387 protein-coding genes, 2 tRNA genes and 14 pseudogenes (2 of these 403 running past the window's edge) are annotated in these 461,373 nt (G+C 51.0%); 198 read left to right on the top strand and 205 right to left on the bottom strand.

Annotated elements, in window-relative coordinates; all coding sequences use genetic code 11:
• Positions 1-342, bottom strand: partial view of a redoxin domain-containing protein gene (locus ABV298_RS19225; protein WP_353717800.1) — the 5' portion only. The gene continues 267 nt to the left of window position 1, outside the view; only the first 342 of its 609 coding nucleotides appear in the window; it begins with the start codon at positions 340-342; its stop codon lies off the left edge, out of view.
• A gap of 147 nt (positions 343-489) precedes the next feature.
• On the opposite strand from ABV298_RS19225, the gene ABV298_RS19220 reads away from it, so the two are divergent.
• On the top strand, positions 490-2,634 hold the full coding sequence (locus tag ABV298_RS19220) for a TIM-barrel domain-containing protein (RefSeq protein ID WP_353717799.1): 2,145 nt from the start codon (positions 490-492) through the stop codon (positions 2,632-2,634).
• Here ABV298_RS19220 and ABV298_RS19215 read toward each other — a convergent pair.
• Positions 2,621-3,112 (bottom strand): NUDIX hydrolase, encoded by a 492-nt coding sequence (locus ABV298_RS19215; protein ID WP_353717798.1) that lies wholly within the window; start codon positions 3,110-3,112, stop codon positions 2,621-2,623. The genes ABV298_RS19220 and ABV298_RS19215 overlap by 14 nt on opposite strands.
• Positions 3,113-3,130: 18 nt before the next feature.
• Entirely contained in the window at positions 3,131-4,165 is a 1,035-nt protein-coding gene (locus ABV298_RS19210) for a LacI family DNA-binding transcriptional regulator (protein ID WP_353717797.1), read from the bottom strand.
• A 263-nt stretch (positions 4,166-4,428) separates the two neighbouring features.
• Here ABV298_RS19210 and ABV298_RS19205 point away from each other — a divergent pair, with 263 nt between their 5' ends.
• The 6 genes from ABV298_RS19205 (at position 4,429) to ABV298_RS19180 (ending at position 9,841) form a co-directional block, all read left to right on the top strand.
• On the top strand, positions 4,429-5,199 hold the full coding sequence (locus ABV298_RS19205) for an SDR family NAD(P)-dependent oxidoreductase (protein ID WP_353717796.1): 771 nt from the start codon (positions 4,429-4,431) through the stop codon (positions 5,197-5,199).
• 39 nt (positions 5,200-5,238) lie between these two features.
• The gene (gene kduI, locus ABV298_RS19200) at positions 5,239-6,069 is read left to right on the top strand and encodes a 5-dehydro-4-deoxy-D-glucuronate isomerase (protein WP_353717795.1); all 831 of its coding nucleotides are present in this window, start codon (positions 5,239-5,241) and stop codon (positions 6,067-6,069) included.
• Positions 6,070-6,076: 7 nt separating this feature from the next.
• The gene (locus tag ABV298_RS19195) at positions 6,077-6,424 is read left to right on the top strand and encodes a cupin domain-containing protein (protein WP_353723213.1); all 348 of its coding nucleotides are present in this window, start codon (positions 6,077-6,079) and stop codon (positions 6,422-6,424) included.
• Positions 6,425-6,472: 48 nt separating this feature from the next.
• The gene (locus ABV298_RS19190) at positions 6,473-8,008 is read left to right on the top strand and encodes a tagaturonate reductase (protein WP_353717794.1); all 1,536 of its coding nucleotides are present in this window, start codon (positions 6,473-6,475) and stop codon (positions 8,006-8,008) included.
• The gene (locus ABV298_RS19185; RefSeq protein ID WP_353717793.1) at positions 7,989-9,305 is read left to right on the top strand and encodes an MFS transporter; all 1,317 of its coding nucleotides are present in this window, start codon (positions 7,989-7,991) and stop codon (positions 9,303-9,305) included. The genes ABV298_RS19190 and ABV298_RS19185 overlap by 20 nt, the downstream gene beginning before the upstream one ends.
• A 104-nt stretch (positions 9,306-9,409) precedes the next feature.
• Positions 9,410-9,841, top strand: coding sequence for a nuclear transport factor 2 family protein (locus ABV298_RS19180; RefSeq protein WP_353717792.1), 432 nt, complete (start codon positions 9,410-9,412; stop codon positions 9,839-9,841).
• A gap of 32 nt (positions 9,842-9,873) precedes the next feature.
• On the opposite strand, the gene ABV298_RS19175 is transcribed toward ABV298_RS19180, so the two are convergent.
• A complete protein-coding gene (locus tag ABV298_RS19175; protein ID WP_353717791.1) occupies positions 9,874-10,935 on the bottom strand; it encodes a PDDEXK nuclease domain-containing protein in 1,062 nt (353 codons plus the stop codon).
• Between the two features lie 137 nt (positions 10,936-11,072).
• On the opposite strand from ABV298_RS19175, the gene ABV298_RS19170 reads away from it, so the two are divergent.
• On the top strand, positions 11,073-11,513 hold the full coding sequence (locus ABV298_RS19170) for an SRPBCC domain-containing protein (RefSeq protein WP_353717790.1): 441 nt from the start codon (positions 11,073-11,075) through the stop codon (positions 11,511-11,513).
• Entirely contained in the window at positions 11,510-11,842 is a 333-nt protein-coding gene (locus ABV298_RS19165; RefSeq protein ID WP_353717789.1) for a metalloregulator ArsR/SmtB family transcription factor, read from the top strand. The genes ABV298_RS19170 and ABV298_RS19165 overlap by 4 nt, the downstream gene beginning before the upstream one ends.
• Before the next feature lie 3 nt (positions 11,843-11,845).
• On the opposite strand, the gene ABV298_RS19160 is transcribed toward ABV298_RS19165, so the two are convergent.
• The 3 genes from ABV298_RS19160 to ABV298_RS19150 all read right to left on the bottom strand — a co-directional run bounded on the left by ABV298_RS19160 (position 11,846) and on the right by ABV298_RS19150 (position 16,242).
• Positions 11,846-13,060: an ATPase gene (locus ABV298_RS19160; RefSeq protein WP_353717788.1), complete on the bottom strand. Its 1,215-nt coding sequence runs from the start codon at positions 13,058-13,060 to the stop codon at positions 11,846-11,848.
• Positions 13,061-13,201: 141 nt separating this feature from the next.
• Positions 13,202-14,590 (bottom strand): leucyl aminopeptidase family protein, encoded by a 1,389-nt coding sequence (locus tag ABV298_RS19155; protein WP_353717787.1) that lies wholly within the window; start codon positions 14,588-14,590, stop codon positions 13,202-13,204.
• 71 nt (positions 14,591-14,661) lie between these two features.
• Positions 14,662-16,242, bottom strand: coding sequence for a M20/M25/M40 family metallo-hydrolase (locus tag ABV298_RS19150; protein ID WP_353717786.1), 1,581 nt, complete (start codon positions 16,240-16,242; stop codon positions 14,662-14,664).
• A gap of 146 nt (positions 16,243-16,388) precedes the next feature.
• Between ABV298_RS19150 and ABV298_RS19145 the strand changes: the two genes are divergently transcribed.
• Together ABV298_RS19145 and ABV298_RS19140 are read left to right on the top strand one after the other, a co-directional pair.
• Positions 16,389-17,321, top strand: a complete 933-nt coding sequence (locus ABV298_RS19145) for a UbiA family prenyltransferase (protein ID WP_353717785.1) — start codon at positions 16,389-16,391, stop codon at positions 17,319-17,321.
• The gene (locus ABV298_RS19140; protein ID WP_353717784.1) at positions 17,315-17,995 is read left to right on the top strand and encodes a methyltransferase domain-containing protein; all 681 of its coding nucleotides are present in this window, start codon (positions 17,315-17,317) and stop codon (positions 17,993-17,995) included. The genes ABV298_RS19145 and ABV298_RS19140 overlap by 7 nt, the downstream gene beginning before the upstream one ends.
• Here the strand turns inward: ABV298_RS19140 and ABV298_RS19135 are convergent.
• Entirely contained in the window at positions 17,936-18,832 is an 897-nt protein-coding gene (locus tag ABV298_RS19135; protein ID WP_353717783.1) for an EamA family transporter, read from the bottom strand. The genes ABV298_RS19140 and ABV298_RS19135 overlap by 60 nt on opposite strands.
• 155 nt (positions 18,833-18,987) lie before the next feature.
• Between ABV298_RS19135 and ABV298_RS19130 the strand changes: the two genes are divergently transcribed.
• The 3 genes from ABV298_RS19130 to ABV298_RS19120 are packed head-to-tail and all read left to right on the top strand — an operon-like array spanning position 18,988 to position 19,787.
• Complete coding sequence (locus ABV298_RS19130; RefSeq protein ID WP_353717782.1) at positions 18,988-19,344, top strand: HAD hydrolase family protein; 357 nt, start codon at positions 18,988-18,990, stop codon at positions 19,342-19,344.
• Positions 19,345-19,393: 49 nt separating this feature from the next.
• A complete protein-coding gene (locus ABV298_RS19125; RefSeq protein ID WP_353717781.1) occupies positions 19,394-19,564 on the top strand; it encodes a hypothetical protein in 171 nt (56 codons plus the stop codon).
• 13 nt (positions 19,565-19,577) lie between these two features.
• A complete protein-coding gene (locus ABV298_RS19120) occupies positions 19,578-19,787 on the top strand; it encodes an HAD hydrolase family protein (RefSeq protein WP_353717780.1) in 210 nt (69 codons plus the stop codon).
• Positions 19,788-19,796: 9 nt separating this feature from the next.
• On the opposite strand, the pseudogene fabF reads toward ABV298_RS19120, so the two are convergent.
• From fabF to ABV298_RS19055, 13 genes and pseudogenes are all read right to left on the bottom strand, one after another.
• Positions 19,797-21,048 (bottom strand): annotated as a pseudogene (gene fabF, locus ABV298_RS19115) (beta-ketoacyl-ACP synthase II).
• Between the two features lie 40 nt (positions 21,049-21,088).
• Positions 21,089-21,322 (bottom strand): DUF2798 domain-containing protein, encoded by a 234-nt coding sequence (locus ABV298_RS19110; protein WP_353717779.1) that lies wholly within the window; start codon positions 21,320-21,322, stop codon positions 21,089-21,091.
• A gap of 37 nt (positions 21,323-21,359) precedes the next feature.
• Complete coding sequence (locus ABV298_RS19105; RefSeq protein WP_353717778.1) at positions 21,360-22,121, bottom strand: SDR family NAD(P)-dependent oxidoreductase; 762 nt, start codon at positions 22,119-22,121, stop codon at positions 21,360-21,362.
• Between the two features lie 161 nt (positions 22,122-22,282).
• Positions 22,283-23,542 (bottom strand): sorbosone dehydrogenase family protein, encoded by a 1,260-nt coding sequence (locus tag ABV298_RS19100; RefSeq protein ID WP_353717777.1) that lies wholly within the window; start codon positions 23,540-23,542, stop codon positions 22,283-22,285.
• 108 nt (positions 23,543-23,650) lie between these two features.
• Positions 23,651-24,205, bottom strand: a complete 555-nt coding sequence (locus tag ABV298_RS19095; protein WP_353717776.1) for a DUF2911 domain-containing protein — start codon at positions 24,203-24,205, stop codon at positions 23,651-23,653.
• Between the two features lie 119 nt (positions 24,206-24,324).
• Entirely contained in the window at positions 24,325-25,407 is a 1,083-nt protein-coding gene (locus ABV298_RS19090; protein WP_353717775.1) for a serine hydrolase, read from the bottom strand.
• Positions 25,408-25,411: 4 nt separating this feature from the next.
• The gene (locus ABV298_RS19085; protein WP_353717774.1) at positions 25,412-25,918 is read right to left on the bottom strand and encodes a serine hydrolase; all 507 of its coding nucleotides are present in this window, start codon (positions 25,916-25,918) and stop codon (positions 25,412-25,414) included.
• Between the two features lie 125 nt (positions 25,919-26,043).
• A complete protein-coding gene (locus ABV298_RS19080; protein ID WP_353717773.1) occupies positions 26,044-26,358 on the bottom strand; it encodes an exo-alpha-sialidase in 315 nt (104 codons plus the stop codon).
• Positions 26,345-27,163: a sialidase family protein gene (locus ABV298_RS19075; protein WP_353717772.1), complete on the bottom strand. Its 819-nt coding sequence runs from the start codon at positions 27,161-27,163 to the stop codon at positions 26,345-26,347. Before ABV298_RS19075 ends, ABV298_RS19080 begins: the two co-directional genes overlap by 14 nt.
• Positions 27,164-27,220: 57 nt before the next feature.
• Positions 27,221-28,228 carry an NAD(P)H-dependent glycerol-3-phosphate dehydrogenase gene (locus ABV298_RS19070; protein ID WP_353717771.1) on the bottom strand — a complete coding sequence of 336 codons (1,008 nt, stop codon included), beginning with the start codon at positions 28,226-28,228 and terminating at the stop codon, positions 27,221-27,223.
• A gap of 133 nt (positions 28,229-28,361) precedes the next feature.
• A complete protein-coding gene (locus ABV298_RS19065) occupies positions 28,362-29,792 on the bottom strand; it encodes an efflux RND transporter periplasmic adaptor subunit (protein ID WP_353717770.1) in 1,431 nt (476 codons plus the stop codon).
• Positions 29,793-29,843: 51 nt separating this feature from the next.
• Positions 29,844-31,337 carry a TolC family protein gene (locus ABV298_RS19060; protein ID WP_353717769.1) on the bottom strand — a complete coding sequence of 498 codons (1,494 nt, stop codon included), beginning with the start codon at positions 31,335-31,337 and terminating at the stop codon, positions 29,844-29,846.
• A 117-nt stretch (positions 31,338-31,454) separates the two neighbouring features.
• Positions 31,455-32,690, bottom strand: a complete 1,236-nt coding sequence (locus tag ABV298_RS19055; RefSeq protein ID WP_353717768.1) for a nucleoside recognition domain-containing protein — start codon at positions 32,688-32,690, stop codon at positions 31,455-31,457.
• A gap of 135 nt (positions 32,691-32,825) precedes the next feature.
• Between ABV298_RS19055 and ABV298_RS19050 the strand changes: the two genes are divergently transcribed.
• Positions 32,826-33,305, top strand: a complete 480-nt coding sequence (locus tag ABV298_RS19050) for a hypothetical protein (RefSeq protein WP_353717767.1) — start codon at positions 32,826-32,828, stop codon at positions 33,303-33,305.
• Between the two features lie 379 nt (positions 33,306-33,684).
• Here ABV298_RS19050 and ABV298_RS19045 read toward each other — a convergent pair whose 3' ends face one another.
• From ABV298_RS19045 to ABV298_RS19030, 4 genes are all read right to left on the bottom strand, one after another.
• A complete protein-coding gene (locus ABV298_RS19045) occupies positions 33,685-34,035 on the bottom strand; it encodes a T9SS type A sorting domain-containing protein (protein WP_353717766.1) in 351 nt (116 codons plus the stop codon).
• Positions 34,036-34,131: 96 nt separating this feature from the next.
• Complete coding sequence (locus ABV298_RS19040; protein ID WP_353717765.1) at positions 34,132-34,941, bottom strand: hypothetical protein; 810 nt, start codon at positions 34,939-34,941, stop codon at positions 34,132-34,134.
• Positions 34,942-35,171: 230 nt separating this feature from the next.
• Positions 35,172-36,092, bottom strand: coding sequence for a sugar phosphate isomerase/epimerase family protein (locus ABV298_RS19035; RefSeq protein WP_353717764.1), 921 nt, complete (start codon positions 36,090-36,092; stop codon positions 35,172-35,174).
• 6 nt (positions 36,093-36,098) lie between these two features.
• Positions 36,099-37,358, bottom strand: coding sequence for a Gfo/Idh/MocA family oxidoreductase (locus tag ABV298_RS19030; RefSeq protein ID WP_353723212.1), 1,260 nt, complete (start codon positions 37,356-37,358; stop codon positions 36,099-36,101).
• Between the two features lie 256 nt (positions 37,359-37,614).
• Between ABV298_RS19030 and ABV298_RS19025 the strand changes: the two genes are divergently transcribed.
• Entirely contained in the window at positions 37,615-39,210 is a 1,596-nt protein-coding gene (locus ABV298_RS19025) for a Na+/H+ antiporter (protein ID WP_353717763.1), read from the top strand.
• A 9-nt stretch (positions 39,211-39,219) separates the two neighbouring features.
• On the opposite strand, the gene ABV298_RS19020 is transcribed toward ABV298_RS19025, so the two are convergent.
• Positions 39,220-40,746, bottom strand: a complete 1,527-nt coding sequence (locus ABV298_RS19020; RefSeq protein WP_353717762.1) for a S8 family serine peptidase — start codon at positions 40,744-40,746, stop codon at positions 39,220-39,222.
• Between the two features lie 156 nt (positions 40,747-40,902).
• Here ABV298_RS19020 and ABV298_RS19015 point away from each other — a divergent pair, with 156 nt between their 5' ends.
• From ABV298_RS19015 to ABV298_RS18960, 12 genes are all read left to right on the top strand, one after another.
• Entirely contained in the window at positions 40,903-42,195 is a 1,293-nt protein-coding gene (locus ABV298_RS19015; RefSeq protein ID WP_353717761.1) for an aminopeptidase P N-terminal domain-containing protein, read from the top strand.
• A 56-nt stretch (positions 42,196-42,251) separates the two neighbouring features.
• Entirely contained in the window at positions 42,252-42,656 is a 405-nt protein-coding gene (locus ABV298_RS19010) for a DUF5618 family protein (protein ID WP_353717760.1), read from the top strand.
• A gap of 173 nt (positions 42,657-42,829) precedes the next feature.
• Entirely contained in the window at positions 42,830-43,231 is a 402-nt protein-coding gene (locus ABV298_RS19005) for a DUF5618 family protein (RefSeq protein ID WP_353717759.1), read from the top strand.
• Between the two features lie 75 nt (positions 43,232-43,306).
• A complete protein-coding gene (locus tag ABV298_RS19000) occupies positions 43,307-43,936 on the top strand; it encodes an MgtC/SapB family protein (RefSeq protein WP_353717758.1) in 630 nt (209 codons plus the stop codon).
• 197 nt (positions 43,937-44,133) lie between these two features.
• Complete coding sequence (locus ABV298_RS18995) at positions 44,134-45,027, top strand: EboA domain-containing protein (RefSeq protein WP_353717757.1); 894 nt, start codon at positions 44,134-44,136, stop codon at positions 45,025-45,027.
• A 4-nt stretch (positions 45,028-45,031) separates the two neighbouring features.
• Complete coding sequence (locus ABV298_RS18990; RefSeq protein ID WP_353717756.1) at positions 45,032-46,060, top strand: TatD family hydrolase; 1,029 nt, start codon at positions 45,032-45,034, stop codon at positions 46,058-46,060.
• Between the two features lies 1 nt (position 46,061).
• Positions 46,062-46,931, top strand: coding sequence for a UbiA-like protein EboC (gene eboC / locus ABV298_RS18985; RefSeq protein WP_353717755.1), 870 nt, complete (start codon positions 46,062-46,064; stop codon positions 46,929-46,931).
• Positions 46,932-47,105: 174 nt separating this feature from the next.
• On the top strand, positions 47,106-48,266 hold the full coding sequence (locus ABV298_RS18980) for a 3-dehydroquinate synthase (RefSeq protein ID WP_353717754.1): 1,161 nt from the start codon (positions 47,106-47,108) through the stop codon (positions 48,264-48,266).
• Positions 48,263-49,465: a metabolite traffic protein EboE gene (gene eboE, locus ABV298_RS18975; protein WP_353717753.1), complete on the top strand. Its 1,203-nt coding sequence runs from the start codon at positions 48,263-48,265 to the stop codon at positions 49,463-49,465. Before ABV298_RS18980 ends, eboE begins: the two co-directional genes overlap by 4 nt.
• Positions 49,458-50,822 (top strand): nucleotide pyrophosphatase/phosphodiesterase family protein, encoded by a 1,365-nt coding sequence (locus tag ABV298_RS18970; protein ID WP_353717752.1) that lies wholly within the window; start codon positions 49,458-49,460, stop codon positions 50,820-50,822. Before eboE ends, ABV298_RS18970 begins: the two co-directional genes overlap by 8 nt.
• Before the next feature lie 63 nt (positions 50,823-50,885).
• Positions 50,886-52,076: a PQQ-dependent sugar dehydrogenase gene (locus ABV298_RS18965; protein ID WP_353717751.1), complete on the top strand. Its 1,191-nt coding sequence runs from the start codon at positions 50,886-50,888 to the stop codon at positions 52,074-52,076.
• Positions 52,077-52,079: 3 nt separating this feature from the next.
• Positions 52,080-53,336 carry a saccharopine dehydrogenase family protein gene (locus tag ABV298_RS18960; RefSeq protein WP_353723211.1) on the top strand — a complete coding sequence of 419 codons (1,257 nt, stop codon included), beginning with the start codon at positions 52,080-52,082 and terminating at the stop codon, positions 53,334-53,336.
• 111 nt (positions 53,337-53,447) lie between these two features.
• Here ABV298_RS18960 and folB read toward each other — a convergent pair whose 3' ends face one another.
• The 3 genes from folB to ABV298_RS18945 all read right to left on the bottom strand — a co-directional run bounded on the left by folB (position 53,448) and on the right by ABV298_RS18945 (position 55,837).
• Positions 53,448-53,798 carry a dihydroneopterin aldolase gene (folB, locus tag ABV298_RS18955; protein WP_353717750.1) on the bottom strand — a complete coding sequence of 117 codons (351 nt, stop codon included), beginning with the start codon at positions 53,796-53,798 and terminating at the stop codon, positions 53,448-53,450.
• 9 nt (positions 53,799-53,807) lie between these two features.
• Entirely contained in the window at positions 53,808-54,830 is a 1,023-nt protein-coding gene (locus ABV298_RS18950; protein ID WP_353717749.1) for a DivIVA domain-containing protein, read from the bottom strand.
• Positions 54,831-54,937: 107 nt separating this feature from the next.
• Positions 54,938-55,837: a cytochrome D1 domain-containing protein gene (locus ABV298_RS18945; protein WP_353717748.1), complete on the bottom strand. Its 900-nt coding sequence runs from the start codon at positions 55,835-55,837 to the stop codon at positions 54,938-54,940.
• Between the two features lie 30 nt (positions 55,838-55,867).
• Between ABV298_RS18945 and ABV298_RS18940 the strand changes: the two genes are divergently transcribed.
• Complete coding sequence (locus tag ABV298_RS18940) at positions 55,868-56,497, top strand: 4'-phosphopantetheinyl transferase superfamily protein (protein ID WP_353717747.1); 630 nt, start codon at positions 55,868-55,870, stop codon at positions 56,495-56,497.
• 2 nt (positions 56,498-56,499) lie between these two features.
• Here ABV298_RS18940 and ABV298_RS18935 read toward each other — a convergent pair whose 3' ends face one another.
• A complete protein-coding gene (locus ABV298_RS18935; RefSeq protein ID WP_353717746.1) occupies positions 56,500-57,348 on the bottom strand; it encodes a transglutaminase-like domain-containing protein in 849 nt (282 codons plus the stop codon).
• 145 nt (positions 57,349-57,493) lie between these two features.
• Between ABV298_RS18935 and galE the strand changes: the two genes are divergently transcribed.
• Genes galE through ABV298_RS18900 form a run of 7 tightly spaced genes read left to right on the top strand, consistent with a single transcriptional unit; the run spans position 57,494 to position 64,611 of the window.
• Positions 57,494-58,513 (top strand): UDP-glucose 4-epimerase GalE, encoded by a 1,020-nt coding sequence (gene galE / locus ABV298_RS18930; protein WP_353717745.1) that lies wholly within the window; start codon positions 57,494-57,496, stop codon positions 58,511-58,513.
• Positions 58,510-59,565, top strand: coding sequence for a dTDP-glucose 4,6-dehydratase (gene rfbB / locus ABV298_RS18925; RefSeq protein ID WP_353717744.1), 1,056 nt, complete (start codon positions 58,510-58,512; stop codon positions 59,563-59,565). The genes galE and rfbB overlap by 4 nt, the downstream gene beginning before the upstream one ends.
• A gap of 35 nt (positions 59,566-59,600) precedes the next feature.
• Entirely contained in the window at positions 59,601-60,467 is an 867-nt protein-coding gene (rfbA, locus tag ABV298_RS18920) for a glucose-1-phosphate thymidylyltransferase RfbA (protein WP_353717743.1), read from the top strand.
• Positions 60,468-60,505: 38 nt separating this feature from the next.
• Complete coding sequence (locus tag ABV298_RS18915; RefSeq protein WP_353717742.1) at positions 60,506-61,147, top strand: O-methyltransferase; 642 nt, start codon at positions 60,506-60,508, stop codon at positions 61,145-61,147.
• Positions 61,148-61,178: 31 nt separating this feature from the next.
• Complete coding sequence (locus tag ABV298_RS18910; RefSeq protein WP_353717741.1) at positions 61,179-63,683, top strand: LysM peptidoglycan-binding domain-containing protein; 2,505 nt, start codon at positions 61,179-61,181, stop codon at positions 63,681-63,683.
• A 12-nt stretch (positions 63,684-63,695) separates the two neighbouring features.
• The gene (locus ABV298_RS18905) at positions 63,696-64,295 is read left to right on the top strand and encodes a DUF3109 family protein (RefSeq protein WP_353717740.1); all 600 of its coding nucleotides are present in this window, start codon (positions 63,696-63,698) and stop codon (positions 64,293-64,295) included.
• Positions 64,279-64,611 carry an MGMT family protein gene (locus tag ABV298_RS18900; protein WP_353717739.1) on the top strand — a complete coding sequence of 111 codons (333 nt, stop codon included), beginning with the start codon at positions 64,279-64,281 and terminating at the stop codon, positions 64,609-64,611. Before ABV298_RS18905 ends, ABV298_RS18900 begins: the two co-directional genes overlap by 17 nt.
• 51 nt (positions 64,612-64,662) lie before the next feature.
• Here the strand turns inward: ABV298_RS18900 and ABV298_RS18895 are convergent, their stop codons facing one another.
• From ABV298_RS18895 to ABV298_RS18885, 3 genes are all read right to left on the bottom strand, one after another.
• Positions 64,663-65,061, bottom strand: coding sequence for a hypothetical protein (locus ABV298_RS18895; RefSeq protein ID WP_353717738.1), 399 nt, complete (start codon positions 65,059-65,061; stop codon positions 64,663-64,665).
• A 240-nt stretch (positions 65,062-65,301) separates the two neighbouring features.
• Positions 65,302-65,874 carry a hypothetical protein gene (locus ABV298_RS18890; RefSeq protein WP_353717737.1) on the bottom strand — a complete coding sequence of 191 codons (573 nt, stop codon included), beginning with the start codon at positions 65,872-65,874 and terminating at the stop codon, positions 65,302-65,304.
• Positions 65,875-66,061: 187 nt separating this feature from the next.
• Positions 66,062-67,528 carry a sodium:solute symporter gene (locus ABV298_RS18885; protein ID WP_353717736.1) on the bottom strand — a complete coding sequence of 489 codons (1,467 nt, stop codon included), beginning with the start codon at positions 67,526-67,528 and terminating at the stop codon, positions 66,062-66,064.
• Between the two features lie 105 nt (positions 67,529-67,633).
• Between ABV298_RS18885 and ABV298_RS18880 the strand changes: the two genes are divergently transcribed.
• The 3 genes and pseudogenes from ABV298_RS18880 (at position 67,634) to ABV298_RS18870 (ending at position 69,358) form a co-directional block, all read left to right on the top strand.
• A complete protein-coding gene (locus tag ABV298_RS18880) occupies positions 67,634-67,909 on the top strand; it encodes an ATP-dependent Clp protease adaptor ClpS (protein ID WP_353717735.1) in 276 nt (91 codons plus the stop codon).
• Positions 67,910-67,987: 78 nt separating this feature from the next.
• Positions 67,988-68,603 (top strand): annotated as a pseudogene (recR, locus tag ABV298_RS18875) (recombination mediator RecR).
• A 23-nt stretch (positions 68,604-68,626) separates the two neighbouring features.
• On the top strand, positions 68,627-69,358 hold the full coding sequence (locus ABV298_RS18870) for a superoxide dismutase (RefSeq protein WP_353717734.1): 732 nt from the start codon (positions 68,627-68,629) through the stop codon (positions 69,356-69,358).
• A gap of 138 nt (positions 69,359-69,496) precedes the next feature.
• Here ABV298_RS18870 and ABV298_RS18865 read toward each other — a convergent pair whose 3' ends face one another.
• Both ABV298_RS18865 and ABV298_RS18860 read right to left on the bottom strand, forming a co-directional pair.
• Positions 69,497-70,603, bottom strand: a complete 1,107-nt coding sequence (locus ABV298_RS18865; RefSeq protein WP_353717733.1) for a tetratricopeptide repeat protein — start codon at positions 70,601-70,603, stop codon at positions 69,497-69,499.
• Positions 70,587-70,841, bottom strand: a complete 255-nt coding sequence (locus ABV298_RS18860; protein ID WP_353717732.1) for a hypothetical protein — start codon at positions 70,839-70,841, stop codon at positions 70,587-70,589. The genes ABV298_RS18865 and ABV298_RS18860 overlap by 17 nt, the downstream gene beginning before the upstream one ends.
• A 140-nt stretch (positions 70,842-70,981) precedes the next feature.
• On the opposite strand from ABV298_RS18860, the gene ABV298_RS18855 reads away from it, so the two are divergent.
• Complete coding sequence (locus ABV298_RS18855) at positions 70,982-71,515, top strand: redoxin family protein (RefSeq protein WP_353717731.1); 534 nt, start codon at positions 70,982-70,984, stop codon at positions 71,513-71,515.
• A 56-nt stretch (positions 71,516-71,571) separates the two neighbouring features.
• Here ABV298_RS18855 and azu read toward each other — a convergent pair whose 3' ends face one another.
• On the bottom strand, positions 71,572-72,069 hold the full coding sequence (gene azu / locus ABV298_RS18850) for an azurin (protein ID WP_353717730.1): 498 nt from the start codon (positions 72,067-72,069) through the stop codon (positions 71,572-71,574).
• A gap of 95 nt (positions 72,070-72,164) precedes the next feature.
• Positions 72,165-72,767 carry a hypothetical protein gene (locus ABV298_RS18845; RefSeq protein ID WP_353717729.1) on the bottom strand — a complete coding sequence of 201 codons (603 nt, stop codon included), beginning with the start codon at positions 72,765-72,767 and terminating at the stop codon, positions 72,165-72,167.
• A 103-nt stretch (positions 72,768-72,870) separates the two neighbouring features.
• Between ABV298_RS18845 and sucD the strand changes: the two genes are divergently transcribed.
• The 8 genes from sucD (at position 72,871) to gldN (ending at position 82,084) form a co-directional block, all read left to right on the top strand.
• The gene (gene sucD / locus ABV298_RS18840) at positions 72,871-73,749 is read left to right on the top strand and encodes a succinate--CoA ligase subunit alpha (protein ID WP_353717728.1); all 879 of its coding nucleotides are present in this window, start codon (positions 72,871-72,873) and stop codon (positions 73,747-73,749) included.
• A 56-nt stretch (positions 73,750-73,805) separates the two neighbouring features.
• Positions 73,806-74,987 (top strand): DUF4271 domain-containing protein, encoded by a 1,182-nt coding sequence (locus ABV298_RS18835; RefSeq protein WP_353717727.1) that lies wholly within the window; start codon positions 73,806-73,808, stop codon positions 74,985-74,987.
• Positions 74,988-75,029: 42 nt separating this feature from the next.
• On the top strand, positions 75,030-75,812 hold the full coding sequence (locus ABV298_RS18830; protein ID WP_353717726.1) for a uroporphyrinogen-III synthase: 783 nt from the start codon (positions 75,030-75,032) through the stop codon (positions 75,810-75,812).
• Positions 75,813-75,952: 140 nt separating this feature from the next.
• Positions 75,953-76,930, top strand: coding sequence for a type IX secretion system membrane protein PorP/SprF (locus tag ABV298_RS18825; protein ID WP_353717725.1), 978 nt, complete (start codon positions 75,953-75,955; stop codon positions 76,928-76,930).
• A 354-nt stretch (positions 76,931-77,284) separates the two neighbouring features.
• Positions 77,285-78,358, top strand: coding sequence for an SUMF1/EgtB/PvdO family nonheme iron enzyme (locus tag ABV298_RS18820; RefSeq protein ID WP_353717724.1), 1,074 nt, complete (start codon positions 77,285-77,287; stop codon positions 78,356-78,358).
• A 120-nt stretch (positions 78,359-78,478) separates the two neighbouring features.
• Positions 78,479-79,294, top strand: a complete 816-nt coding sequence (gene gldL / locus ABV298_RS18815; protein WP_353717723.1) for a gliding motility protein GldL — start codon at positions 78,479-78,481, stop codon at positions 79,292-79,294.
• Between the two features lie 97 nt (positions 79,295-79,391).
• Entirely contained in the window at positions 79,392-80,984 is a 1,593-nt protein-coding gene (gene gldM / locus ABV298_RS18810) for a gliding motility protein GldM (RefSeq protein WP_353717722.1), read from the top strand.
• 38 nt (positions 80,985-81,022) lie between these two features.
• Positions 81,023-82,084 (top strand): gliding motility protein GldN, encoded by a 1,062-nt coding sequence (gene gldN, locus ABV298_RS18805; protein WP_353717721.1) that lies wholly within the window; start codon positions 81,023-81,025, stop codon positions 82,082-82,084.
• Between the two features lie 107 nt (positions 82,085-82,191).
• On the opposite strand, the gene ABV298_RS18800 is transcribed toward gldN, so the two are convergent.
• Positions 82,192-82,794, bottom strand: a complete 603-nt coding sequence (locus ABV298_RS18800; protein ID WP_353717720.1) for a hypothetical protein — start codon at positions 82,792-82,794, stop codon at positions 82,192-82,194.
• A 180-nt stretch (positions 82,795-82,974) separates the two neighbouring features.
• Between ABV298_RS18800 and miaA the strand changes: the two are divergent.
• Positions 82,975-83,893, top strand: a pseudogene (gene miaA / locus ABV298_RS18795) (tRNA (adenosine(37)-N6)-dimethylallyltransferase MiaA).
• 45 nt (positions 83,894-83,938) lie between these two features.
• Here the strand turns inward: miaA and ABV298_RS18790 are convergent.
• The 4 genes from ABV298_RS18790 to ABV298_RS18775 all read right to left on the bottom strand — a co-directional run bounded on the left by ABV298_RS18790 (position 83,939) and on the right by ABV298_RS18775 (position 87,558).
• Positions 83,939-84,238 carry a rhodanese-like domain-containing protein gene (locus ABV298_RS18790; protein ID WP_353717719.1) on the bottom strand — a complete coding sequence of 100 codons (300 nt, stop codon included), beginning with the start codon at positions 84,236-84,238 and terminating at the stop codon, positions 83,939-83,941.
• Between the two features lie 26 nt (positions 84,239-84,264).
• Positions 84,265-85,989, bottom strand: coding sequence for a T9SS type A sorting domain-containing protein (locus tag ABV298_RS18785; protein WP_353717718.1), 1,725 nt, complete (start codon positions 85,987-85,989; stop codon positions 84,265-84,267).
• Between the two features lie 110 nt (positions 85,990-86,099).
• A complete protein-coding gene (locus ABV298_RS18780) occupies positions 86,100-86,774 on the bottom strand; it encodes a PASTA domain-containing protein (RefSeq protein ID WP_353717717.1) in 675 nt (224 codons plus the stop codon).
• A gap of 190 nt (positions 86,775-86,964) precedes the next feature.
• Positions 86,965-87,558 carry a riboflavin synthase gene (locus ABV298_RS18775; protein ID WP_353717716.1) on the bottom strand — a complete coding sequence of 198 codons (594 nt, stop codon included), beginning with the start codon at positions 87,556-87,558 and terminating at the stop codon, positions 86,965-86,967.
• Positions 87,559-87,735: 177 nt separating this feature from the next.
• Between ABV298_RS18775 and hisB the strand changes: the two are divergent.
• The 4 genes and pseudogenes from hisB (at position 87,736) to ABV298_RS18755 (ending at position 91,891) form a co-directional block, all read left to right on the top strand.
• Positions 87,736-88,861: pseudogene (gene hisB / locus ABV298_RS18770) on the top strand (bifunctional histidinol-phosphatase/imidazoleglycerol-phosphate dehydratase HisB).
• A gap of 331 nt (positions 88,862-89,192) precedes the next feature.
• Positions 89,193-89,492 (top strand): hypothetical protein, encoded by a 300-nt coding sequence (locus ABV298_RS18765; RefSeq protein ID WP_353717715.1) that lies wholly within the window; start codon positions 89,193-89,195, stop codon positions 89,490-89,492.
• 117 nt (positions 89,493-89,609) lie between these two features.
• The gene (gene can, locus ABV298_RS18760) at positions 89,610-90,323 is read left to right on the top strand and encodes a carbonate dehydratase (protein WP_353717714.1); all 714 of its coding nucleotides are present in this window, start codon (positions 89,610-89,612) and stop codon (positions 90,321-90,323) included.
• Positions 90,314-91,891 (top strand): SulP family inorganic anion transporter, encoded by a 1,578-nt coding sequence (locus ABV298_RS18755; protein WP_353717713.1) that lies wholly within the window; start codon positions 90,314-90,316, stop codon positions 91,889-91,891. The genes can and ABV298_RS18755 overlap by 10 nt, the downstream gene beginning before the upstream one ends.
• Before the next feature lie 83 nt (positions 91,892-91,974).
• Here the strand turns inward: ABV298_RS18755 and ABV298_RS18750 are convergent, their stop codons facing one another.
• From ABV298_RS18750 to ABV298_RS18715, 8 genes are all read right to left on the bottom strand, one after another.
• A complete protein-coding gene (locus ABV298_RS18750; RefSeq protein ID WP_353717712.1) occupies positions 91,975-92,388 on the bottom strand; it encodes a hypothetical protein in 414 nt (137 codons plus the stop codon).
• Between the two features lie 66 nt (positions 92,389-92,454).
• Positions 92,455-92,895 carry a hypothetical protein gene (locus ABV298_RS18745; protein ID WP_353717711.1) on the bottom strand — a complete coding sequence of 147 codons (441 nt, stop codon included), beginning with the start codon at positions 92,893-92,895 and terminating at the stop codon, positions 92,455-92,457.
• Between the two features lie 54 nt (positions 92,896-92,949).
• Positions 92,950-93,492 carry a sigma-70 family RNA polymerase sigma factor gene (locus ABV298_RS18740; protein ID WP_353717710.1) on the bottom strand — a complete coding sequence of 181 codons (543 nt, stop codon included), beginning with the start codon at positions 93,490-93,492 and terminating at the stop codon, positions 92,950-92,952.
• A 382-nt stretch (positions 93,493-93,874) separates the two neighbouring features.
• Positions 93,875-94,828, bottom strand: a complete 954-nt coding sequence (locus ABV298_RS18735; RefSeq protein ID WP_353717709.1) for a transketolase C-terminal domain-containing protein — start codon at positions 94,826-94,828, stop codon at positions 93,875-93,877.
• A 47-nt stretch (positions 94,829-94,875) separates the two neighbouring features.
• A complete protein-coding gene (locus tag ABV298_RS18730; RefSeq protein WP_353717708.1) occupies positions 94,876-95,733 on the bottom strand; it encodes a transketolase in 858 nt (285 codons plus the stop codon).
• A gap of 104 nt (positions 95,734-95,837) precedes the next feature.
• Positions 95,838-96,296 carry a thioredoxin-dependent thiol peroxidase gene (bcp, locus tag ABV298_RS18725; RefSeq protein WP_353717707.1) on the bottom strand — a complete coding sequence of 153 codons (459 nt, stop codon included), beginning with the start codon at positions 96,294-96,296 and terminating at the stop codon, positions 95,838-95,840.
• 3 nt (positions 96,297-96,299) lie between these two features.
• Positions 96,300-98,258 carry a M23 family metallopeptidase gene (locus ABV298_RS18720; protein WP_353717706.1) on the bottom strand — a complete coding sequence of 653 codons (1,959 nt, stop codon included), beginning with the start codon at positions 98,256-98,258 and terminating at the stop codon, positions 96,300-96,302.
• 52 nt (positions 98,259-98,310) lie between these two features.
• Positions 98,311-98,922 (bottom strand): fumarylacetoacetate hydrolase family protein, encoded by a 612-nt coding sequence (locus tag ABV298_RS18715; RefSeq protein WP_353717705.1) that lies wholly within the window; start codon positions 98,920-98,922, stop codon positions 98,311-98,313.
• 252 nt (positions 98,923-99,174) lie between these two features.
• Between ABV298_RS18715 and ABV298_RS18710 the strand changes: the two genes are divergently transcribed.
• From ABV298_RS18710 to ABV298_RS18700, 3 genes are all read left to right on the top strand, one after another.
• Positions 99,175-99,816 (top strand): NlpC/P60 family protein, encoded by a 642-nt coding sequence (locus ABV298_RS18710; protein ID WP_353717704.1) that lies wholly within the window; start codon positions 99,175-99,177, stop codon positions 99,814-99,816.
• Between the two features lie 457 nt (positions 99,817-100,273).
• Complete coding sequence (locus ABV298_RS18705; protein ID WP_353717703.1) at positions 100,274-101,143, top strand: hypothetical protein; 870 nt, start codon at positions 100,274-100,276, stop codon at positions 101,141-101,143.
• The gene (locus ABV298_RS18700; protein ID WP_353717702.1) at positions 101,140-102,795 is read left to right on the top strand and encodes a hypothetical protein; all 1,656 of its coding nucleotides are present in this window, start codon (positions 101,140-101,142) and stop codon (positions 102,793-102,795) included. The genes ABV298_RS18705 and ABV298_RS18700 overlap by 4 nt, the downstream gene beginning before the upstream one ends.
• Here the strand turns inward: ABV298_RS18700 and ABV298_RS18695 are convergent.
• The gene (locus ABV298_RS18695) at positions 102,790-103,455 is read right to left on the bottom strand and encodes an HAD family phosphatase (RefSeq protein ID WP_353717701.1); all 666 of its coding nucleotides are present in this window, start codon (positions 103,453-103,455) and stop codon (positions 102,790-102,792) included. The genes ABV298_RS18700 and ABV298_RS18695 overlap by 6 nt on opposite strands.
• Before the next feature lie 250 nt (positions 103,456-103,705).
• Between ABV298_RS18695 and ABV298_RS18690 the strand changes: the two genes are divergently transcribed.
• The 3 genes from ABV298_RS18690 to ABV298_RS18680 are packed head-to-tail and all read left to right on the top strand — an operon-like array spanning position 103,706 to position 104,632.
• A complete protein-coding gene (locus tag ABV298_RS18690; protein ID WP_353717700.1) occupies positions 103,706-104,158 on the top strand; it encodes a hypothetical protein in 453 nt (150 codons plus the stop codon).
• A gap of 13 nt (positions 104,159-104,171) precedes the next feature.
• Entirely contained in the window at positions 104,172-104,459 is a 288-nt protein-coding gene (locus ABV298_RS18685; protein WP_353717699.1) for a hypothetical protein, read from the top strand.
• A 17-nt stretch (positions 104,460-104,476) separates the two neighbouring features.
• A complete protein-coding gene (locus ABV298_RS18680) occupies positions 104,477-104,632 on the top strand; it encodes a hypothetical protein (protein ID WP_353717698.1) in 156 nt (51 codons plus the stop codon).
• A 75-nt stretch (positions 104,633-104,707) separates the two neighbouring features.
• On the opposite strand, the gene ABV298_RS18675 is transcribed toward ABV298_RS18680, so the two are convergent.
• Positions 104,708-105,178: a DNA starvation/stationary phase protection protein gene (locus ABV298_RS18675; protein WP_353717697.1), complete on the bottom strand. Its 471-nt coding sequence runs from the start codon at positions 105,176-105,178 to the stop codon at positions 104,708-104,710.
• A gap of 203 nt (positions 105,179-105,381) precedes the next feature.
• On the opposite strand from ABV298_RS18675, the gene ABV298_RS18670 reads away from it, so the two are divergent.
• Genes ABV298_RS18670 through ABV298_RS18660 form a run of 3 tightly spaced genes read left to right on the top strand, consistent with a single transcriptional unit; the run spans position 105,382 to position 107,506 of the window.
• Positions 105,382-105,813 (top strand): hypothetical protein, encoded by a 432-nt coding sequence (locus ABV298_RS18670; protein WP_353717696.1) that lies wholly within the window; start codon positions 105,382-105,384, stop codon positions 105,811-105,813.
• A gap of 24 nt (positions 105,814-105,837) precedes the next feature.
• Complete coding sequence (ispF, locus tag ABV298_RS18665; protein ID WP_353717695.1) at positions 105,838-106,356, top strand: 2-C-methyl-D-erythritol 2,4-cyclodiphosphate synthase; 519 nt, start codon at positions 105,838-105,840, stop codon at positions 106,354-106,356.
• Between the two features lie 13 nt (positions 106,357-106,369).
• Positions 106,370-107,506 carry an amidohydrolase family protein gene (locus ABV298_RS18660; protein WP_353717694.1) on the top strand — a complete coding sequence of 379 codons (1,137 nt, stop codon included), beginning with the start codon at positions 106,370-106,372 and terminating at the stop codon, positions 107,504-107,506.
• Between the two features lie 17 nt (positions 107,507-107,523).
• On the opposite strand, the gene ABV298_RS18655 is transcribed toward ABV298_RS18660, so the two are convergent.
• Both ABV298_RS18655 and ABV298_RS18650 read right to left on the bottom strand, forming a co-directional pair.
• Positions 107,524-108,171 (bottom strand): hypothetical protein, encoded by a 648-nt coding sequence (locus ABV298_RS18655; RefSeq protein ID WP_353717693.1) that lies wholly within the window; start codon positions 108,169-108,171, stop codon positions 107,524-107,526.
• 25 nt (positions 108,172-108,196) lie between these two features.
• Positions 108,197-108,643, bottom strand: a complete 447-nt coding sequence (locus ABV298_RS18650) for a hypothetical protein (protein ID WP_353717692.1) — start codon at positions 108,641-108,643, stop codon at positions 108,197-108,199.
• A 138-nt stretch (positions 108,644-108,781) separates the two neighbouring features.
• Between ABV298_RS18650 and ABV298_RS18645 the strand changes: the two genes are divergently transcribed.
• On the top strand, positions 108,782-110,023 hold the full coding sequence (locus ABV298_RS18645) for a pitrilysin family protein (RefSeq protein ID WP_353717691.1): 1,242 nt from the start codon (positions 108,782-108,784) through the stop codon (positions 110,021-110,023).
• 90 nt (positions 110,024-110,113) lie between these two features.
• On the opposite strand, the gene ABV298_RS18640 is transcribed toward ABV298_RS18645, so the two are convergent.
• Positions 110,114-111,406 carry a pitrilysin family protein gene (locus ABV298_RS18640; RefSeq protein WP_353717690.1) on the bottom strand — a complete coding sequence of 431 codons (1,293 nt, stop codon included), beginning with the start codon at positions 111,404-111,406 and terminating at the stop codon, positions 110,114-110,116.
• Positions 111,407-111,496: 90 nt separating this feature from the next.
• On the opposite strand from ABV298_RS18640, the gene ABV298_RS18635 reads away from it, so the two are divergent.
• Positions 111,497-112,615, top strand: a complete 1,119-nt coding sequence (locus tag ABV298_RS18635; RefSeq protein ID WP_353717689.1) for a glycosyltransferase family 1 protein — start codon at positions 111,497-111,499, stop codon at positions 112,613-112,615.
• On the opposite strand, the gene ABV298_RS18630 is transcribed toward ABV298_RS18635, so the two are convergent.
• Positions 112,616-114,022, bottom strand: a complete 1,407-nt coding sequence (locus tag ABV298_RS18630) for a tetratricopeptide repeat protein (protein ID WP_353717688.1) — start codon at positions 114,020-114,022, stop codon at positions 112,616-112,618.
• 76 nt (positions 114,023-114,098) lie between these two features.
• Positions 114,099-115,097 carry an NAD-dependent epimerase/dehydratase family protein gene (locus tag ABV298_RS18625; RefSeq protein WP_353717687.1) on the bottom strand — a complete coding sequence of 333 codons (999 nt, stop codon included), beginning with the start codon at positions 115,095-115,097 and terminating at the stop codon, positions 114,099-114,101.
• A gap of 150 nt (positions 115,098-115,247) precedes the next feature.
• On the opposite strand from ABV298_RS18625, the gene metG reads away from it, so the two are divergent.
• Positions 115,248-117,323, top strand: a complete 2,076-nt coding sequence (gene metG, locus ABV298_RS18620) for a methionine--tRNA ligase (protein ID WP_353717686.1) — start codon at positions 115,248-115,250, stop codon at positions 117,321-117,323.
• Positions 117,324-117,372: 49 nt separating this feature from the next.
• Here the strand turns inward: metG and ABV298_RS18615 are convergent, their stop codons facing one another.
• The 4 genes from ABV298_RS18615 to ABV298_RS18600 form a co-directional block, all read right to left on the bottom strand.
• Positions 117,373-117,702 carry a hypothetical protein gene (locus tag ABV298_RS18615; protein WP_353717685.1) on the bottom strand — a complete coding sequence of 110 codons (330 nt, stop codon included), beginning with the start codon at positions 117,700-117,702 and terminating at the stop codon, positions 117,373-117,375.
• Positions 117,703-117,953: 251 nt separating this feature from the next.
• On the bottom strand, positions 117,954-118,376 hold the full coding sequence (locus ABV298_RS18610) for an Hsp20/alpha crystallin family protein (protein WP_353717684.1): 423 nt from the start codon (positions 118,374-118,376) through the stop codon (positions 117,954-117,956).
• Positions 118,377-118,630: 254 nt separating this feature from the next.
• Positions 118,631-118,906 (bottom strand): SelT/SelW/SelH family protein, encoded by a 276-nt coding sequence (locus tag ABV298_RS18605; protein ID WP_353717683.1) that lies wholly within the window; start codon positions 118,904-118,906, stop codon positions 118,631-118,633.
• A 435-nt stretch (positions 118,907-119,341) separates the two neighbouring features.
• A complete protein-coding gene (locus ABV298_RS18600) occupies positions 119,342-119,887 on the bottom strand; it encodes a hypothetical protein (protein WP_353717682.1) in 546 nt (181 codons plus the stop codon).
• 490 nt (positions 119,888-120,377) lie between these two features.
• On the opposite strand from ABV298_RS18600, the gene ABV298_RS18595 reads away from it, so the two are divergent.
• The 5 genes from ABV298_RS18595 (at position 120,378) to ABV298_RS18575 (ending at position 123,780) form a co-directional block, all read left to right on the top strand.
• Positions 120,378-120,779 (top strand): hypothetical protein, encoded by a 402-nt coding sequence (locus ABV298_RS18595; RefSeq protein ID WP_353717681.1) that lies wholly within the window; start codon positions 120,378-120,380, stop codon positions 120,777-120,779.
• A gap of 24 nt (positions 120,780-120,803) precedes the next feature.
• Positions 120,804-121,499 (top strand): hypothetical protein, encoded by a 696-nt coding sequence (locus ABV298_RS18590; protein WP_353717680.1) that lies wholly within the window; start codon positions 120,804-120,806, stop codon positions 121,497-121,499.
• A complete protein-coding gene (locus ABV298_RS18585; RefSeq protein ID WP_353717679.1) occupies positions 121,489-122,352 on the top strand; it encodes a sensor histidine kinase in 864 nt (287 codons plus the stop codon). Before ABV298_RS18590 ends, ABV298_RS18585 begins: the two co-directional genes overlap by 11 nt.
• 4 nt (positions 122,353-122,356) lie before the next feature.
• Entirely contained in the window at positions 122,357-123,016 is a 660-nt protein-coding gene (locus ABV298_RS18580; RefSeq protein WP_353717678.1) for a response regulator transcription factor, read from the top strand.
• Positions 123,017-123,099: 83 nt separating this feature from the next.
• Entirely contained in the window at positions 123,100-123,780 is a 681-nt protein-coding gene (locus tag ABV298_RS18575; protein WP_353717677.1) for a type 1 glutamine amidotransferase domain-containing protein, read from the top strand.
• Positions 123,781-123,782: 2 nt separating this feature from the next.
• Here the strand turns inward: ABV298_RS18575 and rfbC are convergent, their stop codons facing one another.
• Positions 123,783-124,328, bottom strand: a complete 546-nt coding sequence (rfbC, locus tag ABV298_RS18570; protein ID WP_353717676.1) for a dTDP-4-dehydrorhamnose 3,5-epimerase — start codon at positions 124,326-124,328, stop codon at positions 123,783-123,785.
• A 99-nt stretch (positions 124,329-124,427) separates the two neighbouring features.
• Here rfbC and pyrF point away from each other — a divergent pair, with 99 nt between their 5' ends.
• The 7 genes from pyrF (at position 124,428) to ABV298_RS18535 (ending at position 132,802) form a co-directional block, all read left to right on the top strand.
• Positions 124,428-125,255, top strand: coding sequence for an orotidine-5'-phosphate decarboxylase (gene pyrF / locus ABV298_RS18565; RefSeq protein ID WP_353717675.1), 828 nt, complete (start codon positions 124,428-124,430; stop codon positions 125,253-125,255).
• A gap of 32 nt (positions 125,256-125,287) precedes the next feature.
• Positions 125,288-126,517, top strand: coding sequence for a diaminopimelate decarboxylase (lysA, locus tag ABV298_RS18560; RefSeq protein WP_353723210.1), 1,230 nt, complete (start codon positions 125,288-125,290; stop codon positions 126,515-126,517).
• A gap of 126 nt (positions 126,518-126,643) precedes the next feature.
• Complete coding sequence (locus ABV298_RS18555) at positions 126,644-127,105, top strand: YciI family protein (RefSeq protein WP_353717674.1); 462 nt, start codon at positions 126,644-126,646, stop codon at positions 127,103-127,105.
• A 124-nt stretch (positions 127,106-127,229) separates the two neighbouring features.
• Complete coding sequence (clpB, locus tag ABV298_RS18550) at positions 127,230-129,833, top strand: ATP-dependent chaperone ClpB (protein ID WP_353717673.1); 2,604 nt, start codon at positions 127,230-127,232, stop codon at positions 129,831-129,833.
• Positions 129,834-130,045: 212 nt separating this feature from the next.
• On the top strand, positions 130,046-130,597 hold the full coding sequence (locus tag ABV298_RS18545) for a type 1 glutamine amidotransferase domain-containing protein (RefSeq protein WP_353717672.1): 552 nt from the start codon (positions 130,046-130,048) through the stop codon (positions 130,595-130,597).
• Positions 130,598-130,704: 107 nt separating this feature from the next.
• On the top strand, positions 130,705-132,204 hold the full coding sequence (locus ABV298_RS18540; protein ID WP_353717671.1) for an ATP-binding cassette domain-containing protein: 1,500 nt from the start codon (positions 130,705-130,707) through the stop codon (positions 132,202-132,204).
• A gap of 61 nt (positions 132,205-132,265) precedes the next feature.
• Positions 132,266-132,802 carry a dihydrofolate reductase family protein gene (locus ABV298_RS18535; protein ID WP_353717670.1) on the top strand — a complete coding sequence of 179 codons (537 nt, stop codon included), beginning with the start codon at positions 132,266-132,268 and terminating at the stop codon, positions 132,800-132,802.
• 29 nt (positions 132,803-132,831) lie between these two features.
• Here ABV298_RS18535 and porQ read toward each other — a convergent pair whose 3' ends face one another.
• The gene (porQ, locus tag ABV298_RS18530) at positions 132,832-133,899 is read right to left on the bottom strand and encodes a type IX secretion system protein PorQ (RefSeq protein ID WP_353717669.1); all 1,068 of its coding nucleotides are present in this window, start codon (positions 133,897-133,899) and stop codon (positions 132,832-132,834) included.
• A gap of 85 nt (positions 133,900-133,984) precedes the next feature.
• Between porQ and ABV298_RS18525 the strand changes: the two genes are divergently transcribed.
• The 7 genes from ABV298_RS18525 (at position 133,985) to ABV298_RS18495 (ending at position 143,262) form a co-directional block, all read left to right on the top strand.
• Positions 133,985-135,544 carry an acyl-CoA carboxylase subunit beta gene (locus ABV298_RS18525; protein WP_353717668.1) on the top strand — a complete coding sequence of 520 codons (1,560 nt, stop codon included), beginning with the start codon at positions 133,985-133,987 and terminating at the stop codon, positions 135,542-135,544.
• A 167-nt stretch (positions 135,545-135,711) separates the two neighbouring features.
• Positions 135,712-137,001 carry a Gfo/Idh/MocA family oxidoreductase gene (locus ABV298_RS18520; RefSeq protein WP_353717667.1) on the top strand — a complete coding sequence of 430 codons (1,290 nt, stop codon included), beginning with the start codon at positions 135,712-135,714 and terminating at the stop codon, positions 136,999-137,001.
• Positions 137,002-137,057: 56 nt separating this feature from the next.
• Positions 137,058-140,495: a DUF1080 domain-containing protein gene (locus ABV298_RS18515; protein ID WP_353717666.1), complete on the top strand. Its 3,438-nt coding sequence runs from the start codon at positions 137,058-137,060 to the stop codon at positions 140,493-140,495.
• Positions 140,496-140,584: 89 nt separating this feature from the next.
• Positions 140,585-141,097 carry an antitoxin Xre/MbcA/ParS toxin-binding domain-containing protein gene (locus ABV298_RS18510; RefSeq protein WP_353717665.1) on the top strand — a complete coding sequence of 171 codons (513 nt, stop codon included), beginning with the start codon at positions 140,585-140,587 and terminating at the stop codon, positions 141,095-141,097.
• Positions 141,098-141,108: 11 nt separating this feature from the next.
• Positions 141,109-141,564 (top strand): RES domain-containing protein, encoded by a 456-nt coding sequence (locus tag ABV298_RS18505; protein WP_353717664.1) that lies wholly within the window; start codon positions 141,109-141,111, stop codon positions 141,562-141,564.
• 168 nt (positions 141,565-141,732) lie between these two features.
• Positions 141,733-142,566 carry an ATP/GTP-binding protein gene (locus ABV298_RS18500; protein WP_353717663.1) on the top strand — a complete coding sequence of 278 codons (834 nt, stop codon included), beginning with the start codon at positions 141,733-141,735 and terminating at the stop codon, positions 142,564-142,566.
• A 42-nt stretch (positions 142,567-142,608) separates the two neighbouring features.
• The gene (locus tag ABV298_RS18495) at positions 142,609-143,262 is read left to right on the top strand and encodes an RNA-binding protein (protein ID WP_353717662.1); all 654 of its coding nucleotides are present in this window, start codon (positions 142,609-142,611) and stop codon (positions 143,260-143,262) included.
• Between the two features lie 39 nt (positions 143,263-143,301).
• Here ABV298_RS18495 and ABV298_RS18490 read toward each other — a convergent pair whose 3' ends face one another.
• The 8 genes and pseudogenes from ABV298_RS18490 to ABV298_RS18455 form a co-directional block, all read right to left on the bottom strand.
• Positions 143,302-143,670, bottom strand: a complete 369-nt coding sequence (locus ABV298_RS18490) for a DMT family protein (protein ID WP_353717661.1) — start codon at positions 143,668-143,670, stop codon at positions 143,302-143,304.
• Positions 143,667-144,858 (bottom strand): annotated as a pseudogene (locus tag ABV298_RS18485) (nucleoside permease). Before ABV298_RS18485 ends, ABV298_RS18490 begins: the two are co-directional and overlap by 4 nt.
• A 55-nt stretch (positions 144,859-144,913) precedes the next feature.
• The gene (gene mutS / locus ABV298_RS18480) at positions 144,914-147,508 is read right to left on the bottom strand and encodes a DNA mismatch repair protein MutS (RefSeq protein ID WP_353717660.1); all 2,595 of its coding nucleotides are present in this window, start codon (positions 147,506-147,508) and stop codon (positions 144,914-144,916) included.
• An 88-nt stretch (positions 147,509-147,596) separates the two neighbouring features.
• On the bottom strand, positions 147,597-148,202 hold the full coding sequence (locus ABV298_RS18475; protein WP_353717659.1) for a pseudouridine synthase: 606 nt from the start codon (positions 148,200-148,202) through the stop codon (positions 147,597-147,599).
• 33 nt (positions 148,203-148,235) lie between these two features.
• Positions 148,236-148,817 (bottom strand): Uma2 family endonuclease, encoded by a 582-nt coding sequence (locus ABV298_RS18470; protein ID WP_353717658.1) that lies wholly within the window; start codon positions 148,815-148,817, stop codon positions 148,236-148,238.
• Positions 148,818-148,892: 75 nt separating this feature from the next.
• On the bottom strand, positions 148,893-149,657 hold the full coding sequence (locus ABV298_RS18465; RefSeq protein ID WP_353717657.1) for an exodeoxyribonuclease III: 765 nt from the start codon (positions 149,655-149,657) through the stop codon (positions 148,893-148,895).
• Between the two features lie 24 nt (positions 149,658-149,681).
• On the bottom strand, positions 149,682-151,508 hold the full coding sequence (locus tag ABV298_RS18460) for a hypothetical protein (RefSeq protein ID WP_353717656.1): 1,827 nt from the start codon (positions 151,506-151,508) through the stop codon (positions 149,682-149,684).
• Between the two features lie 38 nt (positions 151,509-151,546).
• Complete coding sequence (locus ABV298_RS18455) at positions 151,547-152,179, bottom strand: hypothetical protein (RefSeq protein WP_353717655.1); 633 nt, start codon at positions 152,177-152,179, stop codon at positions 151,547-151,549.
• Positions 152,180-152,325: 146 nt separating this feature from the next.
• On the opposite strand from ABV298_RS18455, the gene ABV298_RS18450 reads away from it, so the two are divergent.
• Entirely contained in the window at positions 152,326-152,865 is a 540-nt protein-coding gene (locus ABV298_RS18450) for a DUF4494 domain-containing protein (protein ID WP_353717654.1), read from the top strand.
• Between the two features lie 161 nt (positions 152,866-153,026).
• Here the strand turns inward: ABV298_RS18450 and ABV298_RS18445 are convergent, their stop codons facing one another.
• Positions 153,027-153,770, bottom strand: coding sequence for a hypothetical protein (locus ABV298_RS18445; protein ID WP_353717653.1), 744 nt, complete (start codon positions 153,768-153,770; stop codon positions 153,027-153,029).
• A gap of 163 nt (positions 153,771-153,933) precedes the next feature.
• Here ABV298_RS18445 and ABV298_RS18440 point away from each other — a divergent pair, with 163 nt between their 5' ends.
• Positions 153,934-154,743 (top strand): UDP-2,3-diacylglucosamine diphosphatase, encoded by an 810-nt coding sequence (locus ABV298_RS18440; RefSeq protein ID WP_353717652.1) that lies wholly within the window; start codon positions 153,934-153,936, stop codon positions 154,741-154,743.
• Here ABV298_RS18440 and ABV298_RS18435 read toward each other — a convergent pair.
• The 4 genes from ABV298_RS18435 to ABV298_RS18420 all read right to left on the bottom strand — a co-directional run bounded on the left by ABV298_RS18435 (position 154,670) and on the right by ABV298_RS18420 (position 157,678).
• Positions 154,670-155,494, bottom strand: a complete 825-nt coding sequence (locus tag ABV298_RS18435; protein WP_353717651.1) for a carboxypeptidase-like regulatory domain-containing protein — start codon at positions 155,492-155,494, stop codon at positions 154,670-154,672. The two genes, ABV298_RS18440 and ABV298_RS18435, sit on opposite strands and share 74 nt — an antisense overlap.
• A gap of 168 nt (positions 155,495-155,662) precedes the next feature.
• A complete protein-coding gene (locus ABV298_RS18430) occupies positions 155,663-156,496 on the bottom strand; it encodes a phosphatidate cytidylyltransferase (RefSeq protein WP_353717650.1) in 834 nt (277 codons plus the stop codon).
• The gene (locus ABV298_RS18425) at positions 156,468-156,689 is read right to left on the bottom strand and encodes a DUF2007 domain-containing protein (protein ID WP_353717649.1); all 222 of its coding nucleotides are present in this window, start codon (positions 156,687-156,689) and stop codon (positions 156,468-156,470) included. Before ABV298_RS18425 ends, ABV298_RS18430 begins: the two co-directional genes overlap by 29 nt.
• A gap of 23 nt (positions 156,690-156,712) precedes the next feature.
• Positions 156,713-157,678 carry a CPBP family intramembrane glutamic endopeptidase gene (locus tag ABV298_RS18420; RefSeq protein WP_353717648.1) on the bottom strand — a complete coding sequence of 322 codons (966 nt, stop codon included), beginning with the start codon at positions 157,676-157,678 and terminating at the stop codon, positions 156,713-156,715.
• Between the two features lie 114 nt (positions 157,679-157,792).
• On the opposite strand from ABV298_RS18420, the gene dusB reads away from it, so the two are divergent.
• The 4 genes from dusB (at position 157,793) to frr (ending at position 160,672) form a co-directional block, all read left to right on the top strand.
• A complete protein-coding gene (gene dusB, locus ABV298_RS18415; RefSeq protein WP_353717647.1) occupies positions 157,793-158,782 on the top strand; it encodes a tRNA dihydrouridine synthase DusB in 990 nt (329 codons plus the stop codon).
• Entirely contained in the window at positions 158,776-159,303 is a 528-nt protein-coding gene (locus ABV298_RS18410; protein WP_353717646.1) for a biotin/lipoyl-containing protein, read from the top strand. Before dusB ends, ABV298_RS18410 begins: the two co-directional genes overlap by 7 nt.
• Before the next feature lie 62 nt (positions 159,304-159,365).
• Positions 159,366-160,088 (top strand): UMP kinase, encoded by a 723-nt coding sequence (pyrH, locus tag ABV298_RS18405; protein WP_353717645.1) that lies wholly within the window; start codon positions 159,366-159,368, stop codon positions 160,086-160,088.
• Between the two features lie 23 nt (positions 160,089-160,111).
• Positions 160,112-160,672 (top strand): ribosome recycling factor, encoded by a 561-nt coding sequence (gene frr / locus ABV298_RS18400; protein WP_353717644.1) that lies wholly within the window; start codon positions 160,112-160,114, stop codon positions 160,670-160,672.
• Between the two features lie 118 nt (positions 160,673-160,790).
• On the opposite strand, the gene ABV298_RS18395 is transcribed toward frr, so the two are convergent.
• Both ABV298_RS18395 and ABV298_RS18390 read right to left on the bottom strand, forming a co-directional pair.
• Positions 160,791-161,783, bottom strand: coding sequence for a UDP-glucuronic acid decarboxylase family protein (locus ABV298_RS18395; protein ID WP_353717643.1), 993 nt, complete (start codon positions 161,781-161,783; stop codon positions 160,791-160,793).
• Between the two features lie 35 nt (positions 161,784-161,818).
• Entirely contained in the window at positions 161,819-163,135 is a 1,317-nt protein-coding gene (locus ABV298_RS18390) for a UDP-glucose/GDP-mannose dehydrogenase family protein (protein WP_353717642.1), read from the bottom strand.
• Positions 163,136-163,347: 212 nt separating this feature from the next.
• Here ABV298_RS18390 and ABV298_RS18385 point away from each other — a divergent pair, with 212 nt between their 5' ends.
• The 3 genes from ABV298_RS18385 to ABV298_RS18375 all read left to right on the top strand — a co-directional run bounded on the left by ABV298_RS18385 (position 163,348) and on the right by ABV298_RS18375 (position 165,993).
• Entirely contained in the window at positions 163,348-164,511 is a 1,164-nt protein-coding gene (locus tag ABV298_RS18385; RefSeq protein ID WP_353717641.1) for an acyl-CoA dehydrogenase family protein, read from the top strand.
• Positions 164,512-164,642: 131 nt separating this feature from the next.
• Positions 164,643-165,557 (top strand): stomatin-like protein, encoded by a 915-nt coding sequence (locus ABV298_RS18380; RefSeq protein WP_353717640.1) that lies wholly within the window; start codon positions 164,643-164,645, stop codon positions 165,555-165,557.
• Position 165,558: 1 nt separating this feature from the next.
• Positions 165,559-165,993 carry an NfeD family protein gene (locus tag ABV298_RS18375; protein WP_353717639.1) on the top strand — a complete coding sequence of 145 codons (435 nt, stop codon included), beginning with the start codon at positions 165,559-165,561 and terminating at the stop codon, positions 165,991-165,993.
• A 68-nt stretch (positions 165,994-166,061) separates the two neighbouring features.
• Here the strand turns inward: ABV298_RS18375 and pafA (ABV298_RS18370) are convergent, their stop codons facing one another.
• From pafA (ABV298_RS18370) to ABV298_RS18360, 3 genes are all read right to left on the bottom strand, one after another.
• Complete coding sequence (pafA, locus tag ABV298_RS18370; protein WP_353723209.1) at positions 166,062-167,687, bottom strand: alkaline phosphatase PafA; 1,626 nt, start codon at positions 167,685-167,687, stop codon at positions 166,062-166,064.
• A gap of 121 nt (positions 167,688-167,808) precedes the next feature.
• Positions 167,809-169,479 (bottom strand): alkaline phosphatase PafA, encoded by a 1,671-nt coding sequence (gene pafA / locus ABV298_RS18365; RefSeq protein WP_353717638.1) that lies wholly within the window; start codon positions 169,477-169,479, stop codon positions 167,809-167,811.
• 129 nt (positions 169,480-169,608) lie between these two features.
• Positions 169,609-172,419: a pitrilysin family protein gene (locus ABV298_RS18360; protein WP_353717637.1), complete on the bottom strand. Its 2,811-nt coding sequence runs from the start codon at positions 172,417-172,419 to the stop codon at positions 169,609-169,611.
• 206 nt (positions 172,420-172,625) lie between these two features.
• On the opposite strand from ABV298_RS18360, the gene ABV298_RS18355 reads away from it, so the two are divergent.
• Both ABV298_RS18355 and ABV298_RS18350 read left to right on the top strand, forming a co-directional pair.
• A complete protein-coding gene (locus ABV298_RS18355; RefSeq protein WP_353717636.1) occupies positions 172,626-173,018 on the top strand; it encodes a hypothetical protein in 393 nt (130 codons plus the stop codon).
• A gap of 47 nt (positions 173,019-173,065) precedes the next feature.
• Positions 173,066-173,566 carry an acyl-CoA thioesterase gene (locus ABV298_RS18350; RefSeq protein WP_353717635.1) on the top strand — a complete coding sequence of 167 codons (501 nt, stop codon included), beginning with the start codon at positions 173,066-173,068 and terminating at the stop codon, positions 173,564-173,566.
• On the opposite strand, the gene ABV298_RS18345 is transcribed toward ABV298_RS18350, so the two are convergent.
• Together ABV298_RS18345 and ABV298_RS18340 are read right to left on the bottom strand one after the other, a co-directional pair.
• Positions 173,556-174,650, bottom strand: coding sequence for a translocation/assembly module TamB domain-containing protein (locus ABV298_RS18345; RefSeq protein ID WP_353717634.1), 1,095 nt, complete (start codon positions 174,648-174,650; stop codon positions 173,556-173,558). The genes ABV298_RS18350 and ABV298_RS18345 overlap by 11 nt on opposite strands.
• A 1-nt stretch (position 174,651) precedes the next feature.
• The gene (locus ABV298_RS18340) at positions 174,652-178,155 is read right to left on the bottom strand and encodes a translocation/assembly module TamB domain-containing protein (RefSeq protein ID WP_353717633.1); all 3,504 of its coding nucleotides are present in this window, start codon (positions 178,153-178,155) and stop codon (positions 174,652-174,654) included.
• A gap of 69 nt (positions 178,156-178,224) precedes the next feature.
• Here ABV298_RS18340 and tsaD point away from each other — a divergent pair, with 69 nt between their 5' ends.
• Complete coding sequence (tsaD, locus tag ABV298_RS18335; protein ID WP_353717632.1) at positions 178,225-179,223, top strand: tRNA (adenosine(37)-N6)-threonylcarbamoyltransferase complex transferase subunit TsaD; 999 nt, start codon at positions 178,225-178,227, stop codon at positions 179,221-179,223.
• A gap of 19 nt (positions 179,224-179,242) precedes the next feature.
• Positions 179,243-180,040, top strand: coding sequence for an MOSC domain-containing protein (locus ABV298_RS18330; protein WP_353717631.1), 798 nt, complete (start codon positions 179,243-179,245; stop codon positions 180,038-180,040).
• 66 nt (positions 180,041-180,106) lie between these two features.
• Here the strand turns inward: ABV298_RS18330 and lpxA are convergent, their stop codons facing one another.
• From lpxA to ABV298_RS18310, 4 genes are all read right to left on the bottom strand, one after another.
• The gene (gene lpxA, locus ABV298_RS18325; protein WP_353717630.1) at positions 180,107-180,919 is read right to left on the bottom strand and encodes an acyl-ACP--UDP-N-acetylglucosamine O-acyltransferase; all 813 of its coding nucleotides are present in this window, start codon (positions 180,917-180,919) and stop codon (positions 180,107-180,109) included.
• On the bottom strand, positions 180,916-182,307 hold the full coding sequence (locus tag ABV298_RS18320) for a bifunctional UDP-3-O-[3-hydroxymyristoyl] N-acetylglucosamine deacetylase/3-hydroxyacyl-ACP dehydratase (RefSeq protein ID WP_353717629.1): 1,392 nt from the start codon (positions 182,305-182,307) through the stop codon (positions 180,916-180,918). The genes lpxA and ABV298_RS18320 overlap by 4 nt, the downstream gene beginning before the upstream one ends.
• A gap of 50 nt (positions 182,308-182,357) precedes the next feature.
• Positions 182,358-183,398: a UDP-3-O-(3-hydroxymyristoyl)glucosamine N-acyltransferase gene (gene lpxD / locus ABV298_RS18315; protein ID WP_353717628.1), complete on the bottom strand. Its 1,041-nt coding sequence runs from the start codon at positions 183,396-183,398 to the stop codon at positions 182,358-182,360.
• Positions 183,399-183,479: 81 nt separating this feature from the next.
• Complete coding sequence (locus tag ABV298_RS18310; protein WP_353717627.1) at positions 183,480-184,712, bottom strand: HD domain-containing protein; 1,233 nt, start codon at positions 184,710-184,712, stop codon at positions 183,480-183,482.
• 120 nt (positions 184,713-184,832) lie between these two features.
• On the opposite strand from ABV298_RS18310, the gene ABV298_RS18305 reads away from it, so the two are divergent.
• Positions 184,833-184,906: transfer RNA gene (locus ABV298_RS18305), tRNA-Ile, on the top strand.
• Positions 184,907-185,104: 198 nt separating this feature from the next.
• On the opposite strand, the gene ABV298_RS18300 is transcribed toward ABV298_RS18305, so the two are convergent.
• The 3 genes from ABV298_RS18300 to ABV298_RS18290 all read right to left on the bottom strand — a co-directional run bounded on the left by ABV298_RS18300 (position 185,105) and on the right by ABV298_RS18290 (position 189,041).
• Positions 185,105-186,379, bottom strand: coding sequence for a T9SS type A sorting domain-containing protein (locus ABV298_RS18300; RefSeq protein WP_353717626.1), 1,275 nt, complete (start codon positions 186,377-186,379; stop codon positions 185,105-185,107).
• 7 nt (positions 186,380-186,386) lie between these two features.
• Positions 186,387-187,931 carry a tail fiber domain-containing protein gene (locus tag ABV298_RS18295; RefSeq protein ID WP_353717625.1) on the bottom strand — a complete coding sequence of 515 codons (1,545 nt, stop codon included), beginning with the start codon at positions 187,929-187,931 and terminating at the stop codon, positions 186,387-186,389.
• Positions 187,932-188,387: 456 nt separating this feature from the next.
• Complete coding sequence (locus ABV298_RS18290; RefSeq protein WP_353717624.1) at positions 188,388-189,041, bottom strand: response regulator transcription factor; 654 nt, start codon at positions 189,039-189,041, stop codon at positions 188,388-188,390.
• Positions 189,042-189,236: 195 nt separating this feature from the next.
• Between ABV298_RS18290 and ABV298_RS18285 the strand changes: the two genes are divergently transcribed.
• A complete protein-coding gene (locus ABV298_RS18285) occupies positions 189,237-189,881 on the top strand; it encodes a response regulator transcription factor (protein ID WP_353717623.1) in 645 nt (214 codons plus the stop codon).
• Between the two features lie 36 nt (positions 189,882-189,917).
• Here the strand turns inward: ABV298_RS18285 and ABV298_RS18280 are convergent, their stop codons facing one another.
• On the bottom strand, positions 189,918-190,544 hold the full coding sequence (locus tag ABV298_RS18280) for a response regulator transcription factor (protein ID WP_353717622.1): 627 nt from the start codon (positions 190,542-190,544) through the stop codon (positions 189,918-189,920).
• 489 nt (positions 190,545-191,033) lie between these two features.
• Here ABV298_RS18280 and ABV298_RS18275 point away from each other — a divergent pair, with 489 nt between their 5' ends.
• From ABV298_RS18275 to ABV298_RS18265, 3 genes are all read left to right on the top strand, one after another.
• Positions 191,034-194,081, top strand: a complete 3,048-nt coding sequence (locus ABV298_RS18275; protein ID WP_353717621.1) for a two-component regulator propeller domain-containing protein — start codon at positions 191,034-191,036, stop codon at positions 194,079-194,081.
• Between the two features lie 305 nt (positions 194,082-194,386).
• Entirely contained in the window at positions 194,387-197,590 is a 3,204-nt protein-coding gene (locus tag ABV298_RS18270; RefSeq protein ID WP_353717620.1) for a M4 family metallopeptidase, read from the top strand.
• A gap of 6 nt (positions 197,591-197,596) precedes the next feature.
• Entirely contained in the window at positions 197,597-197,761 is a 165-nt protein-coding gene (locus tag ABV298_RS18265; RefSeq protein WP_353717619.1) for a hypothetical protein, read from the top strand.
• Here the strand turns inward: ABV298_RS18265 and ABV298_RS18260 are convergent.
• Both ABV298_RS18260 and ABV298_RS18255 read right to left on the bottom strand, forming a co-directional pair.
• Positions 197,758-197,985 carry a hypothetical protein gene (locus ABV298_RS18260; protein WP_353717618.1) on the bottom strand — a complete coding sequence of 76 codons (228 nt, stop codon included), beginning with the start codon at positions 197,983-197,985 and terminating at the stop codon, positions 197,758-197,760. The genes ABV298_RS18265 and ABV298_RS18260 overlap by 4 nt on opposite strands.
• A gap of 191 nt (positions 197,986-198,176) precedes the next feature.
• A complete protein-coding gene (locus ABV298_RS18255) occupies positions 198,177-199,349 on the bottom strand; it encodes an alpha/beta fold hydrolase (RefSeq protein WP_353717617.1) in 1,173 nt (390 codons plus the stop codon).
• A gap of 184 nt (positions 199,350-199,533) precedes the next feature.
• Between ABV298_RS18255 and ABV298_RS18250 the strand changes: the two genes are divergently transcribed.
• The 3 genes from ABV298_RS18250 (at position 199,534) to ABV298_RS18240 (ending at position 201,966) form a co-directional block, all read left to right on the top strand.
• The gene (locus ABV298_RS18250; protein WP_353717616.1) at positions 199,534-199,842 is read left to right on the top strand and encodes a hypothetical protein; all 309 of its coding nucleotides are present in this window, start codon (positions 199,534-199,536) and stop codon (positions 199,840-199,842) included.
• 94 nt (positions 199,843-199,936) lie between these two features.
• A complete protein-coding gene (locus ABV298_RS18245) occupies positions 199,937-200,470 on the top strand; it encodes a sigma-70 family RNA polymerase sigma factor (RefSeq protein ID WP_353717615.1) in 534 nt (177 codons plus the stop codon).
• Positions 200,470-201,966 carry a hypothetical protein gene (locus ABV298_RS18240; protein ID WP_353717614.1) on the top strand — a complete coding sequence of 499 codons (1,497 nt, stop codon included), beginning with the start codon at positions 200,470-200,472 and terminating at the stop codon, positions 201,964-201,966. The genes ABV298_RS18245 and ABV298_RS18240 overlap by 1 nt, the downstream gene beginning before the upstream one ends.
• 46 nt (positions 201,967-202,012) lie before the next feature.
• Here ABV298_RS18240 and ABV298_RS18235 read toward each other — a convergent pair whose 3' ends face one another.
• The 7 genes from ABV298_RS18235 to ABV298_RS18205 form a co-directional block, all read right to left on the bottom strand.
• The gene (locus tag ABV298_RS18235) at positions 202,013-204,223 is read right to left on the bottom strand and encodes a TonB-dependent receptor (RefSeq protein ID WP_353717613.1); all 2,211 of its coding nucleotides are present in this window, start codon (positions 204,221-204,223) and stop codon (positions 202,013-202,015) included.
• Positions 204,224-204,279: 56 nt separating this feature from the next.
• Positions 204,280-205,425, bottom strand: coding sequence for a DUF3179 domain-containing (seleno)protein (locus ABV298_RS18230; protein ID WP_353717612.1), 1,146 nt, complete (start codon positions 205,423-205,425; stop codon positions 204,280-204,282).
• 183 nt (positions 205,426-205,608) lie between these two features.
• Positions 205,609-206,826, bottom strand: coding sequence for an MFS transporter (locus tag ABV298_RS18225; protein WP_353717611.1), 1,218 nt, complete (start codon positions 206,824-206,826; stop codon positions 205,609-205,611).
• 5 nt (positions 206,827-206,831) lie between these two features.
• Positions 206,832-209,603: a TonB-dependent receptor gene (locus ABV298_RS18220; RefSeq protein ID WP_353717610.1), complete on the bottom strand. Its 2,772-nt coding sequence runs from the start codon at positions 209,601-209,603 to the stop codon at positions 206,832-206,834.
• A 25-nt stretch (positions 209,604-209,628) separates the two neighbouring features.
• Entirely contained in the window at positions 209,629-210,195 is a 567-nt protein-coding gene (locus ABV298_RS18215) for a carboxymuconolactone decarboxylase family protein (protein WP_353717609.1), read from the bottom strand.
• 276 nt (positions 210,196-210,471) lie between these two features.
• Positions 210,472-211,038, bottom strand: coding sequence for a carboxymuconolactone decarboxylase (locus ABV298_RS18210; protein ID WP_353717608.1), 567 nt, complete (start codon positions 211,036-211,038; stop codon positions 210,472-210,474).
• 150 nt (positions 211,039-211,188) lie between these two features.
• Complete coding sequence (locus tag ABV298_RS18205; protein ID WP_353717607.1) at positions 211,189-211,746, bottom strand: hypothetical protein; 558 nt, start codon at positions 211,744-211,746, stop codon at positions 211,189-211,191.
• 455 nt (positions 211,747-212,201) lie between these two features.
• Between ABV298_RS18205 and ABV298_RS18200 the strand changes: the two genes are divergently transcribed.
• From ABV298_RS18200 to ABV298_RS18170, 7 genes are all read left to right on the top strand, one after another.
• A complete protein-coding gene (locus tag ABV298_RS18200) occupies positions 212,202-212,630 on the top strand; it encodes a hypothetical protein (RefSeq protein ID WP_353717606.1) in 429 nt (142 codons plus the stop codon).
• 15 nt (positions 212,631-212,645) lie between these two features.
• Positions 212,646-213,077 (top strand): hypothetical protein, encoded by a 432-nt coding sequence (locus ABV298_RS18195; protein ID WP_353717605.1) that lies wholly within the window; start codon positions 212,646-212,648, stop codon positions 213,075-213,077.
• Between the two features lie 14 nt (positions 213,078-213,091).
• The gene (locus ABV298_RS18190) at positions 213,092-213,523 is read left to right on the top strand and encodes a hypothetical protein (protein ID WP_353717604.1); all 432 of its coding nucleotides are present in this window, start codon (positions 213,092-213,094) and stop codon (positions 213,521-213,523) included.
• Positions 213,524-213,537: 14 nt separating this feature from the next.
• Complete coding sequence (locus ABV298_RS18185; RefSeq protein WP_353717603.1) at positions 213,538-214,578, top strand: hypothetical protein; 1,041 nt, start codon at positions 213,538-213,540, stop codon at positions 214,576-214,578.
• Entirely contained in the window at positions 214,544-217,078 is a 2,535-nt protein-coding gene (locus tag ABV298_RS18180) for a M4 family metallopeptidase (protein ID WP_353717602.1), read from the top strand. The genes ABV298_RS18185 and ABV298_RS18180 overlap by 35 nt, the downstream gene beginning before the upstream one ends.
• 121 nt (positions 217,079-217,199) lie before the next feature.
• Positions 217,200-217,898, top strand: a complete 699-nt coding sequence (locus ABV298_RS18175; RefSeq protein WP_353717601.1) for a hypothetical protein — start codon at positions 217,200-217,202, stop codon at positions 217,896-217,898.
• A gap of 19 nt (positions 217,899-217,917) precedes the next feature.
• The gene (locus tag ABV298_RS18170; protein ID WP_353717600.1) at positions 217,918-218,256 is read left to right on the top strand and encodes a cupin domain-containing protein; all 339 of its coding nucleotides are present in this window, start codon (positions 217,918-217,920) and stop codon (positions 218,254-218,256) included.
• A gap of 83 nt (positions 218,257-218,339) precedes the next feature.
• On the opposite strand, the gene ABV298_RS18165 is transcribed toward ABV298_RS18170, so the two are convergent.
• The 6 genes from ABV298_RS18165 to ABV298_RS18140 all read right to left on the bottom strand — a co-directional run bounded on the left by ABV298_RS18165 (position 218,340) and on the right by ABV298_RS18140 (position 224,134).
• Positions 218,340-219,083, bottom strand: a complete 744-nt coding sequence (locus ABV298_RS18165; RefSeq protein ID WP_353717599.1) for an SDR family oxidoreductase — start codon at positions 219,081-219,083, stop codon at positions 218,340-218,342.
• 266 nt (positions 219,084-219,349) lie between these two features.
• Positions 219,350-219,682, bottom strand: a complete 333-nt coding sequence (locus ABV298_RS18160; protein ID WP_353717598.1) for a hypothetical protein — start codon at positions 219,680-219,682, stop codon at positions 219,350-219,352.
• Positions 219,683-219,890: 208 nt separating this feature from the next.
• Positions 219,891-221,063 (bottom strand): glutathionylspermidine synthase family protein, encoded by a 1,173-nt coding sequence (locus ABV298_RS18155; protein WP_353717597.1) that lies wholly within the window; start codon positions 221,061-221,063, stop codon positions 219,891-219,893.
• A 160-nt stretch (positions 221,064-221,223) separates the two neighbouring features.
• On the bottom strand, positions 221,224-221,832 hold the full coding sequence (locus tag ABV298_RS18150; protein WP_353717596.1) for a hypothetical protein: 609 nt from the start codon (positions 221,830-221,832) through the stop codon (positions 221,224-221,226).
• Positions 221,833-222,007: 175 nt separating this feature from the next.
• Positions 222,008-223,303 carry an aminotransferase class V-fold PLP-dependent enzyme gene (locus tag ABV298_RS18145; protein WP_353717595.1) on the bottom strand — a complete coding sequence of 432 codons (1,296 nt, stop codon included), beginning with the start codon at positions 223,301-223,303 and terminating at the stop codon, positions 222,008-222,010.
• A 66-nt stretch (positions 223,304-223,369) separates the two neighbouring features.
• Positions 223,370-224,134: a M23 family metallopeptidase gene (locus ABV298_RS18140; protein ID WP_353723208.1), complete on the bottom strand. Its 765-nt coding sequence runs from the start codon at positions 224,132-224,134 to the stop codon at positions 223,370-223,372.
• 162 nt (positions 224,135-224,296) lie between these two features.
• Between ABV298_RS18140 and ABV298_RS18135 the strand changes: the two genes are divergently transcribed.
• Complete coding sequence (locus tag ABV298_RS18135; RefSeq protein WP_353717594.1) at positions 224,297-225,268, top strand: aldo/keto reductase; 972 nt, start codon at positions 224,297-224,299, stop codon at positions 225,266-225,268.
• 57 nt (positions 225,269-225,325) lie between these two features.
• On the opposite strand, the gene ABV298_RS18130 is transcribed toward ABV298_RS18135, so the two are convergent.
• Positions 225,326-225,736 carry a DoxX family protein gene (locus ABV298_RS18130; RefSeq protein ID WP_353717593.1) on the bottom strand — a complete coding sequence of 137 codons (411 nt, stop codon included), beginning with the start codon at positions 225,734-225,736 and terminating at the stop codon, positions 225,326-225,328.
• A 182-nt stretch (positions 225,737-225,918) separates the two neighbouring features.
• Here ABV298_RS18130 and ABV298_RS18125 point away from each other — a divergent pair.
• Positions 225,919-228,181, top strand: a pseudogene (locus ABV298_RS18125) (TonB-dependent receptor).
• Positions 228,182-228,326: 145 nt separating this feature from the next.
• Entirely contained in the window at positions 228,327-228,635 is a 309-nt protein-coding gene (locus ABV298_RS18120) for an isoamylase early set domain-containing protein (RefSeq protein WP_353717592.1), read from the top strand.
• A gap of 154 nt (positions 228,636-228,789) precedes the next feature.
• Here the strand turns inward: ABV298_RS18120 and ABV298_RS18115 are convergent, their stop codons facing one another.
• The 3 genes from ABV298_RS18115 to ABV298_RS18105 all read right to left on the bottom strand — a co-directional run bounded on the left by ABV298_RS18115 (position 228,790) and on the right by ABV298_RS18105 (position 235,855).
• Positions 228,790-229,710, bottom strand: coding sequence for a TIM barrel protein (locus ABV298_RS18115; protein WP_353717591.1), 921 nt, complete (start codon positions 229,708-229,710; stop codon positions 228,790-228,792).
• A gap of 81 nt (positions 229,711-229,791) precedes the next feature.
• A complete protein-coding gene (locus tag ABV298_RS18110; RefSeq protein ID WP_353717590.1) occupies positions 229,792-232,401 on the bottom strand; it encodes a PVC-type heme-binding CxxCH protein in 2,610 nt (869 codons plus the stop codon).
• Positions 232,402-232,771: 370 nt separating this feature from the next.
• Positions 232,772-235,855 (bottom strand): PVC-type heme-binding CxxCH protein, encoded by a 3,084-nt coding sequence (locus ABV298_RS18105; protein ID WP_353717589.1) that lies wholly within the window; start codon positions 235,853-235,855, stop codon positions 232,772-232,774.
• Positions 235,856-235,983: 128 nt separating this feature from the next.
• On the opposite strand from ABV298_RS18105, the gene ABV298_RS18100 reads away from it, so the two are divergent.
• The 3 genes from ABV298_RS18100 (at position 235,984) to ABV298_RS18090 (ending at position 238,865) form a co-directional block, all read left to right on the top strand.
• Complete coding sequence (locus ABV298_RS18100) at positions 235,984-236,571, top strand: hypothetical protein (RefSeq protein ID WP_353717588.1); 588 nt, start codon at positions 235,984-235,986, stop codon at positions 236,569-236,571.
• Positions 236,572-236,755: 184 nt separating this feature from the next.
• Complete coding sequence (locus tag ABV298_RS18095; protein ID WP_353717587.1) at positions 236,756-237,625, top strand: alpha/beta hydrolase; 870 nt, start codon at positions 236,756-236,758, stop codon at positions 237,623-237,625.
• 61 nt (positions 237,626-237,686) lie between these two features.
• On the top strand, positions 237,687-238,865 hold the full coding sequence (locus ABV298_RS18090; protein ID WP_353723207.1) for a glycosyltransferase family 87 protein: 1,179 nt from the start codon (positions 237,687-237,689) through the stop codon (positions 238,863-238,865).
• A 60-nt stretch (positions 238,866-238,925) separates the two neighbouring features.
• Here the strand turns inward: ABV298_RS18090 and ABV298_RS18085 are convergent, their stop codons facing one another.
• From ABV298_RS18085 to glp, 6 genes are all read right to left on the bottom strand, one after another.
• Complete coding sequence (locus ABV298_RS18085) at positions 238,926-239,342, bottom strand: hypothetical protein (protein WP_353717586.1); 417 nt, start codon at positions 239,340-239,342, stop codon at positions 238,926-238,928.
• Positions 239,343-239,485: 143 nt separating this feature from the next.
• Positions 239,486-240,478, bottom strand: a complete 993-nt coding sequence (gene moaA, locus ABV298_RS18080) for a GTP 3',8-cyclase MoaA (protein ID WP_353717585.1) — start codon at positions 240,476-240,478, stop codon at positions 239,486-239,488.
• Between the two features lie 8 nt (positions 240,479-240,486).
• Positions 240,487-241,395 carry a bifunctional molybdenum cofactor biosynthesis protein MoaC/MoaB gene (gene moaCB / locus ABV298_RS18075; RefSeq protein ID WP_353717584.1) on the bottom strand — a complete coding sequence of 303 codons (909 nt, stop codon included), beginning with the start codon at positions 241,393-241,395 and terminating at the stop codon, positions 240,487-240,489.
• A gap of 155 nt (positions 241,396-241,550) precedes the next feature.
• Complete coding sequence (locus ABV298_RS18070) at positions 241,551-241,997, bottom strand: molybdenum cofactor biosynthesis protein MoaE (protein ID WP_353717583.1); 447 nt, start codon at positions 241,995-241,997, stop codon at positions 241,551-241,553.
• Positions 241,998-242,003: 6 nt separating this feature from the next.
• A complete protein-coding gene (locus ABV298_RS18065; RefSeq protein ID WP_353717582.1) occupies positions 242,004-242,243 on the bottom strand; it encodes a MoaD/ThiS family protein in 240 nt (79 codons plus the stop codon).
• A 52-nt stretch (positions 242,244-242,295) separates the two neighbouring features.
• Complete coding sequence (glp, locus tag ABV298_RS18060; RefSeq protein ID WP_353717581.1) at positions 242,296-243,486, bottom strand: gephyrin-like molybdotransferase Glp; 1,191 nt, start codon at positions 243,484-243,486, stop codon at positions 242,296-242,298.
• Between the two features lie 471 nt (positions 243,487-243,957).
• Between glp and ABV298_RS18055 the strand changes: the two genes are divergently transcribed.
• The gene (locus ABV298_RS18055) at positions 243,958-244,737 is read left to right on the top strand and encodes a lytic transglycosylase domain-containing protein (protein ID WP_353717580.1); all 780 of its coding nucleotides are present in this window, start codon (positions 243,958-243,960) and stop codon (positions 244,735-244,737) included.
• Between the two features lie 117 nt (positions 244,738-244,854).
• On the top strand, positions 244,855-245,295 hold the full coding sequence (locus ABV298_RS18050; RefSeq protein WP_353717579.1) for a peptidylprolyl isomerase: 441 nt from the start codon (positions 244,855-244,857) through the stop codon (positions 245,293-245,295).
• Between the two features lie 67 nt (positions 245,296-245,362).
• Here the strand turns inward: ABV298_RS18050 and ABV298_RS18045 are convergent, their stop codons facing one another.
• From ABV298_RS18045 to purH, 3 genes and pseudogenes are all read right to left on the bottom strand, one after another.
• Positions 245,363-246,982, bottom strand: coding sequence for a sodium/solute symporter (locus ABV298_RS18045; RefSeq protein WP_353717578.1), 1,620 nt, complete (start codon positions 246,980-246,982; stop codon positions 245,363-245,365).
• 162 nt (positions 246,983-247,144) lie between these two features.
• Complete coding sequence (locus ABV298_RS18040; RefSeq protein WP_353717577.1) at positions 247,145-247,957, bottom strand: hypothetical protein; 813 nt, start codon at positions 247,955-247,957, stop codon at positions 247,145-247,147.
• Positions 247,958-248,022: 65 nt separating this feature from the next.
• A pseudogene (purH, locus tag ABV298_RS18035) lies at positions 248,023-249,560 on the bottom strand (bifunctional phosphoribosylaminoimidazolecarboxamide formyltransferase/IMP cyclohydrolase).
• Between the two features lie 177 nt (positions 249,561-249,737).
• Between purH and ABV298_RS18030 the strand changes: the two are divergent.
• Together ABV298_RS18030 and ABV298_RS18025 are read left to right on the top strand one after the other, a co-directional pair.
• Positions 249,738-250,526, top strand: coding sequence for an SDR family oxidoreductase (locus tag ABV298_RS18030; protein ID WP_353717576.1), 789 nt, complete (start codon positions 249,738-249,740; stop codon positions 250,524-250,526).
• Positions 250,527-250,794: 268 nt separating this feature from the next.
• Positions 250,795-251,034: a hypothetical protein gene (locus tag ABV298_RS18025; protein WP_353717575.1), complete on the top strand. Its 240-nt coding sequence runs from the start codon at positions 250,795-250,797 to the stop codon at positions 251,032-251,034.
• Between the two features lie 89 nt (positions 251,035-251,123).
• Here the strand turns inward: ABV298_RS18025 and ABV298_RS18020 are convergent, their stop codons facing one another.
• The 7 genes from ABV298_RS18020 to ABV298_RS17990 form a co-directional block, all read right to left on the bottom strand.
• A complete protein-coding gene (locus ABV298_RS18020; protein WP_353717574.1) occupies positions 251,124-254,444 on the bottom strand; it encodes a VCBS repeat-containing protein in 3,321 nt (1,106 codons plus the stop codon).
• A gap of 36 nt (positions 254,445-254,480) precedes the next feature.
• A complete protein-coding gene (locus ABV298_RS18015; RefSeq protein ID WP_353723206.1) occupies positions 254,481-257,759 on the bottom strand; it encodes a VCBS repeat-containing protein in 3,279 nt (1,092 codons plus the stop codon).
• Positions 257,760-257,861: 102 nt separating this feature from the next.
• The gene (locus ABV298_RS18010) at positions 257,862-258,434 is read right to left on the bottom strand and encodes a hypothetical protein (RefSeq protein ID WP_353717573.1); all 573 of its coding nucleotides are present in this window, start codon (positions 258,432-258,434) and stop codon (positions 257,862-257,864) included.
• A gap of 82 nt (positions 258,435-258,516) precedes the next feature.
• Complete coding sequence (locus tag ABV298_RS18005) at positions 258,517-260,052, bottom strand: RagB/SusD family nutrient uptake outer membrane protein (RefSeq protein WP_353717572.1); 1,536 nt, start codon at positions 260,050-260,052, stop codon at positions 258,517-258,519.
• A gap of 11 nt (positions 260,053-260,063) precedes the next feature.
• A complete protein-coding gene (locus ABV298_RS18000) occupies positions 260,064-261,836 on the bottom strand; it encodes a hypothetical protein (RefSeq protein ID WP_353717571.1) in 1,773 nt (590 codons plus the stop codon).
• Between the two features lie 7 nt (positions 261,837-261,843).
• Positions 261,844-262,449 (bottom strand): TonB-dependent receptor plug domain-containing protein, encoded by a 606-nt coding sequence (locus tag ABV298_RS17995; RefSeq protein ID WP_353717570.1) that lies wholly within the window; start codon positions 262,447-262,449, stop codon positions 261,844-261,846.
• Positions 262,450-262,492: 43 nt separating this feature from the next.
• Positions 262,493-263,104 carry a carboxypeptidase-like regulatory domain-containing protein gene (locus ABV298_RS17990; RefSeq protein ID WP_353717569.1) on the bottom strand — a complete coding sequence of 204 codons (612 nt, stop codon included), beginning with the start codon at positions 263,102-263,104 and terminating at the stop codon, positions 262,493-262,495.
• A gap of 413 nt (positions 263,105-263,517) precedes the next feature.
• On the opposite strand from ABV298_RS17990, the gene ABV298_RS17985 reads away from it, so the two are divergent.
• A complete protein-coding gene (locus tag ABV298_RS17985; protein ID WP_353717568.1) occupies positions 263,518-266,493 on the top strand; it encodes an FAD-linked oxidase C-terminal domain-containing protein in 2,976 nt (991 codons plus the stop codon).
• A 56-nt stretch (positions 266,494-266,549) separates the two neighbouring features.
• Here ABV298_RS17985 and ABV298_RS17980 read toward each other — a convergent pair whose 3' ends face one another.
• Positions 266,550-267,182 (bottom strand): NAD(P)H-binding protein, encoded by a 633-nt coding sequence (locus ABV298_RS17980; protein ID WP_353717567.1) that lies wholly within the window; start codon positions 267,180-267,182, stop codon positions 266,550-266,552.
• Positions 267,183-267,444: 262 nt separating this feature from the next.
• Between ABV298_RS17980 and ABV298_RS17975 the strand changes: the two genes are divergently transcribed.
• Entirely contained in the window at positions 267,445-268,566 is a 1,122-nt protein-coding gene (locus tag ABV298_RS17975) for an ATP-binding protein (RefSeq protein ID WP_353717566.1), read from the top strand.
• Here the strand turns inward: ABV298_RS17975 and ABV298_RS17970 are convergent.
• The 4 genes from ABV298_RS17970 to ABV298_RS17955 all read right to left on the bottom strand — a co-directional run bounded on the left by ABV298_RS17970 (position 268,563) and on the right by ABV298_RS17955 (position 273,132).
• Positions 268,563-269,648, bottom strand: a complete 1,086-nt coding sequence (locus ABV298_RS17970) for a DUF5686 family protein (RefSeq protein ID WP_353717565.1) — start codon at positions 269,646-269,648, stop codon at positions 268,563-268,565. The genes ABV298_RS17975 and ABV298_RS17970 overlap by 4 nt on opposite strands.
• A gap of 19 nt (positions 269,649-269,667) precedes the next feature.
• Positions 269,668-271,515 carry a DUF5686 family protein gene (locus ABV298_RS17965; protein WP_353717564.1) on the bottom strand — a complete coding sequence of 616 codons (1,848 nt, stop codon included), beginning with the start codon at positions 271,513-271,515 and terminating at the stop codon, positions 269,668-269,670.
• A 24-nt stretch (positions 271,516-271,539) separates the two neighbouring features.
• Positions 271,540-272,769: a multidrug effflux MFS transporter gene (locus tag ABV298_RS17960; protein ID WP_353717563.1), complete on the bottom strand. Its 1,230-nt coding sequence runs from the start codon at positions 272,767-272,769 to the stop codon at positions 271,540-271,542.
• A gap of 168 nt (positions 272,770-272,937) precedes the next feature.
• Complete coding sequence (locus ABV298_RS17955; RefSeq protein ID WP_353717562.1) at positions 272,938-273,132, bottom strand: hypothetical protein; 195 nt, start codon at positions 273,130-273,132, stop codon at positions 272,938-272,940.
• 931 nt (positions 273,133-274,063) lie between these two features.
• On the opposite strand from ABV298_RS17955, the gene ABV298_RS17950 reads away from it, so the two are divergent.
• The 3 genes from ABV298_RS17950 to ABV298_RS17940 are packed head-to-tail and all read left to right on the top strand — an operon-like array spanning position 274,064 to position 276,953.
• Positions 274,064-274,837, top strand: a complete 774-nt coding sequence (locus tag ABV298_RS17950; protein WP_353717561.1) for a Ku protein — start codon at positions 274,064-274,066, stop codon at positions 274,835-274,837.
• Complete coding sequence (gene ligD, locus ABV298_RS17945; RefSeq protein WP_353717560.1) at positions 274,834-275,733, top strand: non-homologous end-joining DNA ligase; 900 nt, start codon at positions 274,834-274,836, stop codon at positions 275,731-275,733. Before ABV298_RS17950 ends, ligD begins: the two co-directional genes overlap by 4 nt.
• 53 nt (positions 275,734-275,786) lie before the next feature.
• On the top strand, positions 275,787-276,953 hold the full coding sequence (locus tag ABV298_RS17940) for a glycoside hydrolase family 18 protein (protein WP_353717559.1): 1,167 nt from the start codon (positions 275,787-275,789) through the stop codon (positions 276,951-276,953).
• Positions 276,954-277,022: 69 nt separating this feature from the next.
• On the opposite strand, the gene ABV298_RS17935 is transcribed toward ABV298_RS17940, so the two are convergent.
• A complete protein-coding gene (locus ABV298_RS17935; protein ID WP_353717558.1) occupies positions 277,023-277,625 on the bottom strand; it encodes an endonuclease V in 603 nt (200 codons plus the stop codon).
• A 4-nt stretch (positions 277,626-277,629) separates the two neighbouring features.
• A complete protein-coding gene (locus tag ABV298_RS17930; protein ID WP_353717557.1) occupies positions 277,630-277,764 on the bottom strand; it encodes a hypothetical protein in 135 nt (44 codons plus the stop codon).
• Positions 277,765-277,825: 61 nt separating this feature from the next.
• Here ABV298_RS17930 and ABV298_RS17925 point away from each other — a divergent pair, with 61 nt between their 5' ends.
• A complete protein-coding gene (locus ABV298_RS17925) occupies positions 277,826-278,332 on the top strand; it encodes a hypothetical protein (protein ID WP_353717556.1) in 507 nt (168 codons plus the stop codon).
• Between the two features lie 2 nt (positions 278,333-278,334).
• Here ABV298_RS17925 and nhaA read toward each other — a convergent pair whose 3' ends face one another.
• Positions 278,335-279,513: a Na+/H+ antiporter NhaA gene (nhaA, locus tag ABV298_RS17920; protein ID WP_353717555.1), complete on the bottom strand. Its 1,179-nt coding sequence runs from the start codon at positions 279,511-279,513 to the stop codon at positions 278,335-278,337.
• 267 nt (positions 279,514-279,780) lie between these two features.
• Here nhaA and ABV298_RS17915 point away from each other — a divergent pair, with 267 nt between their 5' ends.
• On the top strand, positions 279,781-279,999 hold the full coding sequence (locus ABV298_RS17915; RefSeq protein WP_353717554.1) for a hypothetical protein: 219 nt from the start codon (positions 279,781-279,783) through the stop codon (positions 279,997-279,999).
• An 87-nt stretch (positions 280,000-280,086) separates the two neighbouring features.
• Here ABV298_RS17915 and ABV298_RS17910 read toward each other — a convergent pair whose 3' ends face one another.
• The 8 genes from ABV298_RS17910 to ABV298_RS17875 form a co-directional block, all read right to left on the bottom strand.
• A complete protein-coding gene (locus tag ABV298_RS17910) occupies positions 280,087-281,379 on the bottom strand; it encodes a DUF5690 family protein (protein ID WP_353717553.1) in 1,293 nt (430 codons plus the stop codon).
• A 19-nt stretch (positions 281,380-281,398) separates the two neighbouring features.
• A complete protein-coding gene (locus ABV298_RS17905; RefSeq protein ID WP_353717552.1) occupies positions 281,399-282,757 on the bottom strand; it encodes an aspartate aminotransferase family protein in 1,359 nt (452 codons plus the stop codon).
• 34 nt (positions 282,758-282,791) lie between these two features.
• Positions 282,792-283,754, bottom strand: coding sequence for an alkaline phosphatase (locus ABV298_RS17900; RefSeq protein ID WP_353717551.1), 963 nt, complete (start codon positions 283,752-283,754; stop codon positions 282,792-282,794).
• Between the two features lie 11 nt (positions 283,755-283,765).
• Entirely contained in the window at positions 283,766-284,893 is a 1,128-nt protein-coding gene (locus ABV298_RS17895; protein WP_353717550.1) for a TIGR03364 family FAD-dependent oxidoreductase, read from the bottom strand.
• Positions 284,894-284,917: 24 nt separating this feature from the next.
• The gene (locus ABV298_RS17890) at positions 284,918-285,622 is read right to left on the bottom strand and encodes an HAD family hydrolase (protein WP_353717549.1); all 705 of its coding nucleotides are present in this window, start codon (positions 285,620-285,622) and stop codon (positions 284,918-284,920) included.
• A gap of 305 nt (positions 285,623-285,927) precedes the next feature.
• Positions 285,928-286,506, bottom strand: a complete 579-nt coding sequence (locus ABV298_RS17885) for an XRE family transcriptional regulator (RefSeq protein WP_353717548.1) — start codon at positions 286,504-286,506, stop codon at positions 285,928-285,930.
• Positions 286,507-286,636: 130 nt separating this feature from the next.
• Positions 286,637-287,437, bottom strand: coding sequence for an isocitrate lyase/phosphoenolpyruvate mutase family protein (locus ABV298_RS17880; protein ID WP_353717547.1), 801 nt, complete (start codon positions 287,435-287,437; stop codon positions 286,637-286,639).
• A gap of 16 nt (positions 287,438-287,453) precedes the next feature.
• The gene (locus ABV298_RS17875) at positions 287,454-287,909 is read right to left on the bottom strand and encodes a carboxymuconolactone decarboxylase family protein (RefSeq protein ID WP_353717546.1); all 456 of its coding nucleotides are present in this window, start codon (positions 287,907-287,909) and stop codon (positions 287,454-287,456) included.
• Positions 287,910-288,405: 496 nt separating this feature from the next.
• Between ABV298_RS17875 and ABV298_RS17870 the strand changes: the two genes are divergently transcribed.
• Together ABV298_RS17870 and ABV298_RS17865 are read left to right on the top strand one after the other, a co-directional pair.
• Positions 288,406-289,314, top strand: a complete 909-nt coding sequence (locus ABV298_RS17870) for a helix-turn-helix transcriptional regulator (protein WP_353717545.1) — start codon at positions 288,406-288,408, stop codon at positions 289,312-289,314.
• Between the two features lie 134 nt (positions 289,315-289,448).
• Positions 289,449-290,450 carry an aldo/keto reductase gene (locus tag ABV298_RS17865; protein ID WP_353717544.1) on the top strand — a complete coding sequence of 334 codons (1,002 nt, stop codon included), beginning with the start codon at positions 289,449-289,451 and terminating at the stop codon, positions 290,448-290,450.
• 301 nt (positions 290,451-290,751) lie between these two features.
• Here ABV298_RS17865 and ABV298_RS17860 read toward each other — a convergent pair whose 3' ends face one another.
• Positions 290,752-291,120, bottom strand: a complete 369-nt coding sequence (locus ABV298_RS17860; RefSeq protein WP_353717543.1) for a hypothetical protein — start codon at positions 291,118-291,120, stop codon at positions 290,752-290,754.
• 155 nt (positions 291,121-291,275) lie between these two features.
• Between ABV298_RS17860 and ABV298_RS17855 the strand changes: the two genes are divergently transcribed.
• Positions 291,276-291,776 carry a hypothetical protein gene (locus ABV298_RS17855; protein ID WP_353717542.1) on the top strand — a complete coding sequence of 167 codons (501 nt, stop codon included), beginning with the start codon at positions 291,276-291,278 and terminating at the stop codon, positions 291,774-291,776.
• Between the two features lie 20 nt (positions 291,777-291,796).
• Here the strand turns inward: ABV298_RS17855 and ABV298_RS17850 are convergent, their stop codons facing one another.
• The 7 genes from ABV298_RS17850 to ABV298_RS17820 all read right to left on the bottom strand — a co-directional run bounded on the left by ABV298_RS17850 (position 291,797) and on the right by ABV298_RS17820 (position 299,341).
• Positions 291,797-292,549: a GDSL-type esterase/lipase family protein gene (locus ABV298_RS17850; RefSeq protein ID WP_353717541.1), complete on the bottom strand. Its 753-nt coding sequence runs from the start codon at positions 292,547-292,549 to the stop codon at positions 291,797-291,799.
• 85 nt (positions 292,550-292,634) lie between these two features.
• On the bottom strand, positions 292,635-293,429 hold the full coding sequence (locus ABV298_RS17845) for a nuclease domain-containing protein (RefSeq protein ID WP_353717540.1): 795 nt from the start codon (positions 293,427-293,429) through the stop codon (positions 292,635-292,637).
• Positions 293,392-294,879 (bottom strand): DUF2357 domain-containing protein, encoded by a 1,488-nt coding sequence (locus ABV298_RS17840; RefSeq protein WP_353717539.1) that lies wholly within the window; start codon positions 294,877-294,879, stop codon positions 293,392-293,394. Before ABV298_RS17840 ends, ABV298_RS17845 begins: the two co-directional genes overlap by 38 nt.
• A gap of 6 nt (positions 294,880-294,885) precedes the next feature.
• The gene (locus ABV298_RS17835; protein ID WP_353717538.1) at positions 294,886-296,046 is read right to left on the bottom strand and encodes a hypothetical protein; all 1,161 of its coding nucleotides are present in this window, start codon (positions 296,044-296,046) and stop codon (positions 294,886-294,888) included.
• Complete coding sequence (locus tag ABV298_RS17830) at positions 295,994-296,452, bottom strand: DUF3578 domain-containing protein (RefSeq protein ID WP_353717537.1); 459 nt, start codon at positions 296,450-296,452, stop codon at positions 295,994-295,996. The genes ABV298_RS17835 and ABV298_RS17830 overlap by 53 nt, the downstream gene beginning before the upstream one ends.
• A 134-nt stretch (positions 296,453-296,586) precedes the next feature.
• Positions 296,587-296,814, bottom strand: coding sequence for a DUF2905 domain-containing protein (locus tag ABV298_RS17825; protein WP_353717536.1), 228 nt, complete (start codon positions 296,812-296,814; stop codon positions 296,587-296,589).
• A 37-nt stretch (positions 296,815-296,851) separates the two neighbouring features.
• Complete coding sequence (locus tag ABV298_RS17820; RefSeq protein ID WP_353717535.1) at positions 296,852-299,341, bottom strand: hypothetical protein; 2,490 nt, start codon at positions 299,339-299,341, stop codon at positions 296,852-296,854.
• Positions 299,342-299,663: 322 nt separating this feature from the next.
• Between ABV298_RS17820 and pfkA the strand changes: the two genes are divergently transcribed.
• Positions 299,664-300,638 (top strand): 6-phosphofructokinase, encoded by a 975-nt coding sequence (gene pfkA, locus ABV298_RS17815; protein WP_106597640.1) that lies wholly within the window; start codon positions 299,664-299,666, stop codon positions 300,636-300,638.
• A gap of 11 nt (positions 300,639-300,649) precedes the next feature.
• Here the strand turns inward: pfkA and ABV298_RS17810 are convergent, their stop codons facing one another.
• On the bottom strand, positions 300,650-301,420 hold the full coding sequence (locus ABV298_RS17810) for a YdcF family protein (RefSeq protein ID WP_353717534.1): 771 nt from the start codon (positions 301,418-301,420) through the stop codon (positions 300,650-300,652).
• Positions 301,421-301,524: 104 nt separating this feature from the next.
• On the opposite strand from ABV298_RS17810, the gene ABV298_RS17805 reads away from it, so the two are divergent.
• Positions 301,525-302,931, top strand: coding sequence for a thioredoxin-like domain-containing protein (locus ABV298_RS17805; protein ID WP_353717533.1), 1,407 nt, complete (start codon positions 301,525-301,527; stop codon positions 302,929-302,931).
• Positions 302,932-302,963: 32 nt separating this feature from the next.
• Here ABV298_RS17805 and ABV298_RS17800 read toward each other — a convergent pair whose 3' ends face one another.
• Positions 302,964-304,067, bottom strand: a complete 1,104-nt coding sequence (locus tag ABV298_RS17800) for a lactonase family protein (protein ID WP_353717532.1) — start codon at positions 304,065-304,067, stop codon at positions 302,964-302,966.
• A 108-nt stretch (positions 304,068-304,175) separates the two neighbouring features.
• On the opposite strand from ABV298_RS17800, the gene ABV298_RS17795 reads away from it, so the two are divergent.
• The gene (locus tag ABV298_RS17795; protein ID WP_353717531.1) at positions 304,176-304,514 is read left to right on the top strand and encodes a tRNA-binding protein; all 339 of its coding nucleotides are present in this window, start codon (positions 304,176-304,178) and stop codon (positions 304,512-304,514) included.
• 98 nt (positions 304,515-304,612) lie between these two features.
• Entirely contained in the window at positions 304,613-306,841 is a 2,229-nt protein-coding gene (locus ABV298_RS17790; protein WP_353717530.1) for a heavy metal translocating P-type ATPase, read from the top strand.
• 16 nt (positions 306,842-306,857) lie between these two features.
• On the opposite strand, the gene ABV298_RS17785 is transcribed toward ABV298_RS17790, so the two are convergent.
• Both ABV298_RS17785 and rhuM read right to left on the bottom strand, forming a co-directional pair.
• Complete coding sequence (locus tag ABV298_RS17785) at positions 306,858-307,520, bottom strand: Fic family protein (protein ID WP_353717529.1); 663 nt, start codon at positions 307,518-307,520, stop codon at positions 306,858-306,860.
• Entirely contained in the window at positions 307,502-307,840 is a 339-nt protein-coding gene (rhuM, locus tag ABV298_RS17780; RefSeq protein ID WP_353717528.1) for a RhuM family protein, read from the bottom strand. Before rhuM ends, ABV298_RS17785 begins: the two co-directional genes overlap by 19 nt.
• Positions 307,841-308,099: 259 nt before the next feature.
• Between rhuM and ABV298_RS17775 the strand changes: the two genes are divergently transcribed.
• From ABV298_RS17775 to ABV298_RS17740, 8 genes are all read left to right on the top strand, one after another.
• Positions 308,100-308,309 (top strand): heavy-metal-associated domain-containing protein, encoded by a 210-nt coding sequence (locus tag ABV298_RS17775; protein WP_353717527.1) that lies wholly within the window; start codon positions 308,100-308,102, stop codon positions 308,307-308,309.
• Between the two features lie 73 nt (positions 308,310-308,382).
• Positions 308,383-308,841 (top strand): hypothetical protein, encoded by a 459-nt coding sequence (locus ABV298_RS17770; protein WP_353717526.1) that lies wholly within the window; start codon positions 308,383-308,385, stop codon positions 308,839-308,841.
• A 94-nt stretch (positions 308,842-308,935) separates the two neighbouring features.
• On the top strand, positions 308,936-311,161 hold the full coding sequence (locus tag ABV298_RS17765; RefSeq protein ID WP_353717525.1) for a TonB-dependent receptor: 2,226 nt from the start codon (positions 308,936-308,938) through the stop codon (positions 311,159-311,161).
• A 67-nt stretch (positions 311,162-311,228) separates the two neighbouring features.
• Entirely contained in the window at positions 311,229-311,798 is a 570-nt protein-coding gene (locus ABV298_RS17760) for an AraC family transcriptional regulator (RefSeq protein WP_353717524.1), read from the top strand.
• 55 nt (positions 311,799-311,853) lie between these two features.
• Complete coding sequence (locus tag ABV298_RS17755; protein ID WP_353717523.1) at positions 311,854-312,090, top strand: heavy metal-binding domain-containing protein; 237 nt, start codon at positions 311,854-311,856, stop codon at positions 312,088-312,090.
• Positions 312,091-312,108: 18 nt separating this feature from the next.
• The gene (locus ABV298_RS17750; protein ID WP_353717522.1) at positions 312,109-312,450 is read left to right on the top strand and encodes a heavy metal-associated domain-containing protein; all 342 of its coding nucleotides are present in this window, start codon (positions 312,109-312,111) and stop codon (positions 312,448-312,450) included.
• 18 nt (positions 312,451-312,468) lie between these two features.
• Positions 312,469-313,881 carry a hypothetical protein gene (locus ABV298_RS17745; RefSeq protein WP_353717521.1) on the top strand — a complete coding sequence of 471 codons (1,413 nt, stop codon included), beginning with the start codon at positions 312,469-312,471 and terminating at the stop codon, positions 313,879-313,881.
• A gap of 48 nt (positions 313,882-313,929) precedes the next feature.
• Positions 313,930-314,673, top strand: coding sequence for a class I SAM-dependent methyltransferase (locus tag ABV298_RS17740; protein ID WP_353717520.1), 744 nt, complete (start codon positions 313,930-313,932; stop codon positions 314,671-314,673).
• A 35-nt stretch (positions 314,674-314,708) separates the two neighbouring features.
• Here ABV298_RS17740 and ABV298_RS17735 read toward each other — a convergent pair whose 3' ends face one another.
• The 4 genes and pseudogenes from ABV298_RS17735 to ABV298_RS17720 form a co-directional block, all read right to left on the bottom strand.
• On the bottom strand, positions 314,709-315,233 hold the full coding sequence (locus tag ABV298_RS17735) for a DUF6691 family protein (RefSeq protein ID WP_353717519.1): 525 nt from the start codon (positions 315,231-315,233) through the stop codon (positions 314,709-314,711).
• Positions 315,234-315,277: 44 nt separating this feature from the next.
• The gene (locus tag ABV298_RS17730) at positions 315,278-315,853 is read right to left on the bottom strand and encodes a YeeE/YedE thiosulfate transporter family protein (protein WP_353717518.1); all 576 of its coding nucleotides are present in this window, start codon (positions 315,851-315,853) and stop codon (positions 315,278-315,280) included.
• Positions 315,854-315,958: 105 nt separating this feature from the next.
• Positions 315,959-317,351, bottom strand: a pseudogene (locus tag ABV298_RS17725) (rhodanese-like domain-containing protein).
• Positions 317,352-317,788: 437 nt separating this feature from the next.
• Positions 317,789-319,174, bottom strand: coding sequence for an MATE family efflux transporter (locus tag ABV298_RS17720; protein WP_353717517.1), 1,386 nt, complete (start codon positions 319,172-319,174; stop codon positions 317,789-317,791).
• Between the two features lie 338 nt (positions 319,175-319,512).
• Here ABV298_RS17720 and hflX point away from each other — a divergent pair, with 338 nt between their 5' ends.
• From hflX to ABV298_RS17695, 5 genes are all read left to right on the top strand, one after another.
• Positions 319,513-320,748: a GTPase HflX gene (gene hflX / locus ABV298_RS17715; RefSeq protein WP_353717516.1), complete on the top strand. Its 1,236-nt coding sequence runs from the start codon at positions 319,513-319,515 to the stop codon at positions 320,746-320,748.
• A gap of 196 nt (positions 320,749-320,944) precedes the next feature.
• Positions 320,945-321,016: transfer RNA gene (locus ABV298_RS17710), tRNA-Arg, on the top strand.
• 213 nt (positions 321,017-321,229) lie between these two features.
• Entirely contained in the window at positions 321,230-321,487 is a 258-nt protein-coding gene (locus ABV298_RS17705) for a GlsB/YeaQ/YmgE family stress response membrane protein (RefSeq protein WP_353723205.1), read from the top strand.
• Between the two features lie 244 nt (positions 321,488-321,731).
• The gene (locus ABV298_RS17700) at positions 321,732-323,027 is read left to right on the top strand and encodes an acetylxylan esterase (RefSeq protein ID WP_353717515.1); all 1,296 of its coding nucleotides are present in this window, start codon (positions 321,732-321,734) and stop codon (positions 323,025-323,027) included.
• 246 nt (positions 323,028-323,273) lie between these two features.
• Positions 323,274-324,425 (top strand): Myo-inositol-1-phosphate synthase, encoded by a 1,152-nt coding sequence (locus ABV298_RS17695; RefSeq protein ID WP_353717514.1) that lies wholly within the window; start codon positions 323,274-323,276, stop codon positions 324,423-324,425.
• 94 nt (positions 324,426-324,519) lie between these two features.
• Here the strand turns inward: ABV298_RS17695 and ABV298_RS17690 are convergent, their stop codons facing one another.
• Positions 324,520-325,287 (bottom strand): DeoR/GlpR family DNA-binding transcription regulator, encoded by a 768-nt coding sequence (locus ABV298_RS17690; RefSeq protein ID WP_353717513.1) that lies wholly within the window; start codon positions 325,285-325,287, stop codon positions 324,520-324,522.
• Between the two features lie 346 nt (positions 325,288-325,633).
• Here ABV298_RS17690 and ABV298_RS17685 point away from each other — a divergent pair, with 346 nt between their 5' ends.
• The 11 genes from ABV298_RS17685 to ABV298_RS17635 all read left to right on the top strand — a co-directional run bounded on the left by ABV298_RS17685 (position 325,634) and on the right by ABV298_RS17635 (position 337,514).
• Complete coding sequence (locus tag ABV298_RS17685; RefSeq protein WP_353717512.1) at positions 325,634-326,890, top strand: MFS transporter; 1,257 nt, start codon at positions 325,634-325,636, stop codon at positions 326,888-326,890.
• Between the two features lie 234 nt (positions 326,891-327,124).
• Positions 327,125-328,129: a 2-hydroxyacid dehydrogenase gene (locus ABV298_RS17680; RefSeq protein WP_353717511.1), complete on the top strand. Its 1,005-nt coding sequence runs from the start codon at positions 327,125-327,127 to the stop codon at positions 328,127-328,129.
• Between the two features lie 9 nt (positions 328,130-328,138).
• Positions 328,139-329,521: an FGGY family carbohydrate kinase gene (locus ABV298_RS17675; protein WP_353717510.1), complete on the top strand. Its 1,383-nt coding sequence runs from the start codon at positions 328,139-328,141 to the stop codon at positions 329,519-329,521.
• A 404-nt stretch (positions 329,522-329,925) separates the two neighbouring features.
• Entirely contained in the window at positions 329,926-330,204 is a 279-nt protein-coding gene (locus ABV298_RS17670) for an FGGY family carbohydrate kinase (protein ID WP_353717509.1), read from the top strand.
• A gap of 19 nt (positions 330,205-330,223) precedes the next feature.
• Positions 330,224-331,384 carry an FGGY-family carbohydrate kinase gene (locus tag ABV298_RS17665; RefSeq protein ID WP_353717508.1) on the top strand — a complete coding sequence of 387 codons (1,161 nt, stop codon included), beginning with the start codon at positions 330,224-330,226 and terminating at the stop codon, positions 331,382-331,384.
• Positions 331,385-331,386: 2 nt separating this feature from the next.
• A complete protein-coding gene (locus ABV298_RS17660) occupies positions 331,387-331,989 on the top strand; it encodes a histidine phosphatase family protein (protein WP_353717507.1) in 603 nt (200 codons plus the stop codon).
• 11 nt (positions 331,990-332,000) lie between these two features.
• Positions 332,001-332,936 carry a glycerophosphodiester phosphodiesterase family protein gene (locus ABV298_RS17655; protein WP_353717506.1) on the top strand — a complete coding sequence of 312 codons (936 nt, stop codon included), beginning with the start codon at positions 332,001-332,003 and terminating at the stop codon, positions 332,934-332,936.
• Between the two features lie 229 nt (positions 332,937-333,165).
• Positions 333,166-333,519: a helix-turn-helix transcriptional regulator gene (locus ABV298_RS17650; protein WP_353717505.1), complete on the top strand. Its 354-nt coding sequence runs from the start codon at positions 333,166-333,168 to the stop codon at positions 333,517-333,519.
• A gap of 3 nt (positions 333,520-333,522) precedes the next feature.
• Entirely contained in the window at positions 333,523-335,142 is a 1,620-nt protein-coding gene (locus ABV298_RS17645) for a permease prefix domain 2-containing transporter (RefSeq protein ID WP_353717504.1), read from the top strand.
• Positions 335,075-336,184 carry an FtsX-like permease family protein gene (locus ABV298_RS17640; RefSeq protein WP_353717503.1) on the top strand — a complete coding sequence of 370 codons (1,110 nt, stop codon included), beginning with the start codon at positions 335,075-335,077 and terminating at the stop codon, positions 336,182-336,184. Before ABV298_RS17645 ends, ABV298_RS17640 begins: the two co-directional genes overlap by 68 nt.
• A gap of 133 nt (positions 336,185-336,317) precedes the next feature.
• Positions 336,318-337,514 (top strand): L,D-transpeptidase family protein, encoded by a 1,197-nt coding sequence (locus ABV298_RS17635; protein ID WP_353717502.1) that lies wholly within the window; start codon positions 336,318-336,320, stop codon positions 337,512-337,514.
• Here ABV298_RS17635 and ABV298_RS17630 read toward each other — a convergent pair.
• The 3 genes and pseudogenes from ABV298_RS17630 to ABV298_RS17620 all read right to left on the bottom strand — a co-directional run bounded on the left by ABV298_RS17630 (position 337,487) and on the right by ABV298_RS17620 (position 340,514).
• The gene (locus tag ABV298_RS17630; protein ID WP_353717501.1) at positions 337,487-338,254 is read right to left on the bottom strand and encodes a murein L,D-transpeptidase catalytic domain family protein; all 768 of its coding nucleotides are present in this window, start codon (positions 338,252-338,254) and stop codon (positions 337,487-337,489) included. The genes ABV298_RS17635 and ABV298_RS17630 overlap by 28 nt on opposite strands.
• A gap of 216 nt (positions 338,255-338,470) precedes the next feature.
• Positions 338,471-339,329 (bottom strand): annotated as a pseudogene (locus ABV298_RS17625) (prephenate dehydrogenase).
• A gap of 27 nt (positions 339,330-339,356) precedes the next feature.
• Positions 339,357-340,514, bottom strand: coding sequence for an aminotransferase class I/II-fold pyridoxal phosphate-dependent enzyme (locus tag ABV298_RS17620; protein WP_353717500.1), 1,158 nt, complete (start codon positions 340,512-340,514; stop codon positions 339,357-339,359).
• A gap of 268 nt (positions 340,515-340,782) precedes the next feature.
• Here ABV298_RS17620 and modA point away from each other — a divergent pair, with 268 nt between their 5' ends.
• The 13 genes and pseudogenes from modA (at position 340,783) to ABV298_RS17555 (ending at position 369,529) form a co-directional block, all read left to right on the top strand.
• Positions 340,783-341,535 (top strand): molybdate ABC transporter substrate-binding protein, encoded by a 753-nt coding sequence (gene modA / locus ABV298_RS17615; protein WP_353717499.1) that lies wholly within the window; start codon positions 340,783-340,785, stop codon positions 341,533-341,535.
• 243 nt (positions 341,536-341,778) lie between these two features.
• Positions 341,779-342,453: a molybdate ABC transporter permease subunit gene (gene modB, locus ABV298_RS17610; RefSeq protein WP_353717498.1), complete on the top strand. Its 675-nt coding sequence runs from the start codon at positions 341,779-341,781 to the stop codon at positions 342,451-342,453.
• Positions 342,434-343,333, top strand: a complete 900-nt coding sequence (locus ABV298_RS17605; protein WP_353717497.1) for an ABC transporter ATP-binding protein — start codon at positions 342,434-342,436, stop codon at positions 343,331-343,333. Before modB ends, ABV298_RS17605 begins: the two co-directional genes overlap by 20 nt.
• Before the next feature lie 87 nt (positions 343,334-343,420).
• The gene (locus ABV298_RS17600) at positions 343,421-344,098 is read left to right on the top strand and encodes an SGNH/GDSL hydrolase family protein (RefSeq protein ID WP_353717496.1); all 678 of its coding nucleotides are present in this window, start codon (positions 343,421-343,423) and stop codon (positions 344,096-344,098) included.
• A gap of 189 nt (positions 344,099-344,287) precedes the next feature.
• Positions 344,288-348,313, top strand: coding sequence for an FG-GAP-like repeat-containing protein (locus tag ABV298_RS17595; protein WP_353717495.1), 4,026 nt, complete (start codon positions 344,288-344,290; stop codon positions 348,311-348,313).
• 149 nt (positions 348,314-348,462) lie between these two features.
• Positions 348,463-351,651 (top strand): FG-GAP-like repeat-containing protein, encoded by a 3,189-nt coding sequence (locus ABV298_RS17590; RefSeq protein ID WP_353717494.1) that lies wholly within the window; start codon positions 348,463-348,465, stop codon positions 351,649-351,651.
• Complete coding sequence (locus tag ABV298_RS17585; RefSeq protein ID WP_353717493.1) at positions 351,602-352,534, top strand: T9SS type A sorting domain-containing protein; 933 nt, start codon at positions 351,602-351,604, stop codon at positions 352,532-352,534. The genes ABV298_RS17590 and ABV298_RS17585 overlap by 50 nt, the downstream gene beginning before the upstream one ends.
• 190 nt (positions 352,535-352,724) lie before the next feature.
• Positions 352,725-356,753: an FG-GAP-like repeat-containing protein gene (locus tag ABV298_RS17580; protein ID WP_353717492.1), complete on the top strand. Its 4,029-nt coding sequence runs from the start codon at positions 352,725-352,727 to the stop codon at positions 356,751-356,753.
• Between the two features lie 199 nt (positions 356,754-356,952).
• Positions 356,953-361,035 (top strand): FG-GAP-like repeat-containing protein, encoded by a 4,083-nt coding sequence (locus ABV298_RS17575; RefSeq protein WP_353717491.1) that lies wholly within the window; start codon positions 356,953-356,955, stop codon positions 361,033-361,035.
• Positions 361,036-361,206: 171 nt separating this feature from the next.
• Positions 361,207-363,693, top strand: a complete 2,487-nt coding sequence (locus tag ABV298_RS17570; RefSeq protein ID WP_353717490.1) for an integrin alpha — start codon at positions 361,207-361,209, stop codon at positions 363,691-363,693.
• A pseudogene (locus ABV298_RS17565) lies at positions 363,656-363,826 on the top strand (integrin alpha); the annotation flags it as partial. The gene ABV298_RS17570 and the pseudogene ABV298_RS17565, both read left to right, overlap by 38 nt.
• A gap of 30 nt (positions 363,827-363,856) precedes the next feature.
• Positions 363,857-365,314 (top strand): FG-GAP-like repeat-containing protein, encoded by a 1,458-nt coding sequence (locus ABV298_RS17560; RefSeq protein ID WP_353717489.1) that lies wholly within the window; start codon positions 363,857-363,859, stop codon positions 365,312-365,314.
• A 174-nt stretch (positions 365,315-365,488) separates the two neighbouring features.
• Positions 365,489-369,529: an FG-GAP-like repeat-containing protein gene (locus tag ABV298_RS17555; protein WP_353717488.1), complete on the top strand. Its 4,041-nt coding sequence runs from the start codon at positions 365,489-365,491 to the stop codon at positions 369,527-369,529.
• A gap of 108 nt (positions 369,530-369,637) precedes the next feature.
• Here the strand turns inward: ABV298_RS17555 and ABV298_RS17550 are convergent, their stop codons facing one another.
• The 6 genes from ABV298_RS17550 to thrA form a co-directional block, all read right to left on the bottom strand.
• A complete protein-coding gene (locus ABV298_RS17550) occupies positions 369,638-370,537 on the bottom strand; it encodes a sugar phosphate nucleotidyltransferase (RefSeq protein ID WP_353717487.1) in 900 nt (299 codons plus the stop codon).
• 134 nt (positions 370,538-370,671) lie between these two features.
• Positions 370,672-370,998, bottom strand: a complete 327-nt coding sequence (locus tag ABV298_RS17545) for an iron-sulfur cluster assembly accessory protein (protein WP_353717486.1) — start codon at positions 370,996-370,998, stop codon at positions 370,672-370,674.
• 388 nt (positions 370,999-371,386) lie between these two features.
• Positions 371,387-372,319 carry a homoserine kinase gene (locus ABV298_RS17540; RefSeq protein WP_353717485.1) on the bottom strand — a complete coding sequence of 311 codons (933 nt, stop codon included), beginning with the start codon at positions 372,317-372,319 and terminating at the stop codon, positions 371,387-371,389.
• Complete coding sequence (locus ABV298_RS17535; protein WP_353717484.1) at positions 372,316-372,711, bottom strand: HEPN domain-containing protein; 396 nt, start codon at positions 372,709-372,711, stop codon at positions 372,316-372,318. The genes ABV298_RS17540 and ABV298_RS17535 overlap by 4 nt, the downstream gene beginning before the upstream one ends.
• Positions 372,708-373,046, bottom strand: coding sequence for a nucleotidyltransferase domain-containing protein (locus tag ABV298_RS17530; protein ID WP_353717483.1), 339 nt, complete (start codon positions 373,044-373,046; stop codon positions 372,708-372,710). Before ABV298_RS17530 ends, ABV298_RS17535 begins: the two co-directional genes overlap by 4 nt.
• 42 nt (positions 373,047-373,088) lie before the next feature.
• Positions 373,089-375,545 carry a bifunctional aspartate kinase/homoserine dehydrogenase I gene (thrA, locus tag ABV298_RS17525; RefSeq protein ID WP_353717482.1) on the bottom strand — a complete coding sequence of 819 codons (2,457 nt, stop codon included), beginning with the start codon at positions 375,543-375,545 and terminating at the stop codon, positions 373,089-373,091.
• Between the two features lie 360 nt (positions 375,546-375,905).
• Between thrA and ABV298_RS17520 the strand changes: the two genes are divergently transcribed.
• From ABV298_RS17520 to ABV298_RS17510, 3 genes are read left to right on the top strand one after another with little or no spacing between them, the layout of a single operon-like run.
• On the top strand, positions 375,906-376,793 hold the full coding sequence (locus ABV298_RS17520; protein ID WP_353717481.1) for a TonB-dependent receptor plug domain-containing protein: 888 nt from the start codon (positions 375,906-375,908) through the stop codon (positions 376,791-376,793).
• On the top strand, positions 376,774-379,044 hold the full coding sequence (locus tag ABV298_RS17515; RefSeq protein WP_353717480.1) for a SusC/RagA family TonB-linked outer membrane protein: 2,271 nt from the start codon (positions 376,774-376,776) through the stop codon (positions 379,042-379,044). The genes ABV298_RS17520 and ABV298_RS17515 overlap by 20 nt, the downstream gene beginning before the upstream one ends.
• 24 nt (positions 379,045-379,068) lie before the next feature.
• Complete coding sequence (locus ABV298_RS17510) at positions 379,069-380,529, top strand: SusD/RagB family nutrient-binding outer membrane lipoprotein (protein WP_353717479.1); 1,461 nt, start codon at positions 379,069-379,071, stop codon at positions 380,527-380,529.
• Between the two features lie 75 nt (positions 380,530-380,604).
• Here the strand turns inward: ABV298_RS17510 and ABV298_RS17505 are convergent, their stop codons facing one another.
• Positions 380,605-381,369, bottom strand: a complete 765-nt coding sequence (locus ABV298_RS17505; protein ID WP_353717478.1) for a hypothetical protein — start codon at positions 381,367-381,369, stop codon at positions 380,605-380,607.
• A 210-nt stretch (positions 381,370-381,579) separates the two neighbouring features.
• On the opposite strand from ABV298_RS17505, the gene ABV298_RS17500 reads away from it, so the two are divergent.
• Entirely contained in the window at positions 381,580-381,831 is a 252-nt protein-coding gene (locus ABV298_RS17500) for a hypothetical protein (protein ID WP_353717477.1), read from the top strand.
• A 5-nt stretch (positions 381,832-381,836) separates the two neighbouring features.
• Here ABV298_RS17500 and ABV298_RS17495 read toward each other — a convergent pair whose 3' ends face one another.
• Positions 381,837-384,788 (bottom strand): FAD-linked oxidase C-terminal domain-containing protein, encoded by a 2,952-nt coding sequence (locus tag ABV298_RS17495; protein WP_353717476.1) that lies wholly within the window; start codon positions 384,786-384,788, stop codon positions 381,837-381,839.
• A gap of 186 nt (positions 384,789-384,974) precedes the next feature.
• On the opposite strand from ABV298_RS17495, the gene ABV298_RS17490 reads away from it, so the two are divergent.
• On the top strand, positions 384,975-386,444 hold the full coding sequence (locus ABV298_RS17490) for a thioredoxin-like domain-containing protein (RefSeq protein WP_353717475.1): 1,470 nt from the start codon (positions 384,975-384,977) through the stop codon (positions 386,442-386,444).
• A gap of 129 nt (positions 386,445-386,573) precedes the next feature.
• On the opposite strand, the gene ABV298_RS17485 is transcribed toward ABV298_RS17490, so the two are convergent.
• Entirely contained in the window at positions 386,574-387,833 is a 1,260-nt protein-coding gene (locus tag ABV298_RS17485) for a HAMP domain-containing sensor histidine kinase (protein ID WP_353717474.1), read from the bottom strand.
• Positions 387,830-388,508 (bottom strand): annotated as a pseudogene (locus ABV298_RS17480) (response regulator transcription factor). The gene ABV298_RS17485 and the pseudogene ABV298_RS17480 overlap by 4 nt, the downstream one beginning before the upstream one ends.
• A 156-nt stretch (positions 388,509-388,664) precedes the next feature.
• On the opposite strand from ABV298_RS17480, the gene ABV298_RS17475 reads away from it, so the two are divergent.
• The 3 genes and pseudogenes from ABV298_RS17475 to ABV298_RS17465 all read left to right on the top strand — a co-directional run bounded on the left by ABV298_RS17475 (position 388,665) and on the right by ABV298_RS17465 (position 394,542).
• Positions 388,665-390,125 carry a TolC family protein gene (locus ABV298_RS17475; RefSeq protein ID WP_353717473.1) on the top strand — a complete coding sequence of 487 codons (1,461 nt, stop codon included), beginning with the start codon at positions 388,665-388,667 and terminating at the stop codon, positions 390,123-390,125.
• Between the two features lie 56 nt (positions 390,126-390,181).
• A pseudogene (locus ABV298_RS17470) lies at positions 390,182-393,381 on the top strand (efflux RND transporter permease subunit); the annotation flags it as partial.
• 27 nt (positions 393,382-393,408) lie between these two features.
• Positions 393,409-394,542 carry an efflux RND transporter periplasmic adaptor subunit gene (locus ABV298_RS17465; protein WP_353723204.1) on the top strand — a complete coding sequence of 378 codons (1,134 nt, stop codon included), beginning with the start codon at positions 393,409-393,411 and terminating at the stop codon, positions 394,540-394,542.
• An 80-nt stretch (positions 394,543-394,622) separates the two neighbouring features.
• Here the strand turns inward: ABV298_RS17465 and ABV298_RS17460 are convergent, their stop codons facing one another.
• The 22 genes and pseudogenes from ABV298_RS17460 to ABV298_RS17355 form a co-directional block, all read right to left on the bottom strand.
• Positions 394,623-395,198 (bottom strand): DUF4136 domain-containing protein, encoded by a 576-nt coding sequence (locus tag ABV298_RS17460; RefSeq protein WP_353717472.1) that lies wholly within the window; start codon positions 395,196-395,198, stop codon positions 394,623-394,625.
• Positions 395,199-395,511: 313 nt separating this feature from the next.
• Entirely contained in the window at positions 395,512-396,879 is a 1,368-nt protein-coding gene (locus tag ABV298_RS17455) for a Gfo/Idh/MocA family oxidoreductase (protein ID WP_353717471.1), read from the bottom strand.
• A gap of 131 nt (positions 396,880-397,010) precedes the next feature.
• The gene (locus tag ABV298_RS17450; protein WP_353717470.1) at positions 397,011-397,217 is read right to left on the bottom strand and encodes a hypothetical protein; all 207 of its coding nucleotides are present in this window, start codon (positions 397,215-397,217) and stop codon (positions 397,011-397,013) included.
• 440 nt (positions 397,218-397,657) lie between these two features.
• Positions 397,658-398,590 (bottom strand): sugar ABC transporter substrate-binding protein, encoded by a 933-nt coding sequence (locus ABV298_RS17445; protein ID WP_353717469.1) that lies wholly within the window; start codon positions 398,588-398,590, stop codon positions 397,658-397,660.
• A gap of 96 nt (positions 398,591-398,686) precedes the next feature.
• Positions 398,687-399,620: pseudogene (locus tag ABV298_RS17440) on the bottom strand (ABC transporter permease).
• Between the two features lie 93 nt (positions 399,621-399,713).
• Complete coding sequence (locus ABV298_RS17435; protein WP_353717468.1) at positions 399,714-401,216, bottom strand: sugar ABC transporter ATP-binding protein; 1,503 nt, start codon at positions 401,214-401,216, stop codon at positions 399,714-399,716.
• An 82-nt stretch (positions 401,217-401,298) separates the two neighbouring features.
• Complete coding sequence (locus ABV298_RS17430; protein ID WP_353717467.1) at positions 401,299-402,459, bottom strand: Gfo/Idh/MocA family oxidoreductase; 1,161 nt, start codon at positions 402,457-402,459, stop codon at positions 401,299-401,301.
• Between the two features lie 137 nt (positions 402,460-402,596).
• Positions 402,597-403,631, bottom strand: a complete 1,035-nt coding sequence (locus ABV298_RS17425) for a TIM barrel protein (protein ID WP_353717466.1) — start codon at positions 403,629-403,631, stop codon at positions 402,597-402,599.
• A gap of 143 nt (positions 403,632-403,774) precedes the next feature.
• Positions 403,775-404,989, bottom strand: coding sequence for a hypothetical protein (locus tag ABV298_RS17420; protein WP_353717465.1), 1,215 nt, complete (start codon positions 404,987-404,989; stop codon positions 403,775-403,777).
• Positions 404,990-405,350: 361 nt separating this feature from the next.
• Entirely contained in the window at positions 405,351-406,463 is a 1,113-nt protein-coding gene (locus tag ABV298_RS17415; RefSeq protein WP_353717464.1) for an aldose 1-epimerase family protein, read from the bottom strand.
• A gap of 86 nt (positions 406,464-406,549) precedes the next feature.
• Positions 406,550-407,362: an alpha/beta hydrolase gene (locus ABV298_RS17410; protein ID WP_353717463.1), complete on the bottom strand. Its 813-nt coding sequence runs from the start codon at positions 407,360-407,362 to the stop codon at positions 406,550-406,552.
• 157 nt (positions 407,363-407,519) lie between these two features.
• Positions 407,520-408,347, bottom strand: a complete 828-nt coding sequence (locus ABV298_RS17405; RefSeq protein WP_353717462.1) for a TIM barrel protein — start codon at positions 408,345-408,347, stop codon at positions 407,520-407,522.
• Positions 408,348-408,378: 31 nt separating this feature from the next.
• Positions 408,379-409,455 carry a ThuA domain-containing protein gene (locus ABV298_RS17400; protein ID WP_353717461.1) on the bottom strand — a complete coding sequence of 359 codons (1,077 nt, stop codon included), beginning with the start codon at positions 409,453-409,455 and terminating at the stop codon, positions 408,379-408,381.
• A complete protein-coding gene (locus tag ABV298_RS17395) occupies positions 409,452-410,303 on the bottom strand; it encodes a sugar phosphate isomerase/epimerase family protein (protein ID WP_353717460.1) in 852 nt (283 codons plus the stop codon). The genes ABV298_RS17400 and ABV298_RS17395 overlap by 4 nt, the downstream gene beginning before the upstream one ends.
• A 94-nt stretch (positions 410,304-410,397) precedes the next feature.
• Positions 410,398-411,120, bottom strand: a complete 723-nt coding sequence (locus ABV298_RS17390) for a DUF1080 domain-containing protein (protein ID WP_353723203.1) — start codon at positions 411,118-411,120, stop codon at positions 410,398-410,400.
• Between the two features lie 234 nt (positions 411,121-411,354).
• A complete protein-coding gene (locus ABV298_RS17385) occupies positions 411,355-412,332 on the bottom strand; it encodes a glycoside hydrolase family 130 protein (RefSeq protein WP_353717459.1) in 978 nt (325 codons plus the stop codon).
• A gap of 304 nt (positions 412,333-412,636) precedes the next feature.
• Positions 412,637-413,104: a YceI family protein gene (locus ABV298_RS17380; RefSeq protein WP_353717458.1), complete on the bottom strand. Its 468-nt coding sequence runs from the start codon at positions 413,102-413,104 to the stop codon at positions 412,637-412,639.
• Between the two features lie 249 nt (positions 413,105-413,353).
• Positions 413,354-413,917: an alpha/beta hydrolase gene (locus ABV298_RS17375; protein WP_353717457.1), complete on the bottom strand. Its 564-nt coding sequence runs from the start codon at positions 413,915-413,917 to the stop codon at positions 413,354-413,356.
• A 30-nt stretch (positions 413,918-413,947) separates the two neighbouring features.
• Positions 413,948-415,033: a formylglycine-generating enzyme family protein gene (locus ABV298_RS17370; RefSeq protein ID WP_353717456.1), complete on the bottom strand. Its 1,086-nt coding sequence runs from the start codon at positions 415,031-415,033 to the stop codon at positions 413,948-413,950.
• 15 nt (positions 415,034-415,048) lie between these two features.
• A complete protein-coding gene (locus tag ABV298_RS17365; protein WP_353717455.1) occupies positions 415,049-416,491 on the bottom strand; it encodes an NAD(P)/FAD-dependent oxidoreductase in 1,443 nt (480 codons plus the stop codon).
• A 5-nt stretch (positions 416,492-416,496) separates the two neighbouring features.
• Positions 416,497-418,068 carry a sulfatase gene (locus tag ABV298_RS17360; RefSeq protein WP_353717454.1) on the bottom strand — a complete coding sequence of 524 codons (1,572 nt, stop codon included), beginning with the start codon at positions 418,066-418,068 and terminating at the stop codon, positions 416,497-416,499.
• A gap of 199 nt (positions 418,069-418,267) precedes the next feature.
• Positions 418,268-418,831, bottom strand: coding sequence for a DUF4142 domain-containing protein (locus ABV298_RS17355; RefSeq protein ID WP_353717453.1), 564 nt, complete (start codon positions 418,829-418,831; stop codon positions 418,268-418,270).
• Between the two features lie 368 nt (positions 418,832-419,199).
• Between ABV298_RS17355 and ABV298_RS17350 the strand changes: the two genes are divergently transcribed.
• From ABV298_RS17350 to ABV298_RS17325, 6 genes and pseudogenes are all read left to right on the top strand, one after another.
• On the top strand, positions 419,200-419,592 hold the full coding sequence (locus ABV298_RS17350; RefSeq protein ID WP_353717452.1) for a biliverdin-producing heme oxygenase: 393 nt from the start codon (positions 419,200-419,202) through the stop codon (positions 419,590-419,592).
• A gap of 28 nt (positions 419,593-419,620) precedes the next feature.
• Complete coding sequence (locus ABV298_RS17345) at positions 419,621-419,842, top strand: hypothetical protein (protein ID WP_353717451.1); 222 nt, start codon at positions 419,621-419,623, stop codon at positions 419,840-419,842.
• On the top strand, positions 419,832-422,120 hold the full coding sequence (locus tag ABV298_RS17340; protein WP_353717450.1) for an ATP-binding protein: 2,289 nt from the start codon (positions 419,832-419,834) through the stop codon (positions 422,118-422,120). The genes ABV298_RS17345 and ABV298_RS17340 overlap by 11 nt, the downstream gene beginning before the upstream one ends.
• 170 nt (positions 422,121-422,290) lie before the next feature.
• Complete coding sequence (locus ABV298_RS17335) at positions 422,291-423,391, top strand: DNA topoisomerase IB (RefSeq protein ID WP_353717449.1); 1,101 nt, start codon at positions 422,291-422,293, stop codon at positions 423,389-423,391.
• Positions 423,392-423,567: 176 nt separating this feature from the next.
• Positions 423,568-423,792 (top strand): annotated as a pseudogene (locus ABV298_RS17330) (DUF2383 domain-containing protein); the annotation flags it as partial.
• A gap of 49 nt (positions 423,793-423,841) precedes the next feature.
• Positions 423,842-424,036, top strand: a complete 195-nt coding sequence (locus ABV298_RS17325; RefSeq protein ID WP_353723283.1) for a hypothetical protein — start codon at positions 423,842-423,844, stop codon at positions 424,034-424,036.
• An 81-nt stretch (positions 424,037-424,117) separates the two neighbouring features.
• On the opposite strand, the gene ABV298_RS17320 is transcribed toward ABV298_RS17325, so the two are convergent.
• The 5 genes from ABV298_RS17320 to ABV298_RS17300 all read right to left on the bottom strand — a co-directional run bounded on the left by ABV298_RS17320 (position 424,118) and on the right by ABV298_RS17300 (position 430,970).
• Positions 424,118-424,768, bottom strand: a complete 651-nt coding sequence (locus ABV298_RS17320) for an outer membrane lipoprotein carrier protein LolA (protein WP_353717448.1) — start codon at positions 424,766-424,768, stop codon at positions 424,118-424,120.
• 103 nt (positions 424,769-424,871) lie between these two features.
• Entirely contained in the window at positions 424,872-427,454 is a 2,583-nt protein-coding gene (locus ABV298_RS17315; protein ID WP_353717447.1) for a DNA translocase FtsK 4TM domain-containing protein, read from the bottom strand.
• 42 nt (positions 427,455-427,496) lie between these two features.
• On the bottom strand, positions 427,497-428,528 hold the full coding sequence (locus ABV298_RS17310; protein ID WP_353717446.1) for a quinone-dependent dihydroorotate dehydrogenase: 1,032 nt from the start codon (positions 428,526-428,528) through the stop codon (positions 427,497-427,499).
• A gap of 50 nt (positions 428,529-428,578) precedes the next feature.
• Positions 428,579-428,950, bottom strand: a complete 372-nt coding sequence (locus ABV298_RS17305; protein WP_353717445.1) for a hypothetical protein — start codon at positions 428,948-428,950, stop codon at positions 428,579-428,581.
• Positions 428,951-429,341: 391 nt separating this feature from the next.
• Positions 429,342-430,970, bottom strand: coding sequence for a beta-N-acetylhexosaminidase (locus ABV298_RS17300; RefSeq protein WP_353717444.1), 1,629 nt, complete (start codon positions 430,968-430,970; stop codon positions 429,342-429,344).
• A gap of 334 nt (positions 430,971-431,304) precedes the next feature.
• Between ABV298_RS17300 and ABV298_RS17295 the strand changes: the two genes are divergently transcribed.
• The 6 genes from ABV298_RS17295 to ABV298_RS17270 all read left to right on the top strand — a co-directional run bounded on the left by ABV298_RS17295 (position 431,305) and on the right by ABV298_RS17270 (position 442,083).
• Positions 431,305-433,647 carry a TonB-dependent receptor gene (locus ABV298_RS17295; protein ID WP_353717443.1) on the top strand — a complete coding sequence of 781 codons (2,343 nt, stop codon included), beginning with the start codon at positions 431,305-431,307 and terminating at the stop codon, positions 433,645-433,647.
• Positions 433,648-433,908: 261 nt separating this feature from the next.
• Positions 433,909-434,619, top strand: a complete 711-nt coding sequence (locus ABV298_RS17290; protein WP_353717442.1) for a hypothetical protein — start codon at positions 433,909-433,911, stop codon at positions 434,617-434,619.
• Positions 434,620-434,724: 105 nt separating this feature from the next.
• On the top strand, positions 434,725-439,302 hold the full coding sequence (locus tag ABV298_RS17285) for a translocation/assembly module TamB domain-containing protein (protein WP_353717441.1): 4,578 nt from the start codon (positions 434,725-434,727) through the stop codon (positions 439,300-439,302).
• A gap of 70 nt (positions 439,303-439,372) precedes the next feature.
• Positions 439,373-439,660: a hypothetical protein gene (locus ABV298_RS17280; protein ID WP_353717440.1), complete on the top strand. Its 288-nt coding sequence runs from the start codon at positions 439,373-439,375 to the stop codon at positions 439,658-439,660.
• On the top strand, positions 439,650-440,540 hold the full coding sequence (locus ABV298_RS17275; protein ID WP_353717439.1) for a hypothetical protein: 891 nt from the start codon (positions 439,650-439,652) through the stop codon (positions 440,538-440,540). The genes ABV298_RS17280 and ABV298_RS17275 overlap by 11 nt, the downstream gene beginning before the upstream one ends.
• Positions 440,541-440,607: 67 nt before the next feature.
• Complete coding sequence (locus tag ABV298_RS17270) at positions 440,608-442,083, top strand: BamA/TamA family outer membrane protein (RefSeq protein WP_353717438.1); 1,476 nt, start codon at positions 440,608-440,610, stop codon at positions 442,081-442,083.
• Between the two features lie 10 nt (positions 442,084-442,093).
• Here ABV298_RS17270 and mce read toward each other — a convergent pair whose 3' ends face one another.
• Both mce and rsgA read right to left on the bottom strand, forming a co-directional pair.
• The gene (gene mce / locus ABV298_RS17265; protein ID WP_353717437.1) at positions 442,094-442,498 is read right to left on the bottom strand and encodes a methylmalonyl-CoA epimerase; all 405 of its coding nucleotides are present in this window, start codon (positions 442,496-442,498) and stop codon (positions 442,094-442,096) included.
• Positions 442,499-442,588: 90 nt separating this feature from the next.
• The gene (gene rsgA, locus ABV298_RS17260) at positions 442,589-443,524 is read right to left on the bottom strand and encodes a ribosome small subunit-dependent GTPase A (RefSeq protein ID WP_353717436.1); all 936 of its coding nucleotides are present in this window, start codon (positions 443,522-443,524) and stop codon (positions 442,589-442,591) included.
• Between the two features lie 346 nt (positions 443,525-443,870).
• On the opposite strand from rsgA, the gene ABV298_RS17255 reads away from it, so the two are divergent.
• Positions 443,871-445,094 carry an ROK family transcriptional regulator gene (locus ABV298_RS17255; protein ID WP_353717435.1) on the top strand — a complete coding sequence of 408 codons (1,224 nt, stop codon included), beginning with the start codon at positions 443,871-443,873 and terminating at the stop codon, positions 445,092-445,094.
• Positions 445,095-445,128: 34 nt separating this feature from the next.
• On the opposite strand, the gene ABV298_RS17250 is transcribed toward ABV298_RS17255, so the two are convergent.
• On the bottom strand, positions 445,129-446,382 hold the full coding sequence (locus ABV298_RS17250; RefSeq protein WP_353717434.1) for a glycosyltransferase N-terminal domain-containing protein: 1,254 nt from the start codon (positions 446,380-446,382) through the stop codon (positions 445,129-445,131).
• 224 nt (positions 446,383-446,606) lie between these two features.
• Here ABV298_RS17250 and ABV298_RS17245 point away from each other — a divergent pair, with 224 nt between their 5' ends.
• The 3 genes from ABV298_RS17245 to metK all read left to right on the top strand — a co-directional run bounded on the left by ABV298_RS17245 (position 446,607) and on the right by metK (position 450,054).
• Positions 446,607-447,365, top strand: coding sequence for a hypothetical protein (locus ABV298_RS17245; RefSeq protein WP_353717433.1), 759 nt, complete (start codon positions 446,607-446,609; stop codon positions 447,363-447,365).
• A gap of 62 nt (positions 447,366-447,427) precedes the next feature.
• The gene (lipA, locus tag ABV298_RS17240; RefSeq protein WP_353717432.1) at positions 447,428-448,306 is read left to right on the top strand and encodes a lipoyl synthase; all 879 of its coding nucleotides are present in this window, start codon (positions 447,428-447,430) and stop codon (positions 448,304-448,306) included.
• A 467-nt stretch (positions 448,307-448,773) separates the two neighbouring features.
• Positions 448,774-450,054 carry a methionine adenosyltransferase gene (gene metK, locus ABV298_RS17235; protein WP_353717431.1) on the top strand — a complete coding sequence of 427 codons (1,281 nt, stop codon included), beginning with the start codon at positions 448,774-448,776 and terminating at the stop codon, positions 450,052-450,054.
• Positions 450,055-450,316: 262 nt separating this feature from the next.
• Here the strand turns inward: metK and ABV298_RS17230 are convergent, their stop codons facing one another.
• Entirely contained in the window at positions 450,317-453,430 is a 3,114-nt protein-coding gene (locus ABV298_RS17230) for an efflux RND transporter permease subunit (protein ID WP_353717430.1), read from the bottom strand.
• A complete protein-coding gene (locus ABV298_RS17225; RefSeq protein ID WP_353717429.1) occupies positions 453,427-454,494 on the bottom strand; it encodes an efflux RND transporter periplasmic adaptor subunit in 1,068 nt (355 codons plus the stop codon). The genes ABV298_RS17230 and ABV298_RS17225 overlap by 4 nt, the downstream gene beginning before the upstream one ends.
• A gap of 241 nt (positions 454,495-454,735) precedes the next feature.
• On the opposite strand from ABV298_RS17225, the gene ABV298_RS17220 reads away from it, so the two are divergent.
• Positions 454,736-460,804, top strand: coding sequence for an alpha-2-macroglobulin family protein (locus tag ABV298_RS17220; RefSeq protein ID WP_353717428.1), 6,069 nt, complete (start codon positions 454,736-454,738; stop codon positions 460,802-460,804).
• A 3-nt stretch (positions 460,805-460,807) separates the two neighbouring features.
• On the opposite strand, the gene ABV298_RS17215 is transcribed toward ABV298_RS17220, so the two are convergent.
• A protein-coding gene (locus ABV298_RS17215) for a DegT/DnrJ/EryC1/StrS family aminotransferase (RefSeq protein ID WP_353717427.1) crosses the window boundary here: on the bottom strand, positions 460,808-461,373 show its 3' portion. Its footprint extends 199 nt past the window's final position; the window shows 566 of its 765 coding nt (coding positions 200-765); the start codon falls outside the window, past its right edge; it ends in the stop codon at positions 460,808-460,810.

Here is a 461,373-nt window from a genome sequence, read left to right as displayed (position 1 = left end):
TTGAGATTCGTTGGTCAGTATCAGCAATTGCCCGCCCAATGCCTCCACCTGGGGCGCAAGCGTCTTGACGGTTTGGAGATGCTTTGGCGCGTAACTTCCCCAGCAATTGCAATAAAAGCTGAGGACAAGCGGTTTGAACCGGACCAGGTCGAGGACCGATCGCGCTTCGCTGTCCGATGAGGCGCCTGCGAGCGACGTCACCGGAAACCCTTCCTCGTTCCGGAGATAGAATAGCGGCGCCAGTTCACCACTTTTAGGCGGTTCGATCTGTTCTTCCCGCTCCCGTTGTTTGAGCTGTAAGGTGGACACGTTGCCCAGCTCGTCTTCGATTTCGTAATACATAATGCCAGGGGTCTTCTGATTTCGGCGCTTAAATTTATTATCAATCTATTTATCCTACAAATTTAGTAGATTTATTTTATCCCTGTATTTTTTAGTATAATTCCCCATCGGGGTCTTATACTGTTGATCCAAGACCTGTTACACGTTATGCGCCACTTAAACCCAGCCGTTTCGACCCTATTCCTTATTCTTTTTCCACTGCTGGTTTTCGGACAGGTTATTACCTGGCAAGAAATTCATCCCGGTATCTGGAAAGGCACTGCCGGCAAACCCGACGCCTATGATTTACTCAAAGCGGCCGAAACCGTTCCGTCGCCCACCCTGGCCAGGTTACAAAAACAGGATTTCCCGCTGGATAAGGCTGCTATTATGGTTCAATTCAATCATGGCAAATCTTACCTTCGGCTGCCGCTGCAAAGGAATGAACAGCTCTACGGGTTCGGACTGAACTTCCAGACCATCCACCAGCGCGGGCGCATCATGCAGCTCCATGCCGACCATTACGGCAAGTCCGACAATGGCCGCACACATGCGCCGGTACCATTTTACGTATCGTCGCTGGGCTATGGTGTTTTTGTAAATTCCGCGAAATACATCGATGTGTACGCGGGCTCGGGCGTGCGTAAGGACAGCAAAAATCCACCCGAGATCATGGACCGAAATACCGACAAAAATTGGGAAGCACATCCCTATTCCGATGCCGTCGAAATGCTGATTCCTGCCGAAGGTGTTGAAATTTACGTTTTTGCCGGACCGAAACCGGTAAATGCGATCGAGCGCTTCAACCTGTTGAGCGGGGGCGGATGCCTGCCGCCGCGTTGGGGCCTGGGCTTCACGCAACGTGTCCACCGGCTTTACACCGCCAATCAGGTCAAACGCGAAGCAAAAGCATTTGAAGAAAAAGGTTACCCGCTCGATTTCATCGGTCTCGAACCGGGCTGGCAAAGCAAGTCGTACCCGTGTACATTCGAATGGGACCGCTCGCGTTTCCCCGATCCCCAAGGATTTGTAAAAGAGATGGACCAAATGGGCGTTAAGATCAATCTTTGGACAAACCCCTATATTTCGCCCGACGCCTCTATTTACAAAGCTATCATACCTTACACCGGTACGCACACGGTCTGGAATGGCCTTGTGCCCGACCTTTCGATGCCGCAGGCCCGCAAAATCCTCTTCGATCAATTCGAAAAAGAACATGTAAGAATAGGCGTCAGCGGCTACAAGATCGACGAAGTGGATGGCTTCGATTCCTACCTCTGGCCCGATGTGGCTACTTTCCCTTCCGGCCGGTCGTCGGAACAAATCCGGCAAACGTATGGCCTGCTGGTCCAGAAACACAGCTACGAAATGTTCCGCCGCAACAACACGCGCACGTACGGTCTGGTGCGCGCGTCCAACGCAGGCGGGGCGCCGTTTCCCTATGTGATTTACAACGATAATTACAGCCACGAGGATTTCATTACCGCACTCATCAACAGTGGCTATGCCGGCGTACTCTGGACTCCCGAAGTCCGGGCATCCAAAACCGCCGAAGAATGGCTCAGGCGCTTTCAGACGGTCTGTTTCTCACCCATGGCGATGATCAACGCGTGGTCGAGCGGCATGCAGCCGTGGACATACCCGGAAGTAGCGCCGCAGATCAAAGCATTGGCGGAGCTCAGAATGCGGATGATCCCCTATTGGTATTCCGAATTTGCCAAGTACCACTATAATGGCACACCGCCGTTCCGCGGCATGAATCTGGAAGACGGTTTCGGCACCGGTATAAAGCAGGAAAAGACGACCGCCACATTGGAAGAAAACCCGTACGAAGAGGCTGTCACCAGGGAAGTAAAAGATCAGTACATGGCAGGAGAATACCTTCTGGTTGCACCGTTGTTTACAGGTCAGACTACCCGAAAGGTAATATTGCCAAAAGGTAAGTGGTATGACTTCTATACCGGCAAGCTCGTGGGCGACGGCGAGGTGGTCACCATAAGTCCGGGAACGGATCAAATCCCGGTGTTCGTCAAAGACGGCGGCATCATTCCCATGATGCCTGCCATGCTCCATGCACCCCGCGGCGGTCGGAAAACAGACATCGAAATCCGCCATTATGGCCGGAAAAATGGCAGTTACGAGCTTTATGACGACGACGGCGAGACATTCGCTTACGAAAAAGGCGCATTTTCATGGCGCAGCATCAAGGTCGAGCAGGAGCCGGGCGGGCGATTGAAAGGCAGCATTTCAGCGCCGGAAAGCGGCAAGCCCGACACCATCGGCGCGGTAACCTGGCGGTTTATGACGGAATAGCGCCAACGGCGTCGAGATCCAGATAGCCGGAATTGTAATGCCCTTTTTCCAAAGGATTCTTCGTCAATGCATCTGCAAGAAATTCCGGATAGACGCGGATCGAATGCAAACCGGTTACCTCGTGCCAGTGGAAAAGCAGGTCGTCTTGCCCTTCCGAGCCCAGGAAATCATCCTGGTTGGGCAGGTCTTTAATGTGCATTTCAAAATAAAACCCGATTTCGTGGTATTTGTCGCCGTTATAGAGGAAGAAATTTTCTGAAACCCAGAGCATTTCCCCGGCTTCGGCTTCCAGGCCGGTTTCCTCCTGCATTTCGCGTTGCAACGTATCTTTTGAAAATTCAAAAAGCTCCGCACGACCGCCGGGAAGCGTCCAGAAATTATCGGAAGGGGTTTTATGGAGCAGTACCTTACCGTTCAGTACCGCCACTCCGGCAACCCTGTAATTGAACAATGCTCCATCGATACGCAAGCTGATCATCCGTAACGCATTTTTTCGCTAAACTACGGTTTTTCCGACAGACGACGCACGGATAGTCAGCGCAGTTTTGAGCGAACGCGTCTCAAATTTGTCCGTTTTCTGCGGATGCTCGATCAGCCGGATCAAGAGTTCAACGGCCTGCTGACCCATTTCCATGGCGGGTTGCATCACAGTGGTGAGGGGCGGATTCAGTAAGTCGGCTACGCTGATATTGGTAAAACCGACAATAGCAATCTCATCCGGCACGCGAATGCCTTTTCGCTGCAACACCGACATGCAACCGGTGGTAAGGCGATCGCTGGCGGTAAATATCGCGTCCGGCGGTTCCGGAAGGGCAAGCATTTCCTCGATCGCCGCTTCGTTCTCGGCCTCAATCTTCCCGCCGTAAAGACAATATTTGACATACGACTCATCGAAAGGAATCCCGTAGTCTTCCAGCGCCTTCTTGTAGCCGGCCAAACGTTCCGCTGTAATCGACAGGTAAATAGGGCTTGTAAGATGCGCAATGCGCTTCCGGCCGGAGAGAATCAAATGCTCGGTGGCTTCGTAACTGCCCGTGAAATTGTCGGCAACAACCTTATGTGTCTCGATATCGTTCGGTACGCGGTCGAGAAACACGATCGGAAGTCCCTTTTCCATCAACTCCTGAAAATGCACGAGATCGGTGGTAAGACTCGCCAGGGAAACCAGCAATCCGTCCACACGCCTCGAAACGAGGTAGTTGGTATTCGCTACTTCTCTCTCATACGAATCGTGGCTTTGAAAAATCACGACATGATAGCCGAGGTTATACGCAATAGATTCGATACCGTTGATGAGCTGGGAAAAGAAATGATTGGCAATTTCCGGAATGATCACGCCGATGGACTTGCTTTTACTGTCCTTCAAGCTCAGCGCAATGGGATTCGGCCGGTAGTTCATCCGCTCGGCATATTCCATGACCAGCTTCTTCGTCTCGGGGTTGATCTCGTAGCTATTCCGCAACGCACGCGAGACCGTCGAAGTCGACAGGTTCAATGCCTTCGCAATATCCTTGATGGTGATGGTTTCCAATGGGAACTTGGTTTACTCCAACTTATTATTTATTTCAAAATATCCGCTACACCTCGTCGCAACTCCGCGGACTGCTATTTTATCTTAAAATTTACATCTATCCGGCCCAACCGACAACGTTCCCGATAACGATTGCGCAAAAAAAGACAATTCGTTATTTGATTTTTCTGATTATTCAGTCTAACATCGTTTGGTTGGGGTCTATTAACAATCGACGCTAAAATTATCGGATACCCCGAAAAAGACAAATCATAAACCCATTAATGACTACCGTTAAATTATTTGACCTTACCGGGAAAACGGCACTGGTAACCGGATGCAATCGGGGTATCGGAAAGGCTATGGCCGAGGCGCTTGCCGAAGCCGGTGCGGATATTATCGGAGTAGCTTCGTCCGGATTTAAAGAAGGAAACGAAACCGAAAGTGCCATCCTCCGGGCAGGGAGGAAATTTCATCCCTACCAGGCTGACCTGGGCGACCGCGAAAAACTCTATCGGTTTATCGGTCAGGTCAAAACGGACCACCCGGTAATCGATATTCTGGTCAACAACGCCGGGATTATCCTTCGCCAGCCCGCCGTCGCGCATCCGGACGAATATTGGGACAAAGTATTGAATATCAACCTTGACGCACCTTATATACTCGCCCGTGAGCTGGGCGGGGAAATGGTTGCGCGCGGATCGGGCAAGATCATTTTTACGGCATCGCTCCTGACGTTTCAGGGCGGGATCAATGTGCCGGGTTACACCGCTTCCAAAAGCGCTATCGGAGGGCTCGTGAAGGCATTAGCCAACGAATGGGCCGGCAAGGGCGTGAACGTGAATGCGATCGCGCCGGGCTACATCGAGACCGACAATACGGAGGCATTAAGAAATGATCCCGCGCGCAGCAAATCCATTCTCGACCGTATCCCCGCCGGACGCTGGGGAGTACCCGAAGATTTCAAGGGACCAACATTGTTTTTGGCTTCCGAAGCCGCTGCCTACGTGCACGGAACGATATTGACGGTGGACGGTGGCTGGATGGGCCGGTAGCGTATAATTCAAAGCAAAGACATTCAAAAATAGCCGCACATGCAGATCAGATTTGAAAGCAGCCGGAAAGAAGTCGCGCAAATGGATACCCAGACCTTGCGGGATAATTTTTTAGTCAAAGATATTTTCCGGGACAGTGAGCTCCATTTCGTATACAGCCACTACGACCGCGTTATCATCGGTGGCGCCATACCGCTCACAGTTCCGATTGCAATCCCGGTCTTCGACGCCCTAAAAGCCTCCTATTTCCTCGAAAGACGTGAGATCGGCATTATCAATATCGGTGGAGAAGGGCAAGTTATCGCCGATGGCGAGCGTTTCGAAACCAGCAAACTAAGCTGCGTGTATATCGGCAAGGGCACCAGGGAAGTGCTCTTAACCAGCAAAAACCCATTGGAACCGGCCGTTTACTATCTGCTCTCGTCCCCTGCGCACCAAACTTATCCCAACCGCCGCTTCACCAAAGAAGACGCCACACCGGCTACCGTCGGAAGCATGGAAACTTCCAACCACCGTACGATTTACAAGTACATTCACCTCGAAGGCATCCAGAGCTGCCAGCTGGTAATGGGCCTGACGGTCCTGCAAACGGGCAGCGTTTGGAATACTATGCCTTCTCATGTACACGACCGCCGTATGGAAGCTTATTGCTACTTCGATGTGCCTGATAACCAAAGAGTATTGCATTTAATGGGCGAACCCTCGGAAACACGGCATTTATGGGTTGCCAACCGCCAGGCGGTAATATCGCCGCCCTGGTCGATACACTCGGGCTGCGGGACCTCCAGTTACTCGTTCATCTGGGGAATGGCCGGTGAAAACAAGGATTATACGGATATGGACCCGGTGCAGATCGGAGAGCTCAGATAATGGAAGCATCCGAAAAAAAGAATTCGTCACCGATAACGAAATAACCTGGGAAGACCTGGGAGCGGGGCTGAAACGCAAAATTATGGCCTACGACGACAACCTGATGATGGTGAAAGTCGCATTCGAAAAGGGGGGGATCGGCGCATTGCACAGCCATTTTCATACACAGATGAGCTACGTCGAAAGCGGCGAGTTCGAGATCACGATCGGCGAGGGGAAGCGGGTGCTGCGGCAGGGCGACGTGTATTACGTCCCGCCTCATGTGGTACACGGCGCGTTATGCCTGTCGGCAGGTATGCTGGTCGACGTCTTCACTCCGATGCGGGAAGATTTTGTGCGTGTTTCAAAAGCATGACCTGTTCCTGATTACCGGAACGATTGTAAAAAAGTAAATCTCAACGCTATGGGCAATCTCTTCAGGGAAAACCTTCGCCAGCTCAGGAACCAGCCCGCGGTGGTTGTGGCCGATGATTCGGTGTTCCAGCTGCCCGAGAAGGTTTTGCAGTTCGGTACGGGCGCATTCCTGCGTGGCCTCGCCGATTATTTCATCGACAAAGCCAACCGGCAAGGTCTTTTCAATGGCCGGATCGTGGTTGTCAAATCCACCGAGCAGGGGGATGTGAAGGCATTCGAACGGCAGGATAACCTTTATACGATCTGTTCCCGTGGCATTCAGGACGGGGAGTTGAAGGAGGAGAACATCATTTCCTCCGCGATCAGCCGGGTTCTCTCCGCTAAAACGCAGTGGTCGCTCGTGCTGGACCTTGCCAGGAATCCCGCTGTCGGCCTGGTGATTTCGAATACTACCGAAACAGGCATTCAGCTTGTTCAGGATGATATTTACCAATGGCCGCCGGTTTCGTTCCCTGGCAAGTTGCTGGCATTCCTTTACGCGCGCTATGTGGCATTCGGAGGCAATCCCGATTTTGGGGTAGTCATCATCCCCACCGAGCTGATCGCCGACAATGGAAAAAAACTGGAATCCATTATCCTGGAACTTGCACACCGGAACGGCCTTGAAGGCGCATTTATCGACTGGATCGAGCAATGTAATTTCTTTTGCAATTCGCTTGTCGACCGCATTGTACCCGGCAAACCCGACGAAGCGAGCCTCAAAGAGCTGGAAGAGAAACTCGGCTACCGGGACGAGCTGCTGATCACCACCGAACATTATCATTTGTGGGCCATCGAAGGCGACGACCGCATTCGAGGGAAAATCGGCTTTTATGGTATCGACGAGGGGCTGATCATCGAACCCGACATCGAGCTTTACCGGGAACTAAAACTGAGGCTTTTAAATGGCGCCCACACGCTTGGCGGCGGACTGGCGCATTTGTGTGGCTTCAAAACGGTGGTGGAAGCCATGAACGACCCGTTCTTTTCGGCGTTTATCACGCATTTGATGGAAAACGAAATCGCCACCGCTATTCCCTATCCGGTTAGCCCGGAAAGAGCGCTGGCATTCAGTAGACAGGTGGCCGACCGTTTCAGGAATCCGCACATTCTTCACAAATGGCTCAATATCAACCAGAATTACTCAGCTAAAATCCTTTCCAGGGTTATCCCTACTTACCTGAATTACGAGGCTAAAAACGGCTATCTGCCTGAATACATGACATTCGGACTGGCGGTATTCATTTACTTTATGAAGGCCGTCCGGAAAGAGGCCGACAATTATTACGGCCGGCTGGAAGGCACTCCTTATCTCATCCAGGACCCCAAAGCGCCGTTCTTTTACCAGAAATGGCAAATGGCCTCGCTTCCCGACATGGTGCAGGCGATACTGAAAGAACAGTCGTTATGGGGCAGGGATCTCAACAAAATTGATTCCATGCACGGCTCGGTTGTCAGATATCTTCAATCCATCATGCAAAATGGTATTCGCCAAACACTCAAAACGCTTCTAGAAAAAACAGAATATGCTCTCTCACAATCCTGAACCCACGGAACTCCGGGTGGAGGCCCCGAAAACAAGCTACCGCTGGCGTGTCGTAGCGCTCCTGTTCTGCGCCACCACCATCAACTACCTCGACCGGCAGGTGCTTGGTCTGCTCAAACCGACCCTGGAAGCTGATTTTGGCTGGTCCGAATCCGATTTCAGCCATATTGTAATGGCATTCCAAGCGGCCTATGCGATTTCGCTGATCGGTTTTGGGGCTATAATCGACAAAATCGGGACCAAAATCGGCTACGTAATTTCCGTTGTTGTGTGGAGTATCGCGGCGATGTTGCATGCGGTCGCATCGGGGACATTCAGTTTTGGGTTTATGCGGGCTGTATTAGGCCTTGGGGAAGCTGGCAACTTCCCGGTAGCAATTAAGGCGACGGCCGAATGGTTCCCCAAAAAGGAACGCGCACTGGCAACGGGCATTTTCAACTCGGGGGCCAACATCGGCGCCGTTGTGGCGCCCATTATGGTGCCCTGGATTCTGGGAGCCTACGGCTGGCATGAAGCATTTTTGATCACCGGAGCGTTAGGTTTCGTGTGGCTGGTATTCTGGTGGCGTTTTTACGACCTTCCTTCGAAACAAACCCGCATCAATCAGGCCGAGTACGACTATATCCACAGCGATAACGAAGCCGATACAAGCAAGGAAGCGCCGGTCAAGTGGCTGCAACTCTTTAAAATCCGTCAGACATGGGCGTTCGTTTTCGGAAAAATGCTTACCGACCCGATCTGGTGGTTTTTCCTATACTGGCTTCCATCCTATTTTGCAGAGGCATTCAAACTAAATCTTTCAAAACCGAGCCCCGAACTTGTAATCGTTTACACGGCGACAACGGTCGGCAGTATCGGCGGAGGTTATCTGTCGGGTTATTTTATCAAAAAAGGCTGGCCTGTATTCCGTGCAAGAAAGACCTCGATGCTGATTTTCGCCTTCCTCGTAATGCCGATTATGGCGGCACAATACACCACCAACATCTGGCAGGCAGTTGTGTTGATCAGCCTTGCGGCGGCAGCGCATCAGGCATGGAGTGCAAATATTTTCACGACAGCTTCGGATATGTTTCCCAAAAAGGCCGTAAGTTCGGTCGTTGGCATCGGTGGAATGGCCGGATCAGTAGGTGGAATCCTGTTTCCTCTTTTGGTAGGGATCATTCTCGACAATTACAAGGCGGCCGGAAACATCGGCGGAGGGTATAATGTAATTTTTATCATCTGCGGGTTCGCGTACCTGCTCGCATGGGGAGTAATGCATGTATTCTCGCCAAAAATGGAACGGGTGGATATTTAATAGCACTTCGGCTTTCGGCTGTCGGCTATCTTACCTGACCGTTTTGGGAAAACGGAAATCCGATTGCCGGCTGCCGAAGTTCAATCCTAATTCCTTATTTATCAATGAAAAAAACATTTTTGCTCTTCTCGTTCCTGTTGCTGGGTAATGCATTGCTTTTTGCTCAAAGCTCCGATGAAAAGGCCGTTGCTGCGACGGTCGAAAAACTCAAAACGGCGATCATCGACGCTAATGAGGCCGAGCTGAAAAAACTGACATCGCCTTCACTGTCGTACGGGCATTCCAACGGCTTGCTGGAAGACCAGAAGGAATTCATCCGCGCGCTTGTGAGCGAGGAATCCAAATTCACGAAAATTGATTTGACCGAGCAGACTATCTCCATTTCGGGAGATGTAGCAGTGGTTCGCCATAAGTTGTTCGGCGATACCCATAATAAAGGTAAAGATCCCGCTCAGGTGAAGCTGGGAGTGCTGATGATTTTCCAAAAAGCGAAAGGCAACTGGGTACTGCTTGCCCGCCAGGCGTTCAAACTGTAAGCAGCATTAGTACGGTTTTACGGACGGGCCTGCTAGTCGTTTAGCTGGCCCGTTTTGATGTTGGACAAGTCGCGCTGCCCCATTTTGTGCCGCGCAATTTCGACCGCCTTATGCAATTTCTCCTGCAATACCTGCCGGGAAGGCAGTGCCGTCAGATAATCGGCAACACGGATGTTGCTTTTGCCCAACTGCATCAGCTCGATGTGCTCGCTGCGCTTTCCCGAGCAAAGGATTAATCCGATTGGCTCATTCTCGCCTTCAATCTTCTCATATTTCTCCAAAAACCGGAGGTAAAACTCCATTTGCCCCTTAAATCCAGCCTCGAACTCGCCCATTTTCAGATCGACCGCGACGAGGCATTTTAACCGTCGATGATAGAAAAGCAAGTCGATGAAGTAGTCGCGATGATCGATCGTAATGCGCTTTTGCCGGGCCATGAATGCAAAGTCGCTACCCATTTCGATGATGAAACGCTGTAACTCGACAATGATCGACGCTTCGAGATCTTTTTCCGAATAGGTGTCCTTCAAACCCAGAAAGTCCAGAAAATAAGGGTCTTTGAAAACCAGGTCAGGGTTCAGCTTCTGTTCACTTTTCAACAGGTGCAGATCATTGACGATTACGTCCTCCGGTTTTTTGCTGATGGCGGTACGTTCATAGAGCATCGATTGAATACGTTCCTGCAACTGACGGGACGACCATCTTTCCATTTTACACAATTCGATGTAAAATTCCCGTTTTAAGGGATTTTCGATATACATTAAAGTTTTAAAATGTGTCCAGCTCAATTGTCTACGCAGTGCGGAGACTATCGAGTAATCGGGAAAAACTGATTCGAATTTAATGCAGTGCCTTAAATGCTTTTCGCTCCATCCTGGTCCATAGTCAGCCACTAGCCTAATACTTAAATCTCGTAGAACCTTCTTGCCATACTCAGCTCTGTTGTCTTTTAAAATCTCCCGGTTAATTTGCGTTCCCACACGATAATGCAGCAACGTTATTTCCTCGTTCACCGCCAATGCGACATTTCTTCTGCTTTCTTCGATAAGTTGCTTTACTGCTCCGAATAGGCCCTGGTTTTCAAGGTTTTCCATATTGATGATGTTTGAGGTCCACTCATTTAGACGCTCATTCATCCATTTGGTAACGCTTTTCTACAAACTTTTTTGAACAAAAATTGCGTAACAAAAAAGTTACATATAAATTTGTGTAACAAAAAAAGTTACGTATTATGAAACGCGATATCAAGCTCAAATGGTTTTACCCTCATCCGCCCGAAATGATCTGGGAATGTCTGACCAACCCGGAAATTCTCGCCAAGTGGAGCCCTATGAAGGATTTCAAACCGGAAATCGGCTTTGAATGTCAGACCCAGCAGAAGCCGCGGCCCGCACAGAACTGGGATGGCATTATGTATCACAAAATCCTGGAAATCGAGCCGTTGAAACGACTTTCGTACAGTTTCAAAGGCGGCCCGAAGCCCGGAGTCGTGACGCTGGACACCGTCGTGACGTGGATTCTCGTGCCCAGGGACGGCGGTACGGAGCTGCAACTCGAACACACCGGCTTTACGGGCGCCAAGAACCTCCTGACCAGCTTCATCATGGAAATGGGCTGGAAGAAAATCGTCAACAAAGGGTTCAAAAAAGCATTTGAAGCACGTTTCGCATGAGTACAGAAACAATCGATGCCTTTCAGGCGCTCGCGGACCGCGGCCGGAGGGAGATATTAATGATGGTAGCCGAAAAGAAGCGCACGATCAATTCCATTGCCGAGAACTTCGACATCAGCCGGCCGGCCGTTTCCAAACATATTAAAATCCTGCAAAACGCCGGGTTTATCGATATCGAGGAAAAGGGCCGGGAACGATATTGCGTGCTGAATCAGGATGGTTTTAGCGAGGTTCGGCGATGGATCGATTTGTTTGAAGAATATTGGACGGCACAGTTCAAAAGTCTGGAAAGTTACCTGGCCAACCGTGCCCCCGCTTCCGAAACGTAACTGTCAATGCGTCGCTTTTTTAGGGGCCGGCGCGGACGCATGGTATTTTTTCTGGATAATCGCAGCGTATTTGTCCATTAGTTCAAGCACCTTCTCGCGGGATTTGGACCGGACCACCAAACCCACATGATGCGGCTCGTTCATGCGCCAGACGATCTCAGGATCGTTGAACACCGACAGATCAGGCCATTCCTGCCGTGCCAGGGAAATGATAATACCGGAATACTCTTTCCTCACCGAAGGCAATTTGTAATTTTCACCTTTTGCCTCGGAAGTTTCCATTCGCGCCCATTCTTTCCAGAGATTAATGCCGGACGACGCTTCCACCATTTCCGAGAGATGTGCGCCACCCACGCGGGACGAGGTTTCGAGAAAATAATATTTGCCGTCTTCGTGGCAGCGGATCACTTCTGTATGGGAAGCACTGTGCTTCAAACCAAAAGCTTTCAGCAGATCTACGGCCAGGGTCTGCAATGCATGTTCTTCCGAGGAGTCGAACGGAACGGTAACCGAGCGGAATATCCCTCCGCCGTGCGCCACATCGAATGGCGGGGCAAGGTATTTGCTGTTCCAGGAAAATATGACGATCCCGTTATAGGAGATCGAATCCACGTGGTAAACGTCGCCCGGCTTGTACTGTTCTACAAGGTATGCATGGCGCTTGTCGCCAAGCTCGTGAATGGTATTCCAAAGTTCCTCTGCCGTTTGCAGTTTCTGGATGCCGGTAGCCGACGCTTCCGAGCGGGGTTTGATCATCCAGGGCCCGGGATATTTTTCAATAAACCGGTTGATTTCGTCATCGTTGAAAAGCGCTGAAAATCCCGGAACCAAAATGCCCGATTCCAGCGCTTTGGTACGCATGGCGAGCTTGTCGCGGAAATAGCGGCCGGTTGTTTGTCCCATGCCGGGAATTCGGAAATACTCGCGGATATGTGCCGCCTTTTCCACATCGAAATCATCCAGCGCCACCACGCGGTCGATCGGGCGGCTGCGCATTACGTACGCGAGACCGGTAATAATCTCCTTCATATTATACGCACCGTCCTCTCCTTCCTCCACAAAGAAAAATTCGTCCACAGCCTCTCTGGCCCATGGTTTATGTTCCAGTTTTTTCGCGGTAATCAGAAATACCGTGTTTCCGGCATCTTTGAGCGCCCGTAAAAAATCGTTGCCTTTGAAATAAGTGGAAATGCAGAGAAAAGTCAGAGTTCGGGTCATAAAATACGATTTGGTGAAACGGTAGCGGCTTTCCTGGATGCATCGTTGCCGCAGAACATATATTCTCAAATCTAGCAAAAAGAACCATTTTGACAAGAGAAGCCCGGGTTAAATTTCCGTTACAACCGGCGTTTGGCCTTATTACCCCAACTTCGAAAGGTAGGAAATCAATAACCGGACGCCGTAAGCCGTTCCAGCCCGGCCGGGGGCAAATTCAATATCGCCGAAGGCCGTTCCGGCGATGTCGAGGTGGGCCCAGGCGGGGTGTTCCGCGGTAAAAACCTCCAGAAATTTCGCCGCCACGATCGCTCCGGCCATTGGTTTGCCATGATAATTCTTAATGTCGGCGATATCCGAGCTGATTTCTTCTTTATACTCGTCCCAAACCGGCAGCCGCCATAGCCGCTCACCGGTTCGTTCGCCCGCTTCCAGGAGCGCGTCCGCCAGGCCATCGTCCGTACTGAAAAGTCCCGCGGCTTCGTAACCGAGCGTCTGGATAATACTGCCGGTAAGTGTGGCGAGGTCGATGAGCACGTCCGGCTGATAATGTTTTACGGCGTAATGCAGCCCGTCGGCGAGAATCAGCCGGCCTTCGGCGTCGGTATCGATCACTTCGATCGTCTTGCCCGCGTATGAGCCGATCACATCGCCCGGTTTCATCGCAGAACCATCCACGACGTTCTCCGTCGACGGTATCACGCCAACAATGCGGACAGGCAGTTTCAATTGCGCGGCAAGCTCCACCGTACCCAGCACCGCAGCAGCGCCGCCCATATCGCTTTTCATTAAGTGCATATTGGCCGAGGGTTTAATAGAGATCCCACCCGTGTCAAACGTCACCCCTTTTCCCACCAGCGCGACGGTTTGGGTATAATGTTCCGGTATGTATTCCAAAACGATCATCACCGGTGGGTCTGTGCTTCCCTTGTTCACAGCCAGCAATGCATGCATGCCCAGGTCTTCCAGGCGGTCTTTTTCCAGAACTTCAACCGAATATCCGTTCGCCTCACCCGACTGCTTCCCCCATTCCGCGAGCATTAACGGCTTTTTATAGTTCGAAGGCGCATTCATCAGGTCCATAATACGCTTTTGGACCCGGCCCGTTTTCAACGCATTTTCCGCCGATTGCTGCACGATAGCCCCTTCATCGGCCGCGACAAACAATGTGCCGGTTTCAAAGAAAGTGCTTAGCGGCTTTGGCTCTGTTTTGTACAATTGCAGATCATATCCTCCCAGAACAATGCCGTTTACGGCATTTCCCACCCATTCAGCGGATTTCCCCCGGGCGTCGAGCGTGATGCTGACCGGCCAGCGGTCTTTTCTTTTGAAAAAAAGCGAACGGAATATTTTGGTAATGGCAGGCAGTTTCGGGGTTTTGCCCAGACCCAGCCAGAGCTCGTTGGAAGAATACCACCATAATTCCCCTTTCTCGCCCTTGAACATTCGCTGGTTCCCCGGCTCGGCACCTTGTTCGAAAGGGCGGATGACCAGCACTTCTTCATTTGGCTCCGGTATGATTTTAACTTGCATTGGTTCTGAAAAGGTTTAATAAAAGCAAAGACAATATATGCCTTTGCTCTTAAAAAGGGGCACGGAAATTACTAATCCAGGCCGCCGCGCCGTACAGGCTTACGTGGTTCGGGCCATGCGCCGGGCATTCCCTTCGCGTCAACGGGCAATACGCTTTTTTCTCTCGACGTTCTGGCAGGATCTTCGCTGGCCTGGTAGGCGAGCACCGCGGCAAGGATCGCATTGCCGCGAACATCGTCGAACACGATCTTGTCGTAAGTATCGCGGTTGGTATGCCAGGTATAAGTACCGTACGACCAGCTCAATGAACTGAGCGAAAATGCGGGCGCGCCGGCGGCTACGAACGAAGCGAAATCGGAGCCGCCGGTACCGGGGGTTCCGGGAAATTTTGTTTCGATCGGCGTACGGATGGGCTCCGGAACCCTGGAAAGCCAGCGACCCAGGTATTCATATGCGTTCAAAAAGCCCTGGCCGGACAAATTGACCACCCTTCCGGTGCCATTATCCTGATTGAACACCGCCTGGATATTCTGCACGATGTCGGGATGGTCTTCCACAAACGCACGCGAGCCGTTCAATCCCTGCTCTTCGCTTCCCCAGTGTCCCACCAGGATCGTCCGTTTGGGATTGGGGTACACTTTTTTCAGTATCCGCATCGCCTCCATCATCACCAGCGTGCCTGTGCCGTTATCGGTAGCGCCGCTTCCGCCATCCCATGAATCGAAGTGCGCGGAAAGGATGACGTATTCGTTCGGCTTTTCAGTGCCTTTGATTTCCCCTATTGTATTGAAAGTAGGGCTTATGCCTGTTTCCCTGGCATCCGCCCGCACGCTGATTTTGGGCGTGTGCCCCGATTCCGCCAAACGGTAAAGCAATCCGTAATCTTCAAGCGAAATATCCACAGTCGGGATGGTTTTCGTGTAGGCCCCGAATATCTTGTTAGCGCCGAAACCCTTTGACCAATACGACATCACCACACCGGCTGCGCCTGCCTTTTCCAACGCGAGCGGCAAAGTCCGGCTCGTATAACCCGTCTTTTTCAAACGGTTAGCCCAGGATTCGGCTTGCAGGTCACGGTCCTTTTTCATTTTTTCGAACGACTCCTTGGTAGCAAACTCCTGCCAGTTGTAGTCGGGGCGACCGGTAGGCTGATTCATGCTGATGAGCACAAATTTGCCTTTCGCCGACGGTAACCATTTCCGGAAGGCCAACGAATCGGCCACATCGGGGAGGATCACCACATCGGCGGTTACAGTTTTACCGTTCGTCCCAGGGCTCCATGCAAGTTGCATTCCTTCCAGCGATTTCACGCGCGGCGCCACCATATCGATATGCGATACGCCACGTTCCCATCCCCGCCACTCGCCCCATTTTTCGTTTCTCGCGGCGATATTCCAGCTTTTATATTTGGCTACGGCCCAGTCGTGCGCCTGCTGCATTTGCGGTGAGCCGACGAGCCTCGGCCCGATCACATCCATTAGTTCGTGGGCGAGTTTTTCGAGCTGTGAATTTTCAGTCGCTTCTTTCACAATATTTGTTACGACGGGATCTTGCGAAGCCAATTCTATACTTTGCGCAAAAACAAGTCCTGTCCGGTCAGATCCGGCCCAACACAAAATGCAAAGTGTCAGGATCGAATAGATTTTTTTCATGTAATTGATGGTTTAAGAAAGTATTGTTTCCGAATGTAGTAAATAGCGGCCAAGCCTGGGCCGCCTCTTAAAAAATTCTAAATTGATATTCTAATTATATCATTCGGGCATCCCGGGGGGCTTCGAACGCTGGCTTACAGACAGATATGTTAAACAGGATCATCGCATTTGTATTTTTTGCCAATTATTTCGTCGGGCTGCTGGCGGTGGCATTATCCCTGGAAACGGCCTTTCAGCTCAACCTTCCGCTTAATTCGCCTGTCTATTATCTGCTTGTCTTCTGCACCACTGTGTTTTACTACACCATTGCCTATTCGGGGCCTGTTGCGCCCAAAGTTTCCGCCAATCCGCGCACGGAATGGTACCGCCTGCATTATCGCTTCGTGCGGGTGAGCCAGGTATTTTTATTCAGTATCTGTTCAGGAATGGGAAGCTGGTACCTGGCTAAAAATCTTTCATCCGCATTGCATTTACCATTGCATTACTGGCTGGTGCTGCTGCTCGTGCCATTGGCGGCGGTACTCTACTATGGATTGCTTCCGAAATCGCTCATTTCACTCAACCTCAGGAGAACCGGCTGGCTGAAAGCATTCGTAATCGGCTTCGTATGGGCCGGTTGCGTTAACCTTTTCCCGATAGCCGCTTTGAGGATCGAACAGGGCGTTACAGCCGGCGAACCCCTGCTGATGCTCTGGCTTTTTGTTAAAAACTGGATGTTCTGCACCGTCAACGCAATTATGTTCGATATGAAGGATTACGAGGACGACGCGAATATTGAGTTGAAGACGTTTGCGGTAAGGATGGGCCTGCGGAAAACGATTTATCTGGTGCTGGTGCCGCTTCTGCTCGTCGGGCTGATTTCCTTCCTGGCATTTGCCCTTTACCGCCATTTCGGCATTCCGACGATCCTCTTCAATATGGTGCCGTTTGTGTGCCTGCTGACTGTCGCGTTTTCGCTGCAAAGGCGGCAAAGCATTTTGTTCTACCTGATCGTGATCGACGGACTGTTGCTGGTAAAAGCTCTGTGCGGGATTGCGGGCAGTCTTTTTGCACACCAAAACCTGCATTTACCATGGTGAACAACTACGACCGCATTGCGTCCCGTTACGACAAGCTGAGCAGGCTGATATTCGGGAAATCCATTGTGCGGGCCCAGCAAGCGTTGCTACCGCTCATAACGCCTCCCGCACGCGTGCTCGTCGTGGGCGGGGGCACGGGCTGGATCATCGAAGAAATGGGGCGCATTCATCCGTCGGGACTGGCGATCGATTACGTGGAAATCTCTTCAAATATGTTGGAGTTGGCGCGAAAAAGGGATTCCAGGCACAATAAGGTCACATTCATTCACGCCGCTATCGAAGATTATAACGCACTGTCGTCATATGACGTAATCATGACGCCGTTTCTTTTCGACAATTTCAGTCACGTACGCGCGCAGAAAGTTTTCCGGAAGTTGGACAGCATGCTAAAAAACGGCGCATTATGGCTATTTACAGACTTTCATATCGACAAAGGCATCAATCGTCTTTGGCAGAAAGCCCTGCTACGGTCCATGTATATTTTTTTCAGGAACATTAGTCAGGTGGAAGCCGATCAATTGCCTGATATGCGGGCCCTTTTTAATACACACTTTCAGACCGTTTTCGAGACTTTCCATTTCAGGCGTTTCATCCGGTCGGCGGCCTATCGCAAATCAGGCGACGGCGGTGCGGCGGCCAAAAATAAACCGCTCGTTGAAAATGACGATCGATAGCAGGATCAGCGAATAGGCCGTGATCTGGATCGTGTTGATAGGCTCATGAAAATAGAACAATGCGATCACAAAGTTCATCAATGGATTGATATACAACAAAATACCCATCGTCGAAGACGTTACCCCCTGCAAAGCGTAGAGGTTCATGAACAACGGAATGATCGTAAAAACGATGGCTATCAGCGTGATTAACACATAAAACGACATTTCCGTTGGCAAGGCCGAGCTGTATTTCGGGTAAAAAGGCAGCAGCAGCAATGCCGAAAATATGATCTGGATTGTGAGCACCAGAAACTTGTCGATACCGGTATTTTTGCGCTGGCTTACCAGGTAAAACGCGTAGGAAGCAGCCACGATAAGACTGTAAAGAATATCCGCTATATTATTGAATGACAACAAAATACAGCTTGCAACGCTGAGTAAGACGGCTGTCCATTGCCATTTACTGAGCTTTTCATCCAGTATAAAAAAAGCGATAACGGTCGTCATGATCGGGCAAACAAGGTACGCAAACGACGCTGCTTTTACGCTGATGTGGTTCATCACATAAATGAAGAAAAACCAGTTGGCCGTCAACAACACCCCGCCGATCAACGTCAGGAAAGCCACCTGCCTTTTCCTGGCCTGCGGCATTGCCTTGAACGTGGCGATACTCTCGCGCAACACTTTCCCACGCATAAACAGGCTGATCACCGCCATCACCGCCGCGCACATGAATACCCGGTAAAAGAGAATGTCGAGCGAAGGGTACGCTTTCAGCGGCTTCAACGCCAGACTGAAAAAACCCCAGATCATAAAGGAAACTAGTGCGGTGAGGTAGTATTTGGAAAATCTCATCGAATGGCCCTGACAACATTTGTGGTGTACGGCATTGTAACAGCGAAAACGCGGGTGCGGTTCTTGGCAAACGTCCTTAATTGTCGAATTTACAGTAAAAGCGGAACCATAGCGGGCTTATTTGGCTTGATTGGTAAGGCAATATTTAATCAAACATGACATTTTCCGACATCCGGCTGGTGGCTACCGACATGGACGGTACGCTTTTGAACTCCAAACATGAAATCCACGAATCGTTTTTCCCTGTTTTCAGAAAATTAAAAGACCACGGAATCATTTTCGTGGCAGCCAGCGGTCGTCAGTACTTCAATCTCGCCAAAACCCTCGACGCGGTTAAAGACGAGGTCATTTTCGCTGCAGAAAATGGCAGTTATGTGGTTTTCCGGGATGAAGAGATCCACATTCAGGCGATCGATCCCGAAATTACCCGGGAGCTTATCGTCATCTCAAAGGAAAATAAAAAACACTTATCCGATCATTTGCGGGAAAAAGAAGGCCTATGTCGAGAATGACGACGAGGAGTTTATCAACCATCTCAAACTTTATTTCGAAAGATATGAGGTGGTGGACGACCTGCTCGAAATCACCGACGACCAGTTCCTGAAATTCACATTATGCGATCTGGCCGGCTCGGAGGTCAACAGTTATCCGCATTACAAAAAGTACGAAGAAGCGCTGCAAGTGAAGGTGTCAGGCCCGATCTGGCTCGATATTTCCCATAAAAAAGGCTAACAAAGGCCGTGCAATGGAGGTCTTGCAGGAAAAATTCCGGATTACTGCCGGGCAGACCATGGTTTTCGGCGACTATCTGAACGACCTCGAAATGCTCGAAAAGGCCCATTATTCCTACGCCATGGCCAATGCGCATCCGGATATCAAAAAAATAGCCCGCTTCATCGCCAAAAGCAACGATGAAAACGGGGTTGTGGAAGTCCTTTCGGAAATCACGGAGTAAGGCTATGCCCTACTCCGTATATTTTTTAAATATGGATGTTGCCGTGTGACCTCCGAAACCGAACGTGTTGTTAAGCGCGTAATTTACAGGCTGGTTCAGCGATTTGCCCAAAACGATGTTCATTCCCTCGGGTATCGCTTCGTCGAGGTTCTCCGTATTGATAGTCGCAGGAATAACATCGTGTTTCACTGCCAAAGTGCAAATGATGCTCTCGAGAGCGCCCGCCGCACCCAGTAAGTGGCCGGTCATTGACTTGGTGGCACTGATAGCCACGGGGTGATCGCCGAACACGGTCTTCAAACCTTGCAGCTCGCTCATATCGCCCAGTCCGGTGGAAGTCGCGTGCGCATTCACGTAATCGATCCGATCGGGCGCAATGCCCGCCTCGTTCAGGGCCTTCCGCATCCCGAGTGCTGCGCCCAGTCCGTCGGGAGGCGTCCCTGTGAGGTGATATGCGTCGGCAGCCATTCCGCCGCCGACGATCTCCGCATAAATTTGCGCGCCTCTCGCCTTTGCATATTCCAGATCTTCGAGGATTAATGCGGCCGCGCCTTCGCCCATTACAAAGCCGTCGCGGTCCTTATCGAACGGCCTTGAAGCTGTCGCCGGATCGTCGTTTCTTTTGGAAAGCGCCTGCGCCGCGTTGAAGCCGCCCAATGCCGAATAAATGATCGCCGCTTCGGACCCGCCCGCTATCATGAGCTTGGCTTTACCCATACGAATGGTATCAAATGCGCTGATCAGCGCGGTATTCGATGAGGCACAAGCCGAAACGGTACAATAGTTAGGCCCGTGGAGCTTGTGACGGATCGAAATCACGCCCGCCGCAATGTCCACGATCATTTTGGGAATAAAGAACGGATTGAAACGGGGAACGCCTCCCGACGCATGGAATTCCAGCAACTGGTCTTCGAAGGTCCCCATTCCGCCATTTCCAGTCGCCCAGATGACCCCCATATCGTAGCGTTCTTCCATATCGATGTTCGCAAAATCCAATCCCGCGTCTTTAATAGCTGTGTCCGACGCCGCGATCGCGTATTGGGTGTGCAGATCGTACTTCTTGATTTCCTTTTTCTCGATATAGTCTTCGGGATTGAAATTCTTCACTTCGCAACCGAATTGTGTTTTGAATTTGGAAACGTCCATTTTCGTAATGGTAGCAGCACCGCTCTTACCATTTACAATATTTTGCCAGAACTCATCCACAGAGTTCCCCAGCGGGGAAATAACCCCCCAGGCCAGTCACTACTACTCTTTTCATAAAGTTTGATTAGTTGATCCGGGACGTCGGAAGGCGATCGTCAATCAACCTCCTGAGTCAGTGTATCTTTGAAGATGTCATCGACCAGTCTCTGCACCCTCGGACCAATCAGCAGGATTGCCGGGATGACGATCAGGTAGGACAAGCTCCAAGATTTGAGCCAAATCACCAAAAAATTGGCAACAAATCCAATATTTAGGGAAATCAAAGTAAAGGAAATTATCCCCGTCGTGACGATCCCCATGATCATGGCAAATGCGATCCGTTGTCTCATTTCGGTAGCGATTTTATAGGTTCGAGGTTACTTGTTATTAAGCCGGTTGAAGATCCACACCGGGGTTCATGGCCTGCAATGCGGCTGTCGGTGAACTCAGGAAGAGGCTGAAAACATCGGCGGTACGTCCTGTGAGCACTTCATAGGTGTTGCTTTCGAATGCTGTCACCAGGTCGTCGGCTACCTGTTTCGGGGGAATACCGTTTGTAGCGCCGCCTATTTCGGCCGAAAACTCGGTATCGACCAATGGAGGCAGGATTTCGAATACTTTGATATTAGTGGATTTGCCCAGCGTAATACGAAGCGACTGCGTGTAGGAATGCAACGCGGCTTTACTTGCGGCATAGGTAGGAAGCCGGTGGTTCGGCACAAGCCCGGCAATGCTGGAAACCGTTACGATGGCAGCCTCGTCCGCTTTTTTGAGCAACGGCAGAAGTTTCTGGTTCAAACGGATAATGGCAAGGTAGTTGGTCAGGATCTCTTCCCCGGCCAGCGCGGCGGCGTCTTCTTCCCCGTCGAGCAGATAGTAGGACGCCTTGCCTGCGTTGTTGATCACAACATTCAATTCAGGGAATTCGGTTTCGAGACGCGCTACAAGTTGGTCGGTCGCGTCCCTGTCGATGACGTCGTAAACGATCGGAGTCACATTGCCGAGCTGCGCCGCGGCGTTCCGCAGCCGCTCTTCGTTACGGCCGGTGATAATTACGTGGTTTCCTTTTGCAGAAAATGCTTTTGCAAACTCGAATCCGATGCCGGCACTTCCGCCGGTGATCAGGATGGTATTTCCGGTTGTTTTCATTGTTATTCCAGTTTAAATATACCAATCGGTATTTTATTAAAGAAAATTAAAACCGGTGCTTTCGCCCGGCAAATCGGTGAACGGATTCACAAGACAAAAATATACTGATTGGTATATTTTTGCAAATAAAATCGGAAAAACTTTCGATCGGACAGCCGTTTCTATTTCGCACTCACCCGCCAGATGACGTTCCCCGAGTCGTCGTTCACGAGCAGCGAACCGTCGTCCATAACAGTTACGTCCACGGGCCGCCCGTACACTTTCTTTTCGCTTTCTATAAATCCGGTGAGAAAATCCTCCGGTTTTCCGGATGGCTTTCCGTCTTTAAACGGCACGAAAACGACTTTATAACCAGCCAGAGCCGAGCGGTTCCAGGAACCATGCTGCCCTATGAATGCGCCGTTGCGGTACTTTGCGGGAAATTTGTCCTTGGTATAAAAAACCAGGCCCAATGACGATGTGTGCGATCCCACCGGCACGTCGGGAACAATCGTCTTTGCAACCAGATCGGGGCGCTCGCCCTTCCGGCGCGGGTCTTCGTTCTTTCCGAAATAGGCATACGGCCATCCGTAAAAACCACCTTCCTTTACGCTTGTAATGTAATCCGGCACAAGATCGTCGCCCAATTTGTCGCGCTCGTTTACGGCTGTCCAAAGCACATTCGTTCCCGGGGCCCAATCCATCCCGACGGGATTGCGCAACCCGCTCGCATACACGCGCTCGCCTGTGCCGTCCGGATTAATTTCCAGAATATTGGCCCGGCGTTTTTCCTCATCCATACCATGATCCGCCACATTGCTGGCCGAACCTACGGAAATGTAGATTTTGCTTCCGTCGGCATTAGCCAGCAGATTCCGCGTCCAGTGATTATTGTAGCCTCCGGCAGGCAGGTCGACGATCTTCTCGCCTTTCGAAGTGATTTTGGTTTCGCCCGATTTATAAGGAAAGCGGTAAACGCCATCGGTATTCGCTACATAGAAATAGTTTTTCAGCACCAGCATTCCGAACGGCTTGTTGAGTTTCTCAAGAAAAATCTCCCGCAATTCGGGCGTACCGTCCTTATTCACATCGCGCAGGAGCGTGATCCTGTCGGCGCTTTTGCGCGTACCCGATTCGGCTACGAAAATGTCACCATTGGGACCGATGTAGGTCCATCGCGGGCTTTGGAGTTTATCTGCAAATTTCGTTACGACGAAACCTTCCGGTGCCGCGGGCATCTTGCCATCCGGCCAGCCTTCTTCTTTGGGCCGGTTTTCCACAGATTCGGTCGCGAATGGCGCGGGCAGCGTGAGACTGTCCGTCACGGTAACGACCTGGTCGGGCCCGCTTTTGGCGGCCTCTTCTTTTTCCTTTTTATTATTGCAGCCCAACACGAAAGCCAGGGCCAGCATACCCATAATGGTCAGATGGTGTTTGTTCATACTGATGGCTATTAATGTAAAAAAGCTGGTCGGAAGCTTCGAACTTCCCCCAGCTTTCAACAATAATAATGCCAGTATACGGCGGTCCGCTTTTCGCATTCACCGGTTTCAGAACGATACCGGCACTTCCACAACGGTATTGTCCCATCCCAGGAACATCCTGGCGGCCCTGTCCGACGATTTTTCAAATACTATCGAAAAATTCTCGATCGGCGCATCTGCTTTTCTCACGGGCGCTGTCACCCGGAGCACATCGTTAGCTTCCTTGTATTTGTAAGCACCCCAATAATCCAGGTCGGAGCTCAGGATGATGGTCCACTCTTTCTCGTTCGGGATTGCGAACATCGAATAGGTTCCTGCCTTCACCTTCTTACCGCCAAAAGTGGCGTCTTCATAAAATTTGATTTCCGTAGATTCATCCGCTCCCAGGCGCCAGACCTTCCCGTATGGTTCGAGTTTCCCGAAAATTTCCCTTCCTTTCAGATATGGACGGCTGTACGATACTTTAATCAACGCCTTCTCGCCATCCTTACGGTCGTGAGCGAAATGGTCGGGAAAATATGCAATATCGCGGGGACTTTTATCGAGTCCCCTGAATTTCTGCGCATTCGCACCGAATGCGGTTGCCACCATCAAAAGGGCCAGAAAAATGTTCTTTTTCATATAAGTGGTCATTAATTAAGTTTTTAATACTAATAATAGGTAAATGTTTCGTGTTCGAATGTTCTGCTATCCCACCCTCAGACGGATTTAGATCGGGTACCAAACACGCAATCGGTCAACTATGCGGTCAGCTTCCCGCTCAGAACCGGCCTCGGGTCCTTGGTATTGCCGATAATTGCAAGGCTGCGTTTAAATTCCAGTTGCAAATTATCCCCTTCAAATTTGCAGCGGACGGTTTCATAATGCGCTGTTTCGATGAACCGCCAGGTCATTTCGAAAGTCACATCGTCGACCCAGGCGCCATTTGCGGCAATTTTCGTTTTCTTCTCGCCCGGAACAGGCGTCAACACCAATTTGAGCGGCATGGTCGACAAGTCGGTAAGACCGATTTTCCAATTACCCAAACCATTTACCACCAGGTGCTCGCCCCGGTCGTCGGTCACCCGGAACAGGCACCAGCCTTTATCGAACTCGAAAGACACCCTGGTTATTTTCAATTCATTATCGGCCAGTTTAAAGCGCTTTCCATTCATTTTGGAAGCCAGTTCGGAAGCGGGTTTACCGGGCGTAAGCGGCAACGCGAGCGAACCGAGCTTTTTCTGCATTTGTGCCTGCATATCTTTATCAGCCGGTACTCCAGTGGCTTTCACCGTCGGCAGTATGTGGTTCCAAACGTGGTTCAGAATGGCCTGCATATCGCCAGTTTCGCTGGTAATGGCCACTACCATGTCTTCTTTGGGCATTACGATACAATATTGCCCGAAAGCGCCGTCGCCACGATAAGCACCGTTGCGGCAGCGCCAGAACTGGTAGCCATAGCCCTGCTGCCAATCGTCGTCCTCGGGCTTACGGTTGTTGCCTTTGGACATAATGTGCGAACGCGTCGCCTCTTCGACCCAGGCCGCAGGTAATATGCGTTTGCCGTTATACTCTCCTTTTTGCAAGTACAACTGCCCGAACTTCGCAATATCTTCCGTTTTCACGCGCAATCCCCAACCACCCGTATTAATGCCTTTCGGATCCACTTCCCAGTCCATATCGTCGATCGCCAGCGGCTGAAAAAGCCGTGGTTTCAGGTATTCGAGCAGCGTTTGGCCGGTTATTTTCTGGATAATGGCGGACAGCATATAGGTCGCGCCGCTATTGTACACGAAGAATGTACCCGGCTCATGTTCCACAGGTTGCGCCAGAAACGCCTTCACCCAGTTATCGCCCCCCCGATTCGCGCAATTTGCCGGTCGTGTCCTTGTCGTGGCCGGTCGACATGCTCAGAAGGTCGCGGATACGCATGGCAGCGAGGTTAGCGCTCACGGTAGCAGGTTTATCCTCCGGGAAAAAGGAAATGACCTTATCGTCGACTCTCAGCTTGCCTTCGGCAACGGCAAGACCGATGGCCGTCGATGTGAAGCTTTTACTCAGCGAATACAATGTATGTTTCAGATCCGGCGCATAAGGCGCCCACCAGCCCTCCGCGACCACTTTTCCCTGCCGGAGGATCATCAGGCTATGCAGGTTCAGGCGATCGGCCTCGACTGCATTGGCAAAGTCGAGTATGCCTTTGGCCGACATTCCCTGCGCCTCCGGCGAGCTCCGCGGCAATTGGCCATAGCTGAGCGACGATGCCCAGACTGACCCTGGAATAGCACTGATAACGCCCAGTTGTAAGGCTCCTAGCCCTATTTGTTGAAGGAACTCCCTGCGGTTGTACGACATATCCGAATGATGATTAAGGTCAAAAACGAGAAGTGGCCTGCCCTCGGCATCATGCCCGGACAGACCACCATAAAACTCTTGTTAAATGCTTTTTTTACTCAAAGAAACGCACCATACGGCAACACTTACTTCTTTTCTTTCGCGGCCAGATCAACGATATCCTTCTTGCTACCGGTCCAGAACGCGATTTTGCGGCGGTTGTAAGTATATGTAACAGCCACAGAATCGCCCCAGCTGATTATCGCCGGGTAGGAGTACTCGTCTTCTTTCTTACCGGTCGCAATATCGATCTTGTCCGTCCAGTTCTGGCCATTGTCGTAAGAAAGGATCAGTGAAAGCGGCGAGCGCGAGCCCCAGTTATGGTCGTCGGGATTGTAGGCCAGCACCAATGTGCCGTCGCTAAGCCGGGCAAGGTCGACACCGCTATTAGGGTTGGGCAATGAGGTTTTTTTTAATAGTCGACCAAGTTTTTCCATAATCTTTGGAGTCGCTGCGACCGATCACACCACCGGTTGTGCGCACAAGCATATGCACATGTCCGGGCTCCGACTCCCATAATGTGGGTTGAATAGCGCCCTTCCCTTTGATTTCCGTGGTATCGATTTTAAGATACGGGCTTGCAGTCCAGGTTTTGCCTTTATCGGTGCTGCGGTCTACAAAAACCTCCCAGCGGTTTACTTCGTTGGAAGCACCCGCCAGCCAGTCGCCGTTCGAGAGCACGATCAATTTATCTTTCACAGGGCCGCGGCCGCCTTTATCTCCTTTTACAAGCTCATAGGCTTCCGACCAGGTTTGTCCATTATCGGAGGAGGTTTTCACCCAGGTCTCCCACTGCGCGATCTCCTTCCCTACTTTAAAATACAATATTACCTTCCCGTCGTCTGTTTTTTGAAGGACAGGGTTCCAATGCGCATCCTCCCGGATTTTGGCTACTTCAACCGGGGCGCTCCAATGCCCGGGCCGCCCTTTTGAAAGCCAGATACCCACATCCGGATTCTTCTCTTCGGTTCCTCCGAACCATGCTATCAGAAACTGCCCGTCGTCGAGCCGCACCAATGTGGAAGCATGACATTGCGCAAACGGACGTTGATCGCCGAAAACGAACTCCTTTTCGCTTGCAAGCGAGTCCAGCTTTTTGTCTTCTGCCGTTTCGGATTTTTGGGAACCGCAGGATGTCATCACTATTGGGCCCAGCAACAATGCAGCTGCCAGCCGGATAGAAGATAGCTTTCTGTTTAGTAGCATGAATTAATGTAGGTTTGAACGTTTAGCAAGATACCCTCACAAACCGAAAAAGGGCTATTATTTCAATAATTTCTTCAATTCGTTCATCACGGCCGCGGGTGTCTGTTCTTCATAAAGAATGCTGTAAACCGCGCTGGTTATCGGCAAGTTGACCTGATGAGCCTTGTTCAGTTCATGAATGCTCCTGGTCGCATAGTAACCTTCCGCGATCATCTTCATTTCGAGCTGCGCGGCCTTGACGCTGTACCCTCGCCCGATCATATTCCCGAACAACCGGTTGCGGCTGAACTGAGAATAGGCCGTCACCAGCAGGTCGCCCAGATAGGCCGACGAGCTCAGGTTACGGTCGCGCGGGTCGAGGGCTGTTACCAGGTTTCCTATTTCCTGCATGGCATTCGACACCAGCACCGCCTGAAAATTATCCCCATACCCAAGCCCGTGCGTGATCCCGCATGCCAGCGCGACGATATTCTTCATTACCGCCGCATACTCGACCCCGTAAAGGTCGTCGAGCGCGTTGGCCGTGACATAGCGGCAAGTCATCAGCTCCGCAAAACCTTCCGCCGCGGGGCATTCGGTCGATGCGATCGTGAGATAGGATTGTTTTTCGAGGGCAACTTCCTCTGCGTGGCACGGGCCGGCTATTACGCAGGTATCTTTCATTTCAATGCTAAAAGCCTCCGCCGCCCAATCGGTGACGAGCGCATTCCGGCCGGGCACCATGCCTTTGATCGCCGAAACGATACGTTTGCCCTGTAAATGTTTTGCGGACAAATGCTGCAAGGATTCCTGAATGAACGCCGCAGGAACGGCCAGAATGATGTAATCGGCCCCTTTTACGGCATCGGTGGTTTTTTCGAAAACCTTTACTTTTTTCGGAGAAAGCACCACGTCGCTAAGATAGCTCGGATTGTGGTTGAATTTCCGGATATGGTCGATGTCCTTCTGGTTCCGGAGCCACCAGCGGATCTGCACATGATTTTGTTCGCAAAGGATCTTGATCAACGCGGTCGCCCAGCTTCCGCCGCCGATCACTGCGATTTTAGTATGATTTAAGAAAGTCATCCGGCGGAAATATCAGAATTTGGCGGAAATATGGGGCCAAAATTGCTGAAAATAAAAAATCCTTGCAGCAAAGCCGCAAGGATTTTCCTTTTTAACCTAAACTAAATCGAACTTATTACTTTTTTACAACGCATCAGTTCGGGTTTTCATTTGATTTTTTCCCATCTTTTTTCGGTTGCTCCTTCTTTTTTTCCACAAGGTCACCGTCATTGAGGTTTTTGGATACTGCAATGTATGGTCCGGAGATGATCCTGTCGCCCGGTTTCAGGCCCGAAAGAATTTCGATGTTTTCAAAATCGCTGATACCCGTTTTCACCTCCCTCATCTTCGCCCTTCCGTTTACGTCAAGGAAAACGACTTCTTTGATAACTTCCTGTTTCTTGGGCTTCTTATCGTCCTCGTCACTCGCCGGAGCGTTATTGTTTGTACCGTCTCCCGAACCGGGAATCACCTGGGGCGTTCCGCCACGTGTGGTAACGGCCGCGATAGGCACAGAAACCACTCCGTTTTTACGCTCGGTAATGATTTCCACCGACGCCGTCATACCCGGCTTGAACGGATACGATTTTTTAGATTTCGAGGTCATCAAATCCTTGAACGACTCGTTCAATATCTTCACCTTCACCTGAAATTCCGTTACCGCGTCGGCCGACGTGCTTGCGACTGACGTGGAAGAAGAAAGCGAGGCGAGACCAGCCGCCGTATTCGCGATTTCTTTCACCACACCTTTGAACTTCCTGCCGGAAGCGCTGTAAGCATCTACGTCGATTTCGGCGGTGTCTCCGATCGAGACGCGGACAATATCGTTTTCATTCACATTCACCCTGACTTCCATATCGGCCAGGTTCGCGATCCGCATCATTTCCGTACCGGCCATCTGCGACGTACCTACCACACGCTCGCCTTCTTCGACATTCAGCAGCGAAACAATACCGCTAACCGGCGCGAAAATGCTGGTTTTGCGAAGGTTCTCGGCCGCGTCGCGCAAACTCGCTTCGGCACTTTTGATATTGTAAAGCGCCGCCGCCACATTGGCTTTGGCCGATTCCACGTCCTGCTGCGCCACACCGTAGCTCGATGCGATCGATTCGAAATCGGCCGAGGAGATTACTTTGTCCGCAAAAAGTTTCTTATTACGGTCATAATTGGCTTTCGCCTGCACAAGCCGCGCCTCGGCCTGGGCTACCATCGCCTTGGTTTGCTCATAGTTGGCTTTGCTTGAATTCACCGACGCCTGCGCACGGGCCATGAGCGATTCGTAGTTATCCGGGCGGATTTTCAGCAATAACTGGCCTTTTACCACCGAGTCGCCCTCGGCCACGTTCAGACTGATAATCTCCCCGGACACGTCCGGGCTGAGTTTTACTTCCACTTCCGGCTGCACTTTTCCCGACGCGCTTACCCGTTCGATGATATCCGATTTTTTGACAATCGCATATTCCACTTCGGTCGCCTTGGGTTTGCCGATCAAACCGGCCTGCTTTGCTCCAAACAAACCAACGAAGAGTAATACCACGACACCTCCCGTTATCCACCAGATCCGTTTCGAAGATTTACGTGCCATATTTTTTTGATTACGTTTTTTTGAGATTGGTTACTGATACGAAGGAGAATTCTAGAAGTCGGAGAGCGGACGGTTCATGTAGAAATCCAGGATTTTCGTCCTGAATACATAGTCGTATTTGGTTTGCACCAGGTTAGCGTTAGCCCTGTCGAGGTTGGCTTTGGCGATATTGTATTCCACCGAGTTGATGGCCCCCACGTCGAACCGCACCTGCGCTACGCGGAATGTTTCCTGCAACGCCCGCACCTGGTTCGCGGTCGCCGAGTAACGCTTGGCGGCGTTGGTCATGTCGATATAAGCCTGTTCCACATTTTTGCGAATGGTCAGTTGTGTCTGCTGGGCCTGGTATTCGTAGGTTTTCTGCTGTAATTTGGCGTTGGCGACATTGTATTTCGTCCTGAAATTGTTAAAAATAGGGATCGAAAGGTTCAGGTTGATCGCCGAGTTGCGGTTAAAATCGAGCTGGTTGAAATAGCGGAAACTTTGAATGGAACCATTCGGCGCCGTAACACGCTGCATAATCGGGATCTGCTTGTTGTCCAATACGATGTAATCCGTTGCCGAAGGTACGTCCACAGTCGTACTGCCCGAGCCGTCGGCCACGAAGCGTTCTTTCGGAGCCGCGCTGGAATAGGCCGTATAAATACCGCCATTCAACGTCAGCGACGGCATGCCTGCCCCTTTCGCCAGATCCACATTGATTTTCGACGCCTCGATCCGCATATTGGCGGCTTTCATCTGCGGCAGGTTGTTCAAAGCCGTTTCGTAGATTTCCTGGATAGTCGCGTCATATGCCTGCAATGTCGGATCCTTTACCGGGATTTTAACCACATTGATTGCCTCGCCGCCGGGCATATTCATATATTGTTTCAGGTTCAGCTTGGCCGTTTCCAGATTGTTCTGGGCATTCACCAGAGAAAGCTCGTCGTTTGCAAGTTGTGATTTGAGGTCGAGCAGATTGCTCTCCGCCAGCGTACCCGCCTGCACCAGCTTTTCGGTGCGCTCGACCTGTAATTGGGATGCATCCACCTGCCGCCTGGCGACTTCGATCAGCTCCTCGTTGGTGATGACCTGCAAATAGGATAATGCCACATTGAGCATAATATCGTTGCGGGTAGCTTCCAGGTCTTTGGCGCTTGCCTGGTAGTTGGCATTGTTGAATTTGATCGTGTTGCTGATCTGAAAGCCACTGAAAAGCGTCACCTGCCCGCCGAGCTGATAATTGTTGGAATTAACGTTTTGCTGAACGAACTGGTTGGTGAAAGGATCGATGTTGCGGCCCGAGCGGAACCCCTGGCTCGCGCTGAAACTGATACTCGGCCACCGCTGCCATTTGGATTGCTCGTAGGTGTTGCCGTTTGTCTGAACCGTAATTTCGGATTGCTTGATCTGCGGGTTTGTTTCAAGGGCAATCCGGATGCAGTCTTCCAGCGAATACGTGTTGGCCGGTTGATTTACATTTTGCTGTGCCCGGACGGTTTCAGGGACTGCCGCTCCACAAAACAATGCCAGAACCAATACGGAATAGCGTAAAAAAGGAAACATAAGCGGTTTAAAGTTAGATGATCAATATTAGTGCTTACGTCAAAATGCGACCATCCATTTGGTACGGACGGTTGCATTTCCGTGGTAAAGGGCGATTTCCGGCGGACACCTTTCAAATCAGTGGAAAAACAGGTAACCGAGCCAGATTCCGGCAATCACGCCTATAAAATCGGCGATCAGTCCCGCCACGATGGCGTACCGCGTGTTTTTGATGCCTACCGATCCGAAGTAGAGCGCGACGATATACAGGGTCGTATCCGCCGATCCCTGGAAAATGCAAACAAGCCGGCCGATAAAAGAATCCGGGCCGAATTCCTTCATCGCGTCGATCATGAGCGCACGCGCGCCGCTGCCGCTCAACGGTTTCATCAAAGCCACCGGAAGCGCGTCGGTGAAATCGGTGTTGACGCCCGTTGCCGCGAAAAGCCATTTCAAACCGTCGATCAGGTAATCCATAGCGCCACAGCTTCTGAAGGCGCTGATCGCCACGAGCAATCCTACGAGGTAAGGGATAATGGTCACCGAAGTTGTAAAACCGCCTTTTGCGCCCTCGATGAACGCTTCGAACACATTTACTTTTTTATACATTCCCCAAGCCAGAAATGCCGCTATCACAAACAGCAGCACCGAATTACCGGCCAGAATCGAAATTGTCTCTATCTGCTCTTTCGGCAAACCGGACAAGTACCACAAAATCAGCGCGATCATCGCCGTAACGCTTCCAAGGCCGAGCATGACCGTTCTGTTAAACAAATTGATTTTCTGCCAGATAGCCGTGATGATCATACTCACGACCGTTGTTACGTAAGTCCCGACCACGCATGGTATGAACACATCGGACGGGCTTTCGGCGCCCAGGATCGCACGCTGCGCAATGATCGATAACGGTATGATCTGAAGGCCCGACGTATGCAATACCAGGAACATGATCTGCGCGTTGGACGCAGTATCCTTGCTGGGGTTCAGCTCTTGCAGGCTTTGCATGGCCTTTAAGCCGAAAGGCGTCGCCGCATTGTCGAGGCCCAGGAAATTGGCTGAGAAGTTCATGATCATCTGACCGTTTGCTGGATGATCCCTGGGGACTTCGGGAAAGAGTTTATTGAAAAACGGGCCGATAAAACGTGCGATTACGTGGATAATGCCGGCTTTTTCGCCCACATTTAAAATGCCTAAAAAGAACGCCATAACGCCCGTGAGCGGCAATGCGATGTCCATTACCGCCACTTTGGCCATTTCCAGCATTCCCTCCGTAATGGCTTTGAACGTCAGCACATCGCCTGTGAGGATAAATTGCAGCAGGGCGATCACGAAAGCGATGACAAAAAAAGCGACGAAAATATAATTTAAAGCCATATCGGGTTACAGGGGCAAAAGGCGGGATTAGTAACGATTTGTTTATAATGGATTGAGTAAAATATTTCTTTTAATGCAAATAACAAAGGTATATTGCAAACAGGTAGCCCTATCAACAAACCTCGACGATTTTCTATGAAGCGTTACAGCTTTTTACTCCTTTTAGCAGTATTGTGCTGCAATAAACCTAAAAAGAACGACGAAACCGCCGCAACAAACAGCGACGAACCGATCAAAGCCATCAACGACACCATCCCGCTCACCCGGGAAAAAGTCGAAAAAAGCCCTGTCGCCAGTTACAGCGAAAAGGTCGAGGACGAGCTCAACGACTGGCGCCTGGCCGTGGATGTGTATGAAACAAAACAGACCTTCAAATTCCTGATGAAGATCGAATACATGGTGCAGGAGGCGGAAGACACGCTGACTATCCCTAATTTCGGTATCATGCCCAAAGTGGAAATCCGCAAAGGCCCTCAGAAGGAATCCTGTATCGTCGGATTTCTGGACAAGCAAGGGGAATTTAAGGAGTACAAGCTGATTGCTTTGAAGGACAAGCAGTTGAAGATTTCGACTTTGAAATATTACGGGAGGGCGCGGTATAAGGTGAGTAAGTGAGACTTTCGGATGCCGGGCAAAGTATCCGGCAGCCGACAATCAATCCATCCTAATTGAATTTAGGGCGGTAAATGTATCTGATGGTATCAAGCTCTTTTTTTGTACGGAGATTTTCATTACGTTGCTAATCATAAGGCGGGTGGTAACTCCACGCCCTGTATCTCTTTCCAAAACGACCAGCATGCCGGTACTGTCATTGATGATTAACCACTAATTTTCCTGATGGTATTTTTTGTCGTACTTCACACTCTCGCATGCAGCTTCAAGAAAGGACGTCTCCATGCCATCTAAATCATAGAATTTGAACCGATAAAAATAGCGAGGGTAAGCTGAACAAATGAGGAACGAAGGGTATTATAATTTTCGGCAGATGCCTGATCTATTCTAAAACGAGCCGTACATTTTCCGACGAGCCGTCGCGATTGACGAGCATTAAATAGTAAGTTCCCCTCGGCAGGTCGCTAACTGGCACTGTGATGGCCCTGTCTTGCTCAAAAGTGGCTGTTGCATATTGTTCGGTTGCCTGGATTTCCCTAACCTCCTTCGCACCCGCTTCGCTAAACAATCTGACGATTTGTGGTAGCTGCTCTATCGCGTGAACGTCTTCAAATTGAATCTTCACCTGATCTTTCGCCGGATTGGGAAATATCTTGTAAATAGGTGTTCCTTTTGCGCAATTGTCGACACAAATTGTAATCCCTTTCTGCACCGACCCGAAACAGTTGCTCACTGTTATATCGATTCCATAACAATTATTAATGTAGGAATTGAAGTAGGCCGATCCGCCGCTGTAATTCAAAAAACTATTAGCCGGATTGGAAGTCGTTCAGGCACCGAAGGTCGTTCCCGGTTCACTGGTGTAAGCGCTGAGCATTACGCCCGCCCCATTGCACATGAAATCCGGTGTCCCTCCGCCGTTTCCCGTAACCGATAAAGCAGCGGGTGCTGGGGCACTTCTTTTGACGTTGATGGGATTGCTGAATGCTGATGTAACCCCGCAAACCGACGAGGTGGCCGATACTTTCACGGTGCCGTCAGAAACGCCGGTTATCTGCGCAGAATTGGTGTTTCCGGGTGAATTGGCGGTGATGCCACCAGTAGTTACCCAATTATAGCTTGTCGCATTGCTGGCCGTTGCTGTGATTGTCTGGGGATTACAAAGTAAAAAGTCAGGCGAATTAATGACGGGTTTAGTCGGAACAGGTCTTGTGATAATTAACTGTGAAGATGTTGTCAGGCCAGGCACATCATTTCTCGAAGTTGTGACTTTAATAACACCACCAGAACCGGCATTCGGCGTAAGGGTAACGATATTCCCGCTTCCCGAAAGCGTCCAGCCGGGAGGATAGGTAATTCGACCAATGCAACAGGCTTCGGGACGATCGGCGTAAAGCTGGTAAAGATCTGCTCTGGTGATGTAAATGAGCACGGAAGGTTCCAGTGTTTCGATGCATTCGCGGGAAGGGAGCTGTTTCACGAAGCTGTCGGCAGCGTGGAAAAAATCATGTTCGCTGGCAAACCAGTCGGTAACGTCGCGGAAATTGCCCTCGCCATCCGCTACGAGATGATAACCGCGCACCAGCCCCGATTGCAAATACCAGAGCTTGTCACACACTTCACCGTCCGAGAGCAGCACCCGCCCTTTCGGTATTTTTACGATTTTAAGCTGTTGTTGAAACAGAATCCTGGTCTGATCTTCAACTGACAGGACTTCACCTCAGGGAGGATATGAATTCGTAATGCATATTATATAGTGTGTTGATATAACCGCAAGTTGAAAATTTTCAACCACATTTCTATACTACAAGCAAGGCACAAAAAAAAGCCCGGATAACCGGGCTGTATTCGAATTTGTAAGAAGCGTAATTAAGCATTAAAAACCAGGTCCATTTTCTCACGGATGGTCAATAAACGTTTGCGGTCGCCGCCGGAAACCTCTGCCGAAGCCCAACCAGAGTAGCCGATTTTCTGCAATGCCTTGTTCACTTCGGCCCAGTTGCAGTCGCCTTCCATAAACTCCACATCGAAACCTTTCCAAAGGCCGAGTTCGTTCTGTTTTTTGAAGCTGAATTCTTTCAGATCCAGTTTGAGAATGCGCTTGTTCAATGCCTCGATCCAGGAAACCGGCCAGCTGTAACGCAGCACATTGCCGACGTCGAAATACCAGCCTACCATCGGATGCTTGAATTCATCCACATAACGGGCTGCTTCCAGCGGGCTGAGCAAAAACTGGTTCCAAACGTTCTCGAATGCGATTTTGACACCCGTTTTTTCACAAACAGGCAGCAGTTTGCGGATTTCCGCCTGCGAGCGCTCGTACGCTTCCGCGTAGGTCACGTTCGCATTCACGACGCCGGGCACTACGAGTACGGTAGTCCCGCCGTATTGCTTGGTGTCGTGCAACGCCTTTTCAATGGATTTGACGCATTCCTCGCGCTTCTTGGGGTCCGGATCGGACAACGGGAGCTTCCAGTGCATGGAATTGACGGTGCCTGGTAATTCCAGACCGGTCTTGTCGCGCGCCGCCAGTACTTCCTTCATGTCCAGCTTATCGGGCGAGTCGAGTTCCACACCATCGTAGCCCAGGTCTTTCAGCAATTTGAATTTGTCCATAATCGACAAATCCTCTTTCACCATACCCCATTTAAGGCTTTTCTTCACCATCGGGCGTGCGGCTGACGCCGCAGGCTTAGCTGCCGACGCTTCTGCCGCAGACACGACAGAAGAGCCCACCGCCACGGCAGATGCTGCCATGGCGGTGTTTTTCAGAAAATCTCTTCTTTGCATAGGGTATCAGGAGAATGCAGTGATACCTGGTTTGGCCACCTCTACAACCGGTGGTTTCATATCGAAGCTGTAAGTATCAGGTCCCAGCTTTTCTGTGGAGTTCAGGGCATCTTCCCAGGTAATGCGTTTGCCCGTATAGGCTGCCATTCTACCCATGATGGCCGTTAATGTGCTGTGTGCCATGAACTCGCCGTCGTTGATGAGCTTGCCGCTGCGGATCGACGCAAACAGCTCGTTATGTTCTGTCTGGTACATATCGTTTTGCGGGCCGTCGTATTTCCATGGGTTGGCGCCGGTAATTTCGTGTACGTTGCGTGCGCAGTTCACCATTGCGCTTCCTTTGGTACCTAATGTCTGCACCAGGTAGCTATTTTCGCAGTTGGCCTGCTGCCGTGAATGGTGGAAACCTTTCACGCCGTTGTCGTAGTCGTAAACGACCGAGAAGTGGTCGAAGATGTTACCGAACAACGAATCGGTACGAACCTGACGACCGCCTGTACCAACCGCCGAAACCGGCAGCTTGCCACCCATTGCCCATGCCATCATGTCGATACTGTGTACGGCTTGTTCCACGATGTGGTCACCCGCGAGCCAGGTATAGTAAGTCCAGTTACGAAGCACGTATTCGGCGTCTGTCCAGCCGGCCACGCGAGGGAACGACCACAACGTACCGGTATCGTAAGTGTTATAAATAGCCGTAATGTCGCCCACCGCACCGTCGAGGATACGTGCGAAACTTGCACGTTTCGGCTCGTGATAGCGCCAGCAGAAGCCAGACATCAGGGATACGTTCTTTTGTTTTGCCAGCTTCGCCGCGTCCAGCACCTTGCGAACGCCGGGAGCGTCGACCGCCACCGGTTTTTCGCAGAAAACGTGTTTGCCTGCATTGATAGCGGCAGTAAGGTGTTCGGGACGGAAGTGAGGAGGCGTAGCGAGCAATACCACATCCACACCTGAATCCAACACTTTTTTGTAAGCGTCGAAGCCAATGAATTTACGTCCTTCATCCACTTTCACTTTCGGACCGTGCACTTTGGTAAGGTTTTCGAGCGACGCGTCCATTTTGTCCTTGAAAATGTCGCCCATAGCCCAAAGCACCACGTTAGGATCGGCCTTCAAAGCCTGGTTGGCCGCACCGGAACCACGTCCGCCGCAACCGATCAACCCTACTTTCAGGGTATCGGCGTTCACGCCCGCGAAGGCGCGGTTGGGGTTCAGGATCGCGAAGGTAGGTAGCGCGCTACCAGCCAGTGCAACCCCCGCCATTTTCAAAACATCTCTCCGAGAAGTACTCATTGCAATTAAGGATTAGGTGATGGAATGACTGTTTTTTGTTGATTTATTTACTGTTAATGCCAGTGGTCCAGGATCTTGGAGGCATTAAAGATAATGCAAAACCGGAATTTTTCCTGCTAATATATGCCAAAATTTCCATTTGCGTGCTCGACCACACGCAAAAGTTTTTACATGTTAATTTTACAATTTATATATTTTTATATCCCCGAACTTCTGTTTTCTGCACATGATCCTTGAAAATTTACTGCTCATCATATCGCTCCTTTTCGTGGTTTCGATGCTCACGATGCTGAGTGAAAAGATCGGCATTTCCTACCCTATCTTTCTGGTAATCGCCGGCCTCCTCATCAGCTTCATACCCGGCATACCCCACTTGCAGCTCGAACCCGACTGGGTATTTCTGATTTTCCTGCCTCCATTGCTTTACGAAGCCGCCTGGAACACCTCCTGGAAGGATTTCTGGGCATCGCGCCGGGCAATCGGGCTGCTGTCCATCGGGCTCGTCGTTTTCACCGCCACCGCTGTCGCTTACATTACCCATGCGCTCATTCCGGGTTTTACGCTGGCGATGGGTTTCGTGCTCGGCGGCATTATTTCACCGCCCGATGCCGTGGCCGCGACTTCGGTTTTGCACGGGTTGAAAGTCCCCAAACGGGTAGTGACGATCCTGGAAGGCGAGAGTCTGGTGAACGACGCTTCCTCGCTGATCGTATTCCGTGTGGCGCTGGCAACCATTGAGACCGGCAATTTCATACTCTGGAAAGCCGGTGCCGATTTTCTGATGGTGGCGGCAATGGGCATTGTCATAGGCCTCGCGATCGCCCATGTATTGTATGTGGTACACCGTTTTTTCCCGACCACGCCCAGCATCGATACCGCGCTTACGTTCATCTCCCCGTACCTGATGTACATTACCGCCGAGCATTTCCATTATTCCGGGGTTCTGGCGGTGGTGAGTGGCGGACTGTTTTTGAGCTTCCGTGCACATGAGCTGTTCACTTATCAGTCGAGAATGCAAACCAACTACGTCTGGCAAACTGTCGTTTTCCTGCTGAACGGCATTGTATTCATTTTGATAGGTTTACAATTACCCGAAGTAATGACCGGGCTCGACGACTATACCATGACGGAGGTCATTTCCTATGCCGTCGTCATCAGTATCGTTACTATTTTAATCCGCATTATCTGGGTTTTTCCCGGCACATATCTTCCGAGAATGCTTTCCGAATCAGTCCGTAAAAAGGAGGCGCGCCCCAGCTGGCAGACGGTCTTTATCGTGGCATGGAGCGGAATGCGCGGCGTGGTTTCGCTCGCATCGGCATTAGCTATTCCGCTGACGATCAATGGAAACGCATTTCCCCACCGGGACCTGTTCTTGTTTATCACCTTCGTGGTGATCCTGTTTACATTGGTTTTCCAGGGGCTCAGTTTGCCGTATTTAATCAAATGGTTGAAAATTGAAGACGACGACGATAACCTGGAACGGGAAAACGCGATGTTGAACTCACGCCTGGCTACTATCAGCCTCGACTACATGAAATCCAATTACGACGGAGAAATCCAGGATTTCGAACCATTCCGGTTATTGAAAGAACGTTATGAAAAAATCATCGAAATGGCCGATTACAAGCTATTGCATTCCGAGGACAATGCGTCCATCGGCCACGTACGGAAATACCGGAAGATGCTTCTTGAAATTATCGACGTAAAGCGCGAGGAAATTGTCAAACTAAGACAGGAAAGAGCTTGCTCCAACGAGTTGATCAAGACCAAGGAACATGAACTCGATCTCGAAGAAGCAAGGCTCCGGCGGTCACCTTAATGGAACCGGTCAGTTCCATTCCACCTCAATCACATAGTCGCGCAAATCGATGGTGGTGAACTTCTCGTTATTCTGTCGTTTAAGCGAAACCTTACCGTTTTGAACCTTCGCCACCTGCTGGGCAATCACGTCTTTTTCGTTCTTCTTGCGATAAATAGCGACCATTAAATCCTGGCTCGTCACATCAACCTCGCAGTTACGGCCTTTGGCGGTAATCAGCTTGGAGTTGTTGGGCAAATAAGGCGCCTTTGCCAGCGCGAGCGCACGGGAAGCCTGCGGCACGCCGTAGCCTACGTAGTTATTACCGTAAGGATACAAATGCGACGATTTTTCGATCAGCGAAATCAGTTCTTTGTTCGAAAGTTGTGGATTGGCCTGCAACAGGCACGCTGCAAAACCGGTGATCACCGGCGCGGAAAGTGACGTTCCGTACAGGGAGAAGCAAGAAACGTTCGGCTTTACGTACGACAAAAACTCCGGCCCTACGCTGCTGTAACCAATGCGGTTCCAAAGTTTGCCGTTGGTAGCGCCTACCGAAAGTACGCCCTTGGCATCGGCAGGGGCCGAAACAATCCCCCAGCTTTTGTCGTCACCTTCATTTCCTGCGGAAACGATAATCATAATACCCTTCTTATCGGCAGCAATCTGCGCCGCTTTGCTGATAGCGCTGGTTTTACCGTCCATTTGCGAGGGCTGATAGTTTTCCTTCGGGTCGGAGAAACCTTTGGCATAACCCAGCGAGGTATTGATCAGCCGGACGCCGAGGCTATCCATCCACTCCATGGCCGCGATCCAGTTGTCCTCTTCACCCCGGTATTCTCGCATGGAGTAGTCGGTGCGGGCGAGGTAGAACTTCGCATTGGTGGCCATGCCGTACTGAATCTGATCCTGGTAGTCGATACCTGCGATGGCGGCGAGTACTTCCGTGCCATGCATGTCGGAAAATGACTCTGCCGTGCTGAAAAGCAGATCGCCCGGACGCCCCGGTTTTACGTAATCCCGAATGCCTAATATTCTTTTGTTGGAAAAAACCTGTGAAAGCGAAAGGGAAGAATCCGCACCATAGAAACCCGCGTCGATCACACCGATCGTTACATCCTTGGCCGTAATGTTTTCTTTCAAAAACGCATTGGCCTGCACCTGCGACATCACGGGCGCCATCTGGGCCTTTTCGATCGGTTGCGTCCTGGCGATATAGAAGCCCGGATCGATCATCACCACATCCGCCACGAAATCGAGCTCACGTACTTTCATAGCCTGTTCGCTCGTCAGGTTTGCCGACACCGCATTAAGCCATTTAGAACGGTTGATTATATGGACCGAATGCTCTCGCAATGCCTGCTCGTATTCTTTTTTTACCGGCAAATCGGTTTCATCCGAAAGCGCCAGACCAAGTTTCTGGCGATTTTCCCGGGTCAGCGGCGATACCGCGGGGCTGGCGGTCAGGTCTTTATTTTTCAGATAAATCCAATACTTGGGGCTTGCTGACAATACCAACGGCACAAATACAAACGCAAGCAAAAGCAGTCTTTTCATCAACGGCATCAGTTAGGTATTCTTAATCAATTTGGTATAACAAAAACACTTTCAATGCGGCTCTAACGTATCTCCAACGCCGCAGATGTTTAGAATTTTTGAACAAGATAAACGTAAATTTACAAATTAAATTACCCGGGCCGAAAAAATACAGACATGCGATATTCCCCCATCGACCAAAAGCTATTCATCGAAAACAGACGGCGTTTAACGACTTTACTCAAACCGAAATCACTTGCCATATTGAATGCAAACGACATTATGCCAACCAATGCGGACGGCACGATGGGTTTCAAACAAAACAGTGACTTATTTTACTTAACCGGTGTCGATCAGGAGGAAACCATCCTGCTCATCTTCTCCGACCACCCCGACCCGAAGTTCCGCGAAGTCCTTTTCCTCCGCGAAACCAACGAAACCATCGCCATCTGGGAAGGCGAGAAACTGACTAAGGAACAAGCCCGCGCCGCCACCGGCATTCAGAGCATTTACTGGACTCATCAGTTCGAAACTGTGTTCGGGAACATCGTTTTCGAGGCGGAATATGTGTATTTGAATACCAACGAGCACACCCGCAACGACTCGCACGTGCAGTCGCGGGACGCCCGTTTCATTCAGGATTTTAAAAACCGTTACCCGCTGCACCCCCTCCTGCGCCTGGCTCCGCTCATGCACGAGTTGCGCGCCGTAAAGCAGCCGGAAGAAATCGCATTGCTCCAAAGGGCCTGCGACATTACGAAGCAGGGTTTCGAACGCGTTTTAAAGTTTGTTAAACCAGGCGTTCACGAATTCGAAATTGAAGCCGAATTGCTGCACGAGTTTGTCCGCAACCGCTCCAAGGGCTTTTCCTATCAGCCCATCATCGCGTCTGGAGCGAACGCCTGCGTGCTGCATTACATTCAAAACGACCAGGTTTGTAAAGACGGCGACATTCTTTTGCTGGATGTGGCGGCCGAGTATGCCAATTACGGTGCCGACCTCACCCGCAGCATTCCCGTAAATGGTCGCTTCACGAAACGCCAGCGGGATGTGTACGATGCGGTCCTCCGCGTTTTCAAAGCCGCGAAAGGTCTGCTCGTACCGGGCAATATCTGGGACGAATACCACCAGGAAATCGGCCGCATTATGGAAAGCGAGCTCATCGGGCTGGGCTTGATTACGAAAGAAGATATTGAAAAACAGGACCCCGACTGGCCTGCCTATAAAAAATACTTCCCGCACGGCACCTCCCACTTCCTCGGCCTCGACATCCACGACGTAGGTAACAAATACCGCCGCTTCGAAGCCGGCATGGTATTCACCTGCGAGCCGGGCATTTACATTCGCGAGGAGGGACTGGGCATTCGTCTTGAAAATGATATTGTCATCACCGAAAACGGGAATGTGGACCTGATGGCCAATATTCCGCTGGAAGCGGAGGAGATCGAGGAATGGATGAATGCTAAGTGATTCTTTGTAAATTTGTTGGGTACTCTTGTTATTCATCAAATTACATGCACTTATTTATGGCGAAAAAAGAAGAACTCTCCATCGAAGAATCTGTCCGGGAAGCAAAACGCTATCTTGACAATGCAAAGGAAATCCTCCGCGAAAAGGCGAGGAAAGAAGACGGCTATTATCAGGATGCCAGATACGTGAAGATGGCGGGACACACGGCCTACACTGGCATACTATTCGCACTGGACCGCTATTTAGGCAAAAAGGCAAAGGGCCGCAGGGATGTGGACTGGTACAAACAAAACCTTTCCGAACAGGACAAAAAAGTATTAAATTCATTCCTGACCGCATATCAGGTCCTGCACCTGGATATGGCTTACGACGGGGCACAAAGCGCCGATTTGGCTAAGCTCGGATTCAGGGAAGCCGAGCGCATTATCGACTGGGTCGAAACGCGAACAGCCGCAGCCTGAGATTATCGCTGTTATATACCTCCGGCATTCATCTCATAGGGGGGATTGTCGTTGGTACTATGTCGCATCGCCAGCGCGATTTGCTCGTGGAAGAATAGCACAGACAGAAACCGTTCAAATTGAAAATCCCGTAGGGAGGTAACAGCATTAAAAACACATATAAAACATACGCTATGACAAAGAAACAAGAACTCTCCACACAGGAAGCCGTCAAAGAAGCCAAGCGATATCTGAGCAATGCAAAGGAAATCCTCCGCGAAAAAGGTGCTAAAGAAGATGGCTTTTATCAGGGTTCCAAGTACGTAAAAATGGCCGGGCATACTGCTTATTCCGGGGTGCTGTTTGCATTGGACCATTATTTCGGCAAGAAAACGAAAGACCGAAAGGATGTTGACTGGTATAAGTCTAATTTGGCGCAACAGGATAAGAAAATGTTGCACACGTTCGTATCCGTCTATGAACTACTACACCTCGTGATGGCGTACGACGGGGTTGGAGACGCCGAGGTTATAAAAGTTGGCTTTCAACGAGCTGAAATAATTATAGACTGGGTACAGGTACGCTCGGCAGCCTGATCCATAACATCAAACCATTACAAAGCCGGGAGATTCTTCATCTGCCGGCTTTATTATGAATACAAAATACATTAAATGGAAATACTGCCCGAAGACATCTACAAACTCCTCATTTCTTTCGTCCTCGGCGCGATCATAGGCGCGGAACGCGAGTATCGCAGCAAATCGGCCGGGTTACGGACGCTGATATTGATTGCAATGGGCTCGACGCTGTTTACGATCCTGTCGATCAAAATCAGCTCGGACGCAGGACGGATTGCGGCTAATATCGTAACGGGCATCGGTTTCATCGGTGCCGGGATCATTTTCCGGGAAAATAACCGGGTGGTCGGGATTACGACGGCGGCGATCGTGTGGGTGACCGCAGCCGTAGGCATGGGCATCGGGGCGGGGTTTTATGAGGTGACGATCGTTTGTTTCGTGATTTCAGGGATGACGCTGGTGATCCTGGCGCCGGTGCAGAAGTTCATCCGACGCAAAAGTCAGATCCGCAATTACCGTATCATGTGCGTCTACCAGCGAAGGACTTTGAAAATGTACGAAAACCTCTTCAGGGAGTACGACCTGAAAATCCTGCGAGGCGAGCAAAGCCGGATCGGTACGCATATTACCGGGAACTGGACCTTGCAGGGTTCCGAAAGAAAGCACGAAAAACTCACACACCACCTGCTCAACGACGCCGATATCCTCGAATTCGATTTCTAACCATCAGTTACAAATAGCATTAGTTTTTTATTAAAACTGATATCCATCATACCCGAAAATGAGCCAAAAAATGGCTTTGATACGTTATAAATGGCCGGTCGGAAACTTTATACCGGCAAACAGGCATTATAGCAATAACCCAGCGTCCTCAACAGATTTATACCGTGCAAACGGTAAATGAATCACAGACAACAGTTATGTCCGACATCATTAAACAAAAGATTTGGGAGATCATCGCTTCCAACACTTCGGTAACAGAGGCCGAATGGTTGCAGCAGAAAGGCGTATCCATGCCGGGCGTCGCCATGCCGGGCGTCGCCACGCCGGGCGTCGCCACGCCGATTGAACTCATGACCGCCTTCGTGGCAGCTCCCAGGTTTCTTTCCAAAAAAATCATCCACACCTCCGATGGAGAAAAGGCCGCGCTGAACTTCGAAATACCGGGTTTTTCGGTCGACGGCTGGTCGCTCGTGCGGCTCGCCCGTGTATGGCTGCTCACACAACTCGATCCTTCGGATAAGGAGGAATATGTCAAAAACATCGAAACACTCTTCGATACGGCAGAAATGAACGAGCTGGTGGCGCTGTATTCGGCATTGCCGCTGCTATCCTACCCCGACCAGTGGCTTTTCCGTGCGACGGACGCGGTGCGCTCGAATATGGGATTTGTATTCGATGCGATTGCATTGCACAATCCCTACCCGGAAAAATATTTCAGCGAACTGGCCTGGAACCAGCTGGTACTCAAAACGATATTCAACGACAAGCCTATTCATTTGATTGAAGGCCTGGAAAACCGCTCGAACGAGAAGCTGGCAATGACGCTTTCCGACTTTGCGCATGAGCGTTGGGCGGCGGGGCGTGGTGTGCCCGCACAGGTGTGGAGGCTCACGGGAAAGTACCTGAACCAGACGCTCCTGGCCGATATGCAGCATTTATTTGATTCGGAAAAAGAAGAAGACCGTAAAGCGGCCGCTCTAGCATGCAGCGAAGCGCCCCTTCCGGCTGCCCAGTACCTTCTGGCAAAATATACCGATCTGGAAAAATCCGTAAAATCCGGCGCATTGACCTGGGCCGACCTCGAACACTGACATTATGTGCGCTAATCATACAGAAATAACCCCTAACCCTTCGCATTTCGAAGATAGCGAAGAAGCCAGCCAGGCCCCCGCACACCGCGACATCGCCTGGAACGACTACAAGGACCTCATCAAAGGAATGCGCTTTTTCGACCCGCATATCCACATGGTGTCCCGCACCACGGACGACTACCAGGCTATGAACCAGGCCGGTATCGTCGCGCTGATCGAGCCCGCATTCTGGGTAGGGCAACCACGGACGGGATTATCGACATTCAAGGATTATTACAGCAGCCTCGTAGGCTGGGAACGCTTCCGCTCCTCGCAGTTCGGGATAAAGCATTATTGCACCATGGGCCTGAATTCCCGCGAGGCCAACAATGAGCCGTTGGCGGAGCAGGTCATGGAAATCCTTCCGCTGTACATTTATAAAGAGGGCGTCGTGGGTGTAGGAGAAATCGGTTTCGACGACCAGACACCCGCCGAGGAAAAATATTATCGCCTGCAACTCGAACTAGCGAAAGAGGCGAAACTGCCCGTGCAGATCCACACCCCGCACCGCGACAAAAAGAAAGGTACCGAGCGCAGCATGGCCATCGCATTGGAACACGGCATCGACCCGTCGTGGGTGATTGTGGACCATAATAATGAAGAAACCGTGAAAAGTGTGCTCGACCAGGGCTTCTGGGCGGCATTTACTATTTATCCTTTTACCAAAATGGGTAATGAAAGGATGGTAAAAGTAGTGGAACAGTACGGCCCCGAGCGCATTATGATCAATTCCGCCGCCGACTGGGGCATTTCCGATCCGCTGGCGATCCCGAAAACGGCCGCATTGATGAAGATGCGCGGCATTCCCGACGAAACGATCCGGCTTGTGACTTACCAGAATGCGATCGACGCATTCGGTAAAAGCGGGCAGATCGACGTGGCCGATTTCGAATCGGGGTACGCGGTGGACCAATCGGAAAAATTCCATGGTAACAGCATTCTCAGAGGCGGCCAGCAGCCTGCTCCGGTGAAGGACTTTTTAGTGATCAATTAAAGTGGCCGCTCTCAAACCTTATTTACAACTGACCCGCCCGGCCAACCTGGTAACCGCCATCGCCGACATCCTGGCCGGTATGGCGATCGCGCAGTTTACTTTCTCCGATTTCTCGCCCACGCTGCTGGTGCTTTCCACGCTTGGCCTTTACGGCGGCGGCGTGGTGATGAACGACGTTTTCGACGCGAAACTCGACGCCGTCGAACGACCCGAGCGGCCTATTCCCAGCGGAAAGGTACCGCTTGCACAAGCTGCTGCGATGGGCATTTCACTATTGCTCCTCGGCATTGTTGCCGCTGGCGCATTCCGTATGCAAAGCGGGATGATCGCGGTCGTGATCGCGATGCTTACTATTTTGTATAACCGTTTGGCCAAACATCATGTTTTTTTCGGCCCGCTCGTGATGGGCATGTGCCGGGGCGGTAACCTCATCCTCGGCATGAGCGTTTTGCCCGAGTCGTTCCAGCAATGGGCATTCATCGCTATTTTCCCGATCATGTACATCGGCGCGATTACGCTGATCAGTCAGGACGAAGTACATGGCGGGAAGAAGCGCACACTATACATCGCGGCGTTTCTTTACCTGGCCGTGCTTGCGGCGCAACTAACCATCGCACAGGGGAAGGGTAATCTTTTGTTCACTGTTCCATTTGTATTGCTGCACGCCTGGTTCATTTTCCGGCCGCTCTGGAATGCCATGCAGAATCCCGTGGGGCCGCTGATCGGCAAGGCGGTGAAAGCCGGGGTTATCTCCCTGATCGTCATGAATGCTTCGTGGTGCGCAGCTTTCGGGCTGCTGCCGATTGCACTTGCGGTGCTGGCATTGCTGCCGCTTTCCATGTATTTAGCAAAGGCATTTGCCGTTACTTAGTTTAAAGAGGGAGAAGAGAGGAAGGCGGTCAGTTAAATTAATCGGACGATGATGTGACGGGGAAAACCTGTTAATTTTAGTCTTTATATCAATGATTTCGAGCTGCGTTTGAACGGATAGTGCTTTCAAACGTTTTAATGTTAAATACCCATTTTGCGTGTAATGCCAGATTCAATGCAAACCATAAAACAACGTTTCCAGGTGGAATACAATTATGCCGTATTCTTCACCCAACACCTTTTTGACGCCCATAACCCGCTACTGAAAGACTTTTTTCAAGAATATACCGAGCAGGGCTTTCAACGCAAGGCCCTTGTGATCGTGGACGAGGGGTTTGAACAGACACAGCCGGATTTAAAAAACAATATCCGCGCCTATTTCGCACAAAATGTGCAACATATCCAGCTCGCGCCCGAAATCATTTCGGTACCGGGCGGAGAGGCCTGCAAAAATGATCCGTCGCAGTTCGATAAGCTGGTGGAAGCCGTCGATGTATTCGGTATCGACCGCCATTCGTTCGTGATCGGGATCGGCGGTGGCGCCGTACTCGACCTTGTGGGTTATGCGGCCGCTGTTTCGCACCGGGGCATCAAGCTGATCCGCATCCCGACGACGGTTTTGGCCCAGAACGACTCGGGTGTCGGCGTTAAAAACAGCATCAATTTCCACGGCAAAAAGAACTTCCTCGGCACGTTCGCGCCGCCTGTGGCCGTTTTCAACGATCTCACTTGCCTGCGCACGCTCGACGACCGCGACTGGCGGGGAGGCGTCGCGGAAGCGATTAAGGTGGCATTGATCAAAGACGTTACTTTCTTTGAATGGATCGAGGAGCACGCCTCTGCCATTGCCAACCGCGATGAAGAAGCGATGGCTTACCTCATTCACCGGTGCGCGGAAATGCACACCGACCACATTGCCGGCGGCGACCCGTTCGAATTCGGCTCCTCGCGCCCACTCGATTTCGGTCACTGGGCCGCGCATAAGCTCGAATTCCTGACGAATTTCCAGGTCCGTCACGGCGAAGCGGTGGCTATCGGCATTGCATTGGATTGTGTGTATGCCCATAAAATCGGCATGCTGGCCGAAAGCGACCTGAACCGTATTCTGGATGTGCTAGCCAAAGTCGGGTTTGAACTATATCATCCCAAACTGGCCGAAAACGATAAAATCAACCTGCGCAACGGCTTGCAGGAGTTCCGCGAGCACCTCGGCGGCAGGCTCACGATCATGCTGCTTGAAAAGATCGGAAAAGGAGTGGAAGTACATGAACTCGATGCCGACGTCATCGCACAGTCGGTAGATCACCTCGAAAGTTCCAAAATTATTCCCGCATGATCACGCCTTACGGACACCTTACCTATTGCAGCAATATACATCCCGGCGAGAAATGGGAAGACCATTTCCGGTCGCTGCGCGAGAGCATTCCTTACATCCGCGAGCAGCTCGCGCCCGGCAAGCCTTTCGGGCTGGGCCTGCGAGTAGCAAATGAAGCGTCTATAGAACTCAGCAAACCGGAGGTTTTGCGGGAATTCAAAACGTGGCTTGCCGGACATGGTATTTATGTATTCGTGATCAACGGCTTCCCTTACGGCGGTTTCCACAACACCCGCGTGAAGGACGACGTGCATACACCCGACTGGACCACCGCCGACCGCCTCGCATACACCAAACGCCTTTTCAACATCCTGGCCGCATTGCTGCCCGCCGATATGCACGGTGGCGTGTCTACGCCCCCATTGTCCTACCGGCTTTGGTGGAAAACCGAGGCTGAAAAGCAACAGGCCACCGAAAAGGCCACCGATCACATCCTGGAACTGCTCGACGAACTGATCCGCATCGAAAAGGAAACCGGCAAATTCCTGCATCTGGACATCGAGCCCGAGCCCGACGGTATTCTCGACAATACCGAAGATTTCGTGACGTGGTATACTAATGTGCTGCTTCCGAAAGGCACTATTTATTTGGTAGAAAAATACGGTATCGACGGCGAAGCCGCGCAATCGCTGATTTTGAAACACATCCAGCTGTGCTACGACATTTGCCATGCCGCGGTTGGTTTCGAAAAACCGGAAGATATTCTCGATTCGCTCAATGAATATGGCATTCAGGTCGGCCGCATTCAGATAAGTTCGGCTTTGAAAGTGAATTATACGAGTGAAAAAGAGGTAAAACGCAAGGCTATCGAAACCTTCGACGAGCCGGTGTACCTGCACCAGGTGGTAGTCCGCCACAACGACGGCCATTTTACGCATTATCCTGATTTACGGGAAGCATTGACCGACTGGGACGAAACCCACGAAGAATGGCGCGTGCATTTCCACGTTCCGCTGTTTGTGAATACCTACGGCGTGCTCGATTCTACCCAGGGGGATATTGTCCAAACATTGGCATTGCAAAAAGAGAACCCATTCTCGGCCTATCTGGAAGTGGAAACCTATACCTGGGGAGTATTGCCGGAAGACATGCAAAAACCGATCGGCGAATCCATCGTGCGCGAGCTAGAATGGGTGAAGAAAGTTTTGAATTATGAATAAAACCGTAGTTATAGATATTGTAGGCCTAAGCGCCAACCTGATCGGCGAGCATACGCCGTTTCTGGATGCTTATGTCAAAAAACGCCATTTGACGCCCATTAAACCGGTGCTTCCGGCCGTTACTACTACTTCCCAAAGCACTTATGTGACCGGCAAGTGGCCCGCCGAGAACGGCATCGTAGGCAATGGCTGGTACGATCGTGAGGATTCGGAGATCAAATTCTGGAAACAGTCCAACAAACTCGTGCAGGGCGACAAGATTTGGGATAATGCACGGAAAGTAGACCCGAATTTTACCGTTTCGAAGATGTTCTGGTGGTATAATATGTACTCCACCGCCGACTGGTCAGTAACGCCCCGCCCGCAATACCATGCCGATGGCGTAAAAGCCCCCGACTGCTACTCCTATCCGCCCGAGCTGCGCGACGAACTGCAAGCCGAACTCGGCCAGTTCCCGCTGTTCAATTTCTGGGGACCGAATGCGAACATCAAATCCACCCGCTGGATCGCCGACGCTTCGATGTCGGTCGAGAGAAAGCACAACCCCACGCTGACGCTCATTTACCTGCCGCATCTGGATTATTGTCTGCAAAAATTCGGGCCGGATTTTTCGAAGATCAGCAAGGATCTGAATGAAATCGATAACGTTGTCAAAGATCTCATTCAATTCTACGAAGCGCGCAATTCGAAGATCATCCTGCTTTCGGAATATGGTATCAACGCAGTGGATAACCCGATCCATATCAACCGCATTCTCCGCAACGAAGGCCTGATTTCCGTGCGCGTGGAACGCTGGTACGAGCTGCTCGACGCGGGTGCTTCCAAAGCATTCGCCGTTTCCGATCATCAGATCGCGCATGTTTACCTCAATGACCCTTCCGTGAAAGAGCGGGTGATGCAGGTCTTGAAGCAGACGCCCGGCATTGATCTGGTACTCGATAAATCAGCTCAGAAAGACTATCACATCGATCATGAACGCTCCGGCGACATTGTAGTTGTAGCCAAACCCGACAGCTGGTTTACCTACTATTACTGGATAGACGACGCCAAAGCACCTGATTACGCGCATTTGGTGGACATTCACCGTAAGCCGGGTTACGATCCGGTGGAGATGTTTATGGACCCGAAAAATCCATTGATTAAGCTGCGGGCGGGCTACAAGTTAGCGCGAAAACTGCTTGGATTCAGATACTTGATGGACGTGATCCCATTAGATGCCACATTGGTAAAAGGCTCACATGGCAGCATTAACATTCCCAAAGAATATTACCCGGTTATCGTCACCGACCAGCCTGCTGAAAAGCCGGAACTGGAAGCGGTGGATGTCTATGACGTAATCTGGAAACACCTGATTTAAAACCCGTTCCAAAAACAAACAGGCTTTCATGACGTTGTTGTAGAAACTTACTACTACGACCTCATGAAAGCCATACTTCGCCTCACGCTCATTCATCTCGCATTTGCCGTTGCGGTATTCGCCTGCAAATCCGATGATCCCGAAACGCCCGATGACCCTGAACTTCCGGAGCATACCATTGATTCCAAAGATGTTTTCCCCGCACTGACATTCAGCCAGCCGGTAGACCTCGTTCAGGCTCCCGGTGATAGCAGCCGGTTTTTCGTCGTCGAGCAAGGTGGCGTGATCAAAGTGTTTTCCAATGCTGAAAATGTCTCTTCCAGCGCCACTTTTCTGGATATTAATAGCAAGGTACGATCGGGTGGTGAGCGTGGTTTACTAGGCCTGGCATTTCACCCGGACTTCAAAACCAATGGCTACTTCTTCGTCAATTACACTTCCGGTACACCTTTGAAAACCGTCATAGCGCGTTACAAAGCCACCAGTCCCACGCAGGCCGATCCGAATAGCGAAGCTGTTTTATTCACGTTCAACCAACCTTACGATAATCACAATGGCGGCTCTATGCAGTTTGGCAGGGACGGATACCTCTACATTGCCACCGGCGATGGCGGTAGCGGTGGCGATCCGCAGAACAATGCACAGAACCTGAAAAGTTACCTGGGCAAAATACTGCGCGTAGATGTGAACGGAAAGGCAAAAGGTAATTACAGCATCCCGGCCGACAACCCGTTCGTGGCCGGCACTACGGGCAATCTACCCGAAATCTATGCTTACGGCCTTCGTAACCCCTGGCGTATTAGTTTCGACATGGGTGGCGATAAGCTCTTCGCAGGCGATGTAGGTCAGAATGAGCGGGAAGAGATCGACATCATCGTCAAAGGTGGTAACTACGGCTGGCGCATGAAAGAAGGCGTCGATTGCTACAACCCGTCTTCCAACTGCAATGCCGAGGGGCTTATCGACCCCGTACACGACTACGATCAGAATGATGGCGACCGCTCTATTACCGGTGGTTATGTATATCGCGGAGCAGCCATTCCGGCACTGGCGGGCAAGTACATTTACGGCGATTACATCAGCGGGCGTATCTGGGCACTCGAACTCGACGGCGACACCCGCAAAAGCAACACGCTGATCATGGAAGGCAAGGGAAATATCTCGTCTTTCGGGCAGGATATCAGCGGGGAAGTGTACTATCTGAATTACGGCCAGGGCAAAGTGATGAAGGTGGTTAACGGAAATTTAAATTGAAAAATTGACCGGCCGTCCTATCTTTGCCGGAAATTTAAAACTATTAAAATGTCCAAGGTTCTTATCATTGGCGCAGGCGGTGTCGGTAGTGTCGTGGCACACAAATGCGCATTGAACAGCAATGTTTTCACCGAAATAATGCTCGCCAGCCGCACCAAGGCGAAATGTGATAAAATAGCAGCCGAAATCAAGGAAATGCACGGGGTAACCATCCAGACCGCACAGGTGGATGCCGATATCGTGGCCGAAACGGTGTTGCTTATCAAGCGTTTCCAGCCCAAAGTGCTTATCAATGTGGCGCTGCCTTACCAGGATCTGACGATCATGGAGGCCTGCCTGGAAACCGGCGTGCATTACCTGGATACCGCCAATTACGAACCGAAAGACGTTGCGAAATTCGAATACAGCTGGCAATGGGCTTACCAGGAACGCTTCAAAGAGGCGGGTCTGATGGCCGTCCTCGGCTGTGGTTTCGACCCGGGCGCTACACAAGTCTTCACCGCCTACGCCGCCAAGCACCATTTCGACGAAATGCATTACCTGGACATCATCGATTGTAACGCGGGCGATCACGGCAAGGCATTCGCGACGAACTTCAACCCTGAAATCAACATCCGCGAGATCACCCAGCCGGGCCGCTATTGGGAAAACGGCGAATGGGTCGAAATCCCCGCGATGTCCATCCATAAACCGATCGATTACCCCGGCATCGGCCCGAAAGAGAGCTACGTGCTTTACCACGAAGAACTCGAATCGCTCGTGAAAAACTTCCCTACGCTGAAACGCGCTCGTTTCTGGATGACTTTCGGACAGGCCTACATTACGCATTTGAACGTGCTGCAAAATGTAGGTATGACAAGCATCCAGCCGATCAAATTCAACGGTATCGACATCGTTCCCCTCGAATTCCTGAAAGCGGTATTGCCTGCGCCCGATACTTTGGGCGAGAACTATTCCGGCCAGACGTCCATTGGTTGCCAGATCAAGGGTATCAAGGACGGTGAAGAAAAGACCTATTATGTTTGGAACAACTGCGATCATGCCGAATGCTACCGTGAGGTGCGCGCGCAGGCTGTGAGCTACACGACCGGCGTTCCCGCGATGATCGGCGCAATGCTGATGCTGACGAACGACGAGTGGATGAAGCCGGGCGTTTATAATGTAGAAGAACTGAACCCGGATCCTTTCATGGAATTGCTGAATATTCACGGCTTGCCATGGCATGAAGCGGTGAACATCGAGCTTCCCCACGAATACTAAAATGCCACGCTGATTAATGTCAGCCTGAGCGCAGTCGAAGGCAGTCGGTACCGTAACATCGTACATGCGCTTCGACTGCTCCGGCGGCCCGGTGCGCTCAGCGTGACAAAGTTATCCTTCCATTGTGATCACCGCCCGGGTACAAACCCCTCCTATCGGCGGGTTGAATTTCGAGACTTTCACAGTGATTTTCTCGACCGTCGGGTAATGCTCCCGGATTTTCTCGATTACATTAAAACCAATATGTTCCAAAAGCCTGGCCGGCTCTTTCATGACCTTAGCCGTGAGCTGGTAAATGGTTTCGTAATTGACGGTCTCACTCAGCTTATCGTGCTGGGCGGCACGAAAAAAGTCGGTGGTAATGGTAATATCCAGGGCATACTTGTTTCCGATGCGTTGTTCTTCGGGATAATAGCCGTGGTAAGCAAAAAATTCGAGTCCTTCGAGACTGATCGTTCCCAATGGTGGTTGCTAGATTTGATCAAAAAATGAACCGCCGCCCGATTTTTTTGGCTGGCTGTTTTCTCTCGGCCGGTTAATCCCCGTCGAAGAATCCCTGGCCTTCTCCGCCACGCGATGCATTTCAGCGAGCACCTCTTCGGCCTCTTCGGCAGCACTTTTCTGCGTTTGCCTCGGTCTGTTGAAGGCAACCGGTTCTTCACGGACTGGCTCGGGAGCAGGTACCGGCTCGGGTTCCTGCGTTGCCGCGACGGGCGATATTTCCGCTTCCGGCTCAACGACCTCGGGCAGTTCAGGATCTACTTCAAAAACCGCTTGCGGTTCAGGCTCCTGTTCTGCCGCTACTTCAAAGACCACCTCCGGCTTGTCGTCCTGCAACACCACCTGCGCCTCGGGTTCCGCAGGCGTTTCTTCCACCTCCATTTTCACAGGTGGCTGGAATGTGATTTTCTTCGGAATTTCGATTTCCGCGATATGCTTTTTAATGTCCTCCATTTTGTTGAGGACCGATTCTTTGTCGTATTTCTGCTCGAAACGTTCAACGGTTTCCAGCGCGCTGTTCGCGAGCGAGCTGAGCTGCACGATAAGGTTATCGCGGAAGTTTTCGATAGCCCGGAAATCGCGTTCCTGGATCTTCACCTCCTGTACAAATTCTTCCTTGAACTTCGCCAGCCGCTCCTCCGTCTGCCTGATGATCAGGTTCGTCCGCTGTTCCGCTTCCGCCACCAGTTCATTCGCCGCCGAACGCGATTCTTCTATTCGTTTTTCCGCATTTTCGTTGGCTTCTTTCTCGATTAACTTGCTGGTATCCTCCGCTGCTTTCAGGGTTCTGAAAAGGGTCGATTCGATATCTTTCAACTTCGCCAATTCCTTCTCCGCGTATTCCAGCTGCATCTTCAGCAAGTTGTTTTCGCTTGAAAACCGCTCCCATTCCTGAGACAAAGAGTTCAGGAAAGCATCTACTTCGTCCGGGTCATAACCTCTGAAAATCTTTTCAAAAGTGTGCTTGCGTATCTCAATAGCGGATATTTTCATGATGCATTCTGTGCTTTGATGCCTGGTTAAAAACGGTCGTGTAAGTTAAAGATATATGATTCATTTTTCAAAGTATTTACCAACATTACCATATTATAAGTATTGGCTCACGCCACCTCCCAAACCGAGATCATACGGTCGTCGCTGCAGGAAACCAACTGGTTCTCAAAGTCGGTCCAGAACAGTTTGTTAACCGACGTTCCATGGCCCGCATGACGTGCCCGATCGATAATTTTTTTCAGCTTAAAAGTGGCCGCATCCCATAATTTAATGGATTTGTCCATGCTGCAAGTAGCGAAGAGGGAGCGATCGGGACTGAACGTAATGTCGTTGATCGCGTACATATGCGCGGGGATGTCGGAGACGATGCCGTATGCATCGTTGACGTCCCAGATTTTCAGGTGCGCGTCCCGCCCGGTGGTAAAGAGGTATTTGCCGTCCGGTGAATACTTAACGGAAAACACCGAGTTTGTATGCGCCTGAATCGTCTTTTTTAATTTAAAGCCGTTCAGATCGAAGATATGGACGTTGCAGTCGCTGTCGCCGGTGGCAAATTCGCCGGTTTCGATATTTACCGCAATACTGCGTACGCTTTTGGTCGCGATTTTGATGTGTTTCTGAACGGCAAATGACGGAACGTCCATTACCACCACCACGCCGTCGCCCAAAGCGACGAGCGCCTTGTCGCCTGCAAACCGGATGTCGAAAATCGCCGCATTCGTGATTTTCGAAGTTTTTTCAACCGCATTTTCCCGGATATTCAAAACCTGGATCCCCTCGAAATTCTGCCCTATCCAGAGCGAATCGCTGCCTTCGTGCAATGCGAGCGCGTATACGGATGTGCCTGCGCGTGCGACCAGCTTGCCGAGATCGGGTTTTTGCAGGTCCCATTGAATGACAAAACCATCGGCGCCCGCCGAATAAAAGCCGTGGCCGGTTCCGTCAGAAATAATTGTATAAACACTGTCCCTATGACCGGAAAAAGTATCTACTTTGCGAATATTCATATCGATATTTTTGTAGCAAACAGTATTACCATGCCCCTCGTTCATTCCGAAAAGATCGAAGATACCAGCACATTGCTGCTCTGGAAACTGACGGAAACCGAAGCGGAACTCCAAAATGCGCTGGGCAACGGCTTTGACCAGCAAGAGCTCGCCAGGATATCCCACCCGCAAAAGAAACGTGAATGGCTCGCCAGCCGGATGCTGATCAAGACCCTGGCAGAGCAGTTTGGCATTAATTACCTGGGCATTCACAAGGACGAACACGGCAAGGCGTTCCTGATCGACAACGACTCGCATATTTCCATTACCCATACCGCCGAATTTGTGGCCGTAGCCATTAACCCCGCCGCCGCCGTGGGCATCGACATGGAAAAGACCGACCCGAAATTGCAGCGCACTTCCAAAAAATACCTCTCCCCGCCCGAATACGACCACGCGCGCGACGATGTGGACCGCCTCTGCATGTACTGGTGCGCGAAAGAAGCTCTATATAAACTCTACGGGAAGAAAAAGATCAGTTTCAAGGATTCTATTTTCGTAAGCCCTTTCGAAAATCCCGACGTGATCCTTCGGGGAACGCTTACCGACGAAGAGATCGTGGTTCCTTCCAATATACATATCCGCTGGTTCGACGGCCATTGCCTGGCCATCGCGCTCTGAGGTTAGCTTTCCGGCGTATCGTCGAGCGTCGATTTCAGTATTTTTTCGATTTCCCTGATCTTATCCTGCTCGCTGGTTTTTTCGTATGAGAGGATCAGGTTACGCAAAACGCGCTGCACGATTTCCAGATTGGTGCAAGGCTGGTAGAATATCTCCTTCGATTTGATATTCAGCTGTGCTATGTAGTGATCGATATCCGTTTTGGAAAAGATGATCCCGCGATTGAATACATTGATATAGAACTGCGTTTTGTCGCTCTTGTAGGTCAGTACAAAAAGGTTCGGCAAATTCACCCCGTAAACCGGCATGCCCAGTTTCCTTGCGATCAACAAATAAATTACACACAACGTGATCGGATTTCCCCGCCGGCTTTCCAGCACCGAATTGATCATCGAGTTCGTAGGCGAATGGAAGTTCTTCGTGTTCGCGGCAAAATTCATCGGTCCGAAGAAAATACTATTGATGCGTTTGATCTGGTCCACCGCATTCATTTCCTCCTGGAACTGTATCCAGATATCGTAGTAAAGCTGCTCAATGGTGGTTTTCAACTTGTCGATCGAAAGGTCGGGGTAATGGTAAGTAGCGATGATCCACATGCCTTCCAGCAGGTCGAGCCCGCCGCCGTTTTTCCATGCCTGCAACCGTTCGATCATGATGCTGAGCTGCAATTCATGGATCAGCTCCTCGATTTTGCGCTGTACGATCGGGTTGAAACTTTCCTCCCATTCGGTCTCCAGAAAAGGTATCACAGTCCCTCCCAACGACAATATCTTCCCTTCAACATGCTGGCTCACTTCATGATCTTCGTCATCAAGCAAGGATATCAATGCCTTGATTTCTTTCTGGTTCATTATCCTCAAATCTGCGTTTTACAACCAACGGATAAATAAAAACATTTTTTTTTATGGACGTCAAATTTTCTACTTTTGCCCGGAAAAATTTGCCGCTTCAAGACCATCTATACCACCATAATTTTATAAAAAACGCACATAACGCATGAAAATTCTCGTTACCGGAGGGGCCGGTTTTATCGGTTCTCATACCGTTGTAGAGTTGCACAACGCAGGGTTCGAACCGGTCATTGTCGACAATCTGTACAATTCAAATCTCAACGTTTTAGAAGGAATCAAAAAGATCACCGGCAGAGAGTTTCCGTTTTACGAAATCGATTGCAATGATGCCCCGAAAATAAGGGCGCTGTTTGAAAAGGAGAAGTTCGACGGCGTCATCCATTTCGCAGCGTACAAGGCTGTGGGCGAGTCGGTTGAAAAACCCCTGAACTACTACGAAAACAATCTGGTCTCCCTCCTGGTGCTGCTTCGTGCCATGAAGGAATTCAATGTCGATAAATTCGTATTCTCGTCGTCGTGCACGGTATATGGCCAGCCCGAAAAGCTGCCGGTAACCGAAAGTACGCCGCGCCTGCCGGCCAATTCGCCTTATGGCAATACCAAGGCTATTGCCGAGGATATCATCCGCGACCACGTACATTCCGGTCCTGGCCTTAAAGCCATTTCGCTCCGGTACTTCAACCCGATCGGCGCCCACGAATCGTCGCTCATCGGCGAGTTGCCCAATGGTGTTCCCAGCAACCTGGTTCCGTTTATTACGCAAACGGCGGCCGGCCTCCGCAAGTCGCTCACCGTTTTCGGCAACGACTACAATACGCCCGACGGCACGTGTATCCGCGACTTCATCCACGTGGTAGACCTTGCGAAGGCGCACGTGAAGGCGCTCGACCTGCTCGAAGAACAAACGGATACTAACTATTATGACGTATTTAATGTCGGAACGGGCGAGGGCTATACCGTTTTGCAATTGATTAATACTTTTGAGGAAGTAAACGGCGTCAAACTGAATTATACCATCGGCCCGCGCCGGGAAGGGGACGTCGAGAAGATCTACGCACAGTCCGATAAAGTAAATAATGTAATGAAATGGCGTGCCGAGAAAACCATGGCCGAAGCATTGCGCGACGCCTGGAACTGGCAATTAAAACTAACAGCTGAAAAATGAAAAAAATCCTGATTACGGGCGGGGCGGGTTTTATCGGCTCACACGTTGTGCGCCGGTTTGTCAACTTTCACCCGGAATATCATATTTATAACCTCGACGCACTCACGTACGCGGGCAACCTCGAAAACCTGCGCGATATCGAGCATGCGCCAAACTATACATTTGTAAAGGGCGATATCGTCGACGCCGCTTTTATCTACAACCTGTTTACCGAAAACGACTTCCACGGCGTGATACACCTCGCTGCGGAAAGCCATGTCGACCGATCCATTACCGATCCGATGTCGTTCGTGATGACGAACGTCGTTGGCACCGTAAACCTTCTGAATGCGGCGAAAAAAACGTGGAAAGACGATTTCAGCGGACGCCGCTTCTACCACGTTTCTACCGACGAAGTGTACGGCGAACTGCACGACCCCGGCACATTCTTCGTGGAAACGACCAAATACGATCCACGTTCGCCCTACTCGGCATCGAAAGCCTCCTCCGACCATTTCGTACGGGCTTACCACAATACTTACAAGCTGCCGGTAGTTATTTCGAACTGCTCGAACAACTACGGCCCGAACCATTTCCCCGAAAAGCTGATCCCGCTGATGATCCACAATATCATCCAGAAAAAACCGCTTCCGGTTTACGGAAAAGGCGAAAACATCCGCGACTGGCTGTTTGTAGAAGACCACGCGATCGCGATAGACGTGATTTTCCACAAAGGGGCAAATGGCGATACTTATAATATCGGTGGCCATAACGAGTGGAAAAACATCGATCTGGTGAACCTGCTGTGCAGCATTATGGACCGCAAGCTCGGTCGCAGCGAAGGCGAAAGCGCGCAACTGATCACCTACGTAACCGACCGCGCCGGACACGACCTGCGTTACGCGATCGATGCCACCAAACTGTCCGAGGAACTGGGCTGGAAACCTTCGCTCCAATTCGCGGAAGGTCTGGAAAGAACGGTCGACTGGTACCTGGCGAATCAGGACTGGCTCAACAACGTTACCTCCGGCAATTACCAGAAGTATTATGATGAAATGTACCAGGATCGTTAATCCGGTCATTTTTTTACTCAATTGAAACTCTGTTTATGAAAGGCATTATTCTGGCCGGCGGTTCCGGTACGAGATTACACCCCCTCACATTGGCAGTCAGCAAGCAGCTTATGCCCGTTTATGACAAACCGATGATATATTACCCGCTGTCCATTCTGATGCTGGCGGGTATCCGCGAAATCCTGATCATTTCGACCCCGCACGACCTGCCGCATTTCGAAAAACTGCTCGGTGACGGCAGCCGTCTGGGCTGCGAGTTCAGCTACGCCGTGCAACCCAGCCCAGACGGTCTGGCGCAGGCGTTCATCATCGGCGAAGAGTTCATCGGCGACGACAAGGTTGCGCTGATCCTCGGCGATAATATTTTCTACGGGTCGGGCCTTTCGAGCCTGCTCCAGTCCAACAACGATCCCGACGGCGGCGTGATCTTCGCCTATCAGGTGCACGATCCCGAGCGTTACGGCGTTGTAGAGTTTGACAAATCCAATAATGTGATTTCCATCGAAGAAAAACCTGTGCAGCCGAAATCCAATTATGCGGTTCCGGGCTTGTACTTTTATGACAACGATGTGGTGGAAATCGCCAAAACTATCCCTCCGTCACCGCGGGGCGAGCTGGAAATCACGGACGTGAACCGGGTTTACCTCGAACGCGGCAAATTGAAAGTAGGCGTCCTCAACCGCGGCACGGCATGGCTGGACACCGGTACATTCCAATCGCTCATGCAGGCCGGCCAGTTCGTTCAGGTTATCGAAGAAAGGCAAGGTTTAAAAGTGGGTTGCATTGAGGAGATCGCGTACCGCATGGGCTTTATTAATGCAGAACAATTGCGCGAAATCGCCCGGCCATTGGTAAAAAGCGGCTACGGCACTTATCTGGAACGCATTGTGGCTAATGCCTGACCGGCATTGGCATAGGGATTAGCACATATTATATTCGAATGAAGTTTTTGGTAGAGGAAATCGAAGAATATTCCGCAGCCCATACGGAAGATGAGAATGCGTTGCTGAAATCCCTCAACAGGGAAACCCACGCCAACATTCTCAGCCCCCGTATGCTCTCGGGGCACATGCAGGGCAGGTTCCTTTCGATGATTTCCAGGATGATCCGGCCCGACCGTATCCTGGAAATCGGTACTTATACGGGCTACTCGGGCATCTGCCTCTGCGAAGGCCTCAACCCCGGCGGCAAGTTGATCACCATCGATATAAACGAAGAACTCGAAAGCTTCACCAGGCGGTATTTCGACCAGACACCTTTCAGTGACCGGATCGACTACCGTATCGGCAATGCGCTCGACATTATCCCGACGCTCACCGATACATTCGACATCGTTTTCATCGATGCGGATAAAATCAATTATTCTTCTTATTTTAACCTCTGCCTTGACAAAGTCCGTAAAGGTGGCTTCCTGATTGCGGATAATGTGCTCTGGAGCGGCAAGGTCGTCCAGCAGTTGAAAAAGGTAGACAAAGACACGCAGGCATTGCTGGATTTCAACCGGATGGTCCACGAAGACCCGCGGGTATCCAACATTCTGCTACCGATCCGTGACGGATTGATGATTCTTCAAAAATTATAGTACTCAATAGTCAGGCGAGCATTTACTTTTTATGGCCAGAACTTCCATTAGCAACATCATCTCTTTTGTTATTGTCCTGCTGCTGACCGGCAACGCAGTTTTTGCGCAAGCGCCCGAAGTCCCGGCGAGCGTATCCTTCGGCGGAGTTACCGTCAAATTCGACCGGGGCGCGCAGGATATTATCGAGGAAGACATCAAAAGTCTGATGTCTAACAAAAAGTTTTGGGAAGAGAAAATGGATCGTGCCATTATGCACTTCCCGATCGTGGAGGGCATTTTAATGGATGAAGAGGTGCCTATCGACTTCAAATATCTGGCCGTTCAGGAAAGCTCCTTCCGCCCCGACGTCGTTTCGAGCTCGAATGCCGTTGGTTACTGGCAGTTCAAGCCGGAAACGGCGCGTGAATTGAACCTCCGTGTGGACAATGATGTGGATGAAAGAAAAAATATCAGCTCCTCCACACACGCTGCCGCATGGTACCTTAAAAAGAACAACCAGCAGTTCAATAACTGGGTTACCACTTTATATTCCTACTATCAGGGTGCGGGAGGTGTCAAAAAGGTCGTTCCCGCGAGTTGGGCATACGCACGCGAGGTGACACTCACCGGTAAGACGGACCGCTATGTACTCCGTTTCTTTGCACACAAAATCGCACTGGAAGCGGGTATCGAGCGCTACAAATCGCCGAATGCCTATGTTTTGATGGAGTCCGATTATGGTAAAGGCCAGTCCCTTGACGAAATAGCCAAATCGCTGGGCGTCCCCGCCGCTGAATTGAAAAACCACAACAGATGGCTGAACGGCGACAAAGTGCCGGACGACCGCGAATACCTTGTCACACTGCCTGTTCCCGTTGACCAGGTAGCCTCCGTTCGCGAAAAGCTGTCATTACCGCCCCGCCAGACGGCCGTCGCTTCGGTTTATGAAGATACCGGCTTCCCGATACTCAAAAAGTCGGCTGTTCAACTTCCGGAGCCTAATTCGCCTACACTTTACGAAATCAACGGATTGCCGGGTATTGAAGCTCGTGCGGGCGACAAACCTAAAACCCTGGCCAAAGCGGCCGGCATTCGTACGCCGCGTTTTATGCGCTACAACGACCTGCTGGCGGATATGCCCCTTGTTCCCGGGCAAGTATATTACCTGGCCCGCAAGAACAAAAAAGCGACAACCCCATTCCACACGGCACGCCCCGGCGATACGTGGTTGAGCGTTTCGCAGCAATATGGTATCCGTTTGGTGAACCTTCTGAAATTTAACCGCACTACCAGCCGCAACTACCCTATTCAAACCGGCCAGGTTCTTTTCCTGACCAAAAAACGTCCGCGTAAACAGCCAATCGAGATCATCGCGCCGCCACAACCGAAAGCCCCGGGCAGGAAAGATTCGGTAATTGCGGTAGTACCCGAAAAAGCGCCCGTTGCTTCCACCGCCTCGCCAGCCGCTTCAACAAGCAACAACATTCCAAGTAACCCCTCCGGCCGTAAAAAATACACGCCGGTCCTGGTTGAAAAAGGCGAAAGCAGTGTTGCAAAGGAAACGGAACCAGCTTCCGCACCCGCCGTCGCGTCGGCTACAAAGGCGGCAGCCAATACGGCCGGCCTCTATAAGCCGTCCGCACCCGCTGCCGCAAATAAACCAACCGCTGCACCGGCGGCCTCAAATACCCCCGACGACCGTGTCGTGATCATCACACAGGATGACGCCAACAGTACGTTCAAATCGAACGAGGAAGAAAAAGCCGCAGGTAAATCGCCGGGCAAGGTGGTAACGCCGAACAATACGCGTACGACTGCTTCCTCGGGATCGGTATACACGCGCATGCGTTCCGAACGTGCCTCCCGCGACGCGGAAGCTGAAAAGGAGGTTCCTGCCAGAAAGGAAACCGAGCCCGCAAATTGGAGCAGCGCCGAAGAGAAAACAGTCGCAGCTGCGTCCGCGGCGCCCAGCTATCACACGGTGCAATCCGGCGAAACTTATTTCAGTATAGCCAATAAATATAACCTGCCGCTCCGCGAGTTGCTGGCGATCAACAACCGTACCGCTCAAAGCCGTCTGGTAACCGGGCAACGACTGCTCGTTTCGAAGTCCGGTGCGGAAGAAACCCCCGCCAAAGTAGCTGTGGAGCGTCCGGCACCTGCGTCTACATTCAAGACGCCGGAAGAAATCAAAGAAGAAACACGGCTTTCTGCAACGTCTGGCAGCGAATTCCACACCGTTCAGAGCGGACAGACTTATTACAGCATTTCAAAAGCCTACGGAATTTCTATCAAGGAATTGCTCGATCTGAATAACCTGAGCGACTCTGACCGTCTGAAATCCGGTCAGAAATTACGCGTGCGAAAAGGAGAGGGCGGTGAAGCTACCTCCGACAATCAGTCGTCGGGTGTGCAAACGCACACGGTCGCCCCCGGCGAAACGCTCTTCCGCATCGCCCAGAACTACCATACCAATGTGGAGGATATCAAGAAATTAAACAATATGTCCGGAAATAGTGTTATGGTGGGACAAAAACTCAAAATACCTCAGCAATAGGCTGTTCCCATTATGATTCTCATTGAAAATACTTGCATTAGCGACGACATCGAAGACCAGGAGTTTGTTTGTAATCTGGACAAATGCAAAGGCGCGTGTTGTGTGGAGGGGGATTCCGGTGCCCCGCTGGATGAGGCTGAGCTCGCGATACTCGATGAGATTTATCCCGAAGTGGAGCCCTACCTGACCGAATCCGGCAAAAAAGTAATCGCCGCGGAGGGCACCTGGACCAAAGATTGGGACGGCGACTATGTGACGCCGATCATCAATGGCCGTGAATGTGCTTACGCGATTTACGACCAGAAAGGCATTCTCAAATGCGCCATCGAAGAAGCGTACAACGATGGCAAGATCAGCTATAAGAAACCTATTTCGTGCCATTTGTACCCGATCAGGGTTACGAAATACGAGCAGTACCACGCACTTAATTACGACCGCTGGGAAATATGCAGCCCGGCGTGCAGTCTCGGCCAGCAGCTGAAAGTGCCGGTTTACAAATTCCTGAAAGAACCGCTTGTTCGGGCCTACGGCGAAGATTGGTACCGCCAGCTTTCAGACGAAATCGACGAAAGACAGCAAGCGCGCGCTAACGAGCATGAAAAAGGGAAATGACTTTTTTAACGATGTGTACGACGTCGTAAGGCAGATACCGAAAGGCCGCGCCACTTCCTACGGCGCAATTGCGGCTTACCTGGGCTCCAAACGCGGTGCAAGAATGGTCGGCTGGGCGATGGGCAACAGCTACCATGAACAGGGTATCCCCGCACATCGAGTAGTGAACAAGGTCGGCGAATTGAGCGCAAGCCATCTATTTGAAACTCCTACCACCATGCAGGAAAGGCTCGAAAGCGAAGGGGTGAAAGTCGAAAACAACCGGATCGTCAACTGGGAGGAATGCTTCTGGGATCCCGAGAAGGAACTGCATTGACATAAAAAATCCCGGTCTTTCGCAAGACCGGGATTTTTATTGATCCTACGCTTACTGTAAAGAGATCATCTTGGAGCTGGTGCTCTCGATATTGACCTCTTTCACCAGCTTGTCTTTTTTGTGCGACAGTTCGAAATAGTAGGTTCCGTCGCTCATCTCGTCGAGGTTGAACACGCGGCGATATTTGGTGTCGCGCTCGTTGAATACTTCCGAGTAGTAAATCTTGCCGGCCTTGTCTTTCAGTACGACACGCAGCCTTTCGTTTTCTTTTTTGTCAACGGACAGCTTTACCTTGTTGGTATCGCTGATTTTGTACAATGCGGCATCGAAGCTCATTACGCGGGCTGTTTCTTTTTCTTCTTTGTTTTTCTTTTTGTCGGCGGCAAAAGACGTGAGCGACAATGTGAGCGCCAGGGCGCCGGTCAGGATAGAAACAATGGAGATTTTCATGGCTAATAAGTTTTAAAAGTTTGGCTCTGTACAATCGCACAGTTGACTTTACATAAAAAAAGGATGTGCCAAACCCGGCTCTTTTCGACCGACCTTCGGCACATCCAACTTATACAGCACTGATAACGAGTAGCTTACAAATAATTTCAAAAATTTTTCATCTCCTTGCGCCCGGTTAGCCATCTGTTCAGAACCGAACATTTATGCCTGAAACCGAACGCTTTAAAAGTTGCTTGCAGATTAAATTTTTCCCCTGCTTTCATTCGCGATCTTCTGGATCATCGGCAGTCTGCTCGCAGGTATCGGGTGCCTGTAATCCCAGAATGCCGACACACAAACGATCTTCCATTCGCCGTTGATCTTTTCGAGCAGCCTTACTTCCTTGCTGTGGTGAAAGTTCTTTTCGGATTTATCGCTATTGAACTGGTCCCAGGTGAGATAGGCTACATTACCGTCATAAAACTTGAAAATCATATTCTTTCGCTCTACGATCGGGTGGCTGGAAACAGGCTCGGGATTGGCGGCGATGTATTTGCCTACCTGTCTGTTGATATCCGCCCAACCTACATTGGAATCGAAGGTACCGTCATCATTGCTCCAAGCCTGAAAAGCATAGTCGGTCTGCGCGTAATTCGATTTCCAGGCATTGTAATCGCGCGCAAAAAATGACCTTGTTTCATTCTCTATGACTGCTTTAATGGCTTTCTTTTCCTGTTCGAGGTGGGCTTGACGGGCAGCCTCCTCCTCTTTTGCTTTGTCCTTGCAAGAAACACAGAGTACAACGCTTAATAAAATGACTGACAGTGTTTTCATATTGCAAAAGTTTAGTTTGTTAAATAAATAACCCACTTAATCTTCAATGAAACATCCATCAGGTGGCATGTCGGGGCACGCCTGATTTTATCAGAAAGTTAATATTTTTTTGGATATATACAAGAAAAATCCCCGAAATCGTGTAACCGATTCCAGGGATTCCGAATATTAATATGGCTTGTCGCAGCTATGCCTGAGGTACGTAACGCCGGCCGTTCCTGTCATGCAGCAACCAAAGCCCTATGAATGTTATCAAGCCATTGATAATGAGCCTTTCAAAGCCAAATTTATAGCCATTGAACCACTCCGCGGAATGATCGTTGATAATGTAGGTCACAATCGGCGCGAGAATACAAACGAATGGTACGAAGCGGTCTTTTACGGGGCGCTTCAAAAATGCCCCGAATGCGAACAGCCCCAGCAGCGGCCCGTAAGTATAGCCGGCCAGGTCGAACACCGCGGTGATCACTTCTTTGTTGTTCATTCTGTTAAATACCAGGATCACCAGGTAGAAAATCACCGAAAACCCTACATGCACCCAGAACTTGATCGACGCCCGCTTTTCCTCCGGACGCTTTTCGATATTCATGAAATCGATACAGAATGCGGTAGTAAGGGCCGTAAGGGCCGAGTCGGAGCTGGCGTAGGTGGCTGCGGTAATACCGAGCAGGAACGTAATACCAACTACCAGCCCCAGGTGGTTCAATGCGAGCATTGGATAGAAGTCGTCCGTCTTTGCAGGCGCAGGAATGCCTTGCGCCTCTGCATATACGTAAAGCAATGCACCCAGCGAGAGAAAAAGAAAGTTGACGATCACCAGCACAACCACGAACCAGAACATATTCTTCTGCGCTTCGCCGATGTTTTTACAGGTTAGGTTCTTTTGCATCAGGTCCTGGTCGAGGCCAGTCATGACGATCGCGATGAAAACGCCGGCAAAGAACTGTTTGAAGAAATTTTTAGGATCGTTGGTATCCCAATAGAATATCTGCGAATACCCGCTTTTCTGAACGGCCGTCCAGATCCCGCCAAAGCCGTCGAGATTCAATTCACCCGAAACGAGCACGATCGTGAGCACTACGGCGGTTATAAGAAAGAATGTCTGCAGGGTATCGGTTACGATAATCGTTTTGACCCCGCCCTTAAAGGTATAAATCCAGATCAGGAAGATGGTGATCGCTACCGCCACCTCGAAAGGAACGCCCAGCGGCTTGAATAATGCCAGTTGCAAAACCTGCGCCGCCACATACAAACGCACCGCCGAACCGACCGTCCGGGAAAGCAGGAAAAAAGCCGAACCGGTTTTATACGACCAAAACCCAAAGCGCTGTTCGAGATAAGAATAAATCGAAATCAGGTTCAACCGGTAATAAAGCGGCATCAGCACCGTCCCGATCACGAGGTAACCCAGGATATACCCTATTACTACCTGGAAATAGGAGAACTGAATATTCACCACCGCCCCGGGTACGGAAACGAAGGTGACGCCGGACAGGGAGGTGCCGATCATCCCGAAAGCCACCAAGTACCACGGCGACTGCCTGTTAGCCGTAAAAAAGGTATTCGTATCCGCCCCTTTGGAAGTAAAAATGGACACCGTGATCAGCATTCCGAAATAAACCACCAGGATCAGCAGGGATATGTAAGGGTTCATTAAATGGGTATTTGGGGATTCAGGAGTGGATTAAAAGGCGCTTAAAAGCTTCGGATAGTCTCCGGTTTTAATTAGATTTGCTAATCAAACAGAAATTTGATTGTTATGCAAGCGCTCACAGAAACAGAGCTGGAAATTCTGGAAGAAACCGTAGATACGGGCATTAAAAAGCTGGTAATCTACAATGACGACGTGAATACCTTCGATTGGGTGATCGATACGCTGATGGAAGTTTGTGGCCACACCAGCGAGCAAGCCGAGCAATGTACGATCATTATCCATTACAAAGGCAAATGCGCTGTAAAAGAAGGGCCTTTTGAAGAACTGGCAGGAATGCGCAACGAGATATGCCGCCGGGGCATTTCAGCGGAGGTGCATTGAGCTACCACCTGAAACGCATTTCCAGCATCAACAAACGGGTTTTGATGATCCATCGGGCCCATCACTCAGCATCTTCCCATGAACTACCCCTCACGTCTTATTGAGGACGCCGTCGCTGAAATTTCCCGCCTTCCGGGAATCGGCAAGAAAACAGCATTGCGCCTGGCACTGCATTTGCTGAAAAGGGATGAAGAGCAAACTCGCTCGCTGTCCGACGCACTGCTGAACATGCGTACCAAAACCACCTACTGTACCCGCTGCCACAACATCGCCGACGACCTGCTCTGCAACATCTGCGGCAATAGCAAGCGTGACCAGACGACCATTTGCGTTGTGGTGGATACCCGCGACGTGCTTGCCATCGAATCCACAAACCAATACCGGGGTTTGTACCACGTGCTCGGGGGGGATTATTTCGCCATTGGAAGGCATCGGACCGTCCGACCTGGAAATCGATTCGCTTATGGCGCGCATTGGTGCGCGCGAAGGTGAAGATGCGGTGCATGAAGTGATTCTGGCATTGAGCCCTACCATGGAAGGAGATACCACAGCTTTTTACCTCCAGAAGAGGTTGAAGGCCACAGGCGTAAAAATAAGTACCATCGCAAGAGGGATCCCCATCGGCGGAGACCTGGAATATGCGGACGAGATTACGCTCGGCCGCAGCATTGTAAGCCGGGTGGCTTATGATTAACACTAAACACTTAATGTACTATTATGAATAGAACAGACTTTTTGCGGACACTGGCCGGGGGTGCACTGACCGCCGGTGCATTGGCTGAGCAATCATTCGGCGCAGCATCGCGCGCAGGCGCACCGGCATCCAGCGGCATACTGGCCGAAACGGCCCCGTTCAAGCAGGCACCGCTTCCTTACGACTTCGGCGCACTGGAGCCCAGCATCGATAAGCTGACCATGGAAATCCATTACGGCAAACACCACGCTGCGTACGTCAAGAACCTCAACGACGCCGTAAAAGGAACCGAATGGGAGAAAAAGTCTCTTGAAGATATCATCAAAGCAGTCAGCAAAGCGCCGGCTGCCATTCGTAACAATGGCGGCGGCCACTGGAACCATACGTTCTTCTGGGAAGTAATGGGTCCCAAAAAGAGCGCCGCGCCAACCGGCGCGGTAGCCGACGCGATCAATGCCCAGTTCGGTTCATTCGAAAAATTCAAGGAGGAATTCGGCAAAGCGGCAACAACCCGTTTCGGTTCGGGCTGGGCGTGGCTCGTTGCCAAAGGCGGAAAGCTGGCCGTAGGCTCAACACCGAACCAGGACAACCCGCTAATGGACGTTTCCGATTTCAAAGGAACGCCAATCCTCGGCATAGACGTATGGGAACACGCCTATTACCTGCACTACCAAAACAAACGCCCGGATTACGTGAAAGCATTCTGGGACGTGGTGAACTGGGATAAAGTGGCTGAGAATTTGAAAAAGGCTTAATGAAAGATGTCAGTCTGAGCGCAGTCGAAGACAATCCATACGGCGAAATCGTACCGTATTGCAAAATGCTTCGACTCCGCTCAGCACGACACACCCTTTCCTCCGTCCTCCATTTCTTCCCCTTTCTCCTTCCTCCTTCTAATTACAATACGCTCCAATCACCTTATAAGCCTGCTGGTAACCCAGTTCCCCGGCTTTGCTCAGATCGAGGCAGCCGTCGTTGATTTCGCCCAGGCTGTTTTTAATAATTCCTCTCAGGTAATATGCTTCGGGATAATCGGAACGGAGCTTGATAGAGCTGGTAAAATCCAGTACCGCGCCCATTTGGTCGCCTGATGCAGAGCGGATCATGGCCCTCGAAAAATAGGCATTGGCATAGGTTGGATTGAGCTCAACCGCGGTGGTGAGGTCAGCCATTGCCCCTTTCAGCTCCCCTACTTTCGACTTTGCAATCCCGCGCACGTAGTATGCCTCCGCGCGCTCGCTGGTAAGATTGTCGATTTTGATATTCATCTGTACCTGGTCGCGCAGCTCGTCGAGTTTCTCTTTACCGATCTTCCCTGTGTAAGCGTTCTTTTTGGGATCTCCGGTGTAGGCGTTTTTCACTTCTATTGCCTTCGAAAGGTCGGCGATCGCGCCTCGCGGGTCATTCAGCTTGCCTTTGGCGAAGCCGCGCCCGTAATAGGCATGGTAATTTTCGGGGTCGAGCTGAATGGTTTTATCAAAATCGATGATTGCGCCCTGGTAATCTTCGAGTTTTGTTTTAGCCAGGCCCCGGCTGTTGTAATACTCGCTATCATTGGGGCTCAGTTCGATGGCGCGGGTAAAATCCGCCGCGGCTCCCTGGTAATCGCCCAATTCCAGCTTCGCAAGGCCTCTGCCTGCGTAAGCCCCGGTACGTTTCGGGCTCAGTTCGATCACGCGCGTAAAGTCTGCGAGGCTGCCGGCATATTCCTGCAAATCTTGCTTGCAGTTACCGCGGGCGTAAAGCGCGGCCAGCTCGTCGGGATTTAAAGAGAGCGCCCGGTCGAGGTCGGCCAGCGCACTGCGATGATTCTTCAATTTGGCATAACTCACACCGCGGTTATAATATGCTTTCGGTTCTTCCGGATTCAGTTCGATCGATTTGGAATAGTCTTCGATAGCTGCACGGTAATCCTCCTGCAAGCTTTTGCTTACCCCGCGGCTTTGGTAGTAAAGTGCCTCCTTGGGATTCAGTTCGATGGCTTTATCGTAATCCAGCATGGCCCCCCCGGTAGTCTTTGAGGTTAGCCTTGGCCAGCCCGCGGTTGAAATAGCTCGGTGCATGATCCGGATTCATCGAAATAACTGTGGTGTAGGCTTGCATGGCACCGTTGAAATCGCCTGTGCCGGCTTTGGCATTACCGTCTTCGAAATACTCGGCAGCAGAACGTTGGGCAAAAACAGGGCAATAAAGGGTAAGCGCAAGGAGAAATGAAATGCCAGTAAATTGAAGTCTCATGAATGTAAACCTTTTCCTCAAATCGATGTTTTTTAAATAGTGTATAAAAGTATTCAAATTCCGAGTCAGCATCAAAAAAAGAAAAGCCCTATTTTTGGAATGGCTCGTATCCACATCCATTCACCAGAATCATATCAGTTATGACTTCAACCACCCGGAAAATATCGCTCGTTTTGTTGCTCCTCATGGCCGGCGCGGCGGTTTATTTTGTGTTTTTCAAACCACCTGCGCAACAGGACGACGAAATCACCGGAGCGCCGGCCGCGCAGGAATCGGTGTACCTGCCGCTGACCGACCTTAATGGCAAAGAAGTTACGATGGATGAAAACAAAATTGCCTTCGTAAATGTGTGGGCGACCTGGTGCGGGCCCTGCAACATGGAAATGCCGGGCATTCAAACGCTCTACAACAAGTACAAAGATCATGGCAAAGTTGCATTTTACATCATCTCCGACGAGGATGCCGAAACCGTGAACCCGTTCATCACACGGAAAGGCTACAACCTGCCATTTTACCGGTATTCAGGTCCCTATCCTGCGGCGCTCGACGGTAACGCCATTCCGCGGACGTACATTATTTACAAAGGAAAGATTCTCGCGCAGGAGATAGGCGCCTCGCAGTGGGACAGGCCCGAAGTGATCGAGCTGATCGAAAAACAATTGGCCGAGATATAAAAAACAGAAAAGGCGCCACACGAATGCGTGGCGCCTTTGATATAAAGCAGGTTCGCTTATTCTACGATGAAGCTGCCTTTCATCAGCGCATAGTGGCCGGGGAAGCTGCAAATGTAGGTGTAAGTTCCTTTTGCAGGAGCTGTGAACTCGATCGTGTCGCTTTCGCCACCGCCTACCAGTTTCGTATGTGCGATGATGCTCGCTTTCTCCGATGCAGGGATATAATCTGTTTCTCTTGCAGCAGCAGCTTTCGATCCGAATGCAGCTACGTCGGTGCCTGGTTTCAGAAGAACCCAGTTGTGGCCCATAGCAGCTTTCGCAAGTTTACCTGAGTGTGTCAGCGTAAGTTTCACTTTTTGTCCGGCCTTCACTTTGATTTCTTTCAGGTCGAACTGCATTGCATCACTTCCTTTGATCACGATCGTCTTAGCTTGCTTCACATCGCTTGTTGCTTCTTTTGCAGGAGATGTTTTAGCCGAAACAGGGTTCAATGTAACTGCTCCGAAAGCCAAAACCGAGGCAAGAAGCATTACGCCATACTTGGTCCTTTTCATATTCTGAGTATTAGTAAACTTGTTTGGTTAAGATTAACTGGTGCAATTTACGACACGCGTTCCGAAAAATGCAATCCATTAACAATTGTTTGAACTTAAAAGAGGATCTTATACTGGTCGCGCACGGCCCGGCCCACGCAAATGACCGATAACACCATCATATAATGGTTAATATCAACGGGATCCATGGGGAGCGGCAATTTCCCCGACTTCGTCGAAAGGGCCAGCAGCATCATCGAAAACAACGTCCACAATGCGCTCTTCTGCCGGTTCGCAAGCCCTACGCAGGAGATAAGCAATGTTACCAGAATACAAAAAGCCTTGATGATCAGCCCCACATATTCTACCCGGAACCAGGTAATGCAGTAAAACAGCAAGGCACCCAGCCCGACGGTCGAGTAAAACAGGAACGTGCCGCTCTCATACCGCATAATGAGGCACCACGAGGCTGTCACGAGGCACAGAGCACCGAGCGTCATTTCGCCCGCCTCGAATATTTCGTGGGCCATCCCCAACCCCTCGACACCGGCATAAAACAGCAGATCAGTGAATGCGACGAGCGAAATGCTCCCGAAGAAAATGCCCCAGAGCCACCGGATCAGAACCTGTTGCTGCCTGAAATACCGGGAGAAGACAAATAAACTGGTGATCGCTAAAACGAGGTTGGAAAATATATGCGGATTCAGAAATATGTTCATAAACAGCCATCATGATGTCAAAAAAGCAATTTACAAATTATGCCTACATTTTGCTACTTCGTGGTTTTCGTCCTACTTTTACCGAAAAAACTGATTTACCAACATGAGCGTTTTAGTTAATAAAAACTCCAAGATTATAGTTCAGGGATTTACCGGTTCGGAGGGCTCTTTCCACGCCCAGCAAATGATTGAATACGGTACGAATGTCGTAGGTGGTGTTACGCCTGGCAAAGGTGGGCTTTCTCATTTGGAAAGACCTGTTTTTAATACTGTTGACCTTGCCGTACGCGCTACCGGTGCAGACGTTTCGATCATTTTTGTTCCACCGGCTTTCGCTGCCGACGCGATCATGGAAGCTGCTGATGCTGGTATCGGCGTTATCGTCTGTATCACCGAAGGAATCCCTACGAAGGATATGATGCAGGCGAAAGAATATATCAAAGGCAAAAACACCCGCCTGATCGGTCCGAACTGCCCGGGTATCATCACAGCTGAAGAGTGTAAGGTAGGTATCATGCCGGGTTTCATCTTCAAAAAGGGAACGATCGGTCTGGTATCGAAATCCGGAACGCTTACTTATGAAGCGGTAGATCAGTTGACGCGCGCCGGATTGGGCCAGACTACGGCGATAGGTATCGGCGGCGACCCGATCATCGGCACAACCACCAAGGAAGCCGTCGAACTCCTGATGAACGACGACGAGACCGAGGCGATTGTCATGATCGGCGAAATCGGCGGAAGCATGGAAGCGGATGCAGCCAACTACGTAAAATCGACCGGTAATAAAAAACCTGTCGTAGGTTTCATCGCCGGCCAGACCGCCCCGAAAGGACGCCGCATGGGCCATGCCGGTGCGATTATCGGCGGTGCCGACGACACCGCGGAAGCGAAAATCCGTATTATGAAGGAATCCGGCATTTTCGTGGCGGAGTCCCCTGCTCTGATCGGCGAAACCATGCTTCTCGCGCTTGGAAAGAAATAATCATTGCTAACCGACTTGGATCAAAGGGCTGGGGAAACCCAGCCTTTTTTTGTACGATGAAGTCCATATTTTCCGCTTTTTTTTGGGCTTTTTTTACGGCAATCAGCGTGCTGGCGGCATCCGCGCACGGCGCGGCGAAAGTGACCCCGCCCGGCCGGTTCTTTCCTGTTTACAATTACCAGGACGATTGGCTGGTTTACAGCGGGCAGTACAAAAATTATGTACCCTTCTCGCAGGGCGTCAACGAGGGCACCCGCTTCGCCAGCCTCTATATCGATCTGGTCAAAAACCGGCGGTATTCGCTGCTCGTACATTCGGAAAACGAGAGTTATCTTTTTCTGGAAGGCGCGTTGCAGAACCGGATCGAACCCGGCAAATGGCAGGAGATCAATCTGGACAGCCTGTACCGCGTTTACCGTAAAGATGAATTGCTGCTGACGCTTTATGGCAGCCCGGGCATTGCCGATAAAACGGTCATGATCTGCAACAAGAAAAAGCAAACCGATGCCGGAACCATCGGCCCGGCGCGTTCGGGTTTTGTCAATATCAAACCCGTTTCCTTCTCGCCTTTCGGTACGTTCGCCGGCATTGTGCTGACCATTATTCTGATACTGAACGCGTGGATTTTCAATCTGAACCCACTTTCATTCATCCGTTTAATAAATCCCATCGAATTTTTCAATAACGACCCGCGCGACCAGCTGTCGAAGATCAACAAGCCGTACAGCAACACGGTAATCTTCTTCGTAGCGATCAGTTCGATGATGATGGCCTTTACGGTGATTTATCTTTCGATAAACAGGCTTAACCTGTTCTCCGTCAGCACAATATTATCCGAAAAAGCAAATACGCTGCAAATTCTGGGCGACTTTTGCATTCTCTCGCTGATCTTCTTTCTGCTGATTTACGCCAAGTATGTTTTCATGGTCCTGGCAGGCAATATGCTCAATCTGGATAAGCAGGTCGATATAATTTTCATCAAAATCGTACAGTCGTCCTACCTCTTTTACGCATTGATTTTCCTGGCTATTTTCGCGTTGTATTCCAACCATATCAACTGGCTGGAAGCAAGCAGGCCGTATGTGTTGTTGCCGTTCCTTGTGTTCTATCTGACACGGTTTGTGGGGCTATATGTTGTAGCCAAGCCGACCGGCTCGTTGATTAATCTCTATTTATTTTCTTACCTTTGTGTCATCGAAATAATCCCACTCATCGTGAGTATGAAGTTTGCTTTATAGTCAGGGGGGCATGATTTGGGAATAAACTAATGAGGATTATACATGAGTGATACCATCAATTTTGATCAGGACAGGCTTAAAAAAGTAACCAGCCTTTTGGTAAGTCAATCCCGACCAGCGGACGAGAATTCACCTTATTATGAATTAGCCAGAAAGTATAATATCAAAGTTGATTTCCGGCCATTCATCCACATTGAAGGAGTGTCCTATAAGGATTTCCGCAAACAAAAAGTCAACATCCTGGACCACACGGCCGTTATTTTCACCAGCCGTAACGCTATCGATCACTTTTTCCGCATTTGCAACGAAGGCCGGATCGAAGTGCCTGCTACGATGAAATATTTCTGTATTTCGGAACAGACGGCCAATTATCTTCAGAAATACATTGTGATCCGGAAAAGGAAAATTTTCACAGGGACCAAAACTGCCGCCGAGCTGATCGAGCTGATGCGCAAACATAAAAAGGAAAAATTCCTCTATCCCTGCTCGGACGTCAGAAAGAGCGACATCCCGGAGTTTGCGGATACCGAAGAATTTCATTTCACAGAAGCAACTATGTATCAGACTGTTTCGTCTGACCTGTCGGATCTGGAAGATGTATATTATGATATCATCGCATTTTTCAGCCCATCGGGTATCAAGTCGCTTTTCGAGAACTTTCCCGATTTTAAGCAGAACAACACCCGCATTGCGGCATTCGGGCCTACCACGGCGAAGGCTGTTGAAGACGCCGGGCTGTTCCTGGACATCCAGGCTCCGCTGCCCAATGCCCCTTCGATGACAGGCGCCCTCGACCTGTACATCCGCAAGGCTAACAACGTATAAGGAGCTTTGCAAAGACATGAAAAAAGCCCCGGAAAAAATCCGGGGCTTTTTCATGTTTATATCAATTTTTTTAAGCAATATGCGTTATCAATCTAAATCCGAAAGCATATCAGCGTGATCCTTAAATCTATTCCTGCGGCATGACTTTGACTTTTACTATTCGAAGTACCAGATACATCCGGCCCTTTGCGTTACTGCTTTTCCTGCCACTCTGCGCCATTGCCCAAAAGGATGCGCAATTCAGCTTATTCTCTTTAAACCAGCTTTACCTGAACCCGGCGGCGGCCGGTGCCGACGGCCTTACCAAGTTTCAGCTTACGCACAGAACACAGTACGCAGGTTATCAGGGAACTAATATCGATGATACAGGCGGCGCGCTTTCGACACAGCTGTTTTCATTCAGCATGCCGATCAAGAATTTTGGCATCGGGTTTTACGCGTTGAACGACAAAAGTGGCCCGAGAACCGACCAGGACTTCAAACTTTCGGCCGCATACCATATTCCGCTCGGAAGCGGAAAATTAGGCGTCGGCGTCAGCGCCGGGCTGTTCCGCCAGGCGATCGACTATGGTAAACTTCGTGCCCGCGACCCGGACGATCCTTTGATCCAAACCGGGACAATTGCCGAAATGAACCCCGATTTCTCGGTGGGCGCACGGTACGAAAACGAGACATTTTACGCAGGTTTGTCGCTAAATCACTTCCTTAAACCCAAATACCAGCTGGGCTCTGAAAGCGGCACCAACCCGCTTCCGAGAACGCTTTATTTCAATGCTGGCGTAAATCTAGAATTAGGCTATTTGCTGGACATCCAGCCAATCGTACTGGTAAAGTCAGACATCAATACCGTGTCGGTCGAGGGCGGCGCAACAGTTACCTATAACAAGCGCTACTGGATAGGCGGTACTTACCGGCAACAGGATACCTACTTCATCATCATGGGAGGCATTTACCTGCTTCCGGATCAGTCGCTACGGCTTTCGGGCGCATATGACATGGTCGTAGGCGGGAACAAAACCAAGTCACCTTCTTCTTTCGAAGTAATGCTTTCATATGCGCTGCCCTCGCCGAAATTCGGTAAAAAGGCCCCTATTCGTACACCCCGGTTCCGCTTCTAGCAAGGCCGGTGAGCGCTTTGGATTATATTAATATTTTATCATCAAATTATTAAAAATCCAAGAATTGGATGTCAAATCGACGTTTTTTACAAACCTCTCGGTAAGTCGCATGAATCAGTTTGCGAAACTTTGATTTATATTTGTAAAATGTTCGGCTTCCATACCAATTGCATTATTCTTACGTTAAGTCGATAAACGCCTGATTTAGTAACTGATCCGTGACGAATTCAAGAGCCAGACCCGGTAGCGTTCAATCTGACAGGCGTTCACATTTTGTTTTATTTCAAGTATACTAGATATCATTCGTTGACGTTTTTAGGCTAGCATTTTATTATCAAAATTTACAAAACCACTATGAATGTGAAAGTGTTCTATCGGGATGGAGTCAAAAGCCTGCTTCTGGTAGCCGCATTGATGCTCTTGCAAAGCTGCGGTTTTCTCAAAAGCAAGTTTGGCAAGGGAGGAAAAGAAGAAAGCGGTATTCAAAACGGTGAAATCACTGCTACTGCCCGTAAGGGATTCAAGCAGACCACGCCCGCCGGGATGGTCGTGATCCCTTCAGGTTCTTTTGTAATGGGCCAGGCTGACGAAGACATCGCTTCCTCCATGAACAATATGAACCGCCGCGTGACGATCAGTTCATTCTTTATGGATGACACTGAAATCACCAACAACGAATATCGCCAGTTCGTGAACGCGCTCCTGGTCGATTCCGTGTCGGTGCTCGGCGAAGAAGAAATCATGACCAAATACTATCCCGATACAACCGTTTGGAAAAAGGACTTTGCCTACTCCAACGGGGACCCGTTCGTAGAATACTATTACCAGCACCCGGGCTTCGATACTTACCCTGTAGTGGGCGTAAGCTGGATCGCCGCCACATACTTCTCAAAATGGCGCACGAACCTGCTCCACGACTTCCAGAACAAGGAAGGGCAATTCAACTCGACCGGCTTCCGCCTGCCGACAGAAGCCGAATGGGAATGGGCTGCCAGAGGCGGGCGCGCCGTTGCGAAATATCCCTGGGGTAACCCTTACACCATGAACGCAAAAGGATGCTTCCTGGCGAACTTCAAACCGCAACGCGGAAACTACGACGCCGACGGATATCCTTACACCGGTCCTGCGAATGCGTACAATCCTAACGACTTCGGCCTGTACAACATGGCCGGAAACGTAGCCGAGTGGACTTCGGATGCTTATACAGATAACGCAACGGCGATCGTGTGGGATATGAACCCGCAATACAACGATCCTAACGAACCGCGGAAGGTAGTAAAAGGCGGTTCCTGGAAAGACATTGCTTATTATCTGCAAACCGGCACCCGCACCTACGAGTACGAAACCGAGACCCGTGCGTTCATCGGCTTCCGTTGCGTGATGGATAACGTAAACGACCGCGGAGGAGCTAGTGCCCGTCGTCGCTAATCAAGACTTTCACATCAAAAGAAGCAGCGTTTATACACTGCTTCTTTTTTTACGATCTGACCGAATCAATCCAACACTTTACTAACTATAATTTTTTCACTGTAACCGATTTCAATTCACATGGCTAAGAGTAGCGGACCTAATTTTTTTTGGGATAAACTAGTACCAACAATATACAGTGCAGGTGCTGCCGTCGTAATTTTAGGAGCTTTGGCAAAAATTCAGCACTGGGATTTCGGTGGTCCAATGCTTACAGCAGGTCTCGGAACCGAGGTTCTCATTTTCTTGCTTTATGCATTGCAAACCCTTACCCGTCCGGTTGACACGGAGCCCGACTGGACACGGGTCTACCCCGAACTCGCTGACGATTACAGCGGCCCGGCTATCTCACGAAGCTCTGCCCCTAGCAGCAATATCACTGCCAAACTGGACAACATGCTCGATAACGCCAAACTTACTCCGGACGTGTTCGATAACCTGGGCAAAGGCTTCCGTAACCTTTCTGAAACGGTTAGCAAAATTACCGATCTTACCGATGCGACTGTCGCTACCAACGATTACGCAAAAAATGTAAAAACCGCTTCAACGGCTATCAGCGACATGAACAAATCGTATGGAGTTGCGATCAATGCAATGACGTCCATGGCCGATGCTACCAAAGACGCGCAATCATACCGTGACCAGTTCCAGCAAATTACCAAGAATATGGGCGCTTTGAACGCGGTTTATGAACTGGAATTGCAAGACACAACCAAGCACCTTAAAGCAATGAACGCTTTCTACGGCAACCTCACAGCTGCCATGGAAAATATGGCTGACGCGACCAAGGAATCACAAGTTTTCAAGAGTGAAATGTCGAGACTGACTAACAATATCTCTTCACTGAACAGTATTTACGGAAACATGCTGACGGCAATGCGTGGTGGTAATGCTTAATGGCCCTCTGGCAATGACTCTGCAGTTCCGTCCGGGCTTGCAGAGTCATTGTTGTTAGTTAAATAATTCAATCACTGAAAACTGATTACACAACAATATGGCAGGTGGAAAAGAAACACCCCGTCAAAAGATGATTGGAATGATGTATCTGGTGCTTACGGCGATGCTCGCATTGCAGGTAAGTTCAGCTATCATCGAAAAATTCATCCTTCTGAATAATTCTTTGGAACTATCCTCCGGAGCGGCTAACAAGATAAATCAGGAAACTGTATTGAAAATCAAAGCGGCAGTTGAGAAGTCAGGGAACCGCGCAGCCGACGTGGCAGTCATTAAAGAAGCCGAACAGGTCCGTAAAATTACATCAGACATTAACAACCAACTCAATGCACTGAAGCAGGAGATCATTACCAAAGCCGGCGGTGGTTTCAACGAAGAGGGGGCAATTAAAAACCCTCAGGAAGAGACCAAGGTTGGTGAGTTGATGATCGGTGTAGGCAAAAGAGGCAAGGCTTATGAGTTGAAAAACACTTTAAATGGCTATGTAGCCGAACTAAACAAGGTTTCTCCCAATAAGTTCACCAACCTCGCGTTGGACGGTCGCGAAGACCCCGTTGCTAAAGGGAATAAAGACCAGCGTAACAAGGATTTTGCCGAGCTGAACTTCGAATCCACTCCGGTTGCGGCCGCATTGGCTGTTTTAAGCCAGAAACAAACCGACATCCGCCGGATGGAAGGCGAAGTACTGAACTACCTCGCCAGCAAGGTAGGTGCTGCGGATATCAAGTTCGACCGCGTACTGGCAATGGTGAGCGCAGATGCGAAAACAGTTGTAGCGGGTACTAAATTCAAAGGACAGATGTTCATCGCTGCTTCCGCATCGGGTATCACACCCCGCATGAGCCTGAATGGATCACCTGTTAAGGTCGAAAATGGCGTGGGTATCATCGAGTTTACGGCTCAGGGTGGCGGCTACAATGCCGAAGGCCTTGCCAGAAGAGAGCTTCGCGGACAAATTACCATCCCTACCCCGTCGGGTAAGGACACGACTTATACGATGACCCAGGAATACTTCGTAGTAAAGCCGTCGTACCAGATCGAGACTGGAACGCTGCCTCCATTGTATTTGGGTTGTGCCAACAAGCTGAGTATTCAGAGCCCTGCACTGGGCGCACTTTGGGCACCCAGCTTTTCAACGGATGGAGGCGAAATCATCCCTAGTGGTCAGAAAGGAAAATTTACGATCGTGCCTAACAAGGCTAGCCTGAATATCACCGTGAGCAACGCCGGTAATGTACTGGGCTCGGAACCATTCCGCGTCAACCGCGTCCCGAAACCATCTTTGGAAGTACGGGTTAACGGAGCTGCATTTGACGAACGTCGCGGTGCTCCCGCTTCGAGTACGAGAAGCATTCAGGTAATTGCCGTTCCTGATGAAAGCTTCAAGAACTTCTCTCCGGAGGATGCGAAATTCCGTGTGTCGCAGGTTGAAATTTCCCTTGCCCGCGGGTCGAGACGGATCAACGGTGTGACGTTAAACAGCGGAGGCGGTTCTATTGCCTCTCTGGCGGCACAAGCACAGCCTGGCGACCGTTATGTGATTTCGATCCTGAAAGTGGAGCGCCAGAACTTCAAGGGTGCTGTGAGCGAGGTAGAAATGGGTAACCAAACTCGCACTGTACCGCTATACTAATCCACCACTTTTAGTCGTTGATTGGACAATACAACTTTATGTATGATATGAGAAGAATGAACGGAAAAACGATTGCATGGTCTTTGCTGTCGCTGTCTCTTGCAAGTACTGCCGCATTTGCGCAGGAGAAAGAGGATTCGACTGCGAATCAGTTCTCATCCCGCCCGATTGCCGACGGCGACGTGATGATGAAAAGAACGCTCTGGAGACGGGTCGATTTGAAAGAAAAGCAGAACATTTCCATGTTCTCTAAAAACAATGAGATCACACGCTACTTGCTGGACGCGGCGAAAGCAGGGCTGATCGACGCCTATGTAAACGATTCCTGCGTAACCAAGATCACCAGTGACGAACTTCACAAACGAATCCTGATCCCGAACCAAACCGCCGGCCTGTCGGCCGAGGAGATTGCGGCAGGGTTCGGCGAGCCTGCCAAGGCGGATGGATGGGACGCAAAAGCCAAAACCGATCCAACGAAACAAGCGGCCGCCGCCGACGATGGTTGGGGAGCTAAAAAGGATACCAAGAAGGAAGAGGTGGTAGAGGATGACGGATGGGGACCGCCCAAAAAGAAATCTTCGAAAAAAGGGGCTAAAACCGAGGTTGCCCAGGAAGAACCGAAAGTGGAAGCCCCCAAACCGGACAGCACTTCTTTCGAAACTCAGCAGGTAGCCGCAACGGAAGAGGAATATTTCCCCGACCAACTGAGTATTCTCGAGGTGAAGGAAGATTGGATATTTGATAAGAAAAGATCCCGTTTGTATAACGACATTCAGACGCTGACGATCGTTCTACCGGCTGAACAAACTGCTACGGGCCTTGAACTTCCCGTTGCTTCATTCCGCTGGAAGGATGTTGAAAGACTTTTCAGAAGCGATCCTAAGAAGTATATCTGGTATAATACCCACAATACGGCGCAAAACAAGAACCTGGCCGATGCGTTCGACCTTCGTTTGTTCTACGGACGGATCACCAAGTTCTCCAATGCCAACGATAAAGCTTTCCTCGATATCTACAACGGCGAAAAAGAGGCCCTTATCAAGTCACTGAACTACGAACAGGAGCTGATGGAATTGGAACACGGCCTTTGGGAATACTAGGAAAAAGAAACATCTTAAATACGAAAGAGCTTCCGATTGGAAGCTCTTTCTTTTTTGCAGTAACAAGGCCGGGCAACATCGGCCGGCCACTATATTTTGCTTATCGATTAGTTCTTCAATCTCAATTTGACCTTGGTCGCAGCTTTTACGTTGGCGTCTGTCAAACCCAGTGCGGCAATGGTTTTGTTGTAATCTTTGAAGATTTCGGCGCTCAGGCGGCCGTTTGCCTCCACAACGGAGCCCGGCAGAATTACAACGCGGACGTCTTCGAAAATCCGGGTCGGAGGTGTTTCCTGTTGCTCGTTCCAGTCTGTTGGCAAAAGCTGCATTACAAAAGTGGCGTCTTCTACGCCATGAACGAATGTGAACGAGCTAACCTTTCCGCCACCGAAACTGATCAAACCAGGCATTGGCCAGTAAACACCCTGTGCTTTCAGGTAAACCAGTACAACGGAGGAGCGCAAGAGGCTATCTTCCTGTGGGTTCAAGTTAGGTATTCCTACAACTATTCCACCCTCCTCGTCCGTGGTATCCACACCAGTTGAGATAATCATCGGCATGGCTCCATCAATACCGTCTTTCCCTGCGGGACCAGCCGGGCCTGCCGGGCCCTGGGCTCCGGCAGGCCCAACATCTCCCTGTTTTCCTTCGCAGCTTACCAGGGCAATCATGAGCGCTACGGAGGCAAATAGTAATAATTTTTTGAGCATAACAGTTAAAGTTTAAAAAGTGAAAAACTGTACGAGTCAATACGCAGACAAATCCCGTTCTGACGAGGAAAGGGGCGTTTTGGCCATAAATTATGTAAAAAAAATTACTATTCCGCTATACGTGGTATCCACCGGTTCATATCTCTATTTTTGTTACTGATTCCTGTTAAAACCTGCCCCATGCCAAGTAACCCGAAGAAATACCTGGTCACCGTCGCCGGCCCCACGGCCGTAGGCAAGACCGCATTGGCAATCCGACTCGCGGAGGATTTGCACACCGAAATTATATCGGCAGACTCCCGTCAGTTCTTCCGTGAACTACGCATAGGAACCGCGAAGCCCACATCGGCAGAGCTCGCTCAGGTAACCCACCATTTTATAGACTCTCACTCTATTTCAGAGGCATATAGCGCCGGTGATTTCGAGCGTGACGCGTTGGAGTTGCTGGGCAGACTTTTTCAAAAGTATGATGTCGTTGTAATGACGGGGGGGCTCCGGCTTTTATGTAAAGGCAGTATTGGAAGGGCTCGATAATCTGCCCGCTCCCCTTCCGGGACTCCGCGAGGCGCTCACGCAAAAACTAAACGACAATGGGTTACCGGCACTTCAGGAGGAAATAGGCCGCATCGATCCCGAATTTGCCGCTACGACGGAAATAGCCAATCCCCAGCGCGTTGTAAGAGCGCTGGAAGTGTTTTATACCTCCGGAACGCCTATCAGCCAGTTCAAAATAAAAAATACGCTCAGAAGGCCATTTCAGACCGTCAACATAGCGCTCGACCGGGACCGCGCGGAACTTTACCGGCGCATAGACGACCGAATGGATGCGATGCTGCAAGAGGGACTTGTAGAAGAAGCTAAAAATGTCATCGCGTACCGGTCACACCATGCACTCAAAACGGTGGGTTACCGGGAGGTCTATGGCTATCTGGACGGAGCATACGACGAAGCCGAAATGGTGCGCCTTTTAAAGCAGAATTCACGCCGTTATGCCAAGCGCCAGCTCACGTGGTTCAGGCACCAGGGAGATTTTGAATGGTTTCATCCGGACGAATATGACCGGGTCCTGGAATATGTGCGGGCACAAGCAAAGTTTTAGACAAAGCCGTTTGGCGGACACACCTCCGTCAAACGGCCCAAAAGGTTAGTCTTCCAGCTCACGATAGGCCAGAATGCCGCCCAATACGTTGCGTACATTTGAAAAACCCTGCGATTCGAGGTAGCGTGCAGCCTTTCCGCTACGTGCCCCTGACCGGCAATGAATGATGATCTCTTCGTCTTTTAACGGTTCCAGCTCATCGAGGTGGTCGGGGAGCTCGCCCAGGGGGATCAATATCGCGCCCAGGTTATCTTCTTCGTATTCGTGTTCTTCACGAACGTCGTAAAAATGCAAATTCTCGCCCTTTTCAAGACGTTCTTTCAATTCTTCAACAGTAATATCCATATCCAAGTAATTTGTGACGATTGAGTCTATTTCGAGATTAACATTTTTTGCACAAAGGAACGTTTCCCGTCTACGGCCTTAAAAATATAAATGCCCGGGTTCAGATGATCGACGGACACAGACTGGCAGTCGGCGGTCGGGGCAAACGAATGTACCAGATTTCCTCCAGTGCTATAAATTTCAATATTTTTGAACGTCTTCCCTTTCCAATACACTTCACCTTTGGCCGGGTTAGGGTAAAAAATCCCGCTAATCTGACCGCCCGGCTCATTGCCAGTCACAACACCCTGTGCTTTTTTACCCAGGTAGGGCCGGATCATAATACTACCTTTCAACGAAGTTTCCTTCGCCCATTCGGTCCCCAGGTTGTAGAATACCGCATTTCTTCCAAGCATCGAATTCCGGTCGAACCCCACAGTTACCGGCTGGTCGTTGATCTGCACCCAGCCCACATAAAAAGTATCTGGCACCGCTATCGGGTTGGCGAACGCATAATCTATAAACCCGTCGCGAAGAGCAGGGTATTTGACGGTGACCGACCTTTGTGCGATCAATTGATCGGGCTTGCCACCTTTGTTCCCCAGAATCTGAATGGTAAATCCCTGCCCTGAAATATCCTTGTTAAATGAAACCATCGACATCCTGATTCCACCGATGGTGTCCGCTTTGGCCAGCACATATTGCACCGCAACACGTCCCAGCTTCTGGTTGACCTGTACGCCATATTCCGCACTACCGTCGTCGTAAGCAAAGTAATCCGACAGTACTGCCCTAGCGGTGATCGTATCGTTCGTTTTCAGGTTCGCACCGGGGATTGTATCCGTAGTTGCAATATAGAATTTGCCGATCAAATGCAAGCTGTCGAGTTGGGCGGCGGGGTTAATCGGCGACAGTTTCACACCGAGCGACTGCGATTTCAGCGATTCCACATAAATCGAGCGTTGCACGTTGCGTGCAAACTCGGTACCCCGTTGCGCGTCCGTGAGTGTAAACGTACTCGTGAGAATGTTGAAATTGTTGAAATGGTTGACAATGTCGGTCCTGGCCGAATCGGCGGTAAACGCCTGCGGGCTCACCCGGTATTGCCGCAGGGGCATGGCCGTGTATTTCTTCAGAATGTTTGAAACGGGCTTCCTCATGGCGACGTCAAACAAGTAAGGCTGCCTGGATGTCCGCTTTGCATTTAAATACACGTAATCGACATTCCAGGTGTCGTACGCGCCCGTGCTTCGGCCATATGACCTGAACCGGAACTGGAACGCATCGTGCAGGTAGTTGGGATCTTTGACCGGAATGAATTGCTGGTGAAACAGGGTATCTACCTTATAACCGAGCTTTGTCCACACGGGCACCCATTCTTTGGTTTTACTTAAAAATTCGACCTGTAAGAAATCGCTGGAATCGGGGAGTTCCCCCAGACCCTTGGCCGCCCAGTAAAAACTAAGATAAACCGAATCGGCGGCCACCTTGCCGTTCAGGTTGATGGGCTGCGACGTCAGTGTGTCCGTATAGCCCTGCGTCAATGGATTCACCATATTATAGGGAGCGCCATTGGCATTTAGCCCATCGAACGTCGCTACATTGAGCGACGGGTGCGAAGTAGCAAGTGTATTATTAATGTAAACCCCGCTTCCCGGAAGCCACCATTTTGTGCTTGCGGAGTTGGTTTTGGTAGTAGAAAAATCGTCGAAAAAAGGCAAGCTCAATGAAGCCTGAGTGCGTAGATTGGCTTCGTCGGCCCCCCCGGGCATACACGGCCTGATCGATCGGTACGATCCGCAACTGCGCGCGGGCCGTCCGGCTTTGTACCACGGTCACCAGCACACAAACCCCGATAAAAATCCAGTATGTGAAAAATTTCTTATTGCTCCGGTTGATTTCCATTATCCGTCGATTCAGGTGCCTGCGGGGTAACCCACAAGTCGATTACGTCCCCTATTCTTACCTTATTGCCTGCATCGGGGTTCTGCCGAACGATCGAACCCGGTGCCTGGCCTTCCTCGGCCGGCACTTCCATTTGCTGGCCCACTTTCAGCCCGGCGCCCACAATGGCTATCTTGGCTTCATCCAGAGGCATTCCGATCACCGATGGCGCTTCGAACTGTGCCGTACCCAGTCCCTCTCCCAGTTCGAGATCGATCTTCGACCCCTTTGCAATCGGCTGGCCGGGCAGAATTTCCTTGCCATTATACATTTGCCTCAAAACCGCGTTCTGTGCCATATCCGGCACATAGGAAATATTTCCTTCCTCCAATCCGACACTTTTCAACAACATTTGTGCGCTGCGGTGCGTCATATCCGTCAGTTTCGGCATTTTGATCAGAGGCGCTGTGCGGGAAACGACGGTTACGTAAATTTTACGCCCTTCTTTCACTTTGGACCCCGGCAGCGGATATTGGGATATGATGGTAAGAGGCGGCACATTGGTTACGAAAGTACAGTCGACCTCGTACCGCAGATCGCGATCACCGAGGAAGTCTTCCAGGTCCGCCACATTCTTCTTTTTTAAGGTCGGGCACGGTGATAGCCTCGCCATGATTGGTTGTAAAGGGAAGATAGACGAAGAAAAACCCCAGAAAAAGGACCAAAAGCAGTGAGACAATGATTCCGATGTGTATGAAAAGATCAGTTCTGGACTGTGTACTTATTTTGGCCATGAAAATATCAGATGCGCTTTGGTATTAAAACGGGTAAAAATAAACGTAATATTCCAAGATGCCAATATGCTAAACGGCATAGGAACCGAGAATTCTTTTAATGTATTTACCCAGAATATCAAATTCGAGGTTCACTGAATCCCCTGTTTTCAACGAATGGAAATTGGTAAAGTTATAGGTGTAAGGAATAATCGCGACGCGAAATGTATTCTCTCCCGAATTGAAAACGGTAAGACTCACGCCATTAATGCAAATCGAACCTTTTTCGACCGTAATGTTGCCCGTAGAAGCGTCATATCGGAAATCGAACAACCAGCTTCCGTCGCGCTCCTGCACCTGCGTGCATGTGGCCGTCTGATCGACATGTCCCTGCACGATATGCCCGTCGAAACGGCCATTGGCCGGCATACAGCGCTCCAGGTTTACCTTACTGCCCACGGTAAGCTCTCCGAGATTGGTTTTTAAAAGAGTTTCTTCGATGGCGGTTACCTTGTAATCGTTGCCATCCACGGCGACTACGGTGAGGCAAACCCCATTATGGCTCACACTTTGGTCTATCTTAAACTCATTGGCAATGGCAGTACGAAACGTAAAGGTCCTGTTGGTCCCTTCCATTTCGACATTCACCACTTCGGCGATTGCTTCTACGATTCCTGTAAACATTTTAATATCGGATTATAATGCAAAGTTACAATTTCCTAACCGCTCTCCCACTCCGCAAAATTCCCGCGCGGGGCATTATTCACGCCCAACTGCTTTTCTATTAGGCATTCTTTGCGAACTTTGCGCTGAAAAAGCGCTGCGGAATTCCGGCAGGGTGCTTGTAATCCTAATCTGTTAATGAAAAAAGTACTATTTATCGATCGCGACGGGACGATCATCGTCGAGCCCCCCACCGACTTTCAGGTCGATTCCCTGGAAAAGCTCGAATTCCTGCCGAAAGCTATTTCCGCATTGCGCAAAATAGCGGAAGAAACCGATTATGAGCTCGTAATGGTCACCAACCAGGACGGCCTTGGCACCAGTTCCTTTCCCGAAGACACTTTCTGGCCGGCCCAGAATAAAATGCTGAAAACGCTCGAAGGCGAAGGCATTCGTTTTGCCGAAATCCATATTGACCGCAGCTTTCCCGAGGATAACCTGCCGACCCGGAAGCCGGGTATCGGCATGCTGACGGCCTACTTCTCCAGTGAATATGATCTGGCCAACAGCTACGTCATCGGCGACCGCCTTACCGACGTGCAACTGGCGGTGAACCTCGGTGCCAAAGCGATCCTTTTCCGTTCCCAACTGCCGGAAGAAGGTCTTTCCGATCAAATGAACGAAACCACCGCATTGGTCACCAGCGACTGGGATGCGATTTACGAGCATTTGAAACTTCCTTCCCGCAAGGCATCCGTGGAAAGGAACACGAAGGAAACGCAAATCAGGGTGGAACTGAACCTCGATGGCAGCGGCCGCTCGGACATTCACACCGGCCTCGGTTTCTTCGACCATATGCTCGACCAGCTGGCCCGCCATTCCGGTGCAGACCTGTCGATTCACGTCGATGGCGATTTACACATTGACGAGCACCATACCATCGAAGACACCGCTCTCGCACTCGGAGAAGCATACCGCCAGGCCATCGGCGACAAACGGGGCATCAGCCGTTATGGTTTTTTGTTGCCCATGGATGAGGCACTGGCACAGGTAGCAATCGATTTCTCCGGCCGGCCATGGATCGTTTGGGATGCCGAGTTTAAGAGAGAGAAGATCGGGGAAATGCCGACGGAAATGTTCTTCCACTTTTTTTAAGTCATTCTCGGACACTTCGCTCTCCAACCTGAATATCAAGGTAGAAGGCCAGAACGAGCACCACAAAATCGAATCGATCTTCAAGGCCTTTGCGAAAGCTATCAAAATGGCAGTCAGACGTGACCTTAAAGCGCTGGATTTCATGCCTTCCACGAAAGGAGTGCTGTAATTTTTTCTCAAACAGTGGGCCTGTGTGGCATTTTTAGCTATCTTTGCGTATCCTACATCGCATTAAAATCGAGTACAACTATGACGATGACCATTATTATGATTGTTTTTTACATCGTTCTGCTGAGCAGTGCGTTCCTGGTGGGGCGTTGGCTGGAGAACAATGAAAAGCAATGGAAAGCAAATAAGTAAGGGTTGTTTATACGACCCTTTTTTGTTTGTTTCCGGTTGAATACTTAATGCAAAATTCATTTCAGTTTATACTAAAATGTAACTTAACGAACGTTTTAGACGCGTTAAGTGTTACTTTGACTCTAAAAAACTGTTTTCACGTGTTCAGAACGCTTTGTCTTATACTGCTTACGGCCTTTCTCATCTGTAAAGCCACAGATGTCGCCAGCTTATTGCTGCCGAAGGAAAAGTCGTCTGTGGTGTGTGATACCGGTGCCTGTGACAACGAAGAGAAAACAGAGGTCGAAAAGCTGAACGACGACCAGCTGCTCATTTCACATAACGTCCAGTTTGACCGTTCCGTAACCTTGATACCGGTCAAAAGCTTATTCTTCTACACTGCCAATTTCGACAACGAAATTTACCGTAATCTCCTCTCCCCGCCTCCGGAGCTTATCTGATCTCTTCACGTAATATTTGAGTTCGAGTTACTGCCGATCCAGCGTTAATGTGGCTTCTCCACGTTCAAACCCGGCATGTTCCTCTATTATTTATTCCAATATTCTAATCAAGAAATCATGATAAGGGCTTATAAACAGTTATTCGAAAACAACAAAAAGTGGGCGGAAGAAACAACAAAGGAGAACCCCGAATTCTTCTCGAACCTGGCAAAAGGCCAGTCGCCCAAATTTCTCTGGATCGGCTGCTCCGATAGCCGTGTGCCTGCTAACCAGCTTACCGGCACCCAGCCCGGCGATATTTTCGTACACCGCAATATCGCCAATATGGTGATCCACACGGACATCAGCATGCTTAGTGTGCTCGATTATTCGGTAAACGTGCTCGGTGTGGAGCATATCCTCGTCTGCGGACATTATGGCTGCGGAGGCGTAATTACGGCGATGGGCAACAAGCAGGTGGGCCTCATCGATAACTGGCTGCGCCACATCAAAGACGTGTACCGCCTCCATGCGCAAGAGCTGAATGCCATTGAAGATCCCAAAGAACGGGCCGACCGCTTTGTCGAGATCAACGTCCAGGAACAGGTACGCGACCTTGCCAAAACGACCATCGTCCAAACCGCCTGGGCGAACGGCAGGAAACTGCAACTGCACGGCGTCGTATACGATATCAGCAACGGCATTCTGAAAGACATGGACGTGACGATCGACGACACCAATTACGTCGAAGACGTGTACCGTCTCGGAGATACCGCACCTTGTCTGAACGGCGGTTCTGCATTACGAGTAATCCAATTAATGATCCTTACTGAATCAATCGTATGTCATTGAATAATAAAAGTCTGTTCGCCAATATCAAATACGATTTACCTTCCGGGCTTGTCGTATCCCTGGTAGCGCTGCCGTTATGCCTCGGCATTGCGCTGGCCTCGACCGGGCGTTCCGATCTCCTGTTTTCGGGAGTGATCGCCGGCATCGTAGGCGGAATCGTAGTAGGCTCGCTGAGCGGCTCCTCCCTGGGTGTGGCAGGTCCGGCAGCGGGTCTGGTTGTGATTGTACTCAATGCGCTCGATACCCTGGGCAGCTTCGAGGCTTTTTTGCTTGCGGTGGTACTCGCGGGGCTATTGCAGATCATCGCCGGTTTTCTCAAAGCCGGCATTATCGGCTACTATTTCCCTTCATCGGTAATCAAGGGAATGCTCGCAGCGATTGGTATCACATTGATTTTGAAAGAAATACCACATGCATTAGGCTATGATGCCGATTTCATGGGCGACGAGGCGTTTGCGCAAAAAGACGGCCGTAATACCTTCACGGAGGTTTATTACTCGCTCCGGTACAACAGCACGGGTGCAATCATCATTTCGGCGATTTCGCTCGCAATGCTGATCCTGTTCGATAAGCCGTTCATGAAGAAAATACAGTTGTTCCGGTACATTCCCGGTGCTTTGTTCGTCGTGATTACCGGTGTGATCCTGAACCTTGTGTTTGGTTCTGTGGCACCGCAGTGGGCGTTGAGCGGCGAGCATATGGTGCAGCTTCCGGTTGCTTCGAGCGCCGCCGAGTTTTTCAGCTTCTTCAAAACACCCGATTTTTCCGCATTCAGCAAGCCTGAGGTTTACACCGTGGCATTGACACTGGCCATTGTTGCCAGCCTTGAAACACTGCTTTCCGTAGAAGCCACCGACCGCCTTGACCCGTTTAAGCGCACCACGCCCACCAACCGCGAGCTGATCGCGCAAGGAACGGGCAATATGGTATCGGGTTTGCTGGGCGGGTTGCCTGTGACGCAGGTAATCGTGCGTAGCTCCGCCAATATCGATTCAGGAGGCAGGACCAGGCTGAGTACGATAATCCACGGTACTATTCTGCTCATTTCGGCTGTTCTTATTGCCAGATACCTCAACTACATCCCGCTTGCGTCGCTGGCGGCGATATTGCTGATGGTAGGTTATAAGCTGGCTAAATTCGAGCTGTTCAAGGGAATGTACAAGCTGGGCCTCGAACAATTCATTCCGTTTGTAGTGACAATCATCGCGATCCTGAGCACCGATTTGCTGAAAGGTATCGGCATTGGAATGGTAGTGGCTATCTATTTCATCCTAAAAAAGAACCACAAGCATTCTTACCACTATATCAAAGAAGAGCACCGCGACGGCGAGGTAATCACGCTGTTGCTTTCAGAGGAAGTTACATTCCTTAACAAGGGAAGCATTAGCGCCACGCTGGACAACCTCCCCGACGGCGCCACTGTCGTGATCGACGGCAGCAAGTCGATGAATATCGATTACGATGTACTCGAAATCATCAACGATTTCAAAAAACATCAGGCGCCACTGCGCAATATCACCGTGGAAACGCGGGGTATCGGCGAAGTGGAAGCTGTGGGAGCGCATTAAACAGTTACATAACTCAAAAGCGAAGGCCCGCCTCCGGAATGGACGCGGGCCTTTAATATGTAATAAGTCGATAAGCAGGCTACTTAGTTCTTCTGCTTCAACCGCTGTATCAGCATGTCGTTAAACGTCCGCTCCGCCTTGTACAGCTCAATCACCTGGCTGGCCGTTATTACTTTTAAAAACTTGTTTTGATATTCCTTTTCCAGATCGAGCTCCTTCTGACGGAGTTCCTGGACTTCTTTCAGGTTGTCGAGCACGGCCTCGTCGTTCTGGCCTTCTGCTTTTTTATCATTGATGATCTTGCGCTGTGCCCGATGGATTTCCCGCCTTTTCTGCGCATATTCGTTGTACATGGGCCAGAAACCCGTCGATTGCTCGGGTGTCAGGTTGAGGCGGTTGGTAATAATCGCCACCTTGGCGTCCTGAATGCGTTTTATTTCTTCCTCGGAACGGCGCTGGGCCTGGGCTGTCGATATAGCGCCAATGAACAGGAGCAAAAGAGCAAAAGTGTTCCGATACCGCTTCAATTTAGATTGTAAGTTCATTTCGATTGTTCGTTAGGGTCAAATCTTGTCCGGGGCAACCATGTTTTCCTCCAACTGCTGGCGAAGAAAATCGTCGTCCAGGCCATCCAGGTAGTTCAGCACAGTCGAATCGGATTCAAATGCTTTCTGAACCACTTTGTGCTCGCTTAAATCGTAATAACTAATGTCCTGCTCTTCCAGGTAACTGATGATAGAGGCGTTGCTGATGCCGCTCAAAGGCTCTTGCCCCAGCGATCCCTGGCGCTCGGGTACCGTCACCCACACCAGCACGAGAATCAGTGCTGATGCCGCCGCCAGCCCGACAGACCGCTGCCACGACCAGCTGACAAGGCGTTTGCGAACGGGCTCTGCCGGAATCCGGGACTGGATCATCTGAGGCAGCTTGTCAAAATAACCTTCCGGCACGGTAAAGGGCGTCTCCCTTTTCAGATCATCCAGCCGTATACGTTTTTTGTCCATGATAATTTATATTTCCTGTCTTGTGAAGGTTTGACCAACGTGGTTTCAAATAGTTTAATCCGTGTCGTTCAAAAAATCCTCAATTTTTTTGGAAGCCCAATGATATGAGGCTTTTAGCGCACCGACGGACGTTCCGGTAATCTCCGAAATCTCTTCATAGGGCAATTCTTCAAAATATTTGAGGTTAAATACCAATCTTTGCTTTTCTGGTAATTTTAATAATGCCTTCTGCAATTTGAGCTGGATGGCGTCGCCGCTTACGTCGGGGTCGGCTTCCAGTTTTTCGCTCAACTCATTCTCGACGTCGTAGATCGGAATGAAATATTTCCGCCGCTTTTTATTCAAAAAATTGATGGCTTCGTTGCTTGCGATGCGATATAGCCAGGTGTACAATTTCGCATCGCCGCGGAAATTTTCTAGCGCCGACCATGCCTTGATAAATACATCCTGGGTAATGTCGTTGGCATCGTCATGATCCACCACCATCTTGCGTACCAGCCAATATACTTTTTGCTGGTACTTCCGCACCAGCTGATTGAAAGCGTTCCTCCGCGTTTCGGGATTTTCAAAAAGGGATAATAATTCTTCGTCGGACATTTAATCAGTATTAACCTGATCGTTTTTTTACAGAGAACTCCGCGTGACCAATATCTGTACCTGAGCCCGAAGTCAACGCCGACCAATAATAGTTTATTTTTTCGTGCAGGACAAATAACAGAGCTCTGAGATAGCAAAAATGGCATTTTGCACTCTCAGAGCTCAATCTAATCTATTGATTAATCTGATTTGATCAATATTCAGATTTGATCAATCTTATCTAATCTCTAATCAATTCCCGTCGACTTAAGTCGACGGCAAGGCGATGCATTTTTGAGATGTCGTCCCGCAAAAATACGCAAGATGCCTTTTTAATCCGATTCCGTCGACTTGAGTCGACGGGAAAAGGGGAATGGGAATCGGGGATTGGATTATTTTTCTATTATTTCCTCGCGATGGCGCGTTTGGCTGCTTCTACGATGTGCTTCGCATCCAGACCGTATTTTTGGAGCAATTGCGCTGGTGTACCGCTTTCGCCGAAACTGTCGTTCACGGCCACATATTCTTGCGGAACGAGCTTGTTCTTAACCAACACCTGCGCAACGCTGTCGCCCAGGCCGCCGATGCGGTTGTGTTCCTCGGCTGTCACCACGCAACCTGTTTTCGCCACCGATTTCAGGATCGCTTCTTCGTCCAGGGGTTTGATGGTGTGGATATTGATGATCTCGGCATTGATCCCCTCTGCTTCGAGAATTTCGCCAGCCTGGATCGCCTCCCATACCATGTGGCCGGTTGCGAAAATACTCACATCGGTTCCTTCGTTCACCATCCATGCCTTACCGATTTCGAACTTCTGATCGGGATCAGTGAAAACGGGGATCACCGGGCGGCCGAAACGCAGGTAAGCAGGACCTTCGTGGTCCGCCAATGCGATGGTAGCCGCTTTGGTTTGGTTATAATCGCACGGGTTAATGACGGTCATGCCCGGAAGCATTTTCATCATACCGATGTCTTCGAGGATCTGGTGGGTAGCACCGTCTTCGCCGAGTGTCAAACCTGCGTGTGAAGCGCAAATTTTTACATTTTTGCCCGAATATGCCACGCTCTGACGGATCTGGTCGTAAACACGGCCCGTTGCGAAGTTTGCGAAGGTAGTCGCGAAAGGGATTTTACCTCCGATCGTCAAACCGGCTGAAACACCGATCATATTCGCTTCGGAAATACCGCATTGGATAAAACGCTCGGGGTTTTCCTTGATGAACGCATCCAGTTTCAAGGAACCGACGAGGTCGGCGCAAAGCGCCACAACGTCAGGATTTTGTTGTCCCAGCACCTGCATTCCGGCACCGAAACCCGAACGGGTATCTTTCTTCTCAGTGAAGGTGTATTTTTTCATTTTTGATATATCTGTTTATAAAACCGCGCATCACCGCCGGTCCGGTATTAATAATCTCCCAAAGTTTCTTCCAGCTGAGCCAGTGCCGCCGCCAATTGCTCGTCGTTCGGCGCTACACCGTGCCATTTGTGGCTGCCCATCATGAAGTCGACACCATAGCCCATTCCGGTATGGAGCAATACCATAATCGGTCTTCCATGTCCCAAACGGCCCTTGGCTTCGTACAGGCCTTTCAGTACCGCCGCCATGTCGTTTCCTTCTTCGATCGAGATTACTTCCCATCCGAATGCCTCGTATTTGGCACCCAGGTCGCGGTTGTTCATTACCTTGACGGTCGGGCCATCGATTTGCTGGCCGTTCAGGTCGATGAATGCGATGAGATTATCCACCTGGTGATGCGGCGCGAAAGTAGCGGCTTCCCAAACCTGGCCTTCCTGCTGCTCGCCGTCGCCCATCAGTACATATACGATTCCTTTGTCGTTATTCAATTTCTTGGCCGTTGCGGCGCCCAATGCGACCGACAACCCCTGACCCAGCGAGCCCGACGCGATGCGGATACCTTCGAGGTGCTCGTGCGTGGTGGGATGTCCTTGCAGACGTGAGTCCAGCTTACGGAAAGTAGCCAGCTCTGATACGGGAAAATATCCCCTGCGTGCCAGCACGCTGTACCAAACCGGGGAAATGTGGCCATTCGAAAGGAAGAAAAGGTCTTCGTCCCTGCCGTTCATATCGAATACGACCTTGCCATCCTGCTCTTTAAGCTTCATGCGCTCAAAATACAATGCTACCAACAATTCGGTGCAGCCCAGCGACCCGCCAGGGTGTCCCGACTGACAACCATGTACCATTCGTACGATGTCCCTGCGAACCTGGGATGCTACTTTTTCTAATTGTTCAATTTCCATTTTTATTTATTTTCTATTGGACTGTCCTTAATCGGGTTACCCGAAGCGGGACGATTTAGGCGGCGTAAATCTCCTGCTATTCGGAATGTTAAAATGACTGATTCTTATTCAGTTTTTCCAAGAATTTGATCAGTGTGTTTCGACGATTCCACTTTGGAAATGATCTCCTCGATGATCCCTTTTTTGTTGATGACGAAAGTTGTGCGAAGTACACCCATATAGGTCCGTCCGAACAATGTTTTTTCTCCCCATACGCCGTAGGCTTCTGCCATTTTGTGATCCGCGTCTGCCAGAAGGGGAAAGGGGAGGCCATATTTTTTGATAAACCGCTGGTGCGATTTCTCGCTGTCGGGGCTTACCCCGAACACCTTGTAACCTTTTTTCAGGAGTGCCCCGTAATTATCGCGGATATTGCAGGCCTGATTGGTGCACGTTGGCGTATTATCCTTCGGGTAAAAGTACAAAACGACTTTTTCTCCTTTCAAATCCGACAGTTTTACTTCTTTTCCATCCTGGTCTTTTACTGAAAATGCGGGTGCGGGGTCACCGATTTGTAGTCCCATAATCTATCTTCTACGTTTTCTGGTTTTCTTGGGTTTAACAACCAGGTCCACCAATTCTGTTCGCAAGATAGTACTATTTCCCGCCCTATCCGTCACTTCCAGCACGAGTTCTCCTTCAAATGGCCGGGAGTCATCGAGTTTCTCCGACCAGATATAGCCTTTTTTGAAATCATAATTCAATAAAAACCATTCGCCGTTCACCAACGCCTTAAAATTGGCGATCCCCGACAACCCGTCGCCAACATACCCGCGAATGCGATGCCTGCTATGCTCGATCACGCGTACACGCGGCGGGACGGTATCCTGCTGAATCACAAACGTACCCAGTTCGCGGGTGTCGAAACGAATCCTGTCGCCATCCCATTCACCTCCTAGGAACCGGTAATCACCATTCAGGTAACGGTACACATACGTGCGCGATTTGTCCTCCGGCGCTTTTTCGGGCGTGAACGTGACGTGAATGTAGTCATTCAATGCAGTGCCGCGGTTATTGATGGTCAATGCGTTGAAATTGCGTTGCCCCATCAGGAAGAGCGTATCGAACAAGCTGGTATTATTAAAATCCACCGACCATTTCTCCTCCGCGAATGACGTCGCGACGCCGGGCAATATCCGGCTACGCAGGAAAGTCTTCACGGTCGTCGACCCGATTTTGACCGAGTCCGGCATCTGCTCCCTCAAATCAGCCAGAAAGACAGCCGATTCGCCCGCATACAGGTTCGGCGCTTTTTTCTCTTCTTTTCCCTTTACATAGAATATTGCCAACGGCTCCTGGCTTCGGTAATATTTGGCTTTCACCACCAATGTATTCTCCCTGACTTCCGTTTGCACATATTCCGGGTTCACTTCGGTGTTAAAAACCGGCAGGGGCTGGTTTTGTACCTCTCCTTTGATCGTAAATACCAGCTCCGAAAAGTTCTCGTACGAATCCGAAATCCGCACTTTCACCTCGTGGCTCAGCGTATCGGCAATATTCAGCTTCCCGTTGATCGCATTGGTTTTATATAAATTAAACCGATTGCCATCGGGAACGTAGCATTTCAGAAAGCGCTGGCCCGTCGCCTGCTCGGTTTCATAGTCGATCAGGTTGTTATAATCGCGCGTCGAGGCGTTTGGAAATACTTCAATGTTGTAGGAAAACACTTCCTGCCCGTCCATCTTGATCTCGATGCATTGCAAACCATAACGGAAACCGGTGCCGGTCATCTGGTCGTAGGCTATCAGGTCCAGCCCGACGATGCCCGTCGCGGAAACCGGCTCCTGCAAGCGCCAGGTGCCGTCTTTGAGTTTTACGGGCGTGTAAACTCTCCTGTCGAACTGCCCGTTAACCCGGCCGTTGATATCCAGCGGACGGATAGCCAGGCTCACGAATTTCGGCGGTGTAACGTCCTTGATCTCGTTAAATCCAAAATACAGCGGGTTCAGGTAATTATCTTTCGAATCGCGCACTTCGAAATGCAAATGCGGACCGGCGGAACCACCCGTGTTACCCGAAAGCGCGATTACCTCGCCCTTCCTGAATGTAAACCGGCCCGCTTCGGGAAACAGGTCGATTTCAAATGTCTGCTTTTTGTATTGTTCCTGACGTACCCATGATGCCAGCGGGTCGCTGAATTTCAGCAAATGGCCGTAAACTGTCGTTTGCCCGTTGGGATGCCGCAAATAGATTACATTCCCGTAGCCCGTCCGCTGAACGGCCACTTTATACACATAACCTTCCGCGGCCGCATATACAGGCAAACCCTCTCGCTGCTGCGTACGGATGTCGAGCCCGGCGTGAAAGTGGTTACTGCGCAAATCGCCCAGTCCGCCTGCCAGGGAGTTTGGCAAGCCGGGACGAATCGGAAACTGGTAGTAACCTTTGGGATACGACTGTTTTTGAGCCAAAGAAACCTGCGCAACACCTGCCAAACCCAATGCAAACAGTCCTGAACGGACAAATGCCCGAAAATAATGACGCATGAAAAAGTGCATGATAGTCGGTACTTCGACCGGGTGATATGAAGAGTACGGTTTACTTAACGAACAGTTCGAGCATCTTCTTGCCTTCGATCGAGGCCGTCAGCTTGTCGCCGATCTGCACCGGGCCTACACCTTTCGGTGTGCCTGTGAAGATCAGGTCACCGGTTTTGAGCATAAAGTATTTGGAAACAAAAGAGATCAGGTAATTAATGCGGTAAATCATCAGGGAAGAGTTCCCGCTCTGCCGCGTCTGCCCGTTCACGTCCAGGCTGAAATTAATGTCCTGAATATCGGCAAAATCGGAGACCGGCACAAAATCCGATACCGGCGCGGAGCCGTTGAACGCCTTTGCCAGCTCCCAGGGAAGCCCCTTCGCTTTCAGCTCCGATTGGAGGTCGCGGGCAGTAAAATCGATACCGATACCGATCTCGTTATAGTATTTATGCGCGAACTTTTCTTCGATATTTTTCCCTGCCCGGTTGATTTTCACGACCAGTTCCACTTCATAATGAACGTCTTTTGAAAATTCGGGGTAGTAAAAATCCTCGCCGGGGCGAAGTTGTGCGGTTTCAGGTTTCAGGAATATAACCGGGGAGTCGGGCGTCTGATTGTTGAGTTCGGCGATATGCTCCGCGTAATTCCGGCCTACACAAATAATTTTCATCAGGGGATAAATGCTAATTTAAAAGGAATGAACGTCAGGGACAAAGCTACTTACAAAGCCGGCACCCCACAATATCTGTTACAATTTTTCAGCCGGAATGCAGTTAAAATAATAGGATAATGCCGGCGTCTCCCGGTGCCGCGTATGAACCGGCGCCCTGCCGGTGAAGCAAACAGCGCGGGCTTCCCGCTGGTCGCCCCAAATACATTAATCGCTATTTTTGAAAAGAAATCAGGCCAATTCCGCTTACGCATGAAGAAGTACCTTTCCCAATCCCATTCCTGCACGATTTTTACGCTCCTGATCACCACATTGCTGTTTTCCTGCGATACGCTTCGCAAAACACCCGAAAGAAACACAGCCTCGCGCGGCGCGGCCTCACGGAGCGCGGTGGCGCGCGGTCGTACCACCCCCGCCCGCAGGCCCGTGACGAAAGCCCCCGCACGAAAACCGGCCCCTTCACGAAGCGCATCAACGACCTATAACCGCCCGGCCGGCACTGCCAATATCCCTCAGGTTGTGCAAATAGCCCGTACCTATACCGGCACGCCTTACCGCTCCGGCGGAAATGATAAAAGCGGTATCGATTGCTCCGGGCTGATCTGTCAGGTCTACTCCGAAATCGGAGTAAAAGTCCCTCGCATCTCCTGGCAACAATCCGAATTCGGGCAGGAGGTCGCGAAAGTCGAAGATATCCAACCCGGCGACTGGCTGTTTTTTGTACCCGAAGCCGGTAAGGAAGGCTATGTATCCCACGCCGGCATCGTCACCGATGTTCGCGGGCGGGATGAGATCATCTTTATCCATGCCTCAACCTCCCGCGGCGTTCGGGAGGACAACCTGTTTTCGACTTATTTCAAGGGAAGATTTGTAAAAGCCATGCGCCCCTTCTGACCCCGACCGTTCGGTAACAGCCTGTTAATAAATGACGGACGCGATAGGGGGAACGGGAATTATGATTGTCTTTTTACGAGATTTGCAGCCGTTACTCAATTTCCTTTCCCAATGCAAGACACCATCGCTCCTCCGCCGACAGTCGGCGACCGGACACTAACTGCTGTTTCGGGCATCCCTATTTACATTTTTGCCACGGTATTCGCGTCGTTTTGCGTTATTACCGGGCTTATCTGGGACATTTGCTGGCATATGAGCATCGGCCGTGACGGATTGTTATCGCCGCCACATTTGGTCATTTACCTGGGCGCCGTCGTGGCCGGGTTATTTTCGGGTTACGAAATCCTGAGGAAAACATTCCGCGGAAGCGATGCGGAAAAAGCGGCCAGCGTCAGGATCTGGGGCTTCTTTTACAGTTCGCTTGGTTCGCTGTTCTGTGTTTGGGGGGGCACTTTCGATGCTAACCTCCGCCCCTTTCGACGACTGGTGGCACAATACCTACGGCCTCGACGTGACAATTCTTTCGCCGCCGCATACCGTGCTGATCTTGGGCATTATCGGCATTCAGTTCGGGGCGATGGTCAGCGTGATAGCGGTGAAGAATCAAATGAGCATGGCCCATCGCTTTATACGGGAGGGAACGGGAGACCCAGACAAACTGCTTTTCGGGCTTTTTGCGCTTTCCGCAGGCTTTTTACTCACTATTTGGTTTACATTGATATCCGAAGAACTGGGACGGATGCAGGCACACCGTTCAAGTTATTACATATTTGCCGGCGCCGCATTTCCTTTACTTTTAATGGCGGTAGGCAAAGCGGTTTCGCACAAATGGGCAATTACCGCCGTTACGGGCGTTTATACCGCTTTAATGCTCGGTACCCTGTGGATCATTCCGCTCTTCCCGGCCGAACCGAAGCTGGGGCCGATCCTGAACCATATTACCCATTACCAGGGCTTCCATTTCCCGCTCCTGTTGATTGCCCCCGCGATTGTAACCGATATACTTCGTCGCCGCTTCGCATACTGGAATGACTGGAAACTGACATTATTGCTTGGTACCGCTTTTCTGGCAGTCTTTTTTGTGGTACAATGGCTTTTCGGAGGTTTCCTGATGGAATCGCCCTACGCGCGCAACTGGTTCTTTGGCAGTCACTACTGGTATTTCGGGAATGATCCCAACTGGCAGTACCGCTATAAATTCGCGCCGTGGATGGTCGAGGAAACGCCGGAGCTCCTCAAAGGGCTCGGCATTGCATTGGCATTGACATTAATCTCAACCCGCATCGGATTGGCGTGGGGTAACTGGATGCACCGGATTCAACGATGAAAAAGTATCTCTCCCTCATTCTCCTTTTACTGCAAAGCGTTGCCTCCCACGCGCATGTAGGTAGCTCCGGTGTGCAAATGCAGGCGCAAGCAGGTGTTTACAAAGTGCTCGTGAGCGTTACGCCGCCGGATGTCATCCCCGGCACGGCACAGGTTTCTGTTTTTATCGAAAACGGCGAACCTCAAAAAGTATCGGTCCGGCCGATTTACTTTTATTCAGGTGACAAGGGAGCCCCTACGGCCGATCCCCTGTCGCCGGTTGCGGGCGGGAAAGGTCAGTTCCAGGGGATAGTATGGCTGATGGAATGGGGCTCGTCGAGCGCACAGATCACGATTGAGGGAAAACAGGGAAAGGAGGAGCTTATTATACCGGTCGTTGCGGTGTCGACCGCCGAGCGTAGCATGCCGAAAGGGCTGGGTATCGGTCTGGGCATTGTGGGATTATTGCTTTTCCTGCTAATGATCACCACCATCGGCGCCAGCGTGAGCGACGGCCTCCTGAAACCCGGCCAGAGCCTGACGGCCGCCCGGAAAAGAAAGCGCTGGATCAATATGGGCATTGCTACCGTGGTGTGTTCGCTTATTTTGTACGGCGGAAGCAGTTGGTGGGATAGCTGGGCAGCCGAGTACAGGCAATGGCTGTACAAACCATTGAACGCAAAAACCGCCGTAGTCGAAGCAGATTCCCGGCGTGTATTTCAATTAAAAATAGACACCACCAACTGGGACCGCCGCCTGAAAGGAAGTATGCTGAGCACTTTGATACCCGATCACGGCAAGATCATGCACACATTCCTGGTCCGCACGCCGGGGCTGGATGCATTCGCGCACGTCCACCCCGACCGCAAAGACAGCCTGACATTCGAAGCCGCGCTACCCGATCTTCCGGCAGGAAAATATCTTGTGTATTCGGATATCGTGCAATACTCCGGATTCGCGGAAACGATCGTCGATACACTGGTAATCGATCCGCCGAAGGCACCCGCGAAGGTGCTTGCGGCATTATCGGAAGACGATACCTACATTACTACCGACCCGCTCGATGCACCCGGCAGGGCCCCTATGGGTGAGAACGTCGTTATTTGCGGAAAGCCTGGCACCAAAACGGTTTTTAAAGACGGTTCGTACGCCATTTGGGAAGGCAAACCCGACAAGCCGCTCGAAGCCGGAAAGCCTTATCAGCTCAATTTTGAAATATATAATCCCGACAACAGCCCCTGCTTCCCCGAACCATACCTGGGAATGCTCGGCCACGCGGTGGTTATGCGGTCCGACGGCTCGGTTTACATTCACCTGCACCCCAGCGGCTCCTATTCGGTGGCGGCTGAACAATCGTTCGAAAGCCGCATTTCTGACACCGCCCACGTAGCCAAATGGCCGAAACCGGATGTTTTTCGCGACAGTATCGACAGGCATCTCGCCAAACTCGCGGCCATGCCGACCGTCGACCGCGAAATATTCCTGATGCAGGAAATGGGTATGTACAAAGTCACCGAAAGCGGCATGACCGGCATGGAACATGGCACACGCATTTCATTCCCCTATTCATTCCCGAAAAGTGGTCGGTACCGGATATTCCTGCAAATCAAACGAAATGAAAAAGTGCTGACCGGCGCTTTCGACGTGAAGGTCGCCGATCCGGCCACATTATAGCCTCCCGAAAAGCGCAGCGATCTTGTCGTACGAAAGGTCGCTGTAATCATTTACATATAAATTACACGGCGGCAGCTCGTCGCGCGTGTGCGAACTGAGCACGCCTACTACACGCATGCCCGCGTTGAGCGCGGCGGAAACACCCGAGAATGAATCTTCGAACACAACGCATTGGTCCGGCGAAACGCCCAGGTTGCGCGCAGATGTGAGATAAACTTCCGGATCGGGCTTGTGTTTGCTGACGTCCTCGCTGGCCAGAACAGAACCCAGCATTTCCCTGATCGGCACTTTACTCACGATCAGATCGAGATTAGCCCGTGGAGCCGATGTAGCTACACCGAGCACCGCGCCATTCCCCTTCAAATCCTGCATGAATTCGACAATGCCCTTGATCGGTTCCACGTAGGGCGCATACAATTCACGGAAAAGCCCTTCCTTTTCCTCTTCCATTTGCAATAATTCCTCTCCTTCTACAACACGCTGCAAAAAGTGGCTCAGAATGTAGCTATTGCTTTTACCGTACATGTGCTCGGCAAATTCCTCTTCGGTAGGCGAAAGGTTTCTTTTGGAAAAAAACTCGCGGAACGCGCGCGAATGATAGGGATTCGTATGGACGATTACGCCGTCCATGTCAAAAATGACAGCTATTTTTTCTTTCATAATACAAAGTTAGCCATTGACAGACCTTCCTGAAAATCAAACCCGGTCGCAAAAGCCGCGACGTACCCTGAAATAGTTTTACAAAAACAAATCAAACTTTTTTTACAAACAACTGGCCTTTTTATTGAGCATTCTATTAAATTTACCAGCGACGCCCCACACTAATTGCCCGAAACTTCCTTTACATTCAACGTTATAATACATTTCAGATCACTTACCCTACCCAATTTCGCATAATTAATTGCAGTGTATGAATGAATTAGAACGAGCTGGCAACGGAGTTAACGGCCAGGCGCTTTCGAAACCGAAAACACTTACCTCCCTCGAAGTGTATGATCAGTATGGAGCAATGGCCTACGGTATTATCCTGCAAATTTTACCCCAGATCCACCTGGCGCAGGAAGTTCTGGTAAGCGTATTCTCCTCTCCGCAATTGCAATCCTGTAATAGCTATCCCTTTACTTTTGCGGTCTGCGTTATCAAGCTCGCGCGGGCAAAAGCGGTGGAAGCCAAGCGTAAGCTAACGGCCCTCGCGCCTGCCGGAGCCGAATACACCAGCGGGGATGCCTCGCCTCGGAGCGTTTTCGACCTTGCGTTTCGCCAGGGTTTTACGCCGGAGGAAGTTGCCGGAAAACTGAATATATCCAAAACCGAGGTACTTCGTTCTTTCCACGAATTTTTCAAATCCTATCGCAACGCATAAAGGCTCACGCAAATTGGACAAGCAGGAATTTATAGAAAGCGGTATGCTCGAATCGCATCTAATGGGGCTTACCAACGAGGAAGAACAGGCGCAGGTTGCGGCAATGATGCGGATGGACGAGGAACTGTCCGGGTATGTGGGTGAATTGGAAGAAGATATCAAACGCTACTTTGCGGAAGGGTCGGTACCGCCTCCCGAGGCTGTGAGGGAAATCATATTGCTGAGAAGTATTCGCGAAAAAAAGGCCGCCAGAGCCACTATTCCGGCGAAACGGCAAATCCCGGCCAATATCTCGATATAGAAGTCAACGATACGCACATGAAAGTGCACAAGTTGTGGCGTCCGGCGTTTATCGCGGTTTTTATCCTTTCCAAAATCTTCCTGATCGCCGGTTTGTACTTCTATTTCAAATCGGTAGCGCAACAGGAGGAGCTCGAAAAGATCAAAACCGAAATGCGGGCGGACAACAAGTAAAGTATTAACCTGTACACACGAAAGCCGGCGGACCTTATGATCCGACCGGCTTTTTTTAAGTTTTGTCCAATTCCCCTATTTCAGGAAGGCGCGGAGCATCCAGGCCATTTTCTCGTGCTCCCTCAGAAGTCCGGTCACATAATCACTTGAGCCCAGGTCTTTATACGTGTCCGCGAACTCGGTTATGAGGTTACGCAGGATGCGAATAATCGTTTCGTGGTCGTCCAGCAGGTTTTGCAGCTGGGTTTTCTCATCGGTCGTGTATTCGGGTTCGAGCAGGTCGGTCAGCTTGAGAATATCCGCCAGACGGGCCTCCGAGTAGTGGCCGATAGCGCGGATACGCTCCGCAATGTCGTCCAGGATAACCTGTAACTGCTCGTATTGTCCTTCGAACAGCTTGTGCAGTTCAAAGAAGTTCATTCCACCGATGTTCCAGTGATAGTTGCGGGTTTTGGTATAAAGTACAAATTCGTTGGCGAGCAGTTTATTCAATTGATAGGCAACCGCCCGGGTATGCTCATCCGATATTCCGATGTTGGTTTTCATGCGTCTTCGTATTGATATGGTTAATTGTGTTGAATATATACGGAACCAAAGCTAACCGGCAAAAAGTTGCCCTGCAATGCCAATATATGCGATTTTGATGACTTTTTTTACCGCTTGAAAATTGGTGCACGATATATTGTTACCAAAGCTCGGTTCTTCCGTATAGGTAGGAAAGAATTGTTATATTTGTTAACCTATCGTTTATGAAAGACAGCGAAAGAATCAGTAACCTCGAAGAGATGCTCGCCGAAATTCTCATGCGCTTCGACCGCGTCGACGCCGACCTTCTGGAACTCCGCAAGGGACAATCTCAAACGATTGGCCGGATGGACTCGTTGGAAGAAAACATGCGGGACCTCGCCAAACACATGTTTCTGCTCAATGACCGGCAGACAATGGTAGAAAACACTATGCGTGATATTTCAGCCATGAACAGAATTATACTCGAAAAAATGGAGAGGATGGCGACAAAAGATGATCTGGAATCTATGGCCACAAAGGATGATCTTATCAAACTGTTTGATTTCGTTGTTGACCGCTTCAACAAAACTGACACCAGATTGGATGATATCGACAAGCGCCTCGAAAATCTTGAAAAACGAAACGATAGTGATCCCGATAATCCGAAATCTTAACTACTCATCAGTTCCCAGTATAATATGTTCCCATTCCGCGTAGGGCAAGGCTACGATGTTCATCAGTTGGTTGAAGGCCGGCCCTTTTGGCTCGGCGGTATTCTAATCCCCCATACACATGGTGCCAAAGGGCATTCCGACGCCGATGTGATTTGCCACGTCATGTGCGACGCATTGCTGGGCGCGGCCAATCTCCGCAATATCGGTTACCATTTTTCCGACAAAGACCCGCAATGGAAGGGCGTCGACAGCAAGATACTTTTGGCCAAAGTACTGGAAATGGTCCGTGAAAAAGGTTACGAGGTAGGGAATGTGGATGTAACCGTCGTAGTGCAAAACCCGAAACTTAACCCGCACATTCCGGCCATGAAGACCTGCCTGGCGAAGGTTACCGGCATTTCAGAGGAAGATATATCGATCAAGGCAACCACGTCCGAGCACCTGGGATTTGTAGGAAGGGAGGAGGGCATCGCCGCGCATTGTGTTGCCCTGATCTATAAACCCGGCGCGCTTCCGGGCAATGCACAGTCAACGATCCTGTAAATGATAGATCCGCATGAAAAAAGTACTACTGTTCCTCTTGTCAATAGGTTCCACACTCAGCGCGTGCGCGCAGCAACAATCCGCGCCTCTCGCCGAACAGCCGCTCGGTTTCGAAGAATATGACCCCGTATCCACGCTGAAAGTCGAAGAGCACCCATTGAAAAAAGCGAAATTCCCGTTTATCGACGTCCATAACCACCAATACCAGATGCCCACACAGGATCTGAAAGCGCTGGTGCGGCAAATGGACGAGTTGAATATGGGAATCATGGTCAATCTCAGCGGCCGGGGGTGGTCACAGGAATGGGCGGAAGGTACCGCCACTCTGAAAGGCGCGCTCGAAAATGTAGCGAAAAACGAACCCAAACGCATTGCTGTTTTTACCAATCTTCAATTCAAAGGATTCGGTGAAAAAGACTGGTCTGAGAAAGCGGTAAAACAATTGGAAGAAGACGTAAAAATGGGCGCCAAAGGGTTGAAAATCTATAAAAGTCTGGGTTTTGCGGGCATTAAGGACGACAAAGGCAATCGCGTACCAGTAAGCGACCGGCGGCTCCAACCCGTTTGGCAGAAATGCGGCGAATTGGGCATTCCCGTACTCATTCACACCGCCGACGTCCCGTCGTTCTGGGACCCCATGGACCGCTACAACGAACGCTGGCTCGAACTCAAAACCCACCCCGGACGTAAACGCGGGCCCAACGATCCCATCCCGTTCGATTCGCTGATCGCCGAACAGCACCACATTTTCAGGATGAACCCGAAGACGACGTTCATTAACGCGCACATGGGATGGTACCCCAACAATCTTAAAAAGCTCGACAGCCTGATGGTCGCCTTTCCTAATATGTACGTGGAAATAGGCGCCGTTATCGCCGAACTGGGCCGCCAGCCACGGACTGCGAAGAAGTTTTTCGACAAATATCAGGATCGCGTTCTGTTCGGAAAAGACAGCTGGGTACCTTCCGAATACGCGACCTATTTCAGGGTGCTGGAAACCGAAGACGAATATTTTCCCTATCACAAAAAGTACCACGCGTTCTGGCGTATGTACGGCATGGGATTATCCGATGAAGTTTTAAAGAAGCTCTACTATAAAAATGCCCTGAAAATCATTCCGGGACTCGACAAAAGTCTCTTTCCGAACTGATTTCCAGATTTATTACCTTATTTGAATGCCTTGGCTTCCCGTACTACCGACCGGTATTCGGCTTTGCCGAGGCATTTTTTATAATACTCCTTTGCCCTGGCCTTGTTGCCTGCACGTGCGGAAATGCGCGCGAGGCCGGCGTACGCAAAAGCGTGATATTCCTTTGTGTACTGGTCGTCGTGCGGCGTTTTTAATGCGGCAAGATATTCTCTTTGAGCGGCGGCATCGTTTTTCATGCCCTTTTCTTCCAAAATTCCCTGGAACGTACGCCACGCCACCGGATAGAAGCCCGCATTGTGCTTACGCAGCGACTGGATGCCTTCCTCAGCCTCATTATACTTCCCCGAAAGCAACTGCGCCTCGATGTGTTTCATCAGGAAAATCGGGTTGCGCGGGTACTGGCTAACCAGCTTATCCATATAAAAGACCGCCTTCTCCGGTTTCGTTTCGTATTTCAGGTAAATATGTGAAATATAGTAGCACGACTCCGCCCTGGTGATCGTCCCTACCTTGGTAGCCGTATCGATTTGTTTAAGGCCCAAAGCCTTATCGCCGTTTTTAAAGAATACCAGCAATGGCTTCACGATCGGATGTTCCTCGGGATACACCTCCACGTAATAGTTGTACATTCCCGAAGTAAAATAAAACTCGGGGTTCTTGTTCATCAGCTTAAACCCTTCCACGAATGCGTTATAGGCCTTTTTTGCCCTCGCCCGCCGCGGCCATCATCTCGCCGCGGTAGTTGTACATCATCGCCATATATCCCCGGGCCACCATAGTATAAAATACCGCTTCGGGGTCGAGGCTATTCTTGCCATAACGCTTGTTGATCGCTTCAAGGCACTGGTCCAGCTTCCCGATATATTCCTTCGATTTCGCCGGGTTGTCCTTGATCGGCAGGTATTTCCAGTAAAGAATGAACGAGTCGAGGATATAGGATACGGGATGACCGGGGTATTTCTTTTCCACCTGTTCGATTATCTGCGCCGCTTCGTCGAACTCGTAGTTGTAAATTTTGTCGAGACTGCTCTGAATGTTTTTTAGCGAGGCGGGGTCATTGAGTAGTTGGGCATTGGTCTGGAATGGACATAGGGCAAGAATAATCCCTATGCAAAGGGAATGAAGTGTAATTTGCATGGCTTTCAACTCAAATTGGTTTGGTGGTGTCCCAGCTGAACAGTAGCTTTGTTTATAACCCATATTTGAACCCGGTGGTTTCGGTCGCCGGTTTTATTTTGGCTGAAAAGTACATATTCAACTTCCTTTTTTGAACATATGATTCGATACAAGCAGTTTACATTGGGTAATGGCCTTCGGGTAATTGTGCACGAGGACTTTTCGACACCCATGGCTGCGGTCAATATTTTGTACAACGTCGGGTCGCGGGACGAAGATGAGGAACGCACCGGTTTTGCACATTTGTTTGAGCACCTGATGTTTGGCGGTTCCAGGCACATTCCCAGCTACGATATTCCGGTGCAGAACGTAGGCGGCGAGAACAATGCATTTACTTCACCGGATATCACCAATTATTATATCACATTACCGGCCGAAAATGTCGAAACGGCATTCTGGCTGGAATCGGATCGCATGCTGAGCCTTTCGTTCGATCCGAATGTGCTGGAAGTGCAGCGCAAGGTCGTTATCGAGGAATTCAAACAACGGTATCTCAACCAGCCTTATGGCGACCTTTGGCTCAAACTTCGCCCGCTCGCCTATAAAAAACACCCGTATCGCTGGGCTACGATCGGAAAAGACATCGGCCACATCGAGCGCGCCACGATGGGCGACGTGAAAGACTTTTTCTTTCGTTTCTACCGGCCCAACAATGCCGTAATGGTTGTTGCCGGCGCGGTAACTTTCGAGAAGGTACAGGAACTGTCCGAAAAATGGTTTGGAAATATTCCGGCAGGCCCTACCTACGTGCGTAACCTGCCGCAGGAACCTCCACAAACCGAAGCCAGACATCTGGAAACTTCGGCTTCCGTTCCCCTCAATTCGCTGATCAAGGTTTTCCACATGCCGGGCCGGTACGATGAAGGATTTTATGCCGCCGACCTTCTGAGCGATGTTTTAGGCAGAGGAAGGTCTTCGAGATTATATCAGAAGCTATTGAAAGAACGCGCGCTGTTCAACAGCGTCAGCGCGAGCATCGTTTCTTCCCTCGATCCTGGACTGCTGATGGTGAAAGGCAACCTCAATCCGGGTGTTTCGCTGGAAGACGCGGACAAAGCGGTGACGGAAATTTTGCAGGAAGTCGTCGAAAACGGTGCTTCGGAAGAAGAAGTGGTCAAGGTCAAAAATCAATCGGAAGCTTCGCTCGCGTTCTCGGAGGTTGAACTACTCAACCGGGCAATGAACCTCGCATTTGCAGCAAACGCCGGTAATGTGGATTGGGCCAATACGGACGCGGATATCATCAGGGTGCTCACTCCCGATGATATCAATAATGCAGCCAAAACCATTCTGCGGCCTGAAAATACATCGACAATGTATTACAGGACGGAAGCGAAGTAACGCTGCAAGTAAAGAAAGAGACTGTATCAAATGGATAATGTCCCCCTTCACCGCGCTCAGGGGGGACACCGAGGTCTAATTATATCGGAATCATTCCTCCGGCAGGAATGTCAGATAACTGAAATTCTGCTCGTTGAACATTTCCACAGCGATTTCCTGCAACTGCCCGGCGGTAATTTGCTCGATTTCGGAAAAAATCTCCGGCAACGAATCCACTTTCCCGTTGTCCAGAATGCTTTTGGCCATCATCAGCATAAAACTCATGTTGCTTTCCTCCGACATTGCCAGCTGCCCCATCAGCTGCACTTTGGTCTGATGCAATTGAAGGGTCGACAAAGGCACTTCGCGGATGCGTTTCAGCTCTTTATGGATCAATGCAATACTTTTGTTCAACTGTTTTTTCTCCGTACCAAAGAAGATACCCATGAAGCCGGTATCGAGATAAGGCGTGTAACTGGCCTCGATCGAATACACGAACCCGTATTTTTCCCTGAGCGAAAGGTTGAACCGCGAGTTCATTCCCGGCCCGCCCAGCAAGTTCACCAGCATAAAAAACGGTAACCGGCGTTCGTCGAGCAGCGAATACGCCGGCTGGCCCATGGCGCATTGTGCCTGCTGGATCGGGCGCTCGCGTTCCTGGCGCACGGGCGTGTAAGTCACCGGTGCTTTGCGCTCGCGGGCCGTCTTCCGGTGAGGCACACTCCCCAGGTATTTCTCCGCAATGCGGATCACGCGCGAAAACGGCAGGCGGCTCACCGACGACACCACAATGCGCTCGGTGTCGATGTTATGGTTAATAAATTCATACAAATGCTCCCGTCCAAAGGTATTGACCGTTTCGGGCGTGCCCAGGATGTTGCTGCCCAATGCGTGGCCGGGAAAAATCAGCTGGTCGAAATCGTCCTGGATAGCGTCCTCCGGCGAGTCGACGTACATCGACATTTCTTCCAGGATCACATTCCGCTCCCGCTCGATCTGCTTGTCGGGAAAAACGGAATGGAAAGTGATATCGGCCAGCAAATCCATCGCCTTCTCGAAATGATCGTCGAGTACCGAGGCGTGGAAGCAGATTTTTTCTTTGGTCGTATAGGCATTCAATTCGCCACCTACATTTTCCAGTCGGTTGATAACGTGGTAGGAGCTTCTTTTTTCGGTGCCTTTGAAAGCCATGTGCTCCCAGAAATGGGCCAGACCTTGCTGGTGGGGCAGTTCGTCGCGGCTGCCGATATCGAGCATGATGCCGCAATGCGCTATTTGCGTGTAAGGAACCTGCTTATGTGCAATGCGGATCCCGTTGGCCAGCGTGTGTATCTGATATTCTTCGGCTAGTGAAAGGGAGGATGCTTTGGGATTGCCCCGTTTGCGGACATTGTTTCTCTTCATTCCTTTGTAACACAAAATAGCCACCAATAATTTTCGGTGGTATCCGCAAAAATACGGACTTTTGCCCGGAAACCCTTGCAGTTCCCCATTATGCGCATAGGATTTGACGCCAAAAGAGCGTTTGCCAACAAAACAGGTCTCGGAAATTACAGCCGCTTTATTCTGAATGCATTAATGATGCACGAGTCGGACCACGAGTACCTGGCCTATACGCCCGGAAACAACCGGCATTTGTTCGATGAATACCCGGAAGAGTCAATACATTACCCCAAGGGCTTCATTAATCGGAAGTTGTCGGCCTACTGGCGCTACGCGCGCATTACGCGTCAGCTGCGGGAGGATAAGATTGGCATTTACCACGGCCTCAGCAACGAAATCCCGCAAGGCTTGCAGGCGGCGCGTATCAAATCTATAGTAACCATTCACGACCTGATTTTCGAACGGCTTCCGCATTTGTTCAAACCCGTCGACCGCGCCATTTACCGCCACAAATTCAAATCCGCCTGCAAACGTGCTGACTCCGTGGTAGCCGTGAGCGATCAGACGCGCCGTGATCTAGTCGAGCTGTACGGTGTAGATGACTCCAAAATCAAAGTCATTTACCAGGATTGCAATCCGGTATTTAAAAAACAGCTTTCCTCCGGGGAACAAGCCCGCATTTGTGCCGAATACGGCATTACCGGGCCATTTATCCTTTGTGTAGGCACATTGGAAGAACGCAAAAACCAGCACCGGCTTGTAGAAGCATTTGCCCGGTTGAAAGACCACGGTTTCAAATTGGTGCTCGTCGGAAAACCAACGGCCTATTTGCAGAAAATCAAGGAAACGATCCAGCGGTTGAAGCTCGAAGAGCGCGTGCTTTTGCTGCATAATGTCTCCACGCCGCATTTGCCTGCATTGTACCAGGCCGCAGAAGTATTCGCCTACATTTCAATTTATGAAGGCTTTGGTATTCCAATCGTCGAAGCATTGCACAGCGGTACCGCCGTTTTGGCTGCGAAAGGTTCCTGCCTGGAAGAAGCCGGCGGCCCCGGCGGGCTCTATGCGGACCCTTATCAAACAGAAAACATCAGCGAACAGCTTCACAAACTGGTCACTGATGTTCACCTTCGGAATTCGTTACCGGAAGCGGGAAAATTACATATTCAACAGTTTTCGGGAAAACATATTGCCGGGCAGCTTGTTCAGCTTTATAAAAGCCTGAGCTGATTACTTCTCGCGATATTGTTCGATAATCCGGTATAATGCCTTTTGTTTTTCCAGATCCGGGAAGAAATCGAAAAGCTGGTCGTGGCCGTCGTAATCCAGCGTCAGGCCAATTTCAAGATTGACGAGCGCCTCCCGGTATTGCCCGGCGTGGATCTGGTAAACAGCCATACGGTAATACAGGTCGGCTTCTTCGGGCATTTCATCGATCGCCGCTTGCAGCAAATCGCAGGCACGGGCATAATTGCCTTGCTCAAACAGCACATACGACCATTTCAGCCAGATATCCGGATTGGAGGGCTCGATTTCCGCCGCCTTTTCGAATGCCTCGAATGCCGAAACGACATTTCCCACTTTAAACTCGGTTTCAGCCAATGCCAGCCAGTAATCCGGATTGAGTTCGGTTATCTGGATGGCTTTTCTCAGGAAGCCAACCGCCTCATACCAGCGGCCCAATTCGCTGAAACAAATTCCAAGGCCATACCAGCCGTCGTCCCACTGGCTATCCAGCTTCACCGTTTGCCGGTAATATTTGATGGCGGTTTCGAACTCACCCAATTTCTCATAGCAAGTGCCCAGATTGCAGCAGGTTTCGGGCTGGTCGCCTTCCAGTTCTATGGCCCGGAAAAACTGCGCTTTCGCGTCTTCATACTTTTCCAGCGCCATATAGGAATGCCCCAGCTGGAAAAACGCCGAAGCGAAATCGTCCCTAATCAGCGTCGCGTACTCGTAAGCATGAACGGCATCCTCGTGGCGTTCCAGCTTGCTGAATGCGATCCCGAGATTGTACCAGGCATGGTGCGAGAACGGGTCACGGTCGACCAGGTCGTTGTAATATCCCAAATGGCTTTCCAGCTGCCCCACCAGGTCCAGGCAATGGGCCAGTTCGTACAGCGCATTCTCGTTGTTCAGGTTATTGCGAAGCGACCGTTTGTAGTATTTGATCGCATCTTCATATTTACCCCAGTTCTGGTAAGTCTGCCCGATCTGGAAGTAAATTTCATCGCGGTCCTCTACCCTTCCGAGCAGGTTTTCGAGTATTTCGATCGCCTCTTCGTATTCCCCCATCATATTGGCTACCGCCACCTGCATGAAAGAAATTTCGATATCACCCGGGTGGAAAAGCGAGGCGCGCTCCAATATTTCGAGGGCCATTTCGTGCTCGCCCCGGTTGGCGTGCAACTGGACCATGCTTAGCAGCAGGTCCAGGGAATAGGGATAGTCCGTCAACCCCATTTCGCAAGCTTTGAAAGCTTTTTCCCAATCCCCCTTTTCTATGTAATGTACTGTAACCTTTTCGTAAGTGTCCAAATCAAAAAAGACCGGCTCGCTGGTTTTCAGCATTCTTTCGAACCTGAGCAGTGTCTCCTTCATATAGTCCTTCCTTTCACCGAAATTTTTCTCCATCATACGAACCGCTAGGTTAGAATCGAGGGCAAACGCACCACTATTAATGAAAGAAAGTTATAAAATAATTCCCCGGATTTCAAATCCTCCGGAGCAAACTTTCGCTAATGCGGGACACCGTTTCCTCAATAGGCTGAAACTGAAAATCCAATGCTTTCCTGACCTTGGTATTGTCATAAGTAATTTTCCGCGCCGCCGATTGCGCAGTTTCCCTGGTAATCAAAGGCTTTGTGCCCAGCAACCAGGTCCTGACCGCTTCCACGCGCCATATTATGCCGGCCAATGCCGGACCCACTTTGAAAGTCGGTCTTTTCCGGTTCATTTTATCCGCTATCATATTGAACAAATTATGATACGAAATGCTCCCCGCATTGAGCAGGAAACGTTCACCGGTAATTTCGGAGTTCGCCAGCCGGTATACGGCCTCGGCAACATCCCTGACGTCCACTACGTTGGCGATACCTTCCGTATAAAACGGTTTTTCGCGGTAGACGTACCTGAAAATCTGCGTGCTGCTCTTCTCCCAATCCCCTTCGCCGAGGATCAATGTAGGGTTCACGATGACCGCATCCAGCCCCTCCGCGATCCCCCGCCACACTTCCAGTTCGGCGAGTTGTTTGGTTTTGGCATATTCCGAATTCTCCGGCGAATCTTCCCAGCGTTGTTCCTCGTTTAAGACCACGGCCTGGCCGGCGGCTTGTTTGCGCGGGTCGGGGCGGCCTATGGCGGCAATGCTGCTTACATGTACCAGTTTTTTTGTATGGTATTTCAAACAAACGTTCACCACATTGGCGGTGCCTTCGCCGTTAACTTTGTACATCATTTTCCGGTCGCGGGGCACGAACGACACCACCGCCGCCGTATGCACCACATAATCAACCCCGCTGATCGCGTCTTCGAGCGAGAGAATATCGAGAATATCGCCTTCCAGCCAGCTCAGGTTCGGGTGCTTATCGTCCAGCAGGCGCCTGTCCGCCCCCTGGCGTGCCAACGCAAACACTTCATGGTTCTCCGACAGGAACTTCCGGGCCACCGCGCTGCCCACCAATCCTGTGGCGCCGGTAATGAGTATTTTCATGTAAGCGGAACAAATTGTTTGGATCAAAGTTCGTAGTAAAAAAGCAGTTTGTCACACCATTGCGAGCCTTTTTACTAATTTTACGCTCCGGCCACACCGGGGAGCTCCCGGGCTCCGACGATTGAACCACATTCAAATCCCTGAATTCAAATGCCGATTTCGAATCCCAAAAGATATACTGTAACAGCAGCGCTGATTTACGCCAACGGCCCGATCCACATCGGCCATTTGGCGGGCTGCTACGTTCCAGCCGATATATATGTACGCTACCTGCGCTCTTCCGGCAAGGAAGTCGCTTTTATAAGCGGTACCGATGAGCATGGCGTGCCCATCACCATCCGGGCCAAAAAAGAAGGACTGACGCCCCAGCAGGTAGTCGATAAGTACTACGAGCAGATCGACGCCTCTTTCAAAGCACTGGGCATTTCCTTCGACGTGTATTCGCGCACCAGCAAGCCGGTCCACCATGAAACTTCCCGCCAGATTTTCAGGGATTTATATGATAAAAAGGTATTCATCGAAGAGACCACCGAGCAATACTATGACGAGACCGCTCAGCAGTTCCTCGCCGATCGTTATATCGTAGGCACCTGCCCTGTTTGCGCGAACCCCAATGCATACGGCGACCAATGCGAGCGCTGCGGCTCTACGTTGAGCCCATTGGAACTGAAAGACCCGCGCTCGACCCTCTCGGGCGCCAAGCCGGTTTTGAAAGCGACCAAAAACTGGTATTTGCCGCTCGACAAAATGCAGCCGGATATCGAAGCGTATGTCAACAGCCATTCCGAATGGAAAACCAATGTATTCGGCCAATGCCAGTCGTGGTTAAAAGACGGCCTGAAACCCCGGGCTATGACCCGCGACCTCGACTGGGGGATCAAAGTACCTGTTGAAGACACCGAGGGCAAAGTATTATATGTGTGGTTCGAAGCGCCGATCGGCTACATTTCGGCTACCAAAGACTGGCTCATTCAAAAAAACGGTTCCGATGATGGTTGGCAGAAATGGTGGCAGCCGGCCAAAGATGCTGCGGAAGGCGAGACCAAGCTCGTCCATTTTATCGGGAAAGACAACATCGTTTTTCATTGTATCATTTTCCCGGCTATGCTGATGGCCGAGGGCAACTATATTCTTGCGGATAACGTGCCTGCCAACGAGTTTATGAACCTCGAAGGCGATAAAATCTCGACGTCGCGCAACTGGGCTGTGTGGCTGCACGAATACCTCGAAGAGCTGCCCGGCAAGCAGGACGTGCTGCGTTACGTGCTTACCGCCAATGCGCCCGAAACTAAAGACAGCGAATTTACCTGGAAAGATTTCCAGACCCGCAACAATAGCGAACTGGTAGGTATTTACGGTAACTTCATCAACCGCGCGGTAGTTCTCACGCAAAAATTCTGCGAAGGCAAAGTGCCGCAACGCGGCGAATTACAGGACATCGACCGCGCTGCGCTCGCCGACCTGGCGGCATTCCCCGGAAAAATCGCCGATTCGATGGAAAATTACCGTTTTCGCGAAGCGCTGGCGCTCATTATGGATTTGGCAAGAACCGGAAATAAATACCTCGCCGACACCCAGCCCTGGCACGTGGTTAAAACCGAGCCGGAACGCGTGAATACGATTTTGAACATCGCATTGCAGATTTCCGCAACGCTGTCGATCGTCTCCGAGCCGGTGCTGCCATTTACAGCCGCTAAAATCCAGGAGCAGCTGGGTATTCCGGGAAGAACCTGGCGGGATGCCGGCAATGCGGATTTGCTGACGCCCGGTCAGCTGGTTCTCGAAGGCAAGCTGCTTTTTGAAAAAATAGAAGACAGCGTCATTGAAAAGCAGGTTCACAAACTTCACGACGCGAAACGCCTCAACGAACTGGAAGGAAAAACGGTAGCGCCGGTAAAACCTGAAATTCAATACGACGATTTCGCGAAAATGGATATCCGCATCGCCACCATCCTGGAAGCCGAAAACGTTCCGAAAAGCAAGAAACTTCTGAAATTGCTCATCGATATCGGTTCGGAGAAACGCATCGTGTTAAGCGGCATCTCAGAGCATTTCAAACCGGAGGAAGTAATCGGCAAAAAGGTGCTGTACCTCGCCAACCTCGCCCCGAGAAAAATGATGGGAATGGAAAGTCACGGAATGATACTTATGGCGGAAGATCGTGACGGCAGCCTGGCTTTCGTTCAACCGGGCAAAGATGTCTGGAACGGCGGGACCGTCAACTGATGGCGTCGGCCCTGCAAAAGTGTAATGATCATTGCAGGGCCTCTCGCTTTTACTGAAATTCCTTTCTCACCGAGTCGTAAATCGAGTGCACCCGTTCTACCAGCGACAGGCATTCGTTATCGGTAAGGTGATCGATGGTATTGCTGACCGCATTCGACACCACGCGACCTTCCTCGTTCACTCTGGCGCCTTTCTGCCTGATCATACTAAGGATACTCTCCCATTCGCCGACCAATCCATCGGAAAAATACCTGGGTTCAATGATGTTGAAGTAGGCCGACTGCGATTTCAGTTTCTGCCTGAGTTTGGACTGGTCGCCTTTGAGCTCGTTGACAAGCTTTGTCAATTCAATAAAAGCGAAAATATTTGACTTTTTCATAACGTTGAGATTGAGGAGCAAAAGGGATTTATAATGCAAGATACGGATATGTCACTCCTTTTTTAAAAAGTGTGGAATCTTTACTCAATCTTAATGCATTCTGTTGGAAGGGTACAACCACTACCTGAATTAATACTATAACCTCAGCTTCGTACAGTCACTTTTTTCATCACTGAACGGACAATTTCTGCCGGGCCGGGTCATAAAAAAGCCCGGCTGATGCCAGGCTCTGTTTATGTTTGATCCATAAGTTACCAACGTTCGATATCGACCTTACGGTGATAATCTCCCTGTTCGTCCCCGAACGGGAGGAAAAGCACCAGCTGACGGTGCGCATCGTCGTATCTGGCTGAGATGTTGTCAATATCCACCCCGTCCGGGATGACGAAGGTATTGATGAAACGGATTGTCTTCCACTGCTCTTCGTCGGACAAATTTTCCTGTGAAAAAATCGGCAGTAAGTGGAAAAGCTTTAAGTTATTCGAGTTTCGCTTACCTTTTACAACTTCCAACTGCAAATCCTCAACCTCGATGCCAGGAATTTTCACAATAACTTCAAACCCGTCCGACCCTTTGTCAAGCTTAATAGAGGGCTCACTCATTCCACCGTTCACTGTGTTGATAAAATCTATGTTCATCAACATCTCCCGTGGTATTTTCAGTTTGCTTTCCATAGCTATCGCGTTTTAGGTTCACAAGTTTTACTTATTAACGAAAAACTGCGTGCCAAAGATCGTTTTCCGGCAAAAAACTATAAAGACTGCCGTTGCCGGGAAGCGCTTGTGTGTTAAAAATCAGCAATTAAAGCGGGGCGAGGCGTTTCAGCACGAACCGCCGCCCGGCGCGGAAGAAACGAGCGAGAAATGCCAAAATTGCAGCACCACAACGTGTAATACGCCAAAATGACACAAAAAACACGGTACAGTCATCATCCATCGCTGTGCCCCAGGCTACGATCGGGTGCGATGACATCCCTTACGCGCTGCTTGATTTCTTTTGGTTCCGGAAAGTGCCCCTCGCGCTTTCGATCCCAGAGAAGTTCTTCATCGATGGTGATGGTGAAGCGCCCGGCCACCTCTGAAGGCCGGAGCTGCACGGCGTACAGGTCATCCGTGAAAGTAGTGAGTAGCTCTTGCGCCATCCAGGCCGCGCGCAGCAGCCAGCCGCATTTGGGGCAGTACTCGATTTCTATGGTTGGTTTCATGTCGTCATTTACAATAAGTACCAAAAATCGGCATTGGAGGTAAACAATCAAAAAAGCCGCGAAGGATATCCCTCGCGGCAACGGCAAAATATCAACTACACATGAAGTAAATTTGACTTTACCGGTGGTTGGTCAGCAAAGTCTAGGGCAAATTGGCCCCTCTCCCGCCGTTTGCGTCGGATTTTCTTGTGTTTCTCGCGTTTTCAGGAGCGGTAATGTCTTTCCCATTTTTATCGACTCCCATAAAAATCAGAGTTTGCTTTCCTTCTTATCTTTCGCAAAGTAAAATCGAATGCCCATGCACCCTTCTATGATAACACCTTCTCAAAAACGGATAGGACCGAGCTAGATACGCATCTGCTGCCTTGATATTAGATACAGTTATAAGAATACTACTTAAAATTGTCATATAGATCTCAATTTTATACTCCGACTCTACGGTTCCTCTCGAAGATCGTACTCTTTAGGGCGTTTCACGCCAACAGTGAGACGACCGCCCTGGCGCAAGACTGTGAGAGCATGTGGACTTACATAGTATGCCTTGATCTTCTTCCAAAGTCGTTTGAGATCTTTGGATATCTGCTTCCAAAGCTCGATTGATGCTTGATCATCTGACACGGTAGAAAGTTCCCCCGCGACTATGACCCCTCCATCTCCATATTCACCACCGGGACGAAAAACAACGCTCCGTGGGTTCTCCGATTGATCAATAGCGATCAAGGTACCACCGCGTCGCTGAGGAACTATCCGTGGTTGAACACGTTCTTCAAGCCGAACGATCAAGAATGATGGTTCAAGAACCTGATCGCCAGTAATTGCGACACCAAAAGATTTAACTTGTCTATGATCCAGAAATTCATCGGGATAGTGATCGTGCATACCTGCCTGTATGTACTTTAATTCTATTCGCGATGAAACATCATCAAGTGCATCACAGAGATCCTTACAGGTCGCGTAAAAACGAAGCGCATGCCCTCTCATTTTGAAGTTGGTTAGATGGATTGATAATTTAGCACTGATAAACAGTCGCTTAACGTCCGCATAATAGCTCACGCCACAACCCAACCCAAAATAAATAGCCCATCAACCCGTTTGGGTTATCCGTCGGCAAAAAAAGCCGCGAAGGATATCCCCCGCGGCTTTCCGATATAACCTAACCCTTTAATCTTTGATGAGAAAGCTTTTTACAAGACTTCCCTAACGCTTTACAAATGTACAGCACTCTGCACAAGCATTTTAGCGCAAAAATCCCCGATTTTGCGGAAAGGTAGGCTTACAAGGGCGGCATCGTATTATTGCTTAACGGGCATACGTAAAATTACGCGATTTTCGGAGACACAGAACAAAATTTACTGATTCACAACAAGTTACAAAACAACCGTTTAATCAATTACAATCGGTTGCCTTGACCTTCCCTGACCGGATATTTACATTTACATTGCTTAATTGTTAATAATTTTTACCGAAAATTATGGATACCAGAAAATTTACAGGACGGGAAGGGCGGCTGATTTCGGCATCGGAAGCCCGGGAACTTACTACTCCACATCAGAAAAGGGAACACGACTTCAAAGCAAGAGGCGAGAACTACGTAAAAGCTGAGTTTTTCGGCATACACACATTCAACGATCTGATCAAACTCCATGGTGAAAATTGTGTCGGGTTCAGGGTATATTACGGTTTGAGGGATGAAGAGGAAGAGGACGATACCAAAACAACCAAGTCCAAAAAACCAACACCACGGTTGGTGCTTGTACCCGTTGACGAAGATGGCAACGACATTATGAGAACAGTGCAAGCGGGCGGCTTGAAGGATATGCCTGTTCAGGACGGCGCCATGACCGGCGGGCCGCTTTGCCCACGTCAATGTTAGGAACGTTTCGTAATCGACACACTTATGCTCGATATTTATTCTGCATACATTATCCGTAATCCGATTTCCAGTATTGCAGTTTTTATCACAGTTTTACCACTAACACTCACTATCATTAGAAAAGCTTTTCACGACAAGTCGCTCCGGCTGCTTTTTTGTTACCTGGTTATTAAGCTGGTCATTGATGTCGTGATGCTCTATTTTGCATCGAACAGGACAAATAACCTGATATTGTATAACCTGAGCATCCCGCTCTTTTACGCACTGTTGGGCGGGATGTTTTATTTCAAGTTCGCCGGAATCGCACAAAGGCGGTTCGTACTGGCTTCCATTATCGGGGTTTTCATATTCAGCGCGTGGGATCTGGTCAATTCAAACGAAAATTTGAGCGATCTGAGCGAACACAGACTGGTCCTTTACGCAAAAACTGTCGAAGGGGTTTTGATGATCTCACTTATCCTGCTCTATTTTTACGAGATTATCAAAGCACTTCAAATACCTAACTTGCTGACGTTCCCATTCTTTTGGGTATGTTCGGGATTGTTGCTATATTATTCAAGCCTGATTTTTCTGGCACCGGTCCTCCACTATGCATACACCTGGAACAACCAGATGGACCTCGGTATAACCGAGTCCATACCAAGCATTTTTGAAATACTTTGTGCCTTGCTTTTTAGCATCGGCATTTATCATTATTCACCGAAGGATTATGCAAAATAGTGAAGAATTGAAATGGGCACTTCTGATAGCCTCCCTGGCTATGCTGGCCATGGCTTTTTGCATGATTGCCTTTGTGATGTATTACCAGAAGCGGAGATTCGAGGAGGAAAAGAAAATCAACGACATCGAAAAAAATTACAACCGCCTCTTGCTCGATACGGCGTTGAACTCCGAGGAAACCGAACGCCGGCGGATCGCGCAGGATTTGCATGACGATATTGGTACAATGCTGTCACTCACCAAGCTAAGTCTCAACCAATTGAGTAAATTAGTAGCAAATTCGGGCGACGAAAAGGAAGAAAGCATTATGAAAAAGTCCCAATCGCTCGTGGAGGAAACGATCCTGCACGTGCGCCGCATCACACGTGACCTGGTGCCGACCACGCTGGAACGATTCGGGTTGATGGAGGCGATAGAGGAGTTTATTCACAAACTGGAAGAGGACAACAACCTGGTCATATCGTTCCTGTCGAACACCGAGGAATTTCCGCGTCAGGGCCAGAAGCTGGAACTGACGCTTTACCGCATTATGCAGGAACTGGTTAACAACGCCATCAAGCATGCAAGCTGCACGAAAATCGATATTGTGCTGGAAATCGACGAAGAAATGATAGGTTTGCGGGTTACAGACAATGGCGTGGGTTTCGACCCCGAAAAAATTAAGGAAAGCAACCTGGCCGGGCTCGGCCTGCTGGGGATCGAAAGCCGGTTGGCAATCGTTAACGGCACAGTTCAATACGAACAGCCGGCCAAGGGCGGTTCCAGCGCCATTGCGAGGATTCCGGTAAATCCGGCTTCCGGTAACAAACCTGAACCATTACATCCATTCCGTAAGGAAAAGGTGAATATTTAATGCTATGAGCACCCTTAAACTTGGAATTGCCGACGACCACGAACTTTTCAGAAAGGGGTTTATCTCCATGCTGAGCGGCATTCCCGATTTCGAATTTGTGCTGGAAGCCGGCAATGGCCAGGAACTCCTGGACCGCCTGCCCGGCAATACGCCTGACATCGTTTTTATGGACCTGCAGATGCCGGTTATGGACGGCATACAGGCCACCGAAGCCGCTTTCGAGCGTTTCCCTAACATCAAGATTATCGTTGTTTCGATGTATAACGAGGACCGTTTCGTGATCCACATGCTCGAAAAGGGCGTACAGGGCTACTTACTGAAAGATACCAGCCCCGACGAGGTCGAAAAAGCGATCAGACGCGTGCATGAAGAGGGTTTTTACTACAACGACTTCGTTTCAAAGGCCATGCACCGCAAAATGGTGAACCGGCAGGTCAACAAGCACCCGTTCTTCCCCAACGCATGTAATGTGGCGCTTTCCTCCCGCGAAAAAGAAGTGCTTCAACTAATCTGCGACGGTCTTTCCACTACCGAAATCGGCGACAAACTGTTTATCAGCGTGCGTACTGTCGAAGGGCACCGGCTGCGGGTTCTGGAAAAAACCGGGACAAAAAGCACCGCTGCTGCGGTTGCCTTCGCTTACAAAAATCAACTGCTGAGCTAAGTACATGCTTCATGGTGGAAACTTCGGGGCTTTATGCTATATTTCCCCGAGCCATTCCGTGACAGCCATTCCCATGTACAGCTATGAAAGCCCTGATCGTCTGCACCAACAACGACACTTATCCGACCAAAACCTCGAAAACAGGCCTATGGCTGAATGAGCTGACGCACTTTTACGACGTAATGGCCAAAAGGCGCATCCTGATGGACTTTGTGAGCCCGCTGGGCGGCACTGTACCTGTGGATGAAAGAAGCCTGGACCTCAAAGACGAATGCAATGCCCGGTATTGGGAAGATGCCGCCTTCCGGCAGAAGCTCCGGAACTCGTTCAAACCGTCGGATGTCGACGCGGCCGACTACCGCCTGATCTACTTCGCGGGCGGCCATGGTGCGATGTGGGACTTTCCCGCGAGCGTAGCGTTGCAAAACCTTGCGAAGACGATTTACGAGCGGAACGGCATGGTAACAGCCATCGCGCACGGCGTTTGCGCGTTACTCAACGTCCGCCTTTCGGACGGCACGCTGCTCATTCACGACAAATATGTTACGGGCTATTCCAATGTAGAAGAAGCGTTGGTCAGCTTTGTAAGCGAAGTGCCTTTTTACCTCGAAGACAAATTGAAGGAATGCGGCGCCCATTACACTAAAGCGATGATCCCCTTCGTGGAATTCATTGAAATGGACGAACGCCTCATTACCGGCCAGAATTCGCATTCCGCCCGAAAAGTGGCAACCAAAGCCTTGGAAGAGCTTTTTGAAAAATAGAATTATCTGGTCAATTCTCCGAAAAGCGAGCGAAAAGTGGGCAGGACCAGGTCCTTTTCCGAAACAATGGGCGCCGTAACTCCCCAATCGATATTCAGGTCCGGATCGTTCCACAGAATACCCGATTCCGACTCCTTATTGTAAAGATTGGTGCATTTATAGCTGAAAATAGTGTCCTCCAATGCCACAAATCCGTGTGCGAAACCTTCGGGAATGTAAGCAATATTGTTTTGCTCGCCGCTTAGTTCGAACACCTCGTGCTTCCCGAACGTAGGTGAGTCGGGACGGATATCGACAGCCACGTCGAGCACTCTTCCTGTGATCACGCGGACCAGCTTGCCTTGCGCAAACGGCGCGTTCTGAAAATGCAGGCCCCGCACAACGCCTTTTTTTGAAAACGACTGGTTATCCTGAACGAAATTCACGGGCAGACCGAGTTTGGCAAATGTCTCCTCATTATACGATTCAAAGAACATTCCACGGTCGTCGGCGAAGACCCTTGGAAAAATTTCAACTAGACCGGCAATGGAAGTTTCTCTAATCTGCATATAGTCGTTATGTGATTGGTTGGAGCAAAGTTTAATGTTGGGGCAAATTTATGAATCTATTGGAAGAGGTTGTAATTTCACCGCAATATTTACAAAATCATGATTTATCAAGAGCTCTTCCGGCAAATTTCGACTAAAAGGTCCTATTTGTGTGTGGGTTTGGACACGGATATCCAGAAAATCCCGGCGCATTTGTTGAAAACCGACGATCCGATATTTGAATTTAACAAACAGATCATCGACGCGACCGCCGACTATTGCGTTTCCTATAAGCCCAACATCGCATTCTATGAAGCACTGGGACCCAAAGGTTGGGAGAGCCTTCAAAAAACAGTCGAATACATTCCCCGGAGCCACTTCACCATTGCCGATGCCAAGCGCGGCGATATCGGAAATACGTCGGGACTGTATGCCCGCGCGTTTTTCGACAAATCGTCGTCAGGCCTTGATTTCGACTCCATTACCGTGGCGCCTTACATGGGTGCCGATTCGGTGACGCCGTTTCTTGCATATGAGGATAAATGGGTGATATTGCTCGCATTGACGTCCAATCCGGGCAGTACGGATTTCCAGCGGCTCGACGTCGGCGGCTCAATGCTGTATGAAAATGTATTGCGCACCTCGCAGACCTGGCCGGGCGCGGAGCGTATGATGTACGTGGCAGGTGCAACACACCCATCCGATTTCGGGAAGATCCGCGCCATTATTCCCGATCATTTCCTGCTCGTACCGGGCGTTGGCGCACAAGGCGGCAATCTCGAAGAGGTGTCGAAGTTTGGTATGAACAAAAGCTGCGGGCTGCTGGTAAACGCGTCGCGCAGCATTATTTACGCTGGCAATGGAACCGATTTCGCGGAAAAAGCGAAGCAGGAAGCCAAGGCACTTCAACAAGAAATGGCCGTTTATCTCGACAAATATTGTAATTAATTATCCCGGCATCCATTGTGCCCGCTTTCCAAATGCAACTCTCTGACCATTACCCCTATTCCATCCAGGGAATCGACCCTATTCAGTTAATCAACCAGTACGGAAGCCCGCTTTACGTGTACGATGGCGCAACCATTCGCCGGAAAGCCGCGGAACTGCAACATGCATTTGCGGGTGTGAACATGAAGATCAAATATGCCTGCAAGGCCAACACTAACCTGGCCGTGCTGCAATTGATGCGCGAAATCGGTGTGGAGCTGGATGTGGTATCTCCCGGAGAGTTTGAAATGGGAAAAATCGCCGGCTACGATGCCGGCCAGATTACATTCACGCCCAGCGGCGTGCATTTTGAGGAAGTGCGGGAAGCCGTAGATGCCGGCGCGATCGTCAATATCGACAGCATCCCGTTGCTGGAATGGTTCGGGCAAACTTACGGCAACACCAGACCTTGCATGATCCGCATCAAGCCCAATGTGGCGGCAGGCGGGCACGCCAAAATCATGACGGCACATGCCGATTCGAAGTTCGGTATCTCGGTATTGCTGCTGGACCAGATTCTCGAAGTGATCAAAAAATACGATATTAAAGTCATCGGGCTGCACCAGCATACCGGGTCGGATATTAAGGATGCCGAACCGTTCCTGAAAGTGGCCGACATCCTTTTCGAAACCGCAAAACACTTCCCCGATCTTCAGGTGGTAGACCTGGGTGGCGGGTTCAAGGTCTCCTACCTTCCGGGCGATGCCATTACGGACATGGATTTACTGGGCAAAAAAATCTCGAAACGGTTCCAGGCTTTCTGCAATGAATACGGCCGCGAGTTGCAACTCTGGTTCGAGCCCGGCAAATTCCTGGTCAGCGAATCGGGCTTCCTTTTTGTGACTACCAATGTGGTAAAGGAAGATCCGGCACGCAATTTCGTGCATGTGGATTCGGGCCTTAACCACCTGATCCGCCCGATGATGTACGGATCTTACCATCACATTCTCAATATTTCAAACCCGAAGGGCGAATTGAAGCATTACAATGTGGTAGGTTACATTTGCGAAACCGACACTTTTGCCTCCGACCGCGAACTTCCCGAGGTGCGCCAGGGCGATGTGCTCGCATTCCTGAACGCAGGCGCATACGGATTGACGATGAGCTCCAACTACAATGCCCGCGTGCGCCCCGCCGAAGTGCTGATCGACAATGGCGTGGCCAAACTGGTGAGGCGCCGCGAAACGCTGGAAGACCTGCTCAAAACCCAAATGGATATTTGATATTACCAGGAATTTGAAACAGGAAGCTGCACAGGGCCACCCGTGCAGCTTCTTGCATTTAATGCATTCTTTTAAGTCAAAAATTCAATACATTTAACCATTAACCTACCTTTAAATCGACTTGTTATGAAAGCTCTGTACATCACACTTCTGACCCTGGCATCGGTATTCGCGCCTTATTCGGGACGTGCGCAATCCAACATCGCTTATGATTCGACGTTAGCGAAAAAACTGAATGCGGATGAATACGGTATGAAAAAATATGTGATGGTCTTCCTGAAAACCGGAAGTGCCGCGAATGTGCCTAAGAGCAGATCGGACAGCGCATTTGCCGGCCACATGCAGAATATCAACCGCCTGGCCGCCTCCGGAAAGCTGGTGGTAGCCGGTCCATTCTTTAAAAACGACAAATACCGCGGCATTTTCATCCTCAATGCAGATACAATCGAGGAAGGCCGGAAGCTCGTGGAAACGGACCCCGCTGTGCAGGCGGGGCTCCTGGATATGGAATTGCTGATGTGGTATGGTTCCGCGGCGCTGGCCGAAATACCCGAAATCCATAAGAAGATCGAGAAGAAAAGCCATTGACTTCTTGCCATTTTGTCCGGAACAGCCCCTTCCCGTCCCATTTTTGAGACAAAATTTCCGATTCTGCCTGTCGGCACACCATTTTTCATGAAGCATCGTATCACTAACAAAGCGATTCAGCGCCATGAATTTTAATCAATATACCATTAAAGCACAGGAAGTGATCCAGCACGCCGCGCAGATGGCCCAGGGCAACCAGCAGCAGGCTATCGAAACCGGGCACGTGCTGAAATCCATTCTGGAAGAGGACCCGAACACGTCATTATTTTTATTGAACAAACTCAATATCAGCGCCGACGTTCTCAACAACCGTCTGCAAAAGATATTGGACGGCTACCCGCGCGTGAGCGGAGGCCAACCCTATCTGGGCAACGATATGGCCGCTGCCAGTGGCAAAGCACAGAATTACCTGAAAGAATTCGGCGACGAGTTCATCAGCATCGAGCTGCTCATGCTGGGTATACTAAGCGGAAAAGATTCCACAGCCAACCTCATGAAGGAGCTGGGTTTCAAGGAAAAGGAATTGATCAATGCTATCAAAGAACTTAGAGGAAAGAATAACCCTGTGAAAGATCAAAACGCAGAAGCCAAATACCGCTCTCTGGAACGGTACAGCAAAAACTTGAATGAATTGGCCAAAGCCGGCAAAATCGACCCGGTGATCGGCCGTGACGAGGAAATCAGGCGGGTATTGCAGATTTTGAGCCGCCGTACGAAAAACAACCCGATCCTGCTCGGCGAGCCGGGTGTGGGTAAAACCGCGATCGTGGAAGGACTTGCACAACGTATCGTGCAGGGCGACGTCCCCGAAAACCTGAAATCGAAAACCATCGTATCGCTCGATATGGGTTTGCTGATCGCCGGCGCCAAATACAAAGGCGAATTTGAAGAAAGGTTGAAAGCGGTTATCAAAGAGGTAACCGATTCGGAGGGCGAGATTGTGCTTTTCATCGACGAAATCCACACGCTGATCGGCGCGGGTGGCGGTGGCGAAAGCGCAATGGACGCAGCCAACTTGCTTAAACCCGCACTGGCCCGTGGCGAACTGCACGCGATCGGCGCCACTACGCTGAAAGAATACCAGAAATACGTCGAGAAAGACAAGGCTTTGGAACGCCGTTTCCAGGCGGTAATGGTGGACGAGCCCAGCATTCCCGATGCGATCAGTATTCTGAGGGGTATCAAGGAGAAATATGAACTGCACCACGGTGTCCGTATTCAGGACGACGCGGTAATTGCCGCGGTGGAGCTGTCGAACCGCTATATCAGCGACCGTTTCCTGCCAGATAAGGCCATCGACTTAATGGACGAGGCTGCCTCCAAATTGCGCCTCGAAATGGACAGCGTTCCCGAAGAACTCGACGAACTCAACCGCCGGATCATGCAGCTCGAAATCGAGCGCGAGGCGATCCGTCGGGAAAACAACAAAGACAAAGAAACTGTCCTGAATAAGGAAATCGCCGATCTCAGCGAGCAACGCAATACACTGAAGGCCCAATGGGAAAACGAAAAGGGTAAGGTGAACGAAGTCCGCGCGCTAAAAGAACAGAGCGAACAGCTGCGCCTGGAAGCCGAACAGGCCGAACGCGCAGGTGATTTCGGTAAGGTAGCGGAGATCCGTTACGGACGCATTCCCGAAGTACAGCGCAAATTGGAGGAACTGCAAAAATCGGAGCATGCGGAAAGTCTGATGCAGGAAGAGATCACCCCGGAAGATATCGCCGAGGTGGTAGCCAAGTGGACCGGCATTCCCGTCAGCAAAATGCTGCAAAGCGACCGTGAAAAGCTGCTGCAACTTGAAACGCATCTGCACCAGCGCGTGGCCGGGCAGGACGAGGCCATCGAAGTTGTTTCTGACGCAGTACGCCGCAGCCGCGCAGGTTTGCAGGATGCGAAAAGGCCTATCGGCAGCTTCCTTTTCCTGGGCCCGACGGGTGTAGGTAAAACCGAACTCGCCAAAACCCTGGCGGAATACCTCTTTAACGACGAGAACGCCATGGTGCGGATCGACATGAGCGAGTACCAGGAACGCCACGCAGTCAGCCGGCTAGTGGGCGCGCCTCCGGGATATGTGGGCTACGACGAAGGCGGCCAGCTCACCGAAGCAGTCCGACGCAAGCCATACAGCGTGATCCTGCTCGACGAGATCGAAAAGGCCCACCCGGATGTCTGGAATATCCTGCTGCAGGTACTCGACGAAGGCCGCCTGACCGATAACAAAGGACGCGTCGCGAACTTCAAGAACACGATCATCATCATGACGTCTAACATTGGCAGCCACATTATCCAGGAAAAATTCGCCGAAGACGAAGGCTGGAACCGGACGCTGATTATCGAAGAAGCCAAACAGGCCGTGCTCGATCTGCTGAAAGCGTCGGTAAGGCCGGAATTCCTGAACCGGATCGACGAGATCGTGCTGTTCGAACCATTGACGCTGAAAAACATCCGCAAAATTGTGGATATCCAGTTCAAAGGCATTCAGAATATGCTGAAAGAGCAGGGAATCACACTCGACGCGACAGATGAAGCGCTTAACAAACTGGGTGAAGAAGGTTTTGATCCCGCATTCGGGGCACGACCGCTGAAACGGGTGCTCCAGAGAAAAATCCTGAACGAATTGTCGAAAGGTATTTTGAGTGGGCAGGTGGCAAAAGATGCGGTCATTATGATGGAAGTCAACTCCCAGGGCGACCTGATCTTCGAGAACGTCGGTGGCGTGGAGATATAATCAAGGAATAATGCAAATACCCGGAGCGGCAGCAATGCCGCTCTTTTTATTTTCCCAAATTGAGAATGCCCCACGGCTTTTTCCCAGGGTGTGGAGCAGGCACAACGGCTGCCCGGATGCGTGCTCGACCCAATTAGCAGTGTTTACATTGGCATAATTTTTGTACAATTATTTACCGCAATAATCTAATCATTAATCTTCAACGTGAATCCATGGAACAATCACTGAATTTGATCAAAGTCGCTATACTGGTTGCCGATGGATTCGAGCAGGTTGAAATGACCTGTCCCAGAAAAGTCCTAAACCAGCATGGAGCGACCACCCATCTCATTTCGCCAAACAAGGACATTGTAAAAGGATGGAGCCATCTCGACTGGGGCGGAAACCATGCGGTGGATGTACCTTTGGATATGGCTCGGCCCGAGTATTACGACGCCCTTTTGCTCCCCGGAGGCGTAATGGGCCTGGATGCGCTTCGCATTAACCACAAAGCCGTGGATTTCGTCCGGGCATTTTTCCTCGCGGGAAAACCGGTAGCGGCTATTTGTCACGGGCCGCAGATCCTGATCGACGCCGACGTAGTTCTCGGCCGCACGCTCACCTCGTACCTTGCCATCCGTCAGGACCTCGAAAACGCGGGGGCTATCTGGGTGGACCAGGATGTTGTCACCAATAACGGACTGATCACAAGCCGTACCACCGACGACCTTTCAGCGTTCGTCGACACGATGATCCGCGAGTTCAATATGGAGCTGCACCATTGACCGGAAATTCAAATACCTGGCAAAGGCATCCCGAAACGGATGCCTTTTTTACTTCCATTTCAGGCCAAAATTTTGGTATTTGCCCTTTCATTATTTTGCCTTTCCGAATGACACTCATTTCGCTTCAAAACGTTTCTGTCCGCAAATACGAATCAACGGTCCTTTCTGAAATCAACTGGAATATCGAACAAGGCCAAAACTGGGCAATTATTGGACCGAACGGCTCCGGGAAGTCGGTGCTACTGGATGTAATCGCCGGAAAATGGCCCATATTGACCGGGAAAATAGCCTATGGCTGGCATACGCCGCTTCGGGAAACCGTCGAACTGGCATCCAACGACTATTCATTCAACCGCATTGTCAGCGCGGGTGCCGAATATTACCAGCAGCGTTTCCATGCCTGGGAATCCGAGCGGGCCCCTACTGTGCGTGCGATCCTGACCGACCAGCTGAAACCGGTGGGAACCGTCGACGACAAATCCGTGAAGCTCGATCCCTCCAAAGTAAGCGACGAAGAACTGGCCCGGGTAAGTGGCCTGCTGTCTATTACCCATTTGCTCGACCACCCGTTTGTAACCCTTTCGAATGGGGAAACGAGGCGGATGCTCCTGGCGAAGTCGCTCCTGAAAAAGCCGAAGGTACTCATGCTCGACAATGCGTTCAGCGGCCTCGACGTGCATTCACGGGAAGTACTGCGCAATGCATTGGCCGAGCTGACCACGCAGGGCGTGACCATTATTATGGCTACTACCGCAACGGAAATCCCGCCCAGCATTACCCACGTGCTGGAACTGGAAGCCGGCAAAATTGACGCCGTAATGCCGGTGGCGGAGTTTAAAGCCACGGGCACACATACTCCGCACTTTCCCCAGCCCGATCCCCGGAAACTTGCGAATTTCGGCCATCCGGAGTTCACCGACTTCCAAAACGCGTTGGATTTAAGGAATATCCGCGTCAGATACGGAGACGACCAGATCCTCGACGGCGTGAGCTGGAAGATCGCCAAGGGGGAAAAATGGGCGCTGTCGGGGCCGAATGGCTCGGGGAAGTCCACATTACTCAGCATTATCACCGCCGACAACCCGCAACGCTTCGCGAACGACTATGACTTGTTCGATCAAAAGCGTGGTGGCGCAGGCGCTTCCATATGGGACATCAAGCAAAAGATCGGCCACGTTTCGCCTGAACTGCATTTGTATTTCCCCAGGAATACGACTGTTTTCAAAACTATCGCATCCGGTTTTTTCGACGCTACGGGGGTTTTCTTCAAGAAACTGACCGAAATGCAAATCGGGCGGGTACATGAAGTAGCCGAGCTCCTGCACGTCCGTGAATTGATCGAAAAGGACTTTTCACAGCTTTCGAAAGGTCAGCAACGAATGGTGCTGCTGGCGCGTGCATTGGTCAAAAACCCGCCCCTGCTGATCCTCGACGAGCCTTGCCAGGGATTGGACACCGAGGCGATCGACTATTTCAAATCCGTCGTGGACGCGATTTGCGACACCGATCAGCGGACGTTGATCTACGTTTCGCATTATCCCAATGAAATTCCGGGCTGCGTGAAACATTATCTGAAACTGGAAAAGGGAAAAGTTGTGAGCTCGTAATTCCAACTAATGCTGCGAAACGGGCATCACCTTTTTTCTGCAATTTCAAATGATCATCTACATGGCCAGAAAAGTAATATTGTACATCGCCACCAGCCTCGACGGCTACATCGCAACCCGCGACGAAGATCTTGCATTCCTTTCGCTCGTGGAGCTACCGGGAGAAGATTATGGTTACCACGATTTTATCCGGACCGTCGACACCGTCATTCTCGGGCGCAAAACCTACGACAAAGTCCTTTCGTTCGGCATCGGCTTCCCTCATGCGGACAAAGAATGCTACATCGTCACCCGTACGCAACGGACGCAGGAAGGCAATGTCCGCTTCTATACCGGAGATATCAAAACCTTGGTAACCAACCTGAAAGAAAAGGAAGGAAAAAACATTTTTGTCGACGGCGGCGCGGATGTCGTGAATACGATGATGAAGGATGATCTGATCGACGAATTTGTGGTTTCGGTTATTCCGGTATTCCTTGGCGATGGCATTCGTCTCTTTCAGGACGGCCGCCCAGAGCACAAGCTCGAACTTATGAGGTCGGAGTCTTTTGAAAAAGGGCTTGTACAACTGCGTTACAAACGTAAGCGCGGCCAATGACTCTCCGACGGGCCTGCGGGCCAGGTCCGTTATTTGTCCTTGGTTTCCTTTACAAAACCGTTTTTCAGATTCATTACAATCGAAAGTGAGCTGCTGCCAAACCCCGGCACATACTGAGCGCGGCCATAACCGATCTCAAATCGCCGGATACGCAGCCATGCGCCGAACGAAAATCCGGCTAACGCGCCGCGATTGCTCAAACGCAGCTCCTGCCGTTTCAAATGGTCATAACCCAGCAAAATACGGAAGTCGGGATGTGCCAGTATTTCCGCTCCGAGTGACAGGTGCCTGCCTAATTTCTCGACCACTCCAACCTTCCTTGGCTGCCTATTGCCATTGATATCGTAGGTATAAAAGAGGTTGGGATCATTGTAAACCATATCGAAACGGTTCAGATGATGCGCCGTGAACGACACGCGCACGGGCATATATTCGGGCTTGAATGTTACACCCATGCGGATATCCAGCGGCAGGACGGGCGTTGTCGCGCCGTTGTAATTCTGTTTTAAAAAACCGAAGTTCTTGGCTGCAAAGCCGATCGTTAAATCTTCACGCGGGTGCCGGAACGTCGCTCCCCAATCGAACGCCATTCCCCAGGTCTGGTAACTTTCGATGGAAGCGCCCACAAGCTTGGCCGTCGCACCGAGGCTGAATGCACCTAATGTATGGCCGTAACCGGCTGAAAGGCCATAATCCGCGGCACGGAACTCCCCGATCACATTGCCGACGTCGTCGGTTTCCTGCATGGTACCGTAATTCAGGTATTGCAGTCCCACGGCCCAGATGCCGCCGGTTTTGCGTATCCGGTTGGCATAACCCATATTCACAAACTTCGTGTCCGCCAGATAAGGCATCAGGTTCAGCGATACATTATCACTCTTCGTGGAATCGAGTAGTGCGGGATTTTGCAGGAACAAGACGGGATCGTTGCCTTGAATCGTAATGTGGTTGGAACCCAAAGCCGTACTCTTCGCCTGGGCGGGTAATTGCAGGAAATCAAGACGCGACCTACCGCCTGTTACCTGGCCGTACAAGGCGTTCCATGACAGGCAAAGCCATATGACCAGGAAAAGCAAACCGCAACCTGTCGACCTCATAAACATCCGATAATTTCCCGAATCATTAAAATGACGCTATATTTATAACCGTTCACCAGCAAATGTAACCATATCCCCGCATTACATGGAATCCCGACCAGCCGCTACTTCAAAAAAAGAACTTTTAGACCAAAAAAATGCCGAGGCTGAACTGGGCGGCGGTGAAAGCAGGATCCGGGCCCAACACGCAAAGGGCAAGCTAACCGCCCGCGAACGCATCGCCATCCTGCTCGACAAAGGCTCTTTCGAAGAAATAGGCCGGTTTGTAATGCATCGGAGCAAAGATTTCGGGCTCGACAAGGAGCATTACCTGGGCGATGGCGTGGTAACAGGCTACGGAAAGGTAAATGGTCGTCTGGTTTATGTTTTCGCGCAGGACTTTACGGTTTTCGGCGGTTCGCTTTCCGAAACACACGCCGAGAAGATCTGCAAGATCATGGACCTGGCGATGAAAAACGGTGCACCGGTAATTGGCCTGAACGACTCGGGTGGCGCGCGCATCCAGGAGGGCGTGCTTTCGCTGGCGGGTTATGCGGATATTTTCTATAAAAACACTCTGGCTTCCGGCGTGATACCGCAAATTTCGGCGGTAATGGGCCCGTGTGCGGGCGGAGCCGTTTATTCCCCCGCGATCACCGATTTTATTCTGATGGTCGAGAACACGAGCTATATGTTCGTGACAGGGCCTAATGTGGTTAAAACGGTGACGCACGAGGAAGTAACTTCCGAAGAACTCGGCGGAGCGATGACGCACGCGACCAAATCGGGCGTGACGCATTTTGTGTCCGCCAATGAAGTCGAATGCCTGCAATCGATCAAAAAATTGCTGAGCTACATACCACAAAACTGCGAGGACGATGCGCCCCGATATCCCTATACTCCCGGCGACGAGCTTCGCCCCGCATTGAATATGCTCATTCCCGAGAACGCAAACCAGCCTTACGACATGCGTGAGGTGATCAACGAGCTTTCCGACCCCGACAGTTTTTTTGAAGTACATGAAAATTTCGCCGAAAACATCGTCGTAGGTTTTTCTCGTATTGCCGGCCGCAGCATCGGCATTGTGGCCAACCAGCCCGCTGTGCTAGCCGGGGTGCTCGATATCCACGCAAGCCAGAAGGCGGCCCGTTTTGTGCGTTTTTGCGATTGCTTCAATATTCCGTTGCTGGTTCTGGAAGACGTCCCCGGTTTCCTTCCCGGCACCGATCAGGAATGGAATGCGATCATCACAAACGGTGCCAAACTGCTTTATGCATTCTGTGAAGCCACCGTTCCACGCATTACGGTCATTACGCGCAAGGCATACGGCGGCGCATACGATGTCATGAACTCCAAACACATCGGCGCGGATATGAACTTCGCTTGGCCTTCCGCCGAAATCGCCGTAATGGGCGCGAGCGGCGCGGCGGAGATCATCTTCAAACGCGAGATCGCCCAGGCTGAGAATCCCGCTGAAAAATTGCAGGAAAAAATAGACGAATACACCCACAAATTCGCCAACCCCTACCGCGCCGCCCACCGGGGCTATATCGATGAGGTAATCCATCCCGACCAGACCCGCCAGAAGCTCATCCGGGCCTTCGAAATGCTCGAAAACAAGGTGGATGTACTGCCTAAAAAGAAGCACGGCAACATTCCGTTGTAACGAGCACGCAGCGCGTATTGCCCGTTTTCCGCTATTTTTCTGCCGATTTCCCTGCCTTACCTCATTAATATCGGGTAATGCCCGGGAATGCTTTGGCGCATTCTGAATATTGTCATAATTTCACAAGCACTAACAATCATATTTACTTCCTAAAAGAACCTTAACGAATGAAAGAAGAAAAAGGAACAGCCGCCTCCGGGAGGCGCTCCTCCCGGAGGCGCTTTATCAAGGGCTCGCTGGCTACGTTGGCAACGTTTTCGATCGTTCCCCGCCATGTGCTGGGGAAAGGTTACCTCGCTCCGAGCGACACGCTCACCAAAGCCATCGTAGGTACCGGCTCCATGGGCCGCGGCCACATTCCCTATGCGGGCACCAAAGTGGTCGCATTGTGCGATGTCGACAAAAAGCACCTCGAAATTGCGGTTAATATGGTCGATAAGGGCGTCAAAACCTTTTCCGATTACCGTGAGCTGATCCAGCTTCCGGAAGTGGATATCGTGCACGTGGCCACACCGCCGCATTGGCACGGCATTATCGCCGCCGATGCCGCACGTGCGGGCAAGGATGTATGGTGCGAAAAACCGATGACGCGCACGATTGGCGAAGGCAAGCGCCTGGTGGAGGCCGTCCAGCAACACGGCAGGATTTTCCGCCTGAATACCTGGTTCCGCTTCGAAAGCAATTTCTACGGAATGAATACCACCGTCAAACCCATTAAGAAACTCGTTCAGAGCGGGTTGCTTGGATGGCCTTTGAAAGTGACCGTGAGCCGGCACACCGGCTTCGACTGGAAGTTTTATTGGGTAGGTAAAACAAATAATGTACCCCAGCCGGTACCGGCCGAACTCGACTATGACATGTGGCTCGGGCCCGCGCCGTACAAACCATACAGCGAACACCGCGTACACCAGACTTTCCGCGGATATTGGGATTACGACGGCGGCGGACTGGGCGATATGGGGCAACATTACATCGACCCTATCCAATATTTCCTCGGAAAAGACGACACGAGTCCTGTGAGTGTGGAAGTGGACGCCCCTCAACAGCATACCGAGGCAGTGGGCACCTGGCGCCGCATTACCTATACCTATGCCGATGGCTGCCAGATCGTGCTCGACGGCGAGGCCAAAGACGACAAGGTTGCCTACATCGAAGGCCCGAAAGGTAAGTTATACCCCAATTTCAAATCGGATATCCCGGACCTGGAAAAGAAGCTCGCCGCATTCCCCGACCCCGAGCCACAGGTTACCGACTTCGTGGACGCCGTCAGGAACCGTAAGAAATTCGCGCTGAACGAAGAAAACGGTCACCGTTCGTGTACGATCGTCAATATGGGCCTGATCGCGTTACGTTTGGGCCGTTCCCTGAAGTTCGACCCCGATAAGCAGGAATTTATCGACGACGAAGGTGCTAACCGGCTCATCAACCAGCCAATGCGCGCTCCCTGGACCATTTAAGAACCTAAAATAGCTACACTGAAAAGCCTGTTGGGCTTACAGCACCGGCATTTCCGATGAAAAAAAGACTATACCATTTCCTGGCCCTCTGCCTGGCTACCTCGCAGCTAATGGCCCAGACGGACAATCCGCTCGAAACAAAGGTGAAAGCGATTTTGTCGAAACTCCCCTCGCAGAACGAGGCGGTACTGAAGAAAAACATGGAAGAACTCGCCCAGCTCGGCAAGCCCGGACTGGTGCAGATCGCTTCCATGCTGACGCCGCCCGGAAAAGGGGACAATACCAAAATCCAGTTTGCGCTGGGTGGTTTCACCTATTACGCTTCCCAGGCCGGCAAAGAGGCATTACGCAAAGACGCCGCCGAAGCCTATGGCGAAGCATTAGCCAAAGTGAACGACCCTGATAATAAGAACTTCCTCATTTACCAGCTTCAAACGGTCGGCAAGGACGAATCGGTGGAGGTTTTGAAGGGCTATCTTAAAGACGAGAGGCTTTCACAACCTGCCGCACGGACACTATCGCGCATTGGCTCGCCCGCTGCCGGCGCGGCATTGCTGCAAGCACTAGGCAATGCCGACGGAACCGCCCGGCTTGCGATTACCGAAGCACTGGGTGATGTTCATTATAAAGAAGCCGTAGCCGCAATTGAAAAGATAGCTACCAGCTCCGAGCAGAACCTTCGCAAAGTCAGCTTGTATTCGCTTGCCGAAATAGGTGTGCCGTCGTCCGAGCCCATTCTTGCCGCCGCTGCCCAAAAAGCGGCTTACGGCTACGATGAAACCGATGCGACGGCCGTTTACCTTAAATACCTCGCACGGCTTGCCGCAAACGGCAATGCTGCCGCAGCCGAAAAAGCCGCGCTCGCATTGATCAAAAACACGCCCGACGCGAAGCAATCGGCAACCCGGTCTTCGGCGTTGAAAATTTATTCGGATATCAAAAAAAGGGAATCCGTACCGGTGCTGGTGAGCGCATTGCAAAGTACCGACCCGCAATACCGCGCGGCTGCTTTGAAACTGGGACAAAAATACCTGATGGCCGATGGTACCACCCCATGGTTGAATGCATTCAAAAAAGCGAATCCGACCGTTCAGGCCGAGATCATCACCATGCTTGGCCACGCCGAGTCGAAAGATGCATTGCCAACGGTTTTGAAGGCACTTTCTTCCAAGGATAACAAAGTAAAGATGGCGGCTATCTGGGCGGCCGGTAAAATCGGACAGGAAAGCAGCATCGCCAAGCTGATCCCTGTTTTAAAAACGGCCAATGCGGATGAAATCGCGGCGATTAAGAGCAGTTTGCTAACTGTCAAAGGCGCTTCGCTGGTGGATCAGGTAGCTACGGCGATCCCTAACGTTCCGGCACCTGCACAGGCTGCATTGATCGACGTTCTGGCGGCACGTGCGGCCAGCTCCAAACTTCCGGTCGTTTCCGCGCAATTGAAAAGCACCAGTCCGGAAGTCCGTAAATCGGCATTCAATGCGCTGAAATCGCTGGCTACGGGCAATGACCTTCCCCAATTATACGTGCTGCTCAATACAGTTACCGCTTCCGACGAGGTTTCGGCGACTCAAACAGCCATTATTGCGGCTATCAAGGAAAGCGGCGACGTAAACAGCCAAACGGAAGCTGTTTTAAAACAAATGCAAGCCTCGCCGGTCGATAAACAAGGCAATTACCTGGCAGTGCTGGCCGGTATCGGCGGCAAAAAAGCATTGACATCGGTGGTTTCGGCGTACGAGGGTGGTGATGCCGTGAAGAAAAAGTCGGCCATTGCTGCCCTTTCCGCGTGGGCGGATGCGAGCGCGGCGAAAGAACTGCTCACTATCGCCCGCAGCACTTCCGATGCCGACGATTTCAATGCCGCATTGACCGGCTACGTCTCGGCGACCTCCAGGTCGGGCAAAACGCCGGCCAACAAAGTAATCATGCTCCGGGAAGCATTGGCTATTGCGAAAACGGACGCCCAGAAAGAAGCGATTTTGAAAGAACTGGGAAGAAACAGAACCTTCAATTCGTTGCTGGTAGCCGGTAAATATCTCGACCAGGCGGGTACCCGGCAAGCAGCAGCCCAGGCGGTTATGAGCATTGCATTAGCCAATAAAAACCTGTACGGCGCCGAAATCCGCGCACTTTTGACCAAGGCCGCCCCTCTTTTGACAGGGCAGGACGCCGATTACCAGAGAGAATCGATCCGCAAGCATTTGGCAGAGATGCCCGCTGGTGAGGGTTTCGTATCGCTCTTCAACGGGAAAGACCTTACAGGGTGGAAAGGCCTGGTGCAAAATCCGATCGCCAGGGCTAAAATGAGCGCGGATTCACTGGCCTACAAGCAGAAAAAAGCGGACGAGGCTGCATTCAAAGATTGGTTTGCAAAAGACGGCGAGCTGGTCTTCTCCGGCCACGGCGACAACCTTTGCACTGTGAAGCAATACGGCGATTTTGAAATGTACGTCGACTGGAAAATCCAGAAAGACGGCGATGCCGGCATTTATCTCCGCGGTACGCCCCAGGTGCAGATCTGGGATACCGCGCGTGTAAATGTGGGCGCACAGGTAGGATCGGGCGGTTTGTACAACAACCAGAAAAACCCGAGCAAGCCCTCGAAAGTAGCCGACAATGCGATCGGAGAATGGAATACCTTCCACATTACCATGATCGGCGACCGGGTTTCGGTGGATTTGAATGGAGAGAATGTGGTAGACAATGTAGTTCTGGAAAACTACTGGGACCGCAATCTGCCTATCTTCGCGAAGGAACAGCTGGAATTACAGGCGCACGGGAACGAAATCCATTACCGCGACATTTACGTCCGCGAAATCCCGCGTCATGAATTTGTATTGCCCGAAGCCGAGCAAAAAGACGGTTTCAAAGTGCTATTCGATGGCACCAATATGTTCGAGTGGGTAGGTAACAAAACCGACTACTACATTCAAAACGGCGAGCTGGTGGTCGATCCCAGGAAAGGCGGCAAAGGCAACCTGTATACCAGGGACGAATACAGCGACTTCGACTTCCGCTTCGAGTTCCAGCTTACGCCCGGCGCAAACAACGGTTTGGGCATCCGTACACCGATGGAAGGCGACGCAGCCTACGTCGGGACCGAAATCCAGATCCTGGACAACGACGCGGAGATTTATAAGGATTTGCATGAATACCAGTACCACGGCTCGGCCTACGGTATTATACCCGCCAAAAGAGGTTTCCTTAAACCCGTCGGCGAATGGAATTACGAAGAGGTCCGCGTGCAAGGCTCCAAAATCAAGGTAACCCTGAACGGCACCGTGATCCTCGATGGCGACCTGGCCGAAGCCAGCAAAAACGGCACTGCCGATCATAAAGACCACCCGGGCCTCAAACGGACCAGCGGCCACCTCGGCTTCCTCGGACACGGTTCCGAACTCCGGTTCAGGAACATCCGCATCAAAGACCTGAGTAAAACGACACCCGAACCCGTCGAAACCGGCAAGAGAAAATCCGGAAAGAAAAAGTGAGACAAATGCCCTGCGAAATCCGCGGGGCATTTTTAATTCCGGGAAAAAAGTATAGATTTGTACTGAGATTAGTATAATTTTGCATTATTATGAAAAAGCACACACAGAAACAATACCCCGAAGCCGGTGACACTTCCGGCGCCGCTTTTGACGAGCCCCATGCAGCCTATTACGGCACGCAGCATCCGGGTATTATTTTCAAAACCCCGCTGCAACGCCCTGAAAGCCAAATGACCGGCTTTCAGAAAATAGATCTGATCCGGAAAGGAATCAGCAAGAATGATTTCGAGCGGTTTAAGGACAAGGCCGGTTTGGACTACGACCAGCTTGCAAACGCATTGTCGGTAGCACGGGCAACTCTGATCAACAAAAAGGGGAATGAAAAATTCAACCAGGCTTTGAGCGAGCGGATAGTGAGCCTGGCCGATATCTATTCTTACGGCTATGAGGTATTCGAAGATGTGGAGCGCTTCAATGACTGGGTTTTCCGGCCCAACCAGGCATTGGGAGGCCAGCGGCCTTTCGACTTTCTGGACAACCAGTTTGGCCGCGAAGAGGTCAAGAACCTCATAGGGCGCATCGATTACGGTGTCTACTCCTAACGCCGCGACCGATGATCGTATACAGAGTGGGGCGTACACGTTACGCCCGCGACCTGGACGGCGAAGGCGCACGCCTGCACGGCGGCCGCTGGAACCACCCCCTCACGCCCTGCATTTACACTTCCGAAAGCCGGGCCCTGGCTCTGCTCGAATACACGGCCAATGTGAACATTGACGACATTCCGAGAGCGCTCAGTATCACCATATTTGAGATAGACCCGGCCCACATGCTCGAACTTCCGGTGAGCGCATTGCCCGGCGACTGGAAAAACGCGCCCGCACCTGCCTCGACAAAGGATTTTGGCACGGCATTGCTCCGGAAAGCCGATTATGGCATCTTCAAAATCCCTTCCGCGATCATGGACGACGAATTCAATTACCTGCTCAATCCGCTGTTCCGCAAAGCGACGGTTTATTCTATTCAGTCGGTTCGAGATTTTATTTACGACGTCAGGCTCAAATTATAGAAAAAAATTAAAAAATGCCCCCTTGGATCACTTTGGGCAATTTTATTTAGCTTTGATATAATAATCAGAAAATCAAGATCAAGAAAAGTAAATAAGCCGAGTTTGGCTCTTGATATGAAAATGAATCCCCGTTCGTAACTGACAGATCTATTTTCAAAATCAAACTGTATGAAAACCAAACGTTTCCTGCTCGCAACACTGCTATCTTCATTCACAGCCCTATCCACTCAGGCACAACATTCGCTTACCCGGCTGTGGTCTTCCGAAGCCTCCCTTCCGGTTCCCGAATCCGTTTTATACAGCGCGTCGGGCAAAGCGCTCTATGTGGCGCAGATCGACGGCAAAGCGGGCGAAAAGGATGGCAAAGGCGGGATTGCAAAAGTAGGCCTGGACGGCAAGATCATCGCTCAAGACTGGGTTACCGGCCTGAACGCCCCCAAGGGAATGGGCATTAAAGGCGGCAAACTGTTTGTGGCCGACCTGACCGAAGTGGTGGAGATCGATATCAAATCGGGGAAAATCGACAAGAAACATGAAATCGAAGGCGCCAAATTCCTGAACGACCTTACGATCGATTCAAAAGGTACGATTTATGTTTCTGACTCCGATACCAAGAAGGTGCACGCGATCAGGGACGGCAAAGTTTCCACCTATTTTGAAGAACTTACCCGCCCCAATGGATTGCTGGCAGTCGGCAGCGACCTTTTGATCGCAGACAGCGGCAGTTTGAAAAAATTGACGCCATCCAAGCAGATAACCGTACTAGCCGAAGGTATGGATAAAAGCACCGACGGTATCGAACAGGTGAAGCCGGGCGAATACATCGTCTCGTGCTGGGCCGGAATTATTTATTATGTAAAATCAGACGGAACTACCGAAAAGCTGCTCGACACGAGCGCAGATAAAACGAATTCTGCCGATATTGGTTACGACCCTGCCAAGAAGATTGTTTACGTCCCAACCTTCATGAAAAACAATGTCGTGGCTTATCAATTAAAGTAAATATATTTATAACATCTAAATCAATAAAAAACAAGGCGTTTCATGGACATTTTTGTTGGGAGTCTTTCTTTTAAGTTAAAGGAAAGCGAGCTGCGTGAAGCTTTCGAAAAGTATGGCAAAGTGAGCTCGGCGAAAATTATCATTGACAAGATCACGCGTCAAAGCAAAGGCTTCGGGTTTGTGGAAATGCCCGATGAAGTGGAAGCCAGAACCGCCATCAACGCATTGAACGGGGCGGAAATGTACGGCAGACCGCTCGTTGTGAATGAATCCCAAAAGAGAGAACCCGGAAGCGGCGCTCCCCGGCCCGATGTGCGCAACCGCGAAGGCGGATTTAACCGACCGCCCCGGCCCGCCGGCAACGAAGCGCCTGCCAAAAGAACGCCTTATACGGAAGATAGAAATACCGGCAGAGACTATGCCCGCCAGGAACCCCTCGACGACGAGCCGGATGATGACGACGCCCCGGCCAGAACTACTGCCCCGGACCGCAGCTTTGGCGATCGTGGCGGTTTTTCCGGCGGAAATTTCCGGCACGCCGACAAGCAGCGCGACAAAGGGCATCACGACCGCGACCACAACCGGCACCAGCAAGGCGGCAAGCCCAAATTCGAGGACCGTTACAGTAAGAAAGGCGGGGGTGGGTCGAAAGATTACAGCCGCCGCATCAACGACGATGACGACGATTGGTATTGATAAGAAAAAGCCTGCAAGCGAAAAACTTGCAGGCTTTTTCTATTTCCTGAATATGAAGTAAACCGCCAGGACCAGGAAGACGAAACCGACGAAGTGGTTCCATCGAAAAGTTTCCGTTTTGAAAAAGACGAGCGTAAACACCGTGAAAATGACCAGCGTAATCACTTCCTGGATCACTTTAAGCTCCACGAGCGAAAATGGTCCGCCATTCTCCTTAAAACCAATCCTGTTGGCAGGTACCTGAAAGCAATATTCAAACAGGGCTATTCCCCAGCTGATGAGGATTATGGAGAATAGCCCCAGTTTGCTGAACCAACCCAACTCCTTGAATTTCAAATGTCCATACCACGCCATCGTCATGAAGGCGTTGGACAGGATCAGGAGGCCGATGGTGACGAAGGACTTCATGCGGCTGCTTTAACCTTGTTATCCCGGAAGAACAATACGAACAGAACGAGTACCACTGCCGCGATACCCGCAGGCACCATCCAGATGGACGTCCAGTTTTTCACATTGTCCACGGTATACATGTCCGCCACAACTCCGGAGATCCATGAACCGATACCCATACCGATGCCGTAGGTAGCGATGGAAATCAATCCCTGTGCGGAAGAACGGTATTGCTCACCGGCCTTGCTGTCAGTATAAATCTGGCCGGTTACGAAGAAAAAGTCGTAACAAACGCCATGGAGCACGATCGCCAGGTAAAGCAGCCATTCGCTGGAAGCATCGCCATAGCCGAAGCCAATGAAGCGGATGATCCAGGCGATAAGTCCGACTACCAGCATCCATTTCACTCCAAACCGTGCAAACGCCAACGGAATCAGCAGCATAAATACGACTTCGGAAGCCTGCCCCAATGACATTTTGTTTTCGACGTTGGTCATGCCCGAGTCGGTCAGCGACGGGTTGGCCATCGCATAATAGAACGAAAGCGGGATACAGATCAGCAGGGAAGAAATGAAGAAAATAGCGAACGACCGGTCTTTGAATAACTTAAATGCATCCAGACCCAAAATATCGGCGAAAGACGTGTGCGAGCTCGGTTTCGGGGGGGGTATCGGGCAAAAAGAACGAATAAACACCGAGGAACGCCGCCGAGAACATCGAGATTTTGAAGATCAGCGATGTGCCGCCGATTTCGTAATAACCGATAATATTCGTTACCACGATCCAGGCCACGGTACCCATCACACGGATCGCGGGAAAATCCTTTTCGGAATTGGTAACCTGCTGCATTGCAATGGACGTCGTGAGCGACATCGTTGGCGCGAACGTAATACAGTACAGCAATATCACCCAGAAAAATGTGTCGGGGTCCTTGATTTCCGAGAGCACATACAGAATTCCTGCACCTGCGAGGCTCAATACACCCAATACTTTTTGGGCGGCGAAATAACGGTCGGCGATCATTCCGACGAAGAAAGGCGCGATGATCATCGCAATGGAAAAGGCCGCATAGGCATTACCCACCTGGACGCCCGTTGCGCCCAGCTCGGTAAACATGTACTTGCTCATTTGACCATACCATGAGCCCCATATGAAATAGAGCAGGAACATCATGGCCATCAACTGAAAGCGGGTCGAGTTTTTCATAAACTAGGTTAGCGGTTATAGGAGATTTTAATTGGTATTAAGTTGAAAATCGGTATTACTTTCTGATGAGCTTCTGCAATTCGTTCAGTTTCAGCAGTGCTTCGATAGGCGACAATGTATTGACATCCACCAGTAACAGCTTTTCTTTCAGCTCCTCCAAACGCGGGTCCGCCGGTTCGAAGATGCTCAGCTGGAAATTATTTTTCGGGATGTCCTTCACGCGCTTCTTGTGCTCATGGGCCACGTGGTCCTTTTCGAGATGCTGCATGATTTCGCTGGCGCGCAACACGATCGGCTGCGGCATTCCGGCGATCTGCGCCACATGGATACCGAAGCTGTGGGCACTGCCGCCCGGTTTCAGTTTGCGCAGGAAAACCACCTTATTGTCGACCTCCTTTACAGCCACATTAAAGTTCTTGATCCGGGGGAAATCTTCCGCCAACTGGTTAAGCTCGTGGTAATGTGTGGCAAAAAGTGTTTTCGGCCGGCAATTGGATTGGTTATGAAGATATTCGGTAATGGCCCAGGCTATGGAAACGCCGTCGTAAGTACTCGTCCCCCGACCGATCTCGTCCATTAATACCAGGCTCTTGCTGCTCAGGTTGTTCAGGATACTGGCCGTTTCCGTCATTTCTACCATGAATGTACTTTCGCCACGGCTCAGGTTATCACTTGCCCCGACCCTTGTGAACACCTTGTCCACAATACCTACCGTCGCCGATTTCGCAGGTACAAACGACCCCATTTGTGCCATCAGGACGATCAACGCCGTTTGCCTCAGCAGTGCCGACTTTCCGGCCATATTCGGACCGGTGATAATGATAATCTGCTGACTGGAATCGTCGAGGTAAACATCATTCGGCACATAACTTTCACCGACCGGCAGTTGCTGCTCGATCACCGGATGGCGGCCTTCCTTGATGTCCAGCTCATTACCTTCGCTGATACCCGGCTTTACATATTTGTTCTTCCTCGCCGCCAATGCAAACGAACTGAGTACATCCAGCGCCGAAATCACCACCGCATTCTGCTGAATTGCCCCCACAAATTCCGCCGCTTTTTGCACAAGCTCACTGAAAATCCTGAATTCGATCGCCGAAATGCGGTCTTCGGCATTCATGATCTTTTCCTCGTACTCTTTGAGCTCGGGGGTAATATAGCGTTCCGCATTCACCAGCGTCTGTTTGCGGATCCAGTCGGCGGGTACCTTGTTCTGATGGGCGTGTGTAACTTCCAGGTAATATCCGAAAACCTTGTTATAAGCGATTTTAAGCGAGCCGATACCCGTCCGCTCGATCTCGCGGTTCTGGAGTCTGATCAGATAGTCTTTTCCTTCGTAAGAAATCGCGTGGAGTTCGTCCAGCTCGGCGTCCACGCCGCTTTTGATCATTCTGCCCTGGTTCGATAGTATGGGCGCGTCGTCGCGAAGCTCATGCTCGATTTTCTCCACCAGCGCTTCGCAGGCATCCAGCTGCCCGGCGAACTTGCCTAGAATATCGCCCGTCAGCAGTTCTTTCACCGGCGCGATCTGTTTCAGGGATTTTTTAAGCTGAACCAGTTCCCGCGGATTGATACGCCGCACCGCCACTTTGGAAATCAGACGTTCCAGATCGCCGATCTGTTTGAAATACTGGACCAACGACTCGTGCAACTCTTCATGCGCAAGGAAATAGCCGACGGCATTCAAACGCTCTTCAATCGGTGCCTTTTCTTTCAAAGGCAGCACCATCCATTTCCGCAGCTGCCGTGCCCCCATAGGCGTTACCGTGTGGTCGAGAATGTCGATCAAAGGTACACCGCCTTCCTGCTGGGGATATACGAGTTCCAGGTTCCGGACGGTAAAACGGTCGAGCCACACATATTTTTCTTCCTCCAAACGCGTAATGCGGCTGATATGCGCTACTTCCTTGTGCTCGGTTTCGCGCAGGTAATGCAAAATCACCCCTGCCGCCACAATGCCCAGCGGCAGCGTATCGATTCCATAACCCTTCAAAGTCGTGGTTTGAAAATGGCCGGTGAGCTGCTCAAAGCCGTAGTCGTAGCCAAAGCACCAGTCTTCCAGGTGAAAAGTGTGGTATTTCCCTCCGAAAAGTTCGTTAAATTCCTGCTTGTGTTTTTTGCAGTAGAGTACCTCCGCAGGCGCAAAACCCTGCAACATTTTATCAATATAGGCCGCATTGCCCTGCGAGGCCATGAATTCGCCCGTTGAAATATCCAGAAACGCTATGCCGTACATGCCTTCACCGCCAACGTGTACCGCCGCGAGGTAGTTATTCTTCCGGATATCGAGCACGTTGTCGTTGAACGACACACCGGGCGTTACCAATTCGGTTACGCCGCGCTTCACGATGCCTTTTGCTGCGGCCGGGTCTTCCAGCTGATCGCAGATCGCCACGCGCTCGCCCGCACGTACGAGTTTGGGCAGGTAGTTGTCCAGCGAATGATGTGGGAAACCAGCCAGTTCCTCATGCGCACCGCCGTTATTCCGGCGTGTAAGCACGATTCCCAGTATCTTGGATGCTTTTACGGCGTCCTCGCCGAACGTCTCATAAAAGTCGCCGACCCGGAAAAGCAGCAATGCTCCGGGGTATTTGGCTTTGATCTGATTGTATTGTTTATTAAGCGGAGTTTCTTTATGTGCCTTTGCCAATTATCAGCCTAATTTTAAGAACAGCATTTGTACAAAATTAAGCCTTCTCTCCGGTTTGGCAAGTCGGGGCAAATGATTTATACCCTCGTCAAAAGGTCCTTTCATAAAAAAGTTTAGCCTCCTTCGGCGTAACTTCCCATACGTCCCCCGGGTTAGGAAAATTATTTTTTTTATCCGCCAATGAAATTTTTCCGATAGACCACCGCACGAGCCGCAACGTCGGGAAACCCACCGCCGCGGTCATCCGCCGCACCTGCCGGTTCTTTCCTTCGTGCAATGTAACCGAGATCCACGACGTAGGGATATTTTTCCGGAAACGGACCGGCGGATTGCGTTCGGGCAAGCTGGGTTCGCCGATTTTCATTACTTCGGCGGGCAACGTCTTATATGGCTTCCCGCTAATGGAAATCGTCACGCCGCCCGAAAGCCGCCTGCAAGCTTCATCGGTTACGTCTCCCTCCACCTGCACATAATACGTGCGCGTATGCCTGTTGCGCGGTTCGAGGAGCTTTGTTTTGAGAAAATTATCGTTGGTCAGAAGCAAAAGCCCCTCGCTATCCGCGTCGAGGCGGCCTACCGGGTAGATATCTTTGGCAAATGTAAAATCGAGATCAGCCAGCGTCGGATGGTCGCCCTCTCGCGAGAATTGCGAAAGCATTCCGAAGGGCTTGTAGATGAGGAAGTATTGGAACAAAACTGACAAATGTTAAAACTGCGGAGCTACTGCTTATTTGACGAACTTGCCCAGATTTAGCGAGAAGCCGGGTAGAACATTTTCCCCGGAAAGAATTACATTGGTCGGCAGAACTTCAACTGGGGCATCCGCCCGAAAAACGTAGACCTTTTTATCAAAGCGATCGATCAACCATCCAAGTTGTGCACCATTACCTATATATTCCTTCATTTTTTCGGGCAAATAATTTAGCTCATCCGACTTGGAACGAACTTCTACCACAAAATCAGGGCAGATTGGTGCAAATTTATCCTTTCTATCCTCGGGAACACTATTCCAGCGCTCAGCTCTGATCCAAGACGCATCGGGAGACCTCACCGCCCCATTCGGCAACGTAAACCCGGTAGATGAATCGAAAACTTCGCCCAGGCCCGAGACCACGTTCCAGTTGTAAATGGCTGCCAGGATATGAGGGTGAAAACTACCCGTTAACGTTCCAGTTGGTGACATAAGTATAATATTTCCATGCGAGTCCCTTTCGAACTCTAGTGTGTCGTTGATCTGGCAGAACTGAAAGAATTCTTCATCACTCATCGGGCTAACCATCCTTAAAGTCAACTGCATTTCGGTATCCATTAATCATTGAGTTTTCGCTTCTATAAAAATAAATAAATATCGTCGCTATTGAAAGACACATCCACGCCCAACCCCCTACCCGATTTCCAACCACACCGGACAATGGTCCGAATGGACGGCGTCGTTGTACTGGCGGGCAGCGACGATGCGGTGTTTGATCGGATCGGCGACGGAAATGTAATCGATACGCCAGCCCTTGTTATTGCCCCGGGCACCGGCACGGTAGGTCCACCAGGAGTATTGGCGCAGGGTCGGGTTCATGAACCGGAATGCGTCGGTGTAGCCGCTGGCAAACCATTCGGTCATCCAGGCGCGCTCCTCGGGAAGGAAGCCCGACGACTTCTGGTTCCGTACCGGGTCGTGAATGTCGATTTCCGTGTGGGCGATATTATAGTCGCCACAGATGATCAGGTTCGGACGTTCCTTTCTCAATTCATTTACCCAAACAAAAAAATCGGCGAGGAAGCGCATTTTTACACTTTGGCGGATGTCGCCGCTGGTCCCCGACGGAAAGTAGCAGTTCAGCACCGTTATATCGCCGAAATCCGCGCGCAACACGCGGCCCTCCGAGTCATAGGCGGGGATGCCGCACCCAGCGATCACATGATCCGGTTTGATTTTCGAAAATATAGCCACGCCGCTGTAGCCTTTTTTCTCGGCGGCATGCCATCCCGCCAGCTCGTAACCGAGTGCCTGGAAGCCGGAGAGATCGACGACATCGGGCGTCGCTTTCACTTCCTGAAAACAAAGAATATCGGCGGGCGTCGTTTGAAGCCAGTCGAGCAGGCCGTTTTTCAATGCAGCGCGAATGCCGTTCAGGTTATAAGTAAGTATTTGCATAAATGAGGGTGGCCGTTCCGGGCGCTAATAAAACAGTACTTGCTTCCCGGTGTAAACTGACTCCCATTTGCCTGAGTCGCCCCGCGACATGATCCATGCCCGGTATTTTCCTTCGGGTAGCTTGGGTTTGTAAAGCCCGTACTGGTAATTGTTGCTGTAATATGTAGCTTTTCGTAAAAAATCGGAAAATGTATTCGGCACGGGTACCGCCGGGAGCACGATGTTATAGCGGGCAGATTCCAGAACGAAATAGAATGTACCTTTCGGGACATTGTCCGGCGTAGCGGAAAACTTAAAATACTTCATGTAACGGTTGTAATCGCCATTCCTGAACTGAAACTGTGCGTCGAATTCTCCCGCAAATGTCCGGTTGCTCACCCCTGTTTCCCGGATCAGCCGTTCCTGTGCCGGCATATCGTAAAACTGGTAAAAGTCGGTTATGCCATCCGATTCCAGCCCAGTTATCAGGTCGCGCATGCGTGTGGGATGGTTCCAGAACGGAATATCGGTAAAGACCTCACCCACGGTCAGGAAAGTGTTGTAATTTTTCCAGAAATAACTGTCAATCACCAGTTCATCGTGCAGTTTTCGGATTTGAGCGATTGAGAGGTAATAGCTGACGAAATTCAGGATACCGAAAGCCAGCAAAGCCGCTACGGCCAATGCATCTTTCCACTTCTTCCAGTCCTTCAAAATCACGACCAGGCAAACATAGCAGGTCGCCAGCAACACGACCCCGAAAATCATATAACGCCTCGAAAATACGGTGCCGCCATACATGACGTAGTCGGGAATGGGGCGGCTGATCACGAACATAGCCCCGGTGCCCATAGTGAACATCAATGCGCCCCATAGAAACCAGTCGGCCCAGCCGGGCTTTCGGGAGATCAACACCCTGATCACCCAAATTCCGAAGAGAAACGCGATACCCGCCCCCAGCACGACGCACGCGATCAGGTCCTTATGAAAAACCGGCACAAGCGGGTGACGAACGTCGAGGAACAATGCATTTCCCCAGAAAGCGAATACATAAATCGCATTGAAAACCGGGTGGTCCCAAACCTTTTCACCCGGCGATTGGATGAAGGTATAGTCGAACAGGAAATAGAAAAGCAGCACCGCGACCATGCCCGACATCCACCACAGCAGATTTTTGAACCGTTTCTGGAATGCCAGTATCACCATTCCGATAATCCAGGCGAGCATGCCGCTACCGCTTGTAAAGGTCGTCAGCAATGCCGCGGCAACTGCAATGCGGAAACCCTTCCGGTCTTGCCGCGCGAGGCCGTGCGCGGTTAGAAATGCAAAAAAGATCAACGGCGTATTTTGCAGTGCCGCGATTCCCCAATAGGCATTTTCAAAATAAACCAGGTTGAAAAGCAGGTAGGGAACCGGAATGAACAGGTACCAGGAAATGCGCTCTCTCCTCAAACCCTCATACAACAAATAGCCGATCCCGAACAGGAACAGGTTCCCGATGATGATCTGCGTTTTGATATTGACGGTCCCCGTGAGCACGAACATAAGCAGCATCACAATGCGTTCGAATGCGAACCTGTGTTGGTTTACCTGCTCGAAAAGCACTTTCAGCATCTCTATAAAACCGCCCGCATTGCGAAGTTTCTGTACCGTTTCGAGCAGATTGAAATCGTCGGTATATGGAATATTGACCAGGTGGGCGTCGAGCAGAAGAAAGAAATAGATTACCGGAGCCGCGATCAGCCCGACTCCCAGCCACCGGCGCCAGGCCTTTATTTTTTCAACCAAAAATGTTGCGGCAAAAAGCAGCAGCAGGACAACGACGATGCTGTAATACTCGAACAGATGAGGGTTTTCCAGAAATTGCTTCAAAACAGTGTGGCAGTTTGAGATGCGACCGGGCGTGGAGTCTACCGCGCCCCGGTGATCATCTGGCTGGTTATTTCCTTTTCAAACGTGATATAGCCGGGATAATTGACCTGTTTTCCGGCAATATCCAACGTCGGCCTTACTTTCACAACGAATTTCGAAGGTTTCGCGTCCGACTTGCCTGTCAGCGCCAGGATCATATTTACAAACTGATCCCGCGTCTGATCGTTCGAAATCAATTGATACGCATTCGTTTGCAAGCTCACCGGCACGCGTGTTGGCGTGGTGCCCGGCAGGACTTCTATCAGCTGACTTAAATAGCCGTTAAAAATCTCATTTTCAGAAAGCAACACTTTATATTCAAGCTGGTTGATAGCCGCCCGCTTGCGGGTTGGGTTGGTAATATCGACGTTCACGCGTAGGTTCAGCGGGACATTCTTTCTTAACAGGCCCATTGCCAGTCCGGGATATTTGGCCAAGTCAAAATCGCTGAAACTTCTGAGATTCCGGAACTCGCGGACATCGATGCCCGCCAGATAGACGCTGTCCACCGACGCGATGTTGTATTTACAATCCCCGAAAGCCTTCGCCTCCGAAACCTGGCGGCTCACGCCACAACCCGACATTACAGCCGTAACCAGCACGATTACGGCCATCCAAATGTGTTTTTTCATTACAATATATTTTACGCAAGTTAAACAGTAAGTATCAGAACGCATACCCGCGGCATGGATTATTAGTTTAAGGTGTTATTTTTTTGCGTGCTTTCAGCCAAGCCTCTACATTTGCAGACTCTAATTTTCACCCAATCAACACGAATATGGCCAGCTGGTATTTAGGAAAAATTCGGTATCAAAAAGAAGATGAAGCAGGAAGGTTGAAAACGATCAATGAGACGTATCTGGTGGACGCCGTTTCGTACACCGAGTCGGAGGCACGGCTCTACAAGCAGATCGTCACCGATGCCAGCGATTTCAGCGTTACCGCCATTTCAAGAATGCGCCTCGCCGACCTCTTTTCTTACGAAGAAGGCGAACAGTGGTTCAAGGCGAAGGTGATTTACTTTTCTGTGGACGAGAAAAGCGGAAAAGAGAAGAAAATCGTGAACTACATGCTGGTGAATGCAGAAGGTATCCAGCAAGCCCTCGACCGGATCAACGAAAGCATGCGCAATTTCCTGATCCCCTACGAAGTGACCGACATTACCCTTACCCCGATCCTCGACGTGTTCCCTTATTCAGCGGAAGAGGATCTGGAGCCCGAAATCCCCGCAAATATGCGCCCGTTGGCCGAGGTAATGGCTGAACGCGTGCAAGCTGAGGGGATACAAACCGAAAATGTACCTGCTGAAAGTGCTTGACAGAATGTCATCCCTGAGTGCAGTCGAGGCGCTCGGTGTCACGTTTACCCTTCGACTGCCCTCAGGGTGACATTCCCCGCCTCAGGGTGACATTCGCGCTTCAGAGCTAACATTTTCCGCCCGGACTGACATTTTCCCACGCCAGGCCGACGTTTAAAAAATCAATCGTTAACCTTCACTACCGCGTACCCTTTGGTATTTGCCATGTAAGGATCTTTCCCGAAATTTTTCAGTTTCAATACCAGATCCTTCGAATCGATCTCCGAAAGCAGCAGATCGGAAGGCAGCAGGTTCATGTAATCGAATGAAACCGGCAGGCTGACGGCACTTTCAACAAATTCGAGGCCATAAAGCGGGTACACGCTGAATGACGTTTTCGTGAGCCAGATTTTCTCTTTGTTGCCCGAAGTAGCATAGGTAAGGTCGTATTCCGTCGCGGTGAGGCCAAATTCCTCGCGTTTGTTTTCTGTCGGGACGCAATAGGTCTTGAAATCGTCCTGCTGCTGTTTTTTCGTATCCGCGTCGGGTTTGAATTCTTTAACCACTTCATTGACGCGTACTTTTTTGCCATCCTCGTCCGTTCCGCAGAAAATGTATTTTCCGTCGGGAAAACCGATCACGAAATCAAATGCCTTGCCGCCCTGGCCGAAACTCGTTTCCTTCACAAAACACATCGCGCCCGTAACCGGGTCCAGATGCACTTTCAGCGTTCCGGCGGTTTTGTCGGCCTTGTTCTGGTAGTCGAACACCAGCGCGTGGCTGAAATAGTACTGACCTTTGTCGGGCTTCCAGAGCAATGCGCGCTGCTTGTCGGCCGGTATCTTTTTAGGGGCTTGCGCCAATGCGGGCAGAACAACGCCCAACAGGCAAACCGAAAGGGTTAAAATGGAGAGATAACGTTTCATTTGGCAGTTCTTTAAAATGAATGCAAGCTAGAAATAGCACATCGAAAAACCATACCACCGCTCCGATTTCCGTCCTGCCATGTCACGATCGGGAGCCTGAAACAACCCTTTTGCAAGCATTTCCGCCGAACATCGTAAATTGCGGCGCATTTGCCATATCTACATGAGTCTTTCGTTCCAGCAAAAAACCATTACGCTCGCACCCGGCCGCCGCATTTACTTTTCGTCGGACTTTCACCTGGGAGTCCCCACCGCCTCTGCCAGTCGCGAGCGCGAGAAACGCATTGTAAGCTGGCTAGAATCGATCCGGCACGATGCGCAGACGATTTTCCTGGTAGGCGATATTTTTGACTTCTGGTTTGAATACAACCGTGCCATTCCAAAAGGCTTTGTGCGTTTGCTGGGCAAGCTGGCCGAATTGGCCGACGAAGGTATCGAGCTAGTCGTCTTCACCGGCAACCACGACATGTGGATGTCGGGCTACCTGACCGAAGAGCTCGGCGCACCGATTTACCGGAACCCTGTAAGTTTTTCGATCAGGGCCGGGTCCGGCGAGAAGAAGCTGCTCGTAGGTCATGGCGATGGCCTCGGCCCGGGAGACCATACCTATAAGTTTCTGAAAAAGGTATTTGAAAACAGCTTTTTCCAGTGGCTGTTCCGCGTGGTGCATCCGGATGTGGGCATGTGGATTGCTTCCGAATGGTCGAGACGCAGCCGTTTGGCCAATGTGAACAAAGGCGAAGAGCGCTTTCTCGGTGCGGATAACGAGTGGCTGTTTCAATACTGCCGGGAAGTCGAAGCCTCGCAGCATCACGACTTTTACGTTTTCGGGCACCGGCATCTGGTACTGGATATGCAGGTCAACGCACAGTCGCGCTATATCAACCTGGGCGAGTGGGTCACCCAGCAGCATTATGCCGCGTTCGACGGCAATGATCTGCAATTGAAGAGATTCGGACCGGCGATCGGTTAGTCCCCCCCCGTTTTCTCGCAGCCTCCGTTTCGCCTGGACTCGGCGTGATGAAGTCCTGCTTGGTAATATTTTCGCGCGGGGTCGCATTCAGTTCTTTGCTCCAATCCTTTTGCTTCAAATCCCCGTTTTTAACAGACTTGATAAATTTCGCCCAAGCAAACGGGTTCAGGAACGGGAAGCTCGTCGCAAAACCTTTATTAGCCGCCGATTCGCGTCCGAACATCAGCTGATCCATCGAATATCGGTAGTTGGTCTGCGCATTGTTGGGCATCTGAGCCGCCAGCCGGTTGATGTAATCCGGATCGGTACTTTTCGCCAAAGCATCCCGGTCGGCCTGATCGGGCAGTTTCAATGCAAGGAAAGCCTTTTTAAATTCTTCCTCGGTGGAATATGGGTAAATGGTGACGCCGGAAAGGGTTACCACATCTTCGCGTAATGCAACAATCGCCGAATAGAGTTCAGAATTATAGTTTCTCGGTACAACGTGGTACTGCTTCTTGTAACCCACATAGCTGAACACGATGCTATCACCCGGAAAAACCGGGATCGTGAAAGAACCGTCGCTTTTCGCTAGCGTCCCCCGGCCGGCGTTTACGATAAAAATGGTGGCGCCCGGCAAACGCTCGGTTGTTTTACCTCCCACCACCACGCCGGAGAAGATAATGGCCTTCTGTTCACCCTGAGCAAATGCTTCCCGCCCGCACAACATTCCCGCAAGCACCAGGAAAAATATTAAAAAACTCCGTTTCATTCCTTCCAGATTACGCCCCGGAACAACCGCCCGGTAGCTTAGATTAGCACGATGATAAATTTCCCTTCAAATAGTGTCTGCCGCAAGCTTGTAAAAATTCCGTTCCTTATTTTACAAACGCCCCGAGTAACCGGTCATTGCCCTGCATTTTATACAAAGCCGTTTCACTCAGGAAAATAACTTTAAAAATGTCACAATAAATGGTGCCGAGAGCAATAGTCCGTCGAAACGGTCGAGAAAGCCGCCATGGCCGGGAATACTGCTTCCCGAGTCTTTGATAGCGATACTCCTCTTGAACAACGACTCCACCAGATCTCCGTAAGTGCCTACCACCACGATAATGGCGCCGATGCAATACCATTTCCACGGCTCGAAGGTACGGAAATAATGCCCCAGCGCAAATGCGATAATCCCGGCGAACACCGCGCTGCCCATCGAGCCTTCCCAGGACTTCTTGGGTGAAATGCGTTCGAACAACTTCCTTTTGCCAAACTTCGTACCGGCAAAATACCCGCCTATATCCGATGCCCAAAGCAGCAACAGGCTCCCCAGTACGATTTCGTAGTTGTAACGCCCGCCGCGCAGGGCCATCACGATGATCAGTGCGAACGGCAACGCCACGTAAATAATACCCAGGAATGTAAACCCGATGTTCGTAAAGGGTTTCAGGTCGTTCTTTTTGTAGAGTTTGATAAAAAAGATCATCGACAGCAACGGGCTGATAATGAAGTAATTTTCAAACGGTACAATGTCCTGCTCAATCAAATACGCAAGAAGTATCATGACTGTGCCACAGAACGTGCCATAATAGGTAAGCGGCTGGTTGCCGTCGAGGCCGAGCAGTTTATAAAATTCAAGCTGCGTAAGGGAGCTGATGGCGCAGAAAAGCAGTAAAAACGACCATTCGCTGTATAAAATGCAACCGATAATGACAATTACGCCTGCAAGTCCGGTAATAGTCCTTTGTTGTAAATTACTCAGATTGTTTAAACGCTTCTTCATTCGTCAGTATGGTTTGGGCCTTTTCCAGATCGGCCGCGGGCACGTGGACTTCAAAGTTTCCGAAGATCGGGTAACTGGTGTCCTGCTTGTTCACGATCACCGCCGCGATTCCGTTCTGTTCCAAAATTTCGCGGGCTATTTCCGCCCGGATGGCCTGTCCGCTCTGGTAGGCTCTCGCCCAATTCTCCTCCATTATTTTTGAAATGTTAAAATATCTTAAAAGTTATGCGGGAGGCCGGTTCGCCCCTCGTGCCCGTTCCTTCTGATCACCCCGAGAATGGTGGCCGAAACTACCAGCGAAGCGAGAATGAGTATGAACGGCATCGATTTGGCTTCCTCGATGTTGATCTCCACCGCGCCGATATTGTGCAAGTACATCATTACCAGCACGAAGCCGTTATTCACAAAATGAGCAAGCACGGCGACCCACAAATTCCCGGTCCAGTAATACAGATAGCCGAACAATGCACCAAGCATCATCCGCGGCAGAAAACCATAAAACTGGAAATGGATAGCACTGAAAACAGCGGCCGAAAGCCATATAGCGACATGTATATTGCGCAATTCGCGAAAAAGCTTCGTTTGCACCACACCACGAAAAAGCGCCTCCTCGCCAAGCGCCGGAAGGAGTGTTACGACAAACAATGCGATCAGCAATTGACCGAAACTCTTGTAGCTAGTCAGGAACTCGGTCATCACCGACAACTGGTCCTCCTTGTCCCGCATCCACTTTTCCAGTCCCGACAACGCATCGGGCAGTTCCATCGCCGCGTTCCATTCGATAAACTTGCTGTTCACCGGGATAAACGCGAGTACCAGAACGAATGCCAGCACCCAAATGGGCCAGGCCGGCCGACGGTCGGCGCTGAACTGCCCGATCGTACGGCGTTCGATATAGAACCAGTAAATGAGCGTTGGAAGCAGGTAGGAAAAGAAATGGACCGTACCCTGCATGATCATCAATGCATTCCATCCGTCTGGTATTTTTTCGGGTTCGGCAAAAAGCCGGGTCAGCAGCGCCGTTACGCTTTCGGTATCGGCATGGAGGTAGATGGCCAGTGCCATTACCGCGAGCACGTTGCCTACTGCCATGCCTATCAGCATGAAACCTACCAATACCAGTAAACTGCCCCAGGTGCCGGGTACGCGGGAAACAACCAGATTCGGGTTACTATTTTGCATAATTGGTGTAAATTTACAGTTTATTATCAATTTATAAATAAGGGCTTCGTAAACCCGCCCGGGCGAGGACTTACCGTTCGGGTGCGTATTACTACGAAGCGGAGATGAAGGATTATGGTTAAGATTGGAAATATAGAACTGAGCGATTTTCCCCTGCTGCTTGCTCCGATGGAGGACGTGAGCGATCCGCCGTTCCGCGCGGTTTGCAAGGAAAACGGCGCTGACCTGATGTACACCGAATTCGTATCGTCGGAGGGGCTTATTCGCGACGCGGCCAAAAGCGTTCAGAAACTGGATATTTTTGAATACGAACGCCCCATCGGCATCCAGCTTTTCGGCAGCGATGTGGAAACGATGGGCTCATGCGCGGAAATCGCCTCCCGTGTGAACCCCGACCTGATCGATATCAACTATGGCTGTCCGGTGAAGAATGTCGCATGCCGCGGTGCGGGCGCTGCATTATTGCAGGATATTCCCAAAATGGTCAGAATGACGGAATCCGTAATCAAATCGACACATTTGCCTGTGACGGTAAAAACGCGCCTCGGCTGGGACGACAATACGAAGAACATCGAGGAGGTAGCGGAGCGTTTGCAGGATATCGGCATCAAGGCGTTGTCTATCCACGGCCGCACGCGCGTGCAGATGTACAAAGGCTCCGCCGACTGGTCGCTGATTGCGAAAGTGAAGGAAAACCCGCGCATTACGATCCCCATTTTCGGTAATGGCGATGTCGACACGCCCGAAAAGGCATTGGAATACAAAAACAGATATGGCGTCGATGGCATCATGATCGGCCGTGCGACCATCGGTAACCCCTGGATATTCAACGAGATCAAGCATTACCTCAAAACCGGCGAAAAGTTGCCGCCACCGACCATGGAGCAGCGTGTGGACGTTTGCCGCAGGCACCTGGAATTCTCGATCCGCTGGAAAGGACCGGTAGCGGGTGTTTTTGAAATGAGAAGGCATTATACCAATTATTTCAAAGGGTTGGAACACTTCAAACCTTACAGAATGCGCCTGGTGGAAGCGCCTACATTCGATGAACTCGACAGCATCCTGAAAGAAATTTCGAACGATTACAGCGAAATGGTATGCTGAAAGTAAATGTGGGAAACAAGCCGCAGGCCGACCAGCCGGAGAATGGCAGGGCATTTGAGATCGAGTGGCGAAAAGAAGGCTGGTTTATCGATGGAAATGCATTTGAAGGCGACATTGTGGCGCTCGGCGAGAACCGCTTCCACGTGATCCGGAACAACAGATCCTACAATATCGAGGTCATCGACCGTAACCCGGCCGGAAAAACGACGCATTTGCTCATCAACGGGCAGCATTACCATACCACGACCAGGGACGACCTCGATTTGCTGCTCGAAAAAATGGGAATGCAGAACGCTTCCAGCCAAAAGATCAACAATGTAAAAGCCCCTATGCCGGGCCTGATCCAGTCCATTAATGTGGCCGAAGGCGACAGCATTGCCAAAGGCGACAACCTGCTCGTGCTGGTGGCGATGAAGATGGAAAACGTGATCAAATCATCCGGCAGCGGGGTCATTAAATCGCTGAAAGTGACGCCCGGACAGATTGTGGAAAAAAACCAGGTATTATTGGAGTTTCATTAAATAACTTGTGAATCTGAGGTTCGTCCGCTTATTTTTACGGATCAAAACACCACATCACAACCATGCCGGAACCAAAATACAAACGTTTATTACTGAAACTCAGCGGAGAAGCACTCAACGGGGGCGACAAAGCCCAGGTCATCGACTTCAACATTCTCGATAATTATGCCAGGGAAATCAAAAGGATTACCGAGGTAGGTGTGCAGGTTGCAATTGTAATTGGTGGTGGAAATATATTCCGCGGGGCTTCCGTGGAAAAATCAGGGATCGACCGGGTTCAGGGTGACCATATGGGTATGCTCGCGACCGTTATCAACGGCATGGCGATCCAGAGCTCGCTGGAAAAACACGGGGTGAATACCCGCCTGATGTCGGCGATTAAAATGGAGCAGGTTTGCGAGCCATTGATCCGCCGCCGCGCCATTCGCCACCTCGAAAAGGGCCGTGTGGTGATTTTCGGAGCGGGCACCGGTAACCCCTACTTCACAACCGACACCACAGCCGGCCTCCGCGCCATCGAATCAGAATCGGAGGTGGTCTTGAAAGGTACCCGTGTGGACGGCGTTTACACCGCCGATCCCGAGAAAGACCCGAACGCGACCAAATATTCCCAGCTTACATTTGACGAAGCTTTGTCTAAAAATCTCAAGATTATGGACCTTACCGCATTTACGTTATGTAAGGAAAATGATCTGCCGATCATCGTATTCGACATGAACAAGCCTGGCAACCTGTATGACCTGGTAATGGGCGGTGAAGTCGGGACCCTGATTTCGAACAAATAGAAAATACAGTTTACTATAAAACGATGGAAGAAATAGAATTATATCTGGACGACGCCAAGGATACCATGGAAGGCGCAATCAAACACCTTATTATAGAATTGGGTAAAATCCGCGCCGGAAAAGCATCCCCGCAAATGCTGGAAGGTCTTCAGATCGAATACTATGGTTCAATGACGCCGATCCAGAACGTCGCGACGATCAATACGCCCGACGCACGGACACTGGCTATCAAACCTTTCGAGAAAAAGATCATCAATGACATCGAAAAGGCGATCCGTAACAGTAACCTTGGCTTTTCACCTTCCAACGACGGTGAAATAATCCGTATTTCTGTTCCCCCATTGAATGAAGAACGCCGCCGCGAGCTGGTAAAACGTGCGAAAGGCGAAATTGAAACTGCCAAAATCAACGTTCGCAACATCCGCCAGGACGCGAACAATTCGCTGCGTAAGCTGACAAAAGAAGGAGTGTCGGAGGATCTGGTAAAATCCAGTGAGGAACGTGTTCAGAAACTGACCGACAGCTATGTCGCCAAAATAGACCAGATATTCTCCGTGAAGGAAAAGGAGATCATGGAAGTATAAGACTGATTCCCTACCTTAACCAATAAAAAACCCGCTTAATGCGGGTTTTTTATTGGTTAACTTCGGCTGTCGGCTATCGGCTGTCAAACCTTTTAGAAAGCCGACTGCCGAAGTTAACTCACTTTTTCGCACTAAAACCTTCGAAGCCGCGGTGATTCGACTCTTCATACAACCGCTCTTTCGGCAAGCTGCGGAAATAGTCGTAGGTGATGCGCAAACCTTCTTCGCGCGATACTTTGGGCTCCCATCCAAGGACTTCCTTCGCTTTTGTAATATCCGGCTGGCGTTGTTTCGGATCGTCCTGCGGAAGCGGTTTGTAAACTACCTTCTGATCCGTACCGGTCAGCTTGATAATCTCCTCCGCAAACTGCCCGATCGTGATTTCCATCGGGTTACCGATGTTCACCGGCAACGAGTAGTCGCTCATCAGCAGGCGGTAAATCCCTTCCACCAGATCGTCCACATAACAGAATGAACGCGTTTGCGTGCCATCGCCGAACACGGTAATGTCCTCGCCACGCAATGCCTGTCCCATAAAAGCAGGCAGCACCCGTCCGTCGTTGAGGCGCATTCTGGGGCCGTAGGTGTTAAATATGCGGACGATGCGGGTTTCCAGGCCGTGATAGCGGTGATATGCCATCGTAATCGCCTCCTGATAACGTTTCGCCTCATCGTAGCAGCCGCGTGGCCCGATCGGGTTCACATGGCCCCAGTAATCTTCGGTCTGCGGGTGTACGAGCGGATCGCCGTAAACCTCCGAAGTGGAAGCGATAATGAAACGTGATTTTTTGGCACGGGCCAATCCCAGCAGGTTATGCGTTCCCATTGCACCTACTTTGAGCGTCTGGATCGGGATTTTCAGGTAATCGATCGGACTCGCCGGAGATGCGAAGTGCATAATGTAGTCGAGCTCGCCCGGTACGTGCACATATTTGGTTACATCGTGATGATAAAACTCAAAGTTAGGGTTTGGCATCAGGTGTTCGATATTGCGCATATCACCGGTGATCAGGTTGTCCATCCCGATCACATACATTCCCTCCTTCAAAAAACGCTCGCAGAGGTGCGAACCCAGGAAACCTGCTGCTCCCGTAATTAAAACACGTTTCATTAAGATGAGTAAGTTAAGTATTTACTAATTTATGATCAGGCCGGCAATACCTTCTCGCGACCGATGCTGTAATAGGTATAACCCATTTCGCGCATCTGATCGAGTTCGTACAGGTTTCTGCCATCGAAAATCACTTTGTTTTTCAGCAGTTTACCCATTTTTTCAAATTCCGGCGTACGGAACTGCGGCCATTCGGTAAAAATCATCAACGCATCCGCGTCGTCGAGCGCCGCGTAAGGTGTATGGCAAAAAGTGACCTTGTCGCCCAGCAATGCCTTCACGTTGTTCATCGCTTCGGGGTCGTAAGCGGTCACTTTCGCCCCCGCGGCCAGCAATGCTTCGATGTTTTCCAATGCCGGCGCTTCGCGAATATCGTCGGTATAAGGTTTGAAAGCCAATCCCCAGACCGCGATGGTCTTTCCTTTCAAGCCATCGGGGAAATAGCCTTCCACCATCGGGAGCAATTTCTTCTTCTGGTCGTAGTTTACGTCCATCACCGATTTGAGAATGCGAAAATCATAGTCGTAGTCCGCGGAAGTTTTTGCCAATGCCTGTACGTCCTTTGGAAAACAGCTACCGCCATATCCGATACCGGCGAACAGGAAGCGCTTGCCGATGCGGCTGTCGGTCCCGATGCCCCGGCGAATATCGTCCACATTGGCACCAACTTTTTCGCAAAGGTTAGCTATTTCGTTCATGAAAGTGATTTTCATCGCCAGGAACGAGTTCGCCGCGTATTTGGTCATTTCGGCGGACCGTTCGTCCATGAAGATAACCGGGTTGCCCTGGCGTACCAGCGGAGCGTACAATTTCTCCATTACCTTTTTGGCTTTTTCCGAGGTAGTACCGACTACCACGCGGTCCGGCTTCATAAAATCTTCCACAGCGACGCCTTCGCGAAGGAACTCGGGGTTCGATACCACGTCGAAATCCACTTTGGCGTTTTTCGCAATCGCCGCCTGTACTTTTTCGGCTGTCCCAACCGGCACTGTGCTTTTGTCGACGACCACCGCATATTGATCCAGGAGCGGCCCCAGGTCGTCGGCTACTTTGAGGATATATTTAAGATCGGCGGAGCCGTCTTCGCCCGGAGGCGTTGGTAATGCAAGGAAAATCACCTGCGCATCCTTGATCCCTTCGGCCAGGCTGGTAGTAAATAACAAGCGCCCTTCCGCCACGTTGCGGTCGAAAAGCACGTCGAGGCCCGGCTCGTAAATGGGTATTTCTCCTTTTTGAAGGCGTTCCACCTTTCTGACATCGATATCGACGCAAGTCACCTGGTTGCCTGTCTCGGCAAAGCAGGTGCCTGTCACCAAACCAACGTATCCTGTTCCTACTACTGCAATTTTCATAAACGGTTAATTATATATAGCTGTTTCGGCACTTGTCAGTAAAATTCCGGGAATTGTACTTAACTAAGTCCAGTGCGTTAGGACGGTTGCAAAAGTAATTTTTTTAAACGAATCTTCACCTTCGCCATTTGGATTTGTTCGTTAGTGGCTAGCGATTTTGTCACATTCTCACTATCATTGGGTAATCACGCAAATATAAATCATCAACACCTATGGACACACGAGATAAGGATATAGCCAAATACCCCTCCGACGAGACCTGCAACCTCATCAAAGAAACCGTCCGGGATTTCGCGGCATTGCACATTAAGCCACACATCCGCACCTGGGACGAGCAGCAGCACTTTCCAAAAGAACTTTTCAAAGCCATGGGCGAGCTGGGGCTCATGGGCATGCTCGTTCCCGAAAGCCTCGGCGGTGCCGGCCTGGGCTATCGCGAATACGTCACGGCCATTATCGAACTGGCCAGGGTGGACCCGTCGGTAGCATTGTCCATGGCGGCACATAATTCACTTTGTACCAATCATATATACATGTTCGGTAACGCCGAACAGCATCAGAAATACCTGCCGGGCCTGGCCACAGGCACACTGGTAGGCGCATGGGGGCTCACCGAACCCAATACGGGGTCCGACGCCGGCAATATGCGTACCGTGGCCGTCAGGGATGGTGACGACTGGGTGATTAACGGATCCAAGAACTTCATTACCAATGGTAAAAGCGCCGATGTATTGGTGGTCATGACAAGAACGGGCGAACCCGGCAACAAGCACGGCGCTACTGCATTTATCCTGGACGCCGACACGCCCGGTTTCAGCGCCGGCCGCAAGGAAGACAAGCTCGGTATGCGCGCTTCCGAAACTGTTGAACTGCTGTTTCAGGACTGCCGCATTCCCGACAGCCAGAGACTCGGCGAAATCGGCGACGGGTTTATTCAGTCCCTCAAAGTGCTCGACGGCGGCCGCATTTCCATTGCGGCACTGGGCGTAGGCACCGCCTGGGGTGCCTACGAAGCTGCGTTGGCCTATTCCAAGGAGCGCAAACAGTTCGGAAAAGCGATCTGCGATTTCCAGGCCATCGCATTCAAGCTCGCCGATATGTATACCGACGTGCAGGCATCCTCATTGCTCACATTTCATGCGGCCGCGCTGAAAGACGCGGGCGACCGGGTAACGCTCGCGAGCTCGGTTGCGAAATACCATTCGTCCGAAACGGCTGTCCGCGTTTCCAATGAAGCGGTGCAGATTTTCGGAGGCTACGGTTTTGTAAAGGATTATCCCGTGGAGAAATTCTATCGCGATAGCAAGCTCTGCACGATCGGCGAAGGTACGAGCGAAATACAGAAAATGGTTATATCAAAAGAAATATTAAAATAATCACATTTCATAATAAACCACCTATCCCATTGTCGAACCGATAAGCAAGTTTTCCGTCGCGTTGGTCCACGGAGAATAGGAAGCAAGACGGGTTATGGCTATTTTCGCCATAGACCTTAAACCGACTTGTTATGACCCCTTTCATTGTTCTACTCGTACTGGTGGTGCTTACCATCTTGATGACCGTTAAAGTCGTCCCCCAGCAAAGTGCTTACATTCTGGAACGTCTGGGAAAATTCTACGCCGTCCTGCAACCGGGCGTCAATTTCATCATTCCCTTTTTCGACCGGATTGCCTACAAGTACACGCTTAAAGAAGCGGCTGTCGATATCCCCGAGCAGATCTGTATTACGCGCGACAACGTGCAGGTACGCATGGACGGCGTCATATTCATTCAGGTGATCGATCCCCGGAAGGCCGCATACGGTATTTCCGACTACACATTTGCTGTAATTCAGCTGGCGCAAACCACCATGCGGAGCGAAATCGGTAAACTCGACCTGGACAAGACATTCGAGGAACGTATGACCATCAACCGTGCCGTGGTAGAATCCATCGACGAGGCGGCCACCGGCTGGGGCGTGAAAGTGCTCCGTTATGAAATCAAGAACATTACCCCGCCCCAAAGCGTGTTGAATGCGATGGAAAAACAGATGCAGGCCGAGCGCGAACGCCGCGCGGTGATCCTGCAATCGGATGGTGAAAAACAGGCGGCTATCAATGTTGCCGAGGGACAAAAGCAGAAAGTGGTCCTGGAATCGGAAGGTATCCGCTTGCGGCAGATCAATGAAGCGGAAGGCGAGGCTGCGGCATTGAAATCGGTCGCAGAAGCGACCGCGGAAAGTATCAGGCTTGTTGCGCAGGCTATCCGGGAAGAAGGCGGCTCGGAAGCCGTGCAATTGAAAGTGGCGGAAAACTATGTGGAGCAGTTTGGTAAACTGGCCAAAGCCGGCAACACGTTGATTCTCCCGGCCAACCTCGCCGATATGGGCTCGCTCATCGCGACCGCCTTAACCGTTGTCAAATCATCCGAAACGAAGCACTAGCATGGATCTGACCTTACCACAGATTTGGCTCATCGTCGGGCTGTTGATGCTGCTGGCAGAACTGGTCAGCGTCCTGCTCGTATTTATCTTCTTCGCGGTAGGCGCATTGCTGACTTCCCTCCTTACCTCCATCGGTTTGCTGCCGGGCGTCGAGAGCCAGATATTGGCATTCTCGGCTATCTCGCTGGTTTCGCTGCTCTTGCTCCGAAAACATGCCCGTAACCTTCTCGAACGCCGTTCGACTGCGGAATACAGTGAATTTACCGGTGAAACAGCCATGGTAATCCGGGATATTCCCGGCAATGGCGAAGGGAGAATCTATTACCGCGGTGCCGAATGGAAAGCCGTTTCGGAAAATCATCAGAACATTCCCGCCGGCAGCAAGGTAGTAATCAAAAAAACGGAAGGCATTGTCCTGATTGTGGAAGAATCCTGAAATATCTTCATACAAAAAGCCGTGAGCACATTCGGATCGTGCTCACGGCTTTTGTATTTGTTCCAATACTACTTTTTCAGTGCTTCCTCCACCGGATGCCCGATGTTGCCGCTGCCGGGCAGAATGTGAAGCAGTGCCGCGATAGTCGGTGCGATGTCGCAAACGGAAGTTCTCTTTACAGTCTCTCCTTTGTTAACGCCCCATCCAAACATCAGAAAAGGCACCTGGGTGTCGTAGTTATAAGGTGTACCGTGCGAAGTACCGGTTGAATTACCATAAAACCAGCCAGGCTGGGAGATTACCTGCAAATCGCCACTGCGTTTTGCATTCACATTGTTTTTGTACAGTTCCAGTTGGTAGGTATTCAACGGCGCTTTGCCCATATCGGAGAGATCGAGCACGTCGGCAATACCGGGGACCGTCAATGCCGCATCGCGTACGACGCTATGGACCGCTGCAATGGTAATGTTCTTCTTCCTCAAAAGCGCGTGGTCAAAATACAGCTGGTTGTTATCCGTGGCTATCACATACTTATCCTTTCCGAAAGCTTCGTTCAGCGCGTCGGTAACGGCATTTGTAAGCAGTTTGCGGTCGACGAGCCCGGCGGGCAGTTTATGCTCCTTCGCAAAACCGGGCACGTCCACTACCCCATGGTCGGCCGTCAGAAAGACCGTATACTGACCTTTTCCTACCCAGCCATCGAGGAAGTTGAACAAATCCGCAAACTCGCGGTCCAGACGCAGGAAATCGTCCTGCTGCTCCACCGAATTCGGCCCGACGCGGTGGCCGATCTTGTCAGTCGAGGAAAAGCTGATCGCGATAAAATCGGTATCCTTGCCTTTTCCAAGCTGCTCGCCTTTAATCGCCTCGATCGCCATTTCCCTGGTAATGGTGTTGCCCCAGGGCGTGTCGGTCACGATACCGTATGCATCTCCCGCCATTCCCATCAGCTCATAAGGGAACACCGGCTTTTTGGCACCCGGCAACTTGCCTTCCCACGGCACGTCGTCGGGCGAACTTTGCGTGTAAGCATCCGCGCTCAGCAGCAAATCCCAGCCCTTCTTCGCATATTCGGCGGGCATTTTCTTCGCATTATAATCCTTCGCCCACTGCGGCAGGTCGTCCATATAATAGGAGCTGCTAACCCAGTTACCGGTCTTGGAATCAAACCAATAGGCCGCATTGGCTGCATGGCCTGCCGGGAGGATCGATCCGCGGTCCTTGATCGCCACGCCGATCGTTTTGGAACGGAAGTTCGTCGCGATGCGCAGCTGATCGGTAATGGTGCTAACCAGCAGGTTTCGGGGCGACATTTTACCTACCGCGGTGTTATTGCTGCCTATTGTTCGGGCGGTGCTGTCTTCGACACAGTAAACATCCTGCTTTGCGATGGGGTCATACCATTCGTTTCCGACGATGCCGTTAATCGCAGGGACCGAGCCTGTGTAGGCCGAAGCATGCCCCGCCGCCGTGACGGTCAGCGCGTAGCTGTAATGGTTGTTGCGGCAGTTGAAGCCCTCGTTCATCATTCGTTTGAAACCGCCCTCGGTGTACTGGTCGTAATAGCGGTACAAATAGTCGTAGCGCATCTGGTCTACTACAATACCGACAACAAGTTTGGGACGGGCAATGGTCGGGGCCTTTGCGGGGGCGGCCTTCTTGGGAGCTTGTGCGTAAACGGCCGTAGTAGCCATTGCTGCCAGCACCCAGCAAGATAATTTTCTCACAGTTAAGGGATTTAGATAAAACAAAAAACTGCGGAGCCCGATACGGTCCGAAGCCGGCATGGCCCGCAGCGGATATTCTTCTTTCGGATTACTTTTTCAATGCTTCCTGCACCGGATTGCCCACATTGCCGCTCGGCGGCAAAATGTGCAGCAATGCCGAAATGGTCGGTGCGATGTCGGCAATGGACGTGCGGCGAAGCGTCTCGCCCTTGTCGATGCCCCAGCCATACAGCAGGAACGGCACGTGCGTATCATAGTTGTAGGGAGTGCCGTGGTCGGTGCCGGTGCTCATCGTCGACGCGAACCAGCCCGGTTGCAGCAGCACCTGCAAATCGCCGCTGCGTTTGGCATTGATATTGTTTTTGAACAACTCCAGTTGATAGGTGTTCAAAGGCGCTTTTCCCATATCCCGTAGGTTAATCACATCCGCTACGCCATCGACTGCCAGCAATGCGTCGCGCAATATCTGATAAACATCCGCAACACTGATTTTCTTCTCTTTCAGGATCGCCTTGTTGAGGTACAGCTGGTAATTTTCGAATGCAGTCACATATTCGGCTTCTCCAAATGCGTCGTTCAAAGTCTTCACGATCGTGCGCGTGAGCGTGGTGGCGCTCATCAGCCCGGCGGGCAATTTATGTTCCTGCCAGAATGCCGGCACATCCATAGCGCCGTGATCCGCAGTGAGGAACACGGTGTAGTTGCCTTTACCAACCCAGCCGTCGAGGAAATTAAAGAAATCGGCAAATTCCATGTCGAGTTTCAGGTAGTCGTCCTCCTGTTCCACCGAGTTGGGTCCAAACATGTGGCCGATGCGATCGGGAGAAGAGAAACTCACTGCCAGGAAGTCTGTTTCGGCACCTTTACCGAGGTTCTCTCCTTTGATAGCCGCAATAGCCATTTCCTTGGTGATGGTGTTGCCCCACGGCGAGGTTGTCAGAGGACCGTACGCATCGCCCGCATTGCCCGTCAGGTCGTGCGGAAATACAGGTTTAGTCGCATTCGACAGTTTGCCTTCCCACGGTACATCGTCCGGGGAGCTTTGAGTGTATTGTTCAACAGGGAACAGGGTGTTCCAACCCTTACCCATGTATTCGGCGGGCTTTTTGCTATTGTTGTAATCGGTAACCCATTGTGGCAGCGCGTTCATATAATAAGTACTGGTCACAAAATTCCCGGTTTTGGAATCGAACCAGTAAGCGCCGGAGGCAGCGTGCCCCGCCGGCAGAATGGATGCCCGGTCTTTAATGGCGACGCCGATCGTTTTTGAGCGGAAATTGGTCGCAATGCGCAACTGGTCGGTTACGGTGGTCACAAGCAAGTTTCTGGGCGACATTTTACCTACCGTGACATTGCTGCTGCCTACGGTGGCAACCGTGTTGTCGTCGGTGCAATATACATTTTTGCCTTGGGCGATGTCATACCAATCATTGCCGACGATCCCGTTAATAGCGGGCATGGAACCGGTATAAACCGCCGAATGACCCGCGGCCGTCACCGTCAACGCGTAGTGGTAATGGTTGTTACGGCAGTTAAAACCGTCGTTAATGAGCCTTTTCAGGCCACCTTCCCTGTACTTGTCATAATAGCGGTACAGGTAGTCGTAGCGCATCTGGTCAACGACCATACCCACCACCAGTTTGGGCCTTGCCAATTTGGAAGCGGTTGCTGCGGTAGTTTTGGATTGACTAAAAACCGAATGGCTAAGGACAAGCCCGGCGAACAAAACCCTGAGAAGCGGATGGTAGTTCAATTTCATTTGCGAAGCTAATAGCAGCAGTAAAGTTCTGTATAATACTCGGCAAAGATAAAGATGTACTACCGTTAAAAGCAGAAAACCGGCCTGCTTTTCGCGCCCGGTTTTCCGAATCTTAATTTTATTTTAATGTTACTTTTTCTCGCTTCCCCCAAGCTGGGCGGGGGCACCTGCTGTTTGAGCACCTTTTTTAGCCTTCTCGAAGTCCCCCGCCTTGATGATCACGAGTTTGTTGTAATCGATGTGCTTGTTAAATGCGGCTTTGATCTGCTCCGGCGTCAGCGCCTCGATCTTCTTCTCGAAATCGGCATCCCATTGCATGGTACGGTTCAGGTAAAGGTTGCTGGTGAGGGTGTTCGCCAGCGACGCATCCTGTGAGCGCGCCACCTGCCGCGATTGCAGGTAACCCGATTTCGCCGCCTTCAATTCATCGGCCGTAAACCCTTCTTTCATCACCTTCTCGATTTCTTCCCTGAATGCCGCTTCCAGTTTTTCGGCATTCTGCGGGGCGTAAATCGCATACGACATAAATGTACCGTTCTTATCCAGCGGGCTGGCCGAAAACTGAGAGCCCACACCGTAGCTCAGCCCTTCTTTCTGGCGGATGCGTGTAGCCAGGCGCGAGTTCAGGAAACCGCCGCCGAGCATATAGTTGCCCACAATCAGCGCGGGATAATCCGGGTCGGTATCCTGCAACGGCATGTTCATACCTGCCACGAACATCGCATTGGCCTTATCCGGCGTTTCGATCGATTTGTTTTCCGCCTTTACGGGCTGGTAAGGCGACGCGATGCGGGTAAACGGACGGGCGCTCTTCCAGCTTCCGAACTCGTCATTCACGATCTTCTGAATAGCGTCTTTGTCGAAATCCCCTACAACCGCCACCGATGCGTTGTTAGCTCCGTAAAAATCCTTGTGAAACTGACGGATCTGGTCGATTGTCGTGGCTTTAATGCTCTCCACATCTTCATCGAACGTACCTACATAACGTACATCGCTCTTAGGATACGGTGAAACGAGGCGCCGGTACTGATTGAATGCGATCGCCTGCGGCTCGCTGCGCTGCGATTCGATACCCGCAAGTTCTTCCTGTTTCAGCTTCTCAAACTCATTTTCGTCGAATGCAGGGGTCTTCAGCACTTCGGCAACCAGTTTCATTACGGCCGGAAGGTTTTCCTTCGTTGTTTCGATGCTGGCCCCGGCCTGGTTAGCTGCGCCGAAAAAGCTTACGCGGGCTTTCAAACGATCGAACTCGTCCTTTACTTGCTGGCGGGTTTTGGTTTTCGTGCCTTTATCGAGCATCGAGCCGGTCAGATCCGAAATCGTTGCTTTATTCTCAAGACTCTTTTCGTCCCCGTAGCGCAGGGTAATACGCGCCGCCACGACATTTCCACGGGTCTTTTTGGGCAGTAATGCGGTTTCGACGGTATTGGCCTTCTCAATACGCGTCGTGCGGGTTTCGACATTGGCCGGTGACGGGTCGAAGGCCTCGCCTTCCGCTACCACCGCCTCGCCCTTATAATCTTTTAACAGATCGGCCACTTTCGGGGCTTCGGGGATTTCCGCTCTTACCGGGTTGGCTTCGGGCACGAACGTTCCGAGCGTACGGTTCGAGGGTTTGAAATAATACTGGGCGACGCGGAAAACGTCCTCGGGGGTAACCTTACGGATATTGTCGCGGAAAAGGAATGCCAGCCGCCAGTCGCCGGTAGCGATGGATTCGCTAATGCTCAGCCCCACCCTTTCGGAATTCCGGAATTCGAGGTCCCAGTTTTTGAGAAGGGTCGTTTTGGCCCGTTCCACATCTTCCTTCGAAGGTTTCAGGATCGCCGCCGAATCGAGTGTCGCGACGAATGCTTTCCGGGCCTCGTCAAGTGACTTTTCCTTCAAAATCTCCGCCCCGAAAAGAACCAGTCCCGGATCGTACAGCTGAAAACTGAAACCGAATTGCGAAGAAGCCTTTTTGGTATCTACCAGATTCTTGTACAAACGTCCGTTAGGTTCGCTGGTCAGGAGCTCCGTCAGCACCTCCATCGCCGGATAGTCGGCATGAGAGCCCGGCATGATGTGATACATGGCCATCAGCATTTGTACGTCGCCGGTACGTTTCAGCTCCACAAAGCGTTCGCCGTCCTGCGTGGGTTCGACGGTGTAGGATTTGGGAAGGACGCGGGTGGGTTTCGGGATTTTTCCAAAATATTCGTTAACCAGCGCCAGTGTTTTCGCCTCGTCGATCTTGCCCGCGACGGTGAGTACGGCATTATCCGGCTGATAATATTTTTTATAAAAGGCTTGCAGGTTTTCAATAGGCACGCGCTCGATGTCGGAACGGTTACCGATCGTGGATTTGCCGTAATTGTGCCACAGGAAACCGGTCGAAATTACCCGCTCCATCAGAACGCGGAAAGGACTGTTCTCGCCCGATTCGAACTCGTTCCGCACCACGCTAAACTCGCTGTCCAGATCCTTTTTGGCAATAAAAGAGTTTACCATCCGGTCGGATTCCAGGTCGAGTGCCCATTTCAGGTTTTCTTCGGTTGCCGAAAATGTTTCGAAGTAGTTGGTTCGGTCATACCAGGTGGTCCCGTTCGGGCGGGCACCGTGCTCCGTGAGTTCCTGCGGGATATTGGTATGCTTCGGAGAGCCCTTGAATACAAGGTGTTCGAGCAGGTGGGCCATACCGGTTTCACCATAACCTTCATGACGCGAGCCCACGAGATAGGTCACGTTTACCGTAATGGTCGGTTTCGAAGGGTCCGGAAACATAAGCACTTTCAGGCCGTTTTCGAGATTGTATTCGGTAATCCCTTCAACGGACGTGACTTTCGTAACGCCCTTCGGCAGTTGCTGCGCTTCCGACGGCATCGCAAGCATCGCGGCCAGCATCATTGCAGCCAGCGAAACGTGCCTGAACAAATTTGTTCTTTTAGATTTCATGACCATATTAAAATCAATTAGTTTAGATTTATAATCCCTGAATGTAATGCACAATATCACATTTAGCAATGGATTGGTGACAAATGGCAAAATAATATACGTTGCAACAAAACGTCCTGTCCTGCATGTACCGGTAGTACGTGGGCCTGCATTCCCGTACGGAATTCTTTGCCGCGTATCGCAGTTTAAATTATGTCAGTCTTTTCGAGAAAATGAATAAGATCAATAATGCCCCGATTCTATTTTCCATCATTGCCATAATACTATCGGCCTGCGCCGGCAGCGGCATCCCCATTTCATCCAATACGAAGTATCCCATCGAAGTGCTGTACGATAACCAGCCACTGGAACGCCCCTATTCCGAAATAGGTGTGGTGGAGATCAGCAGCGAGGATTCCCTCACGGCCGACCAGACCGTCGACAAAAGGATGATGTATCGTGGAAATGATGCCAAAACCAAAGAGCTGCTCACGGCAAAACTGGTGATGAAAGCGCAGAAAATCGGTGCCGACGCCATTATTAACGTCAAATACAAGTACTACACAAGCGTGAACAAGGAAGGCTACATGCTGAGCGGACTGGCCGTACGGTTCCGCGGGGAATAACACTTCTAACGAAACAAACTATGCTGTTTACTGCCAAACTTTCCGACATGCCCGTCGAAGCAGAATCGCGGGTCATTATCCGTTTCCAGGATTGCGATCCACTGATGCACCTGAACAACTCCAAATATTTTGATTACTTCTTCAATGTACGGGAAGACCAGGTTTCCAAATTGTATGGTTTCAGTTTCGAAGCGATGTTCCGTGAGTTGCGGACAAGCTGGGTTGTGTACCAGCACCAGATCGCGTACGTACGCCCGGCGCGCATCAGCGAGTGGGTACGCATCACATCACGTGTGATCTATTATAATGAAGACACCATGGTGACCGAGTATTTCATGACCAACGACCTGCGTACCGAACTGAAAACCGTTCTCTGGACTACCTCGAAACATATCAGCATTACGTCGGGACAACGTGTGCCGCATCCGCAGGAGGTGATGGACTATCTCGTCGCTACTTGCGTTCCCGGTCTCGACTTCCCCAACCTGCATTTCAACGACCGCATCCATGCCATCAAGCAGGAATTGCTTCAGGGGACTAACGCGTAGATTCTTTTTCGGAGATCAGCTTTCTGACGGTATCCTGCTTCGACGAGTCCGGCGGCAGGAAGGGAATTTTCACACCCGGCTTCGGGGCACGGGTAAAGCGGTTGAAGCTGTGGGTAAACTGCATGCTCACACCACCCGTCGTGAAGGTGCCGGTATTGAACATCAGGCTGTTCTGAATGTTCCGGTTGTAGGCTTTCACCCGTACCGACCCTTTGCTGTTCAGCCAGTATTCCAATGTCCATTCGCCCAGCAAACTCGCGGCATCGTATTGGGAAGCACCGGTTTGCGACTGCGTTCCCGATGTAAACCGCCCGTCGCGCGTGACGCGGAAACGGTCGTTCAGGAATCGATACGAGAACCGGAGTTGAAGGTTATTCCAGGCGTTCTGGTCGAGTGACAAGCCCGAAACACCCACTTCCAGGTTCTCATTGATCCCCGACGCCCAGCGGCTGATCTGGTTCGACACAAGTTCGCTGATGCTGCTGCCAAGGAAATTCTGGCTACCCACGGTCGCCAGGCTGCTTTCCGGCAGAAGCTGGTTCACCACCAGCAAGCTGCTCACCTGTCGGCTCAATTCCTGCTCGTCGGATTTCAATTTATTCTGAAATGCCTCCAACTGGCCACGATAAGCACTCAGCGACGGATTATCCAGTATTTTAAGGTCATAACGGATCGTTGGCGACATCAATCGCTCCGACAGGCCGATGGTTACCTCCACAGGGTATCTCCTCGACAACGCGTCGCCGTTATTGTTGCCCAGATTGCTCGTATTGGGTAATACGCCAGCGAGTGACACCATTTGCGTGTAGCCGGCTTTTACGTCCAGCTGCGCACCGTACGGGTCGCCCGACCATACGATCCGGCTTCCCGGTTTGATATTGAATTTCTTGTTGATGACATTCTGAAGTGTAAAGTTATATTCGCCCTTCTCGATCTCGTAGGTACCGGCCATCGTGAAATCGCCCTGGGTATCGATGTTCAGATTAAGACGACCGCTGCCGTTACCGCGCAGGACGTCGCCGGTCTGCCGGTCGAAGATGATCTCGCAGGTCGCATCGGGGGTAAGGTTAAAATTGAAATCCATTTTAATCCCCCCCGGCTATCTGGCTCCTCGCAATCGAGTCAACCGGTGTACCGTTCGTGCTGTCCGCAGCCACCATTTTACTCACAAACTGAATGTAGTCCTGCGTTGCGACTTCGGTTGCGCCATCCAGCGGAATATATATCCTGGTACCTTTATTACTGCTGACATTGGCCTCGATATTCAGGTTGTCGATCGGCCCGTAAACAGCCACTGGACCGGTCACATAGGCCGTTCCGTAAAAGATATCGTTGTCCTTCGCATTGGTATTCAATATTTTGAAATTGCGGAGATCCGCATTGAACCCGAGCGAAAAGTATTTGAAACCGTCGTGAAAAACCCCGCCACGCAGCGTTGCGGTATTGCCGTCGGCATCGGTTACGAGAATGTTGTTAACCGTGATCTCGCTTTCCGAAAAATTGATCTTGTCGCTGAATGTAAATACAGATTGCAGATAATCGAACTTCATCCGTCCCTTGTCCACCATCAAGGAACCTTCCAGCACCGGGGCATCTACCACGCCCTTGATCGACACGGTCCCCTGCGCGGTTCCACTAATATCCGACACCAGTCCCTCGGCAAATGGTTCAATCGCTTTGAAATCGGCCTGGTTGAAGATCGCTTTCAGATTCAGCGTATTGGTTTCCAGCTTGGGACGGTACGATCCGGTTAGGTTGAAAACGCGCCGTGCATTCTTGTTAAGCTGTGCATCGATTTGCAGCTCGCTCGTGGTCTGGTCCCAATCGCCGGTCCCCGAGAGATTCCCGAATTCATATTGCCCGTAACCAAGCCCCTCGATAGCGAAATTGGCATCGAGCACAACGCTGTTATAAATATCCTTCACCTTCGCCGCGCCGTCCATGATCCCTGAAAGTCTGGTATTGAAAACCGGGTTTAAACTGGCTAGTTTGAAGTTCTTGATATCCAGCAAAAGGCTTTTTTCCGGATCTTCAGAAGCGGTACCGCTCAGGAAAATGCGTTGTTTGCCGCTCACCAGGCCGAGGTTTGACATCGTAATATCGTTTCCGACGATCGAGATCAGGCTTTCGGACGGGACATTCCATTCTTCATCGAGCAGATAAAGTTTGGAATTTTTAAAACCGATGTCGAGACCGGCAGCCAAAAAGCGTATCTCGCCTGCCAGGTTCGCTCGATTGTTGCTTTTCACCTGATGGATTGCGCCATTGAAATCGATATGATCCGTATCCCAGGTGCCTTCGAGTTCCATTTTCTCGGTCGGAACCATTTTACTGATTTGCTGCTTGTCGGAAATAACGAGAATGGACGCGAGTACCTCGGCGCTGTTGACGAATTTGGAAGTAGTCACATCCACCTCTGCTTTTATAAACTGGTTTTTCCCATAGCTCACCGTATCGGATACCGCGTTGAAGGTAAGAACCGCCGTGTTATCCATTTTGAAGGTGCCCTCCGCCTTAGCCCCGCGCGAGATGTAAATTTCCGGGCTGAGAAAGGCCAGAAAACGCGAGAGGTTATGGGTTTGCACCGCATAGTCGATCTGATACCTGCTTCGCAGGAGCTTTAAAGGCTTACTGGCATAATAATCATCTCGAGTTGCCTCATTTTCAAAGAAATAAAGCTTATACTCTTCCAGCACCTGACTTACGTCTTTCCACGCCTGCGTAGGTAGAAAATTGCCCTCGACCCGGGCCGTCAGAAACTCGCTGTCCAGTTGCAATTCCCGCTTTCCTGCCTGGTTTCTCGATGAAAAAACCAGCGTATCGATTACCAGATTCCGCTCCTTGTGGGTCATTACCAGGTAGGTTTCCAGCAACCTGGCATCGCCGACCAGTTCATCCACGGTATTCCCCGAAACGTTGACATTCAATTGCGTGCGGAGAGTGATCGGGTCCCGGCTGAAACCGAGCTCTTTCAGATTCGCCTTTTCCACCAATCCCTTGACATCGAACTTGTTCTGCTGCCCGGAGAGGTCAAATTCGCCGTCCAGGCTCACCATCAGGTTGCTGTCGCGCGCGCTTACCAGTCCGTTGAAATACTGGTTTTGTAAATTTCCTTTGAGCCGGATGTTTTTGTAATCGTAGTTCCGGAAACCGATCCTGTGGACGGTTGCATTCATATCCGCCGAAGCCAGTGAAAGCTCCAGTCCCTTCCCGTATACTTTCCCTTCAAAATCGAGCTCCTGCCAGTTATCCTCGTCTTCCAGCAAGGTCCCCAGATTAAATGCGGCCGTTTTCACTTCTCCCGAATAGGTCGTCGTTTGGGCGTCGGCAATATGAAACACCAGGTCCCCCGACAACTCGCCCAGTTCCGACGACGCCGATGCATTCACCGCGAAATCTTCCAGCGTACCTTTGAAAGTGCCGTCCAGCAGTGTGTAGCCAAATTTTTGCAAGTCAGGATGCATGCCCCATTCCGGGTAGTACTGAACCAGATCGGCCGGGTCGATCCTCGAAACCGACAACCGGATGTCCATCTGCACGCCTTCGATGGTGGGCAAGCCTCTAAATCCGATATCGCCGATCAGACGGCTGTTTTTCCCGAAATGCAAATCGGTATTGGACACTACGAAATCGTCGACCTTTCCATTAAAGTCGCCCGAAATCAGCCAGGTTTCATTCAACCCATCGATATAGCTCGAAAACAGTCCAAGGTCCCGCGAATCCACACGACTGCCTACCAGGTGGCCTTTCATGCGGATTTTGTGGTTAAAATCGCCCAGCTCGCCCGACCGGTTATAGTAGAATGTGACCTCGTCTTTCAAATGCGAGTTCCCGATGTGCGCGTCGAGTTCCCTGAACTCCATTTTTTTCTGGCAGAAAAGAAAACGGGTGTCGAGATCGTGCATTTCCAGGCCCGTTTGCTTATCGACGGTTTTCAGGTTCCTGGCACGAAAAGAAATCGTATCGCCCTGAACGAGGAAGTCGTTGAGCTCGCCGTATAGGTGACGCAGACTGAAATGGGAATAGTCGAACACCCTCACGCCCCTGTCGCGCGGCTGGCGGGGGTCGTCGTAACCGAAAGTCCCGTCGATCACCTTGGCTTTGCCTATGATGAAAGGCGTATTGTTTTCAGGAGCATCGGGCGGCCTCGGTACAGCAGGCGCCGTCAGCTCGTTGATACGGGCGATGAACCCGTCGATATTGAGATCGCCGGATTCGGGCACGATTACCAGATGCACATTAGGCTGAAATACATTGACCTCGTCGAGAAAAATTTCGCGGGCGGAATCGCGGATGATATTATTCAAATTGAGGTTTACATCGATACGGCCGACGTCGATCATATCCGCACCCGAGGTGTCTTTTACCGAAACGCCTTCGAGCGAAACGACGTCGAACCATTTGATATTGACTTTTCCGATGGCGATGGGATATCCGAGTTTACCGGAAATGTTGGCAGTCACATGCCTGACGGCCCAGGTTTGTACCGAAGGCAGCTGCAATGCGGTGGTAGCAATCCCAAGCGCCAGCAGCACGAGGATGATAACCACGATCAGACCATTACCCAGCGCCTTCAGGAATTTTAACATATACAGCTTCGCAGCGGGATACTGCTTATCTTATTGTTAATGCTTAATTTTGCGAATATTTGCCACCGTATGAATATCCTCGCCATTGAATCGTCGTGCGACGAAACCTCCGCAGCTGTAATTACAAACGGGAATATCCGCTCCAATGTTGTTGCCACGCAACTCATCCACACGCAGTATGGGGGGGTCGTGCCCGAACTCGCTTCACGGGCCCATCAGCAGCATATCCTGCCCGTGGTGGACAAAGCATTGAATGACGCAAAAATAGCAAAAAAAGACCTGAATGCCATTGCTTTTACGAAGGGACCGGGCTTGCTGGGGGCGTTGCTTGTGGGCACTTCCTTCGCGAAATCGATGGCGCTCGGCCTGGGCGTCCCGTTGATCGGGGTTAACCATATGCAGGCGCACGTGCTGGCACATTTCATCGACGACCCGAAACCTGCTTTCCCGTTCCTGTGCCTCACCGTGAGCGGGGGACATACGCAGATCGTGAAAGTGACCGGTCCGTTGCACATGGAAATCATCGGCGAAACCCGTGACGACGCTGTCGGCGAAGCATTTGACAAAACCGCCAAGCTGCTCGACCTGCCTTATCCGGGCGGTCCGCTGATCGACAAATACGCCGCACAGGGAAATCCGCTGGCCTACCCCTTTCCTTTGCCGGAAATGCCCGGACTGGATTTTTCATTCAGTGGCATCAAGACTTCATTTTTGTATTTTCTTCAAAAACAGGTCCGGGAGAACCCGGATTTTATACGGGAAAACATCGCCGACATTTGTGCGAGCATTCAATTTACACTGATCGACATCCTCCTGAAAAAGCTGAAAAAGGCGGCCCGCGAAACCGGCATCAAGGAAATCGCGATCGCCGGAGGGGTGTCGGCGAACTCCGGGTTACGGGCATCCCTGAAAGAATTGGGCGACCAACTGGGCTGGCGCGTATATATTCCTGCTTTTGAATATTGCACCGACAATGCGGCTATGATCGCCATTGCCGCACATTACAAGTTCATCGCCGGCGAGTTCACCGACCAAACGGTAAGCCCGCTCGCCAGGATGGAATTTTAATAACAGTAAAATCATGGCCATGACTTTATCCGAAATATGGATTTATCCTGTCAAATCACTCGGCGGAATCCGGCTCAGCAACGCAACAGTCGAGGAGAGAGGTTTGCGACACGACCGCCGGTGGATGATCGTCGACGAAAACAACGTGTTTATCACCCAGCGCGCCTACCCTGAAATGGCGCTGATAGACGTGGCATTGCTGGACAAAGGATTGAAAATATCCCTTCGCACCGATCCGTCGGATTTCGTACTTGTCCCTTACCGACCGGTAACGGCATTTCCGGTTACGGTCCGCGTCTGGGATGACACGGTCGAAGCCGTCACCGTCTCGGCAGATGCAGATGTATGGCTCAGCAGGCAGCTCGGGCTCGACCTTCGGCTCGTAATGATGCCCGATTCAACCGAAAGAAAGGCCGATCCGCGGTATGCACGGCATCACGAGAATGTAAGCTTTGCCGATGGCTTCCCTTACCTCGTCATTTCCCAGGCTTCGCTGGACGATTTGAACGGCCGCCTCGCCGAGCCGATCGAAATGCGGCGTTTCCGCCCCAATTTCGTCATTAGCGGTACCGAACCGTTTGCCGAAGACCAATGGAAGCACGTTACCATAGGCAACCTGCGTTTCGAAGTAGTGAAACCTTGCGCACGCTGCGTATTGACCACTATTGACCCTGCTACCGGTGAAAAGGGCCCGGAGCCATTGAAAACCCTGGCCGGCTACCGGAAGAACGGCAACAAGATATTATTCGGACAAAACGTGACGGCCCGGGATTCGGGAGAGATCAAAATCGGTGACCAGCTCACAGTTCAGGAATAAAAAAACCGGGAGGTGACACCCCCCCGGGCAATGCTGCAAATTTTATGATGGAAATGAATGGCTTTGTCAGGATTGAGCTTCAGTCTCGCTGGCTCCCGTCGTCTGAAAAGGACTTTTCATAATACCTCTTTCCGAGTTGCGGATAAAATTGATAATTTCATCGCGTTCGTCCGAAGGCGCCATTTCCAGCTCGATCTTCTGAAGTGCCTCCGCATTGTTAAAGCCCTTCATATACACGTACCGGTAGATGTTCTGAATATCGATAATTTGCTCGTTGGTAAAACCTCTTCTCCGCAGGCCGACCGAATTAATACCCACGTAGGAAATAGGCTCCCGCGCAGCTTTTGTAAATGGAGGAACATCCTTCCGCACCAGCGAAGCGCCCGATACGAAAGCATGAATGCCGATCTTCACAAACTGGTGTACCGCGCTCAACGCGCTCACGATCGCCCAGTCGCCTACGTGGACATGGCCTGCCATCTGCACATTATTGCCTATGATTACATTGTTCCCGACCCGGCAATCGTGCGCTACGTGCGCGTAAGCCATGATCAGGCAGTCGGAACCTACTACGGTTTTCCAATGCTCTTCGGTACCGCGGCTGATCGTCGCATATTCGCGGACGGTGGTATTATCGCCGATTACCGTGAGCGTGTATTCATTGTTGTATTTCAAATCCTGCGGTGTCGCGGAAATGACCGCGCCCGGGTAGATTTTACAGTTTTTACCGATCCTCGCTCCTGAATTGATTACCGCGTGCGAACCGATCCACGAGCCTTCGCCGATCTCAACATCAGCATGGATCATCGCGAAAGGTTCAATGGACACATTCTGAGCGATCTTGGCGTCAGGATGGATATATGCTAATGATTGAGTCATTTTTTCTTTACCAGGCTTGCTATCATATCCGCTTCACATACCAGTTGTCCGGCTACATATCCCCGGCCACTCATTTTGACGATCCCTCTTTTCATCGGGGATGTGAATTCACATTTAAAAATAACTGTATCGCCGGGAAAAACATTGCGTCGGAAACGGCATGCATCGATCCCGATGAGGTATGGCCAGTAATTGTCCGGATCGGGCACGCTGGAAAGTACCAGGATACCGCCTGTCTGCGCCATCGCTTCCAGTTGCAAAACGCCCGGCATGACCGGATTACCAGGGAAGTGTCCGAGAAAAAACTGTTCGTTGATCGTCACATTCTTTACACCTACCACGCTGTTTTCGTCCAGTGCGATGATCTTGTCGATCATCTGGAACGGGTAGCGGTGCGCAAGCAACTGGCCAATCTGGTTGATATCGAAAACAGGTGCCTTATTCGGGTCGTATTGCGGAATATCTCCTTTGCCAGATTTAATCAGTTTTTTGATTTTTTTAGCCAGAGCCACATTCGCTGCGTGTCCCGGGCGCGCGGCGAGAATCTGCGCCTTAATGGGCCGGCCTACCAGCGCTAGGTCGCCGATCAGGTCGAGCAGTTTATGCCGCGCCATCTCATTCGGGTAATGCAGCTCGACATTGTTCAGAATACCTTTCGACTTGTTGACGCTCACCTTCGGTTTGTTCAACAGTTGCGAAAGGTGGTCGAGCTCGCCATCCTGCACCTCGCGGTCCACGATCACGATGGCGTTGGTGAGGTCGCCGCCCTTGATAAGGTTTTGTTTATAAAGCGCTTCGAGTTCGTGCAGGAACACGAATGTCCGGCAAGCGGCAATATCCTCCTTGAAAAGCGTGATATCGTTCAGGGAAGCATGCTGGCTGCTGATAACGGTCGAATTATAATCGACCATCACCGTAAGACGATAATCCGAAAGCGGAAGCGCTACCAGCTCGGTATCCTTTTCCTTGTTTTTATAATGTACGTATTCCGGAACTTCGAAATAGTTGCGGTATGCATTCTGTTCTTCGATGCCCGCGTCGAGCAGCGCATCCACGAATTTGATCGAGCTGCCATCCATGATGGGAGGTTCGGGGCCGTCGAGCTGGATCAGTACGTTATCGATCTGCAAGCCTACCAATGCTGCCAGTGTGTGCTCAACCGTATGGATTCGCGCACCGTTCTGCTCAATGGTGGTACCCCGCGAAAGGTCCACTACATTGTCGACATCCGCATCGACGATCGGCTGGTCGGGTAAATCAATACGCTGAAACTTGTACCCGTGGTTGGCTGGTGCCGGCACAAATGTCATTGTGGCCACAACACCGGTATGTAAACCCACTCCAGTTACGGATACAGACTTAGAAATGGTTTGTTGTTTTTCGTTCATTATATCTATTTCCTTTTCAAAATAAGGTGCGATTAGGGGACTGCCGGCTGTCACTGAAAATCGGACGTTTCCTGCTTGCGTTCGAGGTCTTTCAGCCGTTCTTCGAGCTCGGGCAGCCTTCGCACCAGTGCCATGGACCGCAAATGTTCGTTAAGGTCCCTGGCAGGAGAGCCCGAAAGCGATAAACCTTCCTTTTTAATGGATTTGGCAAGTCCGCTTTGTGCGCCCACTTTAGTATGGTTTGCCACCGTAATATGGCCTACAATCCCTACCTGACCGGCTATCACGCATTGTTCGCCGATTGTTGTAGACCCGGATACTCCGGACTGGGCCGCAATTACGGTATTTTTTCCAATCTCTACATTATGTGCAATCTGTACCAGGTTATCAATTTTTGCGCCCTGCCTGATGATCGTGGAACCCATTGTCGCACAATCGACGGTCGTATTCGCCCCGATACTTACATTATCCTCGATGATCACATTTCCGAGTTGCGGGATGGTTTTATAACTGCCATCGGCCTGCGGTGCAAATCCGAACCCGTCGCTGCCGATCACTGTGTTGGCAAAAATCGTGCAATTCTTTCCAATCACCGTGTTGTCGTAAATTTTAACGCCGGGATGGATCACCGAATAATCGCCTACTTCCACGCCATCGCCCAGCCACGCCTGCGGGTAAATCTTCACGCCTTTGCCAATCACGCAGTTTTTGCCAATGTAGGAAAAAGCGCCGCGATAGCAATCCTCTCCGGTTTGGCTGTTCTCCCCCATAAAACTGGGCTGCTCCACGCCCGACTTGCTGCCAGCGAGGCGTTTCTGGTATTCTTCCAGCAGGATCGTGAAGGCGGTATAGGCGTTGTCGACGTAGATCAACGTCGCAGAAATTTCTTTTTTGGGAACAAAATCTTTATTGACAATTACTGCCGAAGACTGTGTGGAGTAAATATAATGCTCATACTTGCTGTTGGCCAGAAAAGAAATACAACCCGGCAGGCCCTCTTCAATTTTTGCAGCCGAATTAATTATGATCTGATCATCCCCAACAACAGTTCCATTCAGCATCTGAGCAATCTCGCTGACAGTAAATTTCATATTTTATCGGCTAATTTCGGGTAATGGTATTCGAGTACGTTGTATAAATTATTAATTCGGCTTTTCTTTTTAGGGTCCTGATTAACCACGCAAAGATACATTTTTACCCCAACATACATAGTACTTGCGTACAATCTTAGTGAGGGCTTCGATGGTGGGAATATCCGACGCATCGGCGATATCGAGCAAATTTCCGCTTTTCATTTTGACGCGGATGGGGTCCTGTTCCTTCGCATAGGCCCAGTTGGTAGTTTCACCGGTAATCAGAAAATAGGGCATGTCGTTTTCAGGAACGCCGGCGGCAATCAGTTGCTTCCGAAGCGGCGCCAGCACCTCTCCGCCCGGAGGCGCATTAAAAAAGCTGATCTTGAACAAGTTTCTGTCGAGAAGCATGCCACATAGTTTGGACAGAACCGGGTCGGGATGATTTTTCCACCCTTTTACAGAGGCCCATACGTCGTTATCGTCCAATCCGTTGAATGCCCCAAGCAGTTCGGGTTCGCTATCGAAGTCGGCAAGGGTAAACCGGTTGTAGAGAAAGCGTGCGAAATCGGGTGTGGCAAACAACTGCTCCCCTGCTGCCGCCAGCTCACGTGCGCGACGCATAATTTGCGTGAGCATCGCCTGGGCGCTCAGGAGCGTCTTGTGCAGATACACCTGCCAGTACATCAGCCTGCGCGCATGCAGGAAGTTTTCGATACTTAAAAGGCCCTTTTCCTCCACCACCAGCTGATCGTGACTGATATCCAGCATCTTGATCAGCCTGTCGGCACCGATGGAGCCCTCGATGACGCCGGTATAAAAGCTGTCGCGGTTGAGGTAATCCATCCGGTCCATATCGAGCTGGCTGGAAATCATCTGGTGGAAGAACTTGCGCGGATAGGTTCCTTCAAACATCTGGATGGCAATATCCAGTCTTCCGTCGAGCTGGCGGTTCAGGTCTTTCATCATCGTGAGCGTAATCGCCTCGTGCGGGACTCCGGGGATCACGACACTTTCGAGTACATGGGAGAACGGGCCATGTCCGAGGTCGTGCAGCAAAATCGCCGCCTGCGCCGCCTCCTGTTCCAGCTCCCAGATCATATGCCCTTTCTCCTGCAACGCACGGAGTGCCTGGTTCATCAGGTGCATTGCCCCAAGCGCATGGTGAAAACGTGTGTGGAGCGCTCCCGGATAGACGATATCCGCAAGCCCGAGCTGCCTTATCCGCCGCAGCCGCTGAAAATAAGGATGGTCGACCAGGTCATAGAGCAGGTCCGAGGCAATGGAGATGAACCCATAAACCGGATCGTTGATGATTTTCCTTTTATTCAAAATCGATTTTTTGGCAAAAGTAATAAACAAGCAACGGACAAAAGAAGCTAATCTTGTTGTATTCATTTGGAGAATTGAACCGATTCCCTAATTTTGCAACCCAAACGCAAGTTTGGAAAAGGGCCTATAGCTCATTCGGTTAGAGCAACTGACTCATAATCAGTAGGTGCCTGGTTCGATCCCAGGTGGGCCCACAAACTAAAAACCGAGCACTTATGCGAAACAATTCGCTAAGTGCTTTTTTTATCAATAAACATGTGCAGCGGTTTATTCAGCGAGGGAAAAAGTATGCGACTGCTGGGTATAATGTCAATGTATCAAACGCCCGCCAATAAAAAAAGTAGCCCCGGAAATTCTTCCAGGGCCACACAAAATACAAATGTAGCGAGACGCTATTTGGCAACGACGATTTTCTGAGATTTCACGATGCCGTTGTTTCGAACCACTTTCACGACATATATACCGGCCTCAAGTCCGTTGACCCTGAACATTCCGCCCTGCATCGTACCGGCATCGTTTACAATGTTTCCTTTCATATCCAGGATCGAAACGGCCTGCACACTCTGCGCGTCCCGAATGTACAGCACGTCGCGTGCCGGGTTAGGATAAGCGACCGATGTTGTCTGGCCTTCAAATGTGAGATTTCGGATGCTGCTGTATGCGTAGGTCCCGTCCCGGTCGACCATTCTGAGGCGGTACAGGTTTTCGCCGGGCAGCGGCGAGGCATCGGTGAATGTGTATTTCACAAGCACCGCACTTTCCCCGGCGGACGCCACGGTCCCGATTTTGTCCCACACTTTTCCGTTTAAGCTGCGCTCGATCTCGAAGCGGTCGCTGTTGGTTTCGGCGGTTGTCGACCAGGTGAGCGCCGACGTCGAACCCTCCCTTCTGGCATCGAATGCTACCAGTGTTACCGGCAGATTTATATCCGCACCAAAAGTAAAGGCCGAATAGTTGTCGGGAATGATTCCGGTAGCGGTGATGCTGCCGGTGGTAGTCAGCGAACCCGTAACACCTCCTGCCCTGCCCAGATTTTCCCATTTGGCGGTGACCGGATTGTAACCGACCACCAGGAGATTGGCGATGTTGGAATTGGCGAGCGTCTCCAGGTCGCTGGCCGCGTCCCAGGTAAGGGTGATGTCAACCGGAGACGGACCGTCGAGGTCCCAGTATTCCACGGTGCTTACATCGGTGACGCCTGTTCCCATATTAGTCGCCGGGAATGGTCCGCCGGCGGGCAGGGTAGCAGTACCAGGGTCTTCCGACCAGTATGCCGCTTTGTATACACCCGATGTAGCGGGTGCCGAGATTCCGATAGGACGCAGTTTGGTGCCGTCTCCGACGGGGAAAACGAACGCATCGGTTCCCGCCTTGGACACATAGCCATCGACATGGTTCGCGTCGTCCTGCCCTGAGTAAGTCGCACCCGACGCAAAGCCCAGAATGCCGGGCGAAGTGGAGCGGATCGCTTTGATAATTCCCGGTTGTATGCCTGAGCCGCCCGCCAGGAACGTATGCGTACCGAACACGGTCATCTGCGTGCCTTCGAAGATGGTCGTATTCCCCTGGCTGCTCGACTGTGCCGCCACGGGATCGACCCCTAGCAGAAGCGACAGGCATAATGCCGCGCTCAAACCAAAGAGCTTTTTATGGATGATTTTGTGCATAGTTAACTCATTTTGAAATGGTAGCCTCGGATTTCAGCTGTTCGGCATTGCCTAACATCGCCTTGATGCTGGCCACCTCAGCTTTGAGCGCATGCATTTCGCTCAGTTGCGCTTTCAGTGAAGCGATTTCTTTTTGCTGGTCCTGAACCGCTTTTACCAATAGCGGCGTCAGTTTGCCGTAATCCACCATCCACGGACTGGTTTTAGGATTCTCACCGCCTTTGGTAACCGCACGAGGGTATACTTCGTAGAGATCCTGGGCGATGAAGCCAGGCATACGGGTTTTGGCAGCGTCGCTTTTGTAGTTGTAGTCAACCACCGCTATCCTCATCAAATCCTCAATTGTATAGTGTGTGTTTTTGATATTTTCTTTCAGACGACGGTCAGAAGTTTCGTTGTATTTTACCGTCAAACCCGCTTCACGCGTGACGCTACCTATTGTACCACTCGGTATTTGAAATTTCTGGAATATCGAGCCGTTGGGAACGGTTCCCCCTCCGTCCACCTTTTTGGACAAGACTACATTGGGATCACTTGCATCGGCTTGGACAAAAATCTGCGCCCTGTTCGCGGTACTGTCGTAATAAAGTTTTATACCGTTTTTGCCGCCGGTTGCAACGTCATAGCCGGCACCATCCTCGCTATTCTCGGTAATCAAAACAGTACCCTCTACATGGAGCCTGCTTTTGGGATCTGTTACGTTAACACCAATCTGGCCGTTCAAGCCGATCAGCATGCGAGGGGTAAAATTCCCGCTTGCGAGGCTGCTCTGGAAAGTCAATGCACCATTTCCGTCATTGAGGTCGTTCCGGAGTCCGATACGGAACAGGTCAGGATTTGCAGGGCTGCGAGCGAAATCAACGAACGCGCCATGGTTCGGTGCAAGTGCCAGCGTGCGCAGGAGCCTGATGCCCCCGCCAGGGGTTATGGTTGTGGAAGCCCCGTCATCGTCACGTCGCACTACTATGTGCCCCAATCGGTTGATCGTTCCAGCCTTCCTGGCGCCGGCATCCGTGTCCTTCGTCAATTTTGCAAAGAAGGGTGTGCTGCTGCTGGGAGCATTGTAGACTTCCCATACACCCACTCTACATATCCATTGCTGCCCTTCGGTGGGACTATTTTCCAATATATCGTTCCAGATTGTTCCTTCCGGATCAGACCCGCACGATGCGCCCACCGGGGCAGGCCCTTGGCGGAAAACTTCCTGGCCATAAGGAATGGCAGTTACCAGTCTTACCCAACCTCTACCGTCATAGTAATACTCGCCGGGTGATACCCCGTACGTTCCCGAGGTGGTAGCCGTATTATAAACGCGCATACCTTCCGGCACGGGAGCGGTCATTGGCGCCACGTTGTTGGTAGCCACAAGCGCTACTCGGGGCTGAAGAAACCCTTTGTTTGTACTTTCCAGTTCCAGAATAGAATTTGAATCAATCATATTCGGGTTGTCCCCGATTTTCACCTGCGCCATCAACGGCGAACCCACAAATAGCAAACCGGCGGTAACCCCGAATGCACCGGCAGTGCGTGTTAGTAGTCGTTTTACTTTCATTGTCTAATTGGTTTTAATTAACAAATGGTTTAAAAACAGTATGGAATTGATAAGCGATTGCGTTTTGGAACCCACGAAGAAAGGCGCACGCCATTACAGAATGGACATGGTGATCAGCCTTTCATTCTGAATGGATTTAAGGCGTTCAATACAATGGGGCTTAAATGATAAACCAAACCCATGAAGGCTCAGGCATTGCGATCGCAAGACTGCTGCTTTCCGGCCGGGTTATAGCAGGATCTGCGATACAAACTATATCTACAAAGTAGCGGGAAAAAGATATCCGATTAGATGGATAGGCGAAGTTCTATGAACAGGATAGTTATTAAATGTATTGACTACCAATAGTTTACCTAACAAACCTCCTACAAATCATCGAATTGTTTCTATTATTTATTCTACTCAAAAATGGAGACAAATGGAGGTATTTTTATCCGGGACCCGACGCGGAGATTATCATTTGCGGTCGGAAACACCATTACCGTTCGATGAGTAATACATTTCGACATGCCTTGCGAGATCGAGCAGATTATCCACCCCGAGCTTCTTAAAAATGCGGGTCTTGAAAGTACTGATTGTCGTACTCTTGAGGTTTAGCTTCCTGGCGATATCCTTCGTCCATTCTCCTTCCAGCAGCATCTCCATGACAATCAATTCCCTGGCCGACAAAAGCTCTGCCGGATCCGAAACCCGGTGCTGCTGCATGGAAGCCACAAGTTGTGCACGCACAAGCGGACTCAGGTATTTCTGTCCGTTCAGCACAACCCGGATCGCTTCCTGCAATTCGGACGCTTTTGATTCTTTGGAGACAAACCCGGCCGCACCGGCACGGATACAATGCAAGCCGTACAATTCTTCTTTTTGTCCCGAGAACACCAGCACGGGCACGTCAGGCTGCCGGGCCCGCAGCTTTTCGATTGTTAGTAAATGGTCGGTCCCCGGAATGTTCAGATCGAGGATGATCAGTTGATAAGTACCGGAGGAAACTGCCCGCATAGCATCCTTAAAATTTGCCGCCGACTCGACGACAACATCGCTCATCATTTCCTGGATGAGCATGCCCGTGGCAATGCGGACAATATCATGGTCTTCAACAAGCAGGATTCTCATAAGGGAAGATTGCACTGTCGCTATGTTCTCAACAAAATTCTCCGAATTAACAAAAACTCCCTAAAATTCCATTAAAAAGTGTAGTATGATGTTTACATCTGTTTATCAATATCTTGATTGTAACCGGGCATAACTCTGCCTATTTTTGGTATTACAAAGTCTTAACCACTCTGCTATGAACCAAATTTACTACCAATGACGAATGCAGTACTCATTGAGGACCATGCCGTTGTCAGAATGGGCATGCGCCTTGTGATCCGTGAGTTATTTGAAAATGCCTCGGTTTTTGAGGCCAAAGATTTTAACGAAGGACTCCGGATTATCCAGGATAGACCAATAGAGCTGGTCATTCTCGACATCCATCTGCCCGGAGGCCAGGATGTAAAAATGATCGATATGATCCGGACCGCACGGCACGACGCGAAGATTCTCATCCTGAGCGGCTTGCCGGAAGAAAAGTATGCGCTGAAATATGTGCAGGCGGGGGCCGACGGCTACCTATCGAAGCGCTCCGATCCCGAAACGTATGCAGAGGCCGTGTCGGCGGTAGTGAGCGACAAAAAATACCTCAGCGAAGCGGTCCGCGCCCAGCTCATTACACAATTGCCACAAAATTATGCTAAAATCAAACGCCGGAAATGGATCGGGCTGACCGAACGGGAGCTTGAAATCAGCAGGTTGCTGATCCGTGGCATGTGGACAAAAGAGATCGCTACCCAATTACAACTGAAATTGAGTACGGTAAGCACTTTCAAAAAGAAGATTTTCCATAAATGCGGCGTCACCAGCGCTATCGAGCTGTCAAAAATCATCGACGACGTCGCTGCCGCGGGCCATTAGCTTGTTCGTACTGCCGGATACCCCTCATCCGGCAGACTACCGCAACATTGCCATTTTCTCCGACAATGCTATCAGGCTGCCTACTTGCAGCTTTCTGAATACATTCGCTTTGAACGTGCTGACAGTACTTTCTTTCAAATTCAGCATTTCCGCAATCGTCTTTATTTTTTTCCCCTGCAACAACAAATGCACCACAATCCGCTCCCGGGGTGTAAGCGTCTGCAGCGGATTGTGGTTCGACGCATCCACGTTGGCAATCACTTGCGAGAGCAGGGTTTCCTGTATTGTTTTGCTGAAATAGGTTTTAGAGTCGAGCACCATATCGATCGCTATCCTCAACTCATCGCCGGAACTGTCTTTGGAAAGGAAGCCATGAGCGCCGGAAGCCACCGCGGGAAGCGCGTAAATTGCTTCGTTCACAGAAGAGTATACGAGAATCTTGATTCCCCTCGCCGCTGCACGCATTTCCCGGATCGTATGCATACTCCCGCCAGGAATACCGATTTCAACGATAACAAGATCGATTGTTTGATTTCTGATCGCTTCCATTCCTTCGTCCTTATGCGCACAGAGTATGACACGGGCCTGGGGTTTGTGATCTTTTATCTCCCGTTTAATGGCCGATCGCATTAGCGGATGGTCGTCGATTACGAGCACTTTCATGTCGGGTTCGATTATGGTGCATAAAAAATGACGATTGCCCCGAAGTTACGGGCAACTATACATGCTATTGTCGAAATGTGGGCAAATTTGTGTGTATGTTGTGAAACAGGTCTGGCCTGTACGCATATGCTCTTTGGGAAACGGCAATAGCCTTCGTTGCTGTTCGAAACACTGAACGGAATACCCATATACGCACATTTCGCATATTTTCGCCGCGGCGTCGACTCCTTCTAATGCCACACCAAAACTAAATAGAAATACGGTGTATTGATTCGCACTAATCGGAAGTATAACATAGAAACATTTCTATTATTCAATCCCGGGTATATTCATTTATCGATCTTTCTTTTAGCGTTAACTAGAACTATTTCGTCTGTTTCGCCTCGATATCAAGTGTCCCCACAATTCGCATTATCCGTGAGATTGTATTTCTGTATTTTGTTTCAAATACTTGCTATACCAGTTGCTTCGCAAACCCCGGCGGTAGCATTGAAATACAGCATCCGGCATTACAATAGCGATAACGGCCTTCCCCAAAACTCCGTACGTGCCATCGCGCAGGATTCTCATGGTTTTCTTTGGTTAGCTACCGATCAGGGACTCGTGAGGTTCGATGGGCAGACTTTTGTAATTTTCAATAAAAGTGTGCTGGGAATACGGACGAATATGTTCATGTCCTTCCTTCCCGATATGGAAGGACGAAAGGACCGCTTTTACGTATGGACCGAAGAGTTCGATTACATAAAAGTCGTTGCCGCCACGGCGACCAAAGAAGAGCCCCCTGCCGCAGCACGCCTTCGCCGGATGTTGGAAACACCGGAAGGCGGCTATGGATTATTCTTTTCCGCAGGCTTACCCGACCGCTTCCATACCAAATGGTCGCCCTTGTGCCAGTTATTCTGGCTCCCCGGGTCGGACGGTAGCTTCTTTGCGTGGCGCCCCGACGGAAAAGTACAGCTCTACACCAATTGGGAAAAACAAAAGAGCTATACAACCCGCATTCACTCGCCCCGCGGTTTTTTCAGGTTGGGGAGAAACTTATACCATGACGATGAGACTGGAAAGATCGAGCTCCTGGCGACAGACCTGAGAAGCAATGCGCGCCCCGGAGAAATCACACTGACTTCCGCAGAAGGACAAACCGACAAACCAAACCTCGCCGAACGCTACCACGTTTATTCGCACGATCCTTCGGGAAACGCATTTATAGCTCAGGGACGAAAACTCTATCTGCTATCCGAAGAGCGGCCGGGAATTATTGCCACTAAGCTGTTAATTAAAGATTTCGATTTGGAACGGAACAACGTCTCCTCCATTTTTTTCGATCGTCTTCGGCAGCGGCTTTACCTGGGCACGCTCAGCAACGGGCTTTTTATTCTTGATTTCCACGGATTCGAAACCCTTACCGTCGATAGCGACGAACGCGAATCGAATGTGTTCTATTCGCAAGCGGCGTTTTCCGATAGCACTGTCACTACACCGTCCTTCAGAGTATTGGGAAAAGGCCCGGACGGTCGGATAATCGTGAAGACCTTACCCCGGCAAACCAAAATAGTCACCAGCCGGTACAGCATGCTCAAAGCCCGCTCGGGCGATTTATGGTATACCGGGAACGATTCCCTATACCAATTTGACCATACCGGCCGGCAGTTAAAAGGGCGATGGACAGGGGGCGGCGAAATCTCCCATTTATATGAAGACCACACGGGACGTATCTGGCTGGGCACGAAATATTACGGATTAAAATACATCGACCCTGGAAAAAACGGAGCTTCCCAACGCATTTTTACCCGGAAAATCACCCACATCTCCTACATGCTCCGGGAAGGTAAGGACGTGCTATGGGTAGCCACCGCTGCCGGGCTGTTCAAGGTAAACCTCGTGCGAAACAGCATATCCCTGATCCCGCGCACCGACCGGTACTACATCAGGAGCCTGCTGCTGGAACGCCCCGGCGAACTGTGGTTTACGACCTACGACGACGGCGTTTTTCTCCTCCGAAAAAACGAACTGACCAAGCTTCCGTTGGACAAGGAACATTTCCTGGCGCACGCGCATTGCATAGTACGCGACGGCAATGACTTTTTCTGGATCCCGACTAATCAGGGGCTGTTCCGTATTCTACGCGGCGACCTCCTCGATTTCGCCAGTCATCGCGACAGTACCCGGCTGTATTATCACCATTATGTCAAACAAAGTGGCTTTCACACGAACGAATTCAACGGCGGCTGCCAGCCCTGTGCCGTGCGCTTGTCTAATGGCTACGTGTCGTTGCCTTCCATCGACGGGCTCGTGTTTTTCAAACCGGAGCAAATTCCCCTGGATGTGCCGAATTCGGAGATTTTCATCGACCGCATTGAAGCCGATTCCAGGCTGATTCCCGTAAGCAGTTCAAAAATAGAGCTCGCTGACGCCAACGATATAAAGGTATTCGTTTCGTCCCCTTACCTGGGCGACCGGCGGAACCAGCAACTGTACTACATGGTCTCTTTGGAGGCAAAAGCGTCCTCGAAGCACATTTGGCACCCCATCGAAAACGAACACCAATCCATCCACCTCAACAACCTTGCATCAGGGACCTATACCCTGAAACTTCGTAAAAACGGAGGATTTGGCCGTGAATCACAGAAATTAAGGTCGCTTACCATTGTCATTCCTTACGCATGGTACGAAACCTGGCCGTTTAAAATATTCCTGGCCATCCTGATGCTGGTGATGATTTATCTCTATTTCAAAAACCGCCTGAAAAAAGCCGACGGTCTGAACAAGATTCTGGAATCACGTGTCCAGGAAAGAACCCTTAAATTGGAGGATACATTAGGGGTCCTGAAAAACTCCGAGCAGGAGCTTCTCAGGCAGACCCGTCTCCAAATGCACCTGATCGCATCCATCAGCCATGACATCCGTAGTCCGTTGAGAGCGATAGAATTCACCTCCGGGAAGCTACCGGGCCTGATTCAAAATGGCGAGTATTCTCTCGCGGAAACGGTGAGCACAGGCGTAAACGAGTCTTCCAGAAGAATTCTCACCCTTCTGGAAAACATGCTGTCTTATGTCAGGTCGCAGTTGTCGGACAGTTCGGTAGTTTACGAGACATTTACGGCGCGAGACCTGGTCGACGAAGTTGCGTTCATCTTTAAACAGGCGTTCGCCGCTCAGCAGAACCTGTTTGAAAATAATGTTCCCGAGACGTTACAGGTGAGGTCTAACCGGCAATTATTGAAAATTATCCTGCACAATCTGATCGACAATGCTAATAAATTTAGTTCAGAAGGTTCTGTGGCCGTAAGCGCCGGCCCGAAACCGGGAGCGACCACATTAATAGTATCCGACACAGGTATAGGACTTCCGGATAAAACCCTCAACTGGTTCAATGAGAGCGATGCTGCCTATCCCGAATCATCGGGCGACGAGCCGAAAATCCATGGCATCGGACTAGTGATCGTAAAAGAACTTGCCGGAATACTAAAACTCGAAATAAAGGCCAATGCGACATCGGGCGCACAATTCCTGATCACCTTCCCGGAAAGAGATTAACTCCCTTTCGCCTTTCCGGTGTTCAATTGTGTTTAGCACCATATCGATGCATTCATTTTGGGCTTTCAGACACTCATTTTGCCTCGATTTCTGCGCCGTACGCCCTTAATGTCAATTGTGTCAGAGGTATCTACCGATAATGTCTCCAATTATAAATCATAAACTCTCCGTCGTTCGCGGGAGCTATTTCTTCGACTCATGTGGCTGGTAAATTAGGTTATCAGACTAGTTTTTAACCACCACAAATAAGACCCGATTGTGCTTTTTTTAAAGCTATTTAGCATCGATCATCGCTACACATCACTATGAAAAGATCTTTCTTACATCTCACAGCAGGACTCGCCTGCCTCCTGGCATCGGGCGTATCCTTCGCCCAGCCATTTTATAACGCTAAGAATGTCGACCGGACAGCCATGAGCTTCTTCGATGGACAACAAACGTTCCGAGCGCTGGAATACACGGTTAACGCTGATCCGCAAAGTGAAAAAGTTTGCCGCTTACAGACATTGCCTGAGAACGGCTTTCCCGCCATTACACTGCAAGGAATCAGTGGAGGTAATTCCATCTATTTTGAGGATAAGGCACAGCAGGATAATCAATTTACAGATAATCCGACACCTTATCTGAGTTCGGAAGCTGTTCAAACGCTTTACGGCTTCCAAAAAGTGATGAAAGAATTTGACCAACGATTTGGGTGGAAGGGTTTTGATGGCACTGGTGTTGCGCCAATCGAAATATTTTTAAAAAGCTCAGATGAAGATCCGTCGGCGTCAGCGGCAGCTTATGCAATTCACTATAAGGACGATTTAAGCGAAAGCATTTCGTTTTACAGAAGCCTTCTTCCTCAAAATACCAAGCCTTTTATCAATGTACTGGAGGTAATCGCACATGAATATGCACATGCGATTTTCTCAAATAAAACAGGCATCATCGGCTATGACCAATACTTATGCCATGAATTTCGAACGCTCAATGAAGGAATTGCTGACATTTTGGGTTTATACGTCAAGAATAAAATCAAGCAAAATTCGCCTCAAAACTATTCCTGGTTATTCGGAGAGCAATATAAAGTGTCAGCCGAGAATTTTTCAGTCCCCAAGGTTTATGGTTTTGCAGATACTTACAATGGGGAGTATTATGTAAATACCTGCACGGAGGACTATGAGCCTCATCCCGGTTCGGGCGTTGCAAGAAAATGGTTCTATCTCCTTTCCGTCGGCTTCCAGGGCACGGCTTATAACGACCTCGGGTACGGCTACGGCAATCTGACGGGTATTGGCGTCGAAAATGCCATCCAGATCGTCTGGGATGCTATGCCAGCAATTACCGTCGATACGGACTATCCCGCCTTCCGGACATTGACACTGCAGGCTGCCGAAAAACTGTACGGTCTTAACTCGGCGGAACATCTGGCCACTCAGAACGCCTGGTGTGCGGTAGGCGTCTGCGATAATAACCCAAAAGGCTTTATGATGTCGCCTGTCAACGGCGCCAAGGGTGTTAACCCCTGGCCCCAGACGCAGGTCAGCCTCACATGGGAAAACGAGCCCGTACTCGAATGGGAAGTACAGATGTCGACCAAGTACGATTTCTCGGCGAACTTACAAACTTACAAAGTCAGCAACTTCACAACGGTGGTCAACCCCAAAGGCGGCATCGCTTACACTGCCACTGTCAAAGGCTACTACCACCCTAGTGAAAAGGTCTATACCCGGGCACGCATTACTCAGGCAGATCCCAATTTCTGCCGGACAGCCCAAAATCCGCTCTGCGCCCTTCATCAACAGTTCGGCCCGGCCCACGTTTTTACCCTCGACAACAAGCAGGCTACCTTTTTCAGCTGGGTGCAAGGAGCCAGCGGGGTCAATCCCTGGAATAATCCCACCCTGACCTGGAAATCGGTCGGCGACGCTCAGAAATACACCTTCCAGGTTTTCAATGACAAAGCCCTGACCGATCTGGTCTATACCGGAACCACTAACCATACCGGCAATTTTACCGAATCGGGCGTGATCAATGCCAGCCTGGATATTGGAAAAAACTACTATGCCCGCGTGCGGGCCGAACGGACCAATATCGCCCAGATCACCGACAACTTCGGAGCCTGGTCGAAGACCGAAATGATTGTAACCGTTGTTCCGTTAACAGCAGTCACCCAGGCCAAAAACCAGGGAGCTGGCGACCCTGCCCATCTGGTCAGCAGCATGGGCTTCTGGGTAGGTTGGGACCCGGTACCAGGCGCCGCCAGCTTCGTCGTCCAGATTGCCACCGATAATGCATTTGCCAACATCATCCGTACCCAGACCGCGGCCGGAAACCTGACGACCGATCTGGTGAGCCTACCCCTGCTACCCAACCAGACGGACCTGTTTGTAAGGGTGTTGCCTCTGAAAGGGACTACCTCTGGCGGCTGCGTCAATGTGTGGAGAGTCGAGACGGACGAGAACGCCATCCTGCCGGCCATGAAAGCCCCCGCCGATGGCTCGCCGATCGCCTATAAGAACTATCTGGGGGCCACCTTCCAATGGAAGGCGAATACGTTGAACATGGGCCTGGTCGACCACTTCGAACTGCACCTGACCGAGAAGACCTCCAACCTGACCACCGTTTACAGCGTCCCGGGAAAGATTTTCGAACTATATGTGAACGACCAACTGATGTTCGACGACAAGCAAGGCATCCAGCTCAGGGTGCAGGCCGTGGGGCCATTGGGGGCCAAATCCGCATTATCGCAGCCTTTCAATTACAGTATCTGCCCCGACCAGCCGTTCCCCAAGTTCCCCTCCGACATCGATAAGATCGACCCCGCCAAGGCATTTACTATCAGCTGGCATCCCAGCCTGTGGCTCAAACCGGGCGATAGCTATCTGGTCACGATCCTGGACGGTGCCAACCCGGTACCCGGTTTCAACAATACCCCTACCACCGCAACATCGATGGCTGTCCCTGCCGGAAAGCTAACCGGCAGCAAGACCTATGCCCTGACCATTAAAAACCAGGGGGCATGCCCGGGCATCGATCCCCCGACGGTACTGTTCAAGACTACCGCCGGCGGCAGTAACAACCCACCGGCTACTCCAACCAAAAACTTCATCATCGGGCTTCATGCATTCCGAAACGATGTGGACCCCAGCGACCCTTTCTCTTTTGAAACATCCGATTACGTGCTGGCCGTGGAGCTTTTCGACCCTAATGGCGTAAAACTGCCTGTCGCTGACGGAAACGGCAACCCGGTAACCCAGCTGCTGGTCGATTCGGAGAACGCGATCCTGGACATGGTCCTGACCATGAAGCCCATCGGCAAATACACCCTCAGGTTGAAAATGCTCAACATTTTCAATCCGGCCCTGTATTATCCTTTCGACCAGCCACGCTTCTCGGTGCTGCTCGACGGGCAGGCCGTTGTCGGAAACCATATCATCACAGCAGACTTTATTAACCCTGGCTCTCCGTTCAATGAGTGGCAAAGCGGGTTCCAGTTCGCTGATATTGTCGTTGATGTAAAATAATCGGAAATGGAATCGTATTCAGTGACCATTATCCTGAGTGTCGAATGGAAAGAACTAGCGCCGTCCGCATATTACGAACGAGGCTTGCGGAAACTTCAATCCGGATGGGTGGTGAATGAGGCTTCCCCGATCAAGGCACGACTACCGGTCGGGAAGCAATTACCGCCCTAAAGAATCACCATAATATCCGGATTAGGCCGGTCCTTTTTGTCGAGATATTCCCATGACACGATGTCTTCCTCCGGATAAATATTCCCTGTATCCTCCGGTCCCTCGTCGCCGATAGCCTCGACAAATGCTTTGGAAGCTTTTTTATAAGTACCTTCTCGCGGAACGCCGTTCAGATCGGTAAATAAAACCAGCGATTGATCTTCGGGAAGTTTTCTGTCTTTCATGATTCAGGTATTTTAGTAAAGAAGTAAACAGGCGTTCTTTCACTTTCGGGCATTCAAAATTTGTGCCCGACTTAAAACCAGGCATTCTCTTTTTCACAGCGTGGGCCTTATCGACTGGCATATGCGTTCCCTGCCCGGTATGCGACGATACGCCTCTCCGAGTTATTTCCCGAAGAAAAACGCGCAATACATCAGAATTTCCTCGCGAACCGGATAAAATTCGCCCAGTCGTAGGCCGTCATATTGTGCTCGCCTTCACGGTTATGGTAACCGAAGTGCGGGCCGATTACCGGCACATCGATCCCCGGCTGATCGTTGGGCAATTCCGGTTTGATACCGTACAACGCATAAACAGGTTCAGCGGCTTTCATGGCCAGGAATGTTCCTTTTGGGTCCGCCCAAAGGTCTTTGGAAGCATTCGTGGCATAAACCGGCCGCGGTGCGATGAGCGCGATCAGCATGTGCTGATCAACCGGCAATGCATTCTCCCTGTCGTTATACTTTTTGTAATTGTTATTAAACCAATGGGGAAAAGTAGCGTTGATACGGCTGATCCTCTCGCCGAACTGCCGCCTCGCGAGCGCCGCACCGGTATTTCCGGAACAATTGGTTACACAGGCTGCAAAGCGCTGGTCCTGGGCCGCGGCCCACAACGAAGTTTTCCCTCCACGCGAATGCCCCACGACAATGACTTTTTTCGCATCGATATCCTTATCGGTCTCGAAGTAATCCATTACCCGGCTTGCACCCCATGCCCAGGCGCCAATGGCCTTCATGCCGTTATCTTTTTTCAATTGCTCCGGATAGAGCTTCTGCAAAAGGCCCGTCGCATACGTATCCTTATTATCGGGCGCCAGGTCGCTCACATGAAATGCCGCAATCGCGAACCCGCTGTCGATCACCATTTCAGCCGGCCAGAACTCGCTCCTGGTAGCACGCGTAGGATCGGTGTTCTCCTTGCCGCGGTTATTAATGAGCAGGAAAACCGGTACGGGCTTCTTTGGCTGCGCCGGCACAAAGAGCACCACATCGATCTGCACCGGTGTCCCTTTCCTGAACACGGTAATGCCGACCTGTTTCAACACCGCCTTTCCGTCCATTTCCGGGTGGTCGTCTTCTGATAGCGCGTAGCGGATGCTGTCGTAGTCGGTTGGCAGTTGCCCATACACATTGTCTTCGAAAAGTTTCAGTACTTCGGGCCTCCTCAGTTTCTCCCATTTTTCCTTGTTGCGGATCGTCTTTCCTGCCGATGTCTTCAACACATCAGGCAATGTGTAATGCGGGACCTTGGACTCGTCGTAGTTCTGGGCAAAAACCGCCAGGCTGGCCAGTTGCAGGATCAATATGCAGGCAATTCGTTTCATGAGGCGATGGTTGGGGCTATTCATTTCAAAACCAAAACGCTCAAATAACTGGTATTTACTGACAATACACATTTTAATCAGTATTTTTTCCGATACCTGCCCAACCTTCCCGCCATCCATTGTAGTTTATTTTAATAGAAGCGCTTCTCCTGATTTATTATCTCAAATTTAACCATCAATAGTCATGAGAACAGAAAAATGGCTGGTATTGTGTGTTGTGTTGCTGCTGATCCAGCTGGTCGCCTGCGAACGGGGAAAAATGGAAGAAAATGCACCTGCACCGGTCTCGGCAAGGACAGGTGTGGATAGCGCTCAGGTGGATAGTATTCGACCGGACACTATCGGGACAGACAGTATCATAAGCGACAGCGTTTATCAGGACACAGTAGTCCGGGACAGCACTATCGCCGACAGCTCCTTCTTGGACACCCTCGGCGCCGGATCCCGAACTGGTCTTACGAGTACTTTGAAACGTCTCAAAACTATTCACTGAAAGTAATTGTGGCGTTTTCCGCAAAATTCGTTTCAATGGAACAAAAACACGCACAGCCGGCAAAAACGCCGTCGGCTGTGCATTTCCGTACCGATTGGACACATTATATCATACACTAGCCGGCTGCAAACGTCAGGAGCGTCAGAGTCAGGAAAAATTGTACCGGCAATTTTATCCTGTCCTGTTCGCGCTCTGCAGGAATTTTTTCGAGGATAAACACGACATCGTCACGGCGATCAACAATGGCATGCTGAAAGTGTTCGCAAATATCGACCGCTACGACCCGGCAAAGGGCGAGTTTTTCAACTGGATGTATACCACCGTTCGCAACGCGGCACTCACGCTGCTGCGCGACCGGAAAACCCATGCATTCGAGTACGTGGAGATCGAGGACAAAATGGGCCTTATATCACAGGAAAACCCGTTTGAACAACTCTCGGGCACCGATATTCACGTGTACCTGATGCAACTGCCCATTGCCACACGCCGGATTTGCAGCTTGTATTATATGGATGGTTTTTCGGTGAAAGAAATAGCCGGTTCATTGGCCATCAGCGAAGGCACCGTCAAGTGGCATTTAAGCGAGAGCAGGAACAGATTGAAAGTCATTTTTGAAAACCTCCTCTGATGAAAAGCAAGGACAAACATATCGACAAGTTTCTCCATGGCCCGCTTCCGGACCCGGAAATCCCGGTTGACGACGCATGGGCAGGCATGATCGATATGCTGGGCGCCGCTGCCGGTCAGGGAGCGGATGGAACGAAATGGCCGTCCGAAGTCTGGAAATCCGTTGCGAAGCTCAAAGGGATGTTCGGGGTCGTATCCGCGGTGGTGGCTACCTCGGCAATAGCTGTTATATTTATTTTGAACACTGAACCAAATAATAGGCCAACCGTAAAACAGATTATTACTTCCAAGACTACGGGCCCGGCACCGGTTAAAACAGATTTCGGAAAACCCGACGTCACAACCGACACAAGCCACTCCAACACGACGAATACGCCTTCCGAAGTTACTTCCCGAAAAAAACCGGATACGACAAATCGAATTGCCTCAACAAGTAGCGACCATTCCGGGGGCGCTCTCACTCAATCGGGCAACGGGCATGCGAAACTTACTGCGGCCCGTACACGCTACAAGCGTATGAACGCACTCCGAACCGGTACCGCGCCCGTACACAACATCGAGGTTTCAGCGGGCGAAAGTTCAAATCAACCGGGTGACATTACGATACCCATCGCCCGACGGGTTAATGCCGGGTACCCAACGTCAAAATTGAACGACACGCAAGCAGCGCCCGAAGCCATTACATCGAATAGCCCTGAAAAAACGATCCGCTCGGCGGTCGCCCAAACATTGCCTCATAATCTGGCATCGCTCCCGGGGCACTTCAAAGGATACGACCATGATTTGAGCAAGCTGGTAAAACAACCCGCTCCGAATAAGCCCGCAACAGCTACGAAAACGCGCCGACCGCTTTTGCATGGCATCCATTTCGGCCCGGAATGGAGTATGAGTTTTATAGAACTCAACAACCCCTACCTGCTCACCGGCATCGATAGCATCAAACGTCCGGCCCGCCTGGCCGTTCCGGGCATTTTTGTCACCAAAAATTGGAACAGGCATGCCGCCACATTCACGTTCACGCCGCTGTATTCCTATTTCGGCAATAACGACAGGGTCTCCCAGCGGGCGGATACCACCCGCGTGTCCGACTCTCTTTTTTTCGTTACACACCATAACGTGAATTTCATCAAAGCGGTCGGAATGAGTTTTGCGCTCCAATACCAATTCGAGGCCGCGTCGTGGCTTTCGGCAACGGCGGGTATCTCTTACACGACATTTTCGGGGGCATTGCTCAGAAATGAAACCATAACCGCCACGGGGTATGCCATGCAGGGTGGATTGGTCACGGTGAAAGGCCGGGAAGCGATGCGAAGCCTTCTCAACCCCCAGCAATGGGCGCTACGGACAGGCGTACTTTGCCATCCGCACCTCGGGCTGAATGGCAGGCTTCAAATCGGCTTAAATATCATTGTCCCCGTTTCGACACTGGCTCCGCATGTGGAAAAAAGAAGAAATTGGGTCAATGGCCAGCTATATCTGAGATTTTTGATCAAGTAAAATGCACCGGCGCAAACGTCCGTATTCGTGCTGCCATGCTGCCCGATCAGATCTTAATACCGAAAGAAACTCCCAGGCTCCGCCCATCCGAACTCCACACACCGGCGCCCGGATACATGGTCGGGCGTTTGGTAAAATACTGCTTGTCGGTAACATTGTTCACTCCGAAACGCAGCTTGTAATGCCGGCCGAGATAAAGCGTGGCATTGAGGTCGAGCAAACCGTAGCCCGGTACTTTACCGATGGTACCATTCGCGGAAGGCGCCACGGTATTCAGCGGATTCGCGAAATTGGAGCTTACATAGCTGTATTGAGCGGTTACCGACAGTTTTTTGTATTGAAACTGAATGCCGTTTCTCGAAATCCAGGTTGGAACACCTTCTACACGGTTGCCGGCGACACTTTTGTTTTCGTTGTTCTCGACGGCGGTCCCACGTACATATTTGGCATCGAAATAGGAAGTGGAAGTAAAAAACGACAGTTCGGTCCGAGGTTCTGCGCCGTTGTAATGTTGAAAAACGGAGTATTCCAGATAGGCCTCCACGCCGCGGGTTTTGCTGTCGCCGGTGGTGGTACGGTACAGATAAGAGAACCCGTTTTCATCTTTCATCGACACGGTACCCATCCGGTGGTTGATCATCACTTGGAAAAGCCCGACATCGTATTTGAGCACATTCCCCACATTGCCGCTTATACCCGCTTCGAGGTTATAGCCGGTCGCGTCTTTGAGGTTTTTGTCAACTTTTTCCAAAACGGACCCCGGGATAATGTCCTTAAACACCACCGGGCGATAGGCTTGCGAGATGCCTGCATAAACACGACTATTCCCGCCAGGCTTGTACTGAGCGCTGACCCCGAAGAGCGGGAAGCTGTGCCTGATGGTATTGGGCAAATTCTGCGGATCGTAGTAAGTGATCCGGCCGGTCATGTCCGTCCCACCCTTCTCCACACGCACACCAGGCGAAAAACTGAGCTGCGGAGTGATGAAAATAAGGTTTTCTATGAATGCAGCAACGTTATCGGTGGTCAGATACATATCGCGGCCAAACTGCGGATCGGTCAAGGTCAGATCGAAATCGCTGCCTGTGGTGCCTTTGCCGAGCTGGCGGCGGCGCAACTTGTTATGCATATATTGTACGCCACCTGAGACCACATTACGAAAACCGAGAAACTCGTACCGGTGCATCAGGCGAAGCTCGGAAGTAAAGCTTTTGAAATTATCGATATCGACCTGCCGTGCACGGTAGGCATTGGTAATACGACTGATCGTATCCGGCACATTGGCAAATGCGTCGAACATAACGCTGTTCCGTGCGCCGTATACGCCGGAAGTGGTGAGTTTCAGCTGGGTATCGGGATTTATTTGCCAGTCCATCACGATGGACGGCACATAAATATCCGGATTGAAATAGTTGCGCGAACGGGTCGACTGTCGCGGGTCTTCCCTGAACATGGCGTCCGTAAGCGGCCCCGGTATTTGGTATACATATTCCGAGCGTCCCAACTCCGCTTTGATCCTGAATACAGAGCTGAATTCATACATCAGGCTCACATATTGCGACTGCGCGTCGGATTTTGCGTTCTTCCGGTAACCGTCTGAGTGCCGCTTCTGATAATAGGCCGAATAAGTCAGCTTACCCACCTTGCCGCCTATGGCATTGTAAGAACTGAAAAGCCCGAACGATCCGGCGGAATTAACGGTTTCGAACGCAAATGCCTTAGTCGTATCGGGGGCCTTCGTCACATAATTGATCATCCCCCCGAACTGCGCCCCGTATTGCAACGAGGAGGTCCCCCTAATCAACTCCACACGCTGGACAGATTCCATGGCCGGACTGTAATGGCTGGCCGGGTAGCCGTACATGTCTGAATTGGTGATAATGCCGTTCTGGCGGATGTTGTACTCCCACGACCGGTGCGGGTCAAGGCCGCGCGTCGAAATGTTAACCTGGTTGCCGCTACCATCCATATCGTACACGAATACGCCGGGGATTTTGGCAAATATTTGCCTGCCGGTTTTTTCTGCAATATTGCCGTTCACACCGTCGATCTGGATTACTTCGCTTTTTTTGCCAGCCGTAATGTAAGTGTTATGGACGTCGGGCAGGCGTTCGGTGTGGATCATGTTCCTGCGCTCGCCTACGGTAACTTCGTCGAGGTCTAAAACCTTGTCGTAGTCTTTTTTCTTTTCCTGCGCCCGTACGGTCTGGCGGCTTAGCAGGATCAACAGGAGGATTGTCGTAGATAGTTTATTCATGAGCATTTGCAATAGGATGCCGCGAAGGCACCGGGAACGGCGACGGACCGTGAATTTCAATACCGTCCGGTTTCGGGGTGGAAAGTGCGCCAGCTATGCCAGAATTCCTGGTAGGCAGTGATCCGTTTCAGGTTGTTGCCCGTACCCGTGAGACGTTTGCCGAGCAGATTGTGGGCACTGTTTTTCGTAAAAATGGTGTCGTTCCTGAACGTGAATACTTCATCATCGTCCCCTTTTTCGAATGCAAAAAAGCTGTTGTTATCCGCGCCGAGGAGCAATGCTATCGGCACATTGCCGACCCGATCGTTGATAATGCGCTCCTTTTTGAGCCGGTTCCAATCGAATGCCTTCGCCGCACCGCCTGCCCGAATGCCTACTACCCACGATTTGTCTTTCCATGACAACGAATCGGTTCGCGTGAGCACGGATTTTCCACGGCCCGACTCGTAGCGGCTCATGGAGTCGTATTGGGTCTGGTATACGGGGTCGGGCTGCATTACCTTGCTGTTCGGGTGCAGTTTCAGCCATTGGCCTAATGAAGTTTGCGTGCTGGCGAGTTCGGGGAGCATTTTGCCTTTCAGCGGTCCTGCAATCGCTTCGCCGTTAGCCTGCCTCCACCAGCTGCCGGTTTCGCTGTCTTCAAACATCGCATTGAAATGGTCCATTCCTACAAGCCGGAAAACATCCGTTTTACCGTCGACCACCGGCTCGAATACGCGTCCGGTACGGCACACGGTGCAATAGGTCACCATAACAGGCTTCCCGCCGAGCACATCGCGCACCTGGTGATGGTAGCCAATGTATTGAATGGGATATGCTTTCGCTTCGCCATTGGCCTCCACACCAATTATCAGACGGTCCATACCCACCTTATTGGTCGCTGCATTGTGCTGAATTACCTGCGAAGGTTGGTAAAACATCGTATCCGCTGCCATTTCGAAATTCGTCGCGTAGGTAATACCTCCTGCCAGCAGTAGAAAAATGGCAGGAAGCCATTTCGTTTTAACGGAAAAAACCGAAAAACCTCCCACCACGATCATCGCCCAGAAAAAGGCCCGCAGCACCCAGCGCCAGGTATGAAGAAAATAGGCGGTGTCGATGCTGTTCATCCGCTGACTACCGGGCATGGGCATAATAAAGTAAACCTTCGCTATCTCAAAAAGGATTATCCCGATAATCCCAAAGTAAAAAAGCCTCTTCATATCATATCGTAAATATTAATCCCCATAAAAAAGGTGCAGAGCACCGAAAGAATTGTAGAATGTATTTGAAAGGATCACGGAATTATCAAATCATGAGATTACCGCAATTGTAAGAAATAGGTCCGCCAGACGGCGGACCCGTTTGCCCAATATATTAACCTATGATAATACGCAAAATCAGTATCATCTGCCTCTGATTGTCGCAACCAGCGCCACCACAAAAGGCAACGAAAACACCAGCAGGGCATTTCCGAAACCACCCAGCACCGTCACCAGAGAGCCGATAAAAAACACCGCCGTGGCGGTAAAGAACCGGCCGACGTTAAAACAGAAACCGGTGGCCGTGCCACGCACCGCAAATGGGAACAGCTCGGGAATATAGCTGGATAAGGCCCCCTGACTGATCCCGAAACAGAGTGCGAGCAGCGCCGTTTCGATGTAAATGATACCGGTAAATGTGCGGTTGGTGATAAACAATATGCCGCACATCACCACACAGGCAGCGAAAGTGGCCAACAATGTGGTTTTCTTTCCGAACCGGTTCATCAGGATCCCCGAGAACACGCCACCCGTAATGCCGCCCATACCGAGGAGGACCATCAGCAGCCCCCGCTCCTGCTGCCCGTCGCGCCCGCTCGCGAGCAGCGTCTGCGCCCAGGTAGGAAGCCATGAGAATATGCCCCAGAGACCGATTAAGACGGCTCCGAAAATCAGCGAGCCACGAATTAAATTGGGCCTGTTCCGAACGTCAAAAATGCGCTCCTGGCTACTCGGGTCATTCCTGACATTCCTCCACCGGTCCGATTCCGGCAATAGCAGGAAGATCAGTAATGCAGCGACAACAGGGATAATTCCGATGCCAAACGCCGTGCGCCAATTGGAAAACAACAGGTTCAGACTACCGGTGGTAACAATACCGATCGGGAAGCAGACAGCCAGTACGCCGAGTATCACCGCGCGGCTACGGTCTTCCCAGATTTCGGAAATATAAACCGTGGTGATCAGCAGCACGCCGCCTACGCCCATTCCGGCCGTAAAACGGACTACCAGCAACAAGTACCAATCGGGAACGACAGTAACCAGGCAGGTTGAAATGCCGTACAAAGCAGTGACGAGCGTCAGCGACTTTTTCCGGCCAATGCGGTCGCTCACGACACCGAACAACAGCCCGCCGCACATCCAGCCATAGAGATAAATGGCGTTTACATACGCGCCTATTTCGCCCAGTTCGGCCTCGCTTACCGTCGAGCCCGTCAGCTCGGGAATGGCCACGGGTAAGTACACCGACATTAATGTCGACACCGTGCCGCTCAGCGTGTAGGCCACGACGCAGAGCGTGAACGCTAGCCATTTCTGGCTGACGCTGATCGGTTCTGCACGGGGTATTTCCAATGTCTCCATAGCCATTAGCGGAATAGTTCGTCAAAATTCAGACTTACATAGTACAGCCCGCCCACAGCCGGTGAGCCGTAAGCCTGCACGATGTATTTGTTCGTAATATTGGAACCGCCCAGTTTCACCACCGTTTTCAGGCCGGGAATGCGGTAGCTTACCTGTGCGTCGAGCAAATTATAGGCATTGACGCGTCCCGGGCGCATTTCGGTAAATGTGCCGTACCAGTCGAACGCATCCTGCCAGTGCCACGCCACGTTGAAACCGAGGCGATCGGTGAGCCGGGCGTTGCCGAACATGACGTTGGTTTTCCATTTCGGCGTGTTGAATGCCGGGATATTGTTCGGATCGGCGTCGCCCATATTGAAATCGATCCATGTAGCGTTGGCCGATAACTTGTAATTTTTCGGTAAAGAGTAGGTCAAACCGGCGCTTACGCCCTGGATGGAGACTTTATCCTTTGCATTGGTATACAACTGATACAACTGCCTTCCGGGGCCCAGCAACTCCATGGCGGCCATCTGGTTCACCGAACCATCCGCGGAAAGGATATCCGACGGTGCGGCCGCCACGACCGTATTGATGATAAAGTCGGTGTATTGGCTGTAATAGTAATTTATATCAAACAACAGCTGTTTCGCGATCAGCGCTTTATAACCCACTTCATAGCTTTTCACTTTTTCCGATTTGATGTAAGGCACATTGGATTTCACCAGCTTGTCCTTGTTATTGGCCACGGCTTGCGGGAACGGAACACCTTTCTGCATATCCGCCCCGAATGCCGCTGCGAAAGCCGAAAACGAAGCAATAGTGACCGAATTGGAATAGGCATTTAAACCAACCGAATTGACAGGTGCGCCGCCGAGAATGATGATCGGGCCGACATTCAGCTTGATATATTGATCGCCGATCGTCGGGTTGCGGAAGCCCGTCTGGTACGAAGCGCGAAAATGGTGGTTTTCATTAGGCGAGAAAACGACGGAAGCGCGGGGCGTGAAGCGACCGTCGAAGTTCTCGTTCTTGTCGTAACGGCCCGAGACTGTCAACTTCAAACGGTCTTTCCAAAATGATTTCGAACCCTGGGCAAAAACGCCGTATTCCTCGTTGGTAAGATTTTTATCCTTGTCGTCAAAAAGCGTCCCGCCGGTATTGAGGAAGTACTTACGATAGTTACCGCCCACCTGAAAATTGATCACTTTCAGCAGCGAGCTGAAATCGTACATTCCTTCCACGTGGTTCAGGCTGCATTGGCTGAGGATACCGGCACCTGCCAATCCGCGTGTTTTGATGAGCCGGTCTTTGGCCGAATTGAATGCGTCGGAACCAGGGGCGATACGCCCCTCGTCCGCAAATGCGCGGGCAGCCGTGTGGTTTTGCTGCGTCACGCCGGCAATGGCGCCGGTGTAAGCCGCCGCATATCTCGCAAACCAGGTCGAATCGGCCTTGTTCGGAGCCACGGTGTTACCGGCCAGATCTTTCACCCACGTGCGGTTGATCTGCTGGCCCAATGCGCGGGTGTTGTAGGAATTGGTTGAGTACTCGTGATTCGTATAGGCACGTACGTAAAAGTTGCTGCCGCGGAGTTCCAAACGGTGCTGCACGAATTTGAAATCATTGATCACGAACCTGTTCGAACCGGTGTATTGGGCAGTGCCCTGGTTGAAATTGCCCTGGTAAATGGCTTCGAGCTTGTCGGTAATGCGATAATGCAATGCCCCGCTCAGTTTGAGGCTGTAAACGCCATAGGTGGCCAGGTCTTTTTCTTCATAACCCGTGCGCGACACGCGCCCGATATTCGGCAACGTCTGCGCCACCTCGTCGCCATAGATGTTCAGCGCGTTGCGGCCGGGATTGTCGGGGCCGCGGTTTTCAGGACTGGTATTCGGATCGATATCCGTGTAGTCGTTGGCATACCAGTCGGTGCCTTTCAGGTACGATGCGTTGACTTTAAACGCAAACTTGTTGTTGAACGCTTTCGCATAACGTACCGCCAGATCGTAGAGCGGCTTCGCCCCCAGGCCGGTACCATCGCCGATGTGGTTGATTCCAAACTTGGTCTGAACGCTCAGTCCCTGGTATTCAAATGGATTTTTGGTGCGTGTATTGAGCATTCCGTTGAATGCGATCGGGCCATACAATGCGGAAGCCGCGCCGGGGATCAGCTCCGCGCTTTCGACGTCGATATCGTGCGGACCGAAAAGGTTACCCATCGCAAAACCCAGGCCCGACGGCTGGTTATCCACGCCGTCGACCAATTGCAAAAAGCGGCTGTTGCCCGTCGTATTGAACCCGCGGGTGTTGATTTGCTTGTAGGTCAGGCTGCTCGTTACCATATCGAGTGATTTCAGGTTAACCAAACCATCGTAAAAATTGGCGGAAGGCGTCTGCTGAATGGCGCGGGAATCCATTTTTTCAATGCTAACAGGCGACCGCAGGATATTCTCCTCCACCCTCGAAGCCGTTATCACGACCTGACTCAGCTCCTCGATGGCCGGTACCAGATCGATCCGCAGCGCTTCCGAAGAAACTACTTCTTTTTCCTGCCGCGCGTAGCCCACCAGTGAGACGACCAGCGTCGCAGGGGTAGTCGTTTTCAGTTCAAAATAGCCTTCCGCATTGGTAACGGAACCGGTATTCTTGCCCTTCACCGAAACGGAAACCCCCGACACTGGTTTTTGCGAATCGCTGTCGAAGATGTGGCCGGAAATTCTGGTAGTCTGTGCCCTTGCCATATGCATGAAGCACAAATCGATAGTTATTAGGAGGATGGGTAAAAGTCTTTTCATAGGTTCGATTCAAATAGGTAGAAGGTCAGTTTTGTTTTTTTAAATGATCATAACCGTTGGGCAGTCGGTTGTAACCGTAATCCACTAAACGTTGGCCGAGACCTTTATAAAATTGAGGATCCGCCGGAGCGACGGTCGCCATGCCGTCGACATAGCGATTATAGAGGCAAAAAAGCCCGGCGATCAGTACCGTGTCGTGGATTTCCACATCCGTCGCACCTTGCGCTTTTGCATTTGCAACCGCTTCGGCAGTCACTGCTTTGCCGCTTTGCTGCACCTTGGCGGCGATTTTCAGCAATGCTTTCATCTTGCCGGAAACCGGTGCGGCGTCGATATCCTGCTTCATGATCGCGCAGGTATCGCTTTCCCCCAGTAACAGATCGGCCGCGGCCGTGTGTGCTGCCGTGCAAAAACGGCACTCATTGCTATGCGACACGATGGTCGCGATCAGCTCCCGCTCCCCGGGCGACAGCGAATTCTCACCTCGTAATATAAACTGCGTCAGCTGGCGTATAGGCTCTGCCGTTACGCGGCTGTATTCCAGCAAGCCCGTAATGCCAGGCAAATGCTCCGGTAAAGGTATGTGAGGCACAGTATGTCAGTGGTTTTATGTTAACGATCTGGTTGGTTTCGTGAGGCAATGGTCGGGAAGTAGTCGGGAGGTTGTCAGGGATGGTCAGGTATTGTCAGCTATTGTCAGGAGGTAGTCAGGAATGGTCAGGTATTGTCAGAGTGGCTAGGAATACATTCTCCGGATGCACCACTACACTTGACCATAAATGACTACGCTTGACTACACATGACTACACTTGACTACACTTGACTACGCTTGACTACACATGACTATCCCTAACTGCATCCGCCCGCCCTATGCTTCGACTGCATCTTGCTTCACCGGATACCTTACATATCCCGTAAACGCCATCCGCTGGCCCATTTCGCGGTATGCCTCGTTGTCTTGCGGCGCCCAGGTACCGAGGCCATCGACATAGCGGTTAAACATGCAGAATGCAGCGGCGATCAGCACCGTGTCGTGGATTTCCCTGTCACCGGCACCCTGTGCACGGGCAGCGGCGATGTCTTCGTCGGTTACGGCTTTGCCGCTTTGCTGCACCTTGGCGGCGATATTCAGCAATGCACGAAGCTTGGGCGACACTTCGATCACCCGAAAGCCGTTTTTGATGTCGTCGATCAGGCTCAGGTCGTAACCAAGATGCGCCATCGCGGCCGAACCGTGGGAAGTGTGGCAAAAATGCGTGTCGTTGAGCAGCGACACATAAGAAGCAATCAGTTCACGTTCACCGCTTGGGATCGGTGATTCGCCGCGCAGGAGCGTTTCCGCCAGCAACTGCAGCGGGCCAGCCGTTTCGGGCCGGAAGTTGAAGAGTCCGACAATGCCGGGAAGCGATTCGTCGGGTAAAGCAATATGCGCCATTGGGAAGGAAGATTTCTGGTTAGTAAATCGGACTGTCCTCCCGTTTACCGGCATCGCATGCACAACCATATGCATATACGCATTACACACGCATACTTGCTACGTACACACACGAACGTTCGGTAACTTCAGGAAGAATAGGAAGAAGCACTAAGCCAGGTCCGGCGGCGGGGACGGTATGGCGTAATATCTTTCAGGCAAAATAGATCTGACGGGAAGTTGCAAGGCCGCATTTTTCGTAGGCTCCCATTCCAGCACATAAAACACATGCTGGCGACCGGCGGTCATATACTCTTTGAGGAAATGCTTTAAAATGTTCGAATGCGCATCCTGCTGCGGGCCGGACGCCTGCCCTGTAACCTGGTCGTTGATTTTCGAAACAAGGTCCGAAAAGCGGTCGCGGGCATTCTGGTCGAACTCGCAATGCACATACATGGTGTCGTTGAGCAGCTGGCGGCTTTTCATCTGATAAAACTGCCCTTCATGCTCTATTTGCCCTTCAACGGGCTCCGGCGCATCCCAGTTGTTCTGATAAGGGACCGCCACAGGCACTTTGATTACAATATCCGCGGAACCGGTGGCCTGCTCCACGAGGTCTTTCCCTGCATTACTAATGGTATAGCGCTCCTCCGTCAGGTAGACTATCGAATAGCCTATCATATTGTAAAGCAGCAGCCCCAGCAGCAATATGGAAATGATCCTGCGCAATGTTGAAATATTGAAATTTTGTGCGGTTTGTACAAATGTAGGGAAACAAGTGAAAAAAACATCGGCTCAGCCATTTAAAAGTTTCATTAATACCGTTTTCCAACCGATCGGCCGCCCCGATGCAGTTACCTATATGCCCAACCGTTATTTCGTCCTCTGATTTTCACCGCCTGCTAAATCATCGAGTATCCCTGCTCATTTCCCCGAAAACCGAATGAGTTAATTCAAATTTATTCTTGACATTATCCCAAATCTCGCACTCCAACACACCCGGTCGGGAAACCTATTAACACTTGAAAAGGGCAAAAATGATTGCCCTGTATGGTCATGCCCTGCCTGGTGTTTACGCTCACCACGAGCGCAGACACCGCTGAACGGGCCGGAAAGAAAGATGCAGGTCTTCCGCGCCTCATGTTGTGCATCGCTTGAAATTTTAACCTTAACACACTTTTAGCATGAAAAGAAAAATGATTTCCTGCGCCAGCGCATTGTTTTTCCTGACTGTTTTCAGTTGTGAACGCGATAAGCCTGATCCGGAATGTCGGGATGCTTCGTGTTGCGGATATCCCTGGGAGTATGTACGATACATTCAGGATGAGCTGGTGTCATTAACTGGCCCTCCTTACTTTCCAGTGTATTACGTTCGATTTAAAAAACAGTTATCGACTTATGCGGGCGGTGCAGAATTTCCGCGTGGCCAGGCTAGCATTTGCCAAAAATCACTTTACAAAATTGAGGGGTTTCCACTTACACATAAAAGCAAGGCTACGCCGGATTCTTTTCCCTACCGTGTATCAGGTAAGCTCCTGATCTCCGAATCGGGAGATATAGTGTATCTACCCTACTTCATTTTGTACATCGACAAGATTGAGAAAATCAACTAAAACACACTTAGAGTTATGAAAAGAACATTAATCTCCTGCGCCAGCGCATTGTTTTTCCTGGCCGTTTTCAATTGCAAGCGCGATAAGCCTGATCCGGAGTGTCGAGATGCTTCGTGTTGTAATCCGTTTTTCAATGCGTATGTTGAGTACATCCAAGACGAACCTGCATCGTTGACAGGTCCGCCTTATTTCTCCAACTACTCCTTTAATTTTTCAAGAAAGTTTCCCAGTCGACCTCTACGTGAAGGCTATGTCGCAGACAGATCGGGGATCTGCGAAAAATCTCTTTTTAAAATTGAAGGATTTCCATTGACACATAAAAGCAAAGCCGGGCCGGATTCATTTCCATATCGTGTATCCGGCAAACTCGTGGATTGGACTCAGGAAAAGCTTGCAGACCTTCCAATCTTAACACTGTACATAGACAAAATCGAAAAAATCAATTAAAACACACCTAACACATGAAAAGAAAAGTGATTTCCTGCGCCAGTGCATTGTTCTTCCTGGTTATTTTCAATTGCAAACGCGATAAGCCTGATCCCGAATGCAGGGATGCTTCGTGTTGTAATCCTTATTCGTTTGACTATGTCGAGTACATAGTCGACGAACCCGTAGCACTAACGGGACCTCCTCATGACGTGTTCTATTTCGTCCGGTTTACTCGGAAATTCCCCAATAAGACCCGCGACGGATATCGGGTCAATATCGCTCGCGTCTGCGAGAAGTCTATACACAAACTCGCGGGTTTTCCGCATACGTATGATGGAGACAAGGAGGAACCCAATTCTTTTCCATATAGGGTTTCCGGAAAACTGTTGGATTGGAATGGAGAGAAATATTTCGATATGGCCATCCTCGCTCTTTACATAGACAAAGTCGAAAAAATCAACTAAAACACATACTGAGTATGAAAACACTTTTTAAAACCGCCCTCTGCGTATTTTTCGCAGTATTAGCTAACTCTGCCTTAGCTCAGCCTCTATACGAAGCCTATTACCGGAGTCATCGGGATGCCAAATTTGATTCGCTTTTTAGCAGGATGACAGACCACGGTTGGCTGTTTTTGAAAGATGATCCAGCTTTACACGTATCACCAGATACCTTCATCATGCGCTATGCGATGAACCTGGGCTTGTCAGAAGGCTATGAGCTGAAAGCGATTAAGGAAGAAACAGAAACACCGGAAGAAACGAAGCTGGTTTTTCGGCATCAGCTTTTTCAATTGTATTACAAGAATATACCGGTGGACGGCAACGAGTTCAGCCTACATTCCATCGAAAATGTATTAAAAACCGCGCATGGACGGATTGTGGCCGGGCTGGATATAGACGTGACCGGGGCAATTGATGCAGCCGTCGCTCTGCAAACCGCGCTGGACGAGCAAGGACTTACGCAGAATGATTTTGACGGCAATACCCTTCCGACCGGCTCATTGACCCTGGCCCGAAAGGATGAGCATTTCCTGAAAGAAAGTTATCGGCTAGCGTGGGTATTCGACCTAAAATCGGAGAAGATCCAGGAGCCTTACCGCGTATACGTGGATGCCAGGACAGGAAGTATACTGAAAAAGGTGCCTCTCTTCATGAGCTGTTTCGCAGGACCGCATCGCGAAACATCAAATGCGGAATATCCGAGACCAGGATTGAATTTCCACAAACCCTGGGTCGCATCCACAATGATACCCAATTACAGTCGATACTTGAATGGACACTCCACCCTCTCTTTCGAAACTGAGCAGGTGGGCGCTCAGTACAGGTTAAGCGCCTATAACAACAAATTAAACACACGGATCGATCTCAATCATACCGGCCAATGGAACTCCAATCCTGACGTATTCAACCCCAGTACCAACTGGGTGAATAGCAATCACAATGCGACGACTGCTCATTGGCTAGCACAAAAAAAATTACGAAATGTATCAATTGTTGTTTCTGAGAAATGGGTATGACGGAAACGGGTCATACCCGAGGGTTTTAGTGGAGTGGGATTTTGCGGATGCACAATGGGACGGTTTAGAACTTGTTAGATTTGGGCTTGCTCCCAACTTAAATAGCCTAGTTACTATGGATATTTTCGGGCATGAACATGCTCATGCGCTAACCCAAAAGACGGCCAAATTGGCATATCAGGGAGAGTCAGGGGCAATTAATGAATCCATTTCAGATATAATGGGGGCTACTCTTGAATTTCACCTCTTGGGGCCAAATGGTAATTATGGTATTGCCGAGGACGCCGATCAATTAAGAAATATGTCAAATCCTCAACAATCCTTTCCAAACTGGGGTAACGCCGGCCATGCTCAACCCGATACCTATCTAGGCCCCGACTGGCTTCCTACAAACGATCCTTCCGACAACGGCGGCGTCCACCGCAACAGCGGCGTCATGAACAAATGGTACTGGTACATGCGAACAGGCGGCCCCACGGGCACAGCTCTGGATTATGCGAAACCCGCGAAGGTAGTGTACCGGGCCATGTTATTCTACCTGCATTCCAATTCTACTTACTACGATGCCGCCGAGGCAACCATACAAGGTGCGATCGACGCGTATGGTGCCTGCTCCGACATCGCCCGGCAGGCTGCCTACGCGTGGACGCTGGTTGGGATTTCACATATTACGCCTTGTACCGACTGCAACTTTACGATCACAACCAGCGCCTCGCCAGCCTCGCCCGCGTGCGGAGCTCCGGTAACGCTCAACGCCAACTGTTCCGGTTCCGGATGTGCGCACATCAACAGCTTTCAATGGACCGGCAATAGCATTTCGCAAAATGGCAAATCCATCACGATTAACGCACCTGCCGCACCGGGGGCATATACCTACAATGTAAGCACAATTAAAAACGGCTGCCTGTTGAATGTTGCCCCGCTCAATCTCACAACCCAAAACAGCTGTAACTTCAATGTGTCGGCGTCCAACAGCAACGGCAACCCCACGCCTGGCCAGGGTTTGCAGCTGCTTTACAGTTGTTCTGGCGGCGATTGCGGCAGCGTTTCCTACGCATGGAGCGGCAACGGGGTCAATGGCAGTACCTCCCCGCTTAATATCAATGCGCCCGGCGCGGCCGGCAGCTACACCTACACGGTCACCGCTACCAGAAACGGGTGTAATTCCAAAACTGCCACAACCAGCATCAATGTCAGCAGCGGAGGCGCCCTGAATGCCTGCATCGAATCGGAAAATGCAAATGGCAACGGTCCGGTCACCAGCGACCCAAATGCTTCCAACGGACAGACGCGCGGCGCCGAGAACAACAATAATCATTATGTCGATTATGTGGTTACGGGAGTTCCTTCCAATGGGGTTTACGCTGTCAAACTCCGGTATTATTCGTCGAGCGCACCGGTGGTGAGCGTGAGTGTCAACGGAGGCGGCGGGCAGACGGTCAATCTGGCCAATTCGGGCTCATGGAATATCGTATGGGCGGAACAGTCCTTCAATGTTAACCTCAACGCAGGCAACAATACCATTAAAATTCAAGGTATCGGCGGCGGAAGCTGCCGGCAGGACAGGATTTGCGTCACCGGCGGGAGCGGGTGCAATCCGCCGAACCCGCCTTCCGTAAGTGCCAGTCCTTCGACCATTAATGCCGGGGCATCCAGCACGCTTTCGGCATCTAATTGCAACGGGACCATTACCTGGTCCAACGGCCTGGGCAACAACAGTTCCGTGAATGTAGCCCCGGCATCGACCACGACCTATTACGCCACCTGCACTGCTAACGGCTGTACGAGCAGCCAGGCGGCGGTGACGGTAACCGTGAGTGGCTCTCCCAATTTTAGTCAATGCAAAGAATCCGAATCATCGCCCGGCACGGGAGCCATAACCAGCGACCCGAATGCCTCGAACGGCCAGACGCGCGGCGAGGAGAACAACGGCAATCACTATGTCGACTACGCCATTACAAATGTTCCCACAGCCGGTACTTACTATGTAAAACTCCGCTATTACTCTTCCGCTGCGCCCACGATAGCTGTGCAGGTGAATGGAGGAAGTACTCAAACCATTAACCTGCCTAACTCCGGTTCCTGGAACATCGTTTGGGCGGAACAAACGTTTGCCGTCAACCTGACCGCGGGCAGCAATACTATCCGCATTCAGGGAGCTGGTGGCGGTAGTTGCCGGCAGGACCGCATCTGCGTTAATAGCAACGCCAACGCCAGGATGAGTGCCGATGAACTGGAAGCCAAACCGGCAACCGGTCTTTTTGTCTCTCCCAATCCAAATTCGGGACAATTCGAAGTTTCCTTCTATCTGAACAAAGGAGAAAAAACGGAGCTATCCGTGGTGGATATGCGGGGTAATGTGCATTTTAAACAGACGTTCTCCGGCGAAGGGATTTACCATCAAAAGGTTTCACTGTCAAATATCCACTCCGGTACTTACCTGGTACAATTAAAAGGAGAAAACGGCAGCACGTCCATCAGGACTGTCATTTTAAAGTAAAGGATTGCTCATTTGGATTCGGCTGGCGCAGATGTGCCAGCCGGTCAAACCACTTTGCAGAACCAGACTAATCGCGACGAAAGTCCATCGTCTTTTGAACATTAAACCCAAACTATAAGCTATGAAAACGTTACTGACAATTATCATTACTATTGGCATACCCTGCCTGTCCGGCGAATTGGCTGCACAAAATGTTTCTAAATGGGAATCTGGTATTACAGCAGACCTTGGCCGCACCTACTACCACCGAAACTATTATGAAGATTCCCGAAAATTTAAAGACGACGGCGGTGGTTACATATCTCACTTTAAATCCAACTATGTCTGGGGGTCAGGCGTTTGGATTGAAAGGCATTTCAGTCCAAGGTTTTCCGGGCTCGTACAACTGACCTATCACCAAACGGACATTCTACCAGATCTTTTCAGTCAATGGTACGACTCGGGTTTCTGGTATGCGCGCGAAACCCACCATCACGGGCGGGCCGAGAGCGGAATAAGATCGTATATCAATCCCCGATCTAAGTTTAAATTTTTCATAGAAGCGAAAGCAGGGGTCGAAAAATTTCTGGTTGCCGTCGAACATCCTTTTTATGAGGAAAAAGTGATAATCCGGGATGCATTCGGTTATGATCGGGTGTTACCGGTTGCTTCGGCAGTTGCCGGAATCAAATGGCGGAGGTTTGCATTAATGGCGGACTATGGACGCGACCTTCTCGGCGCTCGTCGCGACAACCCGGAAAAACTCGGCTTTATGCCGGAAAAAGCAAAAATATCTACACAACGCATTACAGTAAAGACTACTTTTACCATTTTCAAATAGCCTTCAAATTCATTTCGCAATGCCTTTCGTCAATTTCAAAACCAATAAAGTAGTCAAAATCTGGGACGGGATCTATGGGACGCTGGGCCACTCCGAGCAGCAGACTTTCGGGCATTTCACGATCGACGCCGGGACGGTACTGCCGGAACACAGCCATTTCCACGAGCAATGGTGCCATGTGCTTGAAGGGGAACTGGAATTTACCGTCGATGGCGAAACGATGCTGCTTACACCGGGCATGACCGCCCACATTCCGCCGCACGCACCGCATTCCGCCGTAGCGCATACGCAATGCAAGGTAATCGATTGCTTTACGCCCGCGCGCCAGGATTTTATTGAGCTCGAAAAGCAATCGTAAGTGTCCTACGCCGTCATGGGCTCCCGGAACCGGCAGAGCAGGAGCGATTCGCCACCGACCTTTCTCCCTTGGGCCAATTGAGTTCAATATGTCGCCCTTCCTCCCGACAGGTCGAAAGTGAATCCGGTAGTAAAACTGTTTTCGGCAGAAACGATAAATGCAGCCATATTTGCGGCCTCTTCGAGGGTGCCGCACCGCTTCATCGGAATCTTGTCGGTCATATACTTGACCTGCGCTTCGGGCATGGCGTCTACCAGGGGAGTCTGAATAACCGCGGGGGCCAGCGCATTCACCGTAACCCCTGTTTCGGCGTATTCCTTACCCTGCACTTTTGCCATCCCGATCACCGCGGCTTTCGAAGCCGAATACGCCAGCATACCCGCATTCCCCTCTTTCCCGGCGATCGACGCGACGTGCAGAATACGCCCGTAATTATTTCGAAGCATATACGGTAACACCGCCTTAGCGGTATAAAAACTGCTCATAAAATTGACATTGAACACCTTTTGCAAATTGACCGCATCCACCTCGTGGCTTTTGATGTTGGTAGTGCCCGTAATCCCCGCACAATTGATGAGTATATCTATTTTTCCAAACCGTTCCACCACCCGTTGTACCGCTTTGGCGACAAGCCCTTCATCGGTAACATCCACACCGATCAACTCTTCATGCGTTGCATTGCCTACAAATTCCTCGTTCAATGCTTTCTCATTCAGATCCAGAAGGCCTACGCGGGCTCCCTCGTTCAGCAATTTATGGGCGATCACCAGGCCAAGGCCGGACGCAGCCCCGGTTATGACGGCCACCTGATTTTCGAAAGTGTTCATTTTACCAGCTGGTTTATTGGTGAAGATAGTTGCCGGGATTAAATGTACCTTTTTTAAGGTTTTTTATCACGCTTTTTAACGGGGTTGTTTCCAACAACCCGGATTTTCCATGCGAGTCGTTAACCACTTTCGATCATATTAACGACGACGATGGGGCTTAAAACAAAACCGGGCGGCGGCTGAACTTTCAAGTCCTGCCGCGCCCGGTGGCCAGTGTGTGCGTATATTCCTTACTTCACCTGATGATAATGAAAGCCTAGTCCTCCTTACACCAGTTCATTCTCAAATTGCAATCCAATGTGTGTAGGCGGATAACTTAGTATTTGATTAAATTCCGAAATAGCCTGGTTAATATGCCTTTGCGTAATACCGCTGTATTCCATCAGAAGTGCCTTGGCCTGTTGTGCGCTCGACCGTTTCATTTTCCAGTATTGCGGATGGTTGATCCCGATCGGGGTGCGGAAGTATTTCTCTTTCGGCTCGCGGATCAGTATCTCGCATTCCATGTCGCGTTGCGGGCTGTCGTGAAGGAAGTAGCTTTTAATGACCACCTTGACCTCCCGGCCGCTTTTTAGTTGAAAAATTTTTTCGTGAATCATGACTAATTTCTCTAAGTATTAAGGATCGTGAATATGTCGGACTGCTGACCAGGTTTTTTCTTTTAAAACTTCCGTACCAGCGGCGCTTCTAAAACCTTCACAAACTTCGCTGGCTGTACGCACATTTCAGCAATTCGATTAGTAAACGGCAAATTCAATGAGCATACGGTAACTTTTTGATTCAGAGGCAAGTAAAATTACGTATTCACTAATCGATAACGTGCCCCACAAACTGCGCGGTGTTGTCCAATATCTTCCCACCCCTCCTGAATCCGAGCCCGCACGCCTCGCCGGCGAAAAATATACCAGCCTGATAAGTATTACCCCGGGCGTCGGTAGGCAAGGCGACATACTCCTGGTAAATACGGGGCTGGCCGTCGTATTCGCCGGCCGCGGTTTCGAGAATTTCACCGCCTTTGTCGTGGATCGTAACATTCGCGCCCTCCCTGCCTAGGAGTACTTTACTCACCGATTTCTTGTGCGGCAGCATGTATCGTTCCGTTTGTAGCAGCAAAGGATGGTACGGGTAAAGATCCCACAGGATTTTGAGAATGTATTTCGACTGGAACAGCAAGGTGTAAGCAGGGTTCAGAACCAGCGCTTTCCGGTTTTTGACGATCTCCGTCAGCATCGACGCCAAGTCGGGCTCGTCGGAGCCGATGTACTCCCACGGTATCAGCTTGAACCAGAAATCAAACCGTACAAAATGGCCGTGCTCACGTTCCTGGTAAAAAATCCCTTCTCCGTTCGAAAACTCAACCTCGTCGATATAAGCAAATTCCACGTCGAGACCCGCTTCTTTTGCTGCTTCCATCAGTACGGCCACATTTGTGTCGTCTTCCGGGTAGCCGCGCATGGTTGAAAACAGTATCGACGGCGACAGATCACTGTTTTCCTCTTTCAAATAAACAAATTGCCCTACGAGCGTTTCGAACAACGTATTAAACTGCTGCGACTCGTCCATGCCATTCATGCGCAGGTGGGCCCATTGTACAACGGCCGTTTCAGGAATGCAAGTGGCGGTGTCGGCATTGAATTCGATAAGTTTGATGGGCTCGTCGTCAAAACCGCCTGCGAGATCGAAACGCCCGTATAAATGAATCTGGCGGTCGTCGCTCCACGAGAGCTTGATGAGTTCCACCAGATTTTCAGGAATGCCCATTTCCTTATAAAGATCGTGATCGATGGCATATTGCCCCGCTTCGATCAGCATATCATATAAGGTAGCGGCTGCTTCGTAGTAGCTTTCAGCCTGTTGCTCGCTCACCGTCACCATATCGTTTACTACGTAGGGCGTCGTATCGGTACCCAGCGCCCAGTCCCAGCCCGCTTTTTCCAATGCGGCTTGCGGGGGATTAGGCAGAGATTTCAGTTTTACCATCGTTACTTTTGAAGTTGAGAGTTCAGGGTTCGGTAGCTCAGGAGTTTATGAGTTCGAGGTTTAAAATTTAGCCCTGACTTTTAAGTTAACAAGAGGAAGCGTGACCAAACTCCAGCTTTTACTCACTAACTCATAAACTCTAAACTCATAAACGCTAATTTCAGCCACCGCTTCTGCCCGACGACCTTCCAAAAAAACCTTTACGTCCGCCTGATGGCCTCGCCGTCACCGTCCGCACGGAACGGGATGCGTCGACGTCCCGTACCGCGCTGCGTGCGCTCGCCCACGCGCCCGGACTGGCATAAAATGCCCTGCTCCGTTCCATATCCCTGTCGCGGTAGGTATTCATATAAGAATTGCCCGACAGTCGGCCGAGGAAATAGCCCATGCCGCCATAGAGCAGCATGCTCGAAAGTCCGCTATGGTACCCGACGTGCGGATTGGAGCGAATTTCCTGGTCAATCAACGCTTTGGCAGCCGTTGGGTTCAATGTGTCTTTATGGCCGTCGAGATAGGAAACGATCGCCATAGAGCTGTCGGCGGCAACGCTTTCCTCACTAACGATCCTGAATTCGCCGGGGCTGACCTCCTTAATGTGCGAGCGAATACCCTTTCCATAGGATGTTTCTTCGTAGCTGTAATCCGATTCGTCGTTGTTGGAAGAACAGGAAACAAGCCCCGTCCCTGCCAACAGCGCCAGCGCCAACGCGCCACCTATACTGATATCTTTTACCTTTCTGATAAAAGAACCTTTCCGTAACTGTGTCATAGTGTTGGTTTTCTGTTGAGGATTTTTCAAAAGTAATGCATTGCGGCGGTCGGGGCGGAATGAATCGTGCCAATGGTTCTTCCGGCTGATATGATTGCGTTAGCATTTACGAGCGGCAAAAAAATTCGGGCATAGCCGGCAGTTAACCCGACTATGCCCGTTGCACATGAATGTTTTAAAAGATCAGACTTTTTTTAGCGATCTTGTCTATTGCGTCGACCAGCTTATCGAGGTCGCTGAGCTTCGTGTACACATGTGGGGTTACGCGCACGCAGTGGATATTTTCCCAATTGATCCCTACGGTGTGAATCCGGTAATCCTTCATCAGTTTGCCGTCCAGCTCTTCCGGTTTCATGCCCTCGATGCTCACACCCGCGATTGCGCATGAGAACTCCGGTTTCAGGGATGTATGGATCTTTACGCCCGGGATTTGCGCGGCTTTCTCGGCCCAGTATTTTTTCAGGTAATGGATCCGGTCCTGTTTGCGTTTGTTACCGATCGCCTCCTGGAAGTTGATCGCCTCGCCAATGGCCTGTTCAATCGGGAAACTCCTTGTGCCAAGCGTTTCAAATTTGCGGATATTACCGCTTTTCGGCTCGCTATTGCAAAGCAGCGGCCATATCTTCCCGATTTTGTCCTTCTTAATCCACATCATCCCGCTGCCGACCGGGGCACTGAGGAATTTGTGCAGACTGGTGCCAAAGTAATCGCATTCCAGGTCGGGGATTTTATAATCCAGCAGGCCGAATGTATGCGCACCGTCGCAAACCACCTCGATGCCTTTGGCATGTGCCATCTGCGCTATTTTCTTCACCGGCATGATCTGTCCCACCCAGTTGATGATATGCGTCACGTGGATGATTTTAGTCCTCGGCGTGATCGCATCGGCGTAGGCTTTCACGATCTGCTCGTCATTTTCGATGGGGAAATCAAAAGAAAGCTGCTTGTAAACCACGCCGTCGCGCATCTGGCGTTGTTTCCAGGCCTGCACCATGTTCGGGTAATCCTGCAGGGTACCGATCACCTCGTCGCCTTTTTCGAGCGGCAAGCCGAAAATAATGGTATTCAACGCCTCGGTCGCATTGCGGTTGATTGCGATCTCCTCCGCGTCGGTACCGGCGAGTTTCGCCAGGCGCTGCCGGAGCGGTTCCCGGCCTTTGTCCATAATACGCCACATGTAATAGGACGGCCCCTGCGCCGCCGCTTTGTTGTATTTATCCAAAGCTTCCTGCACCACAATCGGCGAGGGCGATACACCGCCGTTGTTGAGGATAATAACCTCGCTTTTGCTGGCTGTATATGCGTCCTGGATTACCGACCAGTATTCTTCATTGCTTTCACTGGCAGGGTTCCAGCACTTTTCGGCTTCGAGGAATTGCGCTGCATGCAACTGGCTGAAAAGGCTGTTGATCCCGAAAGCGCCCATACCCAAAGCGGCACTCTTCCGGAAAAAAGAACGACGGTTGTTCATAAAAGTTTGTTTAAGGAATAGTAATGGAGTGAAGTACAATATATTGAATATCTACTTTTATACCAATTATTCTTCTCCAAAACTGTCTTTTACGGCCGACTGTTTCAGCCATTCGTAGGTGTTGGCGGGAATGGGCAGCCCGTCCGCGTCGAGTTGCAGGTACATGAGATGCAAATGCGTGGGCGAGCGCTTCTGATAGGCATTATAGCCGGTACGCCCCATTTCCGAGATTTTGTCTCCCGCATTCACCCATTGCCCCGGCTGCACTTCCACGATGTTGTTATGCGCGTAGTAAAAAAGTCCGTCGAGACACGGGTCGTAAATCCAGATCCAGTTACCGCCGCGGAACTCGCTGTCGTATTTCCAGCTCGTTTCGGTAGCCACCACTAACCCGGATGTAAACGCAAGCACATCGATGGGCTTCCAGGTACGGTCGTCGAGCACGTCCTGGTCTTTGTCCCTCACAAAAAGGTCCTGTGCGGGATGGCTGCCCGTGACATCCCTGTCGAAAAGATCGAAGCCGTCGGGGCGGTACCCCCGGCCTCTCGACCCGACCGACTCCCTCGGCGTATACGATCTGACGGGGTAAACAAAATAGGAAGAATCGACCGCGCGGCAGGTATCCCGCCTGAATTCGGCCCTGATAGCCCGCATTACCGTGCCAAATGCGGCACGGGCCGAATCGGGTGTGATCGCACCGTCGCGAATGTCAATCTGGATCTGATGGAAAGTCCGGCAGTATTCTGCAATTTTATCGGAAGATTCACTCCGGTTTGTCAAACCTGCAATACAGATCACCAACACAATTCCGGCAATTCTTTTGACTGTCATCAACAATGCATTAATCAACCCTTTTTCTTTCACTTAAACCCTATTTTTGAGGAACGATGCCGAGAAAGCTCATTAATAAAAAAAGTCTTGCAAAGGTATCCGTTCTATATTAAATAACTGCACAGAAGTTCTTTATTGGTCTAACACTAAAATCAGATTACAATGCAAAAACGTCGTTTTGGACGAACCGACTGGGAAATCAGCGAAATAGGTTATGGAATGTGGGGACTCGCGGGCTGGACCGGCTCCGACCGCAAGGAAACGGACGACTCCCTCGATCTGGCCGTCGAATCGGGTGTGAACTTTTTCGATACGGCCTGGGGATACGGCGAGGGACTGAGCGAGCGCATTCTTGGCGACCTTATCAAGCGGAACCCCGGCAAAAAACTCTATGCGGCTACGAAAATCCCGCCGAAAAACCGCAAATGGCCGTCGCGCCCCGAATATGCATTAAAAGACGTATTTCCGGCCGATTACATTGTCGAATACACGGAGAAAAGCCTTCAAAATCTGGGCCTCGAACAGATAGACCTGCTGCAATTTCACGTGTGGGAAGATGCCTGGGCGCAGGAAGACGAATGGAAGGAAGCCGTTCAAAAACTGACGAAAGACGGGAAAGTGGCCGCCTGGGGCATCAGTATCAACCGTTGGGAACCGGATAACGCATTGAAAACGCTCGAAACAGGCCTGATCGACGCGGTCCAGGTGATCTACAATATCTTTGACCAGGCTCCGGAAGATAACCTCTTCCCGCTATGCCGGAAGCTCGATATCGGCGTGATCGCCCGCGTGCCTTTCGACGAGGGGACGCTTACCGGCACATTGACGAAAGAAACCACGTTCCCGGCCGACGACTGGCGCTCGACGTATTTCGTCCCCGAGAACCTCAATGCGAGCGTAGACCACGCCGAGGCTTTGCGCGCCGATATCCCGGAGGGCATGACGATGCCCGAACTCGCATTGCGTTTTATCCTCAACAATCCCGACGTGCACACAACCATTCCGGGCATGCGTAAGCTCCCACACGTGCGCGCGAATGTGGCTGTCAGCGACGGCAAAAAGCTCGACGCCGCCGTGGCCGAACGGATGAAAGCTCACCGCTGGGACCGCCAGCCAACCAAGTGGTCGCAATAGCTTTCAAACAAAATGCCTTCCGGACGGAAGGCATTTTGTTTGAAGAAGCATCCGTTCCTACCGGTACAATTTGCTGTCGATCGAAAACCGGCCTGGCCCGGTAAGAAATAATGCGATGTAAGCGAAAAGGAACTGCAGGCCATGCTCCTTCATATCGAATGCATCCCTCGCATGCACGATGAATACTACCACACACATGGTAAAAATGAGCGGTATGAGCGCCAAACGGGTACCCAGGCCGAGGATAACGAGGATCGAGCAGCCGAATTCGGCGCAGATAGTCAGGAAATAGGAAAATTCCTCGCCTATCCCGATCGGGTCGGCGAAAGAATGGTCGCCGCTGAGGAAGCCGGTCAGCTTCGCATAGCCGTGCGTGAGCATGAGGCATGAAACGCCGATCCGGAGAATGAGCACCGCCCAGTCGACCGACGCGGGCAATTTAATCGGTTTCAGAAACCTTTTGAGCATAGTGAGTAGAAATTGGTTATATAAAATCTGCATTCACAGTAGCTTTAACCACTACCATACCGCAGATAGTTTCCCCAAAAATGAAAAGTAACCGAATTTTTAATTTTCATATATCAAGTTTTATTTTTAGGTTTGTCTAAATTTATATTCAGATGTAAGAAAATTTATAATTCGGCCGCGCTATGAAAATACGCATACTCTTGCTGTTCAGCTTCTTCGCCCCCAACGCATTCGCCCAATTTACGCTATCAGGGAAGATATCGCTTGAAGGGGAAGCCGAGGCGGCCTTTGGTGCTTCGGTGTACATTCAGGAATTAAAAACCGGTACTACGGCCGACACCGCCGGGAATTACCGCATTTCCGGCATTCCCAAGGGCACATACACGGTGAAAGTCAGTTTTGTATCGATGCCGACCATCACGGAGAAAAACCTGAAGATAGAGCGTAACACGGTCAGGAATTTCCGGATGCAATCCGGGGCGAATGCATTGGACGAGGTGGTCGTAACCGGCACGATGAAGGAAGTTTCGAAGCTCGACAGTCCGGTACCTGTGGACATTATCACCTCCAAATTCATTTACAAAAACCCTGTCCCAAGCATTTTCGAGGGACTTAGCTATGTAAATGGCGTGCGCCCCCAGCTCAATTGTAACGTATGTAATACCGGCGATATCCACATTAATGGCCTGGAAGGCCCGTATACGATGGTGCTTATCGACGGTATGCCGATGGTGAGCGGGCTTTCGACGGTTTATGGCCTTTCCGGCATCCCCAACAGCCTGATCGAGCGCGTCGAGATCGTGAAAGGGCCTGCGTCTACACTGTACGGTTCGGAAGCGGTGGGCGGTCTGATCAACATCATCACTAAAAATCCGTCCAAAGCCCCGGTACTTTCCGCGGATGTTTTCAGTACTACCTGGCGCGATTACAATGTGGATTTAGGTGTCAAATTTACGCCGGGCGAGAAAAGCAGTGCATTGGTGGGTATCAATTATTTTAATTACCAGAATCCCGCGGACCATAACGGGGACGGCTTTACCGACCTGACGCTCCAAAACCGGATTTCGGTTTTCAATAAATGGTCGTTCAACCTCAAAAACAACCGGCAAGCCAACATTGCGGCGCGCTATTACTATGAAGACCGCTGGGGCGGACAAATGCAATGGAACCGTTCGTACCGCGGCGGCGACCAGATTTATGGCGAGAGCATTTATACCAAACGTTTCGAACTGCTCGGGAATTACCAGTTCCCGATGGCTGAAAAAGGTGACGCTGCAATATTCATTCAGTTCACACAATCAGAACTCCGCTTATGGCAATGTCCCGTTCGTCGCCGACCAGAAGATCGCATTCGCGCAGTTTCTGTGGGACAAGGAAGTTGGGAAGCATAGCCTGCTGATGGGAACGCCGTTCCGGTATACATTTTACAATGACAACACTCCCGCAACACGCTATGCCGACGGACAAGATCACGCCGACAAGATTTACCTGCCCGGTATATTTATCCAGGACGAGATCAAAACCGGCCGGCATTCGATTTTGCTGGGTGCGCGTTACGACTACAACAGCCGTCATGGAAGCATTTTCACTCCCAGGGCTGCCTATAAACACAAGTTCAACCAAACCGACGTGGTGCGCCTGAACGTAGGCCGCGGCTTTCGCATTGTGAACCTGTTTACCGAGGACCACGCCGCATTGACCGGTTCGCGCGAAGTGATTTTGAAGGAAGCATTAAAACCCGAACAGAGCTGGAATTCGAATATCAACCTCGTCAAGAAAATTGTAACGGGCAATTCGTTTATCGGAATCGACGCTTCGGTATTTTATACCCACTTTACCAACCGCATCCTTCCCGATTACGACACCAATCCAAATGAAATCATTTACGATAACCTCGACGGCTACGCAGTTTCCAAAGGCGTAAGCGTCAATCTGGACTTCAACTTCCCATTCCCGCTTAAAATTATCGCCGGCGCGACTTACATGGATAATTTCCAGAAAGAAAATGGTGTGCGTTTCAGGCCGGTACTGACCGAAAAGTTCACCGGAACCTGGTCGGTTTCCTATGAAATCCAGAAAGCCGGCCTCTCATTCGACTACACCGGCAACATTTATGGCCCTATGCGGTTACCCCTCCTCAGCGAGGACGACCCCCGTGCTCCGACTTCGCCGGTATGGTCTTTGCAGAACATCCAGCTCACCAAAAAATTCAACAATGGACTGGAAATTTACGGAGGGGTTAAAAACCTGCTCAACTTCACGCCTCCCGCCAACTCGATCGCCCGCGCCCACGATCCGTTCGACAAAAACGTCAAATTTGACGAACAGGGACAGGTCGTTGCAACGCCCGACAATCCTTACCGGATGACGTTCGATCCTTCTTACGTTTATGCGCCTAATCAGGGTATCAGGGCATTTTTTGGTCTCCGTTATACGCTACGATAGTCAGGCGGTATAATAGCCAAAATGTCGCATGATATGTTATTATATAATTTTTCAAAGATGAAAATCATTTAGCATATTGATATTCATTGACTTGAATAATTTTTGATTGTATCTTTGAACCATCAACCAATTAACACTACCAATTATGGCATTAACAAAACAGTTTGTAAAAAGTAAATCTGTTTACAAAGTAACGTTTACCGTTCCTGCTGAGGCCGCGCCGGAAGCGAAGAAGGTTGCCCTTGTAGGCGAATTCAACGGCTGGAACCCGGAAGAAGCCATCGCATTGAAAAAACAGAAAGACGGTTCATTCAAAACCAGCCTCGAACTGAGCGCCGGCGAATACCAGTTCCGCTACATCCTCGACGGCGAAAAGTGGGAAAACGACTGGGCAGCAGACAAATACGTCCCTGCCGGCGTAGAAGCTACCGAGAATTCGGTGGTGGTTCTTTAATGGCTGTGAGTTTTAAGCTGTAAGCTTTAGGCTATAAGCTTTAAGCTTTTACAAAAAAACCGGGACTATTATGCTCCCGGTTTTTTATATTAAAAGCTATCGCTTACAATTTACTGCATACAGCCTAAAGCTTACAGCCTATTGCTTATAGCCCTCATATCGCAAAGCTATCACTCTCCACATAAGCCTTAATCAGTGCTTCTTCTCCTTCTTTGCCTGGTTTGGAATTACCGTGCTCCATACCCATAATGAACGACTTGCCTTCCTTCTTGCTGCGGTCGTAAATGTATTTGAACACGTTTTTGTAATTGATCTCGCCGGTTGTCGGTTCCTTGCGGCCAGGTTCGTCGCCGATCTGGAAGTAATCGATCTCGCTCCACGTCTGGTCGATATTGTAGATCAGGCGGCCTTCGTTTTTCTGCATGTGGTAAATATCGTACAGGATTTTGCACGATTTGCTGTTCACGGCGCGGCAGATTTCGTATGTCTGATCCGACGTTCTCAGGAACAGATTGGGCGAGTCGCTGAGTGGTTCCAGCACCATAACCAGCCCGTGCGGTTCGAGGATTTCCGCACCGCGGCGTAACGCGTCGATCACGTTGCCCGTTTGGACGCCTATCGGCAGGTTTCTTTCGAAATCACCGGGAACGACGGTCATCCATTTTGCATTCACGCGCTTCGCCACTTCCACGGCCTTTTTACAGCCATTCAGAAAAATATCGATATACTCTTTTTTGCCTGCGGCCAGCGTGTTGGCACCATTGCCGCCCTTATCGACAACAAACACGCCCATTTCCATGCCCAGGCGACTCATTTCCTTCGCGATGGCCTCCTGCTGCTCCACCGGACGACCCATCATACCGTTGTCTTCCAATGCCATAAACCCCTGGTCCGCCATAAATTTAAGCTGGTCGATCAGATCCTTTCCCGCGCTGTTCTGGAACATTCCGAAGTGGGAAGCATATTTAAGCTTAAACTTGTTCCTGGCCGTGGGGACAGAGGCAAATGCATCTCCTGCTGCGACTGCGGCGCCCGCCAGACCAAGGGTAGATTTTACAAAATTTCTGCGGAGCATAAATGTTTTAGTGTTTTTGTTACAGATGGTAAAGATGTACAGTCCGGAAATTTACCGCAAAATCACCTTTGAATCTCAATTCTACCGGTTTTTTCTACGTTTCCGACGTTCCTTTTTACCACTTTTGGATTCTTCCGTAGGCGTTGTTGCTACTTCCTCCGCGGGCGGTTTTGGCAGGTAAGGGGCCAGTTGCGCCTTAATCTCCTCCCGGAAAGCGTTCTTTACTCCTTCCAAAGCCGCTTCTTTTACTTCGCCGTCGATCTGGTTGCCGGTCAGCAGCTTTACAACCGCCTCCTCTCCCGGCCAGCTCGCGCCCAGGTAACGTGCGGCACTTTTTCGCACGGCCATCGATTCACCGGCATTCAAAACAGTCGAACGAAGCAGATAAATCGATTCGGAGCTGCCTACCGTCTGAATCGAGGCCAGCAATGCCGATTTTTTCGAATCGTTCATACCTGCCAGTTTTCCGGTCACATAGGAGATTCCCGCCTGTTCGAGCAGCAATGCTCCGGCATCCCGGCCGATCACCTCGTCGGATTTGTCCAACGCGAGTTTCAACAACCTTTCATTCTCCGATTCCAACTCATAGCGGGTCATAAGGTCGATATAGTGCTCGGTACCGTACGTTTCGTCGAGCAGCTTGTTCAGTGCGGTCAGGCCCTGCTGGGAGTTTGTCACGAATGATTTGTCCAAATGCAGCAATGCCAGCTTGCTTACTTCGATGCGATCGGACGAAGGAACATTCAAAACGCTCAGCAATGCCTGTGTTTTCTCATAACCGGCATGGAAAAAGTCGAACGAGCGAAAGTACCGCAGCCGGCTTTTGAAACTCACGGACGTGTCGGCCGCCAGTTCGCTCAAATACGGGATTGCCTTGCGGGTTCGCGCCAGCCAGATAATGTCCTTGCCGGCGTCGGTCGTCCAGGGCTTCGGTCCCGCCCTTTCCAGCCAGGCCGGAAAAAGACGTTCCCACTGGTCATAAGCGCCGATACTGAGCGCTTCCACCGTCCAACGGTCATTACCTTTGTATTGTTTGGCCAATTGGAGCCACACGTCCAATGCCTCGTAGGTATGATTGTGGTTAATGGCCAATGCACATTCGCGGCGTACCTGCGGGTCGCGGTCCGAGGTGAGGCGCTTGATATATTCGGTAGGGTCGCTGTTACGCTGGCGGACCGCACGCAAGGCGGTAATGCGGAGGTTGGGGTTCAGTTCGCGAAAGCCGATATCGAGGTTTCGATAGTTAAACCCTTCAATACGGTTCAGCACCCACAACGCGCGCGCACGCAGTTTCGGGTTCGCGTTGTATTGCCTGAAAAGCTCTTCCAGAAACGGCTCGGCCGCCCAACCGTGCTTTACGCAGGCATTCCATGCCAGGTAACGTTGCGACAGATTCGGGCTTTGTAGTGCCTTCACGGCCTGTTCGGGTACCGAAAGGTCGAAAACCGGTATTTTATAGGGCGTACCCGTAGGGGCGACGCGAAAGATACGTCCGCGGGTACGGTCCTTCATTTTGTGAGAGCCGATTGTGGGGTCATACCAGTCGGAAATAATGAGTGAGCCGTCGGGAGCTACACAGACGTCCGTCGGCCTGAACCACTTATCGCGCTTGCCTTCCAGAATAGGTAAGATACCCATGGATTTATAACCTGCTCCGTCATTCTGCACGGGGAATGCGCCTACATAGCCCTGGCCTGCATCGGCAAGCAGGATCTGGTCCCAATAACGGCGTGGCAGCAGGTCACCTTCGTAGACCGTGATTCCCATCGGAAAACCAGATCCGGTTTCCAGCAAATTGGGCACGACTCCCGGGTCGTTCTGATGCCAATGGCGGCGGGGGATTTCGTCTTCCAGATTGGTCCGGTTCAGTCGCCAGCTCGCGCCTGTCATTTCATCCACATAACCGAAGTTACCGTTCTCCATCACGTACGACACGCGGTCGCCCCCATTTCCCGGCTCCTCCTGATCCGATTGCCACATAGTACCATAGCTGTCCACGGCCACTTCCCAGCCATTGCGAAAGTTTTCGGCCATGATCTCCACCTTGGTAAAATCTTGCTCGCATCGGAAAACCACACCCTGCTTGTATTGCCGGAAATCGATCGGCCTTTCATACTTATCGAGCAACGGGCGGTCCTGCCCGTCGACGAGTTGCCGTCCTGCATTGCCATAGTTGAAATAGAACTTTCCATCGGGCCCGAACACGAATGCATGTACGCCGGCGTCGTTCTGCACGCCGCCGATTCCTTTAAAAATAACTTCTTTCGTGTCCGCCTTATCGTCGCCATTCGTATCTGTAAAAAGCCACACGTAAGGGCTTTGCGAAACAATGGCTTTATTGCCCATTACCCAAATGCCCAGCGGCGCATTCAGTTCCGGCCCCTGATAAAAAACCTTGGTAATATCCACCTTGCCGTCGCCATCTTTGTCTTCCAGGATCACAATGCGGTCACCCTGTCCGAGCTCCGATTTACCGTTAATAGCCGGCCGGTAATTGTACGTTTCGCACGCCCACACACGTCCGCGATGGTCGACGTCGATGTTAATCGGGTTGATCACATTGGGTTCGGAAGCGAATAGCGTTGCTTCCAGGCCGTCGGCCGCCTGCAAACCCGCCACCGCATTACGCGAAAAGCGCCGTTCCGTTTCCGACAACGCCGCATAGGCGCTATCCGGATCGATAACCAGCAACGAATCAACAACTTGACTAAAACCTGGGAATGAAAGGAAGGTAAAAAGAACCGCAGCACACCACGCAGATCTCACGATAGGAAATTGTTTCAAAACGAATTTTTGATGATGCAGATGATTTCAAAAAACGTTATAAAAATACCTGATGTTTCGGGAATTATAAAATGGAGTTTTGGAGAAATGTAACCTTTTGGCGATTTCAAACAGATTGTTCTGGAGTTGAAAGGTGACTAAATTTAAGGAAGGATTGCACGGAGCGAAAAGTCAAGTCGTAAATGAAAAAAGTTCCCGCTGAGCACGAAGCTGGAAAACGCACCGAGAATCAACACCAATAGAAACGAAAAGGAACCCGAAGGCTCCTTTTCCATTATCATTTCTTCTTCAAATTACTCAAATAATCCACCAGACTCACCAATTCCTCCGTACTCATCGCATCCTGCAAACCCGATGGCATCATCGAATCTTTCAGTTGTTTGATGGATTTAACCTGCGACATCTTGTACTCCTGCGTCGAGCCGCCGGGGAACTTGAGAATGAGGTCGGTTTCCGTTTTACTGGAAACAATGCCCGATACTGTGGTACCGTCTTTCAGTGTTACCTCAAAACCTTCGTAGCCAAAGCCAATCCCCGCGCTTGGATCAAAAATAGCGGCATATTGTGCTTCCTTCGGCAATTTGCTGCCGATCTCGGAGAGCTTGGGACCGAAATCCATTCCCTCGCCGTTGACCTGGTGGCATACCGAGCAGTAAGACGTAAATACCTGCTTGCCTTTTAGCGCATCACCCTTCATATTCACCAGGTCTTTGATTTCCGGGTGCTTTTTGGCGGCAACCGTGGCTCCGTCGAGATATTTAGCCGCTTCGAGCTTCACCGATTTGCGCCACGCACCATTCAAACCCTGAACCGCAGCGATTTTTACCTCACCGTTCAGTTTCCCCTCTTTCAGCAGCACAAGCACCAGATCTTCACCGCTCATCGTACCACCGAGCGACTTGGCAGCAATTATCCGGAGATCTTCCGCATAATTATCGCCGCTGGCCACGGTTTTCAATATATCCAGCGCCTCTTTGCTGTTAACCGGCCTAAGGGCGGTCAGAACGCTTGCGGTTTTGCTTTGATCCGCTCCCTTTACCACATTCCAAAGCAGCGGCGTGCCGCCCTGCTTGATGAGTTGCGACGCCGCACCCGATCCGATGCGGTTGGTCGGTTGCTGCTGTACCAATGCCAGAAGCCGCGGATTTTCGGATACCAGTTCGTATTTCCCAACCAGTTCGAGGTAAGAAGGAGTGCCATAGGTGGCGTCGAGCATTTTTTTCAATGCGGCCATTGCTTCCGGATTCTGCTTTACAAATGCCGGTTCGAGGTGCCGCATAGCCAGCTCGTTCACCTTGCCTTGGTCGGGGCCGGAGCCGTTCATGAGTTTCAGCAATGCCAGCGACTTTTCGCGACCGGCCGAATTAAAATCAAATGCACGGAAATACCGCAGACGGTTTTTCAGGTCAACTGTCGGGTCGCCCGCAAGAGAAGCGAGCAACCGGACCGATTCTTTTCCCCGCGAACGCCACACAATGTCCTTGCCTGCCTGTGTAGCAATCGGATTGGCGCCGGCTTTTTCCAGCCATGCGTTGAAGAACGGGTCCCATTGGGCATCGGCGCCGATGCCCAGTGCTTCGAGGTACCAGCGGTCTTTGCCGTCGTATTGCTGCGCAAGCGTAGCCCATAATGCGGGCGCCTCCGGTGAAGGATTATGGTGTAGCAACAATGCACATTCTCGGCGTACTTGTGCGTCGGGATCTTTGGATAACGTTTTAATATAAGAGATTACATCCAAATGCTTTGATTCACCGGCAGCACGTAGGCCCGCAATGCGGATATCTGCGTTCGCGTCCCTGATAGCCAGACCGACGGTTTTCTTTGCGGTAAATGGCCATTTGCTAAGCAGCCAAAGCGCACGGGCACGCATACGGGGCTCGGCATTCTTGTTGGCAAAAAGCTTTTCGAGCGCCGGACCGGCTTTCGGGCCCAGGTCGTTCAATGCGTTCCACGCATGGTAACGGACAGAGAGATTCGGACTTTGCAATGCCTCGATAGCTCCTGCAACTGTCACAAAATCAGCTTCTGGAATGCGGTATGGCGCATTGACGGGTGCTACGCGGTAAATGCGGCCTTTACCCTGGTCACCCGCCTGATGCCCACCCACGGCAGGGTCGTACCAGTCGGAAACCAGAAGGGAACCATCCGGCGCGACGCACACGTCGGAAGGACGGAACCACTGGTCACGCTTGCCGTCGACAATATTGACGATCCTGGCGGTGTAACCTGCTCCTGCCTTTTCAACCGGGTACGAGCGCACCACGTTATGGCCAGGTTCACAGTGGATCATCTGGCCCCAAAACTCCTTAGGCAGCAGTTTTCCTTCATATACCACCATTCCCGTAGGCGATCCCGAACCGGTTTGCAGCAAATTGGGTACCACGCCGGGGTCGTTCAGGTGCCAGTGGCGGTATGGGATCGAGTCCTCCATATTGGTGCGGTTGGCACGCCAGCCGGCACCGGTCATCTCGTCGGTGTACCCGTAATTGCCATATTGCATTACGTAATTGATGCGTACCCCCTTGTTGCCATCGTCGTCGTTATCCGACTGCCACATTGTGCCGTAACTATCGACTGCGACCTCAAAATTGTTACGGAAGTTGTTCCCCAGCACTTCGATATTGGTAAAATCGGGATCGCAGCGGAACACCATCCCCTGTCTCAACTTCGAGAAATCGATGGGCTTCCCATCCTTTCCTGCGACAGGTTTGCCTTTCCCATCCAGCAATTGCTCCCCTTCGTTTCCAAAATTGAAATACAACTTACCATCCGGTCCGAATACGAATGCGTGCATTCCATGGTCGTGCTGGTCGCCGCCGATACCTTCGAAAATCACTTCTTTTTTATCGGCTTTCAAGTCGCCGTCTTCGTCCGTAAAGAGCCATACGTAAGGGCTTTGCGAAACAATCACTTTGTTCCCCATTACCCACACGCCCAGCGGCGCATTGATCTCCGCTCCCTGATAAAACACCGTTGATTTGTCGGACTTGCCATCGCCATTCGTATCTTCCAGCACGACAATGCGGTCGCCTTCATTTTTGGTCGGGTTACCATTGATCTTGGGCCGGTAGTTGTAAGCCTCGCACACCCAAACACGGCCCAGATGATCGACATCGATATTGGTCGGGTTTGTGATCGCCGGTTCCGAAGCAAAAAGCGTCGCTTCCAGGCCATCCGCGACTGTAAGACCAGCCACCGCATACTTCGACGAGCGTTTTTGCACGTCGGTCAGATCTTTGTAAAGGGTATCGACCCTCGCGCCATCGATCGTGCTCGGGTTTGAACGCTGGTAGGAGGCGACCATCAAACCTGCCAGCAGGCAGCCGGCCGGAAAGAGGATAAGCGATTTTTTGAAATTCATAGGGTAAATCGGGCGTTTATCGGCCTTGAATCAGAAAGCGTTAACCCGGATCGACGGCTTAAACGTGTCATTTTAACAATAATAATTTAATTACGTGTATAAGAGACCACCGACTTATATTTACTATCATGAAAACGACTTTTTTTTCCTGCCTCGCCCTTTGCCTGGCAACCGAAATTTCAGCTCAAAACATCCCGTCGGCGGAAGTTCAGATCAAGACCGCCGTTTTAGCCGCACCTTCCGATAAACAGGCGGGCGCGAAAGTCTACGGGTACGCTTCGGACGGCACATTCAAGGTGCTGCGCGAGGGCAGTAACGACTTCGTCTGCCTGGCCGACGATCCGAAAAAGGAGGACATCAGCGTGTCGTGCTATTTCGCCGAGCTGGACCCGTTCATGGAACGCGGCCGTGTGCTGGCAAAAGAAGGTAAGAATGCCAAGGAAATTTTCGACATCCGTGAAAAGGAGGTTAAAGAAGGCAAGCTGAAAATGCCGAAGCAGTCATCGACCCTGTACGTGTTGTCGGGAACGAAAGACAACTATGACGTTACTACCGGTTCCCTCAAAAACGGTTACCTGCGTTATGTGGTTTATATTCCGTTCGCTACGGCGGAAAGCACCGGTCTCCCGCTCAAACCGGACGTACCGGGAATGCCGTGGATTATGGACCCCGGTACCCACCGTGCACATATCATGATTAACCCGCCAAAGCCCTGATATCCGGCACATGCAATGCAGACCGGCGACCGTTTCATGCAAATCGCAAAACAACGGAGCACGGAAAATTGAGGGTATAACGCGTCCGACGACGTCTTTTCGATGAAAAAAGATTGGAGAATCAATGAAAAAAAGCGCACGTATCCTTACCGTTTTGAGCCTGTTCGCATTATCAAGTCCATCTATGGCACAAACAGAAACCATTAACCTCTGGCCGGAAGGCAAAGTCCCTAATTTCAAAAAAAGCGATATCGAGGAAAAGTCGGTAACCGACGCGCAGGGCATCCTGCGGATCAGCGGCGTTACGGTCCCGACCATGACCGCCTATATCGCCCCGAAAGAAAAAGCCACCGGCGCAGCGGTGATGATCTGTCCCGGCGGTGGTTACGGCATACTTGCCGCATCGCACGAAGGCAGTGATTTTGCCAAATGGTTCAATGAGCTCGGCATTTCGGCTTTTGTCCTGAAATATCGGCTCCCGAATGAAAAGGGCATGGTGCACCAGCATGAAGTACCCCTGATGGATGCGATGCAGGGAATGAAACTTATCCGCCAGAACGCTTCCAAATGGGGCATTGATGCGAACAAGATCGGTGTGATGGGCTTTTCAGCGGGCGGGCACCTCGCCGCGACGCTGTCCACGCATTATAATATGGGTGAAAAAGCCTCCGCCGACGGCAAACCGAACTTTTCGATCCTCATTTATCCCGTGATTTCGTTCCAGCCCGGCATTTCACACGGAGGCTCGCGCGACAATCTGCTGGGCTCCGAAAAATCGGAGGAGCTGATCAAATATTACTCCAACGAATTGCAAGTTTCCGACGGAACACCGCCGGCATTCCTCGTTCACGCAATGGACGACACGGGCGTGCCGGTCGAAAACAGCATCGAATATTACCTGGCGCTCAAAAAGAAAAAAATTCCTGCTGAAATGCATTTGTACCCGAAGGGCGGGCATGGTTACGGCATGCGCACTGAAGGGAAAGGTTCGCTCGCCAACTGGCCCGCCGCTATGGAAGGATGGCTGAAAGCAATGGGATACGAGAAAAACTAACAACACACTGATTTAATCCCTAGTTTTGAAGAAAAATCAACGCCAGGGATTAAGTCAGTTTATGGATGCTTTCAACCGCCTCATAGTCAGCAAAAAATCGCTGTTATACATTGTTTTGGGAATTGCCGCCTTCGCCACGCTCCAATCAGTATTTTCGCATCCCAAAAGCTTCAACGGGCCACAACTCTACACTACCTATAACAATTACATTATTTTTAAACAATCATTTTTTCACTTAATAGAAGGAAAAAACCTATACAGATGGTACGTCACCGAACATTGGGATCTATTTAAATATAGTCCTGCATTCGCATTAATTTTTGGTATACTTTCCATTATGCCGACTTTCGTTGGCCTTTTTTTCTGGAATTTAATCAATGTATCGGTGCTATTTTTCTCCGTATACTCCCTGCCAAGGGTTGATCTACGCGCGAAGGGCCTTATGATTACCTTTATGCTTGTGGAGTTGCTCACGGCCACCCAGAACGAGCAAAGCAATGCCTTGATCGCTGGCTTATTGCTCTTTGCGTTCGGGTTTCTGGAACGAGATAAATACTGGATGGCCTCGCTGTGTATCGTATGCACTATCTTTATTAAACTATTCGGTATCGTAGCACTGGCACTGTACCTGTTTTATCCTAACAAAATAAAACTGGCCTATACTACTGCGGTATGGGTTGTTCTGTTCACAGTACTGCCGATAGTCGCTGTAAGCCCCGCGCAATTTGTCGTTTTATACAAAACCTGGTGGAAGCTGCTGGCGGCAGATCGTGATTTCTCCGACGGACTTTCGGTAATCGGCTGGTTGAAAATCTGGTTCTCGCTGAATGTGAACAAAACTTATGTCAATCTGATCGGAGCATTATTATTCTGCGCGCCCCTGCTCAGAATAAAGGAATACGGCAATTTCGTCTTCCGGGCTTTGATGCTGGCGTCGGTTCTGGTGTGGGTGGTGATTTTCAACCATCGCGCCGAATCGCCGACGTTCATCATTGCCATCGCTGGGGTGGCAGTCTGGTACTATATACAGGCGCCGGGTAAACTGAACTACACACTGCTTGTACTGGCCTTCGTATTTACAACCTTATCGCCTACCGATATCTTTCCAAAGTTTGTCCGCAACGAATTCTTCTGGCCATACGTGATCAAAGCTGTGCCGTGCATTCTTATTTGGGGTAAAATCATTTACGACCTGCTTTTCACGCAACTATCTCACCGCCCGGCCGAAGCAACGTCATAAAAAAAGCGTTACAGGAATGCTGCGGCCGCATCCTGTAACGCCATAACATCATTTTCAAGCTTAGTTTATACCCAGAAGGGTCCGGTTAACCTCCCTCACCTCTTTGGTGGATAAGTAGATGCTCTTGACGATTTTTTCGTAATCATTGGAAATCTCGAGCGTATACACTCCGTCGGTCATCTCATCGAAATTCAATTTCCGGCCGGTTTTTGTAATATAGCGGGGTATGAACTCCTCGACGAGGAGCTTGCCCTTGCTGTCCAGCAGCCTGATCGCCACTTTTTCGCCCTTTTCTTTTTCCATCATCACATTCATAGACATCGTGTCGCGTACCCGGTACATGCCCACACGAAATTTTTCGCAAGTATTGTTTTTGCATTCCGCTTTGGGACCGACGATCGGATCTGCCTGCACGTGGGCAGCAATAGTAAACAATGTGAAGGTCGTGGCAGAGGCGGTTTTTAAGATGTTCCTCATGGCTTCTGAAGGTTAGCTGGTTGGTACTTAAATTGATTTTGCACCAATGAGGTAACCGAATCCGCTATTGTTGCAGACAAAGTTTGAACGGTTGAAAACGAGGTTGAGTGGTTCGAACCGGTAATGCCAGAACTTAAAGAAGATTAGCCCCCGATCGCGATCATCTCCCGGTTTTGCTCATACTCCGATTTGGCTTGTTGCTCAGAGAAACCGGCGTGGCCGCCGTGGGCGAAGTGTTTTTTCTGGAAATGGGCGTAAATGAGCGCGCGTATGTCCTCGCCCTTACGTAATGGGGTTAGCAGATCGACTTCGGATGTATCAAACAGGCAGTTTTTCAGTTTACCATCGGCGGTGAGGCGAATGCGGTTGCACCCTTCACAAAAAGGGTGGGTTACGGTGCCGATAATACCGAAGGTACCCGCGCCGCCATCGACCCGGAACCGGCTCGCGGTATCGTGCATTTCACCGGCGACAGGCTGGTATTGAAACTCCCGGCCAACTTCCGCCAGCAGGTCGGCATAGGAAACTATTTTTGAGAGATCCCATCGATTGCCTTTAAAAGGCATAAATTCGATGAAGCGTACATGCAGGTTGGGCTCATCGAGCGTCAGCCTGACGAAATCGTTCACCTCGTCGTCGTTAGTCCCACGCATTACCACCATATTGACCTTCACCACAAAACCTTCATTCAAAAGCAACCGAATGTGTTTCAACGTTTTGGCAAAATGGTCGCGCTTGGTAATGGCCCGGAATCGCTCTTCGTTCAGGGTGTCGAGACTGACATTCAAAGATGTAACTCCGGCTTCCTTCAACTCGGGAATGAACTGATCGATATATACGGCATTGGTCGTCAGTGTAAGTGAAGTAGCAAGTTTCCCTAACCCCGAAATGATATCCCCCGCATCCTTCCTGATCAGCGGTTCCCCGCCGGTCAGCCTGATTTTCTCCACACCCATTTCGACGAACAGCCGGGCGATGTGGGAAATTTCATCGGCCTGCATAAGCCATTTCGACGGCATAAACTGCATGTCCTCCTGCGGCATACAATAGGTACAACGCAAATTGCACTTATCCGTCAGCGAAATGCGCAGATAGGTATGTTTGCGACCAAATGTATCTACAATAGGCAATGCCATCGGTTATCCTAATCGTGTTTTTTCCCTTCCAAAACATTAAAAACATGCAAAACATGCGGAAAGAGTGCATCGATATACTCGATGACGCCTCCGGTGCTGCCCGGCATAGTGATCACCAGCATTTCGCCGATAAAACCGGCCGCTGATCTCGACAGCATTGAAGTCGGTATACGTTCCTGGCCATATTGGCGGGCCGTTTCGGTAATGCCCGGTATTTCCCGGTCCAGCAGCTCGGATACCGCCTCCGGAGTTACGTCCCGGGGCGACAGTCCCGTTCCGCCGGTCGTCAATGCCAGATCATACCCTGCGCTTTGCAATGCACGCAATTTAGCCTGAATTTCGGCTTTGTCGTCCGCGACAATGCTGTATTCACTCACTTTGATTCCGAACGCGCCCAGTTTTTCGATGATCTTTTTACCTGATCTATCCTCACCGGCACCATTCGAAATACTATCTGAACAAACCACAACCGCCACTTTCAAACCTTCCGGTGCGGCATTGCGGTCGCTTTTGCCGCCTTTTTTTTCCAGTAAACGGATATTCCGTATTTCGACGCCCTTGTCGATGGGTTTAAGCATGTCGTACATCGTCAGTGCCACCACCGACGCGCCGTGCATTGCCTCCACCTCGACACCGGTCTTGTATATCGTTTTGACAGTCAATTCGATCACAATCGTCAAATCTTCTATCCGATATTGCACAGCTGTATATTCTACCGGAATCGGGTGACAGTCGGGCAGCAAATCAGGGGTTTTCTTAACCGCCAGGAAACCCGCCGCTTTTGCCATTTCAAAAACGTCGCCCTTGGGTACCGTCCGGCTCCGGATAGCCTCCACAGTCTCCGGCCTGCTCACCTGCACCGTTGCCTGCGCGGTGGCGATGCGGAGTGTGCGGGTTTTATGGGTAATGTCGACCATTTTTAATTTTGAATGATTGAATGACCGAATGATTGAATAATAGCCATGAAGTCAGTGAGTCATTTGTTGTAATAAGTCAAAACAATTTCTGACCGTACCTCACAATTCCCGACCCATTTATTTAGTCATTCAGTCATTCAAAATTCACCTACACATTAACGATTTTCCTTCCAAACATAACCGCCTTCACCTATCAGCTCTTTGCCGAAAATGGGTACTTTGGCCTTAATTTCTTCCACGATATATTCCGAAGCTTCGAATGCGGCCCGGCGATGCGGGGACGATACAAATACGAACAGGCTGATTTCACCCGTGCGTACAAGGCCGAGGCTATGATAAATATGCATGCAGGTTAATTCAAATCTGCCGAATGCCGCCTCCCGAATGTCGTGAAAAGCCTGCTCGGCCATTTCCTCATAGGCGGTGTAATCGATACCGGTCACTGTGCCGCTCTCTTTCTGGTCGGCGCGGACCTGCCCCAGGAAAATGGCGTGAGCGCCGATGCCGGTTTTCGACTGATGGGCCGCTATCGATTTCGCGATGAAATCGGGACTGACCGGACCTTGCACAAATACTTTTTTAGGCTTGTGTACCTTTTCCATAATAGATTATCCTCCTGCGAATGGCGGCAGCAATGCAATTTCCGACGGGGATTCGATGGGTACAAAATCCTCAGAAATTTTTTGATTGACGGCTATCTTGAACTTTTTCCCACGCATAGCCGGATACTTTTCCAATACCTGCGTCCGGAACTGCCCGACCGTCAGGGTACCCGCCGTATTCCAGACTTCGTCCGACAATCCGGCGATTTCCGCCAGCATCCCGAAATATTTGACTTGAACACCCATTTATAATTTAATACTCGGTTCATCCAAATAACCCGTATCTGCCCGTTCGGGTTCAGAGCGGCAGCAAATGTACTTCCACGAGGTCGCCGGCCGCTACCTGATTTTGTTCGACAGGCAAATAGATCAGCGCATCTGCAACCGCGAACGAACCGATCACAAACGACTCCTGCCCATCGAGCGAAACGACTTCGCCATCCGCCACTTTTGCTTTCAAAAACTCGTCGCGCTCCCCACCGAACTGATAGGCGTTCCGGATCGGCAGTTTTACAGACCTCAGGAACGGCTCTTTGTTCCCCATAATTTTTCTTAATGTCGGGAATACATATTCATAGTAGCAAACCAGCGAGGACGCAGGGTTACCGGGTAATGCAAAAATGATTTTCCCTTCTTTCTTGCCGAAAAGCAATGGTTTCCCCGGCTTTTGCCGTACTTTATAAAAGATCGTTTCAGCGCCCAGCGCTTCCAATGCCTTGCCCACGAAATCATAATCCCCCACCGAAATCCCGCCTGACGCGAGGACTACGTCGTTCGCATCGAGTAAGCGGCCTAATGCGCCGATAGTGGCTTCCAGGTCGTCGGAAGCATAGCTGATTGTAACCTGACTGATACCAAGCTGCGCCAATGCAGCTTTAAGCATGTCCGAATTGGATTCATAAATCTTTCCGGGCACCAGCGGTTCTCCCGCTTTGAGGAGCTCATCGCCCGTCACCAGCAACCCGACACGCGGCTTCGCATACACGGCTACCTCATTTACGTCCATCCCTTTAAGGAAACCAATGGCGCCAGGCGACACCGGAGTTCCCGCGGGCAACGCCACCGCTCCGCGCGCGATCTGCTGCCCGGCCTTACGGACATTCTTCCCTTCCGGCACCGGATATTCATTGATTCGCACAACGCCGTCCGCTACCAAGACATTCTCCTGCATAACCACCGCCGTCGCGCGATCGGGTACCGGTGCGCCTGTAAAGATACGTACCGCGGTACCGCTTTCCACAACAGGCAGTGCGGCCTGGCCTGCTTTGGATTCGCCCGCGAGCCGTAACGGCTTGCCTGGCTCCGTAACATCGGAATGCACGATTGCGTAGCCATCCATGGAAGACTGGCGGAATGGCGGCAGCGCAACGGGCGCGATCACCTCCTCGGCCAGCACATGCCCCGTTGCCACAGCAAGCGGTAATCTTACAACCGGAAGTGAAGGTGTGTTCTCGACAATCCTCTTTTTTGCCTCGCTGACTGTGACCATATCCTAAAAAATGCCTTACTAAAGTGCAAGTTAACACATTAGCGAAACGAAATGACACGGAGCGAAAAATGTCGCGGAATCCCAATTTCACCATCTAATTGGCGACATTTTCCACAATAATACCATTATTACCCCAAAACTATACTTTGTAACCAGTTGATGATCAATCGGTAAAACTTTCGATCAAAAACTGCCCGTCTTGCTAAAATTACATTTAAATGGCGAATACGCATTTTGCACTAAGCACTTTTTACCAATTAAAATTTCACCTTCGTCCGCAGTGGCGCGGTTTTTATTCAGGATACCTTGTGGAACACCAAATACCGCGATCTTATTTTTATCCTAGAACTACTTTTATCAATCATCTATAAATCAGTTTTTTACCTCAAAACAAAATTTTATTTATTCAATCCCGTTATCTTTGCACTTCGGCCTTGCGCCTAAAATGATGTTTCACGAAATACAAAATGCATGATTAGACTTATCTTTATGGCCTTCTCAATCGCAATATTCGGGAAAGCCCCGGTGAGCGAGGTGGAGGTGGAAAAGAAGGAGCTGAAAGAAACAACCATCATTGATTCAGATCTTCTTGCTATTGACTTCTGTGGCGAAGCCATTCCTTTATCAGAGCTTCGAATCGCTGAGCGATATCAAAACATGATCAGAAATTACGACAACCCCACTTTTCGTAAGCTGATGACCACAACGAAAAAGAGAATGCGGATCATCGAACCGATTCTCAAGAAGTACGGAGTACCAGCCGATTTTAAGTATATCCCTTTGATTGAGAGCGCCATGAACGACGACGTAACGTCTCGTCGGGGTGCAGGCGGATACTGGCAACTGATGCCCTCCACCGCAAAATCTCTCGGCCTGGTAGTGAACGAAACCAGGGATGACCGCAAACATTTGGTCAAATCTACCCACGCGGCGGGCAAGTACCTGCGCAGCTTGTACAAGCAACTGGGTTCCTGGACATTGGTAGCAGCTGCTTATAATGCAGGCCCGACGCACATCCAGAACCGGATGGATTCGCAGAATAAAGACGATTATTTCAAACTCCGACTCAACTCGGAAACAGCGAAATACCTCTACAAAATCCTCGCTGTAAAAGAATGGTTCTCCAACCCTGAAAGAAGCCGCGAATGGGTAAGCGGCGATGTTGTGGACCGGCTGGCGGCATTCAAAACGGAGCAGAAAAAAGCCGCAGCGCTGGCCAAAGCCGAAACCGGTTCCGGGACCGACACATAATCCCCGCTATTTTATTTGAAAAGTCATGTGAAGAAAAGGATACATTATCCTTTTCTTTGTGTTGTTATGACAGGGTACTGCCCGACGTTCCTTATTTTTTAATACTCATTTTTTGACATGACAAAAGCGGAAATGATCACCGACAAGGGTACGATGCTCATCGAGTTTTACGATGAAGACGCTCCGAATACGGTGAAAAACTTTGTTGACCTTTCTAAAAAAGGCTTTTACGACGGCCTGACTTTCCACCGCGTAATCCCGGACTTCGTAATCCAGGGCGGAGATCCTACCGGTACAGGCCGCGGAGGACCAGGCTACAAGATCGATTGCGAGCTAACCGGCGGAAACCAATATCACGATCGCGGTGTGCTTTCGATGGCGCACGCGGGACGCAACACCGGCGGCTCACAATTCTTTATCTGCCACAGCCGCAACAACACCGCACACCTCGACAGGAACCATACCTGTTTCGGCCGCGTGGTGGAAGGCGTGGAAACGGTAGATCTGATCCGTCAGGGCGATAAGATCCAAAAGATCACGATTATCGAGGAGGCTTAAAATCCCGAACAAAAAGAAGGCCGGAAATCGAGATTCCGGCCTTCTTCGTTTAATATGGGGCTATCTCTTACCAGAAATGCCCGTACAAATAGGAAATAATAGCGATTACTACTACTGCACCGATCACAAAGCTGCGGTGCGGAAGGAACATCGAAGCGTCGATGGCAAGCCCTTTCTTCTCATCCGGCATTACGAGCCCCAGGATAACCATCACCACGACGCAGATCACGAACACAATACCCATCCGGTCGAGGAACGGCACCTGCGACCAATCGGCGAACGGGAACACATTATTGTGCATCGCCAGGGCAATCAGAAAGCCGCCTACGATCGCAAACAACGCGCCCGCGGAATTGGTACGTTTCCAGAAGAAACCCATTATGAAAGAAGCGAAAATACCGGGCGACAAGAGGCCCGTCATTTCTTGGATGAACTGGAAGCCCCCCTTCTTGTCGATACCCATGTAAGGAGAAACCACGATCGCGAGGATCATCGAGATTACGACCACCGCCCGGCCAATGCGCACGAGCGTTTTCTCGTCGGCGTTCTTACCGATATAATTTTTGAAAATATCCAGCGTAAAAATTGTGGAAATGCTGTTTGCCTTGCCGGCCAGGGAAGCTACCACCGCAGCCGTTAATGCGGCGAAGGAAAGGCCTTTCAAACCGGTTGGAAGCAGGTTAAGGAGGACGGGGTAGGCTTTATCTGCGTTGATCACGCCGTCTTCGCCCAGCATTTCCTGCTGAAACATGCCTTTGCTGTACAATGCGTAAGCCGCGATACCGGGCAATACCACGATGACGGGCATCAACAATTTCAGGAACGCCGCGAAGAGGATACCATTACGGGCGGTTTTCAGGTCCGCACCCAATGCGCGTTGGGTAATGTATTGGTTACAGCCCCAATAGTTCAGGTTCACGATCCACATACCGCCCAGCAAAACAGTCAACCCGGGCAATTGCATGTAGAATGGGCTGGATTTGGGGAAGATCATGTGGAAGTGGTCGTCGTGATTTTCGCGCATTACCTTGAAGCCTTGCACGATACCTTCGACACCCGCGTTGTCCGACACCAGGTTGATGGCCAGATAGGTAGTGGCCAAACCACCGATCACCAGGAAGAATACCTGAATTACGTCCGTAAAACCGATTACCTTCATCCCGCCGATGGTAATGATGATCGCAAATACCGCCAGGGCGATCATACAAAACTGGAAATTAAGTCCCGAAATACCCGACACCGCCAATGCACCCAGGTACAGGATAGAAGTAAGGTTGACCAGGATGTACAATGCCAGCCAGAACACCGCCATGATCAGGCTCACCGACTGGTTGTAGCGCTGGCTCAGGAACTGGGGCATGGTGTATATCTTGTTTTTGAGATAAATAGGCATAAAAAAAACAGCCACGATCACCAGCGTGGCTGCCGCCATCCACTCGTAGGTGGAAATCCCTAAACCCATCGAAAAGCCATTTCCGGACATTCCGATAAACTGCTCCGCCGAAATGTTCGATGCAATCAGCGACGCGCCGATCGCCCACCAGGTAAGGGAACCTTCCGCCAGAAAGAAGTCCTTCGTAGATTCTACTTTTGATTTTTTCCGCTGATAAATCCAATAACCGTAACCGGATACTACAATGAAGTAAAAGAAGAAAACGACATAATCCAGTGTTTGTAATTGTTGCATTTCAAATAATAAAATAGATGAATGAATGAGGTTGATCAGCTTAGATTGAAACGTACATTATTTTCCGAAAATAGTACAAAATGCAAACATACACGCCAATATTTCACCTTGTTTTGAAAAGGAGCGCATAAATATAGCCTACAAGCATTTATTCGTAGTGCTTTACTCTGATATTTTCTTCGAACCCTTAAAATGGTGAGGACCTGCCGGGCCGTAAGCCTCTTCGAATGATGCACCTTCCCTCATCTGTTCCATAAACCGCTGCAAGCCAGCGTCCCCATGCCCGAGAAGCCAGTACGAAACCTCCATTCCGGCTGTCATATAGGCCGTCATGACGTGCCGCTGGTCACCGCCGAAAAATTCGCGCATCGTGGAAATATCTTTCAGCAACAGCAGGTCGCGACCGTCGCGGGTGTAATAGCGCCATTCGTACCGGTAAGCACGGTAGCGTTCGCGCGGAGTAGTGTGGCTTACGAAACGGCGGTCTAGCATAAGGGCGAGGCCTTCATTGAACCACTGCGGAATCCCGGTAGTGGTTCTCCACCAGCCAACGCGTTTCAAAAGCTCGATATGGCTCATTTCATGGGCAATCACGTCGATATTCATGCCCTGCGCGTTGAGAATCACATAAGAACTTCCCCAGGGTGTACCAATGCTGCATCCGGCGCCTTCGGTACTGCTGCAATATTTCTGGTATTGCTGCGGCGTCCGGCAGACTATGATTTTGGGATTGGATTTTTTGCATTGATAAAAAGAGTCGATGCGTGCCTCGGCGAGTGCAATGGTGCTTTTGAGGGTTTTGTATTTATCCCGGCCGATACCGGGGCCGAAATAGACCTTGTTATCGGTCGACTTGAAATCGGAGAATGCGATGAGCTCGCAGTAGAAGATTTGCGGGTAGAGAAAAAAGAGGCTACCCAACAGGATGGGTAATCCGGTCAGAAAGAATCGGGCGACTTTCCGGCGTGGGTTCAAGGTTGATGTTTTTTGCCACGAAGACACTAATTCGTGTCTGTTCGTGCCTTCGTGGCAACTAAAAATTAATGCTTAAAGTGACGAACCCCGGTAGTTACCATCGCAAGCCCATTCGCATTGCAATAATCCACCGAATCTTTGTCACGGATAGAACCGCCCGGCTGAACCACCGCGGTAATGCCTGCGTTGTGCGCGATTTCGACGCAATCCGCAAACGGGAAAAATGCATCCGAAGCCATAACGGCCCCTTTCAGATCGAACCCGAACGATTTCGCCTTCTCGATCGCCTGGCGCAACGCGTCCACACGTGAAGTCTGCCCGGTACCGCTCGCCAGCAGCTGGTTCTCCTTTGCCAGTACGATGGTATTCGATTTGGTATGCTTGCAAACTTTCAATGCAAATTCCAACGCCGAAACCTCGCTCGCCGTCGGCGCTTTCTCGGTTACGGTTGTGAATTGCGCGGCTCCTTCTGTGGCAAGGTCTTTATCCTGTACCAATACCCCGTTCAAAATAGTTTTAAACATCACCCGCGGCAGCTCCACCGTATTCCGCTTCAACAGAATGCGGTTCTTTTTTGATTTCAAAAGCTGTAATGCCTCTTCTTCATATGCAGGCGCGATCAGGATTTCCATAAACAGCTTGTTAAGCTCCTCAGCCGTTGCCAGATCAACCTTCGCATTGGTAATCACAACGCCGCCGAAGGCAGAAACAGGATCACAAGCCAATGCATTGTCATACGCTTCTTTGGCGGTAGGCGCCGTAGCGATACCGCAGGCATTGGTATGCTTGATAATGGCGAATGTGGGCTCCGCGTCTGTAAACTCGTCGATCAGGCTCACGCAGGCGTCCACGTCCACGAGGTTGTTATACGAAAGTTCTTTTCCGTGCAATTTGTCGAAAATACCTTCCAGGTCGCCATAATACGTCGCATTCTGGTGCGGGTTTTCGCCGTAGCGAAGCGTTTGCGAAGCAAGGCTGGTGAAATCGAAGAGCGCTTTGTCGGTCGTTTCATTTCCGGCAGTAAAAAAGCGGTTGATCGCTCCGTCGTAATGCGACGAAACACCGAATGCCAGACCTGCATAGTAACGACGGTCCTCGATATCTGTCGCACCGGCCTTAGCATTCAGCAACTCGACGACCTCCGCATACTGGCTGCGGGAAGAAACGATCAATGTGTCTTTAAAATTCTTTGCCGTCGCACGGATCAGCGATATCCCGCCAATGTCTATTTTCTCGATAATATCCTCCTCGCTTGCGCCGGATGCCACCGTTTCCTCGAAAGGATAAAGGTCCACCACCACCATGTCGATAGCTGGGATGTTGTACTGCTGCGCCTGCGCCACATCGCCCGCGTCGTCGCGACGGTACAGGATTCCGCCCATGATGGCAGGGTGCAATGTTTTAACACGCCCCCCCCGAAAATTGAAGGATAGCCGGTCAACTCCTCGGCCGCCGTTACGGGAATGTTGAGATTTTCAATGAAAGTCTGAGTTCCCCCGGTGGAGTACAGCTTTACGCCGTTATTGTGCAGGAGGCGGACCAAAGGCTCAAGTCCGTCTTTGTAATAAACAGAAATAAGCGCGGATTGGATTTTTTTAGACATTGTGCAACGTTTGCTCTAAGATTACAAATGCGGGATTTTGCTTACATTCGGCAGTTCGGCTTGTCCCATGTTGAAAAATAAACCGCAAAGATAGCCGAAAAATCAACGAAACAGGAAGCGGAGCAGCCGAAAAACAAAACGTTATCATTCTGAAACCAAGTTTAAAAAGCCAGAACCATGAACCTCGACCTGACCGGAAAAACAGCGATCGTATGCGGAAGTACCCAGGGCATCGGGCTCGCCGCCGCCGTTGAAATAGCATTACTCGGTGCAAATGTGACCCTGGTGGCCCGGAACGAAGAAAAACTGCGCGAAGCCGTCGAAGACCTGGACACTTCGCTCGGCCAGCTCCACCGGTATGTAGTCGCCGATTTCGCCGACCATGAAGCTGTAAAATCAGCCATCGGAAACTACCTCCGTCTCTGCCCCGACGTCCATATTCTCGTAAACAACACCGGCGGTCCTTCCGGCGGCCCGATCATCGAAGCGGATACCGACCAGTTCCTGAAAACCTTTCAAATGCATTTGATCAACAACCAGTTCCTGGCGCAGTCGGTGGTGCCGTCGATGAAAAGGGAAGGTTTCGGCCGCATTATCAACATCATCAGCACGTCGGTGAAGCAGCCGATCATCGGCCTCGGCGTGTCCAACACCATTCGTGGCGCCGTAGCCAGCTGGGCCAAGACACTTTCACTGGAACTCGGCCAGTACGGCATTACCGTTAACAATGTGCTGCCAGGCTATACCGAAACGGCGCGGCTGGACGCTGTTTTGGAAATGCGGAGTAAAAACCAGGGCAAAACAAGGGAACAGGTAGCCGACGAACTGAAAGCCGGCATCCCCATCCGCCGGTTCAGCGAGGCGAAAGAAGTAGCCGCCTCGGTGGCGTTCCTGGCTAGTCCGGCTGCGGGGAGTATCAGTGGCGTGAGTTTGGCGGTGGATGGCGGGAGAACCGAAAGTTTGTAATAATCCGGGAAGATTTAGTATTAAGTATACTTTAATATATTTGAATGCTAAATTTTTTTTATGGCCCGACTTCTCCTCTTGTTCCTAACCGTTTGCCTATCAGTAAAAGCATTCTGCCAGACGGACTCTGTGTTCCTGAACCAAAATCCAGAACCTGTATTGGGGAAGGTTTTAATCCATCACAAAAAAGGGGATGTGACCGTAAAGGGCGCCCAAAGCGGCTCAGCCGTATTTCCATTCCGTGAGATCCGCAGGATCGGGTTAGGCAATGGCGGGGTATCGCGAAACCAAAGAATCGCCCTATCGCTATGCGACGGGCTACATAGAGATCGACAGGCCCGTCCATATGATCGGGCTCAATGCAGGCCTGGGAGCGCAATATGATATAGGCAAAAGGTGGGCTGCGCGGCTGGCAGCCAAATTTACAGGTGGTATTTATACCAAGATTTCCCATACCAGGCTGTCGTCCAAAATCAAAAACGAAACGACCAAACCTAACAACACGTGAGATTTCCGGTACAACGCTTTTCTGCATACGTACGACCAATACGCCCGTAATTTCAGTGTCGCAACCGGGTTGTATTTCAAGTTATAACCTTAGTTTCCGCGCTTTATCACGGCCAGCGTATTATCGTTCCGCGCAGCCACAACGGCCGTCCCGATTTTCAGTTGAATGGCCTTCAGGCGCTTTACCTGCCCGCGTACCTGTAAGCCGTTCAATACCTCGGGCTGGAAGTTACAATTGCCTTTGTTGATGAGCACCGTTCCGTAATCGGCGTCGTAGCGGCCCATTTGAATGTTACAGTCATAAAAATTACCCATTAAGAGTACATCCGGCAACTTGTCGCCGTTGGCATCGATAATCTGCGCGTCGTAATAGGGTGCCCATTGCGCACGGCCGGGCAAAGCTTTGACGGTAAAGTTACCCTTGCCGTCGTTCACTAAAATCGAGTTCTGAAAATAGTCGGCAGTAAGGACTTGCGATTTTTCCAGTTTGTCGGCGCCTACAAGATCGGCCAAACCGGCTTTGGCAAATTCGGTGGCATAAATATACTTTTTGCGGATCACCGGCATTTGCTTCTCCATTTCCATTTTGGTCGGGAAGAGTGCTTCTTTTCCGTTGAGATAGGTTGTCAAAAGCGGTTCTTTCCGGCCATTTCCGTCAAAATCATTGATATACATTTTCACGGGTTCCTTCTCGGATGCCTTCACGCGGCTGTTCAGGCCCAGGTTACCCGCCAGCACATCCAGGTCGCCATCGCCATCGAAGTCGTAGGGCATGGCGAAGTTCCACCAGCCTTTGCGGTCGGTGAGCACCTTCTTTTGGAACGCATTGCCATTTCTTTCAAAAACGCAAATACCGTCCCATTCGAGCGCGACGACAATGTCCTGCTTGCCGTCCTTGTTCATATCCGCCAGCCGGGCGCTGCGCACATAGCCGATCGATGCCAGTTCGGGCGCATACCGGGCCGTGACGTCGGAAAACTTGCCCGTACCATCGTTTTGAAGCAGGTAGGAACGCGGGGTTTCACCGTAGTTGAGCGGAACCGCTCTTCCGCCGATGAGCAAATCGACGTGCCCGTCGCCCGTGAAATCGAACGGGACAATGCAAGAAGCGGTCACATAGATATTCGTAAACGCATCCTCTTTGGCGGCAAGGTTACCCTTTCCGTCGCTGAGGTAAATTCGCGGCATTTGGTAGGGCGAATTGTGACTGAACTCATTCCCGCCGGTCGCGACCAGCAGGTCGGGATGGCCGTCGTTGTTCACATCGGCCCACTCGGCATCCACTTCTTCGTAGGTGCTGTCCTTTGCCAATGCAGGTTGCGGCAACTCCCCGAATTTGCCATTGGCATTCTGGATGTACAAATGGCTGCGGAGCATTTTCGACGAGCCCACGTAAATATCTTCCAGGCCGTCGTGGTTAATATCGGCGACCGCGATAGCCGGCCCCTCGGCGGTTACTTCGAAGGGAATAAGGGAATTGCGGTCAAATTCGATAAAATTATTCTCCTCATGCCGCACATTCAGGCCGATTTGGGCGGCAATATCGTCAAATGCATAAGACTTGCTTTCCTTGCCCCGCTTAAATGCCTCGTAATCGAAAACGGGTAGTCCATCGCGATAACCGATTGATAGCGAATCCTGCAACTCATTGGCTTTCAATATCTGGTAACGGTTATCCGGCCAAATCACGGCAACCGAATCGATTTCCGCTTTTTTGCCCAAACCGATATTCAAAGGTACCTCCATGCTCGACTGAAAACCGCGGACCGGGAATTTCTCATAGCTCAGCACATTGTTTTTTTTGAATACCAGGCATTTCGCACCGATTGCATTCAGATTACCTTTTTTCCCTTTCAAATACAGTCGCAAAAAGTCGTTTTTCCCTACCTTGCTATTGGCCAGGTTTTCGTAAACAAATGCCTTCTCGTTGATATTATTCGTCACAATGTCGAGGTCGCCATCGTTGTCGAGGTCGGCATACACCGCGCCATTGGAGTACGATACTTGGTCGTTTTTGATGTTTCGGGCCAAATCGCTGAACGAAAGCCCGCCCTGATTACGGAAGAACTTGTTGGGCAGCTTGATTTCCGGCAGTTTATCGGCCAGGCCAGGATCGTTTTCATCGAAATTCTTATTGCGTATCTTCTCCTGGACAACATCGTCCGACACAAATTTTATATAGTCAATATCGTTCATCCGCTTGGGGATGCCGTTGGAAATGAACAGGTCTTTCAACCCGTCATTGTCAAAATCCGTGAAAAGCGCAGCCCACGACCAGTCCGTCGCGTGGATGCCAGCGAACGTACCGATTTCGCTGAATGTGCCGTTCCCGTTGTTGAATTGCAGGTTGTTCCGTGCAAACTGATAATTGTATCCCTGCCGGATCTTGTATTTGAAAATGCTGTAAGTATCCTCCCCTTCCGATTTTTTCAGGATTTCGTAGTCCGACGGCAGCATATCCAGCGACACGATCTCGGGAAAAACATCATTATTAAGGTCGCCAACATCCACACCCATTGAAAACTGGCTGGTATGCATCAATGCAGAATCCGTTTCGTCATTGAAGCGACCATTTCGCTGATTGATATACAGATAATCATTCTCATGAAAATCGTTGCCTACGTACATATCCGGGTAGCCATCGAAGTTGATATCGCCCACGCCAAGCCCTAGACCGTAGCCTAATGCGGAGCTGTGAATGCCCGCTTCCCGCGTGACTTCTACAAACTTGCCACCTTCATTACGGAACAACTTGTCGCCCGCCAACGGGTGCGTAGTGTCTTTGAAAAGGTCGCGACGCCCGAAAGTCCCGTTCTGGTGCACCGAATGGTTGAGCTGAAACATGTCCAGGTCCCCATCCAGGTCATAATCAAAAAACAGCGCCTGCGTGCCAAAAACCACCAGGTCAAGCCCGTATTCCTTTGACTTTTCCTCATAAACCGGGATTCCCTCCGGCGTAATGCGCTGACACTCGAAGAGCAGGTTATGGCCTTTCATATTCTCGAAATCGCCAACCTGGCTAACGTAAATGTCGAGCATTCCGTCCTGGTTTATGTCCACCACCGAAACTCCGTTCGACCAGCCTTTGCCCGTCGAAAAATTTGCTTTACCCGTCACATCTTCGAATTTCATGTCCTGTCGGTTCAGGTAAATGCGATTCGGCTGCTGGTTACCGGTAAAGCACAGATCCACCAGCCCGTCGTTGTTCAAGTCCCCGGCCCCGCCCCCCCCGCCACTATAAAAGTACATGTAATAGAAGATGTTGAAATCTTTGGTCGGTTTGAGGGTGTTGGAAAAATCGATACCGGTACGATCCGCAGTCAGCAGTTCGAAGTCGTAATCAACTGGCTCATCCTTCGTGCCGCACGAGCCTATTACAGCAGCTAAAAGGATAATCAGGCACTTTTTCAACAGGCTGTTAATTGAAATGGGGTCCAGCAAAGCGACTTACAATTTGTTGATTTTAAATAAAACCGGTGCTGCATTGTTGACCAGATTGATCAGGTAGGGGTGCCCACTGATATCGATCGGGCTAATCTGCTTCACTTCGCCATCCAGTGCATAGCCACTCTGGTTAGCCCGCAAAACTTCAAATCGCATATTACCCTTGTTGATCAGTACATTGCCACGACAAGCATCCAGGCTACCCAGCTGCGGAATGAAATGGGTAAAATTGCCGCCTACGATCAGATCGGGCTTGCCATCGCGGTTTACATCTTCGCTTTGGATCGCATTCAAACAAGAGAATTGCGCCATATAGGGCAGCGCGACCAGCTTAAACCGCCCTTTTCCGTGATTCACCGCTATCCCCGACTGTAGGTAAGTTACCGATTTTTTCACAGCCGATTTAAGCAGTTCTTCCGGAAAGAGATCCTGCACGGTGAGCACTGCGTATTCCGAATGCTTGATACTCTTCTTTTTCAGGAAAGGAAATTGCGTTGTCATTTCGCGTTTCAGCAGGATAGGAAGGTCTTTATTATTAACGGTTTTGGAAATGATCTTTTCAATGGTTCCGTTTTTATTGAAATCATTAATCCAGATTTTAAGCGGAGCATCCGCTGTTGCTTTAAGCGAAAAATTCTCGCCGATGTTTCCCAAAACCAGGTCCTGATCGCCATCCCCATCGAAATCACCCGCTTTTAGCGAACCCCAGAAACCGGCATAAGCTTCCAGGCCGGTCGTGATCTTTTTGAAATTGCCACCCGAAAATTTGAATGCGACGGGAGCCATCCAATCTCCCACAATGAGCAGCTCTTTCTGCCCGTCGCCGTCGATATCCACCCAAGATGCATCGCGCACCATACCCACTTTGACTAGTTCGGGCGCCATCGTTTTGGCAACGTCTTTGAAGTTACCTCTCCCATCGTTCTGATAGATGTAGCTCGACGGGCTCGAACCGTATTCGCGCGGAACACTCCGGCTCCCCACAAAAAGATCGAGGTCGCCATCACGGTCGTAATCTTCCGCCGCAATGACCGCGGTATTCATGGCATTGGGTGGCAATGCACGATTATTGAGTGTAAAAATGCCTTTTCCGTCGTTCAGATAAAGCCGGGTGGGTAAATCAGGGCTGGACACCAGGCTTTCATTTCCGCCGCTTCCAACTGCCAGATCGCGATCGCCATCGCCGTCTGCATCGAAAAACAACGCAGCCGTGTCCTCAAAGCCCGCCAGATCGCTGAATATTCTTTGCGGCGATTTTACAAACCGGCCGCCCTTTTGGAAATATAATTGCCCCCCTTGTCCTTTGCCTCCGCAAACGTAAATATCATCGAGCCCGTCTCCGTTCACATCGCCGATTGCCGCCTTCGGCCCTTCCTGCGAAAGCATAATAGGGATATTCCTTTCATTATAAAAGTCTTCATACCGGTTCTCCTGATGAGCGCCAAGCCCCATTTCAGACGCCCGGAGAAGTAATGTAGGCCGGCTGACAATCAGTCGATCAGGCTCGGACGCGGCGTCCTTGATCGAAAACGCGTACGTTGTATCCACCATCAAATTAGTATTACGAGTTATTTTCCGATTTGGCCAGACAATACGGATAGAATCGATCGTTTTAATTTCCCCCAGACCGATAGTCAGCGGGTATTCGGTGCTTGACTGAAAACCACGAGCAGGATTTAACTGCTTGCTGAAAATTTCGTTTCCGGCATAAACTTCAATTTTAGAACCGATCGCGTAAGTATTTTTCCCTTCGCCGGTAAGCTTGAATTTTATATAATGATGGTTTGCTTTATGCGTTTCAGATTTGTTCCGATACACAAAGCAGGTTTGATTCACATTGTTTACCACCAGATCGAGGTCACCGTCGTTATCCAAATCACCATAGCAAGCACCATTTGAAAAAGATTTGGCACTAAAACCAAATTCCGCCCCCCGCTCCCTAAAGTGCAGATTTCCCTCGTTGTGAAAAAAATTGTTCGCAATTGGATTGGAAGGCATTCTGGCAATTATATCCCGCATATGTTGCCGTTCGCCCGACAACACCATCTTTTGGGTCACTTCATTTGCAAAAAAGTCAATGAAGTCCTGATCGATTACATCATGTAAAATTCCATTACTAATATATATGTCAGTTTTGGAATCATTGTCAGCATCAAACATCAATGCCCCCCAACTCCAGTCGCTTGCAGCCAGCCCGGAGTAATGAGCAATTTCACTAAACGTACCATCCTGATTATTGAATTGGAGGCTATTCTGCATGAATTGATTATAAAAACCCTTCTCCTTTTTCAAGTTGGAGATATAGTGGTTCTCAAAAGATGTAGTCGTCCTGAGCCTGTATTCGTCCAGTGGAAGCATATCCGTCACAAAAATCTCCGGATAGCCATCATTATTGATATCGGCCATATCAGCTCCCATAGAGGCCATGCTGGTGTGCTTGATCCTGCTTTCCAACTCCTCCGAGAATGTCCCATTCTTTTGATTGATGTAGAGATAGTCTCTTTCAAAAAAGTCATTAGAGATATAGATATCAGGATAGCTATCCCCATTCACATCACCCACGGTTACACCCAATCCGAAACCAATTAGACTGCCATATATTCCAGCGTCCTCACTTACATCTGTAAATTTCCCGTTGTCGTTTCGTAGCAACTTATCGCCACCACCTTTCAGGTAGTCTTTTACCGGCCAGTCCTTCGCTCTTCGCGTTCGATTGTTGGCATAGTTGAGGGTATTGACTGGAATAAAACTGTTATTCAAAATATAAGCATCCAGATCCCCGTCCAGGTCGTAGTCGAAAAAGGCGGCATGCGTCGTATAACCCATTTCATTAAGGCCGTATTTTTCCGCGGACTCGGTGAAGGTCAAATCCCCATTATTGATATAAAGCGTATTTCCCTGCTTGTTGACAAATTTCCGGTACCCCGCGTTGCATACATAGATATCAAGCAGCCCGTCCGCGTTAATATCTACCATCACAACTCCCGTACTCCACTTTGAAGGCTCCGCAACCCCTGCCTTTTTGGTAACATCTTCAAACTTCCAGTCACCTTTATTTAGATATAGTTTATTTTCACCCATGTTTGCAGTAAAGTAAATATCTTGCAAACCATCATTATTAATGTCGCCAATTGCTACTCCTCCCCCGTTGTAAAAATTACGGTAATTAAAAATGTTAATTTCCTCCGTATCTTTTATCGAGTTTTCGAAATCAATTCCCGTCTCTGACTTCGGCAACAACTCAAAAAGTGCTTTATCGTTTTGTTCTTTGCAGGAAACCATTACCATGGCAAAAACCAGGATCGTTGGTGTGAGGGACCTGTTTGACAGATGCATAAAAAACCGGAATGCCATTGAAAATAACAGATGTTATCAAAAATTAAACTATTGGAAGTCTTTCCATTCCATATCGAGAAACAAAACATTTGGCTTCTTAAATATGATCCAGCCATTAATATCCAAAAGATTTTTACTCAATTCAAAGCCGTCATATTTTCCACATTTTCCATCGACTTTCATAATCAGCTTCTCTTGGGTCAATTGTGTTATTTCTATTAAGCCACTAGACATCATGTAGCCCTCACCTGTTCTGTTTTGCGCATCAATGATTTTACCGATCATGACGCGGCAATTATTTCGGTTGGTTTCCGACACTTCGTACTTTACAGGAAATTGTTTGTACCAAGATGGACTGTAAAACCCTAGCATGATTTGGCCTTCAAACTGATCGGAAATATTAAGACCAAGACGGTTTTTCTCCAAATGAATGTTTCCCTCGAACAAACTCTCATTAGAATAAAACTCTTTACCCGCTATCTCGATGAGGGCCTTCGCTTGGTTTTTTTTTAAAGCACCAAATACCTGTTCTTCATCAGGCGCACTTTTGAAGTTATTACTACATGAAGCATTTAAAATCAAAACTATAAGTATACTTAAACGTACTAGCTGAATCCTCATATGTATAAAAATGAAAGCAAAAATACTCACAAGGGAGTATTTTTGCTTTGTAAGATTACTAATCTGGTCGACTTCGTTTATACTAATTATAACCTGGATTTTGATTCAAATTCGGATTAGAAATAATGGCAGTGGATGGGATTGGGAAAAGCACTGTATGCGGCTCCTTGACAACTACCCCTTCACCATTTGTGTACTTCTCAAATCTTACTTCTACAGTCCTTTTGCCTCCCTCCCAGTACATTTCTCTTCCGATTTCATCAAAAAGGCTATCTAATGTCAAGGCACTCAGGGCTTTTGCACCTCTTGCAGTTCTAAGATCGTTAATCAATTTCAATGCCCCTGCAACATCACCACTTCTAAACATCGCTTCTGCCTTCGCGAGGTATACTTCTGCATAACGAAGCAAAATGTATTCGCCCGCAGTTGCCGGATGATATTTTATGACGCGAATACCTTTTTCCGTAGCTGCGCCGGTAAGTGGAACATCTCTCGTAAACACCAACGGTTTTTGTGACCTGGTGTCGATCACATCCTGAATCTTGATCTTGCCTGCAGCATCCTTCACATAAACCCCATCGGCATCTTTAACCGGCCCTCTTTGTTGCCCAATCAAAAAACCCTTTCCCAGCCAAGAGTATTGAGAACCATCCTCCGTCGGCTTCACACCTTTCCGGCTATCACCCTCCTCAAATTTATCGTAAAAATCCGCGAGGGTCGTAAATCCATTCCATCCGCTGGGATCTTGGCTGTAATGCAGCGTCATCATCCAACGGTTTTCCGGCGTTCCTTCGATACTGACAAAAATCACCTCCGAAGCCGCAGTTTTTGAAAAGTTATTAAAATAATCCTTTTCAAGAGCATAGCCATCGGCCGCAACTGCGTCGGCATACTTAATAACTTTTTCCATATCTGCCTTCTCGAAAGTGTACGGACCTTCGGGCTTGGCAGATTTATAAACTGCTTTATTGAGGTACAACCTAGCCAACAATGTATTTGCGGCAGCCTTCGATGCGACACCATTTGTTGGAGAAGGCCCCCGCTTTGATAAGTTGGGAAGCGCCTCTTCCAGGTCCTTTACGATAAAGTCGAATGCTTCTGACCGCGTCAATACCTTCGGGTTGACATCCACTGCATCCGATACGTTCCTGAACGGTACTTGGCCCCAGAAATCCATAACATGGAACATGTGAAATGCTCTCAAAAATTTAGCTTCGGCCGCTTGAGCCGGCGTCGGGTTCGATGCAATAATTTCGGTTGCCTTGTAAGCGCGCTGGTTCAGCAAATTCCACGTCTCTCTAATTGCCTGATGAGTAGCGTCCCAGGAGTGAGAATCCAACGTCCTCCATACCCCGTTATCTCCCCAGTCAACTCCCCGGGTCGGTGGGATCATTTCCGCCGATGTGTGTTCGCCAAGGGCATATATATTATTTTGATCGGGATATGTGCCAAGGTCTTTGTAAGCTGACACCAACAAAATTGCGGGGTCACCAGGAGTAAAACCGGAACCTGTTGCTTGGAGAATGGAATCTTTTTCTTCCGTAACCAAGTCGGTACAAGAGGCAAAGGACAGAGCTGCAATACCGACAAGTACTAATTTATATTTTTTACTTTTCATAAGAATCGACATTAGAATGAGATGTTAGCACCAATAGTCCACGTTCTGGCCCTTGGATAAGAAGTGTAATCGATTCCAAAGGAAGGAATGTCGTTCAACTGTTTGTTTGTACTTACTTCTGGATCCTGCCCACTGTATTTAGTGAATACCAGCAAATTCTGACCCGTAATATACAACCTTAGGTTTGAGAAAATTTTATTCCCTGACAACGCCGGCAACCGATAACCTAGCGTCAGGTTTTGCAACCGAACAAAGTCCCCTTTTTCCAAGAAACGTGTTGAAACATCCGGATTATTTGAACCGCTCTCTCCATTTCCTATCACATCTTTCGTCACATTACGTCCACCTTGGAACGAACCGGCAGTAAAAAAAGCATTGGCAGTATTGGAGTAAATATAGTTGCCGAACACACCGTTGAAAAACAGACTTAGGTCGAAGTTCTTATATCTCAAATTATTAGTTAAACCACCGGTAACTTTCGGCAGGGGGCTTTTTCCATTTTGAAATTTTTGAACATCGCCCGAGGGAGGAACGATATTGATTCCATTCTCATCAAAGCCTACAAAATCTCTGACGAAGAAAGCGAACAACGGTTGACCTTCTGCGATGCGCTGGGCAAATGCGCCCGAAAGCCCTTGGCCGTTAATCTCACCTGTATCGTAGGTGCCTTTCAAGTTCTTCACAAGGTTCTTGTTGTAAGCAACATTAAATAGAACCTCCCAGGAAAAATCCTTTTGATCCACGACCGCCGCGTTAAGGCTCAACTCTACTCCCCTATTGAGAATATCCGTATCAAGATTGGACCATGTAAATGGAGTAGACGCTGGTTGAGCTGCAACAACTTTAAATAAGAGATCACTTGTATGCTTCTCATAAAAGTCAATACTTCCGGACAATCTGCTTTTCAGAACCGCAAAGTCGAGACCTATATTAAGTGCTTTCGTAGTTTCCCATTTCAAGTCAGGGTTTCTAAACGAAACATCATTAACTCCGCCACCGTTGATGTCGCCACTCGTATTAAATGACCAGTCCCCGTATCGCTTTCTCAGGTCATACAAGTTATGAGGAATCTCCTGATTACCTGTTATACCATACCCCACTCGCAACGCCAGGTCGGTGAATACCTCTTTGGGCGCGAAACTCTCCTCTATCAACTTCCATTTAAAGGCTCCTGATGGGAAGTAACCGTATTTATTATTTCCCCCGAACTTGGTGGAACCGTCCACACGAAGCGTACCGGTAAACAAATATTTATTGCTGAAACCCAAGTTGACACGCCCAAAATATGACTGCAATTCATCCTTGGTTGACGATGAATTTTGGATCAGTGTTCCGTCTTTCCCGCTGACAACGGAAGCAAGGTTGTTAATCATCAAATCCAGGTCACTGGTTTGAAAATTATATGCTGCAACATTCTTGGTAGCCTTCTCGAAGCTCTGGTAAGAATATCCCGCCACTGCATTCAAAGACATCGAACCAAACTCCTTATCGTAAGTAAAGTAGTTTTCCCACAATCTGTTGTTTGTTTCTATATCCCGCACATAAGCACGGCCCTTGCCGGCGTTTCCTTCGATAATCAAGTCTCTTGAATATGCCGATTTCCTGCTGGAAAATGATTGATCGAAACCGAGAACCGTTTTGAATTTCAACCCTTTCAAGATTTCCAGTTCCGCATTGATGTTACCCAACGCACGTAATGTATTGGTGTTGTCCCTGGACATATTCAGGAACGCTAACGGGTTGGGTTCAGTCTGGCCGGGTTGGTAATATTTACCATCTTTCATGATGGGATTAGTGGGATTGGTTTTGATCATCCCCCCCGAGTAAGTCCCCCGTAAACCCTGAATTTTCAGAAATGGGCACCCCCTTGTCCTGCGTATTTGCTAAATTAAGATTACTCCCAATGGTAAGACGATCCTGAATAAACTTTTTAGTGCCGTTAAATCCTATACTATATCTTTTTATCCCTGACTTCTCAATTATCCCGTTCTGGTTGAGGTATCCAAGGGAAAAACGATAATTCCCACTCGCATCTCCCCCTCCATAGGAAAGGTTATGCTGATTAGTAAATGCAGTCCTTAGCAACTCTTTCTGCCAGTCGGTTGAGCCGCCCGCGTTCTGACCACCTGCAGCCACGTACTCCTCGGCAGAAAGCAAGTCATATTTCTTTGTTATTGTACTCACCCCCAGTGAATAGCCGTAGTCTAACGTACCTTTCCCTTTACCTCTTTTGGTTGTTATCAGTACAACCCCGTTTGCTCCCCTCGAACCATAAATCGCCGTAGCCGATGCATCCTTGAGAATGTCCATACTTGCAATATCATCTGGATTCAGAAAATTCAGCGGGTTTTTTGCGGCCTGCCGACCTACTCCCGCCGCGTCGCCTCCCCCGGACACATCATCCCCACTTAAGGGTACACCGTCTATTACAAATAACGGGTTATTCCCCCCCCCTTACCGATGTCGTCCCCCTGATTCTGACATTAATCCCACCACCCGGCTCACCGCTCGACTGGGTGATTTGCACCCCCGCCACACGGCCCTGCATTAATTGTTCCGGTGAAGTGACGATGCCTTTCTGAAAGTCTTTCGTGCCCAACGCAGAAACTGCACCGGTTGCATCTTTTTTCTTCACGGTACCATAACCCACTACTACTACTTCTTCCAGGGCCTTAATGTCTTCAGAAAGTACCACATCTACCACCGACTTGTTTCCAACCGGAACGTCCTTACTCTCATAACCAATCGCACTGAATGTCAACGTCGCGTTAGCCGGAACACTGATCTGATAGTTTCCTTCCACATCGGTATTTGTTCCCTTCGTGGTACCTTTTACCGTAATTGTTACACCGGGAATACCGCCGGTTTTAGGATCTGTAACCTTACCGGACACGTTAATGTCCTGGGCGGCCACTTCTCCGCTCATACCCATTATGGCGATCAACAAGGCAAAAATTCCAACTTTTAGATAGAATGGTCTTGACTTGGCGCGGGGAACAGGTGTACCCGGGAGGTCATGCTGACGAAGTACATGAAAGGATAAATTCATCATAGGTTAGATATAATTAGGTCTGTAAGTAGGAAATGTTGTATCATTTTGACATCCTTCTCATACCTTGTTCGAAAAATACCTCTGATATCTCAAAAAGGGCATTTATGATGAATTTTAGTATGAAAAAATGTAAATTTTACGCCACACCTCGTACAAAATAATATAAATAATTTGGATAATACAATAACCAAACCAGCTATAAATAGCACCAGAAACAATTTTCTTTCAAGACCAGGTTATATATCCGTTTTAAGTCCAAATCGCATATTTGAGAAGTACAAATACACCCGCTTTCTGACGGTGGTTTTAATCAATATTTAATCCTTGCGGCCTACTTCATGAATATTTTGCTGGAATTCCTTACGCGTTGTGCGTAACTTTGAATCCGTTATTTTCCCCAGTTAATTGCATTTATGACATCCCCGTCTCCAGTATCAGATGCAGATCTGAGTTTGCTTGCACAACGCCTTGAGGGTGACCTGTTTTTCGACAATACCATGCGGACGTTATATGCAACAGACGCGTCCGCCTACCGCGAAATGCCGCTGGCCGTAGCGATCCCCAAATCGATCGGCGATCTCAAAGCGCTCATTTCATATGCCACGGAAAAGAAAGTTTCCCTCATTCCACGTACCGCAGGCACTTCGCTGGCAGGCCAGGTTGTCGGTAACGGTATAGTAGTAGACGTTTCGAAAAATTTCAATAAAATACTCGAAATAAATGCGGAAGAGCGCTGGGTACGCGTACAGCCGGGCGTCGTACGCGACGAGCTGAATATGGCCCTCAAACCGTACGGACTGTATTTCGGCCCGGAAACGTCGACGGCAAACCGCGCGATGATCGGCGGAATGGTGGGTAACAACTCCTGCGGCTCCAACTCCATCGTATACGGGAGTACGCGTGAACATCTGCTGGAAGTAAAGGCGATCCTGGCGGACGGCAGCGATGCGGAATTCAAAAATGTAAGCAGCAATGAATTGCAGGCTATTCTGGACAATGCCCGCCGGAAGAACGGGAGCGCATCGCTTCTTGATAAAATATATCTTAAAACGGACGCGATCCTGGCCTCTCCCGAAAACCAGGCCGAAATCCGCAGGAATTTCCCCAAGCCGTCGGTAGAGCGCCGCAATACCGGTTATGCGCTCGATATGCTGCTCAATATGGAGCCTTACACGACTGGCACGGGTTCGGAAAGACCTTTCAATATGTGCAGCCTGATCGCCGGGTCGGAAGGTACGCTCTGTTTTCTCACTGAAATCAAGGTAAACCTGGTGCCGCTGCCGCCGAAAACACAGGGGCTCGTGTGCGTACATTGCAACACCATCGACGAGGCGCTGCGGGCGACGATCCTGACCCTCAAATACGGTCCTCACGCTGTGGAGCTCATCGACGAGTACGTGCTCGAATGCGCCGCTACCAATCCCGAGCAGCGCAAAAACGCGTTTTTCGTTAAGAACAAGCCCGATGGCACTTTTCCGGCCATTCTGGTAGTCGACCTTTCGAGGGAAACCAAAGAGGAAGTAGAGCAACTTGCCGCCGAAATGGAGAAGGAGCTGAAAGCTGCGGGAATGGGTTTCCACTATCCGTTACTTTTCGGCGATGATACCAAAAAGATATGGACGCTTCGGAAAGCCGGCCTCGGATTGCTGGCCAATATTCCGGGCGACGAGAAAGCGGTAGCGGTAATCGAGGACACGGCGATCGACGTCTACGACCAGCCGGAATATATCCGCGAATTCAACGAAATCCTGAAAAAACACGGCATGTCGGCCGTGCATTATGCACACGCGGGCTCGGGTGAGCTGCATTTGCGGCCCATTATTAACCTGAAAACCGCCGAAGGGCACCGCCAGTTCAGAATGATCGCAGAGGAAATCGCGGATTTGGTGAAAAAATATGACGGCTCGCTCTCAGGCGAGCATGGCGACGGACGCCTGCGGGGGGAATTTATCCCAAAAATGGTAGGCCAGCATAACTACCAGCTATTCAAGGATCTCAAAAAAACCTGGGACCCCAACAACATTTTCAATCCGGGGAAGATCGTGGACACGGCGCCGATGGATACTTTCCTGCGCTATGAACCCGACCAGAAAACACCCGAATTCAAAACGAACTTCCGGTTCCACGACCAGAATATCCTGCAACATGCCGAGCAATGCAACGGCTCGGGCGACTGCCGGAAGACGCACTTGAGCGGCGGCACGATGTGCCCGAGCTTCATGGCAACCCGGAACGAAAAGGACACCACACGCGCCCGCGCGAACATCCTGCGCGAAATGCTCACGCGCTCGCCCAAGGAAAACCGCTTCGACAACAAGGAAATCAAGGAGGTTTACGACTTGTGCCTGGCTTGCAAGGGCTGCAAAGGCGAATGCCCGTCGAATGTGGACGTCGCGAAGCTGAAAATGGAGTTTTTGCAGCAATACCATGATGCCAACGGCATTCCCGTACGCTCATGGCTCGTGGGTAATTTCTCGAAAATGACCGGTATTGCCAGCTATGTTCCGTGGGCTTATAACCTGATCTTCAAGAACGCCCCGCTCCGGAAAATCGCCAACACGATCGTGGGCTTCCACCCTGATCGCACAATGCCGCTGTTGCATGGCACAACGTTGAAAAAATGGTACGATCAGCGGAAGAAAAGCGCCCCGAAATCGGCGCGGAAGGTGTATTTGTTCTGCGACGAGTTTACCAATTATAATGATGTGGAAATTGGTAAAACCGCCATTCTCGCGCTGGAAAAGCTGGGTTATGAGGTGACTATCCCCAATCACGGCCCTTCCGGCCGGCCGCAGCTTTCCAAAGGACTGCTAAGGGATGCGAAGAAAATCGCGGAGGAGAATATCCGTCTGTTGAAAGACATTGTCTCGCACGACACCCCGCTGGTAGGTATCGAGCCGTCGGCAATCCTTACGTTCCGCGATGAATACCCCGACCTGGTCAGCGACGAATTGCTCGAAGATGCCAAGATGATCGCCCAGAACGCCTTGCAGTTCGACGAATTTATCGCCCGTGAAATCGAGCTGAAAAACATTTCGAAAAACCAGTTTACCAAAGAAAAACGGCTCATCAAGCTGCACGGGCATTGCCAGCAAAAAGCCATTTCGAGTGTGATACCGACCAAAAAAATGCTTTCACTGCCCGAAAATTATACCGTGCAGCTCATTCCTTCGGGATGCTGCGGCATGGCGGGTTCATTCGGCTACGAAAAGGAGCATTTCGACATTTCGATGCAGATCGGCGAGCTGGTACTCTTCCCGACGGTCCGTCAGCAGCCCGAAGAAGTGATTATCGCCGCCCCCGGCACCAGTTGCCGCCATCAGATCCACGACGGAACCGGCCGTAAAGCGCTTCATCCGGCGGAAATCCTTTGGAATGCATTGATTTAAAATACATTGAAATAAAATACGAATGGCCGGCAGCGTTGATTTGCCGGCCATTCGTTTTAATTGGAGATAAACGGCGCTTTTCGCAGCCAGGTATCGTCCGTAAGCTGGTCGATCATGAACCCGGCAATATCGGCCGCGTCGATTTTCCCTCCCGGCGAATCGGCAGCGCTTACCTTCACTTCGGCACGGCTCCCGGTAAATTCAATGTACGGAACCCGCACCATGATCCATTCCGCATGGCTGCCCGCCAGAATCGAGTAAGATCGCTGGCGATCTTCATGGATGGCAGGGAATGTAGTCCGCATCCATTCCGTAGCCTTGGCGGTTTCGGTACCTTTCCGGTCGGTCGGCGTATCCACATTTAAACCAGCCAATACTATATACCGCACCGGCCGGTCGCCTATCGCATTCAGGATATTGACGCTCGCCCGGCTAGCCACCAAAGGTTCGTCTTTTCGCTGGCCTACTGTACTTACGACGGCATCGCAGCCCCTGATCAGCTGTTCCACGACACCCTCATCCAGCACATCTCCCTGCACGATCTCGATCAAAGGGCTGATAATTGTGAAATTCTCCGGATGCCGGAGCAGCAGTTTCAAGGAATAACCTTTTTCAATAAGCTGGTTGACAAGATATTGGCCTGTGCGTCCTCCGCCGCCAATCACGGCTATTTTTTGTATTCTTTTCATTTCTCTCTGATAAAAATTGGGATGTAGCAAACTATTCCGGACGAAGAACCCGGAGTTCACAGAAGAGCATAGCTCGATTCTGTTGTGGAGGTGATATTTTATCAGGAGATTTTAATAGGTTAAAGATAAGCTGCTGGACGGGAGATATGCAAAATTACCTCAAATAAAATACCCACTTTTTGGGAATGAATTCCTAAAAAGTCTATGTTTTTTAGGAATACATTCCCAAAAAGTTGTAAATTTGGGTAAACGTGATGTCGCTATGATCAGACGAACCCTTCAAACCGCACTTGAAAAGAAGCTGTATGATGGTAAAGCTATCATCTTAACAGGCGCCAGACAAGTGGGAAAAACCACCTTGCTACAAACCCTGTTCAGTAATTCCGATGACACCATCTGGCTAAACGGTGACGAAGCCGATGTGCGGGCATTATTTGACAACGCTACCTCCACACGATTTAAAAATCTGTTCGCCGGGAAGAAAAACATCGTCATCGACGAAGCCCAACGTATTTCCGACATCGGCGTAAAATTAAAACTGATAACCGATCATATTCCCGGGATACAACTGGTGGCTACCGGAAGCTCTTCTTTTGAACTCGCCAATAAAATCAACGAACCACTGACCGGCCGGAAATGGGAGTACAGAATGTTCCCGCTTTCATTCGGTGAAATGGTAAATCATCACGGACTGATCGAAGAAAGACGGTTACTGCCACAGAGATTGCTTTACGGCTACTATCCCGACATTGTTAACCACCCTGGTGAGGAAAAGGATATTTTGAAGCAACTTTCGGACAGCTATCTGTACAAAGACATCCTCACCTGGGAAAACATTCAGAAACCGGAAAAGCTTCTACGCCTTTTGCAAGCACTGGCATTTCAGGTAGGATCGCAGGTTTCTTTCAATGAACTTGGAACGATGTGCGGCCTTGACAACAAGACGGTTGAAAAGTACATTAATCTACTCGAACAGGTTTTTATCATTTTCCGTCTCGGTTCGTTTAGCCGGAATTTGCGGAACGAACTTAAAAGCAGCCGCAAAATTTACTTTTACGACAACGGCATCCGGAACGCACTGATAGCCAATTTCAGCCAACCCGAGCTGCGAACCGATATCGGAGCATTGTGGGAAAACTTCATTATCTCCGAGCGGATGAAGTTTATCAACTATAACGGGATTTGGGCAAACCAATATTACTGGCGTACCAAAGAGCAAAATGAGATCGACTATCTGGAAGATATCGATGGTCAGTTGCATGCCTACGAATTCAAATGGAATCCCAATGCCAGGGTTTCGGCGTCCAAAACATTCGTTAATGCATATCCCGACAGCCAGTTCAAAGTCGTGAGCCCGGCTAACTTCGACGAATTCATCCTTTAATCCTTCCCCCAGCCGATATTCATCGTAGTTCCGATCCGAAACGCGGTGCTCTTGTACTTAAACCCTTCGAAACTGTTGGCCACCTCTACACGTAACGGGAAACGGATGCCGATGTCGAGGCCATAACCCAGTTCGGCGTAATTATCCGAGTCGGGGGTTGCGAGGTAATGGAGGAAGAAATTCTCTTTGACACCCAAAATGCGGAACCAGGGAATTTGGGTCAACAGGAACTGGCGAAGTTCGCTGAGGACGTGTGCTTCAAAAAACCTTTTGGAAGTGCTGTATTTGTAATAATCCAGCATGCGGAATGTGCCGACAGGGTCGCCGAGCTGGAAGAAGAAACGGTTCCCGGCAAAATGCTGATAGTCGGGAAACTGAACGCTGTCGCTACGGAGGGAACTGCCTACGGCCAGCTTATAGCGTAATTTGCTGCGAATGCCGGTTTCGAAGCCGTGTTCGATACCGATCCGTACAAAATCGTAGTCGACATCGCTGCCGAACGCTTTGCGGATACCCTTGCGGTAACCGACGGAAAACTTCGGCGAATCGTCGTCGTAATAGGACGTTTTTCCGCCGCGCGTGCGGTACTTTTGCCAGGGTTTGTAAGAGGCCGAAATCCCCACCGTCAGTGCTTGATGCGGCTGCATCGGCGGAGGCACCGCGGCGTCGGTTTTGTTTTCCGCATTATCAGGCACATTGGACGTAAACTCCCGCCCTTTCCAGTCAATCCATCGGTAGGGTGAAGTCTTTTCGAGATTAGGCAGTGCCGCACGGTCGGCGTATTCGATGCTGGCTTTTATTTCAAAATGATCGTTTTCCCGGCTGTTCTTAAAATCGATGCGAAAAAAGTCTTTTTGATATTCTTTGATAAAATTCTGCTCTAAAAACAGCGTCGTGAATGTGTTCAGCAACGGATGCATCGGGCTTTCGCCATTAAACTGCGCAATGCCCCGGCCTCCCGAAACGCTGATCGAATTGCGTGCCCAGCTATAATCGCCCACGCCGGTAACCAGCAACTTATTGCGACCAAACGAATAGCGTGTCAGCCCTCCTATGGACCAATCATGACCACTCCTGACCATACCTGACTTCCCGCTCGCGTCACCAGCAGCCCCCCCTGCTCCCGCCCGAATGCCGCAATTTCAATCCCGCGCCGTTCAGCACCAGCCCCTCCACCGTGTTCACCTGCACACCCGGCAACGGACCGGTGTAATCCAGCCGGAACGGACTTTCCTTGCCCAACCGGAAATGATGCCCCGTTAGTAAATCCCCGAAGCTAAAATGGCTGCCTTTCTTCGCTTTGGTCGTGTCCCTTTTGCTGGTTTTCAAACTATCCTTTTGTTTTTCTGACCCTTCGTTGATGATCACCAGGCTGTCCAGCCGCGTATAACTTTTCACCTCCGCCACGGTAAGCGGAACCGTCCGCAACGAGTCCCAGAAAGCCATACTCCGTTTGTTGGCCATCGAATCGATCTGCGTCGAATCCTGTCGGCTCATTTTCAGATCGATATCTTCCCCCTTCTTTTTCTTTTCTTTAAGATCCTGCTTTTCGTACTCCTTCATCATTTTGCGCAGGTTTTTGGCCGAAAACTCCTTCTGCCTGCTCACGACTTCCTCCATGCGCTGCGTCCTGATCTCACGACCGCTCAACCTGACTTTTTTCGCTTCCTCTGCATATTTCTTATCGTCGATCACAACGATATCCGGTTTGAATGCCGGGTTGATTTTCACGTTCGTGAACGACTGTGAAATCACGAAATCACCTTTTCCTTTGAACCCATAAATCCCTCCCTGCACGTGGAACTGCTGGTTAACCGGCATCCATACACCCTGTACCGGGCTGTAAACCTGCTTGATATCAATCCGGAAACCGGTATTAACCGTCTGCAAATCGAGGCTATAAATGCTCCATTCGCCCTCGATGATCTGGATCGTGCCGCGGTATACGCCCTCGCCCCAATTGCGGGGCGTTACCTTAATTTTGTTGACCTCGATGCCGTTTTCGCGGAATGCGCCGAGGTATTCGAATTTATAATAGGCGAACGCACGCGGCGAAAGCGGCGACACGGCCTTTACTACTTCGGGCTGGTAAAAACTGGCAAGCAGGTACATATTCGGATCGGCCATATTCTTGTCCATGCTGCTCCGCGTCGCGATTACCCGCTGTTTGTACACATTAGGCTGCCGGAACGTCACTTCGGAAACTGTCTCGTTCAGCATCGGAACGCCCTTTTTGAAGTTGGCTTCCGTATTGCTCGGTGCCACTACGAGAACAGGCCTCTTATCTTTTTTAACCAATGCCTTAATAGCCTGCACCAAAGTGGTCGTCTTCCCGGTTCCCGGAGGTCCGTGCACAATGGCGAGCTCGCGGGCGGAAAGGATATTCCGCACCGCGCGTTGCTGCGACGGGTTCAGTTTCGGAATATCAACAGGGTAAATGTCTTCCTCCAATGAAGGCGCTATTTGTCCCGTTAATACTTTGATCAAATGCCCTTCTTTATCCGACGACACGAGCGAATCCGCCGTTTTCAACGCCGATTGCATTTCGTCGTAACTGTTGTCATCGAAAAGCAGATCGATCCCCAGCTTGCCGTCGCGCGACCATTCGGGCAGTTCGTCGGTGCGCAATGTAATTTTCAGACGGTTACCGCTCTGGTGCGAGATTACGCCTTCCACGCGGTCTTTTTGAGGTTCGTGGTTACTGAAAAGTACAGCGGGCATTCCGAACCGCAACTGGTGCGGCACATCCTGATGCGTGGTGCGTTCCACTTCCACGGTGAGGTAATCGCCCCGGCTCATTTCCTGGCCGCGGATCGCAATCGGGTACCACGCCAGTCCGTTGGCGCGGCGTTCGGAAACGGAAGACCGTTCGATCAATCGCTGGTACGATTGCTTGTCTTCCTCTCTTTCTATTTTGAGTAATTCGAGTAGTCGCTTGAAGTAATCCATTTACAAATTAAATAAACCGGGCTCTCAATGCATCACGCCGGCGTCCGCACCCTGCTGCACATCCACTTTGTTGGTGATAAATCTCCTGCCGATTACCAGTATTATCAGTGCCAGCGTAGCCGAACCGGCCATAGCCGACACCATCGGGATCATCGAAGGTTCTTCGAACAAACTGATCGCGATGGAAATCAGTGTGCCCGCACCCATTTGAAATGCGCCCATCAACGCCGACGCGCTGCCCGCATTACGCGTGAACGGCGCGAGCGACAGCGCGGCCGCGTTCGGATAGGTGTAGCCCACGCAGCAGAGAAAGAGGAACAGAAATACGAGTGTGGAAGTGAGCGTCAGCGCGTCGTTCAATGCCGCGGCGAGGAATGTAAGACCAATTACGGCCTGGCAAATCAGCGCCACATTCACAATCTGCTCGCTGCTGAATCGCCTCAGCATGAGCGTATTCACTTGCCCCGAGCCGATGAAACCGACGGACAAAAACGCAAAGATCCAGCCATACACTTTCCCATCGATATGAAATACCTCCATAAAGACGATGGGCGAGCCCGAGACGTAGGCGAACAGCCCGGCGAATGCTACGGCGCCGGTGATGGCGTAAGTATAAAACTGCGGCTCGCGGAGCACTTCCAGGAAGTTCGCAATGATCGGCCCCGGTTTCAGCGAAAGCGTTTTGTCGGGCTTGTAGCTATCGGGCAGCCATAATGCAGTGGCCGCGAAAATGGCTACACCCATGATCGTCAATATCATAAACACCGCGTGCCAGCCGAAAGCGTCGGTCACGTAACCACCCAATGTCGGGGCGATCATCGGTGAAAAACCGACGACCAGTAACAATAGCGAAAACACTTTCGCATTCTCGCTCACCGGAAAAAGATCGCGTACCATCGCCACCGACGCGACAGTCGCCGCACAGCTCCCGATGGCCTGGATGATGCGTAACACGATCAACTGGTCTACACTGGTAGCCACGGCACACCCCGCCGACGCGAGAATGTATACCGCCAGACCGATGAAGAGCGGTTTTTTCCGCCCGAAACGATCGAGCAACGGCCCATAAAGTAATTGGCCAAGCGATATCCCGACGAAATAGCCGGACAAAGTCTGCGATACTTTCGCGGCGGTCGTATTCAGGTCACGTGCGATTGCCGGGAAGCCGGGCAGGTACATATCGATCGAAAAAGGCCCAAGCGCGGTCAGGCTCCCCAGAATGAGGATCAGAAAAAAGTAAGTCTTTTTGGACATGGGATTTTGTGGTGTGGGGAAATTCGGTGTCTGGTTAACACCGATCGGCGCCGGGAGGTTCGGAAGAAAACAATTTTAACGACGGGAAACTACAATCCCGCGCCCGCAAAAAAGGCCCCGGCAAATGTGCCGGAGCCCGCTTTTATTTTCATGGCAACAGACCGAAGATCATGCTGCTACCCAGTTCAGTTTTTTCTGGACTTCCTTTTCGCTTTCGCTTACCACGTAAGGAACCTTGTTTTTCAGGTAAATAATACAACCCTGTCCTTTCTTGTTGGGCATTATTTTCAGAACGTCGTCTTTATGGATGATAATATTGATGAGATTTTGCCCAAGCAATTTGAATGTACCCTTCTGTACCATGTCTTTCTTTGAATTGAAAAAGTTAATACTTATGCAATTCCACTGATCGAATTTCCGGACTTTCGGTAGAGCAGGAAGTAATCCTTCGAAATCAGGAAAAAACCAAGGTCGGTCCTATTACACAATTGTAGAAAATCAGCCACTTCTCTCTGTGCTTCCGATTCAGATCTGGCACCTGTAACCGTAAGTACTGCGCCGGGTTTCAAACTTCTCGCTGGGTTGTTACCTAATGTCGCTACCATAGTTATATCCGATTAAAGAGTTAGTCTTCGTGTGAAATTGTTTTCGGGAAGCAGCTATTAAAAAGACATGCCAGTTTCGCAGGCACAACTTACGTATAAGGATATTCCAGGAAGGCCTACGGGGTAACTTTTACGGAATATAGGAATACAAATGATTGACTACAAGCGTTTTGCAAATTTGTGCAAAAAATTTACAGGAATTATCGAAATAGTCGCATCGAAAATACCGGCGTTGTCCATTTTTGAGGAAGTACGATCAACACGATCACGCCTGGCCGCTTCGGAGAAGCTACCAGTTTATAGCCGACACGGTTCCCCGAAGGTGCCTGGCTCCGGCGGAGCCTCCTTTCATGATATTGTCTCGCATGCAGGAGGCTTCTACGGAGCCCGACGATTGTATAATCCACTTGGTGCTAAAACAGGCCGTTTCTCCGAAGCTGGTCAAAATAGTATCGCTTCAAATGTATCCGGCTTCACGAAGTCCCTGCTTGGGAGTGTGCCGCTTCGCGAGAGATACCCGCTTCAATGAACCCGTGTTGTCGAGAACGTTTCCTTCGTACAATGCCCGGCTTCGGAGCCCTTGTTTATAGCCGACACAGTCCCCTAAGGTGTCCGGGCCCCGGCCGAGCCTTCTGCGTAACAACGGCACGGATTTTGCTAACCACTCTTTTTCAAACTGAAAGAGAAATATGAGAGCAATATGGTCCGGGGCAATCGGGTTTGGCCTCGTTAATATTCCTGTGAAACTTTTCAGCGCCGTCCAGGCCAGCGAGCTCGACCTCGATATGCTGGACAAAAAAGACCACGCCAACATCCATTTCCAGCGCGTAAACGCCAATACCGGCCGCGAGGTCAAATGGGAAAATATCGTGCGCGGATACAAGGTGGACGACAACTATGTGGTGCTCGACGAATCCGATTTCGAAAAGGCCAGTCCCGAGAAGTCGAAAATCATCGAGATCGCCGAGTTTGTCGATGAAAAGGATATCGACAGTATTTATTATGAGACTCCCTATTACCTGCAACCGGAAAAATCGGGGGTGAAGCCATACGCGCTTCTGCGGGACGCCCTCAAAAAAACCGGCAAATGCGGGCTGGGAACCTACGTCCTGAGAAACCGGGAAAGTCTGGTGCTCATCAAGCCGCAAGACCAGCTCTTGATATTGAACAAGATCCGTTTCGCGGAAGAAATCCGGGATACCGACGAGCTGAATATCCCCGATGTAAAGATCAAACCCGCCGAAATGAATATGGCCGTGCAGTTGATCGAGCAGCTTACCACCGATTTCGATATTACCCGCTACAAGGATACTTACAATGAAAAGTTGCTGAAACTGATCATGGCCAAAGCCAAAGGCAAGAAACCCGCTGCTAGCAAAATGAAGATCGTACACTCGAAAAGCCGCGATCTGATGGCGCAGTTGAAGGAAAGCCTGGCCGCCCCTAAACGGAAAGCATCATGAAAAAGAAAGTGGAAATTACCCATCCGGAGAAAATATACTGGCCCGACGAGCACATTACAAAAGGCGAGCTCACCGACTATTACCGCAATGTCGCACCCTATATTTTACCCTACATGAAAAACCGGCCGCTATCTCTGCGCCGGCAGCCCAACGGCGTCAAGGACGAGGGCTTTTTCCAGAAAGATGCCGGTGATTCGGTGCCGGAATGGATGAAGACGTTCGAAATTCTGGCCGAGTCGACGGGAAAGATGGTGAATTATTACGTCGCAAACGACGTCGAAAGCCTGCTGTACATCGCCAACCTCGGCTGCATTGAAATGAATCCCTGGAATTCGACCATCAACAAGCTCGACAACCCGGATTACGTGGTGATGGACATCGACCCTTCGGACAAGAATACCTTCGACGACGTTATCGATGTAGCGCTGACGATCAAGGAATTGCTCGACGAAATGGGTGCTGAGGGCTTTTGCAAAACCTCCGGCGCGAGCGGCATGCATGTTTACATTCCGTTCGGAAAGAAATACAATTACGATCAGGCGCGCGACTTCGCCGAATTGGTCGCGCATATGGTTACCGAGCGATTGCCCGGGCTAACCACCCTGGAACGATCGCTTTCCAAACGTAAGAAAAACCAGATTTACGTCGATTACCTGCAAAATCGCATCGGTCAGACCCTCGCCTGCGCGTACAGCGCCCGTCCCAAACCCGGCGCGACGGTTTCCGCTCCGCTCGAATGGAGCGAGGTGCAGCACGGCCTCAGTCCAAGGGATTTTACGATCAAAAATATTTTCGAAAGGCTCGACAAGAAGGGCGACCTTTTTAAAGGTGTGCTGGGCAAGGGCATTAATCTGGATAAAATATTACAAAAGCTGTCGGTAACTACTCAGGATTAGGAGATGATTTGAAGGTATGTTTAATTTAACCCTTCAAAACCAAATCCGATACCATGCGCCTGACCCCTGCTCAAAAAAATCCCGGCATCGCATTGCTGCTGGTGACCCTGCTCGCCCCTTTACTTTTGCTGAACGGCTGCTCCCCGGAAAAGAAAGAGGAGGCCTCCGCTGATTCGGCCAAACGCCCCGTCGTGATCGGCTATGTGGGCGGTTTCCACGGCTTACTGAACACCGGCAACATCGACGCCAAAATGCTGACGCACATTAACTACGCATTCGTGGATATCAAGAATGGCAAGGCATTTTTGACCAATGAAAAAACGGACACGACCAATTTCCGCCAGCTCAATCTCCTTAAAACCGACAACCCCGACCTGAAAATCCTGATTTCGATCGGCGGCTGGGCGTGGAGCGAGAACTTCTCCGATGCTGTCTTGACCGACTCGTCGCGAAAGGTATTCGCCAAAAGCAGCGTCGAGATCATCAAAAAATACAATCTCGACGGCGTGGATATCGATTGGGAATACCCGGGACTGCCGGGTGAAGAAGGCAATGTTTTCCGCCCGGAGGACAAACAGAATTATACCGAAATGTTCCACGCGATCCGCAACGAGCTGGATTTGCTGGAAGAGGAAACCGGCAAGAAAAAATTGCTGACCACCGCCGTGGCTGGCTGGGTGGAGTTTTTGAACGCGACCGAAATGGGCAAAGCTCAGAAATACCTGGATTATGTAAATCTGATGACCTACGACCTTTTCCAGGGCGACACGGCGGTTCACCACGCGAGTTTATATCCTTCGAATATTTACAAAACTGCCAAATCGGTGGATAATGCCGTCAAAGGATTCCACGCAGCGGGTGTGCCGATGGGAAAACTGGTTGTAGGACTGCCATTTTACGGCCGGATGTTCACGGTCGCGAAACTGGATAAGGGACTCGGCCAGAAACAGATCAGGCAGCAGTATATCGATGGCTATACTTATATCAAAGACAGTTTGGTGAATAAAAAAGGATATAAGGAGTATCGCGACACCGTGGCCAGGGCGCCTTATCTGCTCAATGCCGAAACCGGCGACGTGCTGAGTTACGACGACGAGGAGTCGGTACGGGAAAAGTGCAAATACGTACTGGCCAACAAGCTGGCCGGGGTGATGTTCTGGGAATATGATTCCGATCCCAAGAAATACCTGCTCAACGAGATCGACAAGTCGCTGAAATAACACCTGCCCGCCAGGGCCGGAAAACCCGGTTGGAGAAATGGGGAGTGCCGTGCACTGCCCATTTTTGTTTCAGAAGAGCGTCCAGTTGGCTATTTCATGGTAGCCTTCGGCCAGTTCGCCCATACGGAAACGGTTCACATACTCGTGTGCATAGCGGGTGGGCTCGGGGAGGCGGTGTTTACCGGTGCATTTGAATGCGAGTGTGAGGCTGTCTTCCAGGCTCATCTGATGTCCCGGAGATATGAATACCGGTTTTACGTTGTCCTTAGTCCTTACGGCGTAGCCAATTACCTCTCCTTTGTCGGTCACTGGTGTGTATTCACCTTTGGCAACTCCCGGCTCCGCGTACTGGCCGGCCAGTTTCTTTTTCGCGCAACCCATCGTAACCGTCCCCGTGAGTATGCCGAAATGCGATGCGATGCCCATTCGCCGGGCGTGTAAGATGCCGTTTCCGTCGAACATGACCAGATGGGGTTTCACCGGCATTTGTTCGAATGCTCTCAGGATGGCCGGGATTTCGCGGAACGCCAGGTAACCCGGCACGTAGGGAAAGATCGTGCTGCTCCTGACAAGCGAATAGGCAATGGGGCGCAATTCGGGATAACTGAGGACTACCAGGCCGGCATACACGGTTTCGCTGTAAAGGGCAAGGGAAATATCGGCACCGGCCACGGTTTTAATTTCGCCCCGGAATGGTTCCAGCTTCCAGATGGCTGCGCAGTTGCTGCTGGATGAGCGTCGCTTCGCCGATCGTCAGCTGGTCGTAATTCAGCTCGGGAGTGATAACCATCCGGTTTAATGAGTCTGGCATGATATTCGTGGATGTAGGCCAAAGTTAATTACTCCGCATATTAAAAAACCGCACCACCTTCATGGAACAAACCTCCGTCAGGCGCCAATGGGCTAACTGGAAATTCATTACGTTCATCGTCATTCTCATTGCCATCTTTATCAAATTTTATGTGCTTGACGAGCACGACGAGAACGCAGCCGTCACCGTCGAGCTGGATCTTCCGAGGATCGCATTGCGGAACCAGCAGGAGGTGGCCGCAATTCTGGGCAAAGGAAAGCTGCTTAATTACTATAAGGACCAAAAGGCCGGCTGCGAGCACTGCCCGAGCGTGAGCTACCGCGACGGGAAAGTAGAAGTTATTTACATCAACGAAATCGCCGACCAGATCCGGCTGAACGGCCTTTCCGACTATGCATTCGAAGACCGCGTTATCCTCGGCTTGCTGAACCTCACCGAAAGCATCGCCCCGAACATCGACAAAGACGGTGTAAAAACGTGGGACAATTACCAGAAATATACCCAGATCACCGCCTTTTCCAGGGACGGCCGGGTCGATTACATCCTTATTAAAAGCAAGACCGAATGACCCTATCGTGCCGCCCTGCGGCCCACGCTCGCCAGCATCGCGTACCCTAATATCCCCGACAAGACCGAGCCGGTGAGAATCGAGAACTTAGCTTCCGACAGAATGAGGTGCTCTCCTGGGAACGACAGCAATGCGATAAAAACCGACATCGTAAAACCGATTCCTCCCAGCATCCCGACCCCAACAATGTGCGACCAATTCGCCCCGCCGGGCATGCTGCTAATGCCGAGCTTTACTGTCAGCCAGGAAAGCAAGCTGATACCTAGCGGCTTTCCTATCACAAGTCCCAGGATGATACCCAACCCCAGCGTCGTCGTCAAGCCTTCCAGCATTCCCGCTTCGAAAGTGATGTTGGTATTCGATAAGGCAAAGACCGGCATAATCACAAAGTTCACCGGCTTCATAAGCACATGTTCCAGCTTTTCCAGAGGCGACTCCTGCGCGTCGGGCGTGGTCGGGATCGCGAAAGCCGTGAGCACGCCGGCAATCGTAGCGTGTACGCCCGAATGGTGAATGAAATACCAGATAAACAGCCCGGGCACCAGGTACGCCGCAATGTTTTTGACACCGGCACGATTCATGGCCAGCAGAACCGCGAAAATCGCAGCGGCATACATCAGATAAGTGTAATGCAGCTCGGAGGAATAGAAGATCGCGATGACAAGGATTGCCATCAGGTCGTCGACGATCGCGAGTGCGGCCAGGAAGATTTTGAGCGAAGACGGCACCTTGCTACCAAGCATCGTAATGATGGCAATCGCGAAGGCAATGTCGGTCGCCATGGGAATACCCCATCCAGCGGCGGTGTCCGTGTTGTTATTGAGTAAAAAATAGATGGCGGCGGGTGCCAGCACACCGCCCAACGCCGCGAATATCGGTAGTGCGGCTTTCTTGAAGGACGAGAGCTCTCCTTCCACCAGCTCCCGTTTGATTTCCAACCCCACCAACAGGAAGAAAACGGCCATCAGCCCGTCGTTGATCCAGAGCAACAACGGATAACGGAGATGAATGCCCTCCGTATGGACGCCGAGTTCGGTATTCAGCAGGTTTTGAAACGCGCCGGCAGCCGGCGAATTGGCGACGATCAGCGAAATGATCACGCAAACGATCAGAATTATGCCACCCAACGATTCCGATTGCACAAATTCCCTGAAAGGTTTGAGGTTGATAAGTTTAGCCATGCAGGCAATATAGTAAATCCAGCGAAAACGCCATTTGAGCAAATATTGTACTTTTCAAATAAAAATCAGATCATTAACAGGCTATTCATATTCGAATATTTCAAAACACATTAAACAACAAAAATCTAATAAATCACTCATCATCAATAAAAACCACCTATATAACCGTTCGATCACTCATTAAATAAATACATTGTCATCCATAAAATACTATTTACATTTGCATTATCAAATAAGACAAAGGCAAGAACAAAAAATATTACAGCTATGAAAACATTGATCACGACCTTCGTTACAGCTATCGCACTGACCAGCTCCGTTGCATTTGCAGACGACAATAAATCAGCCAATACAATTAAAAACGCGCTGCCAGCCTCCACTCCGGTGATCGAGACGCCGGCGCCACCGAAAACGACAAAAGTAGACCCGTATACCCATACGCCAGCTCAAAAAGCAGCCATCGTGGGGCTCAAAACAACAAAATAGATGTTAATAAAAATTGAAAGGTGAAATTGAGATGTTAAAAAGGAAGGCACTTTGCACTTCCTTTTTTTATGCCCTTCGCCCGACGTCCTACGCTGCCGCGAACGGCGTGCCGCTCTTCTCGGCCGACCGGTACTTATCGAAGTAAATATTGCTGAGCGCAAGCAATAACAGCCCCAGGGCGAATTGCAGATAGGAAAACTGTATCAGCACCCGCGACCACGCCAGGTCTTTCATAAAAAACTCCTTGTAAAGCAGCAGGCCCACGCTACCCAGATAGCCGATACTCTCGCAGATATACACAAAATAACCCGCATTGGCCTTGATGCGGAATAACGCAATCATCCGCTCGAAAATGACGGTCTGCAACACGGTGTAAGCCAGAAAGAGCCCCAGCCCGATCGTCAGCATCCAGTAAAAGCCGCTCATAACCGACCGTTCGAATAGCAGCGTGCCGACGCCGATGAAGATTACCCCTCCGAAAAAAATGAGGTACGCAAGCCTGAAACCGGCGAGATTATCGCGGACGAACGCAAGCGCGCCAATGATAAGCAGCACCACGATACCGGTGATCATTTCCGTCGTAGTGAGCACACCGCTCCCCCAATGCGCATCGATTTCGTTCCAGATTTCAATGGTAAAATTATCCCGGAAATCGCGCACCACGACGAGTGTTGCGTAAAAGACAACCAGACAAACGACCGGGAAACCAAACTGGCGCATCACCAGCCGCTTATCGTCGCTCGTCATGGGCACGCGCTCTGTACGAAGCGCGATGTCTTCCGCCGTTGGCCCCGGGATCGCCGAAAGCATCCAGACGAACAGCAGGAACACGGGCAGGAACAGCGCGCCCATAAAAAACGGCATCCAGAATTCCGGGATGCGAGGAAATATACCGTGGATTTCTATGTACGTCGTTTTAAGAATCCCGGACGCCACTACCACACTGATATTCAATCCCATAGCCAGCATTTCCGTAAACCTGCGCCCTTCCAGAAAACTGAATACGACGCCATAAACCATTCCCAGCGGAAGCCCGTTCATAAAAAGGAACACGAAGTTATAAGGATAAGGCACCAACCCGAAGAACAACAACGCAAGTTCGGCCACGAGGATCAGCCCGATCACGAGCTTCACACGCGCATTGTGCTTCAATTCCGAAATCACTTTGATACCCGCAAACTTCGACAGCGTGTAACCGGCTACCTGCGAAATAATGAGGATCGCCTTGTAGCTTACCTCCCCGAGTGCCAGCCCCTGGTACAGCCCCGCATTGAATGGCTTGCGAAAGGCGTACATACAAAAATAGGCCCCGAACGAAGCAATTACAGCCCAACAGATAAAAAACGTATTCGATCGCGTTAGTGCTTCTTTCAGGCGCATATGGTCAGAGTGTTGAGTTTTATACCGGAACCGAAGCCGCTTCGATGGCCTTTTCCAAAATCCGCAATGCTTCCGCCAGTTGTTCGCGGCTAATGATGAGCGGCGGCGAGAGTTGCACGACGTTTCCCTGCGAAACTTTGAAGCTCAAACCGTTTTTAAGGCATTCGTACATTACCGTCTCCGCTTCTTGTACAGCCTTTTCCTTCGTTTGGCGGTCTTTCACCAATTCCACTCCCCACAAAAGCCCGATCCCGCGCACCTCGCCGATGAGCGGATATTTGTTTTTCAGCTTTTCCAGCTCGTCATGCATGAATTCCGTATCCGCATTCACTTTCGCGAGGATGCCGTTTTGTTCGATAAAATCCAGCATTGCCAATGCCGCTACACTACCCAGCGGGCTCTTCTCGTGTGTAAAATGCCCCAGCGAAACGCTTTGCGCCACATTGTAACCATCGCGCGCTACGATAGCCGCCATGGGCATCACCCCGCCGCCCAACCCCTTGCCCAGGCAAACAATGTCCGGCTCGAAACCATAATGCTCGAATGCGAACATTCTGCCCGTGCGCCCGAAGGCGATGGGGATTTCGTCGAGGATGAGGAGCACCTTATGCCTGGTACAAATCTCGCGCACACGTTTCCAGTAGGCATGTGAGGGAATCTGCACGTCGGTATTACGGATGGTTTCAATCAGGAATGCGCCGATGTCGCCCTCTTTTTCAATCACATATTCCAGGTAGTCGGCATAAGGCAAATCGCCATTGCCCGCCGCTGCGAAAGGGCCGCGGTAGGTCATCGGCGGCGGAATGCGCTCCATGCCCGGCATGAGCGGGCCCATATCTTTCCGGAAATCCAGCTCGCCGCCCGCCGAAATGGCGTCCAGCGAAGCGCCGTGGAACGAATCCCACAGCGACACTATCTTATGTTTGCCCGTCACAATGCGGGCGAGTTTCAGCGCCATGCTGATCGCCGACGCCCCTCCCGGCGCAAATAGCACGCGGTTCAGATCGCCGGGCATGAGGCTACCCAGCTTTTTGGCCAACTCGATGGCCGGCACATTGGTATATCTGCGAGGCGAAAACGGCAGGATATCCATCTGCTCTTTCAGCTTTTCAATCACGTACGGGTGCCGGTAACCAAGCTGGTGCACATTGTTGCCGTGGAAATCCATATAGCGTTTCCCCTGCACGTCGGTAAGGTAAATGCCCTCACAAGAAGCCAGCACATCCAGGCAGGGTGTCGAGAGCGACTGATGCAGAAAATGCCCGGCGTCCTCGTGCAGATAACCCAACGTCTCGGGGTCGCTGATCACCGCGTACCAATCCTGGCGCGCGGATGATAAATTGATATCGCCTTCCGTCCGGTTATGTACAGCTGCCATGTGCTGAGTTCAGGGTTAGATGCTTCGAACCAATTTACGGTTTTTCGCCCGGCCACAAGTTTTCAGGCTCATCAAATCCATTAAAAACCGGCTTCACCGGTCGGCCGATCCACGCGTACGGCTGCTCCACCCCCAGTACAAACGCGATCGTCGAAGCGAGGTCGTAAGTGTAAACCTGCTGTTGTATTGAATAGCCTTTTTTCACGCCTGCGCCATAAAACACGCCCGCTATCTCCGCCTCCTGCGGTGTGGCACCACCATGACCTTTACCGATACCGCCGTGATCGGCCCAGAGGATCACCAGCGTTTTTTCCGCAATACCGGCATCTTTCATAGCCGACAAAATTTGACCGACCAATGAATCGGCCTTTGTAACGGACTGGTAATACGCCTTCGAGCCGTGCCCGTCGTGATGGCCGGCGTGATCGACGTGGTCGAAATGCACGAAACCCAGCACAGGCTTTTTCTTTTTGATATATTGAATAAAATCAGCGGCCGTAGAGTCCTCGGTAGCGAAATGCTTGTCGTAATTGACCGCATCCTTTTGAAATAACCTTCCGAAGCCGCCCCAATGGTATACCGTACCGATTTCCGCATTGGGCTTTGCTTTATGCAAAATACTGAAAATGGTCGGGAAACGGCCGTCTGCCTCCTGCACGATCGGCGGGAGCGTGTGCTTGTTCAACTCCCAATCATTGTTGATAACGCCGTGCTGCTCGGGGCCCGCGCCCATGATCATCGACGCCCAGTTCTGGCTGCTCGCGGAGGTCAGCACCGTGCGCACGTTCCATTTCACGGCACCGCCCGCCACCATCCGGTCGATATTCGGCGTTTCGGCTTTTTTAATACCATCGGGACTGAGTCCATCGACGCCGATCACGATCACATGTTCGACACCCTTTGGTCGCTCATAAGCATAGTTTTGTCCGAACGGAGCATGAAATGCGGCCAGCGCGAGCGAAGCCGCCGCCAGCGCGCAAGAGATTTTTGGAAACATATATCGAGAATTTAGGATCGGTAAGTTCCGCCAACTACTTCATCGCAAAGGCCAAACGAGAGGGTCATGCCATTGCCGCCCAGCCCGTTAATGATCGTCACGCCGCTTTCAGGCTTCATCACGATTTCGGTGGCCCCATTGGTCATTTTGGGATAGATCCCGTGCCAGGTTTGGGACACTTTCGGTGCTTTGAATCGCGCGAACGTACCCAGGTAATCGAGGATCATGGTATTGATAAACTCGCGGTCGAACGGGTCGAATGTAAGCGAATACTCGTGCGAATCGCCCACGGTAATCTCGCCCAAGCCGTTTTGCGACGCCATTACGTGGATGCCCCACCGGAGGTATTCGGCATATTCGCGCTCGTACCTCGCTTTCAGGCCGGGCAAGGATGCCGCCGCTTTAAACCCGTGATAGTGGATAAACGACAAGCCGCCGCACAATGCCGGACCAATGCGCCAATTATCGGGCTGCGCTTCGAGGCGCATCATCTGCAATTTGCATTTGGTCAACGGTGCACCCGAGAATTCCTCCGGATATAGTGTTTCAAAATCCTGGCCGCTGCAAATGAATATCTCGTCGGCCGACCAACGCTTTCCGCCCGAAAAAACAGCCGGATAAACTACTTTCGCAATAGCAGTATCCCAAATAAACATAACACCCAGTGTATCAGTCAGATACCTGGGGATCGCCGCGATAGCCTCGCGGGGATCAACGATCATCTCGTCCGCCGAATACAACGCCCCCAGCAGCCGGTCGGGGTTTACCGCCGGTGATTGGGCCAGCGTTTCCGCGGGGCTCAGGTAGCGGACAGGCCGGCAGGGGCTCGCTTCCACAAACTGCCGGATCACCTCCAGCTCGTCCTGCTCGTAAGCCATGTGCAGGCTTCCGGCTTCCTGCGACCAGCATTTCGCACCTGCCAGCACTTCTTTCCAGATACTCTTCGCATGCAATGCCCTTTCATATAACTTTCCTTCCGGCTGACCGATCGGCCAAACCATCCCGAAATTGCGGACGGAAGCACCGACCGCCTTCGATGAACGCTCGATCACCGTCACTTTATAACCACGTACAGCCAAAGCCCTGGCCGTTGCCAGCCCAACAATCCCAGCCCCTATAACAATCGCAGATTTGCTCATTCCATTCAGTCAAAAACGTGTAGATCAATTGTTGGCGGCCAGTTCGTGGCTTTGCGAAATGATACCGATCACCTCCGCGATGTCGTCGACGATATGCGTAGGTTTGTAAGGCAGCAACTCCTCGCGCGTGAAGGCGCCGGTTGTAATACCTATCGAATATTTACAGCCTGCATTGATCCCCTCGTTGATATCCACCTCAGTATCACCCACTTTTGCGACACGTTCGGCGGACTCAATGCCCAATACAGCCATGATTTTGCGGATCATATCGGGATACGGACGACCGTAGGGAACCTCGTCGCTCGCCACCAGTGCATCGATCCTGTTTTCCCAACCCAGCCGGTTCACGATCACGTCGGCGATATCCCGGGAGAAGCCGGTATTCAAAGCAATTTTAATACCTTCCGCGCGAAGCGCTTCGAAAGTTGTTTCCACATGAGGCAGGGGCGCAATCTCGTCGGTAGTTTTATAAAACCCGATCATACCGTTTACAAAATGCGTATGAATCGTATCCACGAGCGCATCGGTGATCTTCGACTTGTCCGGCTCGCGCACTTCGAGCATCATTTTAATGGCCAGCGGTTTCTCGTAACCCATCAGCGGGTTCACATCCTCGATGGCAATATCGTACCCCTGCGACCGCATGGCCTGCCGGAATGCGGTCCCCACAAAATTTTTATCCCTGACAGTCGTACCTGCCATATCGAAAACTACCAGCTCTATCGGCATCTCGTTTGGTGTAATAGTTGAACTAATACTGAACTTACCCGTAAAATACCGTCAGAAAACTGTGCTGGTTCTTCTTTCCACAAGGTTAATCATAATTAAACAATCGTAGGTACAAGAACTAACCCTGACAGTGATTTACTGGCCTAAAATATCAGCAAACCCATTTAGATACAAGAAAAGTTAACTTATATTAAAAATATAGCACAAAATAATCCCGTCTCGCTGCAAATGTAGCGAACTATTCCGCCATGAAGATTAAGCGATTGTTAATTAATATTTAACAAAAAAATCAGTACGGACACGCTCTACTGTGCTTCGTTGAAGAAATAAATCACCAACAACACAGCCTCGTCGCATTCGTGGCATTTGAGGTTATGCAGCTCGTTGGCATCAAAGAACATTGAATCGCCCTGGTTCAGAACATATTTATTTTTCCCGACCGTGTATTCCACCGCACCCGACAGCACATATTTGAATTCGAATGCATTGGTGCGCACCATAGGCCGCTTTGCGTCCCTTTCGAGCCGCAATAGCACCACGTCGATATGGTTGTCCTTGAACTGCTTGCTGAATATGCGCTGGTAGAAATAACCTTTGGCATTCTCCTTCGTAAACGGCTGGTATTCCTCTTTGCGCCGGATTAGCACATTTTCGCCCGGCGCGGTCGAGATGATATCCTTGAAAAATACGTTCAGGTCAATATCCAATGCCTTGATCAGCCCGAGCATCACCGGCAACGAGGGGATCGTGCGGCTGTTTTCGATCTGGGACACAAGACTTTTCGTCACGCCAGCCTCGTCGGCTATTTCCTGAAGGGTAACTCCCTTGCTTTTTCTGATTTCCTTTAACTTGTTGCTGATCTGAAAAAGAATATCCTCCTGCATGTGCTGAGCGTGATAAACGGTTACATTAAATAAGGATACAAATTAAATCCTAATTTCCGTCTAAAAATAGAAAATCTCCCGATTGCGGCAGCCGGGAGATTCTGATGGTAAACATAATATAATCGTGCGCTCAACCGGGCAGTCCGGTAACGGGCTGATGGCTCAGGCCATCCCTCACTTTCTTCAAAAGGTCTTCCATATACGACAACGTCGCACGGTGTACATTGGGACCGAAACTGACACGCGCCACACCGAGCCGCTGGAGTGCATCCAGGTCGGGTGCCCCGGGCCTGGCAAGCACATTCACGGGCACCTTCAATGCGTTCACCAACGTTTTGATGGTCTCTTCGTCCGTCACGAAAATCGGGTACACGCCGTCCGCGCCTGCGCCTACGTAAGCACGCCCGCGCTCGATTGCAAGTGCCAGCTTTTGGTCTTCGGGCAGATCGGGCTTGACGAGGAAAATATCCGTCCGGGCGTTGACGAACAGCCGGGTATTCTCCCGGTCCGCCACCCTGCCGATCACCCTCAATTTCTCGACCTGCTCCTCTACGGGCAACAAGGCACGGCTATTCACATCGGTATCCTCGATATTGATACCGGCCACTCCCGCCGCTATCAGGCGACGGATATTCGACCTCAAAGTCTCATGGTCGCTGGCATACCCCGCTTCCATATCCACCGTCACCGGCACATTCACGGACTTAACAATCTGTGAAATGATCAGCAGCAGTGAATCAAACGGGATGCGTTCTCCATCCTCAAAGCCGTTTGCCCGGGCAATGGCCGCACTGGCCGTAGCTACCGCGGGGTATCCAAGCTTTTCGAGCAACATGGCACCGGCGGCATCCCATATATTCGGCAAAACGAGCATTTTGCCGCTGTGATGTAATTTTTTAAGCAAATCGGCCTTTTCGGACTGACTGCTCATTCGGATAGGACGACTGTTAAACATAATCCGGAACTGCGTTTACGACAACCTGGTCTGTGATCATAATGCGGTTCCATGCGCTGATCGCCACTACGCCCATCACAACGGCTTTGGTATACTCCTCTCCAAGCAGTTCCACCGCGCGGTTATACACCTCGTCGCTCACGCCGCCGTTGGCAATGAGTGTCACCTGCTCTGTCAATGCAAGAATGGCCTTTTCTTCCTCGGTATAAATACTGGCCTCGCGCCAGGCGCTCAGCATATAGATACGCTGTTCGCTGATGCCCAGCTCGCGGGCCTGGCGCGCGTGCATATCCAGACAAAACCCGCAGCCGTTGATCTGCGAAGCCCGGATTTTGATCAGCTTATAATGTACCTTGTCGAGCCCCGTGGACGCGACGTACTTTTCAAGTTCCCGCACAGCCGCGAAGGCCTTGGGAGTCAGTTCACTGGTTGGTTTGCGGTGGGACATGGCTGAATTTTGAATGATTGAATGAGTGAATGGTTGAATGTTGAATGAGTGAATTGTTGAATGGGCCGCCGTGGAACGGAGAATAGGCCCTGAATTTTGAATATGCCAATGAGCCGCTATGGAGCGGAGAATTAGTCAATGTCAAGGGTTTGGATACCGGAACTTTTGAATATGAATGCACTACTTGGAAATCAATGAATAAACTATTAAAAAAACACCTAAAATCTATTTAATCACCAACTCGGTAACTCCATTCGGTTATTCAAAATTCACCCCTCCACGGCGGCCCATTCCCCGTTCCACGGCGCCTCATTCACCCATTCACTCATTCAAAATTACCGTCGCCCCGGACTACCTCCATAATCCATTTTGACATATTCCACATAGTCCAATTCTTTGAACGAGTGGTTTACTTCGAAATTAAAAAGTGGTTAATTCCGGTATTACGGAAACTATCATAGCAGCAACTGCTATTTGAATTTTATAATATTGAAGTATGAAAGAGACCGAGTCGATCCAGGAATTCTACCGCAGGGTGCCGCAGGCCAATCCGGCTGACCTCCCGTTGAACAATGCCGGCATAGGCCACTTCAACGTGTTCGAACGAAATTCGTGCTACAAAAAGACGCCGTACAGCCGCCGCGACTTTTACAAAGTTTCATTCATTATAGGCACGGGCCGGTTACATTATGCCGACAAATGGATCGAAATAGATCGTCCTGCGTTGCTTTTTTCCAATCCGATGGTGCCTTATTCGTGGGAAGCGATCTCGGATACGCAACTCGGCTGGTTTGCGTTGTTTACGGAAACTTTTGTGCACCCGAGCGAGCGTAAGGACTTTTTGCAGGACTCTCCGTTATTCAGGATCGGGGCAAATCCGGTCTATTTCGTCGATGAACAGCAGCAGAGGGAGCTGTCGATGATCTTCCGGAAGATGATGGCGGAAATCGACTCGGACTATGCGCACAAATACGGCATGCTACGCAACTATCTGCACCTGATCATTCATGAAGCGATGAAAATGCAGCCGGCCGAAACTTTTGAGCGTCAAAAGAACGCATCGGCGCGCATTACCTCGTTATTTATGGAACTGCTGGAAAGGCAGTTTCCGATCGATACCCCCGAAAATGCATTGCGGCTGAAAACAGCGAACGACTATGCGCGAAGCCTGTCGGTACACGCCAACCACCTGAACCGGTCGATAAAGGAAATCACCGGCAAAACCACCACGGAACACATTTCGGCACGTATTACGAAGGAAGCCCAGGCATTGCTCAACCACACCGACTGGAACATTTCCGAAATCGCATACAGCCTCGGCTTCGAATATCCGGCCTACTTCAATATTTTCTTCAAAAAACAGACCGGCCTCACTCCCGGCAACGTACGCGCCAAAGCGGTGTGATATTTATAAAGATCTGTTTGAAAATTATAAACAGGGGGCCGGCGCCCGCAGGTAATTTTGTGGTATCGGGAACATCCCGATGACGATACATTACTCATCCGGCCGATAGCTGACGGCCGATAGCCACCAAACAGATGCAATACAGAACGCTTGGAAGAACAGACGAAAAATTATCAGCCATTGGATTAGGCTGCATGGGCATGAGCTTCGCTTACGGCCCGACCGACGATGCCGAAAGCATTGCCACCCTGCATCGCGCACTCGACCTTGGGATCAATTTCTGGGACACCGCCGACATGTACGCCAACGGGGAAAACGAAAAACTGATTTCGCAGGTACTCGTCCCTAACCGCGACAAGGTATTCATCGCCACCAAATTCGGTTTCCGTTACGGAGAGAACGTGAACGCCCCGCGGAACTCTGCCGGCGCGTGGTTCGACGGCTCGCCGGCGTGGATGAAAATAGCGGTTGAAAATAGCCTGAAAAGGCTGAAAATCGACACAATCGACCTTTATTATGCCCACAGAGTGGATCCCAATGTGCCGGTCGAAGAAATGGTTGGCGCTATGGCGGAGCTTGTAAAAGAAGGCAAAGTGCGTTACCTCGGCCTGAGCGAGGCCTCGGCGGCGTCGATCCGCAAGGCACACGCCGTGCACCCGATTGCCGCACTGCAAAGCGAATACTCGGTGATCACACGGGATGTGGAAGGTGATATACTCGACACGGTCCGCGAGCTGGGTATCTCACTGGTACCCTATTCGCCACTGGCGAGAGGGCTCGTCACCAACACATTGAATACCCAAACGCTGGCCGATGAAGATTTTCGCAAGACGCTTCCCCGTTACCAGCAGGATGTAGCCGATAACAATGCGAAACTCGTAGCCGGCTTTGCCGAAATCGCCGCCGGCAAGCAGTGTACTCCTGCGCAGCTCGCGCTCGCATGGGTCCTTGCGCAAGGCGACGACATTATCCCGATTCCCGGGACTAAAAAGCGTAAATACCTGGAAGAGAACACCGGCGCGCTGGACGTCAGCCTTTCGGAACAGGATTTGAAGGCCATCGACACGCTCATAGCCCGCTATCCCGACACCGGTGCACGGTATAGCGAAGGTGCAATGAAAATGGTTAATCATTGATCCGTTCCCCCGGGGCGTGTGGCTTGCCCTTCACACGAAATGCAGGGCCAGGCTTTATTACACCGCCCATCGTATGGTGGAATCGGCGGCTGCGGCGGACGAGTATGTCAACAGGGTGAGAAACCGGGCCGCGGATCATGTGACCAGGCCGATCCCGCAGTACCGGACCGATATGAGCGGAGCGAACGGAACAGCCACGCGGAAACAAAACCCGGGATATAACGAAACATCGGCAAACAGCCTGCGCTCCTGGTACCCGGAGCGCAGGCCATCATGCGCCGGCGTCACTTTCGCGAAAAGGTTAAATCGTTTTCAAGGCCGGATCGTAAAAACTTTTCCAAAGCGCCACCGACTCCTGTACCGTTTCCGGTGGTGAAGCCAGATAGTTCCTGATCTTCGTCAGGTTCTCCGAATGCGCATCCTTCACCGAGTATTTAATCAGGTTCACCAGCAGTTTGTCGATATCCGTCGTATCGTTCTTCCAGTTCTTGCTGTACTTTGTAAACCATTCCTCATTCAGGAAAACCACCCCCGAATACCTGTAAACATCCGAAAACCCGAATGCATCGATGACGATCGGTTCAGTAGGCCATTCCGAGTCGAGTTCCTTGTCGCTGAACCTTTCGCGACCATCGCCCAGAAGTGCTATAAATCTGTATGTTTTTACCATAATAACCCTGTATTTCGGCTCAATATATCGTGCGGGAATTACCACTACAAGTAATTCCCGAAAAAATTCCCGACACAAATCCGCGGCACCGGAGACGATTGCGGCAATAGGAATGTTAACTAATTTTATACGCCGAATCGCGTCAGATACAACCCATGATCCGAATATCCCAACTCCCGCTTATCCAGAACCCCGGACAGTTTTACACCGCCGAACACATTCTCCTCGTGGATGTGCTGCTGGTGGGAGACGCGCCCCGACAAATGCGGGAATATATCAAAAACACCCACGGGGGATTTATCTACGAAAAGAAAACGTACATTCCCATTACCCTCACCGGCACGCCCGAAAGCATGCTTGCAAACGCAGGGAAACCCATTGTGTTCAGGTTCGATCGCGGGTTCGAGAACCATTACCACTTCGACGGTAATCTGAACGCTGCCATCTGGCATAAAAAACTCTACAACATCTCCGCATTCATCCACGGGCCATCGATCCAGTTCGAACGCGAGGAAGATTTCATCATTAACCGCTATCTGGCCGGTTACCGTGCATATCATGAACCCGGAAACGAGGAAAAACTACTTGCTATCCCCAAAAGTCCGCTCGTCGGAGTGCAGGCGATGAAGGGATTAAAGCCGGTAAGGAAGAATTAATGCAAAATCCGCCGCGCCCGTTAAGGGATATTTTTCCTGATCGCTTTTCCCCAGAACTCCCCGAGCACTTTCGTTCCTTCGGCGTTGGGGTGCAGGTAAAATACTCCCTGCTGCCCATTCTCCGGCTTAAAAAGCCTGGCTGCATGTTTTTTGAAATATTTAAATGCTTTGGTATCTCCTTTGAAAACCCGGCCGGGTTCCGTGACCTTGTACTCCCCGATCAGCGCGTCGAGCTCGGGAATGTACGTTTGCAATCGTTCCAGCCCCTCGGCCAGGTATTTGGAGCGGTTATAGGTATTGGTGCTGTACCAGATCGGGTGGTGGATAATCGCCTTGCTGCCCGGATACCGTTTCAGCAACTCGGAAACGATGGTCTGGACATTCTTTTTGTAATTTTCCTTTGAAACTGGTGCGCCGTTCGGCCCTTCGATGGCGCTGTCGTTGGTGCCGAGTTTTATTGAAAACAATAGCTGGTGATCCTTTTGAAGGAAAAGGCTATCCGCCGCCGTAGTCGCCAGTGTAAAATACTTGCCGGTACCCGGCAGCCAGTCGACCGTCGTGGAACCGCTCCTGCCCGCGTTGGCGAACAAAACATCATCTACGCCTTTTTGCTCTTTCAGGTAATTCACGGCGTGTGTAGGGGGCGGAAAACCGTTATCGCCTCCCTTGCCCTGGGTAATGCTGTTACCGATGAAAACAATGCTGAGCTTGGTTTGGGAGAAAGCGTTGAAAGCCAGTAAGAGGAATGCGGCGACGAGTGTTTTGGATTTCATTGAATACGGAATCGGGAACGATGAATGTTTCTTATAATTTGGTAAGAAAAGGCTTTCACACCAAATACTACCGAAAAAAGCAGGATCATTTTACCAGTGCTTTCATTAATTCCGTCAGACTGACGGAGAACGGCAATCCCGACGCCCTGTTGGCGCGGTAGCCAGGAAGGCGGGTCACGTCCCAGCGCATTTGCAGGAACTCCGGCTCCACTTCCGGATCAGTTTCGTATACCAGGTAAAGCTCCCGTGAAGGGGCGGGGTACCCCTTTTGCAATAAATCCTGTTTCGAAAATAATCGCGGCGCCGGGCTGCGTACCTTGAATAGCATACCCGAAACCGTTTCGCCCGGTCCGTGAAGCAGCAAATACCGGGCATTCACCTCGCGCACGCCGAGCGCCAGAGAGCCCGCCCGTGCACCTGTGCGGAAGTTGTACAGGTTATGCTTCCGGATCCAGGTCAGATGCGAATCGTTTTTGTAATAGCCGACCAGCACAAATGTATCGTCGGGGATCAAATCACGGTTTTTGCCCACCGCCTCCGGCAACGGTTCCCTCAACTCGTCGGCAGATCGCTCATTATAGATTGTAAAATTCCGGAAGGCGACTTTCTCGCGCTGTGACGCCCTGTTCTGAAAATGTGCCACCACGTCGTTGAGAAAACGTTTCAGTTCATCCCGGCCGCTGTCGGTCCGGGAAGGGCGGATCGCAAATGCGCCGAGCCCGGGAATGAGCTCGTGAAACCCTTTTCTTTTATAAACTCCCGCGCCGGGATACAGCACATAAGCCCCTGCCGTACGCCGTATCGCGTCCTTGTACGAATGCATTTTAAGCAGGTCGTCCCGGTCATGGTCGGCCATATCCGCCTTTTTCCGCTTCGCCAAATACACCGGCTACCGATTCAACCTTGTATTTGGCGTCGAAATGAATGTGCACAATCAGTTCCTCGGTTTCGGCCTGGGCCTGCGAAACGCCTGCGGGCCATACGGATAACGTAAAATCCGGCCGCATGCCCGTGGTCCAGCTACCGGCCTGGGGGTAATCGCTCTGCCCGGAAAATGAACGGTTAAAGCTGAATTCCACATTCAATTTCCTCGAACCGGCATCGAAAACACCACTAACGGGCAAGTGCCGGCCTTGCCGCAGTTGTAACCCCAACCCGTCCTTTGTCGGCCTGATGAGCTCGCCGACATGCGCCGGTTCAATCGAGAACACACTTTTCACAAGGTCCAGAAGCTCAAAAAACAGCCAATACTCGTAGAGCACCGCCACATCCTTCTTCCCGGCATGATACACGTCGTCGCCACCCCGCCACACAAGCCGCGCGGCCAGATCGAACATCAGCCATACCCGCAGAATCTGTTTGTAACCTTCCTTCCGCACCAGGCCCGTGCCATTCAATACAAGCCTGCCCGGTTTGCCGACTGCTTTGAACAAAGGGACGGAAAGCATTTGATTCAGCCGATTTTCCAGTAAAACCGTTTCCTGATAAAAACGGCTGCGCTCCGGCGCGATGCCTTTGATATGGGTGACAAATCCGGAGAACACCTCCAGAGCATGCTTTACAAACCGGTTTTCCTGCGTATCCGGTGAATCCGTCCTGGAATCGACTATCAACCGGGACGGCACCGACGCCAGTCGCCCTTTCAGGGAGTGACTATCCGGAAGAGGGACCCTGTTACCGTTGGCAACCAGTTGCGCAGCCGTTCTGCGATCGGGCCGGGCAATGCGCCGGATGTCCCGTTCGGCTTCGTCGCCCGCCCATTTGGTGATAGGATTCCTCAGTATCCTTTGAAAAGCTATTTCAAACTCCCTGCCGGAAAGCACCGCATTCACAAACGCGAACCGCTGGTACAACGTCCGCGGGTCGGTATGATAATCGGGTGCAAAAGAATGGGTAACCGGCGCGTTATAGTAAAAAAGCAGGTCGGTGCAGCGCTCGGTAATCCCTTCCAGCATAAAGCGGTAGTCGCTCCGGTAACCTGTTTTCCCCGAACGGATTTCCACCCTGATTTCTCCGCGGGGCAGATCGTCCGAGAGCCGCAGCAATTGGATTGTCAGTGTTCCCACGTATACCTGGGGCGCCAGCCGGCCCATGGTGGGGTTAATGCGGGAAGGCATCACCACCGGCGACGGGCACAGGCGGTATGTGCCCATCACTTCATATTCATAGAAACTTCCTTCCAGCAACTGGACGGGCGCCTCGCCATTCTCGTAAGCCTCCCACTCGTCCAGTTGAAAGATCGTCGGCCTGCCGCGTTCTTCGGCGATGATCCGCACCGAAACTGTGCCGTCGGCGGTTTCTGTACTGATTACGAGCTCGTTTACTTCCATAGCGCATCAGGCCTCCGCGTAGCTGGCAAATCCATGGTCGATCAGATTCCGGTAAATCCGCCGGATCTTTTCCAAAGCCATAGGGTAACCGGCCACTTGCGACAATACGATTTCTTTCTTGTCCGAGAGATAGTCGTCGAGCATATCCGGGTCGGTGAGGCAACGCCTGCCCAGGGCTTTCAATACCGGTTCCAGTTTTCTCCGCGAACCGTAAATTTTAGGCAGGAGCTTTTGCATCAGCGCAGCATCCATTATTTTCTGCACCGGCCACCGGGAGCCCAGCTGATGGACAATCGCCGAAAACCGGAGTATTTCGGTCGCACTTCTGAACCCGAATTCGGCACCCGCGGGTTTTAATATTTCGAATAATGCCAGTAATTCGTTGCCGATTTTTTCCCGGTAAGGGCTTTCCGTCCCGCCGGTCCGCGCCATTTCCACAAACGACGTCGCCCACTGGCCTCCGGCCCCAATAAGCCCGCCGGGATCCGCTTTCAAATCGGATTCCAGAAAATCCTGCATTTGCGCCCGTGAAATACTGAACTCGATCACACTGGCCCTGTCCAGCACTTTGGGACTGAACATGTAGGTCGTTTCATCGATATTCACGGTGCCAACGATAAACAGATTAGACGGCACGCGGATCCGCGCCGGTACATTCCCGGCGCTCCCGTTGTGCAGCCTTATGCGCTCGCCCGATTCCATTCCGCTCAGAAAATCGGCAAAATACCTTTCCACATGGCTCAGGTTCATCTCGTCGAGGATCAGAAAATAGGGTTTAGCCGGGTTGGTGTCGGCTGCGGTCAGGAGGTCGACAACGCCACTTTCCGGCCTCACATATTGCCCCGGTTCGAGCGCATTCGGGAACCCCAGCAGCGGTTCGCGGTTGGTCCAGTCGGCACCGACCGGAACGAGGCAAAACTGCTCTTCCGATTCACAAATCCATTGTGCAAATGCCTGGGCTAACCGTGTTTTGCCGGCGCCCGACAGTCCTGTAAGAATCACAAACGGCTTCGCAATGAGGGCGGCCATAAACCGGATCACCATATCGTGGTCAATTCTCAGGCCGCATTCCAGCGCATCCCTGTAAAATAGCTCACAGGTCAGCCGGGGCGTTTTATCCGGCTCCTGCCCGATGGTGGTGCGGTAAATATCCAGTATTTTCTGCAAGTCGGCCTCCGTCTGCGTGCGGTCGAGCCGGGCGGGATCGTAAACTCTGAATACAAGCGATCCGGCATACCTGGCGGGTTTTTCCCAGCCTTGTTTTTGAAAATAGCTTCCTATCGTCTCCGCTCCTGCTTGCTGCCAGGGGATTTCGGGGGGAAAGTGTTTCGCTGATGCCAAAGGCGAGTACCAGTATCTGCTGATTTTTGTAGAATAGATAAAACGGGTAAATGCCATTGCTGATGTGCTGCCCGGGAGCCAGGAAAGCGATCCAGGGAACACGCGCCGGATGCCCTTTTCCAAAGCTGATCTTTACTTTGAAACCATCGAGCGCATTCGAAAAGTGGGAGGTTTTAAGGTTATCGGTGCGGCATTGCGCCAGAAACCGCGTTAGCTCGTCGAAATATTCCATGAAATAGTGTGTTAGGGACCGGATGCATTCAACAACCTTAAAGATGAATGATATTTTGTTCTCTCCCAAGCAATCCGGCTTCCCAGGGTAAATTTATAACCCTGGTTATTAAGTCGGTAAGACTCCGACCAGCCCTAATTCATGAATTTCCGGAAAAGCCAGATCAGCAAATTCAGTAGCCCGCTAAGCAGCAACATGGTCGTAACAGGAAAGTAAAACCGGAAGTTTTCCTTTTCGACGCGGATATCGCCGGGAAGGCGGCCCAGCCAATGCAGTTTGTCGCTCAGAAAATAAACGACAACTCCCACCAGCACTACCAGCAGGCCTATAATGATGAGATATTTCCCGGTCGCTTGCGACATTATTATCCGATATTACCCAATGCGGGATCGATCATCGTCAGGCGGCTTTCTTCCTTCTGGATTCGACAAATATGGCCCCGGCCACCAGTCCCACCAGCAGCAACGAACTTACAAAGTCGATCTTTTTACCCGTGGCTACGGAAATCGGCTCGAAGCGGAATTTAACAGTATGCTTACCAGCGGGCACACGCAATGCGCGCAGCACATAATTGACGCGCAGCATATCTGCCGGCTTGTCGTCGATCGTCACCTGCCACTCGCCGCGGACATTGTAATAGATTTCCGAGAAAACCGCCAGGCCATCGCCATTCGCGCTGGTTTCATAAATCAGCTCGTTCGGTTTATAGGAAATAAGACTGATCCTGGCCGTAGAATCGGTACCGATTTTAAGGTCGCCCAGTTTGGAAGCAAAGCGTTGATCGATCACCGCTTCCTCGCGTAGGTTCACCGTCCTCAGCGCGGCCATTTCGGCATCGGCGTTGGGCACTACTTTATACGATTTTACGAACCACGCATGCCCGTATGCCTGCGGGTTGGGCTGTGCTACTTTGTTTCCCTGCTGGTCCGCCGTGATGAAATATTTCGCGTTCAGCATATTCAGGATTTCCACATTTGGCTTTTCAGTAAACACCTGATTTTCAAAGAGTTCCTGATAACGGCGCATCTTGGCCGCATGATACCCACCGATTGATTTATGGAAATAGGAAGCCAGTGCGCTGTTGAAAGGTCCGCCTTGCGAAGCGACGTCGTACACGCGATAGTCGGGGTCCGGGTCCCGAAGAATCTGCTCGTCAGCCGGCGACGGCGTCCTCACTCCCTGCGCCACGTAAGCGCTTACAAAATCTTCGTTGTTCAGATATCTTTTATCGACCCCGAACAAATCAAAAATGATCAAGGCGAGCAGCACGCCGTAAAATACCACCGGTTTCAGCTTGTCCTGCGCATAAAACCAGACCAAAGCGGCTGCCAACGCGATAAAGATCAAACCCCGGATCGCATCGCTTTTCATCAGGCTTTCACGGTCCTGTACGATCGAATTCAGAAGCAGTTGGCCAAACTCCTGGTTTTGTGTCTGCTGCGCAAACTGTTGTGCAATCATCGGATCGTTTGTCCCTTTGAAACTAAAAAACAATCCTGGCAGTAATGCCATAATGAGCATCAGGCCACCGGTAAGGCCAGCCGAAATCAGGAAAGGTTTCTGTAATTCTTTAATGGAAATCTTCTTTTCTGCAATCACAGCCAATGCCAACACGCCCACCAGCACCATCAGCAATTGCGCCAGCGAGATGACCATCGTCATCGCGCGGAACTTGTTGAACATCGGGAAATAATCGAAAAACAGGTAGTTAATCCCCGCAAAGCTCTTCCCAAGCGCCCAGATTACGTAAAGTACGATAACCCCGGCCGCCCAGTATTTCAATGGATTTTTTACGATAAATAACCCGAGTACGAACAGGAAAAAGACGATCACACCTACGTAGTTCGGACCGCCCATGATAGGCTGGTCGCCCCAGTAAAGCGGCATCTGCTGGATCACATTCTGCGCTGTGGCGGCATCAACACCACGTCCGGTCAGTGTTTTGTAAGTCTCCGAGGTATTCGACAGCGGCCCGTAAGAAGCACCGCCGTAGGCATTCGGGATTACCAGGGTGAGCAATTCTCCCACAGCGTAGCTGTATGTAAACGCATATTCCTTGTCGAGCCCATTGCCTTTTTTAGCATCAGCATCTTTACCGGTAACCGTCAGTTCCGATTTCCCGCGGATGGTTTCCTTGGTATAATCATAAGCGTTCCAGAGGCGCGTTGTGTGCGTTCCCACGGCCACGACGGCCGCCAATGCGAGGCCTCCCAGCACGAGGGCAAGGTTTTTGGCAAGGCCTTTTTTAATAAGTAAAATACTCTCGACAATCACGAGTATCACAACGCCGATCCCCAGGTAGTAGGTAATCTGCACGTGGTTGGCATACAATTCCAGGGAGAGAAACAATGCGGTGAGTGCGGCCCCTTCCAACCAGTTGCGGCGAAACGCAAGGATCACCCCCGCCAGCACGCCGGGAGCATACATAATGGCGATTACCTGCGAAATATGCCCGGCTTCGAGGTTGATAACATTGAAACAGGAGAAAGAGAAAGCCACCGCGCCGATGGCCGCCAGCCAGCCCCCCGCCCCCAGCACCAGGAAAAGCACATAGGCACTCACCATCCCGATCAGGAAATAGCTGGCGGGTGCGGGTAGTATTTTATTAATCCCCTGACCGATTTTGGTCGAAATGCTCGTCGGATAGTCAGCCACCACAAGGTAGGAAGGCATTCCGCTGAACATGCCGTTGGTCCACCACGACCATTCGTCCGTTTTCTTGTTGTAATCCAGTACTTCCCGCGCAGCGCCCAGCGCCTGTATTTCGTCGGTCGCACTGAGTTTCTTGCCTTGCAGCACAGGCGAAACATAGGCGACAGACAAAATCATGAAGCCGATAACAGCCACCAGGTGAGGCCAGAGACGTTGCCAGGAGAACAGATTTTTCATTTTGTTAATATTAAAGCTACGGGTTGATTTCAGGTGAAAGCGGCGCCGCCACCGGCCCGCGTTAAATATGACTTTTCAAACAGTAATAGTAGCAACGAACGCCGGTTAACGGATATTAAATTTCCATTAACCGGCGCAAATATATGAGTATTGGTATATGTTTGAGATGTAAAAAATGATTCTTGTTCCGGCATTTTTTTAACATAATTAAGAATCAAGGCATATATTTTAAGAAAATACCGGATAAATTTGCGGAAATTGTGCCTTAATGGTTCAAATGGAGCTGTACATAGAAAGACTAGAAGTAACCCGAAATTATTAAATGAAACGAATTGGAGTTTTTACCTCAGGAGGAGATGCCCCTGGTATGAACGCCTGCATCCGGGCGGTAGTACGCGGAGCATGCTACCATGGTATTGAAGTATTTGGAATCAGGAGAGGATATAGCGGAATGATCGCCGGTGATGTCTACAAAATGGAGTCACACTCGGTTAGCAATATAGTTCAAAGAGGAGGTACAATCCTCAAATCGGCCAGAAGCAAGGAGTTCATGACACCCGAAGGCCGTAAAAAAGCATACGACAACTTGCAGGCCCTGGGCATTGAAGGGCTGATCGCCATCGGCGGTAATGGTACTTTCACCGGCGCGATGATTTTCGGCAACGAATATGGTATCCCAACCGTGGGTGCGCCCGGAACGATCGACAACGACTTGTACGGAACCGATTATACCATCGGATTCGACACGGCTGTAAATACTGCATTGGACGCTATCGACCGTATCCGCGACACGGCAAGCTCGCACGACCGTATCTTCTTTATCGAAGTAATGGGCCGCGACTCTGGCTACATTGCCATCCAGTCGGGCATCGCGGGTGGCGCCGAGCTCGTGATGGTTCCGGAAGTGTTAACTCCGATCTCCCAGGTGGTAGAAACCCTGAAACAGGGATGGAGCCGTTCGAAATCGTCCTCCATCATCATTGTGGCGGAAGGTGACGAAGAAGGGAGCGCACAGGAAGTGGCCGACAAAATTAAAGTGCAGGTGGACGAAAACGCGGATATCCGTGTAACCACGCTGGGCCACACCCAGCGTGGAGGAACGCCGTCGGCTTACGACCGCATTCTCGCAAGCCGCCTTGGGCTGGGCGCTTTGGAAGGTCTTATTGCGGGGCAAAAGAATGTCATGGCCGGTATCATCAACAATGAACTGGTCTATACCCCTTTCGAAGATACCATCAGACTTCCGAAGCCGATCAACGAGGATTTGCTGAGGATGGTAAAAATCCTGAGCGTATAATCAGGTGGGTCCTAGCAGTAACCCACTGCTTTATAGGCGAGAAAGCCTATAACTTCGTGCCACAGCATGCAAAAATAGGCGAAAGCATCGGGATCGGGTACCAATTTATGAACGGTAAACCGGTTGTATCCCCCACGAAAGTCGGCCGGGAAGGGGTCTGCCTTAATCCCTACTTTTTCGAAACACCCGGCCGACCGGCGCATGTGGAATGCGGACGTGATCAGCAGGTACCTCCCCGAAGGGAACATTTTGTTCAGGATACGACCGGAAAATACGGCATTCTCGTGCGTATTGCGCGCGCGCTCCTCAAACAAAATGTCCCGGGCGGGCACTCCCCAGCTTGCCAGCAGCGTTGCCGCCTGTCGCGTTTCGCCCAGCTTCCGGGCCATCAATGTCTCCCCGCTTATTCCCGTAATCAATATCTTTTTGATTTTACCTTGCTTGTAAAGCAAATAGGCCTGTAAAATCCTGTCGCTGCGGTCTCCCATTGCCGGACGTTCCTGCCTCGGTGTGCTTGTGGTAATCAGTCCGCCCGACAGCACGACGCCGACGTCGTACACCCCTCTCAATTCCCCGGGGTTCATAAACTTGTACTCCCAGGCATTGATCACCTTCGTTACCAGGAACGAATTGGACGCCAGCAGCAGCAGCACAGTCACCAATCCTACGGCCTGCTTCCTGCGCCGGTCACTTTTTGTCACATAAGCATAAATGAGTATAAAAAATACGATGCTTAGGGGCATTACCAGAAAGTCGACAGCTTTGGAGAGAAAATAAAACATTTGAATAAGAACCCGGCTAATGTTAGCGTTTTGAAGTTAATTTTACGGACTTCAAATCTGAAATAATCCAATAAACCGCTTTAAAGCAAATTTTCCATACCCTGATGAGAGATTATACCCGCACTTCCTTCTTGATTTTGCTGACTGTTTTCAGCCTTTTTTCCAAAGCATATGCACAAGGCTACCGCATCGAAGCGACCGTCAGGGGAATGCAGGATTCGGCATTCGTTCTCGGCCACTACAATCGCAGCGCCACATTGTTTGTACCGAAAGACACTTCCAGGGCGGATGCGGGCGGCAAGGTCGTGTTCGAAGGTAAAACGGCGCTTCCCGGCGGTTTGTATGTAATCCTCTTCCCAGGAAACCGAAAGATGATCGAATTGATCTACTCCGGCAAGGAAACCAACTTTGCAATCGAAGTCGACACGGCCGACCTGAACACCTCTGCGAAAATTACCGGTTCCAAAGAAAACGAGCTGTTCTACAACTACCGAAAGCAATTAGCCGCCGGCAGCAAGGAAATAGAAGTACTCACCAAGCAAAATACACCCGAAGCGAATGCCAGAATGAAAGCGATCCAGGAGGGTTTCGGCGCTTACCGGAAGAAATTGCTGGCTGAAAACGAAGGAACTTTCACGGCCCAGCTGCTGAAAATGTCGGCCGATCCGGAAATTCCCGAGGCGCCGAAATTAGCCAACGGCAAAACCGATTCGATGTGGGTATTCAACTATTACAAGGCCCACTACTGGGACGCATTCGATTTTTCCGATCCCCGGATTATGAACACGCCGTTCCTCGAACCGAAAATGGAGCGGTATTTCAAAAATCTGGTCGTGCAGGTGCCCGATTCGATCATTAAAGACGCGGATCTGATGGTGAAAAAGGCTTCCGCCAATAAAGACGCGAAGGCCTGGACGGTGTATTACATTACCAACCAGTACGAAAATCCCAAAACAGTCGGTACCGAGGCAGTTTGGGTGTATATGGCCAACAAATATTACCTGTCGGGCGAAATGGGCGTTTCCGATGAGGTGAAGAAACGCATTGCCGAAAAAGTTGCTACCATGAAGGATTTGCTGGTAAACAAAACCTTTCCTCCGCTGACCCTGACTGATCCGACGGGCAAAAAAGTGAGCGTTCAGGCCATCGATGCGAATTACACAGTCCTGTTCTTTTTCGCGCCTACCTGCGGCCACTGCAAGGAAGCAGCACCGGTGCTCAAAGCGTTTTACGACAAGAACAAGGCCAACGGCATCAAGGTAATGGCCATTTCGACGGAGCATAACCTGGAAGAATGGAAGGCATTCGTCAAAACTTATCACCTCGAAGAACTGACCAACGGCTTCGATGCATTGAACCAGATCGATTTCAACCGGAAATTCGACGTGGTAACCACGCCCACGATCTATATCCTCGACAAAAACAAAAAGATCATCGCCCGCAAAATGCCGGTGGAGCAGATCGAAGACTTTTTGAATTACTATCAAAACAAAATGGCCAGAAAACTCTGACCATTTCGCTAAGGCACCTTATTTAAATCCGCTTACAGAAAAGCGACGCAAATGGGCAATTTCACGGCGATGCTTTCGTGCTTGAACGTGAACTTGCCCGTTGCTGCATCCACGTCGTACACCACGAGGTTGTCCGACGACTGATTCGCGACGATCAGATATTTCCCGGTCGGATCGATGTTAAAATCACGCGGTGTAGCGATGGATTTTGTTTGCTGATCCACCATTTCCAACTCGCCGTTACCCAGTATTCTGAATGCGGTGATCGAATTATGTCCCCGGTTTGAGACGTACACGAACTTCCCGTTCGGATGCAAATGGATGGCCGCACTTGTATTAGTGGGACCCGAATAATCCGCCGGGATCGTCGGATAAGTTTTAATGGCTGTAATCACCCCTTTTTTATCGATGGAGCAGGCCGTAACCGTAGCATCCAGCTCATTCAGCAAAAATAACCGCCTGCCCGACGGATGGATAACCAAATGGCGAGGCCCGGCCCCGGCTTTGCCCGAAAAAAATGGCTGAGCCGCATTCGGCGTAAGTTTGCCCGAATTGACGTCGGCCACGTAATTCATCACCCTGTCACTGCCCAAATCAGTTACGTACACGTACTTGCCGTCCGGGCTGGCTGTCGCGAAATGGGCATGCGCTTTCTCCTGCCGCTTGGTGTTCGGTCCCGAGCCTGTGTATTGCTCCTTGTAAACCGGCTCGCTCAGTTTTCCGCCGTCGAGGATATTATATGCCGAAAAGCTCCCGCCGCCGTAATTGGACACGAAAGCCATTTTGCCCGTGGGATGCACCGATACATGGCATGGCCCCGCTCCCTCCGAAGACCGGCTGTTCAGAAAAGTCAGCTTCCGGTCGGGTTCTATGGCATAGGCCGAAACCCTGTTATCGGCTGATATGGCATACAGGTTCCGCTTGTCGGGTGAAATAGCGACGTAGCCGGGCGCTACCGACCTGTTGACGGTATCGATTAGCGTAATCTGTCCGGAGCTAAGATTAAGCTCACAGCGTGTAATCGACGAATTGGCCCCTTTGTCTTGTGTTCCCACATAAAAAGTGATGTTCCTGTCCTGGGCAAAACCCCGCAAACCAGCCGAAAGCATTATAATGGATAAGATCAGTTTTTTCATCGCGCATGTTTTGGATGTGTCCGTACAATGCAAGGGAAAGAGAGGCCAAAGGCATTTTTAATGTTAATTTGCCACAATAAGTATCACTAAAAATTAAATTACCAGCTTATGAGCACGATTACCTGGCAAGAGTTCGAGCAGGTCGACCTGCGGGCAGGAACAATCATTGAAGCAGACGATTTTCCCAAAGCCAGAAAGCCGGCATTCAAGCTCCGCATCGATCTCGGGCCCGAGATCGGCATCAAAGCCAGCTCCGCGCAAATCACCGGACGTTACACCAAGGAGCAGTTGGTCGGCAAGCAAGTCCTTTGCGTCGTCAACTTTCCTCCGAAGCAAATCGCCGATTTCCGTTCGGAAGTACTTACCACCGGCTTTATCCTTCCCGATGGAGAAGTGATCCTTGCCAGCCCCGATTTCCCTGTCCCCAACGGTACCCGGCTGGCCTGATAAGCCCGCTTTCCATGAATCTTGTAATCCGCGGCCAGAATTGTGTAATCACCGCGGCAAAGGTTGATTTTATCTTTGCATATCAATTTCGAGAGATTATGGAAACTGCAACAGATATCAAAAAAGTAACGCTTCCGATAACCGGCATGTCGTGTGCGGCATGTGCGGTGAGCGTGGAGTCGATGCTGAGCCATACCAAGGGTGTTGTCAATGCGGGCGTCAATTATGCCAACCAAACCGTTGCCGTAACATACGACCCGGAGCTTATCGACCTTCCGGACATGGACCGTGTGCTGCAAAGCATCGGTTATGGGCTGATCATCGAAGAAAACGAGGAGGACGCCATCGCCGAACAGGAGAAAATTCAGCGCGAACACTACCGGAAGCTGAAAAACAAAGCCATTTATACAGGCATATTGACACTGCCCGTCGTCATTTTGGGCATGTTCTTCATGGAATGGACGTATGCTAATTACATTATGCTCGTCCTGACCGTTCCTGTCCTTTTTATTTTCGGTAAGGACTTCTTCGTGAATGCCTGGAAACAGGCACGGCACCGCAAGGCCAATATGGACACACTCGTTGCGCTGAGTACCGGTGTGGCCTTCCTTTTCAGCACATTCAATACGTTCTTCCCTGAATTCTGGCATGCGCGCGGGCTACATCCGCATGTGTATTTCGAAGCTTCGGCGGTGATTATCTTCTTCATCCTGCTGGGCAAACTAATGGAGGAACGCGCCAAATCGAACACCTCGGATGCATTGAAAAAGCTTATCGGCCTGCAATCTAAAACGGTAAGGGTCTTTCGGGACGGCACCGAAACCGAGATCCCGGCCCGCGAAGTAATGCCGGGAGACGAAGTCATCATACGTTCAGGAGAGAAAATCCCGGTCGATGGCAAAGTCGTCACCGGCAGCTCTTTCGTCGACGAAAGCCTCATGACGGGCGAACCCATCCCCGCTGAAAAGAAGCCCGGCGACAGTGTTTTCGCAGGAACGATCAACCAGACCGGCAGCTTCACTTTCACAGCCGAAAAAGTGGGTAAACAAACGGTTTTAGCCCAAATCATCAAAACAGTCCAGGCGGCACAGGGTAGCAAAGCCCCGGTTCAACGCCTCGCCGACAGTATTGCCGGAATCTTCGTGCCGGTCGTTATCGGGATAGCCATCCTCACCTTTGCAATCTGGATGATACTAGGGCCTGAAAACGCGCTTACACATGCAATGCTGGCCTCCGTGTCGGTTCTGGTAATCGCCTGTCCGTGCGCATTAGGGCTTGCAACCCCTACGGCTATGATGGTGGGGGTAGGTAAAGGCGCGGAAAACAATATTCTGATCCGCGACGCCGAAAGTCTGGAAAAAGCTTACAAAGTGGATACCGTCATTCTTGACAAAACAGGCACTCTTACCGAAGGCCGGCCCCGGGTTACCGACTGGCAATGGGTGAAATCGCTCGAAAACGAAGCCTTCCATTTTGCGGCCGTAAAGGCACTCGAAGCACGGTCGGAGCATCCGCTGGCACAGGCCATTGTACAGTTTGGGGAAGAGAGTGAAACGATTCGCATCCGGAATTTCCAGTCGCTCACCGGGAGCGGGGTACGGGGTACCGCAGGGGACAATACGTATCTGGTCGGCACATTCAAGTACCTCGAAAAGGAAGGAATTCACATTTCGGCAGAACTCCGGGCGGCCTACGAGGTACTTACCGCCCAGGCAAAGACCGTCATCGGGATCGCGGTCAACGGCGAGCATGCGGGGATCGTGGCCATTGCCGACCAGCTGAAACCTACCTCGCGCGAGGCTGTCCAGAAACTGCATGCGCAGGGAATCGAGGTACATATGCTGACCGGCGATAACGCCCAAACCGCGGCCGCGGTTGCCGCGCAAGTCGGTATCGACAGCTACCAGGCGGACGTAAAGCCGGACGACAAAATGCAGTTCGTGAAAAAACTGCAGGCGGCCGGCAAAACAGTTGCGATGGTGGGCGATGGTATCAACGACTCCCAGGCCCTCGCGCAAGCCGATGTGAGCATAGCCATGGGCAAAGGTTCCGACATCGCTATGGACGTCGCCAAAATGACCCTCATTACTTCCGATCTGCTGACATTGCCAAAAGCATTGAAATTATCGCAGAAAACCGTTGTGACCATCAAACAAAACCTGTTCTGGGCCTTTATTTACAACGTGATCGGCATTCCCGTCGCTGCCGGCGTGCTCTACCCCGTCAACGGGTTCCTCCTCGACCCGATGATTGCCGGTGCCGCCATGGCGATGAGTTCGGTATCCGTGGTGATGAATAGTTTGAGATTGAAGGGAGCGCGATTATAAGATTGCAGTGGTAAGCCTAGTTATTTTGATTAATCAGGCTTACCACAACTTTTACCATGATATCTTTTTCCGTCGGACTGCTTTCCGCGATCATTAGCGTGAGTGCCACCAATGCATTGTCCGCAATTCGTTTTGAACCGTCCGATTTATAGAGAATACTGTTTCGTTCGAGAAACCATACAAAAATCAAGGCGGCGATCCGCTTGTTGCCATCTGTGAATGAGTGATTTTTGATGATAAAATAAAGCAGGTTCGCTGCCTTCTCTTCGATACTCGGATACAGCTCCACGCCGTCGAACGTCTGGTAAATTGTACTGATGGAGCTCTTAAAGGAATCATCCTTTTCGTTGCCGAAATAGCTATGGTCGCCAAACTTGCTGCGCAATCCGTGGATGGCCGACATGGCTTCTTCATAGGTGATGACAAAAAGCTGTCTTTCCGATACGCTTTCAATGCCCAGCGCCCGATGATCGTATTTATCGAGAACGTCAAGGGCATAAGCATAATCCGTAACCACCTGAATGAGCCCCGTCGCTTTGCCGGCCGTCAATTCTTTGTTGTGAATGACATTCGCCAACAGTGCTACCGTTTTTTTGAGGCTTTCCAGCTGATCCAGTTTCAATTTTTCCTTCGTGGCAAAGCCTTTGATCGAGTAGTCTTTTAGAATCCGGTTAGCCAAATCCGGAACTTCGTTCCCTGCTTTGATTTGACCCGATAACCGACAGAAATGATCGCATCGAGGCTGTAAAACGCGGTTGGTTTAACGGAATCCCAATTGTGCATTTTTTGCACATTTGTATTTTCGTCGAGTTCTCCCTCTTTAAATGCATTGGTAATATGCTTCGAAATAACCGACCTTTCCTTCCCAAACAGCTCCGCCATTTGGGCTTGCGTGAGCCAGACAGTATCATTTTGAAGTTGTACCTGAAGAGTTAATTTTCCTTCCTCCGATTCATAGAGAAGGATCTCACCAAGCGGCGGGAAAGTTGTTGTGCGCATATGGTCTCAATGGTAAAGTTTCGCCATTGATACGCTGGGGCACGAGATTGGTAACAGCATGTAGAATCCCACACCGATCTTCTCGGAATGGTCCGTTTCAGTATGTCGGTAATTCCGACATATACGAAAACTTCAACCCAAAAACTCTGTAATACCTCTCCACAATTCTGTAATAACCGGGAAGCGATCGCTGCCGATATTTGTAAAACAATTTATAACACAACAAACCCCCGCGAATACCGGGAGAGATTTAGTAACCATGGAAACCTTGCAATTCAAAACCAATATCAAATGCGGCGGATGTATCGCTACTGTTACGCCCTTTCTCAATGGAGATGAAAATGTGGAAAGCTGGTCGGTGGACCTGGAAAGTGCGGACCGCGTTTTGAAAGTCGAAACGACCCATTCACCGGAAGAAATCGAACAACTGATTAAAAAGGCCGGATACGTAGCCGAGGAAATCGGCTGATAATTAGTATTTTTGCCCCGAAATCTGCATTTCGGGGCAATTCAATAACCTGAAACGTTTTGCCTGTATTCAAATGAAAAACAAATTGCACCGATCGATCACCGTCCTGATGGCCTTCCTGGTCCTGCTGAGCAGCACCGGGTTTGTGCTAACAGAGCGCCAGTGCACGATGATAGGCGGCAAGTCGATGCAATTTGCAGGCAAATTCAAAGAGGAGTCCGCCAAAGCCGTTTCTTCATGCTGTGCCAAGCGCGCAGCGCTGAAAATGGCGAAAGGCACATTCTTCAAAAAAAAGGCTTGCTGTAAAGAAAGCCAGAAGCTCGAAAAGCTGACCGTCGCTTCTGTTGATTCCCAGGTATTTGCCAAGCTACTTAAATCGGTGGCGACGGGCGTCACATGGTCGGCGACGCGTTATCTGTTCATTCGGGCCGAATGGGTGCTCCCGTCAACCGCCGATTCCCCCGACATATCCTTCTCTTCCCGCCTTCACGGGAGAAGTATGCTTGCATTTATCCAGTCGTTCCTGATCTGATATCATTGAATAACAACCATTTAACGCAAAACCACCGGTATTTCTGCCGACGGTTTTCGCAAATGAATGTCTTATTCAATGAATCCACGAAATCATGAACAAATATCTTTTGGGAGGACTTCTTTTACTCGTATCCTCCTGCCTTTACGCACAACGTATAACCGGCTCGGTCAACGAACAGGAACCGCAGACCAAAAACCTCAAACCCATTACCGGAGCCAATGTATACTGGTCAGGAACCACACAGGCAACCACTACCGATGAAAACGGGCGGTTCAGCATTCCCCGCTCGGCCCAATCGGCCCTGCTGGTGGTGAGCTTTGTCGGGTTTCGGAATGATACCATCAAAATCGGCCAGGAAAGCGAGTTACAGGTGGTACTGCAAAGCGACCAGACGCTCGACGAAGTAGTGGTACGGGCCGGAAACACGTCTATCGACCGGCTTTCCCCGCACCAAACAGAAATCATCACAACACGGGCATTGGCGAAAGCAGCATGCTGTAACCTTTCCGAAAGTTTCGAAACGAATGCCTCGGTCTCCGTCTCATATAGCGATGCCGTGACCGGCTCCAAACAAATCCAGATGCTTGGCCTGAATGGCACCTACATTCAGACCAACGTGGAGAATATCCCGTCCATCCGCGGCCTGGCGTCGACCTTTGGCCTGAACTTCGTTCCCGGCACATGGATCCAGTCGATTGACGTAGGCAAGGGTGCGGGCTCGGTAGTCAACGGCTACGAGTCGATGACGGGACAAATCAATGTGGAGCTGCAAAAACCCGATACACAGGAAAAACTCTACCTGAACACTTATGTCAATAACTTCGGCAGGGCCGAAATGAACCTGAATCTGGCCCATAAGCTCAACGACAAATGGAGTACCGGATTGCTCACCCACGGAAGCACTTTGCGCAGCCGCATCGACAAAAACAGCGACGGTTTCCTGGACCTTCCGCTTTACACCCAGTACAATGCCGTTAACCGCTGGAAATACCAGGGCAACAAGATGATCGCGCAATTCGGCGTGAAGGCACTTTACGAAGACCGCCTGGGCGGACAAAAGAACTTCGAACGCGCAATGAAAGGCACTACCCAGGCCTACGGCTTCGGCGCGAGAGTGAACCGCTACGAGTTCTTCTCCAAAATCGCCAGGCTGTTCCCCGAGCAACCTTACAAAGGCCTGGGCCTGATCCTGAATGCGTCGGTCCACGATTCCAAATCCTATTTTGGCCTTAACAATTACGATGGTACCCAAAAAACGCTTTACGGAAATCTGATCTATCAGTCGATCATCGGCAATACCAATCACTCCTACAAAGCAGGCATCAGCTACATGCTCGACAATTATGACGAGATTTATAAGAACATCAGTCTGAAACGAAACGAATCGGTTCCGGGTGCCTTTTTTGAATACACTTATAATCATCTCGACAAGTTCGTGATGGTGGCCGGCGGGCGCGTCGATTTTCATAACCTTTACGGTACCCAATGGACACCGCGCCTGCATCTGAAATACAGCCTCACAGACCAGACAACGCTGCGCGCATCGGCCGGCCGGGGATTCAGGGTAGCCAACCCGCTGGCTGAATATTACGGTAACCTCGTAAGCTCGCGACAGGTAATTTTCCGCGATGCCATCCGACCGGAAATCTCGTGGAACTACGGCGCCAGCCTGACACAGGAATTCAAAGTCGGGGGAATGAGCGGGAATTTTATCATGGACTTCTACCGGACCGATTTTGAGAATCAATTGGTGGCCGATATGGAAGACCCGCGCTATATCCGCTTCTATAACCTCGAAGGGAAAGCCTACGCCAACAGTTTTCAGGCCGAAGCAAACCTGACGCCGGTCAAACGTTTCGAGCTGAAACTGGCTTACCGGCTGTTCGATGTAAAACAAACGATCCGCAACGTGTACGACGAAAATACATTGCAGGAAAGGATGATGGTGAGCCGCGACAGGGTGCTTTTCAATGCCGGATATGCCCTGCCTTACGACAAATGGAAGTTCGATGCCACCGTGCAATGGAACGGCAAACGACGCGTACCTTATATGGGGCATGTTCCAGACCACCATATTCCGGATAATCTGACATCCGCCGTAGCGCCATCTTTTTACAATTTTAATGCACAGATTACCCGCACATTCCCGAAATGGGATATTTACCTCGGCGGTGAAAACCTCGCCAACTTCCGTCAGAAAAACCCGATTATGGGTGCCGGGGAGCCGTTCGGGCAGCATTTCGATGCCGGCATGGCCTGGGGCCCGGTTGTAGGACGAATGATTTATGCCGGAATGCGTTATAAGATTGTTAGGTAATTTAGAGAAAAAGGGAGAAAGGAGTAACGGAGGAAGGGATTAAGAGGAGGTTTTTAATTGGTTCGTTATGAAATTATATATCAAAAATATGGTGTGTGACCGCTGCAAGCGGGTGGTGCGCGAGGAACTGAACGCACTGGGCATTGACTTGAACTTCGTAGAATTGGGTGAAGTGGAGACGGTAGCCGAAGTGGACGGGACCAAGTTGAAAGAAGTGAAATCAGTGCTGGAAGCAAATGGATTCGAGTTGCTCGACGACCGTCGGCTGGCGATGGTGGAGCATATCAAAACGCTGGTAATCGACGAAGTTCAAAACCTGAAAGGCAACAAACCCGCACAGATGAATTTTTCGGATTATTTGTCGGAAAAGATCGGTTATGAATACTCTTATCTCAGCAACTTGTTTTCCTCCGAAACCGGGCAAACGATCGAACAATATATCATTGCCCAGAAAGTAGAAAAAGTAAAGGAGTGGTTGTCATATAACGAACTCACGCTAAGCGAAATAGCATGGAGACTGGCTTACAGCAGCACGGCACATCTGAGCAACCAGTTCAAAAAAGTGACCGGTATGACACCCGGGGAATACAAAAAAAGTGCATTGCAACGGACCGCGCTGGACCAGATTGGTCATTAGGGCCGTTCAGAATACTATAACCAAAAGATTGTCGGATTCATTAAACTTCAACTGTATGAACAAAATCATTATTGCGTCGTTGCTGCTGCTGTCGGCCGCCTGTGCGGGCAACAAATCCGAAAAGGACGCGACAACCACCGAAACGCATGCGGCAAGCGAGAAAAAATACGCTTGTCCAATGAAATGCGAGGGTGATAAAACCTACGCCGAGGCCGGCAAATGCCCTGTCTGCAAAATGGATTTGGAGGAAGTAGCCATGGCCGAACCCGATTCAACAGTACATCAACATTGAATTCAAACTGATCAAATCATGAAAACAACCGTTTTGAGCATTATTACAGCCCTTTTTCTGGGCTTGAACATCGCCTTCGCCGACGGCACCAAAGAGGTAAAAATCAAAACCTCGGCCATTTGCGAAATGTGCAAGGCGCGCATCGAGCGCAACCTGGGCCTTTCGAAGGGCGTGAAAGAATCGAATCTCGATCTTTCGAACAAGGTAATTACTGTAAAGTACAACCCGGACAAAACTACGCCGGAGGCTATCAAGGCGACGATCAACAAAACCGGCTACGACGCCGACGAGCTGCCTGCCAACCAAAAGGCGCACGACAAACTGCCAAGCTGCTGCCGCAAAACCGCCGCAGCGCATTAGTCACTAAAAAACTTCATTATGCTTTTCAACAAACTGATCCGGGCGACGGCGGTCGTGGCAACGGCCACCGTGGCGACAACCGCCGGAATCGGGGCTCTCACGCTCCCCGCATTCGCCCAACACGAGCACCATCACGAGCCTGCGAAAGACACTGTCAGCCATGAAAAACACGACATGAAAAGCATGGATCATGCGCAAATGGACCACGACAGCCCATCCCACATGACCCACAGCTTTTCATTGAGCCTACCCATGACCCGCAATGGCTCGGGTACAGGCTGGCAGCCCGACGCCACGCCCATGTACGCGTACATGAAGCATGGAAAAAAATGGAATTACATGCTTCATGGCAGTATTTTTCTTCGTTACACGGCACAGAATTTCAATAACGACGGCAAAAAAGGCTCCGATTCGAAATTCAGCGTACCCAACTGGTTTATGGGCATGGCACAGCGGCAGGTCGGGAAAAACGGATTGCTCAACCTCAGAGCGATGATTTCACTGGACCGCATCTTCGACGGCGGCGCCGGTTATCCGCTGCTTTTTCAATCCGGCGAGAGCTGGAAAGGCCGGCCGCTGATCGACCGCCAGCACCCGCACGACCTGTTTTCCGAGCTTTCCGTCGGTTATACACAGCGGCTTAACGACAAGGTCGATTTGACAATTTACGCGGGTTACCCCGGCGAGCCGGCCCTGGGTCCTACGGCATTCATGCACCGGATGTCGGCATTCAACAATCCCGACGCCGTACTGGGCCACCATTGGCAGGACGCGACGCACATTACATTTGGCGTGGTAACCGCCGGAATCCGCTACGGAAAATTCAAATTGGAGGGCTCCTCGTTCACAGGCCGCGAACCGGACGAAAACCGCTTCGATTTTGATAAACCACGCTTTAATTCGTACAGTTACCGGCTGCTGTTCAACCCGTCGGCCAACTGGGCATTGCAGGCTTCGCGCGGTTTTATCAAAAGTCCCGAGCCGCGCGAGCCCGACGAGGACGTAAACCGCACCACTGCTTCGGTACAGCATTCGGGTAATTTAGGAGGGGAAAACAGATGGATTTCTACGACGCTTGTGTGGGGGCTCAACGACGCAGGCGAGCACCATAAAGAGCATTCTGTACTGGCGGAAAGTAATTTGCTGCTCGATAAATGGGCCATTTACGGGCGCTATGAATGGGTGCAAAAAAGTGTCGGTGAGCTGGGATTGGAAACAATCTACGGCAGACAGGGGTTCGTAACCTTGCCAGTTTCCATGTTTTCGCTCGGTTTGAACCGGCAAATCGCCTCTTTCAGCAATACTTTATTGCAGGCCGGCGCTCAACTGAGCTTGTACAAGCCTGATCGCCAGTTGGAGGCTACATATGGTAAAACCCCGCTTTCCGGACAGGTGTACCTACGCATTACGCCCGCGCTTATGCGTATGTAAGCGGGCTTTTTTAGTAGTTTTGGGTTTAATTTAAACCAAAATACCGCCGTGGCCTGGTACCATACCTATTTCAAAGGACTCCCGCAACGCGCCTGGAAACTGAACCAGGACGATGAATACACCGACTACGAGGTCGACTTCCTGCGGGATGTACTCGAAATAACGCCGGACAGCAAAGTACTCGACGTACTTGCAGGCTACGGCAGGCATGCCCTTCCGCTCGCAGAACAGGGTACGGCATTGACCTGTATCGATATTTCACAGGAATATTGCGAAGAATTACAAACCATCAGCAGCAAACAGCGACTGCCGGTAGAAGTGATTTGTGCGGATATATTGAACTACAAACTCCCCGAGGCTTCTTTTGACGCCGCCTATTGTTTCGGGAACAGTTTCAGTTTCTTTCCCCGGGCCGAAATGCAGCAGTTTATCAGCCAGATCGCCTCCGCGTTGAAACCGGGCGCCCACGTAGCGGTCCATACCGAAAACCTCGCCGAAAGCATTCTGCCCAACTTCCAGGCGCGTAACTGGATGCCCGTGCAGGACGATATTATCTATCTGGCCGAAAACGAGTACCGTGCGGAAGGAAGTTATATCGAAGCGGAGCAAACATTCATTTCCGGCCAGGAAAAAGTGACGCATAACGTTTGCCAGCATATTTATACGCTGGGTGAGCTTACTTATATGTTCGAACTGGCGGGCCTGCTCGTGGTAGGCACGTTCAGCAACCTGGAAGCCGATCCGTTCATGCTGGGCGACGAGCAGCTATACCTTGTAGCGCGCAAACAATAACCACTTGCTGAGCAGGCTGATCGCCGGAACTATGGCTAATGCGGAAGTCTCGCGCGCACCAGCCCGTAAACCCACGTTCCCGCGATGGCGCTCAGCAATGTAACAGCCACAGCCAGGTAACCGGCGCCTATTTGTGCAAACAATGGCCCCGGACAAGCGCCCGTAATGGCCCAGCCGACGCCGAACGACAATCCGCCGTAAATCTGGCCCTTGTCAAAAACCTTGTCGGAGATGGTCACCGGCTCGCCGGCCAATGTCCTGACATTAAACCTCTTGATCAGCCAAACCGACAGTGCTCCGACCGCCACAGCCGAGCCGATCACGCCGTACATGTGAAACGAATCCAGCCGGAACATTTCCTGTATACGGAACCAGGAGACAATCTCCGCTTTCAAAAAAACAATCCCGAAAATCACGCCAACGAGCAGGTATTTAAGGTTGGCGGTAAAGCCTTCGGCGGATTGCTGCCGGTTTGCGCCGTCGCTGCCGTCGATCCCGATTCCTTCATAATCGGAATCCCGGGTTTGGGCAACAGGGGAATGTTGGGTTATCTTTTCCATGGTGATTCCTATTAAGTACTTGTGAAAATGGGCACCAACGCCTTCTATATGGCAAGAGCCAATAAAAACGGCAGTAGCAGGTGTGTACATGCGAACCCGCCGATCATGAAACTCACCGTAGCCACCAATGACGGCCATTGCAGGTTGGAAAGTCCCATAATCGCATGTCCTGATGTGCACCCTCCCGCGTAGCGCGTACCGAAACCAACAAGAAAGCCCCCAATTACAAAGAATATCAAACCTTTCAAAGTAAACACATTGGCTATCGAGAAAATGTCCGTTGGCATTAGTCCGGAAAAATCCCGGACACCCAAAGCAGCCAGCGTATGCCGGGTATCGTCCGCCACCACGATGGTATCCGGATTTCCCAGCCAGAAATTACCTGCGCTCCCCCCAATCACAATCCCCGCTACAAAAAACAGGTTCCAGGCCTCTTTTCGCCAGTTGTATTTAAAAAATGGCAAACCCGCCGGAATCACCGCCGCACAGATATGCCGCAACGACGACGAAATGCCAAACGACTTATTTCCCAGCAGCAACAGCACCGGTACCGTCAACCCGATCAACGGCCCGGCCACGTACCACGGCCAGGGCCTTTTAAGAAGTTCGATAATTTCCATGTTTGCATATAGTTTTTATATGGTATAATTCGAGAATTATATTAAATAGCTATCCTTTTTAAATAGCTTCCGACATTCCCCAAACCGCCGATAATCACCAAATAGTCATGCATCGGCCAGAACCGGGACGTTGGTTTTCGCCACGGCGCTATAACCTCCTTCGATATTGACGACGTCATCCACGCCCCGCGATTTCAGGATCGAGGCGGCGATCATCGAACGGTAACCTCCTGCGCAATGAATGTGCAGCTTCCGGTCTTTGGGAAACTCCGGCATGAGGTCGTTGATGTAATCCAAAGGCAGATTACGTGCCCCCCTCGATATGCCCCGAAGCAAATTCGTCCGGCTTTCGGACATCGATTACCTCCACATTTCCCGATGCAAAACGCGTCGCAAAGGTTTCGGCGTTCACCGATTCGACTGTATCGGTTTCCTTTCCAGCCTGTTTCCAGCTTTCGAACCCGCCGTTGAGATAGCCGATTGTGTAGTCGTACCCTACCCGCGCAAGGCGTGTCACCACCTCCTGCTCTCTGCCGGGTTCCGCCACGATCAGCAACAGCTGCTTGAGATCCGGGATCAACGCCCCTACCCACGGAGCGAAACTGCCGTCGATGCCTATATTGATCGAGTTGGGAATAAAGCCTTTTGCAAAATCCGCAGGTTTGCGCGTGTCGAGAACCAATGCGCCTGTATTGTTCGCCTTTGCTTCGAACGCCCCGGGCGACAATGCCTGATGACCGCGTTCGAGAACCTCGTCGATACTTTCATAGCCGTCGCGGTTCATTTTTACGTTTTCAGGAAAATATTGTGGCGGTTCGGTGAGCCCGGCTGTCACTTCCCTGATAAATTCCTCTTTGGTCATATCCGCACGCAACGCATAATTGAAGCGCTTCTGGTTTCCCAGCGTGTCGGAGGTTTCCTTGCTCATATTCTTGCCACAGGCTGAGCCTGCGCCATGAGCCGGGTACACAATCACATCGTCGGGTAAGGGCATTATCTTCGCACGCAGGCTATCGTAGAGAATACCTGCAAGGTCATCCATCGTCAGTTCGCCTTTCTGGGCCAGGTCCGGACGGCCGACATCCCCGATGAACAACGTATCCCCGCTGAACAATGCAACGGGCTTGCCAGATTCGTCGAGCAACAGGTAACTTGTCGATTCCATCGTATGACCGGGTGTGTGCAGTGCGCGAATGGTAACCGCACCGAGCTTGAACTCCTCACCGTCTTTGGCAATATGTGCCTTAAACCCGGTTTGAGCGCCCGGACCATAAACGATCTCGGCGCCGGTCTTTTCGGCCAGATCGATATGACCGGAAACAAAGTCAGCATGGAAGTGTGTCTCAAATACATACTTGATTTTAGCACCTGTCTTCTCCGCCTTCTGAATATAGGGCACCACCTCGCGGAGTGGATCGATTACCGCCGCCTCGCCGTTAGAAACGATAAAGTAAGCGCCCTGCGCAAGGCATCCGGTATATATCTGTTCTATTTTCATTTCGTTTGCAAGTTTTATGTGGTCAGGTAAGTGTTGTCAGGTCTAGTCAGGAATGGTCATTAATAGTCAGGTATTGGTCAGGTGTTGTCATTAATAGTCAGGAATTGTCAGGTATAGTCTGGCGTTGTCGGGTATTGTCTGGCTTATTGAGAAAATTAAGCCCATAACTCACCATGGAAACCCCTAACTATTCCCGACAGTTCCTCACGACACCTGGCACGGCCTGCCCATCCATGGCAAACCTGACTATTCCTCACAACTCCTGAGTATTCCTGACTAAACCTGACAACCCATGACCACACCTGACTAAACCTGACAATCCCTGACCACCTCGCCTCATCTCCGCCGCATAATTATCAGGCAATAACGTACCACGATCAGCAAACTCCTGACCAGCCCCAGCAATAAATGACTTCCCCGAATAATTCCCGGCATAATCAAATTTTAACGATCTTCCATCCCCCGAGACGGAACCGCCAGATGCCCAGCATTGCCAGGACGGATTCCGCGATGGGTACCGCTGCAAAAACTCCGACCGGCCCGAAATCAAGGATAACGGCCAGCATATACGCGATCGGGATCTGAACCGCCCAAAAAGCGATCAGGTTCAGAACCGTCGGCGTTTTGGTGTCGCCCGCGCCATTCAGCGACTGGATCACCACCATTCCGTAGGCGTAAAACCCATAGCCCATACACAACACCCGCAATGCCAGCTTACCCGTTTCCACCACATGCGGTTGGGAACTGAACATGCCTATGATACCTTCGGCCCCGATAAACAGGATCACCGCCAGCGAAGCCAGAAACATCAGGTTGAACGAGGCACATTTCCATACCGATGCCTCGGCGCGTTCCGGTTTTTCGGCACCCAGATTCTGCCCTACCAGCGTTGCCGCGGCATTGGCAAGCCCCCAGGCAGGCAGCAGTGTGAACATGATCACGCGGATGGCGATTGTATAACCAGCCACCACATCACTGCCGAACTCGGAGAGAATGCGCGTCAGGAAAATCCAGCTGGCTGAGCCGATCAGGAACTGAACCGTACCACCGGTCGCGATTTTGATGATTGCTGTGATGGTTTCCAGGTCGGGCTTAAGGTCTTTCCAAAGCAGCCCCAATGCCCGTTTTCCCCTGGCGAGCGAAAACAGCTGGTAACTAACGCCGATCGACCGCCCTGCGGCTGTTGCCAGTGCTGCGCCCGTTACGCCCAGCTCGGGGAATGGTCCTATGCCGAAAATCAGGGCGGGGCCCAGAAGCATATTGAAGCCATTAGCGATCATCAGTGAACGCATCGCTGTTGCCGCTGCTCCTGCCCCCCGCAACGCGCCGCTCAGCGAGTACAATAAAACAACCACCGGACTGCTCAAAAACTGGATACGGGCGAAATTGGTCCCTGTTTCGATTACCTTATGGTCGGCGCCCATCATTCTCAGAATGTCGCTCGCCAGCCAGAAACCTCCAAGCGCCGCGACCGATGAGACGGCCAGTGAGATAAATATCACCTGTCCCACCGCATGGCGCGCCTGATCTGCATTCCCCTCGCCGGTCCGCCTGGCAATAGTTGCCGTAGCCGCGGTACTCAGGCCAATGGCTATGGAGTAAACCAGCGTAATAACAGATTCTGTAAGCCCGACCGTCGCGACCGCTTCGGTACTTACTTTTGAAACAAAGAAAATATCAACGACGGCAAAGAGCGACTCCATGACCATTTCGAGGATCATTGGAACAGATAGCAGGAAAATAGCGCGGTTGATGCTTCCTTCGGTAAAACTCTCTTCGGAGCCACGAATAGCTTCACGAAGCAGTGTAAACCACTTTTTCATGGATAATAAAAATTTGCAATAATGGATAAAAAAGAAATTGCACGACCGGCAACGGGTCGCAGAAAAGTGCCTGTTAAAAGGCGGAGACTGAATTGTGGCTAGGCATTAGCCGAAGATGAGCACCAACATAGGCTTAAAGAATTTCGGCAAAGATACAAAAGACTTTTTCGAACAATCAAATAAAAAAGTGGATTTGTTAAACGGTAAATGTAATTTCACGGATGGCCGTCGTGAACTTTTGCGGCGGGCAAACCGTTGCAACTCTGCCCCTTTTCCGGCGTATGGGGAATGTATTTGCAAGATTTCGAGCCGGGAACAAGCCATTAAAACACCAATGCATGATCGATAAGAAGAAATTATATTCCACAGCCGCCAAAAAGGAAACCGCCGTGCTGGTGGCAGTAAGCACCCAGAAACAATCGGTTGAAAAAACCAAAGAATACCTGGATGAACTCGCGTTCCTGGCGACGACCCTCGGCGTGGAGACCGTCCAGACATTTACGCAAAACCTCGAACGCACCGACATCCGGACCTATACCGGAAAGGGTAAACTCGAAGAAATTTTGATTTACGTCACCGCTAATCCGGTGGACATGATCATTTACGACGACGACCTCACCCCCTCGCAGGTGCGTAACCTCGAAGCCGTTTTCAAGGACATCAAGGTCATCGATCGCAGCTTGCTCATTCTTGCCATTTTTGCGATGCGCGCACAGACGGCCCAGGCAAAATTGCAGGTCGAACTTGCCCAGTACCAATATATGTACCCGCGGTTGACGCGCATGTGGACGCACCTTAGCCGCCAGTCGGGCGCAGGCGTGGGTATGCGCGGCCCGGGTGAAACGGAGCTCGAAACCGACCGCCGGATCGTCAAAGACCGGATCGCGTTCCTGAAAGAGAAGCTGGAAAAAGTGGACAAACAGAGCGTCACCCGCCGGAAAGAGCGGGACCGGCTCGTACGCGTGGCCATTGTGGGTTATACCAATGTAGGTAAATCGACACTGATGCGGAGCCTCTCCAAGGCCGACGTTTTTGCCGAAAACAAACTCTTCGCGACCGTCGATTCCACCGTCCGGAAAGTGAATATGGAGAACATCCCGTTCCTGCTTACCGACACGGTCGGTTTCATCCGGAAATTGCCGACGACCCTCATAGAATCATTCAAATCGACACTCGATGAAGTACGTGAGGCCGACATTCTGATGCACGTCGTCGACATATCGCACCCGTCGTTCGAGGAACATCTGGACGTTGTAAACAAAACCCTGGAAGAGATCGGCGCGGCAAACAAGCCTTCTATTTTGGTATTCAACAAGATAGATGCTTATAAGCCCTCGTTTAACGACGACGGCGAGGAAGAGGACACCCCAACTTCCACACAGGATCTTCTTGAACAGCTGAAACGCAGTTACATCGCAGAAAAAGCCGATCATGTTGTTTTCATATCGGCCCAGCAAAAAGAAAATATCGACGAGTTAAAGCGGACGTTGTTCTCTTTGGTGAAGGAAAAACATTTTTCCATTTACCCGAACTGGCTCGATCTCGGCTATGCGCCGGTAGAAACGGATGAATAATCATTTGTAATTCAAACGAATTTTTCCCAGTTTTGCACCCCGAAATCCCAGCATTTGGGACGGACACTGACTGCGTAGTTCAACGGATAGAGCGGCCCGCCGCCCGATAGGAGTTCCTAAACTCTGGATATGGCCGCGGGCGCCTTCGATGCCCGTTGCGGTCACAAAGAGTAAAAAGTTACGTTCTTAAAATATTGACTGCGTAGTTCAACGGATAGAATAGGAGTTTCCTAAACTCTAGATATGGGTTCGATTCCCGTCGCGGTCACGAAAGCCAGACATTCCGTCTGGCTTTTTTCGTTACATGCCGCACAGGACGGAGAAACCATACCGCTCTCCATCTCAGCAACATTTAACATAAGCAGCGTTGCGACTTTGAATTTTATCGCTATCATTGTAAAAACGGTGATTATCAGTCACAAATCACCATCTCCTGGTTCCGTATTTTCATTAAACCATCCCCAAAACCACTTAGACTATGATGAATTTACTTACCTCTATTTTAGTTGGAGCGCTAGCTGGCTGGCTGGCCGACAAAGTGTTTAGCCGTTTTTCATTTTCAATCTGGATGCAGATTGTCCTGGGTATCATTGGCGGGCTGGTGGGCGGCTGGGTGCTGGGGGATGACCTGGAAGTCGTTCTGGGCCTCCCTTCGCTGATTTCCCGTATACTCACTTCATTTGTTGGCGCGCTGATCATACTCGGCATTGCAGCCCTCATTAAAGGCAAGAAAGCATAAGTTCGGCAGGCGGGCCGTTCGGCTCTTTCGCAAGTAGTAAACGGCCTGCTTACCATATCCGGTCTGTCGCCGAAGGAAGCACATCGTCCAGTAGCAGCATTGCCGGCAATCAATAGAGTCCCCGATATCACCACCGGAAATAGTGCCAGGCAGTTCCCACTCTCTAAAAATAAAGCAAGTATCCTTCACGGGCGAAGTACTTATTAGGACGCTTTAAATCACAAAACAAGAAGCTCCTAATCCAATGAAAACGAAACTTTTAATCACTGCATTGACTTGCGGCTGCACCGTTACCATTGCCCAGCAGCAAACCGCCAACCGCCCCACGGTCGTTGCAGGGTTTCCGGTCAACTACCACGAAGATTCCGTCGGAACGTATACATTACCGGAACTTCTGAAAACCCAGGACGGCAAGCCGGTCGTAACAGCCGGGCAATGGACCGGGAAACGTCGGCCGGAATTGCTGCGGCTTGTGGAAGAAAACCAGTTTGGCAAAATGCCACCCAGGCCCCAAAACCTTACTTTCCACGTGTTCGACAAGGACACTCCGGCATTCAACGGAAAAGCAGTCCGCAAGCAGGTAACCGTGTATTTCACGAAAGACACTTCTGATCACAAAATGAATTTGCTGATCTATCTCCCCGCAAAAGCCGCAAAACCGGTGCCGCTATTGCTCAACATATCCTTCGCAGCCTACAACCAGATCGTCGACGATCCCGGCCTCCGAATCGGCGAAATTTGGAATAAGGAAGGCAAAAAAGTGAAAGCCGACAAACCCACGCCATTCGGCAAGCTGAACGTGGAGCAATTTCTGGACGCCGGTTTCGGTTTCGCGACAGTATACTACGGGGATATCGAACCGGATTTTAAGGAAGGCCTGCAATATGGTATCCGCAAAACATACCTGAAACCCGGTCAGCAGGAGCCGGCCGCGAACGAATGGGGGGCGATCACCGCCTGGGCCTGGGGACTTAGCCGTGCCATGGATTATTTCGAAACCGACCGCCGGATCGATAGCAAACATGTTGCACTCCAGGGCGCGTCCCGGCTCGGGAAGACGGTACTTTGGGCCGGCATTCGCGATCCGCGGTTCAAAATGGTGATCGCAAGCATTTCTGGTGAAGGCGGGGCTGCATTGAGCCGCCGGAATTACGGCGAGACGATCCGGCATATTTCAGATCCCTCGCGCTATTTGTACCAGTTTGCGCCCAATTACCACACCTGGGCAGAAAAGGTGAACGAAATGCCCATCGATGCGCATATGCTGGTCGCCTTGATGGCCCCCAGGCCTCTTTTGCTACAAACCGGAAGCACGGATTACTGGTCGGACCCCAAAGGTGAATTTCTCTCGGCGGTCGCAGCGGCACCTGTTTACCGGCTTTTCGGAAAAACGGCGCCATCGGCTTCCGCAATGATGCCCGCGCCCGACGATACTTCCCTACTGATGAACGACCTGGGTTACTATATGCACGAGGGAGGGCACACCGTGTTGCCGGAGGATTGGAAGCTGTTTATAAAGTATATGGAGAAACATCTCTGAAAAATTTTTGAAAGCGCCACGAAGGCACGAATAGACACGAAAAGCATTCGTGCCCATTCGTGCCTTCGTGGTATTATAATATATACAAAATCAAATAAATTTAAATTAATGCAAACGTTTGCACAAATATTAGATTACAGTTGCATTTGCGAGCTACAACACTTTATTTTGGTCAAATTTCAAGTATTTCATATTTAATAAAATATTTTAATAAATAATTAAGTCAAAAAGCCCGCAATATTGGAAATGTCAAATATCGATAAGAAGATAAAAGTGGCGGTAGTAGGCGTCGGCAACTGCGCCAGCTCACTTGTGCAAGGCGTCGAATACTACACGAAGTATTCCGAAAAAACCACCGGATTAATGGCCGACCGGATCGGCGGCTATCGGGCCGCCAACATCGAGTTTGTGTGCGGCTTCGATGTCGATGAGCGTAAAATCGGACTGCCGCTGAAGCAAGCGATTTTTACCAAACCCAATTGCGCCATCGAGCTTTATACCGACATTATCAGTGAAGCGCCGGTTTACCGCTCGCCGGTACTCGACGGCGTATCGCCGCAAATGCTGGCCTATCCAGCCGACAACCGGTTCGTGGTAAAAGACGAACTGAAACCCACCGACATCCTGGCGAATCCGGATAGCTATGACCACACCCTGATCAACACGATCCGCCAGGAAATCGTCGCCCGCCTGCGGGCACACGAAGCCGAAGTGCTGATCAACTATCTGCCCGTAGGTTCGCAGCTCGCTACGGAATTTTATGCCGAAATCTGCCTGGAACTGGGCATTTCGCTTGTCAACTGCATCCCGGTCTTTATTGCGTCGGACCCCGCGTGGGAGCAGAAATTCATCGAAGCCGGCATTCCGCTCATCGGCGACGATATGCGCAGCCAATTCGGCGCCAGTATTCTATCGCAAATGTTGCAGGAACTCGCCTTCGAGCGAGGCCATCATGTAAAGGCGCATATTCAGCGGAATGTGGGCGGCAACACCGACTTCCTGAATATGGAAGACAAAAATCGCCTCAAATCGAAAAAAATATCCAAGGAAAATGTGATCCGCGCGCAAAACGACATTCGAGGCATTTCCACCGCCGACAGCTTCCTGCACGCCGGTCCCTCGGAATATATCGCCTTTTACGGAGACAACAAAGTAGCCAATTTCCGCCTCGAACTCGAAGGCTTTATGGGCTCGCCGGTGATACTCGATGCGCAACTTTCGGTGCAGGACTCGCCCAATTCGGCAGGTGTGGTCATCGACGCCATACGCTATGTGTACGTAGCACGGGAAATGGGGCTCGTAGGCGCATTACGCGGCCCTTCGGCAGCGACGCAGAAAACGCCCCCCCCAGCAAATGATGTTCGCCGACGCTACTTACGAATGCCACGCACTGGCTAAACGCGAGCTTACGGCTTCCACCAGAAGACAACTGAAACCAAACTTCGAGCTGGCCGACAAAATGGATTAAACCGGACGACTTACTTCCTGAACCCTACTTCCCTGCGATCAGGACCTTAACGCCGCGATCTTCCAGGGATTTCACGACCTCTTCCGGGACGCCAGCGTCGGTAACGATGTACTGAACCTGGTCGAGGTCGCAAATTTTAGCGATCCCCCGCTTACCGAACTTCGTATGATCGGCCAGCACCGCTACGTTCTGCGCCGTATCGATCATCTTCTGATTCAGGCCGGCCTCCGTCAGGTTGCTGATCGAAAGCCCGAAATCGAAGTCGATTCCGTCGACCCCGATAAACAGCACGCCGCAGGAAATATGTTCGAGAATGTATTCCGCATAGGATCCTGCCACCGACGAGGAGTTTTTCCGTATCAGCCCGCCGAGTTGCAACACCTCCACATTGGCACGGTTACTGAGTTCCAGCGCCACCTTCACCGCCGGGGTAATCACGGTGATCTGCTTTGTGGGATGCAGGCACCGGGCCAGTTCGAAAACGGTGGTCCCCGACCCGATGATAATCGAATCGGTTTGCCGGATCAGGTTCAATGCCTCCCGCGCGATGCTTTGTTTCTCGTCGGAATTGATAAACTCTTTCTCGTTGATGGGCCGCTCCACGGCGTACGGGTTGTTAAGCGAACCCCCGCCATGTGTCCTGAACAGCAGGTTTTTATCTTCGAGAAGTTTCAGGTCCTTTCGAATGGTCACACCCGATACCTGCATTTGCTCGGAAAGCTGCACAATACTGACCGTACCCGCTCTTTTGAGTTCCTGCAAAATGAATTGATGCCTTTCCGTTATTGTCATTTCGATGCCCTTTGAAAGCAAGTATAATCATAGTTTCCCGAACTTGGAAGCCCCCCTAACGCGCTCCGCTTCACTACACCGCCGGATTATTTGAGAATGTAATAATGCAATATAAAGGATGAAAATCGTCCGGATTACTACCCCGGGCCAGATATTATCATATTGTTATCATTCAAAGGTAAAAGTTTCAAATACTTTAATAAACTTTATTTTTGTTTAAATAATTTAATTTTCTTTTGTTTGCATTGCTTATCAGACGGGATAATTGATTTTTTTTATTTTAATTATCCCAAAATGCGCGGTACTGGCGCATGATCAACTGGCCTTTTACTTTCCTGAACCAAACATGGCACCGACTACCCCCTTCGACCGCATCGGACTACCCGGGCACCTGGCCTGGGGCTACCTGGGTATCCTGATTTTCATGATGGGCGACGGCGTCGAGCAAGGCTGGCTCAGCCCTTACCTCCTCGAACGCGGCATGACTATTCAGCAATCGGCGTCGCTTTTCACTGTTTATGGCATCACGATCGCCATCTCATCGTGGTTTTCGGGTGTGCTGGCGGAAGGGTATGGCCCGCGCAAGGCTATGCTGATGGGCATTCTGCTATATGTAATCGGCACGGTAGGCTTCGTGGGGCTCGGCATGAAATCGCTGAATTTCCCGGTAATGCTGTTCACTTACGCGATCCGGGGATTTGGTTATCCGCTGTTCGCCTATTCGTTCCTGGTCTGGATCACCTACCGCACACCGGGGCACGCACTTGGCCGCGCGGTGGGATGGTTCTGGTTTGTATTTACAGGTGGGTTGAATGTATTCGGCGCATACTATTCGAGCTGGGCCATCGAACGCATCGGTTACCGGAACACACTCTGGAGTTCTATCTTCTGGGTGTGCATCGGCGCGTTTTTTGCACTGGTATTGAACAAAGATCGCTTCCATTCCGCTGGCGAAGCCGCCGGCAAGGCCCGGGAACTGCTCAAAGGCCTGACGATCATCCGGGAAGAGCCAAAAGTCCTGATAGGCGGCATTGTGCGCATTATCAATACCACAGCCCAGTTTGCGTTCCCGGTATTTCTGCCCACATACATGGCCGCACACGGATTATCCACCCAGGAATGGCTGTGGATATGGGGCACCATCTTTACGAGCAATATCATTTTTAACCTCATTTTCGGATTCGTAGGCGATCGGCTGGGTTGGCAAAACACGATCATGTGGTTCGGCGGTTTCGGATGCGGCGTAAGTACGTTGCTTTTTTACTATTCGCCTGCCCTTTTCAATGGTAATTTCTGGCTGATCCTAATCCCCGGCATTCTCTGGGGCGGGCTTCTGGCCGGCTATGTGCCTTTGTCGGCCCTGGTGCCGTCGCTGGTCAAAGAGGAAAAAGGCGCTGCAATGGCCATCCTCAACCTGGGAGCCGGCCTTCCGGTTTTCATAGGACCTGCCATCGTGGGGCTTTTCATCGGATCGATAGGCAGCGAAGGGGTCGCCTGGACACTCGCGATCCTGTACTTCATCAGCGCAGTGCTTACCAAGTTTATTACGTTGCCGCAAACTGGTAGCGTCGAAGTGGAAATAGTCAGAAGTGGTCAGGAATAGCCACGTGTGGTCGGGAATAGTCAGAAGTGGTCAGCTGTTGTTAGGTATTGTCAAGGATAAGCAGTGCATAATTATTAATATCAAAACTATATCGATTCTCCTCAAATATTCTCGCCACATCCGGCAATGTAGCATCACCTGACAACCCCTGACCACATCTGACAACTCCTGACCACATCTGACAACTCCTGACAATACCTTATTTACATTAAAAAAACGTATCGACACCTCAATATGAAAGTCCTGATCACCGCCCCTTATCACGACAGAGCACAACAAATACTCAAAGAACAATTCGGAGAAATCATTTATAAGCCATGGAAATCACAGGAGCGTGCTTACAATGAAAGCGAGCTCATTACCTTGTTGCGCGATACAAACGCCGACGCGTTGATTACCGAGCACGACCACGTCACTTCGGCGGTTATCGAGGCATTTCCGCATCTTCGATTCATCGGCGTGTGCCGCGGGACGCCTTCGAATGTAGCCGTCGCCACGGCTACCACCAGGGGTATTCCGGTTTTCAACACCCCCGCGCGCAACGCGCAGGCAGTGGCCGAAATGTTCATCGCCAACCTGATTAACCTCATGCGGAACACGCTCGAAAGCATTGCGTGGCTCGAAAGCGGACAATGGGAAGCGGGGGCACACACATCCTATTTACAGTTCAAAGGGAATGAAATTGCGGGAAAAACGATCGGAATGGTCGGTTTCGGGGCTGTGGGACAAACCATCGCAAATCTCGTGAAACACTTCCCGACCACGATCCTGTATTACGACCCATTCTACACGTCGGACGACCCCGACTATCAAAAAGTAAGCCTGGAAGATATTTTCCGCCTCAGCGACGTGGTCTCGATCCATTTACCCGTAAACAAAGACACCGAAGGCATGATTGGCGAAGAACTGATCGGATTAATGAAAAAAGAAGCCATTTTCGTAAATACCGCGCGGGCTGTGGTGGTGAAGCGCGAAGCCTTGCTAGCCGCGATTGAAAGTGACGCGATCCGGGGCGCGATTCTCGATGTCTTCGATCACGAACCGCCCGATGCGCTGGACTATCGGTTGATCCACCATAAAAATGTACTGGCCACGCCACACATCGCCGGGGCGACATTTGAAGTAGAAGACCATCACGCCGACATTATGAATAAGGCCCTGCACGACTTTTACGTCACCGGCAACCGCGCCATCCGTCAGCTGGTAAACCGCGAAGTATTGTCTGTAAAACCCATTTAATGTAAAACAATGACATCCCAACAGGCTTATCTTGTGGCCGACGTCGGTACGGGCAATGTGCGGGTCGCGGTTGCCGATGCCGCCGGCGTGATACTTGGCATGGCAAGCGGCGATATGTATTACGAAAAGGACCACCATTATCCCGAATCGATATTTTTTGACCCGGACGCGCTCTGGCGGCAGGTTAAAAATCTTGCCAAAACCGCATTGGCCCAAGCCGGGCGGGTAACCATTGCCGCTATCACCGCCACCAGCCAGCGCGAGGGCATCGTCGCCCTGGGCAGCGCAGGTCAGCCGATCATCGGTATGCCCAATATCGACCATCGCGGTCGCGAGTGGGAAAACATAACGCCCGACAAGCATGAAATCTATATGCGCACAGGCCGCTACCCTACTTCCCTTTTCTCGGCATTGAAACTCGTAGGCGTACGCGAGCGCCGGCCTGACCTCTGGCAGGAGATTTCGACATTCCTGAGCATCAGCGACTGGGTACAATTCATGTTCAGCGGCGTGCAGGGCTACGAACATTCCCAGGCCTCGGAAACATTGCTGTACGACGTGGCGCGGGGCGAATGGTCGCAACAACTGTGTGACGCCTATCGACTCGACAAGGCATTACTACCACCATTGGTGCATGCGGGTTCGGTATTGGGTAAAATACTGCCGCAGGTTGCACAGGAACTCGGCATTTTCCCAACGGCCGATGTGGTGGTCGGCGGTTCGGATACGCAGCTTGCGATCATGAGCATTGCACCGTCGGTTGAGGACATAGTGATCGTTTCGGGCACTACGACGCCCATTCTCAAAATTGCCGCCCAATACGTCACCGACGATCGGGAACGCACCTGGACCAACCGGCATACCGACAACGCCAGCTTCCTGCTCGAAGCCAATGCGGGCGTCACCGGACTCAATTATCAGCGTCTGAAAGCAATTTTTTATCCTAACGAACCTTACGAGTTGATCGAAACCGAAGTTGCGGCCATCCGTGATACGCATTGTGTTGCTGCCCTGGGTTCGTTACTGGCTAACGAGAAAGCTCCCCTGATCCGTGGAGGGTTTATTTTCAACACACCGGTATCCCACCAGTTAAGCCGCGCACATTTCGTATGGGCCACACTTTGGGACATTGCATGCAGCATTTATGAAAACTACAACGTGCTCCGTGAAGTCACACACCACGAGCAGGATTATGTGTGGATGTGCGGGGGCGGTGTTCAGAGCAAGCTGCTGCGACAATTTATCGCCAATTTGTCGGGCAAAAAAAGTGATGATACGTGCGAATTACCGCCAGGCCTCGGTCTCGGGTGGGGTGGCCATTTGCAACAATGCACTGGGCATTCCGAACAATGCACCGGAGACATTGGAGGTTACAAACCCGCATGGCGATAATACCTGCCAGGAATGGTACCATGAATGGAAAAACGCCCGGAATGCATTCAAATCATTTGCAAATGATTAACGTCAATGACGAAAAATGTTACAAACATTTCGACGTCTACAAATATTGCGGTGCGCTGCACCTTACGATTCGAGATTTTGGATTCGGGGGGCAAATATTTCGGCATTACAAATATTGCGGTGCTTCGCACCTGAGCGTTCAACGAACATGCGTCATATGATCCACCAGGCATTCACGTCGGGTGCAGAGCACCCAAATACTTGTAGAATCATCAAACGTTCATCCCAAATCCCAGGGTGTAGAGCACCGCAATATTTGCAGCGGACCGGACCGTGATTATTGTTGATACCGCGCACCATTATAATTTATTGTTAATCAAATATTAATCTGTTAAATGCAGTCATATTTCATAGGAATCGACGTCGGGACGCAGGGTGTGCGGGTGGTAATGCTCGACGACGCGGGCCGCTCGATAGGCAGCTGCGAAAGGGTGTTCCCGCTCACGCCGCATTCGCGCGAGGAGCAGTCGCCGGCGCTGTGGTGGGATTCGGTATTCGCCTGTCTGCAAAACCTGATGGCGTCCGTTCGCGAAGCTATTAACTTAACGACCATCCAGGCAGTATCGGTTACGTCCACATCCGGTACCGTCATCCCCCCTGGACGCGGACAATGAGCCGCTGCACGATGCATTGATGTACTCCGACGTCCGCCCTGCCGCGGAAGGAAAGTATTGCCGCGAAATCGCCGAACGTTTCCATTCGGAAGGCTATACCGGCTTCAACGCATCCAGCGGTTTATCCAAAATGGTATGGTATTCCAACCATTATACCGAAAAAGCAGCGCGGATCAAAACCTGGGTCCATGCCACGGATTTCATTATCGGCAAACTCTGCGGCGACTATTCCGTAACAGATTATACCAATGCATTGAAATCGGGCTTCGATGTGGGAACCGGAGAATGGCCGTCGTGGCTGACTAAGCATCTGCCGCTACGCAAAGAATGGTTGCAAAAAGTTGTTCCTTCGGGCACTCCCATTGGCCGCTTGCTTCCCGAATTGGGCAATAGCCTCGGATTAGGCCCCATTCAGGTAATCGCCGGCATGACCGACGGCTGCGCTTCCCAGGTAGCTTCCGGCGCGGTGCGGCCTGGCGACTGGAATACTACTATCGGTACTACGCTCGTGGTGAAAGGCGTAACAGTGCAGGAAATCCGCGATCCGGAAGGCAGGTTATACAGCCACCGCCACCCCGAAGGCTACTGGATGCCGGGCGGTGCGGGAAATATCGGCGCCGATTGGATTTCGTCGGGCTTTGCCGATCACCTCGACGCATTGACCAACGCCGCCGCGGACCTGATCCCCACCGGTCTGATCTCCTATCCGTTGCTCCAACCGGGCGAACGCTTTCCGTTTTTTGCACCACAGGCGCGGGGTTTCGCACCCGAAAACGCGGGCCGTGAAGCGCTTTTCGCCGCGAATATGGAGGGAGTCGCATTTGTGGAGCGTTATGCTTATGAAATGATCGAAAACCTTTCCGGCGAGGCGGTAAGGGCCGTTTACACGGCAGGCGGCGGGAGCAACAGCGACGTCTGGCTGACGATCCGCGCCAACGTGCTCAACCGCCCGGTGTACAAATGCGGTAATGTTACGGGCGCCGCAGGAGCGGCCATTGTGGCAGCGGCCGGATCGCATTACGGGTCGCTCTCCGAAGCCGCACGGGCAATGACGCGTATAGAAAAGACGATCCGCCCTGAACCCGCACTAGCGGAAGCGTACGCGCTGCAATACCGGAATTTTATCCAAACTTTGACAGAAAAAGGTTTCATCCCCGGCCCTGTGCCCGTAATCCATTAACTATGCTTCACGTATACCTGCTTCGCCACGGCGAAACTTCGTGGAACGCCGACGGCAACCGCTACTGCGGCGCCACGGACATCGGACTCACTCAAAAAGGCCTCGAACAGGCGCATTTGGCCGCCGCGTTGCTTAAAGGCGTTCAATTCGATGCGGTTTATACTTCTCCCCTTCAACGTGCGCACCGTACTGCCGCCATTGCCTCGGGTAACCGTGCCGACATTATTGTCGAACAGCGGTTAATCGAAGCATCGTTCGGGGAATGGGAAGGTAAAACGCGGGCCGAATTCATCGCCGAAAATCCCGCGCTCTGGAACGCCTGGGCGCAGGAACCCGACTATGTGCGCGCGGGCGGCACCGGCGAGACGGCCGTAGAAGTGGTGACGCGCGTGGACGATTTTTTTAATGAATTAATAACAAAACATCCGAACGGTACGGTGCTCGTGGTAGCGCACAATACCGTAAACCGCTTTTACATGGCCTGGAAGCTCGGTATGCCGCTGAAAAACTACCGGCAGATCGTCCAGGAAAATTCTTCCGTTACATTATTCAGTCTGGATTCCCGGGGGGAATTCAGCCTTTTGAAACTCAACTGCCGGTCCTGATTTTTGCACTTATGAAAAAGAACTTCCTGAATCCGCTCCTGTTAACCACACTGCTTGCGATCGGCGGCTACACCGGCTTCGCGCAAGGCAAGCTGAATGTCCTTAAAATCCAATCCGCAAAGGATTTACATGCTTATTTTCAATATACGGGCAATGATGTAATGCTCATCGCCGGCCACCGTGGCGGGATGGTAAAGGGTTTTCCGGAGAATTCCATTGCCACTTTCGAAAATACGCTGAAACACACGCCTGCATTCTTTGAAATCGACCCGCGGCTCACGAAGGACAGTGTCATCGTACTTATGCACGACGCCACCCTCGACCGCACAACTACCGGCAAGGGCAAACTGTCGGATTATACCTATGAAGAACTCAAGAAATTTCGCCTTAAAGACGCCGAGGGCAATGTGACCGACTTCCCCATCCCCAAATTATCCGAGGTAATCGAATGGGCGCGCGGCAAAACCGTGCTCAACCTCGACCATAAGGATGTGCCCCTGCCCATGACCGCCGCATTGATTAAAAAGCACAAGGCCGACGCATTTGTTATGCTCACAGTCCATAGCGCCGCCGAAATGCAATATTATTTGTCCCAAAACAAAAACCACACTTTCTCGGCATTCGTCCGGAACCGAAAAGAATACGACGACTATGAAAAAGCCGGCGTACCCTTCAATCAAATGATCGCCTACATCGGCCCGCATGTGAAGCCGGAGAACAGGGAATTGTACGAATTGCTGCACAAAAAAGGTACGATGTGCATGATTTCGGCCGCCTCTTCGTACGATAAGCTGAAAACACCCGAAGAGCGCCGGGCGGCATACCTCGCCATTGCCAAAGACGGCGCGTCCATTCTGGAATCGGATCTCCCGATAGAAGCGGCCGAAGCGGTGAAGGAGTATGTACAGAAAAGCAGCGCGAAGCAAAAGTTTTTTGGTAAGGAATAGCCAAAGGCCGCATAACAATACGTGTTGTCTGATAAAGAAAAAGAAGCGTTATTTCTATCGGATTGACTTCCTGGAAGCCTTGAAATCCCTGTACAACTGCGGACGAGCCTGTCCGCTTTTGAACAGGGATTTTTGCTATAAAGTACATAAATTCAATAAAATGACGACTTTCCCTTGCTGGCAAGATATTTTACATACCGAAATAGATCATATAACTCCAACCTATCCTATGAGACGAAGCGATCTGGGCGAATTCGAAGAAATCGTGTTGCTGGCAGTAGCTGCACTGGCGCCGGCGGCCTATTCGGTGAGCGTTGCCGAAGAACTTGAAAATGAAACCGGACAGGCCATCAGTACCGGCGCTGTGCATGCTGCGTTGCAACGCCTGGAACAGAAGGGCTACCTGAGTTCGTACCTCGGCGAGGCCACGCAGGAGCGTGGCGGACGGCGCAAGCGGCTGTTTACCGTAACCGCTTATGGTGGCAAGATCCTGCACGACGTCCGCTCGGTACGGAACAGCCTCTGGAACCGCATTACCCCTGCCGAACTATCGAAAATGGGCCTCGACTTTTCAAACCGCTGAACCATGCAACCACCACTCCCTCCCCGCTGGCTCGACAAGCTGGCTACGCGCATCTGCGCCCCGCATCTGCGCGAAGAGCTGCTCGGCGACCTGCACGAGCGCTATGCCCTGCGTTACCACCGCACAGGTGCGCGCAAAGCCAATTTTTTCTTCCTCCGTGAAGTCGTAGCGTTGCTCCGCCCGCCCATTATGAGCCGGGAACCATCACCCTACGGCTCGCCATCTGCATTCAGCTGCGATATGCTGCGCAATTATTTCAAAATCGGCTCACGGGTTTTGCTGAAAAACAGCGGCTATTCGCTGATTCATTTGACCGGGCTTTCCATTGGTCTCTGGGCTTGTATGATGGTAGCTACCGTGGTGATCGACAGCCTTTCTTATGACAGGCAATGGAGTAGGAAGGATGATATTTACAGGATTGTCACGGTGAATAAAATGGGGGAAGGCCTCTTCGAACGCAATTCTTCTTCCGTAATGGGGCTGGCTCCGGAGTTGCAGAAAAATTATACGGCGGTTGAGTCCTGGTCGAATATCAGTTCCGGTGAAAAATACTTCAAAATCCACCCGGAAGATAACGACGGTATCAACACCAGTTTGCTTACCGCCGACACTTCCATCCGCAAAATATTAGATATTAAACTGCTTGCGGGAAGTCTCAAACATTCGACGCAAAAGCACTGGAGTTTGCTCGTAACACAATCGTACGCTGCTCGCCTCTTTCCCGGCCAGGACCCGATCGGAAAGATCATTTACGACGTTCCTATTTTCAGCCCCGAGCCGACTCCTTACGAAATCACAGGCCTGATCGACGATTTGCCTTACAATAGTCACCTGCGCGCCGATGCCATCAGGCTGGAAGTCACAAAGCCGGAACCGCTTGTAACTACCGGCATCATGAGCTTCGGGAGAAATTACATACTCCTGAAACGTGGCACAGATGTTGGCGAATTCACCAAGAAAGTGAATGCCTGGTATGCAGATTTCACAAAAAACAAAGGCCGGGAGCAGTTCGAATTCCAGCCTTTAAAAGACATCTACCTCCATTCCGATTTCGCCGAAGGACAAAGCGTGAAGGCCAGCATCCGGACGATCTATATCTTCGCGGGCGTTGCACTATTGCTGCTGTTCATCGCCTGCGTCAATTTTGTCAATCTCAGCACGGCCAAAGCATTTGCGCGGGTTAAGGAAGCCGGTGTACGGAAAGTACTCAGCGGATCGCGGACGCAGCTCGTGTTGCAGCTTTTGACCGAAACCTTGCTATTATTCGGCATTTCCATCGGCATTGCGGTATTTGCATACTTCTCAACATTGCGACCGGTCGAAAACTTCCTCGGGCATCGGTTGGTACTCACATTTACTTCCAATATCCTGATGGCGGGGGGGCGCATTGCTGATGTTCCTCCTCACCGCATTGCTCACGGGCCTTTACCCCGCCTGGATTATCTCGGGCTTCAAACCGGCCAATACCTTACGCGGCATATTCACAGCATCGTGGGCGCAAACGGGGCTCCGCAAAACGCTCGTCGTCGCACAATTTTCCATTTCAATCATCGTATTGCTCGCTACCATCGTAGTCTGGCAGCAATTCGACCTGATGAAAAACAAAGACCTCGGCTACGATAAAAACAACCTGATCGGCATCGAGCAGATTTCCTGGAATGGTAAAGGCGAAGCATTTAAGAACGAACTGCAAAGGATACCGGGAGTCGTACGCAGTAGTCTGAGCCTGTGGATGCCCACAGAGGGAGCAGGCTATATGCAGCGCGAGGTCAAAGATCCGGCCCATGCAGGCCGCCGCCTGCGCGTCTGGTACATTGCCGGCGATGTGGACTTGCCTGCTACGCTGGGCCTGAAACTGGCGAAAGGTCGCATGTTCAGCAACCGTTTCGCCGATGCGCTTAATGCCGACTCCCTGCGGGAGAAGGATTTCGTAAAATTTGAAAAAGCGCAGTTGAACCAAAATTCGCTGATGACGGCCTCAGCCGCGAAAATGCTCGGTATCAAACGGCTGGATGTTCAGGCCGAAAATGTACAGACGGTACCTGTGGGAATTGTCGGCGATTTCCACAACGAATCGCTTTACGAACCGATGAAACCAACGCTCATCCTCGCGCAAAAGGCGCCGGAATATGCCGGTATGCTCATCCGCATCGAACCGGGGACTGAAATGCAGGTCGCGGCAGGCATACGAAAGCTCTGGAAACAGTTTTTCCCGGAGAAATTACTCCGTATCAACAACATAGCCGAACAGCTCACCCAGCAATACGAAGCCGAAGCCAAACTCCACCAGCTCTTCCTCTTTTTCAGCGGGCTTACGATGTTCCTTTCAGCATTGGGTATTTTCGGACTGGTAGTGCAGGCGGCCGAACAGCGAGCCAAGGAAGTGGGTATCCGTAAGGTGCTGGGCGCGTCGGTAGCCGGCATTGTTGGATTAATCTCAAAAGATTTTGTCAAACTGGTGGTCATCGCCATCGTGGTAGCGTCGCCGCTGGCATGGTATGCGCTGCAAAAATGGCTGGAAAATTATCCCTACCGGACGACGGTCCATTGGTGGGTATTCGCGGCGACGGGCTTCACGACGCTTGCCGTGACCATCGGCACGGTGGGTTTCCAGGCCATCCGCGCCGCCACAGCCGATCCGGTCCGCAGCCTTCGAAACGAGTAAACCGGTTTAGGGAATTAAAGTACAGCGATGCCACTTTAATTCCCCATTTTTGGCATGTAAACGGGCCGGCAATGCTGCTTTTCAGTTAGCATGACAATTGCATTGTACCATACAGTACCAAACCCCGTTCGTAATGCAAATGCTGTCCGGTCTCGGCAAAGCCCGATGTTTACCCCTCCTGATCCTGTTTACCCTTGCCATCATGCAGTCCTGTCGGAAAAACCCGAAAGACATGACCGACCAGGAACTGGCAGAGGCGATCGGCGGAGGCGACACTTATCCCGAACTTCTTTCCCTGGCTGCAAAATCGGGGATCGACACAAAGAAATTCGAAGCCGGCAACGGCCATGCGCCTGTTTTCGGGCTTTTGGAGGAGATCGCATTCGGCCACAAGCCTGCCATCCGTTTTACACAGAAAAAAATAAAAGCCGACACCGCCCTGATCCGCAATGCAGCCGAAGAGTTGGTGAAAGGACAGCCCGTGGAAAAGGTAATGGAACAGCTGGAACCGGTTTTCCCCGTTTACCATAACCTGAAAATCCATTATGACCGGCTGGTCAAGGCCAACAAGAAAGATAGCGCCGCCTACGTCGCGCAGACATTGAATGCTTATCGCTGGATTCGCCGGCAGGTCCAGGGAGCGCCGCGATTTGTAATGGTCAATATCCGGGGCGCTTACCTTACCGCCATGGATTCGGCGGGCAAAAATGTGCTTACCATGCGCACCGTCGTTGGCAAGCGCGATACGCCCACCCCTACGATCGACACCTACGCAACGAGCATCGTGACGCACCCTTACTGGAATGTGCCAAAAAGCATTGCAATCAAGGAAATTTTCCCCAAAGCCGCCGCCGATCCGGAATACCTGGTCAGGAACCGCATTCAGGTGATCGATAAAGACGGGCAGGCCGTCAATCCGGAAGAGCTGGAATGGGATGAGCTCACAGCGGACAAGTTCCCTTACCGGTTCCGGCAGGAAACCGGCGAAGACAACTCACTGGGTTTGTTAAAAGTGGAAATCAAAAATCCGCTGGCTATTTACCTGCATGATACCAACGCACGATATCTTTTCAAAAGCGACCAACGCTGGCGCAGCCACGGATGCGTACGCGTGCAAAAACCGACCGATCTGGCCAACTATATGGCCGGCACTCAGTTGCTCGACAGCGATTTTATGACCGAGCCCGATACCGTATCGCACCCGCCCAAATGGCACAAGCTGAAAGTACGGGTACCAGTATTTCTGCTGTACTTACCGGCTGATTGCAACGAGAAAGGCGATCTGATGTACTTTCCCGACATTTACAGGCGCGAAAGGCCCAATGCCTGAACGTCGGCAACAGCTTCCATTCCGGCGAGCAACGAAGAATTTTTAAGGTAATGCTGGTCGCCGGAGTAGATAAACAGCCCCGCGCCGTTGTAAAGCAAGTTGATCAGCTTTTTGGAATCGGCGATCGAAACGGCGGGACAACCCAGACTGCGGCCGAGGCGGCCGGTGTTTTTGATAAATGATTCACTCACATAATCGGCACCGTGCATTACAATGGCCCGTTCGAGCGCGCGGTCGTTAATGCCTTTTTCCAAACCTTCCAGACGAAGAGAAAGGCCATGCTTGCCCTGGTATGTTCCCAATGTCTTGTAAAAGCCCAAACTCGACTGATAGGAAGAATTGGCGTTCGAGAAATGCTCCGCAAACTCCTTCCCCGAGTTGCGGCCGTGAGCGACGTAGGTATTGTAAAGCACCTTCTTTTTCAGCAGATCGATCACATACAACCGCTTGTTGCGCGACGATTGGGTAAAATCCGCGATCGCCATAATCGGGTTATCGAGTTTTATTTTCTGGAATCCAAACCATGCGCAGTAGAACGCGCGCGCCGACAAGCCTTGTTTTTTCAGGCCCAGCGAGTCATATAATGAAATCCATTCGGGACGGGCAACAGCCGAATCGGCCTTCGCGACCGGCAACTTTTTTATGGTAGAAGAATTGGGAAGTGGGTTGGCCCGGTGTACACTCAATGAAATGCCTGCTGCTATCAATACCGCTGCCAAAACCCCATGCGCTTTTGTCATTTCCTGTTGTTTATTTGAGACTATATGCTTCAAAATCAATCCAAAAGAGGCGCCGTCAAACGACCCCAACTTAACAGCCCAAAAAACGCAAATGGTTCCGAAAAATTTCAGAACCATTTGCAATATGCTAATAATCAACTAATTACAAAAGACAATTCTTGACTACACCTGACCAAACACTCATTCCCCGTTCCACGGCCTCATTCAGTCATTCACTCATTTTTTTTCAATCCCCGCCAAAACCCGCCCTATATCATTTGCCCGGGCCATATAGGAAAGGCTGGCATCGAGATCGCGGCCGTCGATCGCCTCCTTGAATTTTTTAAGCAGCTCGATATAGTCGCCCAGGGCCTTGGAGACATTCTTTTTGTTCTGGTCGAAAATCGGGGCCCACATTTGGGGGGGAACTTTTCGCAAGACGGACCGTGGACGAAAAACCGGTGCTCGCCATGTCGAAGATCGCCCGCTCGTCGCGTTCCTTGTCCAGCACGGTCATACCCAATGCGAAAGAGCTGATATGGCTCAGATGCGACACGTAGGCCAAATGCAAGTCATGCTCTACAGGGTTCATGTAATGGATTTTCATCCCTACATCGCGCAGGAACGTTTCTACCAGTCCCAGCGAGTCGGGATTGCTCTTTTCCTTGTCGCAGATGATCACGTTCTTATCGATCAGCAATTCGCGGAATGCCGCGCCGGGGCCAGAGTTTTCGGTTCCGGCCATCGGGTGCGCCGCTACGAACTGGCCGCGCTTGGGATGCTTATCCGCCAGTTTGCAAATAAGCTCTTTGGTCGAACCCAGATCGGTGATCGTCCGGCCATCGGGCACGTGATCGAGCATGTAGGGCAGCAATTTGGTAATGGCGTCGACAGGCGTCGCGAGCACATTCAGCTCGGATACCTGCAATGCCTCGTCGAGCGTGAGTATCTCGTCCACGATCCCTTTCGCCAACGCTATTTTCTGATTGACCGTCGAATTATCGACACCCACGAATTTGACGTGCGGGTATTTCCCGCGCAATCCCAGGGCAAACGACCCGCCCAGCAGGCCGACCCCTATAACACTGATTATCATTATTTTAAATTTAAAATACCACCACTATTACCCCCTGATCCGCTCCACTGCCTCCCAAATCCTTTCTTTGGGCATGCATAACGACAACCGGATATAACGCTGGCCTTTGGGACCGAAGATGAAACCGGGTGCAATGAAAACGTGCTTGTCGACGAGCAGGCTATTTACCAGCTTTTCCGCCGACTCGGTCGCGTCCGGCAGCTTGCCCCAGAGGAACATGCCCTCCTGCTTTTCGTCCCAGGTGCAGCCCAAAGCATTCAGCAATGCCTCCGAAGCCTCCAGGCGCCCCTGGTACACCGCATTACGTTCCGCATGCCATTCGGGCGAATTGCCCAATGCCGCCACCGCGGCCTCCTGCATCGCCCAGAACATGCCCGAATCGACATTGCTCTTGATCGTCAGCACCGCGCTGATGTACTCCTTCGCGCCCGCAAGCCACCCCAGCCGCCAGCCGGCCATGTTATGCGACTTGCTCATCGAGTTCAGCTCGATCGCCACTTCCTTCGCACCTTCGATCGAAAGCAGGCTGATCGGCTCCTTCTTATTGAGAACCAAGCTATAAGGATTGTCGTGACATAACAGAATGCGGTGTTTTTTCGCAAACGCAACGGCTTCTTGGAACAGCTCGCGTGTTGCGGGCGCGCCCGTGGGCATATGCGGGTAATTGAGCCACATGATTTTCGTTTTCGGAGTCACGAGATCTCCCATGGCACGCCAATCGGGCTGCCAGCCATGGTCTTCGCGCAGCGGATATTCCTTCACCACCGCACCGACCATCCGGCTCACGGCGCGGTAGGCCGGGTAGCCCAGCTCGGGCACCAGCACCTCGTCGCCCGGATCGAGGAATGTAAGCGATATATGGGTAATGCCCTCTTTGGAACCAATGAGCGGCAATATTTCGGTATTCGGATCGAGTGTTACGCCATAAGTACGATAATAATAGTCTGCAACTGATTTTCTGAAAGCAGGGGTGCCTGTATAAGGCTGATAACCATGCGCCTGCGGTTGATAGGCAGCGGTTGTCAATGCTTCCAGCGTTTCTACTGAGGGCATCATATCCGGGTTTCCGATCCCCAGATTGATGACGTCATGCCCTTCGGCAATCAGTTTGCGCACTTCGGCCAGCTTCACCGAGAAATAGTATTCCGATGTCTGCCTGGTGCGCTGTGCAGTTTCTATGATCATTATTATGACTAAATTGTGCTTTTAGCCTTGGCTATCAGCGGTTAAAACGTCCGTCCGGAACATCCCGGCGAAACGGGGCGCAATTTACGACAATTTCCTGACGACATGTTTTTGAAAAGACCGAAAGGACGGAATCAACCATTATTTCCTGAACGGTAGTATCGACGCCGGAGTTGAAGGAGGCCCCGCCGGGGCCGTAACGCATGGGGGCTGGATTTGCTATTTGTCCCTTATCTACATATCTCACCTCAATATTTTAAATTGCGACATGAACAAACTACTTATCCTTGCTCTTTTCGTCGCATTGCTGGCCGGCTGTTCCAAGCCGACCGAAAAAATCATCGTCGCTACGGCCGCTAATGTGCAATATGTGATGAAGGAAATCCAGCGGGAATTCGAGAAAGAATCGGGCAAGAAAGTCGAGATCGTGGTGGCCTCTTCCGGCAAGCTCACAACCCAGATCCGCGAAGGCGCGCCGTTCGACGTATTCGTTTCAGCGGACACCAAATACCCCGAGGAAATTTTCAAAAACGGCGGCTCCGACCATAAGCCCGAAGTTTACGCTACCGGCGCATTGGTACTCTGGTCAAAGGACATCCCCGAAACCGACCTCAAACCGGAGATATTAACCACCGCCAATGTCAAAAAAATAGCCATCCCCAACCCTCAAACGGCACCCTACGGCGAAGCGGCAATACAGGTTTTGAATGCATCCAAACTCTATGATCAAACCGAGAAGAAGCTCGTCTACGGCGAAAGCATCGCTCAAACCGCTCAGTACATCACCACCGGCTCCGCCGAAGTGGGTTTCAACGCGTTATCTATTGTGTTGTCTCCTGAAATGAAGGGTAAAGGGCATTATATCATCGTAGATTCCAGCCTCTATAAACCTATTCAGCAGGCTGCCATTCTTTTGAAACATAGCAAAGACTCTCCCAAAAAAGCATCGAGCGAACGATTCTATCAATTCCTTTATTCCCCAAAAGCGAAAGCCATTTTCAGGAAATATGGGTATAAGTAACCGGGGGTGGTCAGGATTGATGGTCAGGAATTGTCATTTGTAGTCAGATGTAGTCATTAACAGTCAGGTATGGTCATTAATAGTCAGGATTAGTCATTAACAGTCAGGTATGGTCATGATAACCAGGTATAATCAAGAATAGTCATCGACCGTCAGAAGGTAATAAACACACCCTGACCACACCTGACCATTCACTCATTCCCCGTTCCATGGCGAATCATTCAATCATTCAAAATTAAAAAAGTGAACGCTCAACCAATCTTCCTGACGCTAAAACTCGCCGGCATTACCTCGGTACTGCTGCTGCTAATCGCTTTACCGATCGCGTACTGGCTGGTTTTCGGGAAGTTTAAAGGACGCGGGGTGGTGGAAGCGCTGATAGGCATGCCGCTCGTGCTGCCGCCTTCGGTGATCGGTTTTTATTTGCTGCTCGCATTCAGCCCGTCACATTGGTTTGGGGCGTGGGTCGAGGAATATCTGGGGCTCAGGCTGGTATTTTCGTTTCCGGGACTGGTAATCGCCTCCATCTTATACAGTCTTCCATTTATGATTTACCCGATCCGCGCAGGGCTTCAATCGCTGCCGGCCTCGCTCCGGGAGGCGTCCTATACGCTGGGCAAAAGCGAGTGGCGGACATTTGCGGAAGTGCTCCTGCCCAATTGTAAACCGGCCATCCTGACCGCGTTCGTACTCACGTTCGCACACACTGTCGGCGAGTTCGGCGTGGTGCTCATGATCGGGGGTAATATCCCGGGCGTAACCAAAGTGGCTTCCGTAGCCATTTACAATGAGGTCGAAGCGTTGAATTACTCCGCAGCCAACGAGTACGCGATGGTGCTTTTTGCGATCACTTTCATTATTTTGCTGGTTGTTTACGCTATTAACAATCGACTGCTCCGTGTCAGACAACCTGCTTGACGTCCATATCCGGCATACCCTGCACACCGTGCACGGCATCTTGCCGATGGAAGTCGATTTTTCGCTCGCACGCGGCAGCATGATGGTTTTAACCGGCCCTTCGGGTGCGGGCAAAACCACATTGCTCCGGCTGATCGCCGGCCTGATCCATCCCGACTCCGGTCGCATTACATTTGAAAATAATACCTGGCTGGATTCCTCGCTGCGTGTGCACGTACCGGTGCAAAAACGGCATATCGGCTTTGTTTTCCAGGATTATGCCTTGTTTCCGCATATGACGGTCCGGAAAAACCTGCTATTTGCGCTTGCACGGAACCAGTCCGCCGAAATTGCCGACGAACTCCTGGAAGCCACCGGCCTTTCTCAGCTGGCCGATCGTAGCCCTGCCCAGCTCTCGGGTGGCCAACAGCAACGCGTGGCACTCGCGCGCGCGCTCGTCCGCAAGCCCGAATTGCTCCTGATGGACGAACCTTTCGCCGCCCTCGATCCGGAAATGCGTCTGCAATTGCAGGATTTGCTCCTGAAACTCCACCGGAAACATGGCTTTTCGGCAATAATTGTGACACACGACATGGGCGAGATTTTCCGCCTCGCCGACCATGTTGCGATCATGGAGGCCGGAAAGCTAACCCGGACCGGGACTCCCCCGGAAGTATATTTAAATAATGACCACACTGGCGGGCTGGTTGTTTACGGGGAAGTGCTCACCGTCGAGAAACCGGGCGAAACACTTCTAATCCGGGCGTGGATCGACGGCAAAATCCGCCAATTGGACGTTCCCGCGCATTTCGAAGCACAAATGCAGCCGGGCACTCCGTTCACCTTACATTATACCGCGGATTGTGTCGATATCCGCATTTTGAAAAGCTACAAGCTGTAAGCCATAGGCTGTTTGCGGGTGTGGTGTATAAGGGTAATTTCAACGAAAATCTGTCTTTTTCCCAAAAATCATTCTTAACACTCAAACATGCGGGTATTTTTCAAACTATTTCAGATCGCATTTCTGGCGCTTCCATTGCTGGCCATGCGCCAGGACAAGCCGTTACGCGTTGTATTCTTCGGCGATTCCATCACCCAGGCGGGAGTGAGCCCCACGGGCTACATTACCAAAATGGGCGAAATGCTGAAAGCAAAGGGGCAGGACGGCCAATATGAACTGATCGGCGCCGGAATCGGCGGCAACAAGGTATATGACCTCTATTTAAGGCTGGAAGACGATGTCCTGGCCAAAAAGCCCGACGTGGTATTCATTTATGTGGGTATCAACGATGTCTGGCATAAGGCATCATCCGGAACAGGCACCGATCCCGACAAATATGTTAAATTCTACGAAGCTTTGATTAAGAAAATGAAAGCGCAAAATATCCGTGTGATCGTGTGCACACCTACCGTGATCGGCGAGCGCAATGATAATTCCAACCAGCAGGACGGCGATTTGAACCAATATTCCAAACTGATCCGCGAAATCGCAACGCGCAACAATCTGCAACTGCTCGACCTGCGCAAGCATTTCCTCGATTACCTGGCAAAAAACAACCCGGAAAACAAGGAAAAAGGCATTCTCACCACCGATCGGGTGCATCTGACCGAGGCTGGCAACCAGTTTCTGGCCGAGAAAATGCTGGAAGCATTGGTGCAGAAGTAAGTTTTTATTGCAAATGGAGAAAGTCCCGGAAACTCGGTTTCCGGGACTTTTTTTATCCCTATTTAACCGCTTGATAACCACTAGCGTCACCTGATCATTGCTTTCGGAAAGAGTTTGGGATAAGTACAAAATTGAAAACCGGGTCGACCAACCTGGTTTTACACTTCACCTTATCCTAAATTTTGTCCTATGAAACAACACCTCCTGCCATTATTCATTGTGGCGTCAGTCATTCTCCTGCTTGTTTACACTTGTTACACCCGTTTTTTCCCAAACCATTTAACTTCGTCGGCCGCGGGCATGCATAATGCAGGCCCTCGGCAATCTCCCAAATATGCGAATACGCCTATTCCACCCCGCCTTGGGGAAACCATCGCTTTGCGCGAATATCACATTTCCTACGACCGCACCCGGCATATTCTCCAGAGCCCCAATCGGAAGCATAATCTCCGCGCATATTACCAGCCCGGAAACTTTACCGTTCAGAACCGCGTCGATTCCCCGGGTTATGATTTTTTCCTTACATTAAGAAATGAAGGCGTATTGGCCGACGGCCGGCTGATCGACCAGCCCGATCCTTCCGCCAGACCTGAAATTATGGAAAACAGACTGCTGATCCGTCATGCAAAATTCGAGGAAGAATTTATCAACAACGAAGACGGCGTAAGGCAGAATTTCATCGTTCGCGAGGCGCCCGCGGGTACAAAGGAATTAAAGGTAAAACTTGCCGCCGAAGGCCTGCACATTCAGAATGGTACCGAAAACGAACTGCGTTTTTTTACCCGAAACGACAAAGCCAATCCCCGGCTCGTTTACCGCGATCTCAAATGCTGGGATGCCCATAACCAGCTACTTGCCGCGCATCTGACCGGCAAAGGGCAGCAAATCCAGATCACCGTCGACGTACGCAACGCAGCCTACCCGGTAACTATCGACCCTATTGTGGTAAATGGTAATCCCGCCAATGCCAACGCGCTGCTGGAATCGGATCAGGCCGACGCCTGGCTGGGCTTTTCGGTTGCTTCGGCTGGCGATGTGAATGCAGATGGATACAGCGATGTGCTGGCGGGAGCGCCGCATTACGATAATGGCGAAGACAGCGAAGGGGCGGCGTTTCTCTACTATGGTTCCGCGAATGGCCTCGATCCGATGCCGACGCTTTTGGAAAGTAACCAGGCACATGCCGAAATGGGTTATTCGGTTGCAAGTGCAGGAGATGTAAACGCGGACGGATTCGGCGATATTGCTGTCGGTGCGCCATTTTATGATAACGGGCAAACCAACGAGGGAGCGGTGTTCGTTCACCTGGGGTCGCCCAAAGGAATTAAGCCAAATCCGGCCGTCGTGCTGGAAGGGAACCAGTTCGGAGCGCAGTTCGGAATATCCGTCGCAATGGCCGGTGATATTAATGCCGATGGTTGCAGTGATTTAATTGCAGGGGCTAACGAGTTCGATCAGGGGCAGTTGAATGAAGGAGCGGCATTTGTTTTTTATGGCTCAAAAGCGGGTATCGATCCTGATAAAGCAACCATTCTCGAAATGAACCAATCGATCTCCGGAATGGGCAGCTCGGTAGCAGGTGCGGGGGATGTGAATGCCGATGGTTTCTCGGATGTGCTTGTAGGCGCACCGTTTTATGATCTGGGGGAGGCCAATGAAGGCGCTGCGTTTGTTTATCTGGGCAGTGTAAAAGGCATTTCGTTAGTTCCAACCATTTTACAAAGCAATCAGGCCGATGCTCACCTGGGCATTTCGCTGGCATCCGCCGGTGACATCAATGGCGACTCCTTTTCCGATATCATCCTCGGCGCGCCGCATTACGATAAGGTCTATTCGGACCAGGGGTTGGTTAAAATCCACCTCGGCTCCGCGGCCGGAATCGATACCGGCACGTCGATCGCACTCGCGGGACAGCAACTGGAAGAAGAATTTGGCCGGGCGGTCGCCTGTGCGGGAGATGTGGAAGGGGACGGCTATGCCGATATCCTGATCGCGAGCCGGATGCAGGGCAAAAACCTGCTCAATGAAGGGGTGGTTATCCTTTTTTCAGGGATTCAGGCCGGTATTAATAAAAAACCTTTATCTGTTTTCAAAAGTGGCCAGGCCGATGCTTATCTGGGCCAGTCGCTCGCCAGCGCAGGCGATATAGACGGTGATGGTTTCAGCGACATTGTCGTCGGCGCCCATCTCTACGATCTCGGACAAAATAACGAAGGCGCTGTCGTGGTATGGCACGGTGGCGCATCCGGCCCGGACGCTGCCACGGCAACCGCATTGCATTCCAATCAGCCGGAATCTGCATTCGGTTATGCGGTATCGGGGGCGGGCGACGTAAATGGCGACGGTTACGGTGATGTGATCGTCGGTGCGCCGCGTTTCGACAACGGGCAACAGGACGAGGGAGTTGCATTTCTGTTTCCGGGAACACCGGATGGAATCAGCAAAACAGCGTCCAATATGCTTGAAGCCGATCAGGCCGATGCCGGTTTTGGCACATCCGTTTCCGCCGCCGGCGATATCAATGGTGATGGCTTTGGCGATATAATTATAGGTGCCATGCATTACGACGATGGCGAAGATGAGGAAGGGGCGGCATTTGTATACATGGGCTCCCCCTCCGGCCTCAGCGCCATTGCCATCAAACTGGAAAGCAACAAAACCGGTGCCTGGCTTGGATGCGCAGTAGCGCACGCCGGCGACCTCAATGACGACGGATTTTCCGAAATAATAATAGGTGCGATGAACTACTCCAACGGCCAGTCGGAAGAAGGCGCGCTTTATGTATTCCCTGGTTCACTCACCGGACCCAATCCCGCAGGATTACGGATCATCGAAAGCGACCAGGAAGATGCGCGGCTCGGCAATGCGGTATCATCCGTCGGCGATCTGAATGGCGACGGCAGTGACGACATCGTTGCAGGCGCATACAGTGTTGGCGATTACGATGCCGGGGCAATATTCATTGGTTATGCAAAAGCCAGTTCACTGGATTCGCTTACGATCGATTGTATCAAAGCCACGGAGGAGCAGGCGCATTTCGGCTGGGATGTGTCGGGAGCGGGAGACGTAAATGGCGATGGTTTCAATGACCTGATCGTCGGGGCACATGCGTATGACAATGGCGATGGCGCTGCGCACATCTACTATGGCTCCCCCGACGGCATAACGCCCGGGAACGTTACGCACCTGTACACGCACGAAACAGGTATGGCCGCAGCCATGGGCGAGTCCGTCGCGGGCGCTGGCGACCTGAATGGCGATGGGTACGGCGATGTGGTCGTCGGCGAGCCGTGGTTCATCGATGAAAACACCTCGATACTGACCGGCCTGCTTCTGATTTACTACGGGTCGCCCACAGGAATTAATCCCAGCCCGCAACGAATAAAGGGCAATGGCAACGATATTTACGATTTCTTTGGCTGGTCGGTGGCCGCCGCCGGTGACGTCAATGCTGATGGCTTCAGTGACATCATTGCCGGCTCACCGAATTTCAGCTCCGACCAGACGGACGCGGATGCTGCATTTATTTACTATGGAAACAACAGTCGGGGTACGCGAAATGCCATCCGCCTTTACAATTCCGACCTGATCACATTGCTCAACTATCAGCAGCACAACAAAAGTAACTTCGGGATCGGATTGTACGCTAAATCATTTTTGGGCGTAAACAAAGGAAGGTTGGTGTGGGAAGCGGTTTCGAATGGTAACGGCTTCTCGGCGGGCCCGAACGGCTGGCTTGCCAATAGTACATCGTATACCGGATCTCAAAAAGGGTATTACATCTTGACAGGCGCCGAGCTGAAAAACACCATCGGCAAGCCAGGCCCCGGGACAAACCTGCGAATCAGAATCCGGTACAATCCAGCCCTTGCATTGACGGGACAAATTTACGGCCCATGGCGATATCTTGCCGGACCATCGGCCGGATCAACCAGTGCGCCAACACCATTAAACCCTGGGAACGGACCCGAAGAAAAACCCATCCTGCCAATCTGCGTATACCCCAATCCGGCGGCTTCGGAGTTACACGTCCGTACCGAAAAGAATCTGTCCGTCACCGAATCGGCTTTGATCACCACCGACGGTTCGGTAATCCGAAAATGGAAGAACAGTCCCGAAAAACTTGACATCAGGGGAATCCCTCCCGGCCGGTATATTCTCCGCATCCGCTACGCTGACGCCCCCGAAAGCCGCCATCCCCTTGTGCTGTATTAATTATCCTGCGGCCACTTTCCGGAGGTCGGCAAGCCACCGGCTAAGCGGTTTTCACCTGAGAATAATCGCTTAGCTTTTTTAACTCCCGCACCCACAAAATTTGGGTGCGGGAATATCACCGTAAATCCAAAACTTTCAAGTACACGAGTATGACAAAGATTTATCAACGGGCCATGGCTGTTGCCCTGGCCGGAACGACTCTCCTTGGAGCCGGGTTGTGGTACAAACACCGAACAGACCCGGTCCCTTCCAAACCGGTTACAAAAAGCACCGGCGCATTGCCGACAGGCGTTTCCGAAGCGACGCTGGCGAATATCCGCAGTTCACTGGCAAAACAGGAATACCACATTTCGTTCGATGAACAAAAAAAGAAACTGCAAAGCCCCAACCGCCGCAACAACATCCGCGCTTACTACGAGCCGGGTAAGCTCACGGTTGAGACACGCGTCGACACAACCGGCGACGGCTTCGAGATGGAACTCGTGAATGAAGGCGTATTCGCCGACGGCAAGCTGCTCTATGCACCCGAAATCACTGCAAAAGCTGATCACCATGAAAACAAAGTGCAAATCAGCCACAGCGCATTCACCGAGGAATTTATCAACAATGAAGACGGCGTCCGCCAGAATTTCATCGTCCAAACCGCCCCGGAAGGCACCCGCCAGTTGCAGGTAAAAATGACCGCCAAAGGCCTCAAAGTCGAACAAGGCTCCGGCAATGAACTGCACTTCTATTCCCAGACTTCCGACGGCAAAACCCGCAATGAGCTCGTTTACAGCGACCTCAAATGCTGGGACGCCGACAAAAAGCCGCTGAATGCGACGCTGGCTTATGTGGATAACCGCATTCAGATCAGCGTCGATGTAGCAAATGCTGTTTACCCCGTTACAATCGACCCCATTATTGCTAATGGTACGCCGCAGAATGCGAACAAGGTACTCGAGATCAACCAGAGCTACATGTGGCTCGGTTTCTCCGTGGCTAGCGCAGGGGATGTCAACGGGGATGGATACAGCGATGTGATCGTAGGTGCGCCGCAGTATGACAAGGGGCAGGATAACGAAGGGGCAGCATTTGTGTACTTGGGACATGCCTCTGGCCTGACTTTGACAGCCGTTACCCTGGAATGCAACCAGGCCAATGCTCAAATGGGTTATTCCGTGGCCAGTGCGGGCGACTTTAATGGGGACGGACTAAGTGACGTCCTTGTAGGAATACCATTTTACGACGCTAGCAATAGTACCTACAAGGATGCTGGGATGGCAAGACTTTACTACGGATCAGCCCAAAACATCATTGCAACTTCTTCGCCGAAAGACTTTCTCACATCTAATCCAGGCGACAACTATGGAATATCTGTTGCCACAGCAGGTGATATCAATGCGGATGGATATAGTGACATTATCATAGGAGTACACCAATTCGATGATGGGGAAAACGATGAAGGTGCTGCGATGGTTTGGTACGGAGCACAAAACGTACAGAAGGAAAAACAACAACTCCAAATCAACCAGGCCAACGCCAAGTTCGGCTACTCTGTCGCTGGTGCAGGTGACATCGACGCCGACGGATATAGCGATATCATTGTAGGCGCACGCTGGTATACCAACGGGCAGGGCCAGGAAGGCGAAGGTGCGGTTTTCATCTACAGAGGAAGTAATAGTGGATTGGTTACCAATAATCCAACAATCATAGAAGGAAACCAATACAATGCCGCGATGGGCAACAAAGTGAGTTCGGCCGGTGATGTGAATGGGGATGGGTATAGTGATGTGCTTATTAGTGCCTATTTATATGATGATGACTCTGGAAATGATCTGGGAAGAGTGACTTTGCATCTTGGATCCGCAACAGGCATTAACACGCAGCCAGCAAGACACTTTGTGGGCATGTCAAATGACGAACGTATGGGCTCCTCCATTGCCTGCGCGGGTGATGTGAATGGGGATGGCTACTCGGACATCCTGATCGGTGCCCAGCACTGGGACAATGGCCAGTTCAATGAAGGCGGTGTGTTTATATATCATGGTTCAAAAAACGGCATACCTGCCGGCACCACTCCCGCTTCCACACTGGAAAGCAACCAGGGCGACGGCTGGTTCGGCACCGCTGTCGCCAGCGCCGGCGATGTAAACGGAGACGGGTACAGCGATATTCTTATCGGCTGCTACACTTTTGACAACGGCCAGAAAGATGAAGGACATGTGTTTGTTTATCACGGCGGTGCGGAAGGGATTGGAACCGATGACTCGCAGACGCTCACGAACGGCAAAACCGGGGCCCAAATGGGCCTTTCCGTTGCCAGCGCGGGGGACGTCAATGCAGATGGTTACGGTGATATTGTTATTGGCGCACCGTTTTTTGATGATGGAAAAGCATTGGAAGGAGCTGCGTTCGTCTATTATGGCTCCATCGACGGACTGGCTATCAATACATACCATCTATTGAAAAAAAGTCAGGCAAATGCATACTTCGGAGGCTCCGTAGCAGGGCCGGGAGACATTAATGGAGATGGCTTCGACGACGTGATCGTAGGCGCAAAAAACTACACCTTTGGAGAAAGTGAGGAGGGGGCCGTATTTGTCTATTACGGGTCCAGTTCAGGCGTAGATCCCAATGCCGGTCAAACAGGGCTGCAGGTGAACAAGGCCGGTGCACATTTGGGTTTTGTAGTCGCCGGAGCAGGTGACGTCAATCGTGACGGTTATGCGGACTTCATTGCCGGAGCTCCTACGTATGCAAATACAGGAAATGTCTTTCTTTATTATGGCTCTTCACAGGCAATTGGAAGTCCGGTTAACATTCCAGGCCCCCAAATCAATTCCCATTTTGGAGAAGTCGTCTCATCGGCCGGAGATGTCAACGGGGATGGTTATTCGGATATCATCGCCGGGGCCTGGACAACCAACTACGGCCAGCAGGGAGAGGGAGCCGCATACGTTTATCATGGATCTTCCGGCGCATTTAATACTAACCCAGCCAAAATCCTGGAAAGTAACCAGATCGATGCCAACTTCGGATTTTCAGTGGCTTCCGCGGGTGACGCCAACGGCGATGGTTACAGTGATGTAACCGTTGGGTCGCGCTACTATGACAACAATGAATCGAACGAAGGTGCCGCATTCGTTTATTACGGAACAATGGGAGGCATAAGCGACGTGGCGCCCGCCCCGACCCGTTTGGAAACGAACGTAGCCGGTGCTTATTTCGGATGGTCGGTCAGCAGCGCCGGGGACGTAAATGGCGACGGGTACAGCGATGTAATCGTAGGAGCGCCCAATTACGTTAATGGGGGAAGCAAACGAGGGAAATGCGTATGTATTCCACGGCTCGCCTAACGGGGTGAAGACGGCGAGCTCGTTCAGCAAAGAAGGGGACATAGCCAGCAACTTTGTGGGCAAAACTGTTGCAGGTGCCGGAGACATTAATGGGGACGGATATAGCGATGTGCTTGTTGGAGCACCAGCCTATAATAACGGGCAGGCAGTAGACGCAGGAGCTGTGTTCGTGTACTATGGCAACAATGGCAAAGGCTGCCGAAACAATATACGACTCTACAATGATAACCTTCTCTCGCCCATCAGCCAAAGCCAGTTTGCCAAAACCAATTTCGGTTTGGGACTGTTTGCGAAATCGTTTATCGGTAAAAACAAGGGAAGGCTCGTTTGGGAGACTGTCTCGAATGGCACTCCTTTTTCAAAATCAGGCACACAGCCTATTACGACGAGTACGCAAAGCACCGGGCAATCGGGGTTAATTACTTTGGCTGCTACGGGAACGCAAAATATTGCAGCGGTAAGCAAGGCAGCCGGCGTAGCCACCAGAGTCCGCGCGCGCGTGCGTTACTCGCCTGTGCTGGCCATTACCGGCCAGATGTACGGACCATGGCGGTATTTGCAATCGCAATTGGCAGGCTACAACAATGCGCCGGTGCCACAAGAGGCCATGGCCGAGACGATCAGAAGAAAGGCCGGGCCGGAAATCGGGACTTCCGTTTCCCTATTCCCCAACCCGGCTTCGGACAGGCTGTTCATTCAGGTCACAGATCCTTCCGATATCCGCACAGTCCGGCTGTACAACACCAGCGGAACACCGGTATTCCAGTCGCAGCGCTACGAACACGACGTTGACGTAAGCAAATTACCCGGTGGCATCTATATCCTCATGCTCAACCGGGCCAACGGCACAACTACCTCGCATAGGATATTCATCCGGCGATAGCCCCCTTCCCCGACGCCTCCCCAATGCCATGGGGAGGCGTTTGGCTTTACAAGCTACCGGCTAATCATTGCCGCCAATCCGGCGGCTAAACAGTTTGAAATCAGATATAGAGTATCGGTAAAATTTGCGCAAGCATCTCACGTACACCCTTCTTGTAACCGATTGTTTCACTTAAAGGATTTCTTTCATTATGAAAAATCGTTACATGCCCATTCTGTACGTCGGAATGGTTTTGGCAGCTTTCGCCGCCATTTTTTACCTTTTCGACCGCATCAGCCGGTCCCTACCACGAAACCCTCTTAAAACACGGCCGGCTTCCGCACTCTCCGCGGGAATGCCGGAAGCGGCCCTGCCCGGAACAACCCTGTCAGATATCCGCAAATCGCTGGAAAAGCAGGAGTACCACATTTCCTACGATGAACAAAAAAAGAAGCTGCAAAGCCCCAACCGCCGCAACAACATCCGCGCTTACTACGAGCCGGGTAAGCTCACGGTCCAGACACGCGTCGACACAACCGGCGACGGCTTCAAGATGGAACTCGTGAATGAAGGCGTATTCGCCGACGGCAAGCTGCTCTATGCACCCGAAATCACTGCAAAAGCTGATCACCATGAAAACAAAGTGCAAATCAGCCACAGCGCATTCACCGAGGAATTTATTAACAACGAAGATGGCGTCCGCCAGAATTTCATCGTCCAAACCGCCCCGGAAGGCACCCGCCAGTTGCAGGTAAAAATGACCGCCAAAGGCCTCAAAGTCGAACAAGGCTCCGGCAATGAACTGCGCTTCTATTCCCAGACTTCCGACGGCAAAACTTGCAACGAGCTCGTTTACAGCGACCTCAAATGCTGGGACGCCGACAAAAAGCCGCTGAATGCGACGCTCGCTTATGTGAATAACCGCATTCAGATCAGCGTCGATGTAGCAAATGCTGTTTACCCCGTTACAATCGACCCCATTATTGCCAATGGTACGCCGCAGAATGCGAACAAGGTACTCGAGATCAACCAGAGCTACATGTGGCTGGGCTTTTCAGTGGCTAGCGCGGGGGATGTGAATGGGGATGGTTACAGCGATGTGATCGTGGGTGCTCCGCAGTATGACAAGGGGCAGGACAATGAAGGAGCGGCGTTTGTGTACATAGGCGGTCCCTCGGGACTCACACTTACCGCCTACACTCTGGAATGCAACCAGGCCAATGCTCAAATGGGCTACTCGGTCGCCAGCGCAGGAGATTTCAATGGGGATGGATACAGTGATGTGCTGGTTGGGATACCCTATTATGACAATAATTTTCAGAATGAAGGTATGGCTAATCTCTATTTTGGCTCAGCACAGGGTATCCCCGATAACTCCGTTCCGATGAGCTTCGCCACTCATAACGCGGAGGATCTCTTTGGCGTCGCGCTAGCCACAGCCGGTGATATCGATGCCGATGGATACAGCGACATTATCATTGGAGCGCACCAGGCAGATTATCACCGCGGAATTGTGCTCGTTATCCAGGGAGCTGGTACCAACATAAAAGGCATAGTAACTCTTCATCCTGGCTTTGCCGACGCTAGGTTCGGCTACTCCGTCGCTCCTGCCGGCGACGTGGATGCTGACGGATACAGCGATATCATCGTTGGCGCCCGCTATTATACCAATGGGCAGGGACAGGATGCGGAAGGAGCCGCATTCATTTACCGCGGAAGTGCCAATGGATTACTCTCCAACCCGCTAATCATAGAAGGTAACCAATACGACGCCGGTTTAGGAAACAACGTGAGCTCGGCGGGCGATGTGAACGGGGACGGATATAGCGACGTACTTATCGCAGCCTATGTATATGATGGGCCGAACTTGAAGGACCAGGGAAAAGTTTCCCTGCACCTGGGTTCCTCTACCGGCATCAACCCGCAACCCGCCAGGGTCTTTGAAGGCGGCCATGTCAATGACCGCATGGGTTCTTCCATCGCCTGCGCAGGTGACGTCAATGGCGACGGCTATTCCGATATACTTATTGGTGCGCAATACTATGATAACGGCCAATTCAATGAAGGCTCTGTATTCGTTTACCACGGATCCAAAGACGGCATTGTCGGAAGCCCGGTCTCCACCCTGGAAAGCAACCAGGCCGACGGCTGGTTTGGCACAGCCGTCGCCAGTGCGGGGGATGTGAACGGTGACGGTTACAGCGATATTCTTATCGGCTGCTACACTTTTGACAATGGCCAGAAAGACGAAGGCCATGTGTTTGTTTACCATGGCGGGCCGGAAGGGATTGGGACAAATGAGACGGTGACGCTTACGGCAAGTGCTGCCGGCGCGTTGGGTTCCTCCGTAGCAAGCGCTGGAGATGTGAACAGCGACGGCTACGATGATATCATTGTAGGCGCTCCGACATTTGACGTTAATGGAACCGTAGGAGGTATAGCTGTACTATACTACGGTTCTTTGAATGGTATTGAATCAAGCAATCAACTGGTGCTAAGCAAGAACCTGGCTGACAGCTACTTTGGCTGTTCGGTAGCCGGTGCCGGCGATGTGAACGGTGACGGTTATGGCGATGTGGTTGTCGGCGCGAAATACTACTCCAACGGTCAGGACGATGAGGGCGCCATTTATATCTACCATGGGTCATCAGGTGGGTTAGGCCCGCAAGAAGTGATTCATTTTGAGAGAGGTATAGCAAATAGCTATTTCGGCCATGCAGTCGCGGGGGCGGGGGATATCAACAGGGATGGATACGCGGACATTGTCGTCGGCGCCCCGGGTTCCCCGAATGCTGCATACGTATACCAGGGGTCTGCTGCCGGGATCACAGGGAACCCAAAAGTTCTTCAATCTGGCCAGAATGGCTCAAATTTCGGAAAGAGCGTGGCTGCTGCCGGAGATGTCAACGGAGATGGCTACGGTGACGTTATTGTAGGCGACGACTGGTACGGCCAGGAAGATGCCGGTGCCGCTTTCGTTTATCATGGGTCAAATAGTGGAATAGTAGTCAACCCTGCCGCCACTTTGCTTTGCGATCAGCAAGGCGCTATAATGGGCAGATCGGTGGCCGGGGCAGGAGATGTTAATGGGGATGGTTATTCGGATATCATCGTCGGCGCGCCCAACTATAATAACGGCCAAGAATATGAGGGCGTCGTGTTAGCTTACTACGGCTCGTCAACAGGGATTTCCAATACCAGCCCACTGTTGCTGGAAATGAACAAGGATTATGACCACTTCGGTGAGGCAGTTAGTGGTGCCGGCGATGTGAACGGGGACGGATACAGCGATATTATTATTGGAGCCCCCTATTTCAGCGAAGGAGAGCTGGCTGAGGGGGCGGCTTACGTTTTTCACGGATCGCCGACGGGTTTAAAGACTTCACCTGCCTTTCAACTTGAAAATGGTAATATTGACAATGCATATATTGGTTTTGATGTCGCGGGCGCCGGCGATGTGAACGGTGACGGGTATAGTGACATCATCGCAGGTGGTCCATATGCATTTGGCGTTGGCGCCGCAGTTGTGTGCTACGGCAACAACGGCAAAGGCCTGCGAAACAACGTCCGCCTCTTCAACGACGATTTACTCTCACCCATCAGCCAAAGCCAGTTTGCCAAAACCAATTTCGGTTTGGGACTGTTTGCGAAATCGTTTATCGGTAAAAACAAGGGAAGGCTCGTTTGGGAAACTGTCTCGAATGGCACTCCTTTTTCAAAATCAGGCACACAGCCTATTACGACGAGTACGCAAAGCACCGGGCAATCGGGGTTAATTACTTTGGCTGCTACGGGAACGCAAAATATTGCAGCGGTAAGCAAGGCAGCCGGCGTAGCCACCAGGGTCCGGGCGCGCGTGCGTTACTCGCCTGTGCTGGCCATTACCGGCCAGATGTACGGACCGTGGCGGTATTTGCAATCGCAATTGGCAGGCTACAACAACGCCCCGGTGCCGCAAGAAGCCATGGCCGAGACGATCAGAAGAAAGGCCCGGCCGGAAACCGAGACTTCAGTTTCACTATTCCCCAACCCGGCTTCGGACAGGCTGTCCATTCAGGTCACAGATCCTTCCGATATCCGCACAGTCCGGCTGTACAACACCAGCGGAACACCGGTATTCCAGTCGCAGCGCTACGAACACGACATTGACGTAAGCAAATTACCCGGTGGCATCTATATCCTCATGCTCAACCGGGCCAACGGCACAACTGCCTCGCACAGGATACTTATCCGGCGATAGCCCCTTCCCGACGCCTCCTCCAGTGCCGTGGGGAGGCGTTTTCTTTAAACAATCCGGACATCCGATACCGACGAATCATTCGATATCGTCCGGCGGCTAAACAGTTTGAAATCAGATATAGAGTATCGGTAAAATTTGCGCAAGCATTTCACGTACGCCCTTCTTGTAACCGATTGTTTCACTTAAAGATTTTTTCACTATGAAAAATCGTTACATGCCCATTCTGTACGTCGGAATGGTTTTGGCAGCTTTCGCCGCCATTTTTTACCTCTTCGACCGCATCAGCCGGTCCCTACCACGAAACCCTCTTAAAACACGGCCGGCTTCCGCACTCTCCGTGGGAATGCCGCAAGCGGCCCTGCCCGGAACAACCCTGTCAGATATCCGCAAATCGCTGGAAAAGCAGGAGTACCACATTTCCTACGATGAACAAAAAAAGAAGCTGCAAAGCCCCAACCGCAGCAACAACATCCGCGCCTACTACGAGCCGGGTAAGCTCACGGTTCAGACACGCGTCGACACCACCGGCGATGGTTTCAGGTTGGAATTGCTAAATGAAGGCATATTCGCCGACGGAAAGCTGCTCTATGCGCCCGAAATTACCGCCAAAGCCGGGCACCACGAAAACAAGGTGCAGATCAGCCACAGCGCATTCACCGAGGAGTTCATCAACAATGAAGACGGCGTCCGCCAGAATTTCATCGTCCAAACCGCCCCGGAAGGCACCCGCCAGTTGCAGGTAAAAATGACCGCCAAAGGCCTCAAAGTCGAACAAGGCTCCGGCAATGAACTGCGCTTCTATTCCCAGACTTCCGACGGCAAAACCCGCAATGAGCTCGTTTACAGCGACCTCAAATGCTGGGACGCCGACAAAAAGCCGCTGAATGCGACGCTGGCTTATGTGGATAACCGCATTCAGATCAGCGTCGATGTAGCAAATGCTGTCTACCCCGTTACAATCGACCCCATTATTGCCAATGGTACGCCGCAAAATGCGAATAAGGTACTCGAGATCAACCAGAGCTACATGTGGCTGGGTTTCTCGGTATCGAGCGCGGGGGATGTGAATGGCGACGGCTATAGCGATGTGATCGTGGGTGCACCACAGTATGACAAGGGGCAGGATAACGAAGGGGCAGCGTTTGTGTACAAGGGTGGTGCGTCCGGTTTGACCCTGACGGCTGTTACCCTTGAAGTTAATCAGGCCGATGCTCAAATGGGATATTCTGTGGCTAGTGCGGGGGATTTCAACGGAGACGGTTTCAGTGATGTGCTCGCGGGAATTCCATTTTATGACGATGATGAGACCAATAATGCAGGAGCCGCAGTACTTTATCTAGGTTCTGCAACATTTTTCACTTCTACAATCATTGGTCACACGTATCTTAATGGAACACTCGGAGCCTTGGTAGGTGTATCGGTGGCAACGGCAGGTGATGTCAACGGCGACGGATTCAGCGACGTGTTGATAGGTGCCAGTCAAGATTCTAATGGGCAAAGCAAAGAGGGAACCGTGACATTAAGCTACGGAAGTGCAAACGGCAACCTCTTCGCCAACTTTACTACTCTCGAAATAAATCAAGCCAATGCTCAATTCGGTTATTCGCTAGGCCCGGCAGGCGACGTCGATGCCGACGGTTTCAGCGACATCATCATAGGTGCCCGGTGGTACACCAACGGTCAGGGTCAGGACGGAGAAGGGGCCGCTTTCATTTATCGTGGCGGCAATGGCGGTTTGCAGGGAAACCCGACCATCATAGAAGGTAACCAATACGACGCCGGTTTAGGCAACAAAGTGAGCTCGGCCGGCGATGTGAACGGGGATGGATATAGCGACGTACTTATCGCAGCCTATGTTTATGATGGGCCGAACTTAAAAGATCAGGGAAAAGTTTCGCTGCACCTGGGTTCCTCTACCGGCATCAACCCGCAGCCTGCCAGGGTCTTTGAAGGCGGCCATGCCGACGACCGCATGGGTTCTTCCATCGCCTGCGCAGGTGACGTCAATGGCGACGGCTATTCCGATATACTTATTGGTGCGCAATACTATGATAACGGCCAATTCAATGAAGGCTCTGTATTCGTTTACCACGGATCCAAAGACGGCATTGTCGGAAGCCCGGTCTCCACCCTGGAAAGCAACCAGGCCGACGGCTGGTTTGGCACAGCCGTCGCCAGTGCGGGGGATGTGAACGGTGACGGTTACAGCGATATTCTTATCGGCTGCTACACTTTTGACAATGGCCAGAAAGATGAAGGCCACGTGTTTGTGTATCATGGCGGCGCGGAAGGGATTGGGACAAATGGGGCGTATAATATGGTCGGGACTGATGGCGGTTCAAAGATGGGCTATTCCGTCGCCAGTGCAGGAGATGTGAATGGAGACGGCTTTGATGATGTGATCGTAGGTTCTCCGGAGTATGATTACAATGGAGTGGCAGGAGGAATTGCCATTGTATACTACGGAGCATCGAACGGCCTTGATGCGAACAATAAACTTATTTTGAGCAAGAATCAAGGAGGTAGCTATTTCGGTGGTTCGGTAGCGGGCGCTGGTGACGTCAATGGAGATGGTTACGGTGACGTGATTGTTGGGGCAAGTGAATATGATAATAATGAGGCAGACGAAGGAGTTGCGTTCGTTTATTATGGCTCAAATACTGGTATAAATGCAGGTACCAGTATTCTATTGGAAAACAACTTTGCTTATTCCGATTTTGGTAGTGCTGTTTCCGGTGCTGGAGATATTAATCGCGACGGATACGCCGACATAATCATCGGTGACGAAGACTACTATACAGCTGGCCAAAGTTACGAGGGTGCAATTTTCATCTACTACGGCTCGGCAGCAGGACCTTCAAACCCGGCTATCATTGAATCGAACATAGGCTTCGCGTCCTTGGGTGGCTCGGTATCGTCCGCAGGGGACGTGAACGGCGATGGTTATGGTGATATCATTGCTGGTGCCGCATATTATGGTGGTAAGGGAGCAGCGTATATCTTTCATGGATCGGCGCAGGGCATTGGAAGTAGTCCAAAAATAATCCAAGGGGATCAAGATGATGCTCTATTTGGACTTTCGGTTTCCGGCGCTGGTGACATTAATGGCGATGGTTATAGCGACATTGTCGTCGGGGCTCCACGTTACGACAAAAACGAACAGGGTGAAGGCATTGCATTTGTTTATTACGGCACAAATAGCGGTATCAGTGACGTGAGCCCCACTATCCTCGAACAAAACATTGTAAGCGGAGGCCTCGGATTCACCGTCCACACAGCGGGCGATGTCAATGGAGACGGATATAGTGACATTATATTAGGTGCTGGTGATTTTGGCGGCGCCAACGCTTCGACCATCAAAGGAAAAGCATTTCTGTATCATGGCTCTCCAACCGGTATCAAACCTACTGCTTCGTTTAGTACAGAAGGCAATCATGACGGTGCTAACCTCGGCTACTCGGTTTCCGGTGCGGGTGACGTAAATGGTGATGGATATAGTGACATTATCATCGGTGCTCCCCACGCCAATGTAGGCCTGGTGACTGACGGAGGTAACGCGTCCATTTTCTACGGCAACAACGGCAAAGGCCTGCGAAACAACATCCGGCTTTACAATGATAACTTCGTTTCTCCCATCAGCCAAAGCCAGTTTGCCAAAAGCAATTTCGGTTTGGGGCTGTTTGCGAAATCGTTTATCGGTAAGAACAAGGGAAGGCTCGTTTGGGAAACTGTCTCGAATGGCACTCCTTTTTCAAAATCAGGCACACAGCCTATTACGACGAGTACGCAAAGCACCGGGCAATCGGGGTTAATTACTTTGGCTGCTACGGGAACGCAAAATATTGCAGCGGTAAGCAAGGCAGCCGGCGTAGCCACCAGAGTCCGCGCGCGCGTGCGTTACTCGCCTGTGCTGGCCATTACCGGCCAGATGTACGGACCATGGCGGTATTTGCAATCGCAATTGGCCGGCTACAACAACGCCCCGGTGCCTGAGGAAACTGCGGCAGAGACGGTCATTCGCAAGGTAGCAAATACGGAAAACTCGAAAACGGCTGTCGTTCCTTTCCCTAACCCGGTTTCGGACAAGCTGTTTATCAAAACTGAAAATGCGGACCAGATCCGTTCTGTCCGTTTTTTCGCGCCCGATGGAAAGCTCCTGTACCAATCGCAAAATGTCGCCGCGGGTGTGGACGTAAGCCGGCTCGACACGGGCGTATATCTGCTGCAGGTCTCGCGGAAGGATGGCTCTCACAGCTCCCACAAGGTGATAGTGGATAAATAGGCATCCGCCTGAGCATCCAAGCGGTCTTTTCGGAATCCGGAAAGGCCGCTTTGCCATATAATCACTGCAGTGTTCGCCAGGCTAAACGGTTTCGGTAACAGAATGCATCGAATGCAAAATTTGATGCGGCTTTGCCATTACACTGTTTCTTAATAATAACATTCATTTCAGATGAAACACACTTACAAGTCCATGCTCCTCGCAGCGATGGCCCTGGCGGCGGGCGCCGCAGGTTATTTCGTTACCAATCCCGGCGACGCTCGCCTATTGGATCCGATCACTGCAAAACAAAGGCCTGCCACCGATCGCGAGCAAACTGCAGGGTTATCCCCGGCAACTATCGACGGTATTAAAGATGCGATCGCCAGACAAGAGTATCACATTTCGTACGACGAGGTCACTCAAAAGCTCCAAAGTCCGAACCGCAAGCAAAACCTGAGGGCCTATTACAAACCCGGGAAGCTGACCGTCCAAAACCGCGAAGATTCTGCAGGGCATAATTTCAGACTGCATCTTACCAACCAGGGCATTTTTGCCGACGGAAAGAAAATTCTTGCTGCGCAGGCCAGCGCAAAGTCGAGCAACAACGAGAACAGGCTATTGATCGAACATGAAGGTTTCACCGAGGAATTCATCAATACAGAAGACGGCATCCGCCAGAATTTCATCGTTAAACATGCTCCTGAGAATACCCGGAATTTACAGGTCAGACTTTCTGCCGAAGGTCTGAAAGCGAAAAATGGCGGCGAAAACGAAATCCGCTTCTACCGTGGAAATACGAATGGTGAATTCGAAGACTGCGTCGTATACAGCGATCTGCATTGCTGGGATGCCAACAAAAAGCCGTTGGAAGCGACGCTCGCGTATGTCAATGACCGCGTGGAGATTAATGTGAATGTCGAAGGCGCGGCTTATCCGGTAACGATTGACCCTATCCTCGCCAACGGTAATCCTAACACGGCCGATAAAACCGTTGAGCTCGACCAAAGCAATGCCTGGCTGGGATATTCAGTATCCAGCGCCGGGGACATGAACGGTGACGGTTACAGCGATGTCATCGTTGGCGCGCCAATGTATGACTGGAATGGAGTCGATGCTGGCGTCGCCTATGTATTTCCCGGCACAGCTGCAGGGTTGTCCCTGAACGGTCAGCGTCTTAACCGTAACCAGGCATATGCGCAAATGGGTTACTCCGTTGCCAGTGCCGGCGATGTAAATAAAGACGGATACAGCGATGTAATTGTGGGATCACCGTACTGGGAAGACGGTCAAAACAACGAGGGAGCGGCATTTCTTTACTTCGGTGGAAAGCCCGACGCTCAAACAGCACCGATCGGTATCAATCCGGGCAATTTCATAATCCTTCAACCGGATCAGGCTGATGCCGGATTTGGTACATCAGTCGCAATGGCCGGCGATGTCGATGCGGATGGTTACAGCGATTTCCTCGTGGGTGCACCACAGTACGACAAAGATCAGGCGAATGAAGGCGTGGCATTCCTCTACCATGGAGGTAATACGGGTTTCGAACCTGGTGAAACCGAAATTCTGGAACGTAATCAACCCGGCTCCATGATGGGCTTTTCGGTGGCAGGCGCCGGTGACGTCAATGGCGACGGCGCCAGTGATGTAATCGTGGGTGCAAGGCTTTATACGGACGGGCAATCCCTTGAAGGCGCCGCGTTCGTGTACTATGGCAGTGTAAATTCTGCCCCTGTCACATCCCAGGCTCCAGCGACGCTTCAAATGAATGCCTCCGATTCCCGTTTTGGCCACTCCGTTTCAACCGCCGGCGACGTTAATGGCGACGGATTTTCCGACGTCATTGTTGGAGCGTACCTGTACGATAACGGGCAACAAGACGAGGGAGTTGCCTACATTTTCCACGGAACCGGAAACGGAATCAGCACAGCTCCTTCAACCACATTGGAAGGTAATCTGTTTGAAGCACATTACGGCGAAAGCGTGTCTGCCGCGGGAGACGTAAATGGTGACGGATATGGCGATATATTGATCGGTGCGAAATGGTACGAAAACGGCCAGAATAATGAAGGGATGGTGTTCGTGCATTACGGCTCGAAAACCGGCCTGGTTACGGCACCAGCCGCTACCATTGAAAGTAACCAGGCTGAGGGCTGGTTGGGAAGTGCCGTTGCGAGCGCCGGAGATGTAAATGGTGACGGTTACAGCGACATCATAATTGGATGCTACACCTATGACCATGGGCAGAATGACGAGGGGCAGGTGTATATCTATCACGGATCCGCCAGCAGCGTCGGGCCTACTCCTGCATCTGTCTCCAGCGCGACGGCCTCCGGTGCATTAGCAGGATCATCGGTAAGCTCGGCCGGGGATATTGATGGCAATGGGCTCGACGACATCGTAGTGGGTGCCCCTAATTACGACGGCGGACAAGTAAACGAAGGCGCCATTTTCATATCTTACGGGGATGCTGCTACCGGCGTCAATTCAGCGGTTAAAATGGAATCCAATATCGCACAGGCAAAGTTCGGAGGATCCGTTTCCGGGGGAGGCGACGTCAACGGTGATGGATATGACGATGTGATCGTTGGAGCGGCCGGAGCGGTAAACGGAGCGAACGTGGGAGCCGCCTTTCTTTATCCCGGAGGTTCGGGGGGGACTGGGAACAATTGGTAAAGAACTTTATAAAGCCAATCAGGGATTTGGAACGGCTGTTTCCGATGCAGGAGACATTAATGGCGACGGATTTGACGATATAATGGTTGGAGCGCCCAATTTCAGTGCACCTGGTGCAGCCGGCGCCGGGGCTGTGTTTATTTACCTAGGATCCAGCAATTATGTGAGCGACAATCCAACCAGTTATGTGACCTCCGGAGTTGCAGGAGCGCATCTGGGAAACAGTCTCGATAATGCCGGCGACGTCAATGGCGATGGATATAACGACATTGTTGTCGGAGCAAGCGCATTTACCGCCAACCATAGTAATGAGGGAGCCATATTCGTGTGGCATGGCTCAAGCGCGGGTATTCCCACCAACACCGTGTACAAAAGTTTAATCCAATCAGACCATGTCGACGCCGCGATGGGGACGTCGGTAGCAGGAGCGGGAGATGTCAATGGTGACGGCTTTTACGATGTGATTGTCGGTTTGCCAGGGTACAGCAACGGCCAAAGCCACGAGGGCACGGCCCGCATATACTATGGATCAACATCAGGATTGATAACTGCTATCCACACGCTTTTGGAGGCAAATCAGGCTGATGCTTCTTTTGGGAAAACTGTCGGTGGGGGAATTGATGTGAATGGAGACAGCTATGACGACGTGGTAGTAGGGGCTCCGAATTTCGATGGCCAGGCGCCCAATGGTGGTGGCGTATGGGTATTCCACGGGTCAAACGCGGGTGTTCAAAACATAGCCAGTTTTTCAGCTTCCGGTGCACAGGCCGAATCTTATATGGGAACGTCGGTTTCCGGGGCAGGGGATCTCAATGGCGATGGTTATGGTGATATCGTCGTGGGAATTCCCAACTATGACCAGAGTGGAATCACCAATGGCGGCACAACCTACGCGTACTTTGGTAACAATGGCTTGGCTGGGAAAAACAGACGAAACAATATCCGGCTTTATAATACCGGGTTCCAAAGTCCAATGACATATACGCAGAATAGCCAGAATGGCGCAGGTGTCGGCTTGTATGGCGCTTCTTTCCTGGGACGAAACAATGGCCGCCTGGTTTGGGAAACAATTACCCCCGGCAAATCATTCAGCAAAGTTGGTACTACCCCTATTACCAACAGTACCGCTTTCACAGACAAGCAAGCGGCATTTTATACTTTGAACCTTAACGGTGTCGATTTGAGGGAAATGATCAGTAAACAGGCGCAACCTGTTACACGGACCCGTGTTCGCCTCAAGTACGAACTTTCGACAGCACTTACCGGCCAGGTTTACGGCCCTTGGCGGACAATACCGGAATATTTGCTGCTAATCACAGCCCCGGCTGTGCCGGAACTTTCGGAAGTAACGGAGACTGAGCTCTTCAACGTTCGGCCTGAATACGGCGATGAGGTCACCGTCTATCCTAACCCCGTTTCTGACAAGCTATTCATCAAATCGGCAAACGCCGACCAGATCAAGGCTGTGCGGTTAATTTCCATGAACGGACAGATTTCCTGGCAGTCGGTGAAGCCACAGACAGAGCTGGATGTGAAACACCTGGCTACCGGGGATTATATCCTGCAAATCGACCGCAAGGATGGTACACAAACTTCCCGCCGGGTAGTTATCAGAAAATAAGAGCACGATCAGGTATCAAATGCATCCCGGAAATTCCGGGATGCATTTTTTATTTCCGAAGGTTCATTTATCTCCAACCGATCGGACATCGCTTTTCATTTTATAACCCACTCATTATCAACTTGTAGCTATAACCAGAACAATATCCCCTTCGACTTTAAACCGGACAAGTCTATGAAAAAGCACTACACCGTCATTGGAGGCTCGGTCGCAATGGCCGCCATTATAACTATTCTGATCCTGGCTTCGCCAATCCGAAATTACAAGAAGCAAACTTTCTCCAACCTGCCGGATATCGCGAAACCTTTGTTGACAAATCATCCGACGGGCAGCGTGTTAACCAGCATTCAAAACGACATTGCGAAACGGGAATACCACATTACCTACGATTCGGCCCGTCACGCTTTGCAAAGCCCCAACCGGCAGCACAACCTCAGGGCCTATTACCAGCCCGGTAGCCTTTCCATTCAAAACCGCATCGACTCCGCAGGCAGGAGCTTCCGAGTGAAACTTGTCAACAAAGGGATCTATGCTGATGGGGAGCTAATTGCCGAAGCCAAAGCGAATGGCCGCACCGAAACAAGAGACGACACACTGAAAATCGATCACGGTGCATTTACCGAAGAATTCATTAACAACCAGGCTGGTATCCGGCAAAACTTCATTATTGCCCATGCGCCTGCACATACGCAGCAACTATCTGTGCATCTGCTGGTCCAGGGCTTGCATGCGCGGCAAGTGGACGATGGCCGGTTAGCATTTTATTCCAATGACGGCGGCGAAAGAACCGACCTGTTGACATACAGCGACCTGAAATGCTGGGATGCGAATGGAAAACTACTGGCCGCCAACCTGGCCCTTTCCGGGAAAGAGATTGCAATAAATGTCGAGGTAGCGAATGCGGCTTACCCGGTCACCATCGACCCCATCATCGCTAATGGTAACCCTGCCAATGCCGACAAGACACTGGAAATCAATCAAAGCTATGCATGGCTGGGCTTCTCGGTTTCCACTGCGGGCGATGTAAACGGCGACGGGTACAGCGACATACTCGTAGGTGCTCCTAAATACGACAACGGCCAGGCCGACGAGGGCGCGGCTTTCCTCTACCCCGGTACGGCCGGCGGAATCAGCCTGGCAGCAACGGTATTGGAATGCAATCAGGCCAATGCCCAAATGGGTTACTCGGTGAGCAATGCGGGGGATATCAACAAAGATGGTTTCTCCGATATTATGGTAGGTGTTCCCTACTACGATGCCTCGGCATCCAATGAGGGTGTGGTGATGATCTACAAAGGTTCCGCAAACGGATTGGTCACAAACAGCCCTTATGTTTTCAAGCTCGACCAGGCAGAAGCCAATTTGGGCATTTCCGTAGCCATGGCGGGCGACGTCAATGGTGATGGTTACTCGGATATGCTCGCGGGCGCCCATCAGTTCGACAACGGGCAGTCCAATGAAGGCGTCGGCGTTCTGATCCTGGGTGCACCGAATGGATTGGGATTGGTAACATTTATGGAATGCAACCAGGCCAATGCCATGATGGGCTTTGCCGTAGCGGGTGCTGGCGATGTGGACGGCGACGGGTTCAGCGATGTAATGGCCGGTGCGCGGTTTTATAGCAACGGACAAGCCCTGGAAGGTGCAGCATTCATTTTCAAAGGCTCGGCTGCGGGACTGATAACCGCCAACCCGACGGTGATTGAAAGCAACCAGGTCGATGCCCGGCTCGGGCATGCGCTCGCCTCCGCGGGCGACGTGAACGGGGACGGCTTCTCCGACGTGGCGCTAGGTGCGTATCAATACGACAAGGGTAGCAGCAATGAGGGTGTGGTCATGATCCATTACGGTTCTGCCAATGGCATCAACACGGTACCTGCGCTGACACTCGAAAGCGACCAGGCGGAAGCGCAATTCGGAATTTCGGTGGCCTGCGCGGGTGATGTAAACGCCGATGGCTTTGCAGATTTAATCGTCGGGGCCAGGTATTACGACAAAGGGCAGCAAAACGAAGGTGCCGCATTCATCTACCAGGGCTCTCAAAACGGATTGAACGCAACGCCGCTATCGGTCCTGGAAAGTAACCAGGGTGACGCATGGTTGGGCAGTGCGGTAGCTCCGGCTGGTGATGTGAATGGGGACGGGTTTAGCGATGTGCTGGTGGGAAGTTATGCTTTTGATCATGGGCAGACCGATGAGGGGAGTGTGTTTGTTTGGTATGGGGGCTCGAAAGATATAGAGAATATCCCGGTCATACTCGAACTCAATCAGACGGACTCGTTCTTTGGACGCTCAATTTCGGATGCAGGTGATGTTAATGCCGATGGTTTCAGTGATATAGTTGTTGGTTCACCGGGATTTGATAACGGGCAAAGCAACGAGGGTGCCGCATTTGTGTATTATGGTTCTAAATCAGGCTTGCAATTAGCATCAGTCAAACAATTAGAAATCAATCAGGCAGATGCATTTATGGGATGTTCGGTGTCGTCAGCAGGTGATGCGAATGCGGATGGATATGGCGATATTATCGTGGGTATCCAGCGTTACGGCAGTAATCAAAGCTACCAGGGGGCTGCAATGATTTACTATGGATCTAAAAATGGTGTTTCTATCGACAAACCCACACTTCTAGAAAGCAATTACTTCGGTATGCAGTTGTCAACATCCGTCTCAAAGGCAGGCGACGTCAATGGAGATGGCTATGGAGAGGTTTTACTAGGGCAATGTCGCCATGATTTACTTCAACAAGGCAGAGCGATCGTCTATTTTGGCGGAGCGGAAGGAATCAGTCCTTCCTCGAATACAACCTTACAAATCAACAACACGAGTGCTTTGTTTGGTGACGCCGTTTCAAACGCTGGCGACGTAAACAACGACGGGTTTGATGACATATTAGTGGGTGCACCTAATTACAACAGCAATGGAGCAGCTTTTCTATATTATGGAGCTGCAAGTGGGCTGTCTGCGCAACAGCCTGTTACCATTAGTGGAAGCGGCAACACGGGGAGTTCGGTGTCAAGCGCAGGAGATATTAATGGGGATGGTTTTGGTGAGGTATTAATAGGGGCTCCGTTCTATATCCACCCCTCCGGACAAACAGGTGCCGCACTTATTTTCTTTGGTTCAGGCAATGGCCTGAATGTGAATAATCCCACCATTTTAAAAGGGGAGAATGCAAACTCAAATTTTGGTTTTTCCGTTTCCAGCGCCGGGGATATTAACGGCGATGGATACAGCGATGTGTCCGTCGGAAGCCCGGGTGAGTTTAACGGTAACGCTATGGCAGGTGCTGTGTATTTGTATTTTGGAACCGCCAATGGCATAGATGCAAATTCGGCTAAAGCCTTTTCCAATAATCAGTTCGGTAGTCAGCTAGGAATATCCGTGTCAGCATGCGATGTCAACGGAGATGGTTATTCGGACATTGTAACCGGCGCTTATATGTATGACAATCCCGAGCCTAATGAAGGAATTGCTCTGCTATATTATGGAAACAGTGCGTTGGGTGTCTTGAACAACCTCCGCCTCTACAACACCGACCTCGCCACCCCCATCAACCACACCCAATTCCCGCAAGCCAACTTCGGTGCGGGCCTGTTTGCCAAATCCTTCACCGGCCGAAACAAAGGCAAGCTGGTATGGGAAACCAAGCCGTTGGCGCAAGGCTTCTCCAAAGGCAGCAACAACCGTATTACCAATAGTACCCAATCGTCAAATTCACAAAGTGCCTATTCGAATCTGGGAACCACTGGTTTGGAGCTTAAAAATGTAATAGACAAGCAAGGGCCGGGAACCAAAGTGCGCGTGCGTGTCAAATATGATCCTGTTTTGGCATTGACCGGGCAATCCTATGGGCCATGGCGCTATTTACCGGCTTATCTGATGGGCAACAGCACCGCACCGGTGCCGGAAGAAGAGGGAAATGATTTAGCAGAAAACATTGAAAAGAAAATCATTCATTTGGAGAAAGGGAAAGCACCGGAACTAGCCACGATTTATCCTAACCCTGTTTCCAACCGGTTGAATATCGATTTCAAGGCCAACGACCGGGTGCGGAATTTGAAAATCCTTGCAGCAAGCGGGCTGGTCGTCTATCAGTCAAACACGTTCCAGCCATTTATTGATGTGAGCCAATTCCCGGAAGGCGCTTACGTCCTGATCATCACGAAAACGGACGGTTCCCACACGACCCGCAAAATCCTGATAAGCCGTTGAAAAATAGTATCGATAAGGTTTAGTGGTAATGCCAAAGGCGTTCGCGAATGTTCGTGAACGCCTTTTTTGTTAGATTAACCTTATATCCGGGCAACCTTCGGCGAAGGGTTATTCCCACAACTTCGAAGGATAAACTCCCGCCGCATGCAGCGCAGTCAATGACGCTTGCACCGACGGCTTGTCCTCGGGATAGGTAACCCCGAACCAGTCCGAAGCAATGCGGAACACACGGCAGTCGCCCAGGCCATTTTTAATGATGTGCGTCATCACGGTCGGGATGTAGAACTCCGCTTTGGGCGTATCGATATTTTCGCGGGCGTATTTTTCAAAGAGGTCCCTGGTAATCGGGAACATCGACGGTTTGAAGCCCCAGAAATTCATGGAAACCGGCGTTTCAGGTGCCAGCTCCGTGCGGGTTTCGCCTTCTTCGAAATAGATGACGCCGTTTTCTTCGTAAATTTTGGTTCGTTCCACGACGGATTCCAGGTTGTGGTCCGCACCCTCCACACATACGCCGCGTGAGACGGTGCCGTTTTCGGACAATGTCCGTTTCAGTTCATAGCCGATCATGGCATGCTGCCGGTCGTTGGTGTCGTTTTGCAGGAAGTTGGCCATGGTTTCGAACGCGTCGCGACCGTAGAAATCGTCGGCGTTGATGACAGCGAAAGGCGTGTCGGTTTTTTCCCAGGCGCAAAGGGTTGCATGCCCCGTTCCCCACGGCTTGGTGCGCTCAACGGTGCCAAGGTCTTCGGGAACATACGATTGAATGCCCTGGATTGCAAAGTCGAAGTCGATCTTACCTTTAAGTTTCGGGGTAAAAACGGCCTCGGCGTTTTCCTTGATCTCCTGACGTACGATAAAAACTACTTTTCCAAAACCTGCGCGAATGGCGTCGTATAAAGAATAATCGATGATGGTTTCTCCGTTGGGACCGAACTGGTCGAGCTGCTTGATACCTCCGTACCTGCTACCGATGCCGGCAGCCAAAATCAAAAGAGTTGGTTTCATTCAAATGGATTTAAACGTTCCTTAATGCGGTGTGTAAAAAGACGGTTCAAATTAAATCCATTCAAAACGATAAAAAAAACGCGTTCCGGGTTTCGGAGCGCGTTTCCTGAAAATAAAATATTTTAATAATCTGGCTATACCGCAAAGCTTTCGCCGCATCCGCAAGTACGTGTGGCGTTGGGATTGATGAACTGGAAGCCTTTTCCGTTCAGGCCGTCGGTAAAGTCGAGGGTCGTTCCGGCCAGGTATAAAAGGCTCTTTTTGTCTACGATAATTTTCACGCCTTTGTCCTCGAAAACCATGTCGTTCGGCCTCGATTCCGAATTGAATTCCAGATTATAAGTCAAACCCGAGCAACCACCGCCCAGCACACCGACGCGAATCTGATAATCGTCTTCAAAACCGTCAGCCTTGCGGAGTTCTACAATTTTATTTTTGGCTGAATCGCTTACCGTAACCATTTTTTTAATGTTTTATTACCTGTCCAAATTAACGTTTTAACCGAACCTGAAAGTTCACATTGTGGTCGAAAACACGTAATTCACCCCGGTCATTACTCGCAGCACGTAGTGATTTCGCGTGGCGATGTAATATCGGTAGTCAGAAGGTTGTACCCCTATTATCGAAATCCCTTCAGGGATGCCACAACAGATACCGTGCGGCCCCTGACGATGCCTTGTTGTTACATGCCCAAGGGCATTTCGAGAAATTGTAAAGCCCACATTTTTGCTACCGATATTTTATGCCCAACGGCATTTCTCACTACTCGCACGCTCTTTCCGACGCCCCATTCACTCATTCACTCATTCAATCATTCAATCATTCACTCATTCCCCGTTCCACGGCGGATCATTGTAATATCACCGCCCCGCCCTGGTTAATCCGGGAAACATGCACCGCCGATTCGATCCCTGCACTCGCAAACCGTTCCTGCATTGCCCTACCCGCATTTTTCGCGTTCTCCATTCCCCGGCTCAATGCAAACATCGACGGCCCGGCACCTGAAATGCTGCATCCCAGCGCGCCATTGGAAATAGCTGCCTGCTTTACGTCTTTAAACTCTGGGATCAGGATCGAACGAACGGGTTCGATGATCACATCCACCATCGAGCGGCTAATCAGGTCATAATCCGCTTTCATCAGTCCGGCTACCAGACCTGCCACATTGCCCATTTGAGCGATTGTATTTTTCAAAGAGACCTCATTCCGCAAAATGAAGCGGGCATCCTTGGTATTGATCTCGATATCGGGGTGAACGAGCGTACAATACAGGTCATCCGGCACCGGGATTGTAAAGATATCCAGTGGGTTGTAACTGCGAATCACCACAAAACCGCCCAACAGCGATGGCCCGACATTGTCCGCATGTGCCGAACCCGAAGCAATGCGCTCGCCTTCCATGGCAAATGGCAACAGCTCTTTGCGGCTCAACGGATTGCCCAGCAATTCATTCATGGCTACCACTCCCGCCACCGCACTTGCCGCGCTGGAACCCATTCCGCTGCCGAGAGGCATATTTTTTCGCAAAATGACTTCGCAGCCCAGGTCTTTGATTCCCAGGTGTTTTAACAAAGCCAGCATCACCACCGTCACCGAATTCTTCTCAGCCTGGCGCGGCAACCGCCCTTCATCGCCAGTGATTTCCGTAATAACAATCCCCGGCTCGTCCCGCTTATACAACTCAACGGTATCCCCCGGCTCCTGAATGGCAAACCCGAAAATATCAAACCCGCACGACACATTAGCGACTGTCGCCGGCGCAAAAGCTTTTACTGAATTCACTGTAAATGGTTGTTTTCCTTTAAATATTGAAGGGCTGCCAAAACAAACTTTTCAGCGTCCGCAATCCCTTTGGCTGCTTCTTCTTCATGCACCTCCTCGTAGTCGTAGTCACCAAACTGTCGCTGCTCGAAAATACGCTTGAGGGCGACCCCATATTCACGGGATACAATCCCTGTCGCGATAAAATCTTTGTGAAAGGCATTGTGCGTGCCGGTGTGCGATTTATTCAGGCTAGCGCCAATTGAAGAAAGCAATGCCTGAATGCTGTGAAACATTGCATAATAAGCCCTATTCAAAGCCACATCGTACATTTCACCGGAATAACATTGTTTAGCTTTTTTCAGACAGTCAAGTGCTTTCTCTACGATGCTTTGGATAGCAGCCTCTCTCATAATAAAATTCCCTCAGTGTGTATATTACTTGACAAAGGAGATTTGTTTCCTTCAAACTTTTCTGTTGACATTGGCACTGCCGACACCGACAAACCATATTTCAATGACATTTCGAATGTGAAAGGACTCATTAACCCAATTTCATGGTAGCCATTGATCTCAATGCCTTTCAAAACCACCAAAAAGTCAACATCCGACTCCTCGTGCTGCTCCCCGCGCGCATAGGAGCCGAAAAGTATCACCTTGTCCAGCCTGTCGCCATAAAGCCCGCGAATGCCCTCTGCGAACTCCTTCGCTAACGCTGCTATCGATTCCGGTACTTTTCGGTTGCTCATCGCTTGAAATGGTTCAGAATAACGCCGGCAATTTAACTCCTTCTATCCCAAATAGCTACTGATACTCATGATATCCGCAAACACACCCGAGGCTGTCACCTCGGCCCCGGCGCCCGGGCCTTTGATCACCAGCGGGCGGTCCTTGTAACGTTCCGTGGTGAAGGATACGATGTTGTCGCTTCCCGACAGCGTGAAAAACGGATGCGATGCGTCGACGGTTTTGAGCTCGATGGCCGCTTTACCGTTTTCCAGGGTCGCGATGTAGCGGAGTTTTTCGCCTTTGGCTTCCGCTGCCGCCTGCATGTCGGCGAAGTAGGCATTAGAAATTTCCAGCTCTTCGAAGAATGCATCCACGGTGGGAGCATTCAGGCAATTGCCGGGCAATATTTGTGAAATCTTCACTTCCTCCGGTTCCAGGGGCACCCCGACTTCCCGCGAAAGGATCAGGATTTTCCGGCCTACGTCGGCACCGCTGAGGTCGTCGCGCGGGTCGGGTTCGGTGAAGCCTTTGGCTTTCGCCTCTTTCACGACGTCCACAAAGCGGTTTTCACCCCCGAAATTGTTGAATATATAAGACAGCGTTCCCGAAAGGATCGCTTCGATTTTCAAAAACTTGTCACCACTGGCAATGAGGCCCTGGATGGTGTTGATAATAGGCAGGCCCGCGCCGACATTGGTCTCATACAGGAATTTCACGCCGCGCTGCAAGGCGGTTCGCTGCAATGCGATGTATTCCGAATAGCTGCCCGAATTGGCGACCTTGTTCGGCGTAACAACGCTGATGCTGGCGTCGAGCAGCATGTGGTAATACTGCACAATGTCCTTATCGGACGTACAATCCACAAAAACGCTGTTGGGGAGGTTGAGCTCGATCATGCGCTGCACGAATGCCGGCAGGCTCGTTTTCACGCCCTCATCCATGACACGGTCCCGCCAGTTTTCAGGCTTGATGCCGTCCGGATCGAGGAGCATTTTTTTGGTATTGGACAAACCGGCGATATTCAGGTTCAGCAGCTTTTCCTCGCGGAGATATTGGGTCTGATTACGGATTTGCTCGATCAATGTGCCGCCGATCAGCCCTACCCCGACAATAAACAAGTTCAGCGAGCGCGTTTCCGATTGGAAGAACACGCCGTGGATCGCGTTCAATGCCTTGGAGAGGTCGCTTTTTGAAATAACCACCGAAATATTCAGCTCCGAAGAACCTTGCGCGGTGGCTACCACATTGATACCGTTCTTGCCCAAAGCCGAGAACAACTTGCCGGAAATACCGGTATTCTTCTTCATGCCCTCGCCCACGATGGCTACGATCGAGAGGTTCTTCTCCACCGAAATGCCGTCGATATGCCCCAGGCCGATTTCCGTCGTAAACTCTTTTTCCAGCACCTCAATCGCCTTCTGCGCATTTTTCGGGTCGATCGAGAAACAGATCGAATGCTCCGACGAGGCCTGTGAGATCAGGATCACGCTGATGGCGTTGTTGGAAAGGGCGGTGAACAAACGTCCCGAAATGCCCGCGACGCCGATCATCCCGCTGCCCTGGATATTCACGAGCGCGATTTCGTCGATCGACGAAATACCGGTGATCGCATATTCCTTACCGTTAGCGGATTTTTGAACAAATGTCCCTTCAAATTCTGTATTAAATGTATTAAGGACCTTCAATGTAATGTTCTTCGCAAATGCGGGCTGCAAGCTGGGCGGGTAAATCACTTTCGCGCCGAAATGCGAGAGTTCCATCGCTTCCGCATAGGAAATGGACGGGATTGTAAATGCATTCGCGACCTTGCGCGGATCGGCGGTCATCATCCCATCGACGTCCGTCCAGATTTCGATCGAATCGGCTTCCAGCGCCGCGCCTATGATGGATGCCGTATAATCGGAGCCGCCCCGGCCCAAGGTGGTGGTAGTTCCCTCGGCAGTGGACGCGATAAAGCCGGTAATGCATTGCAATGCCGTACTTTTCGCGAAATGCTCCAATATTAAATGATTGGTAACTTCGAAATTGACGTCCCCCATGCCGTAAGTAGCATTGGTGCGGATGATCTGGCGTGCGTCGCAGAACTCGGCCGCCACACCTTTACTTTTGAGGATTTCGGTGATGACCATCGTCGAAAGCCGCTCGCCGAAGCTCATAATGAGGTCGAGCGTGCGCTCGGACAGTTCGCGGATCCAGGAAACGCCCCGCAGAATATCTTCCAACTCATTGAAAAGGCCCCGCACGGCCGCAAAGGTGCTGCTCTGATTTTTCACCGGGATCAGCCCTCGCACCACCGCGAAATGCCGCTCTTCAACACCTTTCAAAAATTCGACATATTCCGTATTGCCGGCGGCCGCCATTTTCCCGATTTCGATAAGCCTGTTCGTGACCCCGCCCATGGCCGAGAAAACGACCGCAATGCGTTCGCCTTTTGACAGATTTTCTTCGAGGATACTGATTACCGTTTTGATACTGTCGACCGATCCGACAGAAGTGCCGCCAAATTTAAGAACCTTCATTTAAAGCTATATTCGAAATATGCGAATGTGAACGGCACCGGACCGCCCATTTTGAACAGAATGCAAATATAGCAATTCAAACGCCGCTTACTTTCAATAACAGGCCTAAATGCGGCGCAACGCGCCCTATTTTGGTAAATACCTCATTACCACCATTCCGCAGCTTTGATTTCCACCTGTAACAATCCCTTATAAACATCTCGTTTTAAAATATAATATTTTAAACAAAATGAAATTGTTCAGTTAATATCTCATTAAAACATTTTTATACAATCGAATATTTTATGAAATTAATTAAAAATAGAAGATTATTCTGTTTACAAGGTTACCTAACTGTTTCACTCCATTACTTAATCCATTATGAAGAAAGTCTTTACATTAGGCTTCTTATGGGTCTTGCTGTTCCTCTCCGGAGCAGGTTTTGCACAAGACCTGAGCATCAAAGGCAAAGTCCAGTCGGCCGACGGGTACCTCCCGGGTGCCAGCATCCTTATCAAGGGCACGAGCCGTGGCAGCACCACCGACGCCAATGGCGACTTTACGCTTAACACGCCGGCCAATGCAACCCTCGTCGTTTCGTTCATCGGCTACAAAACAGTCGAAATCCCCGTCGGCTCGAAAACCGTATTGGACATTATGCTCGAAAGCGACGCGACGCAGTTCAACGAGATCGTCGTGACCGCGCTCGGTATCGCCCGCGAGAAAAAGGCATTGGGTTACGCAGTGCAGGAAGTAAGCGGGAAAACGCTTACGCAGGCGCGGGAAACCAACCTTGTCAACTCGCTCTCAGGACGCCTGGCCGGGGTACAGGTCACGAATTCCAATGGCGCGCCCGGCTCGTCGTCACGGATGATCATTCGCGGGGCCAGCTCGATCGGCAGTAACAACCAGCCGTTGTTTGTAGTGGATGGCGTGCCGGTGGACAACAGTAACTTCGGCTCCGGAACGGGTATCGACTATGGCAATGCGGCGGCTTCAATTAATCCCGACGACGTGGAGTCCATCAACGTACTAAAAGGGCCCAGTGCCGCGGCACTTTACGGCTCGCGTGGAGCGAATGGCGTCGTTTTGATCACCACTAAAAGTGGCAAGGGCACGAAAGGAATAGGTGTTTCTTTCAACTCTAATACCGCATTCGAATCGCCGTTCCGTCTTCCGAAATGGCAAAACGAATACGGCCAGGGCGCCAAAGGGCTGTTCTCATACGTGGACGGGGCCGGCGGGGGGCGTGAACGACGGCGTCGATGAGAGCTGGGGCCCGAAACTCGACGGCCGGCTGCTGCCTCAGTTCGATTCCCCGATCGCTGCGGACGGAACCCGCACACCTACGCCATGGATCGCGCACCCGGATAATGTCGACAAATTCTATGAAACCGGCCGCACACTCACCAACAACGTGGCTGTTACCGGAGCGAACGATAAAGGCGATTTCCGTCTTTCGTTCACCGATCTGGATCAGACCGGTATCCTTCCGAATACCAATTACAAAAGAAGGACAGTTTCATTGAATGCGGGCTGGAACCTGACTAAAAAGTTGAGCATCCGGGCCACAGGCAACTATGTAAATGACGGCAGCGACAACCGCAACAACTTCGGGTTGTACTTCATCTGGTTCGGCCGCCAGGTGGATATGGATAAATTGAAAAACTACCACAAACCGGGCAGCATTTACCAATACAACTGGAACGATAACTACTGGACCAACCCCTATTACCTGCTCAACGAGAGCACCCGCGCCAATGAACGCGACAGGCTGTACGGCAACCTCTCGGCCACTTACAAGTTCACCGACTGGCTAAGCCTCACCGCCCGCACCGGGACCGACTTTTACGAAGACCGCCGCAAGACGAAAACCGCCGCGCGCCAGGCAAAAATAGGCGCATCGGCATTGTATGACGCCTATAATGAGGAGCAAATCTTCGTCCGCGAATCCAATTCGGATTTTCTTTTGAATGCGACGCACAAATTCGGGGAGTTCGATATTACGGCGAACATCGGGGGCAACCACCGCAGCAATTACGCGCAACGCAACTACATGGGCGCGACCGAGCTCGCGATCCCGCGTGTGTACAACATGGGTAACTCGCGCCAGCGCCCGGTTACGGAGAACAGTTTTATCCGAAAAACCGTGAATAGCCTCTACGCCGCCGCCAACCTCGGCTTCCGGAACTATCTCTTCGTGGACCTGACGGCCCGGAACGACTGGTCGAGCTCGCTGCCCAGCGATAACCGCTCGTATTTTTACCCATCCGCGGCTGTAAGCGCGATTATTACCGATATTTTCGATATAAAATCCGCTATTCTTTCTTTCGCCAAGCTCCGCGCGGGCTGGGCGCGCGTGGGGAACGACACCGACCCTTACCGTTTGGCAAGTACTTACAAATACGAAAATCCCTGGGGCAGCACGCCCAGCCTCTCCGAAAACAATGCATTGCTGAATGCGAACCTGAAACCCGAGCTTACCTCTTCTTATGAGATCGGAACGGATATCCGCTTGTGGCAAAACCGGATCGGCCTGGACATTACTTACTATAAAAAGGTCTCTTCGAACCAGATCCTCGATGTGAATATTTCGAACGCAACCGGTTATTTGTCCAAACTCCTGAATGCCGGCAAGATCGAAAACCAGGGGATCGAAATTCAACTGACCGCATCACCCGTCAAAACAGAGGCGTTCGAATGGGAAGTCGGCCTGAATTGGGCTCGGAACAAGAACAAGGTGGTTTCGCTGGCCAATAACCTGACGACCTATCAGTTGAATACCAGCTACAACCCATTGACGCAGACGACTTCTACCAACAGCTTCCGGGGGCTGTCGGTGGAAGCGCGCGTGGGCCAGCCCTACGGCACGTTCTTCGGAAAAGGCTTTCAGCGGGCCCCGGACGGCCAGATCGTTTACGACGCACAGGGTTATCCGGTACTGGACCCGGTCAGCCGTGTTTTGGGCAACTTCACGCCCGACTGGATCGGCGGCTTCTCGAATACATTCCGCTATAAGAACCTGTCGCTAAGCACGTTGATCGACGTGAAACATGGTGGCGACATATTCTCCCAATCGATCAATATCGGCCGGTACACCGGGGTTTTGGAAGAAACGACGCTGGGACGCGAGGACGGTATTATCGGCCAGGGTGTGGTCAATATCGGCACGACGGCGGCACCGGAATACGTACCTAACGAAAAACGCATCAGCTCCGAAGAATACCACCACAAATATTACCTGCTGACCAACAATGAAAACACCATTTTCGACGCCAGCTACGTGAAACTTCGCGAGGTGAAACTGACCTATATGCTTCCAGGACAGGTTTTCAAAAAGCTGCCGTTCCGCGACATCGCGATTTCCGTAGTCGGTCGCAACCTCGCGCTCCTGAAAAGCAACCTGCCGCATATCGACCCCGAGACCAGCTACTACAACGACGGTAACCTCCAGGGCATCGAAAACGGCCAGATCCCGACGACCAGAACGGTTGGTTTTAACATCAGCTTCAACCTGTAAGCATTATCCTAACTGATTACAAGCATGAAAAGCATCATACATTCATTCAAATCCAAAATATTGCTGGCAGTGTCGGTCGTTTGCCTGTCGGCCTGCACGGGTGATTTCGACGAAATCAATACCAACAATAACAGCGCCGCCACCGGCACGGCCGACCTTTTCCTGCCGCACGGCATCCAGAGTGCCGTGGATTTGTATTGGGGCGGCTCTATCGGCCAGGACATTGGCGACGGTTTCTCGCAGCACTGGGCACGCATTCAGTACACGGACATCGACCAATACACCGTTTCGGCGGACGTTTACACGACCGGCTGGCAAACGCTCTATATCGAGTCACTGGCTGACTTTCAACGGATCATGAAGATTTCGGAGGAATCGGGCAATACCAATTACAAGGCCGTGGCGATGGTCATGCGCTCGTGGGTATTCCTGCTGCTGACCGACATTTACGGCGATATTCCCTACACCGACGCGTTGCAGGGCCTGGACGACAAACTTTTGCCCAAATACGATGCGCAAAAGAATGTGTATGCCGGCATTATCGCGGAACTGAAAACGGCCAACGATCTCATCGACATCAACGACAAGAACAAGGCCATCGCCGGGGATATTCTTTTCAATGGCAACCTCTCGAAATGGAAGAAATTCGCCAACTCGCTAAGCCTCCGCGTCCTCGCACGCATGATCGACAAGGCCGATGCGCCGATCGATGTCAAATCGGAGATTACCCGCATTCTGAGTGATGCCGCGAAATATCCTGTGATGGAATCTGTCGCCGACAATATCCAGCTCAATTACCTCGATGCGACCAACAACAATAACCCCGTTAACCAGAACCGCAAAACCCGCGACGACCACCGCGTAAGCGCGACGCTGGTGAATAAACTGGCAGCATTGAACGACGGCCGGCTGGCCGTTTATGCCAACAAGCCCGCCGACGGCGGCGATTACAAAGGCGTTCCGAACGGACTTTCGTCGTCCGACGCCAATGCGCTGGGACTTTCAAAAACTTCGAAAGTGGGCGATTACTTCGTGGCCGCAACGGCCCCGGGCGTGATCATGAGCTACGCAGAATTGCTCTTCCTGAAAGCGGAATTCGCCTACAAAGGCATCGCGGCGGCCGGTACTGCAGCGAAAAATTACGCCGATGGCATCACCGCTTCCTTTGCACAATACAAACTTACCGTCCCCGAGGCTTATCTGACGGCCAATGCATTAAAACCGGGTGCAGAGGCATTTACCCAGATCATGGAACAGAAATGGATCGCGCTCTTCGGCCAGGGTGTAGAGGCCTGGACTGAGTTCCGGCGGACCGGCATACCAGCCCTTGTTCCTCCTGTTTTGAATACCAATGGAAATGTGATCCCGACGCGGCTGCCGTACCCCGGCTCCGAGGAATCGCTGAATTACGATAATTTTTCGGCGGCGCTCACCGCCCAGGGGGGCAAAAACGACATGAAAATGAAACTTTGGTTTGCAAAATAACCGTACAGTTCCCCATCTGTCGGAAAAGCAAAACGGGCCGCAGTTATCGGCCCGTTTTGTCCATATTATCTTTGTCTAAAACGAAATTCCGAGACCTGCGCCGATATTGGCAACCCCTACAAAACGCTTCTCATTGATCGGGATGCCCACTTCCGGATAATTGCCGACACGCACATTCACCGCCACATTCTTCAATTCCGCCTCGGTCGCCAGGAAATCGCCGGAAAGGTGAAAATACAACGGGCCGGCGATCGGCAACCGCAAACTCGCTCCGGCCCCCACCCCGAAACCACTCGTGGAAGCGGGGCTCAGATGCACCAGAATCTGATTCTCGCCCGATTGAAACGTACCGGTCATGTCCACAGTGGGCGAGGTAACTTTCACATATCCGCCCTGAACATGTCCTTCGATTTGTACCCGGTTGAAATTGAGAAAAATAGCGGGCCCGGCCATGATTGCATTGAACTTCCAGCGCGACACCCGCGTGTCCCAGGTGTGGGAAGTCGTCTCATTGATAAAACCTTTGATTTCTTCCACGCGCAGGTCGGCGATATCGACAATAGGCTGGGGACGCGTGGTATTTTTGTTCATACTGCCGGAAAACTTCAAACCAAACCAGCGTGCAATTCGGAAATCGTAATTGACTTGCCCGTAGTAGCCCGAGCCTGTCAGGCCGGCAAAAGGGTCATTCAGTTTTTCCCTTGCAAGTTCGCCAACCGGCAAGCTGTATCCGGCGGTAACCGAAAAGAAACTGCGGTTGTCGTTCTGTGCCCGGGCTTCGACCTGCACAAATAAGAAAAGTGCAAAAAGAAAAACTACGAAACGTTGACTGATTTTCATGAATATGGCTGGTTTGTGAGAAGAACTAGTACGTCAAACGAAATTTCCAGCTAAGGTAACATGAATCGTTCCCGATTTATTACATTTTTATCACAGTAGTTAGTTTGGGGAAATTTTATCAACACAATATTATATAAATCGCTAAAAAAGTCCTGAATCCGCGCTGGTATGGAAATGGTAAGGTTCATTTCAAACTAAATTATCAGACCCATGAACAGGCAAGAAACAGATAAAGAAGCAAGGGCCACCAAGAACGTGAAAAACGTTTGGAAATGGATCGTCGGCGTCGGTATCGTACTTTCACTGATCGCCTGGTTTGGCGGCTTCTTTAACCACGACAGCAATTTGGGACAAGCCGATAATCCTGCCGACCACGTGGCCGCCGACAGCGTAGCTTCCGACACAGCAGGTGCCCCTATGCGCGCAGACACCGTTTATGAACACGTCCGCGGAACCGAATAGAGCAATTATTTGATCAATGCATCGTATAAAATCTCGACCGGGTGCATTGCCCTGCGCCCGGTGCCATCCTTGATCTGATGGCGGCAACTCGTCCCGGCAGCCGCGATGATCACATCCTCCGGCTGTTGGCGGACGGTTGGGAACAACACCAATTCCCCTATTCGCATCGATACCTCGAAATGCTCATCCTCGTACCCGAACGACCCGGCCATTCCGCAACAACCCGATGGAATGAGCTGAACATGGTAATTCTCTGGCAATTGCAATGCTTTCTTAGCAGCCGTTAAAGTCGAAAGTGCTTTCTGATGGCAATGCCCGTGCAGCTTGATCAGCTGGTTTCTTGCAATAAAAGCGCTTTTCAGAATGCGTTTTTCATCTATTTCCCGTGCTATAAATTCCTCGAAAAGCAACGCGTTCTCCGCGATCTTTTGTGCATTCGTACGCTCGCTTTCACTCACCAGATCGATGTATTCGTCCCGGAACGACAGAACGGCCGACGGCTCGATGCCGATCAGCGGCGTATCATAAGTGATTTTATCCTTCAACAAATCCACATTCCGGATCGCGAGTTTTTGCGCTTCCTTTACAAATCCCTTCGACAAAAAGGAACGCCCCGATTCCACATGCTCGGGGATAATAACCTCGTATCCAAGCTTTTCAAGCAGTAATACGGCTTTCTTGCCTACTTCCGCGTCATTATAATTGGTAAACTCGTCACAAAAGAGATACACCCTGCGCGAATGCGGCGCGGCGGCCTGCTTGTTTCGCTGATGCTTTTGCCACCACGTTTTCAGCGTCTCGCTGTCGAGTTTCGGCATCGAACGTTCAGGGTGGAAACCGACCATTTTGTTCGCGATTCTCCGCAATGCGGGCGTCCCGAAAACGCCGTTGAAAGCCCAGGGCGCGATCGACGCCAGTCTCATTTGTCCGGAAAAATTAGCGATCAGCCTGCTACGCATCGGCGCACCGTGGGTTTCGTAATATCGCTGCGTAAACTCGGCCTTCATTTTACCGATGTCCACACTCGAAGGGCATTCCGATTTGCAGCCTTTGCACGAAAGGCAAAGGTCGAGCACCTCCTTCACCATTTCCTGGCTGGTAGCCGGGGCAGTTTCGGGCGTGAGATATTGCCGCAGGATATTCGCCCGGGCGCGTGTGGTGTCGCGCTCGCTGCGTGTGGCCATGTAGCTGGGGCACATCGTTCCCCCCGTCAGTTCGGTTTTGCGGCAATCGCCCGAGCCGCTGCATTTTTCGGCCAGGCGAAGCATGCCTTCCTGCCTTGAAAAATCAAAGACGGTGTCGATGTGCGGGTTCGGTTTATCCTGGCCATATCGCAGAAATTCGTTCATCGGCGGCGTATCCACGATCTTGTTCGCATTGAAAACGCCCTCCGGGTCCCAGATGCGCTTCACCTGCCTGAACATTTCGTACACTTCCTCGCCCATCATATAGGGAATAAACTCCCCGCGCAAGCGGCCATCTCCATGCTCGCCCGACAATGCGCCGTTATATTTCTTCACCAGCGCGGCCGTATCGGCCAGTACATCGCGGAATTGCTGCTTACCTTCACTCGTTTTGAGATTGATCATCGGCTCCACGTGCAGCTCGCCCGCGCCCGCATGTGCGTAGTACGACGCGTGCAAGCCGTGTTTTTCGAGCAAAACCGCCAATTCTTCGATATATGCGGGCAAATCCTCCACGGCCACCGCACAATCCTCGATCAGGTTCACCGGCTGGGTATCGCCCGGCAGGTTGCGGATCAGCCCGAGGCCGGCTTTCCGAATGTCCCAGGCCTTGTTGGCATCGTCTCCGAACAATAACGGATAGGCATATCCCAGTCCCTCCGTTTTCAGCCGGGCGATCAATGCCGCGGCTTTTTGTTCCACTTCTTCTTTGGCGATACCCCAGAACTCCACCATCAGCATCGCTGCCGGATCTCCCTGCATAAAAAACCGGTTTTGAGAATATACCTTATGGTTTTTGGTGAAGTCCATAATGTATTTATCCACGAGCTCCGATGCCTTCGGATCATGCTGCATGGCCACGCGGTTCGCGTGAAGCGCTTCCGCGAGCGAATGGGTATGCACACAAACAACGCCCACGGCAGCCGGCGGAACGTCTACCAATGCAAGTTTGGCCTCCGTAACAAAGCATAATGTCCCTTCCGAACCTGCTATGAGGTTACAGAGGTTGATATTTCCTTTTTCAAAATTCCTGACCAACGCGTCGAGCGCATAGCCCGAGTTACGGCGGGTAACAGTTGGTTTGGGAAACTGTTTTTTGATCAAATCCTGGTCGATGGGGTTGGAGATCAGTCCGAACATCCCCGCCAGAATGGATTGCAGGCGCTGGCCTTTGACCTGCTTTTCGCGGATTTCCTTTGTGAATTCAGCGACGGTTTGCTCGTTAAAGACCGCTTCCGAGCCGTCGGAAAGCAGCACCTTCACTTCCAGCAAATGGTCGCGCGTGGCGCCCCAGGTGATGGAATGCAGCCCGCAGGAGTTGTTCCCGATCATCCCGCCGATCATCGCCCGGCTGGCTGTGGAAGTTTCCGGTCCGAAAAGCAGGCCATAGGGTGCCAGGTGTTTGTTCAGGTCGTCGCGGATTACCCCCGGTTGCACGCGTACCCATTTCTCCTCCGCATTCACTTCGAGTATTTCCCTGAAATGCTTTGAAATATCGACCACCACGCCATTTCCCACCACCTGCCCCGCCAGCGACGTTCCTGCGGCGCGGGGAATCAGCGTCACCTTGTTGGTTTTTGCGAAATCGATGAGTGCGCGGATATCCTCCACGGTTTTAGGCAAAGCCACGGCAACCGGCATTTCCTGGTAAACAGACGCATCTGTGGCATAAACCGTACGCTGTGCAGCATGCAGCGTGGAATTATCAAAATACAACTCCCCCTCAAACCGGGCGCGGAGGGTATTGAACTGGAATGGTGAAATGCGGGTCATGGGAATAATCGATAATCAGGGAGCGAATTTACGGTAGTTGGCCTATTAATACTTTGAAAAACTGCATTAATGTGCTCCCGGGATACGCTCGGTAAACAACCGGAACCGATACCGGTATGAGTTACGTATATTGGCACAATTTTTACACCTTCTGGTTTTGGTAAAACAGTTTTCCCTTTCGAACCGATGAAACACATAAACATTCTGATCCTCACACTATTCTGGACCGCATTCAGCCGGGGCTCCTACGCGCAGAATACCGCCAATATCACCCTCACCGCTCCCAAACAGATGCCAGTGACGGTTACGCTGGTGCTGGAAGATGTACATTTTCACCCCAATCTGGGCACCGGCCTTGCCGACGCCAAACTGGATGCGGTAGCGTCGGTCAATTTCGCCGATAAAACTTCCGAAAAAACGGTGATCCAGCTCAACGAACCCAAAATGATGCGCCTGCAATACAGCGGCGGCAGTGTGAACAAAACCTGGATGCTTTTCATGCAACCCGGCGACGACCTGGTAATCAACGTCGCTGAGAATGCGGATGTGACATTTACCGGTAAGAATGCGAATTATCAAACGTTTTTAAAAAACTACTTTCTTGAAAATCAATACCAGTACCTGCCCGTTTTTGGCTACAAGCCGTCGCAAATCGATAACAAAAGCGTGGTTCAGCAGAGCGACAGCCTGAAAAAAGTACGGCTCGACGCGTTCGAGAAATTCAAAATGGCCAATCCGGTCGTGCCGGCGTTCGAAGCTTACGTGCTCGCTACAACCGCGACGGAACCTTCGCTCACCCGCCAGCTGGTTCAGGAAAAGATCATGCGCCGCAACAGGGTGGCCAAACTGGATGCCGCCCAACGGAAAGAGCTGGAAGATTTTACCCTGACGGATTTCAAAATCCAGCCCGACGACGCATTGCTCAGCCAGGCCTACCGCGACGAGCTCCGTAACTGGGCGTTGATACCTTCCACCCGCAAATTCCCGCTCGAATCGGCTACCCGTTACGAGATCAGCCCGGAAGCACTGAAGAACGTTTACGCATTCAGCAAGGAAAAACTGGCCGACTATCCGAAACAAAAAGAATACCTGGCTACCTACTGGCTGAATTACGCCGCTACCGCGATTCCGAATGTCGAAACGGCCAAAACGTTGCTGGCCGATTACGAAGCCACATTCCCGCAGTCGCCTTACACCGAATACATTTCCAAACTGATCCAGACCAAAGAAGCGCTGCAACCCGGTGCAGTCATTCCTGATATTACTTTGCTTAATACGGACAGCACGGCTGTAACGGTGTCGTCATTGCAGGGCAAGCCGGTTTGTATGGTGTTTTCGTTCAGCATAGGTCAGCACGAGCCGGGATTGAAGGTTCTGGAAGATAAATATGCGGACAAGGTGACATTCGCCTACGTTTCCGTCGCGTCGGGTATTCCGCTTTCGACCTGGAAACAATATGTAAAAACACGCCCGACCGCCAAACATTTGTGGGCTTCGGATGAGAATATCGAGGTTTTGAAAGAGAAATACGGGATCGACATCCGGTACCCGTTCCTGGTGATCGACGGTGCGGGCAAGATCGTGAACCGCTGGATTCCACAGGAGTTCCCGAACAACCAGACGCTGGAAGCTGAGTTGCAAAAAGTTGCCAAATAGTCCCGGCACGAGGCTCACAGGGGCATGGCCGAAGACTCTGCCTCACGCGGGTCTCCGGCCGTGTCGGAATGCGCCATCGCGCAAGCCGGCCGGAGGCCTCGGCAGAACTTCCGAAGCGAAAACTTCGCGCTACCCCGTAATTTTGATCGAATGTATGGGTTCCTCGTACCTGTACGAGATCCGTAAATCACAACTGTCACAGATCTGCTTCACGATAGCCAGCCCCAGCCCGAGCGATTCAGCCCCCGCCGATTCCTTCTTGAACCGCTCAAACAGCCGCTCCGGGTCGCTTTTCAGCGGATTCCCTGTATTGCTCACAAGCAGATAATCGGTTCCCGATTCCAGCAGCAGTTTCCCGCCGGGATAATTATGCCTGATTGCATTGTTGATCAGGTTGGTCAATAAAATTTCGGCCAATGCCGGCGACATTACCTTTCTGAAACTCCCGGTCGATTGTACCGTCAGCAGGATATCCTTGTGCTGCAGAATATCCTCGAAATCTTTCAGTTTGTTCAGCGCAAGTTCCCAAAGATCGAGATCCTCCTGCCCGGTGAACTGCTGGTTTTCAATCTTGGCCAATAACAATAATCCCTGGTTAAGCCGGGACATTCTCCGGGCGGCATGATAAATCTCCTCGATCCAGTAGGTATGGTCCTCACCGAGGTCTTTCGACTGAATGAACTGCTCCACTCTTGCATTGATCAGTGCAAGCGGCGTCTGTATTTCATGAGAGGCATTTTCGGTAAACTCCCGCAGGCTCCGGTAATCGTGCTGCATTTTCGAAGCCATTTTTTCCATTACATCCCCCAGCTCGTTGAACTCCGTAATTTCGCTCCGTACGGTTTCCAGCGGCTTGTTTTTGGTCCAGTCGAAATCCTTGATCCTGGCAAGGGAATCGTAAAACGGTTTCCAGAGCTTGCCCGACAGCACGCGGTGAAAAAGAAACGTACTTACCAGCAGCAATGCCAGGAATGCAATCATAGCCACAGAAATAGCCTCGATCAGCTTATACGACTCGATCATCGACTTCCGGATACTGACCCGGTAGGGCGAGCCGCCGATTAAAGTGTAAAAGGTAAGCTGCCGGAACGGGTCGGCGGTCCCGTCGTATCGGTTGCTGATAAGCGTGTCGGTGAATACGACCTCGTTTTTGAACTTGCCGTACACCGGCACCACTTCGATCTTGTTTTCGACAAAATAAGAATTGCTGGTCCAGGTATCGTTACTGCGGATGTACGTTTCGAAGTCCTGCTTTTCAACCATCAACCTGCTTTCCACCTCGTCGTAGATCATCGATTTGATGATCCAGAAAAAGGCGATCCCGACGGCTGCGTAAATCAGCAGCGAGGCCATCAGGTAAATGCGGCTGGCTTTTTCGAGGAGTTTCAAGGTGCGGTGAATTTATAGCCTATCCCGTAAATCGATTGAATATAGTCTTTTCCGCCTTTTTCCACGATTTTGCGGCGCAGGTTCTTGATATGCGAATACACCATATCCAGCGAATCGGCAGAATCCATATTGTCGCCCCAAAGATGCTCGGCGATGGATTCCTTGGTTAATGCGACGTCGATATTTGAAAGAAAATAGAGCAGCAGGTCATATTCCTTCCGGGACAGCATCGTTTCGGCATCCCTGATGAAAACCTTCCGCGCCGGCAAATTAACCCTGATCTCCTTCCAGACCATATCGTTGTTTCCCCCCGAAGTTCCTTCGCCGGATCAGCGATTTCACCCGCGCATTCAGCTCCGAAAGGTGGAAGGGCTTGGTCATATAATCATCGGAACCGATTTCAAGCCCTTTCAGCTTGTCCTCCAACGTATTACGGGCCGATATAATGATAATACCGGTGGCAGCCGCTATTTTTTTCAGCGTCTGGATGATGTCAAAGCCATCGCCGTCCGGCAGCGTAAGGTCCACAATGGTGCAATCGTATTGGTACAGGCTGATCTTCTCGTCCGCCTGCCAGAACGTATTAGCCACTTCGCAAATGAACCCTTCGCGCGCGAGATAATCCGTAATGCTTTCGGCAAGTCCCTTTTCGTCCTCTACAACTAATATTTTCATTCCGCTTTCAAAGATACCTTACAAAAATACGGTTCGAATCTGGAAACATTTTGGAAGGGATAAACAAGTAGTAAACAGTCCTTTGCACGGTTCTGTTTCCCAAATGTTTCCAGAATTGGGCTCTAATTTCGGCTAAAAATCACTTTAACCCGAATTATGAAGCACTCCCAGTATCACCCCGTTCCCAGTCAGTTTCCGCCGGGAAATGCGCATTCACCGGAAAGTTTCACACACCGGCTCTTTAAAAAAACATGGCCTGCGCTATTGATGCTCGCGCTCGCGTACATTCCCGTGCACGCACAGCAGATCAGGCTGCACGAGGCGCTCGAACAGGGGAAAGGCAACTTCCCTTTTCTTAAAGCCAAACTGGCCGAAATCCGCAGCGCCGAAAACCGTATCAAATCCGTCAAAACCGACTATCTGCCCGCGTTTATCGTGCAGGACCAGTATACCTACGGCACAAGTAACAGCGTAGCCGGCGCATTCCTGCCCAACGAGGGCAGCGCATTGTCACCGTCCGGCGGTATCCGCCCCGAAAACCACTACACCGGCACGTTTGGCAGCTTCACGACGGCCATGGTGGACTGGAAGGTTTTCAATTTCGGGAAGGTAAATGCCCACGTCAATGCCGCCCGGGCAGATTTGGCCCGCAGCCAGGCCGATTATGAAAATGAACTGTTTCAGCATCAGGTCAAGATTATCGATGCTTACCTGTTATTGTTAATTAATCAAAAACTCGTCGACGCGCAGCGACAGAACCTTGAAAGAGCTACCGTTTTCAAACGTGTGACGGACGCCGCCGTGAGTTCCGGCATGCGGCCCGGCGTCGACAGCTCCCTTGCCGCGGCGGAATATGCCAAAGCACAATTGCTTTTACTGGAAAGTCAGCGCGCCGAAAAGGCACAGCGCCTGCGTTTCTCGGAACTGACCGGCGAATTGCGCGACAGCATTCAGGTGGATACGATGGGTTTCTATTCCCAATTGCCCGCCTCACCCGGCGAAACAGCCTCATTCCTTAAAAACCCGGCATTGAAATTCTCGCAGGCACAAATCGACGCTTCGCTGGCCCGCAGTATGGCCGTGAAACGGTCGTACCTGCCGTCCATTTCGCTGGTAGGGGCGGGATGGGGACGCGGCTCGGGCGTTTCGAACAAAGACGATTCCTTCCGCACCGACTTCGGTAGCGGGGTCAAATACCAGGTTTACAATTATTTATTCGGCGTTTCTACCCGCTGGAATCTGACCGGAATCTTCAGGGCGAGAAACGATTACCGGGCGGAGCAATTCCAGGTCGAGCGTTTCAAATCACTATACCGTACACAACAACTCCAGCTCGACCGCCAGGCGCGTGAATCGGAAATGCAGTTCCAGCTTTCGCTCGCACAGGCACGCCTCACGCCCGTGCAGCTCGCGGCCGCGCAACGGGCATTCAACCAGGCCGAAGCACGCTACCAGAGCGGCATGACCGACCTTTTCACACTGGCACAAAGCGTGAACGCATTAAACCGCGCCGAGGTCGACAAATTCGTAACCAACGGCAACGCGTGGCGCTCGCTCCTGCTGAAAGCCGCCGCCGCCGGTGATCTAAGCATGTTCTTAAATCAAGTAACCCAGTGATACGCAAACTGCCATGCTGAGCGCAGTCGAAGCATGACAAAACAAATCCGAACATTATGTATCAACTCATCAGAACTGCCCTCCGACAGCCCGTTTCCATCGTGGTAGTCGTGATCGGCATCCTCTTTTTCTCGGTTCTGTCGATAAGGAGTATCCCCGTCGACATTTTCCCGAACCTCGATTTACCGACCATTTACGTGGTGCAGCCTTACGGAGGTATGGCCCCCGACCAGATGGACGGCTTCATTGCCACCCGTTACCAGGACCACTTTCTGTACGTATCGGGTATTCGCGACGTGGACGTCAAAACGATCCAGGGTTTGTCGCTGATCAAACTTTCGTTCTATCCCGGCACCGATATGGCGCAGGCGGCAGCGGAGGTCGCCAACAACGTCTCCCGCGCCAAGGCCTATATGCCCGAAGGTACCGTGCCTCCACAGGTAGTCCGTTTCGACGCCAGCTCGGTGCCTATCGGCCAGATGGTATTCGAAAGCGCCTCGCGATCGCTGAATGAAATCCAGGATTTTGCCTCTTCGCGGGTGCGTCCGATGTTCAGCCGCATCGAGGGGGGTATCGAGCCCCCCGCCATTCGGTGGTAACCAGCGCACGATCGTCGTGCGGGTCGACCCGGAGCCGGATCAGGAGCTATCATCTGACTCCCGAGGAAGTGATCAAATCGATCATCGCAAATAACCAGCCTTCACCGGCCGGTAACATCCGGGTAGGCGATAAGACTTTGATGACGCCCGTCAACTCGCTCATCAAGAAGCCGGAAGACTTTCTGAATATTCCGATCCGTGTCGGTGCCGGCCCTACGGTGTTCATCCGCGATGTAGGCGTGGTAGAAGACGGGGCCGACGTGACGGTGAGTTATGCGCTGATCAATGGACGCCGTGCGGTTTATATCCCGGTGGTTAAAAAATCGGACGCTTCCACGCTCGATGTCGTAAACAACATCCGCGCCGCATTGCCGCAACTCAGAAATGCCGTGCCGGAAGACGTGAAGATTTCCTACGAATTCGACCAGTCGGTGTATGTGACCAACTCGTTGAAAAGCCTCATTACGGAGGGTATTCTCGGAGCGTTGCTAACCGGTTTGATGGTGCTGCTCTTCCTGAAAGACTGGCGGAGCGTGATCATTGTGATCGTCACCATTCCTATTTCCATCCTCTCGGCGGTCATATTGATGAATTTATTCGGACAAACCATCAATATTATGACACTGAGCGGGCTGGCATTGGCTATCGGCGTGCTTGTCGACCAGGCTACCGTAACGATCGAAAACATTCACCAGCATCAGGAAATGGGTAAACCGAAGGAACAGGCTATCTGGGACGCTTGTAAGGAAATCGCATTTCCCGAGTTCCTGATTTTGCTCGCGATCCTGGCCGTATTTGCCCCGTCGTTTGTGATGAATGGTATTCCAAGATCGATGTTCCTGCCGCTATCGCTGGCCGTAGGCTTTGCGATGATCGCTTCGTTCCTACTTTCGCAGACATTGGTACCTGTGCTTTCCAACTGGCTTCTGAAAGACCATCCGCACCACGAAGCCCCTACCCTTGCACTCGATAACCGGGAAATCGACGACGTGATCGAGGAGGGCGCCCATCCGTCGCTACCTCCGACCGGTTTCGAAAAATTCAAACTGAAATACCTGCGGGTATTGAACGGCATCATGAGCAAGCGCCTCGTCGTGCCTGTTTACCTGACAGGCACCATCGCATTGATCGTCGGCGGGTTCTTCCTCATCGGAACGGACATTCTACCCAAGGCCAACAGTCACCAGTTCCAGATGCGGATGCGCGCTCCTGACGGCACACGCGTGGAGCGCACGGAAGAAGCTACATTGAAAGTATTGGAGCTGATTAAATCCGAAGTCGGAAAAGAAAATGTCGAAATATCCTCGGCTTACGTGGGCACCGTACCTTCCAGTTACGGTACTTCGAACATTTTCGTATTCAACAGCGGCCCGCACGAGGCGGTTTTGCAGGTTTCGCTAAAAGAGGACTATCCTGTCAGAATGGATGCGCTGAAAGAAAAACTACGGGCGAGAATCGGCAGGGAAATTCCCAATCTGGCCATTTCTTTCGAACCCATCGAGCTGGTCGACAAAATCATGAGCCAGGGGGCCTCGACTCCGATCGAAGTAAGCGTGGCCGCCAAAGATGTGGAAGAAGCTGGAAGGTTCGCTCGTAAAATTCAGAAAGAAATGCAGCAAATTTCCTTCCTGCGCGACGTGCAGATCGCACAACCATTGGAATACCCCATTCTCGACGTAAAAATAGACCGCGAAAGGGCCGGACAACTGGGAATCACCTCCACGCAAGTGGCACGGTCGATGGTCGCCGCGACTTCTTCCAGCCGTTTTACGGATAAAAACCTATGGCTCGACGATGCGAAAGGGCTCGCATACCAGGTGCAGGTTCAGATCCCCGAATATCAGATGACCTCCGTGGAAGACATCGGTACCATTCCGTTGAAAACCGGCGTCAGCAATCCGCTGCTCGCCGATGTGGCCACATTCTCCGAAAAAACCGCCCCGGGCGAATACGACCGCGCCGGTCCTAACCGCCTCGTGACTGTCACCGCCAACATTCACAAAAAAGACCTCGGCGCCGCCACTACCGCCGTCCGTAAGGCCATCAAGAATGCGGGCGAGCCGCCACGTGGGGTAATTGTAGAACTGAAAGGCCAAACCGACCTGCTGACCGAGACGTTGAGCAGCTTGCAGACGGGCCTGCTGATCGCCGTCGTGATCATGTTCCTGCTGCTGGCCGCTACTTACCAATCTTTCAAATTGTCGCTGGTGGTACTTTCTACCATTCCCGCGGTGGTGGTAGGTTCGATCGGCTTGCTATTGCTGACCGGCGCGACGTTGAACCTGCAATCTTATATGGGTCTGATCATGTCCGTCGGGGTATCCGTGGCGAATGCGATCCTGATGGTAACCAATGCGGAGAACCTGCGCCTGAAATTGCGGGATGCCGGTAAAGCCGTAACGCTCGCGGCCGGAAGCCGGATCCGGCCTATCCTAATGACGAGTATCGCGATGATCGCCGGTATGGTACCAATGGCCTCGGGCCTTGGCGAAGGCGGCGACCAGATCGCACCGCTCGGCCAGGCTGTTATCGGCGGGCTCATTGCATCCACATTAGCCTCGCTGCTGATTCTGCCGGCCGTTTTTACCCTCGTACAGCGCAAAGCGTCCATCAATTCGGTATCCCTCGATCCCGAAGATCCCGAAAGCAATTTTTTCCGTAAAAAACTCCAAACATCCGTTTCTATGAATACCCTGAAATCCATTTTGATACTGATTACCGTCGCTGCGGGCATAAGCGCGTGCAGCAGTACGGCCGAGACGAGCGAAAGCCACGAAGTAAAGGCTCCGGTTAAAGAACCTGTTGTGGAATTGGCATTCGTCAAAAGTATGAAACCGGCCAAGCAGATCGCATTGCCCGGCGAGTTGAAGCCCTGGAACAAGGTAAGCATTCATCCGAAGGTGAAGGGGTTTGTTAAAACGGTGAATGTCGACCGTGGTACGATCGTCAGGAAAGGCCAGGTGCTGGCAGTACTGGAAGCACCCGAAATCATCTCCGAACTAAGCCAGGCCAAAGCGCAGCTTATCGCTGCCGAGGCCGCATTACACGAAATTACCACCCGCTACCAGGCAAGTGCATTGACATACAATCGCCTGCAAAAGACAAACCGCACCGAAGGCGCCGTTTCCCTCCACGAGCTCGACCTCGCCAAAGCACGCGCTGCGGCAGATAGCGCGGCGATGTCGGTCGCCAAGGGCAATGTGCAGGCGGCCAGGTCATTCATGGAAACCAAGACCGAATTATCGCGTTACCTTACCGTAACTGCGCCATTCGACGGTATCATTACGGAAAGAAATATCAGTCCCGGTGCGCTCGTAGGGCCCGGAGAAGGCGGCGCCAAACCATTATTTATACTGGAAGACAACACCAGGCTTCGCCTGACGCTCGCCATTCCCGAAAATATGTCCAGCGCCATACCGGACAAAGGCGAGGTCAGCTTCACGGTTTCCGCCAGTCCTGAAAAAGTTTACAAAGCTGTTTACGCCCGCAGCTCCCGGACATTGTCCGAAGAAAACCGTTCGATGATGACCGAATTCGACGTTAATAACCGCTCAAATGAGTTGAAAGCCGGCATGTACGCCCAGGTGCAGCTCAATACCGAGCGCACGGCCAACACTTTATTCGTACCGGTTACTGCCGTTGTCAATTCCAGCGAGCAGGTATTCGTAATCCGTGATAAAGCCAAAAAAGCGGAATGGGTCCCTGTGAAGCGTGGCATCGTGGTCGATACTTTGGTTGAGGTATTCGGTGATCTGCACGACGGGGACGCGGTGGTGAAGAAAGCGTCGGAGGAATATCGCAACGGGCAGGATTTGTAGTTGGCAGCAACAATCCGAGATGAAAAATGCCGGACGTAAGCCCGGCATTTTTGTTGTGAATTACTGCTCGTCCCTTAAAATTACTTCCTGCTGTAAGTATCGGCAGTCGCCTCGGGAAACGATCTCAGGATATCGGCCATGGTGTTGCGGACCATCGCATTCGCATCTTCCTTCTTGGTCGGTGCTTTCACTTTTCCGGATGCCCATCCCTGCCAGATCATCCTCTCAGTCGATTTCTGATAGATGTTAAGAATAAAGCGGCTTTCCTGGTAGTTGTAGGTCGAGATGTTGTTCGCACCGCCATACCACCACATGTAAGGGGAGTACATATTGTTGGAACGGATTTGCTGACGATCCTTCACGTCGGTCATAAAACGCACGACGATTTCAGGGTTCTTGGTGTCCAGCTTATATCCTTTGGCTTCCATCACCTCCACCACGGCATCGCCCAATCTGCGTCTGTTCAGCTCGCTACCCAGCAACGGGTCCTGCTCCATGTTATGTTCAGCCTCTACTTTAAAAGTTTTGAATTGTTTGAGGTTCACAGAGGAGTCGTAGTCGTAACTGACTTGAAGGGCATTGCTGCAAGCCATGATGAACACACCCGCCACAACCGCCACGCCGGCGGACTTTATCAACTTCGCTATGGTTTTCATTGTGTTTTAACGTTTGGTTTTGTTGTACTACTCTGACAGTTTCACGGGGTAAATGGTTTAAATATCCGTGAAACATCTAATTAACTTTTAAACAAACAAAACTGATATATTGACGGAAACAATTACTTATTTCAAATCATTTCAAACGTTTGCACAGGCCATAAACCCTCATTTTCCCTTATACCTCCGCGAACGGTTTTCTGTTGCAGCCGCGGCATTGAAAAATACCGTGCCATCAACAAAAACGCGCCCGGATTTTGCCGGACGCGATGTACTGGGAATATATAGGGACCACGAACTTTAAATACCTATCCTAGACGTGCTTATAGTCAGGATGTTTGTAGGGTGCCCGGTACGCACGGGCCAGGAGGGCATTAGCCTCTCTGTCCCCCACAATTTCGCGTTTTATTGGGTCATAAACAATCGAACGACCTGTTTTCATCGAAAGATTTGCCAAAATGCAGCTTGCCGTCGAAATATGGCCCTCCTCTATGTCGGCGACCGGCCTGCCGTTGTTCTCGATCGCATTCAGAAAATCGAGCATGTGCAGGCGCGTAGCGGGTGCCGCGTTCAGCTCTATCCGGTCCTCTTTCAGGTCTTCCGGATATTTCTCTTTTTCGTAAACGACATCCTTGTGGATTTTTTCGCCTTTGCCCTGCGGAATGAAATCGTACGCCATGGTGCTCGCCCAGAGCGTTCCTTTTTCGCCATACAGAGTAAACGACCACGGATAATCCGGGTTATTGGGCGTTCCCCAGGTGCGGTGCTGCCAGACGCAATTCAGCCCGTCGTATTCGAAAATCGCTGATTGTGTGTCGGATATATTAGACTTACCTTCTTTCTGCACATAGATACCACCCGTCGACGTAATTTTTTTTGGCCAGCCCAGTTTCAGCATCCAGCGTACCGTATCGAACATATGTACACACATATCGCCGGTAATGCCGTTGCCATATTCCATAAACGTGCGCCACCAGCGGATATGGGGCGAGCCGTCGTAAGGCCGCAACGGAGCCGGACCTGTCCATTTTTCATAGTCGAGGTAATCGGGCACTGCCTCGACGGGCGGGTTTCCGTTAGCCCGCATGTGGTAATAGCAGCACATTTCAACATGCGATATCTTGCCCAGGAGACCCGCATCCACTATATTTTTCTTGGCGTCGATCAAATGCGGCGTGCTTTTACGCTGCGTTCCTACCTGCACTACCTTTTTGTACTTACGGGCAGCCGCCACCATTGCTTCTCCTTCCATTACATCCACACTGATCGGTTTTTGAACGTACACATGCGCACCCGCCTTTACCGCGTCGATCATTTGCAGCGCATGCCAATGGTCGGGCGTGCCGATCAGGACGATGTCCATTTCATTTTCCGCCAGCATTTTCTGGTAATCGCCGTACAACTTCGGCGTCTTACCCGACTTTTGCCGCTGGCTCACCAGCTTGCCCGCTTCATTCAGTTGGTTTTTATCTACATCGCACAGCGCGACCACTTCTACCGGCGCGACCTGGATCAGCCTGAAAAGATCACTTTTTCCATACCAACCCGTGCCAATTAACCCTACGCGCCATGTTTTGGCCGGGTTGATCAGGTCCATTCCCTGCGCTCCGAAAGTTGAAAGTGCCAATGCAGCCGTGGCCCCGTGAAGGAAACTACGGCGGTTGATATTGAAAGTGTTCATTCGTGATTTTGATTGGTTTCAGGAAAACTGGCAAACGCCATATGGCGGTAAAAGTGCGGAGAGCGTGGCGTTTTACTTTTAAGGGGGATTATTTAGCAGGAAAAAAAACGATAAAGTAATATCCCGATATCTTACGCAGCGACCCTTAATATAATATCCATCTGCGCTAATAGCTTTACCAAATGCTCCGTGAATTGCAGCTTAATCTCTTCGAACTGCGCGATAGCTAGCTCGTCAGGCTGTTCCTGGGTTTCATGCCTGGCGATAGAAGCATTCACCCGAATGATATTCTCAAGCGTATCCTGTATTTCTGTTTGAAGTTGATCGAACGGTCTCATGATAATAGCACATTAACAATCCCTTTCTTCTGTTTTGACGATCCCTGGTCAGAAAATGTAGCCAATCAAGTTTATCAAAGTTAGTCAAAAAGTACTTGGGATGCTCGGTTTGATAGTTTTTGACAAAATAGATGTCAAGCTTGGGAAAGTCGCGCTTGATTGGACTCATAAAAGACACTATCCACAAAACAAACCAAATCGATATCGTTTGGATGCGGTTTGAGTGTTATGAAAGAACCGTCAACCCAAATCTGTAATCTATTTATGTTCCAACCAGTTACGCTGAACACAAATTCCTTCAATTGTATCGCTAATTCAGCCCGTTGATGGTTGAATATAAAAATCTGTTCAAAATAGCTCCATGGAATATCTATCAGTTCGTCGGGGACGAGATAGCCATTATCGTCAAAACTGATTGATCTCAACTCCATGAAAATTATTCACTTCAAAAACGTCCCGACATTCTCCTTCGTCACCAGTTGAAAAGGAATAAGCACCTCTTTTTCAAACTGCTCTTTCTTAGCCGCTTTTACGGCTGTTTCTATCGCTTTTTCGCCCTGTTCCTTCGCATTCTGAAAAACGGTGGCATCCAACGTCCCTTTTTTCACTGCCTGCAACGCATCGGGAATGGCGTCGACGCTGACGACCAGTACTTTGTTCTTCAAGCCGGCGGCTTCCAGCGCTTTTACGGCCCCCATGCCCATTTCGTCGTTTTGAGCAAAAATAGCGTCGATCTTATCGCCATAGGACTGTATCCAGTTCTCAGCCAGCGACATGCCTTTTGCGCGGTCCCATTCCCCAGATTGCTCCGCCAGCAGTTTCAGACCGGGATTGGCTTTCAGGATTTCCTTTGCACCATTGTCGCGCTTGATTTGCGCTGCCTGGCCCATAAAACCATGCATCATCAACACATTCCCTTTACCGCCTAATTTCTCCGCAATGTATTTCATGGCAATACGTGCCGATTCGGTGTCGTCCGAGCCTACGAATGCCGTCGGTTTGGCCGATGTTTCCGAATTGACGTTAATAATCGGGATTTTTGCGTCCATTGCGAGTTTAACCGCCGGTGAACTCGCCTCTACCTCACAGGGATTCATGATAATAGCGTCTACACCCTGGCCAATGAAGCTTTCTACCTGCTCCACTTGCTTCAAAGCGGAACGCTCCGCATCAACGGTAACCAGCTCGACCCCCATTTCCTTAGCCTTCGCTTCCATAGCGTCGCTCACATTGACGATGAACTCGTTCTGCATACTCAACATCGTGGCGCCGATTACCAGTTTGTCTTCACCGGACCCTTTATCGGAAGATGGACTACACCCCGTCAATATCGTAACGGCGATCAGTGCCGCAAAAATTGCATTGCGTTTCATAAGTTATCCAAGCGCCGACCTTCCGGCTTCGCATCTATGTTTTAGTATTTCAAAATCAATTCAAATTTCCCTACTTTCCTCCGTCCTCTCCTTCAATCAATCCCTCTTCCCAACCCCATCCAGTACCACCGCTCCAATGATGATCATGCCCATCACAACCTGCTGGTAGTAGGAGCTCACATTCAGTAAATCCAGGCTGTTGCCGATCACGCCGATCAACAGTGCGCCGATCAACGTGCCGGTCATAGTCCCGGTACCGCCCGATGTGCTGCTACCACCGATAATGGCGGCCGCGATGGCGTCGAGCTCGAAACCCGCCCCGGCATTTGGCTGGCCGGTTGTAATGCGGGAAGTGAGCAATATGCCTCCCATTGCAGAAAGCAGACCACAAATGGTATATACCCACATTTTCACGCGACTCACCCGTATCCCGGATGCACGCGCCGCCGGCTCGTTACCTCCCACCGCATACATGTAGCGCCCGAGAATAGTCCTGTTCAAAATAACGGAACATGCCGCGAAGGCGATCACGAGCACAATAATCGGGAACGGAATGCCGGCGATATTCCCGCCACCGATAAAGTTGAATTCATCGGACAAGTTAGAAATAGGCCTTCCCTTACTCAAAATCAACGCGAGCCCCCGACCGATCGTCATGGTTCCCAACGTCACAATGAATGGCGGTACCTTACTTTTTGTAATAACCAGCCCGTTAAATGCACCCATCGCCGAACCCGCCGCCAGGCCGGTCAACAAGGGCACAATCAGCGGGTAGGTATCAGGATGCGCAAATGAGGCCGCCACAACGCCGGTAACCGCTACCATTGAACCCAGCGACAAATCGATCCCCCCCGGTTATGATCACGAATGTTACCCCGAATGCCAGCAAGGCATTGATGGATACCTGGTTACCGATGATCAGCAAGTTGGAAACCGTGAAAAATTTCGGCGTACTCAATGCCAGCACGAGGCATATTAGTGCAAATGCGAGAAAAATGCCGTATTGGCCCAGTTTGGAGAATCGGTTCATAGGGTACTTCGGCTGTCGGACTGTTTAAGTTTGTTAATGGGGCTGTAAGCTTAAAGCTTATTGCTTATAGCTTATTGCTTATAGTAACATCCGCTACGCTACCGCATATTTCATAATCAACTCCTGCGTCGCTTCCGCTTTCGATAGCAGCGCGGTTTGTTTTCCTTTGGATAAAACCAGGATCCGGTCGCTCAGGCCCAGGATTTCCGGTAGTTCCGACGATATCATGATGATCGCCATGCCCCGGTCGGCGAGGCTGCGGATCAATTTATAAATTTCAAATTTCGCCCCGACATCCACACCACGGGTGGGTTCATCGAGGATAATGAGATCTGGCGAAGCGAGTAACACTCTGCCTATGACTACTTTCTGCTGGTTCCCGCCGCTCAAATGTGCAACCTGCTGCCCGGTACCGGCCGTTTTGATTTTCAGATCGGCAATCATTTTTCCGGTGACCGATTGCTCGCTGTGTGTATCTATAAAACCGCCTTTGCGGTGGTTATTAATGCTGGAAAGCGTGATATTGTCTTTGACGGACATGCTCGGAATGAACCCTAAGCCTTTCCGATCTTCACCCACATAGCCGATGCCTTTGTCGATCGCTTCGCGCGGCGTCCGAGCTCTCAGCGACATTCCTTTGATCGTGATCTCTCCCTCGTCCCATTGGTCCAAACCGAAAATAGCCCTTGCTATTTCAGTCCGGCCTGCTCCCATTAAACCGGCCAACCCCAGGATTTCCCCTGCTTTAACCCTAAAACTGATATTCGCAAACTTGCCGGCACGACTCAAATTGCGGACCGAAAGCACTTCTCCGCCTGCTGGCTGTGTAGCTTCGGGAAACATCTGATCGATCTCCCGTCCGACCATCATCGCGATCAATGCATTCTGATCTAGCTCGGCGGCACTTTTGGTGTTGATATATTTCCCGTCGCGCAGCACAGTCACGGTATCCGAAATCCGGAATATCTCGTCCATTTTATGGGAAATATAGATAATACCGACGCCCTGTGCTTTCAGGTCGCCGATGATCTGGAACAATGTGGCCACCTCCTTGTCCGAAATCGCCGAAGTCGGCTCGTCCATGATGATCACCTTCGCATTGTTCGAAATAGCCTTCGCGATCTCGACCATTTGCATTTGCGCTACGCTGAGGTGCTTCATCTTCGCCTTTGGGGCTATATCAACCCCCATTCGGCCAAGCAACGCCGCCGCCCGCCGGTTGGTCTCCGAATCATTCAACCAACCCGAAAGCACGCCACTTTTGCCCGAAAGCTCCCGTTCTCTTCCCAGAAAAATGTTTTGGGCGACGGTCAACTCCGGTACAACCAGGATTTCCTGGTGGATCATGGAAATGCCTTTTTTCAAAGTCTCGTTTACATTGTTGCCTACCAGGTTTTCACCTTCAAGCAAAATTTCACCGGAATCAGGTGCGACCAGACCGACCAGTATTTTCATAAAGGTCGATTTTCCCGCTCCGTTTTCGCCCATTAAGGCATGTACTTCGCCTTTTTTCAAGTCAAAACGGATATTATCCAGCGCTTTGGCGCCGGCAAACGACTTGGAAATTTCCCTAACCCTCAGCAAATAATCAGACATAGCGGTATCGAAACTGAGGCTTCAACCTCGTCCCGTGCTGCGGAACCCGGTTAAAGCCTCAGATATGGAATGCGTCACAGGATTATCCTTCCCAATGTACGCCGGTTTCCTTCCAGCTTTTGGAAGCCGCCGATTCCAATACCGCTTCACACACTTTTTGTGTTTCGTAGGCGTCGCGGAAAGTTGGCGAGCAGGGTTTGCCGGTTTGCAGGCTTTCGAAGAAATCGGCGGCCTGGTGTACAAATGAATGCTCGTAACCAATGCTAGTTCCCGGAATCCACCAGCGCTTCATATAAGGCTGGTCGCCGTCGGTAACGAGGATCGAGCGCCATCCGCGAACGATCGACTGGTCGTCGTGATCGAAGTATTCCAGGCGGTTCATATCATGCAGATCCCAGCGGATAGATGCATGTTCACCGTTGATTTCGAATGTATAAAGCGCCTTATGGCCACGTGCATAACGGGTCGATTCGAACAGGCCCAGCGAGCCATTGTCGAAATGGCAGTGAAAAATACAGGCGTCATCGATGCCTACTTTCTGAACCTGACCGGTACCGGTATGCTTGCGCTCTTTAATAAACGTCTCAGCCACAGCCGACACATCTTTGATACCACCATTGATCCACATTGCCGTGTCGATACAGTGTGCCAGCAAGTCACCGGTTACGCCGGAACCCGCCGCATCCACATCCAGTCGCCACGTAGCGGCTCCGCCCTGCGGTACATCCGGGCTGATCGTCCAGTCTTGCAAGAAGTTGGCGCGATAATGGAAAATGCGCCCCAGTTTACCTGAATCAACGATTTGTTTCGCCAAAGTCACGGCAGGCACGCGGCGGTAGTTGTACCAGACAGTGTTCTTAACACCCGCTTTCTCAATGGCGTCTACCATTGTTTTTGCTTCCGCAAGCGTGCGTGCGAGGGGCTTTTCGCAGAGGACCATCTTGCCCTTCGCCGCGGCCGCCAACGCGATCTCAGCGTGCGTGTCGTTCGGCGTACAAATGTCCACTGCGTCGATATCGTCGCGCTCGATGATTTTGCGCCAGTCGGTTTCATACGATTCATAGCCCCATTGTTCGGCGAAAGCCTTCACTTTCTCCTCATTGCGGGAACAAACTGCCGCCAACACCGGGCGGTATTCGAGTTCAGGGAAAAAGTCCCCGATTCTTTTATAACCATTGGTATGCGTGCGGCCCATCAAACCGGAACCGATCAGCGCAACGCGGATTTGCTTTTTTTCTGACATTTTTGTCTGATGCTTTAGGCTGTAAGCTTTAAGCTTTAAGCCTTAGGTTTGGAATATTTTGAAAAGCTCTAGGCTGTAAGCCATATGCTTTAAGCAGAGCAAAAAGCATAAAGCCTATTGCTTATTGCTTATTGCCTCTACGCTATCCATCCATGCGCATTGCGTACTGCTACCAATGCGGCGAGGATGTCGTTCCAGGTCTGCTGCTTGTACATTACCTCGTTCGGGAACATACAGCCGTCCCAGCAAATGTGACGGAATGCCTTTGTAAGGTTGCCGTTTTCGTCGCGGAGCCAATAGCCCGCGTGATGTACGATGTCGAGTTTTCCGTTTGGATCGGTGGCAAGGCAGTGGCGGCCCGTTTTGTCGTGCGAGCCGGTTCCGTGAACGGTTCCGTCGTTTTGGGCTACGTGAAAGTCGATAGTCCAGGGACGAAGCGCCGCCGTCATTTTCTTGAAGCCCTCGTCAAGTGCAGCGCGATCGCTCCATTCGAAATCGGCTGGCAGAATGCGGTCTTCCGGCGCATTGTAGCCAAGCAGGTAAAGGAATGTGTGCGACATATCGGCCTGAAAACCGATGTTCGGGCGATCCACCGCTTCGAGAGTATCGAGCATCGCTTTCCAGCTGTGCATACCGCCCCAGCAGATCTCCCCTTCGGCAGCCAGTTTTTCGTCGAAATCGGCCGCTACGTCGCAGGCACGTCTGAAAGTTTCGGCGATCAGCCTCGTATTACCGGCAGGATCGGCCGACCATGCTTCCGGTGAAGCCGCCGAGTCGATGCGGATCACGCCGCCTTTGCGGATACCCGCTTCGCGCAACTGCTTGCCAAATTCGCAGGCCTTCCGCACCTGCTCCACAAACGTATCGCGGGCCTCTTTGCTACCCATGGCAGAACCTGCCCATACGTTCGCCACCAGACTACCCGCTTCGAGGTTAAATCCGGCCAGCTTATCGGCGAGGCGTTTGCCGCCATCGGCACTATTCAGGTATTCGCCGATATGCTCGTCGAAAAGACCGATATCGACACCGTCGAACTTCACACCGTCTACCTCGGCGGCGGCGGTTTTTTCAAGAAGCGTATCAAAAGGAATGATCGGCTCCGAGTCGGAACCTTTGCCCACAATACCAGGCCATGTGGCATTGTGGAGTTTAGGGAAGTTATTTTCAGGCATGGTTTAAGAGATAAGGGCTTTAAGCTGTAAGCCTTAGGCTGTAAGCTCTTGGCCTGGTGGAAAAAAAGCTATAAGCTATAAGCTTTAAGCAATAGGCTTGTGCTTGATTGAGCTTACAGCCTATTGCTTATAGCTTAAAGCCTCTACAATACCAAATCAGGATTACCCGGACCGAAGTGTTTCAAAATCACAATCGGATCGGTGGTCGACGGGTTACTGATCGTAACGCCTTCGATCGCGGCAGCTTCGCTGATGAAGAATTCGTCGTTGGTCAACTGCCCGTAGCGGATCAGTGCGGGGGTTTCAATATCCCAGACACCGAACTTGCCGTGGCCCTGCATCACAATCATTCCGTATGCAGCGGCATCCTTGATGGTTACAGTCCGTCCGGGAAAAACGGTGAGTTCCTTGGCACTGTAAGCCTCGCTTTTATAGCAAATCCAGTTTTCACTATATCCTTCTTCCGCCATCTCTGCGGCATCTTTTACCGGTTTCGGGCGCATGAAATGCTTTTCCATCAAGTTAGGATTTACGTTCAAATCCCAGTCGATCACTTCCATCAGCAGGTCATAATCGCCAATTCTGTCTTTCGGCGTTCCTTTCCAGAGCAACTCTTCCGGAATAACAGCCTCATTGACAAGCGATTGATACATCGCAAAAATATCCGATGCTTTTTGAGGCTCATAAGTACACAAGCTGCCCGGCGCGTGCAACATGCCGGGAGGTATATCCCAGCCTGTTCCCGGCTCCAGACGAAACGCCTGGGAGTAATTGGTAATCTTATTGTCGCCTTTGGTGAAGTTCATCAGACACTCTTTGATCTGCTCTTTGGTAGTACCGGGTGCGATACCGATAAATGTGTAAGGAAAATCGCCGCCATGATTGTTCAATTGAGGCGGGAAATAGTAGGCTTCTGGCTTTCCATTCTGGCCCACCATGGCGGCATGCTCATCCCTGTGGTGAATATGATGCGGAAGCGGCCCCATATTATCAAAAAACTTGGAGTACATGGGCCAGCTCTTGTATTGATCCCAAAGCCTGTCGCCAATAATTTGGCCTTTCAGCTCATCTACCGCGTCCCGCAATGTCACTTTTTGAACCCCTGATTCATCTTCAAAAACTATTTGGCTCAAACCTTCATTTTCGCCGGTAAGCGGCCCATTTTCCGCAGGCGTTGTGGATGACAACCAACGCTCGTCGATGCCACCACGTTCTCCACCCAGCACGTAATAATCGTCGGGGTGCAACTTGATCCTGCGGCCGGGAACGCAAAACGAACGCGGCACCCATGTCGGCGCCAGGCGCAAAATGCCTTTTCCCTGCTCCAACGCCTTCTCAGCTATACTAGAAAGTCCCATTGTTTTTGTATTAAAAAAATTGGTTTTTGGTTACAAATATTATGGTGCACCGCACCGGTAGTCATTTTGTATTTGCACATTCACCCGCCCGAAATTCGATGCGTTTTCGGGTTACAAATATTGCGGTGCTCCGCACCTTCCCGTTTTTGCATGAATGCAGAGCCACTCTGATAATTCCCGTCTACAAATATTACGGTGCGTCGCACTTTCCGACTTTGCGAAGCACCGTTACCTAATTATTATTCGTCACAAGCATTGGAGCGCTGCACCTGCCGATTTGCGCAGGTGCAGAGCACCCTGATAATTGTAGCTAAATGCATTGACAAACGAATAGCAAGGTGCAGCGCACCGTAAGATTTGTCTACGATACATTTACCTTCAATTCAAATTCCCCGATCTCCTCTTTCGTCGTCATCACGCTCAGTTCCAGATCGTATTCACGCGTCTCTTCCGGTTGCAGGAAAATCAGCGTCCCGTCTTCTCTTGCCTTTGCCTGCCCTGAAAGCGGGTGCGTGCTTGGTTCGATTCCGGTCACATATTCACCCTTGCCCCAATGCTGCCAGTTGGCCAGCCACGGTAATTGTTCTTTTTTGAATTTCAATGCGACGGCCAGTCCCAGCTTCTCATTGTGCAAGCCGCAAATGCTATCGCCGAAAATATCGGCCTCCACATCGATCAATGCCACTTCCTCTCCGCTGCCAAGGTGTGATTCCAAAGGGGCGGGTACCTTTTTAAATGCATTCCCCTCCCTGAAAATCTTGGCATTCTCGTCGCCAAAGCGCGGATACCATTTGCCGTTCCAGAGAATGTCGGCCCCTTCGTCCACAAGCGGCCAGCCGAAATTGAAATGGTACAGCAGCATATGTGGGGCGGCTGTATTGGCTTTATTGATTACCTCATCGTGAATACGTAGTTTGGCCTCGCCTAATGTGGCAGAAATGGTCCTTTTTAATTCCAGGCTAGGCCCAAACGGACGCGTTTCCCGGACTATGCCGGTAATGCTCATCTCATATTTCCCTGCGCGCAAATCGGGCTGGATAATCGAAACGATCTCCGCAGGCTGATTGCTGATCAATCCGTGCAAGCCGCGGTCGCCGAAGCTGTCCGACTCGGGCCCGCCCGCGTGCGAGAGGCCACAGGTGGTTAGCAGGCCGCCTCCGAATGTGCGTAGCCAATCGATGCCCTTATCCGAAAACGGCTGCGGGTAAGTAATGCCGCCGTGACTGATCCACGCCAGGCTATGCTGGTTGTAAAACGCCTCGGCAATGTCCATTGCCCGGTCGATCACGATTTTGAAACGCAGTCCGCCGCCTGTATTGATCCATGCGATGCGGGTACCACGACCAGCACCGTTATCCAGCACGGAAGTTTCGATGCCGCCTACCTGGATGTGGTTCGATACTTTGGTTACCCAGTCCGTTACTTTCCGGTCTTCCGCGTGCTTTTCAGTACCTTTCGAATCGCCGATATCCATTATATCTTAATTAAACTGATAATTGTCTAACCCGAAAAAGGCGCAAAATGCCTTGTTTTAATGTTTTTAACTGAAAAAATGCCGGATCAGGCTACCGGTACGCGGCTCAGCCAGTTCCTTACACGGGCATTGAAATCTTCCGTACTTTCAAAATGGAAGGCGTGTCCGAGCTTATCGTAGAGGAATAGCTCGGCGCCCCGAATACCGCCAGCGACCTCTTCGGCCATCCAAACCGGCGTAAAAATGTCTTCCCTACCCCCGATCACCAGTGTCGGCACATTGATCCTGCCCAGATCTGGCAATGCATTATGATTGATACAAGCTGCCGCCTGACTTTCCAAGCCATGCAACGGCTGGGGAAACGGGTTGAAAGCGTCTATTCTCCGGCCGTTTTCGAGGTCTTCATGCTGCTTTGCATCGTCCCACGACGATTTGGAAAATATCAGCAACTGAATATACAAGCTGAACTCCTCCGGCCGAAAACGGGCCTTGGCGTTCATAATATGCTGAAAAAGGCCCTTAGCATAATTATCGCAACGCGCCCACGGACACATCAGTACCAGCGACCTCACCTTTTTAGGATGGCGGATGGCGAGTTGCTGGGCAATGGTACTGCCCATAGAGCAACCTACTACATGCACATGCTCCAAACCCAGGGAGTCCAGGAGTCCTGCATAGTCATCGGCCATTTGCTCGGTAGAATAGGGTCCGGCTGGTTTATCGGTCAGCCCCACCCCGCGGTTATCGCCGATAATGCACCTGAAATGGTGTTTCCAATCGGCTACGTGTACATTCCAAACCGCCCCCGGCGCAGTAATACCCATAATGAGCAGCAAAGGCTCACCCGACCCGCGTTCTTCGTAGTAAAAGTTGATACCGTTGGTTTTTATTGTAGGCATGATTGATGCTATATGCTTTAAGCCGTAAGCTATAAGCTGTTAGTTTTCTTGATTATATCTCGGTTAATACCCGGCTATAAACTATAACCCTAAACCTTCTTGTCAATCTCTAAAAATCTGTTTTTAAGCGTACGGCTTACAGCTTAAAGCCTACTGCCTATCGCAATCCCGGAACCAGCTCCTCCCGAATCCACTTGCCGTCGTGCAAGGTCACGAAATCGGGGTCTTCGAGGGCTTCTTCGCCTTCGTCCTCGCAAATTATCCAGCCTGTATAGCTGATATCTTTCAACCATTGGGTTATGCCCGGCAGGTCGACCTTGCCTTTGCCCATCAATGTAAACTCGGGGTTTCCGTCCCAGTCCTTGTAATGCACGTGGTTGATCAACGACTGATATTCCTTCATTTTTGTCAGCGGGTCCATTCCGCCGTTGATGATATGGCCTACATCGGGCGTCCAGCCGGTTACCGACGCGTCCAGGCCTTCGAGTACGATTTTATAGTCTTCCTCGGTTCGGATAATGGATGTGTGCGGCGAGTTGGGATGGTAACTGCATGGCACGCCTTTGTCGGCCGCACGGCGCGATACCGTATTGACTATGTTCACGAGGCGCTTCCGGCGCTCTTCGATGTTATGTCTTCCCGTCGGAATTTGTACGGTATTGAGCACCGCGCCCGGGAAGCGTTGCAACACGCGGATGGCGTGGTCGGCTACTTCACGCTCGCGCTCGGTCTCCTCGGCTTCGTTCCATTCCAGTGCGAGGGCCAATGCCGCCAGTTCGATACCCTGTTCCCTGAGTTTAGCTTCAAGCCTGTCGGGGTCCTGGAGGTCGCCCATCCAGGTGAAAATCGGTTGGATTCCCGTAAAACCCGCTTTCGCGATGACTTCGATCATGTGTCCTAACCGGCCCTGGTGTGTCTGGCCGCTGTTGCTCATGAACCAGGTATAAACCTCTGATCCAAAGCGAAATGGAAGTTGCTGAGACATTAAAAAAAGTTTATTTTCAATTATATGATAATCACTTCGACTTCTTTTTCACCACCTCGCCCGGCATGATCAGCGAATCCCAGCCGGCCAGGTCCGATGGCCTCACATTCGCCTTATACCCGCTGAAATTGAACGTAGTAGGTTTATAAGGCCCTACAAATGCAATGTCGTTGTTTGGCTTAATATCCTTTTCAAGCCCCAGTCCCCAGAACATCGCATTCACGACCATTCTTCTGAAACCTCCATTGAGCAAATCCTCAGAAGCACCATGCGTGGTGGTGAATGCGCGACCTTTCTTGCCGCCTTCCATTTGATAGTCGCGGATCCAGGCAACGGGCAGTAATTCCTTCGTCGGGTCGGCAGGTGAATCGGCCGTCATGCCGTTCAGCACCTCACCCTTCGCCAGCACAGTTCCTTTCGGAGCGGCCGTATAACCACCCGATTGTACCCACATATCCTTCACACCGCGCATAATCGGATGCTTCGCCTGTGCTTCGTCGATAATTATTCTGGAAGATTGCTTATGGTTCGTGCCGTAATGCGATACCCAGGTCTCGCCCAAAATATATTCACCGAAGCCGTCCTTCCATTCCGTTTTGGGACCTTTGTAGTTCCAGGTATAATGCTCCCATTTCGGGTCGTTTTTGATATCGAATGCGTGGGTCGAAGTACGGAATGCCACAATGGGGCCGCCGCGCTTGAGGTAATTTTCGAAATGCTGCATTTCCTTATCCTCAAAATGCGCGAAACGCATGAAAAGCACCATCAGGTCGGCCTTGTCGAGCACGTCCAGGCCTTTTACATTCGAGCTGCCCGGCAGGATATAGCCGTTTTCGTCGAGCGCGTACACGACTGTGCATGTAAACCCGTAACGTTTGGCCATAATACGCGCTAGTGCGGGAAGCGACTCCTCGCCGCGATACTCATGATCGGTAGCAATGAAAACGATATTCTTACCCACACCCGGCCCCTTGTCGCCCTTGTAAACCACGCGGTGTTTCGCGGGATCATCCTGTGCGTTGGAGTTGAAGGTAACCAGTGCAATGCCGAATGCCAGCATTGATTTCAAAAGATTCTTCATAAACCCGAAATGAATGTGGTTGATCAAAGCCCGTGTTTCAGGCTCATTTCGCGGATGAACTTGTAGCCATTTTCAGCAATATCCCATGGCTCGTTGAATTCCCGCCAAACGCCTATCGCATTCGCAAAACCGGGGTCGTTGCGCGAAAATGCCTCGATCGTCAGCCAGCCATCGTATTTAATAGCCGCCAGCGCCGCGAAAGCATCGTCCCACTTCACCTGGCCGGTTCCGGGCGTGCCGCGGTCGTTCTCGCTGATGTGCACATGCGCAAGCACGGGCGCGATGGTCTGTAATGCAGTCAGATAACTTTTCTCCTCGATATTGGAATGGTGCGTATCGAACATCGCGCGGACGTTCGGATGGTCGGCCGCTTTCACCAGTTTGAGCAACTGTTCCATGGTATTGCACAGGTAGCATTCGAAACGGTTGAGCGCTTCCAATGCGAATGTGATATTGGCCTGAGCTGCATAATCGGCCGCCGCATTCAGTACTTCGCCCGCCAATGCGTATTCACGGTCTTCGGCCGGCCGGTTCACGAAAACGGTATGCGCAGAATGGAACGGCCCGCAAATGACCTTTGAATTGAGGTCGTGCGCGCGGTCCACCGCCCATTTGATTTTATCCAGGGCTCTTTCGCGTACCTCTACCGAATCGCTTACCGGGTTCTCGTCGGCTCCAAGGGTCATTACCGCCGTAGTTTCGAGACCCAAATCCTTGACAAAACTGCCCATCCGCTGATAAGCCGCGGCTTCCTGGGGGCCTAAATAAAACTCGACACCGTCGTATCCAATCGTTTTCAATCTTTCGATGATCGGGAACAGGTCGTCCGAAACTGCCGCCGTCCAGGCCAGCACATTAAATCCGATTTTATTCATTATTAAAGCTTTACGCTTTAAGCCTTAGGCTATAAGCTTTGCGTTAAAGGTTTTACATTAAGCCGACGGCCGATAGCCGACAGCCGATGTTTCATTAATATTGTTTGATGCGCAGGTCTTTGTATTCCACCTTCATCGGCGGGCCTACGTGTACTTGTACTCCTAAAAGGCCTTTTCTGGCACCATTTACCGTGTCGTTGTCGGTAACATCGCTCATCAGGACGTCATTGATGTAGTGTTGCAGGCGATTTCCCTTCACTACCAGATGGAATGTGTTCCAGTCCTCGCTCTTGATCAATGCTTTCAACGAGTCAGAAGAACCGAGGGAGCCTACCACCTCGAAGCCTGTCCATGCATTCTTCGACACATGTGAGCGGATGGCTTCCGGCGTTTTTTCGCCGGTATATTCCTTAATGACCGTTTTCTGGCCACGGTAAGCCAATGTCGTACGCTTGCGTTCCTCGTAGTTCTGGCCGGTATAGTTGTTTTTACCATCGATGTCGGCCTGGTAGCCTTTCAGGGCAAAAGGAACGTCGGTGAGCTGTTCGCTGCGATAATTGATACCCGAATTACCTGCCTGAGCGATCCTGAACGAACCTTTCAATTCGAAATCCGCGGGTTCCCCGCCGCGCCAGATGATAAATGAGTTCGTCTTCAAAAGTGTCTCAGGTGTGATTTCGCCTACCAGACAGCCGTTTTCGACGCGCCAGTATTTAGGATCGCCGTCCCAGCCTTTCAATGTTTTTCCGTCGAAGATGGATTTAAAGCCTTTCTCGGTTTTTTGGGCAAAAGTGTCGACCTGGGTGGTGAGGGTCATCACGGCGGCCAGAAGCATTCCGGCCTTGATAATTCTGAAACTCATTTTGATCGCATTTATAGGTTTAGTGACTTCTGAACAACTGACTTCCCTTATTGCAAGGGAATATTTGGCTGTTAATCCCTCTTAAAAAAGCAGAAATTAATATCCAAAAATTCCTAAAAATATCTGATGCACTATCCTGTACTAACCTGCTAGTTGGTGTGAATGAACACAAAGGCTTCACGCCAGCCGTTATGGCAACGGGTCGCCGGGGGCTTTTACAGCCGGATCGTAAACAGCCACTCCCACGCGTGAATCGGCGCAGCCGTAGTAAAGCAGCCATTTTTTCCTGTAATAAACCATTCCCTCGATGAAAACCGTCCCTGCGACGTACTGCCCACTCTTTTCGAACGGCTCCATCGGGCGAAAGAAAGGCGTATCCAGACGGGCCAGGACTTTCGTAGGATCGTTTTTATCGAACAGCACCTGACCGGCGCAATAGCTATTGGGCGTGAAGCGCTTATCACCATCTTCGCCTTTATCGTTTTTGCCATTGTAAAGCAACACAATGCCCTTGTCGGTCAGGATGGCGGGCGGGCCGCATTCGGTGAGGTTACTGTCGAAATAACCTTTTCTCGGCGAGATCAGATTGACCAGCTCTCCTTTGCTATCTACCACAGGCTCCCAGTTGATAAGGTCGGTGGAAGTAGCGACATTTACATTGGCCTCGCCGAAATAGAGCCAATATTTGCCGTTGATTTTCGCGATTACCTGTTTGTCGCCCACGAGCTTCGTCAAAATGGAGCCCGATTTCGTCCAGATATTGTTAAATTTCCCTCCGTAAGCCTCCCTGAAAACCGGCCCGTATTTTTCCCATTTCAGCAAATCACGCGAGGTTGCGACGCCCAGCCGGGCTTTGTCTTTGTTCCATTGCGTGTAAACCACCACATACAACCCGTCTTCCGTCACGGCAACGCGCGGGTCCTCGCAACCGCCGGGCCATTCATTGGCTTTCTGGCTGTCTTCCGCCGGAAACAGCACCGGCTCTTTTCTTCTTTTGAAATGGATACCATCCTCGCTTTCCGCATAACCAAGCCGGGAAGTACGCATTCCGATTGCCTTACCGGCTTTATCCTCGGCGCGGTAGAGCACGACAATCCTGCCGTTTTTAATGGTAGCGGCGGGGTTGAACGTGTCGTTCGATTCCCAATCGACCGGTCGTTTGTTCATGGGGCAGAAAAATCGTGATGTGCTATCGGGCGAAATGACCGGGTTGACGCCCGCCGGTCTTTTAAAACCCCCCGAAAGCCCATTCGGGAAGCCGGTTCTCGGTTTGGGCCAATGCCCGGCCTGTAAAAATCGATGCGCATATAGCGAAGCCAACGATAAAATTTTTCATAGAATTTTTATCAGTTATCAAATCAAATTTTTCAAATATAAGCATTTAAGCCCTTGCGGAACCTGCCTGGAACGCCAATAAAAAAATCCGGTCTGATTGCTCAAACCGGATTCATGTCTTTTAAATATACGCTGATTATTTGTTCGCGACCAGATTTACATCTAGTGTAAAATCGTTGTCGATGGCCTTGTCACCCAGGTTTTCGAAGAAATTCGTCGAGCGGAATTTGATATCGTATTTCGTACGGTCGATCGTCACTTTGGCATTGGCGGTTACCTTTTTGGCATCGGCTGTGAGCGTCGCCGGAAACTTCACGTCCTGGGTAATGCCTTTGATGGTCAGCTTGCCGGTTACGTCGTAAGCGTTGCCTCCTTTCGGCGTAACCGAAGAGATCACGAGTTTCGCCTGCGGGTGCTTTTCAACCGAGAAGAAATCGTCGCTTTTGAGGTGATTGGTCAGTTTGCCATTCATTTCCTTGTCGGTCACGTCGGTTACCACCAGGGATTTAATGTCGGCTACAAAACTTCCTCCTTTCAGCTTGTCATTATCAACGATCAGCGTCCCGCTTTCCAGGGGCACGGTTCCGGCGTGGGTTCCGGTCACTTTTTTTGGCTCCCCAGTTGATCGTGCTTGCTTTTGTATCCACCTTCAGCGTTTTATCGGCGGCGTTTTTTCCGGGACCGTTGGCGATAGCAGCAACATTGAAAAGCAAACCGGCTGCTGCAAGTACAAACATTCTTTTCATAATAATTTCAATCGTTTAAAGTGTAGAAGAATTGTTTTGAAAGATATAAAGAATTTAAAGGACTAAACAAATCATTAACAGGCTTTAACAATCCTATACGTCGTTTGTCAGGGGCGCGTTGCTTCGCTTTCGAGCAACTGCACGCCCTCGAACCGTTCCAGAATCTTCTTGCCCTCAACCCAATCTTCCAATCCCGAGACGGCATTGATATGGCCTTTTTTACCGATGTTGATAAAGTCGCTGCCCCAGTTTGCCGCAAATACTTTCGACCGGCCGATGGTCGCATAAATGTCATTGGTACTCGCCACGACGATCGTCCTGAAAGGGATCGTGCGTACGGGTATGGGCGCAAAACCGACGACGAAATTGAGGCGCTTCGAAAGCTCCGCATCGGCGGGCGCCACCAGCAGTGCGCCTTTGATCAGCTCCGAACCAAACTCCTGTGCCCAATGCGCCACGGTAATGCAACCCAGGCTGTGCGCGACGAGGATCGTAGGCTCGGTGAGTTCGCTGACCTGCTTTTGCAATTGTGCAACCCATTCGTGCTTCACGGGCCAGTCCCAGTTCGCCTGCTGTACGCGGTCGAAACGGTCGGGATATTGCTCTTCCCAGATGGTCTGCCAATGCTGCGGGCCTGAGCTCGCGAGCCCCGGTACGGTCAGAAAGCGCATACTCATAATTTTATCGGTTAGGTAACCACATCATTTTTTGTCCATTACGCAACGGAAGCCGAGGTTATTGCTTCCGCTGGTTACTTCGCCCTTTCCGCGGCTCCCGGCTTTGTAGCGGATGCAATAATCATCGCTGCAAAGGAATGAACCTCCCCGCTGCACCCTTTTCACGGCTCCCGGCTCGTCGGGATCATAGCTGTCCGACGGCCCTTTCGGGTTCACGGCAGGACTTTTCTGGTAATAATCGGGGCGGTACAAGTCCTCGCACCATTCCCACACATTGCCGTCCATATCATAAAGGCCATAAGGATTGGCCGGGAACGATTTGACCGGCGCTGCGGTGAGATAACCGTCTTCCTTTGTATTCCTGTCCGGAAAACTGCCCTGATAAATATTCGCTACCCATTTGCCGCCCGGTTTCAGCTGGTCGCCCCAGTAATAGGTATGGTTCCCTTTTCCGCCCTGCGCCGCAAACTCCCATTCCGCCTCGGTAGGAAGCCTTTTGCCAGCCCATTTGGCATAGGCGGCCGCGTCTTCGTACGATATGTGTACTACCGGATAATTTTCGCGTCCTTCGACCGAGCTGGAAGGCCCTTCCGGATGCGCCCAATTTGCACCGGGCACGTAATTCCACCATTGCAGCGGGTTATCCAGGCTCACGCGCGTAGGCGTGGGCGTGAATACCGCGGAGCCGGGCACCAGCTTGTCGGCGGGCACGCCGGGGTAGTCGGCCGGGTTCAACGGGCGTTCGGCAACGGTCTTATAATTGGTCGCTTTTACAAATGCGGCAAACTCGGCATTGGTTACCTCGTGGGCATCGATATAAAACCCGTTCACGGTTACCTCGTGCATCGGGCGCGCATCGGGGAATTCGTCGGCGCCCATCAGGAACTTTCCACCGGCGATCCAAACCATTCCCGTAGTATCGCCCACGCCTTCGGTCGCCAGGCTTGCATTACGGATCGCGCCTGCGCGGGATGGCATGCCGTCGGCAATGCAGGCGGCGAGGCTATCGGCCTTCCTTTTCTCTTCGGCGGCTTGCTTGGTTCCGCAGCCCCATAAAGCCACAGCCATTATCCCTATCAGCCCACAAAAGCCCTTTATTGAAAACTCCATATTCCTGAAACGCTATTATGCTTTTTTTACTTCCAATTTAAACACATCCTTCAACGCCTGTCGCGCCGCATGGTACCCGCACATCCCATGCACGCCCCCGCCCGGAGGGGTTGACGACGAGCAGATATAAATATTGCCGGCCGATGTCCTGTAAGGCGAAATACTCAGCACGGGCCGCGAGTACAACTGCAAAATATCCTGAATACCGCCATTGATGTCACCACCAACATAGTTCGGGTTATATTCTTCAAATGCGCTGGCATTCGTGATATGTTTTGCTTTAATAATGTCACTGAAACCCGGAGCGTACCGTTCTACCTGGCTTTCGATGGCATCGGTCATATCCCGGTCGTCGCCATGAGGGACGTGGCAATACGCCCATGCCGTGTGCTTGCCGGCAGGGGCGCGGGTTGGGTCGAAAACGCTTTGCTGCGTTAGCAAAACAAAAGGTTTTTCTCCCCGCCTTCCATTCCCGACATTCCGTTCGTACCTCGCGATTTCCTCGAATGTATTGCCCAGATGCACGGTTCCGGCACTTCGGCATTCCTCGCGGTAAAAAGGTATTGGTTCGTCCAGTGCCCAATCGACTTTAAATATCCCCGGGCCATAGCGGTAATTTCCCAAACGTCTTTTGTACGACGAACTAAGCTTATCGCCCGCTATCCGTATGAGCTGACGGGGCGTAACATCCATTAACACCACTTTCGACGGCGGCAGATCGTCTATCGAACTCACCATCCAACCCGTCCGGATCTCCCCGCCGAGCGACCGGAAATAGGCCCCCAATGCATCCGCAATGCGTTGGCTGCCGCCCACCGGTATTACCCAGCCTTTGATATGCGCCGCCGCCATGAGCATGATGCCGAATGCGGAGCTTGCAATGTTTTCCAGCGGCTGGATCGAATGCGCCGCCATTCCGGCCCATAATGCGCGGGCCTCCGCCGTTTTGAACCTCCCGACAGTCCAGCTCGCCGGGGGCAAGGCCTGCAACCCAAAGCCCGCCAGTTGGAAAGGTTTGGCAGGCCATTTCAGCGGCCCGAGCAAATCCGGCAGCAATCCGGGAATGGATTCTGTCAAATTGCCCATCCATTTACGATAGGCGGCACCATCAGCGCCCAGCCGCGCGGCCGTCGATTCCACCGACCTGTCGAGCACCGCTACCCGGCCACCATCCAGAGGGTGCGCCGCGTCGTGCGGTGGCTGAACGAACTGCAACCCGAAATCCACCAGCGGCAGTCCCGCGAAGAATGGCGACATCAAGGCCATCGGATGAACCGCCGAGCAAACATCATGGCGATACCCCGGCAGTGTCAATTCTGCGGTTCGCATTCCCCCGCCGATCGTATCCTTCCCTTCTACGACCAGCACCGAGAGCCCCGACTCCTGTAAAGTGATAGCAGCCGCGAGCCCGTTCGGACCGGCCCCTACTACTATCGCGTCGTATCCGGTGTTCGTCACGCTGGTCAGGGTTTGGCTGTTGCGAGGATTTGCAATGCCTCGTCGTCTTTATATTCGTTCATTAATGCTTTCAGCTTCGCTTTAAGGTCGGCTGTGAGCTTTTCCGTTCCTTTCACACCATAAATATTCTTAACTTCCTTCGGGTCCGTTTTCAGGTCATACAACTCCCATGAATCGGCACCGCCATAGAAGTACGCCAGCTTGTAACGGTCCGTTCTCAGTCCGAAATGCGGATAGACATGGTGCGGCTGCGGGAATTCGTAATAGTGATAATAGGCTTCTTTACGCCACGGCACCCGTGCAGCGTTATTGGTTTTCAGCAACGGCAAGAACGATTTCCCCTGCATGTCCGGGGGCGTCGGTACGCCCGCGATATTCAGCACGGTCGGAGCCCAGTCGATATTCACTACCAGGTCGTTTACCCGGGTTCCAGGCTTGATCACATCGGGATAGCGGATTACAAACGGAGTTTTCAGCGATTCTTCATAAATAAACCGCTTGTCGAACCAGCCATGCTCGCCGAGGTAAAAACCCTGGTCGGAAGCGTATATTACCACTGTATTTTTGGATAAGCCGCTTTTGTCGAGATAATCAAGGAGCTTGCCGATATTGCGGTCGAGTGAATTGGCCGTTGAAAAATAATCGCGTAGATAGCGCTGGAATTTCCATTCCACCAATGCCTTACCTGTCAGGTTCTTGTCGGTAACTTCTTTGGAAACCTTATCGTAATAGGCTTTGAACACCTTTTTCTGCTCCGGATTGAGGCGATTATAGAGAAAATCCTTTTCATAATCCACGCCTACTTTCAAATCCAACTTCATGCGCATGGTTTTATCGATGGTCATATCCTGGTCTGCCGCGGCTTTCCTGCCCTTATAATCGTCATAGAATGTCGATGGCAGCGGGAAAGTCACATCGTCGTAAGCGCCGAGGTCCTGCAAATCGGGCATCCATTCGCGGTGAGTGGCTTTATGGCCGACGATCAGGAAAAATGGTTTGCTGTTGTCCCGTTTTTCGAGCCAGCCGGTAGCGAATTGCGTAATCAGGTCGGAAACATAGCCGGTGTACCGGGTGGTGTCGTTCGGCTGCCCGATGAATTCCGGATTATAATAATGCCCCTGGTCGGGCAATACATTCCAGTAATCGAATCCAGCAGGCAGGCTATTCAAATGCATTTTCCCGATCCAGGCAGTTTGGTAGCCATTCTTGCGCAGTGTTTCGGAAAGCAATGTCTGGCTGGTATCGAATTTCGTACGGTCGTTGCGTTTGTAGCCGTTGAGGTGGCTGTACTTGCCTGTCAGCAACGTCGCCCGGCTGGGCCCACAGATCGAATTGGCGACGAGGTTGTTGGTTAGCAATGCACCTTCGCGCGCAATGCGGTCGATATTGGGCGTTTTCACAATCTTGTTTCCATAAGCACCAATACCCTGATAAGCATGGTCGTCGGAAAAAATGAAGATAATATTCGGGCGCTGAGCGGTTTGCGCGAGGCTGGACGTAACGGACATTACCAGCGCAATGAGGCCTGAAAGGGCCGCCACGGTCAGCTTCGCAGGACGGGTTAGAATAGTAAACATGAAATACTCTATATAATAGGTAGACAAAATAAACTTATACAAAGCCAATTCGCAAGCGTTTACAGGAATAACTTTCCGCTGCCTGCAAACCACCGGCTTTAAAATTACAAATTGATGTTTTCTTTTTACTATTCCGGGGGTTAGAAAGCAAAAAGCCCGGAACTTATCGCCCCGGGCCTCCAAACGGTCGTCGGATCAATTACTTCAACTTTTTATGCAACGCCTCGGCCATTTCGAGATGGTGCCTCAGTGTGGGCAACTTTCCTTCCGCCCACGCTTTCACGTCGGCATCTTTGGCATCTTTGGCCGCTTCCTCGAACTCGCTGATATCTTCCTTATGATCGTCTACCATAAAAGAAATGTAAGCCTTATCGAATTCGGCGCCTTTTTTGGCGGTAAGTTCATCATATTTCTTTTGCTTTTCGTTGCTCAGCATGGCCGGCAATGTGATATTTTTCCGGGCCGCAAGCGTTTTGAGCTCTTCCGAAGCCTTCGAATGGTCGGCCACCATGGTTTCACCGAACTTTTTCACGTCGGCGTTGGCCGCGTTTTTCTGGGCCAGCTCGCCCAGCTGGACTTCCATCAGCCCGCCATCGGCAGCCGCTACCGCGAATTCCGCGTCGTCTTCCAATGCCGTGGTGTCGAGTTTGGCTTCGTTTTGCTCTTCAGCAATTTCTTTCGTGTCCTCCGACTTGTTGGTGTTACAAGCAGTGAATGCCATTACGGTGGCGATTATGAGGGCACTAAATGTGATCTTTTTCATAACTGGTTTTCATTTTTTGGATGATTCAGATCCGATAAAATAAAAAAAGTATGCCATCGTACCGGCTTGAAAACAGTTATGCCGGCAACTCAGGGCGTCAGTTGCGAACGGCCCCGAATGCCCGAATGAAATCGGAGAACCGGGGCTATGGACAGGTTCGGGCGGCGATCCTTTCCGAGTCGGTGGCGCAATATCTTTTAGATTCGGCGTACCGGAGCAAATTATATATTTGGGAAACCGATCAGTTTCAGGGACTGGTGGAAATACTAAGAAATGTTTCTCGTACCGGGCGAACATGCCGGCGCCGAAGCGCTGGAACAGTTTTTGAGGCTCCACTAACTCTTACAGGTTCCAATTTACATTTCAGCATGAGTGAAGCGACTGCTTTCGACACGGAGCAAGACTTATTTTTTAAACGATTAAGACAAGAGACAGCGGAGAGCCATCAAAAACTGGAAAACAACCGGCTTTCCAAAGCGATACTCACCCCCTCCGTTTCACTTCCGGACTACCAGGGCTATCTGGCCGCTCTTTTCGGCGTGACCATTGCTTGCGAAGATCAGATATTCCCCGCTATTTCTACTATTGTCAACGACTTATCGGACCGCTACAAGTCGGAGCTGATCATCGGCGATCTGCTGGCCACCGGTTTTTCCGAAGCAGCGATCGACGCGTTGCCTGTTTACCGTTTCGAATATTTCTCGACGGCCGAAGCGCTGGGCATCATGTACGTATTGGAAGGGTCCACACTCGGGGGGTAGGATTTTATACAAACATATCCATGAGGCAATGGGGCTGACGCCCCAAAACGGCGCTTCATATTTCTGGGGATATGGCGCACGGACCGGGGACCTGTGGAAAACTTTCATCTCTTTTCTTACCCAATTTGCCAGGGAACCGGAGGAACGGGAGGAGGTGATCGCCAGCGCAAAAAAAACTTTTACCATCATCGATCGTTGGCTCGGGTTGCATGACCCGGCCGGTCGTAACGGAGCAGGAAATGAATATTAAGGATATTGTGAACCGCGACATTGTCAACCTGACAAATTGCGAAAGTGAACCCATCCACATACCAGGGAGCATTCAACCACACGGCTTTTTGCTGGGAATCAGGAAAGGCAGCTCACGCATTGAATTTTGCAGCGCCAACAGCGCGGATTTTATCGCATTGAAGCCTGAACAAATCCTTGGCAAAAATATACAGGATATTTTTCCCGAAGAGCAGGCTTCGGGCTTCGCGCGCCACGCAGGAGCGGAGCATATTGACCCTGCGCAGCCATTTGTATTCTCCCTGGACGGCGTTTCGTTCAATACCACCGTTCATCAGAGCGGCGGCAACGTCATCATGGAGCTGGAACCGTTCCCGGATGGCACGCTGCAGTTGCCCAACCTTTATACACAAACACGCAACTTCGTGTCGATCATGGAAAAATCCAGCGGTTTGCTGGATCTATGCCAGGAAATTGCGGACGAAACCCGCGCCATTACCGGCTACGACCGCGTGATGATCTACCGGTTCGACCCCGAATACAACGGAGAGGTGATCGCCGAGAGCAAAAGGGAGGACCTGGTTTCATTTGCGAACCAGAAATACCCGCATACCGACATCCCGGCGCAGGCGCGCGAACTTTACATCCGCAACCCGCTCCGGATGATCGCGGATATCAACTACACACCTGTGCCACTGCTTACGATCGACGATTCGCCGGAGAAAGGTAACCATTCGCTGGATCTCAGCCTTTCGGTCCTGCGGAGCGTGTCGCCGATCCATATCGAATATCTTAAAAACATGGGCATAGGCGCGACGCTGACGATTTCGCTCCTGCAAAACAATAAGTTGTGGGGATTGATTGCGTGCCATCATTATTCACCCAAGATATTGCCGCACTATACACGCTTATCGGCATTGTTGCAGGGCCATTTCCTGACTTCGCAGATCGCCGTCCGGGAAGTGGCGGAGGAGTTCAACATAGGCGAGGAAGTAGATAAGGCCCTCGTGGAATCGCTGACGATACTCCATGAGACGGACAACTTCATGGAAGCCTGCCACAAGTCGGATTCGTTGCTGAAACTGGCCAATGCCACGGGCGTCGCCATCTTTTATGACGGCACGCTCTACACCAACGGTCAGGTCCCCGCCGAACAGGAATTGTTGAAGCTCTTTAAATTCTTGTCCAAAGCCTATCCCAACAAGAGCTTTGAAACCGACAAGCTGCTCGATATTTACCCCGACGGAAGCAATCTATCGAAGTATGCGGCGGGAATTATCTATCATTCGATGGTCTCCGGAGAGCCGGACGGTATTCTCTGGATGAGACAGGAAAAAGTCGAGACGATCAATTGGGCCGGTAATCCCGACAAGGCAGTTTTGCAGAACGAAGACGGTTTCCGTCTTTCACCACGCAAGTCATTCGAGCGATGGATGGAGATTGTGAAGGACAAAAGCTCGCCATGGCGGAAATCGGAAGTCAATGCGGCTTCAAGCTTTTCCTACGCGCTGCAAAAGCACATCAACTACCGGGTAATCAGGGCGCAGGAAGATCAGAACCGCAGCCTCAACGAAGAATTACGGCTTGCCAACAGGGAATTGGCGAACCTCAACTGGATTTCAACCCACGATCTGAAAGAACCATTGCGTAAAATCCAGATATTCGCTTCCAAAGTGCTCGACAGGGAAGACCCGGATTTGTCCGCGCAGGTGAAGGATTCGGTCGAAAGAATGCGCTTCGCCGCTGAAAAGATGCAGTTGCTGATCGAAGACATTCTCACCTACTCCAAGGCGGGAAGTATGGAGAAGGTATTTGTGCCGACCGACCTGAATGAAGTGCTGCAAAACGTCCTTTCCGAATTGCGGGACAATATCGAGGAAAAAAAGGCCGCAATCCGGGCCGACGAGCTGCCCCGCCTCGAAATTATTCCCTTCCAGGTCCATCAGCTTTTCGTTAACCTGGTCAGCAACGCCCTTAAATTTACGAAGCCCGACGAGCGACCGCAAATCCGGATTACAAGCAGCCTGGTGACCGGCGCGGATGTCCCTGCCGAAAAGGCATCCACGGCCCGGCAATACCGTGTTATCGCCTTCCACGACAACGGGATCGGTTTCGAAAAGGAATATGAAAACCGGATCTTCGACATTTTCCAGCGCCTGCACCCCGCCCATAAATACCCAGGCTCGGGCATCGGGCTGGCGATCTGTAAGAAAATCATGGAAAACCACAAAGGTTTTATCCATGCCACGTCGGTCCCCGGCCGGGGTTCCGTTTTCAGCATTTATTTCCCTGCAAAATAACTGTCCGTTCAACTGAGTACATTGTTCCTCAGCCAAGCCGTCGCAACGGCGGGGCTGAGAATTTTGCTTGCAAAAAAAGATGCAGGAATGCCCGGGACGGCGGATCGGAGCAGAGAGCGTGGGCTGGTATTAAATTAATATGGTTTATGATATAACAAACTGTAAACCACATGTCAGTAGCCGCAGCCCTTGCAATACCCGTTGAAGAGCCCGTTATCACAGCCCGACAATTCAAAAAACTAAGAAAAAACCCCGTTCTGACCGCCGAAGCGGCCGGACTTCATTATATCCGGTCGGCCGATGCTCCGGGGTATTTTCGCAAAGGGAAAGCACCCAGGTTTTACTATACCGACCCCGACGGCCAACGCTGCAAAGATCCGCAGACGATCAAACGCATTAAATCGCTTGTATTGCCGCCTGCATGGACAAACGTCTGGATCAGCGCCGACCCCGATGCGCATCTGCAGGCCACGGGCATTGACGCCGCCGGCCGCAAACAATACCGTTATCACCCGTATTGGAACCTCATCCGGAATCAGACCAAGTATTACAAACTGCTCATGTTCTCGGAAGCCCTGCCGGCGCTGCGCGAGCAGGTAGAGCACGATCTGCGAAAACGGGAATTCGACCTGTCGAAGGTAACGGCACTGGTTATCAAGCTTATGGACAAAACCTGCATGCGTGTGGGTAACCAGCGCTATAAAGTCCGGCACGGGTCGTCGGGTATCACTACGCTCGATGCACGCTGCGCGACAGTGACCGGAAGCCGGATACGCTTTATCTTCAAAGGTAAAAAGGGCATCCCTCAGGACATAACGCTTCGCGACAAGCAACTCGCCCGCCTCGTTAAACAATGTAAGGAAATGCGGGGAAAACGGCTTTTCCAGTATATTAACGAACATGGCGGCAGATGTTCCCTGAATGCGCAACAGGTAAACGATTACATCCGCCGCTACACAGGCGCCAGCTTTTCAGCAAAGGATTTCCGCACCTGGATGGGCACGGTAACGGCATTCGAATACCTGAGTCATCAGGAAAAGGCCGGCTCGCAGCGACAGCTAACCCGCACCATCAACACCTGTCTCGACGTGGTAGCCGCACATTTGGGCAATACCCGGGCAGTTTGCAAGAAATATTACGTGCATCCCGCGGTTTTCAGAGCCTATGAAAGCCAGCGGATTAACCGCTTCCTGAACAGACAGGTGGAGCAGACCGCCCATTTTTCCGAAACAGAGCAGCGGGTACGCGCATTGCTGGCCCGGCCTGCTTAGTACTGGTGAGATTCGGAAGCATATACGCCACTTCGGAAGGGTAATATCTCCTCATATACGCAATGAACAAAACCGCCGATCCTGCGTTTCAAGCCGCATTTGGAAAATGGCACAGCATTTGACGACGGTACAACTGTTTTCATCAAAACTTGTCACAACATTAACAGCGAACAATCATGGAAACCAATGAAAATCTAATTGAAGTGCTGAACGACCTGATCAGGATCAACAACGACCGCGTCGACGGCTATGAGAAGGCGCTCAGCGAGGTGGAAGATATAGACCTGGATCTGAGAGGAATTTTTCAAAAAATGGCCAATGAAAGCCGTGAAAATATAAACGAATTGAGTGCGGAGGTCCGTAATCTCGGTGGGGAAATCGCCACGGGCACCACTACTTCGGGCAAGATATACCGGGTGTGGATGGATATCAAGGCCACCTTCACCGGCCATGACCGCGCTTCCAGTGCTCGAGAGTTGCGAATACGGCGAAGACGCCGCACAGGAGGCTTACGACGACGCATTGGCCACCGATGCAGACCTGCCGGTACACATCCGCCAGATGATCGCCAACCAGAAAGCGGAACTGCTCGAATCGCATAATCTGATCAAAAAATACCGCGATTTGCACCATGCGGTAAGCTAAAAGAATGAATCATAATGCATATAAGCAGAAATGGGTGAGACCGGAAGGCTCACCCATTCGTTTTCTTAACGGCATATCCAATTAGCGCAGGTCGACTACCTCTACTCCCGGATATTGTTTGGCATTAAAAGCGAAGAAGTTGTCGGCTACATTCACGTCAGCCACGAACTGGTCCACTTTATAGGTAACTTCCTGGCCGTTCTTCTGGAAAATTTTCCAGCTGCTGATGGATTTATCGGCCTTGTTCACTTCGATTTGCACCTTGTCTACCTGGCTGTTCTTATTGGTAGAAGTAAGCTCGACAACCTCCAGAGCCTTACCAGCCTCCTGCTTTTCTTTCACAAAAGCCGATTTGAAGCCCTTTTTATATGCGGTGTAGATTTTCGTAGGATCCAGATCGCCTCCGGCGGCCGGGTCGAAATCCTGCAAATTCACTTCGTTGGTTTCCTTGATGTAAGTAGCCATCAATTTACCGTCGTTAAAGATCTCCTGACCCGCCATTTTCAACCGAAACTTCGAACCCTTCACGGTCGCTTCTCCTTTCAATGGCTTTTCCCCTTTGGTAATGTAGGTGAAAAGTGCTTTAAAGGATTTGATCTTCTGGTACTTGTTGCTCATGGCATTGAGGATCTCCGATGATTTTTTGTCGCCCTGCGCATTAGATGTAAAGGGGTTCAAAACGGAGATTACCAACAATGCAAGCAAACAAGCACTTTTCTTCAATTTTCTCATATTCAACAATTTATACTTTTTAGGTTTATTAAAACGGGGTTTTAAGTGAAATATTTCAATTTTTTGACCTTATAAAATCCCGAAGGTTTAATGAATGCCGCGCCTAGCCGACCCCCATCGTGCGAAGATGCTCTTCCAGCATATTCAAATCGTGGAACATCACATCGCGCGCTTTGCTGCCTGTAAACGGCCCCACTACCCCCAGTACTTCGAGCTGGTCCATAATGCGTCCGGCCCGGTTATAGCCCAGCTTCATTTTACGCTGGATCAGCGACGTACTACCCTGCTGGTGCGTCACAATCAGGCGCGCGGCATCCGGCAACAGGGCATCAAAGTCGTCCGGATTGAGGTCGGCCTTGCCTTCGGCGGCATCGTCGCCTTCGTATTCCGGCAATGCGTAGGCTTCGTCGTAACCGCGCTGCCCTCCGATATATTCACAAATATCCTCGATCTCGCGCGTGTCGATAAACGGGCACTGCAGGCGGATAACCTCCGAGTTGATCGCCAGCAGCATATCGCCCTGGCCAACAAGCTGCTCGGCACCGCCCATGTCCAGAATTGTCCGGGAGTCGATGCTGGATGTTACCCGGAACGACAAACGGGCCGGAAAGTTGGCTTTGATCAAACCGGTGATAACTTTCACCGAAGGCCGCTGTGTAGCCACCACCAGGTGAATCCCCACCGCGCGCGCGAGCTGCGCCAGGCGTGCGATCGGCGTTTCCACTTCCTTACCGGCAGTCATCATCAAATCGGCCAACTCGTCGATCACAAGCACGATATAAGGCAAAAATCTGTGGCCTTTTTCCGGGTTCAGCCTTCGCGCCGCAAATTTGGCATTGTATTCCTTCAAATTCCGTACCGCGGCTTCTTTGAGCAGGTCGTAGCGCGAATCCATTTCGATACACAACGAGTTCAGGGTAAAAATTACCTTTTTTGTGTCGGTAATGATCGCTTCTTCCGCATTCGGCAGCTTCGCGAGGAAGTGCCTTTCCAGCTTGTTGAATAGCGTCAGTTCTACCTTTTTGGGATCGACCAGCACAAATTTGAGCTCTGCCGGGTGCTTCTTGTAAATCAGCGAGGCCAGTATGACGTTCAAGCCGACCGATTTACCCTGGCCCGTCGCACCCGCCATCAGCAAGTGGGGCATTTTAGCCAGGTCGGCGATATGGATATCGTTTGAAATGGTTTTACCCAAAACAATCGGCAGGTCGTAGTTCGACTTCTGGAAACGCTCGTTGGACAGCACCGAACGCGCAAAAACAGTTTCCCGGTTCTTATTCGGCACTTCTATACCGATCGTTCCCCGACCGGGCATCGGCGCGATGATACGGATACCCAGCGCCGCGAGGCTCAACGCGATGTCGCCTTCGAGGTTCTTGATCTTCGAAATACGAACGCCAGCTTCGGGAATGATCTCGTAAAGCGTCACTGTCGGACCGATCGTCGCCTTGATTTTCGAGATGTTAATGCCATAGCTGCCAAGTGTATCGACAATCTTGGTCTTATTGCTTTCAAGCTCTTCCTGGCTTACTTTTTCATGCTGGTTTTCGAAAACCTCGTTCAGCAGGTCGATCGTCGGGAATTGGTACTGCGGCAAGTCGAGCATCGGGTCGTACTGCCCGAACTCCCGCAATATGGAAGCATTGATATCTTCATTTTCAAACTCCTCATCCAGAGGCTCCTTCGCCTGGGTTGTATCTTCCACCTCAAATTCAAGCAGCGGCTCGGATGGCACGGCCGACACTTCCATTGGCATAACCGGCAGCTCGACCGTCGCCGACGCGGCGGGAACGGGCGGGGCGGTTGGCGTTACCGGCAACACCACTGCCGGATGCGGCACCACACGTGGCGCCTCTTCCTCTGTTTCCACTTCCAGGTCGGGCTGCTCTTCGGAAGTTAGTACCTCGTCGTCATAGGTATCGTTCACCACCGAAACAAAGGTACTTCCGGGAACGGCCACTTCATCGGGCAGCAATTCCCCCTCGGTGCCCTTCGCATCTTCTCTGGCTTCGTCGGCGGCTGGCTCCGGCTTGGCGTTGCGTGCCTGCCACGATTCGTATTTATCACGGACATCGTAGAAAAACACCGCGAATACGAACAGCGCAAAGAGTATCGGTAGTATGCTGCCCCATTTAAGCCAGTCGAAGAACGACACGTTAACCAGGTAACCAAACCCGCCCGACAGAAAACTGAGGGTATTTTCGCTATTGCTCATAAGCACGATGTAGCCCATCAGCACGCTTACCCAGAGCGTGAAAAAGATCACTTCCTTGGTGATTTTGCCCAAGGGCAGAATCTCTCTTCCGAATGCCATTTTCCAGCCCGCTACAAACGGGACAATCGGCAGCAGCAATGCACCGATGCCGAACCACCGGTAGACGAAAATGTGCGAAACCACCGCCCCGAGCACGCCCAGAAAGTTGCGGGTCTGCCGGCCAGCGTCGCGGATCGACTGATGCCCGAGGCCGTCGAGTACGCTCTGGTCGGATAATCCTGTAATAATGTAAGAGAAAAAGGACGTTTCCAGGATCAATCCCAGGATGATGAAGAATGTGCCCCAGGCCAACGTATTCTTCGGGCTGGTGAAAATGTGTTCCCAATCGAGGGATACACGGAAACGGGGAGCGGCGGCCGCTTCCTCCGGTTTCTGGCGCTGTGTGTTACCTCTTGGCTTGTTGACTGACATTTATTTCAATTCCGGGAATGCGTGAAGTGCTGTGTTTCTGATTTACTTCCTGACCAATGCCTTGCAGATCCTGCTGACCACACCGGGCCCTTCGTAAATAAAGCCGGTATAAAGCTGGATCAGGCCGGCGCCTGCATTTATTTTTTCCAAAGCGTTTCCGGGAGTGGCGATACCGCCGACTCCGATAACGGGAAAAGCATGGTTGGATTGTTCACAAATGTAACGAATTACTTCCGTTGAGCGATGTGTGAGCGGTGCACCGCTTAATCCGCCCGCCCCTAGTTGCGCTACTTCCTGCGAATCGGTTACAAGCCCTTCGCGACTGATCGTCGTGTTGGTAGCGATCACACCTGCGATGCCCGTTTCCTTTATAATGTCGATAATATCGTCCAATTGGCTGGTGGTCAGGTCCGGCGCAATTTTAAGGAAGATCGGTTTAGGGTTGGCTTTTTCGCGGTTTCTGGTTTGCAGTTCTTTCAGTATTTCCGTCAATGGCCCTTTTTCCTGCAAATCGCGCAAGCCCGGCGTGTTTGGGGAGCTCACATTTACCACAAAATAGTCGACCACATCAAACAGCTCCCGAAAGCAGATCAGGTAGTCGCTCAATGCCTGCTCGTTGGGAGTGTCTTTATTTTTACCAATATTTCCTCCTACCAATATTTTCGACTTCCGCTTTGCCAGCTTGGCGGCTGCTACCTGAACACCTTTATTATTGAAGCCCATCCGGTTGATCAATGCCTTATCCTTTTTGAGACGAAACAAGCGCGGCTTGTCATTCCCCGGCTGCGGGCGCGGCGTCACCGTCCCGATCTCGATATATCCAAAGCCCAATGCTTCCAGCTGGTCCACCATTTCGGCATTCTTATCGAATCCGGCCGCGAGTCCTACCGGATTGCGGAACCGCAAACCTGCTACTTCCTGTACCAGATCGGGATGCTCGTAGGTGTACATCGCGCGCATGATCTGCGGTACAAAAGGAATTTTGAATGCGAAATGCAATGCCTCGCACACAAAATGGTGAATGCGCTCGGCGTCAAACAGGAAAAGTATAGGGGAGATCAGAATCTTATACATCCTGCAAAAATAGAATGTTTCGCAGGAAGGGTGAGGGAGACGGGGGAATTTTATTTTTGTTCGTCGAGCTTGAGAAAGTCATCGATCATGACCACGTCCCGAAGGTCCTGTGGTCTTCGGGCAAGCACTTTTAGCTCACGTAAATCATTCAGATCGAGGAAATAAATCAACGAGCCTTCTTTGTTTACAAAACTTCTCGATCTGCCAAACACTTCGTTGAAGTCAAAGTTTCGATGGATCCTCGTAACGATATCCAACTCACCGTTAAAACCAAAGACCTGTGGCTGGGTAAAGTCTAGTTGTTCCAGTTTAAAAATTTCGCTTTCATCCAAATCCATACATTTAAAAACCGCTATTAATCGCTCGCCATTTTCCTGGGTCGGGTTAATCCAGATGTCAACATCGTTCGTCGAGCGGTTCATACCATTTAAATAATTGCAAATCCACCAACAACCAGATATTCTAATTTTGTCAGGTGTGCGCACTTTGTGAATTGCAGGAATTCATAGTTTTCTAAATCCATTCTGCTTTTCTGATTGTAATTTTCCGATCACCGGCAGGCCCACCCCGTCCAGTAAAATGCTGAAACTGCCTTTGAACTTGAAAAAATTTCTCGAAGCGTTCGCTTGGGCTCTCCGTCTTTCCCGCTCGCATCGCATCTACATACGGATCGTCGAGATTTTTATAAATGGTAATTATTCTCTTCTTCGTTTTCATGTCCCAAAATCAATCGAAAGTAAATATCGGCATATTCATTAAACAATAAAAGCACCCATTTGCAGGATGCTCTTATTGATTTTCAAAATACATGCCTTACATCTTCTCCGGCCAAACATACTCGAACTTGCCATTAATAGGCGCGCCGAAGTAGTTCACTCCCAGATAGTCGAGGCGTTTTTTGTGGGTTTCGAGGCGTTTGCTGAAATCTTCAAAGTTCTTGCCTTCTTTCGAAGTCCAACCTACTTCTGCCAACGCAGTGGCGCGGGGCCATACCATATATTGTACGTAGGCAGGCGTTTTCATGTATTCGGTCCACACGTTGCCTTGCACGCCGAGGATATGCTTCGCTTCGTCGGCCGACAATTCCGCCGGTGTCGGATCATAAGAGTATGACTCGGCGAGGTCGGTGAAGCCGCCGATGGCAATAGGCTGCGTTTTGGCGTCGGCCTGGTAATGGTCGAGGTAGCAGAAGTTGCCGGGTGTCATGATCACGTCATGGCGTTCTTTAGCAGCGGCGATACCGCCCTCGATACCACGCCAGCTCATTACCGTTGCATTCGGCGACAGGCCGCCTTCGAGGATTTCGTCCCAGCCGATCATCCTCCGGCCTTTCGAAGTAATGAACTTGTCGATCCGCTTGATCACATAGCTTTGCAGGCCATGCTCGTCTTTCAAACCTTCCTTCTGAATGAGGTTCTGGGCAAAACGGCTTTCTTTCCATTGAACTTTCGGACATTCGTCGCCACCGATATGGATGTATTTGCCCGGAAAAAGATCGATCACTTCCGTGAGCACGTCTTCCAGAAACTTGAACGTTTCCTCGCGGGGCATGAAAACGTCGTCATAAACACCCCATTTCGTGCCCACTTCATAAATTTTGTCGGGATTGTTGCCCAGCTGCGGGTAAGCGGCCAGCGCGGCCAATGCATGGCCCGGCATCTCGATTTCGGGGATCACGTTCACAAACCGCTCTTCGGCATATTTGATCACCTCCCGGATATCCTCCTGAGTGTAAAAACCTTCATACGGGATGCCATCGTATTTCTGGTCCTTATAATGACCTTTCATAGTCTCCTTACGTTTCGAACTGATCGTTTTCAGCTCCGGATATTTCTTAATCTCGATGCGCCAGCCCTGATCGTCGGTAAGGTGCCAATGGAACTGGTTTTGCTTGTGCAATGCGATCAGGTCTATGTATTTCTTGACAAATTCGACCGGCATGAAGTGGCGGCAAACGTCCAGCATCAGCCCCCGATAGGCGTAGCGGGGCACGTCTTTTATCGTTACATAGGGGACGGCCCATTTCACACCGGCAACCGGTGTCTCGCTAAAAACCTCGGCGGGCAACAGTTGCAACAGGGTTTGTACTCCATAGAATGCACCTTTGGCAGTTTGGGCCTGAATGGTGACACCTTTCGGGGTCGAAAGCAAGCGGTAACCTTCCTCGCCAAGGCTGGCGTCCGAAGATGCCACGAATGAAATGTCGCCTTTGCCCTTGGCAACCACAGGCGTGCGGCCAGTCGCTTTGCCCAGTTGCGCTGCAAGCATTTCGGCGACGTGTGCCCACCGTGCGTCGGCAGGCGCGCCGATCTTCATTTTGGTTTTGAAAGACCATGCACCCTGAGCGGTCAGGACATTGGTGGGTTTGGGAATGACGTTGATCTGCGCCCATGCGGAGTGCACGAGCACGCAACAGATCAGCCCGAAAAGGAAACTTTTCATAAAATAGGGAACGGATTATTAAAATTATTTAAAAATGATGCAAATTAACCTGTTCCCCATGTAAAATCCGGCGATTCTTAAATTTTTTATAATTTTATGTAATTATTTCAAAAACGGGCACGTTACCAGTATTAAGTGTAACTTTGCACCTTTTAAAGTTTTACAACTTGGTTTTGTTACATTGAACTACACGCTATCAGCCTGTCTGTCAAACTTAACTCCTAGTAAAATCTAAAATCCTATACCCGTGAAAAGGACCCTGTTTCTTAACAGTATTGCGTTAATTTTACCAACTCAACTCCTTCTTGCAAATCCCGACGGTCGTGCCTTTCCTGTGAAAGTTACAAAATCGCAGCGCGTCGACGGCGGCAAGCTTGTGGGCAAAATCGTGGAAGCACCCGGCAACGCCGGCGTTGCGTTTGCTACCATTGCGTTACTCGCGCCCAAAGATTCGTCGCTGGCCAATGGTGCGGTGGCCGATGAGAACGGTGTGTTTGCGATCGCGAACGTGACACCCGGGAACTACCTTCTCCGCGTGACCAATATGGGTTACCAAACCCTCTATCGCCCGAATATCAAAGTAGCGGCGGAAGTCGGCCTGCTCGACCTGGGAAGCATTACGCTCGTCCCGGAAGCACAAAAGCTGGCGGAAGTGGTGGTGAAGGGAGAAAAAACGATGATCGTGGACGATATCGATAAAAAGATCGTCAATATCGGCAAGGATATGCTCGCGACGAGTAATAACGTGAGCGACCTGCTCGAAAAAGTACCGGCGGTTTCCCTCGACGAAAACGGTAACCCGCAAGTCCGCGGGAAAGGCAATGTGGTGGTCCTTATCGACGGCAAGCCTTCCAACCTTTATGGCAGCGACCTGCCTACGATCCTGCAATCTTTCCCGGCAAACCTCATCGAGCGCATCGATGTCATGACGACGCCATCGGCCAAATATGAAGGCGAAGGCGCGTCGGGAGTAATCGATATTATTACCAAAAAGACGAAAATCCGCGGTATGAACGGCGGTGCGCGGTTAAGCATTGGTAACAGAAACAACAATGCGGCGTCGGGGAACTTGAGCTATAAGGTCGGAAAATTCGGTTTGAATGCGTCCCTCAGCGGCCAAACCCGCGCCATGACCTGGGAACGGGCATTGAGCCGCGATAACTTCGTCACGGAATCGACCTCGCACCTGCAACAGGACGGTACGGGTGGTAACAAGGGTAAAAACGCATTCGGCCGCGTAGGTGTCAACTACGATTTCAACGACAAAAACTCGATCGAAGCCGGTGTGAACTATTCACGGGACAACAGCCGCAATTATAGTAATATTCTTAACGAAACGACGCTGGCTTCGGGGATCGTTTCGGAAACCTTCCGGCGCCTCAATAACAGCAAAGGCAACGGCGAAAATGTCAATTTCAATCTGGATTACAGACTTAAATTTGCCGAAAAAGACCATCAGCTCAATTTCAATTCGAGCTACTCGCTCGGCGGGTCGGACGGTGAATCGTACTTTACGCAGGAGAGCACGATCGACAGCCTCATGCGCAACCAGCAGAACCTCCGCGATAACAACCGCCACTCGCTGTTCCTCAATGCGGACTACACCTGGCCAATTACCCCCAAGGCAACGCTGGAAGCCGGCGTGCGCTCACGCACAAGCTCGAACGACAATACCAACGCATTCTATAACCTCGACCGCGAAACGGGCGCCTATCTTTTTGATAATAACATCAGCAATGTTTTCGGCTACAAAGATGCCACTTACACCGGCTTCATGACATTCTCGCAAAAAACCGATCTGTGGGGGCTTAGGGCCGGTTTGCGTGTGACCGACTACAACCAGGATATTAACCAGATCAGCCGGAACCAGGAGTTCAGCGTACATTTTCTGACGTTGGTGCCGTCCCTGGCGATAACCCGCAAACTTGGCGAGTCGTCGCAGGTGAAACTCAATTACAGCCGTCGCGTGCAGCGCCCGGAGGCCGACTGGCTCAACCCGTTCACCGATGTTTCGGATCCACGTAACATCAGGACGGGCAACCCGAACCTGCGCCCTGAGTTTACCCACAAGGCAGAAATGGGCTATTCCAATTACGAAGCCAATGGTGGCTGGGGGCCCTCGCTGTTCATGGACTATTCGAACAATGCGATCACGCAGATCCGCACAATCGACGAGGCGGGCGTTTCACTCACCCGCTATGACAATGTCGGCCGCGAATTGTCGTACGGCTTCGAAACCGATTTTTCCCAGAAGCTCTTCGGCGATGTGCTGAAAATCAATGGCAGCGGAAGGGTGTTCCGCAGCGAGGTCGTTTCGGCGGTAGCCCAGATCGATAACCGGACGTGGAGCTACTCGGGTAACCTGAATGCATTCATTACGCTCCCTGCGGATTTCCGCGCATCCGCTTATGTGAATTACGAAGGCCCGCGGGCTATCGCACAAGGCACGCGCGACGGCGTTTTCATCGCTAATATGGGTATCCGCAAGGACCTGCTGGAAAAGAAAGCCACGATTTCGTTTAATGTACAGGATATTTTCCTTTCCCGAAATTATAAAAGTCAGTTGAGCACGGATACCTATTCGCAAGCGTCAAACTGGCACCAGACGAACAGGCTGGTGAATGTGACATTCCAATACAGGTTCGGTAAAATTTCCGCAAGCGGCGACGACGCCTGACCGACCGTCTCAAATTGTTAATATATGTGAAAGGAAGAGCCGGTTCGGCCCTTCCTTTTCATTTACAAGCAGTTTCAAACTTCCAAAACAGGGCTATTGCAGACATGTTCCGCACAATGCCGGCCGGCATGGAACGGTTTTTGCAAATAGCTCGCGCAGGAGTCGATTAAATTTGCTTATTTAAACCCCGAACATGTGACGTGGTCTAAAAACCGGGTTTTGGAACAGGTCCGAAAAATTTAAACACAAACTTTTACACAGATGAAAAAGCTCAAAATGCTGGCCGCGCTGCTATTGTTATCGGCTGGCTCTTATGCACAAAAACTGCCCGCCGACTCCATATTTTCGCAGTTCTATAAAGCAACGGGGGGCAAAGCGCTGTGGGACGGTGTGAAATCATACACACTGAAAAGGAGCTATTCCGCCGCTGCCGCAACTCCCTACGATGCCGTGATTACCGCATCCATTCCCGAACAGTCGATATATAAGAACAAAACCATCATGAAACGCAGCTTTGTGTACACCGTAAAGGGCGACCAGGGCTGGCTCAAGGTGCCAATCGGGCAGAGAGTGGATGTAAAGGATCTAAGTCAGGCCGAACAGCAGAATATGCGCCAGGAGCTCTACGACAACCTTGCCCCGTTTATCAATTATAAAAACCGCGGACTGATAGCGACGACCGTCGGGACCGAAACGCTCAATGGCGCCCAGGTCAATAATGTTGAATTACAGGGAAAAGGCGTCAAATACAACCTCTATTTCGATGCGAAATCGGGACTGCTCGTGCGTGTGAAAAGCTTGGAGGCGGGTGTTGAAACGACCACCGACCTGTCAGATTACGCAAAATCCGCGTACGGTATTTTGTACCCGACCAAGCTTGTTGAACTGAGCAGTGCAGATAAAAAGCCGGTTACGATCAAGTCGGCGCTGACCGTCAATGAAAATGTAAACGTCGAACTGTTCAAAAGATAATCCGGGGCCATTGCCCCACGGGACGGAGGGCGCACAGGGCCCTCGGGTTCAATAAACCAGATTTTTCAACGCCCTCATAACAGCCAGGGCGGAAAACAGCCAGGGATGAAGAAAGCACTGAAAGTATTGGCCATAATAATCCTGACAGTATTGATTCTGGTTGGCGTGTTGATCTGGGGCATCCAGACACCGTTCGGCCAGAATTTTTTAACGTCCCAGGCAAATTCTTTTTTGCGTAAAAAGCTGAAAACCAAGGTTAATATCGAAAAAGTACGGTTCGATATTCCCGACTGGGTATTGCTGGAAGGCGTTTATTTCGAAGATTTGCATGGCGACACGCTCGTTGCGGGCAAGCGCCTGTATGTGGACCTCGACATGTATGGCCTCATCAAAGGCGACATCGGTATCAACAAGGTGGAACTGGAAGACGTGAACGCCAATATCAGCCGCGTTTTGCCGGATACCGTCTTTAATTTCCAGTTTATCGTCGATGCATTTGCCGGCACCGATACGACCGAGGTCGACACCACCCCTTCAAAACCGCTTAAAATGCGGCTCGACCAGATTTCGCTGAAAAAAGTCCGGTTCTCGTACCGCGATGCAGTTATCGGCACCGACGCTTCGGGAAATATCGATTCCGCGGTGGTGAAATTCGATAAGTTCAACCCCACCATTTCCCGGTATCACCTCACCAGCACCGCATTGCATAACAGTGAGGTGAAACTGAGGATGTACAAGGCACTGAAAGTTGCAGCCGCCGGCCCGGAACCCGATCCGGCCGACTCGCTGGATATTAAGGTGGGCGACATCGATATTCAACAGTTTAAATGGCAATTCGACGATGAAACTTCGGGATTGAAAAACGGCCTGACCGTCGGGAAACTGGCGGGGCATGTGAACAATATTTACATGGGCAGCCAGCGTGTGGACGTCCGCAACGTGTCGCTGGAAAAAATGTCGCTGTTCGCGGAATTTGCCAAAATGCCCAAGCCGGCCCCGGAAAAGAAGGATACGGCCGCCACTGCGCCCGAGGCGCCAGGCTGGTTTGTCAAGGTCGGGGAAATCAAACTTGCGGATAACGACATTCGTTATGACGACTTCAATTCCCCCGCCGTACCCAAAGGCCTGGATTACGCACACCTCGACATCAAAGACCTGAATGTGTATTTGCAGGATTTTCTCTTCTCCCCGGAAAACATCGCGGGCACATTGAAATCGGCTGCGTTTAAAGACAAAAGCGGCTTCCGTCTCGACGCATTCCGTACCGATTTTGCCTATGGCAACCAGGAAACCTACCTCCGCAATCTATATTTAAAAACACCTAATACCCTATTGCGCGACGAATTGAGCCTGCGCTATAAGAACCTGGACCAGCTCACAAACGATATCGGCAAAGTCAAACTCAAACTACGCCTTACCGACAGCCGCATTGCATTTGCCGACATTCTCCTGCTCGCGCCCGATCTCGCGCAGACACCCCCGTTCGACAAGGAGCCCAACGGCGTGGTGAACGGTACCGGGCAAATAACCGGATCGGTGGACGATATGCTGATCTCGAAAGCGAAGTTTACCATGCTCGACGGCACCGTTCTCATTGCCGACGGCCGCCTGCGTGGCCTCCCCGACGCTGAAAAACTGGCAATGGACCTGAATATCGGTGAGATTTCTTCCACCAAAGCCGATTTGCTTAAAATGTTGCCCGACAGCACGGTTCCGGCTTCCATTGAATTACCGGATGCAATCAAGATTTCGGGCAAGGTGAATGGCTCTATGGAGGATCTTACCCTGACCACCACCATCAACAGTTCTTTCGGATCGGGAACATTCTCGGGAAATCTCAAAAATATTACCGACAGCCTCCGCGCCCAATACAATGGTACACTAACGTTCTCGGAATTCGACCTGGGCAAACTCATGAAACAGCCGGCATCGGAAATGGGCAAGCTGACGCTCCGTACCGACGTGGAAGGAGTCGGTTATGCGCCCAAAACCATGAAAGCGCGGCTCGACGGAAATATCGAAAGCGCCGATATCAAAGGGTATGTTTATCAGAACCTGAAATTGAAAGGCGATATCGACCACGGCCTGGCCCATATTTCGGCAAATATGAACGACCGTAATATCGACCTTGACCTGAATGCGCAGGCAGACCTCTCCAAGGAATATCCATCGGTAAAAGCGGACCTCGAAGTCGCCAATCTGGACCTCACCGCATTGAATCTGTATGCAGACTCATTAAAGGTGAAGGGCAACGTCAAGGTCGATATGCCATCGACAAATCCCGAAAACCCGCTCGGGACCATCAAAATGGACAGCCTTGTGCTGACGCACCATCGCAAACCCATCGGCATTTCAAATATCAATGTACAGCTCACCGATTCGAGCGGAGGCAGGCAGGCTTATATCGATTCGCCCATTCTCAAAGCCCAAATGACCGGGCAGTATTCCTATACCGAGCTCGGCGATGCGATCCTTACCGAAGTCGGAAAGCATTTCAAATCGCCGGACCTGACTTATAAGGAAGTAACCAAACCGATCAACTTCGCGCTGGACGCCACACTGACGAACCATCCCGCTGTTCAGGCGTTTGTCCCGGAAATCCGTGAAATGAATGCGATCCGGTTCCACGCACAAATGGACAATCAGAAGGATTCGTCGCTGGTTGCCAGACTGAGCATGCCAATGATCGATTACGACAGCATCCGCATCGAACGCGTTTCCGTCGATTTCAGTACGGTGGAAGCCAATGCGGCGCTAAACGCGAATGTAGGAATGGTCAACACGGGCGGTTTCAGAATGCAGAATGCGTCGCTTGCGAGCCGGATCGTCGATAACGACGTGAAGTTCGATTTTGTGGTCCGCGATTCGTTAAACGCCGAGCGACATGCCGTAAAAGGCGATCTTATAGTCGATAATAACCGTTACCGGCTCAACCTGCGCGACGACCTGCTGCTGAATTACAGCAAATGGGTGGCCGATACCTCCGGTTACGTACAATACGCCACCGACAGCGTTCACGTAAAGAATGTCATGATCAGCAACAACGGCCAGTCCCTGAAAATCAATTCGACCTCGGAAGCTCCGAACAGTCCGCTGGACATCGCGATGTCGAATATTTCCATCGGCCCGCTGATCGAGATCGCCACGCTGGATTCGACATTGGCTACCGGTACGCTGAATGGGAAGGTCTTGCTGAGCAATTACATGACGTCGCCTGTTTATACCGGCGAGCTGACCATCAACAACCTCGCCGTCACGAAAATACCTGTCGGCGACCTGTCCATTAAGTCCACCAACGAAACGGAAAACACAATCCGCGTTGCAATGTCGCTGGTGAATGAGCAAAACGACGTCAACATTCGCGGAAGCTACAATATGCAGTCCGAAACACCGATGGATTTCAAAATGGACCTGAAAAAACTCAGTGCACAGACCATCGAGGCGTTCAGTTTCGGGGAATTGAAACGGGCGACGGGCAACCTTACCGGCGACATCGCCATTACCGGCGCGACCGACAGCCCCCGGCTCGACGGCGCCGTCAGCTTCGACGATGTGGCCTTCAATGCCACGCAATTGGGTGCCAGGTACTCGTTAGCGGGGCAAAAAATCCAGTTTAACGGGCAGAACATCAATTTTAATAATTTTACTGTCACCGACTCGCTCAATCAGGCGATGAAGATCAATGGCAATGTAAATATCGCCAAGCTGCCGGATGTGGGTTACAATCTCAATATTTCCGCGAAAAACTTCAATGTGCTGAACTCGACCCAGAAACAGAACGAGCTGTTTTTTGGCAAAGCTAATATCGATGCCAACCTGACGGTCAAAGGCCAGGGGGCGAAATCGGTCATCGACGGTACCGTCAAGGTCGATCCCGGCAGCAACATAACTGTGGTAATGCCCAACGACGCCACCGAAGCCGGCGATGCTACCAAGGGTGTGATCGAGTTTGTGGACATGAGCGACTCTACGCAGGTCGCTAAAAAGGATTCGGTCGAGGCGGTCCAGAATGTAACGGTCGATTTCGCCTCCCAGATTTCCCTGGATATCGAGGTGGACGACAAATCGGAGTTCAAAGTCGTTATCGACGAGCTGAATGGCGACAATATCCGGCTGAAAGGCAACGCACAGCTCAATACCGGGATGGCGCCGAACGGGCAACTTTTCCTGCTCGGCTCCTATGACCTCACCGAAGGGTCCTACGACCTGACGCTCCAAATCCTGAAAAGGCAGTTCGAGATCAAAAAAGGCAGTACATTGCTCTGGACCGGCGACCCGATGAAAGCGGATTTGAATATTACGGCATCCTATCCGGTAATGGTCGACCCGGGTTCAATTGCGGCCAAATTTCAGGGAGCGAGCAAAATACCGGTGGAAGTGCAGGTCGTCATCACCGGCAACCTCAGCACGCCGAACATCAAATTTAATATCGCTATTCCGGACAATGTGGTCGATACCCAGGTGAAGAACGACATTACGCAACAGACGTTCTGGAAAGAAATGGAGTACAACTCCTCGGAAATGAACAAACAGGCCTTCGCATTGCTGATCACCAACAAGTTCATTACCGATCAATCGACAGCCGGGTTCAATATCGGTTCAAGTGCGGAAGCCGTGGCGCGGCAAAGTGTGAGCCAGTTGCTTACCGACCAGCTCAATAACCTCGCTTCCAGACCTCATTAAGGGCGTCGACCTCAATATCGGCCTGAATTCCACCGCCGACCAGACCACCGGCGCACGGACCGACCTGAACGTGGGGCTGAGCAAAGCATTCCTGAACGACCGTTTAAAAATCTCCGTAGGCAAGAATTTCGAGCTGGAAAGCCGGAACAACAGCGGTAATTCAACCGAAATTTTCGACAACATCGCCCTCGACTACGCCATCAGCCGAGACGGCCGGTATATGTTCCGGGCGTTTCGCAAAAATCAATACCAATCGATCCTGGAAGGTTTTATCATTGAAACCGGTGTGAGTTTTATCATTACCGCGGATTACGACCTCTTCCGCGAGATTTTCCAAAAGCAGCGCAATGAGAAGTAATATCGGATATATACTGGCGATCTGCATTTTCCTGGGCGGCTGCTCGGTCAACCGGTATGTACCCGAAGGCCAGAGTATTTACGTCGGCAACAAGGTCAACGTCGAGCCCGACAGTATTTCCAAACCGAACGTTTCGGGCGTGGCCGATCAACTGGAAGGGCTCATCAAGCCGCCGGCCAACAAAACCATTTTCGGGTTTCCATGGAAGGTGTGGTTTTACTACTGGATCGGCGAACCCAAGGATGAAGGCGGGCTCAGAAGCTGGTTCCGCAAAAAGCTCGGCGAGCCGCCGCGCTTCGCGACGCAGCGCATCGTGGATATCAATGCGGCGAATATGGTCGCATTTCTGGACAATGAAGGCTATTATCGGTCGGCGGTAAAAGGTCGGGTCGTGCCAAGCAAAAAGAAAAAGAAACGGACCGCGATTACCGAATACGATGCCTATGTAATGCCCCGCTATGTTATCAACGAGCTTAGCTACGTTGTTCCAGATAGCTCGCTTTTCAACCGCGACCTCGTTCTGGCGAAACAAAAAACACTCTTGAAAAAAGGCGACCCCATCCGCCTAGACGTCGTCACGGCCGAGCGCACGCGTATCGACCAGGAACTGAAAGGCAAAGGCTACTATTTTTTCAATCCCGATTACCTGGTTGTAAAAATCGATTCCACCATCGGGCGGGCGGATTCCACATTGGGGCCGCAGCAGGTGAATTTGTACCTCGAGGTCAAAAAAGAAACGGCACAAACCTCGCTGAAGCAGTATTTTATCAACCGCATTTACGTCAACACCGGCACGGAGGAAAATAAACTGAACGACTCTACCGCACTGGCCGCTCGCGGGCCCTTGCGCCGGGGGGATCACCATTACCGATCCCGGTAATAATTACAAACGCCGTATTTTTTATGACGCCATCGGCTTCAGAAGAGGGAACCTGTATACCAATACGATGCACGACGTTTCCCTGCAAAGGCTGATCAACCTGCAGAATTTCCGGTTCGTCAAAAACCGTTTCGAGCTCGTTCCCCGCTCCGACTCCGCATTGCTGGACGTTTACTACGACCTTTCCCCGATGAAGAAAAAGTCGCTGCAGACCATCCTCTCGGCCAGTACCAAATCCAACAACCTTGGCGGTTCGGAACTGTCAGTTACCTGGCGTAACCGGAATTTTTTCCGCGGGGCCGAAATGCTGGCAATTAAAGCGTATTTCGGATTTGACGTGCAGCTTGGCGGTAGCCGTACTACCTCCAACAACGTCGGAAACGAATATATCCGATATGGTGCTTCCGCCGACTTGTCGTTTCCGCGGTTTATTATTCCGTTTGTAAGGGTGAGACCAGAAAAAAGTCAGGCCCTGCCAAAAACGATTCTTTCCCTGAATTACGAGAACCGGATACAGCGCAACTTTTATACCACGCGTTCTATCCGCGGGGACTGGTCCTACGTCTGGCGCCGCAATTCACGGGTAGAGCATACGTTCACGCCGGTTTCCATCAACTTCGTAGAGCCGAGGAATATCAATACCGAACTGCTTGGGGAAGTTGCGACGGACCCGAATACGAACCCATTGGACATCGACCGGCTTTTCAAGCTTGTAGATACCAAGTTTTTTATCCTGGGATCAAATTACTCGGTGTCCTATCGCCCAACCCCGCGGCCATTCAGCAGAAACCAGATCGCGATGACCGGTGGTGTGGACTGGGGTGGGAATATTTTAAGTCTGCTGGCTAAGAAAAACCCGGAAGGTTATCCGAAGGAATTCCTCAAAGTACCCATTTTGCAATATGTGAAAGTAGATGGTGATTTGCGATACTACCGTACGATCACGCCCTCGGTCAAATGGGCGAACCGTATTCTTGTGGGGGCCGCCAAGCCTTACGGAAACTCCAAAACAATGCCGATCCCATTGTTCAAACAGTACTTCGCCGGCGGTAGTACCGGTATCAGGGCATTTCGTGCGCGCTCACTCGGGCCGGGCTCGGTCGCTCCGGATACGTTGTCCATTCGTTTGCTGGGCTACCAGTCATTTGCCGATATCCGTCTTGAATTCAATTCGGAAATACGGTTGAAATTTACGGACATTATCAACGGTGCCATATTTGTCGACGCCGGTAATATCTGGTCGTTCGGCGACAGTACCCGCGCTACATATCCGAGTACTGCATTAATCAGCAACAAGTTTTTGAAACAGGTGGCAGTCGGTGGCGGGATCGGCCTGCGGCTCGACTTCTCTTACCTGATTTTCCGCCTCGACCTCGCCACACCATTCCGTAAGCCTTGGTATGTGAATGAAGTCAAATCGGTAAGTCCGGAAGGAGTTGTGGAGTATAAAAATCCGTGGGTATTCAACGAAATCAACTTCGGAAGCCGGGCCTGGCGAAAGGAAAATCTGGTATTGAATATCGCTGTGGGGCTACCGTTCTGACGACACGCTTTCAACGGATTTCCTGACAAAGCTCTATCAAAACACTGTTTGCGCTTTTGGGATGCACAAAACAGACGAGTTTGTTGTCGGCGCCTTGCCTGGGCACATCGTTCAATAATATAAAACCTGCATTCCGGAGCCGCTCCATTTCGGCCACAATATCTTCGACCTCGAAAGCAATATGGTGAATGCCTTCACCTTTCTTTTCAATGAAGCGGGCGATGGCGCTATCGGGGCCTGTGGCTTCCAGGAGTTCTATTTTAGTTTGGTTTATTTTAAAAAAAGAAGTCGTGACCTGCTCCGATTCGACGCTTTCGCGCTTGTAGGGTTGTACATTAAACAACGCTGAATAAACCGCTTCGGCTGCTGCAAGATCCGCGGTAGCAATTCCGATATGCTCTACATTTTTCATCATCAGAAAAAATTATCCGACGGCCGCGATGGGCCGCCCCTAAACTCCGGAACCCTACTCGTGGATACCAAACTCAACGCCCCCCCGGGCATTCTATTTCCGGTTATCATCCCCCAGCATCATACTCAGGTAGCTTTCATAACGGCTCATAGCAATATCCCCTTCCGATACAGCCCCCTTTACCGCACAACCCGGCTCGTTGATGTGCTGGCAATTGTTGAACCGGCATTGGTTGAGCAAATCGCGCATTTCAGGAAAATAATGGCTGATTTCCTCCTTTTCCATATCGGCCAGGCCCAGCTCCTTGATTCCCGGCGAATCGATAATGAATGTGTCTTTTTCGAGTTCGAACATTTCGGCGAAGGTGGTCGTGTGTACGCCCTTGTTCGCGAAGGTGGATACTTCCTGTGTTTTAATATCCAGATCGGGTGCGATAGCATTCACGAGCGTCGATTTCCCTACACCCGAATGACCGGACAGCAGCGACACCTTGCCTTTCAGGAGGCTGTTAAATTCTTCCAGCCCCAATTCGGCCAATGCCGTTGTGGCGAGGCAACGGTAACCCAGCCCCGTATACAATTCCATTAGTTCCGACTGGTAATCCTTCATTTCTTCATCCAGCAGATCCTGTTTGTTAAAAACCAACACCCCGGGAATACGGAACGATTCGATGGCTACGAGAAAACGGTCGATAAAACCAAGGGAAGTCCGGGGGAAAACCAGCGTGGCGATCAATATCGCCTGGTCCACATTGGCGGCTATAAGGTGCGCATGGGCGGTTTTGTGTACCGAGCGGCGGATCACGTAGTTCTCGCGCGGGAGGATTTCGTGGATGATACCAAAGTTTTCCCCTTCGTCTTCCACTTCGAAATTGACATAATCGCCCACCGCGATCGGATTGGTCACTTTCAAACCCAATGCCTTGAACTTGCCTTTCAGCCGGCATTGCCAGACGTGCCCGTCCCTGCTGTCGCGCACGTCATACCACGAACCTGTCGAACGAAGCACCAAACCCCTTATTAAACCCATTCTCTCTTTGTTTTGGAACCAGCGAATTTAAAAGGAGTTTGCCAGAAGTCACTAAAAATTGCTCGTTTACTCAAAACCAGCCCCGAAACAAGTAGTTTTTATAAGACAGTGATTTTTTAATTGCAATATGTATGACCTTCCTGCTTCAAGCTGAAATCCCTTTTTTGCGACCCGGTATACCAATTAAAAAACATTCGACATACTGCCTGAACCGCTGACGATTTTTACAATAAATAATAATATTTTTTAAAATCACGCCCATTTTTTCTAATTGTTTCCTACATTAGTACACGCAATCGTAAAGAAAATTAAAAACGTCATCCTATAATTATTTTTACTCCGCATAATGGACTTAGTGGCAGAAGAACCGAGTTCGGTCATTGATATTCGCAAAAACCGCATCAGAAGCAGCCTGTTGCTGCATTTATATCAATCCGGGGACACTTCCATTAACAAAATGGCCAAGTTGTTCCATGCGAGTATACCGTCGGCGACCGGCATCGTGAACGATCTGATGCGCGACGGCTGGATAACGGAAACCGGGACCGGCCCTGCGAGAGCCGGCCGCCCGCCGGTATTATACGGACTGAATGCAAAAAAGTACCTGACGCTCATCATGGACATTAACCGCCATGATACCCAGCTTTGCATCTTCGACTTGCATAACCAACTGATCCTTAAACGAAAAGTAGATATCCGCCTCGACGATTCAGCGAATTTCCTGGAAGAACTTTTTACCTCGACCGACGATTTTCTGAAGTCCAACAACATCAGCCGGAGCAAGTTATGGGGTATCGGTGTTTCCATGCCCGGGCTCATCAATTCTTCGCAAGGGATTAACCTGACCTACCTAAACCTGACGCCTCCGGGCGTGCCGCTGGTAACGTACCTCAAACAGCATTTCGACCTCCCGGTTTGCCTCTTCAATGATACGAAGGCTACCACGATCGGCGAACACCGATTCGGTTATGCGGTGGACAAATCGCAGGTGCTGACGATCAATATCGACTGGGGGGTTGGTTTGGGGATTATCATCAATGGCGAGGTTTTCAACGGGGCGTCGGGTTTCGCCGGCGAACTGGGGCACATCCAGGTCAAGCCGGACGGAATGCTCTGCCATTGCGGCAAAGTAGGTTGCCTCGACACCATCACCTCCGCGATCGCATTAATCCGCCAGGCGAAAGAAGGCATTAACAGCGGCCGGGCAACAATTTTGAAACAGATCGTCAACAACGACCTCGATCAGCTCGAAACTTCGCACATTATAGAAGCCGTGCACGCGGGCGACGAATTCTCGATAGATCTGCTCAGCACGGTAGGCACCGAACTGGGCAAGGGACTGGCCACCGCTGTCCATTTGTTCAATCCGGAAGTGATTATCGTGGGTGGTTTGCTGGCCGAAGCAGGACCGTTCATTTCCAACCCGATCGAGCAGGCGATCAATAAATATTGCCTGTCGGATTTCAAAAACCCGCTTTCCATTCACATTTCAAAGCTTGGTGCCAAGGCGCGCTTACTGGGAACGCAGGCTTACCTGTTCGACAATCTGATTGCGAAGGAATTTTCCTGATATTAAATAGCTGATGGTGCATTCACCTGTGCCATCAGCCCATTGCTTCTCTCACTTTACGCATAATCAGGTCGGTAGCACCGGTCCCCGACAACACGTATTCCGCACTAATTTTCCCTGTACCTAGGGCTGTGGCCGCGTTCCCGGCCCAATTCTCCAATATTTGGGTCAGTTGGGCATTGTCCGCGACGGCAAATGCACCGCCTTTCTCTATCAGGTCTACCGCCTCCTGGAACCTGTGGTAGCTTTTATCCCCAAAAACGACCGGCAAACCGAAAGTCGCAGCTTCGAGGATATTATGGAGCCCCACACCGAACGAGCCGCCGATATACGCCATATTGCCATAGCGGTAAAGCGAAGAAAGCATTCCGATATTATCGATAATGAGGTAGTCGAACCCTTCCGGGCTTTGCCCTGCGGCCACCTGAGAGTATAAAATGGAACGACCGTTCAATTTGGAACGCCAACCCGCGATTTCCTCCGCCTTGATTTCGTGCGGGGCGATGATCGCCTTCAATTTTCCTGATAATGCATTCAACGCAGGAATGAGCACCTGCATATCCGCGTCCCACACGGACCCCGCGATCACGCACGGATCCTCCCCCTTGAAGCCCGCGATTTCCGGGAGCTCGCGTGCGCTGGAGGCGATCGCGCGCACACGGTCGAAGCGCGTATCGCCCGCGACACTGCAAGCGCCGATGCCCGCTTGTTTCAGCAATGCTACGGACGCCTGATTCTGAACGAACAGATGATCGAAATAGCCGAGCATTTTCCGGAAAAAGCCGCCGTAGGGTTTAAAGAAAATCTGGTTCGGGCGAAAAATGGAAGAGAATGAAAGAATATAGCTCCCGTTTTTACGCAGTTCCCGCAGATAGTTAAACCAAAACTCGTATTTGATAAAAAAAGCGATACGCGGATTGATAATTTTCACAAATTCACTTGCATTGGAGCGCGTATCGATCGGCAGGTAGCAAATCAGATCGGCACCGCTGTAATTCTTGCGGATTTCATAACCCGACGGCGAAAAGAATGTGAGCAATACGAAATGATCGGGATAGGTGTTCCGGTAGGCTTCCATCACCGGTCTTCCCTGCTCGAATTCGCCCAGGGAGGCCGCATGAAACCAAGCCACCGGCCGTCCGTCGGCACGGGCCGGAAACGAACCACGCAGGCTGCCCAGCAGCCCTTTACGACCCTCCGCTCCGAGTTTTAATTTGTGATTGAAAGGTGCAACAAACCTGATTAGAAAAGCGAAAACCTGAATGGCAACCTGATAGATGATTTTCACCAAAGCAATCTGATTAAAAGGACATTAGAAAAGCGACAAACTACTGCCATTTTCGCCGGTAAGAGCCCCGTGGCAGGCTTTTTTTGTTTCTTTTTTTGTTTAAAGAACATAAATGTACAAAAAACCGTTAAAGTGGTGTCGATATACAGAAGCATACGCTATTATTTTGTACTTTCACTGTTCATACGACACATACATAGTCACAGAGAATTTATACTAATAATATGATGCGTGTAAAACTTTTACTTTCAGTAGCTATTCTGTTTGCATTATCGACAGAAATATACGCTCAGCGCAGGTCTGTGAAGAATAACGAGGACGCGGAAGAGACCTATAAGTCATTTACCTCTGTGGGCATCACTACCAATACCAACTCCGGGATTCTCGGCGGTGCGGTATTCCGCCAGTCGGCTGCATTGGGTTCGAAAATGTTCGGGAAGAATGCGTACCGCTACCTGGCGCTCGAACTTGTGAATGTGAAACATCCCAAAGAACTCTCTACACAGGATTTTGTAACAGGCGCGAGGCTGGTTTATGGTAAACAAAACTACCTGTTCGTACTTCGTCCGGAATACGGGCGTGAAATAGCGCTTTTCAGCCGGCAGGACGACGAAGGGATATCCATTAGCGGGATCGTGGCTGCGGGTCCGTCGCTCGGCTTCGAGAAACCCTACATGGTCCAATATCAGAATTCCGACGGCCGTGTGACTACCGAGCCTTTTAAGCCGGACCGCTCGGGTGACATCATCGGGGCAGGCAGCTTTTTCCAGGGCTTCGGGAAGTCCAAGCTCGTACCTGGCCTGCATATTAAAACGGCCATGAGCTTTGAACTGAGCGCCTTCCGCGACAATGTGACAGGCGTGGAGGTTGGCTTCATCGCGGAAGCGTTCTCGCGGAAAATCACCATCATGGCGGATGCGCAAAACAAAGCCTTTTTCACATCCGGATACCTGACCCTTTACTTTGGAAGCAAGAAAAGATAATTACCATTTATATAAATTGATGACGTACCAAATATCGGCGCCATCGGAGATTACAGATTGTTATGATTGAACTGCCAGTAATACCGTCGGAACGCAGAAAACGTCCCGATTGGCTCCGGGTTAAACTTCCCGCAGGCCCTGAATTCAGGAAAGTAAGACAGCTGGTCGATAATTATAAACTCCACACCATTTGCGAAAGTGGAAACTGCCCGAATATGGGCGAATGCTGGGGTGCCGGAACGGCCACCTTCATGATCCTCGGCAATGTGTGTACCAGAAGTTGCAGTTTTTGTGCGGTGGCTACCGGGCGGCCCAACGAATACGATACCGACGAGCCCCGGCGCGTTGCCGAAGCCATCAAGCTGATGCAGGTGAAACATGCGGTAATCACGTCGGTGAACCGTGATGAACTGAAAGACAAAGGCGCCGAAATCTGGTACCAGACCGTTCGCCAGGTGAAGGAAAATACGCCCGAAACCACTATCGAAACGCTGATACCCGACGTAAAAAGCAATTGGGACGCGCTGATCCACATGATCGAGGCGGGCCAGGAGGTGGTTTCCCACAACATGGAAACGGTAGAACGTTTATACCGTGCGGTGCGCCCGCAAGCCAAGTACGCCCGTAGCCTGGAACAAATCAAACGTACCAAGGAATTCGGGCAACGCACCAAATCGGGCATTATGCTGGGACTGGGAGAAACACGGGAAGAAGTATACAAAGCCATGGACGACCTGGTCGAAAACGGCCTGGATATCCTGACGCTCGGGCAATATCTGCAGCCTACCAAAATGCACCACGAGGTTATCGAGTGGATCACGCCGGAAATGTTTGAGAATTACAGGGAAGAAGGCCTGAAACGCGGCCTGAAATACGTCGAATCGGGCCCGCTGGTCCGTTCGAGCTACCATGCGGAGCGGCATGTGAACGTTCCGATTTAAGTAAACGAAATTAGTTTTATCGGAGAAAGCCGGCGTAGTTTTACGACAACGCCGGCTTTAATTATTTTCCGCGGATCGATCTTTGTAACCGCTCACGAAGTACTGTTTGGTTCAGCGATAGAAATACGCAGATTTACATATACCGTCATTCAGAGTTCAGCCCGGTGATCCCTTGCAAAGCACCGGGCTTGCCACCGTGCGGAAGCAAATCTTCCAATTCACAAGAAACGTGCCAACGGACTGACCGAATTTAGTTAAAAGCTTGAACTACACCATTTACAGAATCGATTCGGAAAATGGATCGAAATTTGATAAAATTGAGGAAATTATTCTCAAACAATACGATTCGCAAAGTCAATATCTAAATGATTACTTATTTTTGCCGTCGACTAGGAAAATAGAAGAGCTTCTCATGAGGTAATTTTATCACACATTTAAACATTTCTTTAACTTTTATTTCGTTTCCAATGCCATACTTATTCACCTCGGAGTCCGTATCTGAAGGACATCCTGACAAGGTAGCCGATCAAATATCAGATGCACTGATTGACAACTTTTTAGCATGGGATACCAATAGTAAGGTGGCCTGCGAGACACTGGTAACGACCGGACAAGTAGTTTTGGCCGGCGAGGTAAAAACCAACACCTACCTGGACGTTCAGAAAATCACACGCGATGTGATCAAAAGAATTGGTTACACGAAGAGTGAATACATGTTTGAAGCCAACTCCTGCGGTATTCTCTCGGCAATCCACGACCAGAGCGCGGATATCAACCAGGGGGTAGACCGCGCAGCGGCTGCCGAAGATTTCGAATCCAAAGCGAATGCGCAAGGTGCCGGCGACCAGGGTATGATGTTCGGATACGCGACCCGCGAGACTGCGAACTACATGCCGCTTGCACTCGACCTGGCCCACAAGATTCTCCAGGAGATGTCGTACATCCGCAACAATGAGCCTTCACTTATCCCTTATCTGCGGCCAGACGCGAAGTCACAGGTAACGATCGAATATAGCGATGACAATGTGCCGCAACGTATCGATACCATCGTCGTTTCGACGCAGCATGACGACTTCGACACGGAGGAAGCGATGCTCGCAAAAATCAAAAGCGACATAATCGATATCGTTATCCCCCGCGTGAAGGCAAAACTGACGCCTGAACTGCAAAAGCTGTTCACAGGCGATATTACGCACCATATCAACCCTACCGGAAAATTTGTAATCGGCGGGCCTCATGGCGACACCGGTCTGACTGGCCGTAAAATCATCGTGGATACTTACGGTGGTAAAGGCGCACACGGCGGTGGTGCATTCTCCGGAAAAGATCCTTCGAAAGTCGACCGCTCTGCGGCATATGCGACCCGCCACATCGCTAAAAACATGGTAGCGGCAGGGCTATGCGACGAAGTTCTCGTGCAGGTTTCCTACGCGATCGGTGTCGCCGAACCTTGCGGCCTGTACGTGAACACGTACGGAACTGCAAAAGTGGCCGACAACGACGGAGCAATCGCGGCAAAAATCGGGGAGATCTTCGACATGCGCCCGTACGCTATCGAGCAGCGTCTGAAACTGCGTAACCCGATCTATTCCGAAACAGCCGCTTACGGTCACATGGGACGCAAAAACGAGATCGTTAAGAAAACCTTCAAAGGTGCTAACGGCGAAGAAAAAGAAGTTGAAGTTGAACTCTTTACCTGGGAGAAACTCGATTTTGTAGATGCTATCAAAGCGAAATTTGCTTTGTAAGCGTTGAATCATAAAACAAAACGAGGCCGGCAGCAATGTCGGTCTCGTTTTGTTTTCAGGATAAAAAGCATGAAAATCAACGCCGGGACTAACCGCGCAATCTACAAACCTGTTATCGTCGGCATCTTGTTCAATCAATTGCCAAAAATAGTACGGAATATTCGCTCAAGTCTCATTGGTAACAAAGAGATCATACCTCTTCTGCAACAAAGCGTGAAAGATCGGAGGTATTTCGAATGTGAGTCAACCGCATGCTTACCCCTTAAAAATGCGCCGGCTCTTCCAATTCACTATCGCGGGCAACGCGTTCTATCATTTTTATCTTCTCGAAATTTTTGGGCCGCGAAAAGAACGTATAAATAGCCGGGATGACATACAGCGTGAGAACAAGCGAAAACAGCAGACCGCCCATGATCACGATACCCATCGACATCCTGCTCCGGCCCGCGGAACCGAGCGCCATGGCAATCGGCAACGCCCCGAGGATCGTCGCCAAACTGGTCATCAGGATAGGCCTGAAACGCAATGTGGCAGCTTCCAGGGCAGCTTCCTGAATGCTTCGCCCCTGCTCGCGCAGCTGATTCGCGAATTCGACGATTAGGATACCATTCTTGGTAACCAGACCTATCAGCATAATCATCCCGATCTGACTGAAAATGTTCAATGTCTGATCGAAGAACCAGAGCGAGAACACCGCTCCTCCAATCGCAAGCGGAACGGTGAACATGATGATAAACGGGTCGACGAAACTTTCGAACTGCGCCGCGAGGATGAAGTAGATCAGCACCAATGCGAGGAAGAATGAGAACATCGTGTTCGACGAGCTTTCCGCATAGTCGCGCGAGGAGCCGCTCAATGCGGTCTGGATCGTTTCGTCGTTCAATTTGTCGCGAATGCGGTCCATTGCAGCAATGCCGTCCCCGATGGTCTTGCCCGGCGCGAGCGCCGCCTGCACGGTCGCGCTCATGTAACGGTTGTAGTGGAAAAGCTGCGGCGGGCTGCTTTCTTCTTCCGCTTTCACAATGTTGTCGAGCTGAACGAGACTGCCTGTATTCGTTTTGACAAACATACTCTTCAAATCCAGCGGCTCGTCGCGGTTGGCACGGTCGTACTGGCCGATTACCTGATATTGACGGCCATTCATGGTGAAATAGCCAAAACGCTGCCCCGCAAATGCCAGTTGCATCGTCTGCGCCACGTCCTGCACCGAAATACCCAATGATTTAGCCTTTTCCCGGTCGATCACGATCTGGATTTCCGGTTTACTGAATTTCAGGTTTACGTCCGTGATCGCAAAAGTGGGGTCGTTCGACACTTCTTCCATGAATTTGGGAAGGTATTCCCTCAATTTTTCAAAATCCGGTGCCTGGATCACATACTGGATCGGCAAACCGCCGCGCGAATCCACCGAGATCGTCTGCTGCTGCACCACAAACGACTTGGCATCGGGCATTTGTTTGAGTTTTTTATTGATATAATCGGCGATTTCCTGCTGCGACTCTTTTCTTAACTTTTTGTCTACCAGGGCAATCCGGCCGCTGCCGGTATTGGCGGCCCCGAGTCCGGAATTTCCGGGAGAAGTAATGAGCATCAATCCTTTTCTTCCCGGCATCGAATCCATAAGCATATTACCTACTTCCTGCACATACCGGTCCGTAAATTCGAACGATGATCCTTCCGGCGTGGTCATGTTGATACGGAACCAGTTGCGGTCGTCGAGGGGAGCCAGCTCCGATTGCAGATCTTTACCGAAAAACCAGACCATTCCCACTGTGGCAGCCACCAGCGGAACGGCAACCCAACGCATTTTGAGAAACTTCGCCAGCGCATTGCCATAATCGTTGGTAATTTTTTCAAAGAACGGCTCCGTTTTTTCGTAAAACCAGCTCTTCTTGTGCGTCTTGCGCACCAGGTACGCATTCAGCATGGGCGTAAGCGTCAGCGAAACGAATGCGGAGATCAATACAGCGGCAGAAATAACGATACCGAACTCACGGAACAGTTTTCCTACAAAACCTTCCATAAAAATCACCGGCAGGAAAACCGACGCAAGCGTAATGGACGTCGATAAAACCGCAAAAATGATCTCATTCGAACCCTTGATTGCCGCCTCGATCGGGCTCATACCCTGCTCGATTTTCTTGAAAATATTTTCGGTGACCACAATGCCGTCATCCACTACCAGCCCCGTCGCGAGCACGATTGCGAGAAGCGTGAGCACATTCACGGAAAAACCCATGATGTACATGATGAAAAATGTCCCGATCAGTGAAACGGGAATGTCGATCAACGGGCGGAAAGCAATGAGCCAGTCGCGGAAGAACAGGTAAATAATGATCACCACCAGCACAATGGCGATCAACAACGTCTCCCCCACTTCTTCGATAGAGCGCTCGACGAAAATAGTGTTGTCGATCAGCGTATCCAACTTGTAATCCTTGGGAAGTTCCTTTTTGATGGCTGCCATCCGTTTATTGACTTCCTTCGCGATATCGAGATAATTGGCGCCTGGCATGGGTGAAATGGCCAGACCGATCATCGGCACATTGTCGAGGCGCAGGATCGTTTCCTCATTTTCGGGCCCCAGCTGCGCAAATCCGACATCTTTGAGATGAATGGTTTGCGTGGCCGAATTCTTGACGATCATTTCATTGAAATCTTCCTCCGTGCGGAACCGGCCGATTGTTTTCACAGTCAATTCGGTGTTGTCTCCGGCCAGCTTTCCGCTCGGCAGCTCCACGTTCTCCTTGTCGAGCGCGGCTTTGACATCCTGGGTCGTAATGCCTAATGCAGCCATTTTGACCGGGTCCATCCAGATCCGCATCGCATATTTCTTTTGTCCGAAAATCCGGATCTCGCTCACGCCCTCGATGGTTTGCAAGCGCTGCGCGATCACGTTTTCGGCATAGTCGCTCACCTCGAGATGCGAGCGGGTATTACTCGTGAACGTCAGGACGATAATCGGTTCGGAGTTGGCGTCGGCCTTGCTCACCACCGGCGGCCCGTCGATGTCGAGCGGCAAAGTCCGCGAGGCAGAACCCACCTTGTCGCGCACGTCGTTCGCGGCACGCTCCATATCCACCCCAATATCGAATTCGACGGTGATCTGGCTCGTTCCCTGGCTGCTGGTGGAACTGATGGACTTAATGCCTTCGATACTGTTCAGCTGCTTTTCGAGCGGTTCGGTGATCTGCGATTCGATGATGTCCGCATTCGCTCCGGTGTAGCTCGTGCGTATGGAAACCACGGGCGGGTCAATCGAGGGAAACTCCCGCATGCCCAGGAACTTATATCCCAGAAACCCGAACAATATGATCAACAGGTTCATGACAATCGCAAGAACCGGCCTTTTGATGGAAAGCGTTGAGATGCTCATAGGTTGACCTTCACGGCAGTGTTAGGTTTGATAGCGATGATACCGGACGTAATCAACGAATCGCCGGGCTGTAACCCGTCTATGATCTGGATCTTTTTATCGGTGCGTAAGCCGGTGGTTACCATGGCTTCCTGCGCCTTGCCGTTCTTCACGACAAATACCTTCTTGCCTTTCAAAACCGGCACGATTGCCTCTGTCGGGATCATCATCGCCGAACGGTTGGCGTCCAGGTCGGCCAGCACCTTCACAAACATACCCGGCACAAACCGGCCCTCGGGGTTGTTTGCCACGGCGCGGACCCGCAGCGTGCGCAGGCTCTCGTCCACTTTCGGATCCACGGCGAGTATCCTGGCCGTGTATGTCGAGGGATCGCCGTCGAGGTTAAACTTCACGGAACTTCCCAGGCGAATGCTCGGACTGTATTTTTCGGGAACCGTAAAGTCGATTTTTACCGGATTGCTTTGCACGATCGTTGCGATGGGCGTACCCGGAGCCAGGTATGCACCTTCACTGATAAATTTCAATCCGATCCGCCCGCTGAATGGGGCGCGGATTTCCGTCTTTTCGAGCTGTGCTTCAATTACTTCCTTCTCCGCTTCGAGAACCCGGATATTATTGGAGGTGACATCGTATTCTTCGAGGTTAATCGCTTCTACGTTCAATAATTTTTTCTGTCTGGCTTCTATTTTTTTGCTTAGATCCTGGTTATAGGCAACCTTCTGTAACTGCGCACGGAGCTCGCGGTCATTGATTTTCGCGATCAGCTGGCCCTTGGCAACGTACGATCCTTCCTTGATGTCGAGTTTCACCAGCCTCCCCGATATTTCCGACATCAGGTTCACTTCTTCATTGGGCAACACGGTGCCGGAAGCGAAAATCTGGTTTTCAATGGACTCCTTCCCGACGACAAACACATTCACCGGCACGGCTCCGCCGGAGGACTTTGCATTTTTGCTTTCCCCACCTTTCTTCGCATTGGGCCCCTCGCCGGGCTTTGAAAAAATGAACAACTTTCCCAAAACCAGCGCGACGATGATCCCGGCCACCAACATGATCGTACGCATAGACTTACCTAAAAATAAAATTTGTTCAAGAAGAGTAGTTATAGATTATATTTTGCAAAAACGCTTTTTAAAGATACTTCATATTGTAAAAAAGCGGCAATGTAGCGCTTTTATACTTCTATTGAACAAGGCTTTCACATGCAATTTGCCGAATGACGTTTTCCGGCTGCTCAATGCCGCTTTTACGGCTGCGGCGTTTTGTTATCTTTATCCTATTCGTCACGAACCACCTCATTACACGATGAAATTAGCCTACGCCTTCGGTTACCACCTTTTTATCACCATTATCATATTATTAACTATGCACACCTACGGACAAACACCTGTTAAGTATTATGCCAAAGAATGGAAGGCGGTCGAAGCACTCGTCGCGAAAGGCCTGTCCAAAGATGCACTGGAACACCTAAGGTCTATTTATCAGCACGCCAAAAAGGAAAAACAAGAGGTGCAGGTGATCAAGGCAACGGTGTATATGGCCCAACTGCAAACCGAGAACCGCGAAAACAATGCGATCGCATCGATCAGGGAACTGGAAAAGGAAATGGCTGAAAGCTCCGGCCCGGCCCTCCCGATCCTGACGAGCCTGGTCGCTTCGGCGTACCTCGATTATTACCAGACAGTCCGCTGGCAGTTGTACAACCGCACGGCCACAGCCGGTTTTGATAAAGCGGACATCGCGACGTGGGGCACCGAGGATTTCCACGAAAAAATAGGCGAACTCTTCCTGGAATCCATTCGGAATGAACCACTTTTGAAAAACACGCATCTGGATCGTTATGATGCTATTATTACTAAAGGCAATATGCGCCAACTCCGCCCGACGCTGTTCGACTTACTCGCATTCAGGGCATTGTCCTATTTCTCGTCGGACGAACGTAACATTAAAAAGCCCGCCTATGCATTCGAAATCAATACAGCTTCCGCATTCGACCCAGCTGCGGATTTTGTGCACAGAAAGTTTGAAACAAAAGATTCCGCATCGCTCGAATACCAGGCTTTGCTTCTCTATCAGCGGCTGATCGCGTTTCACCTGAACGACAAAGATCCCGGCGCATTGATCGACGCCGACCTGGCGCGTATTCAGTATGTGCGGCAAAAATCGGTGCATCCTGACAAAGACGAGCTCTATTTTATGGCCGTCGGCCATGTTGCCGACCAATATCAATCTACGCCGGCAGCAGCGCAGGCCTGGTATTTCAAAGCGGCTTATTTGAATGAAAAAGCAGATAATTATAAGCCGGGCCAGGATTCGACGAGCCGGTTCGAAAGGGTAATGGCATTGGAAATCTGCCGGCAAATCCTTCGGGATAATCCGGAGACGGAAGGTGGTGCGAATGCACACAATCTTTCCCGGGCAATCACCCGTAAAAGCCTTTTCTTTTCGGTTGAAGCCGTTAACAGCATTGCAAAACCGTTCCGAGTGCTGGTGAGGTACCGGAACCTTGGCAAGCTGCATTTACGCATAGTCAGGACGACCGAGGCACTGAGAAAAAACCTCGAAAATGATGAGCGGAACACGAAGTGGAAAATATTGGCTGCTGCCGAGGCTATAAAATCATGGGAGCAACCACTTCCCGACACCAAAGACTATCAGGAACATTCGGTGGAAGTTAAAGCCGAAGGTCTGCCGCCGGGAGAATACATATTGCTGGCCAGCTCCGATCCTGGCTTCCGGAATACCGATGCGGTGCTCGGTGCGGCTATTTTCCACGTGTCCGATATCAGTTTTATTCAAAAAAATGACGATTTCTTTGTCCTGAACCGCGAAAACGGCGAGCCCTTATCCGGTGCAAAGGCCCAATTGTGGGAAAAGCGCTACGATTACAATGTAAGGAGTAATGTTAAAAACAAAGGCGCGCTGCTTACTACCGACAAAAACGGTTATTTCAAAAGACGTCCCATCCGGAAAAACGATTACGGCATTCGCCATTTGATAGAATTTACACACGGGAACGACCACCTGTTTGTACAGGAAAACACGAACCGATATTACAATGACGAAGCCGAACCGGACAGCGACGAAATAGCGGAGCGCATTTTTCTGTTCACGGACCGGAGCCTGTACCGCCCTGGTCAGACGGTTTATTACAAAGGCATCGTCAGAAAAGGCAACGGCGTGCTCCGCGATCAGCGTGAAGAATTCACGGTGGCACTGTACAACGCCAATGCTGAGCATATAGCGGAATCAAAGCAGCGCGTGAATGCCTATGGGAGTTTTTCGGGCTCGTTCATAATCCCGGGCGATGGGCTGACAGGCAATTTCTATATTCAGGTAAGGGACAAGTTCCGGGTTGACTTCCATGTAGAAGAATACAAACGCCCACGTTTTGCCGTAGAATTCGATACGCTGAAAACGGCTTACAAAGTAAATGACCTCATAAAATCGACCGGAAAGGCAATTGCCTATGCGGGAAATGCCATTGATGCCGCAACAGTGAGATACCGCGTCGTCCGCCGGCCGCGACTGCTTTACACCTGGCTACGCAAGCGCTGGTGGACACCCGACGAACCGATGGAAATCGCCCATGGCGAAACCGTTACCGATGCATCGGGGCAATTCCATATCGATTTTGAAGCCATTCCCGACCGGAAGGTCGATACCAAACTCGACCCTGTTTTTGACTACACTATCTACGTGGATGTAACCGACAGCAATGGTGAAACGAGAAGTGCGGAAACAAGCCTATCCGTCAGCTACAAATCCTACCTATTGAAAGCCGATATTCCTCCGGTGACCGAGGCCGGCCAATTCAAATCGCTCGCAATCCGCACCGAGAACCTGTCGGGCATATTTGCACCGGCCGAAGCGACGATTCGGATCACCCGGGTAGCGCCGGAGAACCGGCTGATCAGGAAGCGTTATTGGGAGCGGCCCGATCTTTTTGTCATGTCCAAAAATGAATTTGTCGCCAGCTTCCCGCACGATGAATACGATCGTGAAACGGAAATGGAGAACTGGGAAACTGCGGGTTCGCCGATGGCTAAAACCGTGAAATTGGAAAATGACAGACCAGTATCGGTCTCCGAGTTTAGTCTCGCTGCGGGTTTTTACAAAATCGAAGTGAGTACAACCAATGTGGCTGGCGAGAAACTCACAGAAGCAGGATTTACAGAGCTGAAAGACACGGACGCGAAAAAGCTTTCGTACCCTCAATACCTGTCCTTCATGCCTACAACCGCCGTTGAGCCGGGGGAAAAAGGACTTTACACGTTAGGCACGTCGGCCGAAAAGGCATTTCTGATCGTCAGTACGAACCGGAAATCCGCAAGTAGCGGCTTTTCTTACCTTACCCTGAATGATGAGCTCAAAAGATTCGACTACACCCCGTCGGAAGAAGACCGCGGCGGTTATGTGGTTGATTACGTATTTGTGAAACACAATCGCATTCACACGCACGCCGAAAACATCGCGGTGCCGTGGACGAACAAGGACCTGAAAATCGAGTACGAGACATTCCGGGACAAAACATTGCCGGGAAGCATGGAAGCATGGAAGGTCAAGATCAACGGCTACAAAAAAGAACACGTAGCGGCCGAAATGCTCGCAAGCATGTACGACGCCTCGCTCGACCAGTTTTACCCGCATCAATGGCAGAAGCCGTATGTTTGGCCAGTGCACATGAACCTGAAATACTGGATAGATAGCGGCAATTTCGGACCTGCTAATGCTGATCTGCGGTATAATGATTCAGATCATTTTAAAGGTTTTGAAAAAAGGTATGATGAACTGATCTGGGATTTATTCAAACACAGTTATGATACACGAAGCGCCAGAGGGCGAAGTGTCGTGAAGGATTCCCGTCTGTCTGAAAAAATAGCAATCCCGCTGGCAGCCCCGATGCCGGAAGGAGGAAATGACTTGGACTTTGCTGAAGAGACGACCAACTCGAATGAAGTTTCAACGGTAGAATACGATGAAACGCGCGATCAAAAAGTAGCTGGAAATGACCAGCTCGTTCCACCCCCCGCCACCCGCAAAAATTTCAACGAAACGGCCTTCTTCTTCCCCGACTTGAAAACCGACAGCGAAGGCAACATTACTTTCTCGTTCACGATGCCGGAAGCGCTTACCCGGTGGAAATTCCAGGCGCTCGCGCACACGCAGGAGCTGGCATTGGGTTACAGCAGCAAAGAAATCGTCACGCAGAAAGACCTGATGGTACAACCCAATGCACCACGTTTTTTGCGGGAAGGCGACCGGGTGAGTTTTCCTGTTAAAGTCGCCAATCTCAGCAGCGGCGCGGTCAATGCGGAAGTGTCGTTTTCCCTGTTTGATCCGGAAACCGATGAGTCGCTGGACGAACTTTTCAGGAATGACAAACCATCCAGCCAGTTATCCATTGCCGCTGGCCAGAGTAGCACGGCCTTTTTTGTACTCGAAATACCCAAAGACTTTACGAAAACGGTAACCTGGCGGGCGGTCGCGAAGGCCGGAAACCTTTCGGATGGTGAAGAAAATACGTTGCCTGTGTTGCCAAACCGCATGCTGGTTACCGAGAGCATACCCATCGCAATGAAAGGTAACGGCGCGAAGCATTTTACGTTTGAAAAGCTGCTGGGTTCGTCCCGGTCCGCGACGCTGGCGCATCAATCGGTGACCGTCGAATACAGTAGCAACCCGGCCTGGTACGCGGTGCAATCACTGCCGTATTTGATGGAATATCCTTACGAATGTGCCGAGCAAACGTGGAACCGCTACTGTGCCAACTCACTGGCTTCGCATATTGTGAATGCGTCACCCCGGATTGCCGAAGTATTCAAATCCTGGAAGGGTACCGGTGCTTTGGAAAGCAATCTGGCTAAAAACCAGGAACTGAAATCGCTGCTGATCCAGGAAACACCCTGGGTACTCGCTTCAAAATCGGAAGCAGAGCAAAAACGGAATATCGCATTGCTTTTCGATTTCGCCAGAATGGAGAACGAGTTGAATGCGAACATGCGCAAATTATTGAAAATGCAAAGCCCGAACGGTGGCTTTGTGTGGTTCAAAGGCGGTCCGGACGACCGTTATATAACGCAATACATACTCACAGGCATTGGCCATTTATTGAAAATCAATGCGTTGCATTCTGAGCAACTAGCAAATATCGATGCAATTATCGAAAAGGCCCTCCCTTACCTCGATAAGCGGGCCGAAGAGGATTATGAGAATCTTGTCAAGTCAAAATCGGATTTGAAACAATACGTGCCCGGCCCGGTTGAAATACAATATCTCTATGCCCGGAGCTTTTTTGCAAAACCAGTCCCTGCCTCGACGGAGAAGGCCTATCAATATTATCGCGAGCGGGCAAGGCTTACCTGGACGGCGCAATCCAAACTGCTGCAAGGCCAGATCGCATTGATATGCCACAGAGCGAAGGACACTAAAACAGCCCGCCAGATACTGGAATCGTTGCGTCAAACGGCTATTCGAAGCGAGGACCTCGGCATGTACTGGAAAGACAATCAGCGGGGCTGGTGGTGGCACGAGGCGCCCATCGAGCGCCAGGCTTTGCTTATTGAAGCATTTCAGGAAATAGATAACGATCACCCAACCGTCGCCGCACTCAAAACCTGGCTCCTTAAAAACAAGCAGACAAATAGCTGGGAAAGTACGAAAGCCACTGCGGAGGCGTGTTACGCGCTCCTCATGAACGGGACCGACTGGCTAGCGGAATCCCCTCAAACCACCGTCCGGATCGGTCAGACGGAGATCCATTCCAAAGACGGCAAAACGGAAAGCGGCACAGGCTATTTCAAAAAGACGATCGATACGGAAATTAATCCGAAAATGGGCGATATCGAGGTGACGGTCAATTCAGCATCTTCCCAGCTCCCTGGTTGGGGCGCCGTGTATTGGCAATATTTCGAGGACCTCGACAAAATTACCCTCGCCGAGACGCCGCTAAAACTTTCGAAGCAGCTTTTCGTGGAGACCAATACCGATTCGGGACCAGTTCTCACACCAGTACGCGAAGGCGATGCGGTGAAAGTGGGCGACAAAATCAAAGTGCGGATCGAGCTGCGCGTGGATCGCGACATGGAATATGTGCACATGAAAGACCTCCGTGCATCGGGACTCGAGCCGACGAATGTCCTCAGCGGCTATCGCTGGCAAGGCGGGCTCGGCTACTATGAAACCACTCGCGACGCCAGCACGAATTTCTTCTTCGACCGGCTGCGAAAAGGTACTTACGTGTTTGAATATCCGCTCTTTATCACACACGAAGGTGATTTCAGCAATGGTATCACCACCATTCAATGCATGTACGCACCGGAGTTCGCCGCTCACAGCGAAGGAATCAGGATCAAGGCATTTCCCCAAAACTAGCCGTCAGATGTGCGCCTCCTGTATCTTCCGGATAGCTCGGGCAAATGCTTCCATATCCTCCCGGTCGCCGAGCATGGCGTGCTGGAGTATCCAGACAGCCTCGGTGCTGCACGCCTGTTCGGCGGCGGGGCAGCGGGTCTGACTGTAATCCACAGTATCGGGAATGGCGTAGCACATGAAAGTTTTACTCTGAAACAGGGGCTGCTTGTAAAGCGGGTGCGGGTAGCCCCTGAAACTCGGCACGCCTTCGGCGGCAAGCATCGCTGCAAATTCGTTCTTCGGCAGTCCTCCAAACTTCGAAGCGTCGTATTTAAATATATAAATATGGTAACCGTGCAGGGTGGCTTCGGCAGGGCGGACAAGCGGGGTTATGCCCTCGATACTTTTCAATAAATTGCTTAGATATAACCCGTTATTGTTCCTCCGCTGCGTTTGTTCCTCCAACCGCTTAAGCTGTTCCGAAAGTAGCACCGCCTGCATCTGGGTGATACGGTAGTTGCAGCCGGGGTTGTAGTGATCGTACCACTGCCCGCCCTCGATACGGCCCACGTTGCGCAGTGAATGCATCG

The organism is Dyadobacter sp. 676, assembly GCF_040448675.1.
In the GTDB taxonomy this organism is placed as follows: domain Bacteria; phylum Bacteroidota; class Bacteroidia; order Cytophagales; family Spirosomataceae; genus Dyadobacter.
The sequence above is the reverse complement of the archived record's forward strand: the minus strand, read 5'-3'. Positions and strand labels throughout refer to the sequence as shown.

Bases quoted from the DNA above. Each gene is read 5' to 3' on its own strand.
- ABV298_RS19220 (WP_353717799.1), top strand. From the start codon at position 490: ATGCGCCACTTAAACCCAGCCGTTTCGACCCTATTCCTTATTCTTTTT.
- ABV298_RS19215 (WP_353717798.1), bottom strand. From the start codon at position 3,112: ATGATCAGCTTGCGTATCGATGGAGCATTGTTCAATTACAGGGTTGCC.
- ABV298_RS19205 (WP_353717796.1), top strand. From the start codon at position 4,429: ATGACTACCGTTAAATTATTTGACCTTACCGGGAAAACGGCACTGGTA.
- kduI (WP_353717795.1), top strand. From the start codon at position 5,239: ATGCAGATCAGATTTGAAAGCAGCCGGAAAGAAGTCGCGCAAATGGAT.
- ABV298_RS19190 (WP_353717794.1), top strand. From the start codon at position 6,473: ATGGGCAATCTCTTCAGGGAAAACCTTCGCCAGCTCAGGAACCAGCCC.
- ABV298_RS19185 (WP_353717793.1), top strand. From the start codon at position 7,989: ATGCTCTCTCACAATCCTGAACCCACGGAACTCCGGGTGGAGGCCCCG.
- ABV298_RS19180 (WP_353717792.1), top strand. From the start codon at position 9,410: ATGAAAAAAACATTTTTGCTCTTCTCGTTCCTGTTGCTGGGTAATGCA.
- ABV298_RS19175 (WP_353717791.1), bottom strand. From the start codon at position 10,935: ATGGAAAACCTTGAAAACCAGGGCCTATTCGGAGCAGTAAAGCAACTT.
- ABV298_RS19170 (WP_353717790.1), top strand. From the start codon at position 11,073: ATGAAACGCGATATCAAGCTCAAATGGTTTTACCCTCATCCGCCCGAA.
- ABV298_RS19165 (WP_353717789.1), top strand. From the start codon at position 11,510: ATGAGTACAGAAACAATCGATGCCTTTCAGGCGCTCGCGGACCGCGGC.
- ABV298_RS19160 (WP_353717788.1), bottom strand. From the start codon at position 13,060: ATGACCCGAACTCTGACTTTTCTCTGCATTTCCACTTATTTCAAAGGC.
- ABV298_RS19155 (WP_353717787.1), bottom strand. From the start codon at position 14,590: ATGCAAGTTAAAATCATACCGGAGCCAAATGAAGAAGTGCTGGTCATC.
- ABV298_RS19150 (WP_353717786.1), bottom strand. From the start codon at position 16,242: ATGAAAAAAATCTATTCGATCCTGACACTTTGCATTTTGTGTTGGGCC.
- ABV298_RS19145 (WP_353717785.1), top strand. From the start codon at position 16,389: ATGTTAAACAGGATCATCGCATTTGTATTTTTTGCCAATTATTTCGTC.
- ABV298_RS19140 (WP_353717784.1), top strand. From the start codon at position 17,315: ATGGTGAACAACTACGACCGCATTGCGTCCCGTTACGACAAGCTGAGC.
- ABV298_RS19135 (WP_353717783.1), bottom strand. From the start codon at position 18,832: ATGAGATTTTCCAAATACTACCTCACCGCACTAGTTTCCTTTATGATC.
- ABV298_RS19130 (WP_353717782.1), top strand. From the start codon at position 18,988: ATGACATTTTCCGACATCCGGCTGGTGGCTACCGACATGGACGGTACG.
- ABV298_RS19120 (WP_353717780.1), top strand. From the start codon at position 19,578: ATGGAGGTCTTGCAGGAAAAATTCCGGATTACTGCCGGGCAGACCATG.
- ABV298_RS19110 (WP_353717779.1), bottom strand. From the start codon at position 21,322: ATGAGACAACGGATCGCATTTGCCATGATCATGGGGATCGTCACGACG.
- ABV298_RS19105 (WP_353717778.1), bottom strand. From the start codon at position 22,121: ATGAAAACAACCGGAAATACCATCCTGATCACCGGCGGAAGTGCCGGC.
- ABV298_RS19100 (WP_353717777.1), bottom strand. From the start codon at position 23,542: ATGAACAAACACCATCTGACCATTATGGGTATGCTGGCCCTGGCTTTC.
- ABV298_RS19095 (WP_353717776.1), bottom strand. From the start codon at position 24,205: ATGAAAAAGAACATTTTTCTGGCCCTTTTGATGGTGGCAACCGCATTC.
- ABV298_RS19085 (WP_353717774.1), bottom strand. From the start codon at position 25,918: ATGTCGTACAACCGCAGGGAGTTCCTTCAACAAATAGGGCTAGGAGCC.
- ABV298_RS19075 (WP_353717772.1), bottom strand. From the start codon at position 27,163: ATGCTACTAAACAGAAAGCTATCTTCTATCCGGCTGGCAGCTGCATTG.
- ABV298_RS19070 (WP_353717771.1), bottom strand. From the start codon at position 28,228: ATGACTTTCTTAAATCATACTAAAATCGCAGTGATCGGCGGCGGAAGC.
- ABV298_RS19065 (WP_353717770.1), bottom strand. From the start codon at position 29,792: ATGGCACGTAAATCTTCGAAACGGATCTGGTGGATAACGGGAGGTGTC.
- ABV298_RS19060 (WP_353717769.1), bottom strand. From the start codon at position 31,337: ATGTTTCCTTTTTTACGCTATTCCGTATTGGTTCTGGCATTGTTTTGT.
- ABV298_RS19055 (WP_353717768.1), bottom strand. From the start codon at position 32,690: ATGGCTTTAAATTATATTTTCGTCGCTTTTTTTGTCATCGCTTTCGTG.
- ABV298_RS19050 (WP_353717767.1), top strand. From the start codon at position 32,826: ATGAAGCGTTACAGCTTTTTACTCCTTTTAGCAGTATTGTGCTGCAAT.
- ABV298_RS19035 (WP_353717764.1), bottom strand. From the start codon at position 36,092: ATGCAAAGAAGAGATTTTCTGAAAAACACCGCCATGGCAGCATCTGCC.
- ABV298_RS19030 (WP_353723212.1), bottom strand. From the start codon at position 37,358: ATGGCGGGGGTTGCACTGGCTGGTAGCGCGCTACCTACCTTCGCGATC.
- ABV298_RS19025 (WP_353717763.1), top strand. From the start codon at position 37,615: ATGATCCTTGAAAATTTACTGCTCATCATATCGCTCCTTTTCGTGGTT.
- ABV298_RS19020 (WP_353717762.1), bottom strand. From the start codon at position 40,746: ATGAAAAGACTGCTTTTGCTTGCGTTTGTATTTGTGCCGTTGGTATTG.
- ABV298_RS19015 (WP_353717761.1), top strand. From the start codon at position 40,903: ATGCGATATTCCCCCATCGACCAAAAGCTATTCATCGAAAACAGACGG.
- ABV298_RS19010 (WP_353717760.1), top strand. From the start codon at position 42,252: ATGGCGAAAAAAGAAGAACTCTCCATCGAAGAATCTGTCCGGGAAGCA.
- ABV298_RS19005 (WP_353717759.1), top strand. From the start codon at position 42,830: ATGACAAAGAAACAAGAACTCTCCACACAGGAAGCCGTCAAAGAAGCC.
- ABV298_RS19000 (WP_353717758.1), top strand. From the start codon at position 43,307: ATGGAAATACTGCCCGAAGACATCTACAAACTCCTCATTTCTTTCGTC.
- ABV298_RS18995 (WP_353717757.1), top strand. From the start codon at position 44,134: ATGTCCGACATCATTAAACAAAAGATTTGGGAGATCATCGCTTCCAAC.
- ABV298_RS18990 (WP_353717756.1), top strand. From the start codon at position 45,032: ATGTGCGCTAATCATACAGAAATAACCCCTAACCCTTCGCATTTCGAA.
- ABV298_RS18980 (WP_353717754.1), top strand. From the start codon at position 47,106: ATGCAAACCATAAAACAACGTTTCCAGGTGGAATACAATTATGCCGTA.
- eboE (WP_353717753.1), top strand. From the start codon at position 48,263: ATGATCACGCCTTACGGACACCTTACCTATTGCAGCAATATACATCCC.
- ABV298_RS18970 (WP_353717752.1), top strand. From the start codon at position 49,458: ATGAATAAAACCGTAGTTATAGATATTGTAGGCCTAAGCGCCAACCTG.
- ABV298_RS18965 (WP_353717751.1), top strand. From the start codon at position 50,886: ATGAAAGCCATACTTCGCCTCACGCTCATTCATCTCGCATTTGCCGTT.
- ABV298_RS18950 (WP_353717749.1), bottom strand. From the start codon at position 54,830: ATGAAAATATCCGCTATTGAGATACGCAAGCACACTTTTGAAAAGATT.
- ABV298_RS18945 (WP_353717748.1), bottom strand. From the start codon at position 55,837: ATGAATATTCGCAAAGTAGATACTTTTTCCGGTCATAGGGACAGTGTT.
- ABV298_RS18940 (WP_353717747.1), top strand. From the start codon at position 55,868: ATGCCCCTCGTTCATTCCGAAAAGATCGAAGATACCAGCACATTGCTG.
- ABV298_RS18935 (WP_353717746.1), bottom strand. From the start codon at position 57,348: ATGAACCAGAAAGAAATCAAGGCATTGATATCCTTGCTTGATGACGAA.
- galE (WP_353717745.1), top strand. From the start codon at position 57,494: ATGAAAATTCTCGTTACCGGAGGGGCCGGTTTTATCGGTTCTCATACC.
- rfbB (WP_353717744.1), top strand. From the start codon at position 58,510: ATGAAAAAAATCCTGATTACGGGCGGGGCGGGTTTTATCGGCTCACAC.
- rfbA (WP_353717743.1), top strand. From the start codon at position 59,601: ATGAAAGGCATTATTCTGGCCGGCGGTTCCGGTACGAGATTACACCCC.
- ABV298_RS18915 (WP_353717742.1), top strand. From the start codon at position 60,506: ATGAAGTTTTTGGTAGAGGAAATCGAAGAATATTCCGCAGCCCATACG.
- ABV298_RS18910 (WP_353717741.1), top strand. From the start codon at position 61,179: ATGGCCAGAACTTCCATTAGCAACATCATCTCTTTTGTTATTGTCCTG.
- ABV298_RS18905 (WP_353717740.1), top strand. From the start codon at position 63,696: ATGATTCTCATTGAAAATACTTGCATTAGCGACGACATCGAAGACCAG.
- ABV298_RS18900 (WP_353717739.1), top strand. From the start codon at position 64,279: ATGAAAAAGGGAAATGACTTTTTTAACGATGTGTACGACGTCGTAAGG.
- ABV298_RS18895 (WP_353717738.1), bottom strand. From the start codon at position 65,061: ATGAAAATCTCCATTGTTTCTATCCTGACCGGCGCCCTGGCGCTCACA.
- ABV298_RS18890 (WP_353717737.1), bottom strand. From the start codon at position 65,874: ATGAAAACACTGTCAGTCATTTTATTAAGCGTTGTACTCTGTGTTTCT.
- ABV298_RS18885 (WP_353717736.1), bottom strand. From the start codon at position 67,528: ATGAACCCTTACATATCCCTGCTGATCCTGGTGGTTTATTTCGGAATG.
- ABV298_RS18880 (WP_353717735.1), top strand. From the start codon at position 67,634: ATGCAAGCGCTCACAGAAACAGAGCTGGAAATTCTGGAAGAAACCGTA.
- ABV298_RS18870 (WP_353717734.1), top strand. From the start codon at position 68,627: ATGAATAGAACAGACTTTTTGCGGACACTGGCCGGGGGTGCACTGACC.
- ABV298_RS18865 (WP_353717733.1), bottom strand. From the start codon at position 70,603: ATGCTGGATTACGATAAAGCCATCGAACTGAATCCCAAGGAGGCACTT.
- ABV298_RS18860 (WP_353717732.1), bottom strand. From the start codon at position 70,841: ATGAGACTTCAATTTACTGGCATTTCATTTCTCCTTGCGCTTACCCTT.
- ABV298_RS18855 (WP_353717731.1), top strand. From the start codon at position 70,982: ATGACTTCAACCACCCGGAAAATATCGCTCGTTTTGTTGCTCCTCATG.
- azu (WP_353717730.1), bottom strand. From the start codon at position 72,069: ATGAAAAGGACCAAGTATGGCGTAATGCTTCTTGCCTCGGTTTTGGCT.
- ABV298_RS18845 (WP_353717729.1), bottom strand. From the start codon at position 72,767: ATGAACATATTTCTGAATCCGCATATATTTTCCAACCTCGTTTTAGCG.
- sucD (WP_353717728.1), top strand. From the start codon at position 72,871: ATGAGCGTTTTAGTTAATAAAAACTCCAAGATTATAGTTCAGGGATTT.
- ABV298_RS18835 (WP_353717727.1), top strand. From the start codon at position 73,806: ATGAAGTCCATATTTTCCGCTTTTTTTTGGGCTTTTTTTACGGCAATC.
- ABV298_RS18830 (WP_353717726.1), top strand. From the start codon at position 75,030: ATGAGTGATACCATCAATTTTGATCAGGACAGGCTTAAAAAAGTAACC.
- ABV298_RS18825 (WP_353717725.1), top strand. From the start codon at position 75,953: ATGACTTTGACTTTTACTATTCGAAGTACCAGATACATCCGGCCCTTT.
- ABV298_RS18820 (WP_353717724.1), top strand. From the start codon at position 77,285: ATGAATGTGAAAGTGTTCTATCGGGATGGAGTCAAAAGCCTGCTTCTG.
- gldL (WP_353717723.1), top strand. From the start codon at position 78,479: ATGGCTAAGAGTAGCGGACCTAATTTTTTTTGGGATAAACTAGTACCA.
- gldM (WP_353717722.1), top strand. From the start codon at position 79,392: ATGGCAGGTGGAAAAGAAACACCCCGTCAAAAGATGATTGGAATGATG.
- gldN (WP_353717721.1), top strand. From the start codon at position 81,023: ATGTATGATATGAGAAGAATGAACGGAAAAACGATTGCATGGTCTTTG.
- ABV298_RS18800 (WP_353717720.1), bottom strand. From the start codon at position 82,794: ATGCTCAAAAAATTATTACTATTTGCCTCCGTAGCGCTCATGATTGCC.
- ABV298_RS18790 (WP_353717719.1), bottom strand. From the start codon at position 84,238: ATGGATATTACTGTTGAAGAATTGAAAGAACGTCTTGAAAAGGGCGAG.
- ABV298_RS18785 (WP_353717718.1), bottom strand. From the start codon at position 85,989: ATGCCCGGGGGGGCCGACGAAGCCAATCTACGCACTCAGGCTTCATTG.
- ABV298_RS18780 (WP_353717717.1), bottom strand. From the start codon at position 86,774: ATGGCGAGGCTATCACCGTGCCCGACCTTAAAAAAGAAGAATGTGGCG.
- ABV298_RS18775 (WP_353717716.1), bottom strand. From the start codon at position 87,558: ATGTTTACAGGAATCGTAGAAGCAATCGCCGAAGTGGTGAATGTCGAA.
- can (WP_353717714.1), top strand. From the start codon at position 89,610: ATGATAAGGGCTTATAAACAGTTATTCGAAAACAACAAAAAGTGGGCG.
- ABV298_RS18755 (WP_353717713.1), top strand. From the start codon at position 90,314: ATGTCATTGAATAATAAAAGTCTGTTCGCCAATATCAAATACGATTTA.
- ABV298_RS18745 (WP_353717711.1), bottom strand. From the start codon at position 92,895: ATGGACAAAAAACGTATACGGCTGGATGATCTGAAAAGGGAGACGCCC.
- ABV298_RS18740 (WP_353717710.1), bottom strand. From the start codon at position 93,492: ATGTCCGACGAAGAATTATTATCCCTTTTTGAAAATCCCGAAACGCGG.
- ABV298_RS18735 (WP_353717709.1), bottom strand. From the start codon at position 94,828: ATGAAAAAATACACCTTCACTGAGAAGAAAGATACCCGTTCGGGTTTC.
- ABV298_RS18730 (WP_353717708.1), bottom strand. From the start codon at position 95,733: ATGGAAATTGAACAATTAGAAAAAGTAGCATCCCAGGTTCGCAGGGAC.
- bcp (WP_353717707.1), bottom strand. From the start codon at position 96,296: ATGGGACTACAAATCGGTGACCCCGCACCCGCATTTTCAGTAAAAGAC.
- ABV298_RS18720 (WP_353717706.1), bottom strand. From the start codon at position 98,258: ATGCGTCATTATTTTCGGGCATTTGTCCGTTCAGGACTGTTTGCATTG.
- ABV298_RS18715 (WP_353717705.1), bottom strand. From the start codon at position 98,922: ATGAAAATTATTTGTGTAGGCCGGAATTACGCGGAGCATATCGCCGAA.
- ABV298_RS18710 (WP_353717704.1), top strand. From the start codon at position 99,175: ATGAAGAAGTACCTTTCCCAATCCCATTCCTGCACGATTTTTACGCTC.
- ABV298_RS18705 (WP_353717703.1), top strand. From the start codon at position 100,274: ATGCTAACCTCCGCCCCTTTCGACGACTGGTGGCACAATACCTACGGC.
- ABV298_RS18700 (WP_353717702.1), top strand. From the start codon at position 101,140: ATGAAAAAGTATCTCTCCCTCATTCTCCTTTTACTGCAAAGCGTTGCC.
- ABV298_RS18695 (WP_353717701.1), bottom strand. From the start codon at position 103,455: ATGAAAGAAAAAATAGCTGTCATTTTTGACATGGACGGCGTAATCGTC.
- ABV298_RS18690 (WP_353717700.1), top strand. From the start codon at position 103,706: ATGAATGAATTAGAACGAGCTGGCAACGGAGTTAACGGCCAGGCGCTT.
- ABV298_RS18680 (WP_353717698.1), top strand. From the start codon at position 104,477: ATGAAAGTGCACAAGTTGTGGCGTCCGGCGTTTATCGCGGTTTTTATC.
- ABV298_RS18675 (WP_353717697.1), bottom strand. From the start codon at position 105,178: ATGAAAACCAACATCGGAATATCGGATGAGCATACCCGGGCGGTTGCC.
- ABV298_RS18670 (WP_353717696.1), top strand. From the start codon at position 105,382: ATGAAAGACAGCGAAAGAATCAGTAACCTCGAAGAGATGCTCGCCGAA.
- ispF (WP_353717695.1), top strand. From the start codon at position 105,838: ATGTTCCCATTCCGCGTAGGGCAAGGCTACGATGTTCATCAGTTGGTT.
- ABV298_RS18660 (WP_353717694.1), top strand. From the start codon at position 106,370: ATGAAAAAAGTACTACTGTTCCTCTTGTCAATAGGTTCCACACTCAGC.
- ABV298_RS18655 (WP_353717693.1), bottom strand. From the start codon at position 108,171: ATGAACAAGAACCCCGAGTTTTATTTTACTTCGGGAATGTACAACTAT.
- ABV298_RS18650 (WP_353717692.1), bottom strand. From the start codon at position 108,643: ATGCAAATTACACTTCATTCCCTTTGCATAGGGATTATTCTTGCCCTA.
- ABV298_RS18645 (WP_353717691.1), top strand. From the start codon at position 108,782: ATGATTCGATACAAGCAGTTTACATTGGGTAATGGCCTTCGGGTAATT.
- ABV298_RS18640 (WP_353717690.1), bottom strand. From the start codon at position 111,406: ATGAAGAGAAACAATGTCCGCAAACGGGGCAATCCCAAAGCATCCTCC.
- ABV298_RS18635 (WP_353717689.1), top strand. From the start codon at position 111,497: ATGCGCATAGGATTTGACGCCAAAAGAGCGTTTGCCAACAAAACAGGT.
- ABV298_RS18630 (WP_353717688.1), bottom strand. From the start codon at position 114,022: ATGATGGAGAAAAATTTCGGTGAAAGGAAGGACTATATGAAGGAGACA.
- ABV298_RS18625 (WP_353717687.1), bottom strand. From the start codon at position 115,097: ATGAAAATACTCATTACCGGCGCCACAGGATTGGTGGGCAGCGCGGTG.
- metG (WP_353717686.1), top strand. From the start codon at position 115,248: ATGCCGATTTCGAATCCCAAAAGATATACTGTAACAGCAGCGCTGATT.
- ABV298_RS18615 (WP_353717685.1), bottom strand. From the start codon at position 117,702: ATGAAAAAGTCAAATATTTTCGCTTTTATTGAATTGACAAAGCTTGTC.
- ABV298_RS18610 (WP_353717684.1), bottom strand. From the start codon at position 118,376: ATGGAAAGCAAACTGAAAATACCACGGGAGATGTTGATGAACATAGAT.
- ABV298_RS18605 (WP_353717683.1), bottom strand. From the start codon at position 118,906: ATGAAACCAACCATAGAAATCGAGTACTGCCCCAAATGCGGCTGGCTG.
- ABV298_RS18600 (WP_353717682.1), bottom strand. From the start codon at position 119,887: ATGAGAGGGCATGCGCTTCGTTTTTACGCGACCTGTAAGGATCTCTGT.
- ABV298_RS18595 (WP_353717681.1), top strand. From the start codon at position 120,378: ATGGATACCAGAAAATTTACAGGACGGGAAGGGCGGCTGATTTCGGCA.
- ABV298_RS18590 (WP_353717680.1), top strand. From the start codon at position 120,804: ATGCTCGATATTTATTCTGCATACATTATCCGTAATCCGATTTCCAGT.
- ABV298_RS18585 (WP_353717679.1), top strand. From the start codon at position 121,489: ATGCAAAATAGTGAAGAATTGAAATGGGCACTTCTGATAGCCTCCCTG.
- ABV298_RS18580 (WP_353717678.1), top strand. From the start codon at position 122,357: ATGAGCACCCTTAAACTTGGAATTGCCGACGACCACGAACTTTTCAGA.
- ABV298_RS18575 (WP_353717677.1), top strand. From the start codon at position 123,100: ATGAAAGCCCTGATCGTCTGCACCAACAACGACACTTATCCGACCAAA.
- rfbC (WP_353717676.1), bottom strand. From the start codon at position 124,328: ATGCAGATTAGAGAAACTTCCATTGCCGGTCTAGTTGAAATTTTTCCA.
- pyrF (WP_353717675.1), top strand. From the start codon at position 124,428: ATGATTTATCAAGAGCTCTTCCGGCAAATTTCGACTAAAAGGTCCTAT.
- lysA (WP_353723210.1), top strand. From the start codon at position 125,288: ATGCAACTCTCTGACCATTACCCCTATTCCATCCAGGGAATCGACCCT.
- ABV298_RS18555 (WP_353717674.1), top strand. From the start codon at position 126,644: ATGAAAGCTCTGTACATCACACTTCTGACCCTGGCATCGGTATTCGCG.
- clpB (WP_353717673.1), top strand. From the start codon at position 127,230: ATGAATTTTAATCAATATACCATTAAAGCACAGGAAGTGATCCAGCAC.
- ABV298_RS18545 (WP_353717672.1), top strand. From the start codon at position 130,046: ATGGAACAATCACTGAATTTGATCAAAGTCGCTATACTGGTTGCCGAT.
- ABV298_RS18540 (WP_353717671.1), top strand. From the start codon at position 130,705: ATGACACTCATTTCGCTTCAAAACGTTTCTGTCCGCAAATACGAATCA.
- ABV298_RS18535 (WP_353717670.1), top strand. From the start codon at position 132,266: ATGGCCAGAAAAGTAATATTGTACATCGCCACCAGCCTCGACGGCTAC.
- porQ (WP_353717669.1), bottom strand. From the start codon at position 133,899: ATGAGGTCGACAGGTTGCGGTTTGCTTTTCCTGGTCATATGGCTTTGC.
- ABV298_RS18525 (WP_353717668.1), top strand. From the start codon at position 133,985: ATGGAATCCCGACCAGCCGCTACTTCAAAAAAAGAACTTTTAGACCAA.
- ABV298_RS18520 (WP_353717667.1), top strand. From the start codon at position 135,712: ATGAAAGAAGAAAAAGGAACAGCCGCCTCCGGGAGGCGCTCCTCCCGG.
- ABV298_RS18515 (WP_353717666.1), top strand. From the start codon at position 137,058: ATGAAAAAAAGACTATACCATTTCCTGGCCCTCTGCCTGGCTACCTCG.
- ABV298_RS18510 (WP_353717665.1), top strand. From the start codon at position 140,585: ATGAAAAAGCACACACAGAAACAATACCCCGAAGCCGGTGACACTTCC.
- ABV298_RS18505 (WP_353717664.1), top strand. From the start codon at position 141,109: ATGATCGTATACAGAGTGGGGCGTACACGTTACGCCCGCGACCTGGAC.
- ABV298_RS18500 (WP_353717663.1), top strand. From the start codon at position 141,733: ATGAAAACCAAACGTTTCCTGCTCGCAACACTGCTATCTTCATTCACA.
- ABV298_RS18495 (WP_353717662.1), top strand. From the start codon at position 142,609: ATGGACATTTTTGTTGGGAGTCTTTCTTTTAAGTTAAAGGAAAGCGAG.
- ABV298_RS18490 (WP_353717661.1), bottom strand. From the start codon at position 143,670: ATGAAGTCCTTCGTCACCATCGGCCTCCTGATCCTGTCCAACGCCTTC.
- ABV298_RS18470 (WP_353717658.1), bottom strand. From the start codon at position 148,817: ATGGATACCGAAATGCAGTTGACTTTAAGGATGGTTAGCCCGATGAGT.
- ABV298_RS18465 (WP_353717657.1), bottom strand. From the start codon at position 149,657: ATGCAAATACTTACTTATAACCTGAACGGCATTCGCGCTGCATTGAAA.
- ABV298_RS18455 (WP_353717655.1), bottom strand. From the start codon at position 152,179: ATGAAAAAACACATTTGGATGGCCGTAATCGTGCTGGTTACGGCTGTA.
- ABV298_RS18450 (WP_353717654.1), top strand. From the start codon at position 152,326: ATGGCCAGCTGGTATTTAGGAAAAATTCGGTATCAAAAAGAAGATGAA.
- ABV298_RS18445 (WP_353717653.1), bottom strand. From the start codon at position 153,770: ATGAAACGTTATCTCTCCATTTTAACCCTTTCGGTTTGCCTGTTGGGC.
- ABV298_RS18440 (WP_353717652.1), top strand. From the start codon at position 153,934: ATGAGTCTTTCGTTCCAGCAAAAAACCATTACGCTCGCACCCGGCCGC.
- ABV298_RS18435 (WP_353717651.1), bottom strand. From the start codon at position 155,494: ATGAAACGGAGTTTTTTAATATTTTTCCTGGTGCTTGCGGGAATGTTG.
- ABV298_RS18430 (WP_353717650.1), bottom strand. From the start codon at position 156,496: ATGAAGAAGCGTTTAAACAATCTGAGTAATTTACAACAAAGGACTATT.
- ABV298_RS18425 (WP_353717649.1), bottom strand. From the start codon at position 156,689: ATGGAGGAGAATTGGGCGAGAGCCTACCAGAGCGGACAGGCCATCCGG.
- ABV298_RS18420 (WP_353717648.1), bottom strand. From the start codon at position 157,678: ATGCAAAATAGTAACCCGAATCTGGTTGTTTCCCGCGTACCCGGCACC.
- dusB (WP_353717647.1), top strand. From the start codon at position 157,793: ATGGTTAAGATTGGAAATATAGAACTGAGCGATTTTCCCCTGCTGCTT.
- ABV298_RS18410 (WP_353717646.1), top strand. From the start codon at position 158,776: ATGCTGAAAGTAAATGTGGGAAACAAGCCGCAGGCCGACCAGCCGGAG.
- pyrH (WP_353717645.1), top strand. From the start codon at position 159,366: ATGCCGGAACCAAAATACAAACGTTTATTACTGAAACTCAGCGGAGAA.
- frr (WP_353717644.1), top strand. From the start codon at position 160,112: ATGGAAGAAATAGAATTATATCTGGACGACGCCAAGGATACCATGGAA.
- ABV298_RS18395 (WP_353717643.1), bottom strand. From the start codon at position 161,783: ATGAAACGTGTTTTAATTACGGGAGCAGCAGGTTTCCTGGGTTCGCAC.
- ABV298_RS18390 (WP_353717642.1), bottom strand. From the start codon at position 163,135: ATGAAAATTGCAGTAGTAGGAACAGGATACGTTGGTTTGGTGACAGGC.
- ABV298_RS18385 (WP_353717641.1), top strand. From the start codon at position 163,348: ATGGACACACGAGATAAGGATATAGCCAAATACCCCTCCGACGAGACC.
- ABV298_RS18380 (WP_353717640.1), top strand. From the start codon at position 164,643: ATGACCCCTTTCATTGTTCTACTCGTACTGGTGGTGCTTACCATCTTG.
- ABV298_RS18375 (WP_353717639.1), top strand. From the start codon at position 165,559: ATGGATCTGACCTTACCACAGATTTGGCTCATCGTCGGGCTGTTGATG.
- pafA (WP_353723209.1), bottom strand. From the start codon at position 167,687: ATGGCTACTACGGCCGTTTACGCACAAGCTCCCAAGAAGGCCGCCCCC.
- pafA (WP_353717638.1), bottom strand. From the start codon at position 169,479: ATGAAATTGAACTACCATCCGCTTCTCAGGGTTTTGTTCGCCGGGCTT.
- ABV298_RS18360 (WP_353717637.1), bottom strand. From the start codon at position 172,419: ATGGTCATGAAATCTAAAAGAACAAATTTGTTCAGGCACGTTTCGCTG.
- ABV298_RS18355 (WP_353717636.1), top strand. From the start codon at position 172,626: ATGAATAAGATCAATAATGCCCCGATTCTATTTTCCATCATTGCCATA.
- ABV298_RS18350 (WP_353717635.1), top strand. From the start codon at position 173,066: ATGCCCGTCGAAGCAGAATCGCGGGTCATTATCCGTTTCCAGGATTGC.
- ABV298_RS18345 (WP_353717634.1), bottom strand. From the start codon at position 174,650: ATGGATTTCAATTTTAACCTTACCCCCGATGCGACCTGCGAGATCATC.
- ABV298_RS18340 (WP_353717633.1), bottom strand. From the start codon at position 178,155: ATGTTAAAATTCCTGAAGGCGCTGGGTAATGGTCTGATCGTGGTTATC.
- tsaD (WP_353717632.1), top strand. From the start codon at position 178,225: ATGAATATCCTCGCCATTGAATCGTCGTGCGACGAAACCTCCGCAGCT.
- ABV298_RS18330 (WP_353717631.1), top strand. From the start codon at position 179,243: ATGACTTTATCCGAAATATGGATTTATCCTGTCAAATCACTCGGCGGA.
- lpxA (WP_353717630.1), bottom strand. From the start codon at position 180,919: ATGACTCAATCATTAGCATATATCCATCCTGACGCCAAGATCGCTCAG.
- ABV298_RS18320 (WP_353717629.1), bottom strand. From the start codon at position 182,307: ATGAACGAAAAACAACAAACCATTTCTAAGTCTGTATCCGTAACTGGA.
- lpxD (WP_353717628.1), bottom strand. From the start codon at position 183,398: ATGAAATTTACTGTCAGCGAGATTGCTCAGATGCTGAATGGAACTGTT.
- ABV298_RS18300 (WP_353717626.1), bottom strand. From the start codon at position 186,379: ATGCACAAAATCATCCATAAAAAGCTCTTTGGTTTGAGCGCGGCATTA.
- ABV298_RS18295 (WP_353717625.1), bottom strand. From the start codon at position 187,931: ATGAAAGTAAAACGACTACTAACACGCACTGCCGGTGCATTCGGGGTT.
- ABV298_RS18290 (WP_353717624.1), bottom strand. From the start codon at position 189,041: ATGAGAATCCTGCTTGTTGAAGACCATGATATTGTCCGCATTGCCACG.
- ABV298_RS18285 (WP_353717623.1), top strand. From the start codon at position 189,237: ATGACGAATGCAGTACTCATTGAGGACCATGCCGTTGTCAGAATGGGC.
- ABV298_RS18280 (WP_353717622.1), bottom strand. From the start codon at position 190,544: ATGAAAGTGCTCGTAATCGACGACCATCCGCTAATGCGATCGGCCATT.
- ABV298_RS18270 (WP_353717620.1), top strand. From the start codon at position 194,387: ATGAAAAGATCTTTCTTACATCTCACAGCAGGACTCGCCTGCCTCCTG.
- ABV298_RS18265 (WP_353717619.1), top strand. From the start codon at position 197,597: ATGGAATCGTATTCAGTGACCATTATCCTGAGTGTCGAATGGAAAGAA.
- ABV298_RS18260 (WP_353717618.1), bottom strand. From the start codon at position 197,985: ATGAAAGACAGAAAACTTCCCGAAGATCAATCGCTGGTTTTATTTACC.
- ABV298_RS18255 (WP_353717617.1), bottom strand. From the start codon at position 199,349: ATGAAACGAATTGCCTGCATATTGATCCTGCAACTGGCCAGCCTGGCG.
- ABV298_RS18250 (WP_353717616.1), top strand. From the start codon at position 199,534: ATGAGAACAGAAAAATGGCTGGTATTGTGTGTTGTGTTGCTGCTGATC.
- ABV298_RS18240 (WP_353717614.1), top strand. From the start codon at position 200,470: ATGAAAAGCAAGGACAAACATATCGACAAGTTTCTCCATGGCCCGCTT.
- ABV298_RS18235 (WP_353717613.1), bottom strand. From the start codon at position 204,223: ATGAATAAACTATCTACGACAATCCTCCTGTTGATCCTGCTAAGCCGC.
- ABV298_RS18230 (WP_353717612.1), bottom strand. From the start codon at position 205,425: ATGAAGAGGCTTTTTTACTTTGGGATTATCGGGATAATCCTTTTTGAG.
- ABV298_RS18225 (WP_353717611.1), bottom strand. From the start codon at position 206,826: ATGGAGACATTGGAAATACCCCGTGCAGAACCGATCAGCGTCAGCCAG.
- ABV298_RS18220 (WP_353717610.1), bottom strand. From the start codon at position 209,603: ATGAAAAGACTTTTACCCATCCTCCTAATAACTATCGATTTGTGCTTC.
- ABV298_RS18210 (WP_353717608.1), bottom strand. From the start codon at position 211,038: ATGGCGCATATTGCTTTACCCGACGAATCGCTTCCCGGCATTGTCGGA.
- ABV298_RS18200 (WP_353717606.1), top strand. From the start codon at position 212,202: ATGAAAAGAAAAATGATTTCCTGCGCCAGCGCATTGTTTTTCCTGACT.
- ABV298_RS18195 (WP_353717605.1), top strand. From the start codon at position 212,646: ATGAAAAGAACATTAATCTCCTGCGCCAGCGCATTGTTTTTCCTGGCC.
- ABV298_RS18190 (WP_353717604.1), top strand. From the start codon at position 213,092: ATGAAAAGAAAAGTGATTTCCTGCGCCAGTGCATTGTTCTTCCTGGTT.
- ABV298_RS18185 (WP_353717603.1), top strand. From the start codon at position 213,538: ATGAAAACACTTTTTAAAACCGCCCTCTGCGTATTTTTCGCAGTATTA.
- ABV298_RS18180 (WP_353717602.1), top strand. From the start codon at position 214,544: ATGTATCAATTGTTGTTTCTGAGAAATGGGTATGACGGAAACGGGTCA.
- ABV298_RS18175 (WP_353717601.1), top strand. From the start codon at position 217,200: ATGAAAACGTTACTGACAATTATCATTACTATTGGCATACCCTGCCTG.
- ABV298_RS18170 (WP_353717600.1), top strand. From the start codon at position 217,918: ATGCCTTTCGTCAATTTCAAAACCAATAAAGTAGTCAAAATCTGGGAC.
- ABV298_RS18165 (WP_353717599.1), bottom strand. From the start codon at position 219,083: ATGAACACTTTCGAAAATCAGGTGGCCGTCATAACCGGGGCTGCGTCC.
- ABV298_RS18160 (WP_353717598.1), bottom strand. From the start codon at position 219,682: ATGATTCACGAAAAAATTTTTCAACTAAAAAGCGGCCGGGAGGTCAAG.
- ABV298_RS18155 (WP_353717597.1), bottom strand. From the start codon at position 221,063: ATGGTAAAACTGAAATCTCTGCCTAATCCCCCGCAAGCCGCATTGGAA.
- ABV298_RS18150 (WP_353717596.1), bottom strand. From the start codon at position 221,832: ATGACACAGTTACGGAAAGGTTCTTTTATCAGAAAGGTAAAAGATATC.
- ABV298_RS18145 (WP_353717595.1), bottom strand. From the start codon at position 223,303: ATGAACAACCGTCGTTCTTTTTTCCGGAAGAGTGCCGCTTTGGGTATG.
- ABV298_RS18140 (WP_353723208.1), bottom strand. From the start codon at position 224,134: ATGACAGTCAAAAGAATTGCCGGAATTGTGTTGGTGATCTGTATTGCA.
- ABV298_RS18135 (WP_353717594.1), top strand. From the start codon at position 224,297: ATGCAAAAACGTCGTTTTGGACGAACCGACTGGGAAATCAGCGAAATA.
- ABV298_RS18130 (WP_353717593.1), bottom strand. From the start codon at position 225,736: ATGCTCAAAAGGTTTCTGAAACCGATTAAATTGCCCGCGTCGGTCGAC.
- ABV298_RS18120 (WP_353717592.1), top strand. From the start codon at position 228,327: ATGGCATTAACAAAACAGTTTGTAAAAAGTAAATCTGTTTACAAAGTA.
- ABV298_RS18115 (WP_353717591.1), bottom strand. From the start codon at position 229,710: ATGCTCCGCAGAAATTTTGTAAAATCTACCCTTGGTCTGGCGGGCGCC.
- ABV298_RS18105 (WP_353717589.1), bottom strand. From the start codon at position 235,855: ATGAATTTCAAAAAATCGCTTATCCTCTTTCCGGCCGGCTGCCTGCTG.
- ABV298_RS18100 (WP_353717588.1), top strand. From the start codon at position 235,984: ATGAAAACGACTTTTTTTTCCTGCCTCGCCCTTTGCCTGGCAACCGAA.
- ABV298_RS18095 (WP_353717587.1), top strand. From the start codon at position 236,756: ATGGCACAAACAGAAACCATTAACCTCTGGCCGGAAGGCAAAGTCCCT.
- ABV298_RS18090 (WP_353723207.1), top strand. From the start codon at position 237,687: ATGGATGCTTTCAACCGCCTCATAGTCAGCAAAAAATCGCTGTTATAC.
- ABV298_RS18085 (WP_353717586.1), bottom strand. From the start codon at position 239,342: ATGAGGAACATCTTAAAAACCGCCTCTGCCACGACCTTCACATTGTTT.
- moaA (WP_353717585.1), bottom strand. From the start codon at position 240,478: ATGGCATTGCCTATTGTAGATACATTTGGTCGCAAACATACCTATCTG.
- moaCB (WP_353717584.1), bottom strand. From the start codon at position 241,395: ATGGTCGACATTACCCATAAAACCCGCACACTCCGCATCGCCACCGCG.
- ABV298_RS18070 (WP_353717583.1), bottom strand. From the start codon at position 241,997: ATGGAAAAGGTACACAAGCCTAAAAAAGTATTTGTGCAAGGTCCGGTC.
- ABV298_RS18065 (WP_353717582.1), bottom strand. From the start codon at position 242,243: ATGGGTGTTCAAGTCAAATATTTCGGGATGCTGGCGGAAATCGCCGGA.
- glp (WP_353717581.1), bottom strand. From the start codon at position 243,486: ATGGTCACAGTCAGCGAGGCAAAAAAGAGGATTGTCGAGAACACACCT.
- ABV298_RS18055 (WP_353717580.1), top strand. From the start codon at position 243,958: ATGATTAGACTTATCTTTATGGCCTTCTCAATCGCAATATTCGGGAAA.
- ABV298_RS18050 (WP_353717579.1), top strand. From the start codon at position 244,855: ATGACAAAAGCGGAAATGATCACCGACAAGGGTACGATGCTCATCGAG.
- ABV298_RS18045 (WP_353717578.1), bottom strand. From the start codon at position 246,982: ATGCAACAATTACAAACACTGGATTATGTCGTTTTCTTCTTTTACTTC.
- ABV298_RS18030 (WP_353717576.1), top strand. From the start codon at position 249,738: ATGAACCTCGACCTGACCGGAAAAACAGCGATCGTATGCGGAAGTACC.
- ABV298_RS18025 (WP_353717575.1), top strand. From the start codon at position 250,795: ATGGCGGGGTATCGCGAAACCAAAGAATCGCCCTATCGCTATGCGACG.
- ABV298_RS18015 (WP_353723206.1), bottom strand. From the start codon at position 257,759: ATGGTTTCCTGCAAAGAACAAAACGATAAAGCACTTTTTGAGTTGTTG.
- ABV298_RS18010 (WP_353717573.1), bottom strand. From the start codon at position 258,434: ATGAGGATTCAGCTAGTACGTTTAAGTATACTTATAGTTTTGATTTTA.
- ABV298_RS18005 (WP_353717572.1), bottom strand. From the start codon at position 260,052: ATGAAAAGTAAAAAATATAAATTAGTACTTGTCGGTATTGCAGCTCTG.
- ABV298_RS18000 (WP_353717571.1), bottom strand. From the start codon at position 261,836: ATGAAAGATGGTAAATATTACCAACCCGGCCAGACTGAACCCAACCCG.
- ABV298_RS17990 (WP_353717569.1), bottom strand. From the start codon at position 263,104: ATGATGAATTTATCCTTTCATGTACTTCGTCAGCATGACCTCCCGGGT.
- ABV298_RS17985 (WP_353717568.1), top strand. From the start codon at position 263,518: ATGACATCCCCGTCTCCAGTATCAGATGCAGATCTGAGTTTGCTTGCA.
- ABV298_RS17980 (WP_353717567.1), bottom strand. From the start codon at position 267,182: ATGAAAAGAATACAAAAAATAGCCGTGATTGGCGGCGGAGGACGCACA.
- ABV298_RS17975 (WP_353717566.1), top strand. From the start codon at position 267,445: ATGATCAGACGAACCCTTCAAACCGCACTTGAAAAGAAGCTGTATGAT.
- ABV298_RS17970 (WP_353717565.1), bottom strand. From the start codon at position 269,648: ATGGTCAGGAGTGGTCATGATTGGTCCATAGGAGGGCTGACACGCTAT.
- ABV298_RS17965 (WP_353717564.1), bottom strand. From the start codon at position 271,515: ATGGATTACTTCAAGCGACTACTCGAATTACTCAAAATAGAAAGAGAG.
- ABV298_RS17960 (WP_353717563.1), bottom strand. From the start codon at position 272,769: ATGTCCAAAAAGACTTACTTTTTTCTGATCCTCATTCTGGGGAGCCTG.
- ABV298_RS17955 (WP_353717562.1), bottom strand. From the start codon at position 273,132: ATGGTACAGAAGGGTACATTCAAATTGCTTGGGCAAAATCTCATCAAT.
- ABV298_RS17950 (WP_353717561.1), top strand. From the start codon at position 274,064: ATGAGAGCAATATGGTCCGGGGCAATCGGGTTTGGCCTCGTTAATATT.
- ligD (WP_353717560.1), top strand. From the start codon at position 274,834: ATGAAAAAGAAAGTGGAAATTACCCATCCGGAGAAAATATACTGGCCC.
- ABV298_RS17940 (WP_353717559.1), top strand. From the start codon at position 275,787: ATGCGCCTGACCCCTGCTCAAAAAAATCCCGGCATCGCATTGCTGCTG.
- ABV298_RS17930 (WP_353717557.1), bottom strand. From the start codon at position 277,764: ATGCCAGACTCATTAAACCGGATGGTTATCACTCCCGAGCTGAATTAC.
- ABV298_RS17925 (WP_353717556.1), top strand. From the start codon at position 277,826: ATGGAACAAACCTCCGTCAGGCGCCAATGGGCTAACTGGAAATTCATT.
- nhaA (WP_353717555.1), bottom strand. From the start codon at position 279,513: ATGGCTAAACTTATCAACCTCAAACCTTTCAGGGAATTTGTGCAATCG.
- ABV298_RS17915 (WP_353717554.1), top strand. From the start codon at position 279,781: ATGAAAACATTGATCACGACCTTCGTTACAGCTATCGCACTGACCAGC.
- ABV298_RS17910 (WP_353717553.1), bottom strand. From the start codon at position 281,379: ATGCGCCTGAAAGAAGCACTAACGCGATCGAATACGTTTTTTATCTGT.
- ABV298_RS17905 (WP_353717552.1), bottom strand. From the start codon at position 282,757: ATGGCAGCTGTACATAACCGGACGGAAGGCGATATCAATTTATCATCC.
- ABV298_RS17900 (WP_353717551.1), bottom strand. From the start codon at position 283,754: ATGTTTCCAAAAATCTCTTGCGCGCTGGCGGCGGCTTCGCTCGCGCTG.
- ABV298_RS17895 (WP_353717550.1), bottom strand. From the start codon at position 284,893: ATGAGCAAATCTGCGATTGTTATAGGGGCTGGGATTGTTGGGCTGGCA.
- ABV298_RS17890 (WP_353717549.1), bottom strand. From the start codon at position 285,622: ATGCCGATAGAGCTGGTAGTTTTCGATATGGCAGGTACGACTGTCAGG.
- ABV298_RS17885 (WP_353717548.1), bottom strand. From the start codon at position 286,506: ATGCAGGAGGATATTCTTTTTCAGATCAGCAACAAGTTAAAGGAAATC.
- ABV298_RS17880 (WP_353717547.1), bottom strand. From the start codon at position 287,437: ATGAGCAGTCAGTCCGAAAAGGCCGATTTGCTTAAAAAATTACATCAC.
- ABV298_RS17875 (WP_353717546.1), bottom strand. From the start codon at position 287,909: ATGTCCCACCGCAAACCAACCAGTGAACTGACTCCCAAGGCCTTCGCG.
- ABV298_RS17870 (WP_353717545.1), top strand. From the start codon at position 288,406: ATGAAAGAGACCGAGTCGATCCAGGAATTCTACCGCAGGGTGCCGCAG.
- ABV298_RS17865 (WP_353717544.1), top strand. From the start codon at position 289,449: ATGCAATACAGAACGCTTGGAAGAACAGACGAAAAATTATCAGCCATT.
- ABV298_RS17860 (WP_353717543.1), bottom strand. From the start codon at position 291,120: ATGGTAAAAACATACAGATTTATAGCACTTCTGGGCGATGGTCGCGAA.
- ABV298_RS17855 (WP_353717542.1), top strand. From the start codon at position 291,276: ATGATCCGAATATCCCAACTCCCGCTTATCCAGAACCCCGGACAGTTT.
- ABV298_RS17850 (WP_353717541.1), bottom strand. From the start codon at position 292,549: ATGAAATCCAAAACACTCGTCGCCGCATTCCTCTTACTGGCTTTCAAC.
- ABV298_RS17840 (WP_353717539.1), bottom strand. From the start codon at position 294,879: ATGGAAGTAAACGAGCTCGTAATCAGTACAGAAACCGCCGACGGCACA.
- ABV298_RS17830 (WP_353717537.1), bottom strand. From the start codon at position 296,452: ATGGAATATTTCGACGAGCTAACGCGGTTTCTGGCGCAATGCCGCACC.
- ABV298_RS17825 (WP_353717536.1), bottom strand. From the start codon at position 296,814: ATGTCGCAAGCGACCGGGAAATATCTCATCATTATAGGCCTGCTGGTA.
- ABV298_RS17820 (WP_353717535.1), bottom strand. From the start codon at position 299,341: ATGAAAAATCTGTTCTCCTGGCAACGTCTCTGGCCTCACCTGGTGGCT.
- pfkA (WP_106597640.1), top strand. From the start codon at position 299,664: ATGAAACGAATTGGAGTTTTTACCTCAGGAGGAGATGCCCCTGGTATG.
- ABV298_RS17810 (WP_353717534.1), bottom strand. From the start codon at position 301,420: ATGTTTTATTTTCTCTCCAAAGCTGTCGACTTTCTGGTAATGCCCCTA.
- ABV298_RS17805 (WP_353717533.1), top strand. From the start codon at position 301,525: ATGAGAGATTATACCCGCACTTCCTTCTTGATTTTGCTGACTGTTTTC.
- ABV298_RS17800 (WP_353717532.1), bottom strand. From the start codon at position 304,067: ATGAAAAAACTGATCTTATCCATTATAATGCTTTCGGCTGGTTTGCGG.
- ABV298_RS17795 (WP_353717531.1), top strand. From the start codon at position 304,176: ATGAGCACGATTACCTGGCAAGAGTTCGAGCAGGTCGACCTGCGGGCA.
- ABV298_RS17790 (WP_353717530.1), top strand. From the start codon at position 304,613: ATGGAAACTGCAACAGATATCAAAAAAGTAACGCTTCCGATAACCGGC.
- rhuM (WP_353717528.1), bottom strand. From the start codon at position 307,840: ATGCGCACAACAACTTTCCCGCCGCTTGGTGAGATCCTTCTCTATGAA.
- ABV298_RS17775 (WP_353717527.1), top strand. From the start codon at position 308,100: ATGGAAACCTTGCAATTCAAAACCAATATCAAATGCGGCGGATGTATC.
- ABV298_RS17770 (WP_353717526.1), top strand. From the start codon at position 308,383: ATGAAAAACAAATTGCACCGATCGATCACCGTCCTGATGGCCTTCCTG.
- ABV298_RS17765 (WP_353717525.1), top strand. From the start codon at position 308,936: ATGAACAAATATCTTTTGGGAGGACTTCTTTTACTCGTATCCTCCTGC.
- ABV298_RS17760 (WP_353717524.1), top strand. From the start codon at position 311,229: ATGAAATTATATATCAAAAATATGGTGTGTGACCGCTGCAAGCGGGTG.
- ABV298_RS17755 (WP_353717523.1), top strand. From the start codon at position 311,854: ATGAACAAAATCATTATTGCGTCGTTGCTGCTGCTGTCGGCCGCCTGT.
- ABV298_RS17750 (WP_353717522.1), top strand. From the start codon at position 312,109: ATGAAAACAACCGTTTTGAGCATTATTACAGCCCTTTTTCTGGGCTTG.
- ABV298_RS17745 (WP_353717521.1), top strand. From the start codon at position 312,469: ATGCTTTTCAACAAACTGATCCGGGCGACGGCGGTCGTGGCAACGGCC.
- ABV298_RS17735 (WP_353717519.1), bottom strand. From the start codon at position 315,233: ATGGAAAAGATAACCCAACATTCCCCTGTTGCCCAAACCCGGGATTCC.
- ABV298_RS17730 (WP_353717518.1), bottom strand. From the start codon at position 315,853: ATGGAAATTATCGAACTTCTTAAAAGGCCCTGGCCGTGGTACGTGGCC.
- ABV298_RS17720 (WP_353717517.1), bottom strand. From the start codon at position 319,174: ATGAAAAAGTGGTTTACACTGCTTCGTGAAGCTATTCGTGGCTCCGAA.
- hflX (WP_353717516.1), top strand. From the start codon at position 319,513: ATGATCGATAAGAAGAAATTATATTCCACAGCCGCCAAAAAGGAAACC.
- ABV298_RS17705 (WP_353723205.1), top strand. From the start codon at position 321,230: ATGAATTTACTTACCTCTATTTTAGTTGGAGCGCTAGCTGGCTGGCTG.
- ABV298_RS17700 (WP_353717515.1), top strand. From the start codon at position 321,732: ATGAAAACGAAACTTTTAATCACTGCATTGACTTGCGGCTGCACCGTT.
- ABV298_RS17695 (WP_353717514.1), top strand. From the start codon at position 323,274: ATGTCAAATATCGATAAGAAGATAAAAGTGGCGGTAGTAGGCGTCGGC.
- ABV298_RS17690 (WP_353717513.1), bottom strand. From the start codon at position 325,287: ATGACAATAACGGAAAGGCATCAATTCATTTTGCAGGAACTCAAAAGA.
- ABV298_RS17685 (WP_353717512.1), top strand. From the start codon at position 325,634: ATGGCACCGACTACCCCCTTCGACCGCATCGGACTACCCGGGCACCTG.
- ABV298_RS17680 (WP_353717511.1), top strand. From the start codon at position 327,125: ATGAAAGTCCTGATCACCGCCCCTTATCACGACAGAGCACAACAAATA.
- ABV298_RS17675 (WP_353717510.1), top strand. From the start codon at position 328,139: ATGACATCCCAACAGGCTTATCTTGTGGCCGACGTCGGTACGGGCAAT.
- ABV298_RS17670 (WP_353717509.1), top strand. From the start codon at position 329,926: ATGCAGTCATATTTCATAGGAATCGACGTCGGGACGCAGGGTGTGCGG.
- ABV298_RS17665 (WP_353717508.1), top strand. From the start codon at position 330,224: ATGTACTCCGACGTCCGCCCTGCCGCGGAAGGAAAGTATTGCCGCGAA.
- ABV298_RS17660 (WP_353717507.1), top strand. From the start codon at position 331,387: ATGCTTCACGTATACCTGCTTCGCCACGGCGAAACTTCGTGGAACGCC.
- ABV298_RS17655 (WP_353717506.1), top strand. From the start codon at position 332,001: ATGAAAAAGAACTTCCTGAATCCGCTCCTGTTAACCACACTGCTTGCG.
- ABV298_RS17650 (WP_353717505.1), top strand. From the start codon at position 333,166: ATGAGACGAAGCGATCTGGGCGAATTCGAAGAAATCGTGTTGCTGGCA.
- ABV298_RS17645 (WP_353717504.1), top strand. From the start codon at position 333,523: ATGCAACCACCACTCCCTCCCCGCTGGCTCGACAAGCTGGCTACGCGC.
- ABV298_RS17635 (WP_353717502.1), top strand. From the start codon at position 336,318: ATGCAAATGCTGTCCGGTCTCGGCAAAGCCCGATGTTTACCCCTCCTG.
- ABV298_RS17630 (WP_353717501.1), bottom strand. From the start codon at position 338,254: ATGACAAAAGCGCATGGGGTTTTGGCAGCGGTATTGATAGCAGCAGGC.
- ABV298_RS17620 (WP_353717500.1), bottom strand. From the start codon at position 340,514: ATGATCATAGAAACTGCACAGCGCACCAGGCAGACATCGGAATACTAT.
- modA (WP_353717499.1), top strand. From the start codon at position 340,783: ATGAACAAACTACTTATCCTTGCTCTTTTCGTCGCATTGCTGGCCGGC.
- ABV298_RS17600 (WP_353717496.1), top strand. From the start codon at position 343,421: ATGCGGGTATTTTTCAAACTATTTCAGATCGCATTTCTGGCGCTTCCA.
- ABV298_RS17595 (WP_353717495.1), top strand. From the start codon at position 344,288: ATGAAACAACACCTCCTGCCATTATTCATTGTGGCGTCAGTCATTCTC.
- ABV298_RS17590 (WP_353717494.1), top strand. From the start codon at position 348,463: ATGACAAAGATTTATCAACGGGCCATGGCTGTTGCCCTGGCCGGAACG.
- ABV298_RS17585 (WP_353717493.1), top strand. From the start codon at position 351,602: ATGGGGGAAGCAAACGAGGGAAATGCGTATGTATTCCACGGCTCGCCT.
- ABV298_RS17580 (WP_353717492.1), top strand. From the start codon at position 352,725: ATGAAAAATCGTTACATGCCCATTCTGTACGTCGGAATGGTTTTGGCA.
- ABV298_RS17575 (WP_353717491.1), top strand. From the start codon at position 356,953: ATGAAAAATCGTTACATGCCCATTCTGTACGTCGGAATGGTTTTGGCA.
- ABV298_RS17570 (WP_353717490.1), top strand. From the start codon at position 361,207: ATGAAACACACTTACAAGTCCATGCTCCTCGCAGCGATGGCCCTGGCG.
- ABV298_RS17555 (WP_353717488.1), top strand. From the start codon at position 365,489: ATGAAAAAGCACTACACCGTCATTGGAGGCTCGGTCGCAATGGCCGCC.
- ABV298_RS17550 (WP_353717487.1), bottom strand. From the start codon at position 370,537: ATGAAACCAACTCTTTTGATTTTGGCTGCCGGCATCGGTAGCAGGTAC.
- ABV298_RS17545 (WP_353717486.1), bottom strand. From the start codon at position 370,998: ATGGTTACGGTAAGCGATTCAGCCAAAAATAAAATTGTAGAACTCCGC.
- ABV298_RS17535 (WP_353717484.1), bottom strand. From the start codon at position 372,711: ATGAGAGAGGCTGCTATCCAAAGCATCGTAGAGAAAGCACTTGACTGT.
- ABV298_RS17530 (WP_353717483.1), bottom strand. From the start codon at position 373,046: ATGAGCAACCGAAAAGTACCGGAATCGATAGCAGCGTTAGCGAAGGAG.
- thrA (WP_353717482.1), bottom strand. From the start codon at position 375,545: ATGAAGGTTCTTAAATTTGGCGGCACTTCTGTCGGATCGGTCGACAGT.
- ABV298_RS17520 (WP_353717481.1), top strand. From the start codon at position 375,906: ATGAAGAAAGTCTTTACATTAGGCTTCTTATGGGTCTTGCTGTTCCTC.
- ABV298_RS17510 (WP_353717479.1), top strand. From the start codon at position 379,069: ATGAAAAGCATCATACATTCATTCAAATCCAAAATATTGCTGGCAGTG.
- ABV298_RS17505 (WP_353717478.1), bottom strand. From the start codon at position 381,369: ATGAAAATCAGTCAACGTTTCGTAGTTTTTCTTTTTGCACTTTTCTTA.
- ABV298_RS17500 (WP_353717477.1), top strand. From the start codon at position 381,580: ATGAACAGGCAAGAAACAGATAAAGAAGCAAGGGCCACCAAGAACGTG.
- ABV298_RS17495 (WP_353717476.1), bottom strand. From the start codon at position 384,788: ATGACCCGCATTTCACCATTCCAGTTCAATACCCTCCGCGCCCGGTTT.
- ABV298_RS17490 (WP_353717475.1), top strand. From the start codon at position 384,975: ATGAAACACATAAACATTCTGATCCTCACACTATTCTGGACCGCATTC.
- ABV298_RS17475 (WP_353717473.1), top strand. From the start codon at position 388,665: ATGAAGCACTCCCAGTATCACCCCGTTCCCAGTCAGTTTCCGCCGGGA.
- ABV298_RS17465 (WP_353723204.1), top strand. From the start codon at position 393,409: ATGAATACCCTGAAATCCATTTTGATACTGATTACCGTCGCTGCGGGC.
- ABV298_RS17460 (WP_353717472.1), bottom strand. From the start codon at position 395,198: ATGAAAACCATAGCGAAGTTGATAAAGTCCGCCGGCGTGGCGGTTGTG.
- ABV298_RS17455 (WP_353717471.1), bottom strand. From the start codon at position 396,879: ATGAACACTTTCAATATCAACCGCCGTAGTTTCCTTCACGGGGCCACG.
- ABV298_RS17450 (WP_353717470.1), bottom strand. From the start codon at position 397,217: ATGAGACCGTTCGATCAACTTCAAACAGAAATACAGGATACGCTTGAG.
- ABV298_RS17445 (WP_353717469.1), bottom strand. From the start codon at position 398,590: ATGAAACGCAATGCAATTTTTGCGGCACTGATCGCCGTTACGATATTG.
- ABV298_RS17435 (WP_353717468.1), bottom strand. From the start codon at position 401,216: ATGTCTGATTATTTGCTGAGGGTTAGGGAAATTTCCAAGTCGTTTGCC.
- ABV298_RS17430 (WP_353717467.1), bottom strand. From the start codon at position 402,459: ATGTCAGAAAAAAAGCAAATCCGCGTTGCGCTGATCGGTTCCGGTTTG.
- ABV298_RS17425 (WP_353717466.1), bottom strand. From the start codon at position 403,631: ATGCCTGAAAATAACTTCCCTAAACTCCACAATGCCACATGGCCTGGT.
- ABV298_RS17420 (WP_353717465.1), bottom strand. From the start codon at position 404,989: ATGGGACTTTCTAGTATAGCTGAGAAGGCGTTGGAGCAGGGAAAAGGC.
- ABV298_RS17415 (WP_353717464.1), bottom strand. From the start codon at position 406,463: ATGGATATCGGCGATTCGAAAGGTACTGAAAAGCACGCGGAAGACCGG.
- ABV298_RS17410 (WP_353717463.1), bottom strand. From the start codon at position 407,362: ATGCCTACAATAAAAACCAACGGTATCAACTTTTACTACGAAGAACGC.
- ABV298_RS17405 (WP_353717462.1), bottom strand. From the start codon at position 408,347: ATGTCTCAGCAACTTCCATTTCGCTTTGGATCAGAGGTTTATACCTGG.
- ABV298_RS17395 (WP_353717460.1), bottom strand. From the start codon at position 410,303: ATGAATAAAATCGGATTTAATGTGCTGGCCTGGACGGCGGCAGTTTCG.
- ABV298_RS17390 (WP_353723203.1), bottom strand. From the start codon at position 411,120: ATGACCCTCACCACCCAGGTCGACACTTTTGCCCAAAAAACCGAGAAA.
- ABV298_RS17385 (WP_353717459.1), bottom strand. From the start codon at position 412,332: ATGAACAAACGACCGGTCGATTGGGAATCGAACGACACGTTCAACCCC.
- ABV298_RS17375 (WP_353717457.1), bottom strand. From the start codon at position 413,917: ATGCGCTTTCTGACCGTACCGGGGCTCGCGAGCTCAGGCCCGCAGCAT.
- ABV298_RS17370 (WP_353717456.1), bottom strand. From the start codon at position 415,033: ATGGAGTTTTCAATAAAGGGCTTTTGTGGGCTGATAGGGATAATGGCT.
- ABV298_RS17360 (WP_353717454.1), bottom strand. From the start codon at position 418,068: ATGTTTACTATTCTAACCCGTCCTGCGAAGCTGACCGTGGCGGCCCTT.
- ABV298_RS17355 (WP_353717453.1), bottom strand. From the start codon at position 418,831: ATGAAAAAGATCACATTTAGTGCCCTCATAATCGCCACCGTAATGGCA.
- ABV298_RS17350 (WP_353717452.1), top strand. From the start codon at position 419,200: ATGAGTGAAGCGACTGCTTTCGACACGGAGCAAGACTTATTTTTTAAA.
- ABV298_RS17345 (WP_353717451.1), top strand. From the start codon at position 419,621: ATGGGGCTGACGCCCCAAAACGGCGCTTCATATTTCTGGGGATATGGC.
- ABV298_RS17340 (WP_353717450.1), top strand. From the start codon at position 419,832: ATGAATATTAAGGATATTGTGAACCGCGACATTGTCAACCTGACAAAT.
- ABV298_RS17335 (WP_353717449.1), top strand. From the start codon at position 422,291: ATGTCAGTAGCCGCAGCCCTTGCAATACCCGTTGAAGAGCCCGTTATC.
- ABV298_RS17325 (WP_353723283.1), top strand. From the start codon at position 423,842: ATGACCGCGCTTCCAGTGCTCGAGAGTTGCGAATACGGCGAAGACGCC.
- ABV298_RS17320 (WP_353717448.1), bottom strand. From the start codon at position 424,768: ATGAGAAAATTGAAGAAAAGTGCTTGTTTGCTTGCATTGTTGGTAATC.
- ABV298_RS17315 (WP_353717447.1), bottom strand. From the start codon at position 427,454: ATGTCAGTCAACAAGCCAAGAGGTAACACACAGCGCCAGAAACCGGAG.
- ABV298_RS17310 (WP_353717446.1), bottom strand. From the start codon at position 428,528: ATGTATAAGATTCTGATCTCCCCTATACTTTTCCTGTTTGACGCCGAG.
- ABV298_RS17305 (WP_353717445.1), bottom strand. From the start codon at position 428,950: ATGAACCGCTCGACGAACGATGTTGACATCTGGATTAACCCGACCCAG.
- ABV298_RS17300 (WP_353717444.1), bottom strand. From the start codon at position 430,970: ATGAAAAGTTTCCTTTTCGGGCTGATCTGTTGCGTGCTCGTGCACTCC.
- ABV298_RS17290 (WP_353717442.1), top strand. From the start codon at position 433,909: ATGAAAAAGCTCAAAATGCTGGCCGCGCTGCTATTGTTATCGGCTGGC.
- ABV298_RS17285 (WP_353717441.1), top strand. From the start codon at position 434,725: ATGAAGAAAGCACTGAAAGTATTGGCCATAATAATCCTGACAGTATTG.
- ABV298_RS17275 (WP_353717439.1), top strand. From the start codon at position 439,650: ATGAGAAGTAATATCGGATATATACTGGCGATCTGCATTTTCCTGGGC.
- ABV298_RS17270 (WP_353717438.1), top strand. From the start codon at position 440,608: ATGCACGACGTTTCCCTGCAAAGGCTGATCAACCTGCAGAATTTCCGG.
- mce (WP_353717437.1), bottom strand. From the start codon at position 442,498: ATGATGAAAAATGTAGAGCATATCGGAATTGCTACCGCGGATCTTGCA.
- rsgA (WP_353717436.1), bottom strand. From the start codon at position 443,524: ATGGGTTTAATAAGGGGTTTGGTGCTTCGTTCGACAGGTTCGTGGTAT.
- ABV298_RS17255 (WP_353717435.1), top strand. From the start codon at position 443,871: ATGGACTTAGTGGCAGAAGAACCGAGTTCGGTCATTGATATTCGCAAA.
- ABV298_RS17245 (WP_353717433.1), top strand. From the start codon at position 446,607: ATGATGCGTGTAAAACTTTTACTTTCAGTAGCTATTCTGTTTGCATTA.
- lipA (WP_353717432.1), top strand. From the start codon at position 447,428: ATGATTGAACTGCCAGTAATACCGTCGGAACGCAGAAAACGTCCCGAT.
- metK (WP_353717431.1), top strand. From the start codon at position 448,774: ATGCCATACTTATTCACCTCGGAGTCCGTATCTGAAGGACATCCTGAC.
- ABV298_RS17230 (WP_353717430.1), bottom strand. From the start codon at position 453,430: ATGAGCATCTCAACGCTTTCCATCAAAAGGCCGGTTCTTGCGATTGTC.
- ABV298_RS17225 (WP_353717429.1), bottom strand. From the start codon at position 454,494: ATGCGTACGATCATGTTGGTGGCCGGGATCATCGTCGCGCTGGTTTTG.
- ABV298_RS17220 (WP_353717428.1), top strand. From the start codon at position 454,736: ATGAAATTAGCCTACGCCTTCGGTTACCACCTTTTTATCACCATTATC.